Below are 351,484 nucleotides of genomic sequence, written 5' to 3'. Positions count from 1 at the left end.
ACCAACGGCTTCCTCGAAGCGCTCAACGGCCTGTTTCAGTCCGCCAAGCGCCGCGCTCGCGGCTTCACCCGCTTCACCACTATCAGAACCGTCATCTTCCTGATCGCCGGCAAGCTCGACTTCGCAGTGATCAACCCTCATGCCCGGCAACCCACTTGAAATTCAACAGAGCCAGAAAAAGAAAAGAGGAAAGGACGTGAAGAACAAGCAGGACATCGTCAGCAACTGGTTGCCCCGCTACACCGGCGTGCCGCTGGAGGACTTCGGGGCGCATGTGCTGCTGACCAATTTCGGCGGCTACCTGGACACCTTTGCCCGCCTCACCGGCGCCGAGATCCGCGGTCAGGACCGGCCCATGCCCAGCGCCACCGCCGACGGCATCACCATGATCAACTTCGGCATGGGCAGCGCCAACGCCGCCACGGTGATGGACCTGCTGAGCGCGGTCGGGCCCAGGGCGGTGCTGTTCCTCGGCAAGTGCGGCGGCCTCAAGCGCAAGAACCAGTTGGGCGACCTGATCCTGCCGATCGCCGCCATCCGCGGCGAGGGCACCAGCAACGACTATCTGCCACGGGAGGTGCCGGCGCTGCCGGCCTTCGCCCTGCAGCGCGCGGTCTCCACCATGATCCGCGACCTCGGCCACGACTACTGGACCGGGACGGTGTTCACCACCAACCGCCGGGTCTGGGAGCACGACGACGAGTTCAAGGCCTACTTGCGCAAGCTGCGCTGCATGGCCATAGACATGGAAACGGCGACCGTCTTCGCTGCCGGCTTCGCCAACGGCATTCCCTCCGGTGCCCTGCTGCTGGTGTCCGACCAGCCGATGGTGCCCGAAGGCGTGAAGACCGAAGCCTCGGACCGCAAGGTCACCGAACGTTTCGTGGACGCCCACATCCAGATCGGCATCGAGGCCCTGCGGCTGATCCGCCGGCACGGCAAGTCGGTCAAGCACCTGCGGTTCGACTGAGCGGCGGCGTCCGGTGCCGGCGCGCGGCGACGGCGCCTCACGGGAAGGCCGGAGGCGGAGCCCGGCCTTGTCGCCCGCCCGCCGGTTAACGCCCGGCTGAGATTCGACTCACCCGGGCTTAGCCTGCCGGCGGGCAGCATGCCGCCATGCCGCCCGATTCCCGGAACCCTGTCGCCCCGCCGCTGAGCCTGCTGCTGGTACTCGAGGGTCCGCCGCCGGCCGACACCTGTGCGCGGCTGGCCGCGCTGCAGGAGGTATTGCCGGTTGCGGAACGGTACGTGTTCGGTCACGGGGATCCGCAGCGCCTGGCGCCCGCCTTCCGGCGCCTGGCCGCCACTGCGCCAGGGCTTCGGGTCGAGCTGGCTACCCGTGCCCTGTCGCAGGCCGCGGCCCTGGCGCAGGCGGTCGCCGCCGCCGCCGCGCCGTGGGTGCTGTGGCTGCCGGAATGGCCCCGACCCGGCGAGGTGGCGACGGTGTCGTCGCTTTGGCGCGGACACGCCGGCGCGGCCATGGCCGGCGACCCGGCCAACGGTCCCTGCCTGTTCCGCCGCGACACCCCCTTGCGCCTGCGTCGCGCCTGCGCCGTGCTTGCGGGCAGAATGGGTCTCGGCCGGGCGGCGTGGCGCCCGGTCTGAGACCGGAGCGCCATGGACCCCGCCCTCAGACTGCTGATCGTCGAAGACCAGGCCGACCTGGCAGCGAACCTTTGGGATTACTTCTCCCGCCGCGGCCACGTCGTTGACCACGCCGCCGACGGTCAGAGCGGTTTGCGCATGGCCCTGTCCGGTGAACACGACCTGATCGTGCTCGACCTGGGCCTGCCCCGGCTGGACGGCCTGGACCTGTGCCGGCGCCTGCGCGAGGCCGGTCGTGGCGTGCCGGTGATCATGCTGACCGCGCGCGACACCCTGGAGGACAAGCTCAAGGGCTTCTCCGGGGGCGCCGACGACTATCTGGTCAAGCCCTTCGCGATCCGTGAGCTGGAGGCGAGGATCCGGGCGCTGGCGCGACGCGGCCGGCCGCCGGCCGGATCGCCCATCGAGGCCTGCGGCGTGCGTTTCGATCCGTCCGCGCTGATCGTCCGGCGCGAGGGCCGGCAGATCGTCCTGACCCGGGCCCAGGCGCGCATCCTGGAATGCCTGATGCGGCACAGCCCCGGCGTGGTGGACCAGGCCCGGCTGATGCGCGCGGTCTGGGGTCCCGAGGGCGGCGATCCCTCCGCCCTGCACACCCACATGTACGGTCTGCGTCAGGTGCTCGACAAACCCTTCGCCGAACCCCTGCTGCATACGGTGCACGGCATCGGCTACCGGTTCGGGACCGTCCAGTGAAGCGCGGCCTGCCGCTGCGCCGCCGCGTCGCCCTGGCCTATGGGCTGGTCGGCGTGGCCCTGAGCCTGGCTTTCGGCGTCAGTACCGTGTTCATCGTTTCCGATTACGAGGTGCTGATGCTCGAGGCCCTGCTGGAGGGCCACTCGCGCGATTATCTCGAACAGCTGGCCCACGACCCCGATGTGGAACTGCCGCGTACGCCCGGATTCTCGGTGTACCGCGAAGCGGAGGCACCACCCGGGCTGCGCGGCCTGCCGGAAGGGCGGGTGTTCGAGCTGGCCGGCAAGGAAGACCTGCATGCGGCCGCCTTCGGCCCGGAGGGCGGACGGGTGGTGCTGGTGATGGACATCGCCCCGGTCGAGCGGCTGGAGGAATACCTGCGGAACCTGTTCCTGACCATCCTGGCCCTGGGCAGCATCGCCTCGGCCTGGCTGGGCTGGCTGCTGGCGGGGCGCACCGTGTCGCCGGTACTGCGCCTGGCGGACCAGGTGGACGCGCTGCCGGTGACGCCGGTGCGTACGCAGTTGGAGCAGGAATTCAGCCGCGACGAGATCGGCCGCCTCGCCGGCGCGATAGACGCCTACCAGGCGCGGCTGCTGCAGGCCGACGCCCGCGACCGGGCCTTCTTCGCCGACGCCAGCCACGAACTGCGCACGCCGATCGCGGTGATCCAGGGCGCCGTGGAGGTGCTCAAGGACGACCCCGGCCTGAGTGCCGAGCAGCGCCTGCGCCTGGCGCGGGTCGAACGCGGCCTGCTGGAACTCGGCGGCCTGCTCGAAGCGCTGTTGCTGTCGGCGCGCGGATTGCCGGCGGAACGCGACCGGCTGTCGCTGGCCGAGCAATGCCGGCTGGCGATCAAGCGCCTGGACGGGGCCGGCCTGCAGGCCGGCGAACGGCTCCGCCTGGCGGGACGCGGACCGGACGGACTGTCGGCACCGCGACGCTGGCTGGACGCGATACTGGACGTGCTGTTCCAGCGCGTGCTGGGTTTCGCGCCCGGCCTGGCCTGGGACTGCGTACTGGACGAAGGCGGGCTTTCGCTGCGGCCCGCCACCGGCGGCGAGGCGGGCGGACCGGCGCCGCTGCGCAGCGATCTCGGCGTCGGCCTGGCCTTCGTCGAGCGGCTGTGCGCCGCGCTCGGCTGGCGGCTCGAGCAGCAGGCGGGCGAGCAGGGGCCTTCGGTTCGCCTCGAGGTCCGCAACCCCGCTTAACGACCGCCTGAGCATCGGCGCAGCCGGAATTACCGCGGTCGCTGCCAGAGTGCGCGCATCCGAAGCGGGACGCGGTAAGCACGATGAACGACCTGTACCGGCCGGCGCTGCATGCCGTCGCGCCGACCGATGCCCTGTCGCCGGCGATGAATCACCGTGCCTTGCCCGACGCCGGCGCGACCTGGTGGTGGCTGGTCGGCGGCGTGGCGCTCATGGCCTTGCTGTCGCTATGGTTGCGGCCGCTGTTGCCGGTGGACGAGACCCGCTATGCCAGCGTTGCCTGGGAAATGTGGCGGGACGGCCATTTTCTCTTGCCGACGCTCGAGGGCGAGCCGTACGCGCACAAGCCGCCGCTGCTGTTCTGGCTGGTGCACGCCGGCTGGGCGCTGGGCGGTGTCAACGCGGTCTGGCCGCGCCTGATCGGGCCGCTGGCGACCCTGGCCTGCCTGTGGCTGCTGGCGCGCCTGGGCGCGCGGCTGTGGCCGGCCCACGGGCAGATCGGCACCACGGCCGGCTTCCTGTTCCTGGGCAGCGTGTTCATCGCCCTGTACGGCACCGCCTTCATGTTCGACCTGCCCCTGCTGGCGATGCTGTGCCTGGGCTGGATCGCGCTTCACGACGCGGTTCGGCGAGGGCGCTGGCGCGACTGGCTCGGTTTCGGCCTGGCCTTCGCGGCGGCCCTGCTGACCAAGGGGCCGGTGGCCGCGGTGTACTTGCTGCCGCCCCTGCTGGCCTTGCGCCTCTGGGCGCCGCCGGAGGCGGCGCGCTTGGCCTGGCCGCGGTTGCTGGCGGCCCTGGCGCTGGCGCTCGCCCTGCCCCTGGCCTGGCTGTGGCTGGCCGACCGCGCCTCCGGCGGCGAACTGCTGCGCCAGGTGCTGGGCGAGCAAACCCTGGGCCGGGTGCGCGGCGATCTCGGGCATCCGCGGCCCTTCCACTGGTATCTGCCCTGGCTGCCCCTGATCGCTCTGCCTTGGACACTCTGGCCACCGGCCTGGCGGGCGCTGCGTGCCGGCATCGTGGCAGGCCACGATCGCGGCATCCGTTTTCTGGCGGTGACGCTCGCCGGCGCCTTTCTCGTCCTCAGCGGCATCAGCGGCAAACAGGTGCATTACCTGATCCCGCTGCTGGCCCTGGGCGCACTCTGGCTGGCGCGTGGCCTTGCCGACCACGCCGGCGCCCGTCGCCTGGCGATCCTCGGCCTGGCGTTCGGCATGCTGCTGTTGCTGGGCGCCGGCCTCGTTCTCGGCTCGCGCTACGACCTGTCGGATGCCGGCCGCCACGTGGGCCGGCAGCAGCAGGCCGGCCGCGCCGTCGCCTATGTCGGCAACTATCAGGGCGAGTTCGGGTTCCTGGGCCGCCTGCGCGCACCGGTGGCCGAACTGCGCCCCGACCAGGCATCGGCCTGGCTGGCAGCCCACCCCGAGGGTCTGGTGGTGGTGCGGCGCAAGCGCCTGGACCTGCGCGGCGCGCCGGCGCCGGAGTACCGGCAGCCCTACAAGACCGGCGAGCTGCTGATGTTCCGCGCCGGCGAGCTGGCGCGCAGCGGCAGCGGCTTCCGCGAGCCGGACGTGCCGGGAGACGGTTGAGCCGCGTCAGGGCGGCCGTCAATGGCGGTGATGGTGGCGCGGGCCGCTTTCGTCATGCGGCACGTGGCCGCAGTCGGCGCTTTCGCCGCCTCCGCCACCGCGCTCGGCTTCCATCTGGATGGTGGAATGGCCGATGCCGAAACGCTCCCGGACCAGCCGGGCCAGGCGTCTGCGCAGGGCGTCGGCATCCACGTCCCGGCGCACGTCCACGTGTGCGCTGAGCATCGGCTGTCGGCTGGACAGCGACCACAGGTGCAGGTCGTGGATGGAGACCACCCCGGGTTCGGCCAGCATGGCTTCGCGGACCTCTTGCACGGCAATGCCGCGCGGCGCGCCCTCCAGCAGCAGATGCACCGCCTCGGACAGCAGGTGCCAGGTGCGCGGCAGCACCCACAGCGCCAGCAGCACCGCCAGCAACGGGTCCACCCAGACCAGGCCGGTGAAGCGGATCACCAGGGCGCCAAGGATCACCGCCACCGAGCCCAGCAGGTCGGCCATCACCTCCAGGTAGGCCCCGCGCATGTTGAGGTTCTCGCCGGCGCCGGCCTGCAGCAGGCGCATCGCGATCAGGTTCACCACCAGGCCGGCCACCGCCACCGCCAGCATGGTGCCGGTGGCCACCGGCTCGGGCGCCAGGAATCGCTGCACCGCCTCCCAGAAGATGCCGCCTGCCACCAGGAACAGCAGGCAGCCGTTGGCCAGGGCGCCCAGGGCCTCGGCGCGGGCATAGCCGTAGGTGCGGTGGGTGTCGGGCGGGCGCCGGGCCAGACGCACGGCCAGCAGGGCCACCAGCAGGGCGAAGCTGTCCGAGGCCATGTGCGCGGCATCGGACAGCAGGGCCAGGCTGCCGCTGAGCAGGGCGCCGACGACCTCGACGACCAGGAAGGCGAGAGTCAGCGCCAGCGCCCAGCGCAGTGGGCGCTCGTGCCGCAGGGTGTCCGGGCGATGGTCGTGGCCGCGGCCCATCCGCGGTTGCCAGCCCGGCTACCAGTTGAAGACGAAACCGACCACGTCGGCGCGCTCGCCGGTGAAGCGCACCGTGCATTCGACGATCTGGCGGGTTTCCGAGGTCAGGCCCGGCTCGATGACGATGGGCGCGGTGAGGAACTTCTCGCCGTTGGACGCCTCCCTCATGCTGGCCGCCAGTGCCGCCAGGTCGAGCTGGTAAAGCTTGCCGTCCAGGCGGGCTTCCGCCGCTGCCCGGCAGGCCTCGGCGGCGACCGCCCCCGGGCCCTTGCCGGCGCCGCCGCCCGCCTCGCCGCCGCAGGCGGCCAGGCCCAGGACCAGGCTCATGGGAACTGCCCGTTTCATGTTCATTCCGCCCCTCCAGCGTGATGACGGCCGAGCCCGTGCGGCGGGGGGAAACCGGCCGGGCAGGCCTGGGTTCCCGGGCAAATTAGCGTAATTGCTCTAGCGACGCCAAGCGCTGAGTTCCGGCGCGGTCGTCATCGGTTCACGCTCAGTAGCGTGGCACCGAGGGATCCACCTCGCGCGACCAGGCATCGATGCCGCCGACCACGTTGTAGATGTCGTGGAAGCCCAGGCCGCGGAAATACTCGGCCGCGCGCAGGCTGGACTGGCCGTGATGGCAGAGGAAGGCCAGCGGCACGTCCCGGGGCAGGGCCTCCAGGCGCTCGCGGCTGTCCTCGTCCAGCACCTCGTGCGGGTGCGGGAAGGGCGCGAGAGCGCGGTCGGCGGCCGGGCGCACGTCCACCACGTCGATGGCGCCGGCGAGGATGCGGTCGTGCAGCTCCTGCACGCTGATCGCCTTCACCGGCGGCGGCGCGTTCGGATTGTCGATGGCCAGGCCGGCGCCGCGGGCGTCCTCGGCCCAGTCCACCTTCAGGCCGCGCGCGCGCGGCGCGCTGGCCAGGTCGAAGTGGACGCGGATGCCGTTGCTCTCGGCGACGATCTCGTGGCCGCTGGCCGGGCGCAGCTCGAAGCGGGCGTTGAAGCGCGGGTCCACCGACAGGTGCAGCACCTGGCCTTCTCCGGCGTTTTCCATGGCGCCGCGGATGGCCTCGGCGGCGCGCTCGGAAATATGGATCTGCGGCGGCGTGCGGTCCGGTTCTGGCAGGCCCAGCAGGGTGTGCAGCTCGCCGCTGTTGAGCATCTGCTCGATGATGTCGCTGCCGCCGACCAGCTCGCCGCCGACGTACAGCTGCGGGATGGTCGGCCACTGGCCGTAGACCTTGATGCCCTCGCGGATCTCCGGGTCCTGCAGCACGTCCACGTGCGCGTACTGTTCGACCAGGCCGTTGAGGATGCCGGCGGCCTTGGCCGAGAAGCCGCACTGCGGCGCCTGCGGATTGCCTTTCATGAACAGCACGATGCGGTGGTCGCTCAGCAGCCGTTCGATGCGGGCGCGGGTTTCGGGAGAGAGGGACATGGCGATGCTCCGTGGGGAAGCGGCCATTTTACGCCCCGCCGGCGAGGCCGCCCTGAAGGCGCGGTTACCGGAGCGGGCAGCGGGCGTGTCCCGACCTGCCGGCGTGTGCTGCCGGCAGTGGCGGCGGCGGTTACGGCCGCTGGCGCAACAGCCGCTCGGCCACCGGCAGCGCCAGCGCGGTCCAGTCGGCGTAGGCCAGACCGGAGGGGTGCAGACCGTCGCCGGCCACCCGGTCCGGGCGCAGGCCGAGCGTGCGCGAGGCACCGGTGACGTCCACGAAGGCGACGCCGCGGCCGGCGCACTCCTTCGCGGCGGCGGCGTTGTAGGCGTCCAGCTCCTCGGCGATGCGCCGGCGGTCGCGGCCGCTGTCGGCGCCGAACGGGGTGAGGCCCCAGTCCGGGATCGAGAGCACCAGCACCCGTTCCGGCCGATCGCCGGCCAGGGCGATGGCGCGCTCGAGCAGGCGGGCGAATTCCGGCACGTAGTTGTCCACGGCCCGGCGCCGGTACTGGTCGTTCACGCCGATCAGCAGGGAGACGAAATCCCACTGCCCCAGCGGCTCGGCCGCGTCCATGGCCGCCCACAGTTCGTCGGTGCTCCAGCCGGTGGTGGCGATGTAGCGCGGGGGCGCCAGGGCAATGCCGCGCCGCGCCAGGCCGGCGACCAGCTGCGCCGGCCAGCGCTCGTGCTCGGCCACCGCCTCGCCGATGGTGTAGGAATCGCCCAGGGCGAGATAGGACAGCGGTTCAGGCGACATGGCGGGCGCGGGCGCGCAGGGCGTGGCGCTCCAGCACCCGGTGGATGCGGGCGAAGACGTCCCCGATCACCTCCGCCTCGGGCAGCAGGGTGACGCGGAAATGCCGCGAGGCCGGCAGGTTGAAGCCGCTGCCCGGCACCACCAGCAGGTCCTCGCTTTCCAGCAGTTCCAGGGCGAAGGCCTGATCGTCGAATTCCTCTGCCGCCGGCCCGACCACCCGCGGAAAGGCGTACAGGGCGCCGGCGGGAGCCACCAGCTGCAGATGCGGACTGGCGGCGCAGCCCTCGATGACCGCGCGGCGCGAGGCGTGCAGGCGGCCACCCGGCGCGGTCAGCGCCGCGATGGTGTCGGGGCCCGACAGCGCCGCCGGCACCGCGAACTGCGCCGGCACGTTGGCGCACAGGCGCATCGCCGAAAGCAGGTCCATGGCGTGATGGAGATCGCCGATCCGCAGCGGATCGCCCGACAGCACCGCCCAGCCCACCCGCCAGCCGCAGGCGCGCCAGACCTTGGACAGGCCGCCGAAGCTCAGGCAGGGCGTATCGCCGGCCAGCGGCGCCAGCGGCGTGAACGTCGCGCCGTCGAACAGGATGCCATCGTAGATCTCGTCGGCCATCAGCAGCAGGCCGTACCGGGCGGCGATGCCGGCCAGGCGGCGCAGCAGCTCGGGCGGGTAGTTGGCGCCGGTCGGGTTGTTCGGGTTGATCACCACCAGGGCGCGGGTGCACGCCGTCAGCCGCGCCTCGATCTCGTCCGGGTCCGGCAGGAAGCCGTTTTCCGGGCGGCAGGGGTAGTAGACCGGCCGGCCGCCGTTGAGGAGGGTGGCGGCGCTCCAGAGCGGATAGTCCGGGCTGGGCAGCAGTACCTCCTCGCCCGGGTTGAGCAGGGCGCGCAGGGCGATGTCGATCAGTTCGCTGACGCCGTTGCCGATGAACACCCGCTCGGCGCTGGCATTGGGCGTGCCGCGGCGGCGGTGGTGTTCGGCCACGGCCTCGCGGGCCAGGGGCAGGCCCTGCTGGTGGGTGTAGGGATCCGACTGCGGAACGTGCGCCGCCACCGCCGCCTGCAGGTGCGGCGGGGCGCGGAATCCGAAGGCGCCGGGGTTGCCGATGTTGAGGCGGACCAGGTGACGGCCCTGTGCCTCGAGTTCGCGGGCGCGGCGGGACAGTTCGCCGCGGATGTCGTAGCGCACCTCGCGCAGGCTCGCGCGGGTCGCCAGGGAGGGGTGGGGCATCGCCTCGGGGCTCGGCTTGGGACTGGCGGCGAGAGTAGCGGAACTGCGCCGGGCTTTCAGCCGGGTCGGCCCGGCGTATCATCCCGGCCGATGCATGCCCCCGACGACGTCCTGACCCGACTGCGCGCCATCGGCTGGCCCGACGACGACGCGGCGCGGCAGGCCCTGGCCGCCGCCGGGGGCGAATGCCTGGCCCGGGTGGTGGCGCAGCATCGCAGTGGTTACGACGTGTTGCCCGGCCCGGGCGAGCCGGTGCGGCGGGTGCAGCCGCCACCGGCCTGGACCCGGCCGCGTTTCCCGCCCGAGCAGCGCGCCGCGGTCGGCGACTGGGTCACGCTCGACGGCGGCGGCCGCGACATCGTCGCGCTGCTGCCGCGTCGCTCCGTGCTCAAGCGGGCCGCCGCCGGCGAGCACTACCGGCAGCAGCTGATCGCCGCCAACGTGGACCATGTGCTGGTGGTGGTGGGGCTGGACCAGGATTTCAACCCGCGCCGCATCGAGCGTTACCTGGTGGTGGTGCGCGCCAGCGGCGCCGCGCCGGTGCTGGTGCTGACCAAGGCCGACCAGTGCCCGGTCCTGGACGATTGCCTGGCCCTGCTCGAAGAGGTGCAGGCCGGCGGCGTGCCCATCCACGCGGTCAACGCCAAGGACGCCGAATCGCTGCGCGTGCTGCATCCCTACCTCGGCCCCGGTCGCACGGTGGTGCTGGTGGGCAGTTCCGGCGCCGGCAAGTCCACGCTCACCAACACCTTGCTCGGGGTCGAGAAGATGAAAACCGGAACGGTGCGCGAGCACGACTCCCGCGGCCGCCACACCACGACTTTCCGGTTGCTGACGCCGTTGCCGCAGGGCGGCTGCATCATCGATACGCCCGGCATGCGCGAGCTCAAGCTGTCCGGCGACGAAGACGTGACCGACAGCTTCGAGGACATCGAGGCGATCGCCGCCGGCTGCCGCTTCCGCGACTGCAGCCACGGCAACGAACCCGGCTGCGCGGTGCAGGAGGCGATCGCCGGAGGTCGGCTGGATGCCGAGCGCTTTGCCAGTTACGCCAAGCTGCGCGACGAGCGCGATGCCGCCGCCACCAGCCTGGCGCAGCGCCGGGCCGAGGAACGGGTGCTGAGCAGGGCGCTGAACAAGCGGCTCAAGGACAAGTACGGACGCCGCTGATGGGCGCCGGCGACCGTCTGCTGCGACATCACGCCGCCCTCGACGCCCGGATGGTGGCGGCGGTGCGCGGGATCCGCCTGCTGCAGGCGGTGAGCTGGCCGGCGCGGTTGCAGGAGGAGTTCCTGACAGCCTGGCGGGTCGGCCGCCCGCGCATGCCGCGTCCCGAGTATGCGCGTGGGGAGTGGAGCGCCGTGCGCGCCGAACTGGAGGCGGTGCGCGCGGCCGCCGATCCGGACGACCCGATCGGGTGTTACCTGCGCGACACCGCCGAAAGCTGGCATCTGGCGACCCGCCTGCTGGACGCGGTCGGCAGCCACCGGGTCACCGCCTGGTCGGCGCGGCTGTTCGGCCGGCCGGTGGAGATGCTGCCGGGCGACGGTCCGAGCAATATCGAGGCGGCCCGGCATTTCGTCGCCATCGCCGACGAGCTGGACCAGGAGCTGCGCGCCGTCGAGCCCGATTACGAACTGCCGGCCGACACCGTGCGCGCGGAACTGCAGGCGGCAGTGGACCGGTTGTTCACCGATCATCCGGTGCGGGTGGAACTGGACCCCGACCTGATCGCCAAGGCCGCCGCCGGCCCGACCCGGATCCGCCTGCGCAGCCACACCGGCTTCTCCGAATACGACCGCAACCAGTTGCTGGTGCACGAGGCCTTCGTGCACACCCTGACCGGGCTGAACGGCCGCGAGCAGCCGCAGCTGAAATCCATGGCGCGGGGCTCGCCGCGCACCACCGCCACCCAGGAGGGCCTGGCCACCTTCGCCGAGCTGATCTCCGGCGCCATGGACATCGAGCGCATGAAGCGGATCAGCCTGCGCATCCTTGCCATAGACATGGCCATCCACGGCGCCGACTTCATCCAGGTGTTCCGCTTTTTCCTCGAGGCCGGGCAGCCGCCGAAGGAAAGTTTCGCCTCGGCGCAGCGGGTGTTCCGCGGCGTGCCGCTGGGCGGCGGCGCCGCCTTCACCAAGGACACGGTCTACCTGCACGGGCTGCTGGCGGTGCACACCTTCTTCCGCTGGTGCCTGCGCCATCGGCAGCTGGCCCGGGCGCGCCGGCTGTTCGCCGGCAAGATGGCGCTGGAGGACGTCGGCCGGCTGGCTCCGGCCTTCGATAGCGGCGCGGTGGCGCCGCCGCTCTACCTGCCGCCGTGGATGCGCCGGGCCAATGGCCTGGCCGGCGTGCTGGCCTTTTCCCTGTTCGCCAACCGCATTCGCCTGGACCAGGTGCAGGCCGACGATCTGGTGCTGGGCCAGGGGCTCTAGCCGGCGGTCGGGAAACGCGCGCCTGCCAGGCCGCGGGCGCGCAGCCTGGCAGGCTCCCGGTGTGCAGCGGATCAACCGCCGGCCGGGGTCCGGCGACGGCCGATCAGCGCATCCAGGCTGTAGGTCCCGGCGCCGTGTCCGGCCAGGACCAGGAAGCCGCCGGCGATGGCGATGTTCTTCATCAGGTTGACCTGGTCGTCCGGGGAGGCATGGAAGATGAAGCCGGTGGCCAGGGAGAACAGGACGAAGGCCAGGGAGACCCAACGGGTGAACAGGCCGGCCAGGACGGCCAGGCCACCGCCGACTTCGAGCAGGATCACCAGCGGCAGCAGGGCGCCGGGCACGCCCATGGCCTCCATGTACTGCTGGGTGCCGGCGTAGCCGCCGATCTTGGCCCAGCCGGAGATGATGAAGATGAGTGAGAGGCCAATGCGGCCCAGGAGGTTGGCGAGATGGTTCATGCTCAGGCTCCGCGAATCGGCCGGCCGGCGGTCGGGATGAGCGCCGGGAGAGCCGTGCCGGTCAGCATGCACCGCTCGATTGGTGGAACAAATACCACAACAATCAATCATTCGTTCTATTCGTGCCTGTAATACCGTGGGTCCGGCCACGCGGCCGACTTGGCGGGAAGCGGCGCCGGGCCTGCGGTCCCGGGTCTAGGCAACGGTCTCGCGCCGCTGCCGCCAGCGCGGCAGGAACTGCTCCGGCTCCAGTGCCGGCCAGGCGCCGGCATCCAGCCCGGCGGCGGTGACCCGGCGGGCCAGTTCGCCGCTGCGGAAGGCCGCCATGGTCTCGGTGCAGCCGCCCAGGTGCTGGCCGCCGATGAAAACCTGCGGCAGGGTCGGCTGCCCGGTGCGGATGTGCAGCAGGGCCCGCAGGGGCAGGTCCAGCCCCGCCTGGCGCAGGGCCGGTGCGTCCAGGTCCACGGCGCGGTAGGGCAGGCCGATGTGCTCGAACAGCTTGCGCAGCGACCAGCTGAACTCGCACCAGGCCAGGGTGAAGGCGACCACCGGCTGCCGCGGGTCGCGCACGGCAGCTTCGAACCAGCGCAGGGCCGGCTCGTCCACCGGGGTCGGCGCCGGCGTCGCCGCGGCGGCAGCGGCGCTCGTAGCGGCGCCCGGCGTCGGCGCGTCGAAGCGGGCGCCGGGGCTGGAGCGGGAGATCGCCCATTCCTCGGCGTCCATGTCCTGGCCGATGTCGTCGAACAGCGGCATGCTCAGATAGCGCTCGCCGGTGTCCGGCAACAGGCACAACACCTCGGCGTCCGGCTGCTCGTCCAGCAGGCGCAGGCCGGCGGCCACGCTGGCGCCGGCGGTGATGCCGGCCAGGATGCCCTCGCGGCGGGCCAGGTCGCGCGAGCCGGCCAGGGCCTGCTCGCCGCTCACCGGCAGGATCCGGTACACCAGGTCCTCGGTGAGCGCGGCGGCGGTGTGCAGGGGAATGAAGTCGGGCGTCCAGCCCTGCATCGGGTGCGGGCGGAAATCGGGATGGCTGCCCTGCGACGGTTGCGGCCGGCCGCCGGCCAACAGCGGCGCGTTGTCCGGTTCGGCGACGACGATCCGGGTGTCCGGACGCAGCCGTCGCAAGGCCCGACCGATTCCGCGCAGGCTGCCGCCGGTACCGGCACCCAGCACCACGTAGTCGAGCCGGCGGCCGGCGAAGGCGGCGGCGATCTCGGGGCCGGTGTGGCGCTCGTGCACCTCGGCATTGGCCTGGTTTTCGAACTGGCGGCACCAGAACCAGCCGTGGGTTTCGGCCAGTTCGCGCGCCTTGTCCACCATTCCGCTGCCCTTGAGATGGGCGGGCGTCAACACCACGCGGGCGCCGAGGAAACGCATCAGGCGCCGGCGTTCGACGCTGAACTGTTCGCCCATCACGACCACCAGCGGATAGCCGCGGGCGGCGCAGACCATGGCCAGGGCGATGCCGGTGTTGCCGCTGCTGGCCTCCACCACGGTCTGGCCGGGCCGCAGGGCGCCGCTGCGCTCGGCGGCTTCGATCATGGCCAGGGCCATGCGGTCCTTGACCGAGCCGCCGGGATTGGCGGACTCGAGCTTGGCGTACAGGCCGCCGCCGGGGGCCAGGCGGCGCAGGCGCACCACCGGGGTGCGACCGATGGTTTCGGTGATGCCGGAGTGGATGAACATTGGCGGGTCCCGTATGGCGCCGGCGCGGCGACGGGCCGCGCCGGCGGAGCCTCATTCGGCGCAAACCGGGTCCACGACCGCGCTGACCCTGCGGATCGCGTCGATCGGGAAACCGCCGCGGCGGGCGTGCTCGCGGATGCGCTCCTCGTCGCTGGCCAGATAGACGCAGAACACGCGGTCGTCGGTGAAGTAGCTGTGCTGCCACTGGATGCCGGCGCCCATGTCGGCCAGCACGCCGCAGGAAGTGCGGGCGATGTCGCGGCGCTGCTCGGCATCGAGCTGGCCGACGCCGGGGATGGTGCGTTCGATCACGTACTTGGGCATGGAATGTCTCCTTGTGGTTGTCGGGGAAGGGTCAACGGAAAAGCCGCGGCACCAGCATCGGCACGCGCTGCCGGTACTCGGCGTAGCCCGGAAGGGCCTCCATCAGGTCGCGCTCCTCGAAGCGGATGGCGACCAGGATGTAAGCGGTGGTCATCACCGCGAACACGAGGTGGGCGAGGCTCATGGTCGGCGTCGCCCAGAATGCGAACAGCCAGCCGACATAGAGCGGATGCCGCACCAGCCGGTAGGGGCCAGGCGCGCGCAGCGGCAGCGGCGTGTAGGGCCGGCCGCGGAAGTGCAGCCAGACCTGGCGCAGGCCGAACAGGTCGAAGTGGTTGATCAGGAAGGTAGTGACCAGTACCAGCGCCCAGCCGAAGCCGAACAGGCCGTACAGCACGGCGCGGCCGAGCGGATGCGTGACCTCCCAGACCAGGCCGCCCATCGGCTGCCAGAACCAGAACAGGGCGATCAGGGCCAGGCTGGACATCAGCACGTAGGTGCTGCGTTCGGCCGGTTCGGGAATGAAACGGGTCAGCCAGCGCTTGAAGGCCGGCCGTGCCATCACGCTGTGCTGCACGGCGAACAGGCCCAGCAGGCCGAGGTTCACCAGCAGGGCATTGCCCAGCGGCACCAGTGCCGGCGAATCCATCGTGCGCGGCACCAGGAAATTGCCGACGAATCCCAGGGCATAACAGAAGGTCAGGAAGAAGACGGCGTAGGACAGCAGGCCGTAGGCGAGGATCAGGAAGCGGGACATGAAGACTCCAGTTGGCTCAGGGCAGCGGCAGGGACAGGGACCGGTAGTGCCGGTCCAGCTCGGCGGCGCGGGCGCGGTAGGCGGGGATCGGCTGGAAGCCGGCCTGGCGGTACAGGTGCTCGGCATCGGGCATGCGCGGGCTGGTTTCCAGCCGGAGTTCGCGGTAACCGAGCCGGCGGGCCTCACCGATGGCGCGTTCCAGCAGTTCGCGGGCGATGCCGCGGCCGCGGTGGCCGTCGCGCACGTACAGACGCCGCAGTTCGGCACAACCGGAGGCTTCCGGCAGCGGGCGGACCGCGACCAGCCCGACCGGCCGGGCATCGACGCGGGCCAGCAGCAGGCTGCCGGCCGGCGGCTGGTATTCGGGGGCCAGCAGGCCGGGTTCCAGCGACCAGCCGGGCTGGGCGGGGAAGGTCTGGGCCAGGGCCGGCACGTCCTGGAACAGGTCGGCCAGGCGACGATGGAATTCCGTCAGCAGGGCCTCGGCCTCGGCCAGGGCGGGGCCGCCGGACACGGGCTCGATCAGCGCTTCGCGGCGCAGGACGATCTGCCGGCGGGACAGGGGGGACGGCCGCTCCAACGGGGGGCGCGGCCGGACGGACACGAGCATGGTGCGACTCCGGAAACAGCGCGGAACATTCCGCGGCGCGCAGTCTCGGGATCGCGGCCCGGACGGTCTTGACCCGTCGAAAACCGCCTTCTGACCATTTCATGACCCCGGTCAGACCATTCATCTCCCCTAAAGAATCAACCACATGCCCGCATGTGTAACCCGGGGTCAGATCAAAGGGTCAGATCAAAGGGTCAGATCAAAGGGTCAGATCAAAGGGTCAGATCAAAGGGTCAGATCAAAGGGTCAGATCAAAGGGTCAGATCAAAGGGTCAGATCAAAGGGTCAGATCAGGGCGCGGGTGGCCAGCAGGGCGGCCAGCAGGGCAAGCGGCAGGCCGATGGCCCAGGCCAGACGGGCTCGCCGCGACGGGGCGGCGCCCTCTGCGGCAGGTCCAGGCGTGGAGGGGGCCGGCGTCACGGAGGAGGCAGGGCCACCGTCCGGCGCCGCCGCATCGGCGGGGACCGGCGCGGTGGGCTCCGTCTCCCGACCGGTGGCGGGCAGCGGGTCTGAAAGCGTCGCCCCACCCGTTTCGGTGGCGCCGGCGCGGTCGCGGCTACGGCGGTCCAGCACCGGCTCCACCGGCGCGATGAAGCGATAACCGCGTGCGTGCACGGTCAGGATGACCTTCGGGTTTTCGGCTTCGTCGTCCAGCGCCCGCCGCGCCTTCATCACGCAGCGGCTGAGCGCCGCTTCGGTCACCACCTGGCGCGGCCAGACCGCATCCAGCAGTTCGGTCTTGTCCACCACCCGCCCGCGGTTGAGCAGCAGGAAGGCGATGCACTCGAAGACCTTGGGTTGCAGCTCCACCGGCTCGCCGGCACGCAGTAACAGCCGGCGTGGCAGGCTCAGCTCGAACTCGCCGAAGCGGAAGGTGTCCGGGCCGGCGCTTGCCAGCGGAAGTTCGCCTTGGCCGGGCGGGACACTCATGGAAAGGGCGCTCTTGCTGCCTGGGGGCAGGATAACGCAGTCCTGACCGCCATACGGCCGCGTCGGCCGCGATTGCGGCGGGGCGGCTACAATCGGGCCTCTTTGCCGGGCCCTGCGCCCCGGCCGCCGAACCAGCCCAGTCCATGTCCGAAACGCAAGACGATTTCAAGCAGGCCGCCCTCGACTACCACCGGCAAGCGCCGGCCGGAAAGATCAAGGTCACCCCGACCAAGGCCCTGATCACCCAGCGCGACCTTGCGCTGGCCTATTCGCCGGGCGTGGCCGCCGCCTGCGAGGCCATCGTCGCCGACCCGGGCGAGGCCAGCGCGCTCACCGCCCGCGGCAACCTGGTCGGCGTGATCACCAACGGCACCGCCGTGCTCGGCCTGGGCGACATCGGCCCGCTGGCCGGCAAGCCGGTGATGGAAGGCAAGGGCGTGCTGTTCCAGAAGTTCGCCGGCATCGACGTGTTCGACCTGGAGATCGCCGAAAAGGACCCGGACCGCCTGGTCGAGATCATTGCCGCGCTCGAGCCCACCTTCGGCGGCATCAACCTCGAGGACATCAAGGCGCCCGAATGTTTCGTGGTCGAGCGCAAGCTGCGCGAGCGGCTGAAGATCCCGGTCTTCCACGACGACCAGCACGGCACCGCCATCATCGTCGGCGCCGCCCTGCTCAACGCCCTCAAGGTGGTGGGCAAGCGGATCGGCGAGGTGAAGCTGGCGGTCAGCGGCGCCGGCGCCGCCGGCATCGCCTGCCTGGACATGGTGGTGGCCCTGGGCGTGAAGCCGGAAAACATCCTGGTCGCCGATCGCGACGGCGTGCTTCATGTCGACCGCCCCGACCTGCAGCCCGGCGGCGGCAACCACGGCATCGCCCGCTACGCCCGCGATACGGCCGCCCGCAGCCTCGCCGACATCGTCCGTGGCGCCGACGTCTTCATCGGGGTATCGGCCGGCAACATCCTCGGCGCCGACATGGTCAGGACCATGGCCGAGCGCCCGATCATCTTCGCCCTGGCCAATCCGACCCCGGAGATCGATCCCGCCCTGGCGCGTCAGGCCCGCCCCGACGCGGTCATCGCCACCGGCCGCAGCGACCACCCCAATCAGGTCAACAACGCGCTCTGCTTCCCCTACATCTTCCGTGGCGCGCTCGACGTCGGCGCCACCGCGATCAACGAGGAGATGAAGCTGGCCTGTGTGCAGGCCATCGCCGAACTGGCCCGGCGCGAGGCCACCGACCTGGGCACGGCCTACGGCGGCGACACTCCGCGCTTCGGCCCGGAGTACCTGATTCCCCGTCCCTTCGACCCGCGCCTGCTGGTGTCGGTGGCGCCGGCGGTGGCGCGCGCGGCCATGGAGTCCGGTGTCGCCACCCGGCCGATCGAGGACCTGGACGCCTATCGCGACCGGCTCAGCAGCTGGGTCTTCCGTACCGGCCTGGTGATGAAGCCGCTGTTCGACCGCGCCCGCGCCGACCGCAAGCGCGTGGTCTATGCCGAGGGCGAGGAGGAAACCGTGCTGCGCGCCGTGCAGACGGTGGTGGACGAAGGCCTGGCCTTCCCCATCCTGGTCGGCCGGCCGGCAGTGATCGAACGGCGCATCCAGCGCCTGGGCCTGCGCCTGAAGCTGGGGCGCGAGGTCGAGGTCACCAACATCGACGACGACCCGCGTTTCAACGAGTACTGGCAGCTCTACCACCAGATCATGCAGCGCAAGGGCATCACGCCGGCCGCGGCCAAGGCCATCGTCCGCTCCCGTGACGTGGTGATCGCCGCGTTGATGGTCCGGCGTGGCGAGGCCGATGCCATGCTCTGCGGCCTGGTCGGCCGTTACGTGCGCAAGCTCAAATACGTTCGGCAGATCCTCGGCGTGGAAAGCGAGGAACGCGGCCTGTCGGCGCTCAGCGCGGTGATCAACGAGAAGGGCGTGACCTTCTTCACCGATACCCATGTGCAGGTGGACCCGAGCGCTGCCCAGGTGGCCGAATCGGTGGTGCAGGCAGCCTTCCGTCTGAAGCTGTTCGGCATCACGCCGAAGGCGGCACTGATCAGCCACAGCAACTTCGGCTCCAGCGAGAGCGCCAGTGCCCAGAAGATGCGCGATGCCCTGCAGATCCTGCGCGAGCGGGCCCCGCGGTTGGAGGTCGAGGGCGAGATGCACGCCGACATCGCCCTGAACGAGGAGGCGCGCCAGCGCATCTTCCCGAACTCGCGGTTGAGCGGCCGCGCCAACCTGCTTGCCTTCGCCAACCTGGACGCCGCCAACGCCGGTTACAACCTGGTGCGCAACGTCACCGACGGCGTCGGCCTGGGGCCCATCCTGATGGGGCTGTCGGCCGCCGCGCACGTGCTGACGCCCTCGGCGACCGTAAGACGGGTGGTCAACATGACGGCGATCGCGGCGGTGGACGCGCAGATCCGGGCGGCGCGCGGATGAGCCGAACCGATGGTGCCGGGGAGGGCGCCATGAAGCTGAAATCCGACCTGAGCATCAACGGCAGGCTGTACCGGAAGGGCGAGAAGGCGCCCACCGGCTGCCTGTACCCGTTTTTCCTGGTGCACATGGGCGCTTTCGGCGGTTCCGGCTTCCTGATGGCCTACTTCGCCGAAGGCGTGGATGTCGCTTTCCTGTACATGCACGGTGGCTTCGCCATCCTGGTCTACCTGGTCTTTTACCTGGCGATCTTCGGCCGTGAGGAGGTCAGGTGGATGTTCATCAATGCCGCCCTGGGCACCTTCGGCATCTACACCGAGATCGGCTGGCTGCTGGGCCTGTTCGGCAAGCGGGTCGGCGACTTCCCCTGGTACGTGCACGTCATCCCCTTCCTCTACTACGTGCTGTACACCTTCCTGTTGCGCCAGGCCCTGCTGGACCTGTTCGGCGCGCGCGAGGATCCGGCCCGCCGGCGGCGGGTCGAACGCTGGTACGTGACCGGCTCCCTGCTGGTTTACGGCACGCTGTTCGTGCTGGGCCGGCTCTAGAACGCCACCTGCAGCAGGGCGAAGGTCTCGCCGCGGTTGCGGCCGCCGGTATTGGCGTTGGACAGGTGCGCGACGGACAGGCTGAACCGGCCGAAGTCGTAGCCGAGGCCGGTGCGGAACTGCCAATGGTTCGACAGTACCTCGTTGTCGCTGTCGGTGAAGGCGATGCCGCCCTGCACGAACCAGCGCTTCCAGGTCAGGCGCCTGGACACCGAGACGAAGTAGACGTCGCCGGTGTCGACGCCCTGGGCCTGGGTGCGGGCGCCGATCATGCCGACGGCGAGTTCCCAGGGGTGACGTTGCCCGGTAAGCCAGCTGGCAGTGGCGATCCAGGTGCCATCGCCGTCGATCTCGTCCACCGGGCCGGCGCCCAGCTCGAATTCGAGGGCGGCGGCGGGGGCGGAAGCCAGGGCGGACAGGCCAAGCAGGGCGAACAGGAGGACGAAGGGAAAATGGCGGCGCACGGGATGGTTCTTCTTCTGGTGCCAGGGGGCGTTTGGGCCGGCCATTATCCGACAGGCCGGGGCCTACTCGTCATCCTCCCCGCGCAGAACTTTTTGTTGCATGGTGTCCAGGTAGGCGTCGGCCTCGGCCACCGAGGAGAAGATCTCGTTCAAGGGCACTGCCTTGACCACGTCGAAGACCTTCTGGATCTGTGGCTGCGGGTTCACCACCAGCACCTTGCCGCCACGCGCGGCCATGGCCTTGCGGGCCTTGAAGATCGAACGCACACCGGCCGAGCTGATGTACTCCAGTCCGGCCAGATCCAGCACCAGCGAACGGATGTCCGAGGCCAGCACCGGCGCCAGCTGAGCGTCCAGCTCGGCATAGGTGTGGGTGTCCAGGCGCCCGGCGACGGCGACCCGTTGCTTGCCGGCCTCGGCCGGGCTCATCTCGATGCTCAGGCTCATGGTGTCACTCCTGGTCGGGGGGTGGGGGGATGTGCAGGGCGATTCGCAGCACGTTGCGGCCGGCCTCGCGGCGGTACTCCAGTTCCTCGGCCAGTTCGCGCACCAGGTGCACGCCGAGGCCGCCGATCGGACGGTCGCTGATGTCGGCGTCCAGGTCCGGGACGGGCGCCGACAAGGGGTCGAAGGGGCGGCCGTCATCGCGGAACTCCAGTTCCAGGCGGTCCTGGTCCACCGTGGCGCGAAGTTCCAGGGCCGGCTCGCGGCCTTCCTCGGCGCCGTGGTGGACGATGTTGCAGGCCACTTCCTCGATCACCAGGTGCAGGTCGTGCAGCACGGTCATGGGCAAGGCATGGCCGGCCAGGCCGCTGTCCATCTCGGCCAGCAGCTGGCGCACCGGGTCGCCCGGCAAGGGCGGGCGCAGCGCCGCCTTCACGCAGAAGCGCTGCTGGCGGTCGGCATCGCGCTTGAAGCGCACGGCCAGCACCGTGATGTCGTCGGATTGCGGCGCGCCGCCGGCGAAGCCGCGCACCGCCGCCACCAGCGCCTCGCACTGGTCGCGGGCGTTCCTGTCCGGGTCAAGGGCGGCCAGCAGGCGATCGCTGCCGAAGGCGCGATCCTCGGGGTCGAAGGCCTCGGTGATGCCGTCGGTATAGGCCAGCAAGGTATCGCCAGGCAGCAGGCGGCCGCGCCAGACCGGGAAGCCGGCCGGCACGTCCACGCCGAGCGGGCCTTCGGTGGCCACCGGCACCAGGGCCCGGCGGCCGTCCGCATGCAGCAGCACCGGCGGTTCATGCGCGGCGCTGGCCAGCGACACCATGCCGGTGCGCAGTTCCACCACCCCGCACAGCACGGTGGCGAACATGCAGGTGTCGTTGCCTTCGACCAGGTGCCGGGCGGCCTCGCGCAGGGCCCGGTCGGGGGAGCCGCCCAGTTGCGCCGCCACCTCCAGCACCGTCAGGGCCCGGGCCATGAACAGCGCGGCCGGCACCCCCTTGTCGGAGACGTCGCCTATCACGAACCAGAGCGCATCGTCGTCGCGCTGGAAGAAGTTGTAGAAATCGCCACCGACCACCCGGGCCGGTTCCAGCAGCCCGTGTACCTCCAGGTGGGCATCGCCGGCACGCAGCTCGTTGCCGCGCGGCAGCATGGCCAACTGGATGTCGCGGGCGATGTCCAGTTCGCTCTGCATGCGCAGACGTTGGGCCCCCATGTCTGCGATCTCGGCCATCTGCCGCTTGATCGAATCGCGGGCAACATCCAGGGCGCGCGCCATCACGCCGACCTCGTCCTCGCGCTCGACGTGCCGCAACGGGTAGTCGAACTCACCCTGGGCGAAGTGATCGGCGCTGCGGGTCAGGTCCTCGATGGGCTGGGCGATCAGGCGCGAGTAGCGCTGCACCACCAGCACGGTCAACAGCACGCCGACCAGGCCGGCCAGCACGCCCCAGAAGGTGACCCGGTTGAGCGAAGCCAGCACCCAGCGTTCGTCCACGCTCAGGCCGAATACCCAGCCGGTGTCGCCGACCGGCTGCGCCACCGTGTAGCGCACTTCGCCGGCGTGCGGCCCGGACGCCAGCTCGTGCCGCAGTTCGAGGGCAATGCCCTCGCGCCAGGCGCGCAGCAGCGGTTCCAGCTCGGTGCGGCCGTGCCGTACCTGCTCCTGCAGGCCGGCCTGCATCGCCAGCGCCGGATCGGCGTGGACGGCCAGGGTGCCACCGGGCGTAACCAGGGCCGGGCGCAGCTCGCCGTCCGCAGGCGCGTCGCCCAGTACCGCGCGCAGGCGCCAAACCGGCACGTCCACGCTGACCATGCCCACCGGTTCGGCCGTGGCAGGGTCGCCGCTGCGGCGCAGGGCCAGATTGTAGGTGACGAACCACTCGTTGGCCGTCGCCTCGTTGCGATAGGGCTCGGACCACCAGGGGTCCGGCGAGGTCATGGTGCGGATCCACCAGGGCATCACCCGGTAATCCTCGTACTCCGGCCCCAGGGCGCGCACCGAGGATTCCACCAGGCCGTCGCCGTCGCGGCGGATGTACCAGTCGAAGCCGGGATCGCCCGGTTCCAGCCGCCCGGGCTCGATGATCAGCATGACCCCGGCGATGGCCGGGTCGGCATCGAGCGTGGCCTTCATCAGGTTGGTGAGGTTCACCGGCTGGCGACCCAGGCGCGCCGCCGCGCCGGTGAGGGCGCGGCCGCTGACTTGCACCGAGTCCAGGGTGGCCTGCAGGCCGCGCGCCGATTGTTCCGACAGGTTGCGCAGCTCGTCCCGGGCCAGTTGCACCAACACCAGGCGCAGGGCCGCGTAGAACACCATGGCCACGGCCAGCAGCAGCAGTACGCTGGCCAGGCTGGACCACAGGGCCAGCCGGGTGCGCAGGCTGCGCTGCCAGGGCAGCGGCCGTCGGGCCGGCTTGGCGGTGGCAGCGTCGGCAACCACGTCCATGCACCCTCCTGCAAGGGGTGCGGCCAGCATACCGGTCCGAACGGAACCGCGCTTCCGAGCGGGGTCCGGCAAGGGCGGGCTGGGTTAAACTCCGCCGGCTGGAACACTTCGGCTGCAGGAAGCGCCGCCACGCGGCCCAGGAACGGATATGAACTGGTTGAACGACGTACTGGAAAACGACCCCGATCCGACCGAGACCCGGGAATGGGTGGAGTCGCTGAAGGCGGTGCTGGACCACGACGGTCCCGAGCGCGCGCATCAGCTGCTCGAGCGCATGGTCGAGCTGACCCGGCGTACCGGCGCCCACCTGCCCTTCCACCCGACCACCGAGTACGTCAACACCATTCCGCCGCACCTGGAGGCCAAGAGCGACGGCGACGCCGCCATGGAGTGGCGGATCCGCAGCATCATCCGCTGGAACGCCATGGCGATGGTGGTGCGCGCCAACCGCAAGCCGGGCGACCTGGGCGGGCACATCGCCAGCTTCGCCTCCAGCGCCACGCTCTACGACGTCGGCTTCAACCATTTCTGGCGCGCGCCCAGCGAAAGCCATCCGGGCGACCTGGTCTACATCCAGGGCCACAGCTCGCCGGGCATCTACGCCCGCAGCTTCCTGGAGGGCCGCATCGGCGAGGACCAGCTGGACAACTTCCGCATGGAAGTGGACGGCAAGGGCGTCTCCAGCTACCCGCATCCCTGGCTGATGCCGGACTACTGGCAGTTCCCGACCGTGTCCATGGGCCTGGGTCCGATCAGCGCCATCTACCAGGCGCGTTTCCTCAAGTACATGGAGGCGCGCGGCCTGCTGCCAAAAAGCGACCGCAAGGTCTGGTGCTTCCTCGGCGACGGCGAGACGGACGAACCCGAGAGCCTGGGTGCCATCGCCCTGGCCGGCCGCGAGGGCCTGGACAACCTGATATTCGTGATCAACTGCAACCTGCAGCGCCTGGACGGCCCGGTGCGCGGCAACGGCAAGATCATCCAGGAGCTGGAAGGCAGCTTCCGCGGCGCCGGCTGGAACGTCATCAAGCTGATCTGGGGCAGCTACTGGGACCCGCTGCTGGCGCGCGACAGCCACGGCATGCTGCGCAAGCTGATGATGGAGACCGTGGACGGCGAGTACCAGAACTGCAAGGCCTTCGGCGGCGCCTACACGCGCGAGCACTTCTTCGGCAAGTACCCGGAAACCAAGGCCATGGTGGCCAGCCTCAGCGACGAGGACATCTGGCGTCTGAATCGCGGCGGCCACGACCCGCACAAGGTCTATGCCGCCTACCATGCGGCGGTGAACCACGCCGGCCAGCCGACCGTGATCCTGGCCAAGACGGTGAAGGGCTACGGCATGGGCCGGGCCGGCGAGTCGCTGAACCCGACCCACCAGACCAAGAAGCTCGACGACGAGGCGGTGCGCGCCTTCCGCGACCGCTTCAACATTCCGGTCCCGGACGACAAGCTGTCGCAGGTGCCGTTCTACCATCCGGGCGCCGACTCGCCCGAGGTGCAGTACATGAAGGAGCGGCGGGCGAGGCTGGGCGGCTTCCTGCCGCAGCGCCGGCGCAAGACCAGCGTGGCGCTGCAGGTGCCGAAGCTGGAGGCCTTCGAGCGCCTGCTCAAGAGCAGCGGCGAGCGCGAGCTCAGCACCACCATGGCCTTCGTCCAGGCCCTGAACATCGTGCTGCGCGACAAGCAGGTCGGTCCGCGCTGCGTGCCCATCGTCGCCGACGAGGCGCGCACCTTCGGCATGGAGGGCCTGTTCCGGCAGATCGGCATCTATTCGCCCAAGGGCCAGAAGTACAAGCCGGTGGACGCCGACCAGCTGATGTACTACCGCGAGGACCAGGCCGGCCAGGTGCTGGAGGAAGGCATCACCGAAGCCGGCGCCTTCAGCAGCTGGATGGCCGCGGCCACCAGCTACAGCAGCAACGACCAGCCGATGCTGCCGTTCTACATCTACTACTCGATGTTCGGCTTCCAGCGCATCGGCGACAGCGCCTGGCAGGCGGCCGACATGCGTTCGCGCGGCTTCCTGCTGGGCGCCACCGCCGGCCGCACCACCCTCAACGGCGAGGGGCTGCAGCACGAGGATGGCCACAGCCATCTGCTGGCCGGCGCCATCCCCAACTGCCGCGCCTACGATCCCACCTTCGGCTACGAGGTGGCGGTGATCCTGCAGCACGGCATGAAGCGCATGCTCGAGGACCAGCAGGACGAGTACTGGTACCTCACCCTGATGAACGAGAACTACACCCACCCGGAGATGCCCAAGGGCGCCGAGGAGGGCATCCTCAAGGGCATGTACCTGCTCAGGGACGCCGGCAAGCCGAAGAAGGGCGAGCTGCGCGTACAGCTGCTGGGCAGCGGCACCATCCTGCGCGAGGCCATCGCCGCCGCCGAACTGCTGGACAGGGATTTCGGCGTGAGCGCCGACATCTGGAGCTGCCCGAGCTTCACCGAGCTGCGCCGCGACGGCTTCGACGTCGAGCGCTGGAATCGCCTGCACCCGGAAGAAAAGCCGCGCCTGCCCTACGTCACGCAGTGCCTGGAGGGGCGCCAGGGCCCGGCCATCGCCGCCACCGACTACGTGCGCGCCTACCCGGACCAGATCCGCGCCTTCGTGCCGATGCGCTACACCGTGCTGGGCACCGACGGCTTCGGCCGCAGCGACACCCGCGCCAACCTGCGCCGCTTCTTCGAGGTCGACCGCTACTACATCGCCCACGCGGCGATCGCAGCGCTGGCCGCCGAGGGCAAGATGAATGCGAAGGATGTGGCGCGGGCGATCAAGCAGTACAGGATCGACGTGGAGAAGGCCAATCCGGTGGGGGTCTGAGCTAGGCGCAGTGATCGAGGCCCATTCAGGATGCGGGGAAGAATCTTCGGTACAAGGGATGCTTGCCTGCTGTATTTTCTGACGCCCTCGAACTAGAACAACTGATCTGTCAGGTCTAGCTGGCGGCGCTTCTTGGCGCCGCTCTTTCTATCTCTATGGCCGATCGGTCGCGGTATGCCCCAGTAGTTCGAGGCGGCTGACATGTCCAGGCGCAAGAGGGAAGCGTCGCCAAGGCGAATCACCCTTTTGGGGCGTGAAGCGGAAACCCCTAGTGCCAGGGCTATCTGCTGCGCAACTGCGCGCGCAAGCGGCGGCGGAACTGCATTACCTACCTGCCTGGCGCCATGCCATTTTGTCTCGTTGAAGCGAAACCAGTCGGGGAACCCGTGCAAGCGCGCCATCTCGCGGACGGTAATGCATCGGTTCCAGCGGTAGTGAATAGGCCTCGGACTTGTGAACGCCCCTCGGGCAGAATCGGTGCCGGCACGGAGCGTGTTTGCGATTCCATGGGGGTGAAGCTTGAAGAACCTGGATACGGGTTCGACCGTCCCGGGAGGAGTGTCGGCAAAACGCTGGCGCGAGATGACCGTATGGTCGGAACGCATGCTGGACGTAAGCAAGTCCGGATTCCAAATGCGACGATAGCCGAAATGCCATCCGTCCTTGTCTAGACAGCGCATCAACTTGGCATAGGCGGACGGTTTTCCCCACCTTGTCGTTACGACTTCGTCAAAGTCGATCAGCTGTTTGAAGCGTTCCGCATCCGGCAAATCTCCCAAGGCATCGGAGCATGTCGGAACTTTCGGTAGGGCGCTAGTGACGCCTGGTTTTGCGGTCGTTGGCGCAGGATACGCGGGTTGGGCGATTCCGCGTTTAGCCCCAAGAAGGAATAAGCGCTGACGGTCCTGAGGGACGCCGTAATCGCACGCGTTCAGTACCTGCCAGTCCTTGGTGACCTTGTAGCCAGATATTTCAAAAGCATCGATCAACTCTTCGAGGAACGCCCTATGCTTTCCGACCGTCAGTCCTTTCACGTTCTCGAAAACGAAATAGCTCGCGTCAAGCTCGCAAACCAGCCGAACGAACTCGCGGACGAGCGCGTTTCGAGGGTCGTCGAAGGCGCGTTGGCCGATCAGCGAGAATCCCTGACAAGGAGGGCCTCCGAAGACTACGTCGACTCGCCTCCTTCCGATTCCTGAGGCCCGCCGGATATCGGCACCCGATACCTCCGACACGGATCGGGGAATGACCGCGCAATCGGGGAAATTGAACTTGTGCACGGCCGAATGGATCGGATCGATCTCAACGGCAGCGACGACATCAAATCCGGCCTGTTCGAAGCCGAGGCTCATGCCCCCCGCCCCAGCAAAGAGGTCGATGCCGATAGGCCTTGAATTCTGGTCCATGGCGAGGATTATAGGGGTCTGGATTGGCAATGTTGATCGGAGATCGCCGAGTACGGTGTAGGAAGGTGCCCGGCCTCGGATTGTGAGGGTCGGCCCTTCAGCTCTCAGAAGCTGAGACTCGAGGAGGCCCCGGTCCCGTGGATAGACTGCCCCCCCAGCGGCGCAGTTGGCTGATGTCCCGCGTACGGTCCGTCGATACAGGGCCCGAGCTTCTGGTTAGGTCGGTGTTGCATCGGCTTGGGTTCCGGTTCAGGCTCCACCGGAGGGATCTGCCCGGAACGCCTGACATAGTGCTGCCCGGGAGGAGGACTGTCGTGTTCGTGCACGGTTGTTTTTGGCACGGCCATCGCTGCAAAAAGGGGAGGATTCCGAAAACTCGGGTGAGCTATTGGAGGTCGAAGATTGAGGTAAATCGAAAAAGGGATGCGAGGGTTCGAAGGCGGCTCCGGGCGATGGGTTGGCGCGTTCTGACAGTTCGCGAGTGCGAGATTCGAGACCTCAAAAGGCTGGAAATGAAGCTGCTGCGATCCATTGTTTCCAAGCATGAATCGAGAAGGACGGAGGAGTGAGTGTCGAACAAGAAGGGTGCCAAGGTGGCGAGTAAGGGGCGGAACCGCTACGCGGCAATAGTTGAGGAGATTTTTCGGCGCCACCACAAGTCGGGCGCCACTAAGATCCGATTTGATCGCGACGAGTTCGAGGAAGTTGCGAGGGATCTAGGAATAGCGCGCCCGAAGAACCTTGGAGACACGATCTATTCCTTCAAGTTCAGACAGGAGCTTCCGAGCGGAATCGCGAAGACGGCGCCAAAGGGATATGAGTGGATAATCCAGGGGGAGGGCGTCGCCAAGTATTCGTTTAGGCTCGTAAGGCCGGTGCGAATTGTGCCAAGGGAAGACTTGGTCGTCGTTAAGATTCCCGACGCGACTCCCGAGATCATTGGCGCCTATGCTCTTGGTGACGAACAAGCGCTCTTGGCGAAGGTCAGATACAACAGGCTGGTGGATATATTTCTCGGCATCGCCGCGTATTCTCTTCAGAATCACCTGCGAACGACCGTTCAGGGAATAGGGCAGATCGAGATCGACGAACTGTATGTTGGGATCGATAGAGCCGGAAGGCAGTACATCATTCCGGTACAGGCGAAAGGCGGGAAAGATAAGCACGGCAGGCAGCAGACCGAACAGGATATTGCCTGCTGCCAAGAGAAGTTCCCTAACCTGATATGCCGCTCGGTTTCGGCACAGTTCATTACGAGCAGTAAGATTGCGATGTTCGAGCTTGCCATCCAAGATGGCGACGTGAGGATACTCGCGGAAGAACACTACGACCTTGTTCCGGCAAGTCAGGTGTCGCCGGAGGACTTGGCGCTATACAGAGCGAGAAATCAATAGTCGGCGCCAGAGCCGGCATGATTGTTGACAGTCATCGGATGTTGTCGTTACTCAGAGAATGCGCGCGTGGCCTCGGCGATCACCGAATCGCGGGTCGCGGCATTCACCTCCGACTCCGTGTAGTACACCGCCACCAACACCGCCGCCCCACCCCCAGGGGGCCACGCAATCGCAACATCATTGCTGGTGTGCTTCCCATCACTCCCCGTCTTGTCCCCCACCTTCCACCCGGGCAACCCGGCGCGGATGCGGTTGTCGCCGGTCTGGTTGGCGATCAGCCAGTCAGTCAGCCGCTGACGTGATGCCGGGCTGAGCACGTCGCCCAGCAGCAGCTTGTGCATGGTGTCCAGCATGGCCTCGAGGCTGGTGGTGTCGAAGGGTTCGCCTTCGTGCCATACGTTGAGGCCGGGCTCGAAGCGGTCGAGGCGGGTCACCTCGTCGCCGATGCCGCGCAGCCAGGCGGTCAGGCCGGCGGGGCCGCCGTGTTCGGCCAGCAGCAGGTTGGCGGCGGTGTTGTCGCTGGTGGTGAGGGTGGCCTCGCAGAGTTCGCCCACCGTCAGGCCGTCTTGCACGTGCTTTTCGGTCACCGGCGACCAGCTCACCAGGTCCTCGGCGCTCCAGCGCAGGCGGCGCTCCGGCGATTCCTTGCCGGCGTCCACGGCCGCCAGCACCTGGCCCACCAGCACCAGCTTGAAGGTGCTGCACATGATGAAGCGCTCATCGCCGCGGTGGCTGGCGCGCAGGCCGCTGCCGGTATCCCACACGGCCACGCCGAGGCGGCCGCCGTGGCGGGCTTCGAGCTCGGCCCAGGCCTGGCGCAGGCTGGCTTCGTCAGCGGTCACGCCGGCCGAGGCGGCGAAGGCGGGCAGGCGCGCCGCCAGCGGCAGCGCGGCCATGGCCAGGGCGGAGGTCAGGAGGCGGCGACGGGCAGGACGGTGCGACATGGCGTGCTCTCGCTGGGGGCTGGGCGGCCAGCCTTGCGCTGGCCGGGGGCAGGGGGCGGGCGGAAACGTGGCGCTTCGCGGGCAGCCGCTTCAGCTGCCCCAGAGCACCGGCGGCGCGGCCGGGCAGGCCTTCACCGGCTCGGGTTCGTCGCGCTGGCTGTCCAGCAGCCAGCAGTCGTCCAGTACCGAGCAATAGCAGGCGCGCAACCGCACCTGGTGCCGGGCCCGGTCGAGCCGTTCGAACAGGGCCTCGTTGCCTTCGGGGTAAGGGATGCGCACCACCTGGATCCACTCGTCGCTGCCCAGCACCCGCTGGCGCAGGCCGCTGGTGACGCCGATGCTTTCGCCCTCGTAGTCACAGCAGATGCGCAGGTATTCGCCCAAGGTCTGCACCGGCTTGCCGTCGTAGCTCAGCTCGGCCCAGCGGATGCGGGCCGGACCGATGCCGCGGTTGAGCAGGTCGAAGGCGATCTGCCGCTCGCCGTCCAGCGAGACATTGCTGGTGCCGAACTGCAGCGTCGGCCAGACGCTGGCGGCCAGCATGCGTTCCTGGGTGCTGTTGGCGCTGACCGCCACGAACAGCGAGACCACCGAGATCAGCAGCACGCCCAGGCCCACCAGCAGGTCGAAGCCGCGGCCGCCGAGGAAGCGCTGGTCGGCGGGGGCGGGCGGCGGGGATTCGGACTGGGGCTCGTTCATGGGCTTGCCGGATCGTGGCGGTCAGCGGGGTTCAGCAGCGGCCCACCCAGTCGCCGTGGGCCAGGTGGGCATCCACGGCCTCGCGCGGCAGTTCCAGGGTTTTCTTGCCCTTGTGGCAGACCAGGACGTAGTTGGGGCCGTCCTTGTGGTGCGGGCCGTCGTGGACGTGGACGTGCCGGCAGCCGGCAAGGGCGAGGACCAGGGCGGCGGCGGCGATGGCGATCTTCATGGCGGACCTCGGGGCGGGTGAACAGGGAGGCCCCGGCCGCCTGAACGGGGGGCGCGACCGGGCGCCACGATGCTAACACCGGCGGCCGCGGCGCCTTCGCGCGGCGCCGTCGCGCGGTCCCGTCACGAAGCCTGTCGGCGCCATTGCCGCGGCGACAGGCCGCATTCGGCGCTGAAGGCGCGGGAGAGGGCGGCGCTGCTGCCGTAGCCGACCTGTTCGGCGATGCGTTCCAGCGGCTCGCCGCGGCGCAGTGCGTCCTGGGCCAGGGCGATGCGGAAGCCGGTGAGGTAACGCGCCGGCGGCTGCCCCACCACCTGGGCGAAAACCTCGGCGAAGCGGCTGCGCGACATGCCGGCCACGCGCGCCAGGCTGTCCAGGGTCCAGGGGCCGGCGGGGCGTTCGTGCATGGCCACCAAGGCCTTGGCCAGCATCGGATGACCCAGCCCGGCCAGCGGCCCGCCCTGCAGGCGGCCGCTGTCGAGCAGATACCGCAGCAGCAGGACCAGCACCACTTCGAACAGCCGGTCCACCACCGCCTGCCTGCCGCAGCGCTGGGTGAAGGCTTCCTCGAACAGCAGCTCGAGCACCGCCCGGGCGCTGCTCAGCTCGGCCAGCGGCAGGCGGAGGAAATGCGGCAGCGCGCGCGCCAGCGGATTGTCGCGGCCGGGGCCGAAGGCGAGGTTGGCACAGGCCAGGTCGGCACCGGTGTCGGGGTCGCTGACGAAGCGGTGCGGCAGCGGCCGCGGGTAGAACAGCAGGCTGGGCTCTTCCACCACCAGGTGTTCGCCGGCGTGGCGCACCTCGATCGGGCCGCGCTTGAGCAGATGCAGCTGGCCCAGGCCGTTGTCGCCGAAGTCGTGCAGGCCGCACAGCGGCCCGCTGTGGAACATGCGGGCGCTGACGGTGAAGCGCTGCAGCAGGGCCTGCAGCCGGTCCAGGGGCGGATCAGGACGATTCATCAAGAAATCCGGACGAATTGTTACCCTGACGCCAATCCTGCGCCCCAGACTGGCCCCGCGCAACAGGTGCGCGATCAGACAAAGGAGCCAGTCATGAGCCGTGTTTCCCTCCCCGCCGTGGATACTGCCCCCGAGGCCAGCCGTCCGGCCCTGGCCGAGATCCAGACTGCCTTCGGCGCCACCCCGAACATGTTCCGCGCCGTGGCCAATTCGCCGGCGGCGCTGAAGGCCATGTGGTCCTTTTTTGGTGCGCTCGGCGGCGGCACGCTCGGCAGCCGCCTGGGCGAGCAGATCGCCGTCGCCGTGGCCGACCGCAACCGCTGCCACTACTGCCTGGCCGCGCATACCGCCCTGGGCCGCAAGGCCGGCGCCAGCGCCGAGGAAATGGCGGAGGCCCAGGCCGGCCGCAGCGCCGACCCGCGCACGGCCGCCGCCCTGGCCTTCGCGCTAAAGCTGGTGGAAGAGCGCGGCGGCGTGGACGCCGCCGACGTCGAGGCACTGCGCGCCGCCGGTTTCGACGAGGGCCAGGTGGTGGAGATCATCGCCCACGTGGCGCTGAACCTGTTCACCAACTACATCAACATCGCCCTGGACACGCCGGTGGACTTCCCGCAGGTGAAGCTGCGCCAGGCGGCCTGAGCGGCCAGGCCATCGCTGCCCGTCCCAGCGCGGGCGCGGGTGGCGACCCGGAAGGCACCGGCCGCGCCCCGTGGCCGGCGCCTTCGCCTGCGCCGTTCGGCGGCGAGATCAGGCGGCGCGGTCCGCTGGCACGGTCGAGGCGCGATCGAGTGGCGCGGCCAGGCGGCGCGATCAGGCGGCGCGATCAGGCGGCGCGATCAGGCGGCGCGGTCCGGCGCGCGCTGTCAGTCGCTCGCGGCCGCGCGTCGCTGCCGTTCGACGAACTGCCGCAGCTCGGGAAAGAAGGTGTCGAAACCCGCCTGCACCGCCGGCTCGTGCGCGCGCAGGATGGGCAGGCAGGCCACCAGCTTGTCGCCGTTACGCGAGAGGCGGGTGGCGATGCGGCGCAGCGCCTGGTCCACACTCTCGCGCCGGCGATAGCTGCCCAGCCAGTCGCCGGCGATCATCAGCGGCGCCAGCCGGCGCAGGCGCTCGGGCAGGCGTGCGTGGTGGCTGCGCAGCAGCCCGTAAACGCGATCGCTGAAGGTCTGCAGCGGTTCGGGATGGAAACGCGCCCAGTCGCGCGCCAGCAGGTGGTCGAAATGCACGTCCAGGGCGATGCCGGCATAGCGGCGGCGGCCGTCCGGGAACAGTTCGCGCAGGGCCTTCACCGCCGGGTGCGCGTCGGTGTAGCTGTCCACCCGCCAGTGCAGGCGGATTTCGCGTTGCCAGGTGGCGGGCCAGGCCTCTAGGGCGCTGCTGCCGACGAAGTCGCCCAGCAGCGCCGCCAGCATGGCCTCGTCGTCGTGGCGGGCCAGGTAGAGGTGGGCGAGGTAGTTCACCGGCCGGCATCCGGGCCGGCCAGCCGGTATCCGGCCGGCGCTTCGCTGCTGAACAGCGCCGGATCCATCGGCAGGTCGAAACGGAAGCGGTATTCGATCCGCAGGCCGGGCGTCCCGGGCAGGCTCAGGGCCAGGGGCAGGCCATCGGCCGTGGTCCACAGTTCCACGCGCTGGCCCTGCAGGCTCAGCGACCAGCCGAGCGCCCGCTGGCCGTCGATCTCGCGTCGCTGCGGCAAGGCTTCGGCCTGGCCCTTGAAGCGGCGCAGCTCTTCCAGCCAGTCCAGCTCGCCGCCGGTGGCCGGCCGGGTGGCCGGCAGCGTCATCCGCATGGCGGTGCGGCTCTCGTGCATGAGGGTCAGCAGACGGCCATGCACCGGGTCCACGATGATGCTCATGCGCTCGTCCACGTCGGTGCGGGTGACGCCCTCGGCATTGACCCGCACCACGGCCTGCTGCAGGAGCCGGTCGTCCACGTGGTGCTGCAGTCGCATCTCCAGGGTGCGGAAGGTGCGGAAGCGCTCGAGGGCGGCGGCGAAGGCATCGTTGCCGCCGGACAACAGCGGCAGGCCCAGGGCGAGCACCATGGCCGCCGCGGCCGTGGCCAGGGCCGGCCACCAGCGGCGGGGCGCGCTTGCCGCCCGTGCCTCGGTCAGGCGGCGCATCAGCCGGGTCTGGGCGGCGGCGACGTCTCGCTCGGCCGGTTCGGCGACGGCGCCCAGGTGATCGGCCACGCGCGGCGGCAGTTCGTGTTCATGGAGATTCATGCTTCCACTCCTTCTTCATGCGCCTGCAGGCGGGTTTCCAGCCGGCGTCGGGCGCGGTGGAGACAGACGTTGACGTTATTGGCGGTCAGCCCCAGCGCCTCGGCGATCGCCTCGATGTCCATGCCTTCGAGATAGCGCAGGCCGAAACACTGGGCTTCGCGCCGCGGCAGCCCGGCCAGGGCCTGGCGCAGGCGGTTGGCCCGCTCCCGGTCGAGCGTGGCCTGTTCCGCCGACGGGGTGGCGGTCGGCGCCTGCAATCGCCATTGCGCCAGCCGCTGCCACCAGCGGTTGCGCTTGCGCAGCAGGTCTATGGCGGCGCGGGAAGCGGCGGTCGCCAGCCAGGCCGGCCAGGCTTCGACGCCGGACGGCGGGCGCTCCAGCACGCGCAGGAATATCTCCTGCTGCACGTCCTCGGCCAGGCCGGCATCGCCGAGCAGGCGATAGGCGGTGCGGTACACCAGCGGCCCGAATTCCCGGGCGAGGTCCTCGGCGTTCGGCAGGTCCTGGGCACTGTTCACGCGGGCTTCCAATGGGAGGGAGAGGGACATGGCATGGGGCGAATCCGGCGGCTTGTGTCCGGAAGACGCGCGAACGGGGCAAACCTTACATCGCCGGCGCGCGTAAGTTTCCCGCCGCCGGCGCGTCAAAGGGGGCAGACACCACGCGGAGACCGCCATGCGCATCCTGATCGCCCTGTTCGTCACCATTTCCCGCCGGCTGGTCCGGGCCGCCCTGCCAGCCCTGATGGCCTTCGCCGCCGGCGCCGGCGGCACGCCCGCCGCTGAGGCCGCCCCGCCGCCGACCCTCGATGCCGAGGTGCGGGCGGCCATGGCCGCCACCGGCGCCCGCGGCCTGGCCATGGCCCTGATCGAGGACGGTCGGGTGAGCTGGGTCCAGGCCTGGGGCGAGCGCAACGCCGCCGGCGAGCCCCTGCAAACCGACACCATCATGTACGGCGCCTCGCTGACCAAGGCGGCCTTCGCCCACCTGGTCATGCAGCTGGCGGAGGAGGGCGTGCTGGACCTGGACCGTTCCATCGCCGACTACCTCGATCGGCCGCTGCCGGACTACCCGGACGATCCGCGGTACGGGCCCTGGAGCCATCTGGCCGAGGATCCCCGCTGGCGGCGATTGACGCCGCGCATCCTGCTCAGCCATCGCGCCGGCTTCGCCAACTTCGCCTTCGTCGAACCCGACGGCCGCCTGCGCATGCATTTCGATCCCGGCAGCCGTTACGCCTATTCGGGGGAGGGACTGATCCTGCTTCAGTTCGTGCTGGAGCGCGGCCTGGGGCTGGACGTGGGGCGCCTGATGCAGGAGCGCGTGTTCGACCGTTTCGGAATGGGCAGGACGGCGATGATGTGGCGGGAGGATTTCGCCGCCAACCTGGCCGACGGCTGGGACGAGGCCGGCCGGCCCGTTCCGCACGACGAGCGCAGCAAGGTGCGGGCCGCGGGTTCGATGGACACCACCATCGCCGACATGGCCCGTTTCGCCGCCGGCTACGTCCGCGGCGAGGGCCTGTCGCCGGCCGGACGGGCGGAGCTGGTGCGGCCGCAGTGGCCGATCACCACCGCCAGCCAGTTCCCCTCCTTCCAGCCCGAGCTGCCGCCTGAACAGCGCATTCCCGGCCTGGCGGCCGGCCTGGGCGTGATCGTGTTCGAGGGGCCGCAGGGACGCGGCTTCATGAAGGGGGGACACAACGGTTCCACGGGCAACATGCTGGTATGCCTGGAGCGGGGGCGCCGCTGCGTGGTGCTGTTGGCCAACGACGTGCGTGCCGAGCCGGCGTTTCCGCGTCTGGCACGGCAGGTGCTGGGCGAGACAGGCACGCCCTGGCGTTGGGAGTACGGCGACATGGCGTTCTGGCGACACGACTGATGGGTCCGGCCCGCCGGACTATGCTGGCGGCATGAACGCAGGCATGCCGTCCGCCGTGAACCCGGCCTTGCTGATCGATCGCGCCGCCTGGCCGCCGGACTTCGCCCGGCCGACCGCGCCGACGCCGGTGCCGGCGCCGCGCCTGCTGGCCTGGAATGCGGACCTGGCCGAACGCCTGGGCTGGCCGGCCCGGCCGTCGGCGCTGGCATCGCTCTGGTTCGGCGGCAACGTTCCGCCGCCGGGCGCGGAGCCGGTGGCCACCGCCTATGCCGGCCACCAGTTCGGGGTGTTCGTGCCGCAGCTCGGCGACGGTCGCGCTCTGCTGCTGGGCGACGTGCTGGCGCCGGACGGGGCGCGTTTCGAGATCCAGCTCAAGGGCGCCGGCCGTACTCCGTTTTCGCGCACCGGCGACGGCCGCGCCGCCCTGGGCCCGGTGCTGCGCGAATACCTGGTCGGCGAAGGCATGCATGCGCTGGGCATTCCCAGCACGCGCGCCCTGGCGGTGGTGCTGAGCGGCCAGCAGGTGCTGCGCGAACAGCCCTTGCCGGGCGCCGTGCTGACTCGGGTGGCGGCCAGCCATGTGCGTGTCGGCAGCTTCCAGTACTACGCCGCCCGCGGCGACCTCGCCTCGGTGCGCCAGCTGGCGGACTGGACCATCCGGCGCCACTACCCGGAACTGGCCGATGGCGACGCGCCCTATCTCGAACTGCTGCGCGCGGTGGCGCGCCGGCAGGCGGAGCTGGTCGCCGCCTGGATGCACGTCGGTTTCGTCCACGGCGTGATGAACACCGACAACATGGCCGTCTCCGGCGAGACCATCGACTACGGCCCCTGCGCCTTCCTCGACGAGTACCACCCGGGCAAGGTGTTCAGCTCGATCGACCGTGGTGGCCGTTATGCCTACGGCGCCCAGCCCGGCATCGCCCAGTGGAACCTGGCACGCCTGGCCGAAAGCCTGCTGCCCCTGCTCGATGCCGATGAGGAGAAGGCGCTGGCGCAGGCGCGGCAGGTGATGGAGGACTTCGTGGGCTGGTATGGCGAGGCCTGGCGGGCGGGCGGGCGCCGCAAGCTCGGCCTCGCCACCGCGGAAGACGGTGACGAGGAATTGGCCCACGCCTTCCTGGACGCCCTGCAGGAAGTGGAGGCCGACTACACCCTGGCCTTTCGCGCGCTCAGCCACCTGCCGGACGGGCGTCCGTGGTTCGAGGACCTGCCGGCGCTGCCGAAGACGCCGGCCATGGACGCCTGGCTGCGACGCTGGCGCGAGCGCCTGGCGCGGGAAGCGCGCGCGCCGGAGGACGTCGCCGCCGGCATGCGGGCCACCAATCCGGCGGTGATCCCGCGCAACCATCAGGTCGAGGCCGCGATCACCGCCGCCTACCGCGGCGAGCCGGACGTCTTCGAGGCCCTGCTGGCCGCCGTGCGCCGGCCCTTCGACGACGGCGAGGCGCAGCGGCCCTGGATGCGCCCGCCCACCGTCGGCGAGCGCGTGCTGCAGACCTTCTGCGGCACCTGAGCGGGCGGCTCGGCCGGCCTGCGCCGGCCCGGCCAGGGAAAGCGGTGCTGTCGGGGACAGCCCGGCTTTGCAAATGCGAACGGTTCGCAATTATAATGCGCCGCCCAGCAGACGCCACGCCCGGGATTCCCTGCGATGAAACCCCACGTCCTGACCAAGGAATCTACATGTCTGCCCCCAAGTTTCGCCTGGCCCTGCTGCCGGCGGCCCTGCTGGCCGCGCTTCCCCTGAATCCGGTCCGCGCCGACGACGCCGGCCTGGACGCCGCGACGAATGCCGTCGCCGATCTCGGCCTGGACGCCGCCGGCGCCACCCGCCTGGACGCGGTCCAGGTCACCGGCGAGCGGCCCGAAGGCTATGTGGCTGGCCCCACCGCCACCGCCACCCGTCTGGAACTGAGCCCGCGCGAGACGCCGCAGTCCATCAGCGTGGTCAGCCGCGCCCAGATGGACGATTTCGGCCTGGACAGCGTCAACGAGGTGCTGGGCGCGGTCACCGGCGTCAACGTCGAGCAGGTCGAGACCGACCGCAGCTACTACTCGGCGCGCGGCTTCGACATCGTCAACTTCCAGCGCGATGGCCTGGGCATTCCGCTGCCCTACGGCATCCAGGACGGCGACATGGACACGGCACTGTACGAGCGCATCGAAGTGCTGCGCGGTGCCAACGGCCTGCTGTCCTCGACCGGCAATCCTTCGGCCACGGTGAACTTCGTCCGCAAGCGGCCGGGACGGGAGTTCGACGGCAGCCTGCGTCTGGGCCTGGGCAGCTGGAACCGCCGGCGCCTGGATGCCGACGTCGGCGGCCCGCTGGGCGGGGAGGGCGCGCTGCGCGGCCGCGCCGTGCTGGCCTGGGAAGAAGGCGACAGCTACCTCGACCGCTACGAGCAGGAAAAGCAGCTGCTGTACGGCGTGCTGGAAACCGACCTGGGCCAGGCCACTACCCTGGCCGCCGGCGCCTCCTGGCAGCGCAACCGCCCCACCGGCGTGCTCTGGGGTGCGTTGCCGCTGTTCTACAGCGACGGCAGCCGCACCGATTACGACCGCTCCACCAGCACCGCTGCCGACTGGTCCTACTGGTACAGCGACGATCTGCGCGCCTTCGTTGACCTGGAGCACGAGTTCGGTAGCGGCTGGAACCTGCGCGCCGCGCTCAACTGGCACCGCACCGAGCAGGACACCCAGCTTTTCTACGTGTACGGCACGCCCGATCCGGACACCGGCCTGGGCCTGTTCGCCTATCCCTCGGACTACGAGGGCGAGTTCGAGGCCACCGAGTTCGATCTCTACGCCACCGGGCCGATCAGCCTGGGCGGGCGCGAGCACGAGCTGGTGCTGGGCCTGAGTTCGGCCCGTGGCGACAACCGCGAAATCTCCTGGTACGGCAACGACGTCGGCACGCCGCTGGCTCCGGGCCAGGCCTTCGACGGCAGTTACCCCAGGCCGGTGTTCGACGCCTATTCCGACGGCGCCGACTTCGATTACGAACGTGACAGCGCCTACGCCAGCGTGCGCTGGAACCTGGCCGACCGCGTCAAGCTGATCACCGGCGCCAACCGCAGCCGGGTCGAGACCGCCGGCGTGAGCTACGGCACCCCGAACACCGTGGACGAGACCCGTACCACCGCCTTCGCCGGCGCCGTGGTCGATCTCAACCGGGTGCTGTCCGCCTATGCCAGTTACGGCGAAATCTTCAACCAGCAGGCCGAGACCGACATCGATGACGAGCTGCTGGGGCCGATCACCGGCGACAACGCCGAGCTGGGCCTGAAAGGCGAGTGGTTCGAAGGCCACCTGAACGCCGGCTTCGCCCTGTTCCGCGCCCGCCAGCGGAACCTGGCCGAGTACGCCGGCTTCGACACGGCCAGCGGCCGCTCCTACTACGTGGGCACCGATGCCGAGTCGCGCGGTTTCGAGTTCGACCTGGCCGGCCGCATCGGCGAGCACTGGCAGCTGTCCGCCGGCTATACCCAGCTCAGCCTGGAAACGCCGGACGGCGCGGAAGCCCGCACCTGGGTGCCGCGCAAGCTGCTGCATGCTTCCGCCGCCGTGCAGGTGCCGCAGGTGGAGGGTCTGAGCCTGGGCATGCGCGTGCGCTGGCAGGACGGCATCCACCGCGAGGCGGTGGCCTACGACGCCCTGGGCAATGCCACGCCATTGCGCATCGAGCAGGACGCCTACGCGCTGTGGAGCCTGATGGCCCGCTACGAGTTCGCCGAGGCCTGGAGCGCCAGCCTGGTGCTGGACAACCTGACCGACGAGAAGTACATCCCCAGCCTGTACTGGGAGCAGGGCTTCTACGGCGCGCCGCGCAACGCGACCCTCAGCCTGGCCTACCGGTTCTGATGGCGCGCGCGACCGGCCCACACCGTGCTTCCGGCAGTCGCTGGCGGCTGGCCGTGGCCTCACGCACCGGGGCGGCGGTGCTGGCCGGCTATTTCCTGGCCTGGGGCTGCACCGCCTTCCTGACCGCGGCCCTGCCGCTGGCCAAGGTGGACCGGGTGGTGTTCGCCAGCCTGCCCAGTTTCGCGCTGTGGTGCGTGGCCGCGGTGTATGCCTTCGCCGCGCGCTCGGCCTGGCGCGCCTGGGCCTGGCCGCTGGGGCTGGGCCTGGCGCTGCTGCTGCCGGTCCTGCTGTTTCCGCAATGGGGAGCGAGGCCATGAAGGAATCCCTGGTCAGGTCCATGGCCTGGCTGCACACCTGGTCCGGCCTGCTGGTCGGCTGGCTGCTGTTCGTGATCTTCGTCGGCGGTACGCTGGCCTGCTTCGACAGCGAGCTGGACGACTGGATGCGGCCCTGGCTGCACGAGGCCAGGCTGCCGGAGCAGCCGCGTTTCGATCCGGCCCTGGCCTGGGCGCAGGCTCATCATCCGGACGCGCACGCCTGGTATGTGCTGGCCGGCAACGCCCGCGACCGCGCCACCGAGGCCTACGTCTATTTCGACGACGGCAGTCACCTCAGGCAGACCCTGCACCCGGTCACCGGCGAGCCGGTGCCGGACACCGCCGGCGGCGAGTTCTTCTTCACCCTGCACTACGACCTGCACGCGGGCACCTTCGGCATGTACGTGGTCGGCTTCGCCGGCATGATGATGCTGGTGGCGCTGGTAGCGGGCGTGATCACTCATCGGCGCCTGTTCGCCGACTTCTTCGTGTTCCGGCCGCGCGCCGGCGGCCAGCGCGCCTGGCTGGACGGGCACAACCTGACCGGAGTGCTGGGCCTGCCCTTCCACCTGGTGATGGCCTACACCGGCGTCGCCATTTTCGTGGCCAACTACATGCTGGCGGGCGTGCAGGTGGCCTACGACGGCGACGTGTTCAGGTTCTACGAGGAGGCCGGCGACCTGTACGAACGCCCGGAAGAGGGTCGGCCGCTGTCGCGTCTGGCTTCGGCCGACGCGCTGCTGGCCGATGCCCAGCGACGGCTCGGGCAGCGTGTGGCCTGGGTCAGCGTGCACCATCCCGACGATGCCAGCGCCACCATCGCCTTCGGCGGCGACCACAGCCGGGCAGTGGCCTGGAATTTCGAGCAGGTGTTCTACGACGCCGCCGACGGCCGCTTCCTGCACCACACGGCACCGCCGGGATCCGGCTACGGCACCTACACCTTCATGGGCGGCCTGCACATGGCGCAGTTCGGCGGCAGCCTGGTGCGTGCGCTGTATTTCCTGCTCGGCCTGTCCGGCTGCGTGATGATCGCCACCGGCCTGCAGGTCTGGGTGCGCAAGCGCGCCCGCCAGGTCGCCGCGGCCGGCGCGCTTTCCGGATATGGCCTGGTGCGCGGGCTCAACGTCGGCGTCGTGGCCGGCATGCCGCTGGCGGCGGCGGCCCTGTTGCTGGCCAATCGCCTGCTGCCGATGGACCTGGCCGATCGTGCCGGCGCCGAAGTCGCGAGCTTCGTCTGGGCCTGGGGCTTGGCGGCTGCCTGGGGGGCCTGGCGCGACCGTGCCGGCCGCGGCTGGCGCGACCTGTTCGCGATCACTGCCGTGTTGCTGGCGGCCCTGCCGGTGGCGAACCTGCTGGTCACGCCGGACAGCGCCTTGCCGGCCACGCTGGCGCGCGGCGACGGCGCCCTGGCGGCGGTGGACCTGGTGGCCTGGGCTTTTGCCCTAGCCTTCGCGGCCATGGCCCGGCGGGCGTATCGCCGTGCGACCGCGGCGCCCGCTGCCGAGCGCCTGCGGGAGGCGGCGGCGTGATCGCCCTGGTATTCCTGGTCTGCCTGGCGGCCTGGGTGCTGCTTGGCCTGGGTCTGCCGCGCCATGCCCGGCAGATGTTCGGGCGCGCGCTGCCGCCCGGCCTGGCCAGGTCGGTCCGGTTTCTCGGCTGGCTGGGCCTGCCGCTGGGCCTGATCCTGGCCATCGCCGCCGAGGGGGCTTCCTTCGGCAGCGTGTACTGGGCCGCCAGCCTGATGCTGGCGGCGATGGCCTGGGTCCTGGTCCTGGCCTGGCGCGACCGCGGACGCCGCTGAGCCCGGGCTCAACCAGTGGCCGGCAGGGGCTGCGGATCGGTATTGCCCCCGCGCCGGTCTCCGGCAAGCAGGGACGGGGGATACATCCGCACCTGGTTCCGGCCGCGGCGCTTGGCTTCGTACATGGCCTCGTCGGCGCGTGCCAGCAGGCTGGGCCAATCGTCCTCGGCCGCCAGCATGGCCACGCCGACCGACACGGTGGCCCGCAGGTCCGGCCCCATCGGTTGCGCTTCCACCGCCCGGCGGACTTTCTCGAGCGCCGCGCGTGCGCCGCCGGCGCTCGTGGCCGGCAGCAGCAGCACGAATTCCTCTCCGCCCAGCCGGAACAGCCGGTCGCGCTTGCGCAGCACGCCCTGGATGCGGGCGACCAGGTCGACCAGCACCCGGTCGCCGATCTCGTGGCCATGCCGGTCGTTGATGCGCTTGAAGTGATCCAGGTCCAGCACGGCCAGCGCCATGGGTTCGGCCCGCTGCCGGTGGTGCTGCACCGCCTCGGGCAGTTCGACTTCCAGTGCGCGACGATTGGGCGCGCCGGTCAGCGGGTCGAGGGTGGCCATGGCCAGCAGCTGCCGGTGCTGGCGCTCGCTCAGGCCGACGAAGACCGCCGCGAACAGGGTCACCAGCAGGGCGCTGGTCAGGAAGGCCGCGGCGGCCACCAGGTCGGAGAAGCTGCCGAGCCAGAGTTGGGCGGAAAGCAGCACCGCGCAGCAGGCCGCGGCCAGCCAGCGCGGGGCCAGCATGAAGTTGGCCGCCAGCGCGGTGTAGGTCCAGAAGTGGCCGGCTTCGCCGAGCAGGCCGGTCAGGACCGCGCAGACCAGCGACACCACGACGGCGTTGATCGAGCCGACCAGCTCCGTCCGCCCGGTCCGCCAGACGTAAGCCACGCTGCCGGCGATGATCAGCATCATCCCGGCGTCCAGGCCGGCGGCCAGCCACTCGGCCCGGCTGGCACGGATGGCCACGAAAGGGGCGATGCCGACGAAGGTGAGCGCGCCGAACAGCGTGATCATGCTCAGGCGCAGGTCGCCGCGCAGGCGGGAGTAAAGCGTGGACGATGTGGACATGGCGGGACTCCTCGGGAAGCCGCGCCCGCCGGCGCCATGCCGGCGGTCCTCCGGCGGGTCCACTGTGCGCCCGGCCGGGACCGGGAACCGCGATGTCCTTCAAGCTTTCGCAATGCCGCCGTCGTTGCGCCGCGACATCGGCGCCGATCCGTGCGCCCGGTCACCGTTTCCGCCCGGATCCGGCCCGGGCGGACGCTCAGGCCTTCAGCCGCCAGCCGGTCTTGAACACCCAGCGGACCAGGGCCAGGCACAGCGCCAGGAAGACGACGATGGCGGCGAAGCTGATCGTCACGTTGACATCGGACTGGCCGAAGAAGCTCCAGCGGAACCCGCTGATCAGGTACACCACCGGGTTGAACAGCGCGACCTTCTGCCAGAACGGCGGCAGCATCCCGATCGAGTAGAAGGCGCCGCCCAGGAAGGTCAGCGGCGTCACCACCATCAGCGGAACGATCTGCAGCTTCTGGAAGTCGGTGGCCCACAGGCCGATGATGAAGCCGAACAGGCTGAAGCTGACCGCGGTCAGCACCAGGAACAGCAGCATCGCCGCCGGGTGCTGCACCTCGTAATCCACGAACAAACGCGCGGTCAGCAGGATCAGCGCGCCCAGGATCAGCGACTTGGTGGCGGCGGCGCCGACGTAGCCGAGCACCGCTTCGACCCAGCCCACCGGCGCCGACAGCAGTTCGAAGATGGTGCCGGCCCATTTGGGCATGTAGATGCCGAAGGCGGCGTTGGAGATGCTTTCGCTGAGGATGGACAGCATGACCAGGCCGGGGACGATGAAGGCGCCGTAGCTGACGCCGCCGATGTCACCCACGCGCGAACCGATCGCCGCGCCGAACACGATGAAGTACAGCGAGGTGGTCAGCACCGGCGAAACGATGCTCTCGCCCAGCGTGCGGAAGGTGCGGGCCATCTCGAAGCGATAGATGGCCTTGATGCCGTACCAGTTCATGCCGCGTCCTCCTGCGGCTCGCGCCGCCGCACCAGGCTGACGAAGATTTCCTCCAGCGAGCTTTCGGTGGTGTTGAGGTCCTTGAAATCGATGCCGTGCGCCGACAGCTGGCGCAGCAGGCCGGCGATGCCGGTGCGTTCGCCCTGGGCGTCGAAGGTGTAGACGAGGGTGGAACCGTCGGCGGACAGCTCCAGCGGCAGGCCGGCCAGCTCGGGCGGGATCGCCGGCAGCGGCGATTGCAGGTGCAGGCTCAGCTGCTTGCGGCCGAGCTTGCGCATCAGCGCCGTCTTCTCCTCAACCAGCACCAGGCGGCCGTGGTTGATGACCCCGACCCGGTCGGCCATTTCCTCGGCCTCCTCGATGTAGTGCGTGGTCAGGATGATGGTGGTGCCCTGTTCGCGCAGCTCCCGCACCAGCCGCCACATGTCCTGGCGCAGCTCGACGTCTACGCCGGCGGTGGGTTCGTCCAGGAACAGGATGCTCGGCTCGTGCACCAGCGCCTTGGCGATCAGCACCCGGCGTTTCATGCCGCCGGAGAGCGCCATGATCTTGCTGTCACGCTTGTCCCAGAGACTGAGCGCGCGCAACACCCGCTCGATGTGCGCGTCGTCGCGCGGTTTGCCGAACAGGCCGCGGCTCAGCCGCAGGGTCGCCGTCACGGTCTCGAAGGCGTCGGTATGCAGCTCCTGCGGCACCAGACCGATCCTGGCCCGGGCCTGGCGCCATTGCCGGCGGATGTCGTGACCGTCGGCGATCACCGTGCCGCTGCTCGGGTTGACGATGCCGCAGACAATGCTGATCAGGGTGGTCTTGCCGGCGCCGTTGGGGCCGAGCAGGGCGAAGATCTCGCCGCGCCGGATCTCCAGGTCCACCGAGTGCAGCGCGGTGAGGCCCGAGGCGTAGGTCTTGCCCACGCCCCGGATCGAAAGGATCGGATCCATGGTCCTTCGCTCGAACGTGCGGGGCGGCCAGCTTACCGCCGGCCGCCCCGCCGGGCATCACTCGGCCGGTGGCGCCGGCGGCGGCACCGGTTCGGGCACCTTGTTGCGGATCGGCGGAATGGATTGCAGGTACAGATAGATCGCTTCCAGGTCCTGGTCGGTCATGTTGCGGTAAACCGGCCAGGGCATCGGCGGCAGCACCTGCCGGCCGCGACCGAGATGGCGGCCGCTGCGGATGGTGTCGCGGAAGTTCTCGAAGCTCCACAGGCCCAGGCCGGTGTCCTCGTCCGGGGTCAGGTTGGCGGTGTAGCTGACGCCCCAGGGGCCGGCCCAGGCAGTGTTGGTGGCGCCCATCAGGACGATCCAGGGGCCTTCGGGCAAGGTCGGCGGCGGCGGCATCGGCAGCGACTCCGGGTGCCCGGAAAGCGCGCGGCTCATGTCGGGCTCCGGTCCGTTCGGGCCCATCACGAAGGGGGTGTGGCAATCGTGGCAGGCCGAGGTGTTCACGAGGTAGCGACCGCGTTCGATCTTGGCGGCACGGTCCGCTTCGACACCGCTTGCGGCAGCACCGGCCGGATCGGAGGCGGGCTTGGCGGCGTCGGAAGCCGAGAGTGCCAGCGGAACCGCGGTCAGTAGCGCCATGGCGATGGCCAGGCTCAGGTGTGGGGTTTTGTTCATGGGGATGTTTCCTTGGGGCTGGTTCGCTGCGACGAAGGCATCGTCGCGATCCAGTGTTCGACCAGGGCCAGGCCGCGATCGTCCACGGATTGGGTGCCCAGCGGCGGCATCTGCAGCAGCGGGTCGCGGCTGCGCATGCGCACGGGCAGAAGGCTGGAAACGGGCTCGCCCGGCACGACCAGGCGGCGCGGCTGGCCGATGCCGGCATAGCGGGCTTCGCGGCCGAACATGGACGCGCGGATGCTGTCGGCGTCGATGCCGTCGTCGCGCCACAGCGCGGCCAGGTTCAGTGCCACCGGGACGCCGCGGCCGCTGCGGTTGTGGCAGTGGCCGCAGTTGCCGTGCAGGTAGCCGAGTGCGGCGCGCTCCTCCGGCGAGGCGGCCGGGATGCGCGGCGGCTTGCGCAGCATGGCGTCGGGCAGTCCGGTGATGCGGCCCATGCGCACCAGGTCGTCCAGGCCAAGCTGGCCGGCGCTGGCGTGCGGCGCGTGCGGATCGCGGTCCGGCGAAAGCTGCAAGGCGCTGAAGCCCAGCACCGGCGTGGCGCCGCCCTCGTGGCAAGCGGTGCAGTCGTCGCGCGAGGGCACGACATAGCGACCTTCCGGCGCCGCCGCGATGGTCAGCACCGTCGCCCGAGCCGGCGCCAGGTCGGCATCACTGCCGTCCTCGCGCCAGATATAGGTGGCGTAGCGCCAACTGCCATCGGCCAGGCGTTCGATCATGCGGGTTTCCACCGGCCGGTCGTAGGCGAAGGTCTTCCACAGGCGCGTGCCGGGCGGGAACTGCCAGGCATTCGGATCGCGGGCGTCCACCGCAGTGCCGGTCGGCAGCGAGATCCATCGCTGCTTGCGCGCGCCGTCGGTCCACAGCGGATATTGCGGCGAGAAGGCGAGATGCCCGGGATCCACCCGCGCGGGGTTGCCGTCCTCGAACAGGCCGGTCAGTCCGAGCCGCGGCGGCAGCGGCGGGATCGCTGCGGCGCCGGCGGGCGCGGAGGCCGCGGAGATCGCCGAGGGCGCCGACGCGACGACGGCCAGGGCGGCCAGCACGGCGGCGATGGCCCGGCGCGGCGCCGGTCGGCGGGCGATGAGGCGGAATCGGTGGCGGGACATCGGCGGCGGGTCTTGCACTTGCTTCGGGGCTGGGGGCAGCGAGTCTGCCCGTGGCGGCGGCTGGCCGGTGCGCGTTTGCGGCGCACTGCCTCAAGTACGCGACGGGATGCCGGCAGCGGACCAAGGGCTGCCGAAAAACAGCGTTTCGTTGCCACCGGTTCAGTTGCCGTCGGATTCCGCCCGTGCTGGCGCATTCCACCCGTGCGGCAAGTCATGCTTCGGCCGTCGCGGCCCGGTCCGGAAGGCGGGGCGGACGCCGCCCGTCCACTGTCCGCTCCGAGGGCCGAATGGCGTTAGATTGGGCTCCTCCTGCCCCGAGGACTGTCCTTGCCCCCCCCAGGCCGTCCAATCCGATCCGGCAGGCTGGCTGGTTGACGGTCCGAGCTGGGCCGAACGCGATGCGGCCGGCCGCCGCGCCATGCTCACCGAGATCCTGGCCCAGGTCTCGCGCGCCGCCCTGCAGGGCGAAGGCCGCGACGAGGTCCTGCAGGGCATCGTCGATTGCCTGGCCACCCGGCTGCCGGTAGCCCTGGCCAGCATCATCCTGCTGGACGAGGAGGGCACCCATTTCGTGCACGCGGTCTGGTCCGGCGTGCTCGAGCTGGATGCGCCGGCCGGCGCGCCCGGCAGCGAGCCCTGGCCGATCACCAAGGGGGCGGCGGGCCGGTGCGTCCGCACCGGCCGCGCGCAGTTGCTGACCGATGTGGATGGCGATCCGGACTACGTGCCCGGCCACGATTCGGTGCGTTCGGAATACCTGGTGCCGATCCGGCATCGTGGTCGCCTGCTCGGCGTACTCAATCTGGAGAGCACCGAGCGCGACTTCTTCAGCCCGCAGGCCTGCCTGGTGTTCGACGCGGTGGCGGCGCAGGTGGCGGGCGCGATCCACCTGGCGCGGGTAGTGCACGAGCTTGAGCTGGCCAACCGCGCCTTGCGCGAGTCCTCCATGCGCGACGGCCTGACCGGGATCGCCAACCGGCGCAGTTTCGACCAGCGCCTGGCCGAAGACTGGGATTGCATGGGTCGCGAGGCGCGGCCCCTGGCCCTGCTGCTGGTGGACGCGGACTGCTTCAAGGAGCTCAACGACAGCCTCGGCCACCAGCACGGCGACGAGTGCCTGCGCGAGCTTGCCCGCATCTGTGCCAATGTCGCCGAGCGCAACCGCGGCCTGGCGGCCCGTTATGGCGGCGAGGAGATGGCGGTGCTGTTGCCACGGCACGACCTCGACCGTGCGCGCGCGGCGGCCGAGGACCTGCGCCGCGAGGTGTTGGCGCAGGCCTTGGCGCACCCGGCCTCGCGGGTCGCGCGGCACGTGACGGTGAGCATCGGCGTGGCGGCGGTGGTGCCGGCGCCGGGCATGAGCCCGCATCTGTTGGTCTCGGCCGCCGATCGCGGCCTGTATCTGGCCAAGGCCAGCGGCCGCAACCGGGTGCGCGCCGGCTATGTGCGCAGCCGGACCCGGGCCGGCTGAGGCGGACACGGTTTGCCTGCCCGGGCGCGATCGGGTTCCACGGGATGCGGGGTGTACGGCCGGGACAGGCGCCGACGCGAGCCGCCGGCCTGATGCCGGTCAGTCGGCGGCGCCGTCCTCGCCGGCTTCCCCGGTCAGGAACCAGACCTCGACCTTGCCGTTGTGCCTGAGCGTCATCGGGTTGCCATGCCGGTCCAGGGCCTTGCCGACCGGTAGCCGTACCCAGCCCTCGCTGACACAGTATTCCTCGACATTGTGGCGCTCGACGCCGTTGAAGCGCACGCCCACGCCGCGCTCGAGCACGGCGGCGTCGAAGTGCGGACTGCGCGGGTTGACGGAGAGGCGGTCGGGCGGGGTGTCGCTCATGGCTCGGTTCCGGTGGCGGATTCGGCCGGCATTTTATGCGTCCGGTCCTTCACCGTCGTGGCGGTCAGTCTAGCGGCAGGTCGGCCGCCGGCGGGGCGGGCACGAGGGGTGGCCGGGATGTCCCGGACATTACGTAGCCCGCCCCGCGGATCGCGACCGGCGGTTTCCCCCGGGGTTTTTTGCGGTTTCGGGCTTGGCGGCGCGACGGACTTGCCCTACATTCGCCGTGCCGGGGGCGTACCCAGGCACCCCAATCAACCGATAAAACCCACCGACGGGAACCACAGAAATGGCTACCAAGAAAGCTGCGAAGAAGAAGGCTGCCCCGAAGGCCGCCAAGAAGGCCGCCGCCAAGAAGCCGGTCGCGGTCAAGCCGATCAAGGAAGTACTGAGCAAGTCGGGCCTGGTGGCCCAGGTCAGCGAGGCCTCCGGCGTCGCCGCCAGGGACGTGCGCGCCGTGATGGGCGCGCTCGAGGCCGTCGCCCATGCATCGGTCAGCAAGAAGGGCGCCGGCGCCTTCGTGCTTCCGGGCCTGTTGAAGATCAACGTGGTGAACGTGCCGGCCAAGCCCCGGCGCAAGGGCATCAACCCGTTCACCAAGGAAGAGCAGTGGTTCGCCGCCAAGCCGGCCACCGTCAAGGTGAAGGTCCGCGCGCTGAAGAAGCTCAAGGACGCTGCGGCCAAGTAAGCCGGCTTCTGCGGCTTCGCGCCGCAACAGCGGAACACGCGGGGCGGGTGGCCAGGGCCATCCGCCCCGCGTGTTTTCACCGCATTCATTCCCACGCGGCCCGCGCCGGAAGGTCCGCCAACACAGTGTTTCCCGCCGCCGCTTGTGCCGGAGCGGTCGGCGGCGCTGCAATGGACCATCTTCGGCGATAACCTGGGAGTCCGTCATGGAATTTCGCTATCTGGGAAGGTCGGGCTTTCGTGTCCCGGTGCTGGCCCTGGGCACCGCCACCTTTGCCGGCAGCAGCGAATTCTTCAAGCACTGGGGCCGGACCGACGTGGCCGAGGCCAGGCGCCTGGTGGACATCTGCCTGGAGCACGGCGCCTGCATGTTCGACAGTGCAGACGTCTATTCCAACGGCGGTTCGGAAGCGGTGCTCGGCGAAGCCATCAAGGGCCGTCCGCGCGACAGGCTGATCATCTCGACCAAGGCCACCTTCCGCTTTGGCGAGGGCGAGAACGAGGTCGGCTCATCGCGCCACCATCTGCTGCGTTCGGTGGAAGGCTCGCTGCGACGCCTGGGCACGGACTACATAGACCTGTTCCAGCTGCACGGTTTCGACGCGCGCACCCCGCAGGAGGAAGTGCTGTCCACGCTCGACACCCTGGTACGGGCCGGCAAGATCCGTTACCTCGGTGTCTCCAACTTCAGCGGTTGGCACCTGATGAAGGCCCTGGCCACCGCCGACCGCCACGGCTGGACGCGTTACGTCGCCCACCAGGCCTACTACTCGCTGATCGGACGCGATTACGAGTGGGAACTGATGCCGCTGGCGATCGATCAGGGCATCGGTACCGTGGTCTGGAGCCCGCTGGGCTGGGGCCGGCTGACCGGGAAGATCGGGCGTGGCCGGCCGCTGCCGGAGACCAGCCGCCTGCAATCCCAGCGCGTGGCCGACAGCGGTCCGCCGGTGGCGCCGGATTACCTGTACGCAGTGGTGGACGCGCTGGAGCAGGTGGCGGCGGAAACCGGGAAAACCGTGCCGCAGGTGGCGCTGAACTGGCTGCTGCAGCGGCCGACCGTCAGCAGCGTGATCATCGGCGCCCGCAACGAGGAACAGCTGCGGCAGAATCTGGCCGCGGTCGGCTGGAATCTCGACGCCGATCAGCTTGCGCGCCTGGACGCGGTCAGCGAGCGGCCCAGGCCCTATCCGTACTGGCACCAGCGCAGCTTCGCCCATCGCAATCCGCCGCCGGTGTGAAGCGGCCGTCGGGTCCCGCCTGGCGGCGTGGCTTCGGCGTCCATCCCTGCCCGGCGAATCTCGCCGACCGTCCGGCCGATGCATGTGGCTCCCGCGGATCGGGCTGCGGAATCAGCGCCGGGGCGTCAGGGCTGCGATCGTCAGGGCTGCGTGATCGTCAGCACCGGCCGACCGTCCACTGCGTCCTCGCGCACCTGGAAGCGCGGCAGGTGGGCCGAACGCCCTTCATCGGCGCGGTCCCAGCGGCCGTCCTCGACCCGCACCACGTCATGGATGACGATGCGGAAGCCCAGCTGGGCCTTGGCCGTCACCGCCGCGCCCTGGGCCGCCACCGCGGCGCCTTCCTGGGCCATGGCCATGGGCGCCAGCGCCATGCCGAGCGCGATGCCGAACGCGGCCATGGCAACGGGGATCTCGCGGAAGAGGTGCTTGCGGGCGGCGTTCATGGTCCTGCTCCACTTGCGTCGGCCGGTGGGGGGATCGGCCTTCGATTGCACTCTAGGCAGGCGTGACGCTCCCGTTTGCGCGCGCGCTCACAGTTGCGCGTTGTGGGAAATCCCTCACGGTTCAAGCACTTTCCGGCCGTTGTTCACGTTTGCGGCGGGGTGGCGGTCACGGTTTCGCGCCGGACTGTGACGCCGTTCCAAACGCCTGCTGAACATCGCCTCACGGGCTGTCCAACGCCCCGCGCGGCCCGGGCCGGTCACGGCCGCTTCCGGTCCAGGATTGCGTTCGACCGGGCTTTAGCCTCATGTTCACTGCAACCGGTACCAGGCCAGCCGCCATGCAAAGTGCCGACGACATCCTTGCCCGACTGGACACCCTCAATGCCATCGGCATCGCCCTCTCGCACGAGCGCGACCTGCCGACCCTGCTGGAACGCATCCTGGAGGCGGCGCGAGAGTTCGCCCGCGCCGACGGCGGCACCCTGTACCGGGTGGAGGACGATCGCCTGCACTTCGCGGTACTGCGCAACCACAGCCTGGGCTACTTCAAGGGCGGGCGGCATGGCGAGCCGATAGACTTTGCGCCGCTGCCGCTGTACCTGCCGGACGGCAGCGGCAACCATGGCATGGTGGTGGCGCACGCGGCCCTGACCGGCGAGACCGTCAACATTCCCGACGCCTACGACGCCGAGGGTTACGACTTCAGCGGCACCCGCGCCTTCGATGCCCGCACCGGCTACCGCTCGCAGTCCTTCCTGACCGTACCGATGAAGGATCACGACGGCCGCGTGATCGGCGTCTTGCAACTGATCAACGCCAAGGATGACCAGGGCAACACGGTGGCCTTCACCGACGCCGACCAGCGCCTGGTGGAATCGCTGGCTTCGCAGGCGGCGATCGCCCTGAACAATCGTCGGCTGATCGACCAGCTGGAGAACCTGTTCGAGGCCCTGATCAACCTGATCAACACCGCCATCGACGAGAAGTCGCCCTACACCGGCGGCCACTGCGAGCGGGTGCCGGTGCTGACCAGCCTGCTGGCCGAAGCGGCGCACCGCACCGAGGTCGGGCCGCTGGCCGGTTTCCGCATGAATGAGGCCGACCGCTACGAGCTGAAGATCGCCGGCCTGCTGCATGACTGCGGCAAGATCACCACCCCGGTGCACGTGGTGGACAAGGCCACCAAGCTGCAGACCCTGTTCGACCGCATCGAACTGGTGGACACCCGCTTCGAGGTGCTCAGGCGCGACGCCGAGATCGCCCTGCTGAGGGGCGAGCTGGACGAAGACGGCTACCGCGACCGCCTGGCCCGCCTCGACGCCGACCGCGAGGCGGTGCGTGAGGCCAACATCGGCGGCGAGTTCATGGACGACGCCCGCATCGCCAACATCCGCCGCATCGGCGCCATGCGCTGGCGCGGCCCGGACGGCAGCGAGCAGTCCTTCCTCAGCGCCGACGAGCTGGAGAACCTGTGCATCCGCCGCGGCACGCTCACCGAGGCCGAGCGCGGCATCATCAACCACCACATCGTGGTGACCATCCGCATGCTGGAGGCGTTGCCCTGGCCGCCACACCTGCGCCGGGTGCCGGAGTACGCCGGTGGTCACCACGAGCGCATGGACGGCAAGGGCTATCCGCGTGGCCTGACCCGCGAGCAGATGAGCATCCCGGCCCGGGTGATGGGCATCGCCGACGTCTTCGAGGCCCTGACCGCCGCCGACCGGCCCTACAAGACCGGCAAGACGCTGTCCGAATCGCTGACCATCCTCGGCCGCATGAAGCTGGACAACCACGTGGACCCGGACCTGTTCGATGTCTTCCTGCGCGAGCGGGTCTACCTGGAATATGCGGAGCGCTTCCTGCCGCCGGAGCAGATCGACGAGATCGACTGGCACCGCATTCCTGGCGTGTCGCCGGCGCTGGCGGCCGAACTGGCCGCCGGGGACGAGGCGCGCCGTGCGGCCAAGGGTGCTGCGGCACCCCGGCAGGGCCGCTGATCACCCGACCCGGGTTGCGCGCGGACGCGGCCGTTCCAGGGCCCAGGCCAGGGCTGCCAGCGCCAGCCAGGCCGCCCACCAGGGCCAGCGTGGGCCCGGCGTGGACGGCGCGGGGCCCACGCGTTCGGCCGGCGACTGCGCCGCCAGCGCCAGCGTGGTTTGGCGACGCGCCTGCGCCTGCACCCCGGGCAGGGCATCGGCCGGCATCACCCACCAGGACAGTTCACGTCCGCCGTCGCGGAGGCGGTGCCAGCCCGCCTCGCGCGGCCAGACGGCGGCGCATGCGGCGGGGCCGGTGGCGGGATCGGGCATCAGGGCCATGCGGGCGCCGGAAGGCGCTTCCAGCTCCGCGTCCGCGCCCAGGCCGCACAGGGCGGCGCGCTCGCCCACCCGGCCACGGGCCGGCGCCACCGCCCTGGCCGAGGGCTGCGGACGCGCCAGCGTTGCCACGGCGCGGGCCCAGAGATGGCCGTGCGCCTGCGGGTAGCCGGCCAGATACCAGCGGTAGCTGTCGTCGAGCAGCCAGACGCCGACGCGACCACGCCCGCGCGCCTGCCAGGCGGCCAGCGCCCGGCCGCGGGCATCGGCCAGCAACACGGCGCCGCCTGGCGCCGACAGCCGCCCCGGCCAGCGCCCCAGCCGCGGCACCACCTCCTCGCCGCGCGCGCGCGGCGTCAGCGCAAGGGGCAGTTCGACCTGGCCTGTCCCGGTGTCCGTTTCGAGCCGGAAGCCGCGCTCGGCCAGCTCGCGGCGCGTCGCCGCATCCAGCGGGCCGGAGATGCGCAGCAGCAGGCCCAGTCCTTCGCGCACCGCATCGTCCACGGCGGCGCGGCCGGCCGGACCGAGCTCGCGCCAGCTGCGTTCGTCCAGGATCAGCAGGTCGGTCCGGGCCAGTTCGGCGGCATTCACCGGGCGACTTCGGTCGCCGATGCGGATGCCGGCGCCGAGGGCGAACTCGGCGTGCAATGACAGGCCGGCGTCGAGCGCCCAGCGGCCCAGGTATTTCAGTTCGGCATTCGGCGCGCCGGCGCGCAGCCAGAGCCGATGCGGGTGGCCCGGCAGTACCTGCAGCGGCAGCGTCGCCTGCGTCAGCACCTCGCCGGAGGCGTCCAGCAGTTGCAGCTGGTAGGCGACGCGGCCGGGCAGGCCGGTCCAGGCCTGCAGGCGGAAGTGGCCGTCTTCGCCGGCGAGCGCGCTGTCCACGCGCTCACCGGCGGGGTCGCGCAGCTCCAGGCGTGCCTGCCCGATGCCGGCGACGCGGCCGGCCACCGGCAGCGGCGCGCCGGCCGGCAGTCGTGTCGGCCAATCCAGGGCAACCAGGCCGGTCGGCGCCGGCGCGGCTTCGAACTGCAGAGGCCAGCCCTGCGCCGCCTCGCGGTCGTGCGCGGCCAGGCCCTGGCCGAGCACGCGCAGGCCGCGCGCCTGCGGATGCCGGCGCAGCAGGCTGGCCAGGTCCGGCACCGGCGTCGCGCCGGGCGGGCGCGGCGCATCGGGCAGGGCGAACAAGCGCTCGTCCGGCGCCAGCGCCGGCGCCTCAGGTTCGGCGCCGGCCGTCAGCACCACCAGACGTGGCCGTTCGCCTTCGCCCGCAGGCGGCCACAGCGCCAGCCAGAACAGCAGGGCCAGCAAGGGCTGCAGGAGCAGCACCGCTGCGACGCGGCCGCGGCTCCAGCCGGCGCGGCGGCCGCGCAACAGGCTGCTGACCGTCGCCGACAGTGCAATGCCAGCCAGGATCAGCGCGAACGCCTGCGGCGGGCTCATGGTGTCCCGTCCTCCGTCAGTGCGCGCAGCCAGGCTTCGCCGGCCGCGTCCGGCGCCGGCCGCGCCTGCGCCGCCGGCGCCGGCGCCGGCAGCAGCGGCCAGAGCCGACGGCGCAGGCGTTCGCGGCAGTCATCGCAATCCGGATCGGCGCGCAGCGCTTCGATCGCTTCCATCAGGTCCAGCGTTTCCGTGTCATCGCCGGCGCGTCCGCCCAGCCAGCGGGCGAAGTCCTGCAGCGGCTGCGTCGGATCACCACCGTCCAGGGCCTGCCAAAGCGCTGGCGTCGGGCCGCCGACCGACTGCGCCGGGGCCATGGCGTGGCGGCGGCTGGCGATGCCTTCGCGCTTGCCGGTGAGCCGGCGCGACTCGTCCACCGGCGGCAACTCCAGGCCGACACGGGCCAGGTAGATGCGGCTGGCCTGCTGCACCTGCTTGATGAAATCCAGGGCGCGATAGGCATGCGGCAGTGCCTGCTCGGGCTGGCCGCGGCGCAGCTCGCTTTCCGAGGACCACATCGCGTTCAGCGCCTGGCGGAGCAGGGCGCGGGTTTCCGGGTCCAGCAGGGTGGCGGCCTCGGCGTCGTCGTGGGTGTGGCCGAACTCCTCCAGCGCGCTGACCGCGCCGCCCAGTGGCGCGGTCTCGCCTTCGCCGTGGTCATGACCGTCGCCGGCAGGGTGTTCTTCTTCCTGGTGGCCGCCCTCGTGATCGCCGCTGCGAGCCTCGGCGTCCCAGCCTTCGTCCTCCTCGCCCATGAACTGGCCGTAGCGCAGGCGCAGCAGGCGCTGGTCCACGCCGATGGCGTCCGAGCGCGAGACGAAGCTGTCGCGGCGCAGGCGACCGCGCTGGGCGATCAGCGCCTCGGTGTCGATGATGATCTGGCGCTGGCTGCGGAAGTAGGCCGGCAGCGCCCGCTCGATCAGGCCTTCCATGCCGGTGGCCTCGGCGGCGGGCGGCGGCGGCCAGCGCAGGACGAAGCTGGCGCTGCGGCTCCACTGCGGCGCCGGCCGGCGGTTGTCGGCCACCTCCAGGCGCACGATCAGGTCATCGCCCTGGGCCAGGCCGAGCGCGGCCAGGTCCAGCCGGTGGACGTAACGCCGCGCGCGCGTGTCGCCTTCGCCGCGCACGGCGATCTGCCGCTCGCTGACGCTCACCTGTTCGCCGCTGCCCTGGGCCAGGGTGATGTGCAGGCGGGCCTGTCCGAGGCCGTGGTCGTCGCTGGCCTCGAAGGCCAGTCGCCAGTGCCGCTGGCCATCCTCGCGCAGGCTGAGCGTGCGTTCGGGCGCGATCGCGCGGATTTCGGGCGGCCGGTCGGCGACGACGTCGATGCGGTGCAGGCGGTCCGCGGCCAGCGGCAAGGCGTGCCCGGCGACCAGGCGGTAGAGACCGGAGCGTTCGATCGTGGTTTCGCCCAGCCAGTCCTCGCCTTCGCGGCGCAGGGCGAGTTCGCGGCCGTCGTGCCAGCGCAGGCGCAGCGACTCCGGCTGCGGTCGCAGGCGCAGGCGCCAGGTCAGGCGGCTGCCGGCGGGCACGCGGCGCGACAGCTCCGGTGCCACTTCCGCGGGCAGGCCGGTGTAGGCGGGCGGCATCACCCGCAGTTCGGTCTCGCTCAGCAGCAGCGCGGTCGCTGCTGCCTCGACGTCCTCCGCCGTCGGCGCGGGCGTGGCGGCGGCGCCGGTGTCGGCGGCCGGCCAGTGCAGCACGGCAAGGGTGCACAGCGCCGTGCCGGCGAGGCTGGTCAGCAGCGCGCGCCAGGGCCAGGGCTCGCGCAGCTCGGGCGGCTGCGCGCGCAGGCGCTCGGCCAGGCGCTGGGCCTGCAGGGATTGCAGCGGGCTGGGCCGCGCCGGCGGCATCAGCAGCAGGTCGGCGCTGTCCTCCATGTCAGGGCGGCGGTCCAGCCGGCGCGCGGCCCAGGCGGGATCACGGATCCGCCAGGCACGCCAGGCCAGGAAGGCGAGCAGTGGCAGCGCGACCGCCAGCGCCAGCAGGGTGCCGCGTCCGCCATCGGCACGCAGGCCCAGCCAGGCCAGCAGCGCCAGTGGTGGCAGGCCGCCCAGCAACCATGCCATCGCGGCGCGGCGGCGGGCGGCGGCAAGCGCGTGCGCCAGCAAGGGCATCATGTCGTCGCCTCCCGGCCGGGAAGCGTGCCCAGCCAGCGTTCGAGCGCGAACAGCGCCAGCGCCAGCCACAGCAAAGGCATCGTCCAGGGCGTCGGCGGCGTTGTGTAGTCCGCCTTGGTCACCGCCGGCTTCACGACCTCGGCATCGGCCAGCGTCGGCGCCGGTGGCGGCCACAGCTGCGCACGCAGGCGGCTGGGAAAATCGGCCTCCAGCAGTTCCGGGCGATGTTCGGGCTGCAGCGGAGTACGCCACTGCAAGACGCGACCCCGGCCGTGCGCCAAGCCGCGCAGCCAGTCGCCGGGCAGGTTCGCCGGCGGCGAGGGCAACGGCCAGGCGGTGTCGGCATCCAGCAGCAATTCACCGCCTTGCGCGACCCAGTCCAGCAACGTCGCCGGCACGGGGCCGGCGCCAGTCCAGGCGGTGAGTCGCCCGCTTGCCGGCAGTCCTTCACCTTCATCCGGTGCGGCGGCGTCGCCGGCTTCCGCCTGCCAGGCGGCGTGCAGTGCGCGCAGCCAGCGGCGTGAAGCGGCATCAGCGTCGCCGCGCAGGGCGATGCCGCGGGTCTGGACAGGTGCGGCTGCGCTTGCCGTATCCGCTGCGTCCTCGATCTGCCAGACCGGCACCCGCGACAGCGCCAGCGCCTGTGCATCCAGGCCGGCCAGGCGGCGCGGCAGTCGCACGGTGAGCGCGGTCTGCGCGGGCAGCTCGGCATCGGCCTGGCGCAACAGGCTGGCCACCGGCAGCGATTCGGCGGAAGGCGCGGGCAGGGAGGTCGGCGGGAAGCCCGGTGCCAGCCAGCGACGCTCGATACCTTCGGGTGCCTCGCCGGCGGGCGCGGACAACACGGGGTGCACGAGCTCCCAGGCGCCGGGCGGGTCGGGCGTGCGCAGCGGCTGCGCCAGCAGCAGGGCCAGCGCGGCCAGCAGGGCCATGCGCAGGACCAGCAGCGGCCATTCCTGCAGGCGCAGGCGGCGGCGCGGACGCTGCCGCGGCAACAGCCAGGCCAGGGCGGCAAAAACCGTGCGTCGCTGCCGCTCGCGCCGCGCCAGGTGCAGCAGCAGCGGCAAGGCCAGCGCTGCCAGTGCCCAGAGCGCCAGCGGGGCAGCAAAGCCGGTGATCATGCGCGTTCCACCGGCCGGGAGGCGAACAGAGCGCGCAGCGGCTCGTCCGGCGGCCGGTCCAGCACGTGTTCGACGCGGCGCACGCCGGCGGCGGCCAGGCGCGCGTGCAGGGCCTGGCGGGCTTCGCCGAAGCGACGGAGGAAATCCTCGCGGACGGCGGCGCCGTCACTGCTCAGCTCGCGCCCGCTTTCCGGTTCGACGAAGCGATGGCCGCCGCGGAAAGGGAAGTCGCGTTCCTCGCTGGTCAGCAGCTGGATGTTGAGTACCTCGCGGCGGGCCGCCGACAGCTTCTCCATCAGCACGATGGCGGCCTCGTCGAAGTCGTCGGACAGCAGCAGCACCAGGTGTCCGGCGCCGATCCGCTCCCAGAGCGGGCGCAGTACGGTCTGGTCCGGCCAGGCGCCGCCGGCGCGCAGGCTCCGCAGCGCCAGCAGGCAACGGTCGCGTTGGCGCGGGCCGGCGCCGGCGGACACCAGTTGCAGTCCGGTCCCGCCGATCGTCGCCAGGCCGAAGCGGTCGCCCTGACGCAGGGCCAGTTCGAAGACGCAGGCGGCCAGAACCCGGGCGGCATCGAGTCGGGTGCCGTCGCCGGGTTCGGCCTGGTCCATCGAAGCACTGGCGTCCACCAGTACCCAGGCGGTCAATGGACTGTCGCGTTCGGCCTCGCGCACGAAGAAGCGATCCGAGCGGGCGTACAGTTTCCAATCCACCTGGCGCGGTTCGTCGCCGGGCTCGTAAGGGCGGTACTGGGCGAACTCCAGGCCGGCGCCGCGGCTGCGGCTGCGGTGCTGGCCAAAACCCTCGCCGCCGGCGGCGCGACGGCCGCCCAGGCGCAGCCCGCGCAGGCGGGCGCGCACGGCCGCGGGGATGTAGTCCGGACCGCCCACCGCAGGCCTCAGCCGGCGGTCAGCGGCACGGCCCGCAGCAGGGCGGCCACCACCTCGTCGGCGCTGCGCTGCTCGGCCTCGGCGGTGAAGGACAGCAACAGGCGGTGACGCAGCACCGGCGCCGCCAGCGCCAGCACGTCCTCGCGGGTGGCAGCGAAACGTCCGTGCAGCAGCGCCCTCGCCTTGGCCGCCAGCACCAGGGCCTGGCCGGCGCGCGGGCCGGCGCCCCAGCGCACCCAGGCCCTGATCTCGGCCGGCGCGCCTTCGCCCGGACGGGTGGCGCGTACCAGGCGGGTGATGCCGGCCAGCAGATCGGCGCCCAGGTGCACCTCGCGTACCAGCGCCTGCAGCGCCAGCACGTCCTCGCCGCCCATCACCCGCGGCACTTCGGCGCGATGGCTGCCGGTGGTCTGGGCGATGATGTCGCGTTCCTCGGCCTCACCGGGATAGTCCACCCTGACGTGCAGCAGGAAGCGGTCCAGCTGTGCCTCCGGCAGCGGGTAGGTGCCGGCCTGCTCGAGCGGGTTCTGCGTGGCCAGCACGAAAAACGGTTGCGGCAGCTCATGGGTGACGCCGGCATAGCTGACCGTGCGTTCCTGCATCGCTTCCAGCAGGGCGGCCTGGGTCTTGGGCGGCGTGCGGTTGAGCTCGTCGGCCAGCAGCAGGTGCGTGAATACCGGGCCGGGCTGGAACTTGAAATGGCGGTGACCGGTGCCGTGGTCCTCCTCCAGTATCTCGGTGCCGAGGATGTCGCTGGGCATCAGGTCGGGAGTGAACTGGATGCGCCGGAAACGCAGTTCCAGGGCCTGGCCCAGGGTTCGCACCAGCAGGGTCTTGCCCAGGCCGGGCACGCCCTCGAGCAGGCAGTGGCCGCCGGCCAGCAGGGCGATCAGCAACTGTTCGACCACCTGTTCCTGGCCGACGACGGCGCGGCCGATGGCCTCGCGCAGGGAGTCGAGACGGGAAATCTGTGCCTGGAGGGCGGCCAGGGTAGTGTCGTTCATGGCGTCCTAGCTGGTCAGTGCGTACACGACGATATTGACGGCGAAACGGGTGTTGTCCTCGGCCAGCCAGCGCTTGTTGCGCCAGTCGTAGTCCCATTCGCAACCGTAGTCCTTGTTGCTGTAGAGCACGCCGAGGCGGCCGTTGATGGCGATGCCCTTGAGGTAGTCGTGCACCAGGTCGTCGCCCCAGCCGTTGAGTTCGAAGCTGGTGGCGGGCGGGCCGTCGAAACGGAAGAAGCTCGTGTAGATCGGATGGTCGTTCGGCAGCTTGCGCAGGGCGTCGCCGCCGAAGATCGAGGCCATCTCCGCCTCGAACGAGCGGGCGAACAGGCCGTCTATGTCGTGGTTGCAGTCATCCACGAACACGAAGCCGCCGTTGCGCACGTAACGCTCGAAATTGCGCCGCTCGTCCGCATTGAACTCCACCAGCTTGTGCCCGGCCAGATAGCAGAACGGGGCCTGCAGCACGCGCGGGTCGGCCAGCGCCAGCACGTGCTCGTTCGGGTCCACCCGCAGGCCGGTGTAGTCGATCAGCGAGGTGATCAGGTTGGCCGGCATGCGCTGGTCGACGTCCCAGTCGCCGGATTCGTACATCAGGCGGGTGAACCAGAAGTCGTAACCGCCGCCGCCGGCGCGCGCCGGGCGCACCGCCGCCGCGGCGAGGGCGGCGCCGAGCAGGCCGAGGAAACGACGGCGATGCAGCGGCGCCCCCATCCGGCCTCACACGGCGTCGGAAAGCGAGGTGAAGGTGAAGTCGCGCAGCTTCATCGGCGGGATCATCATCACGAACGGCGACTCGTCGCCGCTGATGCGGATCGGCTTGCCCAGCTCCTCGATGTTGTTGAGCATGATCACCGGCGACTCGTTGAAGCGGAAGTTCTTCACCGGGTGTTTGATTTCGCCGTTTTCGATGTAGAAGGTGCCGTCGCGGGTCAGGCCGGTCAGCAACACGGTTTGCGGGTCCACCATCCGGATGTACCAGGTGCGGGTGACCAGGATGCCGCGCTGGGTGCCCTTCACCAGTTCGGCGGTGGATTTGTCGCCGCCGGACATGATCAGGTTGCCGGGCTGGCCGACCGCGCGCTTGCCCTGCTTCTGGGCCCAGTAGCGCGAGTACTGCAGGTACTCGACCTTGCCGTCCTTGATGATCGGATGCGCCTCGCGCGGCAGGCCCTGCTGGTCCCAGGGCATGACCGCCGCCTCCGGGTGCCAGGGGTCGGCGACGATGGTCACGCGCGGGTCGTACACCTGCTCGCCCAGGCGGGTGCCGCCGCCCTTCTTGCTGAGGAAGCTGCGGCCCTCGTCGGCCTGGCGGGCGTCGAAGAAGAACATCATGAAACTGATCAGGCCGGCGGCTGCGGCCGGTTCCAGGATCACGGTGTACTTGCCCGGCTCCAGCGCCTTGGCCTCGGCCGAGTCGCGCGCCTTCCGGATCGCCACCTGGATGTCGTCGCCGGGGCTGAAGCGGCTGAAGTCGGCGGTGTTGCGCGAGACCCAGCCCGAGCCGCGGCCGTCCTCGGTGCGCACCGTGCAGGTGTAATCCATGTTGGTGCTGCGCTGGTAACCGAAGTTGCCCTTGGAGTTGGCGAAGGCGAAGAAGCTCTGGTTGTCCTGCAGGAAACCGGCGGCGATCAGCCCGGCGTCCTTGCAGGGTGCTATCGAGGCTGCCGCCACCTGGGCGCGCTGCTCGGGGGTGACGTCGGCGGTGGCCTGGACGAAGGTCGGGCTGGGACGGTAGCTCTGTTTCTCCAGCGCCGGCATGTACTCCGGATTCTCCGGCGCCAGCCGGGCCAGTTCTTCCGAGCGGCGCACCACCCGCTCCAGCGACGCATCGTCGAAGCTGTTGATGGTGGTGATGCCCTCGCGCTTGCCGAAGGCGGACTGCACCACCAACTGGGCGTTGGAGACGATGCCGCTGGTGGAGACCTGGTTGAGGGCGAAACGGATGTTGCCCTCCACCGAGCCGCTGAGAGTGGCGGTGCACTCGTCGGCCTGCGACAGCGCGAGGACCTTGTCGAGGATGGCCTTGGCCTGTTCTTCGCTGAGAATGCTCATGGTTTGCGGGCTCCTGGACCGGTCAGCCGATGTTGCGGGCGGTGTTGATGACGTTCATGCCGTCGAACCGGGCCGTGCTGGACCCGTGCGAGACGGCCGAAACCTGGCTGGGCTGGCCCTTGCCGTCGAAGAAGCTGCCGCCGAGCCGGTAGTCGGACTCGTCGCAGATCGCCGAGCAGGCGCCCCAGAATTCCGGCGTGCGGATCTGGTAGGCCACGTCTTCCAGCATCCGGGTGATCTCGCCGTTCCTGATTTCGTAGAACAGCTGGCCGCCGAACTGGGCGTTGTAGCGTTGCTGGTCGATCGAGAACGAGCCGTCGCCGATGATGTAGATGCCCTTCTCCACATTCTTGATCATGTCGGCGACCGAAAGCTTCGACTTGCCGGGCGCCAAGGAGACGTTGGCCATGCGCTGGAACTGCACGCTGGCCCAGGAGTCGGCATAACAGCAGCCGTGCGACTCGGTTTCGCCGAGGATGTGCACCTGGTCGCGGATGGCCTGGTAGTTGACCAGGATGCCGTCCTTGACCAGGTCCCAACGCTTGGTCTTGACGCCTTCGTCGTCGTAGCCGACGGCGCCCAGGCTGCCTTCCTGGGTCTTGTCGGCGAACAGGTTGACGATCTCGCTGCCGTAGCGGAAGCCGGACTCGCGCTTGTCGAGGGTGGCGAAGCTGGTGCCGGCGTAATTGGCTTCGTAGCCGAGCACGCGGTCCAGTTCCAGCGGGTGGCCGACGTTCTCGTGGATGGTCAGCCACAGGTGCGAGGGATCGAGCACCAGGTCGTACTTGCCGGGCTCGACCGAGGGCGCCGACAGTTTCTCCCGGGCCTGCCGCGCGGCGAAGCGGGCGTCCTCGATCATGTCGTAGGAGCGGCCGTAGCAGACCACCCCGTTGGGCAGGACGTATTTCTGCGACGGGTCGCCCTCCAGGTACTCCCAGCCCATGCCCATCGGCGCCGACAGGCCGTCGCGGGTGCGGAACTTGCCGGTCTCCTTGTTGACCGCGGTGACCGTGAACGGTGCCCATATCCGGTGCACGTCCTGGTCTATGTAGCTGCCGTCGGTGGAGGCGAAGTACTTCTGTTCGTTGACCAGGAACAGGATCGAGTTGACGAAATCGGCGCCGGCCTTCTGCGCCTCGGCGTTGACGCCCAGCAGCAGGTCTACCTTTTCCTTGAGCGGCACTTCCATGGCGTTCTTGCGGATCGGCGTACGCCAGCTGACCTCACCCACGCCCTTGACAGGTGCCAGCTGCACCGGCTTGGCCTGCAGGCGGCTGTTGGCCTTGGCGATGGCGACCGCCTGGCGAGCGGCGGCGGCCACGCCCTGCGGGCTGAGATCGCGGGTGGCGGCGAAGCCCCAGGCGCCGTTGGCGATCACCCGGATGCCGGTGCCGGTGGATTCGGTGTTGACGACGTTCTGGACCTTGTCCTCGCGGGTGATGACGAACTGCTGCAGGTAGCGGCCGATGCGCACGTCGCAGTAGCTGGCACCGGCATCGCGGGCGGCCTGCAGGCCGGCATCGGCCATGGCCTTCTTGATCGCCGGGTCGAGGCCACCGCCGACCAGCTCCTCGGCGGCGATCGCGCGGCTGTAGGGCATCAGCAGGCCGGCGAGGCCCAGGCCCGAGATTGTCAGGAAGTCGCGTCTGTCCATCGTGTCACTCCATCGGGAAGGGGCCGGACCCGGCGTCGCCGGTGGCGGAGGGCAATGCCCGGCCGACTCTGGGCGGCCGTGCCGGGAGCGTCAAGTGACTGATGGCCTAGTCCCGCCCGATCCGGGCACGGGATCGCGTTTTGCGGAACTTCAGCCGCGCCGGCACAGTCTGGGGAGCGATCCCACGTCCGGAGAGCTCGATGAGCCGACGATTCCATTACGGACCCTGGCTGGCGGTGGCGGTGCTGGCCCTCAGCGGGTTTCTGGTCTGGAAGTACTACCCGCGTCAGGCACCGGCCGAGCTGGTGGTGCCCGGGCCCGAGCCGGTGGCCACGGTGGAACAGGCGCCGCCGCCGGTGCAGCACCCGATCGGGCAGGTGCCGGTGCTTCCGGAAGACGCGCCGGCCGAGCCCTTGCCGGCCCTGGCCGACAGCGACGGCGCCGCGCTGGCGGCGCTGTCGGAGCTGCTGGGCGAGGATGCTGGCGCCTTCCTGCGCAGCGAGTTCCTGGTTCAGCGTCTGGTGGCGACCATCGACAACCTGCCCCGCGCCCGCATGACGCCGCAGGCTTACGTCGCCAGGCCGGTGGCCGGCCGCCTGGCGGTGGCCGGGGCGGACGGTCGGCACTGGCTGGACGAGGCCAATTTCACCCGCTACCAGGCCCATGTCCGGCTGCTGGAAGCGGTGGAGCCGCGTGCCCTGGTCTCCGTCTACGTGCGTTTCTATCCGCTGTTCCAGCAGGCGTACCGCGAGCTGGGCGTGCCCGACCGGCAGTTCAACGACCGCCTGGTCGAGGTACTGGACCACCTGATTGCCGCGCCGGAGCTTCGCGGGCCGGTCGAGCTGGTGCCGGCCGAGGGCAAGCCGCGCTGGCAGTTCGCCGACCCGCGCATGGAGGCGGCCTCGCTGGGCCACAAGCTGATGTGGCGGATCGGGCCCGACAATGCCGCCCGGGTGAAGGCGCGCCTGCGCACGCTGCGTGCCCTGCTGGCCGGAGAGGATCCGCAGGGCTGAACCCGCTGCCTGCCGCGGAGGCGCTGCGTTAGGCTCTGCGACGGCCGGACATCGGAGCGCGGGAGGGCGCGATGCTGCAACTGCTGGGTCGTGCGATCGCCCGCTTCCTGGCCAAGCCGCGGCCGCGTGGCAGCCATATCGCCACCAGTCCGTCCGGCCTGCTGGGCGCGACCCTGCGCAAGGGCGACGTGCTGCTGGTCGAGGGCAACAGCCGTTTCGCCACCGCGATCAAGTACCTTACCCAGTCCACCTGGTCGCATGCCGCGCTGTACATCGGCGACGCCCTGGGTCCGCCACCGCCGGGCGAGGAACCCAGGGTGCTGGTGGACGTGGACGTGCTCGAGGGCGTGCGCACCATTCCGCTGAGCACTTTCGCCGGCCTGCATACGCGGATCTGCCGCCCGGTCGGCCTGTCGCCGCAGGAGGTGGACGCGCTGGTGCGGTTCATGCTCGATCGCCGCGGCGTCGCCTACGACCTGAAAAACGTCTTCGACCTGGCCCGCTACTTCATCCGCACGCCGCCGGTGCCCGGCAGCATGAAGCGGCGCATGCTGGCCCTGGGAAGCGGCGAGCCGACCAAGGCCATCTGCTCCAGCCTGCTGGCCCAGGCCTTCGCCTCGATCCGCTACCCGATCCTGCCGGAGATCGAGCTGGAGGAACCGGCCGACCCGGCCGCGCGGCGACAGCGGCGCGAGATCCTGCACATCCGTCATCACAGCCTGTACGCGCCGCGCGACTTCGACGTCTCCCCCTTCTTTCAGATCGTCAAGCCACGCCTGGAGCACGGCTTCGACCACCGCAAGATGGTCTGGCACGAACCGGGCGGGGGAGGCCCCGGCGTGCTTGCCGAACCCGGACGACCGCAGCACGCCTGAGGGCCGCGCTACACTCGCGCCCCCGCGACGTCGCCGCCACGATGGCCCTCCCGCCCGATCCCGAACTGGAAACCCTGCTGCTGCCCCTGCGAATGGGCGAGCTCGCCTGGCCGGCGCAGGGCGGTGCCCTGCTGCTGCGGGCCCGCGCCGGTGCGGCGCTGCAAGCCTGGCGAGGCTGCGGCCTGGTCTGCGAGCAAAGCTTCCGGCCCTGGGCCGAGGCTTTGGCGCGGGCCGGGTTCGAGCTGTCCGAAGCGTCGCTGGACCCGAAGCCCGGGCCGACGCCGGTCGAATCCCGCCGCTATCCACTGGTGATGCTGCTGGCGCCGCGCCAGCGCGACGAATCGCGTGCGCTGCTGGCCCGCGCCGTGGATGCCTGCGCGCCCGGCGGCGTGGTGCTGGCCTGCGCCGGCAACAAGAGCGGCGGTCGTCCCCTGCAGGACGATCTGCAGCGGCTGGCCGGGCCGGTACGAACCCTCTCCAAGCACCATTGCCGCGCCAGCTGGACCGGGCCCCTGGCGGAAACCGCCGATCCGGCCCTGCTGGAGGCCTGGCGGTCGCTGGACGCACCCCGGCCGATCCTGGACGGTCGCTATCTGAGTCGGCCCGGCCTGTTCGCCTGGGACCGCGCCGATCCCGGCTCCACGCTGCTGCTGGAACAGCTGCCGGCCGACCTGGCCGGCGCCGCGGCAGATCTCGGCGCCGGTTGGGGCTTCCTCGGCGCCGAACTGCTGGCGCGCTGTCCGGGCATCACATCGCTGGACCTGTTCGAGGCCGAGGCACGGGCCCTGGCGCTGGCCCGGCGCAACCTGGCCGCCGCCACCATGCCGGTGCGCCTGCACTGGCACGATGTCGCCGGCGGAGTGCCGGGTCGCTACGACGTGATCGTGTGCAATCCGCCCTTCCATCAGGGCCGGGCCGACCGGCCCGAGCTCGGCCGCGCCTTCATCGCCACCGCTGCCGCGGCCCTGAAGCCGGGCGGCTGCCTGTGGCTGGTGGCGAACCGGCACCTGCCCTACGAATCGGCGCTTGCCTCGGATTTCGCGCACTGGCGGGTGGCGGCCGAGCGTGACGGCTTCAAGGTGTTCGAGGCGCGCAAGGGGCCGGCATGAAGCTGCTGAGACTGCTGGCGAACCTGGGCTACGGCAGCCGGAAACAGGTGGCTGCGCTGTTCCGCGAAGGACGGGTGACCGACGCGGACGGTGAAGTGCTGTATGCCGACGACGTGGTCGAACATGCACGGGTGCGCCTCGACGGGGAGCCGCTGGATCCCGCGCCCGGCCTGGTACTGATGCTGCACAAGCCGACCGGCTACACCTGTTCGACCCGCGACCAGGGCCGGCTGGTGTACGACCTGCTGCCGTCGCGATTCCGTTTGCGCAGGCCGGTGCTGGCGACGGTGGGGCGGCTCGATCGCGACACCTCCGGCCTGCTGCTGATGACCGACGACGGCGCCCTGCTGCACCGGATCATTTCGCCCAGGTCGCAGGTTCCCAAGGTGTACGAGGCCGAGCTGGCGCGCGACCTTCGCGGCGACGAAGCGGAGCTGTTCGGCAGCGGCGGCCTGTTGCTGGAGGGCGAAACCGCGCCGCTGGCACCTGCGGATTTCGAAGCCCTGGGTCCGCGTCGCGCCAGGCTGGTGTTGCGCGAAGGCCGTTACCACCAGGTGCGGCGCATGTTCGCGGCGGCCGGCAACCATGTGTTGGCGCTGCATCGTTGCGCCGTCGGCGGACTGCGGCTTGGCGACCTAGCTCCCGGTGCCTGGCGCCCGCTCGATCCCGCTGACCTGTCCCTGTTGTTGCCCGGATCCGGGACGTCCGTTCGGCACGGATGCTGAACGGCGGGGCGGTGCGGGCGGCGGATTCAAGGGCAATTCATCGCGATGGCGGCGAAATCGGCCCCGAGGACCGGCTGTGGTCCCGTCGCCGAAGAGGTGCAAGCATGAACAAGCTCGCTTTCGCTAGCGCGGCCCTGCTGCTCGCCGGCGGCATGGCCGGTCCCGTGTTGGCGGATCCGGATCGCCGCGAGGATCGCCGGGAATGGCGGCAGGAGGGCCGGGAGAACCGGCACGACCGCCGCGAGGATCGCCGCGACTGGCGCGCCGAGCGCCGGGAAGACCGCCGCGACTGGCGCCATGACCGCCGCGAGGATCGCCGCGACTGGCGCCATGAGCGCCGGGACGATCACAGGGCGGTCGTCCGCCATCGCGGCCACCAGCCCGTCTGGCGCGACCATCGCCCGGAATGGCGGCGCGTCCACTACTCGCGCCATCACCATCACCATCACTGGGACGGTTGGTACTGGGCGCCGCAGTACCGTTACCGGCCGCCTTACCGCTACGTCTATCCGCGCGGCTATCACTACACGGTCTGGCACGTGGGTTACCGCCTGCCGCCGCCGTTCTACGCCCGGCACTACCACCTGGACTACCGCTACTACCGGTTGCCGCCGCCGCCGCACGGCCATGTCTGGGTACGTGTGGACAGCGACGTGGTGCTGGTCGCGCTGGCCACCGGCATCGTCCTGGACGTGTTCTTCGACGTGTTCGGCTGAGCCGGCAGTCCTGCCTGCCGGAATCGGCGCGGGCGGCCTTCGGGCCGCCCGTTTCGTTCCGGCTGTCCGGCCGGGGCGGGGGCTCAGTCGGGGAACAGGGCCGGTTGCGGTGGCAGCTCGTCCTCGCGCGCGAAGTTGGCCAGGCCCACGCCGACCAGCCGGTACAGCGTGTGCGGCGGCAGTCCCACCCGCTGGCGCAGGGCCAGGGCGATGCCGGTGAACTCCTCCAGCGATTCCGGTGGCCGCGGTGGAGTGAGGCTGCGGGTCAGGACGCGGAAATCGGCGGTTTTCAGCTTCAGCATCACGGTGCGGCCGTAGCGGCCACGCTCGCGCGTGGCCGCCGCCCAGGCCCTGGCCGCCAGCATGCGGATCGCCTCGCCGGTCTGCGCCAGCGGCAGGTCGTGTTCGAAGGTGTCCTCGGCCGACACCTGCAGGCTGGGCCGTTCGGCTTCCACCGGGTGCTCGTCGATGCCCAGGGAAAGTTCGTGCAGACGCCGGCCCCAGCGGCCGAAGCGCTTCTCCAGGGCCTCGGCGCCGAAGGCACGCAGCTGGCCGACCGTGCGCAGGCCCAGCGCCGCCAGCTGGCGCTCCATCACCTTGCCGACGCCGGGCAGCCGGCCGACGGGCAGCGGCGCCAGGAAGGACGGCACCCGCGAGGGCGTGAGCACGAACAGGCCATCGGGCTTGTTCCAGTCGCTGGCGATCTTGGCCAGGAACTTGTTCGGCGCCACCCCGGCCGAGGCGGTCAGCCCGGTTTCCTCGCGGATGGCGGCGCGGATGGCCGCGGCGACGGCGGTGGCGCTGGGCAGGCCCTGCTTGTTCACCGTCACGTCCAGATAGGCCTCGTCCAGGGACAGCGGCTCGATCAGGTCGGTATGGCGGGCGAAGATTTCCCGCACCTGGCGCGACACCGCCCGGTAGCGGGGGAAATCCGGCGGCACGAACACCGCCTGTGGGCACAGTTTCTCGGCCCGCAGCGCCGGCATGGCCGAGCGCACCCCGAACCGGCGCGCCTCGTAGCTGGCGGCGCAGACCACCGAGCGGGCGCCGCGCCAGGCAACGACGACGGGTTTTCCGCGCAGCGAGGGATCGTCGCGCTGTTCCACCGACGCATAGAAGGCGTCCATGTCCACATGCACGATCTTGCGCGGCGGGCCGGCCATGCGCCGATTCTCGCCCAGGATGGCGTCGCCGTCGCGGCGACGGCGGACCGGCGCGGTCCTCGACCCTTGCCGGGCCGACCGGCCGGCTCAGTGCGGACGCAGGCGAAACCGCTCCCGGTAGTCGGCCGGGGTGAGCGAGGTGGCGCGCTTGAACAGCTTGCGGAAGCTGGACGGGTCGGAATAGCCACAGCGCTCGACGATCTCGTCGAAGCTCAGCAGGGTGGATTCCAGCAGTGCCTTGGCCCGCTCCACCCGCAGGTGCTGGATGTGCGCCAGCGGGCTGACGCCGTAATGCTGGCGGAAGTGCCGCAGCAAGCTGCGTTCGCTGGTGCCGCAGTGCCCGGCCAGTTCGCCGACGCTGATGTCGCGGTGCAGTTCGCGCTGCAGGAACTGTTCTACTTTCTCCGAGAGCGAATGCCTGGGGCGCTCGGACAGCGCCAGGCTGATGTAGGGCGCCTGGCTTTGCCGGTCCGGGTCGATCAGCAGCATGCGGGCGGTCATCTGCGCCAGGTCCGCGTCCACTTGGCGCGCCAGCACCCGCAGCACGTAACCGAGGATGGCGGTGCTGGCGCCGGTGGTGGCGACGCCGCCGTCCTCGACATACATGCGTTCCACGTCCATCCGCACCTTCGGGTAGCGTTTGCGGAACACGCCGTCCAGCCACCAGCTGGTGGTGGCCTGCAGACCGTCCAGCAGGCCGGCCTCGGCCAGCAGGAAGGCGCCGCAGCAGCTCGCCGCCAGCGGCACGCCGCGCAGGTTCAGGGCGCGCAGCAGTTCGATCTCGGGGCCCATGCGCTCCAGCTTGCGCAGCGCGTCGGCGCCGCTGGCGTGCATGTAACCGGGCACCAGCAACAGGTCCAGCGGATGGTCGGGCGAGAGCACCGGTCCCAGAGCCAGACCGCCGCAGCCGGCCATCTGGCGCTCGCCGCGGGCGCCCACCAGCACGGTGTCCAGGCGCAGCGGGGTGGCCGGATCCCGCACCTGGGCCAGCTTCTGGGCGACCCGGATGATCTCCATCGGACCGACCACGGCCGTGAGCATGGCGTCTTCGACCGCCAGCAAGCCCAGGGTGAAGCGGCGTTCAGCGCGTGACATAGATGGCTCCGGAGTGACGGTCCAGCCACTCGACCAGGGCGGTCGGCACGGCCAGGGCGGGCCGATCCGCCGGCAAGGTCTGATCGCAGGGCACCAACAGGACTTCGCCGGGGTGCCCGGGCGGCAGCGGGGTGGACGAGGGCGCGAGCAACTGCGGCCGGCCGGCCCGGTCCCGGGTCAGCAGCCACAGCCCGCGTGGCGGGGCCAGCCCGGCCCGGCAGGATTCGCGGACGCGCAACTGCAGGTCCTCGCCGTTCGGACCCAGCAGCCGCCAGGCGCCGCGCCGAGGGTGCAGCACGGCGGAATAGCGACTGCCTTCGACGAACACGGCGTCGTCGGCGGGCGGTTCGACCGGTGCGGCCGCCGCGGGCGGGGCGATCAGGCCGGCATACAGGATCGGCAACAAGCACAGGGCAAGGCGGTGTTTCATGACGAGGCTCCCAAAGGCACCGGTGGGGGGGATCCGGTGCGGGATAGGCTCGCCGAGGGCGGAATCCGCCGGGAGTGGCGAAAACGACGCTTTGCAGGTCGAAACGGCCAAAGCCGCCCGCTGCGGCCTCCCTGGCTCCGGTTCCGACAGGCCGGGACTGGCTGGACTCAGTCGCAGCCTTCGCGGTAGTACAGCCAGCCGGTCAGCTTGCCCTCCCGATCCAGCGCCCGTTCCACTCGCCCGCAGTGCAGGACGGGGGCGCCGTCCCGGGCCGGCAGCCATTCCGGCCGGCCCTCGCCCGCGAGCCGGTCGTCGGCCGCCACCAGGCGGATGGCGTCGATGGCGCCGGTGCCGGTGTCCACCACGCAGTCGAACCGGTCCTGCCCCGAATCCCGCAGCCGGACGCCGGCCTTGCCCCGGTTCATCGGCCAGGCGACGGTGACCGCCTCGGTGGCGACACCGGCGTCGAAGGCGCACCGACGCAAGGCCGGACCCAGCTCTGGCAGCAGCCGGCTCCAGTCGTCCTGCGGTTTGCCGGCCGGGTCGTGGGCGGGTGCGTTGGCCATGTCCAGCCCGTATTCGGCCCGGCAGCAGCCCTGGCCCTGGCCGTCCGGCCAGCTCACGACGGCCGACCAGGGCAAGGCCGGGCCGTCGGCCATGGTGTCGAAGCATTGGCCGGGCGAGATCAGTGCTTCGACCATCTCCCCGGGGCCGTCCACCGGCGCGCCGCGGTAGCGCCAGGCGCCGCCGGCCAGGGCACGGAGCTCGCCCTCCAGGGCGAGCTCGCCGTAGGGCTGCTTGAACAGGCCGTCGCCGTCGCCGGCGTCCAGTGCCCAGAAGGGCTCGTTACCGCGGCAGAGGAAGGCGCGCGGTACCTCCTCCGGTCCCGGCGCGGCAGGCTCGACGGGTGGGGCCGGCACCCCGGAGGAGGCGGATGGCGGCGGTTCCGGTGTCGGTGCGGTGGCGCCGGGGGCAGCCTCCTCCTGCCGGCAGGCGCTCAGCAGCAAGAGCAACAAGGCGGGGATCCAGCGATGCATCGGGAGTCTCCGGAGCCAGGGGGCTGGGCGGGACGATGCCGGAGCCTCTGCCGGCGGGCAAGTCCGGCTGAACGGCGGCCGGCCGGGTCCGGGGCGCAGGTCAACGGGGCGGGGAGCGCGGCGTTGAAGACCCGTGCAAACGCGGAATGGTCCGCCAGACGAGGAGAACCCGATGAAGCGCACCCTGATCTTCACCGCCCTGGCCCTGGCCGGCGGCCTTGCCCTGGCCCGGGACGAGACCGGAGGCGAGGCCCGCCGCGCCGAGTGGCGAGCCCAGGCCGAGGCCCGCTTCGCCGAGGCCGACAAGGACGGCGACGGCCGCCTGGACAAGGTCGAAGCCCAGGCCGCGTTCGGCGATCGGTTCGTGGCCCGGTTCGACCGCATGGACGGCGACGGCGACGGCGAACTGACACCGGACGAGATGCGCCGGGCGCATCGCGGCCTGCGCCACGGCCACCGCCGCATGGCCTATTCCGCCGGACTGTGGCGGGGCATGGACGACGACGGCGATGGCCTGATCAGCCGGGCCGAACTCGGCGACAAGATGCCGCGCCTGGCCGAGGACTTCGCCGCCATCGACAGCGACCGCGACGGCAAGCTCAGCCGCGGCGAAGTACGTGCCTGGCGCAAGGCCGGACACGAGCGGCGCGGCACCGGTGATGAGGGCTGAGGCCTCCGGTGGCCGGGGTCGCCCCGCTGCGACCCCGGCCACGACACTCAGAAGCGGATGCCGGCGCTCAGGCCGTAGACCAGCGGGTCCACCTCGGCGGTGCCGACGTTGCCCAGCGTTTCGATGCTGACGTCGGTGTCGAAATCCAGCTTGCGCACGTCCAGGCGCAGGAAGAAGTTCTCGGTGAAGTAGACGTCCGCGCCGGCGTTGAAACTGATGCCGTTGGCATCGTCGGCGCGGATGCCGAGGCCGGCCAGCGGGCCCAGCGTGCGCTCGCCCGACAGGCTCACCCAGCCGTAACCCAGGCCGACGAAGGGGCGGAACCGTCCCTCGCTCATGAAGTGGTAGTTGATGCCCAGTGTGGTCGGACGGTGTTCGACGCCGGCCACGGTGCCCAGGCCGGCCAGGCTGACTTCGTGTTCGAACCTGGCCAGGCCGCTCCAGAGTTCCGCCGACCAGTTGTCGGCAAAGTGCCAGGCGACGCTTCCGGTCAGGCTCCAGTCGTCGTTGACGTCGGCCTCGGCGCCGGCAAGGGTACCGTTGCCCGACTTGGGGTTGACGTTCTGATAGCCGATGGTGGCGCTGAAGTCCTGGGCCGAGGCGGGGGCGATGGCCAGGGCGCTGGCGAGGGCCAGCAGGCTCAGGGGGGTGCGGCGCATGCTCGTGTCTCCGTGCGGTTTCGGGGGGATCGGCCGGGGCCGGGTGGACAGAGCCTGCCCTTCGGCAGGTCAAGCGGCGGTGAGCCTGGCGTCGAGGGCGGGTGAAGCGGCCAAGCCTGAACTCCAGTGAACCGACCGCCGGAACCCGGGCCTTCCGGCACGGGTCAAGGCTGGGACGTGGGCGGGAAGCTCGGCCCGTGAAGCCGACCGGAGCCGGCGCCGGGAGTCGCCGGTCCGTCCTTTTGCGCTCGGGCTTTCCGGCCCCACCCGGGTGCGTCCAGCACGCGTGCCCACGGTGTTTGCGTCCCCGATGCCTCCCGTCTCCCCACGGGAGGTTTCTTTTTTGCCCGCCCGTTTCGCGTTGCGCAGGCTTGCGGCGCCCGCATGCCATCTGCCGGACCGGCGCGTCCGCGTTTGCGGGGGCGAGGCCCCGACGTGGTGTCGGCGCCCTTGGCCCGGCGGACCGGGACGGCGACAATGGTCGTCTTTGGAAACACGCGCGGGTGGACCCATGGCCGAGCTGAAGGAAGCACGGGTGCCGGATATCGGCGACCACAAGGACGTGCCGGTGATCGAACTGCTGGTGCAGCCCGGCGACACCGTGAAGAAGGACCAGGGCCTGGTGACCCTGGAATCCGACAAGGCCACGATGGAAGTGCCCGCCCCCTTCGACGGCGTGGTGCGCGAGCTCAAGGTCAAGGTCGGTGACGAACTGAGCACGGGCGCGGTCGTGGCCCTGATCGAGCCGGTGGCCCCCGCCGGCGAGGGCGAGGCGGGCGGTCGGCAAGGCGGCGAGCCGGCGGCCGGGCCTGGGCCGGTCGCGGAGGCGGCCGATCGCGCCTCCACGCCCCCTCGGGGCGACGCCGCGTCGGGCCGCAGCGGATCGAGCGCCGGCGTGTCCGGGCGGGGGAACGTCGCCGCGCCGGCCTCGCCCCGGCCGGGGGAGGCCGCCCCGCCGCGCAGCCCGCCGGTCGCCTTCGATGCCGAGGGCGTGATGCCGGACAAGGTGCCCTACGCCAGCCCGGCGGTGCGCCTGTTCGCCCGCGAACTGGGCGTGGACCTCGGCCAGGTCAGCGGCAGCGCCCGCGGCGGCCGCATCACCCGCGAGGACGTGCAGGCCTTCGTGAAGTCGGTGATGAGCGGTGGTACCGCGGTGGCCGGCGGTGGTGGAGGGCTGAACCTGATCCCGTGGCCGAAGGTGGACTTCGGCAAGTTCGGTCCCGTCGAGCGCAAGCCGCTGTCGCGCATCCAGAAGCTCAGCGGCGCCAATCTGGCGCGCAACTGGGCCATGATCCCGCACGTCACCCAGCACGACGAGGCCGACATCACCGAGATGGAGGCCTTCCGCAAGCGCCTGGGCGAGGAGAACAAGGACGTCAAGGTGACGCCGCTGGTCTTCCTGATCAAGGCGGTGGTGGCGGCGCTGAAGAAGTTCCCCGCCTTCAATGCCTCGCTCGAGGGCGATGAGCTGGTACTGAAGAACTACTTCCACATCGGCATCGCCGTGGACACGCCAGATGGCCTGGTCGTGCCGGTGATCCGCGATGCCGACCGCAAGGGCCTGCTGGAACTGGCCCGCGAGCTGGCCGAGGTCAGCGCCCGCGCCCGCGAGAAGAAGCTCGGCGCCGCCGACATGCAAGGCGGTTGTTTCTCCATCAGTTCGCTCGGCGGCATCGGCGGCACCGCCTTCACGCCGATCATCAATGCGCCGGAGGTGGCCATTCTCGGCGTCTCGCGCAGCGCCATGAAGCCGGTGTGGAACGGCAAGGAGTTCGCGCCGCGGCTGATGCTGCCGCTCAGCCTGAGTTACGACCACCGGGTCATCGACGGCGCGGCCGCGGCCCGCTTCACCAGCTACCTGGCCCAGGTGCTGGCCGACCTGCGCCGGCTGCTGCTCTGATGGCCGAGGCCTTGCCCGCAGTTCCCGGCCAGGTGCCCGCGCGGGTGCGGGTGGCGGCCGTGCAGTACGGCCAGCACCGGATAGCCGGCTTCGATGAATTCGCCGGCAAGGTGGAGGAGTTCGTGCGGGTGGCCGCCGATTACGGCAGCGACTTCGTCTGCTTCCCGGAGCTGTTCAGCCTGCAGCTGCTCAGCGCCGAACCGCGCATGCTCGCCCCGGCCGAGGCGCTGGAGCGGCTGAGCGGATACACCCCCGCTTTCACCGAACTGCTGGGCCGCCTGGCCGGGCAGTACGGCGTCCACATCGTCGGCGGCACCCACCCGACCCACACCGGCGAGGGGCCGCGCAACATCTGCTTCGTCGCCACCCGCGACGGCCGCCTGCATCGGCGCGACAAGCTGCACATCACCCCCAGCGAGCAGGACAGCTGGAAAGTGCAGGGCGGCGAGGAGGCCGACGTGATCCCGACCGATGCCGGCCCGATCGGCATCATGGTCTGCTACGACAGCGAGTTTCCCGAACTGGGCCGGCACCTGGCCGACCAGGGCGCGCTGCTGCTGTTCGTGCCCTACTGCACCGACCTTCGCAGCGGCCACCTGCGGGTGCGCTACAGCTGCCAGGCGCGGGCGGTGGAGAACCAGGTCCACGTGGTGGCGGCCGGCAACGTCGGCCATTGCCCGAACGTCGCCAATTTCGACATCCAGTATGCGCAATCGGGTGTGTACACGCCCTGCGATTTTCCGTTCCCGCCCGAGGGCATCGCCGCCGAGGCCAGCCCGCAGGCGGAGCAGATCGTGTTCGCCGACCTGGACCTGGAGGCGCTGCTGCAGGCGCGCCGGTCCGGCACGGTGAGGAACCTACAGGACCGGCGTCCGGCGCTGTACGCGCAGTGGCGCCGCGGCCGTTGACGGGAGGAGGCCATGGCCAGGATCGAACTTCGCGTGCCCGACCTGGGCGACAACAGGGACGTGCCGGTGATCGAGCTGCTGGTGCAGCCCGGCGACGTCGTGAAGAAGGACCAGGGCCTGCTCACGCTGGAGTCCGACAAGGCCACGATGGAAGTGCCCGCCAGCGCCGCCGGCAAGGTGCTGGAGTTGAAGGTGAAGGTGGGCGACGCGGTCTCCGCCGGCGACCTGATCGCCATCGTCGAAGCCGAGGCAGTCGCCGAGGCGCCGGTGGCGGAAGCACCGAAGGCGGCCCAGGCCGCCGCTGCCCCTTCCCCCCGGCCCTCTCCCGCGAGGGGAGAGGGAGCCAGCCAAAGCCCGGCGCCCGCTGCCGCGGCCGGTTCCGGCCGCAAGGCCGACATCGAATGCCGGATGCTGGTGCTGGGCGCCGGCCCCGGCGGCTACACCGCCGCCTTCCGCGCTGCCGACCTCGGCCTCGACACGGTGCTGGTGGAGCGTTACGAAGCCCTGGGCGGCGTCTGCCTCAACGTCGGCTGCATTCCTTCCAAGGCCCTGCTGCACGCCGCCGAGGTGCTGCAGGAGGCGCGTCACGCCGCCGATTACGGCATCGAATTCGGCAAGCCGAAGATCGACCTGGACAAGCTGCGCGCGCACAAGGAAAAAGTCGTCGCGCAGATGAACAAGGGCCTGGCCGGGATGGCGAAGCAGCGCCAGGTGCGCACCGTCACCGGTACCGGCCGCTTCGTGTCGCCGCACGAGCTCGAGGTCGAGACCGCCGAGGGCACGAAACTGCTGCGCTTCGAACAGTGCATCGTCGCCGCCGGCTCGCAGCCGGTGAAGCTGCCCGGCTTCCCCTGGGACGACCCGCGGGTGATGGATTCCACCGACGCCCTGATGCTGGCCGAGATCCCCAGGCAGTTGCTGGTGGTCGGTGGCGGCATCATCGGCCTGGAGATGGCCTGCGTGTACAGCGCCCTCGGCAGCGAGGTGACGGTTGTCGAATTCATGGACCAGCTGATGCCGGGCGCCGACAAGGACCTGGTCAGGCCGCTGGCCGAGCTGCTGCGCAAGCGTGGTGTTTCCGTGCACCTGGGCTGCAAGGTTTCCAGGGTGGAGGCGAAGAAGGACGGTCTGCACGCCAGCTTCGAGGGCGAGAAGGCGCCGGAGCGCGGCCGCTACGACCGCGTGCTGGTGGCGGTGGGCCGGGCGCCGAACGGCGGCAGGCTCGGCCTGGACAAGGCTGGCGTCGCCGTCAGCGAGCGTGGTTTCGTGCCGGTGGACCGGCAAATGCGTACCAAGGCGCCGCACATCTTCGCCATCGGCGATCTGGTCGGGCAGCCGATGCTGGCGCACAAGGCGACGCACGAGGGCAAGCTGGCGGCCGAGGTCGCCGCCGGCCACAGGAAGGAGTGGGTGGCGCGGGTGATACCCTCGGTGGCCTATACCGACCCCGAGGTGGCCTGGGTTGGCGTCACCGAAACCGAGGCGAAAGCCAAGGGCCTGAAGGTGGGCGTGGCGAAGTTCCCGTGGGCCGCCTCCGGCCGCGCCGTCGGCCTGGGCCGCACCGAAGGCTTCACCAAGCTGATCTTCGACGAGGCCACCGACCGGGTGATCGGTGCCGGCATCGTCGGCCCGCGCGCCGGTGACCTGATCGCCGAAGCGGCCTTGGCCATCGAGATGGGCTGCGAGGCGGCCGACATCGGCCACACCATCCATCCGCATCCGACCCTGGGCGAATCGGTTGCCATGGCCGCCGAGATCCAGGAAGGCAGCATCACCGACCTCTACCTGCCCAAACGCAAGTAGGGCGGGTACGCCGCCGACGGGGAGGGTGGCCGGGTCGCCGTCCGGCCCTCTCGGCGCAGGGGCGATCGATAGCAACTATCAAAGCGAACAGAACCTTCGATTGGACGAATCGAGGCAGAGGCAGGACACTGGTGCCCGGACAGGTTGCCGGAGCGCCGACATGGCCAAGACCGCAAGTTTCGCCGCCGTGCATTTCACCGTCGCCTTCGGCGTCGGCTATGCACTGACCGGCAGCGCCGTGGTCGGCGGCGCCCTGGCCCTGGTGGAACCGGCCTGCAACACCCTGGCCTACCACCTGCACGAGAAGGTGTGGAAGCGGATCGAGGCGCGCCGCGCCCTTCATCCGGCGGCGGCGTCCGCGCCCTTGCGTCTCTGAGCCGCCCACGGTTCGTATTCCGCCGGCACTCGTATCCGGGGCTGGAGCGTGGCGGCGGGATCGACACGCCCCGGTGGCGACACCGGGGCGTGGTTTTTCCGGCCTGGGGGTGTCGGCGCCGCGCCGGACCTGCGCCGGCGTGGTGGCTCAGACGTCTTCGAGCCGTTCGCCGTCCGGACGCGGTGGCACGTGGGTGTCCTGCGGGCTGCCCGGCAACTGCGGCAGCTCGTCCATGTGCAGCGCAAGGGCGGCCTTGGCCATCAGGTGGGCGCTGATCGGCGCGGTGATGAACAGGAAGGCGGTGATCAGCAGCTCGCGCGGCTGCGGGTCGCTGCCGATGAGGGCGTGGTAGCCGACCGAGGCCAGCAGCACGCAGCCCACGCCCAGGGTGCTGGCCTTGGTCGGCGCGTGCAGGCGCTTGAAGAACTCCGATAGCCGCACCAGGCCGAAGGCACCGACGAAGATGAAGAAGGCGGCGCCCAGCAACAGCAGCACCAGGGCGATTTCGAAGGCGATGTAGGCAGCCTGCATCATTCGACGATGTCCCTGCGGATGACGAACTTGGAAAGCACGACGGTGCCGACGAAGCCGAGCATGGCGATCACCAGCGCCGCCTCGAAGTAGATGGCGCTGCGCATGTGCATGCCCAGCAGCATCAGCTCGGCGATGGCGGTGACGTTGAGCGTGTCGAGGGCGAGGATGCGATCGGGCAGGGTGGGGCCGCGCAGCAGCCGGTACAGGCCCATCAGCATGGCCACGCCGACCACGTACATGACTGCCACGATGGTGGTGTCGATCAGGGGATAGCCGAAGACCTGGATGCCGGTCATGGGAAGATCTCCATCAGCGGGCGCTCGTAGCGGCGCTTGATCTGCGCCACCAGGGCGGCCTCGTCCTGCAGGTTGAACACGTGGATCAGCAGGTATTTGCGGTCGTGCGACAGGGCCGCGCTGACCGTGCCGGGGGTCAGGGTGATGAAGCTGGCCAGGGCGGTGATGCCGTGGATGTTGGCGATATCCAGCGGGTACCACACGAAGGCCGGACGGATCCTGTCCTCGCGGCCCAGGACCCGGCGGGCGACTTCGATGTTGGACAGCACGATGTCCTTGGCCAGGACCAGCAGCAGCAGCGGTACCGGCCGCAGGCGGCCGATGCGGGCGAACTCGCGGTCCAGCCGGGCTGCCCAGGGCGGGATCACCAGGCCGAGCGCCGCCGCCAGCAGCACGTTGCCAACCGTGATGCTGTCCATCATCAGCAGCCAGAACACGCAGATGGTCAGGCTGAGCGGTGGCGAGGGCAGCCAACGGCGCAGGTTCATGGCCTCCTCCGTGCCGGCAGGGTATCGCGCACGGCCTCGAGATAGGCAGGCGAGGCGCGCAGCTGCTCGGCCGCGGCCTGCGTGTAGCCCAGCAACGGCGCCGCCAGCAGGCTCATCGCCACGCCGAGGGCCAGCAGCAGTGCGACGGCGGCCGATTCGGTCAGCCGCAGGCGCGGGCGGGTGTGGGCGGCGGCGGCCTGGGTCGCGCCGGGCGTGCCGGTGCGCCAGAAGATGCGGCTGCCGGCCCGGGTCAGCCCGACCACGACCATGAAGCTGCTGGCCAGGATCGCCGGCCAGGCCCAGCGGACGTCGCCGGTCGGCGTCGCCGCCAGGATGGCCGCCTTGCCGATGAAACCCGACAGCGGTGGCAGCCCGGCCACCGATATCGCCGCCAGCAGGTACATCACCCCGGCGGTGCGTCGCATCGCCGGCGGGGCGACCAGCTCGCGGATGTCACTGCTGGCGTCGCCGCGGCCGCGGCGCACCAGGTCGGCCACCATGAACAGGGCGGCGGCGACGAAACTGCTGTGCACCATGTAATACAGGCCGGCCGCGGTGGCGGCGGGCGTGCCCAGGCCGAAGGCGATGAACAGCGTCGAGGCCGAGGCGATCACCAGGTAGGCCACCAGCACCCGCATTCGTGCCGCCGCCAGCACGCCGAGCGCGGCCAGGCCCAGGCCGGCAACCGCGGCTGGCACGATCCAGGTCTGGCCGAAGCCGGCGAAGGCGCCGGCTTCGGGCCCGAACCACAGGCTGCCGACCCGCAGGCTGGCGTAGACGCCGACCTTGGTCATGATCGCGAACAGGGCCGCCACCGCTGCCGGCGCCCGGGTGTAGGCCTCGGGCAGCCACAGATACATGGGCAGAAGCGCCGCCTTGGCGCAGAACACCACCAGCAACAGGCCCAGCGCCGCCTGCACCAGCGGCCGCGACTCCGGCGCCGCGGCGGCGATGCGCGCCGACAGCTCGGCCATGTTCAGGCTGCCCAGCAGGCCGTAGATCAGTCCCAGCGAAATCAGGAACAGGGTGGATGCGGCGATGTTGAAGGCGACGTAGTGCAGGCCGGCGCTCATGCGCACGCCGCGGCCGCCGGACAGCATCAGGCCGTAGGAGGCGATCAGCATCACCTCGAAGAACACGAACAGGTTGAAGATGTCGCCGGTGAGGAAGGCGCCGGCCAGGCCGGCCAGCTGCAGCTGGAACAGGGCGTGGAAATGCGGTGCCCGCCGGTCCCAGCCGGAGCAGGCGTGCAGCAGGCAGGCGGCGCCCAGCAGCGCCGTGGTCAGCACCATCAGCGCCGACAGGCGGTCCGCCATCAGCACGATGCCCAGCCGGGCCGGCCAGTCGCCCAGCAGGTAGAACTGCACGTCGCCGCCGGCGGCGGTGCGGAACAGTGCAATGGCCGCCGCCAGCGTCGCCAGCATGAATACCCAGGCGACGATGCGCTGAACGCGCGTTCCGAACCGGCGGTGTTCGACGAACAGGGATGCCGCCCCGCCGATCATGGGCAGCAGGATGGGCAGGATCGGCAGATGCGCGGTCATCGGCCGGTCTCCTCGCGCTCCCGCGTCAGCGGCTCCTCGGCGTCCACGTGATCGCTGTCGTTGTCGCCCCGGCTGCGCATGGCCAGGACGATGGCCACCGCGGTCATCGCGAAGCTGATCACGATCGCGGTCAGCACCAGGGCCTGCGGCAGCGGGTCGGTGTAGTTGCCGAGATCGGCCTCGACGCCCGGCCGCAGCACCGGCGGCTTGCCGGTGACCAGCCGGCCGCCGGAAAAGATCAGCAGGTTGGCGGCGTAGGACAGCAGGGTCAGGCCGAGGATGACGTCGAAGCTGCGGGCGCGCAGCAGCAGGTAGACGCCGGCGAAAACCAGCACGCCGATGCCGGAGGCGAGCGCCAGTTCCATCAGTCGGCCTCCCCGGTGATCGGCGAACGCCGGCGGGTGTCGATGTAGCCGCGGTGGGCGATCAGCTTCCTCGAGGGTTTGAGCGTGCCCATCATCGAGAGGATCAGCATGGTGCCGCCGAACACCACCAGGTAGACGCCGGCGTCGAACACCATGGCGCTGGCCAGTGGCACGTGCCCGATCAGCGGCAGGTGCAGGTCGGCATGGCCGCTGGTGAGGAAGGGCGTGCCGAACACGAAGGGGACGACGCCGCCGGCAATGGCCACCAGCAGGCCGGCGCCCACACAGCGCACGTAATCGAACCCGAAACGCGATTCCACCGACTGCGCGCCCTGGATCACGTACTGCACCAGCAGGGGCACCGCCAAGGTCAGCCCGGCGATGAAACCGCCGCCTGGCGCGTTGTGTCCGCGCAGGAACAGGAAGATGGATACCACCAGGGTCAGCGGGAACATGATCTGGGCCAGATCGGCCGGCACCGGAAGCGGCACCGGCGGGCCCGGCATCCGCTTCTCCGGCGCCATCCTGGCCCGCCGCAGCAGTGCGTGCACCACCAGGCCGGCGATGCCGTACACGGTGATCTCGCCGAAGGTGTCGAAGCCGCGGAAGTCCACCAGGATCACGTTGACGACGTTGGCGCCCCAGGCCTCGGGCAGGGAGCGGGCCAGGATCTCGCCGGCGATCGTGTCGCGCGGCGACGTCATCATGGCGTAGGCCAGCAGGGCCACGCCGGCGCCGGCGACCAGGGCGATACCGCCGTCGCGCAGCCGCCGCGCCAAGCTGCGTTCGGGTGGCGAGCGCTGCGGCAGGTAGTGCAGGCCCAGCAGCAGTAGCGACAGGGTGACCATTTCCACCAGCAGCTGGGTCAGGGCCAGGTCGGGCGCGGACAGGGCGACGAAGGTGAGGCTGACCGCGAGCCCGGCGCCGCCCAGCACCACCACCGCGATCAGGCGATGGCGGTACAGGGCCAGGGTGGCCAGGGCCGAGCCGACCAGCAGGATCCACAGCACCCAGGCCAGGCGATCCATCGCCCCCTGGCCGGCCAGGCGGGTGCCGAGATCGCCAAGCAGCCCCGCCTCGCCGGCCAGCAGGGGGGCGGCTGCGGCGGCCACCGCCGCCAGCACCAGCCACAGCAGGCTGCGTTGCATGCTGCCGTTGGCGAGGGTGTGGGTGAAGCGTCGGGCCAGGCGGAACAGCGCCTCGATGTTGACCATGAACAGGTGCCGGCCCAGCGAACGGGTGACCACCGCGTGCAGGTCCAGCAACCGGCGCAGGCCGAAATACAGGCAGATGCCGCCGACGATGCCGGCCAGGCTCATCAGCAGCGGTGTGTTGATGCCGTGCCAGACCGCCAGGCTGTACTGCGGCACCGCCTCGCCCAGTACGCCGCGGACGGCAGTGTCGAGCGTCGGCCCGATGGACCATTGCGGCAGCATGCCCACCGCCAGACACAGCAACACCAGCACCGCCACCGGCAGGCGCATGAACCGCGGTGGCTCGTGCGGCTCGCGTTCCACTGCGCGCGGGCCTTTGCCGAAGAAGGTGTCGTGCACGAAGCGCAGGCTGTAGGCCACGCCGAAAACGCCGTAGAGCAGGGCGGCGATGGAGACGAACCAGCGCATGCCGGCGTGACCCTCGATGGACAGGGCCTCGGCGAAGAACATTTCCTTGGACAGGAAGCCGTTCAGCAGCGGGATTCCGGCCATGGCCAGGCTGGCGATGATGGCCAGGGCCGCAGTGGTCGGCATGTGCCGGCGCAGGCCGCCGAGCCGGCGCATGTCGCGGGTGCCGGTTTCGTGGTCGATGATGCCGGCGGCCATGAACAGCGAAGCCTTGAAGGTGGCGTGGTTGAGGATGTGGAACAGGCCGGCCACCACCGCCATCGGCGTGCCCAGGCCGAACAGCAATGTGATCAGGCCCAGGTGCGAGATGGTGGAGTAGGCCAGCAGGCCCTTGAGGTCGTGCTGGAAGATGGCGTTCCAGGCGCCGACCAGCAGCGTGGTCGCGCCGACGCCGCTCACCACGTAGAAGAACAGTTCGCTGCCGGCCAGGGCCGGATGCAGGCGTGCCAGCAGGAATACGCCCACCTTCACCATCGCCGCCGAGTGCAGGTAGGCCGAGACCGGCGTCGGTGCCGCCATCGCATGCGGCAGCCAGAAGTGGAAGGGGAACTGCGCGCTCTTGGTGAACACCGCCAGCAGCACCAGGCCCAGGGCCAGCGGATACCAGGGGCTGGCCAGGATCTGCGGCCCGGCCGCCAGCACGGCGTCCAGCTCGAAGCTGCCGACGATGCGGCCCAGCAGCAGGGCACCGCCGAGCAGGGCCAGGCCGCCGCCGGCGGTGAGGGTGAGCGCCATGCGCGCGCCCTCGCGGGCGTCCTCGCGTTGGAACCAGAAGCCGATCAGCAGGAAGGAGCTGATCGAGGTGAGCTCCCAGAACACCACCAGCAGCAGCAGGTTGCCGGCGGTCACCACGCCCAGCATGGCGCCCATGAACAGCAGCAGGTAGCCGAAGAAACGCGGCATGTGGTCGCGCTCGCCCAGGTAATAGCGGGCGTACAGCACGATCAGGCCGCCGATGGCCAGCACCAGGCCGGCGAACATCCAGGCCAGGCCGTCCAGGCGCAGCGACAGGGCCAGGCCCAGCTCCGGCACCCAGGGCCGCAGGTTGCGCACCACTTCGCCTTCCATCACTCGCGGCGTCAGCCCGGCCAGCAGGGCCAGGCCGGTCAGCGGCGCCAGGCCGGCCAGCCAGGCCGACAGGCGTCGGGCCCGTTCCGGCATCAGCAGCAGGACCAGGGCCAGGACGAAGGGGATGGCGAGGATGGCCTCGAGCATCGCGTTCCTTGCAGGGGCGCGCCGCGGCGGCAGCGCCGCGGGCGACGGGGTCGGGGCACACCGCTTCGTGCGGCGCTGCACGAGTCTACCGCAAGCCGCGCGGGACCGAAGCCCGGCCGGCTATGCTGGTCCGATGGAATCGGCTTCGTCTCTCCCGCGCTCGCCCTGGCTGGTGTTCGGCCTCAGCGGTCAGGTCGGCGATGCCCTGTGCGAATTGCGCGGACGCGATGACCCGCAGTTGCTGGCGGTGTCCCGCGTGGCGCGCCCGGATCGCCCGGGCCTGCGCTGGACGCAGGGCGGCTTGCCCGACTTCGCGCCGGCGCCGGAACCGGCGCCAGCGGCCGTGATCAGCCTCGGGCCCCTGGATCTGTTCGCGCGCTGGTTCGAGGCCTGTCCGCTGGCGCCGGCGCGGGTGGTTGCGCTGGGCTCGACCAGCGTGCACGGCAAGCGCGACTCTCCCGATCCCGCCGAGCGCGCGCTGGTCGAAACCCTGACCGCCGCCGAAGCCCGCCTGGCCGCCGCCGCCGCCGCCCGGGGCACCGCGCTGACCCTGCTGCGGCCGACCCTGGTCTATGGCCGCGGCCGGGACCGGAACCTGAGCCGCCTGGTGCGGCTTGCCCGCCGCCTCGGCTGGCTGCCGCTGCCGGCCGAGGCCCGCGGGCTGCGGCAACCGGTCCATGCCGACGACGTCGCGGCGGCGGTACTGGCCGCGTTGCGCGCGCCGCAAGCCCGGCCCGGCCTGTTCGACCTGCCCGGCGGCGAGACCCTGGCCTACGACGAGATGGTGGCCCGTGCCCTGGCCGCAGGCGCACCCGGGGCGCGCCTGCGGCGCCTGCCCGGGCCATTGTTCCGGGCCGGCGTCAGGCTGGCCCGGTTGAGCGGCCGCCTGGATGTGGCCGGCGAGGGCGTGCTGGCCAGGATGGATCGGGATCTGGTCTATGACGGCGCCCCGGTGAGGGATGCGCTGGGACTGCAGCCGCGGCCGTTCCGGCCCGGTCCGGCATGTTTTCCGGAGGACCGCGACGGCCGTCCCGTCTAGGGCAACACTGAACACGTCCATCCTGGACGTGTTCAGTGGTCGCAAGTCCGGCACATGTCCGGACTTGCTCCCCCGGATCAAGCACTTGCGTGCTTGGTCCGGGGGCGCGCCATCCATGGCGCGCGGGCAACGCTGACTTGATCAGCGTTGCCCTGGGCCATCTGCCCGACCATACGCGGGAGCATTGCCATTTGCTAACGAAGCCTTAAGATGCCTAGAGGAATTGCTCTAGAGTCTGGGGGGAGCCAGAGCCGATGAGACACCTTGCCTTGCCCCGGCCGCGCAGGCCGTCCGATACCGCCGTCGCCGGCGGCACCCGTTTTCAGAAAAGCACGCCCTGACCGAGGAATCACCATGAAGAAGACGATCGCAACCCACGGGCAGGTCGCTCGTGCCCCGCTGGCCGCCGCCGTCGTGCTCGGCCTGATGATGGCTCCGTCCGCCCAGGCCTTCGAGTTCAGCCGCGGCGAGCTCACCGGCAGCTTCGACACTACCGTTTCCTACGGTTATTCCTGGCGCGTGCAGGAGCGCGACGACGACCTCGTCGCCAAGTCCTGGTTCGATCCGCTGCTGTGCGCCCAGAACGTGCCGCTGGGCCCGATCCCGGTCGGCCCCGGCCGCTGCACCGGCTCGGGCGGCGTGCCCGGCTCGCCGGCACAGCTGGCGGCCCTCGGCCGGTTCTCGGCCAACCGCGACGACGGCAACCTCAAGTACGACGACGGCGACGCCATTTCCAGCGCGATCAAGATCACCTCGGAGCTGGGCCTGAACTGGCGCGACTGGGGCGCCTTCTTCCGCGCCACCTACTTCTACGATTTCGAGAACGCCGACCGCGACGACCTGACCCGGGAGGCCAAGGACCGCATCGGCGAGCGTTTCCGCATGCTCGATGCCTTCGTCTACCGCAACTTCGCTCTGGGCGAGGACGGCGGCAAGAACGGCACCATCCGCCTGGGCCGCCAGGTGGTCAGCTGGGGCGAAAGCACCTTCATCCAGAACGGCATCAACGTCATCAACCCGGTCGACCTGTCGGCGCTGCGAGTGGCCGGCGCCGAGCTGAAGGAGGCATTCCTGCCGATCGACATGCTCTGGGGCTCCATCAACCTCACCGACAACGTCTCGCTCGAGGCGCTGTACATGTTCGAGTTCGAGGAGATCGAGATCGACGCCTCGGGCACCTACTTCAGCTCCAACGACTTCGCCTCGCCGGGCGGTACCTACGTGATGCTGGGCTTCGGCACCACGCCGCAGCCGGTCTACAACCCGGAGCGGTTCTGGTCCACCTGCTCGGGCGGTGCCGCCACCTGGGTCACGTCCGACCGTTTCGCCGATCTGGCCGCCCAGTACGGCCCGACCGTCGCCGCCCAGATCATCGGCATCGGTTGCGGCAACGCGGTCGGCCGCAATCCGGACCGCGCCGCCAGCGACTCCGGCCAGTACGGCCTGGCCCTGCGCTGGTATGCCGAGAACCTCAACGAAACCGAGTTCGGCTTCTACTTCCTGAACTACCACAGCCGGGTGCCGCTGCTGTCGGGCATCGCCGTCAGCAACCCGGTGATCGGCGCCGCCTCCGGCCGCTTCTTCGCCGAATACCCCGAGGACATCCAGCTGTACGGCATGAGCTGGAACACCACCCTGCCCGGCGGCGTGGCCTGGCAGGGCGAGATCAGCTACCGGCCGAACCTGCCGCTGCAGGTGGACGACGTCGAGCTGCTGTATGCCGCCCTGTCGCCGCTCAACCCGTTCATCCCGGCGCCGGCGCTGCAGTTCAACAGCCAGCTGGGCCAGTTCGCCCTTGGCCAGGAAGTCCGCGGCTGGCGTGAGCACGAGGTGACCCAGGTCCAGATGACCTTCACCAAGCTGTTCGGCCAGGTGCTGGGCGCCGACCAGATCGCGGTGGTCGGCGAGATCGGCGCCACCGAGGTCTGGGACCTGCCGCCGCAGTCCGAGCTGCGCTACGAGGGCGAGGGCACCGACACCTCGGGCGGCTGCGACGTCGGCGACGTGCTGGCGGCGGGCTTCCCCGGTCCCGGCGCGCTGCTGTTCGGCTGCATGCGCAACCCGCAAACCCTGGACGGCGGTTTCCCGACGTCGTTCTCCTGGGGTTACCGCCTGGCGGCCCGCGCCGAGTACACCAGCGTGTTCGGCAGCCCGGTCACGCTGGCGCCGCGCGTCGCCTTCAACCACGACGTCAACGGCATCACCCCGGGTCCCGGCGGCAACTTCCTCGAGGGCCGCAAGTCCCTGACCCTGGGTCTGGAGGCGATCTACCTGAACCAGTTGGCCTTCGATCTCAGTTACACCCGCTTCAGCGGCGCCGAGCGTTACAACCAGATCCACGACCGCGACTTCGCGGCGTTCACCGTCAAGTATTCCTTCTGAGGCCACAGGGAGGCAGAGGATGAAGACCACGCAGAAGTTCACCCTGGCGGCCCTCGCCGGTGCCGCCGTGCTGGCCACCGGCATGGCCCAGGCCGCGGTCAGCGCCGAGGAGGCCGCCAGGCTCGGTCGCGAGCTCACCCCGGTGGGCGCCGAGAAGGCGGGCAACGCCGCCGGCACCATCCCGGCCTGGGAGGGCGGCATCACCAGTCCGCCGGCGGGCTATCGGGTCGGCACTTTCCACATCGACCCGTATGCCGCCGACAAGCCGCTGTATTCGGTCACGCCGGCCAACCACCAGCAGTACGCCAACGTGCTGACGCCGGGCCAGAAGGCGATGTTCGCCAAGTACCCGAGCTTCCGCATGGACGTGTACCCGACCCGGCGCAGCGCCTCCTTCCCGCAACGCACCTACCAGTTCACCCGCCGCAACGCCACCCAGTGCCAGCTGGTGGCCGACGGCGAGGGCGTGCAGAACTGCGCCGAGGGCTTCCCGTTCCCGATTCCGCGCAACGCCTACGAGGTGATCTGGAACCACAAGCTCAAGTACAAGGGCCTGTCGGTGCTCAGCTACTCCAACCAGGCCGCGCCGACCGCCTCCGGCAACTACACCCTGATCAAGCTCAAGGAGGAGGTGCTGGGGCTGTACTACAAGCCGGGCAACACCTCCGACAACATCAACAACATCCTGCTGTACTTCAAGCAGGAGGTGCTCGGCCCGGCCCGCCTGGCAGGCCAGGTGCTGCTGGTGCACGAGACCCTGAACGCCGCCGCCGCGCCGCGTCAGGCCTGGGTCTACAACCCCGGCCAGCGCCGCGTCCGTCGCGCCCCGAACGTCGCCTACGACAACCCCGGCACCGCCTCCGACGGCCTGCGCACCAATGACATGACCGACATGTTCAACGGCGCCATGGACCGCTTCGACTGGAAGCTGGTGGGCAAGCGCGAGATCCTGGTGCCGTACAACGCCTATCGGGCGCACAGCGACCAGACCAAGGTCGCCGACCTGATCCGCCCGGGCCACCTCAACCCCGACTACATGCGCTACGAGTTGCACCGCGTCTGGGTGGTCGAGGCCACGCTCAAGGAGGGCAAGCGCCACATCAACAGCCGCCGTACCTTCTACGTGGACGAGGACAGCTGGCAGATCATGCTGATCGACCACTACGACGGCCAGGGCAACCTGTGGCGCTACTCCGACGCGCCTTCGGTGAACTACTACGAGGTACCGACCTTCTGGTCCACCCTCGAGACCCATCACGACCTCAAGTCCGGCCGCTACATCACCATGTTGCTGGACAACGAGGACAAGCCGCGCGACTTCGGCTATCAGAGCACCCCGGCGAACTACTCGCCGCAGAACCTGCGCACCTCCGGCGTGCGCTGACATCAGGTGCAGCAAGCCCCGCCGCGCCCGCAAGGGCGCGGCGGCGTTCCGGGCCCGCTGCCGCGGGCCCGCAGGAGGAGACGATGCGCAAGACCCCGAACCATCCGTCGCGCCTGGCCGGCGCCCTCTTGCTGGCGCTGGCGCTGCCGCTGGCCGCCCAGGTCGAGCCTTCCGGCGATCCGGCAACGCCGCCCGGCGAAACGATGTCCGACCAGGACATGGACGGGGACGGCGCGCCGGAAGAAGCGACCCCCGCCATCGCCGCCAACGATCCTTCCATCCTGGACGCGGAGCCGATGCCGAAGGCGGCACGCTCGCTGCTGCTGGACGTGGTACGCACCCCTGCCGGGTTCTTCGCCGTCGGCGAACGCGGCCACGTCCTGGGCTCCGAGGACGGCCGGAACTGGACCCAGCTGCGTGTTCCCACCCGCTCGACCCTGACTGCCGTCGCCGCCTACGACGGCGTGCTCTGGGCGGCCGGGCACGATGGCGTAATCGTGCATTCCACCGACGGCGGCCAGACCTGGACCCGCCGCCGCGCCGCGCCCTGGACCCTGGATACCGTCGACCCGTCCGAGGGCGTGCCGATCATGGACCTGTTGTTCGTGGACGGCATGAACGGTTACGCGGTCGGCGCCTACGCGCTGATGCTGGTGACCCGCGACGGTGGCGTCACCTGGGAGCCCCGCACCGTGGTCGAGCCGGGGCCCGTGCAGGAGGAACCGCAGGTGGTGGCCGACGAGGACAACTGGACCTTCGATGCCGCCGATCTGGAACTCGAAGCCGAGGCCGATCCGCATCTCAACGCCATCGCCCGCACCGAGGACGGCTCGCTGGTGATCGTCGGCGAGCGGGGTGCCTTCTTCCGCTCCACCGATGGTGGCCAGACCTGGGAGCGCAAGCGCCTGCCCTACGAGGGGTCCATGTTCGGCGTGCTGAGTTGGGGCGACCAGCACCTGCTGGCTTTTGGCCTGCGCGGCAACGTGCTGGAGTCGCACGACCTGGGCGACAGCTGGCAGCCGGTTGACACCGGCACCGGCACCAGCCTGATGGGCGGCCAGGCGCTGCCGGAAGGCGGCGCGGTGCTGGTGGGCAGCAACGGACTGGTGCTGATGCGCCCCTACGCCGGCGCGCCCTTCGTCGAGTACCGCTACGAAAACCAGGCCGGCGAGGCGCCCTCGCTGGCCGCCGTGCTGCCGGACGGGCAGGACGGTCTTGTCCTGGTCGGCGACAGGGGCGCCGGCCTGTATCGCCCGCCCGCAGTGACGGAGTAAGCATGAGCCTGCCCAACGCCCAGCCCGGACCGTTCGCCCGCTTCGCGGAGAAGCTGGTCTTCTCCAACCGGCCTTTGATCCTGGTGCTGTTCGCCGCGGTCACCGTCGCGATGCTGTACTTCGCCTCGCAGCTGAAGGTGGATGCCGGCTTCAAGAAGCAGATTCCGCTGCAGCACGAGTACATGCAGACCTTCCTCGAGTACGAGGCCGACTTCGGCGGCGCCAACCGGGTCCTGGTCGCGGTCATCGCCCGCGACGGCGACATGTTCGACCAGAGGTTCATGCGGACCCTGGAGAACGTCACCAACGAGGTCATCAACCTCGACGCCACCGACGACGCCCGCTCCCGTTCGCTGTTCACGCCGAACGTGCGTTTCATCGAGGTGGTCGAGGACGGACTGAGCGGCGGCAACGTCATTCCGGCCACCTTCACTCCCAACGTCGAGGGCTTTCAGGCCACGGACGAGGACTTCGAGACCATCCGCGGCAACATCGTCAAGGCCGGCATCGTCGGCCGGCTGGTCGCGCGCGACTATTCGGGCGCGATGATCTGGGCCGACCTGATCCCGGAAAGCGACGTCAACAAGGTGGATTACCAGGAGGTCGCCCGACAGTTCGAGGCGATCCGCCAGAAGTACGAGGACGAGCACCACAGCGTCCATATCATCGGCTTCGCCAAGATGGTGGGCGACATCAGCGACGGCGCCCGTTCGGTGGTCAAGTTCTTCGCCCTGACCATCGCCTTCACCTGGCTGCTGCTGTTCCTGTACTCGACCTCGGCCAAGCTGGCCAGCCTGACCGTGTTCGCGGCCATGGTCTCGGTGGTGTGGATGCTGGGCGCGTTGCAGCTGATGGGCTTCGGCATAGACCCGATGAACATGCTGACGCCGTTCCTCATCTTCGCCATCGCGGTCAGCCACGGCGAACAGATGATCAACCGCTTCCGCGGCGAGATCTTCTTCGGCGGCCTGGAGGAGGGCACCGTGGACGAGCTGAGGGCCAAGGCCTCGCTTGCGCATCCGCCGCTGGAGGCCGCCCGCAACGCCTTCCGCATGCTGCTGGTGCCCGGAACCGTGGCCCTGCTGGCCGGCTGCATCGGCTTCGGCGCCATCATGGTCATCCCGATAGACATGGTGCGCGAGCTGGCCATCACCGCCACCGTGGGCGTGGCCCTGACCATCCTGACCGACCTGGTGCTGCTGCCGGTGCTGCTCAGCTACACCCGGTTGCGCAACCTGGACCGCAAGCGCGAGTACCGCCTGCGCCAGCTGACCCGCTTCGACCGGATCTGGGCGGCGCTGGCCAGGCTGAGTAAACCTTCGCTGGCCGCCCTGGTGGTCGCCATCGGCCTGGCCGGCTGGTACTTCGCCTGGCAGCACGGCAACAAGGTCATGATCGGCGATGCCCAGCAGGGCGTGGCCGAGCTGCATCCGGACGCGCGCTACAACCAGGATGCGGTCCTGATAAGCGAGAAGTTCTCGCTCGGCGTGGACATCATGAACGTCATCGCCGAGGCCGGGCCGTCGGCCTGCACCACCAGCTACCCGGCGATGGAGCTGATCGACCGTTTCGCCTGGCACATGGAGAACGTGCCGGGCGTCGAGCAGGTGATCACGCTGCCGGCCGCCGCCAAGCTGGTGAATGCCGGCTGGAACGACGGCTCGCTGCGTTGGCGGATCCTGCCGCGCGACCCGGACACCCTGCGCCAGGCGACCCAGAACTTCGAGACCGACTCCGGCCTGCTCAACGCCGACTGCAGCGCCATGCCGGTGACCATCTTCACCTCCGACCACAAGGCCGACACCATCGACCGCCTGGTCGGCGCGGTGAAGGAGTTCCGCCAGGCCAACGGCGCCTACGTGGACGGCAACCTGCGCGAGCGCCTGGCCGAACAGGCCGCCGAGGAGCCCGGCTTCACCAGCGACAAGGTCAACCTGCGCCTGGCCACCGGCAATCTGGGCGTGATGGCCGCCACCAACGACACCGTGCGCGCGTCCGAGCACGTGATCCTGTACCTGCTCTACGCGGCGGTGTTCCTGATGTGCTGGATCAGCTTCCGCAACCCGCTGGCGGCCTTGTGCGTGCTGCTGCCCCTGATCCTGGTGACCGAGCTTGGCCACTCGCTGATGGTCGAGCTGGACATCGGCATGAAGGTGAACACGCTGTGCGTGGTCGCCCTCGGCGTCGGCATCGGCGTGGACTACGGCATCTACATCTTCGCCCGCATGCGCGAAGCCATGCAGCAGGGCCGCGGCGTCGCCGAAAGCTACTTCATCGCCCTGAAAACCACCGGCATCGCCATCTTCTACACTGCCCTGACCCTGGCAGTGGGCGTGGCGATGTGGATCTTCTCGGACCTGAAATTCCAGGCCGACATGGGCGTGATGCTGACCTTCATGTTCGTGGTGAACATGGTGGCCGCCATCATCTTCCTGCCCGCCCTCTGCCGCTGGCTGCTGCGTCCGCGCGAGAAGGACGACTGGCGGCCCCGGCTGTGAGCCGGGTCCGCCTGGCCGCCTAGATGTCCTCGGCGGCCGGCACGGGCCTGGCCCTGGCCCGGCCGCGCATGGCGATGGCCAGCACGCCGCCCAGCACCATGGCCGCGCCCAGCCACAGGCGCGGCCCCGGCCGGTCGCCCCAGAAGGCGATGCCCAGGCCGATCGCCATCACCGGCGCCAGCAGCAACCAGGGCGTGACCATGGCCACCGGGTAGCGGCGGACCAGCAGGTAATACATGCCGTGCCCGAACAGGCTGGACACCAGGGCCGAGTAGGCCACGCCGCCCCAGCCTTTCCAGCCGGCCTCGCCGGCCGCCGCCCAGGCGCCGGGCTCCAGCAGGGCGCTCAGGCCGAACAGGGGCAGTACGCCGACCACGGCGATCCAGCCCTGCTGGCTGAACAGGCTCTGTCCGGCCAGGCCGCGCATCAGCACCGTGCCCACGGCCAGGAAGAACGCCGACACCAGCATCAAGGCCAGCGATGCCGGCGCATCCAGCACCAGCGGGTCCAGGCCAAGCACCAGGATGCCGGCGAAGCTCAGCGCGATGGCCGTGCCGGTGCGCCAGGCAAAGCGTTCGCCCAGCCACCACCAGGCCAGCAGCGCCGCCATCGGTACGTAGCTCTGCATCGCCACGGCCGGCGAGGCCAGGTCGCCGGCCAGCTTCAGCGCCCAGAAGCTCAGGCCGAAGTGCAGCACGCCCGTGCTCAGGCAGATCGCCAGCAGCCGCGGCCATTGCCCGGGCGCTGGCGCCCTCAGGAAGGGGGCAAGCAACACCGACAGCAGGGCAAGCCTCAGCGCCGTGAACAGCAGGGGTGGCAATTCGGTCAGCGCATGCGCCGAGCTGAGGAAGTTGCCCGCCCAGGCCAGGCAGACCAGCAGCACCAGCAGGATGTCGCGCGGGCTCATGCCGGGGCGAGACAAGCCAGGAGCGGCCGGGCGGGGGCAAAAAGTTGCCGGCGGGCCCGGCAACAGGCAAAGTCCCGGGGCGCGCGATGCTGATCATCATGCTGATTGCAGCGGTGATCGGCGTCCTGATTGGCGCCCTGATCCTGAAGTTCGTCATCAAGCTGCTGGAGAAGTTCTCGCCGTCCTATGGCAAGAGCATCCTGGTGGTGATCCTGTCCTTCGTGCTCGGCTTCATCGTCAACATCGTGCTGACCATGCTGCTGATGGGCGGCGGCGCGGCGATGGACCCGACCGACCCGGGCGCGGCCGCGGCCCTGGGCGGCGCCTCGTTGCTGGTGATGGGCCTGAGCATCGTCGCCAGCGTGCTGATCTACGCCTTCGTCATCAACCTGCTGGTCAAGCGCCCGGACGGCAGCGCCTTCGGCTTCGGCCGGGCCCTGCTCAATGCCCTGGTCTACATGATCGTGATGGTGGTGCTGGGCCTGATCATCGGCATCATCTTCGGCATCGTGTTCGGCGCCGCGATGATGGGTGCCGCCGGCATGGGCTGAGGCCGTACCGCCCGGCAACACGGGGCGCGGGCGGTTCGCCGCCCGCGCCTTCTTCGTTCCCGCCGCCCGGCCCTGACGGCTCCGGGGTGCCGGCATCCTCACCAGCGCCAGCCCAGCCGCTTGTACAGCTTGCTCAGGGTCCACAGCGGCCCGATCAGCAGGTAGACCAGATCGGTGAAGAAACTCGGTCGTCGGCCTTCGATCCTGTGGCCGATGAACTGGCCGATCCAGGCGATCACGAACACGCCCAGGGCCAGCCAGAACAGGCCGGCATTGCCCAGGCTGTCATACAGGAAGCGGTTGAGGAAGCCGAAGGCCAGAAAGACCACCAGCGCGCCCAGGGCCAGCCGGCGCGACAGCCGCCAGTACCACAGCCAGGCGGCGAACATCGCCAGCGCCATCCAGGCGCCGGGACGCAGCAGGGCTTCGGGCACTGGGACGGTCCAGAGCAGGGCGGTGACCGTCCAGACGATGGCCGGCACGCAGACCAGGTGGATGGCCTGGTTGGTCGGGTGCTGGTGGTCGCCGGCGTAGCTGTGCAGGTAACGGTCTATCGGCCGGCGCGGGTCCGGGGTTTCGGCGAGCTCGGGCGTGGCATTCATGGCGGGCTCCGCGTGTGTGCGCCCGGCCATGATAGCCGGCGCGGCGGCGCCCGGTTCAGTCCAGGACGATGCCCGCCAGGCGTTCCAGGGCTTCGGCGTACTTGCGGCGGGTGCCCTCGATCACCCCGGCGGGCAGGCGCGGTCCGGGCGCGGTCTTGTCCCAGTCCAGGGTTTCCAGGTAATCGCGCACGAACTGCTTGTCGTAGCTGGGCGGGCTGATGCCGACCCGGTACTGGTCGGCCGGCCAGAAGCGCGAGCTGTCCGGTGTCAGCATTTCGTCCATCACGTGCAGCACGCCATTGTCGTCCAGGCCGAATTCCAGCTTGGTGTCGGCGATCAGGATGCCGCGTTCCAGGGCATGGGCGGCGGCGAACTCGTAGATGGCCAGGGTGGCCGAGCGCAGCTGCTCGGCCAGCTCGGCGCCGATCAGGCGTACCACGTCGTCGAAGGCGACGTTCTGGTCGTGCTCGCCGACGGCGGCCTTGGTCGAGGGTGTGAAGATCGGCTCGGGCAGGCGCTCGGCCATTTGCAGGCCGGGCGGCAGCTTGATGCCGCAGACGGCGCCGGTGCGCTGGTAGTCCTTCCAGCCGGTGCCGATCAGGTAACCGCGGGCGATCGCTTCCACCGGCACCGGGCGCAGGCGCTTGGTGACCACCGAGCGCCGCACATACCGGGCCGGGTCCACGCCGGCCGGCAGCACCGCCGCCACGTCCTCGCCGGTGAGATGGTTGGGCATCAGGTGGGCAGTGCGCCTGAACCAGAAGTTGCTGATCTGGCAAAGCATCTCGCCCTTGCCCGGGATCGGGTCCGGCAGCACCACATCGAAGGCCGACAGGCGGTCGGTGGCGACCATCAGCAGGCGCCGGCCCGGCAGTTCGTACACGTCGCGGACCTTGCCGCGATGCAGGAGCTTGAGGCCGGGCAGGTCGGAGGTGTGCAGGACGGTGGGCACGGCGGCCTCGTCGGCGGGAAGGGGCGACATTGTACGGTTCGCGCGGCCGGGAAACAGGGGGCCGGCTGCTAGAATCGGCGCATGCGCCAGATCCCCCTGTCCATCGCCCTGATCCTGCCTCTGCTCGCCGCCTGCGCCGAGGGTCCGGCCGCCGCCGCCCAGGCGGGTTCGGAAGGTCCGGCCGCCCGGGCCGGTGCGCAAGCACCTGCCGCCGCCTCGACGCCCGAACGGCCGCCGGCCAAGCTGGGGCTGTGCGTGGCCTGCCACGGGGAGGACGGCGTCAGTCGCGTTGCCGGCACCCCGCACCTGGCCGGCCAGGACGGCCTGTACCTGCGGCGTGCCCTGCAGGACTACCGCAGCGGCCGGCGCCAGCACGTGCCCATGAGCAGCCTGGCCAACAGCCTGCAGCCCGCCGACATCGAGGCGCTTGCGGCCTGGTATGCCTCCCGGCCCGGCTTCGCCGCCGCGGGGGTGGCGCCGTGAGGTGGTACGGCAAGCTGCTGGGCTTCATCGCCGGCTGGCTGCTGCTGCGGCATCCGGCCGGCGGCGTGCTCGGCGCCCTGATCGGCCATGCCTTCGACGCCGACTGGTTCCGGCCGAAGAAATACGACCCCTACAAGGTGCTGGGCCTGTCGGCCGATGCCAGCGAGGCCGAGATCGACCGCGCCTACCGCCGGCTGATCACCCAGTACCACCCCGACCGCCTGGGCGGCGTCGCCGAGGACCTGCGCCGCCAGGCCGAGGAGAAGGCCCGCGAGATCAACGCCGCCTACGACGCCATCCGCAAGCTGCGCAGCAAACCCTGAGGCCGCCATGTCCGACTGCATCATCGCCCCGTCCATCCTCTCGGCGGACTTCGCCCGGCTCGGCGAGGAGGTGGACGCCGTGCTGGCCGCCGGCGCCGACTGGGTGCACTTCGACGTGATGGACAACCATTACGTGCCCAACCTGACCATCGGCCCGATGGTCTGCGAGGCGCTGCGCAAGCACGGCGTGAAGGCGCCGATAGACGTGCACCTGATGGTCAGGCCGGTGGACCGCATCGTGCCGGATTTCGCCAGGGCCGGCGCCAGCCTGATCAGCTTCCACCCGGAAGCCAGCGAGCACGTGCACCGCACCATCCAGTTGATCAGGTCGCAGGGCTGCCAGGCCGGCCTGGTGCTGAACCCGGCCACGCCGGTGGAGGTGCTGGACTGGGTGCTGGCGGACCTGGACCTGGTGCTGCTGATGTCGGTGAACCCGGGGTTCGGCGGTCAGGACTTCATCCCCTCGGCCCTGGAAAAGCTGCGCCGGGTGCGGGAGCGCATCGACCGCCTGGGCAAGCCGATCCGCCTGGAGATCGACGGCGGCGTGAAAGCCGAGAACATCCGCGAAATCGCCGCCGCCGGCGCCGACACCTTCGTCGCCGGCTCCGCCATCTTCAAGGCCCCCGACTACGCCGACGTCATCTCCCGCATGCGTTCCGAGGTCGCTGCCGCTCGCGGGAGGTGATTGTTTTGCCGCGGATTTACGCGGCAAGAACCTCTTCTTCAACCGCTTCGAAACTCAGGACGTAGCGCAGGGGCCCGCGCGGGGTCGTCGCGTCGAAGGGCCAGCAGGTGACGAGGATGAGGCGGTGCCCGGCCGCGTAGGGGTCGAGGCGGGTTTCGCGGGCGTCGGCGATGTGGGTCGAGGCAAGGCGGTAGCGGCGCAGGCCGGCGCCGGTTTCCAGTTCCACTTCGTCGCCCGGCCGCAGGTGCCGCAGCCAGGCGAAATGGGTATCGCGGTGGCCGCTGATGATGGTGGCGCCGTGGCCGCTGCCCGGCGCGGCGCTGGCGGCGGCCCAGCCAGGGCCGAAGGCGAGGGCGCGGCCGTCGTCGCCCGCCAGCACCACCTGGTCCACGCCCAGTTTCCTTTGCCGCAGCCGCGCCACCGCGTGGGTGTCGGCCCAGGGCCAGGGCCGGCGCACGCCGCCATCGGCGCGGTTGGCCTCCCAGCTTGCGCGCAGCAGCGCCTGCGACAGCGCCGCCTTGGCCGGCATCCAGACCGCGTGCAGGGCCAGCGCGACCGCGGCCAGGCCCAGCCAGCGCGCCAGGCGTCGGTGCGGTGGTGGGACGTCCCTGTCCCGAGATTGCGTCCGTGATGCGGAACGGCGGCGATCGGCCCGGTCGGCGCCGGGTGCCGCGCACGGGCGGGTGTCGGCGGCATGCAGGCTGCGGCTGGCCACGGATGCCTCGGCCCGGCTGGCGTCGGGCGTCTCCGCTTCGAGGCGGCTAGCCATCGTCTCGGCTCGCCGGACTCAGCGCGGCCAGCGGCGCGGGGCCGGATCGCGCAGCGGCCGCGGCCGCCGGCGATGCCTGCGCTCCGTCGTGGCGAAGGGCCAGCCCATGTGCCGCAGGGCGATGGCGGTGGACCGTTCGCCGGCATTCGGCGCCGCCTCCGTCGGCGCAGTGGTGAAGGTGTCGCGGTTCTCGATTACCAGGATCATGACGGGGTTCCTCCGGGTTCAGGCCGTCGCGTCTTCGCGCAACAGGCAGAGCATCACGGTGCAGACAAGGCAGGCGATCAGGCGGGCGGTCATGCTTCAGTTCCTCCGGTGCAGCAGCAGGGCACCCAGGCCGAGCAGCAGGGCGAGCAGCAGTTCGCGCGACCAGCCGGTGCTGCCCTGGGCCAGGGCCAGGGAGCCGTCGGGCGTGGCATTGGCGATGCGGGTGCTGCCCAGGCTTTCGCCCCCGGGCCGCGCCGGCGTGCGATCCACGGCCACCAGGCTGGTGTAGCGGCTGACCAGGCCGTGTCGCAGGGCGACGTCGAGGATCTGCGGGCGCAACTCGCCCTCGTCGCCGCCGCGGCGCAGGCGGTCTTCCAGCTCGTCGATGCGGGCGCGGGCCCAGAGCCGCGCCACGCCAGGCGCCGGCGCCACCGATTCGGCGCCGAGCGGGATCTGCCGGCTCCAGGGCTGCGGACCCAGGCCGCGCACGGTGACGACGCCCTGCAGCCGTTCCAGCCGTGCCACCACCTGCAGCGCCTCGCCGCGGTAGAGGTCGGGGATGCGACGGGGATAGGCCTCGGCCACGCCCGGCCAATCCACATGGACGTCGCGAAGGGCAGGGTGATCGAGCTTGGCCAGCAGGCCATCCATGGCCTCGGCCACTTCGTTGACGTCGCGCACCAGCACCTGGCTGCCGCGGCCGAGTTCGGCGGCCTTGCGCAGGAAGTGACCATTGGGGGCGCTGCCGATGCCGACCGGGAACAGCCTCGCCTCGCCGCGTTCGTTCTCGATGAGGCGCAGCAGTTCGTCCTCGTTGCCGACCGCGGCGTCGGTGGCCAGCACCACCTGGCGCAGGTAGCCGGTCGGCGCGGCGCCCTGGAACGCGGCCCGCAGCGCCGGCAGCATTTCGGTGCCGCCGTCGGCGCGCAGCGAGCGCACGAAGGCGCGGGCCCGGGCCACCGCCGCCGGCTCGGCCGGCACCGGCCCGGGGAAGAGCAGTTCGAAGCTGTCGTCGAAGCGGATCACGTTGAAGCGGTCGCCGGGGCGCAGCCGGGCCAGGGCGCGGTCGGCGGCCTCGATGGCCTGGGCCATGGACGCGCCGGTCATCGAACCGGAGGTGTCGACCACCAGGATCAGCTCGCGCGGCAGCGGCGGCGTTTCCAGCGTCGGCGGCACCAGCATCACCAGGGCGTAGTCCTCGCCGCCGACGCGGTCGGTGAAGACGGCGCTGCGCGGAGCCCGGCTGGGCACCGGCTCCCAGCGCAGTTCGAACTCGCGGTCGCCGGGTACCACCCCGGCGGCCAGCGTCACCCGGTAGGTGTAGCCCTCGGCCGCCACTGTCACCGCATGCGTGGGACTGCAGATGGATTGCAGCGGCAGGCCTGGCTCGACCTCGGCGGTCAGGGCCACGGTCGGAGGGAGGGCGCCGTGCGCGGCCTGCGCGGCCGCGGCCATCGGCAGCCGCTCGGGATCGCGCGGGCCGGCCTGGTCGGTCTCGCGGTCGGGCAGGTAGCGCGGGGTCAGGCTCAGCGGCAGGTGCAGGGAGAAGACGCCGTCGCGGTAGCGCACCGGCTGCCAGTAACGCACCTCGATCTCCACTTCCTCGCCGGGGCCGATGTTGGCGACCGCAGTGCTGAACAGGTTGGGGCGGTTCTGCCCGACCAGGCTGGCGCGCAGGCCGGCGGCCGCGGCGGCCTCGTAGGTGGCGCGGGCCTGTTCCTTCTCGCGGATCTCGCCCTCGATCAGGCGCTCGCCCACGCGCAGGCTCAGGCCGCCGACGGCGGCGTTCTCCGGCAGGGGCAGCAAGTAGCGGCCCTCGCGCCACTGGCTGGCATCGTTGCGGTAGGTCTGGCGCACGCTCACTTCGGCCAGCAGGCCGTGCACGCGCATGTGCACGGTGGTGTCCATGGCCAGGCTGGCGATCCAGCGGCCATCCCCGTGCAGCAGCAGGCCGTGATCCGGCGTCTCCAGCCCGCCGGTGGCGCCGGCCAGCGGCGCCAGCAGCATCAGCAAGCCGGCCAGCCAGGCCTGCAGGTACGCGCGGGCAGGGCGACGGAACATGCGGGGTTTGCGGGTGATTCGATGGCTTGGCATGGCGGCCTCCCTGGGGGTGGGGCCATGACAGCGCCGCAGCCGGTCCTCGCCGGGGCCGGTCGCGGGCGGGACGGTGGCGAAATCTGGCGATTCGCGGGCAACGCATTGCCGGCGCCGGGACGGCTGGCTAGGCTGGCCGCCATGTCACGCATCGTCGCCATCGTCGAGGACGAACCCGCCATCCGCGACAACTATGCCGAGGCATTGCGTCGGCACGGTTACGCGGTCCAGGCCTACGCTGGCCGGGCCGAAGCCCGCGCCGCCTTCGCACTGAAGCTGCCGGACCTGGTGATCATCGACGTCGGCCTGGGCGACGAACCGGAGGGCGGCTTCGACCTGTGCCGGGAGCTGCGGGCGCGTTCGGCCAGCCTGCCTATCCTGTTCCTGACCGCGCGCGACTCCGACTTCGACGTGATCTCGGGCCTGCGCCTGGGCGCCGACGACTACCTGAGCAAGGCCACCAGCCTGCCGCAGCTGACCGCGCGCATCCACGCCCTGTTCCGCCGCCTTGACGCGCTGACCGGGCCGGCGGCGGCGCGCGAACAGGTGTTCCGGCTGCGCGGGCTCACCCTGGAAGTCGAGCGCATGCGGGTGACCTGGAACGGCGCCGAGGTCGCGCTGACGGTCACCGAGTTCTGGATGGTGCACGCGATGGTGCGTTATCCCGGCCACGTCAAGAGCCGCGAGCAACTGATGCGCGAGGCGCAGGTGGTGGTGGACGACGCCACCATCACCTCGCACATCAAGCGCATCCGGCGCAAGTTCCAGGCCCTGGATCCGGCCTTCGACGAGATCGAGACCGTGCACGGCGCCGGCTACCGCTGGCGGGCCTGAGATGTCGCTGCGCGCCAAGCTGCTGCTGGTGGCGCTGTCCATCCTGGCGCTGCCCTGGGCCGGCTGGCGCTTCGTGCGTGAAATGGAGGGGCTGCTGCGTCAGGGCCAGGAACAGGCCCTGCTGGCCTCGGCCGAGGCCATGGCCCGCGGCATCGCGGTGCGGCCGGGAGCGCTGCCGGCGGTGGGACCGGGCTGGTTCGCGCACGGCCTGGACTACGCGCCGCGGCTGGACGGCCGGGCCGACGACTGGCAGGGCGCTGCCGACGGTCCCACCGGCTTCGGCGAGGGCGGCTGGCTGCGGGCCAGCGTGGCGCGCGCCGGCGGGCAAGTGTTCCTGCTGCTGGACGTGGACGATGCCAGCAGGCAGCGCGGCGAGGCGCATTGGCCTGGTGACCTGGAGTTCGACCGTCTGCGCCTGCGCCTGCGCACGAACAACGGCGAGTACCTGCTGCGCCTGGCCAACGGCGAGGCCGGCCCGCTCAAAGTGGCCGGCGAGGACGGCCTGCCGCCGCCCTTCCGCGTCGAGGGCTGGTGGCGGGAGCGTGCCGGCGGCTACACGGTGGAACTGGCGTTGCCGCAGGATCTTGGCCTGCGCGCCCTGGGCGTGGAGGCGCGCGACCTCGATGCCGCGGGTCGGCGTCGGCTGGCCGGCAGCCTGGAGGCGGTGCAGGGAGCGCAGCTGATCCAGGCTTGGCCGCTGCACGGTTACGTCGGCGCGCTGGAGCCGGTACTGCAGGCCCTGACGCCGCCGGGCATGCGTGCGCGCCTGGCCGACCGCCAGGCCTGGGTGCTGGCGCGGGCCGGCGCCATCGCTGCCGATCCCAGCGAGGACGATCTGCTGCCCTGGCGGCGCGGCCTGTACCGGGCGCTGCTGTTCCGCGACGTGGACGAGACCGCCGCCGACCGTGCCGACGCCCGCGGCATCGCCCGCGAGGAAGTGGCGCAGGCCATCGCCGGCACGGCCGCGGTGGCCTGGCGGCGCGATCCCTACGGCGCGCGCCTGCTGCTGTCGGCGGCGGTGCCGGTGCGGGTGGACGGGCAGGTGCGGGCGGCGCTGCTGCTGGAGCGCTCGAATTCGGAGGTGCTGCTGTTGACCGACCAGGCCTTTTCCGACCTGCTGGGCGTCAGTCTGCTGGCCTTCGGCATCAGCGGCGGCGCCCTGCTGTGGTACGCCTCGCGCCTGGCCGGCCGCATCCGCCGCCTGCGCGATGCCGCCGAGAAGGCGCTGGACCGCGAGGGCCGGGTCACGCCCTTCCCGCGCGCCAGGGCCCGCGACGAGATCGGCGACCTCTCGCGCAGCTTCGCCGGTCTGCTCGACCAGGTGGCCGGCTACACCGACTACCTGCGCTCGCTCTCCGGCAAGCTCTCGCACGAGCTGGGCACGCCGCTGGCGATCGTCCGCACCTCGCTGGACAACCTCGACAGCGCCGGTCTGCCGGCCGAAGCCCAGCCCTACCTGGGCCGGGCCCGCGACGGCGTAGAACGCATGGGCAAGCTGGTGCGGACCATGAGCGAGGTGACCCGCATCGAACACGCCATCGCCGTGGCCGAACCCGAGGACTTCGACCTGCGCGCCTTGCTGGCCGACTGCGCCGAGGCCTACCGCGGCCTGCTGGCGCCGCGCGAGCTGTGGGTGGACCTGCCTGAGGGGCCGCTGCCCTTCCGCGGCGCGCCGGAGCTGATCGTGCAGGCCCTGGACAAGCTGGTGGACAACGCCCGCGGCTTCTGCCCGGAGGACGGCTGGGTGCGGCTGACGCTGGCGCGGGAAGGCGGGGGCGCGCGTGTTTCGCTGGCCAATGCCGGCCCCTTGCTGCCGGAGGCCATGCGCACCCGGCTGTTCGACTCCCTGGTGAGCCTGCGCGAGAAGCCGCGCGGCAGCGAGGGCGCCCCCCACCTCGGTTTCGGCTTGTACGTGGTCCGTCTGGTAGCCGAACTGCACCGTGGCCACGCCGAAGCCCGCAACCTTCCCGACGCCACCGGCGTCGAATTCACCCTCCACCTGGATTTGATCTGACCCTTTGTTGTGACCCTTTGTTGCGACCCTGGGGTCAGATCAAAGGGTCAGATCAAAGGGTCAGATCAAAGGGTCAGATCAAAGGGTCAGATCAAAGGGTCAGATCAAAGGGTCAGATCAAAGGGTCAGATCAAAGGGTCAGATCAAAGGGTCAGATCAAGAGGTGATATGGGATACTGCGGGCCTGCCCATGGAGGTGACGTGATCAGCGCGGAGGAGTTCCAGCGGCTGGCCGCGGAAGGCCATACCCGCATTCCGGTGGTGAGGGAGATCCTGTCCGACCTGGACACGCCGCTCACCGTCTATCTCAAACTGGCCGACGGCCCGCATGCCTATTTGCTGGAATCGGTGGAAGGCGGCGAGACCTGGGGCCGTTACTCCATCATCGGCCTGCCTGCGCGCCGCACCTGGACCTTCCGCGGCCACAGGCTCGAAACCTGTGACCACGGCGAACTAGTCGAGACCCGCGAACTCGCCGACCCGCTGGCGGAAGTGGACCGCCTGCGTGCCGCCTACCGGGTGCCGCGCCTGCCCGGCCTGCCGCCCTTCACCGGCGGCCTGGTCGGCTACTTCGGCTTCGAGGCCATCGGCTGGATCGAACCGCGCCTGGCCGAAGGCGGTCCGCCCGATACCCTGGGCACGGCCGACGCCTTCCTCATGCTCAGCGAGGAAGTAGCGGTGTTCGATACCCTCAAGGGCCGGCTCTACCTGGTGGTGCACGCCGATCCGGCCGAACCGCAGGCCTACGCCCGCGCCGCGCGCCGCCTCGACCAGCTGGCGCACCGCCTGCGCCACGCCGGCCCCAGCTATCCCGACCTGCCCGGCGCCGAGCCGCCGGCCGAGGCCGACTTCGTCTCCGGCTTCACCCGCGAAGGCTTCCTTGCCGCGGTAGCGAAATGCAAGGAATACATCCGCGCCGGCGACATCTTCCAGGTGGTGCTCAGCCAGCGCCTGAGCGTGCCTTTCCGCGCCCGCCCGCTCGACGTCTACCGTGCGCTGCGAGCGATGAATCCCTCGCCCTACATGTATTTCCTCGACCTCGGCGACACCCAGGTGGTGGGCAGCTCGCCCGAGGTGCTGGTACGCCTGCAGGGCGGCCGAGTCACCGTGCGCCCGATCGCCGGCACCCGCCCGCGCGGCGCCACGCCAGAGCAGGACACAGCACTCGAGGCCGAGCTGCTGGCCGATCCCAAGGAGCGCGCCGAGCACCTGATGCTGGTGGACCTGGGCCGAAACGATGTCGGCCGCGTCGCCGAGCCGGGCAGCGTGCGCCTGCCCGAGAGCTTCGTGATCGAGCGCTACTCGCACGTGATGCACATCGTCAGCGAAGTGTGCGGCACCGTGCGCGAAGGACTGGGCTTCTCCGACGTGCTCAAGGCCACCTTCCCGGCTGGCACCGTCAGCGGCGCACCCAAGGTGCGCGCCCTGGAGATCATCCGCGAGCTGGAACCGGTCAAACGCGGCATCTACGCCGGCGCCGTCGGCTACCTCAATTGGTGGGGCGAGGCCGACACCGCCATCGCCATCCGCACTGCCGTCATCCAGGATGGCAAGCTGCACGTGCAGGCCGGCGCCGGCATCGTCCACGACTCCGACCCGGTGATGGAGTGGGAGGAGACGCTGAACAAGGGCAGGGCCCTGTTCCGGGCGGTGGCGCAGGCGGCTGGGGGCCTATAACCTCGGCGCGTGGCCCTGGCTCCGCGAAACCTGCTGGAACGCCTTCGCCCCCGGCGCGCCGGGTTGCGCCTGTGGCTTGGCCTGAGTTACGGCCTGCTGGCGCTGGCACTGGTGGCGGCGCTGTCGTCGCTGGTGCAGCGTGTCGCCGGCCAGAAGTTGCGTGGCGACATCGGTCTGCGCCTGGAAACCAATGCCCGTACCCTGGCCGACCGTTTCGACGAGGGCCTGTTCGAGCGCCTGAACGACGTGCGCGCCCTGGCCCTGCTGCCGGGCATGGACGATCCCTTGCGCAACGAGGAAACCCTGCGCGATCTGTTCAGCCTGATGCAGCTGAACTACCCGGACTACGCCTGGATAGGCGTTGCCGACGCCTCCGGCGAAGTGCTGGTGGCCAGCCGCGGCCTGCTCGAGGGTCGCGACGTGTCAGACCGCCCCTGGTTTCAGTCCGCCCGACGCGAGCCGCATGTCGGCGACCTGCGGGAAGCACCCATGCTGGCCGAGGTGCTGCCGGTGCCGGCCGGCGAGCCGCTGCGCCTGATCGACGTCGCGGCGCCCATCCATGACGACCACGGCGTCGTGGTCGGGGTGATCGCCGGGCGCCTGTCTTCCAGCTGGGCCGAGACGATGCGCCAGTCCCTGCGCCAGCCGATGGCCGAGCGCGACCCGGCGGAAGTGTTCGTACTCGACCGCGGCCGCCGCGTGGTGCTGGGACCGGAGGCCTGGCGCGACCAGGTGCTCGAGCTGCCCTCGGCCAGGGCCGCGGCCTCCGGCCGGCACGGCTCGAGCCTGGAATCCTGGCCCGACGGCAAGGAATACCTGGTGGGTTATGCGCCGACCATGGGCCGGCCCACCTTCGAGTCCCTGGGCTGGACCGTGCTGGTGCGCAAGGACGCGGACCTGGCCCTGGCGCCGGTGGCCGACCTCACCCGGCAGATCTGGCTGCTGTCGCTGGCCATTGCCTTGTTGTTCCTGCTGGTCGCCAGCCTGGTCGCCCGCGTCATCGGCGCACCCTTGCGCGAGCTGGCCCAGGCGGCCCAGCGGATCCGCGCGGGTGAACCCGGTGCCACCTTTCCGCCAGAGCGTGGCTACCGCGAAGCGTGGCAGCTATCGGAGGCATTGCGCACCCTGGTGGAAGAACTGACCCGGCACCAAGCCGACCTCACCCAGTTGAACCGCGAGCTGGAACAGCGCGTGCGCGAACGCACCCAGGAGCTCAACGAAGCCAATGCGCAGCTGGAGGTGCTGGCCATGACCGATGCCCTGACCGGCCTGGCCAACCGCCGCCGCTTCGGCGACCAGCTGGCGCGCGAGGCCAGCCGCGCTGCCGAGATCGGCAAGCCGTTGGCCCTGATTTGCCTGGACATCGACCACTTCAAGAGCATCAACGACCGTCACGGCCATCCGGCCGGCGATGCCGTCCTGCGCCGCATCGCCCTGCTGCTGGAAGAGCAGGTGCGCGGCAACGACTTGCTCGCCCGCATCGGTGGCGAGGAATTCGCCGTGTTGGCGGTGGATACGCCCCTCGGCGCCGCCGCCCAGCTGGGCGAGCGCCTGCGTGCCGCGGTCGAGGCGGCCGGCACCATCAGCATCGGTCATGCCAGCGTGACGGTAACCGTCAGCGTCGGCGTCGCCGGCTTCCCTATCCGCGCTGGCGACGTGCTGAGAGCCCCCGAGCGCCTGCTGGCCGCCGCCGACGATGCCCTGTACCGGGCCAAGCGAAACGGTCGCAATAGGGTGGAAGTGGCGGCGGGCACCTGAACGGGAAAGCCCGCTTGCGCGGGCTTTCCCGGGCTTCGAAACCGGCCGGCGTTCGCCGGCCGGGACAAGACCATCAGAAGTTGAGCGTCAGGCTCACATAGGCTGCGCGCGGCGAGCCCGGCGAGAGGTTGTTGTCGTTGTGCGCGGAAACGAAATAGCGCTTGTCGAACAGGTTCTCGACGTTGAGCTGAACTTCGACGCGCTCGGACGGGGTGTAGTACAGGGCCGCGTCGTAGCGGGTGAAACTCTTCAGCGTGACCGCGTTGTTGGTCTGGGCGAAGAACTCGCCGCGGTATATCACGCCAAGGCCAACGCCCCAGGTCGTGTTGAAGTCGTAGCGGTTCCAGAGCGAGGCCGTTTCCTCAGGAAGGTTGGCCGGGCGATTGCCGCGGTCGGCGCCGGTCAGGATCTCGCCGTCCTGCCAGGCGTAGGCGCCCATCACCCGCCAGGCCTCGGTGATGTTGCCGGCCAGACCAATCTCCACGCCCTTGATGCGCTCGCCGTCCACCAGGATGGAGCGGGTCGGGTCGGCCGGGTCGGGAGCGATCACGTTGCTGCGTTCGAGCCGATACAGGGCGGCGGTCAGCGAAAGGTCGGGCCTGATGTCCCACTTGGCGCCGATCTCGCGGTTTTCGTACTCCTCCGGGTCGAAGGCAGCGTTGGACGGGGTCAGCGAGCTCATCTGTTCGCCCGAGCGGGGCAGGTAGGTGAGGCCGTAACTCGCGTACAGCGAAACCTGTTCATCCGGCTTGTATATCAGGCCGGCGCGCGGCGACCAGAGATTGTCCTCGGTGGTGATGTTGGTGCCGTTGCGGCGGTTGTGGAAATCCACCTCGAAACGGTCGTAACGCAGGCCGAGCACCGCCTGCCACTGCGGCGAGAACTCGATCTGGTCTTGCAGGTAGGCCGCGGCGACGTTCGCCACGACCCGGTTGTCGGCGTCGGTGGCGCTCTGGAAGAAGGTGACCGGACCGCTGTAGCGCGGGTTCGACAGCGGCACGCAGAACGAGGAGGTGGTGACCGCGCCGTAACAGGTGTTGCCGGGGAAGAGTCCGGTCAGGCGGCGGTTGTCGCTCTCCTGGCGACCGAACTCTAGCCCGGCCAGCAGGCGGTGCTCGACCGCGCCGGTGGCGAAGTCGAACAACAGGTCGGTCTGGTTGAGCAGGTTCTCGCGCTTGGTGGCGCTGTTGTAGGCGCTGATCGCGACCTCGAATTCGCCGGTCGTCGAGTTGAAGCGTGCCGGGCCGCCCGGATAGACGTTCTGGTAGAACTTGTCGTAATCGGCCCAGCGGGTGCGGTTGCGCAGCAGCGCGCCGTCACCGAAGCCGTGCTCGATCAGCAGGTTGAAGGCGTTGACCTCGAAGTCGGCCATGCTGTTGTCCGGGTCGCCGAAAAACACCGAGCGGCCGACCTCGACCGGCAGGCGCCGGCCGCCGAACGGATCGGCGTAGGAGGGCAGACCGCGATCGGTGGTGCGCTCGTCCTGGAAGTGCTCGACGTCGGCGTGGATCACCGTGTTCTCGCCGATCCGGAAGGCCAGGGAAGGATTGACGCCCCAGCGTTCGAGCCCGAATGCGTCGCGGAAGCTTTCGCTGTCCTCATAAAGGGCGGTGACACGGAAGGCGACATTGTCATTCACGCCCTCGCCGACGTCGGCGGTCAGGCGGCGACGGTTCCACGAGCCCAGCTGGAGCGTGACTTCGGAGTCGGCCTCCCAATCGGCCTGCTTGGTCACCCGGTTGATGACGCCGCCGGTACCGCCGCGGCCGAAGATCATCGCGTTCGGACCCTTCAGCACCTCCACCCGTTCGACGTTGTACAGGTCGCGAAAGTACTGCACGTCGTCGCGCATGCCGTTGACGAACAGGTCGGCGGTGGAGGTATTGCCGCGCAACACAGGAGCGTCGCGGTGGCCTTCGCCCTGGGCCATGCCGGCACCGGGCACGTACTGCACGACATCGGCCAGGCCGCGCATCGCGGTATCGTCGATCAGGTCGCCGGTGACCACCGTGATGGATTGCGGCACGTCGAGCAATGGCGTGTCGGTGCGGGTCGCGCTGCTGATGTTGCGCTCGACGTAGTGGTATTCGGCCTTGCCGACCACTTCGACCGCCGGGAGGTACTCGGTGCCGTCGGCGGCCTCGACCCTTTCGGCATCGGCGGCGGCGCGCTGAGCGGCGGCGGGCGTCTCGGACTGGTCGACGGCGGTGTCCGCATGCGCGGGCAGGGCCGCCAGGCAGGTGGCGATGGCCACGGCAAGCGGCGCCGCGGCGAGGAATGGGGCAGTACGGTCCATGGGAATCCAGGGAAGTGGGTTGGGAGATGGCGCGGGCTGCCGCGCCGGCCCACATATTATTTGAGAACGGTTATCAAGTGCAAACGATAGCCTTTCGCGTCTGCCTGATCGGCCAAGGAAGGCCTGTCCGGCCGCGCCGTTGGCAGGGCCCGGGGGCTATCTCAGGAGGAAGGCCGGTCCCGACCGCCGGCGCGGTCGCCGGATGAAGCGGAAGGGCCAATGCCGGATCCGGACGACCTTCCCATGAGGTAATGGCCCGTCGCCAGCGCCAGGATCAGCGCGGCGATGCCCAGCACGGTGGCGCCTTCCAGGTGGACAAGATCCACCGTCAGCAGCTTGCGGCCGATGGCCATGAGGCCGATGAGCAGGATGCTCCGGATCAGTATCAGGTGTTCCCTGACGTAGAAGTTCAGCGTGTTGATCAGCTCGGTCGCGATCAGGATGCTGAAGAACACCGGAAGCACTTCCCGCGTCTGTTCCTTGGTGATCAGCAGGCGCCCCTCCTCGCCCTCGGTGGAGATCACTGCCTTGCCGAACTGGTAGGCGAGCTCGACCATCTCCACCAGGATGTAGGCGACCAGGATGGCGGTCAGGAAGATGGAGACCAGCTTCTCCAGACGCTGTATCAGTGGGTTTTGCAAGGCACCCTCCCGGAGCCGGTTCCGACGGTGGACGCCGGACGGCGTGGTTCAATCCAGCGAGTTCTTGACGATGCGGCCGTCCTTGACGATGACGACGAAGTTGCGCGCCGGGTCCTCGATCAGGCCGATGTCGGCGACTGGATCACCGTCCACCAGAAGCAGGTCCGCCAGTGCGTCTTCCTCGATCACGCCCAGGCGGCCGCGATAGCTGGAGCGCTCTCCGGACAAGGCCAGCAGCCGACCGTTGTCGCCGGTGGCGATCCGCAGCACCTCGCCCGGCGTGTACCAGCGGGCAAGCTTGGCCAGCTGGGCGTTGTGCCGCGGCATGCCCTTGCGGTTGAACAGGATGTCAGTGCCGAACGCCACGTTGATGCCGTACTTCCTGGCCAGGGCGAAAGCACGGTCGGTGCCTTCCGACACCATCAGCTGCTTGCGCCGCGACTCGCCCTCCTTCGGGTTGGCATCCTCGTCGTCCAGGAACGGCTGCAGGCTCCACCAGGTACCGTTCCTGGCCATCAATCGTGCCGTGTCTTCGTCCACCAGCTGGCCGTGTTCGATGCATTTCACGCCGGCCTCGATAGCATTGCGCACCGCGCGCGAGGTGTAGGCGTGCACGGCGACGTAGGTGCCCCAGTTCTCCGCGGCCTCCACAGCGGCGCGGAGTTCCTCGACGGTGTACTGGCTGACGTCCAGCGGGTCGTACAGCGAGCTCACGCCGCCGCCGGCCATCAACTTGATCTGGCTGGCGCCGAGCATCAGTTGCTCGCGGGCGCGCGTGCGGACGGCATCCGGTCCGTCGGCAATCATGGCGGCGCCCATCCGCTCGAAGTGACTGAGCTCGCCGGCGGCGCGCGGCACCTCGTGTGGCAGGCGGAAGTCGCCGTGTCCGCCCGTCTGCGAGATCATCGCGCCGGAGGGGAAGATGCGCGGCCCCGGAACCAGCCCGGTGTCGATGGCGCGCTTTAGCCCGAACGATGGCCCGCCCATGTCCCGCACGCTGGTGAATCCCTGCATCAGGGTTTGCTCCGCGACGTCGGCCGCCAGCAGGTTCAGGTAACCGACATCGGCGGTCATCGCCGTCATCAGGTCGGGCGCGATCAGCATCGAATGCCAATGGGCGTCGATCAGGCCAGGCATCAGCGTGCGGCCGCCGCCTTCGATGACGCGGGCGTTCAGGCTTGGGTCCGGCGTCAGCGGCTGGCGGGAGATCGTCCGGATGCGGTTCCCGACCACCAGCACATGGGAGGGCGGCGACAGCGTGGTCGCCTTGCCGTCGAAGATCCTGACGTTCCGGAACAGGATTGCCCTGTCGACCGTATCCGTTTGGAAGGCTTGCCCTGAGGACGGGACGGTCGCCAGCGCCAGGCCGGCGAGTACGACCAGCCGCAAGCACGGAAGAAGAACGCTCATATCGCCCCCTATGGCACCCCGGTGCCGGCTGGCGTTGCGGTCGATGTTCCCCGGTTCGCCGACGAAATTAGCCCGGGGTCGCTGCGGTTGCAAGCACACGGCGCTCGTATAGGATGCCCATGCGGCGCCGGCGATCCGTGCATGGGTCGGGAACCGGGGTTGCCTGGATCCATCCGTCCGAGGGAGCCCAGACCGTGAAGAATCCGATCCGGTTGTTGCCGTGGGCGCTGCTTGCGGCGTCCGCGTCGCCGCAGGCCCGCGAACCGATCGCCCCTGTGGACCGGGCCTACGTCTCGCTGGGCGTCTACAGGTCGGCCAACGGCCTGTCAGGACGTTGGGATGCGGCCGATGGCACGGTCGGGACACGCTTCGATTTCCAGGGCGACCTCGGTTTTGACGAAAGGGAACGTGCGCTGTACTGGAACGCCGGGGGCAGCTTCGGCGAGGGACGTCGGCACAAGCTCGAGGTGTTCGGCTACGACTACGACGACACCAGCGCGCGCAGGATAGACCGTAGCCTGCGCATCCGCGATGACGCGTATCCCGTGGACGCAAGCCTTGCCGGCGCACTGGACATCGGCGTCATCGGCGCTTCATACACCTGGTTCTTCCGCCGGGGCGAACGCCACGCGCTGGGTCTGGGCCTGGGTGCAGTCAATTACGACCTTACGGTGAGCCTGGCGGCCGACTACGAGGTGAACGGGCAGCCCCGATCGAGCTTCCAGCGATTCCGCGAGCAGGCGTGGGCGCCCATGCTTCACGGCGAGTACGTGCGGTCGCTGTCGCCGAACTGGCGCTGGGGCCTGGCCGCATCGTATGTGAAGAAGCCGGGAGGGGAGATCGCCGGCGAGGCGATCGACGCGCAGGCCAGGCTGGAATGGTTTCCCTGGGGCCATGCGGGTTTTTCGCTGCGTTACAACTACAACGACGTGAGACTGGATTTCAGGCGCTCCCGTTACGACGGCGACGTCGACCTGGAAACCCGCGGTCTGCAACTGGCGATGATGTTGCGGTTCTGAGCGCGTGCGGCTGGCCGAGAGGGACCTGGCCGGCGGCATCGGCGCCGTCCGGGGCGGCTTCCGGCGCAACCGCTGTCCGGCTGCGGTTCCGCTGAGGCAAAATGGCCGTCCGCGGCCGCCCGGCATCGGCCGGCCGGGCGCCGCAGGCATGAGGCCTCCGGCATGCGGACCCGGCAGTCGGGGTCGGAAACCCCGAGCAATCAATCGCGTAGAGTGGCCCATGCTGCTGATGATCGATAACTACGACTCCTTTACCTACAACCTCGTGCAGTACTTCGGCGAGCTGGGGGAGGAGGTGCGGGTAGTGCGCAACGACGAGCTGGACGTGGCCGGCATCGCCGCGCTCCGGCCCTCGCGCATCGTCATCTCGCCCGGGCCCTGCACCCCCAACGAGGCGGGAGTGTCGCTGGCGGTGCTGCGCGAACTGGCTGGCACCGTCCCCATTCTGGGCGTTTGCCTGGGCCATCAGGCCATTGGCCAGGCCTTCGGCGGCAGGGTGGTGCGGGCGCGGACCATCATGCACGGCAAGACCTCGCCGATCCGGCACCGCGGTCTGGGCGTGTTCGCCGGTCTGGCGGATCCGTTCGAGGCCACCCGCTACCACTCCCTGGTGGTCGAACGCGAATCGCTGCCGGACTGCCTGGAGATCACCGCCTGGACCGAGCGCCCGGACGGGTCCATGGACGAAATCATGGGCCTGCGCCACCGCGAGTTGCCGGTAGAAGGCGTGCAGTTCCACCCCGAATCCATCCTGACCCGGCATGGCCACGACCTGTTGCGCAACTTCCTGGCGCAGGGACGCGTGGCCGCGCCCGCCGAGGCCTGAGCATGCCGATCAGTCCGAAGGACGCGCTGCAGCGCGTGATCGAACACCGCGAGATCTTCCACGACGAGATGGTCGAGCTGATGCGTCAGGTCATGCGCGGCGAGGTGTCGCCGGTGATGACAGCCGCCCTGCTGGCCGGCCTGCGGGTGAAAAAGGAAACCGTCGGCGAGATCGCCGGCGCGGCGCGGGTGATGCGCGAATTCTCCGCCAGGGTGGAAGTGCCGGATGCGCACAACTTCGTGGACATCGTCGGCACCGGCGGCGACGGCGCCAACACCTTCAACATCTCCACCGCCAGCATGTTCGTGGTGGCGGCGGCCGGAGCCAAGGTGGCCAAGCACGGCAACCGCAGCGTGTCCTCCAAATCCGGCAGCGCCGACGCGCTGGAGGCGCTGGGCGCAGCCATCGAGCTGCAGCCGGCGCAGGTGGCTGCCTGCATCGCCGAGACCGGCATCGGCTTCATGTACGCGCCGATCCACCACCCGGCGATGAAAAACGTCGCCGGCGTGCGTCGCGAGCTCGGCGTGCGCACCCTGTTCAACATCCTTGGCCCGCTGACCAATCCGGCCGGCGCGCCGAACATCCTGATGGGGGTGTTCCATCCCGACCTGGTCGGCATCCAGGTGCGGGTGCTGCAGCGGCTGGGCGCGCGCCGGGCCCTGGTGGTCTGGGGCCGCGACGGCATGGATGAAATCTCGCTGGGCGCCGCCACCCTGGTCGGCGAGCTGCGCGGCGACGAAGTCGTCGAATACGAGATTCATCCCGAGGATTTTGGTATTCCCATGGCCGCCTCGCGCAACCTGCGGGTCGAGAACGCCGAGCAGTCGGTGGCCATGGTGCTGGAGGCGCTGGACGACAAGGACGGCCTGGCCCGCGAGATCGTCGCCCTCAACGCCGGCGCCGCCCTGTACGCGGCCGGGGTGGCGGTGTCCATCGCCGACGGCATCGAGCGAGCGCGCCGGGCCATGGCCAGCGGCGAGGCACGTCGTTGCCTGGATCGTTTCGTGGCGGTTACCCGTCGCCTTGCGGGGAAGTGAGCAATGTCAGGTTCGGGTTTCGCGTCCACGCCCAGGCCGCCGTATTACGCGGTCATCTTCAGCAACCAGCGCCAGGGGCCGGACGACGGCTACGGTGAGACGGCGCAGCGCATGGTCGAACTGGCCGCCACCATGCCGGGTTTCCTGGGCGTGGAATCGGTGCGTGGCGAAGACGGCTTCGGCATCACCGTCAGCTACTGGGAAAGCGAGGAAGCGATCGCCGCCTGGCGCCGGCACGGCGAACATGCCGCCGCCCGCGTCCGGGGCCGCGAGGCCTGGTATGCCCATTTCGAACTGCGCGTGGCCCGGGTCGAACGCGCCTACGGTGGTCCAGCCAGGGCGGGCGCGGAATGAGCGACATCCTGCAGGCCATCCTGCGCCGCAAGGCGGAGGAAGTTCGCGAGCGCTCGGCGGCGCTGCCGCTGGCCGAGCTTGCCGCCCGCTGCCGCGACCTGCCGCCCACCCGCGGCTTCGCCCAGGCGCTGCGCCGGCGCATCGCCGCCGGCCAGGCGGCGGTGATCGCCGAGGTGAAGAAGGCCAGCCCAAGCAAGGGCGTGATCCGGCCGGATTTCGATCCGGCGGCGATCGCCGTCAGCTACGAGCGCGGCGGTGCCGCCTGCCTGTCGGTGCTCACCGACATGGATTTCTTCCAGGGCAGCGACGACTGCCTGCGCCAGGCCCGTGCCGCCTGTACCCTGCCGGTGCTGCGCAAGGACTTCACCGTCCACCCGTACCAGGTCTGGGAGGCGCGCCTGATCGGCGCCGATGCCATCCTGCTGATCGTCGCCGCCCTGGACGACGAGGCCCTGGCGCGCCTGTCGCACCTGGCCATGGACCTGGGCATGGACGTGCTGGTCGAGGTGCACGACCTGGACGAGCTGGAGCGCGCCCTGCAGCTCGGCACGCCCCTGGTGGGGGTGAACAACCGCGACCTGCGCAGTTTCCGGGTCTCGCTGCAGACCACCCTGGACCTGCTGCCGGCCCTGCCGCCCGACCGCCTGCCGGTGACCGAAAGCGGCATCGCCACGGCCGAGGACGTCGCCCTGATGCGGCGCCACGGCGTGCACGCCTTCCTGGTCGGCGAAACCTTCATGCGCGCCCCCGATCCCGGCGCCGAACTGGCCCGCCTGTTCGGTTGAGGCCATGGCCAGCGCGCCCGGCACCGTCCTGTTCGATTTCGACGGCACCCTGGTGCGGGGTGATACCGCAGCGGCCTGGCTGCGCGAGCTGCTGGCGACCGACCCGCTGCGCCGGCTGATCGCCGGCCTGAGTTTTCCGCTGCTGTCGCCGGCCTTCGCCTGGTGGCGCAGCGCCTGGCTGCCGGCCGGCTTCTACACCTGGCTGGCCACGGTCGGCCGCACCGAGCAGGCGCTGGCCGAGGCCCGTGAGGACTTTCTGCGCCAGTGCGCCCACCGCCGCGGGCAACTGCTGATCGCGCCGGCGGTGGCGCGCCTGCATGCCCACCTGGCGGCGGGCGAGCGGGTGGTGATCGTCACCGGCTCCGAGCAGAGGCTGGCGCGCGACCTGTGGCGGGCCCTGGGCCAGCCCGAGGTCGAGGTGGTCGGTTCGCGGGTGCGGCCGGCGCTGGGCGGCTACGTCGGCGTCGAGCACACGGTCGGCCCGCGCAAGCTGGAGGCTCTGGCCCGGGCCGGGATCCGGCCGCCCTTCGCGGCGGTGTACAGCGACAGCGCCCGCGACCTGCCGCTGCTGTGCGAAACCGCCAGGCCGGTTCTGGTCGGGCCGGACCGGCGCAGCCTGACCCGGGTCGAACGGCGCCTGCGTGGCGGCTTCGAGGTGCTGGCCTGGCGGCCGGTTCAGCGGGTGCCGTAGACCACGATGGTCTTGCCGCGGGCGTGCAGCACGCCCTGTTCCTGCAGTTGCTTGAGCACGCGACCGGCCATTTCGCGGCTGCAACCGACGATCCTGGCCAGTTCCTGGCGCGAGACCCGGATCTGCGTGCCCTGCGGATGCGAGAGGGCGTCCGGTTCCTGGCAGAGGTCCTGCAGCGTGCGCTGGATGCGCCCGGTCACGTCCATGAAGGCCAGGCGGCTGGCCTTGCGGCTGGTGTCCAGCAGGCGCTTGGACAGCTGCAGGCCGATGGCGTACAGGATGCGCGGGCATTCGGCGGCCAGCGGGCCGGCGAACAGCTGATGCAGGCGGTCGTAGTTGATCTCGGCCAGCTCGCAGGGGGTGCGGGTGCGCACCACTACCGCGCGCTCGTCGGCGGAAAAGAACAGGCCCATCTCGCCGATGAACTCGCCGGCGTTGATGTAGCTGAGCACCAGCTCGCGGCCGTCCGGTTCCTCGCTGATGACGCTGAGCGAACCGCTGATCACGTAATAGAGCGAGCTGGCCGGGGCCCCCGGACGGAACACGTCGTTGCGGCTGGGATAGCGCCGGCGGTGGCAGTGGTCGAGAAACCGGCCCAGCGCGGCGGCATCGGGCGCCAGCGGGCTGTTGACGGGCTTGAGCGGGGACATCGCCATCGGAGGGACTCCTGATTGGGGCGGTGGCCGGGCAGGGCCCGGGGCATGCGCGCCGTTCAGCTTAGGCCGTGACGCAGGTCGCGGCAATGCCGGAGACCCGAGGTTTCCCCGGGGGGGCGATTGCCGGATAATGCGCCCCCTTCCGATCCACCCCTCCCGCGAGGACGCCACCGTGGTCAAGCCGCTCCCGCGCCTGAGGCTCCAGGGGTTCAACAACCTCACCAAGGCCCTCAGCTTCAACATCTACGACGTCTGCTACGCGGTCAGCGAGGAGCAGCGCCAGCGCTACATCGAGTACATCGACGAGGCCTACAACGCCGAGCGCCTGACCCAGATCCTGACCGAGGTGGCCAGGATCATCGGCGCCAACATCCTGAACGTGGCCCGCCAGGACTACGACCCGCAGGGCGCGTCGGTGACCATCCTCATTTCCGAGGAACCGGTGATCGACAAGAAGGCTGCCGGCAGGGAGTTGATCTCTGATGCCGTGGTGGCGCACCTGGACAAGTCGCACATCACCGTACACACCTATCCGGAAACCCATCCGCACAACGGCATCGCCACCTTCCGCGCCGACATCGACGTGGCCACCTGCGGGGTGATCTCGCCGCTGAAGGCCCTGAACTACCTGATCGAAAGCTTCGAGTCCGACATCGTGGTGATGGACTACCGCGTGCGCGGCTTCACCCGCGACGTGAAGGGCAAGAAGCACTACATAGACCACAAGATCAACTCGATCCAGGATTTCCTGTCCAAGCCGATCAAGAACAAGTACGAGATGATCGACGTCAACGTGTACCAGGAGAACCTGTTCCACACGAAGATGCATCTCAAGGAGTTCGACCTGGACACCTACCTGTTCGAGGAGAAGGCCAAGAACCTCGGCTTCAAGGACCGCATGCGGATCGAGCAGCAGCTCAGGCGCGAGATCGAGGAGCTGTTCCACGGCCGCAACCTGGTCGACTGAGGCGCGAGACGGAACGGCCCGCGCCGGGCGACCGGCGGACGATACCGACGGCGGTCCGGGACGGCAGTCCCGGGCCGTTTTCTTTTCATCCAACCGGGAGGGCGGCACATGGCATGGGTCTGGCTGCTGGCGGCGGGTCTGCTGGAAATCGTCTGGGCTTGGGGCCTGAAGGCCTCGGAGGGTTTCACCCGGCCCTGGCCGATCGTGGTGACGGTGCTGGGCACCATCGCCAGCTTCTGGTGCCTGGCGCTGGCCCTGCGGGAGATCCCGCTGGGCACCGGTTACGCCGTCTGGGTGGGCATCGGCGCGCTGGGCACGGCCTTGCTGGGCATCATGCTTTACGGCGAGCCGGCCGCGTGGCCACGCCTGCTGTGCATCGCTCTGATCGTGGCCGGCGTGGTCGGCCTGAAGTTCGTGGGCTGAAGCCGGTACGGCCTCAGACCCGGTAGGCGACCGCCTTCATCACCTTCGAGGCGAAGGCCATCAGCGACGGGATCGGCGGCGGCAGGACGCGGGCGCCGGCGGCCTGGGCCTTGTCGGCGTGGCGGACCTCGTCGTCCTTCATCACCTGCAGGATGGCCCGGCTGCGCCGGTCGCCGGGCGGCAGGGTGTCCAGGTGTTCTTCCAGATGGGCCTCGACCTGGCGCTCGGTCTCGACCACGAAACCCAGGTTCCAGCCGTCGCCGCGCAGGCCGGCGGCGGCGCCGATGGCCCAGCTGCCGGCGTACCACAGCGGGTTGAGCAGACTGGGCCGGCTGTCCAGCTCGTGCAGGCGGTCGGCGCACCAGGCCAGGTGGTCGGTTTCCTCTTGGGCGGCCTGCAGCAACTGGCTGCGGGTGGCGGGGTCGCGGGCCACCGCGGCCTGGCCCAGGTACAGGGCCTGGGCGCAGACCTCGCCGGTATGGTTGACGCGCATCAGCCCGGCGGCATGGCGGCGGGCCGGCTCGTCCAGCGGGGCCTCGGGCAGGGTTCCGGCCGGGTTCGGCCGCTCCGCATGGGCCGTGCCCAGGCTGGTGTCCAGCGCGTGCTGGGCCTCGATCAACAGGCGGTCGAACAGGGAGTAGTGGCGGACAGCGTTCATGCCAGGTGCTCGGCCAGGAATTCGACGGGGTGGCGGACGGGGATTGTAGTGCCGCCGGCCAGGTGCAGGCGGCAGCCGATGTTGGCCGAGAGCAGTTCGCCGGCGCCGCTGCCGGCCAGGGACTCCAGCAGGGCTTGCCGCAGGGCGGCGGCGCGGGTCGGTTCGGAAAGCTGATGCAGGCCGGCGGCGCCGCAGCAGCCGGTATCGGGCAGTTCCACCAGGTCCAGTCCCGGGACCCGGGCCAACAGCCGGCGCAGGCTGCCGTCGGTGCGCAGCACGTTGCGCTGGCTGCAGGGGACGTGCAGGGCCACGCGGCGTGCGCCGGCGTTGCGGAAACGCAGGCGGTCGGCCCGCGCCTCCAGCGCCGCCACGGCGTCCTCGACCCGGGTGTCCGGGCCCAGGCTGCGGGCCAGGGCATCCTGGCAGCCGCTGGCCAGGCACAGCACCCGTGTCCGACCGGCAAAGGCCCGGCGGTTGGCGATGTCCAGGCGGTCGGCGCCAGCGGGATCGCCGGCATGGCGGGCGGCGGTGCCGCAGCAGCCCTGGCCGGCCGGCGTGTCCAGGGCCATGCCGGCGGCGGCGCAGAGCCGGACCAGGGCGGCCCTGGCCGGAGCCTCCCAGGGGCCGGCGACGCAACCGACGAACAGGGCCGGCCGGTCGTCGTCGGCAGGGGCGGCGGGTGGCGCGCCCGCCACGGCGCCAGGGGCGGGTGCGGGGAACCCTGGGTTCGGCTGCCTTCCGCCAGCCCGCTGGCCGGGCGGAGGTGGCAGGCCGGCCGGACGCCAGGCCCGGGGCCAGACCGGCCCCAGCCAGCGGTAGAGGCTGGCCAGCCCGACCAGCCAGCGTGGCCGGGCCATCAGGGCCAGTACCAGGCGTTCGCGCCACGGGCGCCTGCGCCGCCGGGCCTGGACGGCCCGGGCGCCGGTCAGCAGGTCGCCGTAGGAGACCCCGGCCGGGCAGACCGCTTCGCAGCGGCGACAGCCCAGGCAGTGGTCCAGATGCCGGTCGCCGAGGGCGCCGGGTTCGAGCCGGCCTTCGGCCACGGCCTTGACATAGGCGATGCGTCCGCGCGGCGATTCCGCCTCGCTGCGGTCCAGCCGGTAGGTGGGGCAGTGCGGCAGGCACAGGCCGCATTGCACGCAGCGATCGGCCAGGGCGGCCAGGACGGCCCGCTCTCCGGCGGGGCCGTCGGGCTCGGCACGGGGCGCCGGTGCGGGCGTGGCGGGCATGGCGGCATGGTATCACGCGGCGGTCGGCGGACTTGCGTGGATCGGGCCCGGCCGCTATCATTCCGCGTCTTTCCACCCCGATTCCCTTTGGAGCCGTCATGAAGTCCATGACCGTCAGCGCCAAGCCGGAGACCGTCAAGCGCGACTGGTATGTGGTCGATGCCACCGGCAAGACCCTGGGTCGCCTGTGCTCGGAGCTCGCGCGCCGGCTGCGCGGCAAGCACAAGCCCGAGTTCACCCCGCACGTGGACACCGGCGATTACCTCGTCGTGATCAACGCCGAGAAGATCGCCGTCACCGGCACCAAGCTTCAGGACAAGAAGTATCACCGGTTCACCGGCTACGTCGGCAACCTGAAGACCGAGACCCTGGCCCAGGCCCTCGAGTCGCACCCGGAGCGCGTCATCGAGATCGGCGTCAAGGGCATGCTGCCCAAGAACCCGCTCGGCCGCGCCATGTTCAAGAAGCTCAAGGTGTACAAGGGCTCCGAGCATCCGCACAGCGCCCAGCAGCCGAAGGCGCTGGACATCCAAGGCTAAGGTAGGCATTCATGGCTCTGCAGCAGAACTACGGCACCGGCCGTCGCAAGTCGTCCACCGCGCGGGTGTTCCTGCGTCCGGGTTCGGGCAACATCGAAATCAACGGCCGTTCGATCGAGGACTTCTTTGGTCGCGAGACCTCGCGCATGATCGTGCGTCAGCCGCTCGAGGTCACCCAGACCGCGGAAAAGTTCGACGTCAAGATCACCGTCGAGGGTGGTGGCATCACCGGCCAGGCCGGCGCCATCCGTCTGGGCCTGGCCCGCGCCCTGGTCGAGTACGACGAGAGCCTCAAGCCGGAACTGCGCAAGGCGGGCCTGATGACCCGTGACGCCCGCGAGGTCGAGCGCAAGAAGGTCGGCTTGCACAAGGCCCGCCGCGCCACCCAGTACTCCAAGCGCTGATCCGTTTGCGCTAGACTCCCGGCGCTTTCCCGAATTGGGGGATCGTCTAATGGTAGGACTGCAGACTCTGACTCTGCCTATCTAGGTTCGAATCCTAGTCCCCCAGCCAAAAAGGAAGGGCCCCCAAACGGGGGCCCTTCCTTTTTGGCCGGGGCGGGCAAGTCGGCCCAAGCCCTACCGCCAACCTGAACGGGGCGATAGACTCGGTGCAGCTTTCGCCGGATCACGCGCCATGCCCGTACCCGTCACCGAACTGGCCCGCCTGTTCCCGCTGGACTCCTTGCGGCAGGAAACCCGCGACCACCTCGCCCGCGAGGCGGTGGTGTCGGAGTATCAGCGCCACGAGAACGTCTTCGAGGCCGGCGATCTCGACGAGGACACCATCTACCTGCTCGACGGCGAACTGCGCTGCGATTATCCGGACGGCCGCAGCGTCGCCCACGTCGCCAACGCCCCGCACGGCCGTTACCCGCTCAACGATGCCGTGCCGCGCCGCTTCACCGCCAAGGCGGTGTCGGCGCGCGCCAAGGTGATGCGGGTCGATCGCCGCTACCTGGAGAAGGTGATCACCTGGGACCAGCTCAGCCGCGATGACAACTACCGGCATTTCGCTCCGGGACCGGGTGGCAACGACTGGGTGTTCCGCCTGCTGCGCAGCCAGGCCTTCGCCCGCCTGCCGACCGGCAACATCGAAAAGATGTTCCAGCTGTTCGAGCCGGTGACGGTCAAGCCCAGCGAGGTGGTGATGCGCGAGGGCGACCCGGCCGACTATTTCTACGTCGTTCGTTCCGGCACCGCCTCGGTGTCCAAGTATCTGGACGGCGCTCCGCAGGTGGTGGCCTACCTGCGCGAGGGCGATACCTTCGGCGAGGACGCCCTGCTGTCGAACCTGCCGCGCAACGCCACGGTGCGGATGATGCAGGGCGGCCAGCTGATGCGCTTGTCGCGCGATGCCTTCGAAGCGGTGCTGAAGCCGCCGATGCTTTCCTGGGTGCTGCCCGCCGACGCCGCGCGCCAGGTGCAGGCAGGCGCGGTCCTGCTCGACGTGCGCATGCCGGAGGAGCATGCGCAAAGGGCCATCGACGGCTCGATCAACATCCCGCTGTACCGGCTGCGCGAGGACATCGGCAATGCGGTCGCGCCGGGTGCCAGGCTGGTGGTCTATTGCAACACCGGCGAACGATCGGCGGCAGCGGCCTTCGTGCTCAAGCGCATGGGCTACGAGGTCAGCGCCCTGCACGGTGGCCTGGGCGCCATGCTGCGCATGATGGCCGGCCGCAGCCCGACGGCCGCCTGACACCGCCGCGCCGGCTGCCTCCACCGCCTGCCGGGAGGTCCGGCTCAGCGGGCCCGGCGGATCGGCCGCAGCGTGTCGCCGATGATCACCTCGTCGGCGGGCCTGGCCGCGAACAGGCCCACGGTCACCACGCCGGGAATCTGGTTCAGGCGCGACTCCAGCGCCACAGGATCGGCAATCCGCCAGCCATGCACGTCGAGGATCCAGTTGCCGTTGTCGGTGACCAGGCCCTCGCGCCAGATCGGTTGACCGCCGAGGTCGGCGATGGTCCTGGCGACCAGACTGCGCGCCATCGGGATCACCTCGATCGGCAACGGGAACTCGCCCAGCACCTCGACCTGCTTGGCCTCGTCGATGATGCAGACGAAGCGCTCGCTGGCCTGGGCGATGATCTTCTCGCGCGTGAGGGCGCCGCCGCCGCCCTTGATCAGCCGGTTCCAGGGGTCGCACTCGTCGGCGCCGTCCACGTACAGCTTCAGCGGCCCGACCGCGTTGAGGTCGAAGACCGGAATGCCGACCTGCTCGAGTTGGTGGGTGCTGCGCTCGGAGCTGGACACGGCGCCTTCGATGCGGCCCTTGATCCGGCCCAGGGCCTCGATGAAATAGGCCACCGTCGAGCCGGTGCCGACGCCGACGACGGTGCCGTCCTCGACGAACTCCAGGGCTTTTTCCGCGGCCAGCTTCTTCTGTTGTTCACGCGACATCGGGGGCTCCGGGGGGCGGGTCATTCGAGGGAAAGGATGTGCCGGAACTGCGCCTTCGACACCGGCAGCACCGACAGGCGGTTGCCGCGCCGGAGCAGGGCGAAATCGCCCAGGGCATCGGCCCGGGCCTTCAGTTCCTCCAGGGTGACCACCCGCCTGAACCGGCGCACGAAGCGCACGTCCACCAGCCACCAGCGCGGCTCCTCCGGCTTGCTGCCGGGGTCGTGGTAATCGGACTGGCGGTCGAACTGGGTGGGATCGGGATAGGGTTCGGAAGCGACTTCGGCCAGGCCGGCGACGCCAGGCTGGGCGCAGTTGGAGTGGTAGAACAGCACCGGGTCGCCGATCCTCATCTCCTTGAGCATGAAGTTGCGCGCCTGGTAGTTGCGCACGCCGGTCCAGGGTTCGGTGCCGACCCGTTCCAGGTCGTCGATCGAGAACTCCTCGGGTTCGGACTTCATCAGCCAGTGTTTCATGCCGGCCATTATCGCCCGAAGCGGCGGAAGCCGCGCTGGGTGCAGACGGCATCCAGCGGCACGTCCCAGGGCTCCGCTTCCAGTGGTTCCTCCAGTGCCTGCCAGTCGTAGCCCACGCCGATCAGCAGGGGCGGCGCGGACCGTTCCAGGCGGAAGGCGAAGGCCCGGTCGTAGTAGCCGGCGCCCATGCCCAGCCGGTATCCGGCAGGATCGAAGGCCAGCAGGGGTACCAGGACCCAGGCCAGGTCCGCCGCCGCCAGGGTCGAGGCCGGTTCCAGCACGGGTTCCGGTATGCCGAAACGGTTGGGGCGAAGCGGGTCGCCGGGCCGCCAGGGAGCGAAGCGCAGGCCGCCGTCGTCCTGCACCGTCGGCAGGCACCAGACCTGGCCCGGGGGCAGGCGCAGCTGCACGGCATGCAGGGGCAGCTCGCCGCCGATCGCCCAGTAGCCACCGACATGTCCGGGCTGCCGCAGCTCGGGCCGTTCGCCCAGATGCCGGGCGACCTCGGCGGCGGCTTCGAGCCGCTCGCCCGGGCCCAGGGCGGCGCGACGCCGGCGGAAGGCCTGGCGGAGCTGCCGGCGCGCCGCGCTCAAGAAGAGGCCCTCCACCATGCCGATGCGCGCGAAACGACCTTGATCCCGAGGATCAAGTGGGTACCCGCGGCCGGCGCTTCAGGCTTTCCGCACGGGACGGACATGCACACCGCGCCGGTCATGGATTCCCGTGTCGTGTGTATGGGACAAGGCGAATGTTAGGCACGCTGTCGCACACGGCAGAGGACGGGCGCGATTATAGACCCGGCAGCGGAAGCCGGCGTTAAGACGCATCGTTCAGCGGGCGCTGTCGAACAGGCCGTCCAGCTTGCGGTTGAGCTCGCCCAGGGTCTCGGCCAAGGCGGCATCGCGCTGCTCCAGCTTCGCCTTCAGTTGCAGGAACTCGTGCGCCAGGTCCAGGGCGGCCAGCACTGCCACCTGGTCCAGGGCAGCCATGCGGTTGCCGCCGCGGATCTCGCGCATGCGGGCGTCCACCAGGTGGGCGGCGGCCATCAGGCCATCGCGTTCGCCCGGGGCGACGCCGACGGTGAATTCGCGCTCGAGGATGCGGATGTTGACCGGCTCGCTCACGCGTTGTGCTCCAGCGATTTCAGCCGGGCGATCATCGCCTCGACCCGGGATCGCGCCTGTTCGTTCTTGTTCAGCAACTGCGCGCGCTCGGCCACCAGCTGCTCCTGGGCCTGGCGCAGGCTGCGGTTCTCCTCGGCCAGGCGCCGGTACTGCTCGGCCAGGCGCTCGAAGCGCTCGGACAAGGCCTTGAGCTGGGCGATGGGGTCGGTGGGGCTCATCGCGGCCATCTTGGGCGGGTCGGGGCGGGGAATCAATACGGGGCCGGGATGGCCGCCACCGTGCCGGGCTGCCAGCTGCGGATGAAGGCCAGGCAGCGGTGGGCGTCCAGCGGCGGCGACAGCCAGAAACCCTGGATCTCGTCGCAGCCCTGTTCGCGCAGGTAGCTTAGCTGCTGCTCGCTCTCCACGCCCTCGGCGATCACGTTCAGGCCCAGCGAGTGGCCCATGGTGATGACCGTGGCGGTGATTGCCTCGTCGTCGGGGTCGCGGGTCAGGTCGCCGATGAATTCCTTGTCGATCTTCAGCGTGTCGATCGGCAGCCGCTTGAGGTACACCAGCGAGGAATAGCCGGTTCCGAAGTCGTCGATGGCCAGGGTTACGCCGAGCTTGCGCAGCTCGTTCAGCACCGAGGTGTGCTGCTCGGCGTTCTGCATCACCATGGATTCGGTCACTTCCAGCTCGATGCGGTTTGCCGGCACGCCCAGGTCCTCGATCATCCGGGCCAGCTTCTCCGGCAGGTTGCCGCGGACCAGCTGCAGCACCGAGACGTTGACGCCGATGGAGACGTCGGTCAGCCCGTGCGCGCGCCAGCGTTTCAGGGTCTGCAGGGCCTCGGACAGCACCCAGTCGCCGATCTGCAGGATCAGGCCGGATTCTTCCGCCAGCGGCACGAACACGCTGGGGTGGATCTCGCCCAGCTCGGCGCTGTGCCAGCGCAGCAGGGACTCCGCGCCGGTGATGCGGCCATCGGCCAGGGCCATGCGCGGCTGGTAGACCAAGCGGAATTCGCCCCGGTCCATGGCCTTGCGCAGCGAGGCCAGGATGGTGGCGCGCCGGCGCGATTCCGCGTCCATGGTCTCGTTGTATATCTGATAGGTATTCCGGCCCTCGGCCTTGGCCTGGTACATGGCCGTGTCGGCGAACTTCAGCAGATCGGTCGGCACCAGGCCGTGATCGGGGTAGAGGCTGATGCCCAGCGAGGGCGTGATGGAGACGTCGTGCCGCTCGTCCACCTCCAGCGGCATGGAGAAAGCGGTCAGGATCTCCCGCGCCATGCGCTCGACCGCCGGAATGGACTCCACGTCCTCCAGCACCACCGTGAATTCGTCGCCGCCCAGTCGCGCCACCGTGTCGGAGGCGCCGACCGTGGCCTGCAGGCGGGTGGCCGCGGCCTTGAGCAGGCGGTCGCCGGCAGCGTGGCCGAGCGAATCGTTGATGTCCTTGAACCGGTCCAGGTCCAGGAACAGCACCGCCACCCGGGTCTCCTGCCGGCGCGCCCGCACGATCGCCCGGCCCAGGCGTTCGCTTAGCAGGGCGCGGTTGGGCAGGCCGGTCAGGGTGTCGTAATTGGCCAGGTAGCGCAGTTCCTGCTCGGCGCGCTTCTTGTCGGTGATGTCGTTGACCACGGCGACGAAATGGCTGCGCTGGCCGAGCGCGTCGCGCACCTCGCTCATCTCGATCCAGCCGAGGAACTCCTCGCCGTCCTTGCGCTTCTGCCACATCTCGCCGGCCCAATGGCCGGTTCGCTCGAGCACGTCGCGCACCCGCCGGTAGAACTCGGCGCTGTGCTGGCTGGAATCGAGCAGGCGGCTGTTCTGGCCGATCACCTCGTCCTCGCTGTAGCCGGTGATGCGCGAGAAGGCCGGGTTGACCGAAATGAAACGGAAGTCGAGGTCGATCACCGCCACCGCCTCGCTCATGCTGCGCAATACCTCGATGGCGACCCGGCGTTCACGCTCGGCCCGGCGGATGGCGGTGATGTCGCGGGCGGTGCCGGCCATGCGCAGCGGGCTGCCGTCGGCATCGCGCTCGACCACCTTGCCGCGGCTGCGCACCCAGATCCACTCGCCGCGGGCATTGCGGACCCGATGCTCGGATTCGAACACGTCGGTATGGCCGACGATGTGTTCCTGCAGCAGCTTCTGCACCCGCGGCAGATCCTCGGGGTGGATGGTGTGGGTACGCCAATCGTCGGTACTGATTTCCTCGTGGCTACCCTGGCCGAGCAGTTGGCTGGCGCCGAGCCGGTACAGGCGGTTGTCGCGGATGTCCCAGTCCCAGAACTCGTCGCCCGAGCCCCAGAGCGCCAGGTTCAGCCGTTCCTCGCGCTGGCGGATCTCGGCCAGCAGGGACCGCTCCTGATGGCGGCGGTGGTTCCATACCCGCCACAGCAGCCAGCACAGCAGCACGGCGACCGTCGCCAGGGCCAGCTGCACCACCGTTCCGGCGCTGAGTCCCGACAGGGGGCTCGCCGCCGCCGGCATGCACGCCCCGCCCAGCACCGCAGCCGCGCACCCGCGCACGCACCAGGTCTTGTCGCGCCGAAGCGTCATCGGGTTCGGGGTTCCCCAGCAGATGCAGTCCTGCTAACCGGGGCAGTGTAGGTGGGCACCTGCGGCGCCACAAGCACGCCGGCGGGGGTTGCTAGAATGGGCGCCTGCCCCCTGGCCTGACGCCATGTCCGATCACGTTTCCCTGCCGCCGCTTGCCGATCTCGCCGCCGAGCTGCGGGAGCTGGATTCCGGCCTCGGCCCGTCCGAGTTGCACGGTTCCCTATGCGGCTGGCTGTCCGGCGGCGGCGCGCCCGATCGCGAGCGCTGGCTGGCGGCCCTGATGTCCGAACCGGGGGCGCCGAGCCCGGCGCCGGACAGCGCCCTGGGACGGCTGTTCGGCGCCAGCGTCGCCCAGCTGGATTCACCGGATTTCGGTTTCGAGCTGCTGCTGCCGGCCGAGGACCAGCCGGTCAGCGCCCGCGGCGACGGCCTGCTGGCCTGGTGCCGCGGCTTCCTGGGCGGCTTCGGCCTGGCCGCCGGGGCCGAACCGCCCTTGTCGGAAGAGTCGCGCGAGGCCTTGGCCGACCTGGCCCGCATCGCCGCCAGCGAGCTGACCTACGAAGAACCCGAGGCCGACGAGGAGGCGCTGGCCGAAGTCGCCGAATTCGTGCGGGTGGCGGTCATGCTGCTGCACAGCGACTGCGTCCTGGGCCCGAGGCACCGGCGTCGCCTGAACTGACACCGCCATGGTCAAAGCCGCCGAGTACGCCCGCCGCCGCCGACAACTGATGCGGATGGCCGACGAGGACGCCATCCTGATCCTGCCGGCCGCGCCCGAGCGCATCCGCAGCCACGACACGCATTACCCCTATCGGCAGGACAGCGATTTCTGGTACCTCAGCGGCTTCCCGGAACCAGAGGCCGTGCTGGTGCTGGTGCCTGGGCGCACGCATGGCGAGTCCCTGCTGTTTTGCCGTGAACGTGACCCGGAGCGCGAGGCCTGGGACGGCCCTCGGGCCGGTCCCGAGGGCGCGGTCGAGCGTTACGGCGTGGACGATGCCTACCCGATCACCGACCTCGACGACATCCTGCCCGGCCTGCTCGAGGGCAGGACCCGGGTGTATTACCACTTCGGCCGTGACACCGAGTTCGATCTCAAGCTGATCGGCTGGGTAAACCGGGTGCGGGCCCAGGCGCGCCAGGGCGCGCAGCCGCCGCACGAGTTCCTCGAGCTCGGCCATCTGCTGCACGAGCTGCGCCTGTTCAAGAGCCCGGCCGAGCTGAAACTGATGCGCAAGGCCGCCGCCATCGCCGCCGAGGCCCAGCTGGCGGCCATGCGCGCTACCCGGCCGGGCATCCGGGAGTGGGAGGTGGAGGCGGTCCTGCAGTACACCTGGCGCCGACACGGCGCGGTGGCTGCCTACGAACCCATCGTCGGCGCCGGCGCCAATGCCTGCGTGCTTCACTACCGCGCCAACGACGGCCTGCTGCATGACGGCGACCTGCTGCTGTGCGATGCCGGCGCCGAGTACGGCAACTACGCCTCGGACATCACCCGCACCTGGCCGATCAACGGCCGTTTCGGTCGCGAGCAGCGCGCCCTCTACGAGCTGGTCCTCGCGGCGCAGGCGGCGGCGATGCAGCAGGCGCGCCCGGGCAGGCCCTGGATCGCCGGCCACGAGGCGGCGGTGGAAGTGTTGACCGAGGGCCTGCTGTCGCTGGGCCTGCTCAAGGGCAGCCTGAAAAAGGCCCTGGCCAGCGGCGCCTACAAGAGGTTCTACATGCACAAGACCGGCCACTGGATCGGCCTGGACGTGCATGACGTCGGCGAATACCGCCTGGCCGGCGACTACCGCATGCTCGAGCCGGGCATGGTCTTCACCATCGAGCCCGGCCTGTACATCGCCCCGGGCACGAAAGGCGTGCCGGCGAAGTGGCAGGGCATCGGCATCCGCATCGAGGACGACGTCGCCATCACCCGCGACGGCCACGAAGTCCTCACCGACGGCGTGCCCAGGGATCCGGACGCCGTCGAGGCCGTGCTGGCGGACCGTTGAGGGGTTTTCATCCGGGTGATTCCGCGGTCAAAACCCCTACATGTCGTGCTTGTTCAGCTCCAGACCTTGCGCCTGGTAGTGCTTCCAGCGTTCGCGCAGGGGGCCGCGGGCGGCGGGGTCGGCAGGCACGACCTCCAGAACCCGCTCGAAGCCGCCGGGCACCGGTTCGTCGCGCAGGTTGAGGACCAGCGGCCGCATCGGCGGCGACTGGTCGGGCGGGGCGATCAGCACCTCGACGTCGGCCTCATCCTCGTCCAGGCCTGCGATCTGGTGCGGCAGGTATTCGTCCGGATCGAAGGACCACATCAGGTCGTCCAGGGCCTCGGCCTGTTCGCGCGAGGCCGCCAGCACCAGCAGCGGCTGGCCGGCGTTCACGGCCTTGCGGGCCAGTTCGCAGACCAGCAGCAGCGGCTGCTCGCGGAAGCGCGGCTTACCGATCAGGTAGAAGTCGGCGCGCGGCATCGCCGGATCAGCCGGCCCGGTCGATCAGCCATTGCGCCAGCAGTCCCACCGGCCGGCCGGTGGCCAGACCCTTGCGGCCCTCGCCGTTGGACACGCCGGCGATGTCCAGGTGCGCCCAGCGCTGCCCTTCGGTGAAGCGCGACAGGAAACAGCCGGCGGTGATGGTGCCGGCTGCCTTGCCGCCGATGTTGTAGACGTCGGCGAAAGCCGATTCCAGCTGGGTCTGGTAGTCGTCCCACAGCGGCAGGCGCCAGGCCCGGTCGTGCACGGTCTCGCCGGCGGCCAGCAGTTCGGCGGCCAGGTCGTCGTGCTTGCTCATCAGGCCGGCGGCGAACTTGCCCAGGGCGATGATGCAGGCGCCGGTCAGCGTGGCCACGTCGACGATCGCCTGCGGTTCGTAGCGCTGAACGTAGGTCAGCGCGTCGCACAGGATCAGCCGGCCTTCGGCATCGGTATTGCCCACCTCGATGGTCTTGCCGGACATCGAGGTCAGCACGTCGCTGGGCCGGTAGGCGTCGGCATCCGGCATGTTTTCCACCGCCGGCACCACCATCACCAGGTTGATCGGCAGCCGCATGCGCACGGCGGCCAGGAAGGCGCCGAACACGCTGGCGGCGCCGCACATGTCGAACTTCATTTCCTCGATGCCGCCCTGGACCTTGAGGTTGATGCCGCCGGTGTCGAAGGTGATGCCCTTGCCGACCAGGGCATAGGGCCTGGCGTCGCCGCCGCCGTCGTAGCGCAGCACCACCAGCCGCGGCGGGTTGGCCGAGCCGCGTGCCACCGCCAGCAGCGCGCCCATGCCCAGCTTCTCCATGTCCGCGCGTTCGAGGATCTCCACCTGCACACCTTCGTGCTCTTCCGCGATGCGCCGGGCGGCGTCGGCCAGATAGCCGGGATTGCAGATGTTCGGCGGCAGGTTGCCCAGCTCGCGGGCCAGCTCGACGCCGGCCGCGATGGCGATGCCGCGCTCGAGCTCCCTGGCCGACCCTGCGTTGCCGACGAGTTCGACCGACTTCAGGCCGGTATCGCCGTTCCGGCCACGGGTGGCGGTGTAGGCGTAGGCCGCGTGGTCGGCGGCGACGACGGCTTGGCGCAGGGCCCAGCCGGCATCGCGGCCGGGCACCTCGATATCGTTCAGGGTCAGCAGGGCGCGCCGGCTGGGGCCGGTCCTGAGTGCGCGTACGGCATCGCCGACCGCCTTGAGATAGGCCGGCACGCCGAACTTGCCGCGTTCTCCCAGGCCCACCACCAGCACACGCGGCGCCTCGATGCCGGGCAGGTCGGGCAGCAGCGCGGTCTGTCCGGTCTTGCCCGACAGGTCGCCGCGCGCGGCCAGGGCGGCGAGGCGGCCGCCGCTGGCGGCGTCCACCGCCTGGCCCGAGGGCGACAGGCCGCCGTCGGCATAGAGGCCGATGACGACGCAATCGGTATCGACGCTGGCGGGTTCGGCGGGGTTCAGGCGAAATTCGAGGGCCATGGGAGGGATTCCGTACAATCCGTGTCGAGTTCGGGTCCGGTGCCGCCATGGGTGGGCGGCCGGTCAGGCCCGGGATTCTAGCAAGCCCCCCGATACCGAGGCCCGACGAAGCGCATGCGGCTGATCGAGCGATACCTGGCGCGCGAGTTCGCCGCGAGCGTGGCGGCCGTGGCGATCGTGCTGCTGCTGGTCGGCCTGGGCGGCCTGCTGGTGGACCTGATGAGCGAGATCGCCCGCGGCAAGGTTCCTGCCGGCCTGCTGCTCTCGCAGTTGGGCCTGCGCTCCATCCAGGTGTTGCCGGTGCTGCTGCCGCTGGCCCTGTTCATCGGCTTGCTGCTGTGTATAGGCCGGATGTACGGCGAGAGCGAGATGTCGGTGCTGGCGGCCGTCGGCCTGGGCCCGCAGGCCTTGTGGCGACCGCTGGCCATGGTGGTGTTGCCGGTGGCGGCGATCATCGCGGCCAGCGCCCTGTGGGCGGCGCCGCTGGGCGCCAGGATCGCCCGCGACATGGTGGACACCGCCAACCGGTCCTTCCTGGTGGCCGGGCTGGAAGCCGGTCGCTTCCGCGAGTTGCCCGGGCGCAGCGGCATCATCTACGTCGGCGAGCTCAGCACGGACGGGACGAAGTTCCGCCGGCTGTTCGTGCAGGCGGAGCGGGACGGCCGGGTGGACGTGATCACCGCCGCCGACGGCGAAATGCGCTTCGAGGGCGAGGTCGAGCGTTACCTGCTGCTGCGTGACGGCTTTCGGGTCGAGGGGGCGCCGGGCGCGCTGGATTTCCGCATGATGCGTTTCGCCGAAAACGAGATGCGGGTGCCGGACCGCGAGGTCGAAGCCGAGGCGGAGGCGCTGGAGGCGCGTCCGACCGGCGAGTTGCTGCGGCTGGAGGACGCGCCGTCCCGGGCCGAGCTGCACTGGCGCCTGGCCACGCCGCTGCTGGCGCTGGCGCTTGGCCTGCTGGCGATGCCGCTGGGGCGCGGTTCGCCGCGCCAGGCGCGTCATGGCCGGGTACTGGCCGCCATCCTGATCTACGTCAACGCCATGGCGCTGCTGGTGCTGGGCAAGGGCTGGCTGGCCGATGGCAGCATCGCCGCCGGCCTCGGGCTGTGGTGGGTGCTGGTGCCGCTGCTGTCGCTGTCGCTGTGGTGGTTCCTGCGCGACGGCCGCCTGCGTCGTCCGGGGCGGGCGCCGTGATTCCCCTGCCACGTCCCCGCCGCGTGGACGCCTATCTGGCGCGCACCGTGATGGTGTCGGCGCTGGCGGCCTGGGGCGTGCTGCTGGGCTTCGACGTGATCACCGCCCTGGTCAATGAACTCGACGAGCTCGGCCAGGGCGAATACAGCCTCGGCCACGCCCTGGCCTACGTCGCCTGGACGGTGCCGCGCCGGGCCTACGAGTTGTTTCCGATCGCCGCGCTGATCGGCAGCGTGTTGGGCCTCGGCGCGCTTGCCGGTCGCTCCGAGCTGACCGCCATGCGCGCGCTCGGCCTGTCGCGGCTGCGGATCGGCCTGGGCGGGTTGGCGTTGCTGTCGGTACTGACCGCGGCGATGGTGGTCAATGCCGAAACCCTGGCGCCGATGGCCGAACAGAACGCCTCCGACATCGTCTCGGATGCCAAGACAGGCGACGTGGCCCTGGCCCGGGTTTCCGGCCTGTGGGCGCGGGAGGGCAATGTCTTCATCAACGCCCGCGACGGCGTCAGCCGCGAGCACCAGGGCCGGATCCGGACCGAGTTGCGTGGCGTGCGCCTGTACGAGTTCGACGATGAGGGCCGTCTGCTGTCGCTTGCCGAGGCACGCCAGGCGGAACACGACGGCGAGCACTGGCGCCTGCGCGACGTCGTCCGCATCCGCTTCGGCGAGCGGGCGGCCGCTCGCGAGGAGGCGGCGGAGGAACGCTGGGAGAGCCGGCTCGATGGCCAGACCCTGGCGACGGCCACCAGGCGGCCGCGCTACCTGAGTTCGGCCGAGCTTCGGCGGCAGATCGCCTACCTCGAGCGCAACGGCCTGGATGCCAGGGCGTTCGAGAACGTCTACTGGGGCCGCTGGTTCTATCCGCTGAACGTGGCGGTGCTGTGCATTTCGACGCTGCCCTTTGCCTTCGGCTCGCTGCGTTCGGGCGGCTTCGGCAAGCGGCTGTTCATCGCCATCGTCATCGGTATCGCCTACCTGCTGGCGCAGCGGCTGGCGGTCAGCCTCTCGGACGTCTACCGCTTCGATGCCCGTCTGGCCTACCTGCTGCCCCCGGCCGCGCTGATGGCCCTGAGCTGGGGCATCTTCGGCCGTCGCGAATAGATTCCCGACGCGGATTCGCACGGACGCCGGCCGGCGACGTGCCCGGGGACAGGCGCCGGGGATGCGGGCTTGCCCGGTCCGGGTACGCCCGCGGCAAAGGGCTCAGCGCTCCAGGCGGACCAGGACGGTGCGGCTGGCGAGGTCGTGCCAGGCGCGGCGGTCGCTGTCCACCAGGCACCAGAGGAAGCCCAGGCCGGCGGCGGCCAGGGAGAGCGTGGCCACGAGGTAACGCAGCGCCAGGGCAGGGGTGCCGGCCGGGCGGCCGTCGGCGGCGACCACCTTCAGACGCCAGGGCCGCATGCCCAGCGTCTGACCGCCGCGCCGCCAGGACAGGACGGCATAAGCGCCGCTTATCGCCCACAGGAACGCGAGTTCGGCCCAGGCGGCCGGGCTGTCCGGCAGTACCGGTGCACCGCCGCGCAGCAGCAGCACCAGGCCGCTGCCGGCGAACCACAGGGCCAGGACCGGGAAAAAGTCGTACAGAAGGGCAACCAGCCGCCAGCCCAGATGGGCCGGCCGCGCTGGCGGAATGGTGGAGTCGGACATCGCGCAAGCATAGCCGGCGCGGCGGGGTGGCCGCTAAGCTTTCGGCATGCCGCCCCGCCGCCCCGCCGACAGTCGAGCCGATCGCCCGGCCAGCCGCCCGGCCGATCGTCGCGCGCGCATGCTGGCCTTGCCGGCGCCGGCCGACGAAGACCGGCACGCCGTCGCCGCTTTCCTGGACCGGGCCTGGGCCGAGGCCGGCTTGTCCCGGCACACCCTGGACGGCTACCGGCGGGATCTGGAAGGGCTTGCCCGCTGGCTTGCGGCCCGCGGCGCGCGCCTGGCGGGGGTCGGCCGCCAGGACCTGTTCGCCTACCTGGCCTGGCGCGCCGGCGAGGGATATTCGCCGCGCAGCAACGCCCGGCTGCTGTCGGCACTGCGTGCCTTCTTCGCCCAGCAACTGCGGCTGGGCCTGCGCGAGGACGACCCGACCGCGCGCCTGGACCCGCCCAGGCTCGGCCGCAGCCTGCCCAAGGCCTTGTCCGAAACCGAGGTCGAAGCGCTGATCGCCGCCCCCGACCCGACCGCGCCGACCGGCCTGCGCGACCGCGCCATGATCGAGTTGATGTATGCCACCGGCCTGCGCGTCAGCGAGCTGGTGAACCTGCCGGCCACCGCGGTCAACCTGCGCCAGGGGGTGCTGCGGGTCACCGGCAAGGGCAACAGGGAGCGGCTGGTGCCGCTGGGTGAGGAGGCGCAGCACTGGCTGCAGCGCTACCTGCGGGAGGCGCGGCCGGTGCTGGCCGGAGGCAGGCCGGCGGCGCCGCTGTTCCTGGGCCGGCGCGGCGAGGTCCTGAGCCGGCAGCAGTTCTGGAGCACGGTCAAACGCCTGGCGGCGGCGGCCGGCGTGGACCCGGTCCGGGTCAGCCCGCACGGCCTTCGCCACAGCTTCGCCACCCACCTGCTCAACCACGGCGCCGACCTGCGCACCCTGCAGATGCTGCTGGGGCACAGCTCGCTGTCCACCACCCAGATATATACGCTGGTGGCCCGCGAAGGGCTCAAGCGCTTGCACCAGCAACACCATCCGCGGGCCTGAGCAGCGGCCGCCAGGCCGGGCGGCTGTGCCAGAATCGCGAACTTCCGACCCGTGCCGGGGTCGGAAGCCGCACACCCGCCAGGAAATCCCGAATGAACCGCAGCCTGCTTCTCTCCCTCGCCCTGGGTGCCAGCCTCGCCGCCTGCGCCGCCGAACCGCCAGACCAGGCCGCCGCGGCCGCGGCGGCCCGTCCCGCCGTTCCAGCGCAGGACGGCGCCGCCGAGGCAAGGGTGCGGGAGGCGCTGGAATCACTGCTGCCGGGCGTGGAAGTGACCGGTATCCGGCCTTCGCCGCTGCCCGGCCTGTTCGAGGCCAGTGTCGAGGGGCGGGTGCTGTACGTGAGCAACGACGGCAAATACCTGATCCAAGGTGCCCTGGTGGACGTGCAGGCGCGCGACAACCTGACCCGGCACAGCGAGGCCAGGAACCGCAAGGCCCTGCTGGACGCGGTGGACATCCGCGAGCGCGGGGTGGTGTTCCCGGCCGCCGACGAGAAACACGTGATCAAGGTCTTCACCGACATAGACTGCGGCTTCTGCCGGCGCATGCACCGGCAGATCGCCGAGTACAACCGGCAGGGCATCACCGTCGAATACCTGTTCTACCCGCGTGCCGGCATCGGTTCGGACTCCTTCGAGAAGGCGGTGTCGGTCTGGTGCGCCCGGGACCGCCGCAAGGCCCTGACCGACGCCAAGAACGGCGTCGAGCTGCCGCGGGCGAGCTGCAGCAATCCGGTCACCATGGACTACGACCTGGGGCGCCGGGTCGGCCTGAGCGGGACGCCGGCGGTGTACGCCGCCAGCGGCCACGAACTGGGCGGCTACGTCGAACCGGCCGAGCTGCGGGCCCGCCTGGACGAGCTTTCGCAAGCGGCCGGCCGCTGAGCGGCTGCGCCGGTCAGCGCGAGTTCGCCTTCAGCCCCGGCGGTCTGGCCGAGTCGTCCGAAACCACGGGCCGCTGAAGGGCCACGGCGCCGGCGACAGGGGCCGGGACCGGCTTGGTTTACAATGCCGGCCCCGCGTTCCACGGACCCCCTCCGGTCATGATCGTCCTCGAGGGCCTGCCGGCCCTGTCGCCGTTTCGGCGCGACCGCCTCCAGGCCCGTCTGCAGCAGGTGGTGGAAGGCCTCCGGGTCACCGGTGCCTGGCATGTCTACTTCGTCCAGCCAGACCCCGGCGCCCGGCCCGATCCGGAAACGCTCGGGCGGATCCTGGAAGCTTGCGCGGGCCGCGAGGCGCCCGCCGATGGCGCCGAATCACGCTTCGTGGTGCCGCGCCTGGGCACGCAGTCGCCCTGGGCCAGCAAGGCCACCGAGATCCTGCGCGGTGCCGGCTTGCCGGTGCGGCGGGCCGAACGCGGTCTGCGCCTGGACCTGGCCGGCCTGCCGCCCGCCGGCGACCCGCGTTGGCCGGCCCTGGCCCGGACGCTGCACGACCCGATGACCCAGAGCCTGCTGGCCAGCCGCGAGCAGGCCGCAGCCCTGTTCGAACGGCCGGCGCCCGGCCCGCTCGAGCGCATCCCGGCGGCCGCCCTGGCGGAGGCCAATGCGCGTCTGGGCCTGGCCCTGTCGGACGACGAGATCGCCTACCTGCAGCGCCGCTACGCCGAGCTCGGCCGCGATCCCTCCGACGCCGAGCTGATGATGTTCGCCCAGGCCAACTCCGAGCACTGCCGGCACAAGATCTTCAATGCCGACTGGACCGTGGACGGCGAGCCGCAGCCGCTGTCGCTGTTCCGCATGATCAGGAACACCCATGCGCGCAGCCCGCAGTTCACCCTGACCGCGTACCGGGACAACGCGGCGGTGATCGAAGGGCATCCGGGCCGGCGTTTCCGCCCGGACCCGGCCAGCGGCGAGTACGCGCACGATCCGCTGGCCGACTCGGCCTTCGCCATCAAGGTGGAAACGCACAACCACCCGACCGCTATCTCGCCCTTTCCGGGCGCCGCCACCGGCGCCGGCGGCGAGATCCGCGACGAAGGCGCGACCGGTCGCGGCGGCAAGCCCAAGGCCGGCCTGACCGGCTTCACCGTCTCGCACCTGCGCATCCCCGGCCTGGCACGGCCGTGGGAGGGCCAGCGGCCGCTGAACCCGCGCATGGCCAGCGCCCTGGAAATCATGGTGGACGGCCCGATCGGCGCCGCCGCCTTCAACAACGAATTCGGCCGGCCGGCCCTGGCCGGCTATTTCCGCAGTTTCGAGCTGCCGACCGGGCGGCCGGGCCTGGTGCGCGGCTACGACAAGCCGATCATGCTCGCCGGCGGCCTGGGCGCCATCGACCGCGTGCAGATCCGCAAGCTCGGCCTGAAGCCCGGCGACGCCGTGGTGGTGCTGGGCGGCCCGGCCATGCTGATCGGCCTGGGCGGCGGCGCCGCTTCGTCCCTGGCCTCGGGCCAGAGCAGCGAGGATCTGGATTTCGCCTCGGTGCAGCGCGACAACGCCGAGATGCAGCGGCGATGCCAGGAGGTGATCGACCGTTGCGTCGCCCTCGGCGAGCAGAATCCGATTCTCAGCGCGCACGACGTCGGCGCCGGCGGCCTGTCCAACGCCATTCCCGAGCTGCTGCACGATTCCGGCGTCGGCGGTGTGATCGAGCTGGCAAGGATTCCCAGCGACGATCCCTCGCTCTCGCCGATGCAGCTGTGGTGCAACGAGGCCCAGGAGCGTTACGTGCTGGGCATCGGCGCCGACCGGCTGGAGGCCTTCGAGCGGATCTGCCGGCGCGAGCGCGCGGTCTTCGCCGTGGTCGGCACCGTCACCGCCGAGCAGCGCCTGCTGTTGCGCGGGCCTGACGGCAGCACGCCGATAGACCTGCCCATGGACGTGCTGTTCGGCAGCTCGCCGAAGATGCACCGTGACGTGCAGCGACCGCGCCCGACCCGCTGGCCGCGCCTGGACACGGCCAGCCTTGACCTGCGCGAGGCCGGCCTGCGCGTGCTTTCGCACCCGACCGTGGCGGCCAAGAACTTCCTGGTCACCATCGGCGACCGCAGCGTCGGCGGCCTCTGCGCCCGCGACCAGATGGTCGGCCCCTGGCAGCTGCCGCTGGCCGACGCCGCCCTCACCCTGACCGATTTCGACGGCTACGCCGGCGAGGCCATGGCCCTGGGCGAGCGTACGCCGCTGGCCCTGATCGATGCCGCCGCCTCGGCGCGCATGGCCGTCGGCGAGGCCATCACCAACCTGGTGGCGGCGCCGGTGGATTCGCTGCAGGAAGTGAAGCTGTCGGCCAACTGGATGGCGGCCGCCGGCCACGAGGGCGAGGACGCGCTGCTGTTCGACGCGGTGCGCGCGGTCGGCATGGAATTGTGTCCGGCGCTGGACCTGGACATCCCGGTAGGAAAGGACTCGCTGTCCATGCAGGCGCAGTGGCAGGCGCCGGAAGGCCCGCAGAAGGTGGTGGCGCCGGTGTCGCTGGTGGTCAGCGCCTTCGCCCGGGTCGCCGACGTGCGGCCGCAGTTGCTGCCGGTGCTGGACCGCAGGGCCGATTCCGAACTGTGGCTGATCGGCCTGGGCGCCGGCGCCCGCCGCCTGGGCGGTTCGGTCCTGGCCCAGGTCTACGGCGCCTTCGGCGGTCCCTGCCCGGACCTGGACGAACCCGAGCGCCTGCGCGCCTTCTTCGAGCTGATCCGCGACGCCCGCCGCGACGGTCTGCTGCTGGCCTACCACGACCGCGCCGACGGCGGCGCCTTCGCGACGCTGTGCGAAATGGCCTTCGCCGGCCACTGCGGCCTGGAACTGGACCTGGAAGGCTGGGGCGAGGACCCGTTCAGCACCCTGTTCAACGAGGAACTCGGGGCCGTGGTGCAGGTCGCTGCCGAGGATCGTGCCGCCTTTGCCGACCTGGTCAACCGGCATGGACTGACCCACTGCGCCCAGCGCATCGGCCGGCCCTGCGTGGCGCCGGCCATCCGCATCAGCGATGGCCGCGAGCTGTTGGCCGAGTGGAGCTGGCAGGAGCTGTTCGAGGCCTGGTGGTCGGTCACCCACGCCATCCAGTCCTTGCGTGACGACCCGGCCTGCGCCGAGTCCGAGCGCGAAGCCAGGCTCGATTTCGCCGATCCGGGTCTGTCGCCGACGCTCACCTTCGACCCGGCCGGGGATATCGCCGCGCCCTATATCGCCACCGGCATACGGCCCCGGGTGGCGATCCTGCGCGAGCAGGGCGTCAACGGCCAGATCGAGATGGCCGCCGCCTTCGATCGTGCCGGGTTCACCGCCGTGGACGTGCACATGTCCGACCTGATCGAGGGCCGGTGGTCGCTGGATGCGTTCAAGGGCCTGGCCGCGTGCGGCGGCTTCAGCTACGGCGACGTGCTGGGCGCGGGCCGCGGCTGGGCCACCTCGATCCTGGAACGGCCGGCATTGCGGGAGATGTTCGCCCGGTTCTTCGCCCGCCCCGACAGCTTCAGCCTGGGCGTGTGCAACGGCTGCCAGATGCTGGCCCGGCTCAAGGGCCTGGTGCCGGGCGCGGAACACTGGCCGCGTTTCCTGCGCAACCGCAGCGAGCAGTACGAGGCCCGGCTGGCGCTGGTCGAAGTGCAGGACTCGCCGTCGGTCTTCTTCGCCGGCATGGCCGGTTCGCGCATTCCGGTGGTGGTGGCGCACGGCGAGGGCAGGGCGGTGTTCGACGCGCCGGAACATGCAGACCTGGCCAGGACGGTCCTGCGTTTCGTGGACGGCCATGGCCGTCCCAGCGAAGCCTATCCGGCCAACCCCAACGGCTCGCCGGGCGGCATCACCGGTCTGACCAGCGCCGACGGCCGCGCCACCCTGATGATGCCGCACCCCGAGCGGGTGTTCCGGACGGTGCAGATGTCCTGGCATCCGGCCGAGTGGGGCGAGGACAGCCCCTGGATGCGCATGTTCCGCAACGCCCGCGCCTGGGTGGACTGATTGTTCGACGAGGGTTTGCGCGGATGAACGCGGACCAGGCGCGCGGAACGGGTGCTTCATGCGCGCTCGTTCGCGCGAATCCGCGGCAGTAGCCCTTCCCCTGAATCGGCCGGACCCCCGGTGCCCGGGCGTTCCGGGGAACTGCTAAATTCCGGGCATTGCCTGCCCCGGAGGTCCGTGTGAACGCGGTTGCCCAAGACAGCCTGACTGACGCCGACAACCGCATCGCTGCGGCCCTGACCGAGCGCGGCCGGCTGAAGGACGCCGACCTGGGCCGGGCCCAGCGCCTGCATGCCGAGACCGGCGGTTCGCTGGTGTCGCTGCTGGTGCGGCTGGGCATGGTGTCCGAGCGCGACATGGCCGAGACGGCTGCCGAGGTGCTGGGCCTGCCGTTGCTGGCGGCGCGCGACTGCCCCGAGGTGCCGCCGGCGGAGATCCAGCTGCCCTTGCGCTTCCTCAAGCAGCACGCCGTGTGTCCGGTCGGGGAGGACGCCGGACATGTGGACCTGCTGGTGGCCGACCCCCAGGACCCGTATGCGGCCGAGGCCGTGGCCCTGGCCACCGGTCGCCGGGTGCGGGTCAAGGTCGGCCTGCGGGCCGAGATCGCCGACCTGATCGAGCGCTACTACGGCTCCGGCCGCTCGGCCATGGGCGCCATCGTCGAGAACCTGGGCGACGAAGCCGGCGGCGACGAGGCCGATGTCGAGCAGCTGCGCGACCTGGCCAGCGAGGCGCCGGTCATCCGCCTGGTCAACCTGATCATCCAGCGCGCGGTCGAGCTGCGCGCCTCGGACATCCATATCGAGCCGTTCGAGAACCGCTTGAAGGTGCGCTACCGCGTGGACGGCGTGCTGGAGGAGGCGGAATCGCCGCCGGCCAACCTCACCGCCGCGGTGATCTCGCGCGTCAAGATCATGGCCAGGCTGAACATCGCCGAGCGCCGGTTGCCGCAGGACGGCCGCATCATGGTGCGGGTGCAGGGCAAGGAGCTCGACCTGCGCGTCAGCACCGTGCCGACCGCGCACGGGGAAAGCGTGGTGATGCGCCTGCTCGACCGCGAATCGGTGGTGCTGGATTTCCGCACCCTCGGCTTCACCGACGAGTTCCTGGCCAGGTTCCTGAAGGTGCTGGAGCAGCCGCACGGCATCCTGCTGGTCACCGGCCCGACCGGCTCGGGCAAGACCACCACCCTGTACGCGGCCCTGAGCCGTCTGAACACGCCGGACGTGAAAATCATCACCGTCGAGGATCCGGTCGAATACCAGATCGAGGGCATCAACCAGATCCAGGCCAGGCCGCAGATCGGCCTGGATTTCGCCAACGCCCTGCGCAGCATCGTCCGCCAGGACCCGGACATCATCATGATCGGCGAGATGCGCGACCTGGAAACCGCGCGTATCGCCATCCAGTCCGCGCTCACCGGCCACCTGGTGCTCAGCACCCTGCATACCAACAACGCCGCCGGTGGCGTTACCCGCCTGCTGGACATGGGCGTGGAGGACTACCTGCTCACCTCCACCGTCAACGGCATCCTGGCCCAGCGCCTGGTGCGCCGGCTCGAGCCGAACCATGCCGAGAAGTACGAGGCCTTGCCCGAGGTGATCGAGGAGTTCGGCCTGCGCCGTTTCCAGCCCGAGGGGCCGATCCACCTGTACCGGCCCAAGCCTTCGGCGCTCACGCCCACCGGCTACCTCGGCCGCACCACCATCACCGAGTTGCTGGTGATGGACGACGAACTGCGCCGGCTGGTGATGCGCCACGCCGGCATGGGCGAGCTGGAGGAAGCCGCCCGCGCCCGCGGCATGCGCACCATGTACGAGGACGGACTGGCCAAGGCCCTGCAGGGCCTGACCACCATCGAGGAAGTCCTGCGCGTCACCCAGGAGTCCTGAGCCGATGCCGATGTTCCGCTACAAGGCCCTCTCGGCCGCCGGCGAGGTGCTGGACGGGCGCATGGAGGCCGGCAGCGCGGAGGAGGTGGCGGCGCGGCTGCAGGACCAGGGCCATCTGCCGATCGAGGCGCGCCGCGCCGACGAGGGCGGCGGCGAGGGCCTGGGCCGGCTGTTCCGGCGCCAGGCCTTTGGCCCGGCCCAGGTACTGCAGTTCACCCAGCAACTGGCGACCCTGCTCGGCGCCGGCCAGCCGCTGGACCGCGCCCTCGGCCTGCTGCTGGAACTGCCGGAAGCCGCCGCCGGCCGTCGCCTGGTCGAGCGGGTGCGCGAGGCGGTGCGCGGCGGCGCGCCGCTGTCCACGGCGCTGGAGCAGCAGCACGGGGTGTTTCCGCGCCTGTACGTGAACCTGGTGCGCGCCGGCGAGGCCGGCGGCAATGTGCAGGAGGCGCTGGCGCGCCTGGCCGACTATCTGGAGCGCAATGCCCGGCTGCGTTCGCGCGTGGCCAACGCCCTGATCTATCCGGCCATCCTGGTGGCGATGGTGTTCGTGTCGGTGGCCTTCCTGCTGGCGGTGGTGGTGCCGCAGTTCCAGGTGCTGTTCGAAAGCCTGGACGCCGAGCTGCCCTGGTATTCGGCCCTGGTGATGGAATCCAGCCTGTTCCTGCGGCGGTGGTGGTGGGCGATCGGCCTGCTGCTGGCCGGCGGCCTGGCCTGGCTGGCCTGGTGGCTGGGCCGGCCGGGGCCGCGCCGGGCCCTGGACGAGCGGCTGCTGGGGCTGCGTCTGCTCGGCGACCTGGTGGCCAAGCTCGACACCGCCCGCCTGGCCCGCACCCTGGGCACCCTCGTGCGTAACGGGGTGCCCTTGCTCACCGCCCTGGGCCTGGCGCGGCCGGTGCTGTCCAACCGGGTTCTGGCCGAAGCCCTGGAAGCGGCCGCCGAAGAGGTCAAGACCGGCAGCGGCCTGGGTCACGCCCTGGCGCGGCGCAAGCGTTTCCCGCGCCTGGCGGTGCAAATGATCCAGGTGGGCGAGGAAACCGGTGAACTCGATACCATGCTGCTGAAGGTGGCCGACACCTTCGAGCAGGAAACCGGCAACGCGCTCGAACGGCTGCTGGCGGCCCTGGTGCCGGCCATCACCCTTGTGATGGTGCTGCTGGTGGCCGTCGTCATCGTGTCGGTGTTGCTGCCCATCTACGATCTCACCAATGCCATAGGTTGAACCCCCATGCGACGCAGTCCCCGCTTTCACCGATACGCCCGCGGCATGAGCCTGCTCGAGGTGATCCTGGTCATCGTGCTGATCGGCGGCATCCTGGCCCTGGTGGCCAGCCGCCTGGTCGGCGGCCAGGACCGAGCCAATGTGCGCCTGGCCGAATCGCAGCTGATCACCCTGGCTGGCAAGGTGGACCAGTTCCGCATGGACACCGGCCGCCTGCCCGAGTCACTGGACCAGCTGGTCAGCGCCGGCGGGTTGCAGGGATGGCTGGGCCCTTACGCCAAGGCGGAGGAGCTGAACGACCCCTGGGGTAATCCGATCCAGTATCGCCGCCCCGGCGCCAACGGCCCCTACGAGCTGGTCAGCCTGGGCGCGGATGGCCAGGCCGGCGGCGAAAGCGTCAACGGGGACATTCGCAAACCCTGAGGGGAGCCGGGGCGATGCGCCAGGCGCGGGGCTACTCGCTGCTGGAACTGCTGCTGGTGGTCGTGCTGATCGCCGCCCTTGCCACGCTTGCGGCCATGGCGATCGGCCAGGCCCTGCCCGGCCAGCAGCTGCGCGGAACGGCCCGCGACCTGGCCGCCGACCTGCGCTATACCCGTGCCCGCGCCATCGCCAGTGGCCGCGAGCAGGTCTTCGTGATGGACCTGGACCGGCGCACCTGGACGGCCGCCGGCGAACGCGAAGGGGCGTGGCCGGACGCGCTGCGCGTGCTTGCCACCACCGCCCGCGAAGAGCAACCGGCGCAAGGCCGCGCGGCGGTGCGCTTCTTTCCCGACGGCTCCGCCACCGGCGGCCGTTTCCTGATCGGCTACCAGCAGGCCGGCTGGCGCGTGGACGTGGCCTGGCTGACCGGCGAGGTCAGCCTGCGCCGGGGCGAGGCGCCGCCATGAGGCGGCAGCGCGGCTTCACCCTGCTGGAAGTGGTGCTGGCCTTCGTGTTGCTGGCGGTGTCGCTGGGCATCCTTACCGCCATCCTGGGCGGCGGCCTGGCCCAGGTGCGTCAGGCCGGCGACCTCAGCGAGGCCACCCTGCACGCGCAATCGCTGCTGGGCCAGTTGGGGGTGCTGGAGCCGATCGCGCCCGGCCGCAGCAGCGGCGTGTTCGCCGAGGGCCGCTATCGCTGGCAGCTGGACATCGCGGAAACGGACGATCCCTCGCCGCCGCCGGAGCTGCCGCTGCCGCCGGCCGAGGAACCGGAGGTGCTGGCGGCCCCGCGCCTGTACCGGGTGCGTCTGGTGGTGGGCTGGGGCGAGGGCGACTACGCCCGGGAAATCGCCTTCACCACGCTGCGGGCGCGCCTGCCCGATCCCGGCGAGGGCCTGTCGCCATGAGCCGGACACGCGGTTTCAGCCTGATCGAAGTGTTGCTGGCCACGGCCCTGTTGGCGGCCGGGCTGGCCTTGGCCTTCGCCACGCTCGCCAACGCCACCCGTGCCGGCGAGCGGGCCGAGGCGGAGGCGCAGCGGGCCGAGCGGCTGCGTGCCGTGCAGGGCTTCCTGCGCCGCCAGTTGGAAGGCGCCCTGGCCATGCCGTTCTCGCAGGACGAGGGCACCGGCGAGGCGATCGTGTTCGAGGCCGAACGCGACCGCCTTCGCTTCGTCGCGCCGATGCCCGGATACCTGTCGCGTGGCGGGCCCTATCTGATGGAATTCGAGCTGGTGCCCGGACCCGACGGCCAGCGCTTGCGGTTCCAGCACTACCTGCTGACGCCCGAGGGAGTGATCGAGCCCGAACGCGAGCCGGAAGTCTTGCTGGAGGGATTGCGCGATGCGGCGTTTTCGGTGCGTGCGCTGGATGCCGAGGGCGGGCCCGGACCCTGGTCCTCGCGCTGGGACCAGCCCGGGCGCGTGCCGGCCCTGGTCCGGCTGGAGGCGCGGTTCGCCGATCCGGCGGCGCGCTGGCCGACCCTGGTGGCGGCGCCGCGCCTGGGCCTGGCGCCGCTCGGCGGGCTGGGCGACGCAGCCGGCCTGCCGCCGGGCGGAAGGGGGCGCTGATGGACCGGCAAAGGGGCGCGGCGCTGCTGATGGTGATGTGGCTGCTGATCCTGCTGGCGGGCCTGGTGGCGGTATTCGCCTTCACCGCCCGGGTCGAGGCCATCCAGGGCAGCGCGCTGCGCGCGCAGGCGGCCGGGCGGTACGCCGCCGAAGCGGGCATCGAACTGGCGGCGCTGCGCATGGCCGACGGCGATCCGCTGCGGCAGTGGTATCCGGACGGGCGACCGCAGCAGTTCGAGTTCGAGGGCCATGCGGTCGAAGTGCGGGTGCAGGACGAGGCCGGCAAGGTGGACCTCAACGCGGCCGATGCCTCGTTGCTGGCCAGGCTGATGACCGCGCTGGACATCGAAGACGGGCGCGCCCGCCAGCTGGCCGGCGCCATCCAGGACTGGCGCGACAGCGACAGCCTGCTGGCCCTGGGCGGCGGCGCGGAGGATCGCGACTATGGCGCGGCCGGCTTGCCCTACGGCGCCCGTGACAGGCCCTTCGCCACCGTGCAGGAACTGCAGCAGGTGCTGGGCATGGATCCCGACACTTACCGCCGTCTCGTCCCGCACGTCACCGTCCATGCCGGGCTGTCCCGGCCGACGCCGGACTTCGCCCAGGCGCCGGTCTTGCGCGCGCTCGGCCTGAGCGAGCGGCAGGCGGCGGAGTGGCTGGCCGCGCGGGCGGCCTGGCAGCCGGGCCAGCCGGCGCCGGTGCTGGGTGGCGGCCTCGCCCTCGCCGGCACCGGATCGGGTACGTATAGTGTCGCCAGCCGTGCCACCCGCCCGGACGGCTCGCTGGTCGAGGTGACGGCCATCCTGCGCATCGGCGCGGGCGCCGGTTTCGGCCAGCTTTATGCGCCGCTGGCCTGGCGGGTGGGAGAACCCGACTGATGCCCGCCGCGAACCGCCTGACCACCTTCGCCGACGATCTGCGCCTGCGCTTGCTGCGCAGCCGGCTGCCTGCGCTCTGGCAGGCGACCCTGGACGACCTGCGCGGCCTGTTGCCGCGTTCGTGGCGTCGCCTGCTGGAAGGCGAGCGCCAGGCCCTCTGGCTGCGGCACGCGGGCGACCGGCTCGAGCTGCGCGCGCATGGCACGGATGGCCAGACCAGCCTGGGCGAGCTGCCCTTGCGGCCGGCCGTGCTGGAAGCGCTGGCCGACCGGATCGGGCAACACCACCTGCGCACCTGGCTGCTGTTGCCGCAGGAGCTGGTGCTGCGGCGTCGCCTGCTCCTGCCGGGCGCGGCCGAGCCGCGCCTGCGCGAGGTGCTGGGTTTCGAGCTCGACCGGCAAACGCCGTTCAGCGCCGCCCAGGTCGTCTACGAAGGCCGCGTTTTGGCGCGCGGGTCGGGTCCGCAGGGCTTGCAGGTCGAGCTGCTGGTGCTGCCGCGCGCCAGGCTGGAGGCGGAACTGCAGGCCCTCGGCCCCCTGGCCGACCTGCTGAGCGGCGTGGATGTGGAGGAAGACGGGCGCCGGTTGGGACTCAACCTGCTGGCGGCGGCCGGACGCAGCGCGCCGGCGGATCCGGTCCGGCGCACCAATGCCTGGCTGCTGGCGGGCGCCGGGGCGGCGCTGATGCTGGCCCTGGCCTTGATCCTGCACAACCGCGGCGAGCGGCTCGAAAGCATGCGCGCCGCCGTCGCCGCAGCCACCGAACAGGCCCGCGATGCCCGGCGCATCCGCAACCGGCTGCAGTCCACTGCCACCGCCGCCAACTACCTGGCCGAGCGTCGCGCAGCCCGCCCGACCATGCTGGAACTGCTGGACGACCTGAGCCGGCGGATCCCCGACGACACCGCCCTGGACAAGCTGGCGGTCAACGGCGACCGGGTGGTGATGGTGGGCCAGAGCCGCAGCGCGCCGGCCCTGGTCGGGCTGCTGCAGGCGTCCCCGCTGCTGACCGAGCCGGCCCTGTCCGGCGCCGTGCAGGCAGACAGCCGCAGCGGCCGCGATCGGTTCACCCTGGTGGCGCGCCTGCGCCCGCCCGCGGAGGAAGGCGATGGCCGGAGTCCCTGAACGTCCGGTTCGCCTGGGCCTGCTGGCGGCAGCGGCGGCGCTGGCCTACTTCCTGTTGCTGCACTGGTGGTTCACGGCGCCGATGCTGGCGATGGGCGCGGAGATCGAGCGCCTGCAGCGGGAGGAGCTGGCCCTGCGCATGGAAATCGCCCAGCGCCCCGAGCTCGAGGCGGAACTCCAGCGGGTGCTCGAGTTCGGCGCCGGCGACACCGGCTTCCTGCCCGAAGCGAACCGGCAGCTGGCCACCGCCGCCCTGGTACAGCGGCTGGAGTCGGTGGTCAACGGCGCTGCCGGCGCCAGCGGCCAGTGCCGCATCACCGCCCGCACGCCGAGCGAATCGCAGGGCCGCGACCCGTTCGTGCGCGCGACGGTGCAGGTGCGCCTGATGTGCGGCATGGGCGAACTGGCCGCGGTCTTGCACCAGCTGGAGGGCGGCAATCCGCAACTGTTCGTGGACAACCTGGACATGCTGTCCCGGCGCAGCTATCTGGGCGGCGCCGAGGCCGGCGGCATGGACGTCAGCTTCGACCTGTACGGGTACCTCGCGCAGCCGGCCGGGGGCGAGGGTGATGATTGAGTCGTTGCGCCCCGGCAATGCCTTCGCGGCGGCACTGGCGGCCTGGTCGGCGGCGTTGCTGCTGCTGGCCCTGGCCGGCCTGGGCGGCCGCAGCGGTCCCTTGCCGGACGATCCGGCGATGCGGCCGCCGCTGCCGCGGGTCGAGCTGCGCGAAGCGCGCTCGCGCCTGGGTCCGCTGGCGGATTACGGCGAAGTGGGCGCCCGGCCCCTGCTCAGCTTCGACCGGCGTCCGGCGCCGATGGCCCGAGGCGAGCAGGCGGAGGACAGCCTGGAGTCCCTGGTGCTGTCCAGCGTGCTGATCGTCGGCGACACGCGTCTGGCCCTGCTTCAGCCCAGCGGGGGCGGCGAGACGCGCAAGGTACGCCTGGGCGAAGCGGTGCCGGGAACCGCCTGGCGGCTGGTCGAACTGGCGCCGCGCCTGGCCGTGTTCGAGGGGCCGGAAGGCCGGCGCGAGCTTGCGCTGCGGGTCTTCGACGGCCGCGGCGCGGGCGTGCCGGCCGCCGGTCCGGACCCGGTGCGCGACGAATCCGCCGGGCCGGATCCCGGCAGGGCCGCGACCCCGGCACCCGTCGGCGATGAGGCTCGCGCCGCGCCCGCCAGCCAGGAAGCGCAGGTGGAAGCGATCCGTCGTCGCATCGAGGCCCGTCGGGCGCAGATGCGGGCCGAGGCCGAAGCCCGTGAACGCGGCGAACAGGTAGAGTAGCCCGATGATGTCCGACCTCAGACTCCTTCCCCCGATCGCTGCCGCGCTGTTGGTCCTGCTGGCCGGTTGCGCCAGCGTCCCTGCTCCGACCATCCAGCGCGGCGCCGATCCTCTGGCCGGCCAGGGGGTGGGCGCGCCTGCCGGGGAATCCGCCGAGATCGGCGGCGATGCCGCGGCCGCGGCCCCCGCGCCGGTCTCGCCGCAGCTCAGCCCGGGCAGCGGCCAGGTCATCAACCAGCGCCTGGCGGCCACCCCGCCGCCCTCGCTGGACGCGCCGGGCGAGGCCACCTTCAATTTCGAGGGCGAGTCGGTGCATGCGGTGGTCAAGGCCATCCTGGGCGACCTGCTGCGGCAGAACTACGTGATCGCGCCGCAGGTGCAGGGCACCGTCACCCTGGCGACGCCCCGGCCGGTGGACGCAGCCCAGGCCCTGAGCCTGCTGGAAATGGTGCTGGGCTGGAACAACGCCCGCCTGGTCTGGGCCGACGGCCGCTACAACGTACTGCCGACCGAACAGGCCATTGCCGGCAACCTGTCGCCGCGGACCGGCGGCGCGGCCGATGCCCGCGGCTACGAGTTGCGGGCGGTACCGCTGCGCTACATCTCGGCCGGCGAGATGAAGAAGCTGCTGGAGCCCTACGCCCGGCCCAATGCCGTGGTCAGCGTGGACGCGGCGCGCAACCTGATCGTGCTGGCCGGCAGCCGGGCCGAGTTGCAGAACTACCTGCGTACCGTCGAGATCTTCGACGTGGACTGGCTCAAGGGCATGTCGGTGGGCGTCTTTCCGCTGCTGTCGGCCGATGCCGCCGACGTGGTAGAGGAACTGGAGCGGGTGTTCGGCTCCGAGAGCGGTACGCCGGTGGCCGGCATGTTCCGTTTCATGCCGCTGCGGGGCCAGAACGCGGTGCTGGTGATCACGCCGCAGGCCGATTATCTGCGTGAGGCGCAGCGCTGGATCGAACGCCTGGACGCCGGCGGCGGCGAGGGCGCGCGCCTGTACACCTACGAGGTGCTGTACATGAAGGCGGCCGACCTGGCCGAGCAGTTGGGCCAGGTGTTCGGCGCCGGCGGCGGCCGCGCGGGTGGCGCCGAAGCTGGCGCGCCGTCGCTGATGCCGGGCCTGGAACCGGTGCAGATCCGCTCTATCGAGACGCCGGCGCCCGACGCCGCCGATCCCGCCGCACGCGCGGCGGCAGGCGGCGCCGGTGGCAAGGGCGGCGCCGGCGGCCGGGAAGGGGGTGGCATCGCCATGGGCGGCGCCGGCGACGTCTCGATCAGCGCGGTCGAGGCCGGCAACGCCCTGCTGGTGCGGGCGACGCCGGCGCAGTGGGAGTCCATCCGCCGCGCCATCGAGCGCCTGGACACCATGCCGCTGCAGGTGCACATCGAGGCCCAGGTGGTCGAGGTGGAGCTCAGCGGCAAGCTCAGCTACGGCGTGAACTGGTTCTTCGAGAACGCGGTGGTGGACGGGGCGGGGCTGCCGTCCGCGGCCGGCCGCAGGATCTGGGGCGACCTGGCCGGCAGTGTCGGCGACGAGGGCCTGGGCTGGACCTTCCTGGGCCGCAATGCCGCCGCCATCATCAGCGCGCTCGACGATGTGTCCAACGTCCGGGTGCTGTCCACGCCGTCGGTGGTCGTACGCAACAACGCCGAAGCCAAGCTCGACGTCGGCACCAAGATCCCGGTCAATTCCACCACCTTCAATCCGATCGTCGGCGACCAGCCCGGCGGCAGCGACGGCACCTTCACCCAGGTGCAATACCTGGATACCGGCGTGATCATGACCGTGACCCCGCGTATCAGCCGCGATGGCACCGTGTTCATGGAAATCGAACAGGAAGTCAGCTCGCCCGGCGACACGCCCGACGAGAACGGCAACCTGCCAATCAACAAGCGCAAGCTGACCACCGAGGCGGCGATCCGCAGCGGCGAAACGGTGATGCTGGCCGGCCTGATCTCCGACACCTCGCTGGACGGCAGCACCGGCGTGCCAGGTCTGGTGCGCCTGCCGGTGGTCGGCGGCCTGTTCGGGCGCAAGACCAGGGAAAACCGCCGCACCGAGGTGGTGGTGCTGGTGACGCCGCGGGTGATCCGCGACCCGGACGAAGCGCGCCGGCTCACCGACGAATACGGCGAGCGCTTCCGCGCCCTGGAGCCGCTGCGGCGCGAGGACGACGGCGGCCGCTGACATGCTTCCGACGGTGATCGTGCCGATCCGGGGCGCGTTGGCGGCCCTGGACGCCTGCCTCGCCGCCCTGGACCGAAGCCTGGACGCTGGCGCCGTCGTGCTGCTGGCGGACGACGCCAGCGGCGATCCGCGCGCGGCCGGCCTGCTTTCCGGGTGGTGCGCCGGCACCCGCCTGGCGGCCCGGCACCTGCGCGGCGAGCGGCCGCGTGGCCTGCCGGCCGCCTGCAACGCCGCCTTCGCCGAGGCGGGCGAATCCGACGTGGTGCTGCTGGCGCCCGACGTGCTGCCGGCAGGCGAGTGGCTTTCGGCGTTCGCCGCGGCGGCCCGGGACGCCGGCGACGTCGCCAGCCTTTCCGCATGGAGCAACGACGGCGAGATCTGCGGTTTTCCGCAGTTCTGCGAACCGTCGCCGCCACCCGCCGATCCGGCCGAGCTGCAGCGGGCCGCGGTCGCAGGCAGAACCCGGGTGCCGGCGCAGCTGCCCGCCGCCGCTGGCCCGGCGGTGTTGTTGCGGCGTGAGGCCCTGCGCCGCTTCGGCGATTTCGACGCGGTTACCTTCCGCCACCTCGAGCAGGCGCTTGCCGATTGGTGTCGCCGCGCCGATGCCATGGGCTGGCGCCACCTGCTGTGCGAATCGGTTTTCGTGGCGCGCCGGTCCGCAGAGTCGGCGCCGGTCACACCGGATCAGGCCGAAGACCTGGCCCGCCTGCTGGCCCGCTGGCCGGACCAGCACGAGCGCATGGCCCGCTTCATCCTCGAGGATCCGCTGCGGTCGGCGCGCCGCGCGCTGCAGGAAAGCCTGGACGAGCTGGCGCGTACCGGCCCGCAAGGCGATCTGTTCGGCCGGTCGTCGCCATGAACGCCCTGCCTCCTTCCCGTACCGGCGCCAGCGCCATCGGCGTGGTGGTGGTCAGCTACCGCAGCGCCGCCACGCTTGGGACCTGCCTGCGACACCTGCTTGCTGCCCACGATGTCGAGCGGGTGGTGGTGGTGGACAACGCCTCGGACGACGAAAGCTGCGCGATCGTCGAGCGGCTGGCGGAAGGCGAGCCGCGGCTGTCGCTGGTGCGCAACCGGCACAACCGCGGTTTCGGCGCCGCCTGCAACCAGGGCGCGACCGCGCTGTCGCAGCCCTGGCTGGCCTTCGTCAACCCCGACGCCTACGTCGAGGCGCAGACGCTCTCGCGTCTGGTCGAGCATGCCCGGGCACGACCGGGCGCCGGCCTGTTGGGGGTCGAGCTGGTGGGCGAGGACGGCGCGATCGACCCGTCCAGCCGGCGCGCCGACCCGAGCCTGCGCGATCTGCTGCTACGCTTCGGCCGGCGCGACGACCTGTACCTGGGCCGCGACCCTGCCGCCCCGACCCTGCAACCGGTGGACGCGGTTTCCGGCGCGCTGATGTTGCTGCCGGCGGTGCTGTTCGTCCGTCTGGGCGGCTTCGATGAGGGCTATCGCCTGCACGCCGAGGACCTGGACCTGTGCCGGCGGGTGCGCCAGGCCGGTTACGAGGTGCTGGTGGCCAATGATCTTCGCGTGACGCACGTCCGCGGCGTATCCAGTCGCCGGCGCCCGTTCTTCGTCGAGTGGCACAAGCATCGCGGCATGTGGCGCTATTTCCGCCGTTTCGAGGCCGCCACCGTCCCCGCCTGGCAACACCCGCTCATCTGGCTGGCCCTCTGGGCCCACTTCCTTGCCGCCGTCCTCCGCCGCCTGGTCGCGCGCTGACCAGCGACAGGCCAAAGTACAGCGGCCGCCCCGAAGGAATGGCCGCCGGTACAGCAGGTGGTGCGACTACTTGAGGGCCTTGAAGCGCAGCCGGTGCGGCTTGGCGCCTTCCTCGCCGAGACGGCGCTTCTTGTCTTCCTCGTACTCGCGATAGTTGCCCAGGAAGAACTCCACGTGCGAGTCGCCTTCGAAGGCGAGGATATGGGTGGCGATGCGGTCGAGGAACCAGCGGTCGTGGCTGATCACCATCGCGCAGCCCGGAAATTCCAGCAACGCGTCCTCTAGTGCGCGCAGGGTTTCCACGTCCAGGTCGTTGGACGGCTCGTCCAGCAGCAACACGTTGCCGCCCTGCAGCAGGGTCTTGGCCAGATGCAGGCGCCCGCGTTCGCCGCCGGACAGGCTGCCCACCATCTTCTGCTGGTCCGGCCCCTTGAAGTTGAAGCGGCCGATGTAGGCGCGCGACTGCACTTCCACGCCGTTGATGTCGAGGATGTCGGAGCCGCCGGACACTTCCTGCCAGACGTTCTTGTTCGGGTCCAGGGCATCGCGCGACTGGTCCACGTAGGCCAGCTTCACCGTCGGACCGATCACGATCTCGCCCTTGTCCGGCTTTTCCTGGCCGGTGAGCATTCGGAACAGGGTGGATTTGCCGGCGCCGTTCGGGCCGATGATGCCGACGATGGCGCCCGGCGGCACGGTGAAGCTCAGGTCGTCGATCAGCAGGCGGTCGCCGTAGCTCTTGCTGACGTTGCGGAACTCGATGACGTTGTTGCCCAGCCTCTCGCCCGGCGGGATGAAGATCTCGTTGGTTTCGTTGCGCTTCTGGTATTCGACGCTCTGGAGTTCCTCCAGTCGCGCCAGACGCGCCTTGCCCTTGGAACGGCCGCCCTTGGCGTTCTGCCGGGCCCATTCCAGTTCGCGGGCGATGGCCTTCTGGCGCGCCTTTTCCTGCGCCTCTTCCTGCTTCAGGCGCTCTTCCTTCTGCACCAGCCACTCGGTGTAGTTGCCCTTCCAGGGAATGCCCCGGCCGCGGTCGAGCTCGAGGATCCACTCGGCGGCGTTGTCCAGGAAATAACGGTCGTGGGTCACCGCCACCACCGTGCCCGGGTAGCGCTGCAGGAACTGCTCCAGCCACTCCACCGACTCGGCGTCCAGATGGTTGGTGGGCTCGTCCAGCAACAGCATGTCCGGCTTGCTCAGCAGCAGGCGGCACAGGGCCACCCGGCGCTTCTCGCCGCCGGAAAGGTGGCCGACCTTCGCGTCCCAGGGCGGCAGGCGCAGGGCGTCGGCCGCGACCTCGAGCTGCTGCTCGAGCGTATGCGCGTCGCCCGAGGCCAGGATCGCTTCCAGCCGTTCCTGTTCCCTGGCCAGGGCGTCGAAGTCGGCGCCTTCCTCGGCGTAGGCGGCGTAGACCTCGTCCAGGCGCTTCTGAGCCTGCAGGATCTCGCCCACGCCTTCCTCCACCGCCTCGCGCACGGTGTGCTCGGGGTTGAGCCGGGGTTCCTGCTCCAGAAAGCCGATCTTGATGCCGGGCTGCGGCCGCGCCTCGCCGGTGAAGTCGGTGTCCACGCCGGCCATGATGCGCAGCACGGTGGACTTGCCTGCGCCGTTCAGGCCCAGCAGGCCGATCTTGGCGCCGGGGAAGAACGACAGCGAGATGTCCTTGATGATCTGGCGCTTCGGCGGGACGGTCTTGCTCACGCCGATCATGGTGTAGATGTACTGCATCGCGGTCTCTCTGACGGGGCCGGCGCCACGCGCGGCCGGTAAGGGGGTGTGGGCCGCGCGGCGGGCGCGCAGCCGATCCGGGAATCGGAGGGTGGCGCATTATCGCCCAGGCGGCTTCTGGCTGCACCCCGCGCGAACCCGCATGGCCTGACGCGGCCGGTCCGCGGCGCCGGCCGGTCGTGCGCCGCCGCCGGATCGCCGGCCGATGCATGTGCCACGCGAGCGGGCCGGCCACCGTCGCGCCCGTCCGGCTGCCCGCGAATTGCCCGCATTGCGCCCGGGCACGGCCCGACGGCGGCGGTTTCCTTGCCGGGCCGCGACGGGCGGCGTTCGGGGGAGCGCGAGCATGCGCATCGGATGGAAACTGGTCCTGGTCGGAGGCCTGATGATCGTGCTGCTGGTGCCGCTGGCCCTGCTGGACGGGCTGGTGGCGGAACGCCAGCAGCGGGGCCGCGAGGTGGCGATGGAGATCGCCCGCGCGTCGGCCGGCAACCAGCGTGTGGTGGGTCCGTTGCTGGTGATCGAGGCCGAGCGCTGGCGGCGAGGGGTGCGCCGGCGGGCGCCGGCCGCCTGGGACGGCGGTGACGGGGCCCGCGCACCGGACGCGGCCGGGACGGACGCGGCTGCCTGGCATTGGGATGAAGGCGCGACCGAACTCGTGGTGGTGGCCCCGGAACGGATCGACCTGGACGGCCAGCTGCGGGTGGAGCGGCGCGGCCGCAGCCTGTTCAGCGTGCCGCTGTTCCATGCCGCGCTGAAAATGGAGGCCGAACTGGTACCGGCCTTGCCGCGCCTGCCCGATCTGCAGCTGCGCCCGCGGCGGGCCTGGCTGGTGCTGGGCCTGGGCGACAACCGTGGCCTGCGCGGCCAGCGCCTTCGCCTGGACGGGCGCGAGCTTCCGCCGGCGGCCGGCACGCCACTGGCCTGGCTGCCGGAAGGTTTCCAGGCGGAGATCGACCCGGCGCGGCTGGAGCAGCCGATGCGGATCGCGGTGGAGATGGACCTAGTCGGCACCGGCACCCTGGAGGTGCTGCCCTCGGGCGGCGAAACCACCGTGGCCCTGCGCGGGGACTGGCCGCACCCGGGTTTCGCCGGCCAGTACCTGCCGCTGGAATCGGCCCTGGACGGGCAGGGTTTCCGGGCGCGCTGGGCCCTGTCGGGCCTGTCCAGCCGGGTGCCCTCGGCACTGGCCGCCTGCGCCGCCACCCGCCCCGACTGCGAGGCCCTGCAGGGTGGCGGCATCGGCCTGCGCCTGGTGGAGCCGGTAGACCGCTACCTGATGACCGAGCGGGCGATGAAATACGCCCTGCTGTTCCTGGCCCTGGTGTTCGGCGCGGTCTTCCTGGTCGAGGCCCTGGCGGCGCGACCGGTGCACGCGGTGCAGTACGGCCTGACCGGGCTGGCCCTGGCCATGTTCTACCTGCTGTTGCTGTCGCTGTCCGAGCACATCGGCTTCGGGACGGCCTACGCCATCGCCGCCCTGGCCTGCAGTGGCCTGCTCGGCTACTACCTGGCGGCGGTGTTGGGCGGCGCCGGTCGTGGCTGGGGCTTCGGCGCCGGGCTGGCGGCCCTGTACGGGCTGCTGTACGCCCTGCTGCGCTCGGAAGACCACGCACTGCTGGTCGGCAGCGGCCTGCTGTTCGCCGCTCTGGCCACGGTAATGGCCCTGACCCGGCGGGTGGACTGGTACCGGCTGGGCGAGCGCTGAGCAAAGGGGCCGGCGCCGGCGGGGAGGGCAGGGGCATGGCCGAAGCTTCCCGCCCGGCGGCCGCCGGCAACGTTGCAAGCTGGCCGCAAATGGCTGCCGGGGCTACACTTTCCGGCCCGTATCCGCCCCGGAAGCCCAGGATGTTCGCCAAGGACCTGCAGATCGCCGGCTACGACCCCGAACTGGCCCAGGCCATCGCCGACGAGCGCAGCCGCCAGGAGGACCACGTCGAGCTGATCGCCAGCGAGAACTACGCCAGCCCGCGCGTGCTGGAGGCCCAGGGCAGCGTGCTGACCAACAAGTACGCGGAAGGCTATCCGGGCAAGCGTTACTACGGCGGCTGCGAATACGTGGACGTGGCCGAGAGGCTGGCCATCGAGCGGGTGAAGCAGCTGTTCGGCGCCGACTATGCCAACGTGCAGCCGCACAGCGGCTCGCAAGCCAACCAGGCGGTGTACTTCGCCCTGCTGCAGCCGGGCGACACCATCCTCGGCATGTCGCTGGCGCACGGCGGCCACCTGACCCACGGCGCCAAGGTCAATCTCTCGGGCAAGTTGTTCAACGCCGTGCAGTACGGCGTGAACGGGCAGGGCCTGATCGACTACGACGAGGTCGAACGGCTGGCGCTGGAGCACAAGCCGAAGATGGTGGTCGCCGGCTTTTCCGCCTATTCGCAGGTGGTGGACTGGGCCCGCTTCCGCGCCATCGCCGACAAGGTCGGCGCCTGGCTGTTCGTGGACATGGCGCACGTCGCCGGCCTGATCGCCGCCGGCGTGTATCCGAACCCGCTGCCGCACGCGCACGTGGTCACCTCGACCACGCACAAGACCCTGCGTGGCCCGCGCGGCGGCATCATCCTGGCCAGGGCACCGGATGCGGAGCTGGAGAAGAAGCTGCAGAGCATCGTCTTCCCCGGCATCCAGGGCGGCCCGCTGATGCACGTGATAGCCGCCAAGGCAGTGGCCTTCAAGGAAGCGCTGGAGCCGGCTTTCAAGGAGTACCAGCAGCAGGTGCTGCGTAATGCCCAAGCCATGGCCAAGGCCATCACCGCCCGCGGCTACAAGATCGTTTCCGGCGGCACCGAGAACCACCTGATGCTGATAGACCTGATCGGCCGCGAGGTCACCGGCAAGGACGCGGAAGCCGCGCTCGGCGCCGCCCACATCACCGTGAACAAGAACTCGGTGCCGGGCGACCCGCGCTCCCCCTTCGTCACCTCCGGCCTGCGCATCGGCACACCGGCGGTGACCACGCGCGGCTACAAGGAGCCGGACTGCGTGGCCCTGGCCAACTGGATCTGCGACGTGCTGGACGCGCCGACCGACGAGAGTCTGATCGCCGGCGTGCGCGAGAACGTCGTCAGGCAGTGCCGGCAGTTCCCGGTGTACGGATGAGGCGCCGGTCCGCGCCCTGATCGCCGATGCATTGCCCCTTCTGCCAGCACGAAGACACCCGGGTGATCGACTCGCGCGTCAGCGAGGACGGCAGCACCATCCGCCGCCGGCGCGAATGCCCGGCCTGCGGCGAGCGCTTCAATACCTTCGAGACCGCCGAGCTGAAGCTGCCGGCCATCGTCAAGAGCGACGGCCGCCGCGAGGCCTTCGACGAGCGCAAACTGCGCACCAGTTTCGAACGTGCCCTGCAGAAGCGGCCGGTACCGGCCGCCGACATCGAGGAAGCGGTGCGGGCGGTGATCAACGGCCTGCGCCTGAGCGGCGAACGCGAACTGCCATCGCTGCGGGTCGGTGAGCTGGTGATGGCCGAGCTCAAGAAGCTCGACCAGGTGGCCTACGTGCGCTTCGCCTCGGTGTACCGCAAGTTCGAGGACGTGCAGGCCTTCCGCGAGGAGATCGAGCGCCTGGAACGCGATCTGCCCGGCCTGGAGGGCCTGCAGTTGTCCCTGCTGGAGCCCGGCGACAAGGCCAGGCAGTGAGCGCCGTCGCCATCGTGCCCCTGGCCGACCGGCCCGACTGCGTGCCGCTGCTGGCGCGCTGGCACCACGACGAATGGGCGGGGCTGTACGAAGGCGCCTGGACCCTGGAGGAGTGCGAGTCGGAACTGCGCGACCACGCCAGCCGCCGCCACCTGCCCACCACCCTGGTGGCGCTGGAGGATGGTCGGCCGCTGGGTTCGGTCAGCCTGGTGCGCGAGGACGCGCCCGAGTTCCGCGACCTCGGCGACGCCTGGCTGGCCAGCCTCTACGTGCTGCCGGCGGCGCGCGGCCGCGGCCTGGGCAAGCGGCTGGTGCGGGAACTGGTGGCGCTGGCGGCGCGCGAGGGCCTGCCGCGGCTGTGGTTGTTCACGCCCGAGCACGAGGCCTTCTACGCCGGCCTGGGCTGGCAGCGCGTCGGCGAGGCGAGCCTGCACGGCCGCCGCGTCACCCTGATGGACATCCGTCCGCAGGCATGAGCCGTTTCACTGCCAGCGACCACGCCCACATGGCCCGCGCCCTGCAGCTGGCCGAGCGCGGCGCCTTCACCACCAAGCCCAATCCCATGGTCGGCTGCGTGATCGCCGATGGCGCCCGGGTGCTGGGCGAGGGCTGGCACGTGCGCGCCGGCGAGCCGCATGCGGAAGTGCATGCCCTGGCCGCCGCCGGCGCCGCCGCCCGCGGCGCCACCGCCTACGTCACCCTCGAGCCCTGTGCCCACCACGGCCGCACGCCGCCCTGCGCCGACGCCCTGGTGGCCGCCGGCGTCACCCGGGTGGTGGCGGCCTGCCGCGATCCTTTCCACCAGGTGTCGGGCCAGGGTTTCGCCAAGCTGGAGGCGGCCGGCATCACCGTCGAGCACGGCCTGATGGAGACGCAGGCGCGGCAGCTCAACCGCGGCTTCTTCTCGCGCGTGCAGCGGGGCCGGCCCTGGCTGCGGGTGAAGCTGGCGATGAGCCTGGACGGCCGCACAGCCCTGGCCAGCGGCGAATCCAGGTGGATCAGCAGCGCCGCCTCGCGCGCCGACGTGATGCGCTGGCGTGCCCGGGCCGGCGCCGTGCTCACCGGCATCGGCACCGTGCTGGCCGACGATCCGCGCCTGACCGTGCGCTTCGAGGACGATACCCCCTTCGTGCCACCGCTGCGGGTGGTGCTGGACGAGCGCGGCCGGCTGCCGCGCAAGGCCGGCCTGCTGACCGACAACGCCGCGCCGACGCTGGCCGTGCATGGCGAGGACATCGTTCCGGACTACGGCGACGAGGTGCAGGCCTTCGCCGTGCGCCGCGAAGGCGGGGGCCTGGACCTGCACGCGGCCTTGTCGCAGCTGGCCCAGCGCGGCGTCAACGAGGTGCAGGTGGAGGCCGGCGCCACGCTGTCCGGCGCCTTCCTCAAGGCCGGGCTGGTGGACGAGCTGCTGTTGTACGTGGCGCCGGTGCTGCTGGGCGAGCGCGGCCGGCCGCTGTTCGCCGGGCTGGACCCGGCGTGCATGGAGCAGCGGCTGGGGCTGCGGCTGGTCGAAATCCGGCAGATCGGGCCGGATCTGCGGCTGTTGCTGGTGCCCTGAGGGTAGGGATTCTTGACGCGGATTGGCGCGGAGCGGCGCGGACAAAGCCTGGCAGGGTTTCGGCCGTGGATTCTCCCGGATGAACGCGGACAAGGCGTTCAAGGGCGGTGTTCGCGACGGCGCGCAACCGGCTGGTCGGTGGCCGGGATCGGGCCGGGGCCCGGAACGGTGCGTTTGCCGCCCGTCTGGTCGAGGTTCATCTGCGGCTGAAATGCCCGCCGGGCGGGACGACTACAATGGCGGGCCCGCCGGACCGGGCGGATGGCGAGGCTGAGCGATGTTCACGGGATTGATCCAGGCAGTGGGCCGCCTGCTGGCGCGCGAGGCGCGCGGCGGCGACCAGCGGCTGCGGTTTGGCTGGGGCGGTCTGGAGCACGCCGACGTGGCGCTGGGCGAATCCATCGCCGTCAACGGCTGCTGCCTGACCGTGGTGGCCTTCGACGCCGAAGGCTGGGACGCCGATGTCTCCAACGAAACCCTGGCACTGACCACGCTCGGCACGCTGCCGGTCGGTGCCGCCGTCAACCTGGAGCGCTCGCTGCTGCCGACTGACCGCCTCGGCGGGCATCTGGTGTCCGGCCACGTGGACGCGGTCGGTCGGGTCGAGGCCGTGCGCGAGGACGGCCGCAGCCAGCGCTGGCGTTTCGGCGCGCCCGCGCCGGTGCTGCGCTACGTGGCAGTGAAGGGCTCGATCGCCGTGGACGGCACCAGCCTCACCGTCAATGCGGTGGACGCCGGCGGCTTCGAGGTCAACCTGGTGCCGCACACCATCGCCCACACCCGTTTCGCCGAACTCGCGCCCGGCGACCCCGTCAATCTGGAAGTGGATACCGTGGCCCGTTACGTCGAACGCCTGCTGGCCGCCCGCGAGGAGCAGGCATGAGCTTCGCCCCCATCCCCGAACTTCTGGAGGAGATCCGCCAGGGCCGCATGGTCGTGATCGTGGACGACGAGGACCGCGAGAACGAAGGCGACCTGATCATGGCCGCCGAGCTGGTGAAACCCTCGGACATCAATTTCATGGTCACCCACGCCCGCGGCCTGGTCTGCCTGTCGCTGACCCGCGAGCGCTGCCGGCAGCTCGGCCTGGGCCCGATGGTGGCCAGCAACACCTCGCCGCATCACACCAACTTCACCGTCAGCATCGAGGCGGCCGAGGGCGTCACCACCGGCATCAGCGCCTACGACCGCGCCCACACCATCCGCACCGCCGTGCGCCCGGACGCCCGGCCCGAGCACCTGAGCCAGCCCGGCCACATCTTCCCGCTGATGGCCCAGCCCGGCGGCGTGCTGACCCGCGCCGGCCACACCGAAGCGGCCAGCGACCTGGCCCTGCTGGCCGGGCTGGAGCCGGCCGGCGTGCTGGTGGAGATACTCAATCCCGACGGCAGCATGGCCCGCCGCCCCGAGCTGGAGCGCTTCGCCGCCGAGCACGGCCTGAAGATCGGCTCGATCGAGGAACTGATCCGCTACCGGCTGGAGAACGAACACACCGTAGAACGGGTGGACAGCCGCGACATCCGCACCACCCACGGCCCCTTCCGCCTGCACACCTACCGCGACCGGCTCAGCCACGAGCTGCACTTCGCCCTGGTGCACGGCCAGCCCGAGGCGGCGCGGCCCTGCCTGGTGCGCGTGCATGTGAAGGACCCGCTCAGCGACGTGCTGGGCTGGCAGCGGCCGGACGTGGCGGTCAGCGCCGGCCAGGCCCTGGCCGCCATCGCCGCCGCCGGCGAGGGCGTGCTGGTGGTGCTGTCGGAACCGGACGGCCCCGAGGCCCTGCTGGCCCGCATCACCGGCGGCGCCGGACCGGAGCCGCCGCGCAGCCGCGAATGGCGCCGCAACGGCGCCGGCGCCCAGATCCTGGCCGACCTGGGCCTGGGCAAGCTGCGCGTGCTGGGCACCCCGCGCCGGCAGGTCGGCCTGGCCGGCTACGGCCTGGAAGTGGTGGAGTACCTCAGCCCGGCCGAAGGCGGCGCGGGTTAAACTGTCGCCCCCTCATAGCCCGCCGCTGCATGAGCCACTACGAAGGCGACGTCCGCAGCCCGCCGGACGCCCGCTACGCCATCCTCGCCAGCCGCTGGAACCCGCGCATCACCGATGCGCTGGTGGCCGGCGCGCGCAAGGCCTTCGCCGACAACGGCGTGCCGGCCGGGGCCGTGGACCTGGTGCGCGTGCCCGGCGCCTGGGAGCTGCCGCTGGCCGCCGCCCGTGCCGTCGCCGGCAGGGGCTACGCCGCGGTGGTGGCCCTGGGCTGCGTGGTGCGCGGCGACACCCGCCACTTCGAGCAGGTGGCCGACGAATGCGCCCGCGGCCTGATGCGCGTGGCCCTGGACACCGGCGTGCCGGTGGCCAACGGCGTGCTGGCGGTGGACGCCTACGCCGACGCCGAGGCCCGTGCCGGCGGCAGCCACGGCAACAAGGGCGAAGAGGCCGCCCTGGTGGCGATCGAGATGGCCAACCTGATCGGGAAACTGGCATGAAGCACCCCCGCCCCGACGGCGTGGACCCACACGCGCGCAGCCGCGCCCGCCGCCGCGCCCTGCAGGCCGTGTACGCCTGGCAGATGTCCGGTACGCCGATCGCCAGCCTGATCGAGCAGTTCCGCCACGAACAGGACATGGAAGTGGCCGACCTGGCCTACTTCGAGGACCTGGTGCGCGGCGTCGGCCAGCACTGCCAGGCCCTGGACGCCGCCCTGGCCGGATACCTGGACCGCGAGATCGCCCAGGTGGACCCGATCGAGCGCGCCGTGCTGCGCATCGCCGCCTACGAGCTGATGCACCGCCCGGACGTGCCCTACCGCGTGGTCATCAACGAGGCCATCGAAACCACCAAGCGCTTTGGCAGCGAACACGGCCACACCTACGTGAACGGCGTGCTGGACCACGCCGCCGCCGCCTGGCGCAGCGCCGAGGCGCAGGCCGCGCGCCGGCCCTGATGCCCGGCGAATTCGACCTGATAGACATCCTGCGCGCCCGCGCCCGCGGCCGCCCCGACGTGCTGCTGGGCATCGGCGACGATGCCGCCCTGCTGCAGGTGCCGCCCGGCCACGAGCTGGCGCTGTGCACCGACACCCTGGTGGCCGGCGTGCACTTCCCCGAGGACACCGCCGCCGCCGACATCGGCTGGAAGGCACTGGCGGTGAACCTGAGCGACCTGGCCGCCATGGCCGCCGAGCCGGCCTGGCTCACCCTGGCCCTGAGCCTGCCGCAGGCCGACGCGGCCTGGCTGGAAGGCTTCGCCGACGGCCTGTTCGAACTGGCCGCACAGGCCGGCATCGCCCTGGTGGGTGGCGACACCACCCGCGGCCCGCTGACCGTCACCGTCACCGCCGCCGGCCTGGTGCCGGCCGGCCAGGCCCTGCGCCGTGCCGGCGCCCGCCCCGGCGACGAAGTGTGGGTGACCGGCACCCTGGGTGACGCCGCCGGCGCCCTGGCGCAGTGGCGGGCGCGCGGCCCGGCCTCGGCCAAGCTGCGTTACCGGCTGGACCGGCCCCAGCCGCGCCTGGCCGCCGGCCGCGCCCTGCGCGGCCTGGCCAGCGCCTGCATAGACATCAGCGACGGCCTGCTGGCCGACCTGGGCCACGTGCTGGCCGCCGCCGGCTGCGGCGCCCGCCTAGACCTGGGCCGGCTGCCCACCAGCCAGCCCCTGGCCCAGCACTTCCACGAACGCCGGCGCTGGGAACTGCAGCTGGCCGGCGGCGACGACTACGAGCTGTGCTTCACCGCGCCGCCCGGCCGGGCGCTGGCCATCGAACAGGCCCTGGCCGCCGCCGGCGCCGGCGCCACCGTGATCGGCCAGCTGCACGCGGGCGAGGGCATCGAGCTGCGCACGCCCGAGGGCGAGGCCTGGCAGCCGCCGGCCCGCGCCGGCTGGCGGCACTTCGAGGGCGGGGCATGAACGCCGCCCGCCGCCGCCTGCTGCGCCATCCCTGGGGCTGGATCGCCACCGGCCTGGGCTCCGGCTTCGCGCCCAGGGCCCCGGGCACCTTCGGCACCCTGGCGGCGCTGCTGCCCTGGTGGTTCCTGCTGCGCGAACTGCCGCTGCCGGCCTATGCCGCGGTGGTGGTGCTGGCCTTCGTGCTGGGCTGCCAGGCCAGCCGCTGGGTGCTGCGCGCCACCGGCCTGCAGGACCCGGGCCTGGTGGTCTGGGACGAGTGGGTGGGCGTGTGGATCGCCCTGGCGGCCGCGCCCGCCGGCTGGCCCTGGTGGCTGGCGGCGGTGGCGCTGTTCCGCCTGTTCGACATCGCCAAGCCCTGGCCGGTGAGCTGGGCCGACCGCCGCCTCGAGGGCGGGTTCGGGGTGATGGCGGATGATGCGCTGGCGGGGGTGTATTCGTTGCTGGTGCTGCAGCTGGCCGCATTTTTCCTACGCTGATGGACGCGTAACGGAACTGGGCCTGGCCTATCCGGTCCGGAGAATTCGCCCCGGAGGTGGCGCGAATGTCCGGATGCACCAGGCGAGAAGAACGAGGTCCTTCCAGTCCTCCTGCACGGCAGGGCTGCGTGGCGGCCGCCATCCGGCGTCGCCGCTTCGATCGTGGCTTGGGTTTGCCGACACCTTTTTGCGCCTTCCCCCGCATTGATTCCTACGGCGGTAGGAATGGTGACCTCGCTCCTGCTCGCAGTCCGCGGGCGTACAAGCCAAGGAGCAATGTCATGCGTGAACTGACCGTTGTTGAGCTGGAACAGGTGGAAGGCGGAAATCCGCTTGTCATCGGTGCGGTGGTGGCCGGCGTCACGATCATCGCCGCGTGCGGTGTCGCCACATACGCCATCTACAAGGAGTGCGAGGGCTCGGTCGAGGTCTCCTCAGAGGGAGTCAAGATCGAGTTCAACTGCAAGAAGTAAACCGTTTCCGGAAGCCGGCCGCCTGGCCGGCCGGCTTCCCAGGAGGATTGATCATGAGGTATCCGGAAGTTGCCGGTCTGTCCATCGGTCTGATGGACGTCATTCCCAGGATCCTGGTCGCGGCGATCTACGAGCCCTCGCAGGGAGACGTGTTTGGTCCGTTCCTCATAGCCAACGTGCACAACTCCCGGGAGACGATCGCGCTGGGGCTCAGCACGATGGACGGCTTCCAGATTGGCATGGTGATCATCATGGGCCTCTATCTGTTGACGATGATGGCGGCCAGGATGCTGCGCGCTGACAACCTGGGTTTCCGTCTTGGCCGCATGGCGTTGGCTGTGGCCATGGGCGTTGCACTGCTGAATATGGGCGAGTGGGTGCTCACAGCGAAGGTGACGGACTATGTTGGTGTGATGTCCGGCACCAGGTTCTGGGCGATCAACCTGGGCGACCTGGCCCTGGGCATGTCGATGGTGGGGTTTCCAGCACTGCTGGCCTGGGGCGTCCTGCAGGCGCTGCTACCCAGGCTGGCTCAGCTCGAGGGGAGGGAGCCTTGAACGGTTCCCTGCAGGGCGTTGATGACGGCGGGGCCAAAAGGTTCGCCGCCTCCACTTTCGGGTTCAGGCAATGGCCGGAAGTCGCCGGCCTGTTCCTGGGTCTGTCAGACGCCATCCCCCGCCTGATCGTCTCTGCGTTCCTGGAGCCTGGCGACGGATTTCGGCTGTTCGGGCCGCTGGCGCTGGCCCGGGTTCATCACCGTGAATGGGATGTGGGCTATGGGCTGACAAGTACCCATGCGGCCTTGATTTTCGCGGTTTTCTGCCTCGTTGCAGTGCTGATGCTGCGGTTGGCGATGCGCCTGCTTCGGAAGGAGGGTTCGCTATCGCGATTGGCCCTGTTCGCGCTCGCTGCGGCCATGGGCGTGGCGATGATCGACTTCTCGGAAACGGTGTTGACAGGCAAGGTCACCGAGTACCTCGGTCTGATTCGGGGCAGCCGAATCAGCCTGTTCAATCTTGGTGATCTGATGCGCTGGGCTGCGTTGCTGTTCGTGCCTATGCTGGCAGTCTTTGGCTTGTTCCGTGTCGTGGCGGCGCAGTTCATTACCTTGACAGAGGAGAAGGCCTGAGCAGCTTCATTGCGTGGGTCAGCCGGCCGGAAGTACCGACCTGACCCGCTCCCGCAAGGCCGGCACCACTTCCGCCTCGAACCACGGGTTGTGCTTGAACCAGCCCATGTTGCGCGGGCTCGGGTGCACCAGGGGGAAGACGCGCGGGGCGTATTCGCGCCAGGCGCGCACGGTGTCGGTCAGCGTCGCCTTGCGGGCATCGCCCAGGTAATAGGCCTGGGCGTACTGGCCGATGGCCACGATCAGCTGCAGGTTGGGCAGCAGCGGCAGCAGCTTCGGGTGCCAGGTGTCCCGGCATTCGGGCCGCGGCGGTTTGTCGCCGCTGCTGCCGCGGCCCGGGTAGCAGAAGCCCATGGGCACGATGGCGATGCGGCGCTCGTCGTAGAAGTTGGCCTTGTCCAGGCCCAGCCACTGGCGCAGGCGGGCGCCGCTGGCGTCGTCCCAGGGCACGCCGCTGCCATGCACCAGGGTGCCCGGCGCCTGGCCGGCTATCAGCACGGTGGCGGTTTCCGCCGCCCGCAGCACCGGCCGCGGCCCCAGCGGCAGGTGTGCCTCGCAGATGCGGCAGGCGCGGATCTCGGCGAGCATCTGCTCCAGCGGGCCGGCCTTGCGCGTCATGGCGGCAGCACCTTGCCGGGGTTGAGCAGGCCATCGGGGTCGAACTGTGCCTTGATCGCCCGCATCAGCGCCAGCGTCGCCGGCGGCAGGGCGCGGGCCAGCAGGTCGCGCTTGACCAGGCCGATGCCGTGTTCGCCGGAGAGCTGGCCGCCCAGCTCCACCACCGCCGCGAACACCGCCTGCAGGGCGGCCTCGGCCCGCGCTGCCTGGGCGGCGTCGGCGGGGTCGTAGAGGATGTTCACGTGCAGGTTGCCGTTGCCGGCATGGCCGAAGCAGACGATGGGCAGCTGGTGCCCGCGCGCCGCCGCCTGCACCGCCGCCACCAGCTCCGGCAGGCGCGAGACCGGCACCACCACGTCCTCGTTGATCTTGCCGGGCGCCAGCGTGCGCAGCGAGGGCGAGAGCGCCTTGCGCGCCGCCCACAGCTTCTCGCGCGCGGCCTCGTCGGCGGCGGCGCTCACTTCCAGGCAGCCGGGGCCTTCGGCGGCGGCGCGCAGGGCGGCTTCGGCGGCGTCCAGCACGCTCTGGTCGCCATCGGCCTCGATCATCAGCAGGGCGCCGCAGGGCGGCAGCTCGGCGCCGCCGACCTCGCGGGCCAGGCGCACGCATTCGCCGTCCATGAATTCCAGCATCGAAGGCGTCACCGGCTGCGCCATCAGCCGGGCCACGGCGGCGGCGGCGGCGTCCACATCGGTGTAGAGCGCGCGCAGGGCGCGCCACAGCGGCGCCCGCGGCGTCAGCTTCAGGCTGGCCTCGACGATCAAGGCCAGCGTGCCTTCCGAGCCCACCAGCAGCCGGGCCAGGTCGTAGCCGCTGGCGCCCTTGGTGGTGGCGGCGCCCAGGCTCACCAGCTCGCCCGTGCCGGTGACGGCGCGCAGGGCCAGCACGTTGTCGCGGCTGGCGCCGTACTTCACCGCGCGCGGGCCGCCGGCATTGCAGGCCAGGTTGCCGCCGACGGTGCTGAAGGCGGCGCTGGTGGGATCCGGCGGCCAGAACAGGCCGTGTTCGGCCAGGGCCGCCTGCAGGTCGCCGTTGAGCAGGCCCGGCTGCACCACCGCCACGCGGTCGCCGGGGCGGATGGCCAGGATGCGGTCCATGCGTTCGAAGGAAACCACCAGCGCGTCCTCGCCCGGCACGCTGGCGCCGGTGGTATTGGTGCCGCGGCCGCGCGCCACGATGGGCAGGCGATGCTGGCGGCAGGCGCGAACGATGCCCTGTACCTGCTGCGCGGTTTCCGGCAGCGCCACCGCCAGCGGCAGGCCCTGCCGGCGCGAGTTGTCGTAGCCGTAGGCCAGGCGCTCGGATTCGTCCAGCAGCAGGCCGCCGGGGCCGAGCAGCTCGGTCAGCGTCTGGCGCAGCGGGGCGGGCAGGGCGGCCATGCCACGATTCTAGGCCAGGCGCCCGCATTCGGTGCCTAACGGCTGCGTGATGAACCCGCCGCCGACTCGGAGGTGCTGGCGGCGGGGTGCGAATCCTGGGGGGTACGAATTCGTTCCGTCAATGGTTCGCGATCATCTTGTCCGGATTCGCTCACGCCGACAGGAGAAGCTGTCAATGCCGCGCTTCGATACAGTGACGCAGGTTTTCCCGGCAGTTCCCGCGTGCGACGTGCGTTTTCTGGGAAAGCGCCCCCGACGGCTGTCAGCGTTTCCAGACAATGTGCCGTCACCCTCTTGGCGTAGCGCGAACGGCCCCGATAAGGTTCGCACCCCCATGCGCTGCCGCTCTCAAACGCGGCGGTGGCGCATGGGATTCGAACAGGCGTAGGCAGGGGGTTCATGTCAGGGGAATTGTTCCGCAGGGAAGCGCTGGAAGCGCGCAAGGTGCGCTGGCTGGGCGGCATTTCGCTGGCCCAGCCCTTGCGTCCGTGGCTGCTGACCGGGTTCGCGGTGCTGGCGGCGGCGCTGGTCGTGCTGTTCCTGGTGAGGGGCGAGTACACGCGGCGCACGCGGGTGGCGGGACAGCTGGTGCCGGAGCAGGGCATGGCCACCGTGGTGTCGCCGGCCACCGGCGTGCTGGCGCGGGTGGACGTGCCCGAGGGCGGTCGTGTCGCCGCCGGCCAGATTCTGGCGGTGGTGCGCGTGCCGCATGCCACGCTGTCTGCCGGCGACACCCTGGCGGCCCTGGAAAAGCGCCTGGGCAACCGCGCCCGCGCCCTCGAGGACGCGCATGCCGCGCGCCTGCAACGGCTCGATGCCCAGGTCGCCGGCCTGGAAGCGCAGCGCGATGCGGCACGGCGCGAGCTGGCGCAGATCGAACGCGAGATCGCCACCCGCCGCGAACAGGCGCGGCTGGCCGAGGAGCTGCTGCAGCGCCTGCGTGGTCTGGGCGAAAAGCGCTACGTCAGCGAGCTTCAGCTCAGGCAGCAGGAAGCGGAAGTGCTGGAGCAGCGTGGCGCCATGCAGGTGCTGGAGCGCCAGGCCCTGTCCACGCGTCGCCTGATCACCCAGCTGGAACAGGCCCTGGCTGAAATGCCCGGCGAGCGCGAAGCCGCCGAGGCCGGCTTCCGCAGCGAGTTTGCCCGGCTGGAACAGGAGCGGGTGGAAGTGATGGCGCGCGGCGAGCTGGCCATCGTCGCGCCGGTATCGGGCATGGTCGCCACCCCATTGTTCAAGCCCGGCCAGGCGGTGCAGGCGGGGCAGGTGCTGATGAGCGTGCTGCCCGGCGACGGCCGCCTGGAAGCGGAACTGCTGGTGCCCAGCCGCGCCATCGGCTTCATCGAGCCGGGTGACGCCGTGCTGCTGCGCTACCAGGCCTATCCCTACCAGAAGTTCGGCCACCACCGCGGCAAGGTGGCGCGGATCAGCCGCAGCACCCTGCAGGCGGGCGCCGGCGAGGCGGCCGGCGAGCCCTTCTATCGCATCAGCGTCGCCCTGGAACGCCAGGCCATCACCGCCTATGGCCAGGCCGAACCGCTACGCCCGGGCATGTTGCTGGAAGCCGACGTGCTCGGCGAGCGCCGCCGCCTGATCGAGTGGGCGCTGGAGCCGGTCTATTCGGTACGCGGCACCGTGTTCGGCCGATGACGCGGGCGGCATGAAGGTCGACGCCATCCTGCAATCGGAAGCCGCCGAATGCGGCCTGGCCTCGCTGGCCATGGTCGCCGGCGCGCATGGCCTGCGCATCGGCCTGCCGGAGCTGCGCCAGCGCTTTCCGCTGTCGCTCAAGGGCGCCCGGCTCAACCAGTTGATCCATGTCGCCCAGCATCTGGGTTTCGCCGCCCGGGCGCTGCGCCTGGAGCTCGAGGACCTGGGCAAGCTCAGGCTGCCCTGCATCCTGCACTGGGACCTCAACCACTTCGTCGTGCTGGCGAAGGTGGGCCGGAAGCGGGTCACCGTGCTCGACCCGGCCTTGGGCGAGCGCAGGCTGGGTCTGGCCGAGGTCTCCGGACATTTCACCGGCGTGGCCCTGGAGCTCGCGCCCACGACCGAATTCAGGCCGCGGCGGGCGGCACCCTCGGTCAGCCTCGGTCAGCTGACCGGCCCGGTGCGCGGGCTGTGGCGCTCGCTGACGCAGCTCCTGCTGCTGTCGGTGGCGCTGCAGGTGTTCGTGGTGCTGGCGCCGTTTTTCATGCAGTGGGTGGTGGACCAGGTGCTGGTCTCGGCCGACCGCGACCTGCTGCTGGTGCTGGGCCTGGGTTTTGGCCTGGCGATGCTGCTGCAGGTGGGCGTCGGCCTGCTGCGCGGCTGGTCGGTGCTGTACCTGTCCTCCAGCCTGGGCTTGCAGTGGATGGGCAATGTCTTCGCGCACCTGCTGCGGCTGCCGCTGGATTTCTTCGAGAAGCGGCACCTGGGTGACGTTACCTCGCGCATGGGATCGGTGCAGGCGATCCAGCGTACCCTCACCACCAGCTTCGTCGAGGCCATCATCGACGGCCTGATGGCCTTGGTGACCCTGGGCATGATGCTTCTGTACAGCTGGAAGCTGGCCCTGGTGACACTGCTGGCGGTGGCACTGTACCTGGGCATCCGCGCCCTGGCCTGGCGGCCGCTGCGTGACGGCACCGAGAAACAGCTGGTGGCGGCGGCGAAGCAGCAGACGCACCTGCTGGAATCGCTGCGCGGCATGCAGAGCCTGAAGGTAGCCGGGCAGGAATCGCTGCGCCGGGCCGGCTTCGGCAACCTGCTGGCGGACACCGTCAACGAAGAAGTCAGACTGGCGCGCATGAACCTCGGTTTTAACAGCGCCAGCCAGCTGCTGTTCGGCGTCGAGCGCATCGTGGTGATCTGGATCGGCGCACTGCTGGCCCTGGACAACGTGTTCTCGGTGGGCATGCTGATCGCCTTCCTGGCCTACAAGGACCAGTTCGCCCAGCGCATGGCCGGGCTGATCGACAAGGGCGTCGAGTTCCGCATGCTGCGCCTGCATGGCGAGCGCCTGGCCGACATCGTGCTGAGCGAGCCCGAGGAAACCGAGCCGCTGCCGGAAGTGGCGCTGCCGGACCTGCCGCCGGCGATCGAGGTCGAGAACCTGTCCTTCCGCTACGGCGAGGGCGAGCCCTGGGTGATCCGCCACTGCAGCTTCCGCATCGAACCGGGCGAGTCGGTGGCGCTGATCGGCGCTTCCGGCTGCGGCAAGAGCACCCTGGTCAAGCTGATGCTGGGCCTGCTCAAGCCGAGCGAGGGACGGATCCGCATCGGCGGCCTGGACATCCAGCAGGTCGGCCCGCGCAATATCCGCGCCATCATCGGCGCGGTGATGCAGGACGACCAGCTGTTCGCCGGCAGCATCGCCGACAACATCGCCTTCTTCGATCCGCACTTCGACCAGGCGCGCATCGAGGCGGCGGCGCGGCTGGCGGCCGTGCACGAGGACATCGCCGCCATGCCCATGGGCTACCACAGCCTGATCGGCGACATGGGCAGCTCGCTTTCCGGCGGGCAGAAGCAGCGGGTGATCCTGGCGCGGGCGTTGTACCGCAAGCCGAAGCTGCTGTTCCTGGACGAGGCCACCAGCCACCTGGACGTGATGCGCGAGCGGCTGGTCAACGATGCGGTCAGGCGCCTGCGACTGACCAAGGTGATCGTCGCCCACCGCCCCGAAACCATCGCCAGCGCCGACCGGGTGCTGGTGATGGAAGCCGGCCGGATCGTCCAGGAACTCAGGCCGCAGAAGCAGGCGCAGGTGCCCGAACCGGCTCCGTCTGCGGCTGCTCCGGTGGAGGCGTGACGCAGGCGCGGACAGCCGGCCGGCTCCCGGGCCGATTCCGCCGGCCCCTCCGAAGACGGTCAGCGACACCTGCTTTTCGTCTCAGAGATCCATCAGGCTGAACGCGCCGCGCTCCCACTCGAGCCGCCACACGCCGTCCTCCGAACGCAGCGACACCACGTCGAAGCGGCAGGGCGCCTCGGCCAGGGCGGGGTGATCGAGCAACCAGCATTGTGCGGCGCGCGCCAGCTTGCGGCGCTTGCGCCGGTCCACGGAATCGAAGCCGTCGCCCCAGGCGACGGCATTGCGCAGGCGCACTTCGACGAACACGGTGGTTTCGCCGTCGTGCATCACCAGGTCGAGCTCGCCGACCTTGTAGCGGACATTGCGGCCCAGCAGACGAAGACCGGCGGCCTGCAGGTGGGCGAGGGCGGCGTCCTCGGCCGCCGTGCCCGCGGCCCGCCGGTCGGGGCGCGGCATCGGCGTGTCAGTAGGCGTTGCCCGGGAAGCCGTCGCTGAGCAGGGCGCCGTCGGGCGCCGGGCGGGCGCGGCCGCCGCTGAACACGGCCCAGGCCGGGCGTCGTTGCACATTGCCCTGGGCGTCCAGGCTCAGCTCGCCGGTGGCGCCGCGGATGCGGGCGCCCGGGTCGCGCTGCAGATGGTCCAGCCACGCCGCCAGCTGCCAGGCATCCAGGCCGAAGGCGAACAGGCGGGCGCCGCCGCCCTGGGCGCCGGGCAGTTGCCGGCCCAGGGCCTCGGGCTCGGGCAGGTCTGCGCGCAGGCCGAGCAGCCAGGGCAGCTCCGGGTATTCGATGCCATCCAGCTCCACGTCCAGGCGCAGGTTGCCGCCACTGAGAATCAGCGAGCTGGCCAGGCGCGGCACGCCCAGCAGGCCGGCATTGTCCAGCTGGCTGGAGAGCAGGCGCGCCTGCGGCGCCTTCAGCGTCAGGAACAGGGCATCCGGGCGCAGGCCGCCGGCCTGGGCGGATTGCAGGGCCGGCACGTAGTCCGGGTTCTCCTCGCTCACGGTCACCACGCCGGTGATCTCGCCGCCGCGGGCCAGCAGGCGCTCGCGGAAGGCGGCGAGGGCACGGCCGGCGTTGTCGTCGGCCTGGGTCACTGCCAGCACGCGGCGCAGGCCGCGCTCGATCAGGCGATCGGCGGCGGCCATGCCTTCCTCTTCCGGCGAGAGGGTGAAGCTGGTGCTGCCGGTCGGCGGCGGCAACTGGCCGCGGTTCAGCGCCACCACCGGCAGTCCGGGGTCTGGCAGGGCGAACAGCGCATCCACGCCCGAGCGCATCAGCGGGCCGACGATCATCTGTGCCTGATCGGCCAGGGCGCGCCCGTAAGCCCGCAACACGCCCTCGTCGTTGCCGCCGGTGTCATAGAAGCGGAGCGTCGGCCGGCGCCGCGTCTCACCGTAGTAGCCGGCCAGCAAGCCGTCGCGCACGCTCTGGCCGGCCGCCGCCAGCGGGCCGCTCAGCGGCAGCAGCACGGCCAGGCGCTCGGGCGGGCGATAGCCGTCTGCGTCGGCCGGCGGCAGGCCTTCCAGGCCTTGGCCGGCGGCGCGCTCGAACGGCCGCGGCAGCGGCAGCCCGCGCTGCAGCAGGGCCCGGCCGGCGTGCAGGTAAAGCGGATGGCCGGCCGGCAGCGCGGCGGCGCGGGCCGCCAGCTGCTCGTCCTGCAGGCGGCCCAGGTACTGCTCGATGCCGCGCACCGCCTCGGCGCGTTCGCGGCCACCGGTCACCGTGGCCAGCCAGGCCAGTTCGGCGACGGCGTCGAACTCCCGGTTCAGCGCGCGCAGGGCTTCGGCTCGCTCGCGATGCCAGCGTGGCGCCAGGGCCCCTGGCATGGTGCTGCGGCGCTGGCCGAGCAGGGACAGCGCCTGCTCCGGCCGGCCGTCGGCATTGGCGAAGCGGGCGGCAAGCAGGTCGTGCAGCTGCAGGTCATGGCCTTCCAGCCGGCGCCGGTTCGACTGGGCCCAGGCCTGGCGGGCCGCAGCCTCGTCGCCCGCCAGCAGATACTGGTCGGCGGCATACAGCCAGAGGCGCTCGCGCTCGCGGCCGCGTGCGGCGCGGGCATCACCGGCGTAGGCGCTTGCGGCCTCGGCATGGCGGCCCTCATCGGCCAGGCGGGCGGCGGGGGTGACGGCCGGCGCAGGCTCGTCGGCAGCGCCGGGCGCCCGGGTGACCTGGACGCTGGCGCAGCCGGCCAGCAACAGGGCCAGCAGCAGGGAACTCAGTCGCGACATGGGCAAGGTCCGTGGGGCGAAGCGGCTAAGATCATAGCCGGTGCACAGGGAGGGCGCGGCCATGGGAGCGACGCAGGCGGGGACGCTGTACGTGGTGGCGACGCCGATCGGCAACCTCGGAGACCTCAGCGCCAGGGCACGCGAGGTGCTGGCGTCGGTGGACGCCATCTGCGCCGAGGACACGCGCCATACCCGGCAGTTGCTGGGCCTGCTGGGCGTGGACAGGCCCTTGCTGGCCCTGCACGAACACAACGAGGCGGCCATGGCCGCGCGCCTGGTGGCTCGGCTGCAGGCCGGCGAGGCCCTGGCCCTGGTGTCCGATGCCGGCACGCCGCTGGTCAGCGATCCCGGTTATCGGCTGGTGCGCGAGGTGCGCGCGGCCGGACTGAAGGTGAGCCCGGTTCCGGGCGCCTGCGCCGCCGTTGCCGCGCTGTCGGTGGCTGGCCTGCCGTCCGACCGGTTCTGCTTCGAAGGTTTCCTGCCGGCCAAAGCCGGCGCGCGCCGGGAACGCCTGCAGGCCCTGGCGGGCGAAATGCGCACCCTCGTGTTCTACGAAAGCGCACACCGCATCGTGGAGTGTCTTGAAGACCTGGTGGTGCTGTTCGGACCGGACCGCGAAGCGGTGCTGGCACGTGAGCTGACCAAACTGTTCGAAACCGTGCTGGGCGACACCCTCGGCGACATCGCCGAGCGCGTGCGCGACGACGAGGACCAGCGCCGCGGCGAGTTCGTGCTGATCGTGCGCGGCGCCGCCGACGATACCGAGGCCCGACTGCGCGAAGGCCAGCGCCTGTACGCCAAGCTGGCCGAATACCTGAAGCCTTCGCAGGCCGCCAAACTCGCCGCCGAGATCACCGGCGCGCCGAGGAAGGCGCTGTATGGCGGCGAGATGGAGTAGTGGCCAGATTCCTGACGGTGCTGACGAGTAATCCTGGATGCTCGCTTTCCGCAATTGCGGCGTCGCCATCGGTATTTGACGGGTGAGCGCATCCTGCCGGGATGCGCCGATTGCAGAGCACGGCCAGGCGGCGCAAGGCCGTGTCGCCAAACCTCGCACACCCGGCGGTTCAAGCGCTTGTGCTGCCTGCAGGCCGCGGTGGGGTGGCCCTTGGCGCGCCCAGTCGAGATCGTTGTCGTGAACGGCGCCGGCCGCGGCGCGCCGGCGGACGCGGGTGCACGATGCCGCCGGCAACCTGGTCGAAGAGACGCGCGGCGGCGTCGTGGTGACGCGCCGCTACGACGGCCAGGGGCGGGTGGTGGAGCTGCGGCGGCCGGGTGTATGCCGTCCACGCCGATCACCTGGGCCGGCCGGAGGTGGTGACGGAGGCCGGCAAGGCGGTGGTGTGGCGGGCCGACAACGGGGCCTTCGACCGGGTGGTGACGAGCGACGGCCTCGGCGGCCTGAACCTGGGTTTTCCGGGGCAGTATTTCGATGCGGAGGCGGGGGCTTGGTACAACTACTTCCGGACCTATGATGCGGGGATCGGGCGGTACCTCGAACCGGACCCGATCGGGCTGGCGGGAGGGTTGAATACCTATGCCTATGTCCGAGGGAATCCGATCAGCCTGATTGATCCGCTTGGGTTGGCTGGATGCTACGTACTTTTCCCTGGATACCCGATTACGGTTCCCGGCACCGACACGCAGCTTCCGTTGGCGCATGCTGGTGTTCTGGCTTATGACTCTTCGGGAAGCACGCGCTATTGTGAGTACGGAAGATACGGGGACGATTTCGGTAGCGTCCGGCGTGGCAAGGTTCCTGACTTGAAGTTGGGACCAGATGGCAAGCCGACCGCAGAGTCCTTGCGCAACCTTCAGCAAGCGTTGACAAGGAACCAAGGCAAGGGGACTGAAGCGATTCTGGCCTGCGATGAGAAGGCGGATGCTCAGAAGATCATCGACTTCGCGGAGCAAAGGATGCGAGATCCGAACCGAGCGCCATACAGCTGGAATCCTTTGAGCCCCAACACATGCGGCACGTTCGCCGCGGAAGCTCTGGCCGCGGGGTTGCGATGATCAGGATTATTCTCTCGGTCATTCTGGCGACCTCGCTGTTGGCGAACTTCTATTTGTTCGTGAGGCTCGTTGATGCCGGGGTCATGCTGGACAACACGCGGAGTGAAGTCAGGCGCCTCCATGATAGGGCGCGGATCAGTCTGGGGTTCGTCCAAAGGGCGTGGGTAGGAAAAGGCGTGGCGTCGCTTTCCGGGCTCGCCTCGGCCTTGGAGAAGGAAGGGCTGCGAATAGATGACTCGGAGCAAGACGCTGTGGAAATCGGCGACCTTCGTTTTGAAGTCAAGGGTGGGGTGATCGTCCGAGTGGACTACATCGATTGATTCGCGCGAAGTGAAAACCCGCGCGGAATCGTCCTGGTCTGTCCGAAATCCCTTCCGAACCGCCCCGGCTTCTCCCAAGGCCATTTCATCCGAGCCACGCCGCCATGTTCACCCGGGGTCAGGGCTTTCTTTCGGCGGCTGTGAGAGAATCGCCGGCGGCGGAGTCGGTCGAGACAGTCGCGTCGCAGCAATGCGCCGAGGAAAGTCCGGGCTCCACAGAGCAGGGTGCCAGGTAACGCCTGGGCGGCGTGAGCCGACGGAAAGTGCAACAGAGAGCAGACCGCCGAACGGCCCGCGAGGGCGCGTGGCAAGGGTGAAAGGGTGCGGTAAGAGCGCACCGCCCGCGGGGACAACGCCGCGGGGCACGGCAAACCCCACCCGGAGCAAGGCCGAATAGGGGTGCGATGGCATGGCTCGTGCCGCACCCGGGTTGGCTGCTTGAGGCCGGCGGCGACGCCGGTCCGAGAGGAATGACTGTCCACGACAGAACCCGGCTTAGTGGCCGGCTCCGCCATCTTCCCTTGCTGATCTGACCCTTTGTTCTGACCCCGGGGCCTGACCCAGGGGCACCGATCCAGGGGGCAGGCCTCCGGCTCCGAGGCTCCACTCCTGGCCAGGGCCGGATGCCTGAAGGCGATGCTCGACTCCGACCTGGATCGGAGCCTCGACGCCAAGCCTGCCTGCGGATCCAGCGTCCAGCCGCCCCGCCTCCGGCAACGACTCCGCCTCGGGCAAGGGCCCCGCCTCTGGCAACGACTCCGCCTCCGGCAACGACTCCGCCTCGGGCAACGGCCCCGCCTCCGCGAGGGTCCGGTTCGCGCAATTGTTCCCACCCGGCCCCGAGGCCCGCCAGAGGGGGCGTTTCCGGGTTCGGCGCCGGTGTCCATACAGAGCTGCCGGATCAAATCCCGGCGAAACAACGCTTACGAAACGGTTCTTAAACAAGACTCTGAAGTTTTGCGCAAGGTCTTGATCCACCTAGTGAAATCGCTCCGAAAACTTCCTTGACAGCCCCGGAACCCGAGTCTAGTGTGGGCATCTGAGGGAAATCCGGGCATTTCGTGGTTTTTGGTGGGTGAGGCCACATCAGGGCGATGTTCCAGGGCGAAACGGCGATCACGATCGACGACAAGGGCCGGCTGGCGATTCCGACCGCCTACCGCGAGCTCGTCGCGCGTGCCTGCAACAACCGCCTGGTGGTCACCTACAACCCCTACGAGTCCGGCTGTCTCTGGCTGTACCCGGAAGTGGCCTGGGAAAAGGTCCGCGACCAGGTCAACGCCCTGCCCAACGCCAAGCGGGTGCACCGCAACCTGCAGCTGAAGCTGGTCGGCGCAGCCACCCTGGTCGAGCCCGACGGCAACGGTCGCATCCTGCTTCCGGCCAGCCACCGCAACGCGGCGGGCATCGAGAAGAAGGCAGTGCTGCTGGGCATGGGCGGCAAGTTCGAATTGTGGAGCGAGCAGGCGCACCTCGCGCAGATCCGTCAGACGATCCAGGAAGACGAGATCTCCGAGGACATGCTCGAGCTCAGGCTGTGACGGGCATGGCCGGGTCGCGCGAGGCCGCGCCGCCCAGCCATCTGCCGGTGATGTGGGCGCAGGTCATGGAAGGGCTGCGGGTGCGCAGGGATGGCAGGTATCTGGATGGCACGTTCGGCCGTGGCGGCCATGCGCGCGGCGTGCTCGACCGGCTCGGGCCGGAGGGACGGCTGTTGGTGATGGACAAGGATCCGGAAGCGATCGCCACTGCCCGGGCGCTGTTCGGCGCCGAGCCGCGGGTCGCCATCCGCCGCGGTTCCTTCGCCGACCTGGTCGCCTGGGAGGAAACCGCGCCCGGCCTGGATGGCGTGCTGCTGGACCTGGGCGTGTCCTCGCCCCAGCTCGACGTGGCCGACCGCGGCTTCAGTTTCGCCAAGGACGGGCCGCTGGACATGCGCATGGACCCCGACGGTGGCGAAAGCGCCGCCGACTGGCTGGCCCGCGCCTCCGAACGCGAGATCGCCGACGTGCTGTGGCAGTACGGTGAGGAGCGGCATAGCCGGCGCATCGCCCGCGCCATCGTCGCCCGTCGCGGCCAGGCGCCGATCACCCGTACTGCCGAGCTGGCCGAGCTGGTCGCCTCGGTGCTGGGCCGCGGCGACGGCCGCATCCATCCTGCCACGCGCACCTTCCAGGCCATCCGCATCCACGTCAATCGCGAACTGGACGACCTGCGGCGTGGCCTGGACGCCGCCCTGTCCCGCCTGCGCCCGGGCGGCCGGCTGGCGGTGATCAGCTTCCACTCGCTGGAAGACCGCATCGTCAAGCAGTTCATCGCCCGGCACGCGCGCCCGCCGGCCGGCAACCGGCGCATGCCGGCGCAGCAGTCCTTCGTGCCCGACCTGCTCGAAGTCGGCGGTGCGCAGCGCGCGACGGAGCAGGAAACCGCCGACAACCCGCGTGCCCGCAGCGCCGTGCTGCGCGTGGCCGAAAAGCTGTCGGGGGTGCGCCCGTGAATCCGCGCGTCCTGGCCATGGTGGTACTGGTGACGGCAGTGCTGGGCAGCGCGCTCGGCGTGGTCTGGGCACGGCACCAGCACCGGCAGGCCTACATCGCGCTGAGCAGCCTGGAGCGCGAGCGTGACGAGCTGAACATCGAGTTCGGTCGTTTGCAGCTGGAACAGGCCACCTGGTCGGAAGCCAACCGCGTCGAGCAGGTGGCCGGTACCCGGCTGGGCATGCGCTTCCCCGGCGACGACGACATCGTGGTGTTGCAGCCATGAAACTGCGCGCCCGCCCCTACAGTCCGAGGCGACGCCTGATGGCGGTCGGTACCGTGCTGGCGGTGTCCTGTGCCGTGCTTCTGGGCCGGGCCGCCTGGCTGCAGCTGGTGGAGCAGGATTTCTACCAGCAGCAGGGCGATGCCCGCTTCCTGCGCGAAGTGCCGATCCCGACCTCGCGCGGCATGATCACCGACCGCAACGGCGAACCGCTGGCGATCTCCTCGCCGGTGGAATCGGTCTGGGCCAATCCGAAGGAACTGCTGCAGCACCCCGACCGGCTGCCCGAGCTGGCCGCGGCCCTGGACATCCCGCGCGACACCCTGGAGCAGCGCATCGCCCAGCGCGCCGACAAGGAATTCGTCTACCTGCGCCGGCACATGAACCCGGACATCGCCGAGGCAGTGGTCGGCCTGGGTATCCCGGGCGTGTACTCGCAGCGGGAGTTTCGCCGCTTCTATCCGCACGGCGAGGTGATGGCGCATGTGCTGGGCTTCACCAATATCGACGACCAGGGCCAGGAAGGGCTGGAGCTGGCCTTCGAGGACTGGTTGAGCGGCGAGCCGGGCAGCCAGCGGGTGATCCGCGACCGGCGCGGCCGCGTCGTCGAATACGTGGACCTGGTGAAGCCGGCCGAACCCGGTCGGGACCTGACCCTGTCCATAGACCGCCGCCTGCAGTACCTGGCCTATCGCGAACTGAAGACCGCCCTGGTCGAACACGGCGCCAGCAGCGGCTCGGTGGTGGTGCTGGACGTGGCCACCGGCGAAATCCTCGCCATGGTCAACCTGCCCAGCTACAACCCCAACGCCCGCGACGGCGGAACCGGAGAGACCCGGCGCAACCGCGCGGTCACCGACGTGGTCGAACCCGGTTCGGTCATGAAGACCTTCACCCTGGCGGCGGCACTGGAAAGCGGCAAGTTCACCCCCGACACGCCGATCCAGACCGCGCCCGGCTACATGCCGCTGCCCGGCGGCTACACCGTGAAGGACTACCGCAACTACGGCGTGCTCACCCTCACCGGCGTGCTGACCAAGAGCTCCAACGTGGGTGCCACCCGCATCGCCGCCGAGCTCGGCAATGCCCACCAATACGACATGTACCGCCGCTTCGGCCTGGGGCAGCCCAGCGGCAGCGGTTTCCCGGGCGAGTCGGCCGGCGTGCTTCGCCGCCCGGAAACCTGGGGGCCGACCGAGAAGGCCACCATCTCCTACGGTTACGGCCTGTCGGTGACGCCGCTGCAGCTGGCGCGTGCCTACGCCGCCATCGGCAACGGCGGCCGGCTGCACAAGGCCAGCTTCGTCAAGGGCGCCCGGGACGAAGGCGTGCAGGTGGTGGATCCGGTCATCGCCCGGCAACTGATGACGATGATGGAGACGGTGACCGGGCCCGAAGGAACGGCCCGGCGCGCCGCGGTGCTGGGTTACCGGGTCGCCGGCAAGACCGGCACATCGCGCAAGGCCAGCGGCGGCGGCTATGCCGCCAACCGTTATGCCGCAGTCTTCGTCGGCCTGGTGCCGGCCAGCCGGCCGCGGTTCGCCACGGCGGTGGTGATCCACGAGCCGCAGGGCCTGGAGTACGGCGGCGGTGCCGTCTCGGCGCCGGTGTTCCACCGGGTCATGGACGGTGCGCTGCGCCTGATGGACGTGCCGCCGGACGCGATCGAGCAGTGGTACGCCGCCCGCGCGGCCAGGCAGGGCCGTGCCGCCGTGGTTGCCGCCCGGCCTCGGGAGCCCCTGGAATGAGCCGGGCGATGCCGCTCAGCCGCCTGCTCGCCGGCCAGCCGCCGCTGCCGCCGGGTTTCGACCCGCTCGTCGCCGGACTGAGCGCCGACAGCCGCACGGTCGGTCCCGGTGATGCCTTCGTCGCGCTTGCCGGGGCCAGCACCCACGGCCTGCGTCACGTTCCTGCCGGCGCCGCCGTCGTGCTGTACGAACCGCCGGCGCCGGATGGGCTGGCGGTGCCGGCCAACGCCATTGCCGTTCCCGGGCTTCGCGCCCGCCAGGGGGAGCTTGCCGACCGTTTCTACGGTGCGCCTTCGAAGGCGATGGCGGTGATCGGCGTCACCGGCACCAACGGCAAGACCTCGACCGTGCAGTTGCTGACGCAGGCGCTCAGCCTGTCCGGTGCCGTGGCCGGCAGCATCGGCACCCTCGGTGCCGGCCTGTACGGACAACTGGAAGCCGGCGAGCGCACCACGCCCGACGTGATCACGGTGCACCGGCTGCTGGCCAGCCTGCGCGAACGGGGCGCCGGACACGTGGCCATGGAGGTGTCCTCGCACGCGCTCGACCAGGGCCGGGTGGACGCAGTGGCGTTCCGTGTCGCCGTGTTCACCAACCTCACCCGGGACCACCTGGACTACCACGGCAGCATGGAAGCCTACGGCGAGGCCAAGGCCCGGCTGTTCGCCTGGCCCGGCCTGCAGGCGGTGGTGATCAATCTGGACGACCCCTTCGGCGCACGCCTCTACCAGCGTGTGCCCGGTGACGTGCGCCGCATCGGCCTGAGCGCGCGTGGCGCCGCCGATGCCGCGCTGCGTGCCGAACAGGTACGCCTGCGGCCGGATGGCCTGCATTTCCACCTGGCGGAGCAGGGCGAGCGCGAGGCCGTGGTCTCGCACCTGCTCGGCCGCTTCAACGTGGACAACCTGCTGGCCGTGGCCGGCGTGTTGCGCGCGCTGGGCTGGTCCCTGGCCGAAGCGGCGGCGATGCTGCCGAGGCTGAGTCCGGTCGGCGGCCGCATGAGCCGGGTCGGCGGCGGCGCCGGCCAGCCCCTGGTGGTGGTGGATTACGCACACACGCCCGACGCCCTGCAGCAGGTGCTGGCCAGCCTGCGCGAACATGTCCGCGGCCGCTTGACCTGTGTGTTCGGCTGCGGCGGCGAGCGCGACGCCGGCAAGCGGCCGCAGATGGCGGCGATCGCCGAAGCCGGTGCCGACCGGGTCATCGTCACCGACGACAACCCGCGCGGCGAGGACGGCGACGCCATCGTCGCCGACATCCTGGCCGGTTTCACCCGGCCGGCGGCGGTGCGCGTGCAGCGCGACCGCGCCCGCGCCATCCGTGAGGCGGTGGCCGCCGCGACGCCCGGCGACGTGGTGCTGGTGGCGGGCAAGGGGCACGAGCCCTATCAGGAGATCGGAGGCGTCAGGCATCCGTTCGACGATCTGCAGGTGGCGCGTGCCGCGCTGGAGGGTAGGGCATGAGGCCGTTGCCGCTCTCGCAGATCGCGCGGTGGGTGGAAGGCCGCCAGCTCGGCGACGAGGTCGAGGTCACCTCGGTGGCCATCGATTCGCGCACGGTTTTGCCGGGAGGGCTTTTCGTCGCCTTGCGCGGTGCCCGGCACGACGGGCACGATCACGCCGGCCAGGCCGCCGAACGCGGCGCTGTCGCGCTGCTGGTGCAGCGCGAGCTGGGGCTGCCGCTGCCGCAGGTGCTGTGCAGCGACACCGAGGAGGCCCTGGGCGAGCTGGCCGCCGGCGTGCAGCAGGGCCGCCCGGCGGTCGTGGTGGCGCTGACCGGCAGCAACGGCAAGACCAGCGTGAAGACCCTGGCGCTGTCGATCCTCTCGCGTGCCGGCAAGGCCTATGCCAACCCCGGCAACCGCAACAACGAGATCGGTCTGCCGCTGGCGGTGCTGGACGCGCCCGAGGACGCCCGATTCGCCATTTATGAGATGGGCGCGGGCAAGCCCGGCGACATCGCCTATCTGGCCTCGATCGCGCCGCCGCAGGTGGCGCTGGTGAACAACATCATGCCGGCGCATCTGGAGCGCATGGGCAGCCTGCTCGGCGTCGCCGAAACCAAGGGTGCGATCTACGAGGCTTTGCCCGATGACGGCGTGGCGGTGGTGAACGCCGACGATGCCTTCGCGCCCTTCTTCATGCAGCGGATCGGTAGGCGTCGGGTACTGCGCTTCGGCCTGGAGAACGACGCAGACCTGCGCGCCGAAGCGCTGCGCCGGGACGGCGAGACGACGGTGTTCCGCTTGCGCAGTCCGGCGGGCGAGGCCGAGATTCGCCTGCCGCTGGCGGGCCGGCACAACGTCATGAACGCGCTGGCGGCCGCCGGCCTGGCCCTGGGCGCCGGCGCCGGCCTCGGGCACGTGGTCGCCGGCCTGGAAGCCGCCGTTCCGGTGCCGGGCCGGCAGGTGCCGCACCGCCTTCGCAATGGCGTGGTGCTGGTGGACGACAGCTACAACGCCAATCCGGGCTCGGTCGCGGCGGCGATCGAGGCGCTGGCCGGCGGCGGTGGCCCAGCCTGGCTGGTGCTGGGCGACATGATGGAACTGGGCGAGGCGGCCGCGGCCATGCATGCCGACATCGGCGATCGTGCCCGCCGCGCCGGCCTGCAGGCGCTGTGGACGACCGGCGAGCTGAGCGCGGAGGCGGCCCGCGCCTTCGGCGACGGTGGCCGGCATTTCCGCGACCGCGAGGCGCTGCTGGCGGCGCTGTCGCCGGCGATCGCCTCGGCGCCCGCCGGCCTGCGTTGCCTGGTGAAGGGCTCGCGCTCGAGCGCGATGGACGAGGTGGTGGCGGCGCTGCTGGCCGCCCATGGCGAAGGGGGAGGCCATCATGCTGCTTGAGCTGGCCCGCTGGCTGCACGAGATGGGGTGGATGCCGCCGCTGTTCGGCTACATCACCTTCCGCGGCATCCTCGGTGCGCTGACCGCGCTGCTGCTGTCGCTGTGGCTGGGGCCCGCGGTCATCGCCCGCCTGGCCCGGCTCAAGGGCGGTCAGCCGATCCGCAGCGATGGCCCGCAGACGCACTTCTCCAAGGCCGGCACGCCGACCATGGGCGGTGCGCTGATCCTGCTCACGATCACGCTTTCGACCCTGCTCTGGGCCGACTTGCGCAACCGCTACGTCTGGGTGTTGTTGGCGGTGATGATCGCCTTCGGCGCGATCGGCTGGCTGGACGACTGGATCAAGATCGTCCGCCGGGATCCCAAGGGGCTGAAATCGCGGCACAAGTACGCCCTGCAATCGCTGTTCGGACTGGGCGCGGCGCTGTTCCTTTACTACACCGCCGATACGCCCAATGCGACCACGCTGTTCCTGCCCCTGCTCAAGGACGTGGCCTTGCCGCTGGGGCTGCTGTTCGTGGCGGTGGCCTACTTCTGGATCGTCGGCTTTTCCAACGCCGTCAACCTGACCGACGGCCTGGACGGGCTGGCGATCATGCCGACGGTGCTGGTGGCCGGTGCCCTGGGCATTTTCGCCTACGCCTCGGGCAATGCGGTGTTCTCCTCCTATCTGGGCATCCCGGCCATTCCCGGCGCCGGCGAGATCACCATCTTCTGCGCGGCGATCGCCGGCGCCGGCCTGGGTTTCCTTTGGTTCAACACCTATCCGGCGATGGTGTTCATGGGCGACATCGGCGCGCTGGCGCTGGGCGCGGTGCTGGGCACCATCGCGGTGATCGTGCGCCAGGAACTGATCCTGGTGGTCATGGGCGGCATCTTCGTCGTCGAGACCCTGTCGGTGATGATCCAGGTCGCCAGCTTCAAGCTCACCGGCCGGCGGGTGTTCCGCATGGCCCCCATCCATCACCATTTCGAGCTCAAGGGTTGGCCGGAACCGCGGGTGATCGTCCGCTTCTGGATCATCTCGGTGATGCTCGTCCTGGTCGGCCTGGCCACGCTGAAGGTGCGCTGATGAGTCACGTCGCCGACCACCGCGCGCAGCAGGCCACACGCCTCGAGCAGATTGCCGGGCGCTACGACCCGTGGCTGCTTGGCATGGCACTGGCGCTGGCGGCGGTGGGCGTGGTGATGGTCGGCTCCAGTTCCGTCGCCGTGGCCGAGGGTCTGGGCGTGGGACCGTTTCATTTCCTGATCCGGCACCTGCTGTTCCTGGCCCTGGGCGTCGGCCTGGCTGCCGTGTTGATGCGCACCGAACTCAAGCGGGTGGAACGTTACGGCCAGTGGCTGCTGCTGGGATGTTTCCTGCTGCTGCTGCTGGTGTTCCTACCCGGCATCGGCCACACGGTGAACGGCGCCCAACGCTGGATCAACCTTGGCCTTTCCAAGTTCCAGGCGGTGGAAGCGGTGAAGCTGTTGCTGATCGTCTGGCTGGCCAGCTACCTGGTGCGCCACCGCGACGAGATCGGACATCGCTGGAAGGCCCTGCTCAAGCCGCTGCTGATGTCCGGCGGCATCGTCGCCTGCCTGCTGCTGCAGCCGGACTTCGGTTCGGCCGCGCTGATCCTGGCCATCACCGGCGGCATGGTCTGGCTGGGCGGCGCCCGCATCGCCCACCTGGCGCTGATGGGCGCGATCACCTTGCCCCTGCTGGCCGCGGTGGCGGTGGCGGCGCCCTATCGGATGGCACGCCTGAAGTCCTTCCTCAATCCCTGGGAAGACCCGTTCAACGACGGATTCCAGCTGACCCAGGCCCTGATCGCGATCGGCCGCGGCGAGTGGTTCGGAGTCGGCCTGGGCGCCAGCGTGCAGAAGCTTTTCTACCTGCCGGAGGCCCATACCGACTTCATCTTCTCGGTGGCGGCCGAGGAGCTGGGTTTCGTCGGCGCGGCGGCGCTGATCCTGTTGTTCGCCGGCTTCGCCTGGCGCAGCTTCGCACTCGGCTTGCGGGCGGTGGAGAAGCGCCGGCACTTCGCCGGCTTCTGCGCCTTCGGCGTCGGCTTGTGGATCGGCCTGCAGGCTTTCGTCTCCATCGGCGTGAACCTGGGCATCCTGCCGACCAAGGGCCTGACCCTGCCGCTGATCTCCTCCGGCGGCTCCTCGGTGCTGATGACCTGCATGGCCATCGGGCTGCTGCTGCGGGTGAGTTACGAACTGGATCGCGCCGAGCGTCAGGTCGCGCGCCTGCGCGGCGAGGGCGAGGTCGAGGCGGAGGCCGAGGAGGAACTGGACGCAGCGTGCCTGCCCGCCAACCTGCCGGCCACGCCCGAGTCGGCGCCGATGCCGGCGGTGGGCCCGCGCGGATCGCGCCATCGCGTCGAACCGAAGTGGGGGACGGCCGGATGAACGCGCCCGTGCTGATCCTGGCCGGCGGTACCGGCGGCCACATCTTTCCTGGCCTGGCCGTGGCAGAGGCCCTGCGCGCCCGCCACGTGCCGGTGGTCTGGCTGGGCGCGCGCGGTGCCATGGAAACCCGGCTGGTGCCGGCGGCTGGCATCGCCCTGGAAACGATCGACGTCGCTGGCCTGCGCGGCAAGGGCATCGCCACCCTGTTGACCGCACCGTTCCGGTTGGCACGCGCGATCTGGCAGGCGCTGCGAGTACTGCGCCGGCTGCGGCCGCGAGCGGTGCTCAGCTTCGGCGGCTACGCCGCCGGTCCTGGCGGGCTCGGCGCCTGGCTGCTGCGGCGGCCGCTGCTGGTGCACGAGCAGAATCGCGCGCCGGGGTTCACCAACCGGGTGCTGGCGAGGCTGGCACGGCGGGTAATGTGTGGTTTCCCGGACAGCTTTCCCGGCCGGGTCACCGATGACGTCGGCAATCCGGTGCGTCCGGCCATCGCCGCGCTGTCGGCGCCGAACCAGCGCCTGGCCGGTCGCGCCGGTCCGGCGCGGGTGCTGGTGCTGGGCGGCAGCCAGGGCGCGGCGGCACTCAATCGCGGCCTGCCCGAGGCGATCGCCCGTCTGCCCGAGACCGCCCGCCCGCAGCTGCGCCACCAGTGCGGCGAGCGCCATGCCGAGGCGGCGCGCGCCGCCTACGCGGCGGCCGGCGTCGCCGCCGTCGTCGAACCCTTCATTGCCGACATGGCCGAGGCCTACGCCTGGGCCGATCTGGTGGTGTGCCGGGCCGGCGCCCTGACCCTGGCCGAGCTGTGCGCCGCCGGCATCGGCTCGGTGCTGGTGCCCTTCCCGGCGGCGGTGGACGACCACCAGACCCGGAACGCGGAATACCTGGCCGAGCGCGGCGCCGCGGTGATCGTGCCCGAAGGCGAGCACTTCGTGGAGCGATTGCTGGCAGTGCTGCAGCCCTTGCTGGCGGACGCCGGCGCGCGCCTGGCCATGGCCGGCGCCGCCCGCGCCGTGGCCCGGCCTGATGCCGCCGATCGCGTGGCCGACCTCGTGCTGCAGGAGGCCCGGCCATGATGCGTGGGCGCCTGCAAACTCCCGGCGACCTGGCCCGCGCCTTCCCGCGGGTGCATTTCATCGGTATCGGCGGCGTCGGCATGAGCGGCATCGCCGAGGTGCTGGTGAACCAGGGCTACCAGGTCAGCGGCTCCGACCTGGGCGACAGCGCTACGACCCGCCGGCTGGCTGGCATGGGTGCCGTCGTGCACCGCGGTCACGACGCGGCCCACGTGGCGGGCGCCGACGTGGTGGTGGTGTCCAGCGCCATTCGCCCGGACAACCCGGAGTTGCGGGCGGCCCGCGCCCAGCGCATCCCGGTGGTGCCGCGTGCCGAGATGCTGGCCGAGCTGATGCGCTTCAAACGCGGCATCGCCATCGCCGGCACCCACGGCAAGACCACCACCACGTCGCTGGTGGCCAGCGTGCTCAGCGAGGGTGGCCTGGACCCGACCTTCGTGATCGGCGGCCAGCTGCTGTCCGCCGGTGCCAATGCCCGCCTGGGTCAGGGCCAGTGGCTGGTGGCCGAGGCCGACGAGAGCGACGGCAGCTTCCTGCGCCTGAATCCCCTGGTGGCGGTGGTCACCAACATAGATGCTGACCACCTGGAGAACTACGGCGGCGACTTCGGGCGGGTGAAGCAGGCCTTCTCCGAGTTCCTGCACCGCTTGCCCTTCTACGGTCTGGCGGTTCTGTGCATGGACGACCCGGAAGTGGCCGTCCTGGCCGCCGACATGCCGCGGCACATGGTCACCTACGGCATCGAACGGCCGGCCGACGTGCGTGCCTCCGAGGTGTGCCAGGAGGGCCGGGCCATGCGCTTCACCCTGCACCTGCCGGACGAGACGCCGTTGCCGGTGCGGCTGAGCCTGCCGGGTCGGCACAACGTGCTCAATGCCCTGGCCGCGGCCGCCATCGGCTGGCAGCTGGGCGTGGCCGGTGCAGCCATCGGTGCGGCACTGGAGAAGTTCCAGGGCATCGGCCGCCGCTTCAACCTCAAGGGCGAACTCGACTTCGGTCGCGGCAAGGCCTTGCTGGTGGACGACTACGGGCACCACCCGCGCGAGCTGGAAGCGGTGTTCGCCGCGGCCCGCGGCGGCTGGCCGGAGCGCCGGCTGGTAGTGGCTTTCCAGCCGCACCGGTACACCCGTACCCGCGATCTGCTGGACGACTTCGCGGCCGTGCTGTCCAGCGCGGATGCCGTGCTGCTGACGGACGTCTATCCGGCCGGTGAGGCGCCGATCGCCGGCGCCGACGCCAAGGCCCTGGCGCGCGCCATCCGTGCCCGCGGCCGCATCGATCCGGTGCTGGCCGGCCCCGCCCGCGAGCTGCCGACGGTGCTGGCCGACGTGCTGGCCGACGGCGACCTGCTGCTGGTGATGGGCGCCGGCGATATCGGCGCCGTCGCCAACACATTGGCCGAGCACGGCATCAGGGGAGAACCGCAGGCATGAAGCCGATCACCATCCCGCCGCTGCGCGTCGCCGACCCAAAAGCCTTCGGCCGGGTCGCCGTGCTGATGGGCGGCACCAGTTCCGAGCGCGAGGTCTCGCTGGATTCCGGCCGCAACGTGCTGGAGGCGCTGCGCTCGCGCGGCGTGGACGCGCACGCGGTGGACGGCATCCCGGCCCTGGCCCAGGCACTGGCGGAAAAGCGCTTCGACCGTGTCTTCAACATCCTGCACGGCAACAAGGGCGGTGGCGAGGACGGCGTGCTGCAGGGTCTGTGCGAGGCCCTGGGCGTGCCGCTGACCGGCTCCGGCGTGCTCGGCTCGGCCCTGGCCATGGACAAGATCCGCAGCAAGCAGGTCTGGCTGACCCTGGGACTGCCGACGCCGCGCTACGTCCGGCTCTCGCCCGGCGACGACGTGAAGACGGCGGCGCGCGTGCTTGGCCTGCCGGTGATCGTCAAGCCGGCCTGCGAGGGGTCCAGTGTCGGTGTCTCCCGCGTGTTCGACGAGGCCGGCCTGCAGGCCGCCGTCGAACTGGCGGCGCGCTATCCGGGTGACCTGCTGATGGAACAGCTGATCGTCGGCGGCGAGTACACGGTCGGCATCCTGGGCGATATCGCCCTGCCCAGCATCCGCATCGTTCCGGCCGGCGAGTACTACGACTACCACGCCAAGTACCAGGCCGAGGACACGCAGTACATCTGTCCCGGCCTGGAGGGCGAGGCCGAGCGCGGCATCGGTGCGCTGGCCCTGGCCGCCTTCCGTGCGCTCGGCTGCGGCGGCTGGGGGCGGGTGGACGTCATGCGCGACCAGGCCGGCAACAACTGGTTGCTGGAGGTGAACACCGCGCCGGGCATGACCAGCCACTCGCTGGTGCCCAAGGCCGCCGGCCAGCTCGGCATCTCCTTTGCGGAGCTGTGCTGGCGGGTACTGGAGACCAGCCTGCCGGTGGAGGGCGCACGGGCATGAACGCCTTGCTGCGAATCGCTGCCTGGAGCCTGGCCATCGCCCTGGTGGCGGCACCCGTGGTGGCGGTGCTCAACGGCTGGATCGGCGGCGAGCGCTGGCCGATGCGCCGGCTGGCGGTGACCGGCGAATTCCGCCAGGTGGACGAGCAGGCAGTGCGCGAAGCGGTACTGCCGCTGGTGCGACGGGGCTTCTTCGCCGTGGACCTGGACGAAGTGCGAACGGCCGTCGCGGACCTGCCCTGGGTGAAGACCGTGCAGGTGCGCAAGCGCTGGCCCGACCGCCTGGAGGTCAGTCTGACCGAACACACGCCGGTGGCGCGTTGGGGCGAAGGCCGGATGTTGTCGGAAGCGGGCGAACTGTTCGCCGCGCCCGCCGGTGCCGGCGCCCATCTGCCTCTGTTCGAGGGTCCCGAGGACAGGATCGGCGAACTGATGGCGGTGTTTTCCTCGGCACGGCCGCTGTTCCTGCCGCTCGGCCGCAGCGTCGAGGTGGTGCGCATGAGCGCCCGCGGCAGCTGGAGCCTGGTGCTCGACGACGGCACCGTGCTCGAGGCCGGCCGTGGCGATCCGCAGCCCCGGCTGGCGCGCTTCGCCCGGATGTGGCCGCAGCTGCGCAAGGGCGACCCGCGGCCGCTGCTGCGCGCGGATCTCCGCTACACCAACGGGTTTGCGGTCGTCTGGGGCGAAACGCCTGCGCCCGCGCCCGCCCAGACCCTCCCCGGAACCGTGCGCGAGGGCGCTTGAAAAGGATGCGTGATGATGAACCGCAAGGGTGACAAGTCGTTGATCGTCGGCCTGGACATCGGCACCTCCAAGGTGACGGCGCTGGTGGGCGAATACGAGCCCGGGCATGAGATCGAAGTGATCGGCATCGGCAGCCACGAGTCGCGCGGGATGAAGCGCGGCGTGGTGGTGGACATCGAGTCCACGGTGCAGTCCATCCAGCGCGCCGTCGAGGAAGCCGAGCTGATGGCCGGCTGCGAGATCCGCTCGGTCTACGCCAGCATCAGCGGCAGCCACACCCAGTGCCGCAATTCGCCGGGCATCGTGCCGGTAGCCGGCGGCGAAGTGACCTATGCCGACCTGGACCGGGTGCTGGAGGCGGCCAAAGCGGTGGCGGTGCCGGCCGACCAGCGCATCCTGCACGCCATCCCGCAGGAATACATCGTCGACAACTCCCAGGAAGGCATCCGCAATCCGGTCGGGATGAGCGGCGTGCGTCTGGAGGTGCGCGCCCACCTGGTGACCTGCGCGCAATCGGCCGCCACCAACGTCAGCAAGTGCGTGCAGCGCTGCGGATTGCAGGTGGACGACCTGATCCTCGGTTCGCTGGCCTCGAGCACGGCGGTGTTGACCCGCGACGAGAAGGAGCTGGGCGTGGTTCTGGTGGACATCGGCGCCGGCACCACCGACATCGCGGTGTTCGTGCAGGGCGCGATCCGCCACAGCGCCTGCCTGCCGATCGCCGGCGACCAGGTCACCAACGACATCGCCCACCTGCTGCGCACGCCGACCCCCGAGGCCGAACAGATCAAGGTGCGCTACGCCTGCGCCCTGGCCCAGCTGGCCACCGCCGAGGAGTCCATCCAGGTGCCCAGCGTCGGCGACCGGCCGCCGCGCCGGCTGGCCCGGCAGGCGCTCGCCGAGGCGGTGCAGAACCGTTACGAGGAAATCTTCGAGATGGTCCAGGCCGAGCTGCGCCGCTCCGGCTTCGAGGAACTGGTGCGCGCCGGCCTGGTGCTCACCGGTGGTTCCTCGCGCATGGAGGGCGTGGTCGAACTGGCCGAGGAAATGCTGCACATGCCGGTGCGTGTCGGCATTCCCCAGCACGTTGCCGGCCTGGGCGAGGTGGTCGGCAATCCGGTGCACGCCACCGGCGTCGGCCTGCTGCTGTGGGGCGCCCAGATCGAGCACCCGCGGCGGCCGTCGCTGACGGTCGGCAAGGCCGCCAACCTTTGGACGAAGTTCAAGAACTGGTACCGCGGTGAGTTCTGAACAGAGTCGTTTCACGCAAGCAAGGCTGGACAAGAAGAACTACAGCAAACCCCCTGGAATCGAATCACGGAGGACGAGGACATGGCACATTTCGAACTGATCGAGAAGCTGGCACCCAATGCGGTGATCAAGGTGATAGGCGTGGGCGGCGGCGGCGGCAATGCCGTGGCGCACATGGTCAACGCCGGGGTCGAGGGCGTCGAGTTCATCACCGCCAACACCGACGCCCAGGCCATCAAGCAGTGCGGCGCCAAGCTGCAGCTGCAGCTTGGCGGCAACGTCACCAAGGGCCTGGGCGCGGGCGCCAACCCCGAGGTCGGCCGCCAGGCCGCCCTGGAGGACCGCGAGCGTATCGTGGATGCGCTGGAGGGCGCCGACATGGTGTTCATCACCGCCGGCATGGGTGGCGGCACCGGCACCGGCGCGGCGCCGGTGGTGGCGCAGCTGGCCAAGGAGATGGGCATCCTGACCGTGGCCGTGGTCACCAAGCCGTTTCCGTTCGAGGGCCGCCGGCGCATGCAGGTGGCGCTCAAGGGCATCGAGGAGCTGAGCCACCACTGCGACTCGCTGATCACCATCCCCAACGAGAAGCTGATCACCGTGCTCGGCCGCCAGGCGACGATGATCCAGGCCTTCCGTGCCGCCAACGACGTCCTGCTGGGCGCCGTGAAGGGCATTGCCGACCTCATCGTCAGCCCCGGCCTGATCAACGTGGACTTCGCCGACGTGCGCACGGTGATGAGCGAGATGGGCCTGGCGATGATGGGAACCGGCGTGGCCCGCGGCGACGACCGCGCCCAGGCGGCGGCCGAGGCGGCGATCAGCAATCCGCTGCTGGACGAGGTCAACCTGTCCGGCGCCAACGGCGTATTGGTGAACATCACCGCCGGTCCGGATTTCACGATGGCCGAGTTCGACGAGATCGGCCGCACCATCGAGGAGTTCGCCTCGGAGGACGCCACGGTGGTGATCGGCACCTCGCTGGACGCCGACATGCAGGACGAGGTGCGGGTGACCGTGGTCGCCACCGGCCTGAACCGGGGCGCCCTGCGTCAGCCGGCCCGGACGGCGGAGCGGGAAGCGCCGGTTCAGCGTCCCCCGGTCAAGCTGGTGCGCACCGGTACCGGCGGTTTCGTGGACGCCGACGCCATGGCCAATGCGGCCGGTCCGGCCGTGGCGGCCGGCATGGGCTTGCGTGCCGGTCGCGGTACCGAGCCGGCGGCGGCTCCGGCCACCGCCCTGGGCGATCTGCCCTCGGACCACAGCTACCTGGATATCCCGGCGTTCCTGCGCCGGCAGGCGGACTGAGGTTTCGGGCCTCAGGCCGGGTCGACCAGCCCGGCGAACCGGCCGGCGGGACGCTGGCCGGAGCAGTACCCCTGCCGGCGTGGCCGGCGGGGTGTCCCCAGGGGGAGCAAGGCTTTGGCCCGCCGGAGGTACCGGCGGGCCGTTCTTGTCCCGGGGCGTATGGGCAGGAAGGACGAACGCTCAGTTTCGGCTGCGGATGTTGCAATAGTGCGACGATATCCACATTGTTAGGTTTTCGTTTAGCACACCGTGTGGTATGGTCGCCCCGATTTGCGCGCTCCTGCCCCGGAGACCGCCATAAAAATGATCAGACAGCGAACCCTCAAGAACGTCATCCGCGCCACCGGCGTCGGCCTTCACAGTGGCGAGAAGGTCTACATGACCCTGCGCCCGGCCGCGCCCGACACCGGCATCGTGTTCCGGCGCGTGGACTTCGACCAGCCGGTGGAAATCCTCGCCAAGGCCGAAAAGGTGGGCGACACCAGCCTGTGCACCGCCCTGGTGGAGGGCAATGTCCGCGTGATGACCATCGAGCACCTGCTCTCGGCCATGGCCGGGCTGGGTATCGACAACGCCTACGTGGACCTGTCCACGGCCGAGGTGCCGATCATGGATGGCTCGGCCGGCCCCTTCGTGTTCCTGTTGCAGTCGGCGGGCATCGAGGAACAGGACAAGCCCAAGCGCTTCATCCGCATCAAGAAAACGATCAAGGTCGAGGACGGCGACAAGTGGGCCCGCTTCGAGCCCTTCGAGGGCTTCAAGGTCGGTTTCACCATCGACTTCAACCACCCGATCTTCAACAAGGCCACCTCCAGCGCCGAGATCGATTTCTCGACCACCTCCTTCGTCAAGGAGGTCAGCCGGGCTCGCACCTTCGGTTTCATGAAGGACATCGAGTTCCTGCGCGAGCGCAACCTGGCCCTGGGCGGCTCCATGGACAACGCCATCGTCCTGGACGACTACCGGGTGCTCAACGAGGACGGCCTGCGCTACGAGGACGAGTTCGTCAAGCACAAGATCCTGGATGCCATCGGCGACCTCTACCTGCTGGGCCACAGCCTGATCGGCGCCTTCTACGGCTACAAGTCGGGCCACGCGCTCAACAACCTGCTGCTGCGCAAGCTGCTGGCCGACGCCTCGGCCTGGGAAGAGGTGACCTTCGAGGATCCCGCCCTCGCGCCGATCTCCTACACCCACCCGGCGCAGGCCGTCTGAGACCACCGTCACGCCCCTCATGCGGGCGCTTTGTGACGCAGTTCACGCTTTTTAACGCGATATTAACCCCCGATTAACGACACGCGCGTTCGCCGCGGGGCATCATGCGCCGTCGGTTTCGCCTTGACCCGAGGACGCCAGCCTCAGAAGCTGCGCCTTGAGCCCGGGGTCGGAAACCGAGTGGGCGGTGGCCCGCAGTGCATCGCGGACCGCCTCGGAAAGTGGTTTCGGCTGTCCGGATTCCGTGGGGAAGACGGGTTCCGGAGGCGCCACCTTCACCACCAGCGACCTGGCCTCGAGGCCGGCCGCGGCCGCCGCGTCCAGCAGGGCGTCGGCATGCAGCCGCAGCTTGGCTTTCCAGACCGGCGAGCTGACCAGAAAAACCAGTTTGTTTTCATCCACGTTGGCCAACCGGCACTGGTCGGCCAGGGTGGCGGGGAGACTCCGGCGCAGCATCGGGTCCAGCGCAGCCAGCCAACGGGCTCGCTCGACCAGACCGGCCAGTCCCGTTCCGGACAGCGCTTCCAGCGCCTGCCGGGGCAGGGGGGACGGGGCGGCGCCGCCGTATGGCTTGGATGGATCCGACATGATGAATGTCATCATCGCAGCAAACTTCCTCAAGGCGCCAAAAAAGCTCTCGTTCGACCAGCCGAAGGTCGTGGCGGCTGCCCTGGGAGGCCTGGCGCTGTTGCTGACCCTGGGCTTCGGCATCGGCTACCTGAGCCGCGGCGCCGACGGCGCTGCCAGGGCCGAGCTGGCCAGGCTGAGGGCGCAGGTGGACCAGCAGCAGCAGGCGCTGGACCAGGCCAGGGAAGAGGCCCAGTTGGAGATCAACGCGCTCGCGGCCCGGGTCGGTGAGCTGCAGGCCCAGGCCAACCGCCTCAATGCCCTGGGTGATCGCCTGACCCGGGTCGGCAAGCTCAAGGATGGCGAATTCAACTTCGCCGAACCTCCCGGTCAGGGTGGCGGCGAGGACGGCGAGGACCTTCCGGCCGGCGACCTTCTGGCCAGCCTGGATGCCCTGCAGGCCCAGTTCGATCATTCCGGGCGTCAGCTCTCCGTACTCGAGGCGCTGCTGTTCAACCAGAAGCTGGAGGAGGCACGGACCCCGGCCGGCATGCCCGCTGCCGGATACATCTCCTCGCATTACGGCACCCGCAGCGACCCCTTCGGGCGTGGTCGCGCCCACCATCGCGGCATTGACATAGACGCCAACCTCGGCGATCCGGTGGTCGCCGCGGCCGAAGGGGTGGTCAGCTTCTCCGGCTGGCGCAGCGGCTACGGCAATGTCGTCGAGATCGACCACGGCAACGGCTACAAGACCCTGTACGCCCACAACCAGGCCAACCTGGTGAAGGTGGGTGACGTCGTGCGGGCCGGCCAGCAGATCGCCAAGGTCGGCTCCACCGGCCGTTCCACCGGCTCGCACCTGCATTTCGAGGTCATCCTCAACGGCCGGCATGTAAATCCGCGCCAGTACCTGGACAAGGTACGCGGCTGACGGCTGAGCCTCGCGGGCGGGCTTGATAGTCCGCCCCCCGTCCCCACGTTAAACTAGCCGGCCGCGACGCCCAGTACGGGCAGCCGCGGCCGTTTCGTTCGCGCTGCGGCGCGCCAGCCCCTTTCCAACCGGCCCTCCCCATGCTCAACAGCCTGCTCACCCGCATCTTCGGCAGCCGTAACGACCGCCTGCTGCGCCAGTTCCAGAAGGACGTGGCCCGAATCAATGCCCTCGAGCCGGAGATGGAGAAGCTCGACGACGCCGCCTTGCGCGGCAAGACCGACGAGTTCCGCCGCCGTCTGCGGGAAGGCGCCAGCCTGGATTCCCTGTTGCCCGAGGCTTTCGCCGCCTGCCGGGAGGCCTCGCGCCGCGTCCTGGGCCTGCGTCACTACGACGTGCAGCTGATCGGCGGCATGGTGCTGCATTCCGGACGCATCGCCGAGATGCGCACCGGCGAGGGCAAGACCCTGGTGGCCACCCTGCCGACCTATCTCAACGCCCTGGCCGGCAAGGGCGTGCACGTGGTCACGGTGAACGATTACCTGGCCAAGCGCGACGCCGCCTGGATGGGCAAGGTGTACGAGTTCCTCGGCATGAGCGTCGGCGTGGTCTACCCGGGCATGCCGCATGCGGACAAGAAGGGCGCCTACGCCGCCGACATCACCTACGGCACCAACAACGAATTCGGCTTCGACTACCTGCGCGACAACATGGCCCTGGCCAGGGAGGACCGGTTCCAGCGGGGCCAGTTCTTCGCCATCGTGGACGAGGTGGACTCGATCCTGATCGACGAGGCCCGTACCCCGCTGATCATCTCCGGCCCGGCCGACGAATCGCCGGAGCTGTACGTCAAGGTGAACCGGATCGTGCCGAAGCTGGTCCGCCAGGAAACCGAGGACGGTGAGGGCGATTTCTGGGTTGACGAGAAGTCCAAGCAGGCGCATCTGTCCGAGCAGGGCATGGAGCGCGCCGAGGAACTGCTGAAGCAGGCCGGCATCATCGCTCCCGACGACAGCCTGTATTCCGGCCAGAACCTGGCCGTGGTGCACCACCTCAACGCCGCCCTGCGCGCGCATGCCATCTACCAGCGCGACGTGGACTACATCGTCCGCGATGGCGAGGTGATCATCGTCGACGAGTTCACCGGCCGCACCCTGCCGGGCCGCCGCTGGTCCGACGGCCTGCATCAGGCGGTCGAGGCCAAGGAAGGCGTGCCGATCCAGCGCGAGAACCAGACCCTCGCCTCGATCACCTTCCAGAACTACTTCCGCATGTACGAAAAGCTGGCCGGCATGACCGGCACGGCCGATACCGAAGCCTACGAGTTCCAGACCATCTATGGCCTGGAGGTGGTGGTGATCCCGACGCATCGGCCGATGATCCGCAAGGACATGCCGGACCTGGTCTACCTGGGCAAGGAAGCGAAGTTCAACGCCGTGATCGAGGATATCCGCGACTGTCATGGCCGCGGCCAGCCGGTACTGGTCGGCACCACCTCGATCGAAACCTCGGAACTGCTGTCGCGCAAGCTGCGCGAGGCCGGCATCCCGCACGAGGTGCTGAACGCCAAGCAGCACGAGCGCGAGGCGCAGATCGTTGCCCACGCCGGCCGTCCGAAGGCGGTGACCATTGCCACCAACATGGCCGGCCGCGGCACCGACATCGTGCTGGGCGGTTCGCTCGAGGCCGAACTGGCGGCCTTGGGTGAAGGCGCCAGCGAGACCGACCGTGCCCGGATCAAGGCCGAGTGGCAGAAGCGCCACGAGGAAGTGAAGGCTCTCGGCGGCCTGCACATCATCGGCACCGAGCGGCACGAAAGCCGCCGCATCGACAACCAGCTGCGCGGCCGTTCCGGCCGCCAGGGCGACCCGGGCTCCTCGCGCTTCTACCTGTCGCTCGAGGACAACCTCATGCGCATCTTCGCTTCCGACTGGGTGCAGAAGGCGATGCGCGGGATGGGCATGAAGGAGGACGACGTCATCGAGTCGGCGCTGGTGACCAAGCAGATCGCCAACGCCCAGCGCAAGGTCGAAGCGCACAACTTCGACATCCGCAAGAATCTGCTGGAGTTCGATGACGTCGCCAACGACCAGCGCAAGGTCGTGTACCAGCAGCGCAACGAGCTGCTGGAGTCGGAATCCGTGCACGACGCCATCGAGGCGATCCGGGACGATGTTCTCACCGAGGTGGTGCGCAGGCACGTGCCCGCGGAATCCATAGACGAGCAATGGGACCTGCCGGCTCTCGAGCGGAATCTCGTGGACGACTTCGGTCTGCAGCTGGATCTGCAGGGCATGTTGCGCGACAACGAGGAGCTGGACGCCGACGGCGTGCTGGAGGCGGTGCTGGAAGCCGGCCGCAAGCTCTACGCCGACAAGGAGGCCCAGCTCGGCGCCGAGATGATGCGGCATCTGGAAAAGCACCTGATGCTGAACGTGCTCGACCAGAACTGGAAGGAACACTTGGCGCGCATGGACTACCTGCGCCAGGGCATCCACCTGCGCGGCTATGCCCAGAAGCAGCCCAAGCAGGAGTACAAGCGCGAAAGCTTCGAGCTGTTCACCGAGATGCTGGACAAGGTGAAGTTTCAGGTGACGTCCTTGCTGGCGAGGGTGCGCATCCGCAGCGAGGAGGAGGTGGCTGCGATGGAAGCGGCCGAGCGCCAACGTCAGGAGGCCCGCGCCCGGCGCATGCAGTTCCAGCATCCGGAAACCGGCGGCTATGGCACCGACGAAGAGGCCGAACAGGCCAAGGCCCTGGCCGCGCAGGGGCAGGGCGTACTGGCCGCACAGCCGGTCACCCGCGAGGGCCCGAAGATCGGCCGCAACGATCCGTGTCCTTGCGGCAGCGGCAAGAAGTACAAGCAATGCCACGGCCGGCTGGCCTGAGCCGGCTCCCTGGAACGGATGCCCCCTGATCGATCTCCCCCACCGGTGCACGTGGCCGCGGCGGTCCTGCGGGACGCGCGTGGCCGGGTTCTGCTGGCCCGCCGCACCGCCGGCCGCGATCTGGCCGGGTTGTGGGAGTTCCCCGGCGGCAAGGTGGAGCCTGGCGAAAGCCCGATCCAGGCTCTGGAGCGGGAGCTGGCCGAGGAACTGGGTATCCGCGTCCGGGGCGCCAAGCCCCTGATTGCCGTGCCCCAGCGCTATCCGGACAAACGCATCGTCCTGGACGTGTACGAGGTGCCGGCCTTTGCCGGTACCGCCCGTGGCCTGGAGAAGCAGGCCCTGGCCTGGGCCCCGCCGGAGAAGCTGGCCGCCTACCCCATGCCGCCGGCCGACCGGCCGGTGGTGGCGGCGCTGACCGCGCCCTCGCGCTACCTGATCACCCCCGAACCGGAAGGGGACCACGTTGCCTACCTCGCCAGCCTGGAAAAGGCCCTGGCCGGCGGCGTCCGGCGGGTGCAGCTGCGGGCCAGGTCCCTTGACCCGGCGCGCTTCGCCAACCTGGCCCGCGAGGTCCTGGCGCGTTGCCGGGTGCGCGGCGCCGAACTGCTGCTCAACGGCTCGCCGGAACTGGCGGCCGCCCTGGGCACCGGCGTGCACCTGCGGGCCGCGCAACTGATGGCGCTGTCGGAGCGCCCGCTCCCGCCGCAACTGCCCGTGGCGGCGTCCTGCCACGATGCCGCCGAGCTGGCCCAGGCCGAGCGCCTGGGCCTGGATTTCGTCGTGCTGGGTCCGGTGCGGGCCACCGAGAGCCACCCCGGCGCCAAGCCGCTGGGCTGGGACCGTTTCCGCGCCCTGCGCGAGCAGGTATCGCTGCCTATCTATGCCCTGGGTGGCATGAAGCCCGCTGACGTGGCCACGGCCCGACGGAACGGCGCGCAGGGCATCGCGGCGATCCGCGGCCTGTGGCCGAAGTAGCCGGCCCCGATAACCCCGGTCCGACCCAGGGCTCGGAGTCGGGGCTCAGGCCCGGGTTGCGGTTGGCCGTTGCGCGGACAGGTAGCGGGCGTGCAGGCGTCCGACGGCGGCCCGCAGGTCTGCCGGCGAGCCGTCGTTGACGATCACGTCGTCGGCCAGGGCCAGGCGCTGGGCCCGGCTGGCCTGGGCGGCGATCATGCGCTGCGCAAGTCCGGCCTCGATGCCGTCGCGGGCCCGCAGGCGGGCCGTCTGCACGGCTTCCGGCACGTCCACCACCAGAACCCGGTCAAGCCAGGGGTAGGCCGCACGGCCGCCGCCCTCGGCCAGCAGCGGAATGGCCACCACGACGTAGGGCCCAGGGGCCTGGGCGCACTCCACCTTCAGCCTCTCCCGGATACGGGGATGCAGCAGACCCTCCAGCCGCTTGCGTGCCACCGGGTCGGCGAAGACCCGCTGGCGCATCGTCGCCCGGTCCAGTCGGCCGTCGGGCTGCAGCACCTCCGGGCCGAACGCGGCCACCACCTCGGCCAGGGCCGGCTGGCCAGGCTCGACCACGACGCGCGCCGCCAGGTCGGCGTCGGCGACGTGCACGCCCAGGTCGGCGAAGGCCTGGCAGGCGGCCGACTTGCCCGAGGCCACCCCGCCGGTGACGGCGATCACCCGGTCGGCCACGGCCTCAGCCCAGGCCGACCCAGGCCCGGTAGGCCTGCAGGATCTCCGCACCCCACATGAACTGGATCCAGCCGGCGATGGCCAAGAAGGGGCCGTAGGGGATCGGCGTGGCCCGGTCGCGGCCGCGCAGGGCCAGCCAGGCGCCGCCGATCAGCGCACCCACCACGGCCGAGATCAGCACGATCGGCAGGATGCCGGCCAGGCCGCACCAGGCGCCCAGGGCGGCCAGCAGCTTGAAGTCGCCGTAGCCCATGCCTTCCTTGCCGGTCAGCAGCTTGAACAGCCAGTACACGCTCCACAGGCTGAGGTAGCCCGCGGTCGCTCCCAGGATGGCCTGCACCGGCGTCACGAACATCGTCATCAGCGACAGCAGCAGGCCCAGCCAGAGCAGCACGTAGTTGAGGGTGTCCGGCAACAGGGTGGTGCGCAGGTCTATGCCGGCCAGGACGATCAGCAGGCAGGTGAAAACGACGGCCGCCAGCGCCTCCTGGCCCGGCCCGAAGCGCAGCACGCAGGCGGCGAACAGCAGGCCGGTCAGCAGTTCCACGAAGGGGTATTGCCAGGAGATGGCCGTGCCGCAGCCGCGGCAGCGGCCGCGCAGCATCAGGAAGCTCAGCAGCGGGATGTTCTCCCAGGGTGCCAGCTTGTGCCCGCATTTCGGGCAGGCCGAACGCTCGACGACGATACCGGGCGGGGCGGGGTCGTATTGCTCCGGGAGTTCCAGCAGCTCGCGCGCCTGCCGCCGCCAGTCCCACTCCAGCCTGCGCGGCAGACGCAGGATCACCACGTTGAGAAAACTGCCGGCCACCAGGCCGAACACGAAGGCAAGGGCCGCCGCGCGGGCGGCCGTATCGAACCAGTAGTCGAGCATCTGTCCTCAGCCGACCGTGGCGGCCAGCTTGAAGATGGGCAGGTACATGCCCACCACCATGCCGCCGACCAACACACCGATGACCACCATGATGAAGGGCTCGATCAGGCTGGCCAGGGCATCCACCGAGTTGTTCACTTCCTGCTCGTAGAACTCGGCCACCTTCAGCAGCATGGTGTCCAGGGCGCCGGATTCCTCGCCGATGGCGGTCATGGACACCACCATGTGCGGGAACAGGTTGACCTGTTTCATGGCGACGTTCAGCTGGTAGCCCACGGCCACGTCGTCGCGGATGCGCAGCACTGCCTCGTTGTAGACGATCGAGCCGGTGGCGCCACCGACCGTTTCCAGCGCCTCGACCAGGGGCACGCCGGCCTTGAAGGTCAGGGCGAGGGTGCGGGCGAAGCGGGCGATGGCCGACTGGTGCAGGATCATGCCGATGACCGGAACCTTCAGCAGCAGGCGGTCAACCGCCCGTTCCATCGCCGGCGATCGCTTGTAGATGAAGATGAAGGCCGCCAGTGCGCCGACGACGATGCCCAGCACCGCCCACCACCATTCGGTCAGGAAGCGGGAGGCGTTGACGATCATCTGGGTGAAGGCCGGCAGGTCGGCGCCGAAGCCCTTGAACACGTCCTCGAACTGCGGCACCACGTAGATCAGCAGCACCGCGCTGACCAGGATGGCCACCGCGATCACCGCCGCCGGGTAGAACAGCGCCTTCTTGATCTTGCCCTTCAGCGCCTCGGTGCGTTCCTTGTAGGTGGCCACCGTGTCCAGGATGGTGTCCAGCACGCCGGCGCTCTCGCCCGCCTTGGTCAGGTTGCGGTACAGGGAGTCGAACTGCACCGGATGCCGGGCCATGGCCTCGCTGAGCGAGCTGCCGCCGGCGATGGCGTCGCGGATGTCGTTGAGCATGTCCCGCATGCGCGGGTTCTTCTGGCCGCTGGCCAGGATTTCGAAGGACTGCACCATGGGCACGCCGGCCTGCAGCATGGTGGCGATCTGCCGGCTGAAGACGGCGATGTCCTGCGAGGTGATGGCCTTGCCGGCGGCGCCGAACAGGGGCTTGCTCTTGGCCCGCACCACCGTCGGGTTGATGCCTTGCTTGCGCAGTTCGGCCTTGAGCAGGTTGGCGTTCTTCGAGGCGCTTTCGCCCTTCATCTTGACGCCGCGCTTGTCGGTGCCCTCCCAGACGAATTGCTGGAGCGGATTGGTGCGCGCAGCGGGGGGATTCTTCGCGGCAGCAGTCGTCGCCATGGCTTAGTCCTTGGTCACGCGGTTGATTTCGGCCAAGCTGGTGACGCCCTGCTTGACCTTCCAGAGGGCCGACTGGCGCAGGTTGCGGACGCCGGCGGCCTGGGCCGCCTCGGCGATCTGCAGCGCGTTGCCGCCCTCGAGAATGATGCGCTGGATGCCCTCGGCCATGGGCATGACTTCATAGATACCGACACGCCCCTTGTAGCCGTCGTTGCAATCGTCGCAGCCGACCGGCTCGTATACGGTGAAGCCGGCGGCGATTTCTTCCGGGGTGAAGCCTTCGGCCAGCAGGGCGTTCTCGGGCAGCTGGATCGGCCGTTTGCAGCTGTTGCACAGGCGCCTTGCCAGGCGCTGGGCGATGACCAGGGTGACCGAGCTGGTGATGTTGTAGGGGGCGATGCCCATGTTCATCAGGCGGCTGACCGTCTGGGCGGCATCGTTGGTATGCAGGGTGCTCAGCACCAGGTGGCCGGTCTGGGCGGCCTTGACCGCGATCTCGGCGGTTTCCAGGTCGCGGATCTCGCCGACCATGATCACGTCCGGGTCCTGGCGCAGGAAGCTGCGCAGAGCGGCCGCGAAGGTCATGCCCTTCTTCGGGTTCATCTGCACCTGGTTGATGCCGGGGACGCGGATTTCCACCGGATCCTCGGCGGTGCTGATGTTGCGCTCCTCGGTGTTGAGAATGTTCAGGCCGGTGTACAGGGACACCGTCTTGCCCGAACCGGTGGGGCCGGTGACCAGGATCATGCCGTAGGGCTTGGCGAGGGCGTCCAGGTAGAGCTGCTTCTGGTCGTCCTCGTAACCCAGCTTGTCGATGCCCAGCTTGGCGGCGCCGCCGTCCAGCAGGCGCAACACCACCTTCTCGCCGAACAGGGTGGGGCAGGTGGACACGCGGAAGTCCATCTGCTTGGTCTTGCTCAGGTTCAGCTTGATGCGACCGTCCTGGGGCAGGCGGCGCTCGGCGATGTCCAGCGAGGACATCACTTTCAGGCGGGCGGTGATGCGCGGATGCAGCTTGACCGGCGCCTTGGCCACCGTGCGCAGGATGCCGTCCATGCGCAGGCGCACCCGGTACTCGTTCTCGTAGGGCTCGAAATGGATGTCGGAAGCGCCGCGCTTGATGGAATCCACCAGGATCTTGTTGACGAAGCGGACCACCGGAGTGTCGTCGCCGCCCTTGGCATCGGCCAGGTTGTCGGCCGGCTCGTCGTCGCCGGCGCTGGCTTCGAGGTTCTCCAGGCCCTCGTCGCCCTCCATGTTCTGGTCGAAGCTGTCGCCGGCGGTCAGGGCCAGTTCGATGGTCCGGCGCAAGCGGTCGTCGTCCACCAGGATCGGTTCGACGGTGAGGTTGGCGGCGAACTTGATGTCGTCCAGGGCGCGGGTGTTGGTGGGATCGGAGATGCCGACGAACAGCCGGTTGCCGCGCTTGAACAGCGGCAGGGCGTGGTGCTTGGTGATCAGCTCCTCGCTGACCAGCTTGACCGCCGACTGGGCCAGGTCCAGGGCCGATGCGTCGAACAGCGGCATGCCGAACTCGATCGCGTTGGCGGCGGCCAGTTGGGCCGCGCTGACCAGCTTCTTCTCCACCAGGTATTGGGCGATCGGCTTGCGGGCCTTGCCGGCCTCCTCCATGGCGGCGCGCGCGTCCGCCTCGGCCAGGTGCCCGTCCAGCACCAGCCGCCGGGCGATCCCGGTGATGCCCATCAAGTTGGCCGTCACGTTGGCGTTCACGCTTTCTCCCCCACGCTACCTCCCCCGGGGCGCGCCATGGCCCCAACTCTACCCCAAAACGACCTTCCGGCCAGCCCCGGGGGGCCGGCCGGGTGCCCCGGGCAGCCTTGTGTGTAAAGTAGGCGGGCTCCGCCCCGATGAGGCCCGCATGCGAATCAGCGTCATCCTGCCGGCAAAGAACGAGGCCGAGGGCCTGCGCCGGACATTGCCGGCCCTGGCCCGCACACTGCCGGAGGCCGAGGTGATCGTGGTGGACGACGGCTCTGCCGACGAAACCGCCGCGGTGGCCCGGGAGCTGGGCGCCCGGGTGCTGAGCTCGCCCTATTCGATGGGCAACGGCGCCGCCATCAAGCGCGGGGCCCGGGCGGCCAGCGGCGAGGTGCTGGTGTTCATGGATGCCGACGGCCAGCACGACCCCGCCCACATTCCGGCCCTGTTGGCCCGCCTGGACGAGGGTTACGACATGGTGGTGGGCGCCCGGGACGGTCGCGGCCAGGCCAACCTTGGCCGCGGTCTGGCCAATGCCTTCTACAACCGCCTGGCCAGCTGGATGACCGGGCACCGGATAGAGGATCTGACCTCGGGATTCAGGGCGGTTCGGGCGGAACGCTTCCGCGAGTTCCTGCACCTGTTGCCCAACGGCTTCTCCTACCCGACCACCAGCACCATGGCCTTCTTCCGCAGCGCCTACCCGGTGGCCTACGTGCCGGTGCGGGTGGACCGGCGCGTGGGCACGGCCAGCCATATCCGGCCGCTGCGGGACGGGCTGAGGTTCCTGCTGATCATCTTCAAGATTGCGACGCTGTACTCGCCCCTGAAGCTGTTCCTGCCCACAGCGGCGCTCTTCTTCCTTACCGGCCTGGCGTACTACGCCTATACCTTCGCGACCCAGCACCGCTTCACCAACATGAGCATGCTCCTGTTCAGTGCCGCGGTGATCGTGTTCCTGATCGGGCTCATCTCCGAGCAGATCACTTCGCTGACGTACAACCGTGGCGATTCCGGCGGCGACGCGGGGAAGGCATGACCGAGGACCCGAGGCACCGATCCGCCGCCCGCTGGTCGCCACTGTTCGGCCTGGTGGCGCCATCGATAGGTTGGGTTCCTCCAATTCGTTACCTGCTCAGGCGGCGGCGCATCCTCCGCCTGCTGGGCAATCGGCCGCCGATGCGCATGGTGGAGGTCGGTTGCGGCGGGGGTGCGCTGCTGACCGACTTCTCCCGGGCAGGGCATGAAGTGACGGGAGTGGAGTCGTCACCGCGCGCCCTGGCCCTCGCCAGGGCAGTCGCGCAGGCTAGTGGCGTCAGCCAGCGGCTGTTGGCCCAGCCGGATGAATGCTGGGAGGAACGGTTCGATATCGCCTGTGCCTTCGATGTGCTCGAGCACATCGAGGACGACGGCGCGGCCATCGACCAGTGGCTGTCCTGGGTGCGCCCCGGCGGCCTGCTCTGTCTCTCCGTGCCGGCCCACCGGCGAAGCTGGAGTGCCGGCGACGAATGGGCGGGGCACTACCGCCGCTACGACCGCCAAGACCTACTCGGGTTGCTGGCGGCGCGCGGACTGCGGATCGAGCATTTCGAATGCTACGGGTTCCCGCTGGCCAACCTCACAGAGTGGGTGGGCGTCCGGACCTATCGCCGTCTCCTGGCAGAACGCTCTGCGGACGTCAGCCGCAAGGATGCGACCGCCGGCAGCGGTGTCGACCACCGGGATACCGGGCTGTTCCGCCGGCTCGATACGTTTCCCGGCCGGCTTGGCCTGCGCGCGGCGATGCTCCTGCAGGCGGCCTTCGCCCGTACCGACCTCGGCAGCGGTTACCTGGTCCTGGCCAGCAAGCCATGAAGTGGGTCTGGCGTGTCCTGGGCTGGTTGGTCGCGGCCGTGCTGGCCGCCTACTTCCTGTGGTTTGCCTCCCGGGCCTTGGACATCGCCAGGCTGCGCGAGCTCGCCACCTTGCCGGTTGTGGCCATGACGCTCGTCGCTGCCTTGCTCTACGCCTGCATCATTCCAGTGACGGCTTGGGCGTGGAAGGGCCTGCTGGCGCAGCAGGGGGAGGCGTGGAATGTCCGTCCGCTGGCGGCGCTCCTGGGGCGGCCGCAGCTGGCCAAGTACATCCCGGGCAATGTCGCCCAGCATGTCGGGCGCGCCTTCCTTTCGCTACGGGCGGGCATGGGCTTGCGGGTGTTCACCGTTACCGTCTTGCAGGAAAACGTGCTCGCGGTTGCCGCCAGCGTGCTGGTCGGACTCATTGCCCTGGCGCTTTCCCCCGGCGGCCTGGCGCAGTTGCCGCCGGAGTCGCGGAGCTGGCTTTGGGGACTGGGCCTGGGACTGGCGGCGGCGGTGGTGATCCTTGCCAGCGTCAACCTGCCGCCGCATCGGCTGGCGAACAGCCCGTCGCGGCTCGCGCGGGCGCTGGCGCGGGTGGGCGGCCTTCCGGGCCCGAAGGCCGTCTTCTCTGCATTCGCGGCCTATTCGCTCAACTATGTGCTGATCGGCTTGGGCCTGTGGCTGCTGGCCCGGGTGGCCGGCATGCCGCCGGCGCTGGATCTGGCAGTTGCCACGGCGGTATTCGCGCTATCTTGGCTGCTCGGGTTCCTGGCGCCTGGCGCGCCGGCGGGCCTGGGTGTCCGGGAGGGCATCATGGTGTTGATCCTTGCGGAGACGGTTTCCGATCCGGACGCACTGGCCTTCGTGCTTCTCGCGCGCGTGGTCACGCTGATGGGGGATGCGATCATCTTCGTCGCAAGCCACGTAGCCATCCGGGGGCGGTTTCCGCAGGCGGGGAGCAGGGATGAAGCTGCAGCTTGAGCCAACCGGGGAACGATTGATCGAGGACGCCTACCTCGGCTCGGTCGGCGCCTACGTCATTTACCAGATGCACGCGGCCAGTTACGCGTTCGCCGAGCCCTACTGCCGGGGCGGGGACGTGCTCGACCTGGGCTGCGGGAGCGGCTACGGCACCTACCGCATCGCGGCCCTGGCCCGTTCCGCGGTCGGCGTGGACATCGCCGACGACGCGGTCGCCTTCGCCAGCACCCGGTACTCGGCCGGCAATCTCGGTTACCGGTCCATCAGGGCGAGCGAAGCGCTCCCTTTCGCCGATGCCTCTTTCGACACGGTGCTTTCCTTCCAGGTGATCGAGCACGTCCACGACGTTCGCGGCTACCTGCAGGAAGCCCGCCGCGTGCTCCGACCGGGTGGTGCCATGGTCATCATCACGCCGGACCGGAAGCATCGCCTGCTGCCAGGCCAGAAGCCGTGGAACCGCTGGCATCTCCGCGAGTACTCGCTGGAAGGCTTGGTCGAAGAGGTCGCGCCGGTGCTCGCCGTCGAGTCGCGCCTGCGGATGGGGGCGCCCGATGCCGTCGCCGTGCACGAACTGAAGCGGTACCGGTGGACGAAGTGGCTGACCCTGCCTATGACCCTGCCGTTCGTGCCCGAGCCGCTCCGGCGGTCCGGCCTGGATTTCCTGCACCGGATCAAGGGCCAGGGTAAACCTGTTTCCGCGACCGCCACGGGGCAGGCCACCGTGGACTACGGATTCGGTGAGGAGGCCTTCGTCTTCGCCGAGGACGCACCCAATTCGCTGAACGTCGTCGTGGTCGCCCGAAAGCAATGACGGAGCCCTCTCGCGTCCTGCACATTGCCGGGACCGGATTGCGCGGCAGCGGCTATCCGAACGCGACCCGCACGATCGCCATCCTGCGGGAACATCTCGGCGTGGAGGTCCGCGACCGGGCCCGCTGGCTCCCGGAGGGCACCGTGCTGTGGCGCCAGGCCAGCGGGAAGGCGTCTGCGCTGGCATTCCTGTTGAAGCTCGGCACCCTGAACGCGCTCGAAGCCCTTCGGGCGTTGGTCCGGGCAGGAACGCGATCGCGGATTTACGCGCCGTATCCGGCCATCTTCCTGCTGTGGTGGTTGTCCTGGGTGCCCAGGCGACTGCGGCCGAAGGTGATGGCCGATGCTTACGTGTCGCTCTGGGACTCCGCGTTTCGTGACCGTCGCGTGGGCAGGGAGTCCGGCCTGCTGTCCCGCCTGGTGCGCCGCTTCGAGGGACGCGCCTTGCGCGCCGCGCATTGCGTGCTGGTGGACACGGTGGCAAACCGCGAGCTGTACATCGCCGAGTTCGGCATAGCTCCCTCGCGCATCAGGGCGATCCCGCTGGCAATAGACCCCGTGGAGGTTCCGGCTCGCAGCAATGGGACCGATACGGACACGGGTGCGCTGAAGGTGCTGTTCATCGGCACCCTGGTCCCGCTGCACGGCATCCGGGTGGTGGCTGACGCAATCAGGCGCCTTGCCGGCGCCAGGGATCGTTTCGAGTTCACCATCGTGGGCGATGGCCAGGACGCCGAAGCCCTGGAGCAACTGAAGGCCGAAGGCGGCGGGCAGTTCACCTGGGTCCGCGGCTGGCAATCCATAGACGGCGTGCTCCGGCACATTGCGACCGCCGACCTGTGCCTGGGCGTTTTTGGCGGCGAAGGCAAGGCTGCCCGTGTCCTGCCGTTCAAGGTGTACCTGGCCCTGGCTGCCGGACGTGCCGTGGTGACGCAGGACAGCTACTCCCTTCCGGAGGGCATTCCCGACCCGCCGGTCCATGGCGTGGCGCCAGAGGGCGCGGCGCTGGCGCGCGCCCTGGAGGAGCTGGCGGGGGACAGGGCGAAGCTGCGGGCGCTCTCGGCGCAGGCCTTGGCTTACTACCGGGATTACCTTTCCGCCGACCGCATCGCCTGCAGCTGGCGCTCCTTGCTGGAAGGCTGAAGCCACCAACGCGATGGCTAGGGCGTTTCCTCGGCGACGAGGCCGCGTCGCCTGGCTTCCATCGCGGCGGCTGCCAGGTAGCGCGATTTCCCCTCTGTGGCGAGCGAGAAGAGGACGCGCTGGGCGTACTCCGGCGTCATCGTCGGGCTGGCCATGGCTGCCACGTAGAGACGTTCGGCCAGTTCCGGGGCCTGCAGGTAGGTGTCCGCGTGGTTGGCGAAGCCGAGGTAGGCCTCGGCGGTGGCGCCGCCCCGCTCGGCGAGGATCATGTAGGCCGAGGCCAGCCGCGCATCGTCGATGTCCAGACCCTTGAGGCGCTCGTTCAGGATGCCGGTGACGGACATCACTTCTTGCGGGCCGATGGGGTTGTTTCGCAGCTTGGCTTCCAGCCGGTCCCACCAGGCATCCCGGATCTCGCGGCCAGCGCCCGCCGACAACAGGATCAGGCCCTGCTCCGGGAGCGGAGAAGCTCCCGGGATGTGCGAGCCCCTTTCGAACTCCGCGAGGGCCAGGTCCAGGAAGGGCGAATCCGGACTTTCCATCGCATGCCGGGCATAGACGGCGCCGAGGTCGCTGCTGGCGCGGGAGGAGTTCGGGTTCCTGGAGACCATGTCCATGGCCAGTACCAAGGGATCTCCCCAGGTCGCTGCGCGGATGCCGCAGAGCGCGGCCAGCATCAGCACGATCACGCCTGCGGCGGTCGCCGCGGATTCAGGGCTCGGTCGCAGAGGCAGGGCCGTGGCGGCGCCGGCGACGGCGATGATGACGCCGAGGAGCGGCAGGTAGTTGCGATGCTCGAACGCGAGCTCGAGGTTCACGGCGCCGCTGGTGAGCAGGTGCGGGATGAAGAACCACATGATACCCAGCGCGAGGAGGGCGGCCTTCTTCCGGCATGTCCAGGCGAGGAAGGCAAGCGCGGCGAGGAAGAGGGCGCCCAGCAGCGTCGTCGGCGGGGCCAGCCACCCGGTCGATTTCGGGTAGTCGTCGTAATAGAACGGCATGCTGTCCGGCAGCGGCAGGAGTATCTGCCCGATGTAGGTCGGCAGGACCCGGAACTGGCTCAGCAGGCGTTCGTAGAGGGAGAAGTCGCGGTTGGTGAATGCGTCCGGGTTGCCGTAGCGGGGGACGATGACACCGAAGTACAGCAGCACGGCGACGACAGTGAAACAGGCATAACCCAGCTTCAGCAGGCGTCCGACCCGGGCATCGGTAGCCCGGAACTGCAAGATCGTCAGCTCCAGGGCAAGGGTGAGGAAGGGGAAGAGGCCAGCGGTTTCCTTCGCCAGCAGCCCGAAGCCGGCGCAGGCGAAGGCGAGGACGATCCATGGCCAGCCGCCCCGGCCTTCCGTCTGCAGCGAGCGGCCGCGCAGGTAAGCGAGCAGCCCCAGCAGGATGAAGAGCGCAGCAAGCATCTCCATGCGCTGGACCACATACAGCACCGACGACACCTGGATGGGGTGAAGGGCCCAGGCGGCACCCAGGGCCAGCGGCATCCAGGTCCTCCCCGCCATCATCATGGGCGCGTGCGCGAGCAGACGCCGCCAGAGCAGGAACACCAGCAGGGAATTGATCAGATGCACGATCAGGCTGTGCAGCTTGAACGCGAACGGATCCTTACCGCCGACGGCGTAGTCGAAAGCGAAGCCGATGGTCGCCAGGGGCCTGCCGATGGGCCCCTGGTAGGCGGAGGCGGCGCGGGCGAGGCTCTCGAAGTCGAAGGTTTCCGCGTGGATCTTCTTGTTGGCGACGATGTTGGCGAAGTCGTCGAACACGAAGTCGCCACTCAGGCCAGGCGAATAGACCAGCGCGACGAGGATGGCGAGGAGGGCGACCGAGCCCAGAAGGGGAAGCCTCCACGCGAAGCCCTGGTGTTGTTTGGCGGATGCGCTGGATGTCGTCATCGGGTCGTGGATTGGTAGGTTGCGGCCTGGGCCCTGAGCCAGGAAGCTTCTTCCGGGAAGCCTTGCTCGTCCAGGTAGGAGGAAAGCTCGGCGGCGAAGTTGGGATCGTCGCCGCCATGTTCGAGCGCGAGGGAAAACAGCTGCCTGGCCAGGGTCCGGTCTTCCAGCCGGGTCAGCGCGTGCATGCCGAAGGCGAAGTACTGGCTGGGCGGCAGGGCCATCCGGGTGGACAGGATGACGTAGGCCTCCGACAGCTGCCGGTCGTCCAGGGCCATTCCGCCCACCCGGAAATCCAGGAGGCTGGTGACGACGCTCATCTCCTGCGGCCCGATGGGTTGCGTGCGCAGCTTGTGCAGGATGCGCTCCCACCACTCGGGTTTGGCCGGCTTGCCCTGCTTCGCGGCCAGGATGAGCAGGCCCTGCTCGGGGATGGGCGAGGACCCCGGAAGCAGCGAGACCCGCTCGTACTCCGCCTCGGCCAGCGTATAGAACAGGTCGCTGTCGTCCGCGCCGGCCATCAGGGCGTAGGTATCGGCCAGCTGCGTGCCGGCGCGGGTGGAGCTCGGGTTGCGCTGCGCGAACTCCATGGCTAGGTGCAGGGGGTTACCCCAGCTGGCCGAGCGGATGGCGGTGATCGTGGCCAGGCCGGCGATGCCCAGGCAGGTCACGAGGGCAAGGGTCCTGGCCTCGGTCTTCGCCGGCAGCAGGCCGGCCAGGCCGAAGACGGCCAGGATGACGCCGAGGATGGCGAAGTAGTTCCGGTGCTCGAAGACCAGCTCCAGCGGCAGGTAACTGCTGGTGACCAGGTGGGCGCAAAGGAACAGGAGGACGCCGAGGCTGTAGATCGGGACCTTTTTCCGGGCCCACATGGCGCTGACCAGCAGGCTCAGCAGGAAGAGGCCGCCGAGCACGGTGGAGGCGGGCTCGAGCAGGCCCCGCGAGGCTTCGTACTGATCGTAGTAGAAGAGGTAGGAGGACGGGTTCGGCAGGAGGATCCAGCCCAGGTACATTGGAACGACCCGTAGTTGGGTGAGGACGCGCTCAAAGGCCGAATAGGGACGGATGGCATAGGTTTCGTCACCGACGAAAAGTGGCGCGAGACCCAGCGCGAGGATCACTGCGGCGGCGACCCAGACGGCATGGGCCAGCTTCCAGCGGCTCGACGTGCGGGCATCCTCGGCCCTGAACCCGAGGACGGTAAGCTCCAAGGCGAGTGCATAGGCAGGGAACAGCACGGCCGTCTCCTTGCACGCCAGCCCGAGGGCGAGCAGCGGAAGGCAGGTGGCCAGCAGGGGCCAGGCGCGGCGCCCCTGCATCTGCCGTACCCGTCCGCCGACATAGGCCAGCAGCGCGAGCAGGGTGAAAAGCAGCGCCAGCATCTCCATGCGCTGCACCACGTAGAAAACGGTGGACACCTGTAGGGGATGGACAGCCCAGAGCAGAGCCGCGGCGGCGGCAATCCATCCGCTGGCCCGCACGCCGGCCTGGGGTATCCGGAATACCTGCAGCAGCAATGCGAACACCAGCAGGGAGTTCACCAAGTGTACTGCCAGGCTTGAAAGCTTGTAGCCGAACGGTGCCTTCCCCCAGACCAGGTGGTCCAGGGCGAAGCTCAGCATCGGGAGGGGCCTGCCGACGCCGTGACGGAAGGACATCAGCGCCCGTTCCACCGACTCGGCGTCGATGGAGGTCATGTGCACATCGGCTTGATGGACGATATGGGCGTAGTCGTCGAATATGAAGCTGCCGGCCAGTCCCGGAAGGAAGCTCAGGGCGATAACCACCAGCAGCAGTGCGGGCGCTGCGACGCGACGCCAGGGTTTTGATGACATGTACTCGAGCCCGTCGATGTGTTGCCCCGCCCCTTCGTCAGGCGGCCACCGACAGGCCGACGACCGTCAGGGGTTACGGGTTGCAGCCCTCTGGCCGGTGCTTCTCGGAGGCGATGTCCGTGACGCAGCTCCAATGGCCGGAGCTGTTGCGTTGCAGGGTGACGACTTTGCCAGAGATTATCGGATTGCCGGTAAGCTGGCAGCGAATATAGCCGGAATCTCCGGGGCTTATGGAGATGGCACAGCGGGCGGTACTGCTGGGCAATCCAATATCAGCGGTGCTGTAGGACGTTATGCCCTCGGCCAAGAGCTTGGACTCGAAGGCGCTCCTGCCGGAGGAAATCTCGGCCAAGCCGGCAGCAGCCTGGGCGCGGATGTTGTAGTCCTGATAGGCGGGAATCGCGATCGCCGCGAGGATGGCGATGATTGCCACGACAATCATCAGTTCGATCAGGGTGAACCCCGAGTTCCTTGAGCCTTTCATTCACAGCCCCTCCCCATCAAGCAGGCTGAAGCCCAAACTGTCGGTAAGCCCCACGCACAAAGCGTGCCAACGGTTCCGGACCGGCAGCTGACACCACACCAACAGAGAAAACGGGGCGGGTTGGACCCCGCCCCGGAGTTCTCGCTGCGCTGGGGGCCGCCTCCAGCCTCCAGCGCCGCTGGGCATTACTGGCAACCGGTCGGCAGGTACTTCGGGTCCAGGCCCGGGATGGTGCAGTTGTAGGCACCGGAGTTGGTGCGGGTCAGGGTGACAACCTTGCCCACCACGCGCGGGTTGCCCGTCAGCGTGCACTTGATCGTGCCCGTGGCGCTGCCGGCGACCGCGATGGTCGAGCAGCGAGCGGTCGAGCCGCGCAGGCCGATGGAGTCCGTGGTGTTGAAGGTGGTCGAACCGCGGTTGATCTTCTCCTCGAACGCGGTGACGCCGCCACGGATGTCGGAAAGACCGGCAGCGACCTGCGAACGGGCGATGTAGTCCTGGTAGGCCGGCAGCGCGATGGCCGCCAGGATGGCGATGATCGCGACCACGATCATCAGCTCGATCAGGGTGAAGCCTTTCTGGATGTTCTTCATGGGTAAATCCCCTAGGTGGATTGTTGATCGCCCCTGCCGGACCGGGTCTTTCCAGTCCCTGGTCGGCCCCCCGTGCGGCATGGGCTTTCTGGGTGGTGCAACTTACGTGCCATTCCCGGAAGGGCATGGCACGCGCCGACTATAGGCACATGTAGGAACGCAAGGCCAGATGGAAGGGGGACAGGTCACGCTCGTTCTGTGAGGCAGGTCACAAAGTGACGAAAAGCGTCACTTTGTGACCAATGGTCTGATTTTTCGCCATTGCACCTTGGTCGGCTATGCTCCACAGCCCGGAACCACCAGCGATCAGGGGAGCGGCGCATGACGGGACGGCAGTTGGGGCTGGAGCGGGCCTTGCTCGCGTTGTTCGTGGCGTCCGGCTTTGCCGGCCTCATTTACCAGGCCATCTGGTCCCACTACCTGGGGCTGAGCCTGGGTCACGCCGCCTATGCCCAGACCCTGGTGCTGGCCATCTTCATGGGAGGCATGGCCTTGGGCGCCTGGCTGGTGTCCCGGCGCGGCGCCCGCTGGCGGCGGCTGATCTTCGCCTACGCGGTGGTCGAAGTCCTGATCGGCCTGGCGGGGTTGGTCTTCCACCCGCTGTTCCTGGCCTATACCGATCTTTCCCAGGAAGTGGTCTACCCGGCCCTGGATTCGGTGGCGGCCGTCAGGGCCTGGCAGTGGGGCAGCGCCGCCCTGCTGATCGCACCCCAGTCCATCCTGCTGGGCATGACCTTCCCGCTCATGAGCGGCGGCTACCTGCGAGTGGCGCCCATGGCCGACGGCGAGATCCTGGGTGGCCTGTACTTCACCAACAGCCTGGGCGCGGCCTTCGGCGCCCTGTTCGCCACCTTCGTGCTGCTGCCCTGGGTGGGCATGCCGGGGGCAGTGGCCACGGCTGGAGTGGTCAACCTGGCGGTGGGCCTGCTGGCCTGGGCCGTATCGCGTCGGGCCGATGCCCAGCCGCCGGGGCCGACCGCCGCCGCGCCGGCGCCGACCGCGGCGGGACAGGCCGACGCTGCCGGAAACCGGGCCGGCTTCTACCGGATGATGCTGCTGGCGGCCCTGCTTACCGGGGCCACCTCCTTCGTGTACGAGATCGGTTGGGTGCGCATGCTCAACCAAGCGCTCGGCACCACGGTGCACTCCTTCGAGCTGATGCTGGCAGCCTTCATCCTGGGCCTGGCCTTCGGCGGCCTGTGGGTGCGACGGCGCAGCCAGCGGGTACGGGACCCGGCCAGTTATGCCGGTCATGCCCAAGTACTCAAGGGACTGATGGCCCTGCTGTCCATACCGGTCTTCGCCCAGAGCTTCCACTGGGTAGGCCTGCTGGTGAACAACCTGCCCAAGACCGAGGCGGGCTACACGCTGTTCAGCCTGGGCAGCGGCGGTATCGCACTGGCGGTGATGTTCCCGGCCGCTTTCTTCGCCGGCATGACGCTGCCGTTGTTCACCATGGCGCTGCTGCGCAAGGGCGCCGGCGAGGCCAGCATCGGCCGCATCTACGCCGCCAACACGCTGGGCGCCATCCTGGGCGTGTTCTTGGCGGTGCACGTGCTGATTCCGGCGATGGGGCTTCGGCTGGCGGTGACGCTGGCGGCGCTGGTGGACATCGCCCTCGGTATGTGGCTCCTCATGACCGTGGTCCGTACCACGGCTTCGGGTCGTATCCTGACGCTTGGCGCCAGTAGTGCGCTAGTCGTGATTCTTAGCCTGTACTTGGGTGGTGTCGACCCGCGAAGCCTCGCTTCGGGCGTTTTCCGCCATGGCAACGCCACGCTCGCGGAGGGTTCCGAAGTGCATTTCCTGCGCGACGGGAAGACTGCAACGGTGGCCTTTGTCGCGAGGTCAACCATAGGGATCATTTCCACCAACGGTAAGCCGGATGCATCCATCCAGATGCTGTATGGCGGGGATCCAACAGACGACGAGATCACAATGGCGATGGCAGCTGCACTGCCGCTTGCGCTGCACCCAAGGCCAGATGAGATAGCCAACATCGGCTGGGGATCAGGGATGACCACCCACATCCTGCTGGGAAGTGAGCTCCCTAAGCGCGTTGATTCCATTGAGATCGAAAAGGCAATGATCGACGGCGCAGCGAATTTCGGTACGCGCGTGGGGCGTGCTTACCGTGATCCACGGTCGGTGATGCATATAGACGATGCACGCACCTACTTTTCTACCGGCCGTAGGCGCTACGACGTCATTATTTCAGAGCCGTCGAACCCTTGGGTCAGCGGCGTATCCAGTCTGTTCACCAAAGAGTTCTATGGGTTCCTGCGAGGTCACCTCAAGCAAGGCGGCATGCTGGTCCAGTGGATGCAGCTGTACGAGCTCGATGATGAATTGTTGACGACGATGCTGGCGGCATTACTGTCCGAGTTTCCTCACGTCCAAGCCTACACGACCAATGGAGCGGACATGCTTTTCGTGGCATCGGAGCAGCCATTGGGCGAGCTAGACGTTGATCGGTTGACTTCGTACGAGCCGCTGAAGGACGAGCTCAGTCGCCTGGGCCTGGGTAACCGGGGCGACTTCATCGTCCGGCAGGTCGGTAACAGGGACGCTCTTTTGGCCATCAATGCGCTCTACGGCGCAGTGGCTCACTCCGACTTTTATCCGACAGTGGCGCTTCAGGCACCCAAGGCACGTTTCATGGGCCAGTCGGTACAAAGTCTACGGACGCTTTCGTACGCTGGGTTGCCGGTCCTGGAGTTTACCTCGGCCATCCGGCCGGCTCATGCTTCCGATCGGGTCACGCCGGGTAGCGACCGGGCTGGGGCCAACGAATACTGGATCGCGAATGCGGTGGTCGGGGCACTACGCGGCGAGTCGACAGAGCACCTGTATGCGCTGGAGCCCCAGGTGGGGCAACAAGTAGCGCTGTTGCTGGAGCTTTCGGCCAAGGCGCAGCTGAGCGACAGCGACTTCGACCGCTGGCTTACTGCTGCGGTCGTAGCTTCCGATTATTCGCTCAGATTCCTGCCCCCGGAAGACCATGTCGCCGCATGGTTGGAGCCGAAGTGGATCATGGCCAGTTCCTCAGGCAGAGAAGATCTAGCGGCAGTACTGGAAGCTTATGCAGCAACTGCCTCTAGGGACGGGGCCAGAATGGAGCAGGCTGGGCTTGCTGCCCTGAAGGAACTTGGCCCGAGGCGTCCACCGGCAGCCAGGGAGCAGATGTTGGTGATCTCGATCCTCGGCGCCATCGCTCGAGGAGACCTGGACCGTGCAGAAGCGATTGAAAGGGAGTATGGCGGCTCAGTACCCTCAGTTTCCCATTACGGCTTCGTCCGCGCCTACCTCCTGGCCTGGATCGACGTGCAGCGGCAGAAGCGGCAGCAGGGACAGGGCGGCTGAGCCGCCCCCCATTCACTCGATCCCCAGCTTCTTGAGCTTGTACCGCAGCGCCCGGAAGGTGATGCCGAGCTGGGCGGCGGTTTTGGTCTTGTTGTAGCGGTTGGCCTCGAGGGCGCGCTGGATGGTTTCCCGTTCCATCTGCTCCATCACCTCGGGCAGCGGGGCGCCGTCGGGGCCGGTGGGCAGGCCGGCGGCCGGCGGCGGCTGCAGGGGGCGCAGGGGCGCGTCGGCTTCCTGGCCGATCAGCTGGTCCACCTGCGGCAGGTACAGGTCCACCGCTTCGATGGTGGCGTTGTCGCAGAGGGCGACGGCGCGTTCGAGGATGTTCTCCAGCTCGCGCACGTTGCCCGGGAAGGGATAGGCCAGCAGGGCGGCCTCGGCTTCCTCGCTCAGCTGCGCCGGCGTGCCGTCGCCGGCCAGGCGCTTGAGGATGGCCTGGGCGATCAAGGGGATGTCTTCGCGGCGCTGGCGCAGCGGCGGCACCGCCAGTTCGATCACATTGATGCGGTAGTACAGGTCCTGGCGGAACTTGCCTTCCTCCACCAGCCTGGCCAGGTTCTTGTGCGTGGCCGAGAGGATGCGCACGTCCACCGGCTGCTCGGAGGGCGCGCCGATCGGCCGCACGGTCTTTTCCTGTATCACCCGCAGCAGTTTCACCTGCATGTGCAGGGGCAGCTCGGCCACCTCGTCCAGGAACAGGGTGCCGCCCTGGGCCACCTGGAACAGGCCGTCCTTGTCGGCATGCGCGCCGGTGAAGCTGCCCTTGCGGTGGCCGAACAGTTCGCTCTCCATCAGCTCGGAAGGGATGGCGCCGCAATTCACCGGCACGAAGGGGCCGCCGGCGCGCGAGCCCTGCTCGTGAATCAGCCGGGCCACCAGTTCCTTGCCCACGCCGGATTCGCCGCTGATGTACACCGGCGCCTGGCTGCGGGCGACCCGGCCGATGGTCTGGCGCAGCTGCTGCATGCGCGGGGAGTCGCCCAGCAGTTTGGCGCTGGCCGGGCCGGCCGTCCTGCGCTGCTGGTTCAATTCCAGGGCGTGCTGCACCAAGCGGCGCAGCACGGCCAGGTCCACCGGCTTGGTGACGAAGTCGAAGGCACCGGCCTTGAGCGCGTTCACGGCCGCTTCCACGTTGCCGTAGGCGGTGATCATGGCCACCGGCAGTTCGGGATAGCGCTGCGCGATCAGTTCGATCAGCTCCTGGCCGGAACCGTCGGGCAGGCGCATGTCGGTCAGGCACAGGTCGTACTTGTCCTGGGCCAGCTGCGCCTTTGCCGAACTGAGGTCGGCGGCGGTGTCCACGCGCAGGCCCATGCGGCCCAGGGTCAGGACCAGCAGTTCCCGGATGTCGCGTTCGTCGTCGACGATGAGGGCGCTGCGGGGGGTGCTCATGCGGTCCGGGGGGCGGGAGATGCCGATACCTTAGCCCAGGCGGCACGTCTCAGGCCAGATTGAGCCGCCCTCCCGGGCTGCCGGCCTCCTGGTTCTGCACCAGGTTCATGCCAGGGGGCAGCACGATCCGGAAGCAACTGCCGCCGCCCGGCACCGGCTGGTAGGTCAGCGAGCACTGATTGGCCTCGCACAGTTGCCGGGCGATGTACAGGCCCAGGCCGGTGCCGTGTTCGGAGGTGGTGTAGAAAGGCGTGAAGATCTGCTCGGCCACGGCGGCGGGAATGCCCGGGCCACGGTCTATGACGTTCAGTTCGGGCGGGGCCCCGGGCGGGCCGGAGCGTACCGCCACGGTCACCCGGGCCGGTTCGTCGGGCAGGCGGCCGTAGGTCAGGGCGTTGGTCACCAGGATGGTCACCACCTGGTGCAGGTGCCGCGGGTCGGCCATGGCCAGGGTCGGGCGCTCGGCCACGGCCTGCAGGATGTCGCGCTCCAGCGGATGGCTGGCGCGGTATTCGTCCACGAAGCGGCGGACGAACTGCGCCAGGTCCAGGGTTTCCGGCTGCGAGCGCTCGCGCCGGGCCAGGCCCAGGATGTCCTGGACGATGCCGTTCATGCGCTGGCACTGGGTGTGGATGATTTCCAGCAGGCGGCGGTCGGCCTCGGGCAGGTTTTCCGATTCCTCCAGCAGTTGCACCGAGTAGTTGATCGCCGCCAGCGGGTTGCGGATCTCGTGGGCGATACTGGCCGAGAGGCGGCCCAGGGTGGCCAGGGTCAGCTCCTCGGCCCGGCCGGAGAAGACCCGGCTGTCTTCGAGGAAGATCAGGTACAGGTTGTCGCTCAGGCCCAGGGCGACGAAACGTGGCAACACCTCCGGGGCGCCTTCGGCCAGGGTCATGGCCTTGGGGATTTCGCCGCGACCACCGCGCCAGCGGGCCAGGGCCTTGTGCAACTCCGGTGCGACGTCGGCCAGCTGCTTGCGCTCGGGCGAGGGCTTGCCCAGCAGCGCCCAGGCCGCCTCGTTGCAGATCTTCACTTGGTGGTTGCCGTCCACCACCAGGATACCGGTGCGCATGCGCCGGATCACCAGTTCGTTGATCTCGGCCTGATTGGCCAGCTCCTCCCCGCGTCGCTCGGCCAGCGCCTGGGATTCGCGCATTTGCCGGCTGAGCAGCTCGCACAGCACGGCGGTCGCCAGGTAGGTCACCGAGAACATCACCGATTCGGCGATGGGCCTGGCGTTGAACGGATCCATGGCACGCACGTACAGGCTGTCGGCCAGCACCACCAGGGCCGCCGCCGAGGCGAAACCCAGTCCGGCCCGCTGCGGCAGGATCAGCGCGCCGGCGCCGACATTGAACAGCAGCAGCAGGGCAATGCCGCCCTGGCTGCCGCTGGTGGCCGCCAGCACCAGGGCGGCCACCACCAGGTCGGTGCCCAGGCCGATGGCCGCCTGCTGGGCGGGGCTGAGCTGGCTGCGGTAGCTGGCCACCAGCAGAGCGATGGCCATCACCATGTACAGCACCACCACCGAGCGCAGCAGCGTCGGCTCGCTGATCTGCAGCAGGTATTCGCCCATGGGCGAGAACGCCACCAGGGCCAGCAGCGCCGCTTCCAGCACCCGGTACAGGGTGAAGAAATACAGCTCCCGCCGCTGCGGCGGCACGTTCGGCGCGGGGGCGGGGCGGGGGGCGGCCATGGCCGGCAGTATGCCACCGGCCCCGGGGGCTTTTTTGCCTTTGCCGGGGCGAGCGGCGAAAATACGCGCCCTTTCCGGAGCCCGCTCCGGCCCCGAGTCCCAACAGCAGGTGGTTGCATGAACTTCCACGAATATCAGGCCAAGCAGCTGTTCGCCGAGTACGGCATCGCCGTGCCGGCCGGCCGCGTCGCCCGCACACCCGAGGAGGCCGTGGACGCGGCCAAGGCCATCGGCGGCGATTTCTGGGTGGTCAAGGCGCAGATCCATGCCGGCGGCCGCGGCAAGGCCGGCGGCGTCAAGCTGGCCAAGACCCTCGACCAGGTGCGTGAATACGCCAAGGGCATGCTCGGCACCCGCATGGCCACCTACCAGACCGCCGGCGTCGAGCTGCCGGTGGATTCGGTGCTGGTGACCCAGGCCACCGACATCGCCAAGGAGCTGTACCTGTCGGTGCTGGTGGACCGCTCAGCCAAGGCCGTCACCTTCATCGCCTCCGCCGAGGGCGGCGTCGAGATCGAGAAGGTGGCCGAGACCAATCCCGATGCGATCAAGACCGTGCACGTGAACTACGTGCAGGGCCTGCAGCCCTACCAGTGCCGCGAGCTGGGCTTCGCCCTTGGCCTGAACGCCAAGCAGGTGAACCAGCTGACCAGGATCATGCTGGGCCTGTACCGGCTGTTCAACGAGAAGGATCTGTCGCTGGTCGAGCTCAACCCGCTGGCCATCCTCGACAACGGCGACCTGGCCGTGCTCGACGGCAAGATCAACTCCGACGACAACGCCAGCTTCCGGCACCCGGAGCTGACCGCCATGCGCGACATCCGCCAGGAAGACGAGACCGAGGTGCTGGCCAGCCAGCACGACCTCAACTACGTCACCATGGACGGCAATATCGGCTGCATGGTCAACGGTGCCGGCCTGGCCATGGCCACCATGGACGTGATCAAGCTCAACGGCGGCGCGCCGGCCAACTTCCTGGACGTGGGCGGCGGCGCCAACAAGGAGCGCGTCACCGAGGCCTTCAAGCTGATCCTGCGCGACCCGGACGTGAAGGCCATCTTCGTCAACATCTTCGGCGGCATCGTCCGTTGCGACATGATCGCCGAAGGCATCATCGCCGCGGTCAAGGAAGTGGACGTCAAGGTGCCGGTGGTGGTGCGCCTGGAAGGCACCAACGTCGAGAAGGGCAAGGAGATCCTCAAGAACTCCGGCCTGGCCATCACCCCCGCCGACGACATCAACGACGGCGCCAGGAAGGCCGTCGCGGCCGCCGCCTGAGGAAAATCCATGAGCGTTCTCGTCAACAGCAAGACCCGCGTCATCGTCCAGGGTTTCACCGGCCAGCAGGGCACCTTTCACGCCGAGCAGATGCTCGACTACGGCACCAAGGTCGTGGGCGGCGTCACCCCGGGCAAGGGCGGCAGCGAGCATCTTGGCCTGCCGGTTTTCAACACGGTGCGCGACGCGGTCGAGGAGACCGGCGCCGACGCCTCGGTCATCTACGTGCCGCCGGCGTTCGCGGCCGATGCCATCCTGGAGGCCGCCGACGCCGGCATCCGGGTCATCGTCGCCATTACCGAGGGCATCCCGGTGCTGGACATGCTGCGGGTCAAGAACACCCTGCGCGGCTACGACGACGTAGTGCTGATCGGCCCCAACTGCCCCGGCATCATCACCCCGGGCGAGTGCAAGATCGGCATCATGCCGGGCCACATCCACAAGCCCGGCAAGGTCGGCATCGTCTCCCGCTCGGGCACCCTGACCTACGAGGCGGTCAAGCAGACCACCGACGCCGGCCTGGGCCAGAGCACCTGCATCGGTATCGGCGGCGACCCGATCCAGGGCATGAACTTCATCGACGCCCTGCAGCTGTTCCAGGACGATCCGCAGACCGAGGGCATCATCATGGTCGGCGAGATCGGCGGTACCGCCGAGGAAGAGGCGGCCGAGTTCATCGCCGCCAACGTCACCAAGCCGGTGGTCGGTTTCATCGCCGGCGCCTCGGCGCCTCCTGGCAAGCGCATGGGCCATGCCGGCGCGATCGCCTCGGGCGGCAAGGGCACGGCGGCCGGCAAGTTCGCCGCGCTGGAGAAGGCCGGCGTCGCCACGGTGAAGTCGCCGGGCGATCTGGGCGCCGCCATCGCGGCGCGGCTGAAGCGGTAATAGACTCGCGACGTCGTGGACGGAAGGGCCGCCGCGGGCGGCCCTTCGCTTTCCGGAGCCCCGAGATGCCCCGCCAACTCCGCCTCGCCCTCGCCCAGTTCGACTTCCCGGTTGGCGACGTCACCGGCAATGCCCGCCGCATCGCCGCCCTGGTGGCCGAGGCGAGAGACCTGCACAAGGCCGACCTGGTGCTGTTCCCGGAGCTGGCGCTGAGCGGTTACCCGCCCGAGGACCTGGTGCATCGCCCGGCCTTCCTGGCCGCCTGCGAGAAGGCACTGCACGACCTGGCCGGGGCCTGCACCGGCATCGCCGCGATCGTGGGCTGGCCCGAGGCGGCCGGGCCGGTGGTCTACAACGCCGCCAGCCTGCTGCGCGACGGCCGCGTCGAGGCCACCTACCGCAAGCGCGAGTTGCCCAACTATGCCGTGTTCGACGAGCGCCGCTACTTCGCCGTCGATCCGGACGGCGGCCCGCTGGTGTTCGAACACAGGGGCGTGCAGGTCGGTCTGGTGGTCTGCGAGGACCTGTGGTTCGCCGAACCTCTGGCCGATACCGCGGCAGCCGGCGCCGAGCTGGTGCTGGTGCCCAATGCCTCGCCCTACGAAAGCGACAAGACCGCCCAGCGCGACGCCCTGCTGGCACAACGCGTGCACGAGACCGGACTGGCCCTGGCCTACCTGAACCTGGTCGGCGGCCAGGACGAGCTGGTGTTCGACGGCACGTCGGTGCTGGCCGACGGCGACGGCGGTGTCCACCCGGCCGCCTGCGCTTTCCGCGACCACTGGCTGGTGGCCGACTACGACGCCGACAGCCGACGGTTCACCCGCGTGTTGTGGCCGGAAGAGCAGGACGAATCGCGGGAGTCCCTGGCCTGGCGGGCGATCGTACGGGCGATCCGCGACTACTGCGGCAAGAACGGCTTCCGCAACGTCTGGCTGGGCCTGTCCGGCGGCGTTGACTCCGCCCTGGTCCTGGCCCTGGCGGTGGACGCCCTGGGCCCGGGCAACGTCACGGCGGTGCGGCTGCCCTCGCGTTACACCAGTGGCCTGAGCAACGACCTGGCCGAGGAGCAGGCGCGCATGCTCGGCGTGCGCCTGGAGACCCTGGCCATCGAGGCGCCGTTCACCGGCTTCCTGCAGGCGCTGGCGCCGCTGTTCGAAGGATTGCCGGCCGGGGTGGCCGAGGAAAACCTGCAGTCGCGCTGCCGCGGCGCCTTGCTGATGGCCCTGGCCAACAAGTTCGGCGGTCTGCTGCTGACCACCGGCAACAAGAGCGAGTACGCGGTCGGCTACGCCACCATTTATGGCGACATGTGCGGCGGCTTCGCCCCGATCAAGGACCTGTACAAGACCGAGGTGTTCGCCCTGTGCCGCTGGCGCAATCGGCAATCGCCGGCGATCCCCGCGCAGGTCATCGCCCGGCCGCCCTCGGCCGAGCTGCGCGAGAACCAGACCGATCAGGACTCGCTGCCGCCCTACGAGGTGCTGGACGGCATCCTGGTGCGTTACGTGGACCGGGAGTTGTCGCCGGCCGAAATCGTCGCCGAGGGTTACGACCCGGCCACGGTCGCTCGCGTGTTGCAGTTGCTGCGGGCGAACGAGTGGAAGCGCCGGCAGTCGGCGCCCGGGCCCAAGCTTTCGCGCCGGGCCTTCGGCCGCGAGCGGCGTTATCCGATCAGCTCGGGCTGGCGCGACCCGGCCTGAGCCGGCGCCGGCGCGCCGGCATGCTTTCGGTCACTTGCTGCCGAAGGGGTTGAGCTTGCCGAGCAATCCGCGCCCCTCGGGCCAGTTGCCGGCCAGGTAGGGATGCTCGGGGTAATTCAGCTGCAGCACCTGGCGGGCGTCGTCGGCCAGGGGCCCCTGGCCCAGTCGGGTATAGGCCTCGGCCATCAGGGCCAGGGCGTCGCCCTCGTGTTCGCTCTGCGGGTACTGCTGCAGTATGTATTTGCCGCGGTTGGCCGCGGCCAGCCAGGCGCCGCGGCGCAGGTAGTACAGGCCGACCTTGAGTTCGTACCGCGCCAGGCGGTTGCGCAGGAAGATCATGCGCTGGCGGGCGTCCGGGGCGTAACGGCTGTTCGGGTAGCGGCGAACCACCTCGGCGAAGTCGTTCAGGCTCTGCTGGGTGGCGCCGAGGTCGCGCGAGGCCAGGTCCTGGCGGGCCATGCGCAAGAGCATGCCCGAGCCGCGCTCGAAGTTGACCAGCGCCTTCAGGTAGTAGGCGTAGTCGATGTGGCGGTGGGTCGGGTAGGTGCGGATGAAGCGATCGATGGTGGCCGTCGCCTCCTCGGGGCGGTTCAGCTTGTACTGCGAATACGCCAGCTCCAGCTGCGCCTGCTCGGTGTAGGGGCCATAGGGGAACCGGGCGACCAGGCGCTGGTAGTACTGGGCAGCGCGGTTGAAGTTGCCCCCGCTCATGGACGCGTGCGCCTCGGCGTACATCTGCTCCACCGGCAGGGTTTCGGTGGGGTCTTCCTTGTCGCCGCCGAACCAGCCGCTGATGGTCTTGCAGCCGGCCAGGCCGGCAACGAGCAGGAGGATGAGGGCGAAGCGGGTCGCTTGCTGGATACGGGTCATCAGGGATCGGCCGGCGCTGGGGTCGGGAGTTCGGGGATAATACCGGAACTTCTCCGGGGCCCGTACCATGACTCAGGACACCGACGCCGAGGACGCCGAACGCGAGCTGCTGGAGGCCAGCATCCCGCCGGAATCGGCCGGCCGGCGCTTCGACCAGGTGCTGGCCGAGCTGTTTCCCGACTTTTCCCGATCCCGCCTGGCTGAATGGATCAAGTCCGGCGACGCCCTGCTGGACGGTCGCAGGGTCAAACCGAAGGAGCCGGTGCGAGGCGGCGAACCCATCACCCTGGCAGTGCGCCTGTCGGTGGAAACGGACGCCGAGCCGGAGGCACTTCCCTTGGCGGTGCAGTACCAGGACGAAGACGTGATCGTCCTGGACAAGCCGGCCGGCCTGGTGGTGCACCCGGGTGCGGGCAATCCCCGCGGCACCCTGGTCAACGCGCTGCTGCACCACGATCCGCGCCTGGCCGAGTTGCCGCGGGCCGGCGTCGTGCACCGGCTGGACAAGGACACTTCCGGCCTGATGGTGGTGGCGCGCAGCCTGCGTGCCCACGCCTCGTTGGTGGAGCAGCTTTCCGGCCGTGAGGTGCACCGGCAGTATCTGGCGGTGGTCCAGGGCAGCATGGTGGCCGGCTCGACCGTGGACGCCCCGATCGGCCGTCACCCCACCGACCGGATCCGCATGGCGGTGCTGCGCGAGGGCGGCCGCGAGGCGGTCACCCATTACCGTGTGCGCGAGAAGTTCCGTGCCCACACCCTGGTGGAGTGCCGGCTGGAAACCGGCCGCACCCACCAGATCCGCGTGCACATGGCCCATGCCCGGCATCCGCTGGTGGGCGACCCGCTTTACGGCGGCGCGTTCCGGCTACCCAAGGCCGCCACCGAGGAACTGGCGGCCCAGCTTCGCGGTTTCCGCCGCCAGGCCCTGCATGCGGAGAAGCTGGCCTTCCGGCATCCGGCCAGCGGTGAGACCCTGGCCTTCGAGACGCCGATGCCGGCCGACATGCAGGCGCTGGTACGGGCCTTGCGCGCCGACACCGCGGCCTTCAAGGGCTGAATCGTGGTTGCCCGGGGCTGGCTGGAAGCCGACTGGCCGGCGCCGCCCGGGGTCCGGGCCGGCATCAGCCTGCGCGATGGCGATGGCGTTTCCGCGCCGCCCTACGACCGGCTCAATCTGGGCATGAACAGTGGCGACGAGCCGCAGGCGGTGCGGGAGAACCGGGCGCGGCTGGCGGCAATGCTCGGCCTGCCCTCGGAGCCGGTGTGGCTGCGGCAGGTGCATGGCGTGGGCGTGTTCGTGATGGATGCCGAAGTGGCCGGCAAGGCGGCGGATGCCGCGGAGACTGCGGACCGCGGGGCGGATGCCGCCGGCAGGCCTGCGCCTGCGGCGGAACTGCCGGAGGCCGACGCTGCTGTCACCCGCCGGCGCGGTACGGTGCTGGCCATCCTGACCGCCGATTGCCTGCCGGTGGTGTTTGCCGCTGCCGATGGCGGCGAGCTCGCCGCCGCCCATGCCGGCTGGCGCGGCCTGGCGGCGGGTGTGCTGGAAGCGACGGTGGCGGCCATGGCCACGCCGCCGGCGCGGCTGCGGGTCTGGCTGGGCCCGGCGGCGGGACCGGCGCGCTATGAGGTCGGTCGGGAGGTCTACGAGGCCTTCACCGGCCCCGATCCCGGCGCCGCCACCGCCTTCGCGCCCACCCGGCCCGGGCACTGGCGGATGGATCTGTTCAGCCTGGCCCGGCGCCGGCTGGCAGCCCTGGGCGTAAGGAACGTGCACGGCGGCGGCCTGTGCACCATCTCCGACCCCGCCCGCTTCTACTCCCACCGCCGCGACCAGCGCACCGGCCGGATGGCCACCGTCGCCTGGATCCTCCCCTGATCCGACCCTTTGTTCTGACCCTTTGTTCTGACCCTTTGTTCTGACCCTTTGTTCTGACCCTTTGATCTGACCCTTTGATCTGACCCTTTGATCTGACCCTTTGATCTGACCCTTTGATCTGACCCTTTGATCTGACCCTTTGATCTGACCCCGGGGTGGTTGACCCCGGGGTGGTTCCGGGGTGGTTGTAGCAAACGCTTGAAACTCGGGTCCCGGGGCGCCATGTGGTGGGCATCGCGGCGTCGCCGCCACCTTTTTCCAAGGAATTGCCCCATGCGGATGGACAAGCTCACCTCGCGCTTCCAGCAGGCCCTGGCCGATGCGCAGTCGCTGGCGGTCGGGCGCGACCACAACCTGATCGAACCGGCCCACCTGCTGGTCGCCCTGCTGGACCAGAGCGGCGGCGGCACCCGGCCACTGCTGGTGCAGGCCGGCGCCAATGTCGCGGCGCTGCGCCAGCGCCTGGGCGAAATCCTCGACCGCCTGCCCAAGGTCAGCGGCCAGGAGGGCAATATCAGCCTGGGCAACGACCTGATCCGCCTGCTCAACCTCACCGACAAGCTGGCGCAGCAACGCGGCGATGCTTTCATCGCCAGCGAGCTGTTCCTGCTGGCCGCGCTGGATGACAAGGGCGAGGCCGGCCAGGCCCTGAAGGCCGCCGGCCTGCGCAGGGAGGCGCTCGAGCGCGCCATCGAGGCCGTGCGCGGCGGCGAGAAGGTGCAGAGCGAGAACGCCGAGGACCAGCGCCAGGCCCTGGAGAAGTACACCGTGGACCTGACCGCCCGCGCCGAGGCCGGCAAGCTCGACCCGGTGATCGGCCGCGACGAGGAGATCCGCCGCACCATCCAGGTGCTGCAGCGGCGCACCAAGAACAACCCGGTGCTGATCGGCGAACCCGGCGTCGGCAAGACCGCGATCGTCGAGGGCCTGGCCCAGCGCATCGTCAACGGCGAGGTGCCCGAGCAGCTCAAGGGCAAGCGCCTGCTGGCCCTGGATATGGGCGCGCTGATCGCCGGCGCCAAGTTCCGCGGCGAGTTCGAGGAGCGGCTGAAGGGCGTGCTCAACGACCTGGCGAAGAACGAAGGCCAGATCATCCTGTTCATTGACGAGCTGCACACCATGGTAGGCGCCGGCAAGGCCGAGGGCGCCATGGACGCCGGCAACATGCTCAAGCCGGCCCTGGCCCGCGGCGAGTTGCACTGTATCGGCGCCACCACCCTCGACGAGTACCGCAAGTACGTCGAGAAGGACGCAGCCCTCGAGCGCCGCTTCCAGAAGGTGTTCGTGGGCGAGCCCAGCGTCGAGGACACCATCGCCATCCTGCGCGGCCTGAAGGAGCGTTACGCCGTGCACCACGGCGTCGAGATCACCGATCCGGCCATCGTCGCCGCGGCCACGCTCAGCCACCGCTATATCGCCGACCGGCAGCTTCCCGACAAGGCCATCGACCTGATGGACGAGGCCGCCTCGCGCATTCGCATGGAAATTGATTCCAAGCCCGAGGAGATGGACCGCAAGGAGCGCCGGCTGATCCAGCTGAAGATCCAGCGCGAGGCGCTGAAGAAGGAAAAGGACGAACAGTCGAAGCAGCGCCTGGCTGACCTCGAGACCGAGATCGAAAGGCTCGAGCGCGAGTACAACGACCTCGAGGAGATCTGGAAGGCCGAAAAGGCCACGCTGACCGGTGCCACCCGGCTCAAGGAGCAGCTCGAGCAGGCCCGGCTGGAGCTGGAAGCCGCGCACCGGCGCCAGGACTATGCCCGCGCCAGCGAGATCCAGTACGGACGTATCCCCGAGCTCGAAAAGCAGCTGAAAGCGGCCCAGGAGGCCGAGAGCCGCGGTTTCCAGCTACTGCAGGACAAGGTCACCGCCGAGGAGATCGCCGAGGTGGTGTCGCGCTGGACCGGCATCCCGGTCAGCAAGATGCTCGAGGGCGAGCGCGAAAAGCTGCTGCGCATGGAGGAAGCCCTGCACGCCCGTGTGGTCGGCCAGGCCGAAGCGGTGAAGGCGGTGTCCGATGCCATCCGCCGCAGCCGCGCCGGCCTGAGCGACCCGAACCGCCCCAATGGCAGCTTCCTGTTCCTCGGCCCGACCGGTGTCGGCAAGACCGAGCTGTGCAAGGCCCTGGCCGAGTTCCTGTTCGACAGCCCGGACGCCATGGTCCGCGTCGACATGAGCGAGTTCATGGAGAAGCACAGCGTCGCCCGCCTGATCGGCGCACCTCCGGGCTACGTCGGCTATGAGGAGGGTGGCTACCTCACCGAGGCCGTGCGCCGCCGTCCCTACAGCGTGCTGCTGCTGGACGAGGTCGAGAAGGCGCATCCGGACGTGTTCAACGTGCTGCTGCAGGTGCTGGACGATGGTCGCCTGACCGATGGCCAGGGCCGTACCGTGGACTTCCGCAATACGGTTATCGTGATGACCTCCAACCTCGGCAGCCAGCACATCCAGGAGATGGCGGCCGAGGGCGAGGCCGCCTACGTGCAGATGAAGGCGGCGGTGATGGGCGTGGTGCAGGCGCACTTCCGCCCGGAGTTCATCAATCGGCTGGACGAGATCGTGGTCTTCCATCCGCTGGGCCGCGAGCAGATCCAGGCCATCGCCCGCATCCAGACCGCCTACTTGGGCAAGCGCCTGGCCGAGCGGCAGATCGGCCTGCGCATCGAGGAAAGCGCCCTGGCCCTGCTGGCCGAGGTCGGCTTCGATCCGGTCTACGGCGCCCGGCCGCTGAAGCGGGCGATCCAGCAGCAGCTGGAGAATCCGCTGGCGCAGAAGATCCTGGCCGGCGAGTTCGGTGCCGGCGACACCGTGGTGGTGTCGGCCGAGGGCGACCGCCTGGTCTTCGGCAAGGAAGCCGCCAGGGTCGCCTGAGTCGGGGCTGCCTGAGCCGGCCTCGTTCGGGCAGGGGCGGGCGCGTCGTCCACGGCGCGCCCCGTCGCCGTTCTTCCAGGCCGAGCCCGTCGCCGTTTCAAGCCGAGCCGGACGTCGTCGCGCCGGGCTTGGTCTCGTCGTCGCCCGCAGGCTTGCGCGGCCGGCGGAAGGGTGGCGCGGACAGGGCCATCTCGGCCATGGAGTGGGCCAGTTCCTTTTCTGCCAGCACGGCACCGTCGGCGCCACGGGACAGCAGGTGCTTCACCTCGCCGTCGCTGTGAGCGCGGGCTAGGATGGTCATGCCGGGGTTGGCGGCGCGCAGGCGGGCGACCACCTCGCCGGCCTCCAGGGCCTGCGGGATCGCCAGCACCGCCAGCTGTGCGCCGGCCGGCATGGCTTCGTCAAGCACGCGCGCCGCGGCGGCATTGCCGCGGATGGCGGGGATGCCGGCGTCGCGGGCGCTCTGTACCAGGTCGGCATCGTCGTCTATCACCACCAGCGGCACCTCGCGCTCGCGCAGCAGCCGGGCGATCTCGCCGCCGACCCGGCCGTAGCCCACCAGCACCGCATGGCCTTCGCCGGGGATCGGCGGGCCGGGATTGGGCGGCGCGGGCGGCGTCGGCACCGGCTCGCCCGCGGCGGCAGCCTGGGCCTCGCGGGCCTCACGCCTTGCCTGCAGGCCGTCCAGCAGGTTGAAGATCAGCGGATTGGCGCAGATCGAGATCAGCGAGCCGGCCAGCACCAGATCGCGGCCTTCCGGCGGCAGGATCGCCAGGGCCACGCCCAGCCCGGCCAGGATGAAGGAGAACTCGCCGATCTGGGCCAGGCTGGCGGAAATGGTCAGGGCCGTGGAGCCCGGGTGGCCGAACGCGCGAACGATGGCATAGGCCGCCACCGATTTGCCGAAGATGATGATCAGCACCGTCGCCAGTACGTGGAAGGGGTGTTCGACGACGACAGCCGGGTTGAACAGCATGCCCACCGACACGAAGAACAGCACCGCGAAGGCGTCGCGCAGCGGCAGCGAGTCGCTGGCGGCGCGATGACTGAGGTCGCCGCTGAGCAGCATGCCGGCGAAGAAGGCGCCCAGGGCAAAGGACACGCCGAACAGCTTGGCCGACCCGAAAGCCACGCCCAGGGCGATGGCCAGCACCGACAGGGTGAACAGCTCACGCGAACCGGTGCCCGCCACCTTCTCCAGTACCCAGGGAATGGCGCGCTTTCCGAACACCATCATCACGGCGACGAAGGCGCTGACTTTCAGCAGCGTCCAGCCCAGCGAGGCGGCGATGTCACCGGCGGCCGGACGCGGCCCGTCGCCGGCTTCGCCCAGGGCCTCGGCCAGGGCCGGCAGCAGCACCAGGGCCACCACCATGGCGATGTCCTCGACGATCAGCCAGCCGACGGCGATCTTGCCGCGGCGGGTGTCCAGCAGACGCCGCTCTTCCATGGCCCGCAGCAGCACCACCGTGCTGGCGACCGACAGGGCCAGTCCGAACACCAGGCCTTCCAGCGCGGTCCAGCCCATGGCCCAGGCCAGCAGCCAGCCCAGGCCGGTAGCCACCGCGATCTGGGCGATCGCGCCGGGAATGGCGATCGCCTTCACGTCCAGCAGTTCCTCGGCGGAAAAATGCAGGCCGACGCCGAACATCAGCAGGATCACGCCGATCTCCGACAGTTCCATCGCCAGGTCCATGTCGGCGACGAAGCCGGGGGTGAAGGGGCCGACCAGGATGCCCGCCACCAGGTAGCCCACGATCGGCGACAGCTTCAGCCGATGCGCCAGCGTGCCCAGTACGAAGGCCAGTACCAGGCCGAGGGCCATCAAGGTGATCAGTGGCGTGTCGTGCGGCATCGGCGCTCCCGGGGGCAGGCGTCCGATTATCCATGAAGCCCCCGTCGCCCGTCGCGCGCCCGGAAGTCATGCCCGAGCGGGGCGGGCCGCATTGCTACAATCCGCGCCCCTCCCGGGCTCGCCGCCATGATCTCCTTCCGCAATTTCGCCCTGCGCCGCGGTGAGCGGCTGCTGCTGTCCCAGGTGGACCTGGCCCTGCACGCCGGCTGGCGGGTGGGCGTGGTCGGCCGCAACGGCTGCGGCAAGTCCAGCCTGTTCGCCGCCCTGCTGGGCCAGCTCGAGCCCGACCAGGGCGATCTCGACCTGCCGGCCAGGGTGCGGATCGCCTCGGTGGCCCAGGAAACGCCCTCGCTGCCCGATCCGGCCCTGGACTTCGTCCTCTCCGGCGACGCCCAGGTGCATGCGCTGATCCAGGCCGAGGCCAGGGCCACCCGGGAAGAGGACTGGGATGCCGTGGCCGAGGCGCACCAGCGCCTGGCCGAGATCGGCGGCTATGACGCCACTGCCCGCGCCGGCCGCCTGCTGCATGGCCTCGGCTTCCCGCCCGAGACCCACCTCAAGCCGGTTTCCGATTTCTCCGGCGGCTGGCGCGTCCGCCTCAACCTGGCGCGGGCGCTGATGACGCCCTCGGACCTGCTGCTGCTGGACGAGCCGACCAATCACCTGGACCTGGACGCGGTGCTCTGGCTGGAGCAGTGGCTGCTCAAGTACCAGGGCACCTTGCTGGTGATCTCGCACGATCGCGAGTTCCTGGACGGCATCTGCAGCCACACCCTGCACCTGCACGAGGGCAGGGCGAAGCTGTACACCGGCGGCTACACCGCCTTCGAGCGCCAGCGCGCCGAGCAGCTGCGCCAGCAGCAGATCGCCTTCGAGAAGGAGCAGGCCGAGCGCGAGCACCTGCAGAAGTTCATCGACCGCTTCAAGGCCAAGGCCAGCAAGGCCAGGCAGGCGCAGAGCCGGATGAAGCGCCTGGCCAAGCTGGCCGGCACCGAGGCGGTGCGGGTGGAGCGGCGCTTCCGCATCGAGTTCGCCGAGCCGGCCAAACTGCCGCATTCGCTGATCGTGCTGCGCGGCGTCGATGCCGGTTACGCCCAGCCGGACGGGCCGCCGGCGGTGGTGCTGCGCGAGGTCGGCTTCCACCTCGAGGCCGGCGCCCGCATTGCCCTGCTGGGTCCGAACGGCGCCGGCAAGTCCACCCTGGTGAAGACCCTGGTGGGTGAACTGCCGCTGCTGGCCGGCGAACGCATCGCCCATCCCGACCTGCGCATCGGCTACTTCGCCCAGCACACGGTGGAGAGCCTGCACGAGGGGCAGAGCCCGCTCTGGCACCTCAGGCAGCTGGCGCCGGATGCCGGCGAGCAGGTGCTGCGCAACTACCTCGGCCGCTGGAACTTCGCCGGCGACCGCGCCTTCGAGTCCGTGGACGGATTCTCGGGCGGCGAGCGCGCCCGCCTGGCCCTGGCCATGATCGCCTTCGTCGAGCCGAACGTGCTGCTGCTGGACGAGCCCACCAACCACCTCGACCTGGACATGCGCGAGGCCCTGGCCGAGGCGCTGGCGGATTTCCCCGGTGCCATCGTCCTGGTCAGCCACGACCGGCACCTGATCGGCCTGGTCTGCGACAGCTTCTGGCGGGTCGCCGACGGTCGCGTGGCCGAGTTCGACGGCGACCTGGACGAGTACGCCGCCTGGCTGCGCAGTCGCGGCAGCGAGCCAAGGCAGGCGCGGCCGGCCGCGGCCGCGAAAGGCGAAGCCAGGCCGGAACGGACGGCGGCGACGGCCAGGGGGCCGCGTCAGGATCCCGAGGCCGGCCGGCGCTTGAAACGGATGGAGGAGCGCATTGCCGCTCTGCAGGCCGAGCTCGACCAGGTCGAGCGGGTGTTGGCCGATCCCGCGCTTTACGGCAACGACGGCGGCGCCGAGCTGGCGCAGCTGGGCCAGCGCCAGGCCAGGCTGGCCGGCGAGAAGGAGGCGCTGGAGGGTGAATGGCTGGCCCTGTACGGGCAACTGGAAAACGGCTGATTCCGGCGCTTTCTTCGCGCCTGCGGTTTGACCTCGCCGGCCGGATGTGTTTCGGTGTCGGCCAGCCCGACACGAACGCAAGCGATGGGAATGCTGCATCCCCTCGATTACGCCGTGCTAGCGGCCTACCTGCTGGCCGTGCTCGCGATCTGCGCCCGGACGGCGCGGCGTAGTCCCGGTTCCGACGAACTGTTCCTGGCCGGCCGCAGCCTGGGCGTGGGCGTGGTCGGCCTGTCGCTGTTCGCCTCCAACATCTCGTCCACCACCCTGATCGGCCTGCCGGGCGCCGCCTGGCAGTCGGGCATCTCGGTGGCCAACTACGAGTGGATGGCGGCCCTGGTGCTGGTGTTCACCGCGGTTTTCGTGGCGCCGGTGCTGCTGGGCAACCGGCTGACCACCATCCCCGAACTGCTGGAGAAACGTTTCGACGCGCGCATGCGCAAATACCTGTCGGCGGTGACGGTGTTCCTGGCCCTGGTGCTGGATACCGCCGGCAGCCTGTACGCCGGAGCGGTGGTGCTGATGCTGTTCGTCCCCGGCCTGCCGCTGGGCCTGACCTGCGCCCTGATCGCGGTCTTCGCCGGCCTCTACACGGCGGCCGGCGGCCTGCGGGCGGTGGCCTATTCCGACGTGTTGCAGAGCCTGGTGCTGCTGGTCGGTTCGCTGGTGCTATGCCTGCTGGTGTTCGGCGAGTTCGATTTCCGCTGGAGTCAGGTCGTGGCCGCGGTGGAGCCCGACAAACTGTCGCTGATCCGTCCGCTGGACGACCCGGCGCTGCCCTGGTTGGGCACGCTGATCGGCTTGCCGGTACTGGGCTTCTACTACTGGACCATGAACCAGTACGTCAGCCAGCGCCTGTTGGGCGCGCGCGACGTCGGTACGGCCGGGCGCGGCGCGGTGCTGGCCGCCCTGCTGAAGCTGCTGCCGCTGTTCCTGATGGTGATCCCGGGCGTGATGGCGATCGCCCTGTTCACCGATCTTGAAAGGCCGGACGCGGTGTTCCCCCGCCTGGTGGCCGAATACGCGCCGGCCGGTCTGGCCGGCCTGATCCTGGCCGGCTTGCTGGCGGCGATCATGTCCAGCGTGGACTCGGCCCTGAACTCCTCGTCCACGCTCATCACCCTGGATTTCGTCAAGCCGCGCCGGCCGGACATGGACACGCGGGCGATGGCCCGGCTGGGCCGGATCATCACCCTGGTGCTGGTGGCGCTGGCGGCGCTGTGGGCGCCGGCGATCGATCGCTTTCCCGGCCTGTTCGCCTACCTGCAGCAGACCTTCGCCTACGTGACGCCGCCGCTGGTGGCGGTGTTCCTGCTCGGCCTGTTCGGCCGGCGCGTTGGCGCGCGCGCGGCCTTCCGCGGCACGCTCAGCGGCCACGCCCTCAGCGCGGCCTGGTTCGCGGCCAGCCAGCTGGGCTGGCTGGACCTGCATTTCACCATCGTCGCCGGCCTGCTGTTCGGCCTGAGCCTGTTGGCCATCCTGGCCTGGCAGGCCCTGGATGGCGAGACACCTCGCCCGGATCAGCTGGCCGCCGTGGCCCGTTCGCGCGCGCCGGCGGTGCCGGTGGACGTGCGCTGGGGTGCCGGCCTGGTGGTGGCGCTGACGGCGGCGCTGGTGCTGGCCTTCCGCTGAGCGTCGCCGGCGGCGGCGTCCACCGCCTCCAGGAACTCCCGGCCCCAGCGCTGCACGTCGTGGTGGCGGACGATCTCGAACATCTGCCGCAGGCGTGCCCGTGCTTCGGATCGCGGCAGGTCGATGGCGCGCCGGATGACCGCCAGCAGGTCGGCCGGGTCGTGCGGATTGGTCAGCAGCGCGCCCTTGAGCTCGGCGGCGGCGCCGGCGAACTCGCTCAGCACCAGCCGGCCGTAGCCGCGGGTGATGCCCTGGACGGCGGCGTATTCCTTGGCCACCAGGTTCAGGCCGTCGCGCAGCGGAGTGATCCACATGACGTCGGCGGCGGCATAGTAGGCCACCAGCTCCTCGAAAGGCACCGGCCGGAAGAAGAACTGCACCGGCGTCCAGCCGACCCGCGAGAAGCGGCCGTTGATCCGGCCCACTGCCTGTTCGATCTGGGTCTGCAGCTGCCGGTACACGGTCATCTCCCGCGCCGCCGGCACGCAAATGGTGATCAGGGTGAGCCGGTCGTGCAGCTCCGGCGATTCCTCCAGCAGGCGTTCGAAGGCCTGCAGCTTCTCCAGGATGCCCTTGGTGTAGTCCAGCCGTTCCACCGACAGCACCAGTTGCCGGCCACCCAGCCCGGCCTTGAGGGCCTCGATGCGCTCGCGGCCGCGCTCGTCGGCGAGCAGGCCGCGGATCCGCCCCACGTCCAGGCCGACCGGGTGCGCCCCCAGGTGCACGCGCCGGCCGCCGGTCTCGATGCAGGTGCTCATGCTGTCCAGGCCGACCGCGCAGCCGTAGGTCAGGAACCGCGGTGCGCAGGCCACCTTCTCCATCACTTCCACCGGCATGGCGCCGCGCACCACGTCCACGAAGTTCTCCACCTGGCGGGGAATGTGGAAGCCGATGTAGTCGCAGGCCAGCAGGCTGCCCAGGATCTCGCGTCGCCATGGCACCACGTTGAATACGTCGGCGGACGGGAAGTAGGTGTGGTGGAAGAAGGCGATGCGCAGGTCCGGGCGCAGTTCGCGCAGCGCCGCCGGCACCATCCACAGGTTGTAGTCGTGTATCCACACGGTGGCGCCTTCGGCAGCCTCGGCGGCGGCGGCCTCGGCGAACTTGCGGTTCACCGCCAGGAACACCTTCCAGTCTTCCTCGCGGAAGCGGGCCCGTTCCCAGAAGGTGTGCAACATCGGCCAGAAGGCCTCCTTGGAGAAGCGCTTGTAGAAGATGTCCACCTCGGTCTTGCTCAGCGGCACCCGCGCGGCCAGCAGGTTGGGGTAGCGGTCCGGGTCCACCGTGGTGTGCGGTTCGAACTTGCCCTGCCTGGCCTCGTGTACGCTCCAGGCCACCCAGGAGCCTTCGCGGCCGTCGCCGAAGAAGCTGAGCAGGGTCGGGATGATGCCGTTGGGCGAAGTCGGCCGGCGCCGCTGCGGCTTGCCGTCCACCAGCACCTCCTCGTAGGGCAGGCGGTGGTAGACCATCACCAGGTCGGCCCGGCCGCGCCGGGGCGCCCGTTCCGGTTCCAGGTGCGGGTCGTCGGGGCGCAGGAAGCCGAAATGGCCGATCGCCTCCAGGATGCCCTCGCAACCGCGGCCGTCGGCATGCAGCACGTTGCCGAGCTCGGCGGTGCGTTCCAGCAGGCTGGGCTCGGACTCGCCCACGCACACGCCCAGGAAGCCGTGCTCGTACATGGACAGGTCGTTGAGGGTGTCGCCGGCGACCAGCACGTGCTCGCGCCGCATGCCCAGGTGCGCCACCAGGTTCTCCAGGGTGCTGCCCTTGCTGACGCCGGCCGGCAGGATGTCCAGGTAGCGGGCGGCGGAATACAGGACTTCGCAGCCCAGTTCGGCGGCGGCGGCGGCAATGCCGGGCGTCACCGCGTCCTCGGCGCAGAAGTAGGAGCAGCGACGCTCCTGCGGCACTTCCTGGCGGACCAGGCCCGGGAACCGCGCCATCGTCTCCGCCACCCGCTGTTCGCCGGGCCAGCGCTGGGCGATGGCCGATTGCAGTGGTTCCACCGGCAGCAGGCTGCCGCCTTCGACCACGGTGGCGCCGACGTCGCAGATCACGTAATCGGGCTGCGGCAGGGTCGGGTCGGCCAGCAGGGGCATCACCGCCTCCAGGCCGCGGCCGGTCACCCAGACCAGGGTGATCTCGGGATGCCGGGCGACCAGACGGTACAGGCGCATCCGCGCGCCGTCGCTGCCGGCCAGGAAGGTGCCGTCCAGATCGGTGGCCAGCACCAGCCGGCCGGGCGGGGTGGTGTGCGGGCTGCGTGGCAGCCGGCGGCGGGAAACATCGGGCATCGCATTCTCCAGGGTCAACGGGTTTCCTTATTTCTCTGGTGAGGAAGGGGCGGGGGAGTCGGTTTCCGGCAACAGCTCCAGGGCCGTTGGCGTGGTGCGCAGCATCGGGTGGAAGTGCGCCGGCTGATCGGGCGCGCGCTGGCGCAGCAGCAGCCGGGTCAGGGTGAACAGCACCACCGCCGCCTGCATCGCCGCGAACCAGGCCGGCAGGGCCGCCGGGCCGAAACGCTGCATCAGGGCGCCGGCCAGGGCCGGACCGACGGCTGCACCGGCGCCGTGCACCAGCAGCACGGTGCTGCAGGCGGCCAGCACCTGCTCGGCCGGCACCCGGTCAAGCAGATGCGCCACCGCCACCGGATACACGGCGAAGGCCAGGCCGCCGTAGGCGAAAAACAGGCCGTACAGCAACCAGGGCGATGGCGCGCGCAACAGCGCGGTGGCGACGGCCAAGGCGGCCGCCAGGGCGCAGACCAGGCCCAGGGTCAGGCGCCGGTCACCGCGGTCGGACAGCCTGCCGATCGGCAACTGCAGGGCGGCGCCGCCGAGGATGGCCAGGCTCATGAAGCTGGCGACCTGGCCGGCGTTCAGGCCCAGGTGGCTGGCATAGGCCGGGCCCAGGCCCCAGAAGGCGCCCATGGCCAGGCCCGAGAACATGGCGCCGGCTGCCGCGGCCGGGGCCACCCGGGCCAGTTGCCGGACCCGCATCCTGTCGCTGACCGGGGTCGCCGGCTGGGCCAGCCGGGTGGCGGTCACCGGCAGCATGGCGGCGCAGACCAGGATCGCCACCAGCGAAAACAGTACGAACGAGTCTGCCGGCGCCAGCCGCAGCAGCTGCTGGCCCAAGGCCAGGGCCAGCAGGTTCACTGCCATGTAGACCGCGAAAATGCGGCCGCGGTGCTCGGCTGCCGCGTGCGAGTTCAGCCAGCTCTCTATCGCCGTGTACAGGCCGACCAGGGCGATGCCCGTGCCCAGGCGCAGCAGGCCCCAGGGCCAGGGCGCGACCAGCATCGGATGCGCCAGCACCGTGCAGGCGCACAGGGCCGCGAAGAAGGCGAAGGCGCGGATATGGCCCAGCCGGCGGATCAGCGGCGGCGCCAGGAAGGTGCCGGCCAGGAAGCCAAGGAAGTAGGCCGACATCACCAGGCCCAGGGCCTGGTCGCCGAAGCCGGCCTGGCTGCCGCGCACCGCCAGCAGGGTACCCAGCAGCCCGCTGCCGGCCAGGAGCAGCGCCACGCCCGCCAGCAAGGCGGTCAGGGGCAACAGCAGGGTGTACATCGCAAGGCCTGGTTCGAGCCAGGCGGCGAATTATAACACATTGATAAATATGAAATTTTGTCTGGGAGTTCAGTGACTTGCCGGTGCCCGGGGCCGCCGGGGCTTGGAAATTCCGTCCGATGTCCCCACCCTCCGGGCCGTTCCTTCCACGGCCTGCCCGAGTTTTCGCCATGCCGATCTACGCTTTCGAATGCACTGCTTGCGGCCACGATTTCGAGCGCCTGCAGAAGCTGTCCGATCCCGATCCGAGCGACTGCCCGTCCTGCGGCGAGGCCGGGGTCCGCCGCCAGCTGACCGCGCCGGTCTTCCGCCTGGCCGGCGGCGGCTGGTACGAGACCGACTTCAAGAAGGACGGCGACAAGAAGCGCAACCTGGCCGACAGGAGTGACGGCGCCCCGGCCAAGACCGAGAGCAAGCCCGAGGCCAAGCCGGCGGAAAGCAAGCCGGCCGCCACCGCCTGAGCGCCGGCGCCCCGCTCCGGATCATCGCCTGTCGCCGCGGCCAGACCCCGGCAATTGAGGCCCTCCGGTACAGGGCCTATGATTACGCGCCCCGCGTTTTCCCCATGTCCCGGCGCGTTCGGCGCCGCCCTCCGGAGTCAGCATGCGCAGCCATTTCTGCGGCCTCGTGGACGAGTCCATGATCGGCCAGACCGTCACCCTCTGCGGTTGGGCCGACGTCGCCCGCAATCTGGGCGGGCTGTGCTTCATAGATCTTCGTGACCACGAGGGCATCGTCCAGATCGTCGCCGAGCCCTCCGAGGCCGAAGGCAATGCCGAGGTGCTGGCGGCGGCGGCGGCGGTCGGTTACGAGGACTGCCTGCGCGTGACCGGCACGGTGCGTCGGCGCGCCTCGGTGAACACGAAGATCCGTACCGGCCAGGTGGAAGTGCTGGCGACGCGGATCGAGCTGCTGAACAAGGCCCAGCCGCTGCCCTTCCACGCCCACGAAAATCCGGGTGAGGACATCAGGCTCAAGTACCGCTATCTGGACCTGCGCCGTCCCGAGATGCAGCGCATGATGCGCACCCGCATCCGGCTGGTGCAGGCCCTGCGCCGCTGGCTGGACGCGCGCGGTTTCCAGGACATCGAGACGCCCATCCTCACCAAGGCCACGCCCGAGGGTGCCCGCGACTTCCTGGTGCCGGCACGCCTGCATCCGGGAGAGTTCTACGCGCTGCCGCAGTCGCCGCAGCTGTTCAAGCAGATCCTGATGATGGCGGGCTTCGACCGCTACTACCAGATCGCCCGCTGCTTCCGCGACGAGGCCCTGCGCGCCGACCGCCAGCTGGAGTTCACCCAGCTGGACATGGAGTTCGCCTGGGTCGAGGAGCGCGACGTGCAGGACAGCGTCGAGCGGATGATCCGCGACGTGTTCCGCGAGGTGATCGGCGTCGAACTGGACGATCCCTTCCCGCGCATGACCTACGCCGAGGCCATGCGCCGCTACGGTTCCGACAAGCCGGACCTGCGCATCGAGCTGGAGTTGGTGGACGTGGTCGAACTGGTGAAGGACAGCCAGTTCAAGGTCTTTACCGACTGGGCCAGCCATGCCGACGGGCGCGTGGCCGCGCTGCGCGTGCCCGGCGGCGCCGCCTTCTCGCGCAAGCAGATCGACGACTACGGCGCGCACGCCGGCAAGTTCGGCGCCAAGGGCCTGGCCTGGATCAAGCTGGGCGAGGACGGCGCGTTCAGCTCGCCGATCCAGAAATTTTTCGAGCCGGCGGCCTTCGAGGCCCTGGCCACCGCTGTCGGCCTGCAGAAGGGCGACATCGCCTTCTTCGGCGCCGGTACGTACAAGGTCGTCTCCGACTTCATGGGCGCGCTGCGCCTGAAGGTCGGCAAGGACCTCGGCCTGGTGCAGGAAGGCTGGAAGCCGCTGTGGGTGACCGACTTCCCGATGTTCGAGTGGGACGACGAGCAGCAACGCTTCGTGGCCCTGCACCACCCGTTCACCGCCCCGGCGGTGGACGACATCGCCGGGCTCAAGGCCAACGCCCGCACCGCCGTCTCGCGCGGTTACGACATGGTGCTCAACGGCAACGAGATCGGCGGCGGTTCGATCCGCATTCATCGGCCGGACATGCAGCGCGCGGTGTTCGAGCTGCTGGGTATCGGCGCCGCCGAGGCCGAGGCCAAGTTCGGCTTCCTGCTGGATGCGCTCAAGTACGGCGCGCCGCCGCACGGCGGCATCGCCTTCGGCATCGACCGCATCGCCGCCCTGATGGCCGGCACCGACTCCATCCGCGACGTCATCGCCTTCCCGAAGACGACCACCGCACAGTGCCTGATGACCGGCGCGCCCTCGCCGGTGCCGGAGCAGCAACTGGCCGAGGTGCATGTGAGGGTGGTGGCGAAGACGCAGGAATAGGCTGGCGGTGGACCGGCGGCGCGGGCGCGGAACTCCGGCGGGCGAGGCCGCGGCCCGCTCCCGCGTTCCGGTGCTGCTGCTGCACGGCGTCTGGATGCGCGGGCTGACGCTCTGGCCGTTGGCGCGACGCCTGCGGGCCTACGGCTACGCGCCCGAACCGTTCGACTACGCCAGCCTCTGGCGCAGCCCGGCGGAGGCGGCCGATCGCCTGGCCCACCGACTGCTGGCCATGAGCCCCGGGCCGGTGCATCTGGTCGGGCACAGCCTCGGCGGCCTGGTGGCGCTGGAAACCGTGGCCGGCTGGGCGGGGCTGCCACACGGACGCATCGTCTGCCTGGGTTCCCCCCTGGCCGGTTCGGGCGCGGCGCGCGGCATGGCGCGCTGGCGCCTGGACGGCTGGCTGGGCCGCAGCCGCACCCTGCTCAAGGCCGGACTGCACGCGCTGCCGCCCGGGCGTGAGGTCGGCGTGATCGCCGGAATCCGGCCGCTGGGCCTGGGCAAGCTGTTTGCCGGTTTCGACGGTCCGCACGACGGGACTGTGGCGCTGTGGGAAACCCGGCTACCTGGCCTGGCCGATCACGTGGCGGTCCATAGCAGCCACACCGGTCTGCTGCTGGACGCGCGGGTTGCCGCCCTGACCGCCGGCTTTCTCGCCACCGGCCGTTTTCCCGACCTGGGCCAGGGGGCGTCGCCGGCGCGATCCGGCCAGGAGCTTCCGACCCGCACGTTCCCGCCCGGGCGTTCCGGCTAAAATCCGCGGCATCGGTTCCAACGCGACAGGTAGCTCCGTGGCAGGTCATTCCAAATGGGCCAACATCCAGCATCGCAAGGGCAAGCAGGACGCGATCCGCGGCCGCCAGTTCACCAAGCTGGTGCGTGAGATTCAGGTCGCCGCGCGCATGGGCGGCGGCGATCCGGCCAGCAATCCGCGCCTGCGCCTGGCCATGGACAAGGCCCAGGCCGTGTCCATGCCCAAGGAGAACATCGAGCGCGCCATCAAGAAGGCCACCGGCGAGCTGGAGGGCGCCAGCTACGAGGAGGTCCGCTTCGAGGGCTACGCGCCGGGCGGCGTGGCGGTGATCGTCGAGTGCCTCACCGACAACCGCAACCGCACGGTCGCCGACGTCCGTCACGCCTTCAGCAAGCACGGCGGCAACCTCGGCACCGACGGCTCGGTGGCCTTCATGTTCCGCAAGCTGGGCGTGCTCAGTTACGCGCCCGGCAGCGACGAGGACGCCATCACCGCCGCCGCCATCGAGGCCGGCGCCGACGACGTGATCGGTTTTCCCGAGGACGGCTCGGTGGAGGTGCTGACCTCGCCGGAGAACTTCGAGGCGGTGCGCGACGCCATGGCCGCCGCCGGCTTGGCCGCCGACCACGCCGAAGTGACCATGCGCGCCGGAACCGACGTGGCGGTGGCCGGCGACACCGCGGCGGCGGTGCGCAAGATGCTGGACATGCTCGAGGACCTGGACGACGTCCAGGAGGTCTACCACAACGCCGAACTGGACGACGCGGCCTGACCGTGGCCCGCATCCTCGGCATAGACCCGGGATCGCAACGCACCGGCGTCGGCCTGGTGGACGTGGACGCGGGCGGCAGGTGCCGCTACGTGCACTGCCAGGCCCTCAACCTGCTGCAGGACACCGATGACTTCCCGGCGCGGTTGGGCAAGCTGGTGTTCGATCTGGAGGACGTGCTGTCGGAGTGGAAGCCCACGGTGGTGGCGATCGAGGCGGTGTTCATGGACAAGTCGGCGACCTCGGCCCTGAAACTGGGCCATGCCCGCGGTGCCGCCATCGCCACGGTGGTGCGGCACGGCCTGCCGGTGCACGAGTACGCCCCGCGTCTGGTCAAGCAGTCGCTGGTCGGCAGCGGCGGCGCCGAGAAAGCCCAGGTACAGCACATGGTGCGCCTGTTGCTGAACCTCGGCGGGCAGAAGCTGCAGGCGGACGCCGCCGATGCGCTGGCGGTCGCCCTCACCCACGCGCACGTGAGCGCCACGGCCGGCCGCACCGGCCTGGCCGCCGCCCTGCTGAGGAGACGCCGATGATCGGTCGCCTGAAAGGCCAGCTTGTGTACAAGGCGCCGCCGGCGCTGATGCTGGACGTCGGCGGCGTCGGCTACGAACTGTCGGCGCCGATGAGCACCTTCTACGAACTGCCGGACCTCGGCTGCGAGGTGGTCCTGTTCACCCACTACGCGGCGAAGGAGGACGGGGTGGCGCTTTACGGCTTCCTGACCGAAGCCGAGCGGCGGCTGTTCCGCGAGGTGCAGAAGGTGACAGGGGTAGGGCCGCGGATCGCCCTGGCGGTCTTGTCCGGGGCCAGCGTGGACGAGTTCGCCCGGCTGGTGCAGGCCGGCGACATCACCGCGCTGACCCGGATCCCGGGTGTCGGCAGGAAGACGGCCGAGCGCATGGTCGTGGAGTTGCGCGACCGGGCCGCCGACTTCGCCGGCGCCGGCGCCATCGCCGCCGGCCAGCCCGGGGCCGTACCCGCCGACCCGGCCGCCGAAGCCTCGGTGGCCCTGCAGCAGCTGGGCTACAAGCCGGCCGAGGTACAGAAGATGCTCAGGCAGGCCGAGCCCGGCGACAGCGCCGAGGAGATCATCCGCAAGGCACTGCGCTCGATGCTCAAGGGCTGAGGGGCGTTCCGACCCTGCATTTGCCCGCGGCCGGAGCGGGCAGGGAGGGGAAGGGCAGAATCCCGGCATAATGCCGGCCCATGGACGACAACCGCGTCATCGCCCCCAAGGCCACCCGCGAGGACGAACTCGCCGAGGCCAGCATCCGGCCCCGCCGCCTGGACGACTACCTCGGCCAGCAGCCGGTGCGGGAGCAGCTGAAGATCGCCATCGAAGCGGCCAGGGCCCGCTCCGAGGCCATGGACCACGTCCTGATCTTCGGTCCGCCGGGCCTGGGCAAGACCACGCTCAGCCACGTCATCGCCAACGAACTGGGCGTGAACCTGCGCACGACCTCCGGGCCGGTGATCGAGCGCGCCGGCGACCTGGCGGCGCTGCTGACCAACCTGCAGCCGCACGACGTGCTGTTCGTGGACGAGATCCACCGCCTCTCGCCCGTGGTCGAGGAGGTCCTGTACCCGGCGATGGAGGATTTCCAGATCGACATCATGATCGGCGAGGGCCCGGCCGCCCGCTCGATCAAGCTCGACCTGCCGCCCTTCACCCTGATCGGCGCCACCACCCGGGCCGGCTTGCTGACCGCGCCGCTGCGCGACCGCTTCGGCATCGTCCAGCGCCTGGAGTTCTACACGCCCGAGGAGCTGACCCGGATCGTGGTGCGCTCGGCCGGCATCCTCGGCATCCGCTGCGAGCCCGAAGGTGCCACCGAGATCGCCCGCCGCTCACGCGGCACGCCGCGCATCGCCAACCGCCTGCTGCGCCGGGTGCGCGATTTCGCCCAGGTCCGGGCCGACGGGGTGATCACCCGCGAGGTCGCCGACCAGGCCATGGCCATGCTGAAGGTGGACGCCGAGGGTTTCGATCCCCTGGACCGGCGCCTGCTGGGCATGATCATCGAGAACTTCGGCGGCGGCCCGGTCGGGGTGGAATCACTGGCCGCAGCCCTGAGCGAGGAACGCGGCACCCTCGAGGACGTGGTCGAGCCCTACCTGATCCAGCAGGGCTTCCTGGTGCGTACCGCCCGCGGCCGCATGGTCACCCACAAGGCCTATCTGCACCTGGGCCTGAAGGCGCCGGCACGGGCCCAGCCGCCCGATCTGTTCGAACTCTGAGGCTGCCGGTGTTCAGCTTCCCGATAAGGGTCTACTGGGAGGATACCGACGCCGGCGGGGTGGTCTACCACGCCAGTTACGTGAGGTTCCTGGAGCGCGCCCGCACCGAATGGCTGCGCGCCATGGGACACGGTCAACAGGCCTTGCGGGAGCGCGAGGACCTGGTACTGGTCATCCGCGACATGACGATCGAGTTCCACAAGCCAGCCCGCCTGGACGACGAACTGCTGGTCAGCGTGCGGCTCGAGGAGCGCCGCCGGGCCAGCCTCCTCCTTTCCCAGACCATCACCCGCGGCGGCGAGTCGCTGGTTGGCGCAAGCGTTCGCGCCGCCAGCGTGCACGCCTCCAGTTTTCGCCCGCGGCCGCTGCCCCAGTGGCTGGTGACCGCCGCCCCCTGAATTCCCGGAGCCCCTGCCGATGTCGCTCGTTCCCGCCCTGATCCACGCCGCCGCGCCGGTTACCGAACTGCCCGCCGACGCCGCGGCGCCGGCCGCCGCCGAAGCGGTCGGCCAGACCCTGAACTACCTGGAGCTGATGCTGCACGCCAGCCTGCCGGTGAAGGTGATCGTGCTGCTGTTGCTGGCCGGTTCCCTGGTCAGCTGGGTGATCATCTTCCTGAAGGTGCGGGTGTACTCCCGCGCCACCGACGAAGCCGACGAGTTCGAATCGCGCTTCTGGTCGGGGGTTGACCTGACCCAGCTCTATCGGGCCGCCAGCGACCGCAACCGGGTGGTGTCCGGCCTGGAGGCGATCTTCGAGGCCGGCTTCCGCGAGTACGCCCGCCTGCGCCAGAAGAAGGGCCTGGACGGCCGCACCCAGCTGGAAGGAGCCCAGCGCGCCATGCGAGCCACCTTCGCCCGCGAAGTGGACCGGCTGGAGCATCACCTGGAGCTGCTGGCCAACATCGGTTCGACCGCGCCCTACGTCGGCCTGGTCGGCACCGTATTCGGCATCATGGTGACCATGCACGGCCTGTCCACCGAACAGAGCGCCAGTATCGCGGCGGTGGCGCCGGGCATTTCCGAGGCCCTGTTCGCCACCGCCATCGGCCTGTTCGTGGCCATCCCGGCGGTCTGGGCCTACAACCGCTTCGCCAACCGGGTCGAACGACTGAGCGTTCGCTACGAGACCTTCGCCGAGGAGTTCTCCTCCATCCTGCAGCGCCAGTCGCATATCGAGGAATGAGCGGGCAACCCCGTCCGCCGCCTCCGCACGTTGGGTAAGACGCCATGTCCGCCACCATCGCCCGCCGGCACCGCCGCAAGCTGAAGTCCGAGATCAACGTCGTTCCCTACATCGACGTGATGCTCGTGCTGCTGGTCATCTTCATGGTGACCGCGCCCCTGCTGACCCTGGGCGTGGACGTGGAGTTGCCGCAGGCGCGCGCGAAACAGGTCGAACAGAAGAAGGACCCGGTGGTGGTCACGGTCACCGCCGCCGGCGAGTACGCGCTCAAGCTCGAAGGCGGTGCCAACGAAGCCGTGGACGCCGAGGTGCTCAAGGCCCGCATTGCCGCCTTCGTGCGCCAGAACCCCGAGGTGCCGGTGTTCGTGGCCGGCGCCCGCGATGCCGACTACGCCACCGTGTTCGACACCATGGTGCTGTTGCAGCAGGCCGGCGTGCCGCGGGTCGGGCTGATCGGAGAGCCGCCGCCGAATGCACGCTGATGCCCTCCAGCGCCCGCGCGAAACGGAGGACCTGGCGCCTGCGGTGACCATGGCCCTGGCCCTGCACGTGGGTCTGGCCGCGGTGCTGCTGCTGGCCGGCTGGCTCGAGGCCCCGCCGCGCCGGGTTTCGGTGGCAGGGCCGGTGGTCGAGGCGGCCCTGGTGATCTCCGCCGCCGATCTGGCCCGCGCCGAGCGCGCGGCCGAGACGCCGCGCCCGCAGGAAGTGGCGCCGCCGCCGCAGCCCAGGCCGGAGCCGCGCCCCCAGGATTCGCCGGCGCCGCCGCAACCGGCGCCGCAGGAGCAGCTGCCCGTGCCCGATACCCGCGAGCAGGAGGCCGCCGCCCGTCTGGCCCTGGAACGGGAGCAGCGCGCCCGCGAGGAAGCCGAGGAGCGCCGCCGCCAGGAGCAGGCCGACCTCACCGAGCGCAGGAAGCAGGAGGAGGCCGAGCGCCGCCAGCGCCTGCGCGAGCAGCAGCTGGCCCAGCTGCAGGAGATCCGCCGCCAGCGCGAGGAGGCCGCCCGCCGCGCCAGGCTGGAGGAACAGCGCCTGCAGCAGCTGGCCGACCGCGAGGCCGAGCCCACGCCCAGCCCGGCGCCGGCCGCCCGAACCGGACCGGTGAGCGGCAACGAGGGCACCGATACCGGGTTGCTGGCCCAGTACAAGATCGCCATGCACCAGACCGCCCATTCCAACTGGAACCGCGTGCTGGCGCCGGAGCGGGTCCGCTGCGAGGTGCGCTTCACCCAGATCCCCGGCGGCGAGGTGATCAATGTCGAGTTCATCCGTTGCCCGTACGATGCCCAGGGCCGGGAGTCGGTGGAGCGGGCCCTGCGCCGCTCGCCCATGCCCTACCAAGGGTTCGAGTCCGTATTCGAGCGTCAAGTCACCCTGACTTTCTGCTATCCCGAAGAGGCCTGCCGATGAAACGAATCCTGCACCTGCTCGCGCTCGCCCTGCTGCTGCCCGCGGGCCTGGCCAAGGCCCAGGGCCTGGACATCGGCCTGGTGACGGGAAACGAGTCGGCCCTGCCGATCGCCGTCGTGCCCATGCCCTACCTGGGCACCTCGGTGGCGCCGGATACCGACGTGGCCGCGGTGATCCGCGCCGACCTCAACCGCTCCGGCCAGTTTCGTGCCCTGTCCGAGCAGGACGTGATCGAGAAGCCGATCCGCGGCAGCGAGATCAAGTTCCCGACCTGGCGCGTGCTCAAGCAGGACTTCGTCGTTGTCGGCCGCGTGCTCGACGCCCCCGACGGCGGCTACCGGGTCGAATACGAGTTGTGGGACGTGGCCCGGCAGGAGCGCCTGCTCGGCCTGGCCCTGGCCGGCCGGCCGCGCGGCATGCGCGACGTCGCCCACCAGATCGCCGACCAGATCTACGAGAAGATCCTCGGCGTGCGCGGCGCCTTCTGGACCCGCATCGCCTACGTCACCGCCAGCGGCGTCGGCGACAACATCCAGTACTCGCTGATGATCGCCGACTCCGACGGCTACAATCCGCAGACCGTGGTGCGCTCGCGCGAGCCGCTGCTGTCGCCGGCCTGGAGCCCGGACGGCCGCCGCCTGGCCTATGTCAGCTTCGAGCGCGGCAACTCCACCATCTACATCCAGGAGATCGCCACCGGCGCCCGCGAGGTGGTGGCGGCCTTCCGCGGCATCAACGGCGCGCCGGCCTTCAGCCCGGACGGCAACCGCCTGGCCCTCACCCTGTCGCGGACCGGCAACCCGGAAATCTACGTGATGGACCTGGCCAGCAAGTCCCTGACCCAGCTGACCAACCACTACAGCATCGATACCGAACCCGTCTGGACCCCGGACGGGCAGAGCCTGATCTTCACCTCCGACCGCTCCGGCCGCCCGAACCTCTACCAGGTGCCGGCCAGCGGCGGCGACGCGACCCGCCTGACCTTCGAGGGCGACTCCAACGCAAAGGCCAGTATTTCCTTTGACGGCAAGAAGATAGCTATGGCACAGGGCCGTGGAAACGTTTATCGTATTGCCGTTCTCGACCGCAGCTTCGGTGGAGCTGGCCGCTGGCAGACGCTGTCGCCGGGCAACCTGGACGAGTCGCCCAGCTTCGCCCCGAACGCCAGCATGCTGCTCTACGCCACCAAGGAAGGCGGCCGCGGTGTGCTCTACGCCGTATCGGCGGACGGGCGCGTGCGACAGAGGTTGGTTTTGGCCGATGGTGACGTCCGGGAGCCCGCCTGGTCACCGTATCGGCAGAGATAACTAGGACGGGCCATCCACAAGACTAACCAACAACACCCCACTGCATCCGAAGAGGTTTCCGCCATGAACAATACCGCCCGCGTGCTGCTCGCCGCCTCGGTCGCCCTGGCCCTGGCCGCGTGCTCGAAGCAGGTCAAGGAAGAGCCGCAGCCGGAACCGCCGGCGCCGGTCGAGACCGCTCCGGTTTCCGACGGCCGCTACACCCCGGCCGACCTGGACACCGACAGCTGCCTGCGCCAGCGCACCGTCTACTTCGATTTCGACCAGGACGTCGTCCGTCCGGAGTTCCAGGCCATCATGGCCTGCCACGCCAAGTACCTGGGTGACCGCCCGGGCGCCCGCGTGACCCTCGAGGGCAATGCCGACGAGCGCGGCACCCGCGAGTACAACCTGGGCCTCGGCGAGCGTCGCGGCAACGCCGTCTCCGGCGCGCTGCAGGGCGCTGGCGGCTCGGCCGGCCAGATCACCGTCGTTTCCTACGGCGAGGAGCGTCCGGTCTGCACCGAGTCGAACGAGAGCTGCTGGCAGCGCAACCGTCGCGTCGAGATCGTGTACACCGTCCGCTGAGACGATGGCACTTCGACGCATCGCCTGTTGCGTGACCGTGGTGGCGGCCCTCGCGGCCGCCACCCCGGCCTTCGGCCAGCGCCTCAGCCTGGCCGAGCGGGTCACGCTGATCGAGAACCAGCTCAATGCGCAGAACCAGGGCGCCGGCCAGGCCAACCTGGAACTGCAGAACCGCGTCGTGCAGCTGACCGCCGAAGTGCAGGCGCTGCGCAACGAGGTGGAAATGCTCCGCAACGAGGTCGAGCAGCTGCGCCAGCGTCAGCGCGAGCAGTACGTGGACCTCGACAGCCGGCTGGCCCGCCTGGAAGGCGGTGCGCCCGCCGCGCCTGCGGCTGGCAGCGCCGGCGCCACCGCGCCCGCCAAGCCGTCCAGCCCGCCTGCCACGCCGGCCCGTGAACCGGCCCCGACCTCCACTGCCGCGGCCAGCGATCCCGCCGCCGCCGAAGCCGCCTACCAGGCCGCGCTGGACACCCTGGTCGAGCGATTCGAGCCGGCCGAGTCGGCGCGCCTGTTCCGGCAGTTCATCACCGATTTCCCCGACAGCACGCTCATCCCCAATGCCTGGTACTGGCTGGGCGAGAGCTACTACGTCACCCAGAACTATGAACTGGGCGTCGAGGCCTTCCAGTCGCTGCTGGTCCAGCACCCGGGCTCGCGCAAGGAAGCCGACGCGCTGCTCAAGCTGGCCTACTGCCAGATCGCCCTGGGCCAGTCCGCCGAAGGCGAGGCCAGCCTGCGCGAGGTGATCGCCCGGCATCCGGGCACCGACGCCGCGGCCAAGGCCGAGGGGCGGCTGCGCGAACTGGCCTCGGGCCGCTGAGCCCGGCTCCCGGCCGGCCATCGTCATGGAAACCCAGGTCACGGACAGTCCGGCCGCCGAGCGGTTGCGGCTGACCGAAATCTTCCTGTCCGTGCAGGGCGAGTCGCGTTCGGTTGGCTGGCCGACCGTGTTCGTGCGCCTGACCGGCTGCCCGCTGCGCTGCCAGTACTGCGACACCGCCTATGCCTTCCACGGCGGCCACTGGTGGGACATGGACGCGATCCTGGCCGAGGTCGCGCAACACGGCGTCCGCCACGTTTGCGTCACCGGCGGCGAGCCGCTGGCGCAGAAGCGCTGCCTGCTGCTGCTGCAGAAGCTCTGCGACGCCGGCTACGAGGTCTCGCTGGAAACCTCCGGCGCCCTGGACATCTCCGGCGTGGACCCGCGGGTCAGCCGGGTGGTGGACCTGAAGACGCCGGGCTCGAAGGAAATGGCGCGCAACCGGCTGGAGAACATCCCGCTGCTGACGCCGCGCGACCAGGTGAAGTTCGTCATCTGCGACCGCACCGACTACGACTGGGCCAGGGCCATGCTGGCGGAACATCGCCTGGCCGAGCGCTGCGAGGTGCTGTTCTCGCCCAGCCATGGCCAGGTCAGGCCGCACGAACTGGCCGAATGGATCCTGGCCGACAAACTCCCGGTGCGCTACCAGCTGCAGCTGCACAAGGTGCTCTGGGGCGACACGCCGGGGAGGTAGTTTTTGTGCCGCGCGGATCCGCGGCCGAATGTCCGATGGATGAAACCCGGCGAGTGATGACATGAAGAAGGCGGTGGTGCTGGTTTCGGGGGGCATGGATTCGGCGGTGGTGCTGGCCATGGCGCGCGAGCAGGGCTTCGCCTGCCATGCCCTGAGCGTGGCCTACGGCCAGCGGCACACCTCGGAGCTGGACGCCGCCGCCCGCGTCGCCGCCGACCTGGCCGCAGTCGAACACAAGGTCGTGCAGGTGGACCTGCGCAGCATCGGCGGCTCTGCCCTGACCGACGACATCGCCGTGCCCGAGTCGCCCGGGCAGGGCATACCGGTGACCTATGTGCCGGCCCGCAACACCATCATGCTGTCCATCGCCCTGGGCTGGGCCGAGGTGCTGGGCGCGCGCGACCTGTTCTGCGGGGTCAATGCCGTGGACTACAGCGGCTACCCGGACTGCCGGCCGGCCTTCATTGCCGCTTTCGAGCGCCTGGCCAATCTGGCCACCAGGGCCGGGGTCGAAGGCGCCGGCCTGCGGGTGCACGCACCGCTGATGGAGATGGGCAAGGCCGACATCGTCCGTGCCGGCCATCGTCTGGGCGTGGATTTCGGCAGCACGGTGTCCTGTTACCAGGCCGATGCCGAGGGCCGGGCCTGCGGCCGCTGCGATGCCTGCCGGCTGCGCGCCCAGGGCTTCGCCGAGGCCGGCCTGGCCGACCCCACGCGCTACGTCACCGCCTCCTGATGCGGTAAACTGCGCGGCCTGTTCGCGGGCCGTTAGCTCAGTCGGTAGAGCAGCTGGCTCAACCATGTTGGTACGCCGGTGCGTGCTGTGCACGCCCCGTCGGGGTAAAACTTTAGATGTCGGGCCGTTAGCTCAGTCGGTAGAGCAGCTGGCTCAACCATGTTGGTGCGCCGGTGCGTGCTGTGCACGCCCCGTCGGGGTAAAACTTTAGATGTCGGGCCGTTAGCTCAGTCGGTAGAGCAGCTGGCTCAACCATGTTGGTACGTCGGTGCGTGCTGTGCACGCCCCGTCGGGGTAAAAATCAGATGTCGGGCCGTTAGCTCAGTCGGTAGAGCAGCTGGCTCAACCATGTTGGTACGTCGGTGCGTGCTGTGCACGCCCCGCCGGGGTAAAAATCAGATATCGGGCCGTTAGCTCAGTCGGTAGAGCAGCTGGCTTTTAACCAGTTGGTCGTTGGTTCGAGTCCAACACGGCCCACCACTTTTCAGCGGTCTCGCGGGCTGGCTCAACCCGTTGGTCGTTGGTTCGAATCCAACACGGCCCACCAGGATGAAGAAAGCCGGCCATTGGCCGGCTTTTTCCTTTTCAGAGCTTCATCCGCGTTCACCCGCGTCAATCCGCGGCCGAAAACTCAGAAGTCGCGGCTCAGGGTGAAGGTGCCGTAGATGGGGCGGGGGGATTGGCCCTTGAACTCACTGCTGCGCCGGACGTTGGCGTAGGAAAGTTTCCAGCGGTCCCAGGTGATGGCGGCGCCGAAGCTCAGTTCGGCCACGCCGTCGTGGCGGTGAATGCTGTGGCTGTCCTTCCAGGTGTTGCCGTCCAGGGTGATGTCGCGGCCGACCAGGCGCATGTCCAGGGCGATGAATGTATGCCAGCGGAGCCGGCGGACCGGTTGCCGGGCGGGGCCTGGCGCTCGGTTGTCGCCGCCGGGGCGCAGCGGATCGGTGCCGAAGTCGTCGGGCAGGTGCGGGCCCCAGCGCAGTTCGGCGCCGCCATTGACGTGGGTGAAGGCATTGCCCAAAGCGCCGCCGGCATGGGCGATCAGGTCCCAGGCCATGCCGGCGGCCGGTTCCTGCCGTAGCAGGCGCCAACGGCGTTCATGCAGCAACTGGAAGACGGGTTCGTCGCGCAGCTGGTTGTCCCAGCCGCGGAAGCGTGGCCGGCCGAACAGGTGGTGCACCGTGTCCTGCATGGTTTCGCCCTGAGCCGACGGGCCGACCATGCCTAGCTGCAGGCGCGTGGACGCCAGCCGGTCGCCGTCGCGCAGGTGGTGGGCAAGGCCCAGCAGCAGCATGCCGGTATAGGGGCGGTCGTCCGCGATCAGGTCGGAGCGGAAGCGGTCGGTCGGCGTGTAGATGGCGTGGTGCAGGTCCAGCACCAGGTTGCGCTGTGCCGCCTCACCCCAACGCAGCCAGCGGGTGGCCCGGTCCAGTGCTGCCACCGGACCGGGCAGGCAGGCCTCATCGCCGGCCGCGATGGTGCGAGAGACATAGGCGCCCATCGCGCCGGCCGTGTAACCCTGGTCCTGGTCGGCGCGGCCGTAGACGTCGTTGTCATTGCGCAGCTGTATCTGGCCGGAGGCGAGATCGGCGCAGTCGGTCGCACCGGCGAGGGCGGGCAGGCAGAGCAGCAGGAGCAGGCCAGGGAAGGGGCTGGGGCGGGACGGCGGGCGCATGCGGCAGGAAGTCGGACGGCAGGGGCGGACATTATCGTCGGCGATCGGCCCGATGGCGTCACCCGGCGCCGGTCACCTGTTGCAGTTGCCGGCTGAGCGCACCGAATCGCCGCCGGTACTGGGCCGGGCTCAATGACACCTGCCGCCTGAACAGCCGGCTGAAGAAGCCCGGATCCCGATAGCCGACCTGGGCGGCGATCTCGTCCACCGGCAGGTCGCTGGTCTCCAGCAGCTGCTTGGCTTCCTCCAACCGCAGCATGTGGACGTATTCCAGTGGTCCCATCCCGGTCGCCGCCCTGAACCGGCGCTTGAAGGTGCGCTCCGGCAGCCCGGACAGGGCCACCATGCGCGTTACCGGTGCATCTTCCGGGTAGTGCTCGGCGGCCCAGGCCTGGCAGCGGGCTACCAGCGGGTCGGCGGCACGGCCGCCGCGGGTCAGCGAGGCATAGGCCACCGGGCTGGCGGCGTGCATGTCCAGCAGGTTGATGCGGGCGACCTGCATTGCCGCCTCCGGGCCGGCGTAGCGGGCGATCAGGGCCAGCACCAGCATGTGCCAGGCGACACCGCTGCCCGACATCAGGATGCGCCGGTCGGGTCCGGCCACCAGCAGGCCGCGCTCCGGATGCCAGCGGGTACCCGGGTATCGGCGCGACAACCAGTCGCAATAGGCCCAGTGTGACGTCGCATCCTGGTCCTCGAGCAGGCCGGTCTCGGCCAGAAGCACGGCGCCGGAACAGGCACAGGCGACCATCGCCCCGGAATCGTGGCAATGCCGGATCCAGTCCACCGCCGGTCGGTAGGCGGTGTCCAGGACGTGACCGGGCGGTACCGCGATGTCGGTGATGCAGACCACGTCCGGGACCGGCGCATCGCTCATGGCGCCGTCGGGGTGGATACGGACGCCGTTGGCGGCCCGGAAGGGCCGGCCGTCCAGGCTCAGCACCTCGGTCCGGAACGGCGATTCCCCCGGCTCGGCGCCGTGCAGCATCCGCCAGTCGCGGTGGACGGCCAGCAGGGTGTCGTGGAAGCCGTAAAGCGTCGAACTGGTGACTTCAGGCACGGCCAGCAGGGCGACACGAATGGGTCGAAGCCGAGGGGGCATGGCATATCCGCCCGGAAACTTGCCGGAATGACCCTACTGCGATGGCGGGCCGGTGACCAGACTGGCCGCTCCGTACCCCCGGAGGATCGCACATGCCCCATACGAAATTCAGGGACGAACAAGGCCTTCCGATGAGCGGCGCCAATCCTGCCGCCGCCGACGCCTATGTCTCCGCCATCCGCAACATGCGCTGCCTGGTCGGCGACCCGCTGGCCGAGGTCGAGCGGGCCATCGCCGCGGCGCCGGACATGCCGCTGGCGCATCTGGCCAAGGCCTGGCTGAACCTGATCGGTACCGAACCGGCCGGTCGCGCCGTGGCGATCGAGTGCCTGCGCGCCGCCGCCGAACTGCCCATGGACGAGCGCGAGCGCGGTCACCTGGCGGCAGTCACCGAACTGGCTGCCGGCCGCTGGCAATCCGCCGGCCTGTTGCTAGAGGATGTGTCGGCGGCCTGGCCGCACGACGAGCTGGCCCTGCTGGCGGCGCACCAGATAGATTTCATGCGCGGCGATTCGCGCATGCTGCGCGACCGCATCGCCCGCGCCCTGCCGGCCTGGGATGCCGGCCGCCCCGGCTGGCACGCCCTGCTCGGCATGTACGCCTTCGGCCTGGAGGAGTGCGGCGAGTACGTGGCCGCCGAGCGGCATGGCCGCGAGGCGGTGGAGATCGAGCCGCGCGACGGCTGGGCCTGGCATGCGGTGGCGCACGTGCACGAAATGCGCGGGGAATCGCGCCGTGGCATCGAATGGTTGCGGCCCTCGCGACCGGTCTGGTCCGACTCCAGCTATCTGGCCGTGCACAACACCTGGCATCTGGCGCTGTTCCATCTGACCGAGGGCGAGCCGGAAGAGGCGCTGCGGCTTTACGACGAGGGCATCGGCGGACCGCAAAGTCCGCTGGCGATCGACCTGGTGGACGCCACTGCCATGCTCTGGCGGTTGCGCCTGCTGGGCGTGGACGTCGGCGATCGCTGGCAGACGGTGGCCGATCGCTGGATGGCGGCGGGGCCGCTGGGCCACTACGCCTTCAATGCCGTGCATGCCTTGATGGCGCTGATCGGCGCCGGCCGCGAGCAAGGCCGGCAGGAGCTGCTGGAAGCACTGGTGGTGGCCACCCATGCCGACGACGACAGTGCGGTGTTCGCCCGCGAGGCCGGCCTGCCGGTTGCCAGGGCCTTGCTGGCCCAGGCCAGGGGCGACCACCGCGAAGCCAGCCTGCATCTGCGCCGCGTGCGCAATCAGGCGCAGCGTTTCGGCGGCAGCCATGCCCAGCGCGACATTCTCGACCTGACCCTGCTGGACGCGGTGGCCCGCGCCGGCGAGCGACCCTTGCTCGCCGCCCTGGTGGCGGAGCGGGCGGCGGCACGTCCCGGCAGGCCGATCGCCCCGGTCTCGGTGTCCAGGGCCCAGGCCGCGCACTCCCACGTCCCCGAGAGTGCGATGGCCTGAGTCCCGGGGGGCCGGGGCGGATCCTCAAGGATCCGCCCCGGCGGCCTCCAGCGCCTCGAGTATCTGCCGGCCGTAACGCTCCAGCTTGGCCGCACCGATGCCGCCGATGCGGGCCAGTTCGTCCAGGCTTTCCGGCTGCCGTTCGGCGATGGCGCGCAAGGTCGCGTCGTGGAAGATGACGTAGGCCGGCACCGCCTGGGCGCGGGCCAGGTCGGCACGCAGGGCGCGCAGCGCCTCGAACCGCGGCCGGTGTTCCGGCGCCAGCGCGGCCGGCGCCGGCGTCATGCCGGCACGGCGTTCCCGGCCGGCGCGCACGGGCAGCGGATCCTCGCGCAGGCGCACCGTCTGCTCGCCGCGCAGCACCGGCCGCGCCGCCGGCGCCAGGTAAAGGCTGCCGTAGCCCTCCAGGTCCACGTCCAGCAGACCGAGAGCGACCAGCTGCCGGAACACCGATTTCCAGCCGCGTTCGTCCAGGTCGGCGCCGATGCCGAAGGTGCTCAGGCGGTCGTGGCCGAGCTGGCGGATGCGCTCGCTGTCCTTGCCGCGCAGCACGTCCACCAGGTGGCCGATGCCGTAGCGCTGGCCGGTGCGGTAGACGCAGGACAGGGCCTTCTGCGCGTCTACGGTGCCGTCGCGGCTGCGCGGCGGCTGCAGGCAGTTGTCGCAGTTGCCGCAGGCCTGCGGGCAGTCCTCGCCGAAGGCGGCCAGCAGCATCTGCCGGCGGCAGCGCAGCGACTCGCAGTAGCCCAGCAGCGCATCGAGCTTGCCCCGCTCCAGCCAGCGGCGCTCCTCGCCGGCGCCGGACTGTTCGATCATCTGCCGCAGCTGCACCACGTCGCCCAAGCCATAGCAGAGCCAGGCCTCGGCCGGCTCGCCGTCGCGGCCGGCGCGGCCGGTCTCCTGGTAGTAGCCTTCGATCGAACGCGGCAGGTCCAGATGGGCGACGAAACGCACGTCCGGCTTGTCTATACCCATGCCGAAGGCGATCGTCGCCACCATCACCACGCCGTCCTCGCGCAGGAAACGACGCTGGTTGCCGGCGCGCTCGGCCGCCTCCATGCCGGCGTGGTAGGGCAGGGCGACCCAGCCCTGGCCGGCGAGCCACTGCGCGGTTTCCTCGACCTTGCGCCGGGACAGGCAGTAGACGATGCCTGACTCGCCGCGATGTCCGGCCAGGAACTCCAGCAGCTGTCGGCGCGGATGCTCCTTCAGCGCGACGCGGTAACGGATGTTGGGCCGGTCGAAACTGGTGACGAACCAGGCAGCGTCGGCCAGATCCAGGCGCTCGGCGATCTCCCGCCGGGTCGGCGGGTCGGCGGGTCGGCGGTGGCGGTCAGGGCGATGCGCGGCACCTGCGGCCAGCGCTCGTGCAGCAGGTTCAGCTCGCGGTATTCGGGTCGGAAATCGTGGCCCCACTGCGACACGCAATGCGCCTCGTCAATGGCGAACAGGGCCAGGCGGCTGCGTTCGAGCAGGCCGAGGAAACGCTCGGTCAGCAGCCGCTCGGGCGCGACGTAGAGCAGGTCCAGCTCGCCCGCCACCAGGGCCCGCTCCACTGCTGCCGCCTCGCCGGCGGCCAGGCTGGAGTTCAGGCAGGCGGCGCGTACGCCGAGCTGGGCCAGGGCCTCCACCTGGTCCTGCATCAGGGCGATCAGCGGCGACACCACGATGCCGGTGCCCTCGCGCAGCAGCGCCGGCACCTGATAACACAGCGACTTGCCGGCGCCGGTGGGCATCAGCACCAGGCAGTCGCCGCCGGCCAGCAGGTGCTCGATCACCTCCTGCTGGCGGCCGCGGAAGCGGTCGTGACCGAAGACGCGACGTAGCAATTCGAGGGCGGACGAGCCGTCCCTCGCCGTCGCCCGTCTCATCGCCGCCCGGCCGGTACCCGCCCGCGAATCTCGCCCGGGCACTGCCTGGGCGGTGGGTATGGCATCGCGGTCATGTCGGTTCCGGTGGGAAAAGCCGCAGCGACGATACCATGCGGTGGTCGGCGCCGGAGGCGGGGTGGAGAGCCGCGGCCCGGGATTCGAGTCGCAGAGGCCGGCCGCAGGCGCTCCCCGGCACCGTTGTCTATACTCGCGGGGCAGTTCGCAGCCGATCCGCATCGAAAAAACCATAAAGGACCGACATGACCAAGTTCCGGCTTCCCCTGATCGCCGTCGCCACCCTGGCCCTGGCCGCCTGTGCGGGCAAGCAGCCAGGCGACACCATCGTCAACATGCAGAAGGAGCTCTGCCGCACCGGCGACCCGACGTCCATGCAGGCCTTCGTCAGCAAGAAGTCGCAGCCGGCCGTGGCCATGCTCGGCGCGGTGATGGCCGAGCCCGAAAAGGCCGAGCAGGTGAAGGCCGAAATAAAGGCCCAATGCGAGGCCGGCGGCGAGGTCGAGATCCTCGAAACCAAGATCGAGGGCGACAAGGCCACCGTGCGTTACCGCGATACCGACGGCGAAGAACGCACCGAGACCCTGGTCAAGGAAGACGGGGAATGGAAGCTGGACATGCAGGGCAACAAGTAGGGCGATGCGTCTGATCGGACCGGTGGCGGTGGCGGTCTGGCTGGCCCTGGGTTCCGGCCCGGCCGCGCCGCGCCCGCCGTCGCCGATCCCGGTACCCGTCGTGCCGGCCACGGGCATCCTGGACAGGGTGCCGGTGGCGGCGCTCGAGGCCAGGCTGCGGCCGGCCGATCTGGTGTTCCGGCGCGGCAACGGCTTGTGGAGCGGATACTTCGCGGTGGCCTCCGGCGACGAAGGTTTCTACAGCCATGTCGGCGTGGCCGTGTTCGAAGGCGGCCAGTGGCGGGTGGTGCATACCGAAGCCGACGACCGCAGCGGCATCGGCGGCGTCCGTTCCGACTCGCTGGCGGAGTTCCTGGCCGGCGCCCGGGGTGTGGCGGTGGTACGCCCGGCCCTGAACGGGCCGCAGGCGGAGGCGACGGTGCGCTTGGCGGCAGCGCCGGACTGGCGCGGCATCCCCTTCGACCGCCGCTTCAGCCTGGACGACGGCGGCCAGGCCATGTACTGCACCGAGTGGGTACAGGCCCTGGTGCTTTCCGCCACCGGGGTGGACATCGCCCGGCCGCGCAGCCGCTTCGGCGGCCGCGCCATCATCAGCGTGGACGACCTGCGCCTGGGGCCGGGCGCCGTGCCGGTGCTGGAGCACCGGCTCTAGCGGGTGGTCGAAAAACGCAGGTCCCGGGGTTTCCACGCCGCGATGCCTGCGGTCGGGGCCGGCGATCACTCCAGCAGCGAGCGCAGCATCCAGGCGTATTTCTCGTGCACCTGCAGGCGTTGGGTGGCCAGGTCGGCGGTCGGGTCGTCGCCGGCCGCCTCGGCGGCCTTGATCACCTTGCGGGCGGTGCGGCAGACCGCCTCGTTGCCGAGCACCAGCTGGCGCACCATCTCCCGCCAGTCGAGCTGGTCCGGTGCCTTCTCCTCGGCGATGCTCGAGAGCTTGCCGAACTCGGCATAGGAACCGGGCGCGCGGAAGCCCAGGGCACGGATGCGCTCGGCGATCTCGTCCAGGGCGGTCCACTGTTCGTTGTACTGGGTCATGAACATCGCGTGCAGCGTGTTGAACATCGGCCCGGTGACGTTCCAGTGGAAGTTGTGCGTTTTCAGGTACAGCGTGTAGCTGTCGGCCAGGAAGTGCGACAGGCCGTCGGCGATCTTTCGGCGGTCTTTCTCGCTGATGCCGATGTCGATGCCGGGAGCCTCCTGCGGGGCGGATTTTTTCGCTGCCATGTCACGGCCTCCGTGGTTTGGATGTTCGCATCCTAAGCTATGGGCGATCCGGCGGGACGCAAGGGCGGATTGCTAGAATGCCGCGCTCATGCCGGAGACCAGAGCCAGAACCGCGCAGATTCCGCCGCTCCCCCGCGACGGCGTGCTCAGCCGTGACCGCGCTCGCCTGGCGCGCCTGCGTTCCGAAGCGATGGCGGCGCCGGACCGGCCCGATCGGCGGCAGGCCTACGAGAAAGCGCTGGCAAGCTCGCGTGAAGCCTGGGCCAGACGCGATGCCCAGGCGCCGGTGCCGAGCTTCGACGACAGCCTGCCGGTTTCGCGCGAGGGTGAGCGCATCGTCGAGCTCATCCGCCGGCACCGGGTGGTCGTCGTGGCTGGCGAAACGGGCTCGGGCAAGACCACGCAGCTGCCCAAGCTCTGCCTGGCCGCCGGCCGCGGCCGGGCCGGTTTGATCGGTTGCACCCAGCCGCGCCGGATCGCGGCGCGGGCCGTCGCGCGCCGGGTTGCCGACGAGTTGTGCGTTCCGCTGGGCGGCGCGGTCGGCTACCAGGTGCGCTTTGCCGAGCAGGTCGGCGAGGACAGCTACATCAAGTTCATGACCGACGGCATCCTCCTTGCCGAAATCCAGTCCGATCGCCGGCTGTCGAACTACGACACGCTGATCGTGGACGAGGCGCACGAGCGCAGTCTCAATATCGACTTCCTGCTCGGTTACCTGAAGGGGCTGGTCGCGCGCAGGCCCGACCTCAAGCTGGTGATCACCTCGGCCACCATCGACACCGAACGTTTTGCCCGGCACTTCGGCGACGCGCCGGTGGTGACGGTCGAGGGCAGGAGCTTTCCGGTCGAGCTGCGCTGGCGGCCGCTGCAGGCTGGCCCTTCGCGCGGTGGCGAGGAGGATGTCGCCGAGCCGGTGTCGGTGGAGCAGGGCATCGTGGCGGCAGTGGATGAGATCACCGGCGAGGATCCGCTGGGCGACGTGCTGGTGTTCCTGCCGGGCGAACGCGAGATCCGCGACGCCCATGCCGCGCTCGAGCGACGCAAGTACCGCGCCACCGAAGTCATTCCGCTGTACGCGCGGCTGTCGGCGCGGGACCAGGACCGGGTGTTCAATCCGGGGCCGGGCCGGCGCATCGTGCTGGCCACCAACGTGGCCGAGACTTCGCTGACGGTGCCGCGCATCCGCTACGTCGTGGACCCCGGCCTGGCCCGGGTGAAACGCTACAGCCCGCGCGGCAAGCTGGACCGCCTGCACATCGAGCCGATCAGCCAGGCCAGTGCCGACCAGCGCAAGGGGCGTTGCGGGCGCATTGCCGCCGGGACCTGCTACCGGCTGTATTCCCAGGACGACTACGCGGCGCGGCCGCGTTACACCGATCCGGAGATCCTGCGCGCTTCGCTGGCCGGGGTGATCCTGCGCATGCTGCACCTGGGCCTTGGCCGGGTCGAGGACTTTCCCTTCCTGGATCCGCCCGACCCGCGCGCCGTCGCCGACGGCTGGCAGACGCTGGCCGAACTCGGCGCGGTGGACGGCGAGCGCCGGCTGACCCGGATAGGCCGGGACATGGCCGCCCTGCCGGTGGATCCGAAACTGGCGCGCATGCTGCTGGCGGGCCGGGAGCACGGCGTGCTGGACGAGGTGCTGGTGATCGCCGCCTTCCTGGGCATCCAGGATCCGCGCGAACGACCGGCCGAGGCGCGCGAGGCGGCCGACACGGCCCATGCCCGCTTCGCCGACCCTTCCTCCGAGTTCGTCGGCATCCTCAAGCTGTGGCAAGCCTACCGCGAGGCGCACGAGGAGCTGACCCAGTCGAAGCTGCGGGCCTGGTGCGAGCGCCACTTCCTCGGTTTCCTGCGCATGCGCGAATGGCGGGAACTGCACCGTCAGCTCGTGCTCGCCACCGCCGACTGGCCGCGAGAGCACCGCCGGGGCCGGACCCCCGACTCCGGAGCGGGAGCCCGAGCCTCGATTCCGGGCGCGGATGCCGAGGACGGGAGCAAGGCACGGGCACGGTGGCTGCAGGCGCTGCACCGGGCCCTGATCGCCGGCTTGCCCACCCAGATCGGACATCGTGGCGACAGGGGCGTCTATGAGGCGCCGCGGCAGCGCCGGTTCCAGCTGTTTCCGGCCTCGCCGCTGGCGAAGCAGCCGCCGGCCTGGGTGCTGGTGGCCAGCCTGCTGGACACGCAGAAGGTGTGGGGGCTGATGGCGGCAAGGATCGAACCGGACTGGGTCATGGCCGAGTTGCCGCACCTGCTGGCGCGCAAGCACTTCGATCCGCACTGGTCGCGCAGCCAGGGGCGGGTGATAGGCAGCGAGCAGGTGTCGCTGTTCGGCCTGGTGCTGGCGCCGCGCCGGCCGGTGCACTACGGCGGCCTGTATCCGGCCGAGGCGCGCGAGATCTTCATTCGCCAGGCTCTGGTGCCGGGCGAGGTGGATTGCCGGGCCGGGTTCCTGAAGCGCAACCTGGCCACGCTCGAAAAAGCGCGCGAAGAGGAGGCCAAGCTGCGCCGCGCCGGCCTGGTGGTCGACGAAGACTGGATGGCGCGCTGGTACCTGGACCGCCTGCCGGCGGAGATCAACAGCGTGGCTGGCCTGGATGCCTGGTACGGCCGGCTGCCGGCCGACGAGCGGCGTCGTCTGGAATGGTCGCTGGCCGACCTGCTGCCGGGCGAAGGCAGCGGCACCGACCGTTTCCCCAAGTATTTTCCGCTGGGCGATGCGCGTCTGGCCCTGCATTACCGTTTCGAGCCCGGCCATTCCGAGGATGGCGTCACCCTGGACCTGCCATTGCACCTGTTGCACGCTCTCGATCCCATCCGCCTGGGCTGGCTGGTGCCGGGTCTGGTCGAGGAGAAGGCGGCCGCCCTCATCCGCACTCTGCCCAAGGCCCTGCGGCGCAACTTCGTGCCGGCGCCGGATTTCGCCCGTGCCTTCCGCGAGGCCTTTCCCGGGCCTGAGGCCGATGCGTTCGAAGCCTGTCTGGCCCGTTTCCTGACGAAGGTGACCGGTGTCGAGGTAAGAGCGCCGGATTTCGACCCGGCTGCCCTGGAGCCGCATCTGCGCCTCAACCTGCGCCTGGCCGAACGCGATGGCCATGTACTGGCCATGTCGCGCGACCTCGACGAGTTGCGCACCCGTTTCGGCGAGCGCGCCGAACGTGCGTTCGCGGCCCACGCCGCCGAAGGTCTGGCCCGCTCCGGATTGACTGCGTTTCCCGAGGAGCCGCTGCCGCCCTCCGTGCCCGGCGCAGCCGGAGTGCCGGCCTATCCGGCGCTGGTGGAAGAAGGGGAGAACGTTGCCCTGCGGGTGTTCGCCGACCCGACCCAGGCCCGGGAGGAACACGGTCGCGGTGTGCGCCGCCTGGTGCTGATCGCCTTGGCGGACCGTTGCCGGCAGGCGCGCAGGCAGTTGCCGGTGCAGGCGAAACTGGCCCTGCTCTATGCCGGCGTAGAGGGCTTCCGGCACGCGCCCGGCCACACGCCGGCGCACGAACGGCTATGCGAGGACCTGGTGCAGTCGGCCCTGGCCGATCTGTTGGCCGGGGGGATGGAGGACATCCGCGATCGGGAGGCGTTCCGTTCGCTCGTTGCCGATGCCGGCCGCCGCCTGTTTCCGCTGGCAATGCAGCGCCTGTCGCTGGCCGAACGGATCCTGGGCCAGGTAGCGGAAATCAGGCCGAAGCTGGAGGCTCCGCTGATGGGCTGGGCCAAGGCCAATCTGGACGACCTGCGCGACCGGCTGGCGGAACTGGTGCCGCCCGGGTTCCTGCGCGAGACGCCGGCCGGGGCGCTGGCCGAGCTGCCGCGTTACCTGAAGGCACTGGAGCTGCGCATCGAGCGGGCATTGCGTGATCCCGTCCGCGACCAGGCCCGCATGCTGGAGCTGAAACCCTTCGTGGACGCGCTGGCCGCGGCCCGTGCCGACGGCCGGGCCACACGCCCGGAGTGGCAGGCCTTGCGCTGGGACCTGGAGGAGTTGCGAGTCTCGCTGTTCGCCCAGGAACTGGGCACCCGGCGCCAGGTTTCGGCCAAGCGCCTGGCCCGGCAGTTGCAAGCGCTTACTTGACCCGCTTGACGCTGGCGCGCGCGTTGTAGCCGTCCACCTTGAAGTACCAGGCGCCCAGCACGCCGCGAGTGATGGTGACGGCGGGGTCGGTCAGTTTCACGCTCAGGCGGGAGCTCACCTCCAACACCTCCCACACCTGGCCGTTGGCCAGGGTGATCAGCTCGCCCTTCCTGGACCAGCCACGGAATTCGCCGGGAACGTAAGAGCGGATCAGGTCGGGCTCATAGCGATCGGCGGGGAAGCCGCGCCTGTCCTCGGCCAATGCGGATGCCGCGGTTTCGCCGACTTCGCGCGCCAGCCAGGCATTGAGCGCCGCCAGCTCCTCCTCGCTGAGCTTGTCCAGGCCGGCGGCCTTGAACTCGGACTCGGTCATCCGCTCTTCGAGCGAGGAAAAGGACTGGGCCTGGGCATGGCCGGCCGCGACGGCGGCGGCCAGGGCGAGCGGAAGCAGGAGTCGGCGCATGGGTTCGGGTCCCTGGATGGGTACACTGCCAATGGATTCGCGGCAGTCTAACCCCGCCGGGAATCCGGACGCCACCGAATCCCGCCCAAGGCACCGCCATGGACCGACTGACCGACTGGCTGGATACACCGGTCGCCGCCGCGCCGCCGCTGCAGGCGCTGCGCGCGCACGCCGAAGGCTTGCCGGCCGATGCCGACGAGGCCAGGACGTTGCGGGTGCTGGCGGTGTTGCAGACCTTGCGCGCCGATCCCGAGGTGTTGGCGGCGGCGGCCTTGCACGGCTGGCCGGCCCTGCGCGCCGCTTCGGCCGGCGCGCTGCCGGCGGACGCCCCGCGATTGCCGGCCCTGCTGGACGGCCTGGATGCCGCCGACCAGGTGCGCGGACTGCACCATGACCAGCCCCGGCGCGGCAACGCCGAAGGGCTGCGCCGCCTGCTGCTGGCCCTGGTGCGCGACCTGCGCGCGGTGCTGGTGCTGCTGGCGGAGCAACTGGTGCGCCTGCGCGAGGCCGCCGACCTGCCGGACCCGGAGCGCCGCTACCTGGCCGAGCTCACCGCCGACATCCATGCCCCGCTGGCCAATCGCCTGGGCATCTGGCAGCTGAAGTGGGAGCTGGAGGACCTGGCCTTCCGTTGGCTGCAGCCCGACACCTACCAGCGCATCGCCCGCCTGCTGGATGAAAAGCGGGCCGACCGCGAACGTTTCATCGAGGATGCCAAGCTCCGCCTGCGCGCGGCATTGGCCGAGGCCGGCATCCGCGCCGAGGTCGCCGGCCGGCCCAAGCACATCTACAGCATCTGGAAGAAGATGCAGCGCAAGGGCGTGCCGTTCAGCGAGCTGTACGACATCCGCGCCATCCGCGTGCTGGTGGACGATATCCCGTCCTGTTACGCCGCGCTCGGCGTGGCGCACCAGCTGTGGCCGCCGATTCCCTCCGAGTTCGACGACTACATCGCCCAGCCCAAGGGCAACGACTACCGCAGCCTGCACACCGCCGTGGTCGGTCCGGGCGGGCGCACCCTGGAAGTGCAGATCCGCACCCACCGGATGCATGAACACGCCGAGCTCGGCGTGGCGGCGCACTGGCGCTACAAGGAGGGCGGCGGCGCCGATGCCGCCTTCGAGCGCAAGATCGCCTGGATGCGCCAGCTGCTGGAAGCGCGCGGCGAGAACGACGACGCGCTGATGGCCGGCCTTTCCACCGAGCTGGTCGAGGACCGCGTGTACGTGCTCACGCCGCGCGGCGAAGTGGTGGACCTGCCGCGCGGCGCCACCGTGCTCGATTTCGCCTATGCCGTGCACACCGAGGTCGGGCACCGCTGCCGCGGCGCCAAGGTCAACGGCCGGATCGTGCCACTCAACCATCAGCCTGCCAGCGGCGATCGGGTCGAGATACTGACCGGCAAGGAGGCCGAGCCGCGCCGGGACTGGCTGCAGGCCGGCGCCGGCTTTCTCGCCACGGGACGGGCCCGCGACAAGGTGCGGGCCTGGTTCCACCGGATCGATCGCGCGCGCAATCTGCAGGCCGGCCGCGAGCTGCTGGAGAAGGAACTGCGCCGGGTCGCTCTCGGCCAGGCCGACCTGACGCCGGTACTGCACAAGTTCCGGCTGGCGACGACGGAAGACCTGTATCTGGCGCTGGCCCTGGGCGACGTCGGGCCCAGCCAGGTCAGCCGCGCTCTGCACGAACATCTGCACGCCAAGGAAGCGCCGGCACCGGCGGCGCCCGCACGTGTCCGTGGCAAGCCGCCGGCGCGCGGGCAGTTCGTGTTCGAGGGCGTGGGCAACCTGCTCAGCCAGATCGCCCGTTGCTGCCAACCGGTGCCGGGCGATGCCATCGTCGGCTACCTGACCCGCGGCCGCGGCGTCAGCATCCACCGGGCCGGTTGCGCCGCCCTGCAGCGTCTGCTGGTCAGGCAGCCCGAGCGCATGCTGCCGGTGGAATGGGGCCAGGCCGGCGGCAGCGCCTACGAAGCGGAAATCGCCCTGCGCGCCTATGACCGCAAGTCGTTGCTCAAGGACCTGAGCAACGTGATCGCCCAGCAGGGCGTGAACATCCTCGGCCTGCAGTCGCGGGTGGACCAGGCGGCCGGCCTGGCCGACCTGCGCATCGCCGTCCGGGTGGCCGATTTCGGCCAGCTCAGCGAGCTGCTGGGCCGGCTCAACGCGGTGCCCGGCGTTCAGGAGGCGCGCAGGTTGGGCTGAGCGCGGCTGTTATCCTCGCCGGCGATGACGAGGACGAGACAATGCCCGACCGGCGCCACGAGCCTGGCCTGAGTCCGGAGATCGGCGCCCTGGAGCAGCTGGACCTGGATCGGCCGCGACCGCCGGCGGGACGGCCGCCGCGGCCGCGCCGGTCCGGGCCCGGTTGGCGCCGATGGCTGGCGTTCATGGTGGCCGCGGTGGTGGTGGTGGCCCTCGCCCTGGGCCTGGTGCGCTGGCGCGACACCCTGGGCACCCGCCTGGTGCCGGTCCCGGAAACGCATCGGCAGATCGAGGCTGCGGAAAAGGCACTTGCCGAGGGGCGCCTGAGCGAGCCCGGCGGCGAGGGTGCGCGTGAACTGTTCCAGGCGGTGCTGGCCCGGGATCCGGACCATCCGCGCGCCCGCGCCGGCCTGTCGGCGGTGCGCGAAGCGGCGGTACGCGCGGCCGGCCAGGCCCTGCGTCAGGGCGATCTGGATGCCAGCCGCCGTCATCTCGCGCTGGCGCGGGCGCTGGCCGCGCCCGCTTCGGAGTTGGCGGCGATCGAGCTGGAACTGCAACGGCGCGAAAGCGACGAGGCCGACATCGCCGGCTGGCTGGAGCAGGCCCGCCGGGCCCAGGCCGAGGGCCGTTACGACGGTCCCGGCGGCGCCCTGGCCTTCTACGGCCGGGTGCTGGAGCGGCAGCCGGACAATACCCTGGCCCTGGAGGGCCGGCGCGAGGTGCTGGCCGGTTTCCTCGGCGAGGCCGAGCGCCTGATCGCCGCCGGCGAGCTGGATGCCGCCGCCGCCGAAGTGGCCCGGGTGCAGGCGCTGGACCCGGCCCACCTGGGCCTGCCGGCGCTGCAGGCGCGATTGGGGGAGGCCCTGGCGCAACGGCAGGCGCAGTGGCAGCGCCGGCTGGAAGCGGCCGCGGGGCTGCGCCGGGCCGGCCGACTGGAGGCGGCCGGCGAGGCGTATGCGGCGCTGGTGGTAGAGCGGCCGGAGGATGTCGCGGCCGCGGCCGGTCTGGATGCGGTGGTGGCGTCCCTGGCCGGACGGGCGATACGGCGGGCAGCGGATTTCGAGTTCGATACCGCCGCCGCCGACCTCGAGCGGGCCCGTGGCTGGCGTCCCGGCCATCCCGACATCGCCGTCGCCGAGAGGCGTCTTCGGCAAGCCCGCGCGGCCAGCGCCGAAGCGGCGGGCGTCGGCGCCGACGCTGATCCGGAGCGTCTGCCGGCCCTGTTGCTGGAGGCCCGGGCCGCCATGCGTCGCGGCGAGCTGATCGAGCCGCCCGGTGTCAGCGCCTGGGATCGGCTGCAGGTGGCGGCGTCACTGGCGCCCGGCTCGCCGGAAGTGGCGCGGGCGCTGGACGAGTACGAACGCGCTGCCGGTGCCTGCCTGGAGCGGGCCTTGACCGACAACCGCCTGGGCCAGGCCCGCGCCTGCCTGGATGCGCTGGAGGCGCGGCGCGGCGCCTTGCCGGCCGAGCGCCGGCGCCTGGCCGACCGTTGGCTGGGTCATGCCGAGGAACGCCTGGGAGCCAACGAGCTGGATCTGGCCCGGCGTGCGCTGCTTGCCGCCCGGGAGCTCGATCCGGACCATCCGCGCCTGAGCCTGATCGAGGAAAGGCTGCGCCGGGCCGGACGCTGAGCGCGGCGGCGCCTGCCGGCCGTCCTGCCCTCAGCGCCGGCGGGGCGGCAGTTCGGCAAGGGATTCCCGCAGCACCGCCCGGGCCGCCTCCGGCGAGAAATGCCTGCGGGTGTTCTCGCGCCCGGCCGCCGACAGCCGCCGCCACAGCGCGGGGTCGTCATAGGCCCGCAGGATCGCCGCGGCCAAGCCCCCGGCGTCGTCGGCCACCAGCACGTCCTCGCCGGGTACCAGGTGCATGCCCTCGATGGCGCAGGATGTCGCCACCACTGGCAGCCCGTGCGCCAGCGCCTGGTTGATCTTGCCCTTGACGCCGGCGCCGTAACGCAGCGGTGCCACCGACAGCCGACAACCGTCCAGCAGGGGCTGCAGGTTCGGCACGAAACCGTGGACACGCACCCCGGGCAGTTCGCCCAGCGCCTGCACCCGCGGCGGCGCATCCGGCCCGACCAGGTGCAGCATGAGGCCGGCGTCGTGCCCGCGCAGATACGGCAGCACCTCTTCCGCCATCCACACGGCGGCATCCACGTTGGGCGGATGCCGGTAGCTGCCGACGAACAGCAGGCCGGCGCGGCCGTCCCAGTCCGGGACTTCGTGCGCCGGCATCTCGAGGATGTTCGACAGCACCCGCACCCTTGCCTTCGGCGCCTCCCGGCGCAGCAGCTCGGCCTCGACCGGGCTGACGACCCAGGTTTCGTCGGCGGCGGCGACCAGCGCCAGCTCGGCGCGACGGGTGCGCTCGGCCGCGCGCAGCCGGGCCTGGTCGCCGGCCAGTTCGGCTTCGCGCCGCTCGCGCAGGTAGTGCAGGTCCACGGTGTCGAACACCAGTCGTGCCTGCGGCGCGTAAGTGCGCAGCAGCGGCAGTACTGGCGCCAGCACGTAGTGGCGGCTGGCGATCACCATGTCCAGTTCCGGCCCGTGCCGGCGCAGCCAATCGGGCAGGGTGCCAAGCGCCGGCTGCCACCAGGCTTCCACGCCCAGGGCCTGCAGGGCGCGGGTGCAATCGCCATCGTGGGCCTGGTTCTCCGGCAAGAAGGCCACCGAACAGCCTTCCTCCAGCAGCAGGCGCAGCACCGCCGTCATGCGAACCGAGCCGGAGTCGCGGTCGGGCGTGGGCGTGCAGGCGTCCAGAACCAGAACCCGGTGGCGGCTGTGGCGGCGGGCGGCCCGATGCGGGTCGGCATCGGCGGCCGGATGGCCGGCCAGTTCGTCGCGCCAGCGTGCGAGGAACTTCTCCCGATTGCTTCGCTGATGGGCCTTCATGCCGCGGCCGGGATCGGTGCCGGCGCTTGCGCCCTCGTGATGCACCACCAGCGAGGCTGGCTGGTAACGCAGCTTCAAGCCAGCCTGGCGGACGCGCATGGCCAGATCGGTGTCCTCGTAGTAGGCCGGTGCGTAGTGGTGATCGAAGCCGCCGAGGCGTTCGAACAGTGCGCGACGGATCGCCAGGGCTGCACCGGAGCAGTAATCCGCCTCGCGCACGTGGCTGTAGCGCGGATGCTCCGGTTCGTCGAAGCGGCCATAGCTCCAGCAACTGCCGTCCCGGAACACGATGCCGCCAGCCTCCTGCAGGCGCCCGTCCGGATACACCAGGCGGCTGCCGGCCAGGCCGGTGTCGGGGTGGCGGCGGAAAGTGTCCAGCAACGCATCCAGCCAACCCGGCTGCACCGTGGTGTCGTTGTTGAGGAAGACCAGAAACTCGCCGCGCGCCAGCGCCGCGCCGGCGTTGCAGGCGCCGATGAAGCCGAGATTGTCGGCGTTGCGGTGATACCGCAGGCCGGGTACCCGGGGCAAGACGTGGGGACTGTCGTCGCCGGAGGCATCGTCCACCACGATCACTTCGAAGGGCGTGGCATCGCCGCTGGCAGCGAGGGCGCGCAGGCAGCCGAGGGTGAGTGCCAGCTGGTTGTAGACCGGCACCACGATGCTGGCCAGCGGCCGTTCCGGTGCCGGCAGTGGCGGCAGGCCTTCGGCCGCCGGGAATACCAGGCGAGAGGCGAGAGCCGGCAGCGGTTGCCGGGCCAGGGCCCGCCGCTCCAGGAAGCGACGCCAGGTGGCGGCCAGGCCGCGGCTGCGCAGGCTCAGCCAGCCGCGCAGCGTCAGCGAGCGCAGGGCGCCGATGCGGTAGCGGAAGGCGGACAACCAGGCGGGAGGGGCTTCCATGCGATGTTCAGAATCCGGTGGGGGCGGGGAAGGAGCGGCCTGCTAGACTCGCGCCACCCCGGAATTATCCCCATCCGTGCCCCGCAACGCCCCTCCCACCTCCTCCGGCTTTCCCTGGCGGCGCCTGCGGCGCTGGCTGCTTCGTGGTTCCCTGCTGGTGTTCGGCCTGGCCCTGGGCATCGGCGTGCCGGTGTTCTGGAAGCTGGACAAGCAGGTCCGGGCCGAGTTCGAGCAGTTGCGCTGGCAGGTGCCGACCCGCGTCTACGCCCGGCCATTGCCGCTGCAAGCGGGCCAGCGCCTGGACGCGCCCACCCTCGAGCTGGAGCTGGCGGCGGCCGGTTATCGAGCCGAGGGCGGCGAGCTGCCCGGCACCTATGCCCGCGAGGGCAGCCGGTTCCACATCGCCACCCGCCCCTTCACCGACATGGCCGGTCCGGTGCCGGCGCGCCGGCTGGAGGTGGTGCTGGCCGGCGGTCGCGTGTCGCGGGTGCTCGATCGCGCCAGCGGCAAACCTGCGCAGGACGCGCGCCTGGATCCGGCCCGCATCGCCACGCTCTACGGCAATGCCCGCGAGGAGCGCCGCCTGGTCAAGCTCGAGGACGTGCCCTCGCTGCTGGTGACCGGCCTGCAAGCAGTCGAGGACCGCAACTTCAAGCATCACCACGGTCTGGACTGGTGGGGCATCCTGCGCGCCGCCTGGGTGAACGTGCGCGAGGGCGAGCTGGAGCAGGGCGCCAGCACCCTGACCCAGCAGCTCGTGCGCAGCCTGTTCCTCAGCCGCGAGAAGCGCTGGAGCCGCAAGTTCAAGGAAGCCGCCTACTCGCTGATCATCGAGTTCCGCTACGACAAGCGGCGCATTCTCGAGGCCTACCTCAACCAGGTCTATCTGGGTCAGCACGGCAACCAGGCCATCCACGGCATCGCCGCCGCCAGCGAGTTCTGGTTCGGCCGCGACATGGCCACGCTGCGCACGCACGAGATGGCGCTGCTGGTCGGCATGATCCAGGGTCCCTCGCTGTACGACCCGCGGCGCAAGCCGGAGGCGGCCAAGGCCCGGCGCGATCTGGTGCTGTCGGTCTGGCGGCAGGTCGGCCTGATCAGCGCCGAGGAAGAGGCGGCGGCCAAGGCGGCGCCGCTGGCCGTCAGCCGGCGTCCGGGCGTGGCCAGCAACCGGGCACCCGCCTTCATGGATCTGGTGCGGCGCCAGTTGGCCCGTGATTACCCGGCCGATGCCCTGCGCGGCGCCGGCCTGAGCGTGATGACCACCCTGTCGCCCTCGGCCCAGCTGCTGGCCGAGCAGGCCGTGGACAAGGCCCTCGAGCAGGCGCAGCGCAAGGAGGGCCCGGCCTTGCAGGCCGGCATGGTGCTGACCGACAGCCGCAACGGCGACGTGCTGGCGATGATCGGCAACCGCCACGCCGGCCAGCCAGGCTTCAACCGCGCCCTGGAGGCGCAGCGGCCGGTCGGTTCCCTGCTCAAGCCCATGGTCTACCTGCTGGCGCTGGCGCAGCCAGGCCGCTGGTCGTTGGCGACGCCGGTGGACGACGCGCCGGTCACCGTGACCCTGCCCAACGGCAAGTCCTGGAGCCCGGACAATTCCGACGGCCAGAGCCACGGCCGGGTCAGCCTGCTGGATGCGCTGGCGCATTCCTACAACCAGGCCACGGTGCGGGTCGGGCTGGACGTGGGTCCCGACCGTCTGGTCGAGCTGCTGAAGGTGCTGGCGGGCGTGCGCGCGCAGCCGAATCCGTCGCTGATCCTGGGCTCGGTGGACCTGAGCCCGTTCGCCATGGCCCAGGTCTACCAGTTCCTGGCATCGGGCGGGCAGATCCAGCCCTTGCGCGCGGTGCGCGGCGTGCTCGATCCGCAGGGCCAGGCGCTCAGCTCCTATGACCACCGGGCACCGCCGGCCCAGGAGGGCGATGCCATCGCCGCCCGTCTGGTGACGCTGGCCCTGCAGTACGCCGTCACCGACGGCACCGGCCGGCGCCTGATCGCCGACGGATTGGGCCATCTGCGCGCCGCCGGCAAGACCGGTACCAGCAACGACAGCCGCGACAGCTGGTTCGCCGGCTACACCGGCCAGCACCTGGCCGTCGTCTGGGTCGGCAACGACCGCAACGAACCGACCGGCCTTTACGGCGCCACCGGCGCGATGCGGGTCTGGTCGGCGCTGTTCGCCAGGCTGCCCAGCGAACCGCTGGAGGTCGGCATGCAGGGCCTGGACTGGGGCTGGGTGCATCCGGAGCAGTTCGCCACCACCGAGGAGGATTGCGAGGGCGCCCGCCGCTATCCCTTCGTGGCCGGTTACCTGCCGCCGGAGCACCTGAGCTGCGTGGAGCGCAGTTGGCTGGACTGGTTCCGCTTCGGCGGCGAGCGGGATCGGAACGACAGCGACGAGGACCGGCGCGAGCGCCGGCGCCGGGACAGGTAGGCGGGCATGGACAGGCGTCTGGCAATGATCGCATCGGCAGTACTGGCGGCCGTGACGGCGGCTTGCCGGGCCGGCACGGCGGGATCGACCACGGCCGCGCGCGAGCCCGATCCGGTCGATCTCGTCGCGCAGGTGCGGGCCGCCGGCGAAACCGGCGAGGAGCTGGAAGTGCAGCCGCTGCGCGATCCGCAGGTCGAGGACCTGCTGCATCTCGCCCAGGCCCATGAGCGGACCGGTCGCCTGCGCGAGGCCGACCGTGCCCTGGTGCAGGCGCTGACGATCAGTCCGGAAGCACCGGACCTGTTGCAATGGCGGGCCGAGCTGGCCCTGCTGAACCGGGACTGGGACGCCGCCGAACACTTCGCCTACCGATCCTGGCAACTGGGCCCGAAGGTCGGCGGCCTGTGCCGGCGCAACTGGAGCGCCATCGCCCAAGCGCGTTCCGCCCGCGGCCAGGACGAGGCCGCCGGACGCGCCCGGCGGCAGGGTGAGGCCTGTACGGTGGCACCGCCGGTGCGCATGTAAGTGGGCGACCTGGCAGACCGCACCCGCGCCGCCCTGGCCGCCGCAGGGCCGCTGGCGGCGAACCTGGAAGGGTTCGTGCCGCGCGAGGCCCAGCAGCGCCTGGCCGAGGCGGTGGCCGGCGCCATGGACGATCGCGCCACCCTGGTGGCCGAGGCCGGCACCGGGACCGGCAAGACCTACGCCTACCTGGTGCCGGCTCTGCTCTCGGGTCAGCGGGTGATCGTGTCCACCGGCACCCGCGCCCTGCAGGACCAGCTCTACCACCGCGACCTGCCGCGGGTACGCCAGGCGCTCGGTGTCGGCCTGAAGACCGCGCTGCTCAAGGGCCGCTCCAACTATCTCTGCCTGTACCGCATGGAACAGGCAAAGGGCGAGAAGTTCGCCAGCCGCGAGCTCGCCGCCCAGTTCCAGCGCGTGCTGGCCTGGAGCGGGCGCACCGGCCGGGGCGACCTGGCCGAGCTGGCGGACATCGCCGAGGACTCGCCGCTCTGGCCGCAGGTCACGTCCACGACCGACAACTGCCTGGGCAGCGAATGTCCGTTCTGGGACGACTGCTTCGTAGTCCGCGCCCGCCAGCAGGCCCAGGCCGCCGACCTGGTCGTGGTGAACCATCACCTGCTGCTGGCCGACCTGGCGATCAAACAGGAAGGTTTCGGTGAAATACTGCCCGGCGCCGCCGCCTTCGTGCTGGACGAGGCGCACCAGTTGCCGGAACTGGCCGCGCAGTTTTTCGGCGAGGGGCTGAGCGCGCGGCAACTGCTGGATCTGGCCCGCGACAGCCTGGCCGAGTGCAAGCAGGTCACCGCTTCCCTGGCCGTGGTGCTGGGGCCGGCCCGCGGCCTGGAACAGGCGATGCGCGAGGCCCGCCTGGCCATGGAAGGGCTGCCGCAGCGAGGCCCGGCCTCGCGCCTGCTGGCCCACGGCAAGGCGGCCGAGGCGCTTGGCCTGCTCGAACAGGCGCTGCTGGCGCTGCACCGCGTGCTCGGCCCGCTCGCCGATGCCTCGCCTGGGTTCGCCGCCTGTGGGGAGCGCGCGGCCGAACTGCTGCGGCGGCTGCGCGCCTGGCGCGACGAGGCCGGCACCAATGATGTTCCGGGGCCCGGCGAAGCGTCCGGCGGAACCGGCGAACGAAGCGGTCACGCCGATGTCGTCGAAACGGACGACCGCGAGAGTCCCGACGCCAGCGTCCGCTGGTTCGAGCTGACCCAGCGCGGATTCAGCCTGCAACGAACGCCGCTGGACGTGTCCGGGCCCTTGCGCCACTACCGGGAGCAGAGCCGGGCGGCCTGGATCTTCACCTCGGCGACGCTGGCGGTGGACGGCCGTTTCGCCCACATCGCCCGGCGCCTGGGCCTGGACGCACCGCGGGAGCTGCTGCAGCCCAGCCCCTTCGACTGGTCGCGCCAGGCCCTGTGTTATCTGCCACCCGGTCTGCCCGAGCCGAACAGCCGCGACTACGTGGACGCGGTGCTGGATGCCGTGCGGCCGGTGTTGCAGGCCTCCGGCGGTCGCGCCTTTCTGCTGTTCACCTCGCACCGCGCCCTGCGCCAGGCCGCCGAAGCGCTGCGGGACGCGCCCTGGCCGCTGTTCGTCCAGGGCAGCGCTCCGCGCAGCGTGCTGCTGGAGCGCTTTCGTGCCTCGGGCGACGGAGTGTTGCTGGGTGCGGCCAGTTTCTGGGAGGGCGTGGACGTGGCCGGCGAGGCGCTCAGCGTGGTGGTCATCGACCGCCTGCCCTTCGCCGCGCCCGACGACCCGGTGCTCGAGGCACGGCTGGAGGCAGTGCGTCGCGCCGGCGGCAATCCCTTCCGCGACGAGCAGCTGCCGCAGGCGGTGATCGCGCTCAAGCAGGGCGTGGGCCGGCTGATCCGCAGCGAAAACGACCGCGGCGTGCTGGTGCTTTGCGATCCGCGCCTGTTCGCCAAGGGCTACGGCCGCAGCTTTCTGGACAGCCTGCCGCCGTTCCCGCGCAGCCGCGACATCGCCGACGTGAGACGCTTCTTTGCCGCACAATCGGCCGAACGCGCCATCCTGTCGCCCGAGGAGGAACGGCGGTGAACCTGCTGGCCGTCGAAACCGGCACCGAGGCCTGTTCGGTCGCGCTCTGGCGCGCGGGCGAACTGGCCGAGAAACACGAGCTGGCGCCGCGCCGGCACACCCGGCTGGTGCTGCCCTGGATCGAGCAGCTGCTGGCCGAGGCCGGCCTGGTGCGTTCGCAGCTCGATGCGCTGGCGGTGGGGCGTGGCCCCGGCGCCTTCACCGGCGTGCGCCTGGGCATCGCCATCGTCCAGGGCCTGGCCCTGGCCCTGGACCGGCCGGTGGTACCGGTGTCCACCCTGGCGGTGCTGGCGATGCGCGCGCCGGCCGATGCCCGCGAGATCCTGGCCGCGATCGACGCCCGCATGGGCGAGGTTTACCTGGGCGAATTCCGCCGTGACGGCGACGGCCTGGTACGGGCCGCCGGCCGCGAGCAGGTGTTGCCGCCCGGGATGGCGCCGCTGCCGGCCGCGTCGGTGCACGGCGTCGGCACCGGTTTCGCCGCCGAGCATGGCCTGCTGGCCGAACGCCTGGGCGACCGCCTGCTGTCAATGGACGCGCAGGCCTTGCCGCATGCCGGCGACCTGGCCCGCCTGGCGGCGGCCGCCTTCGCCCGGGGCGAGGCCGTCCCGGCCGACCGGGTGGAACCGGCCTATCTGCGCGACAAGGTGGCCCTGACCCTGGCCGAGCAGGGCAAGCCCCTTCCGGACGGCGGTTAGTCGCCGCCGTGATCGCCGCGGGCGATCGGCCGCGGGATCGGCAGTAAGTGCGCGCCTTCGCCGGGCGGACTGGCGGACCGCGGCGGACCGGGCGGCACCGGCAGGGCTTGGCCGGCGGCGAGGCTGGCTACCGCCGGCAGGATCCGGTCGCGCGACAGCGGGGCGATGATCCGGTCGCCGGGATCGGCCGGATCCACCCAGGCCAGCTCCTCGATCTCGGCACCGGCCTCGGGCTCGCCTTCCACCTCCACCAGAAAGACCTCGGCCCGCACCCGCCACCCCGGTTCGTTCACCGCCACGTCCTCGAATTCGCCCAACGGCAGCGGTTCGCCGCGCAGGCCGACGCCGATTTCCTCGTCCAGTTCGCGCGCAAGCGTCGCCCACGCGTCCTCGCCCGGCTCGCGCTTGCCACCGGGCTGTATGAAGGTGGACGTACCGCGCTTGCGCACCAGCAGGACGCGGCCGCCGGCGTCGCGGATCACCGCTGCGACGGTGCGGATGACGGCGGTGTCCATCTCAGCCCAGCAGCACCAGGGTGGCCAGGCCCAGGAAGCAGAAGAAGCCCATCACGTCGGTCACCGTGGTCAGGAAGATGGAGCTGGCCAGGGCCGGGTCGAAGCCCAGCCGCTTGAGCGTCAGCGGCACCAGTACCCCGGCCAGGCTGGCGAACAGCAGGTTGGCGACCAGGGCGGCGAAGATCACCGCCGACAGCTGCCAATCGCCGAACCACAGCCAGACCACGAGCGCCAGTATGGCGCCCAGGGCGAGGCCGTTGAGAACTGCCACCCGGGTTTCCTTCCACAGCAGCAGGGCGGCGTTGGCGCGGCTGACCTGGCCGAGTGCCAGGCCACGCACCATCAGCGCCAGCACCTGGGTGCCGGCGTTGCCGCCCATGCCGGCAACGATCGGCATCAGCACCGCCAGGGCGACGATCTTCTCGATCGTGTCCTCGAAGCGGCCGACCACGCTGGCGGCGAGAAAGGCGGTGGCGAGGTTGATCGCCAGCCAGGGCAGGCGCCGCCAGGCCGCCCGCGGCACCGGGCTGAACATGTCCTCGTCCTCGTCCAGGCCGGCGGCGCTGAGGGCCTGGTGCTCGGCCTGCTCGCGAATGATGTCCACCACGTCGTCGATGGTGATGCGGCCAAGCAGGATGTTGTTCTCGTCCACCACCGGCGCCGAGATCCAGTCGTGGTCGGAGAACAGGCTGGCGACCTCGTCGGCCGGCGTGTCCACCGGGATGGCCGGCTGCTCGTCGTCGAACAGCTCGTTGATCGGCGTTGACGGCGAATGGGTGAGCAGGGCGGCGATGGATATCCGGCCCAGGTACTGGTGCCGCCGGCTGACCACGAACAGGTGGTCGGTGTGATCGGGAATCTCGCCGCGCAGGCGCAGGTAGCGCAGCACCACGTCCACGGTGACGTCGGTACGCACGGTGATCACGTCCGGATCCATCAGACGGCCGGCGGTGTCCTCCGGATAGGACAGCACCTGTTCCAGGCGCTCCCGGTTCTCCCGGTCCATGGACTTGAGGACTTCGTCGATGACCGTATCCGGCAGGTCTTCGGCCAGCTCGGCCAGGTCGTCGATGTCCAGGTCGCCGACAGCCGCGACGATCTCGTCGGGATCCATCTCGGCCAGCAGGCTTTCGCGCACGTCCTCACCGACGTGCACCAGCACTTCGCCGTCGTCCTCCGGATCCACCAGGCCCCAGACGATGGCACGCTTGGCCGGAGGCAGGGATTCGAGCAGGTTGCCGATCTCGGCCGGACTCAGGGTGTTGACCAGCCGCCGCACCGGACCGAGCCGGCCGGTGTCCAGCGCGTCCGAGAGCAGGCGCAACTGGCGCGCGGTCTTGTCGTGGCGAACGGCTTCGGCCATCGGTCGGCTCCCTTCGAGGACGGCGTATTATGCCGGTTCGCCATGCCCTGCCGGAGCACGGCTCCGACCTGCTAATGTTCCGGCATGTCGGTCGGCATCCTGCTAGTGAGCCATGAAGGCATCGGCCAGCCCCTGCTGGTCGCTGCCCGACGTCTGCTGGGTCGTCTGCCGCTGCCGACCGAGGCATTCGAAGTCGGCTGGGATGCCGATCCCGATGCCGTCCTGCCCGCGGCCAGCGCCGCCTTGCGCAGGGTGGACGGCGGCGACGGCGTGCTGCTGCTGGTGGACCTGTACGGCGCCACGCCGGCCCGGGTGGCTGCCGGACTGGCACGACTGGGTACGCCGGCGCGTCGGGTCAGCGGCCTGTCCCTGCCGATGCTGCTGCGGGCACAGAACTATCCCGAACAAGACCTGGACGAACTGGCCCGCACCGCCGCGGCCGGCGGCCGCAACGGCGTGGTGGTGGACGATGCTTGAACGCGAACTCAAGGTGAGCAACCGGCTGGGTCTGCACGCGCGCGCGGCCGCAAAGCTGGTGCAGGTGCTGTCGGCCTTCAAGGCGCAGGTGACCCTGCTCGGCCGCGGCCGCGAAGTCAACGCCAAGAGCATCATGGGGGTATTGCTGCTGGCCGCCGCGCCGGGCTCGACCCTGGTGATGCGTGCCGATGGCGAGGACGAGGCCGAGGCCCTGGCCGCCGCGGTCGCCCTGTTCGAACGCCGTTTCGACGAGGACGACTGATGCGACGGGCCCTGCATGGCCAGGGGGCTTCGCGGGGCATCGCGCTGGGCCGGGTGCGCGTCCGCCAGCCGCAGGGGCTGGTGGTCGAGGAAACTCGCATCGCCGCCGAAGAGATCCCCGGCGAGCTGCGTCGCCTGCACCGCGCCCTCGATGCCGCTCGCGAGGAGCTGGCCGGCCTGCGCCGGCGTCTGCATGGGGCCCTGGCGCACGAGGTCGGCGAATTCCTCGACCTGCACGCCATGATCCTGGACGACCCTGAGCTGTTGCAGGGCCTGGACGACCTGATCGCCACCGGCCGCTACGGCGCCGACTACGCCCTGAAGCTGCAACGCGATCGCCTGGCGGCCGTGTTCGAGGCCATGGATGACGACTATTTCCGCAGCCGGCGCGAGGATCTGGACCACGTGATCGGCCGCGTGCACGCCGCCCTGCACAAACGCGCCGGCGACGCCCGCACCGGTCTGGCCGGCGAGATCATGGTCTGCGAGTCGGTGGCGCCATCGGAACTGGCCGAGCTGCAGTCCCGCGGCGTGGTCGCGGTGGTCGCGGCCAGCGGCAGTCCGCTGTCGCACGCGGCGATCCTGGCCCGAAGCCTGCACATGCCCATGGTGCTGGGCGCCGGCGAGTTGCTGGCCCAGGCCAATGACGGCGACGCGCTGATGCTGGACGGCGGCAGCGGCGAGCTGGTGCTGGAGCCGGATGCCGACGATCTGCGCCGCTATCACGCCGAACGCGAGCGCCTGGCCAGGGAGCAGGCGCAGCTGGCCAAGTTGCGTCATCGCCGCACCCGCACCCGCGACGGCGTGGACATCCGCCTGTTCGCCAACGCCGAATCGCGCGAGGACGTCGCCGAGGCGCACGCCCTGGGTGCCGACGGCATCGGCCTGTACCGTACCGAATTCCTGTTCCTGCGCCGGCGCGAACTGCCCGACGAGGAGGAACAGTTCCTGGCCTATCGCGACCTGGTGCTGGGGATGGCCGGACGTCCGGTCACGATCCGCACGCTCGACCTCGGCGCCGACAAGGCCGACCACACCGGCCTGTCCCTGCGCGGCGAACCCAACCCTGCCCTGGGCCTGCGCGGCGTGCGCCTGTCGCTGGCCCACCCCGAGCTGTTCCTGACCCAGTTGCGCGCCATCCTGCGTGCCGCCGCCTATGGGCCGGTGCGGCTGCTGGTGCCGATGATCGGCAGCCGCGAGGAGATGCTCCAGGTCACCCGGCTGCTGGAACGCGCCCGGCTGGACCTGGAGGCCCGCGACCAGCAGGCCGGCCGCCGGATCGAGCTGGGCGCGATGATCGAGGTGCCGGCGGCGGCGCTGGCGCTGCCGGACTTCGTCGACCTGCTGGACTTCGTCTCGGTCGGCACCAACGACCTGGTGCAGTACCTGCTGGCGGTGGACCGCAATCACGAGCTGTTGTCCGGGTTGTACACCCCGCGCCATCCGGCGGTGCTGCGCGTGCTGTCGGAGCTGTTCGCCTACGGCCGTCGGCGCAGCGTGCCGGTGGCGGTCTGCGGCGAAATGGCCGGCGATCCGGCCAACGTCCCCTTGTTGCTGGCCCTGGGCCTGCGCGACTTCAGCCTGCACCCTTCGACCTTGCTGGAGGTGCGGCGGGCAGTACGCGCCTGCGACTTCGCCCGCCTGCGCCGACGGGCGGCCAGCCTGTTGCGCGCGCACGACCGCGACGGCATCGAGCGCTGGTTGCGGCGCGCCTGAGGGCCGCGCATCCGCCGGCGACCGGCGCGGGCCACTTCCGGAACCGGTTCGTCCGTTCCGGGCTATTCGAGTTCGCGATGATAGGTGAGAACGCCCTCGCGGCCGCTCGCGCGGCAATGTTCGGCCAGCCGCTCGGCCAGGTAGACCGAGCGGTGGCGGCCGCCGGTGCAGCCGAAGGCGATGGTGAGGTAGCTGCGGGTCTCGGCTTCGAAGCGCGGCAGCCAGGTGTCCAGGAAGGCGGCAACCTGGGCCACGAACTCCTGCACTTTCGGATCGCGCTCCAGATGCTCGCGCACCGCCTGGTCACGGCCGGAGAGCGGCCGCAGGCGCGCATCCCAGTGCGGATTGGGGAGGGCGCGGGCATCGAAGACGAAATCGGCGTCGGCCGGCAGGCCGCGCTTGAAGGCGAAGGACTCGAAAAGCAGCGACATGCCCTGCAGCATGCCGATGCCCAGTTCGGTGATCACCTGCCGGCGCATCTGGTGCACGTTCATTTCCGACGTGTCCATCACCACGTCGGCGATCGCCCGCAGTGGCCGCATGGCCTGGCGTTCCAGCACGATGGCGTCGGCCAGGGCCAGCCCCTCGTGGCTGAGCGGATGCTTGCGCCGGGTGTCGGAGTAGCGCTTGATCAGCACCTCGTCGCGGGTGTCGAAGAACACCAGCCGATGGTCGAAGCCCAGCGCCCCCACCTCCGACAGCATGTCCGGGATCCTGGACAGGTCGGGCGCGCGGTTGCGCACGTCGATGCCGACCGCCAGCCGCTGCTGGCCGCGGCCGGCGCGCGTCACGCTCTGCACGAAGCGCGGCAGCAGTTCCACCGGCAGGTTGTCGGTGCAATAGAAGTCCAGATCCTCGAGCGTGTTCAGCGCCACGGTCTTGCCGGATCCGGACATGCCGCTGACCACGATCAGGATCGGCCGGCTCGGGTCGCTCATCCGGGTTCTCCCTGCTGAAGGAAGGCGCTGTGGCGCGCCAGGAAGGCGGCCGCCGGGTCCATGCCCTTGGCGCGCAGCAGGTGCAGGCGCACCGCGGCTTCGGTCAGCACCGCCAGGTTGCGCCCGGCCGCCACCGGCAGCTCTATCACCGGCACCTCCAGGTCGAGCACCTGGCGGCTGTGCGATTCGCCGGTGATGCGCGCCATCGCTTCGTTGCTGGGTTCCGGCGCCCGCACCAGGTTGACCACCAGGCGCAGGTACTTGTTCCGCTTGACGGCGGTGTCGCCGAACATCTGCCGGATGTTCATCACGCCCAGGCCGCGCACTTCCAGCAGGTCCTGCAGCAGCGGCGGACAGGTGCCGTCGAGCACGTCGGGGGCGATCTGGGTGAACTCGGGCGCGTCGTCGGCCACCAGCCGGTGGCCGCGACTGATCAGCTCGAGGGCCAGCTCGCTCTTGCCCAGTCCGGAATCACCGGTGATCAGCACGCCGATGGAGTAGATCTCCATGAACACGCCGTGCAGGGTGACTCGCGGCGCCAGCGACCTGGCCAGGTGATATTGCAGCAGATTCAGCAGTTCGTAGCCGCGTCGGGGCGAAACCCAGAGCGGCGTGCCGCTTTCGTCGGCGGTGTCGCGAAGGTCGGCCGGGCAGGCCTGGTCCTGGGTGATGACCAGGGCCAAGGGCCGCGACTCCATCACCTTCTGCAGGATTTCCCAGCGCGTGCGCGCATCCAGGCCGTCCAGCCAGGCCAGCTCGGCCGAGCCGACGATCTGGACCTTGTTGGGGTGGATGACGTTCAGGTAACCGGCCAGTGAAGGTCGTCGCGAGAGATGTTCGCCGCGCTCGAGCACGCGGTCGCCGCCGGCCTGGCCGGCCAGCCAGCGCAGCGCCAGCCGTTCGCCCAGTTCCTCGAAGAGTTCGCGGGCGCGCAGGCGGTCGGGCATGGCTCAGGCGGCGGCGTCGTGGGCGGCCTGCCAGTCCGACAGCAGGGCGTACAGGGCGGCAGCGTCCGGTGCCTCACGCAGGCTGGTCCGGAAGGCCTCGTCGCCGAACATCTCGGCCAGTTGGCTGAGCAGCAGCAGGTGCTGCTGGGCGTAATGCTCCGGGACGACCAGGGCGAAGAACAGGTCCACCGGCCGGCCGTCGGGAGCGCCGAAGTCCACCGGCTCGGCCAGCCGCACGAATGCGCCGACGGCGCTGCCGGCCCTGGCGCTGCGGCCGTGCGGGATGGCCACGCCATGGCCCAGGCCGGTGCTGCCCAGCCGCTCGCGGGCGCACAGCGACTCGTACACCGTCCGCTCGGTCTCGCCGCCTTCGCCGGCGGCGAGCAGGGACGCCAGCTGTTCCAGCAGGCGCTTCTTGCCCAGGGCTGCCACGCCGGTCTTGACCCGGGCCGGGCTGAGCAGGTCCAGCAGATGCATGGTCGTCAGCCGAAGCTGTCCGAACGGGCGGCCGATTCGCCGCGGTGGTGGTCGGTCATCTTTTCCTTCTGCTTGACCACCAGGCGGTCGAGCTTGTCGGACAGCAGGTCGATGGCGGCGTACATGTCGCTGGCGATGGCGTCGGCGAACAGGGTCTTGCCGGTAGTGGCCAAGGTCGCCTCGGCCTTGTGCTCGAGTTTGTCCACCGCCAGGATGACCCGGGCTTCGCAGTGGTGATCGTAGTGGCGCGCGACGCGGGCCAGCTTGTCCTGCACGTAGTCGCGCAGGGCAGGGGTCACCTCGACTTGATGGCCGTTGATGTCGATCCGCATGTCACGTTCCTCCTGTCGGTTCGGGCCACAGCAGAACACAGGTCACGGCGGGCGGCCGTGACCGACGTCAAAAGGGGGTTCGGGGGGCGCCCCAGGGGCGCGGGCCGGGAATGACCATGGAGGGGCCTCAACCCAGCCGCTGCCGCTCGTTGGACGACGGGACGTTCATGGCTTCGCGGTATTTTGCCACGGTTCGCCGGGCCACGGGGATGCCCTCGGCCTTCAGGATTTCCGCCAGCCGCTGATCGGAAAGTGGCTGGCGCGGGTCCTCGGCCTCGATCAGCTTGCGCAGCATGGCCTGGATGGCGGTGGCGGAGGCGGCGCCGCCATGCTCGGTGGCGATGCCCGAGCTGAAGAAGTGCTTGAATTCGAAGGTGCCGCGCGGCGTGCGCAGGTATTTCCTGGTGGTGGCCCTGGAGACCGTGGACTCGTGCAGGCCGACCTCCTCGGCCACTTCGCGCAGGGTCAGGGGCCGCATCGCCTCGCTGCCGTGTTCCAGGAAGCCACGTTGCTGGCGGACGATGGCCCGGGCCACCTTCAGCAGGGTGTCGGCCCGGGTTTCCAGGCTGCGGATCAGCCAGCGGGCCTCCTGCAGCTGGCTGCGCAGGTAGCTGTCGTCCTCGCGGCTGGCCCGGCCGATCAAGCGTTCGTAGTGCCGGTTGATCGCCAGGCGCGGCTGGCTGCCGGGGGCCAGGGCGACTTTCCATGTGCCGCCCTGGCGGAAGGCGATGGCGTCCGGGGCGATGTATTCCGGAGTGCTGACGCCCACCTGGGCGCCCGGACGGGGGTCCAGGGAGCGCAGCAGGGCGACCGCTTCGGCCATGGCGGCGGGATCTTCGTTGAGCTGCGCGGCCAGGCGGTCCGGTCCGATTCTGGCAAGGCTGTCCAGATGGTCGCGGCACAGGCGCCGGGCGAGACCCAGGCCCGGGGTGTCCGGGCTCAGCAGGCTGAGCTGCACACACAGGCATTCGGACAGGCTGCGGGCACCGGCGCCGACCGGGTCGAAGCGCTGGATCATGTGGAGAACGGTCTCGATCTCCTCTGGTTCCACGGCGAACTCCGGCGAAATGGCCGCCTGGATGTCGCTCAAGGGGCAGTCCAGGTAGCCATCTTCGTTGATGGCCTCGATCAGGGCCTGGCCGATGGCCAGGTCACGCGGTCCCAGATGGCTCAGGCTCAGTTGCCAGAGCAGATGGTCCCGCAGGTCCTCCGGTGCCGATGCCAGGCTGTCCTCGGGCGTTTCGCCGTCCCCGAAAGGCGCGCCGCCGCCGGCTTCGGGCCAGTCCATCGGCTCGGGCGGTTCGTAGTCCGGGCCTTCCGCCGGCTCCCCCTGCTCGCCGGCCGGTTCCGGGCCGCTTTCCCCGACCGGTCTGCCGTCGGCAGGCGGCACGGCCTCCGCGATCGGCAGTTCGTCCTCCCGCTCCAGCAGCGGATTGGACTCCAGGGCGGCGTTGATTTCCGCCTCCAGTTCCAGGGCCGACAGCTGCAGCAAGCGGATCGCCTGGCGCAACTGGGGCGTCAGGGAGAGCTGCTGGCCAAGCCGGGTCTGAAGGGTGGGTTTCATGGCGGTCCGCGGGGGCGGTGGCCGCCAGACTACAGGCGGAAGGCGTCGCCGAGGTAGACGCGGCGGACATCCGGGTTGGCCAGGATGGCCTCGGGGGCGCCCTGGGCCAGCACGGCACCGTCGCTGAGGATGTAGGCGCGGTCGCAGATGCCCAGGGTTTCGCGGACGTTGTGATCGGTGATCAGCACGCCGATGCCGCGCGCTTTCAGATGCCGGACGATCTTCTGGATCTCGCCCACGGAGATCGGATCGACACCGGCGAACGGCTCGTCCAGCAGCATGAAGCGCGGCGCCGCCGCCAGCGCCCGGGCGATCTCGACCCGCCGCCGCTCCCCGCCCGACAGACTGGCGCCGGGCTGGCCGGCGACGTGGCCGATCTGCAATTCGTCCAGCAGGGCCGACAGTTCGCGGGCGCGGCCGTGCGCGTCCAGGTCCGGGCGCAGTTCCAGTACCGCGCCGATGTTGTCGGCGACACTGAGCTTGCGGAACACCGAGGCTTCCTGCGGCAGGTAGCCCAGGCCGCGTCGGGCCCGTTCGTGCATGGGCAGGGCGGTGATGTCGCGACCATCCAGCAGGATCCGGCCGGCGTCGGCCGAGACCAGGCCGACGATCATGTAGAAGCAGGTGGTCTTGCCGGCACCGTTGGGGCCAAGCAGGCCCACCACCTCGCCCGGTCGCAGCGACAGGCCGAACTCGCGCACCACCTTGCGCGAGCGGTAAGTCTTGGCCAGGCCCTCCGCGGTGAGCATCAGTCGCCGCTGGCGGACTTGGGCAGGATGCGCATGCTCACCCGGCTGCCGTCGCCGCCGCCGTCCAGGCGACCGGTGTTGATGTCGTACTTCACCGTCTCGCCACGAAGGGTGCCGCGCGGCTGACGGATCTCGACCGCACCGCTGAGCAGCATCAGCTCCTCGTTCGGCGTGTAGGTGATGCGGTTGGCGAAGGCGTCCATGGGCTCGCCGCTGTCGGAGACCTGTCGCAGGCGGGCCGGCGAACCGGTCAGGACGATACGGCGGATCTCGCCGGCGACCCGGTGGATCTCGGCGCGGTCGGCGTCCACTTCCAGGCTGCCCTGGCGGATCTTCACGTTGCCCTCCAGGGTCGAGACGCTGTCGTCCTCCAGCAGCGCGTCGGTGCGGTCGGCGCTGATGTCCATCGGTTGGTCGCGGTCGCTGGACTTGGCCGCCGCCGGCGCGGCCAGCAGCAGGGCGAGGGGCAGTAGCAGGCTAGCGGCGGCTGGGCGCATATCGGCCTTCGACATCGTTGAGGAGCTGGAAACGCTTGGCCCGCATGTCCACCCGCAGGCCGGTGCCGCGCAGTATAGAGTCGCCCTGGGAGACGGTCACCCGATCCTCGCTGCTGGCCTGTTCCCGGTCCGGAAAAACCGACAGCAGGCCGGTCTCGAAACGGGTGCGCAGGCCGGAATCGCCAGGTGGTCCGACCATGGTCACGTCCTGGCGAAGCTGCAATTCGTCGCCGCCGGGGCTCACCCAGGCGGTGGTCGAGCGGGCCGTCCAGCGGCCGTTCTCGCCGGGAAAGCCGAACACCGGCTGCTCGAGCAGCAGCGAACGGGCACCCGGTTCGCGGTACAGGTGCGGGCCGGTGACGGTGAAGGATTCTTCGCCGAGCTCGTCCAGCGCGATCAGCTCGTAGTCGCGCAGGACGTACTCGGAACGGTCGCCGGGCGGCGGCGGCCGCTCGTCGCGCAGGGCCAGGCGCCAGGCGACCACGCTGACCAGCACCACCGCGCTCAGTCCGAGGAAGATGTTGAGGCGGGTCCGGTTCATTTCGCGCCGAAGCGGGCCAGGATGTCGTCGCGCAGGCCGCGCGCCTCCAGCAACAGGTCGCAGAACTCGCGTACCGCGCCGGCACCGCCTGCGGCACGGCTGCGCCAGTGCACGAACTCGGCGACCCAGGGGTGGGCGTTGGCCGGCGCCGCCGCCAGCCCCGCCAGGCGCAGGGCCGGCAAGTCCGGCAGGTCGTCGCCCATGTGCGCGGTGTCCTGCAGCGGCAGGCCCAACTCCCCGGCCAGCCGGCGCAGGCAGGCGGCCTTGTCGTCCACGCCCATGTGCAGGTGTGACAGCCGCAGCTCGCGCACCCGTGCCGCCAGCGCCTGGCTGTGCCGGGCGGTGATGATGGCGACCCGGACGCCGTGGTCTTCCAGCAGGCGCAGGCCCATGCCGTCGAGCACGTGGAAGGATTTCGACTCGCCGCCGGCATCGTCGTAGTGCAGGCGGCCGTCGGTCAGGGTGCCGTCCACATCGAAGCAGGCCAGGCGGATGCGGGCGGCGCGGTCGTGCAGCGATGGCTCGTTCACGGCTGCCGGAGGCGGTTGCGGGACCATGCGATCAGACCACCCGCGCGCGCAACAGGTCGTGAATGTTCAGGGCGCCTATCACCCGTCGCTGATCGTCCACCACCACCAGGGCGCTGATCTTGTGCTCCTCCATCAGGTGTGCCGCCTCCACTGCCAGGGCCTCGGCGCCGATGGTCTTGGGGTTACGGCCCATCAGGGCGCTGATCGGGGTGGCGTGCAGGTCCGTGTCCTCGTCGTCCAGGGCCCGGCGCAGGTCGCCGTCGGTGAAGACGCCGCAGAGCTTGCCGTCGCCATCCACCACCGCGGTCATGCCCAGCCGCTTGCGGCTCATCTCCAGCAGGGCGGCGGCGGTGCTGACGTCGGCCGCGACGACCGGCACGTCCTCGCCGGTGTGCATCACGTCGCGGATGTGCAGCAACAGGCGCCGGCCCAGGCTGCCGGCCGGGTGCGAACGGGCGAAGTCCTCGGCGGTGAAGCCGCGGGCCTCCAGCAGGGCCACGGCCAGGGCATCGCCCAGGGCCAGCGAGGCGGTCGTGCTGGAAGTCGGGGCCAGGCCCAGCGGACAGGCCTCGGCCGGCACGCTGACGTCCAGGTGCACGTCGGCCAGGCGGGCCAGGCTGGACTGCGGGCGGCCGGTCATGGCCACCAGCGGATTGCCCTGGCGCTTGAGCGCTGGGACGATGGTCAGGATCTCGTCGCTTTCGCCGGAGTTGGACAGCGCCAGCACCACGTCGGCGTCGGTGACCATGCCCAGGTCGCCATGGCTGGCCTCACCCGGGTGCAGGAAGAAGGCCGGGGTGCCGGTCGAGGCCAGGGTGGCGGCGATCTTGGTGGCGATGTGGCCGGACTTGCCCATGCCGGTGCAGACCACCCGGCCCGTGCAGCCCAGCAGCAGGCGGCAGGCGGCCGCGAAGTCGGGGCCGATCCGGTCGTGCAGGGCCTGCAGGGCCCGGGTTTCGACTTCCAGCACCCGGCGGCCGCTGGCGGTGAAGTCGCTGTCGGGGAGCGGGGAGGGGTTCAGGCTCATGGCTACGGCCGGGGGCGCTGGAGGTTAGAATGGCCGGCATTCTAACGTCTGCCCGGCTTCCGCCGAGGCCGGACCCTCCGCGACCGATTCCATGACGCCCGATACCATCCGCCACCTGATCGAGGCCGGCCTGCCCGGCGCCTCCGCCGATGTCCGCGGCGACGACGGCGTGCACTTCGAAGCCACCGTCGTCTGCGCCGCCTTTGCCGGCAAGTTGCCGCTGGCCCGGCACCGGATGGTCTACGCCACCCTGGGCGAGCGGATGGGCGGCGAGATCCACGCGCTGTCGCTGCGCACCCTCACGCCCGAAGAAGCGGCCGGGGCGGGCTGAGGCGGACCATGGCGAAAATCGTCATCACCGGCGGCGAGCCGCTCCAGGGCGAGGTGCAGATTTCCGGCGCCAAGAACGCCGTGCTGCCCATTCTGGCCGCCACATTGCTGGCTGACGGGCCGATCTCGATCGGCAACGTCCCGCACCTGCACGACGTCACCACGACCATGGAGCTGTTAGGCGCCATGGGCGTGCAGCTGATGGTGGACGAAAAGCTCACCATCACCGCCGACCCGCGCTTCATCACTTCCACCGTGGCGCCCTACGAACTGGTCAAGACCATGCGCGCCTCGATCCTGGTGCTGGGACCGCTGGTGGCGCGTTTTGGCCATGCCGAGGTGTCGCTGCCTGGCGGCTGCGCCATCGGATCCCGCCCGGTCGAGCAACACATCCGCGGCCTGCAGGCCCTGGGCGCCGAGGTCATGGTGGAGAACGGCTTCATCAAGGCCCGGGCCGAACGCCTGCGCGGCGGCCGTTACGTGTTCGATCTGGTCACCGTCACCGGCACCGAGAACGTGATGATGGCGGCGACCCTGGCACGGGGCACCACGGTGCTGGAGAACTGCGCCATGGAGCCGGAGGTGGTGGACCTGGCCAACTGCCTGGTGCGCATGGGCGCGAAGATCGAAGGCGCCGGCACCAACCGCATCGTCGTGCAGGGGGTGGAGCGGCTCGAAGGCGTGCATTACGACGTGCTGCCCGATCGCATCGAAACCGGCACCTTCCTGGTCGCCGGCGCCATGACCGGCGGCCGGGTGGTGGCCCGCCGGACCCGCGCCGACATCCTCGACGCGGTGCTGGTGAAGCTCGAGGAGGCTGGGGCGCACGTGAATGTGCAAGCGGACGCCATCGAGGTGGACATGCGCGGTCGTCGGCCGAAGGCGGTCAGCCTGACCACCGCGCCCTATCCGGCCTTTCCCACCGACATGCAGGCCCAGTTCGCCGCGCTGAACACCATCGCCGAAGGCGTGGGCGTGATCACCGAGACCATCTTCGAGAACCGCTTCATGCACCTCAACGAACTGCAACGGCTGGGCGCCGACCTGCGCGTGGAGGGCAACACGGCCATCATCCGCGGCGTGGAGAAGATGACCGGCGCGCCGATCATGGCCACCGATCTGCGCGCATCGGCCTCGCTGGTGCTTGCCGGGCTGGTGGCGAAGGGCGAAACGGTCGTGGACCGCATCTATCACATAGACCGCGGCTACGAGAACATCGAGGAGAAGCTCGGTTCCCTCGGCGCTAAGATCCGCCGCTTGCCGAGCTGAGCCTCACGTGTCGGCGGCCGGCTTCCGGCGTCGGCGCTCAGTCGCCGCGGAGCCGGGCGATGCGCATGTCCACGACTTCGCCGTCTTCCTCGTACTGCTTGATCCGCAGCGGCAGCCAGCCGTGCTCGCGGGCGAACCACATCCTGGTGAGGCGGCCGCCGTCGCGGTCGCCGCGCTCCACCCTTACCGCCCGCAGCTCGCCGATCGCCGTGCGCAGGCGGACCCGGGCGGCAAAACGGTAGTCCTGTTGCTCCAGGGAGCCGCGGCTGGCCACCGGCAGGCCCAGTGTTCCGGTTTCCCTGCCATTCTCCAGCGCAGCCATCAGTGCCGCTGCCACGGCCTGTCTGTCCAGTACGCCCGGGCGGTAGGGCAGGTCCATCCGCTGCTCCTTCCAGGCACTGCGCACGACCCGTCCGGCCGCGTCCACCCGCAGCGATTCCTGCCGTTCCTTCCAGGCGGCCTTCTGCCGCATCGTGTACTCGATCGTTTCGAAGCCCCGGCCGGTCCAGGCCAGCAGCGAGCGTTCCTCGCGCCGGACGCCGGCAAGCCCGGCCAGGCCGCCGGCGGCCTCGCTGCGGGTGAGCATTTCCCAGCGGCCATCCGGCAGGCGGCGCAGGCCGATGCTGCCCTGACCGACCCTGGCGCCGTTGCGGTAGACGTCGTAGTCCGCCTGGAAGGCTTGCGGCGCAGTGGCCGCGGGCGCCGTCGTCGGCAGCAGCATGACCAGGGCGAGCAGGGCGGTCGCAAGTCCGTGCATGGCTCAGTCTCCGTGCAGGTGGTTGTCGTCGCCCAGCCGCAGCGGGCGCCGAAGCGGCACGCCGTCCAGGCGCGGGCATTCGGTATCCGGCTGCAGGCGCCCTTCGGCGATCAGGCCGACGCAGGCGCTGAGCAGGGCGTGCTCGCGCGGCAGCAACCGGGCCGCCAGCGAAGCCGGATCGTCGCCCGGGCGGACGGCGATGCGCACCTGCGCCAGCACCGGGCCGGCGTCCAGGGCCGGGATGACCACGTGCACGCTGGCGCCGTGTTCGCGATCGCCGGCGGCCAGGACCCGGGCATGTGTATCCAGGCCAGGGTGGTGCGGCAGCAGCGAGGGGTGGATGTTGATCATTCGGGGCATGAACCTGCGCACGGCATCTTCGCCGATGATGCGCAGGTATCCGGCGCAGACGATGAGGTCGGGCTGAACGGCGGCCACCTCGCTGAACAGTGCTTCATCATGCGCCGCCCGCGAGGCGAAGCCGCGCGGCGACACCGCGACCGCCGGCAGACCGGCGGCGCGGGCCAGGTCCAGGGCCCGGCAGCCCGGCCGGTCGGAGAACACGCCGACGACCCCGGCATGGACGCGGCCGCCGGCGATGGCATCCAGCAGGGCCCGAAGATTGCTACCGCGGCCGGAGGCCAGGACGGCGATGCGGAAGTCGCGCATCGTCCTCAGTGTTTGCGCACGACGGCGTAGCGGGCCAGGCCGCGCATGGCCTGCAGCCATTCGCTCTCCGGCAGGCCGTCCAGGCTGCGTTCGGCCAGGCCGGCGAAGTGCAGGGCACGTTCCTGGCTGTAGCCGATGCCGCCACTGGCGCCGATCGCGGCCAGCACCTCGGGCATGGCGCTGCTGTCGCCCGTTTCGACGATTTGCCGCAAGCGGGCCCGCAGGCCGGCTTCGCTGTGGGCCATGGCGTGGATCAGCGGCAGGGTGGCCTTGCCCTCGGCGAGATCGTCGCCCAGGTTCTTGCCCAGGTCGGCGCTGTCGGCGGTGTAGTCCAGCACGTCGTCGGCGATCTGGAAGGCCAGACCCAGGTTCAGGCCGTAGTCGTGCAGGCGCCGCTGCTCCGCCTCGCCGGCACCGGCGAGCAGGGCGCCCAGGCGGGTCGCGGCAGCGAACAGTACCGCGGTCTTGCGTTCGATCACCCGCAGGTAGGCGGCCTCGTCCGTGTCGGGATTGTTGACGTGCAGCAGTTGCAGCACTTCGCCCTCGGCGATGCGGTTGGTGGTGTCGGCCAGCACGGCCATCACCGGCATCGAATCCAGTTCCACCATCAGCTGGAAACTGCGCGAATAGAGGAAATCACCGACCAGCACGCTGGCGGCGTTGCCCCACAGGGCGTTGGCGGTCTTGCGGCCGCGGCGCAGATCGGATTCGTCCACCACGTCGTCGTGCAGCAGGGTGGAGGTGTGGATGAACTCGATGATCGCCGCCAGTTGGTGCACGGCCGGACCGCCGCCGCCCAGGGTGCGTGCCGCCAGGATCGCCAGCATCGGCCGCAGCCGCTTGCCGCCGGCGGCGATGATGTGCTCGGAGACCTGGTTGATAAGGACGACATCGGAGGCGAGCCGGCGCCGGATGAGGTCGTTGACCGCCGCCATGTCGGCGGCGACCAGCTCTTGGATGTCGGCGAAACCGGCGGCGGGGCTGTGCTGGGCATCGGGCATGGCGCGGATTATAGGCCGCGCGCCGGCCGGTCCGGGCTTGGCGCGCATTCGGGTAGGACAAGCGCGCGCCTTGGCGGCTCCGGCGACCGTGCCGTTTCCCAGGAGCCGGCGCAACGGCTACCCTAGGCGCCTTCCCGAGAGTCGGCTACGTAAGGACGAGCGCAATGGCCAGAGGCGTGAACAAGGTCATCCTGGTGGGCAACCTGGGCAATGACCCCGACGTTAAATACACCCAGGGTGGCATGGCCGTGACCACGCTCAGCCTGGCCACCACCAGCGTGCGCAAGGACCGTGACGGGAACACCCAGGAGCGCACCGAGTGGCACCGGGTGAAGCTGTTCGGCAAGCTCGGCGAGATCGCCGGCGAGTACCTGAAGAAGGGCCGCCAGGTCTATATCGAGGGCTCGATCCGCTACGACAAGTTCACCGGTCAGGACGGCCAGGAGCGCTACATTACCGAGATCATCGCCGACGAGATGCAGATGCTCGGTGGCCCGGGCGGCGAGGGCGGCGAGCGGCCCGGGCGTTCCGGCGGAGGCGAGCGATACGGCCGCGGTGGAGGCGAGCGTGGCGGGCCCGGGCCGGGGCGGGGCGGCCAGGAGCGGTCGGCGCCGGCCCAGCGCAACGAGGAACCCTTCCCGGATGACGACATTCCCTTCTGAGCTCGTCGCCAACCCGTTGCGTTAGCGACAACGATACGTAGCAACTGCCCGTATTGTTGCTAAATCATAGCTAATTATCATGGTGACCATCCGACTTTCCCGGTGGCGCCATGAACGATCTGCCTGCCTTTTTCCTGCGCCTGGGCTTGGCCGGCATTCTTGCCGACCGGGGCCTGGCCGGTCTGGCCGGCGCTGCCGCCCTGACGGTGGCCCTGCCGTCCGTTCTGGCCATGCTGGCTGCGCTGGCCTTGCTTGTCGGTTATCAGGTCCGTGCGCTGGCGCTGGCGGCGGGCCTGTTGGCACTGGTCCAGGCCATGTCCATGCCCTGGGACTTCCGTACCGCCCTGGCGGGGCTGCCGGTCGCGGGGCATCTGTTGACGGCGGTCGGATTGCTGGCCCTGGCCCTGCTGGGGCCCGGCGGCTTCAGCCTGGACGCATGGCTGCGCCGGCGTCTGCTGCGCAGGCTGGAATGCGGCTGCGCCATGGACGGCGCCTTCACGACCGCCCGGTCAGGCTGGGGTCAGCGCCTGGCCGATGCCTGCGTCGAAGCCCGCCTTAGGCACATGCCCGCCGTGTTGCGCTGGCTGCGCTCCCCGGGAACCGGGCCGGATCCGGACCAATTCCATTACCGTTCGTGAGGTGAACCATGGACAAGCTCGATCTCGCCGTCATCGTCGGTTCCAACCGCCGTGAGTCGATCAATCGCCGCCTGGCCCGGGCCCTGGTCCGCCTGGCCGGCGACCGGGTCCAGGCCCGGTTCATCCGCATTGACGACCTGCCGATCTACAACCAGGACCTCGAGCCCGGCCGCACGCCGGAGGTCCACCGCTTCACCGCCGAGCTGGCGAGGGCCGAGGCCATCCTGATAGTGACGCCGGAGCACAACCGATCGATCCCGGCGGTGCTCAAGAACGCCATCGACTGGGGTTCGAAGCCGGCCGACCGCAACGTCTGGCGTGACAAGGTGGTCGCCATCACCGGCGCCTCGCCCGGCGCCATCGGCACTGCCGTGGGCCAGCAGCACCTGCGGCAGGTGCTCGGCGCCCTCGGCGCGCTGGTGGTGGGGGGCGAGGCCTACGTCAGCTTCAAGCCTGACCTGGTGGAGGCGGACGATCGCATTGCGGTCGAGGCTACCCGCGAATTCCTCGGGCAGTGGCTGGACCGGTTTCTCGGGGTCGCCAGCCGGATGCGCCCGCTCAGGGCCGTCGCCTGAGCACGGCCTGGCGCCGGCAGGCCTTCGGTCCTGTTCGCGGCTGGACGCTCCCGGGAGTGGATGGAACAATGGCCGCGCCTGAGCACATGGCGCGGCCGGCCGGTCGGGCGGCGCATGCCGCTCCCGCGGGCGGTCCGGCGCCCGACGAGGGGAATGGATGCGGACCTGGCTGGTCACCGGCGGCGCCGGTTTCATAGGCGGCAACTTCGTCCTGGACGCGGTGGCCTCCGGCGTGCGCGTGGTCAACCTGGACGCGCTGACCTATGCGGGCAACCTCGACACCCTGGCCCCGCTACAGGGCCATCCGGCGCACGTCTTCGTGCACGGCGACATCGGCGACCGCACCCTGGTGACGCGCCTGCTTGCCGAGCACCGGCCCTCGGCCATCCTCAACTTCGCCGCCGAGAGCCACGTGGACCGTTCCATAGACGGCCCGGCCGCGTTCGTCCGGACCAACGTGGTCGGCACCCTGAACCTGCTGGAGTGCGCCCGCGACTACTGGCGTTCGCTGGAGGGCGAGGCGCGCGAGGGTTTCCGTTTCCTGCACGTCTCCACCGACGAGGTCTACGGCTCGCTGGGCGAGACCGGCAGGTTCACCGAGGAAACGCCGTACGCGCCGAACTCGCCGTACTCGGCCTCCAAGGCCGCCTCCGACCACCTGGTACGGGCCTTCCACCACACCTACGGGCTGCCGGTGCTGACCACCAACTGCTCGAACAACTACGGGCCCTACCAGTTTCCCGAGAAGCTGATCCCGCTGGTGATCCAGAAAGCGCTGGCCGGCGAGCCGCTGCCGGTGTACGGCGACGGCAAGAACGTGCGCGACTGGCTCTACGTCAAGGACCACTGCGCCGCCATCCGCCGGGTGCTGGAGGCAGGCCGGATCGGCGAGACCTACAACGTCGGTGGCGACGCCGAACGGCAGAACATCGAGGTGGTGAAGGCGGTATGCGCGCTGATCGACCGGCGCCGTCCGCGCCAGGACGGGCAGCCGCGCGAATCGCAGATCACCTTCGTCAGGGACCGCCCCGGCCACGACCGCCGTTATGCCATCGACGCCTCCAAGCTCAAGCGCGAGCTGGGCTGGGCGCCGACGGTGAGCTTCGAGCAGGGCCTGGCGGCCACCGTGGACTGGTATCTGGACCATGCCGATTGGGTGGCCCGGGTGCTGGACGGAAGCTACCGGCTGGAACGTATCGGCATGGGGGCCTGACATGGCGCGCAAGGGCATCATCCTGGCCGGCGGCTCCGGCACCCGGCTTTATCCGATAACCCAGGCGGTCAGCAAGCAGCTGCTGCCCGTGTACGACAAGCCGATGATCTATTACCCGCTCAGCGTGCTCATGCTGGCGGGCATCCGCGAGGTGCTGGTGATCAACACGCCGCACGAGCAGGAACTGTTCCGCCGCCTGCTCGGCGACGGCAGCCGCTGGGGGATGGACATCCGCTATGCCGTGCAGCCCAGCCCGGACGGCCTGGCCCAGGCTTTCCTGATCGGCCGCGAATTCCTCGCCGGGCAGCCCAGCTGCCTGGTGCTGGGCGACAACATCTTCCACGGCACCGGCCTGACCGGCCTTCTGCGCAAGGCCGATGCCCGACAGCAGGGCGCCACGGTGTTCGGCTATCGGGTCCGCGATCCGGAACGTTACGGCGTGGCGGAATTCGACGCCGACGGTCGCGTGATCGGCATCGAGGAGAAGCCGGCCCGGCCGCGGTCGAACTACGCGATCACCGGCCTGTACTTCTACGACGGTCGGGCGCCGGAGTTCGCCGCCGGGCTAGAGCCGTCGGCCCGCGGCGAGCTGGAGATCACCGACCTCAACCGCTGTTACCTGGACGAGGGCTCCCTGCACCTGGAGCAGCTGGGGCGCGGCTACGCATGGCTGGACACCGGCACCCACGGCAGCCTGCTGGAAGCGGCGAACTTCATCGAGACCATCGAGGCGCGCCAGGGCCTGCGGGTCTGCTGCCCGGAGGAAATCGCCTGGAGCAATGGCTGGATCAACGATGAGCAGCTACTGGCGCTGGCCAGGCCGCTGGCCAAGAGCGGCTACGGCGATTATCTGCTGGGCCTGGTCAGGCGCGAGGCGGGACCGTGAAGCGGATCGAAACCGGCCTGGCGGATTGCGTGGCGTTCGAGCCGGCGCTGTTCGAAGATGCCCGCGGTTGCTTTTTCGAAGCCTGGAGCCGGGATGCGCTGGCGGCGCAGGGGCTGGACACGAGCTTCGTCCAGGGCAACGTCTCGCGTTCGGTCCACGGCGTGCTGCGCGGCCTGCACTACCAGTGGCCGGGACCGCAGGGCAAGTACGTCAGTGTGCTGGAAGGCGAGGTCTGGGACGTGGCGGTGGATATCCGTCGCGGCTCGCCCACTTTCGGGCAGTGGACCGCGGTGGTGCTGAGTGCGGAGAACCGGCGTCACTTCTGGATTCCCGAGGGCTTCGCCCACGGCTTCGTGGTGCTGTCCGACAGCGCCCTGGTGAGCTACCTGGTCACCGCGCCCTATGATCGCGTCGCCGATGCCGGCATTCGCTGGAACGACGCCCGCCTGGGCATCGACTGGCCGGTATCCAGGCCGCTGCTGTCGGAGAAGGACGCCAAGGCACCCTTCCTGGACGAGGTGCCCGAGGACAGGCTGCCGGTGTACGCGGCATGAGGATCCTGCTGCTGGGCGCCGACGGCCAGCTCGGCACGGAGTTGCGGCGCCGCCTGGCGGGCCTGGGCAAGGTGGTGGCCGGCACGCTGTCCGGCCGGCTTCCGGATGGAGAGGCCTGCGAAGCGGTGGACCTGACTCGGCCGGAAGCATTGCCTGCCCTGGTCGCGCGGGTGGCGCCGGCGCTGGTGGTCAATGCCGCCGCCTACACCCAGGTGGACCTGGCCGAACGGGAGCCGGAGCTGGCCTTCGCGATCAACGCGGAGGCGCCCGGGCTGCTGGCCAGGGCCTGCAGCGCCGCCGGTGTCCCGCTGGTGCATTTCTCCACGGACTATGTGTTCGACGGGCAGGGCAGCCGCCCCTGGCGCGAGGACGACCCGGCCCGCCCGCTGGGCGTTTACGGCGCCAGCAAGCTGGCCGGCGAGCAGGCGGTGCTGGCGGCGGACGCCCGACACCTGGTGTTCCGCCTGTGCTGGGTGTATGCCGCGCACGGCCACAATTTCCTGCGCACCATGCTGCGCCTGGCCGGCGAGCGCGAACGGCTGCGCGTGGTGAACGACCAGCGCGGCGCGCCGACGCCGGCGCACTGGATCGCCGACGTCGTGGCGAAGGTGCTGGCGGCCGGGCATGAGCGCGGCGGGCCCTATCATCTCGCTGCCGCCGGCGAGTGCAGCTGGTACGAGTTCGCCTGCGCCATCTTCGAAGGCGCGGTGGCGCGTGGCCTGCTGGCCAGGGCGCCGCAGGTCGAGGCCATCAGCACGGCGGACTATCCGACGCCGGCCCGCCGGCCGGCCTGGTCGCGCCTGGACTGCAGCCGCCTGGCCAGGGATTTCGGCCTGGCCCTGCCGGACTGGCGGCAGGGCCTGGACGAGGTGCTGGACCGGCTCAGCCGCGCGTCAGCCGCCTGAGCGCCGGCGTCAGCAGGAACATCAGCAGGCCCGCCGCCAGGCCGATCCACATCATGTCGGTGAACACCTCGGCGTAGACGGCCAGGGACTTGGCGACGCTGAAGCTGCCGTCGGCCTCCGGCTCGACCGCCGCCCAGGTGCCCATGCGTCCGGCGATGATTTCGCCGAAGGCCGAGAACAGGAACCAGGCGCCCATCATCAGGCCGACCGCGCGCGGGATCGACAGCGAGGTCACTGCCGACAGGCCCACCGGCGACAGCACCATCTCGCCCAGCACCAGCACGAAATACGCCGCCACCATCCACCACAGGCTGACCAGGCCGCCCTCGCCCGGGTTGGCGGCGGCGAAGGCCAGCACGCCGAAGGCCAGGCCGCAGAACACCAGGCCCCAGGCGAACTTGGCCGGATAACTCGGGTTCAGGCCGGCCTTGTCCAGGCGCGGCCACAGCCAGGCGAAGACCGGGCTGAGCGCGATCACGAACAGCGCGCCCAGGGCCGTGGTCTGGCCGGCCGTCCACTCGATGCCGAAGGTAGTGCGGTCCATGGCGCGCTCGGCCATGGCCACCCAGGGCCCGTAGGTTTGCTCGTACAGGCCCCAGAACAGGGCCGAGATCACGATCAGCACCATCAGCACGATCATCCGGCCACGCTCCACCGGCGTGATGCCGGACATCAGCAGACGGATGAACCAGACGAACAGGCCCAGGCCGAGCACCACCGCCACCACCTCGGTCAGGGTGACCTCATGGCCGCCGAACACCTCGCCAAGGAAGCCGAAGTCGATGCGGGTCTGCAGGATCCACCAGACCGCCGCCACCGTGGCCAGGCCGGCCAGGTAGATCAGCGATTCCCGGCTGAACGGTCCGAACACCCGGCTCCGCAGCCGCTCCGGCTCGGCCGGCTCGGCCTGGCCCAGCAGGTGCTCGCGGCCCCAGACGAACTGCAGCAGGCCCAGCAGCATCATCAGGCCGGCCAGGCCGAAACCGTAGCCCCAGCCGATCCGTTCGCCGACGTAGCCGACGATCAGCGAGGCGGCGAAGGCGCCGACGTTGATACCCATGTAGAAGATGGTGAAGCCGGAATCACGGCGGGGATCGGTATCGGCGTACAGCCGGCCGACGATCGTGGAGATGTTGGGCTTGAGAAAGCCGACACCCACCGCGATCAGCGCCAGCGATGCATACATCACCTGCACTGCGAACACGTCCTGCTGCGCCTGCCCCTGCAGGCCGGCGGCCGCCTGTCCGGTATAGGCCATTCCGAACTGGCCCAGCACCAGCAGCAGGCCGCCGAATACCACTGCCTTGCGCATGCCGAGGTACTTGTCGGCCAGGGCGCCGCCGAGCAGTGGCAGGGCGTAGGCCAGGCCGGCGTAGGTGCCCAGCAGCAGGTAGCCGTAGTGGTCGCTGAACAGGTGGTGCTTGGTCAGATAGAGGAACAGCAGCGCCTTCATCCCGTAGAAGGAGAAGCGCTCCCACATCTCGGTCAGGAAACAGACGAACAGGCCCTTGGGGTGGCCCAGCAACTGCGCCCCGGCCGGGGGCAGGGTGGTGGCGTGATTCACGTTCCGGCTCCGTGGAAGGACGGGGGAGTATAGCCACGCTGGTCGCCGGCTTTGCCCGCCATGGCGGGGCGGCCTACCATTGGCACTCTCTTCGCGACGAGGATCCCTCCCTCATGTTCCTGCGCCCCCGCCTGCTCATGCTGCTCCTGTCGGCCTTGCTGGCCGGCCCGGTCCTGGCCGCCAGGCCCTTCGACGTCCGCGACCTGGTCACCCTGGAACGGGTGTCCTCGCCCACCCTGTCGCCGGACGGGCGCAGGCTGGTGGTGGCGGTGCGGCAGACGGACTTCGAGGCCAACAAGGCCAGCACCGGCCTGTGGATCGAGGATCTGTGGGCGCGGGATGCGGCGCCGCCGGTGCGTTTCACCCCGGAGGGCTTCAACGTCAACAGCCCGGCTTTCTCGCCGGATGCCGCCCATGTTTATTTCCTGTCGGCCAAGTCCGGTTCGCAGCAGCTCTGGCGCCAGGCCGTGGCCGGTGGTGAACCGGTGCAGGTGACCGACTTCCCGCTGGACGTGGGCAGCTACAAGCTGTCGCCCGACGGTCGCCAGGTGGCACTCAGCATGGAGGTGTTCACCGACTGCGCCGACCTGGCCTGTACCCGGGCCAGGCTGGACGAGCGCGCCGCCGCCAAGGCCACCGGCAGGATCCATGACCAGCTTTTCGTGCGGCATTGGGACACCTGGGCCGACGGTCGCCGCAACCAGCTGTTCGTGGCCGCGCTGGGCGAAGACGGCAAGGCCGCCGGCGAGCCGGTGCGGGTCAGCGCCGGAGTGGAAGGCGACATCCCGAGCAAGCCCTTCGGTGATGCCGGCGAGTACGCCTGGGCACCGGATGGGCAGTCGCTGGTGTTCGCCGCCCGCCTGGGCAACCGCGAGGAGGCCTGGTCCACCAACTTCGACCTGTACCGGGCCTGGGTGCGGGCCCGTCGCGCGCCGCAGAACCTGACCGCGGACAACCTGGCCATGGACACCGGCCCGGTGTTCAGCGGCGATGGCCGCACGCTCTATTACCGGGCCATGAAGCGTCCCGGCTTCGAAGCCGACCGCCTGGCCCTGATGGCCATGGACCTGCGCAGCGGCAAGGTGCGCGAGATCGCCCCGGACTGGGACCGCAGCGCCGACGGCATCAGGCTCTCGGCCGACGGCAAGGCCATCTACACCACCGCCTACGACCTGGGCACGCATCCGCTGTTCCGCGTGGACATCGCCAGCGGCGAGGTGACCAAGGTGGTGCCGGGCGGCAGCATCGGCGGCTTCGACCTGGCCGGCGACACCCTGGCCTATACCCTGGACAACCTGAAGACGCCGGCTCAGGCCTTCGTGGCGCGGGCCGACGGCAGCCAGCCGCGCCAGGTGACCCGCAACAACGAGGAGAAACTGGCCGGCCTTGCCTTCGGCGACTACGAGCAGTTCAGCTTCGCCGGCTGGAATGGCGAAACGGTGTATGGCTACGTGGTCAAGCCGGCCAACTACGAGCCGGGGAAGAAGTATCCGGTCGCCTTCCTGATCCACGGTGGTCCCCAGGGCAGCTTCGGCGACAACTTCCACTACCGCTGGAACCCGCAGACCTATGCCGGCCAGGGTTTCGCGGCGGTGATGATCGACTTCCACGGCTCGGTCGGCTACGGCCAGGCCTTCACCGACTCGATCTCGCAGGACTGGGGCGGCAAGCCGCTGGAGGACCTGCAGAAGGGATGGACCGCGGCGCTGCAGAAGTACGACTTCCTCGACGGCGGGCGCGCCTGTGCCCTGGGTGGCAGCTACGGCGGCTACATGGTGGCCTGGATCGCCGGCAACTGGCCGGACGGCTTCGACTGCCTGGTCAACCACGCCGGCGTGGTCGACACCCGCATCATGGGTTTCAACACCGAGGAGCTGTGGTTCACCGAGTGGGAGAACGGCGGCACCCCGGTGCAGGTTCCGGAGAACTACGAGAAGTTCAATCCCATCAACCACGTCGGCAGGTGGAAGGCGCCGATGCTGGTCATCCACGGCCAGCTCGACTACCGGGTGCTGGTGGAGCAGGGCCTGGCGGCGTTCTCCGCCGCGCAGCGCCAGGGCGTGCCTAGCCGGCTGCTGTATTTCCCGGACGAGAACCACTGGATCCTCAAGCCGCACAACAGTGTGCTCTGGCACGACACCGTCAATGCCTGGCTGAAGCACTGGACGGCGGAACGGGCGGAGTGACCGGGCCATGAGCGGATCCGGCGCCGGAGCCGTCGCCTTCGACCTGGAGCGATTGCGGCGCAGTTGCGCCTCCTGTTCCCTGCACGTGCTCTGCCTGCCGGCGGGCATCGGCGGCGAGGACCTGCACCGGCTCGAGGAAATCGTGCGCAGCCGCCGGCCCCTGGCCCGCGGCGAGCATCTGTACCGGGTCGGCCAGGGCATGTCGGCGCTGTACGTGGCCCGCGAGGGCGCCTTCAAGACCGTGGCCCTGGACAGCGAGGGCGAGGAGCAGGTGGTGGGATTCCACCTGCCCGGCGAGCTGATGGGCCTGGACGGCATGGGCCGCGGCCGGCACGGCTGCGACTCGGTGGCGCTGACCCAGGCCACCGTCTGCGAGATACCGATGAGCAAGCTGGAGGAAATCTGCGGCGAGGTGCCGGGGCTGGGCCATCAGCTGTTGCGGATCATCGGCCAGGGCATCAATCGCGACCAGAGTCATCTGGAAATGCTGGGCCGCAAGCAGGCCCAGGAGCGGGTGGCCCTGTTCCTGCACGGCCTGTCCGAGCGTTATCGCCTGCTCGGCCTGCCGGGCGACATGTTCACCCTGCCGATGAGTCGGGAGGACATCGCCAGCTACCTCGGCCTGGTCATAGAGACCGTCAGCCGGACACTGACGCGCCTGCAGGACGAGGGCGTGATCGCGGTACGCGGGCGCAAGCTGCGCATCCTCGACCGCGAGCGGCTGGACGCGCTGGTGCATGCGCCGGCGACGCCCGCCAGGCCACACCAGGCCGGCAGGGGCTGAGCCGCTCAGATCGAGCGGCAGCCCATCGCCTCGAGCACGGCGTGGATGGCGGGTTGTCCCGCCAGCCAGGGCGCGGCCATGGTCGTCAGCCCGGCCAGGCCGACCAGGGTCGCCGCAGCGGCCCGGCCACCGCGGCGCGAGAGCAGACCCCCCAGGCGCGCACCGCTCCAGGTCACCGGCACCATCGTCGCCAACGTGCCCAGGCCGAAGGCCAGCATCAGCAGACCGCCATGCAGGGCGCTGGCCTCCAGCCACGCCGCCGCCAGCACCGTCGTGGAAAGACCGCAGGGGAGCCAGCCCCAGAACAGACCCTGCAGCCAGGGCCGCAAGGGCCCGGCGGCCGGTACCAGCCGCTGCTGCAGTGGCCGTAGCCAACGCCATGCCAAGGCGCTGCCGCGGGCCAGGAACCCCAGCTTCTCCGGCCAGAGCAGGCGCAAGGCCACCATTACCAGCAGCAGTCCCAGGCCCACCCGCAGCGCCGTCGCCAGGCCGTCCACCCGTGCCACCGCCAGCAAGCCGCCGCCCAGGCCGCCGACGATGGTGCCGGCCAGGGTGTAGCCCAGCACGCGGCCGGCGTTGAGGGTGAGGGCATGGCCCAGGCCGGGCCCGCCCGACTGCGCCGACAGGCCGACCGCGATGCCCCCGCACATGGCCAGGCAGTGCACGCCGCCGAGCAGGCCGGTGAGCAAGGCGGCGCCGAGGGTCAGCAGGTCGATCGGCATGCGGATTCAGTCGCGGTCGCGCGGCGGCGGTGCCGGCCGGTCGTCGTCGCGCAGCATGTCCAGCGGCGGCGTATCCAGGTCGTCGAACTGGCCGCGCCGTACCGCCCAGACGAAGGCGCCGATGGCGGCGGCCAGCAGCAGCAGCGAGATCGGGATCAGGAACAGCAGGATGGTCATGCGGACTCCGCGGGCAGGCGGCCCAGGCGCAAGGCGTTGCCGGTGACCAGCAGCGAGGACGCGGCCATGCCCAGCGCGGCCAGGCCCGGACTCACCCAGCCCAGCGCGGCGAAAGGCAGGGCGAGCAGATTGTAGGCCATGGCCCAGACCAGGTTCTGATGGATGACGCGGCGGTTGCGCCGGGCCAGAAGCACGGCCTGCGGCACCCGGTCCAGGCGTGTGCCGGTCAGCACCAGGTCGGCAGCGCGATGGGCCAGCGGCGCGCCGCCGGCCATGGCGACGGAGACGTCGGCCCCGGCCAGCACCGGCGCGTCGTTGATGCCGTCGCCCAGCATCAGCACGCGATGGCCGGCTCGTTGCAGGTCGCGTACGCGCGCCAGTTTGCCTTCCGGCGAGAGGCGGTGCGCATGTTCAGCGATGCCGACCGCCGCCGCCGCCTCGGACACCGGCGTGGCCGCATCGCCGCTCAGCAGCACGGGCCTCAGCCCCAGCCGGCGCAGCCCGGCCACGGTGTCGGCGGCGTCCGGCCGCAGCCTGTCGGCGACGTCGAAGCGCGCCAGGGCCTGGCGGCCGTCGCCCAGCCAGAGCGCACCGTCGTCGTCGCGGCCGGCGGCGAAATCGGCCCGGCCCAGGCGAAGCAGGCGGCCGGCCACGCGTCCTTCGACGCCCAGGCCCGGATGCGCCTGCAGGTCTTCGGTGGCGGCCGTGCCCGTGCCGAAGGCGTGCGCCAGCGGATGCCCGGCGCCGTGTTCCAGGGCGGCGGCCAGGGACAGGACGGCCTCGCGCCCTTCCGCGCCGAAGCACTGCACGTCGTGCAGCTCCGGTTGGCCCAGGGTCAGGGTGCCGGTCTTGTCGAAGACCACGATGTCGGCATCGGCCAGGGCGTCCAGGCCATCCGGCCGCAGCGCCAGCACGCCCAGCCGCGCCAGCGCGCCGTGCGCGGTGGCCAGGGCCGTCGGCACCGCCAGCGACAGCGCGCAGGGGCAGCTGACCACCAGCACCGCCAGCGCAACCTCGAAGGCGCGCTCCGGCTGGACCTTCCACCAGACCAGGCCGGCGACCAGGGCCGCCGCGAACAGGAAGAGCACGAAGCGCATGGATACCGCCTCGGCCAGGCGCGCCAGCCGCGGCCGCTGCGCCTGTGCCTGCTCCACCGCGCGCGCGAGCTGCGACAGGCGGGTGTCGGCACCGGTGCGCAGTACGCGCAGCCAGCAGGCGCTCTCGCGGCAGGTCGAACCGGCATACACGGTATCGCCGGCCCGGCGAGGCACCGGCACCGGTTCGCCGGTGAGCAGCGATTCGTCGAAGCTGGCCGCCGACTCCAGCTCGCCGTCGGCCGGTACGGCTTCGCCGACGCCGACGCGCACACGATCGCCGGCCCGCAGGGTGGCCGCAGGCACCTGTTCGAGGCCTTCGCCGCCTTCGCGCCAGGCAAGGGCCGGCTGGGCGCGGGCCAGAGTATCCAGGCGGGCGCTGGCCTTGCGTCTGGCCATGCGTTCCAGGAACCGCGCCGCGAGCAGGAAGAACACGAACATCACCGCCGCGTCGAACCACACATGCGTGCCGCCGCGCAGGGTCTCGGCCAGGCTGGCGAAATACGCCAGCAGCACCGAACTGGCCACCAGGGTGTCCATGCCGGGCCGGCGCAGGCGCAGCTCGCGTGCCATGCCCGCGAGGAAGGGCCAGCCGGAGTAGAACACCACCGGCGTGCTGGTGAGGAAGCTGAGCCAGCGGAAGAAGTCCCGTGTGGCAGTCGGCATCTGCCCGGCGGTGTCCAGGTAGAGGGCCTCGGAGAACATCATGGCCTGGGTGGCGCCGAGCGCGGCCACGCCGAGGCGGGCGATCAGGCGGTTGCGTTCGCGCCGGCGCTCGCGCTCGGCCTGCTCGCCGCGGGCCAGGTGCGGGCGGTAGCCGAGGGCTGCCAGGCGTTGCAGCAGGACCGACAGCCGGGTTCGGGAAGGATCCCAGGCCAGGCGAACCCGGCCGGTGACCGCATTGGCGCTGACCTCGTGCAGGCCGGGCTCGCGTTGCAGGGCACGGTCGATCAGCCAGGCGCAGGCGGCGCAGTGCATGCCTTCGACGACGACGGTGATGCGGTCGCCGTCACTGCCGTGCTCGACGTGGCCGGCCTGGACGTCCTCGCGGTCCCAGCTGCGATAGTCGGCGACGGCCTCGTCCACTTTCGCGCCCGGCGCCTGCCGCAGCCGGTAGTAGTCGTCCAGGCCGGCGTCGCGGATCCAGGCGGCGGCGGCCGCGCAGCCGTTGCAGCACATGGCGCGCGCCTGTCCGTCCAGCTCCACCAGCACCGGCGTCGCCGGCAGCGGCTCGCCGCAGTGGTGGCAGGCCGTTGCGAGCGAGCGGTTCACGGCCGCTCCGGCGAGGGTGGCGATCCTGGTTCGGGCATCGGGCCAGGCTCCGGCATCGGCGGCAGTGCCGGCACCAGGTCGACCACGGTAACGCCAGGGCGGTAGCGGCCGACCAGGCGCCAGCGGCCGTCGCCAGCGATCAGGCGCAGGCGCCAGGCCACTTCGCCGGCGATGCGGCTCTCGCTGTGCCAGCCTTCCGGGCCGGGTCGGAACGACAGCACGCGGTCATGCCTGGCTTGGATCGGATGGACGAGCTGGAGCTGCGGCGCCGTGGTGCCGGGCACTGGCCGCAGCTCCAGGCGGATACCGCCGTCGGACAGATGCAGGCGGGCGCGGAGTCCTTCGCGGGCGGCAACCTCGTCGGCATCGAGCGCGGCCTCCTGTACCTGGGCCATGCGCCTGATCCGATCCGGACTGGCATCCACGCTGCCCGGACCGGCTGCCACCCATAGCGTCCACAGGCCCGCCAGGATGCTGGCCGCTGGCAGCGCGATCACCAGCCAGGCCACCGCTGCGGTTCGCGGGGCACCCCTCCTGCCCATCACATCGGCCCGAAAAAGCGGGTTTCGCGTTCGACCCGCGCCTCGCCGGTGTCACTCTCGACCACGAAGCGGACGTCCACCCTGCCGCTAGCCACGCCGGGGGCCGCGCGCAGGGTCACCGGCACCGTCAGCACTTCCTCCGGGCCGGCCTCGTGCACGGCCTGCGATTCGACCAGCACGATGCCCTCGGGGCCTTCGACCCGCACGGTGTAGCGGTGTCCGACCTCGTCCTTGTTGACGATGCGCAGGGAATAGGCATTCTCGACGCTGCCGTCGGCGGCCGTCCGGTACAGCGCGTTGCGGTCGCGCATGACCTCCACGATCAGGGTGGCGCGCTGGCTGATGCCGACTGCGAAGGCTGCCAGCAGGCCCAGCAGCAGGGCGGCGTAGACCAGTACCCGCGGACGCAGCAGCCGCTGCGGCTTGCCGTCCACCGCGTTCTGGGTGGTGTAGCGGATCAGGCCGCGCGGATAGCCCATCCGGTCCATCACCATGTCGCAGGCGTCCACGCAGGCGCCGCAGGCGATGCACTCGTATTGCAGGCCGTTGCGGATGTCTATGCCTGTCGGGCACACCTGGACGCAGATCGTGCAGTCTATGCAATCGCCCAGGTCTTCGGGTGACTTCACCTCGGGCGGCGGCGGCAATCCCTGCTGTTCGTCCACCACCAGGCCGGTGGTGGCGCGCGCCTCCAGCTGCAGGTCGGCCGCGGAGCGGTGCCTGGCCGCATGCACCACCGCGCTGGTGGCCACGTCCAGGGGCAACAAGCCGCGGGCGCGTTCCAGCACGCTGGCCAGCCGGCCTTTCCTGCGCGGGCCGCGCGGCTCGCCGCGCATTGGGTCGTAGGCGATGATCAGGGTGTTGCGATCGAACATTGCGCCCTGGAATCGTGCGTAAGGGCACATGTACTTGCAGACCTGCTCGCGCAGCACGCCGGCGTTTCCCCAGGTGGCCAGGGAATAGAACAGCACCCAGAAGGTCTCCCAGCCGCCCCATTCGAAGGGCCAGGCGCGCGCCGCCAGCTCGCGGATCGGGGTGAAGTAGCCGACGAAGGTAAAGCCGGTCCAGAGCGCAAACAGCAGCCAGAGCAGGTGCTTGGCACCCTTGCGAAGGAACTTCTCCCGGTTCCAGGGCGCCTGGTCGAGCTTCATGCGCTTGTTGCGATCGCCCTCGGTCCAGCGCTCCATCCAGATGAAGACCTCGGTCCAGACCGTCTGCGGACAGGCGTAGCCGCACCACATGCGTCCGGCCAGGGCGGTGAAGAAGAACAGCGACAGCGCCGCCATGATCAGCAGCATGGCCAGGAACAGGAAGTCCTGCGGCCAGAACACCAGCCCGAATACGTAGAACTTGCGCGCCGGCAAGTCCCACAGCACCGCCTGGCGGCCGTCCCACTGCAGCCAGGCGAACAGGTAGTACATGCCAAGCAACCAGATCACCGCCGCCTTGCGCAGCCGCTGGAAGCGGCCATCCTGCTCGCGCGGATAGACCTTCTTTTCGCTGACGTAGAGGGAAACCTCGTCCACCAGCTCGCTGGGAATCTGTCTGGCCATCTTGCGCTATCTGGTTCCTCAATCCTTCGGCAGCGGCTTGTTGAACCGGCTGGCCGGCCGCAGGAGGATCCAGGTGAACAGGCTGGACGAGGCTGTGCACGCCCAGAACATGAAAAAGCCGATCGTGTAGCCGAGGCCGCGGCTGATTTCGAGTTCGGGGAAGGTCAGGTCGCGCAGCGCCAGCGGGTCCACGAAGGCGAAGAACACCATCGTGGCCACGCCGGCGGCGAAAAAGCTGGGCCAGAGGATGGCCCCCAGCCGCTGCGCCAGCGGCCGGGGTGGGTGGTCGAAAGCGGGCTCGGGCGCGGCGCTCACTGTGCCCCGGACGATACCACCTGGCCGTCGTGCGAGAGCGACCAGACGTAGGCGCCCACCAGGCGCGAGCGCAGCTCGCCCAGGATCGGCTCGTGTGCCGGCATCATGCCGGCCCGGCCGTTGCGGATGCCCTCGCTGATGCTGGCGAAATCGCTGCCATACAGCCAGACGCCGTCGGTAAGGTCGGGGGCGCCAAGGACCGGATTGCCCTTGCCGTCCGGCCCGTGGCAGGCGGCACAGACGCCGGCGTAGCGGGCCTTGCCGGCCGCGGCCAGGGCCGGGTCGGCCTTGATGCCGGACAGGCTCTGGACATAGGCGGTCACCTCGGTCACGCCGACGTCGCCGCCGATCGCCGCCGCCAGCGGCGGCATCGCCGCCTGCCGGCCATGCAGGATGGTCTGCAGGATTTCGTCGGGCGTGCCGGTACCCCACTGCCAGCTGTCGTCTGTCAGGTTGGGGAAACCCCTGGCGCCGCGGGCATCGGAACCATGGCACAGGGCGCAGTGGTTGGCGAACAGGCGCGCGCCGAACGACACCGCATCCGGGTGCCTGGCGATCTCGTCGATCGGCATGCCCTCGAAGCGGCCGAAGGCTTCGGCGATACGGGCATCGGCCTCGGCCTTGGCGGCGTCATGTTCGCCGGCCGATGTCCAGCCGGCGTAACCGGCGAAGCTGCCCAGGCCCGGATACCAGAGCAGGTAGCCGATGGAGAAGACGATGGTGATCCAGAACAGGTTGATCCACCACTTGGGCAGCGGCTTGTTGTACTCGGTGATGTCGCCGTCCCAGACGTGGCCGGTGGTTTCCGAGGTGTTCCTGCCTTCGTTACCGCGGACTTTCGAGGTCCACCACAACAGCCAGGCGCAACCGGCTATGTTCAGGACGACCAGGAAGATGACGAATAGGGACCAGCCGGTGGTCATGGCATGTTCTCGCTCTGGTCTTCGAGGGGAATGCGGGCGGCGGCGTCGAACTCGGCCTTGTGCCTGGGCCGGAACAGCAGGGCGACGCCCACCAGGAAGGCGATCAGCAGGATGAGGGTGACGATGCCGGCGATCATGGCTCAACCCTTCGGCGCGTTTCGGCCAAGGCCTTGCAGATAGGCGATCAGGGCGTCCATTTCGCTCTTGCCGGCCACTGCCGCGGCAGCGCCTTCGATGTCCTCGTCGCTGTACGGATCGCCCAGTGCCTGCAGTGCCTTCATGCGCCGGGCGACCACCGCCGGATCCACCATCGCCTTCTCCAGCCAGGGATAGGCCGGCATGTTCGAGGCCGGGACCACGTCGCGCGGATTGAGCAGGTGCACCCGGTGCCAGTCGTCCGAGTAACGGCCGCCGATCCTGGCCAGGTCAGGGCCGGTGCGCTTGCTGCCCCACTGGAAGGGGCGATCGTAGACCGACTCGCCGGCAAGGGAGTAATGCCCGAAGCGCTCGGTTTCGAAACGCAGGGTGCGTACCATCTGCGAATGGCAGTTGTAGCAGCCCTCGCGGACGTAGACGTCCCGTCCCGCCAGCTCCAGGGGCGGGTAGGGCTTGACCCCCGGCAGCGGCTTCACCGCCTCCGCCTGGTACATCAGCGGGACGATCTCGGCCAGGCCGCCAAATGAAATGACCACGGCGATCAGGATCGCCAGCCATCCGACGTTGGTTTCGACTTTCTCGTGGCTCATGTCGGATCCTCAGGCGTGGGCGCCGGCGACGGGCAGTACCGGCGACTCGGCCGGCGCCTTGGCCAGACGGAAAGTGCGCCAGACGTTGATGCACATCAGTGCCATGCCGGCGACGATCAGCACGCCGCCCAGAAAGCGCACCAGGTAGAACGGGTAGTTGAATTCCAGGATCTCGATCCAGGCATAGGCAAGGGTGCCGTCCGGGTTGGTGGCCCGGGCCATCAGGCCCTGCTGGATGCCGGCGATCCACATCGCGACGATGTAAAGCACCACCCCGACGGTATGCAGCCAGAAGTGCTGGTCGATCATCTTCATGCTGGCCATCTCCTTGAGGCCTAGCACGCGAGGGATCAGCGCGTAGATCGAACCGATGGTGATCATGGCCACCCAGCCAAGGGCGCCGGAGTGCACGTGGCCGATGGTCCAGTCGGTGTAGTGGCTGAGGGCGTTGACCGTCTTGATGGACATCATCGGGCCCTCGAACGTGCTCATCATGTAGAACGAGATGGCGACGATCAGGAACTTGATGATCGGGTCGGTGCGCAGTTTGTGCCAGGCGCCGGACAGGGTCATGATGCCGTTGATCGCGCCACCCCAGCTTGGCGCCAGCAGGATCAGCGAGAACACCATGCCCAGGCTCTGCGCCCAGTCGGGGATGGCGGTGTACTGGAGGTGGTGCGGGCCGGCCCACATGTACACGGCGATCAGCGCCCAGAAGTGCACGATGGACAGCCGGTAGCTGTAGATCGGCCGGCCGGCCTGGCGCGGCACGAAGTAATACATCATGCCGAGGAAGCCGGTGGTCAGGAAAAAGCCCACCGCGTTGTGGCCGTACCACCACTGCGCCATGGCGTCCACGGCGCCGGCGTAGACCGGATAGCTGTGCAGCAGATCGGTCGGAATGGCCAGGTTGTTGACGATGTGCAGCAGCGCCACCGCGATGACGTAGCTGCCGTAGAACCAGTTCGCGACGAAGATGTGCTTGACCCGGCGCTTGGCGATGGTGCCGAAGAACAGCCAGGCGTAGGCCACCCAGACCGCGGTGATCAGCAGGTCGATCGGCCAGATCAGCTCGGCATATTCCTTGCTCTGGGTCAGGCCCAGCGGCAGGGTGATCGCCGCCAGCACGATCACCGCCTGCCAGCCCCAGAACACGAAGGCCGCCAGCCTGTCGGAGATCAGCCGGACGTGGCAGGTGCGCTGCACCACGTACAGCGAGGTGGCGAACAGGCCGCAGCCTCCGAAGGCGAAGATCACCGCATTGGTGTGCAGTGGCCGCAGCCGGCCGAAGCTCAGCCAGGAGGTGTCGAAGTTCAGGGCCGGCCAGTACATCTGCGCGGCAATGAACACGCCCACCAGCATGCCCACCACGCCCCAGACCACGGTCATCACCGCGAACTGGCGGACCACCTTGTCGTTATAGGTTTCCGTCTGCGCTCCGGAACTCATGTCCAATCCCCGTTGGGTTGCCGGCGAAGTATGGGCGGCCCGCGGCGGCAGCCGCTTGACCAGGGTCAAAAGCTGCCGCGCGGCTCAGTCGGCGGTCGTGGACCTTGCCAGCGAGGCCCTGAGGGCAGCCATGAAATCGGGATCGGGCACGGCACCGAGGCGCTCGGTGCGGGCCAGGACGCGTCCCTCCGCGTCCAGCAGTACCAGGGCGCTGGTGTGGTTGAACTCGCCGTCGGCCAGCGGCCGGTAGCGCACGCCGAGCACGGCGGCCAGGCGGCGCACGCCGGCGGCGCCGGTGCGGGCCAGGGTCCAGCGCGCCGGGTCCAGCCGGCGCTTGTCGAAGACGGACTTCAGGGCGGCGACGTCGTCCCGGGCCGGGTCCAGGCTGACCAGCAGGATGCCCAGGCGCTCGCGCTCGGCCGGTTCCAGGGCGCGTTCCACGCCCCTGGCGCTGTCCACGATCAGCGGGCAGACATAGCGGCAGGAGGTGTAGAACATGGCCACCAGGCGCGGCTTCCCACGGCCTTCGGCCAGGCGGAAATCCTTGCCGGCCTGGTCGGTGTAGACGTCCTCGAGCAGGTAGACCGAATCGGCCGGTAGCGGTCTTGCGTCCTTCGCCGCCAGCGGCGCGGCCAGGGCGAGCAGGGCGGCGATCAGCAGGCAGGCGATGCGGTTCACGGTCTGGCTCCGGCGGGAATGTCCCGGGCGCAGCGGAAGCCCAGGTTGCGGGTGGTGTCGCGGGCCTGCAGGGCGGACAGCATGGCCACCCGCATCAGCACCGCGTAGTTCTCGCGATCGTCCATGGACAGAGCGCCGGCGCCGCAGAAGCGGCTCAGGTCCGGGTCGCCCTGGTCGCGGTTGTCGGCCGAAACCAGCATCGCGGCGTAGTCGTCCACCCATTCCCGGACCAGGCCGTGCAGGTCCTGCACGCCGTAGGCATTGGCCGGCGACTGGCCGACCTCGGGCAGGGGCTGGCTGGAAGGCACTGCGTACCAGCTGAGGATGCGCTCGCGCCAGGCGGGATCGGCGCGGGCGTCGGTGCGGGTTTCGTCGGCGGCGGCCGCATATTCCCATTCGTTCCAGGTCGGCAGGCGGCCGCCCTGAGCCTCGCAATAGGCTTGGGCGGCGAACCAGCTGACCAGCACCACCGGCTGCTCCGGCTTCGCTTCCGGGCCCGGCTCGGTCGGGCCGGCCCAGCGCTCCAGGTAGCGGCGGTCGGCGAACAGGGCCGGCACCCGGTCGCGCCGCCAGTCCGGGTTGGCCCGGACGAAGTCGGCGAACTCGGCATTGGTGACCGGCCGCTTTTGCAGCTCGAACGATGCCACCTGCACCTTGCCGCCGGTGTCCTCGTAGCGCAGCACCGACTGGAACTCGCCGCCCGGCAGTCGCACCCACTCGCCGGCGGCCACGGGGCCGACAGCGAGCAGGCTGGCGAGCGCGAGGCTGGCGGGCAGGAGGCGCATGGCCGGCCTCAGTGCGCTGCGCCTTCCGAGCGCGGGGTGCTGGCGCGCACCCTGGCCACCTCTTCCTTGCTGACCCGGCCGCCGGGATTGCCCCAGCTGTTGAGCGCATAGGTGAGGATGTTGGCGACCTCGTCGTCGGTCAGCTGGCTCATCGGCGGCATCACCGAGTTGTAGTCCTGACCGCTGACGGTGATCGGGCCGCTCAGGCCGTTGAGCACGATCCTGATCAGCTCGTCATTGCCCCGGCCCAGCCAGTCCGAGCCGGCCAGCGGCGGGAATACGCCCGGCATGCCCTTGCCATCCGGCATGTGGCAGGTCGAGCAGGTACCGGCGAACAGGGCCTGGCCGGCCTTGATCTGGTCCTCGACGCTGAGCGTGCCGGCCGCGGCTGCGGCCGCGGCCTCCGCCACCGGCGCCATGCTGGCGGCCTTGTCGCCCAGATAGACGTGGTCCACTTCCTTGCCCGAGTAGATGTCCGGCCGTTCCGGACCGTCTACCTGCAGGATACCCAGCGCGCCCTTGTTGAAGGCGCGGAAGATCGAGTGGTCCACCAGCACGTAGCTGCCCGGCACTTCCAGGTGGAAGTCGGCGATCATGGCGCCGCCGGCCGGAATCAGCGTGGTCTGCACGTTCTCCTGGTAGCGGGTACCGCCCTCGTACCATACCTTGTCGAAGATCTCGCCGATGACGTGGAAGCTCGAGACCAGGTTCGGGCCGCCGTTGCCGACGTACAGGCGCACGTTCTCGCCGACGCTGGCCTTGAGCGCGCGCTCGCCGGTCAGGGCGGTCTCGGCGCCGTTGAACAGCACGTAGGTCGGGTTCTCGTCGATGGCCTTCTGCATGTCGAAGGCCTGGTAGCCCTTCTCTCGGTACTTGCCGACCGTGTAGAAGTCGCCCTGCATCACGTAGAACTCCTTGTCCACCGGCGGCATGCCCTCCGGCGGCTCGACCAGGATCAGGCCGTACATGCCGTTGGCCACGTGCATGCCGACCGGGGCGGTGGCGCAGTGGTAGACGTAGAGGCCGGCGTTGAGCGCCTTGAAGGTGAACTGCGAGCCGTGGCCCGGTGCAGTGAACGACGAGGCCGCGCCGCCGCCCGGACCGGTGACGCCGTGCAGGTCGATGTTGTGCGGCATCTTCGAGTCGGGATGGTTGTGCAGGTGGAACTCCACCGTGTCGCCCTGGCGAACGCGGATGAAGCTGCCAGGGACGGTGCCGCCGAAGGTCCAGAAGGTGTAGGTGACGCCCTCGGCGATCTCCATCTCGACCTCGCGCACTTCCAGCTCGACCTTGACCTTGGCCGGGTAGTCGCGGTTGGTCGGCGGCGGCACGTGCGGCGGCGCGGTCAGCACCGCCTGGATCACCTCGCCCTGGGGCGGACCGAAGTCGCCCTTGCGCGAACCGCCGGTGTCGCCCGGCTGGGCCGCGGCGGCGGCCGCCCGGTCGCGGGCATCGAGCTTGGCATTGGGGTTCTCGCGGCCGCATCCGCCGGCGGCGAGCAGGGAGACGATGGCGAGGGCGAGCAGGCTGCGTTTCATCGTGGTGCTCCAGTCGAATGCAAGGGGACTTGCGGCGTTGGAGGCAGGATCGGCGATCGGTTCGTTCCCGTCGTTGATCCAGGTCAAGCGATGCTGCTGCTGGCGGCCAGTCTGCTCCGGTTCATCGGAAAAGAACAGTGAGGCCCATCGCGCTTTCCCTTGACCTGGCTCAGTGCAGCCGCCACCGCCCGCCAGCAGAATCGCCCGGACCCGATAGGGGCCATTCCGGGCTATTCCCATGCGACACCTTCTTCTTGCCACGATATCCATGGTCCTGGCCGGCCAGGCGGCGGCCGGGAACTGGAACGCCGACCTTCGCTACCGCCACGAATACGTGGACGACGCCGCCTTCGCCGAAGACGCCAACGCCGACACCCTGCGCCTGCGCCTGGGCTGGTCGGGCGAACTTGGGCACGGCTTCAGCGCCGGCGCCGAACTGGAAGGCGTGGCCGAACTGGGCGAGCGCTTCAATTCCGGCGCCAACGGCCGTACCGCCTATCCGGCCGTGCCGGACGCCCGCGCGCTGGAACTCAACCGGGCCTGGCTTTCCTGGCGCGGCGACAAGCTGGGCGCCACCCTCGGCCGGCAGCGCCTGCTGCTGGACAACCAGCGCTTCGTCGGCAACGTCGGCTGGCGCCAGAACGAGCAGACCTTCGACGCCCTGTTGCTGGAATACGCGCCGGCGGCCGCGCTGACGTTCCGCTATGCTTGGGCCGGCCGGGTGCACCGCGTCGCCGGCGACGAGGCCCGCGATCCGCTGGCGCGCGAACGCCAGCTCGACGCGCATTTCCTCAACGCCGCCTGGACCAGTGCCGCCGGCACCCTGGTCGGCTATGGCTACTGGCTGGACGACCGCGACCTCGCCACTGCCTCCAGCCGCACCTTCGGCCTGCGCTGGACCGGCCAGCGCGAGCTCGGCCCCGGCCAATTCGGCTGGGCGCTGGATACCGCCCACCAGCACGAGCATGCCGACAACCCGCGTGACTTCAGCCTCGGCTACCTGCTGGTGGAGCCGTCCTGGAAGCAGGCGGGGCTGACCTGGAAGCTTGGCCTGGAGCGGCTGGAGGGCAACGGCGTGGTCGGTTTCCAAACGCCGCTGGCCACTCTGCACGCCTTCAACGGCTGGGCCGACAAGTTCGGCACTACACCGGCCGACGGTCTCGAGGATCGCTACGCCTCGGTGTCGGGTCCGCTGGCCGGGGGCAGGCTGGGCTGGACGCTGACCTGGCACGATTTCTCCGCCGATCGCGGTGGTGCCGACTATGGTCGCGAGTGGGACGCTTCGCTGTCCTTCCCGTTGCCCGGCAATCTCAAGGGCCTGGTGAAGTTGGCCGACTACCGCAGCGACGGTTTCGCCCGCGACACGCGCAAGGCCTGGCTGCAGCTCGAGTGGAACTTCGGCTCCGGCAGCTGACCGGACGACCGCTCGCAGGGCTCCCGTGCGGTAGTTTGGGAGTCCTGCGCTGCGGGCGAGATTCTCGGTGGACGCGGGAGTCAAGCAATGCGTCTGGGGGCGAAAAGCAATGGCCCGCAGCCATGTCGGCTGCGGGCCTGCCGGGTCCCACGTGGCGGAGGAAGCCCGGAGACGAGGACTCAGTAGACGTCATTGACCGTGTTGTGGATGTTGAACTTGCCGGTGGGCGTGATCAGCCGCGGATCACGGATAACCTTCTTCAGCTTGAGCGTCCGATCGTCCACAACCACGATCGCCGACTGCTGATCCTTGCCGTTCCAGACCGAGAACCACACCTCGTCGCCCGCCGCGTTGTACTCCGGCTGGACGACACGCTTCGGCCCCTCGCCGAGATCGGCCCACTCGGCGATCGGCAGCACTTTGTAGCCGGCCTCGAGATTGCGGATGTCGAACACCGCCACCGACTGCGAAACGGCGGCATCAGGGTTGAGTGGCGTGTCTACCCAGAGGTTGTGCGACTTCGGATGAGTCTTGATGAACAGCGAACCGCCGCCCTGACCCTGAAGCACTTCGACCACCTTCCAGGCGTACTCCGGATGATTCTCCGGATCGGTGCCGATCAGGGTGATGTTGGCATTGCCCAAGGCGGAGGTGCCCCAGACCGGACCGTACTTGGGATGCACGAAGTTGGCGCCGCGGCCCGGGTGCGGGATCTTTTCGACGTCAATCATGCCGACCATTCGCTGCTCGAGTGAATCCACCACGGCGATCTTGTCGCTCTGGTTGGCGGCGGTCAGGAAGTAGCGCTTGCTGACGTCCCAGCCACCATCGTGCAGGAAGCGGGCCGCGTCGAGGGTGGTCACCTTGAGGTTGTCCACATCGCTGTAGTCCACCAGCAGGATGCGGCCGGTTTCCTTGACGTTGACGATGAACTCCGGGTGCTGGTGGCTGCTGACGATGGCGGCCACGCGCGGCTCCGGATGGTACTCCTGGGTGTCCACGGTCATGCCGCGAGTGGAGACGATCTTCAGCGGCTCCAGGGTCGGGCCGTCCATGATCACGTACTGCGGTGGCCAGTAGGCGCCGGCAATCGCCAGCTTGTCCTCGAAGCCCTTGAACTTGGAGGTCTCGACCGAGCGTGCTTCCAGTCCGATCTTGATCTCGGCGACGCGGTCTGGCTTCTCCATCCACAGGTCGATCAGGTCTATCTTGCCGTCGCGGCCGATTGTGTAGACGTAGCGGCCGGAGTGCGAGACGCGGGAGATGTGCACCGCGTAGCCCGTCTTGATGATGTTGATGATCTTCTTGCTGTCGCCGTCGATCAGGGCGATCTCGCCGGAGTCGCGCAGCGTCACCGAGAAGATGTTGTCGAGGTTGTAACGGTTCATCTGCCGGGCCGGGCGCTGCTCCACCGGCACCAGCACCTTCCAGCTGGCCTTCATCTCCGCCATGCCCCACTCCGGCGGGCTGGGCGGGGTGTGCTGCAGAAAGCGGGCCATCAGATCCACCTGGTCGGGGCTGAGCTCGCCGCCGGTGCCGAAGTTCGGCATGCCGCCGGGCGAGCCGAAGTTGATCAGCGCGCGCAGGTAGTCGGTACCCTTGGCCTGGGTGATGTCCGGGGTCAGTGGCTTGCCGGTGGCGCCCTTGCGCAGCACGCCATGGCAGCCGGCGCAGCGCTGGAAGAAGATGTCGGTAGCCTGGGCGAACTCTTCCTCGGTCATGTCCGGTGCGCCTGGCGTGCGGTGGATGGCCACGTCTTCGCCGGCCATGGCGGTCGGCGCACCCTCGTAGGCGGCCTGGGCCTGGCTGGTGCCCGGGTGCGATTGGCCCTGTGCCGGGTCTTCGGCGCCTGCGATGCCCTTGCGGGCGGCCGCCACCTGCTCGGGCGTGAAGCGCACGTCGAGATCGTTCAGCTCGCCCATCACGTGGTTGAGTATGGCGGCGATGTCGGCGTCGGCCAGGTGGCTCATCGCCGGCATGACGGCGTCGTACTCGGCGCCATTGACGGTGACCTTGCCGCTCAGGCCGGCCAGCACCACCTGCAGGGCAGCCTGCGGATCACGGGCGAGCCAGTCGGAGTCCCGGAGTGGCGGGAAGGCGCCGGCCAGGCCCTTGCCGTCGGGCTGGTGGCAGGCGGCGCACTGAGCGAGGTAGGCCGCCTCGCCGGCCTGCTGCTCGCTCTTGGCCGGTCTTTCATTGACCAAGTCGTCGGCCGCCCAGACACGTGCGACAGCGGCCCCGCCGAGGGTACCCAGTGCCAAGGCGAGTGAAACACTGAGGATGTTCCTGTTCATGGTTTTCCCCGTTCTTCGGTGATGGCGGCGATGCCGCGTTGGCGCGGAGCTTGCTGCCGCGCCTCACACGTTTCCCCTGACCTGCATCAAGCAAAGTGCAAGTTCACGCTCCCGCCGGCGTCCGGCTTGATGTCGATCAATTCGCGAATGGTTCGCAACTGCCAGGCTTCGTCTGCCCATTACGCGCGGAGCCGTCATGTACGCCCTGATGCTTGGCCTGAGCCTGGCCACTGCCGAACTGCCGGAAGCGCCATCCGTGGCTTCGCTGCCGGCGGAAGGAACCACCACCCTGGACGCCATCGTCGTGGTCGGCAGCCGTGGCGCCGAGCCGCTGCGGCAGGTGGTGGGCGCAGTCAGCCGACTGGAACGCGAGCAGCTGGAGCGCAGGGGTGTGCAGACCATCGAAGACCTGTCGCGGCTGGTGCCCGGCATGGACGTCTCCGGCGACGCGCACCGATTCGGCGCTGGTGGCTTCAACCTTCGCGGGCTGGAAGGAAACCGGGTTTACGTCGAACTCGACGGCGTGCCGCTGGCCGACGGGTTCGCCGTCGGCGAGTTTGCCTCGGCCGGACGCGACCTGGTCGAACTGGGCATCGTGGACCGCGTCGAAGTGCTGCGTGGCCCGGCCTCCACCCTGCACGGCAGCAAGGCCCTGGCCGGCGTGGTGGCGTTCTGGACACCGGATCCGCTGGAGCTCTACTGGGAGGAAGGGCTGGACTGGCAGGGACAGCTGCGCGCCGGCGCTGCCAGCCGCGACGACAGCCGCTGGCTGTCCGGCCGCCTGGCCCTGCGTTCCGATGACGGCCTCGTAGCCGGCCTGGTGGCGCTGGGCCGGCGCCAGGGCCATGAACTCGAGAACCGGGCCAGCAGCGCCGAACTGGCCGCCAATCCCGTTGAATTCGAGGTGGACAGTGCTCTGGTGCGTTTGGCCGTGGATGCCGTCGGCGCCCGCTGGCTGGCCACACTCGAACGGGGCGAAGGCGAACGGCAGACCGACGTGCGCTCGCGGCGTTTCGGCGCCGGCCGCTTTGCCACCACCTACGAATTGCATGGTGACGACCGCTGCCGGCGCGACCGCCTCAGCCTGTCGGCCGAATGGCAGCAGCCGGTCGCGCTGGACAGCCTGCAGTTGCTGGTCTATGGCCAGTCCAGCGAAACCGACCAGCGCAGCGACCAGTTCCGTCTGCCCGACCGCGCCACGCCGTTCCCCTCGCAGCGCTGGCGCCGCTTCTCGTACGACCAGGACAGCCTGGGCCTGAAACTCACCGGCCAGTGGCGCGGCGACATCGTCGGCCTGGCGCACTGGCAGGTGTTCGGCCTGGACCTGGTGCGGCATGAGTACAACGGGCTGCGCGATGGACTGGAAACGAACCTGCTGACGGGAGTCACCAGCAACGTAGTGCTGGGCGAGGTCCTTCCCGTGCGCGATTTCCCCGACAGCCGCACCACCGAACTGGGCATGTTCTGGCAGGACGAGATCCTCCTGGGCGAATACTGGGCGGTGGTGCCGGGCCTGCGTTGGGAGAAGTACCGTCTGCGCGCCCGCGCCGACGTGCTCTGGCGCGAGGACAACCCGGGCACGACGCCGGTCACCAGCGACGACAGCCGCCTCACCTCCAAGCTGGGCCTGCGCTGGCAGCGCCGCGATCTCATCGTCTACGGCCAGTACGCCGAGGGCTTCCGTGCGCCGCCGTTCTCCGACGTGAACATCGGCCTCTACCTGCCGGTGTTCAACTACCTGGTGCTGGCCAATCCCGACCTGCGGCCGGAGCGCAGCCGCGGCCTGGAGCTGGGCCTGCGCTGGGCGGGGTGGCACGCGCAGGCCAGCCTGGCCGTCTACGAGAACCGCTACCGCGACCTGATCGAATCGCGCGCCAACCTTGGCGTGGATGTGTCGGGCCGGCTGGTATTCCAGTCGGTCAACCGCGCCCGTGCCCGCATCCGCGGTGTCGAGCTGGAAGGGCGGTGGTGGCTGGAGGCCTGGTCGCCGCATGCTCGCGGCTGGTACCTGGACGCGCTGGCGCACTGGGTCGAGGGCGAGGACACGGTGCGCGACGTGCCCTTGAATACAATCTCGCCGCCGCGCGCCAGCCTTGCCCTGGGCTGGGTTTCGGACGACGACCACCGCGGCGGCGAACTGCGCCTCACCGGCGTGCGCGCCGTGCGCGAAGCCGACCAGAGCGCCGGCCCGCTGTTCCTGCCGCCCGGCTACGCCAGGCTGGACCTGCACGTATGGTGGAACCTGGGCGAGCGCCTGCGCCTGAACGCCACGCTCGGCAACCTCGGCGACCGGCGCTACTGGGATTGGGCCATGGCCCGCGGCCTGGCTGCCAGTGATCCCGACCTCGAATTCCACTCGCGGCCGGGCCGAACCCTGAGCCTTGGTCTGCGCTACGACTTCTGAGCCATGGCCCGCCTGGACATCGCCCAGGCACCGCCGCCGGCCTTGCCGTTGCGTTTCCTGCACACGGTGCCGGCTTGGGGCGTGCTGGCTGGGCTGATGCTGTGGGAAGGCGAAACCCTCATGGCTTCGCACTGGTCGCCGGCGACGGTGGCCCTCGTGCACGTGTTCACCCTGGGCGTGTTGGGCAATGCCATGTTCGGCAGTCTGCTGCAGTTCCTGCCGGTGGCGGCGCAGTCGCCGGTGCGTGGTGGTCATCGCCTGGGCCTGCTGTTGCACGCCCTGTTGAACCTGGGCGCGTTCTGCCTGGTGCTGGGGCTGTGGTGGCCGCAGCTCGCGCCGCTTCGCATGCTGGCCGCCATATTGCTGCCGACAGCCTTCGCGGGCCTGGCCTACGCCTGCCTGCCGGGGCTGCTGGCGCGGCTGCGCGGCAGCCTGCTGCACGCGGGCGTGGCGCTGTCCATCGGCTGTGGCCTGGCGACAGCGCTGCTGGGTGGCCTGCTGCTGGCGGCTATGGCGGGGCGGGTCGCATTGCCCTTGCTGCCGCTGACCGGCCTGCACGCGGCCTTGGGCGTGTTCGGCTGGGCGCTGGTGCTGGTGGCCAGCATCGGCCGGGTGGTGATGCCGATGTTCCAGGGAACGCCGGTGGTGCCGGCACGGGCGCAGTCGGCGAGCGTGGCTGCGGCAGTGGTGCTGCCGCTGGCGGGTGGCGTGGCCTGGCTGTGCCTGGAGGAGCCTTGGCCGCTGCGGCTGTCGGCTTCGTTGCTGTTGGCCGGCATCGCGCTCGCCGGGCTATGGCTACAGGGCAGGGCGCGCAAGCCGGGTACGGCCCTGTTCCTGGCCTGGCGTTTCGGCCTGCTGGCCCTGCTGGCGGCGGCGCTGCTGCTGCCCTGGCCGGGGCAGGGCCTGCGCGCCGGCGCCCTGGTGTTGGGCATCGGTCTGCCGCTGCTGGTGCTGGGCATGCTGATGGAGATCGCCGCCTTCCTGGCGTGGATCGAGTTGCAGCACCGCTGCGGTCGCGGCGTGCAGTTGCCGGGCGTGCAGCGCCTGCTGTCGCCGGCGCGGCGGCTGCGGGTGTTGCAGGTCTTCCTGCTTTCCGCCGCGGCGCTGGTGACCGCCCTGGCGTGGCCCTCACCCTGGTTGGCGTACCTGGCCGGCCTGGCCCTTGCGCTGGCCTGGCTTTCGCTGGCGGCGGCCCTGCGCCGGCTTCGCCGCGATACCAATCGCTGGTTCGCCGTTCTCGTTCCGTCCGACAGCGCGGAGTCGCCTGCCCATGCATCCGATACTTCCCCATACGGGCCCCGGCAACCGGGTGGTCCGTCTGCGCCAGGGCATTGATCGCCTGGACGATCTGCTGCTGCTGACGCTGGCAGCCCGCCGTCGTCTGGTCCGGCTCGTGGCCGCCAGCAAGCGCGAGGCCGGGCTGGCCGGCCAGGATCCGCACCGTGAGGAGGAGATCTTCCGTCGCGGCCAACGCCTGGCGCGCCGGCTGGGCCTGCCGCCCCGGCTGGCACGGGCGCAGTTGGCGCTGGCCATTGCCGACGGCCGGCAGTTGCAAGGGCTCGCATCTGATTCGGGTCAAGGCGGACGACTGCCGATCGCGGGCATGCTTCCGGCCCCGATGGAGTCGCCCATGAACGACCAGGCCCGCTTCGCCATCCCGGAACCGCCGCCACGCCTGCTGCGCTGGTTCCCGCCGCCGTGGCGCTGGGCGCCGTTGCTGCGGCTGCTGCCGTCGTCCTGGTCGGCCAGGGCGCTGGAAGCGGCGCTGCTGCGGCTGCTGGACGAGCCGCTGCGCGCCGGCGAGCTGGATTTCCTAGCTGGCCGCCGCATCGGCATCGAAGTCACCGACCTCGGCCTGCACTGGGTCTTGGGCTTGGAGGATGGCCGCCTGCGGGTGGGCGAGGGCGAACCGGAATCCACCGTGCGCGGCAGCGCCACCGACCTGCTGTCCCTGGCCGGCCGCCTGGAGGACGCCGACACGCTGTTCTTCCAGCGCCGCCTGGAAGTGACCGGCGACACCGAGCTGGGCCTGACCGCGCGCAATCTGCTCGACCGACTGCCCTGGGAATCGGTGCCGCTGGGCGCGCGCATCCTGCTGGACCGCGCCGCCCGTTTCACCCGCGCCGCTCGCGCTGCCCATGGAGGACAGGCATGAGTTCCGCCCCCCTGGCCGGTGAGCAGTTCCGGCCGCAATGGCGCCCCGGACTGGAAGAGGAGTACGCCGGGCTGAGCGCCACCCTCGAGCGCCTGCTGCCCTGCCTGGAGGTGCCGCTGCACCTGCCCTGGATCGACGCCATCCGCCGGCTCAAGCGCGAACGCGGCGCGGTGGTGATGGCGCACAGCTACCAGTCGCCGGAGATCTTCCACGGTGTCGCCGACGTCACGGGCGACTCGCTGGCCCTGGCCCAGGCGGCGGCGGAATGCGATGCCGAGGTGGTCGTGCTCTGCGGCGTCCACTTCATGGCCGAGAGTGCCAAGATCCTGGCGCCGAAGGTGAAGGTGCTGATCCCCGATCCGCAGGCCGGCTGTTCGCTCGCCGATTCGATCAGCGCCGCCGACGTGCGGGCCCTGCGCCGGCGTTTCCCGGGCCGGCCGGTGGTCGCCTACGTCAACACCAGCGCCGAGGTGAAGGCCGAGTCCGACATCTGCTGTACCTCGGCCAATGCCGTGCGGGTGGTCGAATCGCTGGGCGTGGACGAGGTGATCTTCCTGCCCGACCGCCACCTCGGCGCCCACGTCGCCAGTCGCACCGGTGTGCGCCTGCACCTGTGGGACGGCCGCTGTGAGGTGCACGAGACCTTCACCCGCGCCGAGGCCGTGCACGCGCGCGAGCGTTTCGATGCCCGCCTGGTGGTGCATCCGGAATGCCCGCAGGAGGTGCTGGAGGTGGCCGACTTCGTCGGTTCCACCAGCGCCATGGGCGAGTGGATCGCCCGCGAGCAGCCGGCGCGGGTGGCGCTGGTGACCGAATGCTCGCTGGCCGACAACCTGCGCCTGCGTTTTCCCGACACCGAGTTCATCAAGCCCTGCAACCTCTGTCCGCACATGAAGCGCATCACGCTGCCGCGCATCCACGCCTGCCTGCGTGATCTCGCGCCGGAGGTGCAGGTGCCGGAGGACGTCGCCGCCCGCGCCCGCCTCGCCCTGGAGCGCATGCTGGACGTAGGCCGCGCCGAGGGCGCCTGAAGGACATGCAGGATGTGGTTATCGTCGGCGCCGGCGTCGCCGGCCTGTGCGCGGCGCTGGCGGCGGCGCCGCGGCCGGTGCTGCTGCTCAGCCGCGGCCGCGATGGCGTGGAAAGTGCCAGCGCCCTGGCCCAGGGCGGCATCGCCGCGGCGGTGGGCGAGGGCGATGATCCGCAGGCGCATGCCGCCGATACCTTCGCCGCCGGCGCCCACCACAACGAGGTGGCGGCGGTCATGTCGCTGGTGCAAGCGGCGCCCGCTGCCGTGGAGTGGCTGGCGGCCCTGGGCGTGCCCTTCGATCGTGACGGCCGCGGCTGGCGGCTCGGCCGCGAAGGTGGACACGGTCGTGCCCGCATCGTCCACGCCGGTGGCGACGGCAGCGGCCTGGCCATCGTGCGGGTACTGGCGCGGGCGGTGAAGGCGGCATCGCATGTGCGCTGGCTGGAAGACTGGGAACTGCGTGGACTGGGTGTGCGCGATGGACGGGTGGTGGCGGTGCGCGCCCGCGACGCCGGCGGCCACCTGCAGGAATTCCGCGCTGCCGCCGTCCTGCTGGCCACCGGTGGCATCGGCGCGCTGTTCGGCGCCACCACCAATCCGCCCGGTGCCGACGGCGCCGGCCTCGCCCTGGCCCTGGCGGCCGGCGCCGCCGCCCGCGACCTGGAGTTCCTGCAGTTCCACCCGACCGCGCTGGCGGTGCCGGAAGCGCGGCCGCGGCCGCTGCTCACCGAGGCGCTGCGCGGTGCCGGCGCGGTCCTGCGCGACGACGAGGGCCGGCCACTGATGGCCGGGCAACATCCGCTGGGCGACCTGGCCCCGCGCGACATCGTCGCCCGCCGGCTGTTCCGGCACCTGCGTGAGGGCGGCCGTTGCTGGCTGGACGCCACCGCGCTGGCGGAACGGCTCGCCGCCGAATTCCCCACGGTTGCCGGTATCTGTGCGCGGCGTGGCCTGGATCCCGCCCGGCAATGGCTGCCGGTGGCGCCGGCCATGCACTACCACATGGGGGGCGTGGCCGTGGACGCGGATGGCCGGACGACCTTGCCGGGACTGTTCGCGGCGGGCGAAGTCGCCTGCAGCGGCGTGCATGGCGCCAACCGACTGGCCAGCAACTCGCTGCTGGAAGCGGTGGTCGCCGGGCGGCGGGCAGGGGCGGCGATGCGCGCCGCGCCCGCCAGGGTCGCGGCCGCCGCCGACAGCGTGGAACTGGGAGTGGGCGCCACGTCCTCCGACCTCACGCGCCTGCGCCGCTGGATGGACGCGGCGCTCGGTCCCGAGCGCGATGCCGCCGGCCTGCGCCGTGCCCTGACCTGCATCGCCGCCGACGTCGGCCTGGCCGGCAGCTGGCAGGGCCGCCTGGCGGGGCGGCTGCTGGAGGCGGCGCTGGCACGCCCGGTCAGCCTGGGCGCGCATTTCCGCTGCGACGGGATCAGCTCGCCGGAAGCCCCGGCTTGCCCGGCATCCCGTGCCAGTAGCCGTTGATCGCGCCGATGCGCGGCGGCGGCGTCGCGCTGCCGCGGGCGAAGTCGAAATGCTCCACCACGTCGCGCATGCCCTCGGCCTGCGGGTACAGGCGCAGGATGCCGACCTGCAGCGCGCGCAGCAGCGGCAGCTCCGGGCCCATGTCGATGATCTCCTCGCCCTGGATCTGGATGCCGTTGATGCGCAGGAACCCCTCGCCTTCGCGGGTGCGCAGCGGCAGGCCGTCGGGGAATTCGATGCAGCGGAAGCCGCAGGCATCCTTGGGCACGTCCAGGGCGCGAGCGGTGAAGCAGCGCGCCGACCAGGACAGCGGCAGCCGGCCCCAGCCGATCACTTCCAGTTCCGGCAGTTGCCCGCCCTCGCAGAGGTGGCCCATCAACAGGTCGTCGAGCAGGCCCATGCCCTGTTCGACGCCGGGTACCCAGCGCCGCAGGCCGTCTTCCATCAGCAGGGCCAGGGCGCGGTGGTTGTAGATGTTGAGGCTGGGTCCGGCGACGAAGGGCCGGTCGTGCTCGCGGCAGAGCTGCACCGCGGTCAGGTCGTTGGCCTCGACCAGGAAGCGGCCGTGCTCGAGCATGCGCATCGTCGCGTTGAGCTCGCTCTCTGCCTCGACCAGGGCGAGGCTGGACAGCACCACTTCCTTGCCGGCGGCGGCCAGTTCCTCGGCCAGGGCGATCCAGTCGCGGGTGCCCAGTTCCCGGCGCTTGCTGCAGACGGTTTCGCCCAGGTAGACGATGTCCACCGGCCAGCCGGCGGCCTCGCGGTAGAAGGCCAGGGTGCGCTCGCGCGGCCAGAAGTACTGCAGGGGTCCGAGGCTGAGTTTCATGTTCAGTGCCAGGCACGGTGGTAGGGGCCGAGGGTGGTCTGGTGGCCTTCGGCATGCGCCGACAGCGCCTGCTGCCAGGCCGGCCGCAGGCTCCATTGTTCCGGCTGGTCGCGCAGGGCATCGATGGCCTGGCGCCAGGTGCGGGTGACGGCGGAGACGTAAGCGACGCCGCGCTGCCGGCCTTCGATCTTCAGCGCCGCCACGCCGGCGGCGGCCAGGCGCGGCAGCAGTTCCAGGGTGTTGAGGCTGGTCGGCTCCTCCAGCGCGTGGAAGACCTCGCCGCGCACGTCGAAGCGGCCCTTGCACACGGTCGGGTAGCCGGCCGGCTCGCCGCGGGTGTAGCGGTCCATCAGCATGCCGTTCAGGCGCACGCTGCGGCCGCCGTCCGCGTGTTCCTCCCAGCGCACGAAGCGCGCCGGCGAGCAGACACCATGTCGGTTGGGCGAGGCGCCGGTGACGTAGCTGGACAGCTGGCAGCGGCCTTCGACCATGATGCAGAGACTGCCGAAGGCGAAGACCTCCAGCGGTACCGGCGAGGTCTGGCAGAGTCGCTCGACCTGCTGCAGCGAAAGCACCCGCGGCAGCACCGCGCGCGCGATGCCGAAGTGTTCGTGCATGTAGCGAAGCGCCGGTGCGCTGGTGGCCGAGCCCTGCACGGACAGGTGCCGGGGCAGGTTCGGGTGCTCGCGCATGGCGTGGTCGAGCACGGCAATCTCGGCGGCGATGATGGCGTCGCAGCCCATTGCCGCCGCCCGGTCCACGGCTTCGCCCCAGAGCGGCAGGCTGGCCGAGTCGGGATAGGTGTTCAGGGCCAGGTAGACCTGGCAGCCATGCGCATGCGCGTAGGCGATGCCGTCGCGCAGCGAGGCTTCGTCGAAGTTCAGGCCGGGGAAGGCGCGGGCATTGGTCTGGTCGCGGAACCCGACATAGACGGCGTTGGCGCCGGCGTCCACCGCGGCTCGCAGGGCCGGCAGGTTGCCGGCGGGACAGACCAGTTGCATGGACGAGCTCCCTTCGACGGACAGTCGCCATCCTCCGCGTCCGCCCGCCCCCTGTCCTTGACCTGCGTCAGATCACCGACCGCTTCTCCTGCAGCGAATCCAGCAGGGCCTGCATGCGCCGGTCCACGGCGGGATCGGGGGTGATGGGTTCGGGCCAGGCGCGCGAGGTCTCCGCCGGGCACTTGCAGGTGGCGTCCAGGCCGAGCTTGGAGCCGAGGTTGGGCGCCGGGCTGGAGAAGTCGAGGTAGTCGATCGGCGAGTTGCCCACCAACAGGCTGTCGCGGACCGGGTCCACGCGGTTGGCCACCGCCCACAGCACCTGGCCCCAGTCGCGCACGTCGATGTCGTCGTCGGTGACGATGACGAACTTGGTGTAGGTGAACTGCCGCAGCCAGGACCAGACGGCCATCATGATCCGGCGGGCGTGGCCGGGATACTGCTTGCGGATGCTGACCAGGGCGATGCGATAGGAGCAGGCTTCCGGCGGCAGGTAGAAGTCCACGACCTCCGGGAAGGTCCGGCGCATGATCGGTACGAAGACCTCGTTCAGCGCCGAGGCCAGCACCGAGGGCTCGTCCTCAGGCGAGCGGCCCATGTAACTGCCGTGGTAGATGGCGCTATGGCGCAGGCGCAGGCGTTCGATGGTGAGCACCGGAAACTCGCCTTGGCCGTTGTAATGGCCGGTGTGGTCGCCGAAGGGGCCCTCGATGGCGGTGTCGCCGGGGTGGATGAAGCCTTCCATCAGGATCTCGGCGCCGGCCGGCGCGTCCAGGCCGGTCAGGGCGCTGCGCCAGACGCGGCTGCGGGCGCCGCGCAGCAGACCAGCGAACTCGAACTCCGACAGCGTGTCGGGCACCGGCGCCACCGCCGCCAACATTGTCGCCGGATCGGCGCCCAGCGCCACCAGCACCGGGAAGGGACGGTCGGGATGCGTGGCACGCCAGTCGGCGTAGTCCAGGGCGCCGCCGCGATGCGGCAGCCAGCGCATGATCACCCGGTTGCGGCCGAGCAGCTGCTGGCGATAGATGGCAATGTTCTGCCGCGACTGCCGGGTGCCGCGGGTGATGACCAGGCCGAAGGTGATCAGGCGGGCGACATCGCCGGGCCAGCAGCGCTGGATCGGCAGTCGGCCGAGATCGACCGCGTCGCCTTCCAGCACTTCCTCGTTGAAGGCGGCCTCGTCCACGTGCCGGGGCGCGACGTGTGCCAGCTGCGCCAGTTCCGGCCAGCTGGTGAGCGCCTCGCGCAGGTTACCCGGCCAGCGTGGTTCCTTCAGCGCCGCCAGCAGCTCGCCCAGTTCGCGCAGCGAGGCCAGCGGCCGGTCGCCCAGGGCCAGCTCGATGCGGCGGCGGTGCCCGAACAGGTTGCCCAGCAGCGGATGCGCGGCGCCGACCGGCTTTTCCATCAGCAGGGCCGGGCCGCCCCGTTTCAGGGCCAGACGGCACAGGGCGGTGCTTTCCAGCTCCGGATCCACCGGATGCGGCACACGCAGCAGCTGGCCATGGCGCTGCAGGGTGTCGAGGAAACCGCGCAGGTCGTGGCAGGCCATGGCGGTCAGGCGGCCAGGCGGTCCGCCAGGCGCCGGTGATGATCGGGCAGGGCGATGCCGCGGGCGGCCAGCCAGTCGGCGTTGAACAGGGTTTCGCCGTAGCGCTCGCCGTGATCGCAGAGCAGGCTGACGATGCTGCCGCGCTCGCCGCGTTCGCGCATGCCGGCGGCCAGGCGCAGGCAGGCCACCAGGTTGGTGCCGGAGCTGCCGCCGTAGCGGCGGCCCAGGGCCTGCTCCAGCCACCAGGCGGCGGCGATGGAATCGCCGTCATCCACTTCGATCACCTCGTCCACGACATCGAACAGGAAACCCGGTTCGACCCGCAGGCGGCCGATGCCCTCGATCAGGGTGGGCCGGCTGGCGCGGGCCTCGCCATCGCGCCGCCGCCAGCCTTCGGCGAAGGCGCCGCCAGTGGGTTCGGCGACGCAGACGCGAGTGTCGAGCCGGCGGTAGCGCAGGTAGCGGCCGATGGTGGCCGAGGTGCCGCCGGTGCCGGCGCCGCAGACGATCCAGGCCGACTCCGGATCGGGCTCGCGCGCCATCTGCGCCACTATGGATTCGGCGATGTTGTTGTTGCCGCGCCAGTCGGTGGCGCGCTCGGCCAGGCCGAACTGGTCGAGGTAGCAGAGACCTTCGCTTTCTGCCCGCTGCCGCGCCACCGCCTCGGCGTCGACGCCGGCCGGCACCAGCACGCATTCGGCGCCCAGGCCACGCAGCAGGCGGACCTTGGCCGGCGCCGTGCAGGCCGGCATCACCGCCAGGAAGCGCAGGCCGAGCAGGCGGGCGAACCAGGCCTCGGAGATGGCGGTACTGCCCGAGGAGGCGTCGATCACGCCCTGGCCCTCGCGCAGGCGGCCGTTACACAGTGCGTACAGGTAGAGCGAGCGCGCCAGCCGGTGCTTGAGGCTGCCGGTGGGGTGTGCGGCCTCGTCCTTGAAATAGAAGCGGACGCCGGGAAAGGCCGGCAGATCCAGGCGCAGCAGGTGCGTGTCGGCCGAGCGCGCCGCCTCCTGGGCCAGACAGTCCAGCGCCGCCTTGAGCCAGGCGCGGCTCATGCCGGCTCCGTCTCCATCAGCGCCAGTGCCTGCTGCTCCAGGTAGTCGAAGTAGAGCTCCAGGTAGCTGCGGCCGTGGCCGTCGTCCAGCAGGAAGGGATTCATCAGCGTGTGCCGCAGCACCACCAGGCGGTCGTCGTCCTCGCCGCCGACGTCCAGCGTCGCCGGATCCAGCTCGAGCATGCCGAGGATGCGCAGGCTGTCCTCCTGGCCAAGCACGTCCGGCCGCAGCGTGGTCATCGAGCCGAAGAACTCGCGCGCCTGCAGCGGCTGCCGCGGGTCGTAGCTCAGGCGGCGGTGCAGGGCGCGGACGAAGCGGTTCATGCGCGCCACGTCGCGGTTGCCGGCGGGATTCAGCGCCAGGCAGATCAGGTTGCTGTCCGGTTCGAAGGGCACGCGGCAGTGCAGCTGGCCCTCCATGCGCGCGGCGAAACGGGTGGCGGCGGTGCGGAAGGATTCGGTGGCGAGGATGGATTCGCGCGGCAGGGCGCCGAAGTGCTCGTGGTCCAGCGGCAGCACCTGGTGGGTGACATAGACCGCTGCCGCCGCCGCGCCCGGCTTGGAGCCTTCCGGGATGTAGCGGCCCAGCTGCCGGTAGCGCTGGAAGTAGTTGCCGTCGTCCCCGGCGGTGAAGACGTAGTCGGCCTCCTCGGCTAGCAGCGGCATGGCGCGCTGGTCGCGGCAGAGGAAGGCGCCGGCGCCGTAGGAGATGTAGCCGAGCTTGTGCGGATCCACGGTGATGGAGTCCACCTGCGGCAGCGCCGCGACTGCCGCATGCACCTCCGGTGTCGGGAAGTCGCGAAACTCACCGCGCATCTCCGCCAGCGTGCGCAGGTCGCCGTCCGGGCGGCGGAACAGCGTGGCCAGGTAGCCGCCCCAGGCGGCATCCACGTGCACGCCGAAGCCCAGACCACGCGCGGCCCAGCGCTCGCGGGCGGCGACCAGCTCGTGCAGCGGATCCACCGTGCCGAACTCGGTGCTGCCAAACACCGCGACCACCATCAGCACCGGCTGGCGCTGGCGGCGGCAACGCTCGAGAACCTCCTCTAGCGCTTCCGGATCGGTGCGCATGCCGCGCTCGGGCACCAGTTCCAGCCGGGCCCGGCCCAGGCCCATCAGCTTCATGCCCTTGGACCAGGAATAGTGGGCGGTGACCGGCGCCAGCACCCGCGGCGATTCCAGGGTCAGGTGCCGGGACAGGAACTCGGCCATGCCCAGGGTCTCCAGCCGCTGCGCCGTCAGCGCCTGGCGCCAGCGCCGGCGCTCGCGGCCGTCGCAGCCGGCCAGGAAGGCGTTCCACTGCTCGAGCAGCTCGATGCTCGCCGCCGGCGTGAGGTTGAAGGCGGCGCGGTCGTCGCCCGGCAGGTCCAGGCCCGGCGGCGACACCGCCCGCAGCGCGACCGGGAAGGCCTTCAGCGCCAGCGCCAGGCGCAGGGCCTGGAAATTGGCCAGGGTGCCGCCGGAGGTCAGGTGGCCGAAGGCACAGTCGGGCCGGGCCGGATCGCTGACGTAGCCGAACATGCGTGCCAACTGCAGCCCGACCTTCAGCTCCAGGTCGATGGTGACGGGCGCGGCGTCGATGCTGACGTTGTTCGGGTTGTAGGGCAGGGTCAGGAACTGTGCCGCCAGGCCGGGCAGCAGCAGGTCGGAGACCATGTGGCCGATGTAGCGCGGGCTGTGGAAGGGCACCGAACGCTTGAGCGCCGCCGACAGCGCGTGCAGTTCGCGGCGCATGCGCGCCTCGAACTGGCGGAAGGCCGGGGTGTCGGCGGCCCAGGTCGGGATCGCCGGCGGATCCTCGGGATGGAAGTTGCGGCGCCAGTAGACGTGGTCGCGCAGGAACTCGACGACCAGCTTCTCCAGCAGCGTGTCGTTCTCGCCATAGGGACCGAGGAAACAGGGATGGACGGCAGGGGAGGTCATGACAGCAGCGACTGCAGGATGCCCAGCGGGTGGTGCGCGCGCGCCACCGTGTACGTGAAGCCGAAGCAGGCCAGCGCCGCCAGATAGCACACCACCCGGGCGCGGCGGCTGCGGGCGCGCTTGAGCGCCAGACTGCCCAGCACGACGTAGGCCACCAGCAGCGCCAGCTTCAGGCTGAGCCAGGGAGTGACGAAGGGATTGAGCTTGAGCGCGGTCAGCAGCATCAGCGCCGCCGTCAGCAGCACGGTGTCTATCGTGTAGCTGAGGTAGCGCAGTGGCGCCGCCATCGCCCAGCGCTGGCCGGCCAGCACCAGGGCGCCGCGCAGGGCGAACAGGCCGCCGCTGGCCAGTACCGCGGCGACGTGCACCATCTTGATCTGCAGGTAATAGGCGATCACGCGATTGCTTCCATGCTCAGCCCGGGCGCCCGTCGGCGCGCGGGGTCAGGTAGATCCACAACGAACGCAGCACCCAGGGCAGGAACACCGCCAGCCAGCCAAGGCCGGCGGCGAGGAACCAGGGCGCCGGGTTCGCCATCAGCTCGGCCAGCACCCGCAGCAGCGCCACCGCCTGCATGCCGGCGAAGGCGACGCCGGGAATGGTTCCCAGCACCAGCGGCCGGCCCGAGTGCCCCTGGGTGACGCGGGTGACCATGGCTACCAGCAGGCTGCCGAAGAAGCCCACCGACACCGCATGTACCGGCGCCCGGCCGAGGACGAAGGTGTCGGAGATGAAGAACCACAGGCTCTGCGCCGAATACAGCGCCAGCGCGATCGGCAGCCAGGCATAGCCGATGAACAGCACCCGCAGCAGTGCCGGCGCCTTGCCGCGTGGCCAGTTCCGCCACAGCCAGTAGGCGCTCAGGCCCAGCAGCGGCAGGTCCACCAGCCACAGCCACTGGTGCAGGTGCGCCAGCTCCAGGCCGACATGCCCGAGCCACAGCGGCCAGCACGCCGCCAGCCAGGCCATCGGCCGCCACGGCCGGTAGCCGGGCACGACATTGCCGGCGAAGAAGGGAAACATCCGGTGCGCCACCGTGGTGTAGATCGGCACCAGCAGGCCGAAGCTGCCGATCTTCAGCATGGCGAAGGCCAGCCGCGGCTCGCCCGGCAGGTGCAGGTAGGCGGCGAAGGCCAGCAGCCCCGCCAGCCCCACCAGCAGCGCCGCGAAGCATGACACCGCGTGCCAGCAGCCGCTGCCGTCGCGCAGCAACCAGCCCACCAGCACCGCCATGGCGGCGATCCAGCCGGCCAGCGTGTTCACCACGCCCAGGTGCAGCAGCAGGTCGGAGCCGCGGAACAGCCCGATCAGGGTCAGCGCCTGCCCCAGCAGCAATCCGAGGCCCACCGGCAGGTAGTGCCAGCGGGTCGGCTCGCGCTGGCCCATCCAGCGCGGAAAGACGGTCAGCAGGAAGCCGAAGATGAAGGCCGGCAGCACCTGGTACTGCATGGTGAAGGCATGCATCCACCCCGCCGGTACGCTGGGGTTGGTCATGCCGCCGCCCAGCCAACCGGTCCACCAGGCCATGGCGGCGAGCACGTTGGCAGCACCGATGAAGAACATCAGGCGGTGCGGGGCTGCGGTGATGGGCAGGGGCAGGCTCTGGTTGACGGGAATTGGTCGGGCCACGTTCCGACTCCTCCTGTTGGGCCTGAAGCATGGCCTCCCGGGCTCCGGGCCGCCTTGACGCAAGTCATTCGCATCGCGATCAGGGGCTGCGCCACGGGTGAGACCTCCGGTGTCGGCGGAGAGCCGGGCCCTCGTCCGGTACGCCGGCGTTTGTGATGTCGCGTTCCCTGGCGGCCTGTTGGCTTGGCAAGTGGCGCCGCCGCGTCATGAGGGGGAGGCGCCGACCGTCGCTGGGGCCGCCAGGACGCGTCTGCCGTGCCGCCGCGAACGGCGTCGCTTCGGCAGCGCAGGCCTTGGCCAGGCCTGCCCTATCCCAGCGTAGGCACCCGCCAAACCCCCCACGACGAGCGCGGGCGAAGGTCCCGGAGAGGGGACGGGTCCTCGGCCACCGCGCCGGCGAAGGGTTCGAGGAGGTGGTGTGTGGGGTCGTCGGCCGGGCGTGAGCGGCATGGATGCCGCGACCGAGCCCCCATGGACGGGTTTACGGCGTCCCGGACGAGGACCCCACACACCGCCTCCACCGAGGCTGCAACCCGCCGCGGACGAGGGCCCGGCTCTCCGCCGACACGCAGGATCTCGCCCCCAGCGCCGGAAAAAACGGGGCCGCCATTGCGGCGGCCCCTTGGGGTATCGGCGCGTGCGTGGCTCAGCGCACCGACTCGGTGGCCCCCTCCACCCGGGGTTGCGATTGCCTCGGCGCGATCCAGAGACGAAGCACGAACCAGGCCAGCGCCAGCGCACCGACACTGAAGATCGTGTCACCCGGAACACGCATCCATACCAGCAGCTCCACGATCGGCTGCTGCATGAACGCCGCCGAACGCGCATACCAGTAGCCATGCTCGATGGCCGCATCCAGCTGCAGCACGCCCAGCGGCAGCAGCGTGAACAGCGCCATTCCGGCCAGCCCGATGTTGAGCGCCCAGAAGGCCGTGCCCAGCACCCGGTCCGGCCAGATCGCGAACGGCTTCATCCCGCGCAGGCAGAACAGCATCAGGCCGATGCCGAGCATGCCGTAGACACCGAACAGCGCAGTGTGGCCATGCAACGGAGTCAGGTTCAGGCCCTGCATGTAGTACAGCGGCAGCGGCGGATTGATCAGGAAACCGAACAGGCCGGCGCCCACCAGGTTCCAGAATGCCACCGCCACGAAAAACAGCACCGGCCACTTGTAGCGATGCATCCACGGCGTGGCCTTGCCCAGCTTGAAGGTGTGGTAGGCCTCGAAACCGACATAGGCCAGCGGCACCACTTCCAGCGCCGAGAAGGACGCGCCCAGGGCGATCACCGCCGTCGGCGTGCCGGTGAAGTACAGGTGGTGCAGGGTGCCGAGCACGCCGCCGGCCATGAAGACGATGGTGGCGAACAGCACCGCGACCGTGGCCGTCTTCGTGCGGATCAGGCCCAGCTTGGTGAACAGGAAGGCGATGACCGCGGTGGCGAAGACCTCGAAGAAGCCCTCGACCCACAGGTGCACGACCCACCAGCGCCAGTACTCGACCATGGACAGGTGGGTGTGCTCGCCGTACAGCAGGCCGGCGCCGTAGAAAAGGCCGATGCAGACGGTCGAGAGGAACAGCAGGATGGTGATGTTCTTGTGCTCGCCGCCCTTGCGGATGGCCGGCACCAGGGTGCGGCCGACCAGGAACAGCCACAGGCCAAGGCCGATGAACAGGAACCACTGCCAGAAGCGGCCCAGGTCCACGTACTCCCAGCCCTGGTGGCCGAACCAGAAGTTCTTCTCCAGGCCCAGTTCCTGCATCACGGCGAACCACTGGCCGGCGAAGGCGCCCACCACGATGACCAGCAGGCAGACCCAGAGCACGTTCACGCCCAGGGCCTGGAACTTCGGTTCGTGTCCCGAGATGGCCGGACCGATGTACAGGCCCATGCCCAGCCAGGCGGTGGCGATCCACAACACCGCCAGCTGGGTGTGCCAGGTGCGGGCGAGCGAGTAGGGCAGGAACTCGGACAGGGCGAAACCGTAAGCCTCCTGGCCCTCGACCTGGTAGTGCGCAGTGATCGCGCCGAGCAGGATCTGGGTCAGGAACAGGGCCACCACCACCCAGAAGTACTTGGCGGTGGCGCGCATGGACGGCGTCACCCGGATCTGTGCCAGCGGGTCGGCCAGCGGCAGCCGCTCGGGCCGGTCGTCGCCGTGGCTGACCGCATAGTGCCAGCCGAGCAGGGCGATGCCGGCCAGCAGGAACAGCACGCTGAACACCGTCCACATCAGCAGGTTGGACGGGGGCTCGTTGCCGACCAGCGGCTCATGCGGCCAGTTGTTGGTGTAGCTGATGTCCTTGCCTGGCCGCTCGGTCACAGCGGTCCAGGCCGTCCACCAGAAGAAGGCGGTCATGGCCTGGCGGTGCTCCAGCGCCGGCAGGGTGTCCTCCTTCATGGCATAGGCCTCGCGCAGCTCGCGCGTGGCCGGGTCGTTGCTGAACAGGCTGAGGTAGTGGGCGGCGACGTTGTTGATCGCCGCCAGCCGGTCGTCATCGATGGTGATGGTGCCGGCGGCCTCGTCGAAGGTGTTGCGGCGAAGCGTTTCCTTCAGCCGGGTTTCCAGCGCTGCCTGCTCGGGGGCTTCCAGGGAGGCGAAGTTGCGGACCTGGTAGTCGCGCCGGGCCCAGCGGTCCAGCAGCTCGACCGCTTCGCGATGCAGCCAGTCGGCGGTCCAGTCGGGGGCGACGTAGCTGCCGTGGCCCCAGATCGAGCCCAGCTGCTGGCCGCCGATGGACTGCCAGGCCTGGCGGCCGGTCTGGATGTCTTCCCTGGTGAACACCACCTGCCCGGACTCGGTGACCACGCGTTCGGGAATCGGTGGCATGACACGGTGGATCTCGCCGCCCACCCAGAGCAGGGCTGCGAACGAGACCAAGAGCAGGACCGCCAGCGCGGTCCAGAGTTTGCGGGTGCTGCTCATGGCGGCTCTCCTATTGGGCGCCACCATGCTCGCGAGCGCCGGCTCGGCGGTCACTGACCTGCGTCAAGCCGGCTTCAGTTGCGCAGGACCACCCGGGCCAGGGCCTCGAGCCTGGCCGGGTCGGCGATCTCCAGCTCGCGTCGTTCCACCTTCACCAAGCCGTCCTCCTGCAGCCGGCGCAGCACCCGGCTGACCGTTTCCGGCGCCAGGCGCAGGTAGTTGGCGATGTCGGTGCGGGTCATGGTCAGGTGCAGGCGGGTGGCCGAGAAGCCGCGCTGGGCGAAACGCCGCGACAGGGCCACCAGGAAGGCGGCCATGCGCTGGTCGGCGCTGTAGTCGCCGGCCAGCAGGGCCGCCTTGCCGATGTCCTGGCTGAGCAGGCGGAACAGCTGGGCCTGCAAGCCGGGCATGCGGGTGGCCAGCAGGGCCATCTTCGGGAAGGAGAACCGGCACAGCATCACCGTGTCCAGCGCCACCGCATTGCAGGGGTAGCGGGCCTCGCTGATGGCGTTCAGGCCGATGATCTCGCCAGGCAGGTGGAAGCCCAGCACCTGTTCCTGGCCGGTGGCGTCCACCACGTAGGTCTTGACCGTGCCGGCGCGTACCGCGGCGATGGCATTGAACTCGTCACCCTCGCGGAAGATGTGCTCGCCTTCGTGAAAGGGGCCGACGTGCTCGACCAGCACGTGCAGCTCGCGCAGGTCCGATTTGTCGTAGCCCTGTGACAGGCAAGCGTCGGAGAAGGCGCAGGTGCTGCAGAAGCGCAGCTCGTCGCCGTCGTCGGCGATGGGGTTGGGACGCGACCGCTTGCCGGCGAGGCTCATCCCCGCCCCCCGGAGACGCTCAGATCGCCTTGGAGAACCGGGCCGGTTCTGTCTGGGACTGGTACAGGTAGCGGTCGAAGCATGCGGCAATGATACGCAGCAGCAGACGCCCGCGCGACGTGGCCCGGATCCGGCCATCCGCCCGTTCGACCAGGCCATCGGCTTCCAGTGGCGGCAGCCGCTCCAGCTCGGTGGCGAAATAGGTGGCGAAGTCGATGTCGTGCCGGTCCTCGAGCTCGCGCACGTCCACCTCGCCCTGGCACATCAGCTGCTGGATCAGGTCGGCCCGCAACAGATCGTCCTCGCTCAGTTGCAGCCCGCGCCAGGTCGGCAGGCGGCCGGCGTCCACCGCTGCCTCCCAGCCGGGCAGGTCGCGCGGGTTCTGGGCGAAACAGTCGCCGACGTGGCTGATGGCGCTGACGCCGACGCCGATCAGGTCGCACTCGGCATGGGTGGTGTAGCCCATGAAGTTGCGGTGCAGGCCGCCCCGGGCCTGGGCCACCGCCAGATCGTCCTCCGGCAGGGCGAAGTGGTCCATGCCGATATAGACGTAGCCGGCCGCCGACAGCTTCTCGATGGCCAGCTGCAGCAGGCCCAGCTTGTCCTCCGGCGAGGGCAGCTGGCTGGCCTCGATCTGCTTCTGCGGCCGGAACAGCTGCGGCAGATGCGCGTAGCTGTAGATGGCCAGCCGGTCGGGCCGGGCCCGGACCACGGTGTCCAGGGTGCGGCCGAAACCCTCGCGGGTCTGCAGCGGCAGGCCGTAAATCAGGTCCACGTTGACCGAGCGGAAGCCATGCGCGCGGCAGGCCTCGATCACCGCCAGGGTCTCCTGTACCGACTGGATGCGGTTCACGGCCTTCTGCACCACCGGGTCGAAGTCCTGTACGCCCAGGCTGGCGCGGTTGAAACCGATGAAGGCCAGGGCCTCGATGTCGCCCGGGTTCATGAAGCGCGGGTCCAGCTCGATGGAGAAGTCGCGCTCCGGCGACTCGGAGAAGCGAAAGTGCGTCTGCAGGCTCTCCATCAGCTCGCCGATCTGGTTGGCGCCAAGGAAGTTGGGTGTGCCGCCGCCCAGGTGCACCTGTATCACCTCGCGGTCGCGGTCGAACAGCGGTCCGAGCATGGCCACCTCGCGCTCCAGGCGGCTCAGGTAGGCCTCGCCACGGTTCAGGTCGCGGGTGATGATGCGGTTGCAACCGCAGTAGAAGCAGGGACTGAAGCAGAACGGGATGTGCGCGTACAGCGACAGCCGGCGCGGGATCGGGTCGTCGTTGCTCAGCCTGGCGGCACGGATGAAGTCGTCCGGCCCGAAATCGGTGCGGAACTGCGGTGCCGTGGGGTAGGAGGTGTAACGCGGCCCCGGCCGGTCGTAACGGCGGAGCAGCTCGGCATCGAAGGGCGGAACGGCGACCATGGCCGGCAGCTTAGGAGCCCACCCGCCGGGCCGCCTTGACCCTGGTCAAGCCAGGGCGCGGCGCTTCACAGCCAGCGGGCGCGGCGCAGCAGCAGGTACAGCCCCAGCACCACCAGCACCACCAGGCCCAGCAGCACGAGGTAGCTATAGCGGCCGTCCAGCTCGGGCATGTGCCGGAAATTCATGCCGTACCAGCTGGCGATCAGCGTGGGCGCGGCCAGCAGCGCCGCCCAGCCGGCCAGACGCTTGACCACCTCGCCCTGGGCCACGGCCACCAGGGCCAGGTTCACCGACATCGCCGCGGTCAGCATCTCCCGCAGCGTGTCCACCGCATCGTTCACTCGCAGCGTGTGATCGTAGACGTCGCGGAAATACAGCCGCATCTCCTCGCCCACCAGCTGGGTATGCACGCGGGTCAGCTGGCCGGTGATGTCCTGCATCGGCGCCACCGCCAGCCGCAATCGGGTCAGCTCGCGCTTGAGGTCGTAGAGCTGGCGGATGGTGCCACGGCTGAAATCCTCGGCGAAGATCTCGTGCTCCAGCTCGTTGAGCTTTTCCCGGAACTCATCGACGATCGGCAGGTAGTTGTCCACGATGAAATCCAGCACCGCATACAGCCCGTAAGTCGGGCCCAGGGCCAGCAGTTCCGGTTCGCGCTCGCAGCGGGCGCGGACGCTGGCGTAGGACAGCGAGGTGCCGTGCCGCACGGTCACCAGGTAGCGCGGACCCATGAAGATATGGGTCTCGCCGAAACTGACCTGGCCGGCCACGGCCTGGGCGGTATGCACGGCGATGAAAAGGGAATTGCCGTAGGCCTCGATCTTCGGTCGCTGGTGTGCGTGGTGGGCGTCCTCGACCGCCAGGTCGTGCAGGCCGAACTCTTCCTGCAGCTTGTCCAGCAGGGACTCCTCCGGCTCGTACAGGCCGACCCAGACGAAGCTGCCGTCGTCCACCGCCAGCACGTCGCTGATGGTGTCCAGGTCTATGTCGCGGCGACTGCCGTCGCGGCCATAGGCCACGCAGTTGATCACGCAGGCGGGGGTGGCGGGTGCGTTCATGGCCGGCATCTTGGGCTGGCCCCGCCCCGGCCGGCAAGTCAGTCGCGGCGCGGTGCCAGCCGGCGCAGCAGGGCCCAGTGCAGGGGCAGCAGCAGTAGCACCCACTCCACGTTCTCTTGCGGCCGGAACGGCAGGAACTTCAGGAAGCCGGCCAACGCGGCCCCGGCCACCACCAGCACCAGCAGGGCGCGGAACCAGGGTTTGGGTTCGCGTCCGCGCAGCAGCGCCCAGGCGCCCGGCAGCAGGCCCAGGCACAGCGGGCTGAGCAGCAGCAGGTTCTCGTTGCCGTGGGCGAAGACATGGGCCGTGGCCAGCCACAGGTAGAGCATCAGGGCACCGGCCAGGCCGGCCAGCAGCCAGAAGGCGAGGGCGAAGCCGGCCAGGGCCCGTGGCCAGCGCCGGCCGGCCAGCAGGACCAGGGCGGCCAGGACCAGGCCGGCAACCAGGGCCGGCCCGCGCAGGCGCGGCGCTTCCGCCGGCGCCGGCGGAAGGCGGTGCGGCGCCAGCGTCTCCTCGGCGGCCACCAGCGGACGACCGTCGTCCAACCGCACTTCGCGCAGTGCCTCGCGCAGGCGCATCGGGATGAAGCCCTCGTCGTAACGCGACAGCGGCCGGTCGGCCTGGCCGGCCAGGCCGAGGTGAAAGCCCAGGGCCATCCACGGCGCCGGGCTGGCCAGGCGGACCGCTTCGCTGCGGTAGCTGTGCCCGCGCGAACGACCGCTCAGCTGCGCCCGCAGGCGTCCGTCCAGCGCCCGGTCCAGGGCGTCGCGCACCTGCGTGGAACAGTTGCTGGTGAAGTAGTCGTAGTCGTAGCGGGCGTTTTCGCCCCGGGCGCGGTCGGCCAGGCCTTGGGCCAGCGCGCGGGCCTGCTCGGGTGCCAGGTCCAGCCATTGCAGGGTGACGCCACGGCCGGTCCGCCGGTAATAGGCCAGGTCGCGCTCCATCGGCAGCGCTACCAGCCAGTAGCGCATTCGGCCGTGGACGAAGTTGGCGAAGAAGCCCGGCTCGTCCAGATCGAAGTAGCCGAAGTTGTAGGCGATCGGACCGTCGCCGGCCGGATCGTCCACGACGATGGCGTTGTGGCCGAAGCGCTCGAAGAACAGCTCGCCCGGCTCCATCGTCAGCACGCCGATGCGCGGCGCCGCCGCGGCCAGGGCCGGCAGCAGGCACAGCAGCAACATGGCCAGGCGGACCCGCAGGCGCTCAGGCATCGGCATGCACGCTGACCACGAAACTGTGCACGCGCCTGGCATCGGCCCGGCCGACCCGGAAGTGGAAACGACCCAGGGCCAGTTCTTCGCCGGATTCCGGCAGGTGACCGATGGCGGCGATGACCAGGCCGCCGATGGTGTCGTACTCGTCGTCGGGAAGCTCGGCGCCGAACTGCCGGTTGAAGTCGGCGATCGGGGTCAGCGCGTCCACCATGTACTGGCCGTCGGCCTGGGCGGCGATCAGCCGGGCGGTATCGGCCTCGTCATGCTCGTCGTCTATCTCGCCGACGATCTCTTCCAGAACGTCCTCGATGGTGACCAGGCCGGCGACGCCGCCATGCTCGTCCACGACGATGGCCATGTGGTTGCGCGAGAGGCGGAACTCCTTGAGCAGGACGTTCAGGCGCTTGGACTCCGGAATCAGCACGGCCGGCCGCAGCAGTTCGCGGATGCTGCCCGGCCCCGCGTCCGACACCAGGCCGGGCAACAGGTCCTTGGCCAGCAGGATGCCCAGCACCTCGTCGCGGTCCTCGCCGTGTACGGGGAAGCGCGAGTGGCCGGATTCGACTACCGTGCGCAGCAGGTCCATGAAGGGTTCGTCTACGGGCAGCGAGACCATCTGCGAGCGCGGCACCATGATGTCCGACACCTGCTTGTCGGACACGGTCAGCGCGCCCTCCAGCATCTTCAGGGTGTCGGCTTCGAGCAGGCCGTTGGCGCGGGCCTCGCGCAGGATTTCGACCAGGTCCTCGCGGGTCCTGGGTTCGCCGGAAAAGGCCTGGCTCAGGCGATCCAGCCATGAGCGCCGTTCCGGCGGGCTACTAGGGGAGTCCTCTGACATCAGTGGCTTGCGGGGCGCCCGGGCAGGGGCGGGAGCCCGAGTTTAGCGCATCACCCGTGTCCGCAACCCTGCCGGTACCGGAGAACCCACCCGCAAAGCGGGAAGTCAGTTCCCGCCGGGCGCGTAGGGATCCGGGTAGCCGAGGGTGGCGAGGATCTCGCGCTCGATCTGCTCCATGGCCTCGGCCTCCCGCTCGTCCTCGTGATCCAGCCCCAACAGATGCAACACCCCATGTACGGTCAGGTGCGCGTAGTGCGCCGCCAGCGGCTTGCCCTGCTCGGCGGCCTCGCGCGCCACCACCGGCGCGCAAATCACCAGATCGCCCAGCAGGGGCAGGTTCACCCCCTCGGGCAATTCGGCCGGAAAACTCAGCACATTGGTGGCGTAGTCCTTGTTGCGATAGTGCCGGTTCAGGGCGCGGCCCTCTTTCTCGTCCACCAGACGGATGGCGAGGTCGGCTCGCCGGATCCGGCCGCGGGCGGCGGCGGCCACCCACTTGCGGAAACTGGCGGCGGTCGGCAGCCCCTTGCGCGGCAAGCCGTAGCTGACGCAGACCTCGAGCCGGAGCGGGCCCCGGGTCATGGTGGCGGATCCTTGCCGTCACGGGCGTCGTAGGCGCGCACGATCCGCGCCACCAGCGGATGCCGTACCACGTCGTGGGCTTCGAAGAAGGTGAAGCTGATGCCTTCGATTCCGCGCAGCACGTCGATGGCGTCGCGCAGCCCCGATTTCTGGTGCTTGGGCAGATCCACCTGGCTGAGGTCGCCGGTGACGACCGCGGTCGAGCCGAAGCCGATCCGGGTCAGGAACATCTTCATCTGTTCGATGCTGGTGTTCTGTGCCTCGTCCAGGATCACGAAGGCGTCATTGAGCGTGCGGCCACGCATGAAGGCCAGCGGCGCGATCTCGATGACGTTGCGCTCCAGCAGCTTGGCCACCTTCTCCACTCCCAGCATTTCGTACAGGGCGTCGTAGAGCGGGCGCAGGTAGGGATCGACCTTCTGGCTGAGGTCGCCCGGCAGGAAGCCCAGTTTCTCGCCGGCCTCGACCGCCGGCCGCACCAGCAGCAGGCGTTGCACCCGGCCCTCGTTGAGTGCGTCCACCGCCATGGCCACCGCCAGGAAGGTCTTGCCGGTGCCGGCCGGGCCGATGCCGAAGTTGATGTCGTGGGTGGCGATGCTGTGCAGGTACTTCTGCTGATTGGCACCGCGGCCGCGGATATTGCCGCGCTTGACCCGGATGCTGACTTCCTGGGCGGCGTAGTCGTCGGCGGCCACCTGGGCCAGATGCGACTCGCCCAGGCGCAGGTGGATCTTGCGGGCATCCAGGGGTTCGCGGCCGGCGTCCTCGTAGAGCCGGCGCAGCAGCTTTTCCGCAGCATCGGCCGCCCGCTGCTCGCCGGTGATCCGGAACACGTGGCCGCGGTTGGCGATCTGCACGCCCAGCCGCAACTCGAGCTGGCGCAGGTGTTCGTCGAAGGGGCCGGCCAGGTTGGCCAGGCGCTCGTTGTCTTCGGGTTCCAGGATGAAGTCGCGCTGGACGCTCTGGGTGGGACTGCTCATGGGCGATGGCGGCACGGCCGAAGCGGCCAGGCGTCTCGGGGCGCACAGGGTAGCGCCGCGGTGCCCGGATCGGCCACCTGGATGCGAGCCGGGCCGGGAGCAGGGCAGGGGTTGACTTAATTAATGAATGAATTAATTATTCGCGCCATGAAACGAAAGCCCCCCGACACGCCTTCCCGGTCCGAGGCCCCGGATGTCCGTCCCGAGGGCCGTTCCGGCCGCCGCGCCGGCGCTCGTCCGGCCCGGGCCTCCGCGGCCGGTCCGGCGCGCCGAACGCCCGGCCGGCCCGGTGCCGACACCCCCGAACTGCGGCCGCGACTGCTCGACGCCGCCCTGGCCTGCTACGTGGAAAAGGGCATCGCCGCCACCTCGCTGCGCGACATCGCCGCGCGCGCTTCGGTGACGCCGGCCATGCTGCATTACTACTTCGGCGACAAGGACCGGCTGCGGGAGGCGGTGATCGCCGAGCGGCTGATGCCGGCCATCGGTGGCTTGCGCGAGGCCGTGCTCGCCGCCGGCGAGGACCCGGCCGACGTGGTCGGCGCCTTCGTCAACGGCATCGCCCGGCTGGTGGCCGAGCACCCGTGGCTGCCGCCGCTGTGGGTGCGGGAAGTGCTGAGCGAAGGCGGAGCGCTGCGCGGCATCCTGCTCAACCAGGTCGGCCCGGCGATGGCCCGCGTCATGGTCGGCCGTTTCGCCGCCGCCCAGGCCAGGGGCCGCCTCAATCCCGAACTCGATCCGCGCCTGCTGATGGTGTCCCTGGTCGGGCTGACGCTGTTCCCCGCCGCCGGCGCGCCGATCTGGCGCCGGCTGTTCGACGCCGACGACCTGCCTTTCGACGCCGTCCGTCGCCACACCCTGGCCCTGCTGGACCGTGGCCTGGAGCTCTCCGATGAAAAGAACGACCGCTGATCGCAGTCTGGCCGCGGTAGCCGTGCTGGCCGTGCTGGCGCTGGCGTCCTGCCAGCCATCCCCGCCGCAAGCCCTGGGCACGGTGGAGTGGGAGCGCATCACCGTGCCGGCGCCGGTGGCCGAGCCGGTGCTGGCGCTGGAGGTGCGCGAAGGCCAGCGGGTCGCGGCCGGCGACCTGCTGCTGCGCCTTGATCAGACCCGCCAGAATGCCCGTCTGGAGGCCTTGCGCAGCCAGGCGCGGCGTGCCCGCGAGCAACTGGCGGAACTGCGGGCCGGCCCGCGTTCGGAAACCATCGCCCAAGCGCGCGCCCGCCGCGATGCCGCCCGTGCCCGGTTGGCGGAGGCCGAGGCCCAGTATCGCCGGGCGCAGTCCCTGACCGGGCGGCAGCTGGTGTCGCGCGCCGATCTGGATCGCGCCCGCGCCGCCCGCGACGGCGCCCGCGCGGAACTCGAGCAGGCCGGACAGGCCCTGCTGGAACTCGAACACGGCCCCCGCGCCGAGCATCTGGCCCAGGCGGAGGCCGCGCTGGCCGCCGCCGAGGCCGAGGTGACCGACCAGGAGGCCCTGCTGGCCAAGCTCAGTCCGGTCGCGCCGCGTGCCGGCCTGGTAGACAGCCTGCCCTACAAGGCCGGCGACCAGGCGCCGGTGGGTGCGCCGCTGGCAGTCTTGCTGGTCGGCGAGGCGCCGCACGCGCGCGTCTACCTGCCGGCCGCGCTGCGCGCCCGGGTGGCGGTCGGCGACCGCGCCCTGGTGCGGGTCGAGGGCCGCGAGGAGGTCTATGAGGGCAGGCTGCTCATGATCCGCTCGCAGCCCAGTTTCACGCCCTACTACGCCCTGGCCGGCGACGATGCCGAGCGGCTGAGCTACCTGGCGGAGATCCAGCTCGGCACCGAGGCGGCGACACTGCCGGCCGGCTTGCCGGCGCAGGCGGAGTTTCCGCGGTGAATCAGCCGCAGCCGGCCATCCGGGCGCGCGGGCTCAGTCGGCGCTTCGGCGAGCTGCTGGCGGTCGACGGCGTCGATCTGACCGTGCCGCGGGCGCATGTCTATGGCTTTCTCGGCCCGAACGGCTCGGGCAAGTCCACCACCATCCGCATGCTCTGCGGCCTGCTCACGCCCAGCGCGGGCCAGATCGAGGTGTTGGGCATGCGGGTGCCGGAGGAAGCCGAAAGCCTGCGCCGGCGGATCGGCTACATGACGCAGAAGTTTTCGCTGTTCGAGGACCTGAGCGTGCGCGAGAACCTGGAGTTCCTGGCGGCAGTGCAGGGCATCCCGGCACGCGCGGCGAAGAAGCGGGTGGACGAGCTGATCGGGCAATTCCATCTCGGCGATCGGCAGCGGCAGCTGGCCGGCACCCTCAGCGGTGGCCAGAAGCAGCGCCTGGCCCTGGCCGGGGCGGTCATCCACCGGCCGGAACTGCTGCTGCTGGACGAGCCGACCAGTGCCGTTGACCCGGAGTCGCGACGCGATTTCTGGGAGAAACTCTTCGAGCTGGCCGACGCCGGCACCACCCTGCTGGTGTCCACCCACTACATGGACGAGGCCGAGCGCTGCCATCGCCTGGCCATCCTCGACCGCGGCGTGCTGGTCGCCGACGGCACCCCGGCCGAGCTGGTCGAGCGCCTGCGCGGCCGCAGTGTCGAAGTCGCATCGGCGACGCCACGGCGCGCCTTGCAGGTGCTGGCCGGCCAGCCTGGCGTGGTCAGCGCCGCCCAGATCGGCAACCACCTGCGCCTGCTGCTGGCCGGGGCGGAGGACGCCAGAGGCCGCCTGCGCGAGGCGCTGCGCGGGGCCGGCATCGAGGCCGAGGTCTCGCTGTCGGTGCCAAGCCTCGAAGACGTGTTCGTCGCCGCCACCCGCGGCCGCAAGGGAAAGGCCGCATGAACTGGCATCGCCTGGCCGCCATCGTGGTGAAGGAGGCGCGGCAGATGCGCCGCGACCGCATCAGCCTGGCCATGATCGTCGGCATTCCGGTGATGCAGTTGCTGCTGTTCGGCTACGCCATCAACCTCAACCTGCGTGGACTGGAAGCCGGCATCGCCGACCAGGCCGGCAGCGCCGCGTCGCGCGCCGCGGTCATGGACATGCTGGCGACCGGGGTGATCGCCGCGCGCGCACACGCCGCCACGCCGGAGCAGTTGATGGACATGCTGCGTCGGGGCGAGATCAGCGTTGGCGTGGCGGTTCCGCCGGACTTCGAGCGGCGCCTGGCCGACGGCCGCGAGGCCATCCAGGTGCTGGTGGACGGCAGCGACACCGCGGTGCAGAACGCCGCTGCACAGCTGGCCCAGATGCCGCTGGCGCCGGCGCCGGCGCCGGTCGCCGGCGAGGCCGCGCCCGGCGCGCCCGGCGACGGCCCGATCCGGGTGGTGCCGTTCTACAACCCGGAGCGGCGCTCGGCGGTGAACATCGTGCCCGGCCTGATCGGCGTGATCCTGACCATGACCATGGTGATGTTCACCGGCATGGCCATCGTCCGCGAGCGCGAGCGCGGCAACATGGAGTTGTTGATCACCACGCCGGTGACCCGCACCGAGCTGATGGTCGGCAAGGTGCTGCCCTATGCCCTGATCGGGCTGGTCCAGACCACGGTGGTGCTGATGCTGGGCCTGTGGCTGTTCCAGGTGCCGATCCGCGGCAGTCTTGCCGACGTCTACCTGGCGGCGGTGCTGCTGATCCTGGCCAACCTGAGCCTGGGCCTGCTGGTCTCGACCATGGCGCGTTCGCAATTCCAGGCCATGCAGATGACGTTTTTCCTGTTCCTGCCGTCCATGCTGCTGTCGGGGTTCATGTTCCCGTTCGCCGGCATGCCGGCGCCGGCGCAATGGCTGGCCGAGCTGTTGCCGCTGACCCACTTCCTGCGTCTGATTCGCGGCGTGATGCTGCGCGGCGCCGGGCTCTGGGAGTTGTGGCCGGAAGTGCTGGCGCTGCTGGTGTTCACCGCCCTGATGATGACCGCGGCGATCCTTCGCTTCAGCAAGCGGCTGGACTGATGCCGGCTGCCCGCGGGCGGGGGCGCGGACGCGCCTGCGAGCGGGCGCTCCGGCAGCCGGCTTGGCTCCGGCCGGAAGGCGGTTCAGGCCGCGGCCTCGTCCACCGTCACCACTTCGCCGCGCAGGGAATTGGCCAGGGCGGCGGTGATGCGCACGTCCACGAACTGGCCGACCAGGCGCTTGCCGCCCGGGAAGTTCACGCTGCGCATGTTCTCGGTCTTGCCGGTCAGCTCGTCCGGGTTGCGGGCGCTGGGGCCCTCGACCAGCACGCGCTGAATGCTGCCGACCATGGCCTCGGCGTAACGGCGGGCATTGTCGTTGATGGCGGCTTGCAGGCGCTGCAGGCGGGCATGGGCGACCTCGGCCGGCACTTCGCCGGGCAGGTTGGCGGCCGGTGTGCCGGGCCGGCGCGAGTAGATGAAGGAGAAGCTCTGGTCGAAGCCGATTTCCTCGATCAGCCTCATGGTGGCCTCGAAGTCGCGGTCGGTCTCGCCGGGGAAGCCGACGATGAAGTCGGAGCTGATGGCGATATCGGGCCTGGCCTCGCGCAGGCGACGGATCTTGGCCTTGTATTCCAGTGCCGTGTGGCCGCGCTTCATCACCGCCAGGATGCGGTCCGATCCGGATTGCACCGGCAGGTGGAGATAGGCGGCCAGCTGCGGCACCTCGCGGTGGGCCTCGATCAGGCTGTCGCCGAACTCGACCGGGTGCGAGGTGGTGTAGCGGATGCGGCCGATGCCCTCGATCTGGGCCACTGCCCGGATCAGCAGGGCCAGGTCGGCCTCGTCGCCGTCGGCGGTGCGGCCGCGGTAGGCATTGACGTTCTGGCCCAGCAGGTTGATTTCGCGCACGCCCTGGGCGGCCAGCTGGGCGCATTCCAGCAGCACGTCGTCGAAGGGGCGGCTGACTTCCTCGCCGCGGGTGTAGGGCACCACGCAGAAGCTGCAGTACTTGCTGCAGCCCTCCATCACCGAGACGAAGGCGGTCGGGCCCTCGGCACGCGGTTCGGGCAGGCGGTCGAACTTTTCGACCTCCGGAAAGCTGATGTCCACTTGCGGCCGGCCTTCCGCCCGCCGCGCCTCGATCATGGCCGGCAACCTGTGCAGGGTCTGCGGCCCGAACACCAGGTCCACGAACGGGGCGCGCTTCAGGATGGCCTCGCCCTCCTGGCTGGCCACGCAACCGCCTACACCGATCAGCACCGGCTTGTCCTTCTTCAGCTGCTTCCAGCGGCCGAGCTGGGAGAAAACCTTCTCCTGGGCCTTCTCGCGGATGGAGCAGGTGTTGACCAGGATGACGTCGGCCTCGCTCTCGTCCTGGGTCAGTTCCAGGCCGTGCTCGGCCCGCAGTACGTCGGCCATGCGGGCCGAGTCGTACTCGTTCATCTGGCAACCGTGGGTCTTGATGTAGAGCTTGCCCCTGGTGGGCGGGGTTCCGGGCATGGCGGCGCTTATTCCGTTCCGGGAGGGGCGGCATTGTAGCGCCGGGCGGCGGCCGGGACCCGGCCGGCATGGGCTGCGGCCGGCGTTTCCCCTGGGAAGCTTGGCAATCCGGCCTTCCGGGAGTAAATCTCGCGCCCATGTCTCCGCGCCTGCCCCTGCTGGCCTGCCTGCTGTTTGCCGCCGCCCCGGCGGAGGCCGGCACGCTTTACCGCTGCACGGGCGCCGACGGCATTCCCAACTACACCAGCAAGAAGGTGCCCGGCGCCAGCTGCAAGGTGGTGGCCAACTACGGCCCGGCCGACGCCAGGCCGCGGGCGCCGGCGCCCGGGCCGACGCCACCCGCGGGTTCCCGGGGCGGCGAAGCCGGGCTGCAGTCACGGGTCGAGTTCCGTACCGCCGGCCCTGGCCAGGCGCCGGCCGCCGCGCCGGCGCCCGCGGCCGGCGCGCGGGTGACACGCGGTGCGGTCTACAGGTACGAGCGGGACGGCGTGGTGCACTACACCAACGTCAGGCCGCCCGGCGGCAGCGCCGCCACGCTGCTGTTCACCTACGTGGAAACCTGCTACGCCTGCGGGCTCTTGCCGGGCGTGGATTTCCACACCGTTCGCCTGGACACCGAGTCCTATGCCGCCGAGGTGCGGGCGGCGGCCGGGGAGTTCGGGGTCGAGGAGGCGGTGGTGCGGGCGATCATCCATGCCGAGTCGGCGTACCGGCCCGACGCAGTGTCTCATGCCGGCGCCCAGGGCCTGATGCAGTTGATCCCGGCCACGGCCGAGCGTTTCGGGGTGCGGGACGTGTTCGATCCGGCCCAGAACATCCGCGGCGGCGTGCAGTACCTGGCCTGGTTGCTCAAGCGCTACGACGGCGACCTGAGTCTGGCCGCCGCCGGCTACAACGCCGGCGAGGGCGCGGTGGACCGCTACGGCGGCATCCCGCCCTATGCCGAGACCCGGCGTTACGTCGAGCGCGTGGGCATCCTGGCCGAGCGCTACCGCGGCGCCCTGGCGGCCAACTGAGGCCGCGGACGGCGTTGCCGCCCTCGCGCGGGGTCCGTTAGAATCGCGCATCTTTGCGGGCCCCCAGCGGGCCTCCGCAGCGGATATCAGCCAAATCGCCAATCGTTTCGGAGAGCCGGATGGCTAACCAAGGGGTCAACTCAGGCCGCCGCCGCTTCCTGACCGCCAGTACCGCCGTGGTCGGTGCGGTGGGCGCGGGTTTCGCGGCCGTGCCGTTCATCAGTTCGTGGAAGCCCAGCGCCCGGGCCCAGACTGCCGGCGCGCCGGTGGTCGTGGACATCAGCAAGATCGACCTCGAGCCCGGCATGCGCATGATCGTGCAGTGGCGCGGCAAGCCGGTCTGGATCTTCAAGCGTACGCAGGAGCAGCTGGCGGCGCTGCCGGGCCTGGACGAGCGCCTGCGCGACCCGTCTTCCGAGAATGCCGACCAGACCCCGGGCTTCGCCCGCAACGGGTACCGCTCGATCAAGCCGGAAATCGCCGTGATGGTGGGCATCTGCACCCACCTGGGCTGCTCTCCCAGCTACGTACCCGAGATGCTGCCGCAGCCCTACGACAGCCAGTGGCAAGGCGGCTTCTACTGCCCCTGCCACAACTCGCGCTTCGACCTGGCCGGCCGCGTCTTCCAGGGCGTGCCGGCGCCGTCGAACCTCGAGGTGCCGCCCTATCACTTCCAGGACGACAACCACATCGTGGTGGGCGTCCCGCCTGAAGGAGCCGCGTGATGTCGAACCTGATCACCCGCGCCATCGAAGGCGTGACCGGCTGGGTCAACGACCGTGCCCCGGCCCTGGTGCCCATGTACCGGAAGCACATGTCGGAGTACTACGCTCCGAAGAACTTCAACCTCTGGTACTACTTCGGCTCCCTGGCCCTGCTGGTGCTGGTCAACCAGATCGTCACGGGCATCTTCCTGACGATGCACTACAAGCCCTCGGCGGCCGAGGCCTTCGCCTCGGTCGAGTACATCATGCGCGATGTGGAGTGGGGCTGGCTGATCCGCTACATGCACAGCACCGGTGCCTCGATGTTCTTCGTGGTGGTGTACCTGCACATGTTCCGCGGCCTGATCTACGGCTCCTACCAGAAGCCGCGCGAGCTGGTCTGGATCCTCGGCATGCTGATCTTCCTGGTGCTGATGGCCGAGGCCTTCATGGGCTATGTGCTGCCCTGGGGGCAGATGTCCTACTGGGGCGCGCAGGTGATCATCAACCTGTTCGGCGCCATTCCGGTGGTGGGCACCGGACTGACCGAATGGATCCGCGGCGACTACCTGGTTTCCGACGCCACCCTCAACCGCTTCTTCGCCCTGCACGTGATCGCCCTGCCGCTGGTGCTGCTGCTGCTGGTGGTGCTGCACCTGGGCGCGCTGCACGAGGTCGGTTCCAACAACCCGGACGGTGTCGAGATCAAGAAGGGCCCCAAGGGCAACCGCTGGTCGCCGACCGCGCCGGCCGACGGCATTCCCTTCCACCCGTACTACACCGTCAAGGACCTGTTCGGCGCCGGCTTCTTCCTGATCATCTTCGCCTTCATCGTGTTCTTCGCGCCGACGATGGGCGGCTGGTTCCTGGAATGGGACAACTTCGTCAAGGCTGATCCGCTGGTCACTCCGGAGCACATCAAGCCGGTCTGGTACTTCACGCCCTTCTACGCGATGTTGCGTGCCATCCCGGACAAGCTGATGGGCGTGATGGTGATGGGTGGCGCGGTGATCATCCTGTTCGGCCTGCCCTGGCTGGACCGCAGCCCGGTCAAGTCGATCCGCTACCGGCCCCTGCTGCACAAGGTGCTGGTGGCGATCTTTGCCGTCGGTTTCGTGATCCTGGGCTGGCTGGGCGCGCAGTCGGGCTCGGACACCCAGAAGCTGGTGGCGCAGATCCTGACCGCCTACTACTTCGCCTTCTTCATCTTCATGCCGTTCTGGTCCCGCATGGGCCAGTTCAAGGCCGTTCCCGAGCGGGTGACCACGCATGACTAAGCTGCGCTTCTTCGCCCTCCTGCTGGCCCTGGCGCCGGCCGTCGGCCTGGCCGCCGGCGGCGCCAAGCTCGAACACTCGGGTACCGACCTCGGCGACCGCGCCTCCCTGCAACGGGGCGCCGGCCTGTTCATGAACTACTGCGCCGGCTGCCACTCCCTGTCCATGCAGCGTTATTCGCGTCTGGGCGAGGACCTGGGCCTGAGCCAGGAGCAGGTCGAGCGTTTCCTGATTCGGGGCAATGCCAAGTACGGCGAGCCGATCAACACTGGCATCACCGCCGGCGACGGTGAGGCCTGGTTTGGCAAGGCAGCGCCCGACCTGAGCCTGGTGGCCCGCGCCAAGCTGGGCGGTCCGGACTGGGTCTACAGCTACCTCAAGGGCTTCTACGTGGATGAGTCCCGGCCTCTTGGCTGGAACAACACCGTCTTCCCGGGTGCCTCCATGCCGCACGTGCTGTGGGAGCTGCAGGGGATCCAGCGGCCGGTCTACGACGTGGATGCCGAGGGCCAGGCGCACCTGGTCCGGCTGGAGCTGGTCAAGCCCGGCCGGCTCAGCCCGGCCGAATACGACCGGGTCGCCCGCGACATCAGCGCCTTCCTGCAGTACGTGGCGGAGCCGGCCGCGCTGCAACGCGAGTCGGTCGGCGTCTGGGTGATCCTGTTCCTGGCCCTGTTTACGCTGCTGGCCTGGCTGCTCAAGGCCGAGTACTGGCGCGACGTGCACTGAGGCCCGGCGAAGCTGCGAACATCGGGCCGCCTTCGGGCGGCCCTTTGTTTTCAATGACTTGGCTTCGCTTCCCGGGCGCGGGGCGCTCCTGAGCCGCGGCCGGTGCCGGGACCCCGCCGTCTTGCGGGGCAACGGCCATTTCGGGCAGGGTTGGGGGCGCTCGCGACCGCCGGCAGGCGCCGGTGGCGCCCAGTCCCTGGGGGAGTTCGATGGCTGCCAGCCCGCGCATTCGCAATGCCCTGACCCTGTTTTCCGCCCGTGATTGCGTCGTCTGCCACCGGGTTCGCCTGGTGCTGGCAGCCAAGGGCGTCAGCTATGAACTGGTACCCGTGGATCCGACCGATCCGCCCGAGGATCTGGTGGACCTCAACCCCTACCACTCGGTGCCGACCCTGGTGGATCGCGACCTGGTGCTGTACGCCGCCTCGGTGGTGTCCGAATACCTGGACGAGCGCTACCCGCACCCACCGCTGATGCCGGTGGACCCGCTGTCTCGGGCCCGGCTGCGCCTGGCCATGCTCCGGCTCGAACACGACTGGGTGCCGCATGTGCAGGCCATCCAGCACGGTGGCAAGGCCCAGGCCGATGCCGGCCGCAAGCGGCTGAAGGAGCTGCTGCTGTCCTCGCTGCCGCTGTTCAAGGCCTCCAGGTTCTTCCTCAACCCCGAGATGAGCCTGGCCGATTGCGCGATCGCGCCGATCATCTGGCGCCTGCCCGCTCTCGGCATCCAGTTGCCCAAGGAAGCCAAGGTGATCGAGGACTATGGCATGCGCATCTTCCGCAACCCGGCCTACCTGCGTAGCCTGACGCCCGAAGAGAAGAACCTTCGCGAGCTGCCGCAATGACCGGAACGGTGCCCCGCATGGGGTCCAATCGCCCCTACCTGCTGCGGGCGTTGCACGAGTGGATCAACGACAACGGCATGACCCCCTATCTGCTGGTGGATGCGGAACGGGAGGGTGTACGGGTGCCGCCTTCTGCGATCAAGGACGGCAAGGTGGTGCTGAACATCGCACCGCGTGCGGTCGCACAACTGGTGATGGACAACCGGAGCGTGCGCTTCCTGGCCCGCTTCGGTGGCGTCAGCCAGGCGGTGGAAGTGCCGATGCCGGCAGTGCTGGCGATCTATGCCCAGGAAACCGGGCAGGGCATGATGCTGCCCGAGGACGGGGAGCCCGAAACCCCCGGGCCGGACTCGCCCGAGCCGTCGCCACTGGGCCCGGACGAGGGCGGTCCGGGCGGTCGGCGCGCACATCTGCGCGTGATCAAGTGATGCTGCCGCAGCGCCCCGTGACGGGCACGCGTCACCATGGATAAACTGCCGCCGCCAGGGTCCCGGCGGACCGGTTGCCTATTCGCAGGAGAGCGGACATGAAACTGGTGTTTCCCAACGGCGAACACTCGCAGGTGCTGCTCAGCCACGGCGTGAACCGGATCGGGTCCGCGGGTGACGTGGCGGTGCTGCTGAACGACCCGGCGATCGCGCCGCTGCACTGCGAGATCCATGTCACCGGCACCGGCGCCAACCTGCAGGTGCCGGCGGGCGGCGGTCCGGTCTCGGTGAACGGCAAGCCGGTATCCGACATCATGGCGCTGCGGCCCGGCGATCAGATCGGTTTCGCCCATGTGATCGCCAGGTTCGCGGTCGTCGAGGCGGCGAGACCGGCGTCGGCCGGCGCCGACACCGGCCATCCGGACGAGGACACGGGCGCCACCCGGGTCCGGACGGCGGTGCCGAAGTTCGTCCTGCGTGGAGTGTCGGGCGCCGTATTCGGCAAGGTGTTCCCGGTTACCGGCCCCCTGGTGATCGGTCGGGCGGTGGAGGCGGACATCTCGGTGCCGGCCGAGGAGATCTCGCGTCGGCATGCCTTGGTAAAGCCCACGCCCGACGGCCTGTCGGTCGAGGACCTGGGTTCCAGCAACGGCACTTACATCAACAACCGGCGGGTGCAGCAGGGCTTTCTTGGCCCAGGCGACGAGCTGCGCCTGGACGCGGTGCGGTTCATCCTGGTGGCGCCAGGCATGGAGATGGCGCAGCGCACCGCGCGCCTGATCACTCCCAGCGGCCCGGCCGAGCCGGCGCCGGCGCCGGCTTCGGCGATCAGCAAGTGGGTGCCGATCATGCTCACCCTGGCCGCCATCGCCGTGATCGTCGCCCTGGTCCTGAGCCGCGGCTGACTTCTTGACTTCTGATCTGACCCTTTGATCTGACCCCGGGGTCAGATCAAAGGGTCAGATCAAAGGGTCAGATCAAAGGGTCAGATCAAAGGGTCAGATCAAAGGGTCAGATCAAAGGGTCAGATCAAAGGGTCAGATCAAAGGGTCAGATCAAAGGGTCAGATC

325 protein-coding genes, 2 tRNA genes, 2 other RNA genes and 3 pseudogenes are annotated in these 351,484 nt (G+C 70.2%); 189 read left to right on the top strand and 143 right to left on the bottom strand.

Annotated elements, in window-relative coordinates; translation table 11 throughout:
- From F0415_RS07670 to F0415_RS07645, 6 genes are all read left to right on the top strand, one after another.
- Nucleotides 1–159, top strand: a 159-nt coding sequence (locus tag F0415_RS07670) for a transposase (RefSeq protein WP_149859148.1), incomplete at its 5' end; no start/stop codon positions are given.
- A 37-nt stretch (nt 160–196) separates the two neighbouring features.
- A complete protein-coding gene (locus F0415_RS07665) occupies nt 197–970 on the top strand; it encodes an AMP nucleosidase (protein ID WP_149860609.1) in 774 nt (257 codons plus the stop codon).
- Between the two features lie 146 nt (nt 971–1,116).
- The gene (locus tag F0415_RS07660) at nt 1,117–1,605 is read left to right on the top strand and encodes a hypothetical protein (RefSeq protein ID WP_149860608.1); all 489 of its coding nucleotides are present in this window, start codon (nt 1,117–1,119) and stop codon (nt 1,603–1,605) included.
- 12 nt (nt 1,606–1,617) lie between these two features.
- The gene (locus F0415_RS07655; RefSeq protein WP_149860607.1) at nt 1,618–2,301 is read left to right on the top strand and encodes a response regulator transcription factor; all 684 of its coding nucleotides are present in this window, start codon (nt 1,618–1,620) and stop codon (nt 2,299–2,301) included.
- Nucleotides 2,298–3,512 (top strand): histidine kinase dimerization/phospho-acceptor domain-containing protein, encoded by a 1,215-nt coding sequence (locus F0415_RS07650; RefSeq protein WP_149860606.1) that lies wholly within the window; start codon nt 2,298–2,300, stop codon nt 3,510–3,512. The genes F0415_RS07655 and F0415_RS07650 overlap by 4 nt, the downstream gene beginning before the upstream one ends.
- A gap of 83 nt (nt 3,513–3,595) precedes the next feature.
- Nucleotides 3,596–5,098 (top strand): ArnT family glycosyltransferase, encoded by a 1,503-nt coding sequence (locus F0415_RS07645; RefSeq protein ID WP_149860605.1) that lies wholly within the window; start codon nt 3,596–3,598, stop codon nt 5,096–5,098.
- Nucleotides 5,099–5,116: 18 nt separating this feature from the next.
- On the opposite strand, the gene F0415_RS07640 is transcribed toward F0415_RS07645, so the two are convergent.
- The 5 genes from F0415_RS07640 to F0415_RS07620 all read right to left on the bottom strand — a co-directional run bounded on the left by F0415_RS07640 (nt 5,117) and on the right by F0415_RS07620 (nt 9,478).
- Nucleotides 5,117–6,064 (bottom strand): cation diffusion facilitator family transporter, encoded by a 948-nt coding sequence (locus F0415_RS07640; protein ID WP_149860604.1) that lies wholly within the window; start codon nt 6,062–6,064, stop codon nt 5,117–5,119.
- A gap of 18 nt (nt 6,065–6,082) precedes the next feature.
- The gene (locus tag F0415_RS07635) at nt 6,083–6,409 is read right to left on the bottom strand and encodes a hypothetical protein (protein WP_188310329.1); all 327 of its coding nucleotides are present in this window, start codon (nt 6,407–6,409) and stop codon (nt 6,083–6,085) included.
- Between the two features lie 148 nt (nt 6,410–6,557).
- On the bottom strand, nt 6,558–7,487 hold the full coding sequence (gene grxD / locus F0415_RS07630; protein WP_149860602.1) for a Grx4 family monothiol glutaredoxin: 930 nt from the start codon (nt 7,485–7,487) through the stop codon (nt 6,558–6,560).
- A 130-nt stretch (nt 7,488–7,617) separates the two neighbouring features.
- Nucleotides 7,618–8,244 carry an SGNH/GDSL hydrolase family protein gene (locus F0415_RS07625; RefSeq protein ID WP_149860601.1) on the bottom strand — a complete coding sequence of 209 codons (627 nt, stop codon included), beginning with the start codon at nt 8,242–8,244 and terminating at the stop codon, nt 7,618–7,620.
- Nucleotides 8,234–9,478 carry an aminotransferase class I/II-fold pyridoxal phosphate-dependent enzyme gene (locus F0415_RS07620; RefSeq protein ID WP_149860600.1) on the bottom strand — a complete coding sequence of 415 codons (1,245 nt, stop codon included), beginning with the start codon at nt 9,476–9,478 and terminating at the stop codon, nt 8,234–8,236. The genes F0415_RS07625 and F0415_RS07620 overlap by 11 nt, the downstream gene beginning before the upstream one ends.
- A gap of 90 nt (nt 9,479–9,568) precedes the next feature.
- Between F0415_RS07620 and rsgA the strand changes: the two genes are divergently transcribed.
- Nucleotides 9,569–10,648, top strand: coding sequence for a ribosome small subunit-dependent GTPase A (gene rsgA, locus F0415_RS07615; protein ID WP_149860599.1), 1,080 nt, complete (start codon nt 9,569–9,571; stop codon nt 10,646–10,648).
- On the top strand, nt 10,648–11,916 hold the full coding sequence (locus F0415_RS07610) for a peptidase MATCAP family protein (RefSeq protein WP_149860598.1): 1,269 nt from the start codon (nt 10,648–10,650) through the stop codon (nt 11,914–11,916). Before rsgA ends, F0415_RS07610 begins: the two co-directional genes overlap by 1 nt.
- A gap of 71 nt (nt 11,917–11,987) precedes the next feature.
- Here F0415_RS07610 and F0415_RS07605 read toward each other — a convergent pair whose 3' ends face one another.
- The 7 genes and pseudogenes from F0415_RS07605 to F0415_RS07580 all read right to left on the bottom strand — a co-directional run bounded on the left by F0415_RS07605 (nt 11,988) and on the right by F0415_RS07580 (nt 16,684).
- On the bottom strand, nt 11,988–12,377 hold the full coding sequence (locus F0415_RS07605; protein ID WP_188310328.1) for a DoxX family protein: 390 nt from the start codon (nt 12,375–12,377) through the stop codon (nt 11,988–11,990).
- Between the two features lie 195 nt (nt 12,378–12,572).
- Entirely contained in the window at nt 12,573–13,100 is a 528-nt protein-coding gene (locus F0415_RS12695; protein ID WP_246149913.1) for a glutaredoxin domain-containing protein, read from the bottom strand.
- Nucleotides 13,083–14,063, bottom strand: a pseudogene (locus tag F0415_RS07600) (PLP-dependent cysteine synthase family protein); the annotation flags it as partial. The pseudogene F0415_RS07600 and the gene F0415_RS12695, both read right to left, overlap by 18 nt.
- Before the next feature lie 51 nt (nt 14,064–14,114).
- Entirely contained in the window at nt 14,115–14,387 is a 273-nt protein-coding gene (locus F0415_RS07595) for a DUF4242 domain-containing protein (RefSeq protein WP_149860595.1), read from the bottom strand.
- A gap of 31 nt (nt 14,388–14,418) precedes the next feature.
- Nucleotides 14,419–15,144: a methanethiol S-methyltransferase gene (mddA, locus tag F0415_RS07590; RefSeq protein WP_149860594.1), complete on the bottom strand. Its 726-nt coding sequence runs from the start codon at nt 15,142–15,144 to the stop codon at nt 14,419–14,421.
- 16 nt (nt 15,145–15,160) lie between these two features.
- Nucleotides 15,161–15,754 (bottom strand): GNAT family N-acetyltransferase, encoded by a 594-nt coding sequence (locus tag F0415_RS07585; protein WP_149860593.1) that lies wholly within the window; start codon nt 15,752–15,754, stop codon nt 15,161–15,163.
- 285 nt (nt 15,755–16,039) lie between these two features.
- On the bottom strand, nt 16,040–16,684 hold the full coding sequence (locus F0415_RS07580; protein ID WP_149860592.1) for a winged helix-turn-helix domain-containing protein: 645 nt from the start codon (nt 16,682–16,684) through the stop codon (nt 16,040–16,042).
- Nucleotides 16,685–16,827: 143 nt separating this feature from the next.
- Between F0415_RS07580 and F0415_RS07575 the strand changes: the two genes are divergently transcribed.
- Both F0415_RS07575 and F0415_RS07570 read left to right on the top strand, forming a co-directional pair.
- Nucleotides 16,828–19,125, top strand: a complete 2,298-nt coding sequence (locus F0415_RS07575) for an NADP-dependent malic enzyme (RefSeq protein ID WP_149860591.1) — start codon at nt 16,828–16,830, stop codon at nt 19,123–19,125.
- A 29-nt stretch (nt 19,126–19,154) separates the two neighbouring features.
- The gene (locus F0415_RS07570) at nt 19,155–19,670 is read left to right on the top strand and encodes a hypothetical protein (RefSeq protein WP_149860590.1); all 516 of its coding nucleotides are present in this window, start codon (nt 19,155–19,157) and stop codon (nt 19,668–19,670) included.
- Here F0415_RS07570 and F0415_RS07565 read toward each other — a convergent pair.
- From F0415_RS07565 to F0415_RS07555, 3 genes are all read right to left on the bottom strand, one after another.
- Nucleotides 19,667–20,134 carry an acyloxyacyl hydrolase gene (locus F0415_RS07565; RefSeq protein ID WP_188310327.1) on the bottom strand — a complete coding sequence of 156 codons (468 nt, stop codon included), beginning with the start codon at nt 20,132–20,134 and terminating at the stop codon, nt 19,667–19,669. The genes F0415_RS07570 and F0415_RS07565 overlap by 4 nt on opposite strands.
- Before the next feature lie 63 nt (nt 20,135–20,197).
- Nucleotides 20,198–20,581, bottom strand: a complete 384-nt coding sequence (locus tag F0415_RS07560) for an STAS domain-containing protein (RefSeq protein ID WP_149860588.1) — start codon at nt 20,579–20,581, stop codon at nt 20,198–20,200.
- A 4-nt stretch (nt 20,582–20,585) separates the two neighbouring features.
- Nucleotides 20,586–23,024: a SpoIIE family protein phosphatase gene (locus tag F0415_RS07555; protein ID WP_149860587.1), complete on the bottom strand. Its 2,439-nt coding sequence runs from the start codon at nt 23,022–23,024 to the stop codon at nt 20,586–20,588.
- A 148-nt stretch (nt 23,025–23,172) separates the two neighbouring features.
- On the opposite strand from F0415_RS07555, the gene aceE reads away from it, so the two are divergent.
- A complete protein-coding gene (gene aceE, locus F0415_RS07550; RefSeq protein ID WP_149860586.1) occupies nt 23,173–25,854 on the top strand; it encodes a pyruvate dehydrogenase (acetyl-transferring), homodimeric type in 2,682 nt (893 codons plus the stop codon).
- 92 nt (nt 25,855–25,946) lie between these two features.
- Here aceE and F0415_RS07545 read toward each other — a convergent pair whose 3' ends face one another.
- On the bottom strand, nt 25,947–27,260 hold the full coding sequence (locus tag F0415_RS07545) for a DNA cytosine methyltransferase (RefSeq protein ID WP_149860585.1): 1,314 nt from the start codon (nt 27,258–27,260) through the stop codon (nt 25,947–25,949).
- 137 nt (nt 27,261–27,397) lie between these two features.
- Between F0415_RS07545 and F0415_RS07540 the strand changes: the two genes are divergently transcribed.
- Nucleotides 27,398–27,829 (top strand): very short patch repair endonuclease, encoded by a 432-nt coding sequence (locus F0415_RS07540; RefSeq protein WP_149860584.1) that lies wholly within the window; start codon nt 27,398–27,400, stop codon nt 27,827–27,829.
- Nucleotides 27,830–28,654: an endonuclease gene (locus F0415_RS07535; RefSeq protein WP_246149911.1), complete on the top strand. Its 825-nt coding sequence runs from the start codon at nt 27,830–27,832 to the stop codon at nt 28,652–28,654.
- A 47-nt stretch (nt 28,655–28,701) separates the two neighbouring features.
- Here the strand turns inward: F0415_RS07535 and bla are convergent, their stop codons facing one another.
- From bla to F0415_RS07515, 4 genes are all read right to left on the bottom strand, one after another.
- Nucleotides 28,702–29,598: a class A beta-lactamase gene (bla, locus tag F0415_RS07530; RefSeq protein WP_149860583.1), complete on the bottom strand. Its 897-nt coding sequence runs from the start codon at nt 29,596–29,598 to the stop codon at nt 28,702–28,704.
- 90 nt (nt 29,599–29,688) lie between these two features.
- Nucleotides 29,689–30,297: a hypothetical protein gene (locus tag F0415_RS07525; protein WP_149860582.1), complete on the bottom strand. Its 609-nt coding sequence runs from the start codon at nt 30,295–30,297 to the stop codon at nt 29,689–29,691.
- A gap of 31 nt (nt 30,298–30,328) precedes the next feature.
- Nucleotides 30,329–30,526, bottom strand: a complete 198-nt coding sequence (locus tag F0415_RS07520) for a hypothetical protein (protein ID WP_149860581.1) — start codon at nt 30,524–30,526, stop codon at nt 30,329–30,331.
- A gap of 122 nt (nt 30,527–30,648) precedes the next feature.
- On the bottom strand, nt 30,649–31,485 hold the full coding sequence (locus tag F0415_RS07515; RefSeq protein WP_149860580.1) for an AraC family transcriptional regulator: 837 nt from the start codon (nt 31,483–31,485) through the stop codon (nt 30,649–30,651).
- A gap of 93 nt (nt 31,486–31,578) precedes the next feature.
- Between F0415_RS07515 and F0415_RS07510 the strand changes: the two genes are divergently transcribed.
- Nucleotides 31,579–32,124: a carboxymuconolactone decarboxylase family protein gene (locus F0415_RS07510; protein ID WP_149860579.1), complete on the top strand. Its 546-nt coding sequence runs from the start codon at nt 31,579–31,581 to the stop codon at nt 32,122–32,124.
- 224 nt (nt 32,125–32,348) lie between these two features.
- Here the strand turns inward: F0415_RS07510 and F0415_RS07505 are convergent, their stop codons facing one another.
- From F0415_RS07505 to F0415_RS12595, 3 genes are read right to left on the bottom strand one after another with little or no spacing between them, the layout of a single operon-like run.
- Nucleotides 32,349–32,945 (bottom strand): acyl carrier protein phosphodiesterase, encoded by a 597-nt coding sequence (locus tag F0415_RS07505; protein WP_149860578.1) that lies wholly within the window; start codon nt 32,943–32,945, stop codon nt 32,349–32,351.
- Nucleotides 32,942–33,709 (bottom strand): hypothetical protein, encoded by a 768-nt coding sequence (locus F0415_RS07500; RefSeq protein WP_149860577.1) that lies wholly within the window; start codon nt 33,707–33,709, stop codon nt 32,942–32,944. Before F0415_RS07500 ends, F0415_RS07505 begins: the two co-directional genes overlap by 4 nt.
- Nucleotides 33,706–34,227: an RNA polymerase sigma factor gene (locus F0415_RS12595; RefSeq protein WP_188310326.1), complete on the bottom strand. Its 522-nt coding sequence runs from the start codon at nt 34,225–34,227 to the stop codon at nt 33,706–33,708. Before F0415_RS12595 ends, F0415_RS07500 begins: the two co-directional genes overlap by 4 nt.
- A 199-nt stretch (nt 34,228–34,426) precedes the next feature.
- Here F0415_RS12595 and F0415_RS07490 point away from each other — a divergent pair, with 199 nt between their 5' ends.
- The 6 genes from F0415_RS07490 (at nt 34,427) to F0415_RS07465 (ending at nt 41,572) form a co-directional block, all read left to right on the top strand.
- On the top strand, nt 34,427–35,590 hold the full coding sequence (locus F0415_RS07490; protein WP_425457836.1) for a serine hydrolase domain-containing protein: 1,164 nt from the start codon (nt 34,427–34,429) through the stop codon (nt 35,588–35,590).
- Between the two features lie 43 nt (nt 35,591–35,633).
- The gene (locus F0415_RS07485; protein WP_188310325.1) at nt 35,634–37,106 is read left to right on the top strand and encodes a protein adenylyltransferase SelO; all 1,473 of its coding nucleotides are present in this window, start codon (nt 35,634–35,636) and stop codon (nt 37,104–37,106) included.
- A 167-nt stretch (nt 37,107–37,273) separates the two neighbouring features.
- On the top strand, nt 37,274–39,451 hold the full coding sequence (locus tag F0415_RS07480; RefSeq protein ID WP_188310324.1) for a TonB-dependent siderophore receptor: 2,178 nt from the start codon (nt 37,274–37,276) through the stop codon (nt 39,449–39,451).
- A gap of 53 nt (nt 39,452–39,504) precedes the next feature.
- Nucleotides 39,505–39,768 (top strand): DUF3649 domain-containing protein, encoded by a 264-nt coding sequence (locus F0415_RS07475; protein WP_210244166.1) that lies wholly within the window; start codon nt 39,505–39,507, stop codon nt 39,766–39,768.
- Nucleotides 39,765–41,300: a PepSY-associated TM helix domain-containing protein gene (locus F0415_RS07470; protein ID WP_149860571.1), complete on the top strand. Its 1,536-nt coding sequence runs from the start codon at nt 39,765–39,767 to the stop codon at nt 41,298–41,300. Before F0415_RS07475 ends, F0415_RS07470 begins: the two co-directional genes overlap by 4 nt.
- The gene (locus F0415_RS07465) at nt 41,297–41,572 is read left to right on the top strand and encodes a DUF3325 domain-containing protein (RefSeq protein WP_188310323.1); all 276 of its coding nucleotides are present in this window, start codon (nt 41,297–41,299) and stop codon (nt 41,570–41,572) included. Before F0415_RS07470 ends, F0415_RS07465 begins: the two co-directional genes overlap by 4 nt.
- An 8-nt stretch (nt 41,573–41,580) precedes the next feature.
- On the opposite strand, the gene F0415_RS07460 is transcribed toward F0415_RS07465, so the two are convergent.
- The 5 genes from F0415_RS07460 to F0415_RS07440 form a co-directional block, all read right to left on the bottom strand.
- Entirely contained in the window at nt 41,581–42,636 is a 1,056-nt protein-coding gene (locus F0415_RS07460; protein ID WP_149860570.1) for a GGDEF domain-containing protein, read from the bottom strand.
- Nucleotides 42,637–42,832: 196 nt separating this feature from the next.
- Nucleotides 42,833–43,594 carry an ABC transporter permease gene (locus F0415_RS07455; RefSeq protein WP_149860569.1) on the bottom strand — a complete coding sequence of 254 codons (762 nt, stop codon included), beginning with the start codon at nt 43,592–43,594 and terminating at the stop codon, nt 42,833–42,835.
- Nucleotides 43,591–44,535 (bottom strand): ABC transporter ATP-binding protein, encoded by a 945-nt coding sequence (locus F0415_RS07450; RefSeq protein ID WP_149860568.1) that lies wholly within the window; start codon nt 44,533–44,535, stop codon nt 43,591–43,593. The genes F0415_RS07455 and F0415_RS07450 overlap by 4 nt, the downstream gene beginning before the upstream one ends.
- Nucleotides 44,536–44,592: 57 nt before the next feature.
- The gene (locus tag F0415_RS07445; protein ID WP_149860567.1) at nt 44,593–45,213 is read right to left on the bottom strand and encodes a c-type cytochrome; all 621 of its coding nucleotides are present in this window, start codon (nt 45,211–45,213) and stop codon (nt 44,593–44,595) included.
- A complete protein-coding gene (locus tag F0415_RS07440) occupies nt 45,210–46,325 on the bottom strand; it encodes a hypothetical protein (protein WP_149860566.1) in 1,116 nt (371 codons plus the stop codon). Before F0415_RS07440 ends, F0415_RS07445 begins: the two co-directional genes overlap by 4 nt.
- A 418-nt stretch (nt 46,326–46,743) precedes the next feature.
- On the opposite strand from F0415_RS07440, the gene F0415_RS07435 reads away from it, so the two are divergent.
- Nucleotides 46,744–47,796: a GGDEF domain-containing protein gene (locus tag F0415_RS07435; protein WP_188310322.1), complete on the top strand. Its 1,053-nt coding sequence runs from the start codon at nt 46,744–46,746 to the stop codon at nt 47,794–47,796.
- 99 nt (nt 47,797–47,895) lie between these two features.
- Here the strand turns inward: F0415_RS07435 and F0415_RS07430 are convergent, their stop codons facing one another.
- Nucleotides 47,896–48,162, bottom strand: a complete 267-nt coding sequence (locus F0415_RS07430) for a DUF3297 family protein (protein ID WP_149860564.1) — start codon at nt 48,160–48,162, stop codon at nt 47,896–47,898.
- Between the two features lie 289 nt (nt 48,163–48,451).
- Between F0415_RS07430 and F0415_RS07425 the strand changes: the two genes are divergently transcribed.
- Both F0415_RS07425 and F0415_RS07420 read left to right on the top strand, forming a co-directional pair.
- The gene (locus tag F0415_RS07425) at nt 48,452–48,850 is read left to right on the top strand and encodes an HU family DNA-binding protein (protein ID WP_149860563.1); all 399 of its coding nucleotides are present in this window, start codon (nt 48,452–48,454) and stop codon (nt 48,848–48,850) included.
- A 205-nt stretch (nt 48,851–49,055) separates the two neighbouring features.
- Nucleotides 49,056–50,090 carry an aldo/keto reductase gene (locus F0415_RS07420; RefSeq protein WP_149860562.1) on the top strand — a complete coding sequence of 345 codons (1,035 nt, stop codon included), beginning with the start codon at nt 49,056–49,058 and terminating at the stop codon, nt 50,088–50,090.
- A gap of 140 nt (nt 50,091–50,230) precedes the next feature.
- Here F0415_RS07420 and F0415_RS07415 read toward each other — a convergent pair whose 3' ends face one another.
- Nucleotides 50,231–50,536 (bottom strand): hypothetical protein, encoded by a 306-nt coding sequence (locus F0415_RS07415; RefSeq protein ID WP_149860561.1) that lies wholly within the window; start codon nt 50,534–50,536, stop codon nt 50,231–50,233.
- 338 nt (nt 50,537–50,874) lie between these two features.
- On the opposite strand from F0415_RS07415, the gene F0415_RS07410 reads away from it, so the two are divergent.
- Nucleotides 50,875–52,533, top strand: coding sequence for an HD family phosphohydrolase (locus F0415_RS07410; protein ID WP_149860560.1), 1,659 nt, complete (start codon nt 50,875–50,877; stop codon nt 52,531–52,533).
- Here the strand turns inward: F0415_RS07410 and F0415_RS07405 are convergent, their stop codons facing one another.
- From F0415_RS07405 to F0415_RS07370, 8 genes are read right to left on the bottom strand one after another with little or no spacing between them, the layout of a single operon-like run.
- A complete protein-coding gene (locus tag F0415_RS07405; protein ID WP_149860559.1) occupies nt 52,534–54,294 on the bottom strand; it encodes a carboxypeptidase regulatory-like domain-containing protein in 1,761 nt (586 codons plus the stop codon).
- Nucleotides 54,291–56,411: a DUF4175 domain-containing protein gene (locus tag F0415_RS07400; protein WP_149860558.1), complete on the bottom strand. Its 2,121-nt coding sequence runs from the start codon at nt 56,409–56,411 to the stop codon at nt 54,291–54,293. Before F0415_RS07400 ends, F0415_RS07405 begins: the two co-directional genes overlap by 4 nt.
- Entirely contained in the window at nt 56,408–57,532 is a 1,125-nt protein-coding gene (locus F0415_RS07395) for a BatA domain-containing protein (protein ID WP_149860557.1), read from the bottom strand. The genes F0415_RS07400 and F0415_RS07395 overlap by 4 nt, the downstream gene beginning before the upstream one ends.
- Complete coding sequence (locus tag F0415_RS07390) at nt 57,529–58,419, bottom strand: DUF58 domain-containing protein (RefSeq protein ID WP_149860556.1); 891 nt, start codon at nt 58,417–58,419, stop codon at nt 57,529–57,531. Before F0415_RS07390 ends, F0415_RS07395 begins: the two co-directional genes overlap by 4 nt.
- Before the next feature lie 8 nt (nt 58,420–58,427).
- Nucleotides 58,428–59,423 carry an AAA family ATPase gene (locus F0415_RS07385; RefSeq protein WP_149860555.1) on the bottom strand — a complete coding sequence of 332 codons (996 nt, stop codon included), beginning with the start codon at nt 59,421–59,423 and terminating at the stop codon, nt 58,428–58,430.
- Between the two features lie 6 nt (nt 59,424–59,429).
- Nucleotides 59,430–60,137, bottom strand: coding sequence for a DUF4159 domain-containing protein (locus F0415_RS07380; protein ID WP_149860554.1), 708 nt, complete (start codon nt 60,135–60,137; stop codon nt 59,430–59,432).
- Nucleotides 60,138–60,143: 6 nt separating this feature from the next.
- Nucleotides 60,144–61,478 carry a TldD/PmbA family protein gene (locus F0415_RS07375; protein WP_149860553.1) on the bottom strand — a complete coding sequence of 445 codons (1,335 nt, stop codon included), beginning with the start codon at nt 61,476–61,478 and terminating at the stop codon, nt 60,144–60,146.
- Between the two features lie 22 nt (nt 61,479–61,500).
- On the bottom strand, nt 61,501–63,132 hold the full coding sequence (locus tag F0415_RS07370; RefSeq protein WP_149860552.1) for a TldD/PmbA family protein: 1,632 nt from the start codon (nt 63,130–63,132) through the stop codon (nt 61,501–61,503).
- A 200-nt stretch (nt 63,133–63,332) separates the two neighbouring features.
- On the opposite strand from F0415_RS07370, the gene F0415_RS07365 reads away from it, so the two are divergent.
- From F0415_RS07365 to F0415_RS07345, 5 genes are all read left to right on the top strand, one after another.
- Entirely contained in the window at nt 63,333–64,145 is an 813-nt protein-coding gene (locus tag F0415_RS07365) for a DUF3014 domain-containing protein (protein ID WP_149860551.1), read from the top strand.
- 71 nt (nt 64,146–64,216) lie between these two features.
- Entirely contained in the window at nt 64,217–65,020 is an 804-nt protein-coding gene (locus F0415_RS07360; protein ID WP_149860550.1) for a C40 family peptidase, read from the top strand.
- A gap of 41 nt (nt 65,021–65,061) precedes the next feature.
- Nucleotides 65,062–66,129 carry a class I SAM-dependent methyltransferase gene (locus F0415_RS07355; RefSeq protein WP_149860549.1) on the top strand — a complete coding sequence of 356 codons (1,068 nt, stop codon included), beginning with the start codon at nt 65,062–65,064 and terminating at the stop codon, nt 66,127–66,129.
- On the top strand, nt 66,126–66,854 hold the full coding sequence (locus tag F0415_RS07350) for a pseudouridine synthase (protein ID WP_149860548.1): 729 nt from the start codon (nt 66,126–66,128) through the stop codon (nt 66,852–66,854). Before F0415_RS07355 ends, F0415_RS07350 begins: the two co-directional genes overlap by 4 nt.
- A gap of 104 nt (nt 66,855–66,958) precedes the next feature.
- Entirely contained in the window at nt 66,959–67,570 is a 612-nt protein-coding gene (locus F0415_RS07345; protein ID WP_149860547.1) for an RcnB family protein, read from the top strand.
- A gap of 83 nt (nt 67,571–67,653) precedes the next feature.
- Here the strand turns inward: F0415_RS07345 and dinB are convergent, their stop codons facing one another.
- The 4 genes from dinB to F0415_RS07325 all read right to left on the bottom strand — a co-directional run bounded on the left by dinB (nt 67,654) and on the right by F0415_RS07325 (nt 71,295).
- Nucleotides 67,654–68,733 (bottom strand): DNA polymerase IV, encoded by a 1,080-nt coding sequence (gene dinB, locus F0415_RS07340; protein ID WP_149860546.1) that lies wholly within the window; start codon nt 68,731–68,733, stop codon nt 67,654–67,656.
- An 87-nt stretch (nt 68,734–68,820) separates the two neighbouring features.
- Nucleotides 68,821–69,828, bottom strand: coding sequence for a GlxA family transcriptional regulator (locus tag F0415_RS07335; RefSeq protein ID WP_149860545.1), 1,008 nt, complete (start codon nt 69,826–69,828; stop codon nt 68,821–68,823).
- Entirely contained in the window at nt 69,815–70,258 is a 444-nt protein-coding gene (locus F0415_RS07330; protein ID WP_149860544.1) for a hypothetical protein, read from the bottom strand. Before F0415_RS07330 ends, F0415_RS07335 begins: the two co-directional genes overlap by 14 nt.
- A 167-nt stretch (nt 70,259–70,425) precedes the next feature.
- Nucleotides 70,426–71,295 carry a hypothetical protein gene (locus tag F0415_RS07325; protein ID WP_149860543.1) on the bottom strand — a complete coding sequence of 290 codons (870 nt, stop codon included), beginning with the start codon at nt 71,293–71,295 and terminating at the stop codon, nt 70,426–70,428.
- 172 nt (nt 71,296–71,467) lie between these two features.
- Here F0415_RS07325 and F0415_RS07320 point away from each other — a divergent pair, with 172 nt between their 5' ends.
- On the top strand, nt 71,468–71,965 hold the full coding sequence (locus tag F0415_RS07320; protein WP_149860542.1) for an EF-hand domain-containing protein: 498 nt from the start codon (nt 71,468–71,470) through the stop codon (nt 71,963–71,965).
- 47 nt (nt 71,966–72,012) lie between these two features.
- Here the strand turns inward: F0415_RS07320 and F0415_RS07315 are convergent, their stop codons facing one another.
- Nucleotides 72,013–72,624 carry an OmpW/AlkL family protein gene (locus tag F0415_RS07315; protein ID WP_149860541.1) on the bottom strand — a complete coding sequence of 204 codons (612 nt, stop codon included), beginning with the start codon at nt 72,622–72,624 and terminating at the stop codon, nt 72,013–72,015.
- Nucleotides 72,625–73,135: 511 nt separating this feature from the next.
- Here F0415_RS07315 and F0415_RS07310 point away from each other — a divergent pair.
- The 4 genes from F0415_RS07310 (at nt 73,136) to F0415_RS07295 (ending at nt 77,611) form a co-directional block, all read left to right on the top strand.
- Nucleotides 73,136–74,524 carry a dihydrolipoyllysine-residue acetyltransferase gene (locus F0415_RS07310; protein ID WP_149860540.1) on the top strand — a complete coding sequence of 463 codons (1,389 nt, stop codon included), beginning with the start codon at nt 73,136–73,138 and terminating at the stop codon, nt 74,522–74,524.
- 11 nt (nt 74,525–74,535) lie between these two features.
- The gene (locus tag F0415_RS07305; protein WP_188310321.1) at nt 74,536–75,432 is read left to right on the top strand and encodes a carbon-nitrogen hydrolase family protein; all 897 of its coding nucleotides are present in this window, start codon (nt 74,536–74,538) and stop codon (nt 75,430–75,432) included.
- A 12-nt stretch (nt 75,433–75,444) separates the two neighbouring features.
- Entirely contained in the window at nt 75,445–77,235 is a 1,791-nt protein-coding gene (lpdA, locus tag F0415_RS07300) for a dihydrolipoyl dehydrogenase (protein ID WP_149860538.1), read from the top strand.
- A gap of 160 nt (nt 77,236–77,395) precedes the next feature.
- A complete protein-coding gene (locus F0415_RS07295; RefSeq protein ID WP_149860537.1) occupies nt 77,396–77,611 on the top strand; it encodes a DUF2061 domain-containing protein in 216 nt (71 codons plus the stop codon).
- 147 nt (nt 77,612–77,758) lie between these two features.
- On the opposite strand, the gene F0415_RS07290 is transcribed toward F0415_RS07295, so the two are convergent.
- Genes F0415_RS07290 through F0415_RS07265 form a run of 6 tightly spaced genes read right to left on the bottom strand, consistent with a single transcriptional unit; the run spans nt 77,759 to nt 83,675 of the window.
- Entirely contained in the window at nt 77,759–78,142 is a 384-nt protein-coding gene (locus F0415_RS07290; RefSeq protein WP_149860626.1) for a Na+/H+ antiporter subunit G, read from the bottom strand.
- Entirely contained in the window at nt 78,142–78,441 is a 300-nt protein-coding gene (locus F0415_RS07285; protein WP_149860536.1) for a K+/H+ antiporter subunit F, read from the bottom strand. Before F0415_RS07285 ends, F0415_RS07290 begins: the two co-directional genes overlap by 1 nt.
- A complete protein-coding gene (locus F0415_RS07280; protein ID WP_149860535.1) occupies nt 78,438–78,929 on the bottom strand; it encodes a Na+/H+ antiporter subunit E in 492 nt (163 codons plus the stop codon). The genes F0415_RS07285 and F0415_RS07280 overlap by 4 nt, the downstream gene beginning before the upstream one ends.
- Complete coding sequence (locus F0415_RS07275) at nt 78,926–80,473, bottom strand: monovalent cation/H+ antiporter subunit D (RefSeq protein WP_149860534.1); 1,548 nt, start codon at nt 80,471–80,473, stop codon at nt 78,926–78,928. The genes F0415_RS07280 and F0415_RS07275 overlap by 4 nt, the downstream gene beginning before the upstream one ends.
- The gene (locus F0415_RS07270; RefSeq protein WP_149860533.1) at nt 80,470–80,838 is read right to left on the bottom strand and encodes a Na+/H+ antiporter subunit C; all 369 of its coding nucleotides are present in this window, start codon (nt 80,836–80,838) and stop codon (nt 80,470–80,472) included. Before F0415_RS07270 ends, F0415_RS07275 begins: the two co-directional genes overlap by 4 nt.
- Complete coding sequence (locus F0415_RS07265; protein ID WP_149860532.1) at nt 80,838–83,675, bottom strand: monovalent cation/H+ antiporter subunit A; 2,838 nt, start codon at nt 83,673–83,675, stop codon at nt 80,838–80,840. Before F0415_RS07265 ends, F0415_RS07270 begins: the two co-directional genes overlap by 1 nt.
- Nucleotides 83,676–83,808: 133 nt before the next feature.
- On the opposite strand from F0415_RS07265, the gene F0415_RS07260 reads away from it, so the two are divergent.
- From F0415_RS07260 to F0415_RS07240, 5 genes are all read left to right on the top strand, one after another.
- A complete protein-coding gene (locus F0415_RS07260; RefSeq protein ID WP_188310320.1) occupies nt 83,809–84,714 on the top strand; it encodes an NAD-dependent epimerase/dehydratase family protein in 906 nt (301 codons plus the stop codon).
- A 354-nt stretch (nt 84,715–85,068) separates the two neighbouring features.
- A complete protein-coding gene (locus F0415_RS07255) occupies nt 85,069–87,096 on the top strand; it encodes a DUF1302 domain-containing protein (protein WP_149860530.1) in 2,028 nt (675 codons plus the stop codon).
- A gap of 19 nt (nt 87,097–87,115) precedes the next feature.
- Entirely contained in the window at nt 87,116–88,480 is a 1,365-nt protein-coding gene (locus tag F0415_RS07250) for a DUF1329 domain-containing protein (RefSeq protein WP_149860529.1), read from the top strand.
- An 83-nt stretch (nt 88,481–88,563) separates the two neighbouring features.
- Nucleotides 88,564–89,754 carry a WD40/YVTN/BNR-like repeat-containing protein gene (locus tag F0415_RS07245; protein WP_149860528.1) on the top strand — a complete coding sequence of 397 codons (1,191 nt, stop codon included), beginning with the start codon at nt 88,564–88,566 and terminating at the stop codon, nt 89,752–89,754.
- A 2-nt stretch (nt 89,755–89,756) separates the two neighbouring features.
- Complete coding sequence (locus tag F0415_RS07240) at nt 89,757–92,252, top strand: efflux RND transporter permease subunit (RefSeq protein ID WP_149860527.1); 2,496 nt, start codon at nt 89,757–89,759, stop codon at nt 92,250–92,252.
- 19 nt (nt 92,253–92,271) lie between these two features.
- On the opposite strand, the gene F0415_RS07235 is transcribed toward F0415_RS07240, so the two are convergent.
- A complete protein-coding gene (locus tag F0415_RS07235) occupies nt 92,272–93,159 on the bottom strand; it encodes a DMT family transporter (protein ID WP_149860526.1) in 888 nt (295 codons plus the stop codon).
- A gap of 86 nt (nt 93,160–93,245) precedes the next feature.
- On the opposite strand from F0415_RS07235, the gene F0415_RS07230 reads away from it, so the two are divergent.
- The gene (locus F0415_RS07230; RefSeq protein WP_149860525.1) at nt 93,246–93,710 is read left to right on the top strand and encodes a hypothetical protein; all 465 of its coding nucleotides are present in this window, start codon (nt 93,246–93,248) and stop codon (nt 93,708–93,710) included.
- A gap of 98 nt (nt 93,711–93,808) precedes the next feature.
- On the opposite strand, the gene F0415_RS07225 is transcribed toward F0415_RS07230, so the two are convergent.
- Both F0415_RS07225 and F0415_RS07220 read right to left on the bottom strand, forming a co-directional pair.
- Nucleotides 93,809–94,312, bottom strand: coding sequence for an Mpo1 family 2-hydroxy fatty acid dioxygenase (locus tag F0415_RS07225; protein ID WP_149860524.1), 504 nt, complete (start codon nt 94,310–94,312; stop codon nt 93,809–93,811).
- 55 nt (nt 94,313–94,367) lie between these two features.
- A complete protein-coding gene (locus F0415_RS07220) occupies nt 94,368–95,294 on the bottom strand; it encodes a phosphoribosylaminoimidazolesuccinocarboxamide synthase (RefSeq protein WP_149860523.1) in 927 nt (308 codons plus the stop codon).
- Between the two features lie 51 nt (nt 95,295–95,345).
- Here F0415_RS07220 and F0415_RS12690 point away from each other — a divergent pair, with 51 nt between their 5' ends.
- From F0415_RS12690 to rpe, 3 genes are read left to right on the top strand one after another with little or no spacing between them, the layout of a single operon-like run.
- Nucleotides 95,346–95,747 (top strand): c-type cytochrome, encoded by a 402-nt coding sequence (locus F0415_RS12690; RefSeq protein ID WP_246149910.1) that lies wholly within the window; start codon nt 95,346–95,348, stop codon nt 95,745–95,747.
- Nucleotides 95,744–96,070 (top strand): J domain-containing protein, encoded by a 327-nt coding sequence (locus tag F0415_RS07210; protein WP_149860522.1) that lies wholly within the window; start codon nt 95,744–95,746, stop codon nt 96,068–96,070. The genes F0415_RS12690 and F0415_RS07210 overlap by 4 nt, the downstream gene beginning before the upstream one ends.
- 7 nt (nt 96,071–96,077) lie before the next feature.
- A complete protein-coding gene (rpe, locus tag F0415_RS07205; protein WP_149860521.1) occupies nt 96,078–96,755 on the top strand; it encodes a ribulose-phosphate 3-epimerase in 678 nt (225 codons plus the stop codon).
- 16 nt (nt 96,756–96,771) lie between these two features.
- On the opposite strand, the gene F0415_RS07200 is transcribed toward rpe, so the two are convergent.
- From F0415_RS07200 to F0415_RS07190, 3 genes are all read right to left on the bottom strand, one after another.
- Nucleotides 96,772–97,524, bottom strand: coding sequence for a class GN sortase (locus F0415_RS07200; protein WP_149860520.1), 753 nt, complete (start codon nt 97,522–97,524; stop codon nt 96,772–96,774).
- Between the two features lie 18 nt (nt 97,525–97,542).
- Nucleotides 97,543–97,731, bottom strand: a complete 189-nt coding sequence (locus F0415_RS07195) for a hypothetical protein (RefSeq protein WP_149860519.1) — start codon at nt 97,729–97,731, stop codon at nt 97,543–97,545.
- A gap of 96 nt (nt 97,732–97,827) precedes the next feature.
- Entirely contained in the window at nt 97,828–99,792 is a 1,965-nt protein-coding gene (locus F0415_RS07190) for a marine proteobacterial sortase target protein (RefSeq protein WP_188310319.1), read from the bottom strand.
- A 174-nt stretch (nt 99,793–99,966) separates the two neighbouring features.
- On the opposite strand from F0415_RS07190, the gene pdsR reads away from it, so the two are divergent.
- The 4 genes from pdsR to F0415_RS07170 all read left to right on the top strand — a co-directional run bounded on the left by pdsR (nt 99,967) and on the right by F0415_RS07170 (nt 106,108).
- Nucleotides 99,967–100,659: a proteobacterial dedicated sortase system response regulator gene (gene pdsR, locus F0415_RS07185; RefSeq protein ID WP_149860517.1), complete on the top strand. Its 693-nt coding sequence runs from the start codon at nt 99,967–99,969 to the stop codon at nt 100,657–100,659.
- A 1-nt stretch (nt 100,660) separates the two neighbouring features.
- Entirely contained in the window at nt 100,661–102,673 is a 2,013-nt protein-coding gene (locus F0415_RS07180; protein WP_149860516.1) for an ATP-binding protein, read from the top strand.
- Between the two features lie 201 nt (nt 102,674–102,874).
- A complete protein-coding gene (trpE, locus tag F0415_RS07175; RefSeq protein WP_149860515.1) occupies nt 102,875–104,350 on the top strand; it encodes an anthranilate synthase component I in 1,476 nt (491 codons plus the stop codon).
- Nucleotides 104,351–104,359: 9 nt separating this feature from the next.
- Nucleotides 104,360–106,108 (top strand): sensor domain-containing diguanylate cyclase, encoded by a 1,749-nt coding sequence (locus F0415_RS07170; protein ID WP_149860514.1) that lies wholly within the window; start codon nt 104,360–104,362, stop codon nt 106,106–106,108.
- A 73-nt stretch (nt 106,109–106,181) separates the two neighbouring features.
- On the opposite strand, the gene F0415_RS07165 is transcribed toward F0415_RS07170, so the two are convergent.
- The 3 genes from F0415_RS07165 to F0415_RS07155 all read right to left on the bottom strand — a co-directional run bounded on the left by F0415_RS07165 (nt 106,182) and on the right by F0415_RS07155 (nt 110,455).
- Nucleotides 106,182–108,404 (bottom strand): TonB-dependent receptor, encoded by a 2,223-nt coding sequence (locus F0415_RS07165; protein WP_149860513.1) that lies wholly within the window; start codon nt 108,402–108,404, stop codon nt 106,182–106,184.
- Nucleotides 108,405–108,565: 161 nt separating this feature from the next.
- Nucleotides 108,566–109,045 carry a phosphate-starvation-inducible PsiE family protein gene (locus F0415_RS07160; protein ID WP_149860512.1) on the bottom strand — a complete coding sequence of 160 codons (480 nt, stop codon included), beginning with the start codon at nt 109,043–109,045 and terminating at the stop codon, nt 108,566–108,568.
- Between the two features lie 48 nt (nt 109,046–109,093).
- Nucleotides 109,094–110,455 carry a metal-dependent hydrolase family protein gene (locus F0415_RS07155; RefSeq protein WP_149860511.1) on the bottom strand — a complete coding sequence of 454 codons (1,362 nt, stop codon included), beginning with the start codon at nt 110,453–110,455 and terminating at the stop codon, nt 109,094–109,096.
- Between the two features lie 194 nt (nt 110,456–110,649).
- Between F0415_RS07155 and F0415_RS07150 the strand changes: the two genes are divergently transcribed.
- The 6 genes from F0415_RS07150 to F0415_RS07125 all read left to right on the top strand — a co-directional run bounded on the left by F0415_RS07150 (nt 110,650) and on the right by F0415_RS07125 (nt 115,167).
- Complete coding sequence (locus F0415_RS07150; protein ID WP_149860510.1) at nt 110,650–111,474, top strand: hypothetical protein; 825 nt, start codon at nt 110,650–110,652, stop codon at nt 111,472–111,474.
- Between the two features lie 220 nt (nt 111,475–111,694).
- On the top strand, nt 111,695–112,300 hold the full coding sequence (locus tag F0415_RS07145; protein WP_149860509.1) for an anthranilate synthase component II: 606 nt from the start codon (nt 111,695–111,697) through the stop codon (nt 112,298–112,300).
- 2 nt (nt 112,301–112,302) lie between these two features.
- A complete protein-coding gene (gene trpD / locus F0415_RS07140) occupies nt 112,303–113,337 on the top strand; it encodes an anthranilate phosphoribosyltransferase (protein ID WP_149860508.1) in 1,035 nt (344 codons plus the stop codon).
- A 3-nt stretch (nt 113,338–113,340) separates the two neighbouring features.
- Entirely contained in the window at nt 113,341–113,691 is a 351-nt protein-coding gene (locus tag F0415_RS07135; RefSeq protein ID WP_149860507.1) for an antibiotic biosynthesis monooxygenase family protein, read from the top strand.
- On the top strand, nt 113,688–114,476 hold the full coding sequence (gene trpC, locus F0415_RS07130; RefSeq protein ID WP_149860506.1) for an indole-3-glycerol phosphate synthase TrpC: 789 nt from the start codon (nt 113,688–113,690) through the stop codon (nt 114,474–114,476). The genes F0415_RS07135 and trpC overlap by 4 nt, the downstream gene beginning before the upstream one ends.
- A 4-nt stretch (nt 114,477–114,480) precedes the next feature.
- On the top strand, nt 114,481–115,167 hold the full coding sequence (locus F0415_RS07125; protein ID WP_149860505.1) for a haloacid dehalogenase-like hydrolase: 687 nt from the start codon (nt 114,481–114,483) through the stop codon (nt 115,165–115,167).
- On the opposite strand, the gene crp is transcribed toward F0415_RS07125, so the two are convergent.
- Nucleotides 115,152–115,817: a cAMP-activated global transcriptional regulator CRP gene (gene crp, locus F0415_RS07120; RefSeq protein ID WP_149860624.1), complete on the bottom strand. Its 666-nt coding sequence runs from the start codon at nt 115,815–115,817 to the stop codon at nt 115,152–115,154. The two genes, F0415_RS07125 and crp, sit on opposite strands and share 16 nt — an antisense overlap.
- Before the next feature lie 178 nt (nt 115,818–115,995).
- On the opposite strand from crp, the gene speD reads away from it, so the two are divergent.
- Both speD and F0415_RS07110 read left to right on the top strand, forming a co-directional pair.
- A complete protein-coding gene (speD, locus tag F0415_RS07115; RefSeq protein WP_149860623.1) occupies nt 115,996–116,790 on the top strand; it encodes an adenosylmethionine decarboxylase in 795 nt (264 codons plus the stop codon).
- A 108-nt stretch (nt 116,791–116,898) separates the two neighbouring features.
- Nucleotides 116,899–117,213, top strand: a complete 315-nt coding sequence (locus F0415_RS07110; protein ID WP_149860504.1) for a DMT family transporter — start codon at nt 116,899–116,901, stop codon at nt 117,211–117,213.
- 13 nt (nt 117,214–117,226) lie between these two features.
- Here the strand turns inward: F0415_RS07110 and coq7 are convergent, their stop codons facing one another.
- Together coq7 and F0415_RS07100 are read right to left on the bottom strand one after the other, a co-directional pair.
- Nucleotides 117,227–117,871, bottom strand: a complete 645-nt coding sequence (coq7, locus tag F0415_RS07105; protein ID WP_149860503.1) for a 2-polyprenyl-3-methyl-6-methoxy-1,4-benzoquinone monooxygenase — start codon at nt 117,869–117,871, stop codon at nt 117,227–117,229.
- Nucleotides 117,868–119,100, bottom strand: coding sequence for a (Fe-S)-binding protein (locus F0415_RS07100; protein WP_149860502.1), 1,233 nt, complete (start codon nt 119,098–119,100; stop codon nt 117,868–117,870). Before F0415_RS07100 ends, coq7 begins: the two co-directional genes overlap by 4 nt.
- Nucleotides 119,101–119,207: 107 nt before the next feature.
- Here F0415_RS07100 and rplM point away from each other — a divergent pair, with 107 nt between their 5' ends.
- From rplM to F0415_RS07080, 4 genes are all read left to right on the top strand, one after another.
- The gene (gene rplM / locus F0415_RS07095) at nt 119,208–119,639 is read left to right on the top strand and encodes a 50S ribosomal protein L13 (protein WP_149860622.1); all 432 of its coding nucleotides are present in this window, start codon (nt 119,208–119,210) and stop codon (nt 119,637–119,639) included.
- A gap of 11 nt (nt 119,640–119,650) precedes the next feature.
- Entirely contained in the window at nt 119,651–120,043 is a 393-nt protein-coding gene (gene rpsI, locus F0415_RS07090; RefSeq protein ID WP_149860501.1) for a 30S ribosomal protein S9, read from the top strand.
- A gap of 35 nt (nt 120,044–120,078) precedes the next feature.
- Nucleotides 120,079–120,152: transfer RNA gene (locus F0415_RS07085), tRNA-Gln, on the top strand.
- Nucleotides 120,153–120,275: 123 nt separating this feature from the next.
- A complete protein-coding gene (locus tag F0415_RS07080; protein WP_149860500.1) occupies nt 120,276–121,340 on the top strand; it encodes a cyclic nucleotide-binding domain-containing protein in 1,065 nt (354 codons plus the stop codon).
- A gap of 44 nt (nt 121,341–121,384) precedes the next feature.
- Here F0415_RS07080 and rpiA read toward each other — a convergent pair whose 3' ends face one another.
- The 7 genes from rpiA to F0415_RS07045 all read right to left on the bottom strand — a co-directional run bounded on the left by rpiA (nt 121,385) and on the right by F0415_RS07045 (nt 126,195).
- Nucleotides 121,385–122,044 (bottom strand): ribose-5-phosphate isomerase RpiA, encoded by a 660-nt coding sequence (gene rpiA, locus F0415_RS07075; protein WP_149860499.1) that lies wholly within the window; start codon nt 122,042–122,044, stop codon nt 121,385–121,387.
- 20 nt (nt 122,045–122,064) lie between these two features.
- Nucleotides 122,065–122,532 carry an EVE domain-containing protein gene (locus F0415_RS07070; protein ID WP_149860621.1) on the bottom strand — a complete coding sequence of 156 codons (468 nt, stop codon included), beginning with the start codon at nt 122,530–122,532 and terminating at the stop codon, nt 122,065–122,067.
- Nucleotides 122,529–123,113 (bottom strand): 5-formyltetrahydrofolate cyclo-ligase, encoded by a 585-nt coding sequence (locus F0415_RS07065; RefSeq protein ID WP_246149909.1) that lies wholly within the window; start codon nt 123,111–123,113, stop codon nt 122,529–122,531. The genes F0415_RS07070 and F0415_RS07065 overlap by 4 nt, the downstream gene beginning before the upstream one ends.
- 4 nt (nt 123,114–123,117) lie before the next feature.
- Nucleotides 123,118–123,302: non-coding RNA, 6S RNA (ssrS, locus tag F0415_RS07060), on the bottom strand.
- Between the two features lie 48 nt (nt 123,303–123,350).
- A complete protein-coding gene (locus F0415_RS07055) occupies nt 123,351–123,644 on the bottom strand; it encodes a cell division protein ZapA (RefSeq protein WP_149860497.1) in 294 nt (97 codons plus the stop codon).
- Nucleotides 123,641–123,862: a TIGR02449 family protein gene (locus F0415_RS07050; protein WP_149860496.1), complete on the bottom strand. Its 222-nt coding sequence runs from the start codon at nt 123,860–123,862 to the stop codon at nt 123,641–123,643. The genes F0415_RS07055 and F0415_RS07050 overlap by 4 nt, the downstream gene beginning before the upstream one ends.
- Before the next feature lie 32 nt (nt 123,863–123,894).
- Entirely contained in the window at nt 123,895–126,195 is a 2,301-nt protein-coding gene (locus F0415_RS07045; protein WP_149860495.1) for a putative bifunctional diguanylate cyclase/phosphodiesterase, read from the bottom strand.
- Nucleotides 126,196–126,319: 124 nt separating this feature from the next.
- Between F0415_RS07045 and F0415_RS07040 the strand changes: the two genes are divergently transcribed.
- The gene (locus tag F0415_RS07040; RefSeq protein ID WP_149860494.1) at nt 126,320–126,874 is read left to right on the top strand and encodes a UPF0149 family protein; all 555 of its coding nucleotides are present in this window, start codon (nt 126,320–126,322) and stop codon (nt 126,872–126,874) included.
- Between the two features lie 7 nt (nt 126,875–126,881).
- A complete protein-coding gene (locus F0415_RS07035) occupies nt 126,882–128,192 on the top strand; it encodes an aminopeptidase P N-terminal domain-containing protein (protein WP_149860493.1) in 1,311 nt (436 codons plus the stop codon).
- Between the two features lie 36 nt (nt 128,193–128,228).
- Here F0415_RS07035 and F0415_RS07030 read toward each other — a convergent pair whose 3' ends face one another.
- Entirely contained in the window at nt 128,229–128,654 is a 426-nt protein-coding gene (locus tag F0415_RS07030) for a DNA polymerase III subunit chi (RefSeq protein WP_149860492.1), read from the bottom strand.
- Between the two features lie 7 nt (nt 128,655–128,661).
- Nucleotides 128,662–130,134: a leucyl aminopeptidase gene (locus F0415_RS07025; RefSeq protein WP_149860491.1), complete on the bottom strand. Its 1,473-nt coding sequence runs from the start codon at nt 130,132–130,134 to the stop codon at nt 128,662–128,664.
- A gap of 114 nt (nt 130,135–130,248) precedes the next feature.
- Between F0415_RS07025 and lptF the strand changes: the two genes are divergently transcribed.
- The gene (gene lptF / locus F0415_RS07020; RefSeq protein WP_149860490.1) at nt 130,249–131,328 is read left to right on the top strand and encodes an LPS export ABC transporter permease LptF; all 1,080 of its coding nucleotides are present in this window, start codon (nt 130,249–130,251) and stop codon (nt 131,326–131,328) included.
- Nucleotides 131,325–132,428: an LPS export ABC transporter permease LptG gene (gene lptG / locus F0415_RS07015; protein WP_246149908.1), complete on the top strand. Its 1,104-nt coding sequence runs from the start codon at nt 131,325–131,327 to the stop codon at nt 132,426–132,428. The genes lptF and lptG overlap by 4 nt, the downstream gene beginning before the upstream one ends.
- 102 nt (nt 132,429–132,530) lie before the next feature.
- Here the strand turns inward: lptG and F0415_RS07010 are convergent, their stop codons facing one another.
- Nucleotides 132,531–132,974, bottom strand: a complete 444-nt coding sequence (locus F0415_RS07010; RefSeq protein ID WP_149860489.1) for an RDD family protein — start codon at nt 132,972–132,974, stop codon at nt 132,531–132,533.
- A gap of 46 nt (nt 132,975–133,020) precedes the next feature.
- Here F0415_RS07010 and xerD point away from each other — a divergent pair, with 46 nt between their 5' ends.
- From xerD to F0415_RS06930, 16 genes are all read left to right on the top strand, one after another.
- Nucleotides 133,021–134,010, top strand: a complete 990-nt coding sequence (xerD, locus tag F0415_RS07005; protein ID WP_149860488.1) for a site-specific tyrosine recombinase XerD — start codon at nt 133,021–133,023, stop codon at nt 134,008–134,010.
- Between the two features lie 92 nt (nt 134,011–134,102).
- Nucleotides 134,103–134,894, top strand: a complete 792-nt coding sequence (locus tag F0415_RS07000; RefSeq protein ID WP_149860487.1) for a DsbC family protein — start codon at nt 134,103–134,105, stop codon at nt 134,892–134,894.
- A 158-nt stretch (nt 134,895–135,052) separates the two neighbouring features.
- Nucleotides 135,053–138,907 carry a phosphoribosylformylglycinamidine synthase gene (purL, locus tag F0415_RS06995; protein WP_149860486.1) on the top strand — a complete coding sequence of 1,285 codons (3,855 nt, stop codon included), beginning with the start codon at nt 135,053–135,055 and terminating at the stop codon, nt 138,905–138,907.
- A gap of 179 nt (nt 138,908–139,086) precedes the next feature.
- The gene (gene gspE, locus F0415_RS06990) at nt 139,087–140,799 is read left to right on the top strand and encodes a type II secretion system ATPase GspE (protein ID WP_149860485.1); all 1,713 of its coding nucleotides are present in this window, start codon (nt 139,087–139,089) and stop codon (nt 140,797–140,799) included.
- A gap of 4 nt (nt 140,800–140,803) precedes the next feature.
- On the top strand, nt 140,804–142,018 hold the full coding sequence (locus F0415_RS06985; RefSeq protein WP_149860484.1) for a type II secretion system F family protein: 1,215 nt from the start codon (nt 140,804–140,806) through the stop codon (nt 142,016–142,018).
- A 6-nt stretch (nt 142,019–142,024) separates the two neighbouring features.
- Complete coding sequence (gspG, locus tag F0415_RS06980) at nt 142,025–142,441, top strand: type II secretion system major pseudopilin GspG (protein ID WP_246149907.1); 417 nt, start codon at nt 142,025–142,027, stop codon at nt 142,439–142,441.
- A gap of 14 nt (nt 142,442–142,455) precedes the next feature.
- Nucleotides 142,456–142,908 carry a type II secretion system protein XpsH gene (gene xpsH / locus F0415_RS06975; protein ID WP_149860483.1) on the top strand — a complete coding sequence of 151 codons (453 nt, stop codon included), beginning with the start codon at nt 142,456–142,458 and terminating at the stop codon, nt 142,906–142,908.
- On the top strand, nt 142,905–143,348 hold the full coding sequence (locus F0415_RS12630) for a type IV pilus modification PilV family protein (RefSeq protein WP_210244164.1): 444 nt from the start codon (nt 142,905–142,907) through the stop codon (nt 143,346–143,348). The genes xpsH and F0415_RS12630 overlap by 4 nt, the downstream gene beginning before the upstream one ends.
- On the top strand, nt 143,345–144,010 hold the full coding sequence (locus tag F0415_RS06965) for a prepilin-type N-terminal cleavage/methylation domain-containing protein (RefSeq protein ID WP_149860482.1): 666 nt from the start codon (nt 143,345–143,347) through the stop codon (nt 144,008–144,010). Before F0415_RS12630 ends, F0415_RS06965 begins: the two co-directional genes overlap by 4 nt.
- On the top strand, nt 144,010–144,888 hold the full coding sequence (locus tag F0415_RS06960; protein ID WP_149860481.1) for a type II secretion system minor pseudopilin: 879 nt from the start codon (nt 144,010–144,012) through the stop codon (nt 144,886–144,888). Before F0415_RS06965 ends, F0415_RS06960 begins: the two co-directional genes overlap by 1 nt.
- Nucleotides 144,888–146,012 (top strand): PilN domain-containing protein, encoded by a 1,125-nt coding sequence (locus F0415_RS06955; protein WP_149860480.1) that lies wholly within the window; start codon nt 144,888–144,890, stop codon nt 146,010–146,012. The genes F0415_RS06960 and F0415_RS06955 overlap by 1 nt, the downstream gene beginning before the upstream one ends.
- Nucleotides 145,996–146,589 carry a type II secretion system protein GspM gene (gspM, locus tag F0415_RS06950; RefSeq protein ID WP_149860479.1) on the top strand — a complete coding sequence of 198 codons (594 nt, stop codon included), beginning with the start codon at nt 145,996–145,998 and terminating at the stop codon, nt 146,587–146,589. The genes F0415_RS06955 and gspM overlap by 17 nt, the downstream gene beginning before the upstream one ends.
- Nucleotides 146,582–147,292, top strand: a complete 711-nt coding sequence (locus F0415_RS06945; RefSeq protein ID WP_149860478.1) for a hypothetical protein — start codon at nt 146,582–146,584, stop codon at nt 147,290–147,292. Before gspM ends, F0415_RS06945 begins: the two co-directional genes overlap by 8 nt.
- A 7-nt stretch (nt 147,293–147,299) precedes the next feature.
- Nucleotides 147,300–149,480, top strand: coding sequence for a type II secretion system secretin GspD (gene gspD, locus F0415_RS06940; protein ID WP_149860477.1), 2,181 nt, complete (start codon nt 147,300–147,302; stop codon nt 149,478–149,480).
- A 1-nt stretch (nt 149,481) separates the two neighbouring features.
- Nucleotides 149,482–150,339 (top strand): glycosyltransferase family 2 protein, encoded by an 858-nt coding sequence (locus tag F0415_RS06935; RefSeq protein ID WP_149860476.1) that lies wholly within the window; start codon nt 149,482–149,484, stop codon nt 150,337–150,339.
- Nucleotides 150,336–151,205 (top strand): glycosyltransferase family 2 protein, encoded by an 870-nt coding sequence (locus tag F0415_RS06930; protein WP_149860475.1) that lies wholly within the window; start codon nt 150,336–150,338, stop codon nt 151,203–151,205. The genes F0415_RS06935 and F0415_RS06930 overlap by 4 nt, the downstream gene beginning before the upstream one ends.
- A gap of 66 nt (nt 151,206–151,271) precedes the next feature.
- Here the strand turns inward: F0415_RS06930 and ettA are convergent, their stop codons facing one another.
- Nucleotides 151,272–152,933: an energy-dependent translational throttle protein EttA gene (gene ettA, locus F0415_RS06925; RefSeq protein WP_149860474.1), complete on the bottom strand. Its 1,662-nt coding sequence runs from the start codon at nt 152,931–152,933 to the stop codon at nt 151,272–151,274.
- Nucleotides 152,934–153,279: 346 nt separating this feature from the next.
- On the opposite strand from ettA, the gene creD reads away from it, so the two are divergent.
- The 14 genes from creD to F0415_RS06855 all read left to right on the top strand — a co-directional run bounded on the left by creD (nt 153,280) and on the right by F0415_RS06855 (nt 164,116).
- On the top strand, nt 153,280–154,641 hold the full coding sequence (creD, locus tag F0415_RS06920; RefSeq protein ID WP_188310317.1) for a cell envelope integrity protein CreD: 1,362 nt from the start codon (nt 153,280–153,282) through the stop codon (nt 154,639–154,641).
- A gap of 140 nt (nt 154,642–154,781) precedes the next feature.
- Entirely contained in the window at nt 154,782–156,035 is a 1,254-nt protein-coding gene (gene glyA / locus F0415_RS06915) for a serine hydroxymethyltransferase (RefSeq protein ID WP_149860472.1), read from the top strand.
- Nucleotides 156,036–156,061: 26 nt separating this feature from the next.
- Nucleotides 156,062–156,574, top strand: coding sequence for a transcriptional regulator NrdR (nrdR, locus tag F0415_RS06910; RefSeq protein WP_149860471.1), 513 nt, complete (start codon nt 156,062–156,064; stop codon nt 156,572–156,574).
- Nucleotides 156,571–157,050, top strand: coding sequence for a GNAT family N-acetyltransferase (locus F0415_RS06905; protein WP_149860470.1), 480 nt, complete (start codon nt 156,571–156,573; stop codon nt 157,048–157,050). Before nrdR ends, F0415_RS06905 begins: the two co-directional genes overlap by 4 nt.
- Nucleotides 157,047–158,135, top strand: a complete 1,089-nt coding sequence (gene ribD, locus F0415_RS06900) for a bifunctional diaminohydroxyphosphoribosylaminopyrimidine deaminase/5-amino-6-(5-phosphoribosylamino)uracil reductase RibD (protein ID WP_149860469.1) — start codon at nt 157,047–157,049, stop codon at nt 158,133–158,135. The genes F0415_RS06905 and ribD overlap by 4 nt, the downstream gene beginning before the upstream one ends.
- Before the next feature lie 277 nt (nt 158,136–158,412).
- A complete protein-coding gene (locus tag F0415_RS06895) occupies nt 158,413–159,018 on the top strand; it encodes a riboflavin synthase (RefSeq protein WP_149860468.1) in 606 nt (201 codons plus the stop codon).
- Nucleotides 159,015–160,121, top strand: a complete 1,107-nt coding sequence (gene ribB / locus F0415_RS06890) for a 3,4-dihydroxy-2-butanone-4-phosphate synthase (RefSeq protein WP_149860467.1) — start codon at nt 159,015–159,017, stop codon at nt 160,119–160,121. The genes F0415_RS06895 and ribB overlap by 4 nt, the downstream gene beginning before the upstream one ends.
- 29 nt (nt 160,122–160,150) lie before the next feature.
- A complete protein-coding gene (gene ribH, locus F0415_RS06885) occupies nt 160,151–160,618 on the top strand; it encodes a 6,7-dimethyl-8-ribityllumazine synthase (protein WP_149860466.1) in 468 nt (155 codons plus the stop codon).
- Complete coding sequence (gene nusB / locus F0415_RS06880) at nt 160,615–161,076, top strand: transcription antitermination factor NusB (RefSeq protein ID WP_149860465.1); 462 nt, start codon at nt 160,615–160,617, stop codon at nt 161,074–161,076. Before ribH ends, nusB begins: the two co-directional genes overlap by 4 nt.
- Entirely contained in the window at nt 161,076–162,038 is a 963-nt protein-coding gene (gene thiL, locus F0415_RS06875; RefSeq protein WP_149860464.1) for a thiamine-phosphate kinase, read from the top strand. The genes nusB and thiL overlap by 1 nt, the downstream gene beginning before the upstream one ends.
- A complete protein-coding gene (locus tag F0415_RS06870) occupies nt 162,035–162,514 on the top strand; it encodes a phosphatidylglycerophosphatase A family protein (RefSeq protein ID WP_149860463.1) in 480 nt (159 codons plus the stop codon). The genes thiL and F0415_RS06870 overlap by 4 nt, the downstream gene beginning before the upstream one ends.
- Before the next feature lie 281 nt (nt 162,515–162,795).
- A complete protein-coding gene (locus F0415_RS06865) occupies nt 162,796–162,987 on the top strand; it encodes a hypothetical protein (RefSeq protein WP_149860462.1) in 192 nt (63 codons plus the stop codon).
- 53 nt (nt 162,988–163,040) lie between these two features.
- Nucleotides 163,041–163,544 carry a signal peptidase II gene (locus F0415_RS06860; protein ID WP_149860461.1) on the top strand — a complete coding sequence of 168 codons (504 nt, stop codon included), beginning with the start codon at nt 163,041–163,043 and terminating at the stop codon, nt 163,542–163,544.
- Complete coding sequence (locus F0415_RS06855) at nt 163,541–164,116, top strand: hypothetical protein (protein ID WP_149860460.1); 576 nt, start codon at nt 163,541–163,543, stop codon at nt 164,114–164,116. The genes F0415_RS06860 and F0415_RS06855 overlap by 4 nt, the downstream gene beginning before the upstream one ends.
- Before the next feature lie 18 nt (nt 164,117–164,134).
- Here the strand turns inward: F0415_RS06855 and F0415_RS06850 are convergent, their stop codons facing one another.
- The gene (locus F0415_RS06850) at nt 164,135–164,734 is read right to left on the bottom strand and encodes a uracil-DNA glycosylase family protein (RefSeq protein ID WP_246149906.1); all 600 of its coding nucleotides are present in this window, start codon (nt 164,732–164,734) and stop codon (nt 164,135–164,137) included.
- Complete coding sequence (locus F0415_RS06845) at nt 164,731–166,113, bottom strand: FAD-binding oxidoreductase (protein WP_149860459.1); 1,383 nt, start codon at nt 166,111–166,113, stop codon at nt 164,731–164,733. The genes F0415_RS06850 and F0415_RS06845 overlap by 4 nt, the downstream gene beginning before the upstream one ends.
- A 399-nt stretch (nt 166,114–166,512) precedes the next feature.
- Between F0415_RS06845 and F0415_RS06840 the strand changes: the two genes are divergently transcribed.
- Both F0415_RS06840 and F0415_RS06835 read left to right on the top strand, forming a co-directional pair.
- Nucleotides 166,513–167,760, top strand: coding sequence for a beta-barrel domain-containing protein (locus tag F0415_RS06840; protein WP_149860458.1), 1,248 nt, complete (start codon nt 166,513–166,515; stop codon nt 167,758–167,760).
- A 10-nt stretch (nt 167,761–167,770) separates the two neighbouring features.
- Entirely contained in the window at nt 167,771–169,903 is a 2,133-nt protein-coding gene (locus F0415_RS06835) for a peptidase domain-containing ABC transporter (RefSeq protein WP_149860457.1), read from the top strand.
- Nucleotides 169,904–169,984: 81 nt separating this feature from the next.
- Here the strand turns inward: F0415_RS06835 and F0415_RS06830 are convergent, their stop codons facing one another.
- Both F0415_RS06830 and F0415_RS06825 read right to left on the bottom strand, forming a co-directional pair.
- Nucleotides 169,985–170,362: a YraN family protein gene (locus F0415_RS06830; RefSeq protein ID WP_149860456.1), complete on the bottom strand. Its 378-nt coding sequence runs from the start codon at nt 170,360–170,362 to the stop codon at nt 169,985–169,987.
- A gap of 7 nt (nt 170,363–170,369) precedes the next feature.
- The gene (locus F0415_RS06825) at nt 170,370–172,133 is read right to left on the bottom strand and encodes a penicillin-binding protein activator (protein ID WP_188310316.1); all 1,764 of its coding nucleotides are present in this window, start codon (nt 172,131–172,133) and stop codon (nt 170,370–170,372) included.
- Nucleotides 172,134–172,194: 61 nt separating this feature from the next.
- Between F0415_RS06825 and rsmI the strand changes: the two genes are divergently transcribed.
- The 19 genes from rsmI to lpxC all read left to right on the top strand — a co-directional run bounded on the left by rsmI (nt 172,195) and on the right by lpxC (nt 192,210).
- Nucleotides 172,195–173,031, top strand: coding sequence for a 16S rRNA (cytidine(1402)-2'-O)-methyltransferase (rsmI, locus tag F0415_RS06820; RefSeq protein ID WP_149860454.1), 837 nt, complete (start codon nt 172,195–172,197; stop codon nt 173,029–173,031).
- A 377-nt stretch (nt 173,032–173,408) separates the two neighbouring features.
- Nucleotides 173,409–174,149 carry an RHS repeat-associated core domain-containing protein gene (locus F0415_RS12780; protein ID WP_281286593.1) on the top strand — a complete coding sequence of 247 codons (741 nt, stop codon included), beginning with the start codon at nt 173,409–173,411 and terminating at the stop codon, nt 174,147–174,149.
- Entirely contained in the window at nt 174,146–174,469 is a 324-nt protein-coding gene (locus tag F0415_RS06805; RefSeq protein WP_149860451.1) for a hypothetical protein, read from the top strand. The genes F0415_RS12780 and F0415_RS06805 overlap by 4 nt, the downstream gene beginning before the upstream one ends.
- A 160-nt stretch (nt 174,470–174,629) precedes the next feature.
- An RNA gene (gene rnpB, locus F0415_RS06800) (RNase P RNA component class A) lies at nt 174,630–174,983 on the top strand.
- A gap of 580 nt (nt 174,984–175,563) precedes the next feature.
- Nucleotides 175,564–176,010 (top strand): division/cell wall cluster transcriptional repressor MraZ, encoded by a 447-nt coding sequence (mraZ, locus tag F0415_RS06790; protein WP_149860449.1) that lies wholly within the window; start codon nt 175,564–175,566, stop codon nt 176,008–176,010.
- Nucleotides 176,011–176,015: 5 nt separating this feature from the next.
- Entirely contained in the window at nt 176,016–176,966 is a 951-nt protein-coding gene (gene rsmH, locus F0415_RS06785) for a 16S rRNA (cytosine(1402)-N(4))-methyltransferase RsmH (protein ID WP_149860448.1), read from the top strand.
- A 17-nt stretch (nt 176,967–176,983) separates the two neighbouring features.
- On the top strand, nt 176,984–177,232 hold the full coding sequence (ftsL, locus tag F0415_RS06780) for a cell division protein FtsL (RefSeq protein ID WP_149860617.1): 249 nt from the start codon (nt 176,984–176,986) through the stop codon (nt 177,230–177,232).
- Nucleotides 177,229–178,977 carry a peptidoglycan D,D-transpeptidase FtsI family protein gene (locus F0415_RS06775; RefSeq protein ID WP_149860447.1) on the top strand — a complete coding sequence of 583 codons (1,749 nt, stop codon included), beginning with the start codon at nt 177,229–177,231 and terminating at the stop codon, nt 178,975–178,977. The genes ftsL and F0415_RS06775 overlap by 4 nt, the downstream gene beginning before the upstream one ends.
- Nucleotides 178,974–180,440, top strand: coding sequence for a UDP-N-acetylmuramoyl-L-alanyl-D-glutamate--2,6-diaminopimelate ligase (locus tag F0415_RS06770; protein WP_149860446.1), 1,467 nt, complete (start codon nt 178,974–178,976; stop codon nt 180,438–180,440). Before F0415_RS06775 ends, F0415_RS06770 begins: the two co-directional genes overlap by 4 nt.
- Nucleotides 180,437–181,819, top strand: coding sequence for a UDP-N-acetylmuramoyl-tripeptide--D-alanyl-D-alanine ligase (locus tag F0415_RS06765; protein ID WP_149860445.1), 1,383 nt, complete (start codon nt 180,437–180,439; stop codon nt 181,817–181,819). The genes F0415_RS06770 and F0415_RS06765 overlap by 4 nt, the downstream gene beginning before the upstream one ends.
- Complete coding sequence (mraY, locus tag F0415_RS06760; protein ID WP_149860444.1) at nt 181,809–182,891, top strand: phospho-N-acetylmuramoyl-pentapeptide-transferase; 1,083 nt, start codon at nt 181,809–181,811, stop codon at nt 182,889–182,891. Before F0415_RS06765 ends, mraY begins: the two co-directional genes overlap by 11 nt.
- Entirely contained in the window at nt 182,891–184,222 is a 1,332-nt protein-coding gene (gene ftsW / locus F0415_RS06755) for a putative lipid II flippase FtsW (protein ID WP_149860443.1), read from the top strand. The genes mraY and ftsW overlap by 1 nt, the downstream gene beginning before the upstream one ends.
- Complete coding sequence (gene murG / locus F0415_RS06750; protein ID WP_149860442.1) at nt 184,219–185,295, top strand: undecaprenyldiphospho-muramoylpentapeptide beta-N-acetylglucosaminyltransferase; 1,077 nt, start codon at nt 184,219–184,221, stop codon at nt 185,293–185,295. The genes ftsW and murG overlap by 4 nt, the downstream gene beginning before the upstream one ends.
- Nucleotides 185,295–186,728: a UDP-N-acetylmuramate--L-alanine ligase gene (murC, locus tag F0415_RS06745; RefSeq protein WP_149860616.1), complete on the top strand. Its 1,434-nt coding sequence runs from the start codon at nt 185,295–185,297 to the stop codon at nt 186,726–186,728. The genes murG and murC overlap by 1 nt, the downstream gene beginning before the upstream one ends.
- Nucleotides 186,725–187,693, top strand: coding sequence for a D-alanine--D-alanine ligase (locus tag F0415_RS06740; protein ID WP_149860441.1), 969 nt, complete (start codon nt 186,725–186,727; stop codon nt 187,691–187,693). Before murC ends, F0415_RS06740 begins: the two co-directional genes overlap by 4 nt.
- Nucleotides 187,690–188,436 carry a cell division protein FtsQ/DivIB gene (locus F0415_RS06735; protein WP_149860440.1) on the top strand — a complete coding sequence of 249 codons (747 nt, stop codon included), beginning with the start codon at nt 187,690–187,692 and terminating at the stop codon, nt 188,434–188,436. Before F0415_RS06740 ends, F0415_RS06735 begins: the two co-directional genes overlap by 4 nt.
- Nucleotides 188,437–188,451: 15 nt before the next feature.
- A complete protein-coding gene (ftsA, locus tag F0415_RS06730; RefSeq protein ID WP_149860439.1) occupies nt 188,452–189,687 on the top strand; it encodes a cell division protein FtsA in 1,236 nt (411 codons plus the stop codon).
- 81 nt (nt 189,688–189,768) lie between these two features.
- A complete protein-coding gene (ftsZ, locus tag F0415_RS06725) occupies nt 189,769–190,995 on the top strand; it encodes a cell division protein FtsZ (RefSeq protein ID WP_149860438.1) in 1,227 nt (408 codons plus the stop codon).
- 303 nt (nt 190,996–191,298) lie between these two features.
- Nucleotides 191,299–192,210, top strand: coding sequence for a UDP-3-O-acyl-N-acetylglucosamine deacetylase (lpxC, locus tag F0415_RS06720; protein WP_149860437.1), 912 nt, complete (start codon nt 191,299–191,301; stop codon nt 192,208–192,210).
- A 102-nt stretch (nt 192,211–192,312) separates the two neighbouring features.
- Here the strand turns inward: lpxC and F0415_RS06715 are convergent, their stop codons facing one another.
- Nucleotides 192,313–192,798, bottom strand: a complete 486-nt coding sequence (locus tag F0415_RS06715) for a DciA family protein (RefSeq protein ID WP_188310315.1) — start codon at nt 192,796–192,798, stop codon at nt 192,313–192,315.
- Nucleotide 192,799: 1 nt separating this feature from the next.
- Between F0415_RS06715 and F0415_RS06710 the strand changes: the two genes are divergently transcribed.
- The 3 genes from F0415_RS06710 to F0415_RS06700 all read left to right on the top strand — a co-directional run bounded on the left by F0415_RS06710 (nt 192,800) and on the right by F0415_RS06700 (nt 197,574).
- On the top strand, nt 192,800–193,711 hold the full coding sequence (locus tag F0415_RS06710) for a M23 family metallopeptidase (protein ID WP_246149905.1): 912 nt from the start codon (nt 192,800–192,802) through the stop codon (nt 193,709–193,711).
- A 140-nt stretch (nt 193,712–193,851) separates the two neighbouring features.
- Nucleotides 193,852–196,599, top strand: a complete 2,748-nt coding sequence (gene secA / locus F0415_RS06705; RefSeq protein ID WP_149860434.1) for a preprotein translocase subunit SecA — start codon at nt 193,852–193,854, stop codon at nt 196,597–196,599.
- A gap of 18 nt (nt 196,600–196,617) precedes the next feature.
- Nucleotides 196,618–197,574, top strand: coding sequence for a Nudix family hydrolase (locus F0415_RS06700; RefSeq protein ID WP_149860433.1), 957 nt, complete (start codon nt 196,618–196,620; stop codon nt 197,572–197,574).
- A gap of 45 nt (nt 197,575–197,619) precedes the next feature.
- Here F0415_RS06700 and coaE read toward each other — a convergent pair whose 3' ends face one another.
- Genes coaE through pilB form a run of 4 tightly spaced genes read right to left on the bottom strand, consistent with a single transcriptional unit; the run spans nt 197,620 to nt 202,081 of the window.
- Nucleotides 197,620–198,246 (bottom strand): dephospho-CoA kinase, encoded by a 627-nt coding sequence (gene coaE / locus F0415_RS06695; protein WP_149860432.1) that lies wholly within the window; start codon nt 198,244–198,246, stop codon nt 197,620–197,622.
- 4 nt (nt 198,247–198,250) lie between these two features.
- Nucleotides 198,251–199,117, bottom strand: coding sequence for a prepilin peptidase (locus F0415_RS06690; RefSeq protein ID WP_149860431.1), 867 nt, complete (start codon nt 199,115–199,117; stop codon nt 198,251–198,253).
- Nucleotides 199,118–199,123: 6 nt separating this feature from the next.
- Nucleotides 199,124–200,377, bottom strand: coding sequence for a type II secretion system F family protein (locus tag F0415_RS06685; protein ID WP_149860430.1), 1,254 nt, complete (start codon nt 200,375–200,377; stop codon nt 199,124–199,126).
- A 3-nt stretch (nt 200,378–200,380) separates the two neighbouring features.
- A complete protein-coding gene (gene pilB, locus F0415_RS06680) occupies nt 200,381–202,081 on the bottom strand; it encodes a type IV-A pilus assembly ATPase PilB (protein ID WP_425457834.1) in 1,701 nt (566 codons plus the stop codon).
- A 175-nt stretch (nt 202,082–202,256) separates the two neighbouring features.
- Here pilB and F0415_RS06675 point away from each other — a divergent pair, with 175 nt between their 5' ends.
- From F0415_RS06675 to F0415_RS06655, 5 genes are read left to right on the top strand one after another with little or no spacing between them, the layout of a single operon-like run.
- The gene (locus F0415_RS06675) at nt 202,257–203,135 is read left to right on the top strand and encodes a glycosyltransferase family 2 protein (protein WP_149860428.1); all 879 of its coding nucleotides are present in this window, start codon (nt 202,257–202,259) and stop codon (nt 203,133–203,135) included.
- Nucleotides 203,132–203,950 carry a class I SAM-dependent methyltransferase gene (locus tag F0415_RS06670; RefSeq protein ID WP_149860427.1) on the top strand — a complete coding sequence of 273 codons (819 nt, stop codon included), beginning with the start codon at nt 203,132–203,134 and terminating at the stop codon, nt 203,948–203,950. The genes F0415_RS06675 and F0415_RS06670 overlap by 4 nt, the downstream gene beginning before the upstream one ends.
- Complete coding sequence (locus tag F0415_RS06665) at nt 203,947–204,915, top strand: lysylphosphatidylglycerol synthase domain-containing protein (RefSeq protein WP_149860426.1); 969 nt, start codon at nt 203,947–203,949, stop codon at nt 204,913–204,915. Before F0415_RS06670 ends, F0415_RS06665 begins: the two co-directional genes overlap by 4 nt.
- On the top strand, nt 204,899–205,726 hold the full coding sequence (locus tag F0415_RS06660; RefSeq protein WP_149860425.1) for a class I SAM-dependent methyltransferase: 828 nt from the start codon (nt 204,899–204,901) through the stop codon (nt 205,724–205,726). Before F0415_RS06665 ends, F0415_RS06660 begins: the two co-directional genes overlap by 17 nt.
- Nucleotides 205,723–206,868 (top strand): glycosyltransferase family 4 protein, encoded by a 1,146-nt coding sequence (locus F0415_RS06655; protein WP_149860424.1) that lies wholly within the window; start codon nt 205,723–205,725, stop codon nt 206,866–206,868. The genes F0415_RS06660 and F0415_RS06655 overlap by 4 nt, the downstream gene beginning before the upstream one ends.
- A gap of 17 nt (nt 206,869–206,885) precedes the next feature.
- On the opposite strand, the gene F0415_RS06650 is transcribed toward F0415_RS06655, so the two are convergent.
- The 4 genes from F0415_RS06650 to F0415_RS06635 all read right to left on the bottom strand — a co-directional run bounded on the left by F0415_RS06650 (nt 206,886) and on the right by F0415_RS06635 (nt 211,678).
- Complete coding sequence (locus F0415_RS06650; RefSeq protein WP_149860423.1) at nt 206,886–208,769, bottom strand: hypothetical protein; 1,884 nt, start codon at nt 208,767–208,769, stop codon at nt 206,886–206,888.
- Nucleotides 208,766–210,601: a hypothetical protein gene (locus tag F0415_RS06645; RefSeq protein ID WP_149860422.1), complete on the bottom strand. Its 1,836-nt coding sequence runs from the start codon at nt 210,599–210,601 to the stop codon at nt 208,766–208,768. Before F0415_RS06645 ends, F0415_RS06650 begins: the two co-directional genes overlap by 4 nt.
- Before the next feature lie 73 nt (nt 210,602–210,674).
- Nucleotides 210,675–211,085, bottom strand: coding sequence for a pilin (locus F0415_RS06640; RefSeq protein WP_149860421.1), 411 nt, complete (start codon nt 211,083–211,085; stop codon nt 210,675–210,677).
- Nucleotides 211,086–211,270: 185 nt separating this feature from the next.
- Nucleotides 211,271–211,678 (bottom strand): pilin, encoded by a 408-nt coding sequence (locus F0415_RS06635; protein ID WP_149860420.1) that lies wholly within the window; start codon nt 211,676–211,678, stop codon nt 211,271–211,273.
- A gap of 321 nt (nt 211,679–211,999) precedes the next feature.
- On the opposite strand from F0415_RS06635, the gene F0415_RS06630 reads away from it, so the two are divergent.
- Entirely contained in the window at nt 212,000–215,041 is a 3,042-nt protein-coding gene (locus F0415_RS06630) for a spermine/spermidine synthase domain-containing protein (RefSeq protein ID WP_149860419.1), read from the top strand.
- 12 nt (nt 215,042–215,053) lie between these two features.
- Here F0415_RS06630 and F0415_RS06625 read toward each other — a convergent pair whose 3' ends face one another.
- On the bottom strand, nt 215,054–216,433 hold the full coding sequence (locus F0415_RS06625; RefSeq protein WP_149860418.1) for a sigma-54-dependent transcriptional regulator: 1,380 nt from the start codon (nt 216,431–216,433) through the stop codon (nt 215,054–215,056).
- 49 nt (nt 216,434–216,482) lie between these two features.
- Nucleotides 216,483–218,129, bottom strand: coding sequence for a sensor histidine kinase (locus F0415_RS06620; protein ID WP_149860417.1), 1,647 nt, complete (start codon nt 218,127–218,129; stop codon nt 216,483–216,485).
- Between the two features lie 117 nt (nt 218,130–218,246).
- Here F0415_RS06620 and sucC point away from each other — a divergent pair, with 117 nt between their 5' ends.
- From sucC to F0415_RS06605, 3 genes are all read left to right on the top strand, one after another.
- On the top strand, nt 218,247–219,407 hold the full coding sequence (gene sucC / locus F0415_RS06615; protein ID WP_149860416.1) for an ADP-forming succinate--CoA ligase subunit beta: 1,161 nt from the start codon (nt 218,247–218,249) through the stop codon (nt 219,405–219,407).
- 9 nt (nt 219,408–219,416) lie between these two features.
- Complete coding sequence (sucD, locus tag F0415_RS06610; protein WP_149860415.1) at nt 219,417–220,292, top strand: succinate--CoA ligase subunit alpha; 876 nt, start codon at nt 219,417–219,419, stop codon at nt 220,290–220,292.
- Nucleotides 220,293–220,357: 65 nt separating this feature from the next.
- The gene (locus tag F0415_RS06605; protein WP_149860414.1) at nt 220,358–221,995 is read left to right on the top strand and encodes an NAD+ synthase; all 1,638 of its coding nucleotides are present in this window, start codon (nt 220,358–220,360) and stop codon (nt 221,993–221,995) included.
- 30 nt (nt 221,996–222,025) lie between these two features.
- Here the strand turns inward: F0415_RS06605 and F0415_RS06600 are convergent, their stop codons facing one another.
- The gene (locus tag F0415_RS06600; RefSeq protein ID WP_149860413.1) at nt 222,026–222,865 is read right to left on the bottom strand and encodes an outer membrane protein assembly factor BamD; all 840 of its coding nucleotides are present in this window, start codon (nt 222,863–222,865) and stop codon (nt 222,026–222,028) included.
- Between the two features lie 67 nt (nt 222,866–222,932).
- Between F0415_RS06600 and rluD the strand changes: the two genes are divergently transcribed.
- The 3 genes from rluD to clpB all read left to right on the top strand — a co-directional run bounded on the left by rluD (nt 222,933) and on the right by clpB (nt 227,615).
- On the top strand, nt 222,933–223,922 hold the full coding sequence (gene rluD / locus F0415_RS06595) for a 23S rRNA pseudouridine(1911/1915/1917) synthase RluD (RefSeq protein ID WP_149860412.1): 990 nt from the start codon (nt 222,933–222,935) through the stop codon (nt 223,920–223,922).
- A gap of 3 nt (nt 223,923–223,925) precedes the next feature.
- Nucleotides 223,926–224,744: a peptidoglycan editing factor PgeF gene (gene pgeF, locus F0415_RS06590; protein ID WP_425457831.1), complete on the top strand. Its 819-nt coding sequence runs from the start codon at nt 223,926–223,928 to the stop codon at nt 224,742–224,744.
- A 273-nt stretch (nt 224,745–225,017) separates the two neighbouring features.
- Entirely contained in the window at nt 225,018–227,615 is a 2,598-nt protein-coding gene (gene clpB, locus F0415_RS06585) for an ATP-dependent chaperone ClpB (RefSeq protein ID WP_149860410.1), read from the top strand.
- A gap of 97 nt (nt 227,616–227,712) precedes the next feature.
- Here clpB and ybaL read toward each other — a convergent pair whose 3' ends face one another.
- Nucleotides 227,713–229,470 (bottom strand): YbaL family putative K(+) efflux transporter, encoded by a 1,758-nt coding sequence (ybaL, locus tag F0415_RS06580; protein WP_149860409.1) that lies wholly within the window; start codon nt 229,468–229,470, stop codon nt 227,713–227,715.
- Between the two features lie 126 nt (nt 229,471–229,596).
- Between ybaL and F0415_RS06575 the strand changes: the two genes are divergently transcribed.
- On the top strand, nt 229,597–231,495 hold the full coding sequence (locus F0415_RS06575) for an ABC-F family ATP-binding cassette domain-containing protein (protein WP_149860408.1): 1,899 nt from the start codon (nt 229,597–229,599) through the stop codon (nt 231,493–231,495).
- A 90-nt stretch (nt 231,496–231,585) separates the two neighbouring features.
- The gene (locus tag F0415_RS06570) at nt 231,586–233,127 is read left to right on the top strand and encodes a sodium:solute symporter family transporter (protein ID WP_149860407.1); all 1,542 of its coding nucleotides are present in this window, start codon (nt 231,586–231,588) and stop codon (nt 233,125–233,127) included.
- On the opposite strand, the gene ggpS is transcribed toward F0415_RS06570, so the two are convergent.
- Both ggpS and F0415_RS06560 read right to left on the bottom strand, forming a co-directional pair.
- A complete protein-coding gene (gene ggpS, locus F0415_RS06565) occupies nt 233,016–235,421 on the bottom strand; it encodes a glucosylglycerol-phosphate synthase (protein WP_246149904.1) in 2,406 nt (801 codons plus the stop codon). The two genes, F0415_RS06570 and ggpS, sit on opposite strands and share 112 nt — an antisense overlap.
- 27 nt (nt 235,422–235,448) lie before the next feature.
- Complete coding sequence (locus F0415_RS06560) at nt 235,449–236,684, bottom strand: MFS transporter (RefSeq protein ID WP_149860614.1); 1,236 nt, start codon at nt 236,682–236,684, stop codon at nt 235,449–235,451.
- Nucleotides 236,685–236,866: 182 nt separating this feature from the next.
- Between F0415_RS06560 and F0415_RS06555 the strand changes: the two genes are divergently transcribed.
- The 17 genes from F0415_RS06555 (at nt 236,867) to F0415_RS06475 (ending at nt 250,023) form a co-directional block, all read left to right on the top strand.
- Nucleotides 236,867–237,157, top strand: a complete 291-nt coding sequence (locus tag F0415_RS06555; protein WP_149860406.1) for an FmdB family zinc ribbon protein — start codon at nt 236,867–236,869, stop codon at nt 237,155–237,157.
- 142 nt (nt 237,158–237,299) lie between these two features.
- Entirely contained in the window at nt 237,300–239,066 is a 1,767-nt protein-coding gene (gene aspS / locus F0415_RS06550; protein WP_149860405.1) for an aspartate--tRNA ligase, read from the top strand.
- A 7-nt stretch (nt 239,067–239,073) separates the two neighbouring features.
- Nucleotides 239,074–239,817: an esterase/lipase family protein gene (locus F0415_RS06545; protein ID WP_246149903.1), complete on the top strand. Its 744-nt coding sequence runs from the start codon at nt 239,074–239,076 to the stop codon at nt 239,815–239,817.
- Nucleotides 239,818–239,854: 37 nt separating this feature from the next.
- Complete coding sequence (locus tag F0415_RS06540; protein WP_149860404.1) at nt 239,855–240,589, top strand: YebC/PmpR family DNA-binding transcriptional regulator; 735 nt, start codon at nt 239,855–239,857, stop codon at nt 240,587–240,589.
- A 2-nt stretch (nt 240,590–240,591) separates the two neighbouring features.
- Nucleotides 240,592–241,119: a crossover junction endodeoxyribonuclease RuvC gene (gene ruvC / locus F0415_RS06535; RefSeq protein ID WP_149860403.1), complete on the top strand. Its 528-nt coding sequence runs from the start codon at nt 240,592–240,594 to the stop codon at nt 241,117–241,119.
- Nucleotides 241,116–241,712: a Holliday junction branch migration protein RuvA gene (ruvA, locus tag F0415_RS06530; RefSeq protein WP_149860402.1), complete on the top strand. Its 597-nt coding sequence runs from the start codon at nt 241,116–241,118 to the stop codon at nt 241,710–241,712. The genes ruvC and ruvA overlap by 4 nt, the downstream gene beginning before the upstream one ends.
- A gap of 80 nt (nt 241,713–241,792) precedes the next feature.
- Nucleotides 241,793–242,824, top strand: a complete 1,032-nt coding sequence (gene ruvB, locus F0415_RS06525) for a Holliday junction branch migration DNA helicase RuvB (RefSeq protein ID WP_149860401.1) — start codon at nt 241,793–241,795, stop codon at nt 242,822–242,824.
- Nucleotides 242,821–243,222, top strand: coding sequence for a tol-pal system-associated acyl-CoA thioesterase (gene ybgC, locus F0415_RS06520; protein WP_149860612.1), 402 nt, complete (start codon nt 242,821–242,823; stop codon nt 243,220–243,222). Before ruvB ends, ybgC begins: the two co-directional genes overlap by 4 nt.
- Before the next feature lie 19 nt (nt 243,223–243,241).
- The gene (gene tolQ, locus F0415_RS06515; RefSeq protein WP_149860400.1) at nt 243,242–244,009 is read left to right on the top strand and encodes a protein TolQ; all 768 of its coding nucleotides are present in this window, start codon (nt 243,242–243,244) and stop codon (nt 244,007–244,009) included.
- Between the two features lie 44 nt (nt 244,010–244,053).
- Complete coding sequence (tolR, locus tag F0415_RS06510) at nt 244,054–244,491, top strand: protein TolR (RefSeq protein WP_149860399.1); 438 nt, start codon at nt 244,054–244,056, stop codon at nt 244,489–244,491.
- A complete protein-coding gene (locus tag F0415_RS06505) occupies nt 244,481–245,416 on the top strand; it encodes a TonB C-terminal domain-containing protein (protein WP_149860398.1) in 936 nt (311 codons plus the stop codon). The genes tolR and F0415_RS06505 overlap by 11 nt, the downstream gene beginning before the upstream one ends.
- On the top strand, nt 245,413–246,723 hold the full coding sequence (gene tolB, locus F0415_RS06500; RefSeq protein ID WP_149860397.1) for a Tol-Pal system beta propeller repeat protein TolB: 1,311 nt from the start codon (nt 245,413–245,415) through the stop codon (nt 246,721–246,723). Before F0415_RS06505 ends, tolB begins: the two co-directional genes overlap by 4 nt.
- A gap of 63 nt (nt 246,724–246,786) precedes the next feature.
- On the top strand, nt 246,787–247,290 hold the full coding sequence (pal, locus tag F0415_RS06495) for a peptidoglycan-associated lipoprotein Pal (protein WP_149860396.1): 504 nt from the start codon (nt 246,787–246,789) through the stop codon (nt 247,288–247,290).
- A gap of 4 nt (nt 247,291–247,294) precedes the next feature.
- A complete protein-coding gene (ybgF, locus tag F0415_RS06490; protein WP_149860395.1) occupies nt 247,295–248,110 on the top strand; it encodes a tol-pal system protein YbgF in 816 nt (271 codons plus the stop codon).
- Between the two features lie 25 nt (nt 248,111–248,135).
- Nucleotides 248,136–248,807, top strand: coding sequence for a 7-carboxy-7-deazaguanine synthase QueE (gene queE / locus F0415_RS06485; RefSeq protein ID WP_149860394.1), 672 nt, complete (start codon nt 248,136–248,138; stop codon nt 248,805–248,807).
- Nucleotides 248,808–248,868: 61 nt separating this feature from the next.
- Nucleotides 248,869–249,543 carry a 7-cyano-7-deazaguanine synthase QueC gene (queC, locus tag F0415_RS06480; protein ID WP_149860393.1) on the top strand — a complete coding sequence of 225 codons (675 nt, stop codon included), beginning with the start codon at nt 248,869–248,871 and terminating at the stop codon, nt 249,541–249,543.
- A gap of 404 nt (nt 249,544–249,947) precedes the next feature.
- Nucleotides 249,948–250,023, top strand: a tRNA-Lys gene (locus F0415_RS06475).
- Nucleotides 250,024–250,174: 151 nt separating this feature from the next.
- Here F0415_RS06475 and F0415_RS06470 read toward each other — a convergent pair.
- Both F0415_RS06470 and F0415_RS06465 read right to left on the bottom strand, forming a co-directional pair.
- On the bottom strand, nt 250,175–251,218 hold the full coding sequence (locus tag F0415_RS06470) for a lipid A deacylase LpxR family protein (RefSeq protein ID WP_149860392.1): 1,044 nt from the start codon (nt 251,216–251,218) through the stop codon (nt 250,175–250,177).
- Nucleotides 251,219–251,276: 58 nt separating this feature from the next.
- On the bottom strand, nt 251,277–252,320 hold the full coding sequence (locus F0415_RS06465) for a GlxA family transcriptional regulator (RefSeq protein ID WP_149860391.1): 1,044 nt from the start codon (nt 252,318–252,320) through the stop codon (nt 251,277–251,279).
- A 92-nt stretch (nt 252,321–252,412) separates the two neighbouring features.
- On the opposite strand from F0415_RS06465, the gene F0415_RS06460 reads away from it, so the two are divergent.
- Complete coding sequence (locus F0415_RS06460; RefSeq protein WP_188310314.1) at nt 252,413–253,768, top strand: tetratricopeptide repeat protein; 1,356 nt, start codon at nt 252,413–252,415, stop codon at nt 253,766–253,768.
- A gap of 24 nt (nt 253,769–253,792) precedes the next feature.
- Here F0415_RS06460 and recQ read toward each other — a convergent pair.
- Nucleotides 253,793–255,639, bottom strand: a pseudogene (gene recQ / locus F0415_RS06455) (DNA helicase RecQ).
- Between the two features lie 260 nt (nt 255,640–255,899).
- On the opposite strand from recQ, the gene F0415_RS06450 reads away from it, so the two are divergent.
- Both F0415_RS06450 and F0415_RS06445 read left to right on the top strand, forming a co-directional pair.
- Nucleotides 255,900–256,289, top strand: coding sequence for a DUF4878 domain-containing protein (locus F0415_RS06450; protein WP_149860390.1), 390 nt, complete (start codon nt 255,900–255,902; stop codon nt 256,287–256,289).
- Nucleotides 256,290–256,293: 4 nt separating this feature from the next.
- A complete protein-coding gene (locus F0415_RS06445) occupies nt 256,294–256,941 on the top strand; it encodes a YiiX/YebB-like N1pC/P60 family cysteine hydrolase (RefSeq protein ID WP_149860389.1) in 648 nt (215 codons plus the stop codon).
- 65 nt (nt 256,942–257,006) lie between these two features.
- Here F0415_RS06445 and F0415_RS06440 read toward each other — a convergent pair whose 3' ends face one another.
- A complete protein-coding gene (locus F0415_RS06440) occupies nt 257,007–257,513 on the bottom strand; it encodes a Dps family protein (protein ID WP_149860388.1) in 507 nt (168 codons plus the stop codon).
- Nucleotides 257,514–257,601: 88 nt separating this feature from the next.
- On the opposite strand from F0415_RS06440, the gene hrpA reads away from it, so the two are divergent.
- Entirely contained in the window at nt 257,602–261,582 is a 3,981-nt protein-coding gene (hrpA, locus tag F0415_RS06435) for an ATP-dependent RNA helicase HrpA (protein WP_149860387.1), read from the top strand.
- Here the strand turns inward: hrpA and F0415_RS06430 are convergent.
- Nucleotides 261,575–262,045, bottom strand: a complete 471-nt coding sequence (locus F0415_RS06430) for a hypothetical protein (protein ID WP_149860386.1) — start codon at nt 262,043–262,045, stop codon at nt 261,575–261,577. The two genes, hrpA and F0415_RS06430, sit on opposite strands and share 8 nt — an antisense overlap.
- A 98-nt stretch (nt 262,046–262,143) precedes the next feature.
- Between F0415_RS06430 and F0415_RS06425 the strand changes: the two genes are divergently transcribed.
- Nucleotides 262,144–264,249, top strand: a complete 2,106-nt coding sequence (locus F0415_RS06425; RefSeq protein WP_149860385.1) for a bifunctional (p)ppGpp synthetase/guanosine-3',5'-bis(diphosphate) 3'-pyrophosphohydrolase — start codon at nt 262,144–262,146, stop codon at nt 264,247–264,249.
- 41 nt (nt 264,250–264,290) lie between these two features.
- Nucleotides 264,291–265,880, top strand: coding sequence for a hypothetical protein (locus F0415_RS12775; RefSeq protein ID WP_188310313.1), 1,590 nt, complete (start codon nt 264,291–264,293; stop codon nt 265,878–265,880).
- A gap of 30 nt (nt 265,881–265,910) precedes the next feature.
- On the opposite strand, the gene F0415_RS06415 is transcribed toward F0415_RS12775, so the two are convergent.
- Nucleotides 265,911–268,040, bottom strand: a complete 2,130-nt coding sequence (locus F0415_RS06415; RefSeq protein ID WP_149860384.1) for a glycosyltransferase — start codon at nt 268,038–268,040, stop codon at nt 265,911–265,913.
- Between the two features lie 76 nt (nt 268,041–268,116).
- Between F0415_RS06415 and mrcB the strand changes: the two genes are divergently transcribed.
- From mrcB to tsaB, 4 genes are read left to right on the top strand one after another with little or no spacing between them, the layout of a single operon-like run.
- Complete coding sequence (mrcB, locus tag F0415_RS06410; RefSeq protein ID WP_149860383.1) at nt 268,117–270,474, top strand: penicillin-binding protein 1B; 2,358 nt, start codon at nt 268,117–268,119, stop codon at nt 270,472–270,474.
- Between the two features lie 6 nt (nt 270,475–270,480).
- Nucleotides 270,481–270,999, top strand: coding sequence for a tetratricopeptide repeat protein (locus tag F0415_RS06405; RefSeq protein ID WP_149860382.1), 519 nt, complete (start codon nt 270,481–270,483; stop codon nt 270,997–270,999).
- The gene (gene yoaA / locus F0415_RS06400) at nt 271,000–273,054 is read left to right on the top strand and encodes a DNA repair helicase YoaA (protein WP_149860381.1); all 2,055 of its coding nucleotides are present in this window, start codon (nt 271,000–271,002) and stop codon (nt 273,052–273,054) included. It begins immediately after the preceding gene.
- Nucleotides 273,051–273,752, top strand: a complete 702-nt coding sequence (tsaB, locus tag F0415_RS06395; RefSeq protein WP_149860380.1) for a tRNA (adenosine(37)-N6)-threonylcarbamoyltransferase complex dimerization subunit type 1 TsaB — start codon at nt 273,051–273,053, stop codon at nt 273,750–273,752. The genes yoaA and tsaB overlap by 4 nt, the downstream gene beginning before the upstream one ends.
- A 122-nt stretch (nt 273,753–273,874) precedes the next feature.
- Here tsaB and F0415_RS06390 read toward each other — a convergent pair.
- Together F0415_RS06390 and mgtE are read right to left on the bottom strand one after the other, a co-directional pair.
- A pseudogene (locus F0415_RS06390) lies at nt 273,875–274,267 on the bottom strand (NUDIX hydrolase); the annotation flags it as partial.
- A 1-nt stretch (nt 274,268) separates the two neighbouring features.
- On the bottom strand, nt 274,269–275,630 hold the full coding sequence (mgtE, locus tag F0415_RS06385; RefSeq protein WP_149860378.1) for a magnesium transporter: 1,362 nt from the start codon (nt 275,628–275,630) through the stop codon (nt 274,269–274,271).
- Nucleotides 275,631–275,714: 84 nt separating this feature from the next.
- Between mgtE and F0415_RS06380 the strand changes: the two genes are divergently transcribed.
- Genes F0415_RS06380 through ptsP form a run of 3 tightly spaced genes read left to right on the top strand, consistent with a single transcriptional unit; the run spans nt 275,715 to nt 278,084 of the window.
- Nucleotides 275,715–276,107 (top strand): PTS sugar transporter subunit IIA, encoded by a 393-nt coding sequence (locus tag F0415_RS06380; protein ID WP_149860377.1) that lies wholly within the window; start codon nt 275,715–275,717, stop codon nt 276,105–276,107.
- Nucleotides 276,100–276,369: an HPr family phosphocarrier protein gene (locus F0415_RS06375; protein WP_149860376.1), complete on the top strand. Its 270-nt coding sequence runs from the start codon at nt 276,100–276,102 to the stop codon at nt 276,367–276,369. The genes F0415_RS06380 and F0415_RS06375 overlap by 8 nt, the downstream gene beginning before the upstream one ends.
- Nucleotides 276,369–278,084, top strand: coding sequence for a phosphoenolpyruvate--protein phosphotransferase (gene ptsP, locus F0415_RS06370; protein ID WP_149860375.1), 1,716 nt, complete (start codon nt 276,369–276,371; stop codon nt 278,082–278,084). The genes F0415_RS06375 and ptsP overlap by 1 nt, the downstream gene beginning before the upstream one ends.
- Before the next feature lie 62 nt (nt 278,085–278,146).
- Here the strand turns inward: ptsP and rapZ are convergent, their stop codons facing one another.
- The 10 genes from rapZ to F0415_RS06320 all read right to left on the bottom strand — a co-directional run bounded on the left by rapZ (nt 278,147) and on the right by F0415_RS06320 (nt 285,686).
- Nucleotides 278,147–279,022: an RNase adapter RapZ gene (rapZ, locus tag F0415_RS06365; RefSeq protein WP_149860374.1), complete on the bottom strand. Its 876-nt coding sequence runs from the start codon at nt 279,020–279,022 to the stop codon at nt 278,147–278,149.
- A complete protein-coding gene (gene hprK, locus F0415_RS06360; protein ID WP_149860373.1) occupies nt 279,019–279,969 on the bottom strand; it encodes an HPr(Ser) kinase/phosphatase in 951 nt (316 codons plus the stop codon). Before hprK ends, rapZ begins: the two co-directional genes overlap by 4 nt.
- Before the next feature lie 3 nt (nt 279,970–279,972).
- The gene (locus F0415_RS06355) at nt 279,973–280,446 is read right to left on the bottom strand and encodes a PTS sugar transporter subunit IIA (RefSeq protein WP_149860372.1); all 474 of its coding nucleotides are present in this window, start codon (nt 280,444–280,446) and stop codon (nt 279,973–279,975) included.
- Between the two features lie 5 nt (nt 280,447–280,451).
- Complete coding sequence (hpf, locus tag F0415_RS06350; RefSeq protein ID WP_149860371.1) at nt 280,452–280,778, bottom strand: ribosome hibernation-promoting factor, HPF/YfiA family; 327 nt, start codon at nt 280,776–280,778, stop codon at nt 280,452–280,454.
- Between the two features lie 127 nt (nt 280,779–280,905).
- The gene (locus F0415_RS06345; RefSeq protein ID WP_149860370.1) at nt 280,906–282,342 is read right to left on the bottom strand and encodes an RNA polymerase factor sigma-54; all 1,437 of its coding nucleotides are present in this window, start codon (nt 282,340–282,342) and stop codon (nt 280,906–280,908) included.
- A 29-nt stretch (nt 282,343–282,371) separates the two neighbouring features.
- Entirely contained in the window at nt 282,372–283,091 is a 720-nt protein-coding gene (lptB, locus tag F0415_RS06340; protein ID WP_149860369.1) for an LPS export ABC transporter ATP-binding protein, read from the bottom strand.
- Nucleotides 283,091–283,588 carry a lipopolysaccharide transport periplasmic protein LptA gene (lptA, locus tag F0415_RS06335; protein ID WP_188310312.1) on the bottom strand — a complete coding sequence of 166 codons (498 nt, stop codon included), beginning with the start codon at nt 283,586–283,588 and terminating at the stop codon, nt 283,091–283,093. The genes lptB and lptA overlap by 1 nt, the downstream gene beginning before the upstream one ends.
- Complete coding sequence (lptC, locus tag F0415_RS06330) at nt 283,569–284,129, bottom strand: LPS export ABC transporter periplasmic protein LptC (protein WP_149860367.1); 561 nt, start codon at nt 284,127–284,129, stop codon at nt 283,569–283,571. Before lptC ends, lptA begins: the two co-directional genes overlap by 20 nt.
- A complete protein-coding gene (locus F0415_RS06325; RefSeq protein WP_149860366.1) occupies nt 284,126–284,686 on the bottom strand; it encodes a KdsC family phosphatase in 561 nt (186 codons plus the stop codon). The genes lptC and F0415_RS06325 overlap by 4 nt, the downstream gene beginning before the upstream one ends.
- 4 nt (nt 284,687–284,690) lie before the next feature.
- Nucleotides 284,691–285,686, bottom strand: a complete 996-nt coding sequence (locus F0415_RS06320; protein ID WP_149860365.1) for a KpsF/GutQ family sugar-phosphate isomerase — start codon at nt 285,684–285,686, stop codon at nt 284,691–284,693.
- Nucleotides 285,687–285,777: 91 nt separating this feature from the next.
- On the opposite strand from F0415_RS06320, the gene F0415_RS06315 reads away from it, so the two are divergent.
- Both F0415_RS06315 and murA read left to right on the top strand, forming a co-directional pair.
- Nucleotides 285,778–286,017 carry a BolA family protein gene (locus tag F0415_RS06315; RefSeq protein ID WP_149860364.1) on the top strand — a complete coding sequence of 80 codons (240 nt, stop codon included), beginning with the start codon at nt 285,778–285,780 and terminating at the stop codon, nt 286,015–286,017.
- An 8-nt stretch (nt 286,018–286,025) separates the two neighbouring features.
- Nucleotides 286,026–287,285: a UDP-N-acetylglucosamine 1-carboxyvinyltransferase gene (gene murA / locus F0415_RS06310; protein WP_149860363.1), complete on the top strand. Its 1,260-nt coding sequence runs from the start codon at nt 286,026–286,028 to the stop codon at nt 287,283–287,285.
- A gap of 37 nt (nt 287,286–287,322) precedes the next feature.
- Here the strand turns inward: murA and F0415_RS06305 are convergent, their stop codons facing one another.
- Genes F0415_RS06305 through F0415_RS06295 form a run of 3 tightly spaced genes read right to left on the bottom strand, consistent with a single transcriptional unit; the run spans nt 287,323 to nt 289,712 of the window.
- Nucleotides 287,323–288,042 carry a DUF3108 domain-containing protein gene (locus F0415_RS06305; protein WP_149860362.1) on the bottom strand — a complete coding sequence of 240 codons (720 nt, stop codon included), beginning with the start codon at nt 288,040–288,042 and terminating at the stop codon, nt 287,323–287,325.
- A gap of 3 nt (nt 288,043–288,045) precedes the next feature.
- Nucleotides 288,046–288,711, bottom strand: a complete 666-nt coding sequence (gene purN, locus F0415_RS06300; RefSeq protein ID WP_149860361.1) for a phosphoribosylglycinamide formyltransferase — start codon at nt 288,709–288,711, stop codon at nt 288,046–288,048.
- Between the two features lie 5 nt (nt 288,712–288,716).
- Nucleotides 288,717–289,712 (bottom strand): polyprenyl synthetase family protein, encoded by a 996-nt coding sequence (locus F0415_RS06295; protein ID WP_149860360.1) that lies wholly within the window; start codon nt 289,710–289,712, stop codon nt 288,717–288,719.
- A gap of 164 nt (nt 289,713–289,876) precedes the next feature.
- Between F0415_RS06295 and ssb the strand changes: the two genes are divergently transcribed.
- From ssb to rfbD, 7 genes are all read left to right on the top strand, one after another.
- The gene (gene ssb / locus F0415_RS06290) at nt 289,877–290,374 is read left to right on the top strand and encodes a single-stranded DNA-binding protein (RefSeq protein ID WP_149860359.1); all 498 of its coding nucleotides are present in this window, start codon (nt 289,877–289,879) and stop codon (nt 290,372–290,374) included.
- Nucleotides 290,375–290,484: 110 nt separating this feature from the next.
- Nucleotides 290,485–291,012: a hypothetical protein gene (locus F0415_RS06285; RefSeq protein WP_149860358.1), complete on the top strand. Its 528-nt coding sequence runs from the start codon at nt 290,485–290,487 to the stop codon at nt 291,010–291,012.
- Nucleotides 291,013–291,020: 8 nt separating this feature from the next.
- Nucleotides 291,021–291,587, top strand: a complete 567-nt coding sequence (locus F0415_RS06280; RefSeq protein WP_149860357.1) for an NADPH-dependent FMN reductase — start codon at nt 291,021–291,023, stop codon at nt 291,585–291,587.
- A gap of 157 nt (nt 291,588–291,744) precedes the next feature.
- On the top strand, nt 291,745–292,800 hold the full coding sequence (gene rfbB, locus F0415_RS06275) for a dTDP-glucose 4,6-dehydratase (RefSeq protein ID WP_149860356.1): 1,056 nt from the start codon (nt 291,745–291,747) through the stop codon (nt 292,798–292,800).
- Between the two features lies 1 nt (nt 292,801).
- Nucleotides 292,802–293,686 carry a glucose-1-phosphate thymidylyltransferase RfbA gene (gene rfbA, locus F0415_RS06270; protein WP_149860355.1) on the top strand — a complete coding sequence of 295 codons (885 nt, stop codon included), beginning with the start codon at nt 292,802–292,804 and terminating at the stop codon, nt 293,684–293,686.
- Nucleotides 293,683–294,240 carry a dTDP-4-dehydrorhamnose 3,5-epimerase gene (gene rfbC / locus F0415_RS06265; protein ID WP_149860354.1) on the top strand — a complete coding sequence of 186 codons (558 nt, stop codon included), beginning with the start codon at nt 293,683–293,685 and terminating at the stop codon, nt 294,238–294,240. Before rfbA ends, rfbC begins: the two co-directional genes overlap by 4 nt.
- Entirely contained in the window at nt 294,237–295,145 is a 909-nt protein-coding gene (gene rfbD, locus F0415_RS06260) for a dTDP-4-dehydrorhamnose reductase (RefSeq protein ID WP_149860353.1), read from the top strand. Before rfbC ends, rfbD begins: the two co-directional genes overlap by 4 nt.
- On the opposite strand, the gene F0415_RS06255 is transcribed toward rfbD, so the two are convergent.
- Nucleotides 295,123–296,709, bottom strand: coding sequence for a peptide MFS transporter (locus F0415_RS06255; protein ID WP_149860352.1), 1,587 nt, complete (start codon nt 296,707–296,709; stop codon nt 295,123–295,125). The two genes, rfbD and F0415_RS06255, sit on opposite strands and share 23 nt — an antisense overlap.
- A 113-nt stretch (nt 296,710–296,822) precedes the next feature.
- Here F0415_RS06255 and F0415_RS06250 point away from each other — a divergent pair, with 113 nt between their 5' ends.
- Together F0415_RS06250 and F0415_RS06245 are read left to right on the top strand one after the other, a co-directional pair.
- Complete coding sequence (locus tag F0415_RS06250) at nt 296,823–298,895, top strand: S9 family peptidase (protein ID WP_149860351.1); 2,073 nt, start codon at nt 296,823–296,825, stop codon at nt 298,893–298,895.
- 7 nt (nt 298,896–298,902) lie between these two features.
- Entirely contained in the window at nt 298,903–299,679 is a 777-nt protein-coding gene (locus F0415_RS06245) for a helix-turn-helix domain-containing protein (protein ID WP_149860350.1), read from the top strand.
- A gap of 5 nt (nt 299,680–299,684) precedes the next feature.
- Here the strand turns inward: F0415_RS06245 and F0415_RS06240 are convergent, their stop codons facing one another.
- From F0415_RS06240 to nirK, 13 genes are all read right to left on the bottom strand, one after another.
- Nucleotides 299,685–300,401, bottom strand: a complete 717-nt coding sequence (locus tag F0415_RS06240) for a sulfite exporter TauE/SafE family protein (RefSeq protein WP_149860349.1) — start codon at nt 300,399–300,401, stop codon at nt 299,685–299,687.
- Between the two features lie 6 nt (nt 300,402–300,407).
- Complete coding sequence (gene ccoS, locus F0415_RS06235; protein WP_149860348.1) at nt 300,408–300,578, bottom strand: cbb3-type cytochrome oxidase assembly protein CcoS; 171 nt, start codon at nt 300,576–300,578, stop codon at nt 300,408–300,410.
- Complete coding sequence (locus F0415_RS06230) at nt 300,575–302,944, bottom strand: heavy metal translocating P-type ATPase (RefSeq protein WP_149860347.1); 2,370 nt, start codon at nt 302,942–302,944, stop codon at nt 300,575–300,577. Before F0415_RS06230 ends, ccoS begins: the two co-directional genes overlap by 4 nt.
- Nucleotides 302,941–303,453: a FixH family protein gene (locus F0415_RS06225; RefSeq protein WP_188310311.1), complete on the bottom strand. Its 513-nt coding sequence runs from the start codon at nt 303,451–303,453 to the stop codon at nt 302,941–302,943. The genes F0415_RS06230 and F0415_RS06225 overlap by 4 nt, the downstream gene beginning before the upstream one ends.
- Before the next feature lie 32 nt (nt 303,454–303,485).
- Nucleotides 303,486–305,039, bottom strand: a complete 1,554-nt coding sequence (locus F0415_RS06220; protein WP_149860345.1) for a 4Fe-4S dicluster domain-containing protein — start codon at nt 305,037–305,039, stop codon at nt 303,486–303,488.
- An 18-nt stretch (nt 305,040–305,057) separates the two neighbouring features.
- Entirely contained in the window at nt 305,058–305,354 is a 297-nt protein-coding gene (locus tag F0415_RS06215; protein ID WP_149860344.1) for a hypothetical protein, read from the bottom strand.
- Nucleotides 305,351–306,277, bottom strand: a complete 927-nt coding sequence (gene ccoP, locus F0415_RS06210) for a cytochrome-c oxidase, cbb3-type subunit III (protein WP_149860343.1) — start codon at nt 306,275–306,277, stop codon at nt 305,351–305,353. The genes F0415_RS06215 and ccoP overlap by 4 nt, the downstream gene beginning before the upstream one ends.
- Nucleotides 306,274–306,414, bottom strand: a complete 141-nt coding sequence (locus F0415_RS06205; RefSeq protein WP_149860342.1) for a cbb3-type cytochrome oxidase subunit 3 — start codon at nt 306,412–306,414, stop codon at nt 306,274–306,276. The genes ccoP and F0415_RS06205 overlap by 4 nt, the downstream gene beginning before the upstream one ends.
- A 3-nt stretch (nt 306,415–306,417) precedes the next feature.
- Entirely contained in the window at nt 306,418–307,023 is a 606-nt protein-coding gene (ccoO, locus tag F0415_RS06200; protein WP_149860341.1) for a cytochrome-c oxidase, cbb3-type subunit II, read from the bottom strand.
- A 9-nt stretch (nt 307,024–307,032) separates the two neighbouring features.
- Complete coding sequence (gene ccoN, locus F0415_RS06195) at nt 307,033–308,472, bottom strand: cytochrome-c oxidase, cbb3-type subunit I (RefSeq protein ID WP_149860340.1); 1,440 nt, start codon at nt 308,470–308,472, stop codon at nt 307,033–307,035.
- 84 nt (nt 308,473–308,556) lie between these two features.
- Nucleotides 308,557–309,150: an SCO family protein gene (locus F0415_RS06190; RefSeq protein ID WP_149860339.1), complete on the bottom strand. Its 594-nt coding sequence runs from the start codon at nt 309,148–309,150 to the stop codon at nt 308,557–308,559.
- Nucleotides 309,147–309,935 carry a formylglycine-generating enzyme family protein gene (locus F0415_RS06185; protein ID WP_149860338.1) on the bottom strand — a complete coding sequence of 263 codons (789 nt, stop codon included), beginning with the start codon at nt 309,933–309,935 and terminating at the stop codon, nt 309,147–309,149. Before F0415_RS06185 ends, F0415_RS06190 begins: the two co-directional genes overlap by 4 nt.
- An 8-nt stretch (nt 309,936–309,943) precedes the next feature.
- Complete coding sequence (gene nirK / locus F0415_RS06180; RefSeq protein ID WP_149860337.1) at nt 309,944–311,473, bottom strand: copper-containing nitrite reductase; 1,530 nt, start codon at nt 311,471–311,473, stop codon at nt 309,944–309,946.
- Nucleotides 311,474–311,711: 238 nt separating this feature from the next.
- Between nirK and F0415_RS06175 the strand changes: the two genes are divergently transcribed.
- Nucleotides 311,712–312,887, top strand: coding sequence for an alginate export family protein (locus F0415_RS06175; RefSeq protein WP_149860336.1), 1,176 nt, complete (start codon nt 311,712–311,714; stop codon nt 312,885–312,887).
- 179 nt (nt 312,888–313,066) lie between these two features.
- On the opposite strand, the gene F0415_RS06170 is transcribed toward F0415_RS06175, so the two are convergent.
- Nucleotides 313,067–315,181, bottom strand: coding sequence for a cytochrome D1 domain-containing protein (locus F0415_RS06170; RefSeq protein ID WP_149860335.1), 2,115 nt, complete (start codon nt 315,179–315,181; stop codon nt 313,067–313,069).
- 196 nt (nt 315,182–315,377) lie between these two features.
- Between F0415_RS06170 and F0415_RS06165 the strand changes: the two genes are divergently transcribed.
- Genes F0415_RS06165 through F0415_RS06145 form a run of 5 tightly spaced genes read left to right on the top strand, consistent with a single transcriptional unit; the run spans nt 315,378 to nt 322,252 of the window.
- A complete protein-coding gene (locus F0415_RS06165) occupies nt 315,378–317,585 on the top strand; it encodes a TonB-dependent receptor domain-containing protein (RefSeq protein WP_149860334.1) in 2,208 nt (735 codons plus the stop codon).
- A gap of 3 nt (nt 317,586–317,588) precedes the next feature.
- Nucleotides 317,589–318,920, top strand: coding sequence for a hypothetical protein (locus F0415_RS06160; protein WP_149860333.1), 1,332 nt, complete (start codon nt 317,589–317,591; stop codon nt 318,918–318,920).
- Nucleotides 318,895–319,740 (top strand): ubiquinone anaerobic biosynthesis accessory factor UbiT, encoded by an 846-nt coding sequence (ubiT, locus tag F0415_RS06155; RefSeq protein ID WP_246149901.1) that lies wholly within the window; start codon nt 318,895–318,897, stop codon nt 319,738–319,740. The genes F0415_RS06160 and ubiT overlap by 26 nt, the downstream gene beginning before the upstream one ends.
- Nucleotides 319,737–320,771, top strand: a complete 1,035-nt coding sequence (nadA, locus tag F0415_RS06150) for a quinolinate synthase NadA (protein ID WP_149860331.1) — start codon at nt 319,737–319,739, stop codon at nt 320,769–320,771. Before ubiT ends, nadA begins: the two co-directional genes overlap by 4 nt.
- Before the next feature lie 5 nt (nt 320,772–320,776).
- Entirely contained in the window at nt 320,777–322,252 is a 1,476-nt protein-coding gene (locus F0415_RS06145) for an L-aspartate oxidase (protein WP_149860330.1), read from the top strand.
- On the opposite strand, the gene F0415_RS06140 is transcribed toward F0415_RS06145, so the two are convergent.
- The 15 genes from F0415_RS06140 to F0415_RS06070 all read right to left on the bottom strand — a co-directional run bounded on the left by F0415_RS06140 (nt 322,200) and on the right by F0415_RS06070 (nt 340,070).
- Entirely contained in the window at nt 322,200–323,078 is an 879-nt protein-coding gene (locus F0415_RS06140) for a U32 family peptidase (protein ID WP_149860329.1), read from the bottom strand. The genes F0415_RS06145 and F0415_RS06140 overlap by 53 nt on opposite strands.
- A 2-nt stretch (nt 323,079–323,080) precedes the next feature.
- Complete coding sequence (ubiU, locus tag F0415_RS06135; RefSeq protein ID WP_149860328.1) at nt 323,081–324,079, bottom strand: ubiquinone anaerobic biosynthesis protein UbiU; 999 nt, start codon at nt 324,077–324,079, stop codon at nt 323,081–323,083.
- 67 nt (nt 324,080–324,146) lie between these two features.
- Nucleotides 324,147–325,628: a UbiD family decarboxylase gene (locus F0415_RS06130; protein WP_149860327.1), complete on the bottom strand. Its 1,482-nt coding sequence runs from the start codon at nt 325,626–325,628 to the stop codon at nt 324,147–324,149.
- A 5-nt stretch (nt 325,629–325,633) separates the two neighbouring features.
- Nucleotides 325,634–326,683, bottom strand: a complete 1,050-nt coding sequence (locus F0415_RS06125) for a PLP-dependent cysteine synthase family protein (protein ID WP_149860326.1) — start codon at nt 326,681–326,683, stop codon at nt 325,634–325,636.
- Nucleotides 326,680–328,605, bottom strand: coding sequence for a pyridoxal phosphate-dependent decarboxylase family protein (locus F0415_RS06120; RefSeq protein ID WP_149860325.1), 1,926 nt, complete (start codon nt 328,603–328,605; stop codon nt 326,680–326,682). Before F0415_RS06120 ends, F0415_RS06125 begins: the two co-directional genes overlap by 4 nt.
- Nucleotides 328,602–329,003, bottom strand: a complete 402-nt coding sequence (locus F0415_RS06115) for a SirB2 family protein (protein WP_149860324.1) — start codon at nt 329,001–329,003, stop codon at nt 328,602–328,604. The genes F0415_RS06120 and F0415_RS06115 overlap by 4 nt, the downstream gene beginning before the upstream one ends.
- A 16-nt stretch (nt 329,004–329,019) precedes the next feature.
- Entirely contained in the window at nt 329,020–330,234 is a 1,215-nt protein-coding gene (locus F0415_RS06110) for an NnrS family protein (RefSeq protein ID WP_246149900.1), read from the bottom strand.
- Nucleotides 330,235–330,880: 646 nt separating this feature from the next.
- Entirely contained in the window at nt 330,881–333,160 is a 2,280-nt protein-coding gene (locus F0415_RS06105; protein WP_149860323.1) for a nitric-oxide reductase large subunit, read from the bottom strand.
- A 74-nt stretch (nt 333,161–333,234) separates the two neighbouring features.
- Nucleotides 333,235–333,984, bottom strand: coding sequence for a helix-turn-helix domain-containing protein (locus F0415_RS06100; RefSeq protein ID WP_149860322.1), 750 nt, complete (start codon nt 333,982–333,984; stop codon nt 333,235–333,237).
- A 19-nt stretch (nt 333,985–334,003) separates the two neighbouring features.
- Nucleotides 334,004–335,398 (bottom strand): oxygen-independent coproporphyrinogen III oxidase, encoded by a 1,395-nt coding sequence (gene hemN, locus F0415_RS06095; RefSeq protein WP_149860321.1) that lies wholly within the window; start codon nt 335,396–335,398, stop codon nt 334,004–334,006.
- Between the two features lie 65 nt (nt 335,399–335,463).
- A complete protein-coding gene (gene corA / locus F0415_RS06090; protein WP_149860320.1) occupies nt 335,464–336,456 on the bottom strand; it encodes a magnesium/cobalt transporter CorA in 993 nt (330 codons plus the stop codon).
- A gap of 38 nt (nt 336,457–336,494) precedes the next feature.
- Nucleotides 336,495–337,667 (bottom strand): lipoprotein N-acyltransferase Lnb domain-containing protein, encoded by a 1,173-nt coding sequence (locus F0415_RS06085; RefSeq protein ID WP_425457833.1) that lies wholly within the window; start codon nt 337,665–337,667, stop codon nt 336,495–336,497.
- The gene (locus F0415_RS06080; RefSeq protein WP_149860318.1) at nt 337,660–338,508 is read right to left on the bottom strand and encodes a CorC family transporter; all 849 of its coding nucleotides are present in this window, start codon (nt 338,506–338,508) and stop codon (nt 337,660–337,662) included. Before F0415_RS06080 ends, F0415_RS06085 begins: the two co-directional genes overlap by 8 nt.
- Nucleotides 338,509–338,613: 105 nt before the next feature.
- On the bottom strand, nt 338,614–339,090 hold the full coding sequence (ybeY, locus tag F0415_RS06075) for an rRNA maturation RNase YbeY (protein ID WP_149860317.1): 477 nt from the start codon (nt 339,088–339,090) through the stop codon (nt 338,614–338,616).
- Nucleotides 339,087–340,070 carry a PhoH family protein gene (locus F0415_RS06070; protein ID WP_149860316.1) on the bottom strand — a complete coding sequence of 328 codons (984 nt, stop codon included), beginning with the start codon at nt 340,068–340,070 and terminating at the stop codon, nt 339,087–339,089. Before F0415_RS06070 ends, ybeY begins: the two co-directional genes overlap by 4 nt.
- Nucleotides 340,071–340,217: 147 nt before the next feature.
- On the opposite strand from F0415_RS06070, the gene F0415_RS06065 reads away from it, so the two are divergent.
- From F0415_RS06065 to F0415_RS06050, 4 genes are read left to right on the top strand one after another with little or no spacing between them, the layout of a single operon-like run.
- Nucleotides 340,218–340,982 (top strand): TetR/AcrR family transcriptional regulator, encoded by a 765-nt coding sequence (locus F0415_RS06065; RefSeq protein WP_149860315.1) that lies wholly within the window; start codon nt 340,218–340,220, stop codon nt 340,980–340,982.
- Nucleotides 340,963–341,928 carry an HlyD family secretion protein gene (locus tag F0415_RS06060; RefSeq protein WP_149860314.1) on the top strand — a complete coding sequence of 322 codons (966 nt, stop codon included), beginning with the start codon at nt 340,963–340,965 and terminating at the stop codon, nt 341,926–341,928. Before F0415_RS06065 ends, F0415_RS06060 begins: the two co-directional genes overlap by 20 nt.
- Before the next feature lie 17 nt (nt 341,929–341,945).
- On the top strand, nt 341,946–342,866 hold the full coding sequence (locus F0415_RS06055) for an ABC transporter ATP-binding protein (RefSeq protein ID WP_149860610.1): 921 nt from the start codon (nt 341,946–341,948) through the stop codon (nt 342,864–342,866).
- Nucleotides 342,863–343,975: an ABC transporter permease gene (locus F0415_RS06050; protein WP_149860313.1), complete on the top strand. Its 1,113-nt coding sequence runs from the start codon at nt 342,863–342,865 to the stop codon at nt 343,973–343,975. The genes F0415_RS06055 and F0415_RS06050 overlap by 4 nt, the downstream gene beginning before the upstream one ends.
- 83 nt (nt 343,976–344,058) lie before the next feature.
- On the opposite strand, the gene miaB is transcribed toward F0415_RS06050, so the two are convergent.
- Complete coding sequence (gene miaB, locus F0415_RS06045; protein ID WP_149860312.1) at nt 344,059–345,417, bottom strand: tRNA (N6-isopentenyl adenosine(37)-C2)-methylthiotransferase MiaB; 1,359 nt, start codon at nt 345,415–345,417, stop codon at nt 344,059–344,061.
- A 137-nt stretch (nt 345,418–345,554) separates the two neighbouring features.
- Between miaB and F0415_RS06040 the strand changes: the two genes are divergently transcribed.
- From F0415_RS06040 to F0415_RS06010, 7 genes are all read left to right on the top strand, one after another.
- A complete protein-coding gene (locus F0415_RS06040; RefSeq protein ID WP_149860311.1) occupies nt 345,555–346,433 on the top strand; it encodes a lytic transglycosylase domain-containing protein in 879 nt (292 codons plus the stop codon).
- 119 nt (nt 346,434–346,552) lie between these two features.
- The gene (petA, locus tag F0415_RS06035; RefSeq protein ID WP_149860310.1) at nt 346,553–347,158 is read left to right on the top strand and encodes a ubiquinol-cytochrome c reductase iron-sulfur subunit; all 606 of its coding nucleotides are present in this window, start codon (nt 346,553–346,555) and stop codon (nt 347,156–347,158) included.
- Entirely contained in the window at nt 347,158–348,414 is a 1,257-nt protein-coding gene (locus F0415_RS06030; RefSeq protein ID WP_149860309.1) for a cytochrome b, read from the top strand. Before petA ends, F0415_RS06030 begins: the two co-directional genes overlap by 1 nt.
- Nucleotides 348,407–349,141: a cytochrome c1 gene (locus tag F0415_RS06025; RefSeq protein ID WP_149860308.1), complete on the top strand. Its 735-nt coding sequence runs from the start codon at nt 348,407–348,409 to the stop codon at nt 349,139–349,141. Before F0415_RS06030 ends, F0415_RS06025 begins: the two co-directional genes overlap by 8 nt.
- A 209-nt stretch (nt 349,142–349,350) precedes the next feature.
- Nucleotides 349,351–349,986 (top strand): glutathione S-transferase N-terminal domain-containing protein, encoded by a 636-nt coding sequence (locus F0415_RS06020; RefSeq protein ID WP_149860307.1) that lies wholly within the window; start codon nt 349,351–349,353, stop codon nt 349,984–349,986.
- A complete protein-coding gene (locus F0415_RS06015; RefSeq protein ID WP_149860306.1) occupies nt 349,983–350,414 on the top strand; it encodes a ClpXP protease specificity-enhancing factor in 432 nt (143 codons plus the stop codon). Before F0415_RS06020 ends, F0415_RS06015 begins: the two co-directional genes overlap by 4 nt.
- A 98-nt stretch (nt 350,415–350,512) precedes the next feature.
- On the top strand, nt 350,513–351,319 hold the full coding sequence (locus F0415_RS06010) for an FHA domain-containing protein (RefSeq protein WP_149860305.1): 807 nt from the start codon (nt 350,513–350,515) through the stop codon (nt 351,317–351,319).
- Nucleotides 351,320–351,484: the final 165 nt, after the last annotated feature.

The sequence above is a fragment of the Arenimonas fontis genome (assembly GCF_008386465.1).
In the GTDB taxonomy this organism is placed as follows: Bacteria; Pseudomonadota; Gammaproteobacteria; order Xanthomonadales; family Xanthomonadaceae; genus Arenimonas; species Arenimonas fontis.
This window is presented reverse-complemented; position numbering and strand designations above follow the sequence as displayed.

What these genes read in the sequence shown, in the direction of transcription:
- F0415_RS07660 (WP_149860608.1), top strand. Translation starts at nt 1,117, where the DNA reads ATGCCGCCCGATTCCCGGAACCCTGTCGCCCCGCCGCTGAGCCTGCTG.
- F0415_RS07655 (WP_149860607.1), top strand. Translation starts at nt 1,618, where the DNA reads ATGGACCCCGCCCTCAGACTGCTGATCGTCGAAGACCAGGCCGACCTG.
- F0415_RS07645 (WP_149860605.1), top strand. Translation starts at nt 3,596, where the DNA reads ATGAACGACCTGTACCGGCCGGCGCTGCATGCCGTCGCGCCGACCGAT.
- F0415_RS07640 (WP_149860604.1), bottom strand. Translation starts at nt 6,064, where the DNA reads ATGGGCCGCGGCCACGACCATCGCCCGGACACCCTGCGGCACGAGCGC.
- F0415_RS07635 (WP_188310329.1), bottom strand. Translation starts at nt 6,409, where the DNA reads ATGAAACGGGCAGTTCCCATGAGCCTGGTCCTGGGCCTGGCCGCCTGC.
- grxD (WP_149860602.1), bottom strand. Translation starts at nt 7,487, where the DNA reads ATGTCCCTCTCTCCCGAAACCCGCGCCCGCATCGAACGGCTGCTGAGC.
- F0415_RS07625 (WP_149860601.1), bottom strand. Translation starts at nt 8,244, where the DNA reads ATGTCGCCTGAACCGCTGTCCTATCTCGCCCTGGGCGATTCCTACACC.
- F0415_RS07620 (WP_149860600.1), bottom strand. Translation starts at nt 9,478, where the DNA reads ATGCCCCACCCCTCCCTGGCGACCCGCGCGAGCCTGCGCGAGGTGCGC.
- rsgA (WP_149860599.1), top strand. Translation starts at nt 9,569, where the DNA reads ATGCATGCCCCCGACGACGTCCTGACCCGACTGCGCGCCATCGGCTGG.
- F0415_RS07610 (WP_149860598.1), top strand. Translation starts at nt 10,648, where the DNA reads ATGGGCGCCGGCGACCGTCTGCTGCGACATCACGCCGCCCTCGACGCC.
- F0415_RS07605 (WP_188310328.1), bottom strand. Translation starts at nt 12,377, where the DNA reads ATGAACCATCTCGCCAACCTCCTGGGCCGCATTGGCCTCTCACTCATC.
- F0415_RS12695 (WP_246149913.1), bottom strand. Translation starts at nt 13,100, where the DNA reads ATGGACGCCGAGGAATGGGCGATCTCCCGCTCCAGCCCCGGCGCCCGC.
- F0415_RS07595 (WP_149860595.1), bottom strand. Translation starts at nt 14,387, where the DNA reads ATGCCCAAGTACGTGATCGAACGCACCATCCCCGGCGTCGGCCAGCTC.
- mddA (WP_149860594.1), bottom strand. Translation starts at nt 15,144, where the DNA reads ATGTCCCGCTTCCTGATCCTCGCCTACGGCCTGCTGTCCTACGCCGTC.
- F0415_RS07585 (WP_149860593.1), bottom strand. Translation starts at nt 15,754, where the DNA reads ATGCTCGTGTCCGTCCGGCCGCGCCCCCCGTTGGAGCGGCCGTCCCCC.
- F0415_RS07580 (WP_149860592.1), bottom strand. Translation starts at nt 16,684, where the DNA reads ATGAGTGTCCCGCCCGGCCAAGGCGAACTTCCGCTGGCAAGCGCCGGC.
- F0415_RS07575 (WP_149860591.1), top strand. Translation starts at nt 16,828, where the DNA reads ATGTCCGAAACGCAAGACGATTTCAAGCAGGCCGCCCTCGACTACCAC.
- F0415_RS07570 (WP_149860590.1), top strand. Translation starts at nt 19,155, where the DNA reads ATGAAGCTGAAATCCGACCTGAGCATCAACGGCAGGCTGTACCGGAAG.
- F0415_RS07560 (WP_149860588.1), bottom strand. Translation starts at nt 20,581, where the DNA reads ATGAGCCTGAGCATCGAGATGAGCCCGGCCGAGGCCGGCAAGCAACGG.
- F0415_RS07555 (WP_149860587.1), bottom strand. Translation starts at nt 23,024, where the DNA reads ATGGACGTGGTTGCCGACGCTGCCACCGCCAAGCCGGCCCGACGGCCG.
- aceE (WP_149860586.1), top strand. Translation starts at nt 23,173, where the DNA reads ATGAACTGGTTGAACGACGTACTGGAAAACGACCCCGATCCGACCGAG.
- F0415_RS07545 (WP_149860585.1), bottom strand. Translation starts at nt 27,260, where the DNA reads ATGGACCAGAATTCAAGGCCTATCGGCATCGACCTCTTTGCTGGGGCG.
- bla (WP_149860583.1), bottom strand. Translation starts at nt 29,598, where the DNA reads ATGTCGCACCGTCCTGCCCGTCGCCGCCTCCTGACCTCCGCCCTGGCC.
- F0415_RS07525 (WP_149860582.1), bottom strand. Translation starts at nt 30,297, where the DNA reads ATGAACGAGCCCCAGTCCGAATCCCCGCCGCCCGCCCCCGCCGACCAG.
- F0415_RS07520 (WP_149860581.1), bottom strand. Translation starts at nt 30,526, where the DNA reads ATGAAGATCGCCATCGCCGCCGCCGCCCTGGTCCTCGCCCTTGCCGGC.
- F0415_RS07515 (WP_149860580.1), bottom strand. Translation starts at nt 31,485, where the DNA reads ATGAATCGTCCTGATCCGCCCCTGGACCGGCTGCAGGCCCTGCTGCAG.
- F0415_RS07510 (WP_149860579.1), top strand. Translation starts at nt 31,579, where the DNA reads ATGAGCCGTGTTTCCCTCCCCGCCGTGGATACTGCCCCCGAGGCCAGC.
- F0415_RS07500 (WP_149860577.1), bottom strand. Translation starts at nt 33,709, where the DNA reads ATGAATCTCCATGAACACGAACTGCCGCCGCGCGTGGCCGATCACCTG.
- F0415_RS07485 (WP_188310325.1), top strand. Translation starts at nt 35,634, where the DNA reads ATGCCGTCCGCCGTGAACCCGGCCTTGCTGATCGATCGCGCCGCCTGG.
- F0415_RS07480 (WP_188310324.1), top strand. Translation starts at nt 37,274, where the DNA reads ATGTCTGCCCCCAAGTTTCGCCTGGCCCTGCTGCCGGCGGCCCTGCTG.
- F0415_RS07470 (WP_149860571.1), top strand. Translation starts at nt 39,765, where the DNA reads ATGAAGGAATCCCTGGTCAGGTCCATGGCCTGGCTGCACACCTGGTCC.
- F0415_RS07460 (WP_149860570.1), bottom strand. Translation starts at nt 42,636, where the DNA reads ATGTCCACATCGTCCACGCTTTACTCCCGCCTGCGCGGCGACCTGCGC.
- F0415_RS07455 (WP_149860569.1), bottom strand. Translation starts at nt 43,594, where the DNA reads ATGAACTGGTACGGCATCAAGGCCATCTATCGCTTCGAGATGGCCCGC.
- F0415_RS07450 (WP_149860568.1), bottom strand. Translation starts at nt 44,535, where the DNA reads ATGGATCCGATCCTTTCGATCCGGGGCGTGGGCAAGACCTACGCCTCG.
- F0415_RS07445 (WP_149860567.1), bottom strand. Translation starts at nt 45,213, where the DNA reads ATGAACAAAACCCCACACCTGAGCCTGGCCATCGCCATGGCGCTACTG.
- F0415_RS07440 (WP_149860566.1), bottom strand. Translation starts at nt 46,325, where the DNA reads ATGTCCCGCCACCGATTCCGCCTCATCGCCCGCCGACCGGCGCCGCGC.
- F0415_RS07435 (WP_188310322.1), top strand. Translation starts at nt 46,744, where the DNA reads ATGCTCACCGAGATCCTGGCCCAGGTCTCGCGCGCCGCCCTGCAGGGC.
- F0415_RS07430 (WP_149860564.1), bottom strand. Translation starts at nt 48,162, where the DNA reads ATGAGCGACACCCCGCCCGACCGCCTCTCCGTCAACCCGCGCAGTCCG.
- F0415_RS07425 (WP_149860563.1), top strand. Translation starts at nt 48,452, where the DNA reads ATGGCTACCAAGAAAGCTGCGAAGAAGAAGGCTGCCCCGAAGGCCGCC.
- F0415_RS07420 (WP_149860562.1), top strand. Translation starts at nt 49,056, where the DNA reads ATGGAATTTCGCTATCTGGGAAGGTCGGGCTTTCGTGTCCCGGTGCTG.
- F0415_RS07415 (WP_149860561.1), bottom strand. Translation starts at nt 50,536, where the DNA reads ATGAACGCCGCCCGCAAGCACCTCTTCCGCGAGATCCCCGTTGCCATG.
- F0415_RS07410 (WP_149860560.1), top strand. Translation starts at nt 50,875, where the DNA reads ATGCAAAGTGCCGACGACATCCTTGCCCGACTGGACACCCTCAATGCC.
- F0415_RS07405 (WP_149860559.1), bottom strand. Translation starts at nt 54,294, where the DNA reads ATGAGCCCGCCGCAGGCGTTCGCGCTGATCCTGGCTGGCATTGCACTG.
- F0415_RS07400 (WP_149860558.1), bottom strand. Translation starts at nt 56,411, where the DNA reads ATGATGCCCTTGCTGGCGCACGCGCTTGCCGCCGCCCGCCGCCGCGCC.
- F0415_RS07395 (WP_149860557.1), bottom strand. Translation starts at nt 57,532, where the DNA reads ATGATCACCGGCTTTGCTGCCCCGCTGGCGCTCTGGGCACTGGCAGCG.
- F0415_RS07385 (WP_149860555.1), bottom strand. Translation starts at nt 59,423, where the DNA reads ATGAACGACACTACCCTGGCCGCCCTCCAGGCACAGATTTCCCGTCTC.
- F0415_RS07380 (WP_149860554.1), bottom strand. Translation starts at nt 60,137, where the DNA reads ATGGGGGCGCCGCTGCATCGCCGTCGTTTCCTCGGCCTGCTCGGCGCC.
- F0415_RS07375 (WP_149860553.1), bottom strand. Translation starts at nt 61,478, where the DNA reads ATGAGCATTCTCAGCGAAGAACAGGCCAAGGCCATCCTCGACAAGGTC.
- F0415_RS07370 (WP_149860552.1), bottom strand. Translation starts at nt 63,132, where the DNA reads ATGGACAGACGCGACTTCCTGACAATCTCGGGCCTGGGCCTCGCCGGC.
- F0415_RS07365 (WP_149860551.1), top strand. Translation starts at nt 63,333, where the DNA reads ATGAGCCGACGATTCCATTACGGACCCTGGCTGGCGGTGGCGGTGCTG.
- F0415_RS07360 (WP_149860550.1), top strand. Translation starts at nt 64,217, where the DNA reads ATGCTGCAACTGCTGGGTCGTGCGATCGCCCGCTTCCTGGCCAAGCCG.
- F0415_RS07355 (WP_149860549.1), top strand. Translation starts at nt 65,062, where the DNA reads ATGGCCCTCCCGCCCGATCCCGAACTGGAAACCCTGCTGCTGCCCCTG.
- F0415_RS07350 (WP_149860548.1), top strand. Translation starts at nt 66,126, where the DNA reads ATGAAGCTGCTGAGACTGCTGGCGAACCTGGGCTACGGCAGCCGGAAA.
- F0415_RS07345 (WP_149860547.1), top strand. Translation starts at nt 66,959, where the DNA reads ATGAACAAGCTCGCTTTCGCTAGCGCGGCCCTGCTGCTCGCCGGCGGC.
- dinB (WP_149860546.1), bottom strand. Translation starts at nt 68,733, where the DNA reads ATGGCCGGCCCGCCGCGCAAGATCGTGCATGTGGACATGGACGCCTTC.
- F0415_RS07335 (WP_149860545.1), bottom strand. Translation starts at nt 69,828, where the DNA reads ATGTCACGCGCTGAACGCCGCTTCACCCTGGGCTTGCTGGCGGTCGAA.
- F0415_RS07330 (WP_149860544.1), bottom strand. Translation starts at nt 70,258, where the DNA reads ATGAAACACCGCCTTGCCCTGTGCTTGTTGCCGATCCTGTATGCCGGC.
- F0415_RS07325 (WP_149860543.1), bottom strand. Translation starts at nt 71,295, where the DNA reads ATGCATCGCTGGATCCCCGCCTTGTTGCTCTTGCTGCTGAGCGCCTGC.
- F0415_RS07320 (WP_149860542.1), top strand. Translation starts at nt 71,468, where the DNA reads ATGAAGCGCACCCTGATCTTCACCGCCCTGGCCCTGGCCGGCGGCCTT.
- F0415_RS07315 (WP_149860541.1), bottom strand. Translation starts at nt 72,624, where the DNA reads ATGCGCCGCACCCCCCTGAGCCTGCTGGCCCTCGCCAGCGCCCTGGCC.
- F0415_RS07310 (WP_149860540.1), top strand. Translation starts at nt 73,136, where the DNA reads ATGGCCGAGCTGAAGGAAGCACGGGTGCCGGATATCGGCGACCACAAG.
- lpdA (WP_149860538.1), top strand. Translation starts at nt 75,445, where the DNA reads ATGGCCAGGATCGAACTTCGCGTGCCCGACCTGGGCGACAACAGGGAC.
- F0415_RS07295 (WP_149860537.1), top strand. Translation starts at nt 77,396, where the DNA reads ATGGCCAAGACCGCAAGTTTCGCCGCCGTGCATTTCACCGTCGCCTTC.
- F0415_RS07290 (WP_149860626.1), bottom strand. Translation starts at nt 78,142, where the DNA reads ATGCAGGCTGCCTACATCGCCTTCGAAATCGCCCTGGTGCTGCTGTTG.
- F0415_RS07285 (WP_149860536.1), bottom strand. Translation starts at nt 78,441, where the DNA reads ATGACCGGCATCCAGGTCTTCGGCTATCCCCTGATCGACACCACCATC.
- F0415_RS07280 (WP_149860535.1), bottom strand. Translation starts at nt 78,929, where the DNA reads ATGAACCTGCGCCGTTGGCTGCCCTCGCCACCGCTCAGCCTGACCATC.
- F0415_RS07275 (WP_149860534.1), bottom strand. Translation starts at nt 80,473, where the DNA reads ATGACCGCGCATCTGCCGATCCTGCCCATCCTGCTGCCCATGATCGGC.
- F0415_RS07270 (WP_149860533.1), bottom strand. Translation starts at nt 80,838, where the DNA reads ATGGAACTGGCGCTCGCCTCCGGCATCGGCGTGCTGGTTTTCGCCGGC.
- F0415_RS07265 (WP_149860532.1), bottom strand. Translation starts at nt 83,675, where the DNA reads ATGCTCGAGGCCATCCTCGCCATCCCCTTCGTCCTGGCCCTGGTCCTG.
- F0415_RS07260 (WP_188310320.1), top strand. Translation starts at nt 83,809, where the DNA reads ATGGAATCGGCTTCGTCTCTCCCGCGCTCGCCCTGGCTGGTGTTCGGC.
- F0415_RS07255 (WP_149860530.1), top strand. Translation starts at nt 85,069, where the DNA reads ATGAAGAAGACGATCGCAACCCACGGGCAGGTCGCTCGTGCCCCGCTG.
- F0415_RS07250 (WP_149860529.1), top strand. Translation starts at nt 87,116, where the DNA reads ATGAAGACCACGCAGAAGTTCACCCTGGCGGCCCTCGCCGGTGCCGCC.
- F0415_RS07245 (WP_149860528.1), top strand. Translation starts at nt 88,564, where the DNA reads ATGCGCAAGACCCCGAACCATCCGTCGCGCCTGGCCGGCGCCCTCTTG.
- F0415_RS07240 (WP_149860527.1), top strand. Translation starts at nt 89,757, where the DNA reads ATGAGCCTGCCCAACGCCCAGCCCGGACCGTTCGCCCGCTTCGCGGAG.
- F0415_RS07235 (WP_149860526.1), bottom strand. Translation starts at nt 93,159, where the DNA reads ATGAGCCCGCGCGACATCCTGCTGGTGCTGCTGGTCTGCCTGGCCTGG.
- F0415_RS07230 (WP_149860525.1), top strand. Translation starts at nt 93,246, where the DNA reads ATGCTGATCATCATGCTGATTGCAGCGGTGATCGGCGTCCTGATTGGC.
- F0415_RS07225 (WP_149860524.1), bottom strand. Translation starts at nt 94,312, where the DNA reads ATGAATGCCACGCCCGAGCTCGCCGAAACCCCGGACCCGCGCCGGCCG.
- F0415_RS07220 (WP_149860523.1), bottom strand. Translation starts at nt 95,294, where the DNA reads ATGTCGCCCCTTCCCGCCGACGAGGCCGCCGTGCCCACCGTCCTGCAC.
- F0415_RS12690 (WP_246149910.1), top strand. Translation starts at nt 95,346, where the DNA reads ATGCGCCAGATCCCCCTGTCCATCGCCCTGATCCTGCCTCTGCTCGCC.
- rpe (WP_149860521.1), top strand. Translation starts at nt 96,078, where the DNA reads ATGTCCGACTGCATCATCGCCCCGTCCATCCTCTCGGCGGACTTCGCC.
- F0415_RS07200 (WP_149860520.1), bottom strand. Translation starts at nt 97,524, where the DNA reads ATGGCTAGCCGCCTCGAAGCGGAGACGCCCGACGCCAGCCGGGCCGAG.
- F0415_RS07195 (WP_149860519.1), bottom strand. Translation starts at nt 97,731, where the DNA reads ATGATCCTGGTAATCGAGAACCGCGACACCTTCACCACTGCGCCGACG.
- F0415_RS07190 (WP_188310319.1), bottom strand. Translation starts at nt 99,792, where the DNA reads ATGTTCCGTCGCCCTGCCCGCGCGTACCTGCAGGCCTGGCTGGCCGGC.
- pdsR (WP_149860517.1), top strand. Translation starts at nt 99,967, where the DNA reads ATGTCACGCATCGTCGCCATCGTCGAGGACGAACCCGCCATCCGCGAC.
- F0415_RS07180 (WP_149860516.1), top strand. Translation starts at nt 100,661, where the DNA reads ATGTCGCTGCGCGCCAAGCTGCTGCTGGTGGCGCTGTCCATCCTGGCG.
- F0415_RS07165 (WP_149860513.1), bottom strand. Translation starts at nt 108,404, where the DNA reads ATGGACCGTACTGCCCCATTCCTCGCCGCGGCGCCGCTTGCCGTGGCC.
- F0415_RS07155 (WP_149860511.1), bottom strand. Translation starts at nt 110,455, where the DNA reads ATGAGCGTTCTTCTTCCGTGCTTGCGGCTGGTCGTACTCGCCGGCCTG.
- F0415_RS07145 (WP_149860509.1), top strand. Translation starts at nt 111,695, where the DNA reads ATGCTGCTGATGATCGATAACTACGACTCCTTTACCTACAACCTCGTG.
- trpD (WP_149860508.1), top strand. Translation starts at nt 112,303, where the DNA reads ATGCCGATCAGTCCGAAGGACGCGCTGCAGCGCGTGATCGAACACCGC.
- F0415_RS07135 (WP_149860507.1), top strand. Translation starts at nt 113,341, where the DNA reads ATGTCAGGTTCGGGTTTCGCGTCCACGCCCAGGCCGCCGTATTACGCG.
- trpC (WP_149860506.1), top strand. Translation starts at nt 113,688, where the DNA reads ATGAGCGACATCCTGCAGGCCATCCTGCGCCGCAAGGCGGAGGAAGTT.
- F0415_RS07125 (WP_149860505.1), top strand. Translation starts at nt 114,481, where the DNA reads ATGGCCAGCGCGCCCGGCACCGTCCTGTTCGATTTCGACGGCACCCTG.
- crp (WP_149860624.1), bottom strand. Translation starts at nt 115,817, where the DNA reads ATGTCCCCGCTCAAGCCCGTCAACAGCCCGCTGGCGCCCGATGCCGCC.
- F0415_RS07110 (WP_149860504.1), top strand. Translation starts at nt 116,899, where the DNA reads ATGGCATGGGTCTGGCTGCTGGCGGCGGGTCTGCTGGAAATCGTCTGG.
- coq7 (WP_149860503.1), bottom strand. Translation starts at nt 117,871, where the DNA reads ATGAACGCTGTCCGCCACTACTCCCTGTTCGACCGCCTGTTGATCGAG.
- F0415_RS07100 (WP_149860502.1), bottom strand. Translation starts at nt 119,100, where the DNA reads ATGCCCGCCACGCCCGCACCGGCGCCCCGTGCCGAGCCCGACGGCCCC.
- rplM (WP_149860622.1), top strand. Translation starts at nt 119,208, where the DNA reads ATGACCGTCAGCGCCAAGCCGGAGACCGTCAAGCGCGACTGGTATGTG.
- rpsI (WP_149860501.1), top strand. Translation starts at nt 119,651, where the DNA reads ATGGCTCTGCAGCAGAACTACGGCACCGGCCGTCGCAAGTCGTCCACC.
- F0415_RS07080 (WP_149860500.1), top strand. Translation starts at nt 120,276, where the DNA reads ATGCCCGTACCCGTCACCGAACTGGCCCGCCTGTTCCCGCTGGACTCC.
- rpiA (WP_149860499.1), bottom strand. Translation starts at nt 122,044, where the DNA reads ATGTCGCGTGAACAACAGAAGAAGCTGGCCGCGGAAAAAGCCCTGGAG.
- F0415_RS07050 (WP_149860496.1), bottom strand. Translation starts at nt 123,862, where the DNA reads ATGAGCCCCACCGACCCCATCGCCCAGCTCAAGGCCTTGTCCGAGCGC.
- F0415_RS07045 (WP_149860495.1), bottom strand. Translation starts at nt 126,195, where the DNA reads ATGACGCTTCGGCGCGACAAGACCTGGTGCGTGCGCGGGTGCGCGGCT.
- F0415_RS07040 (WP_149860494.1), top strand. Translation starts at nt 126,320, where the DNA reads ATGTCCGATCACGTTTCCCTGCCGCCGCTTGCCGATCTCGCCGCCGAG.
- F0415_RS07035 (WP_149860493.1), top strand. Translation starts at nt 126,882, where the DNA reads ATGGTCAAAGCCGCCGAGTACGCCCGCCGCCGCCGACAACTGATGCGG.
- F0415_RS07030 (WP_149860492.1), bottom strand. Translation starts at nt 128,654, where the DNA reads ATGCCGCGCGCCGACTTCTACCTGATCGGTAAGCCGCGCTTCCGCGAG.
- F0415_RS07025 (WP_149860491.1), bottom strand. Translation starts at nt 130,134, where the DNA reads ATGGCCCTCGAATTTCGCCTGAACCCCGCCGAACCCGCCAGCGTCGAT.
- lptF (WP_149860490.1), top strand. Translation starts at nt 130,249, where the DNA reads ATGCGGCTGATCGAGCGATACCTGGCGCGCGAGTTCGCCGCGAGCGTG.
- F0415_RS07010 (WP_149860489.1), bottom strand. Translation starts at nt 132,974, where the DNA reads ATGTCCGACTCCACCATTCCGCCAGCGCGGCCGGCCCATCTGGGCTGG.
- xerD (WP_149860488.1), top strand. Translation starts at nt 133,021, where the DNA reads ATGCCGCCCCGCCGCCCCGCCGACAGTCGAGCCGATCGCCCGGCCAGC.
- F0415_RS07000 (WP_149860487.1), top strand. Translation starts at nt 134,103, where the DNA reads ATGAACCGCAGCCTGCTTCTCTCCCTCGCCCTGGGTGCCAGCCTCGCC.
- purL (WP_149860486.1), top strand. Translation starts at nt 135,053, where the DNA reads ATGATCGTCCTCGAGGGCCTGCCGGCCCTGTCGCCGTTTCGGCGCGAC.
- F0415_RS06985 (WP_149860484.1), top strand. Translation starts at nt 140,804, where the DNA reads ATGCCGATGTTCCGCTACAAGGCCCTCTCGGCCGCCGGCGAGGTGCTG.
- gspG (WP_246149907.1), top strand. Translation starts at nt 142,025, where the DNA reads ATGCGACGCAGTCCCCGCTTTCACCGATACGCCCGCGGCATGAGCCTG.
- xpsH (WP_149860483.1), top strand. Translation starts at nt 142,456, where the DNA reads ATGCGCCAGGCGCGGGGCTACTCGCTGCTGGAACTGCTGCTGGTGGTC.
- F0415_RS12630 (WP_210244164.1), top strand. Translation starts at nt 142,905, where the DNA reads ATGAGGCGGCAGCGCGGCTTCACCCTGCTGGAAGTGGTGCTGGCCTTC.
- F0415_RS06965 (WP_149860482.1), top strand. Translation starts at nt 143,345, where the DNA reads ATGAGCCGGACACGCGGTTTCAGCCTGATCGAAGTGTTGCTGGCCACG.
- F0415_RS06960 (WP_149860481.1), top strand. Translation starts at nt 144,010, where the DNA reads ATGGACCGGCAAAGGGGCGCGGCGCTGCTGATGGTGATGTGGCTGCTG.
- F0415_RS06955 (WP_149860480.1), top strand. Translation starts at nt 144,888, where the DNA reads ATGCCCGCCGCGAACCGCCTGACCACCTTCGCCGACGATCTGCGCCTG.
- gspM (WP_149860479.1), top strand. Translation starts at nt 145,996, where the DNA reads ATGGCCGGAGTCCCTGAACGTCCGGTTCGCCTGGGCCTGCTGGCGGCA.
- F0415_RS06945 (WP_149860478.1), top strand. Translation starts at nt 146,582, where the DNA reads ATGATTGAGTCGTTGCGCCCCGGCAATGCCTTCGCGGCGGCACTGGCG.
- gspD (WP_149860477.1), top strand. Translation starts at nt 147,300, where the DNA reads ATGTCCGACCTCAGACTCCTTCCCCCGATCGCTGCCGCGCTGTTGGTC.
- F0415_RS06935 (WP_149860476.1), top strand. Translation starts at nt 149,482, where the DNA reads ATGCTTCCGACGGTGATCGTGCCGATCCGGGGCGCGTTGGCGGCCCTG.
- F0415_RS06930 (WP_149860475.1), top strand. Translation starts at nt 150,336, where the DNA reads ATGAACGCCCTGCCTCCTTCCCGTACCGGCGCCAGCGCCATCGGCGTG.
- ettA (WP_149860474.1), bottom strand. Translation starts at nt 152,933, where the DNA reads ATGCAGTACATCTACACCATGATCGGCGTGAGCAAGACCGTCCCGCCG.
- creD (WP_188310317.1), top strand. Translation starts at nt 153,280, where the DNA reads ATGCGCATCGGATGGAAACTGGTCCTGGTCGGAGGCCTGATGATCGTG.
- glyA (WP_149860472.1), top strand. Translation starts at nt 154,782, where the DNA reads ATGTTCGCCAAGGACCTGCAGATCGCCGGCTACGACCCCGAACTGGCC.
- nrdR (WP_149860471.1), top strand. Translation starts at nt 156,062, where the DNA reads ATGCATTGCCCCTTCTGCCAGCACGAAGACACCCGGGTGATCGACTCG.
- ribD (WP_149860469.1), top strand. Translation starts at nt 157,047, where the DNA reads ATGAGCCGTTTCACTGCCAGCGACCACGCCCACATGGCCCGCGCCCTG.
- F0415_RS06895 (WP_149860468.1), top strand. Translation starts at nt 158,413, where the DNA reads ATGTTCACGGGATTGATCCAGGCAGTGGGCCGCCTGCTGGCGCGCGAG.
- ribB (WP_149860467.1), top strand. Translation starts at nt 159,015, where the DNA reads ATGAGCTTCGCCCCCATCCCCGAACTTCTGGAGGAGATCCGCCAGGGC.
- ribH (WP_149860466.1), top strand. Translation starts at nt 160,151, where the DNA reads ATGAGCCACTACGAAGGCGACGTCCGCAGCCCGCCGGACGCCCGCTAC.
- nusB (WP_149860465.1), top strand. Translation starts at nt 160,615, where the DNA reads ATGAAGCACCCCCGCCCCGACGGCGTGGACCCACACGCGCGCAGCCGC.
- thiL (WP_149860464.1), top strand. Translation starts at nt 161,076, where the DNA reads ATGCCCGGCGAATTCGACCTGATAGACATCCTGCGCGCCCGCGCCCGC.
- F0415_RS06870 (WP_149860463.1), top strand. Translation starts at nt 162,035, where the DNA reads ATGAACGCCGCCCGCCGCCGCCTGCTGCGCCATCCCTGGGGCTGGATC.
- F0415_RS06865 (WP_149860462.1), top strand. Translation starts at nt 162,796, where the DNA reads ATGCGTGAACTGACCGTTGTTGAGCTGGAACAGGTGGAAGGCGGAAAT.
- F0415_RS06860 (WP_149860461.1), top strand. Translation starts at nt 163,041, where the DNA reads ATGAGGTATCCGGAAGTTGCCGGTCTGTCCATCGGTCTGATGGACGTC.
- F0415_RS06850 (WP_246149906.1), bottom strand. Translation starts at nt 164,734, where the DNA reads ATGACGCGCAAGGCCGGCCCGCTGGAGCAGATGCTCGCCGAGATCCGC.
- F0415_RS06845 (WP_149860459.1), bottom strand. Translation starts at nt 166,113, where the DNA reads ATGGCCGCCCTGCCCGCCCCGCTGCGCCAGACGCTGACCGAGCTGCTC.
- F0415_RS06840 (WP_149860458.1), top strand. Translation starts at nt 166,513, where the DNA reads ATGTCAGGGGAATTGTTCCGCAGGGAAGCGCTGGAAGCGCGCAAGGTG.
- F0415_RS06835 (WP_149860457.1), top strand. Translation starts at nt 167,771, where the DNA reads ATGAAGGTCGACGCCATCCTGCAATCGGAAGCCGCCGAATGCGGCCTG.
- F0415_RS06830 (WP_149860456.1), bottom strand. Translation starts at nt 170,362, where the DNA reads ATGCCGCGCCCCGACCGGCGGGCCGCGGGCACGGCGGCCGAGGACGCC.
- F0415_RS06825 (WP_188310316.1), bottom strand. Translation starts at nt 172,133, where the DNA reads ATGTCGCGACTGAGTTCCCTGCTGCTGGCCCTGTTGCTGGCCGGCTGC.
- rsmI (WP_149860454.1), top strand. Translation starts at nt 172,195, where the DNA reads ATGGGAGCGACGCAGGCGGGGACGCTGTACGTGGTGGCGACGCCGATC.
- F0415_RS06805 (WP_149860451.1), top strand. Translation starts at nt 174,146, where the DNA reads ATGATCAGGATTATTCTCTCGGTCATTCTGGCGACCTCGCTGTTGGCG.
- mraZ (WP_149860449.1), top strand. Translation starts at nt 175,564, where the DNA reads ATGTTCCAGGGCGAAACGGCGATCACGATCGACGACAAGGGCCGGCTG.
- rsmH (WP_149860448.1), top strand. Translation starts at nt 176,016, where the DNA reads ATGGCCGGGTCGCGCGAGGCCGCGCCGCCCAGCCATCTGCCGGTGATG.
- ftsL (WP_149860617.1), top strand. Translation starts at nt 176,984, where the DNA reads ATGGTGGTACTGGTGACGGCAGTGCTGGGCAGCGCGCTCGGCGTGGTC.
- F0415_RS06775 (WP_149860447.1), top strand. Translation starts at nt 177,229, where the DNA reads ATGAAACTGCGCGCCCGCCCCTACAGTCCGAGGCGACGCCTGATGGCG.
- F0415_RS06770 (WP_149860446.1), top strand. Translation starts at nt 178,974, where the DNA reads ATGAGCCGGGCGATGCCGCTCAGCCGCCTGCTCGCCGGCCAGCCGCCG.
- F0415_RS06765 (WP_149860445.1), top strand. Translation starts at nt 180,437, where the DNA reads ATGAGGCCGTTGCCGCTCTCGCAGATCGCGCGGTGGGTGGAAGGCCGC.
- mraY (WP_149860444.1), top strand. Translation starts at nt 181,809, where the DNA reads ATGCTGCTTGAGCTGGCCCGCTGGCTGCACGAGATGGGGTGGATGCCG.
- ftsW (WP_149860443.1), top strand. Translation starts at nt 182,891, where the DNA reads ATGAGTCACGTCGCCGACCACCGCGCGCAGCAGGCCACACGCCTCGAG.
- murG (WP_149860442.1), top strand. Translation starts at nt 184,219, where the DNA reads ATGAACGCGCCCGTGCTGATCCTGGCCGGCGGTACCGGCGGCCACATC.
- murC (WP_149860616.1), top strand. Translation starts at nt 185,295, where the DNA reads ATGCGTGGGCGCCTGCAAACTCCCGGCGACCTGGCCCGCGCCTTCCCG.
- F0415_RS06740 (WP_149860441.1), top strand. Translation starts at nt 186,725, where the DNA reads ATGAAGCCGATCACCATCCCGCCGCTGCGCGTCGCCGACCCAAAAGCC.
- F0415_RS06735 (WP_149860440.1), top strand. Translation starts at nt 187,690, where the DNA reads ATGAACGCCTTGCTGCGAATCGCTGCCTGGAGCCTGGCCATCGCCCTG.
- ftsA (WP_149860439.1), top strand. Translation starts at nt 188,452, where the DNA reads ATGAACCGCAAGGGTGACAAGTCGTTGATCGTCGGCCTGGACATCGGC.
- ftsZ (WP_149860438.1), top strand. Translation starts at nt 189,769, where the DNA reads ATGGCACATTTCGAACTGATCGAGAAGCTGGCACCCAATGCGGTGATC.
- lpxC (WP_149860437.1), top strand. Translation starts at nt 191,299, where the DNA reads ATGATCAGACAGCGAACCCTCAAGAACGTCATCCGCGCCACCGGCGTC.
- F0415_RS06715 (WP_188310315.1), bottom strand. Translation starts at nt 192,798, where the DNA reads ATGTCGGATCCATCCAAGCCATACGGCGGCGCCGCCCCGTCCCCCCTG.
- F0415_RS06710 (WP_246149905.1), top strand. Translation starts at nt 192,800, where the DNA reads ATGAATGTCATCATCGCAGCAAACTTCCTCAAGGCGCCAAAAAAGCTC.
- secA (WP_149860434.1), top strand. Translation starts at nt 193,852, where the DNA reads ATGCTCAACAGCCTGCTCACCCGCATCTTCGGCAGCCGTAACGACCGC.
- F0415_RS06700 (WP_149860433.1), top strand. Translation starts at nt 196,618, where the DNA reads ATGCCCCCTGATCGATCTCCCCCACCGGTGCACGTGGCCGCGGCGGTC.
- F0415_RS06690 (WP_149860431.1), bottom strand. Translation starts at nt 199,117, where the DNA reads ATGCTCGACTACTGGTTCGATACGGCCGCCCGCGCGGCGGCCCTTGCC.
- F0415_RS06685 (WP_149860430.1), bottom strand. Translation starts at nt 200,377, where the DNA reads ATGGCGACGACTGCTGCCGCGAAGAATCCCCCCGCTGCGCGCACCAAT.
- pilB (WP_425457834.1), bottom strand. Translation starts at nt 202,081, where the DNA reads ATGGGCATCACCGGGATCGCCCGGCGGCTGGTGCTGGACGGGCACCTG.
- F0415_RS06675 (WP_149860428.1), top strand. Translation starts at nt 202,257, where the DNA reads ATGCGAATCAGCGTCATCCTGCCGGCAAAGAACGAGGCCGAGGGCCTG.
- F0415_RS06670 (WP_149860427.1), top strand. Translation starts at nt 203,132, where the DNA reads ATGACCGAGGACCCGAGGCACCGATCCGCCGCCCGCTGGTCGCCACTG.
- F0415_RS06665 (WP_149860426.1), top strand. Translation starts at nt 203,947, where the DNA reads ATGAAGTGGGTCTGGCGTGTCCTGGGCTGGTTGGTCGCGGCCGTGCTG.
- F0415_RS06660 (WP_149860425.1), top strand. Translation starts at nt 204,899, where the DNA reads ATGAAGCTGCAGCTTGAGCCAACCGGGGAACGATTGATCGAGGACGCC.
- F0415_RS06655 (WP_149860424.1), top strand. Translation starts at nt 205,723, where the DNA reads ATGACGGAGCCCTCTCGCGTCCTGCACATTGCCGGGACCGGATTGCGC.
- F0415_RS06650 (WP_149860423.1), bottom strand. Translation starts at nt 208,769, where the DNA reads ATGACGACATCCAGCGCATCCGCCAAACAACACCAGGGCTTCGCGTGG.
- F0415_RS06645 (WP_149860422.1), bottom strand. Translation starts at nt 210,601, where the DNA reads ATGTCATCAAAACCCTGGCGTCGCGTCGCAGCGCCCGCACTGCTGCTG.
- F0415_RS06640 (WP_149860421.1), bottom strand. Translation starts at nt 211,085, where the DNA reads ATGAAAGGCTCAAGGAACTCGGGGTTCACCCTGATCGAACTGATGATT.
- F0415_RS06635 (WP_149860420.1), bottom strand. Translation starts at nt 211,678, where the DNA reads ATGAAGAACATCCAGAAAGGCTTCACCCTGATCGAGCTGATGATCGTG.
- F0415_RS06630 (WP_149860419.1), top strand. Translation starts at nt 212,000, where the DNA reads ATGACGGGACGGCAGTTGGGGCTGGAGCGGGCCTTGCTCGCGTTGTTC.
- F0415_RS06625 (WP_149860418.1), bottom strand. Translation starts at nt 216,433, where the DNA reads ATGAGCACCCCCCGCAGCGCCCTCATCGTCGACGACGAACGCGACATC.
- F0415_RS06620 (WP_149860417.1), bottom strand. Translation starts at nt 218,129, where the DNA reads ATGGCCGCCCCCCGCCCCGCCCCCGCGCCGAACGTGCCGCCGCAGCGG.
- sucC (WP_149860416.1), top strand. Translation starts at nt 218,247, where the DNA reads ATGAACTTCCACGAATATCAGGCCAAGCAGCTGTTCGCCGAGTACGGC.
- sucD (WP_149860415.1), top strand. Translation starts at nt 219,417, where the DNA reads ATGAGCGTTCTCGTCAACAGCAAGACCCGCGTCATCGTCCAGGGTTTC.
- F0415_RS06605 (WP_149860414.1), top strand. Translation starts at nt 220,358, where the DNA reads ATGCCCCGCCAACTCCGCCTCGCCCTCGCCCAGTTCGACTTCCCGGTT.
- F0415_RS06600 (WP_149860413.1), bottom strand. Translation starts at nt 222,865, where the DNA reads ATGACCCGTATCCAGCAAGCGACCCGCTTCGCCCTCATCCTCCTGCTC.
- rluD (WP_149860412.1), top strand. Translation starts at nt 222,933, where the DNA reads ATGACTCAGGACACCGACGCCGAGGACGCCGAACGCGAGCTGCTGGAG.
- clpB (WP_149860410.1), top strand. Translation starts at nt 225,018, where the DNA reads ATGCGGATGGACAAGCTCACCTCGCGCTTCCAGCAGGCCCTGGCCGAT.
- ybaL (WP_149860409.1), bottom strand. Translation starts at nt 229,470, where the DNA reads ATGCCGCACGACACGCCACTGATCACCTTGATGGCCCTCGGCCTGGTA.
- F0415_RS06575 (WP_149860408.1), top strand. Translation starts at nt 229,597, where the DNA reads ATGATCTCCTTCCGCAATTTCGCCCTGCGCCGCGGTGAGCGGCTGCTG.
- F0415_RS06570 (WP_149860407.1), top strand. Translation starts at nt 231,586, where the DNA reads ATGCTGCATCCCCTCGATTACGCCGTGCTAGCGGCCTACCTGCTGGCC.
- ggpS (WP_246149904.1), bottom strand. Translation starts at nt 235,421, where the DNA reads ATGCCCGATGTTTCCCGCCGCCGGCTGCCACGCAGCCCGCACACCACC.
- F0415_RS06555 (WP_149860406.1), top strand. Translation starts at nt 236,867, where the DNA reads ATGCCGATCTACGCTTTCGAATGCACTGCTTGCGGCCACGATTTCGAG.
- aspS (WP_149860405.1), top strand. Translation starts at nt 237,300, where the DNA reads ATGCGCAGCCATTTCTGCGGCCTCGTGGACGAGTCCATGATCGGCCAG.
- ruvA (WP_149860402.1), top strand. Translation starts at nt 241,116, where the DNA reads ATGATCGGTCGCCTGAAAGGCCAGCTTGTGTACAAGGCGCCGCCGGCG.
- ruvB (WP_149860401.1), top strand. Translation starts at nt 241,793, where the DNA reads ATGGACGACAACCGCGTCATCGCCCCCAAGGCCACCCGCGAGGACGAA.
- tolQ (WP_149860400.1), top strand. Translation starts at nt 243,242, where the DNA reads ATGTCGCTCGTTCCCGCCCTGATCCACGCCGCCGCGCCGGTTACCGAA.
- tolR (WP_149860399.1), top strand. Translation starts at nt 244,054, where the DNA reads ATGTCCGCCACCATCGCCCGCCGGCACCGCCGCAAGCTGAAGTCCGAG.
- F0415_RS06505 (WP_149860398.1), top strand. Translation starts at nt 244,481, where the DNA reads ATGCACGCTGATGCCCTCCAGCGCCCGCGCGAAACGGAGGACCTGGCG.
- tolB (WP_149860397.1), top strand. Translation starts at nt 245,413, where the DNA reads ATGAAACGAATCCTGCACCTGCTCGCGCTCGCCCTGCTGCTGCCCGCG.
- pal (WP_149860396.1), top strand. Translation starts at nt 246,787, where the DNA reads ATGAACAATACCGCCCGCGTGCTGCTCGCCGCCTCGGTCGCCCTGGCC.
- ybgF (WP_149860395.1), top strand. Translation starts at nt 247,295, where the DNA reads ATGGCACTTCGACGCATCGCCTGTTGCGTGACCGTGGTGGCGGCCCTC.
- queE (WP_149860394.1), top strand. Translation starts at nt 248,136, where the DNA reads ATGGAAACCCAGGTCACGGACAGTCCGGCCGCCGAGCGGTTGCGGCTG.
- queC (WP_149860393.1), top strand. Translation starts at nt 248,869, where the DNA reads ATGAAGAAGGCGGTGGTGCTGGTTTCGGGGGGCATGGATTCGGCGGTG.
- F0415_RS06470 (WP_149860392.1), bottom strand. Translation starts at nt 251,218, where the DNA reads ATGCGCCCGCCGTCCCGCCCCAGCCCCTTCCCTGGCCTGCTCCTGCTG.
- F0415_RS06465 (WP_149860391.1), bottom strand. Translation starts at nt 252,320, where the DNA reads ATGCCCCCTCGGCTTCGACCCATTCGTGTCGCCCTGCTGGCCGTGCCT.
- F0415_RS06460 (WP_188310314.1), top strand. Translation starts at nt 252,413, where the DNA reads ATGCCCCATACGAAATTCAGGGACGAACAAGGCCTTCCGATGAGCGGC.
- F0415_RS06450 (WP_149860390.1), top strand. Translation starts at nt 255,900, where the DNA reads ATGACCAAGTTCCGGCTTCCCCTGATCGCCGTCGCCACCCTGGCCCTG.
- F0415_RS06445 (WP_149860389.1), top strand. Translation starts at nt 256,294, where the DNA reads ATGCGTCTGATCGGACCGGTGGCGGTGGCGGTCTGGCTGGCCCTGGGT.
- F0415_RS06440 (WP_149860388.1), bottom strand. Translation starts at nt 257,513, where the DNA reads ATGGCAGCGAAAAAATCCGCCCCGCAGGAGGCTCCCGGCATCGACATC.
- hrpA (WP_149860387.1), top strand. Translation starts at nt 257,602, where the DNA reads ATGCCGGAGACCAGAGCCAGAACCGCGCAGATTCCGCCGCTCCCCCGC.
- F0415_RS06430 (WP_149860386.1), bottom strand. Translation starts at nt 262,045, where the DNA reads ATGCGCCGACTCCTGCTTCCGCTCGCCCTGGCCGCCGCCGTCGCGGCC.
- F0415_RS06425 (WP_149860385.1), top strand. Translation starts at nt 262,144, where the DNA reads ATGGACCGACTGACCGACTGGCTGGATACACCGGTCGCCGCCGCGCCG.
- F0415_RS12775 (WP_188310313.1), top strand. Translation starts at nt 264,291, where the DNA reads ATGCCCGACCGGCGCCACGAGCCTGGCCTGAGTCCGGAGATCGGCGCC.
- F0415_RS06415 (WP_149860384.1), bottom strand. Translation starts at nt 268,040, where the DNA reads ATGGAAGCCCCTCCCGCCTGGTTGTCCGCCTTCCGCTACCGCATCGGC.
- F0415_RS06405 (WP_149860382.1), top strand. Translation starts at nt 270,481, where the DNA reads ATGGACAGGCGTCTGGCAATGATCGCATCGGCAGTACTGGCGGCCGTG.
- mgtE (WP_149860378.1), bottom strand. Translation starts at nt 275,630, where the DNA reads ATGGCCGAAGCCGTTCGCCACGACAAGACCGCGCGCCAGTTGCGCCTG.
- F0415_RS06380 (WP_149860377.1), top strand. Translation starts at nt 275,715, where the DNA reads ATGTCGGTCGGCATCCTGCTAGTGAGCCATGAAGGCATCGGCCAGCCC.
- F0415_RS06375 (WP_149860376.1), top strand. Translation starts at nt 276,100, where the DNA reads ATGCTTGAACGCGAACTCAAGGTGAGCAACCGGCTGGGTCTGCACGCG.
- ptsP (WP_149860375.1), top strand. Translation starts at nt 276,369, where the DNA reads ATGCGACGGGCCCTGCATGGCCAGGGGGCTTCGCGGGGCATCGCGCTG.
- rapZ (WP_149860374.1), bottom strand. Translation starts at nt 279,022, where the DNA reads ATGAGCGACCCGAGCCGGCCGATCCTGATCGTGGTCAGCGGCATGTCC.
- hprK (WP_149860373.1), bottom strand. Translation starts at nt 279,969, where the DNA reads ATGCCCGACCGCCTGCGCGCCCGCGAACTCTTCGAGGAACTGGGCGAA.
- F0415_RS06355 (WP_149860372.1), bottom strand. Translation starts at nt 280,446, where the DNA reads ATGCATCTGCTGGACCTGCTCAGCCCGGCCCGGGTCAAGACCGGCGTG.
- hpf (WP_149860371.1), bottom strand. Translation starts at nt 280,778, where the DNA reads ATGCGGATCGACATCAACGGCCATCAAGTCGAGGTGACCCCTGCCCTG.
- F0415_RS06345 (WP_149860370.1), bottom strand. Translation starts at nt 282,342, where the DNA reads ATGAAACCCACCCTTCAGACCCGGCTTGGCCAGCAGCTCTCCCTGACG.
- lptB (WP_149860369.1), bottom strand. Translation starts at nt 283,091, where the DNA reads ATGCTCACCGCGGAGGGCCTGGCCAAGACTTACCGCTCGCGCAAGGTG.
- lptA (WP_188310312.1), bottom strand. Translation starts at nt 283,588, where the DNA reads ATGCGCCCAGCCGCCGCTAGCCTGCTACTGCCCCTCGCCCTGCTGCTG.
- lptC (WP_149860367.1), bottom strand. Translation starts at nt 284,129, where the DNA reads ATGAACCGGACCCGCCTCAACATCTTCCTCGGACTGAGCGCGGTGGTG.
- F0415_RS06325 (WP_149860366.1), bottom strand. Translation starts at nt 284,686, where the DNA reads ATGGTCCCGCAACCGCCTCCGGCAGCCGTGAACGAGCCATCGCTGCAC.
- F0415_RS06320 (WP_149860365.1), bottom strand. Translation starts at nt 285,686, where the DNA reads ATGAGCCTGAACCCCTCCCCGCTCCCCGACAGCGACTTCACCGCCAGC.
- F0415_RS06315 (WP_149860364.1), top strand. Translation starts at nt 285,778, where the DNA reads ATGACGCCCGATACCATCCGCCACCTGATCGAGGCCGGCCTGCCCGGC.
- murA (WP_149860363.1), top strand. Translation starts at nt 286,026, where the DNA reads ATGGCGAAAATCGTCATCACCGGCGGCGAGCCGCTCCAGGGCGAGGTG.
- F0415_RS06305 (WP_149860362.1), bottom strand. Translation starts at nt 288,042, where the DNA reads ATGCACGGACTTGCGACCGCCCTGCTCGCCCTGGTCATGCTGCTGCCG.
- purN (WP_149860361.1), bottom strand. Translation starts at nt 288,711, where the DNA reads ATGCGCGACTTCCGCATCGCCGTCCTGGCCTCCGGCCGCGGTAGCAAT.
- F0415_RS06295 (WP_149860360.1), bottom strand. Translation starts at nt 289,712, where the DNA reads ATGCCCGATGCCCAGCACAGCCCCGCCGCCGGTTTCGCCGACATCCAA.
- ssb (WP_149860359.1), top strand. Translation starts at nt 289,877, where the DNA reads ATGGCCAGAGGCGTGAACAAGGTCATCCTGGTGGGCAACCTGGGCAAT.
- F0415_RS06285 (WP_149860358.1), top strand. Translation starts at nt 290,485, where the DNA reads ATGAACGATCTGCCTGCCTTTTTCCTGCGCCTGGGCTTGGCCGGCATT.
- F0415_RS06280 (WP_149860357.1), top strand. Translation starts at nt 291,021, where the DNA reads ATGGACAAGCTCGATCTCGCCGTCATCGTCGGTTCCAACCGCCGTGAG.
- rfbB (WP_149860356.1), top strand. Translation starts at nt 291,745, where the DNA reads ATGCGGACCTGGCTGGTCACCGGCGGCGCCGGTTTCATAGGCGGCAAC.
- rfbA (WP_149860355.1), top strand. Translation starts at nt 292,802, where the DNA reads ATGGCGCGCAAGGGCATCATCCTGGCCGGCGGCTCCGGCACCCGGCTT.
- rfbD (WP_149860353.1), top strand. Translation starts at nt 294,237, where the DNA reads ATGAGGATCCTGCTGCTGGGCGCCGACGGCCAGCTCGGCACGGAGTTG.
- F0415_RS06250 (WP_149860351.1), top strand. Translation starts at nt 296,823, where the DNA reads ATGTTCCTGCGCCCCCGCCTGCTCATGCTGCTCCTGTCGGCCTTGCTG.
- F0415_RS06245 (WP_149860350.1), top strand. Translation starts at nt 298,903, where the DNA reads ATGAGCGGATCCGGCGCCGGAGCCGTCGCCTTCGACCTGGAGCGATTG.
- F0415_RS06240 (WP_149860349.1), bottom strand. Translation starts at nt 300,401, where the DNA reads ATGCCGATCGACCTGCTGACCCTCGGCGCCGCCTTGCTCACCGGCCTG.
- ccoS (WP_149860348.1), bottom strand. Translation starts at nt 300,578, where the DNA reads ATGACCATCCTGCTGTTCCTGATCCCGATCTCGCTGCTGCTGCTGGCC.
- F0415_RS06220 (WP_149860345.1), bottom strand. Translation starts at nt 305,039, where the DNA reads ATGGCCAGACAGATTCCCAGCGAGCTGGTGGACGAGGTTTCCCTCTAC.
- ccoP (WP_149860343.1), bottom strand. Translation starts at nt 306,277, where the DNA reads ATGACCACCGGCTGGTCCCTATTCGTCATCTTCCTGGTCGTCCTGAAC.
- F0415_RS06205 (WP_149860342.1), bottom strand. Translation starts at nt 306,414, where the DNA reads ATGATCGCCGGCATCGTCACCCTCATCCTGCTGATCGCCTTCCTGGTG.
- ccoO (WP_149860341.1), bottom strand. Translation starts at nt 307,023, where the DNA reads ATGAGCCACGAGAAAGTCGAAACCAACGTCGGATGGCTGGCGATCCTG.
- ccoN (WP_149860340.1), bottom strand. Translation starts at nt 308,472, where the DNA reads ATGAGTTCCGGAGCGCAGACGGAAACCTATAACGACAAGGTGGTCCGC.
- F0415_RS06185 (WP_149860338.1), bottom strand. Translation starts at nt 309,935, where the DNA reads ATGCGCCTCCTGCCCGCCAGCCTCGCGCTCGCCAGCCTGCTCGCTGTC.
- nirK (WP_149860337.1), bottom strand. Translation starts at nt 311,473, where the DNA reads ATGAAACGCAGCCTGCTCGCCCTCGCCATCGTCTCCCTGCTCGCCGCC.
- F0415_RS06175 (WP_149860336.1), top strand. Translation starts at nt 311,712, where the DNA reads ATGCGACACCTTCTTCTTGCCACGATATCCATGGTCCTGGCCGGCCAG.
- F0415_RS06170 (WP_149860335.1), bottom strand. Translation starts at nt 315,181, where the DNA reads ATGAACAGGAACATCCTCAGTGTTTCACTCGCCTTGGCACTGGGTACC.
- F0415_RS06165 (WP_149860334.1), top strand. Translation starts at nt 315,378, where the DNA reads ATGTACGCCCTGATGCTTGGCCTGAGCCTGGCCACTGCCGAACTGCCG.
- F0415_RS06160 (WP_149860333.1), top strand. Translation starts at nt 317,589, where the DNA reads ATGGCCCGCCTGGACATCGCCCAGGCACCGCCGCCGGCCTTGCCGTTG.
- nadA (WP_149860331.1), top strand. Translation starts at nt 319,737, where the DNA reads ATGAGTTCCGCCCCCCTGGCCGGTGAGCAGTTCCGGCCGCAATGGCGC.
- F0415_RS06145 (WP_149860330.1), top strand. Translation starts at nt 320,777, where the DNA reads ATGCAGGATGTGGTTATCGTCGGCGCCGGCGTCGCCGGCCTGTGCGCG.
- F0415_RS06140 (WP_149860329.1), bottom strand. Translation starts at nt 323,078, where the DNA reads ATGAAACTCAGCCTCGGACCCCTGCAGTACTTCTGGCCGCGCGAGCGC.
- ubiU (WP_149860328.1), bottom strand. Translation starts at nt 324,079, where the DNA reads ATGCAACTGGTCTGTCCCGCCGGCAACCTGCCGGCCCTGCGAGCCGCG.
- F0415_RS06130 (WP_149860327.1), bottom strand. Translation starts at nt 325,628, where the DNA reads ATGGCCTGCCACGACCTGCGCGGTTTCCTCGACACCCTGCAGCGCCAT.
- F0415_RS06125 (WP_149860326.1), bottom strand. Translation starts at nt 326,683, where the DNA reads ATGAGCCGCGCCTGGCTCAAGGCGGCGCTGGACTGTCTGGCCCAGGAG.
- F0415_RS06120 (WP_149860325.1), bottom strand. Translation starts at nt 328,605, where the DNA reads ATGACCTCCCCTGCCGTCCATCCCTGTTTCCTCGGTCCCTATGGCGAG.
- F0415_RS06105 (WP_149860323.1), bottom strand. Translation starts at nt 333,160, where the DNA reads ATGAGCAGCACCCGCAAACTCTGGACCGCGCTGGCGGTCCTGCTCTTG.
- F0415_RS06100 (WP_149860322.1), bottom strand. Translation starts at nt 333,984, where the DNA reads ATGAGCCTCGCCGGCAAGCGGTCGCGTCCCAACCCCATCGCCGACGAC.
- hemN (WP_149860321.1), bottom strand. Translation starts at nt 335,398, where the DNA reads ATGGTCGCCGTTCCGCCCTTCGATGCCGAGCTGCTCCGCCGTTACGAC.
- corA (WP_149860320.1), bottom strand. Translation starts at nt 336,456, where the DNA reads ATGAACGCACCCGCCACCCCCGCCTGCGTGATCAACTGCGTGGCCTAT.
- F0415_RS06085 (WP_425457833.1), bottom strand. Translation starts at nt 337,667, where the DNA reads ATGCCTGAGCGCCTGCGGGTCCGCCTGGCCATGTTGCTGCTGTGCCTG.
- F0415_RS06080 (WP_149860318.1), bottom strand. Translation starts at nt 338,508, where the DNA reads ATGTCAGAGGACTCCCCTAGTAGCCCGCCGGAACGGCGCTCATGGCTG.
- ybeY (WP_149860317.1), bottom strand. Translation starts at nt 339,090, where the DNA reads ATGACCCGGGGCCCGCTCCGGCTCGAGGTCTGCGTCAGCTACGGCTTG.
- F0415_RS06070 (WP_149860316.1), bottom strand. Translation starts at nt 340,070, where the DNA reads ATGAGCAGTCCCACCCAGAGCGTCCAGCGCGACTTCATCCTGGAACCC.
- F0415_RS06065 (WP_149860315.1), top strand. Translation starts at nt 340,218, where the DNA reads ATGAAACGAAAGCCCCCCGACACGCCTTCCCGGTCCGAGGCCCCGGAT.
- F0415_RS06060 (WP_149860314.1), top strand. Translation starts at nt 340,963, where the DNA reads ATGAAAAGAACGACCGCTGATCGCAGTCTGGCCGCGGTAGCCGTGCTG.
- F0415_RS06050 (WP_149860313.1), top strand. Translation starts at nt 342,863, where the DNA reads ATGAACTGGCATCGCCTGGCCGCCATCGTGGTGAAGGAGGCGCGGCAG.
- miaB (WP_149860312.1), bottom strand. Translation starts at nt 345,417, where the DNA reads ATGCCCGGAACCCCGCCCACCAGGGGCAAGCTCTACATCAAGACCCAC.
- F0415_RS06040 (WP_149860311.1), top strand. Translation starts at nt 345,555, where the DNA reads ATGTCTCCGCGCCTGCCCCTGCTGGCCTGCCTGCTGTTTGCCGCCGCC.
- petA (WP_149860310.1), top strand. Translation starts at nt 346,553, where the DNA reads ATGGCTAACCAAGGGGTCAACTCAGGCCGCCGCCGCTTCCTGACCGCC.
- F0415_RS06030 (WP_149860309.1), top strand. Translation starts at nt 347,158, where the DNA reads ATGTCGAACCTGATCACCCGCGCCATCGAAGGCGTGACCGGCTGGGTC.
- F0415_RS06025 (WP_149860308.1), top strand. Translation starts at nt 348,407, where the DNA reads ATGACTAAGCTGCGCTTCTTCGCCCTCCTGCTGGCCCTGGCGCCGGCC.
- F0415_RS06020 (WP_149860307.1), top strand. Translation starts at nt 349,351, where the DNA reads ATGGCTGCCAGCCCGCGCATTCGCAATGCCCTGACCCTGTTTTCCGCC.
- F0415_RS06015 (WP_149860306.1), top strand. Translation starts at nt 349,983, where the DNA reads ATGACCGGAACGGTGCCCCGCATGGGGTCCAATCGCCCCTACCTGCTG.
- F0415_RS06010 (WP_149860305.1), top strand. Translation starts at nt 350,513, where the DNA reads ATGAAACTGGTGTTTCCCAACGGCGAACACTCGCAGGTGCTGCTCAGC.